Genomic DNA, 461,373 nt, shown 5'->3' with positions numbered 1-461,373 from the left:
GCCGAGCGCCTTCTGCTCCGCCTGGTCCCGGACGGAGCAGGTGTTCACCAGGATGGCGTCCGCCTCGTATTCGTCCGCAGTGACCATGTAGCCGCCTTCGGTGAACATGCGCGCGACTTGCTCCGAGTCGCGCTCGTTCATCTGGCAACCGTAGGTCTTTACGTAAACCTTGGGCATGATCTTAAAGAGGGAACATCGAACGTCCAACACTGGACGTCGGAGGCACTCAGGCGAGCTTCAACCGCTCGTCGGATTCCAGCTTCGCGGTCAGTTCCGGCCAGCCGCCGGGAATCTGAAGGTTGAAGCAGTAAAGATACACGGTGAGCATCTTCGGGTCGAAGATGTCAACGAGCTTGTCGATCGTGGTGCCAAGGCGCTCTGCGTCGAGCTTCTTCGGCAGGTCGCCGACGACGGACCCCTTGCCATCGTGCGGGATTCCCAAGCCGTCGCAGAACATCGCGAGGAGCGACTGCTGTGCGGACATGAGGTAGGCCTGCAGGAGATGCTCGCCGATGGTGTCACAGGCGTTCAGCTTGAGGGTTTTGAGGATCCACGCATATTGCTCCGGAAGGGTCTTTTTCTGGATGAAGACGGGGCGGAGCTTCCGGTTGGTGGCCAGTGTGGCGACGGCGGATTTATAGACATTCCGGTCGTTGGCACGGAACCAATCGAGGATTTCGGTGACAATGGCGGGATCGACTGCGGAGTAAAGTTCGTGCGCTTTCACGTTGACGGGGAAAAATGGAGGACGGCGAGTGAATGCGCTCGGAAGGCCCGTGGCAAGGCCGGAAACCGCAACCCGTTGAGGTGAAATTCACGGCAGGGTCGCTCACTTTTCCGGCCAGAGCGTGGCCGGGGTGATCTCCGCCAAGGAACGAGTGCCGGTGAGGGCCATGGTGATCTCCAGCTCCGCCCGCAGGATTTTGAGCACATGGGCCACGCCGATGGCACCTGCGGCGGCGAGCCCATGCAGATACGGCCGACCGATCATCACGGCGGAGGCCCCCAGGGCGATTGCCTTGAAAACGTCCGTCCCCCGGCGGATGCCTCCATCGAGAAAGATGGGGATGCGTTTGCCGATGCTCTCCGCCACCCGGGGCAGGGCATCGATGCCGGCGGGCAGGGTGTCCAGCGTCCGCCCGCCGTGATTTGATACGATAATGCCGGCAACACCTTGTTCCAACGCGATGACGGCGTCCTGCGGGTCCAGGATGCCTTTGACGAAGACGGGCAGCTTCGTCCGTGCCTGGAGCCATGCCAGATCCTTCCAGGTGGGGGAGGCATCCAGCAGCTCGCTGCCGAAGACCTTCGTGGCCGGGGGAGTCGGCTTCATGCCGCGGAGGTTCACCGCCTCGATCCCCGGAGGCATGCGGAAACCGGCACGCTGCTCGCGGTTGCGGAGGCCGCTGAGGGGGGCGTCCGCCGTCACCACCAGGGCCTCATACCCGGCGACCTCCGCCCTGCGCACCAGGTCGGCGGTGAATTCGCGGTCCTGCTGGATGTAGAGCTGGAACCAGAGCGGGGTCTGGGAGGCGCGGGCGATGTCCTCCAGGGAGGTGCTGGCCTGCGTGCTGACCACCATGGCCGCCTGCATCGCGGAGGCACCCAGTACGGTGGCCAGTTCTCCTTCCGGGTGGAAAAGATGGTGGGAGGCGGTGGGGGCCAGAAAGATCGGGTGCTCGTAGCTCCTCCCCGCCAGGTGGAGGCGGGTGTTCGCCCCTTGGAACTCCCGGAACAGCCGGGGGGAAAGGCGGATGCGCTCGAAGGCGCTGCGGTTCTCCCGGAGGGTGGATTCATCCCCGGCACCACCGGAAAGATAGGCCCAGACGGACGCCTCCAGCCGCTCGTAGGCGAGCACCTCGTAGTCCTCCACGGAGACGATGTCGGGAGGGATGGAGGAGAGAGGAGGGAGGGGCGTGGGCATGGCTGGATGGTCCGTTATCTCTCCGGAGAGCATGCCACGGACCACGACCCGCGCCGATGCAAAATTTTCCCGTCCGCGCGTTCCGCGCCCTCATGCACCTTGCATCCGTTTCATGCGGAATAACTCCGCGAAGCCGTGGAATGCCGGTGTTTTCACGGGAAATCCGTTGGGCACGCGCCGTGCGACGTTGGCGGTAGGACTTTCCAAAGCCCCGAACCCCAACCACCTGCCACCATGAAAACCACGGAATCAAATGAATCATGCATCCGCGTCTGCAACAGCCTGCTCCGCGGGGAGCTTTCCGCTGTCGAGACCTACTCGCTCGCCATCAACCACTACGCCGGGAAGCCCGCTGTCGCGGAGCTTCAGAAGATCCGCACGGAGCACGCCCTGTCCGCGGCCCGCTTGTCCCAGAATGTGCGGGAAATGGGCGGCACCCCCGAGGAGGAATCCGGCGCGTGGGGCGTCTTCGCAAAGGTGGTCCAGGGAACGGCCAATCTCTTCGGCGAGGACTCCGCCTTGGAATCCCTCAAGAAAGGAGAGGAAAAAGGCAGGTCCGACTACGAGGCCGTGCTTGAGGGCGACGAAATGATGCCTTCGCACAAGGAGGTCGTCCGCAGCGAGCTGCTTCCCAGGGTCAACCACCACATTGCGGCTCTGGACCGGCTTGAAAAGCTGGCCTGAGTCCAAGGCAGGTTCGCACGCCGCCGGTCCTTCCGGGCTGGCGGCAACGCCGCTCAGAACCCGATCAAGTTCCCCAGCTCCTGGTCGCTGAAGGCGTCCAGGTGATCCGCGGCGGCGATCAATGCCTCGGTTTCCGCGAGATCCTGTAGATCGTCATAGGGATCGGCCTGTGCAGGAAGCTCCACCGCAGCGAGCGGAGTTTCTGCGGAGATCGGCCCCGACGGTGGATGCGAAAGGAACATGGCGGCCAGTGCCACCGCTGCGGTGACAGCGGCGAATCCAGCAATGGGTGCCGGGGCGAGCAGGCGTTTCCACCACGGCTCCGGGGCTGGTTCAAGCCTGGCCATCCTCACGAGATCATCCGCGAATGAGTCGCGCGCCTTCAACGGTGCGGCTTCATCGAGCAGCTTCCAGACGGCGTCAGATTCCCAGGAATCATCGGGCGGAGGAGTGGAATGGTTCATGGTCGGCGTGGGGATTACACATGGGAAAACCCGGGCTGTGCGAGAAAGTTGCGCCCTTCTTCACGAAAAATTAAGGTTCAGACCCCGCGCTTATCACCCCAGATCCGGACGTGCAGGCGGTCGCAGAAGCGGAAGCGTCGGTCCCTGCAGATTTCCGCCAGCCATTCGGACGTCCGGTCCAGCTCTGCGGAGGTGCGGCCTTCCGGCATCAGCAGGATCCGTTTCCGCGGCAGGCCGTGTTGCAGGATGTAGTGTTCGATCTCCTCCAGATCCGCCGGAGTGGCCACCACGAACTTGAACCATGCATTCGGGTGCAGGGTGAAAAATGCCAGCGCCGCCGGGTTGATGCGCGTTTTCTCCAGCATGCCGGCATTCCCGAGCTTCGGCGAGATGTTGAACTGGTTCACCGCGGCGGCGAACTCCGGCGTGGGGATGCGCGTGCCGTTCGTCTCCACCTCGAACTGGTGCTCCGGATCCTCCGCGCGGATGTGGGAGATGACTTTCAGGAAATCCTCCTGCTGCAGCAGTGGCTCCCCTCCCGTGATGACCGTGCGGTCGCAGTCGTAGGCCAGGATGCGCTCCGCCGCCTCCGCTGGCTCGATCTCGAAGGTCACCTCCTCCTTCACGTGCTTTTTGTAGCCGGGAATGCTGTCCTTTTCATGCGCCCACGGTGTGCCCTCGAAGTTCCACGTGTGGTCTGTGTCGCACCAGAAGCAGCGGAGATTGCAGCGGGAAGCGCGGATGAAGACGGCGGGCGCGCCCGTGCTGATCCCCTCACCCTGGATGGTGTGGAAGATCTCCGGACCGCCGTTGAGCTTCGCCAGCTTCACGGCGACAGTCTAGGACGGGTGAGGAATGAGTCGACTGAAACCCGCGGCTCCCTAGCTTTTCGCCATGGGCAGCATCATCATCACCGGCCGCGGCGATTCCGGGGAAACGGACCTCCTTTTCGGAAAGCGGATTGCCAAATCCTCCCAACGGGTCGCCGTGCTCGGTTGCGTGGACGAGTTGAACGCCGCACTCGGCCTTGCACGGGCCGCCGCGCATGACGGGGAGATCATCCGCCTCATCGACGGCGTGCAGGCGCAGCTTGTCGGCCTCATGGGTGAGCTGGCCTGCGTCCCGGAGGATGTGCCGCGCTACGCGGAGCGGTTCAAGGGGGCGCTGACCATGGAGGACACCCTGCGGATCGAGGAGACGGCGAAGGCCTACGAGGCCCGCGGCATCCGCTTCACCGGTTGGGCGAGGCCCGGAGCGGAAGGCTCCATGATGAAAGCCGGCCTTGATTTCGCCCGCACCATCGCCCGCCGCACGGAGCGGGAGGTTTGGATCCTCCACGAATCCGGCGAACCCATCGGGGAAGCCATCCGCCTTTATTTCAACCGGCTCTCCGATCTGTTCTGGATCCTCGCCAGAGTGGGGGGCGGGGAGGACTGATGCTTTAATTTCGATTCCGATGAAAATCGGTGTTGCCAACCCCGTGGGGAGTTCCTAGCGTCCCCGCCCACTCCTTAGGGCAGGTGTCAGAGTGGTCGAATGAGCACGCTTGGAAAGCGTGTGTGCGGGTAACCGTACCGAGGGTTCGAATCCCTCCCTGTCCGCCATCAAACCCCAGTTCCGCACGCGGAACTGGGGTTTGATGTTTTCATCCGGGAGGGCCGAGAACTCCATCGAGCGGAGCGAGAGGTTAGAAAGCCCCGTGAGCATTCCCGAATCATCTGCGGAAAGCGCAGCCAATCCGCGTGGATGTGCGCAGCGCATCAATCCTTCCTGTTGAGCAGGCACTTCCGGCGGGCAAATATTCTACACGGATGACTGAAAAGTTCCTAGAAACAGGATAACAATCACGTGGTCAAATTTTCGTTGATTGCGAAAATAAAATTCGCTAAATTTGCCACTAGTGTGAATTCTCTCTCCAAAGATTCTCTCGATCAAGCATTCGGAGCACTGTCTGCATTCCTTCACGAGGCGGGAGCGGAGCCGGAGAGTTTCGTATTGATTGGCGGATCAGCATTACTGGCACTGGGCCTCGTCACGCGGGTCACCCGGGATGCGGAAATCCTTGCGAAGGTTGATGCCGGTTTGGGATTGGTGGATCCCCGGCCGCTTTCGCAGTCCTTGCAAATGGCTGCCCTCCGGGTAGCCCGGGAACTGGATCTGGATGATGGGTGGCTGAATACTGGCCCAGCGGATCAGGTGGTTGCAGGACTTCCTGTTGGTTTCTGCGACCGCCTGAGTGCGATGCAATACGGGACACACCTGAAGGTTTATCTGCCGGATCGGTTTGACCTTATCCACTTGAAACTTTTTGCCGCAGTGGATGACGGAGGCGTGGGAAGGCATGTCAAAGATCTGGCTGCGATGTCGCCCAGCGATGGGGAACTGTCAGAGGCCATTAACCGGGTGCTTTCCCAGGATTCCGGCGAGGTCTTTCCGGCACTTGTACGGCAAGCCATGAAAGAAATGGGATATGACCGGATCGTTGGCAGACTTTAGGAGCCTATGCCTTGAGGCGGCACTTGATCTTCTGTGGCGGCAATGGTGCAGCCTCGGAGTGGCGGGGCATGCCCGGGCCGCTGCACCGGGGCGGGTGATCGATCTGGAGGCGCTGATACTGGCGACCACCCGCTTGGGCATTCACGAACCGCGCCTTTTCAACGAGTGCCTCGATTGGCTTTCCCGTTTCGGCTCCTTTGTTCATCTCCAACGGCTCAAGACCTTGCAGGCGGAAACAAAGCTGGCTGATCCGGCCATTCTTTCCGCCATGGCTGCGTGGTTGGTTGAGAAAGGTGGCCAGCCGAAGTGGAAGGCCCATGTAAGCCACGGGCCGGCGAAAGAGAGTATTGGGGCGCTGTCTTCGGGTGAGGGTGAGACGGCTCCGTTGGTTGCCCGCCAAGGAGTGTTCCGGACTCCCGTCAGGATCCGTGGTATGAGCAAGGCTCCGAATCCCACGTTGGCACCGAACCTGTTGTTGTCGTTGCGGGCGTTGATTGGCGTCAGCGCACGGGCGGAAGTGATCCTATGCCTTTCTTCGAGGCCTGCCGCAAATCCGTCGGAGATCGCGCGGTTGACGGGCTACAAGGCCCGCACGATGCAACTCCTGTTGCAGGAAATGCTCTTGTCGGGGCAGGTGTTCGCTTCTGAGCTTCCGGATAGAAAGAAGACGGCGGGCAGGGGGCGCTCCCGCCGCTACCACATGAAGGAACACGATTGGCGCTTTCTCACCGGCGGACAACCTTTGCCGCAGTGGACTGTCTGGCCCCCACTGTGGTCGTTGGTCTGCACGGTGGTGGAGGCATTGCCGGTTTCCGGTGAGCCGGAGAAGCATCAGGCGGTGGTTTCATCGAAAATCAGGGAGAAGCTCGCCGCTGACGGGGAGGCTCTGGCTGCCGCCGGTTTTCTGCCTGCTCTGGATGTCCGCCCCGGCGCTCCGGGTGCGGAACTCCTGGACACGTTGGAGGTTTCGTTGCCGCAACTGTTGGGGGAACTGTAAAAAGAACTGAATGAAGGAACCCGGCAAATGTGGCCGAAAAATGGCCGGCTGGCCTATCCTTTTGTTTGTAGCTTGGAAGTGCCGGGAACAGGACTCGAACCTGCACACCTTTCGATACCAGAACCTAAATCTGGCGCGTCTACCAATTCCGCCATCCCGGCGGGATGTGCCGTCTGTGTAGGGGATGGGGGTGGGATACGGGAAGGAAATTCGCCCTCCCCGCCGATGCGCCGGAGAACCTGATCGATGTCCTGCGGCGCGCATTCATCGAACAGGGCGAGGGCCCTCCGGATTTTTCTTTGCTCGAGGAATCCGGCGATCGCGCCACCCAAAGCGAAAACCGCGGCGACGATCGCCCAACCGGACCAATGGGAGGAAAGGAACAACACAAGAAGACAGGGAGCCAGGAAGTAACCTGAAAATGATCTCTCGCGTTTTCTGAGGGCGGCGAGATCGGAGTCCTTGGAGTAGGCGTCGTAGTTGCGCCGGTGGTCCCTGAACTTTTTCAGGAATCCAATCGTCTTCAGTCGCGACCTTTCAGGATTCATGGGGATTTCAATCCCCCCGGTTGTAGAGGTTCTGGCTCCGGATTCCATGAAAAATCCAGCACATGGAACCTGGTGCCGAGCTGGCCGGGGTGGGTCAGGCTCTGGAACTGCCGCAGCAGGGAGGCGTCCGGGCGGCCTTCCATGGAGAGGAGGAACTCCCGGGCGGCCTCCGTGAGCCAGGCGCTCTGGGTTTTCATGGAATTGATCCGGCAGCCCAAGGCGATGGCGGCGTCCGCTGCGGCGGTGAAATCCACATGGGCGGTGATGTCCTCATCCCCGGGAGCGATGAATGGGTTTTCTCCCGCACGGTGTTTCGAGAAGGTGCGCAGGGTTCCGGTGGTGCGGGCGGGATGGTAGTAGGCTTCGTGGTCGTAGCCGTAGTCGAACCACAGCAGCAGGCCATGGCGGAGAGCGCTGAGGAATGGCCGGAAAAATTCGCCGTAGTCCCGCCGGATCTCGGTCAGATAGCCGTCGGGAAAGTCGCCTGCCGGGCCATGGGGATAGGGCGGACCCTGGGTCATGGCGAATTTTCCACCCTCCTGCGCCACCAGGTATTCATGCCAGATCCCTCCGGCTCTGCCGATGATCTCGAAGGGCAGGGCGTCCAGCACCTCGTTGCCGAAGGCGATACCGGGAAGTGGGGCTGCGGCCAGATCTCCGGCGGAGGCGACGAAGCGGACATTCCCCCATGGCGCGAGTTTTGCCCGCTGGGCGGCCTGGAGACGCGGCAGTGGTTCAGGGATGGCATACTCCAGCGCGGAAAAGGCGGCGGGGGAGATGGACGAGATCTCCGTGAGGATGTCGGCAGCCAGGGTGCCGTCATGTGCCCCCACCTCGATGACGCGCCACGGGGAGGGCTGCTGGTTTTCCTCCCACCAGGCGATGAACCGGCGGGCCAGGATCCTGCCGAAAAGCGGGCCGACACTCACGCTGGTGAAGAAATCCCCCTCACGGCCCACCTGGCGGAGATCCTTCGCGTAGTAGCCGTATTCCGGATGGTAGAGCGCCAGGCTCATGAACTCCGGGAAGGAAATGGGGCCGCAGGAGGCGATTTTTTCTCCGATCACCCGGAGCAACGCGGGGGTTGCGGGAGTGTCGCCGGTCGGGTAGAGGTTGGGGAGCGTCTCCGTCGGCTGTGGCGGGGGTGATCGGAAATCCGGCATGGCAGAGAAAAAAAAGCGCCCCCTCAACAAGAGTCGCAAGAGGCCGTTCTACAAGAGCAAAGGCTTGTGGCTCTCCTTCCTCCTGTTCATCGCGGCGGCCGGAGTCTTCAGCTACGTTTTTCTGGAGCAATACACCCGCCCCTACCGGGAAAGGGCGGAGACCTATGACTTGGACCGCATCAACGACCTGGAGTTGCCGAGCATCATCCTGGACCGGAATGACGAGGAAATCGGCCGGATCTTCCTCGAAAACCGCAGCGTCATCGGCATGGACAAGGTGCCGAAAGTTTTCGTCGATGCCTTGGTGGCGGGGGAGGACTCCCGTTTCGCGAAGCACGGCGGGATCGACTATTGGGGCATCATCCGGGCTGCCTACGAGACATGGAAAGGCAACAGCCAGGGGGCCAGCACCATCACCCAGCAGCTCGCGCGGAATGCGTATGGTCTGCGTGAGGAGGCGATCAAGCGCAAGGAATCCACCATCCAACGGAAGCTGGTGGAGGCCTTCCTCGCCCGCCGGATCGAGAAACACTACAAGAAGGATGAGATCCTCGGGTTCTATGTGAACCGGATCTATCTCGGCAGCAGCTACTATGGCATCCGTTCCGCCGCGCTCGGCTATTACGGAAAGGAGCCGATGGATCTGGAGCCGCAGGAGTGCGCGTCCATCGTTGCCCTTATCAAGAGCCCGAATCCGCTCTCACCGCTGAGGAACCCGAGCGGCAACAAAAACTGGCGGAACTTCGTCCTCGCCCGGATGGGGAAGGAGGGCAGCCTTTCCAAGGCGGAGGTCGCGCGCCTGCAGGCGCTGCCGCTGGGGCTGAACCCGAAGCCGCTGCTGCGGGGGACCACCCACCTGTATGAGAGGATCTTCGACGGGGTGAAGCAGGCGCTGGGTGAGGAAGCCCTCGCGAAAGGTGGATTCAAGGTCCACACCACCATCCTCAGGGATGCGCAGGAAGCGGCGCAGAAGTCGCTGGAGGAAAGCCTCGTGCGGGCGGAGCAGAATCCGCTCTACCGGCGGCAGAAACACGCGGACTACAAGCGTGCCTCCGACAAGCCCCCGGAGTATGTCCAGGGGGCCGTCCTGATGGTCGATCATACCACCGGAGAGGTTCTGGCCCATGTGGGGGGCAGGGACTACGCCCAGTCCAACTACGACTTCATCGAGCTGGGCAAGCGTCCGCCCGGCACGGCCTTTTTCCCGTTCCTCTATGCGGCGGCGCTCGCTTCGGGACAGACACCCTCATCCATGGTGCTGGACGACCACATGGACAACCGCACGGTGATGGTGGGCGGACAGGAAGGCATCGTCGGTGAGTGGGGGCAGGAGGTCAGGGTACCGCAGATCAAACGGAAGAACATCCCGCTGCGTGAGGCCTTCGAATCCTCGAAGATCGCCGCTTCCCTCCGCCTCGGCCAGCAGGTGGGGTTGCAGAAGGTTGTCGATGCGGCGGTGGCCTTCGGTTTCCCCATGCAGAAGACCGAGTTGCTCCCCCGTCTGTGCGTGGGATGGGAGCAGGTATCGATGAAGCAGGCGGTGAGGGCCATCGCCACCTTCGGCAAGGAAGGCAGGGCGGGGGCGTCCGAGCTGGTTTATATCGACCGGGTGGAGGATTCGCGCGGCGCCATCGTCTATCGTCGTCCGCGGGTGACCGTCACTCCGCCGCAGATCGTGGACTCGGCGACCGCGTTCCAGGTCCACAGCATGATGGTGGGCGGAATGGAGAGAGGGGCCGCTGCGGGTGCGCTTGATGGGTTGGTGGAGAAGCCGTTTCCCGGGGCCGGAAAAGGCGGGACGACCCACGACTTTTCCGACAACTGGTTCCTCGGCTACAACAAGCGGGTGAGCTGTGGTGTCTGGACCGGCTTTCTGAGCGGGGCGGGTGACCCGATCTACGAGGGTGCGTTCAGCCGCGATCTGGCGCTGCCCGTTTGGCAGGCCGTGATGAATGCGGCATCCCCCTCCTTCGGCGGCGGTGAGATCAAGGTGCCGCCGACGGTGGTGGAGGTGCCGGTCTGTGCGGAGTCCGGGCAGCGGGCGACCCAGTTTTGCCAGCATGCGGTCGAGAACCGGGAAACGGGCACCGTCCGGATGGAGAGCATGAAGGTGACCGAATACTTCCGCAAAGGGACCGAGAACCTCCCGTTCTGCTCCGTCCATTCCGGCATGATGGCGGATGGCCTCACGCCCAACGCCCAACTGGGCGCCCTCAGCGCCGTGGATGTCAGTCCGGTTGCGCCGAAGGAGCCCGTCTTGCTGGGTGATGATCCCTACCACACGGAGACCCCCTCTTTCGCCCCTTCCTCCGGAGCGCCGGGGCTGATCCGGAAGCGCACCAACGTGCTGGACAGCTTGGACATCGGGGAAGGTGAGGAACGGTTCCGCATGAAACGTCCACCGCGTCTGGTCATCGAGGAGGATTGAATCCGCCGGGGACTTGACAGGGCATGCCAGCCGCTCAGGCTCGCGGGAGCCATGAATCCATCCTCTTCCATCACCGGACGACGTAATTTCCTCAAGACATCGGCCAAGTTCGCCGCCATCACCACGGCTGCCGCTTCACTTTCCCACCGCCTCGGTGCGGCGGAGAATGCCGCCGCGAAAGTAGGGATGAACGGCCGGATCAACCATTCCGTCTGCAAATGGTGTTACAAGGACATCCCGCTGGAGGACCTCTGCGTTGCAGGCAAGGACTTCGGCCTCCAGTCGATCGAGCTGCTGAAGCCGGAGGACATGGAGACGCTCAAGAAGCATGGCATGACCTGCGCCATCTTCAGCAACCCGACCGGCACCACCAAGGACGGAGTGAAGGTCGGCGGCATCGAGAAGGCCTTCAACCGCATCGAGCACCACGACACGCTCATCGAAATTTATGAGCCCTACCTGAAGCAGGTGGCGGATGCCGGCGGCAAGCAGGTGATCTGCTTCTCCGGAAACCGCGATGGGATGGACGACCAGAAGGGCATCGAGAACTGCGCCATCGGCCTGAAGCGCCTGATGCCCATCGCCGAAAAGCTCAACCTCAAGATCACGATGGAGCTGCTCAACAGCAAGGTGAACCACAAGGACTACATGTGCGACCTCAGCACCTGGGGCGTGGAGCTTTGCAAGGCGGTCGGCAGCGAGAATTTCGGCCTGCTCTATGACATCTACCACATGCAGATCATGGAGGGTGACGTCATCGCCACCATCCGGAAGGACAACAAGTACTTCGCCCACTATCACACCGGCGGTGTTCCCGGCCGTGCGGAGATCGACGAAACACAGGAACTCTACTACCCGGCCATCATGAAGGCCATCGTGGACACCGGCTACAAGGGCTACGTCGCCCAGGAGTTCATTCCCAAGCGCGAGGACAAGATCGGCAGCCTGAAGCAGGCGGTCGGCATCTGCGACGTGTGATCCGCCGGAGATCTTCGACTTTCATCAGGAACCGGGGGGCGCATGCGCCCCCCGGTTTTTTTGGGAGGATGCGGTGGTGCCAGATTTCCGTGACAGCGTCTGCGGACAGGGATACCCTTTGAGATTCTGTATGCACGATCCCCACGAAGCATCACGCCGCAAAACGGTGGATTTCCTGAAGGAATTCAGGGACAGGAGGAGGCGCGCCGATGGGGATGATGGCCGAACCGACCTCCAGTTGCTGCGCGGGAGGCTGGTGCCAGCCTACGTGATACTTGCCGCTTGCTTGGTGCTGATCCTGCTGATTGAGGTGAGCGAATGGCCTCTGTGGTTGTATATCACCGCCGCCGTTTCATTCATTGCAGGGATGATCTTCATCAAACTGAGCAACGGAAAAATCGAAGCCGCGATCAGACTGTTCGACGAATGTGCGCCCCAGGAAGCGGGGCACCTGCTCCAACTGCTCGGTGAGCCGGTTCCGGAAGCCCGGCAGAATGTTGTCGGATTCATCGAGAAGTTCAGCAAAAAGCGCAGGAACTTCGATGCCAGCTCTCCGCATACGGATCTGGAGGCTCTCCGCAGTGTGGACATGGTCTCGATTTACTGCTGCTTTTTCTTTTTCTCGATGTGGGTGACAAGGGGTCTTCCCGGTTGGGTCATCGTCGGCGGTCTGCCGGTGCTGCTGATGTGGCTCGCTTACGATTTGGTTCACCAGCGGAAAGTGAAGGCCGCCCTTGGGATATTCGATGAATTCACTCCCCAGAGTGTGGATGAGCTGCTCGCCCTGATGGAGGACGATGGCAAGGAGAGGGCACGGTTGGTGGCTGCCATGGCTTCCGTGTGAATGGCCCGGGGGGATCGCAGCGGACGAAGAAAAAGCGGAACGGTTGCCCGTTCCGCTTTGGATGGATCAGAAGTGGGCCGGTTGGATCACTTCGGCAGCCACTGGACCGCGTCGGCGATGACGTGGCCGTCGGAGCCTTCGTTCGAGATGGTGACCTTGGCGTCCTCACCGAACTCGAACGTGCCGAGGCTGGTGAAGAGTCCTTCGATCTCCGGCTTCTTGCGCTGGTTGACGGTCACGACCTTGTCGCCGTCCTTCGCGCCGATGATGAATTTGGCTTTCGTCGAACGGTTGGCGAGGTCCGCATAGGAAACGCGGACTTCGTATTTCCCGGCCTTCGGCAGCTTCGCTTCGAACAGGGCGGTTTTCACACCCAGGTCGCGCTCGTTCTGGTCGTGGCGGTAGGCGAGGGCGACGTAGTCACCGCCTTTGCCTTCGGACCATTCGCCGACGAACTTGGCGTTGTTGTCATCGACCACGGTGCCTTCCAGCTTGCTGACCGGCTTGCCCTTGATGAGATGCGGGGCTTCCAGGATCTGGCCGTCGGCCAGCAGGCGCTCGCGCAGCTTCGCATACGGGACGTCCTGGACGGTGCTCTTGTCATCGATGGCCATGACCGCGGCGGTGGCGGCGGACTGGGCCAGGATCATGAACACCGGCTCCATGCGGATGGAGCCGAAGGCGATGTGCGTGCTGGAGACACAGACCGGCACCAGCAGGTTGTCCGCCTGGCCTTTCTTCGGCACCAGCGATCCGTAGGCGATCTCGTAGGGTCCGTTGGTGGAGACGCCGATGTCGCCTTCGTTCTGCACGTAACCTTCCGGCGTGATGTAGCGCTGGATGTTGTGGGAGTCGATGGTGTAGGAACCCATGCCCACGGATTCCGGGGTCGGCTTCTTCTTGCGGAGTTCGTTTTCGGTCATGACGAAGGCTCCGACCATGCGGCGTGCCTCGCGGATGTAGAGCTGCGGGGACCAGTTGCCGTTGTCGGTGTACTCATCCTTCGGCAGGCCCCAGCGGGCCATCTCCTTGCGGACGTTCTCCGGCACGCGCGGGTCGTTCTGGACGAACCATAGCCAGCCCTGCTGGTAGTCGATGTGCTCCTGGATGATCTCCTTCCGCTTCTCGTAGGAGGCCTCGGGATACTCGTGGTTGTAGCCGATGTTGTCGGTGCTGAACGGTCCGTGGTTGTTGGTGTCCGTCTTGTGGTTCGGGATCGGGTCGAACTTGCCGAAAGTCTCCGTCCAGCCTGCTTCATAGATCCGGGCGAGCAGCTCGTACTGCTTCGGGTCGTAGTTCGCCGGCTTCTTGAATGGCACGCGGTTCGGCTCATGGTCCGTGAGGCACATGCGGAAGCAATAGGCCTGGATGCCCTTGTCCGCCTCGCCCTTCTTGCCCGGGTCGCCGGGGTTGATGCGTGGCAGGACGCCGCTGGATTTGTCACCCTTCACGACGTAGGGATCGACCTTTTCCTTCAGCACGCCGAAGTGGTGGCGGTGGTGGAGCACGCCCACCTGCACGCCGTTGTGCTCCTCGTCATACTGGCTGTTCGCCTCCCGACCCACGTGGTACTCCACCTTCGCGGCGGCCATCAGGTCGCCCTCATAGGTGGCGTCGATGAACATCTTTCCGCTGTAGGTCTTTCCGCTCAGGGTGGTGATCTCCGTGATCCTGGTGCCCTCCTTCTTGACGCCCTTCTCACGGTCCAGCCACTCGTCGCGGTGGACGGGGATGTTGAACTCCTTCACGTAGTCCTCGAAGACGGCTTCGGCCACGTGGGGTTCGAAGATCCACATGGTGCGGTTCTCACCGTCCATGGCCGGGGTGCCCTGGCCCTTGTTGCCGTATTCGTCCTTCTTCTGCCACTTCCAGGCCTCCGGCTTCTGGTAGTGCTGGTACACGCGGTGGTAGAAGTCGCGGGAAAGCCCGCCGATCACCGCCTTGTTGCCGGTGTCGGTGAAGCCGAGGCCGCCGGACGAAAGGCCGCCGAGGTGCTTTTCAGGCGCGACGATGATGGCGGTCTTGCCCATTTTCTTCGCCTGCACGGCGGAGATCACACCGGCGCAACTGCCGCCGTAGATGACAAGATCGTATTCTTCCGCCGCTTGGGCGGAGATCAGGCCCGCGCCAACGAGCGACAGGATGAGGTATCGGGTTTGGAATTTCATGGATGGGTCGATTCGGTCCACTAAAAAGGAAGATCACGCTCCATGACGGAAGCCTTAAATGCCCCCTGTCGAAAATCGGGGGAAAATTCCAACGCAGACAAATCAACCCTTGCACGTCACCGGGTGCGGTTATTAGACCCCTCCCGCGCAACCTGCGTGCGCGGGCGTAGCTCAACGGTAGAGCGCCACCTTCCCAAGGTGGATGTTGTGAGTTCGAATCTCATCGCCCGCTCCAGGTTTCCATCCTGGTGGGAGCTTTTCATTTCACTCCGGAAGGCGAATGGACAGCCAGGCCCGTTCATCGGGTTGCAGCCATCTTTCCGAAGATGGACGGCGGGAAACCGTTCTGCGGGTTCGAATCCCGCCCGGGGTGCCTGGTGTTTTAGAAAGGAGGGTGGACACTCCTGTCCACCGGCGGCATTGGCAAATCATGAAGATTTACCGCAAAGACGCAAACCTCCAAGAGATCGCGAAGGTGATTCGCGCCATCTCCTATTTTCCACCGTTGCCCTGTGTTCCTGTTGCAGTCGGTGGACAGGAGTGTCCACCCTCCTTACTCAGGACGCGATGGACTCCAGCTTTCCGTTGGAGTCGCCGATGCGCTCCGCCTTCACGTTCATGCGGTCGAGCAGGGAAAGGTAGAGGTTGGTCATCGGCGTGCCTTTCGGCGCTTCGATCACGCGGCCTTGCTTGAGAGTGCCGTTGCCTCCGCCTGCGAGGAGGATCGGGAGGTCGTTGTGGTTGTGGCGGTTGCCATCGGCGATGCCACCGCCAAAGACGATCATGGAGTGGTCGAGCAACGTGCCGCTGCCTTCCTTGATGGAGCGCATCTTCTCAAGGAAGTAGGCGAACTGCTCGATGTAGAATTTGTCGATGAGGGCGATCTTGGCGAGGATTTCCGGATCGCCGCGGTGATGGGAGAGCTGGTGGTGGGCGTCCGTCACGCCGATTTCGCCGAAGGTCCGGTTTGATCCGTCGTGGGCGAGCAGGTAGGTGGCGACCCGGGTGCTGTCCGTCTGGAAGGCCAGCACCATCATGTCAAACATGGTGCGGATATGGTCCTTGTAGGTTTCCGGCACGCCGTTGGGCCGGAGTTCCTCCGGAGCCTCGATGCGGAATTTCTCCGCCTGCTGGATGCGGCTCTCCACATCCCGGACGGAGGTGAGGTATTCGTCCATTTTCGCCTTGTCGGAGCCGTCGAGGCGGCTGTTGAGGCGCTTCGCGTCCTCCATGACGAAGTCCAGCACGCTCTTCTGGTGGAGCCTGCGGCGGGAGTCCTCCTTCGGGTCCCCGGAGCCGAACATTTTCTCGAACACCAGCCGCGGGTCCCGCTCGGCGGGAGCCGGGGTCGCCTCACCCCGCCATGCGAGGTTGAACTGGTAGGCGCAGGAGTAGCCGGAGTCACAGTTGCCGGAGCGGCGGGGTGGGTCCGTGGAAAGTTCCAGCGAGGGCAGGCGGGTGAGGTGGCCGAGCTGCTGGGCGGCCACCTGATCGACGGACACGCCGAGCTTGATGTCCGCGCCGGAGGTTTTGCGGGCCTGCACGCCGGTCAGGAAAGTGGCGTTCGCGCGGGCGTGGTCGCCTCCGCCGTCACCATTGGAGTTCGCATACTTGTGGTCGAGCCCGCGCATTACGGAGTAATGCTGGCGGAGCGCGGAGAGAGGGGACAGGGATTCGGAGATGTTCTCCGTGCCCTTTGGCTGCCACAGGTCCAGGTTCACCCCGTTCGGGATGTACACGAAGCCAAGCCGGGTGGGTGCGGCGGCCGCGGCGGCGGGTGCGGCTCTGACGATCGACTGGAGGCTGGGCAGGGCGAGGGTGCCTGCGATGCCCTTGAGGAAAGTGCGGCGTGAACTCATGGCTTTGCGTAAGAGGGTTGGAAGAGGGAATTATTCGGAATTTCAGTCGCGGCGGAACTGGAACGGGACGGAGGTGACGACAGCATGGATCAGTTGGGCGAAGCGCCCGCCATCGGCATCCGTCTTTGCGACGATGGTTTCGACCGCCGGACGGTCATACCAATCGACCCCGCGGCCCAGCGCGTAGGTGAGGAGTTTTTCCGCCATCGCCTTGTGGAAGGCATGGCGGTTGTCGTTGGAGATGATCTTCATCAGATCCTGCGGGCCGGCGAAGGATTGGCCGGTGACGAGGGTGCCGGAGGCGTTCACGGGGATCGCGCCTTCTTTCTCGCGCCAGCGTCCGACGGCGTCGAAGTTCTCCAGCCCGAAGCCGATGGGGTCCATCAACGCGTGGCAGGAGGCGCAGGCGGGGTCATCCCGGTGCCTTTCCATCTGCTCGCGCAGGCTCTCTTTCTTCTTGCTGCCACCGGTGGCGGTGAGCTGCGGCACGTTCGGCGGGGGCGGTGGGGCGGGGGTGTGCAGGAGGTTTTCCAGGATGTACTGGCCGCGCAGCACGGGTGAGGTGCGGTTCGGGTAGGAGGTCAGCACCAGGAAGGAACCGTGGCCGAAGATGCCGCGCCGGGGCGTATCCTTCAGGGACACTTTCCGGAACTCATCACCCTCCACACCCGGGATGGCATAGTGCTTCGCCAGCTTGTCGTTGATGAAGGTGTAGTCCGCCGTGAGCAGGGTGTCCACCGGGAGGTTTTCCTGGAGGATGTTGGCGAAAAGCATTTCCGTCTCCCTCCGCATCAGCGGTGCCAGACGGTCGTCGTAGAACGACGGGAACATGTAGCGGTTGGGGAAAGCCCCGGAAAGGTTCCGGAGTTGCAGCCACTGGCCGGCGAAGTTCGAGGTGAATGCCTCCGCCTTCTTGTCCGCCAGCATCCGAGCGATCTGCTGCGGCAGGTTCTCGCGCAGCTTCCCGGCGCTGGAGAGCTTCATCAACTCGTCGTCCGGCATCGTGCTCCAGAGGAAATATGACAGCCGGGCGGCCAGCGCATGTTCGGAGATGAGCTGGCGGCCGCCCTTCGCCGTGCCGATGCCCGGCTCTTCGCGGAAAAGGAAGGTCGGGGAGATCAGCATGGCCTCCAGTGCGTGGCGGATGGCTTCCTCCACCGGCTTGCCCTGCGATTTGGCGAGGCGGTTGAAGGCGAGATAGCGCTCGATCTCACCGGACTCCGCCGGACGGCGGAATGCGCGCCGCGCGAAGCGGTTGAGGACCTCCAGCATGTAGGCATCGTCCGTCAGGTCGTTCGCCCTCTCACCATAGATCCTGCGGTGGGTCTCTGGGCGCGGGGCCATCGGCCCGTCGAGCGGGCCTTCCACGATGACCTGCTTCACCAGCAGGTTACGGTCGCGCTCCTTCGGGTCCGGGTTCGCGGCGTCGTAGAAGTCATTGGTGAAGGCGATGCCCACCTTCGTGTTCGCCTTTCCCTCGACCCGGATCTCGGCTTCATAGGTCTCCAGCTTGGAGCGGAGATTTTTCACCTCCCATGTGTGGGCGTCCGCGCCATCCAGCCGCAGGACCATCTTCGCCGGTTCCTTGGCGATGGCTTCCGCGCCGGCCCGGACCATGAACTTGTAGCGTCCCGGCGGCAGCTTGAACTCCCTCACCGCCTCCGCATTCGCGAAAAAGAAGAAGCCTTCCTTGTCACGGTTGCCATTGCCCTTGAATTCATGGCCGTTGACGACCCTCTGCGGAAGACGCAGCGGACCGAGATCGATCGCCAGATTGAGGGCGACACGGGCCGCTTCCAGGTAACGCTCCAAGTGGGCCGGGGAAAGGGTGAGCACGTCCCCGATATTGTCGAAGCCGTAGCCGCTGTCGTCCGCGGGCAGGATCTCATCCACATTCACGTTCACCCCCAGCAGGTCGCGGATGGTGTTCCTGTATTCCGTCCGGTTGAAACGGCGGAGCGTCACGTGGCCCGGGTCCGGGTTGTTCGGATCGACGGGGAACACCGCGTCGTCGATCCATGAAATGAGCTTCTTCCGGTTGACGTCATCCGGAGCATCCTCGTCCGGTGGCGGCATCAGGCGGAAGTCGATGTGGTCGCGGATGCGCTTCCAGACATCCCGGTCGGCGATCATCGCGTCGATGTCCGCGTAGTGGTCCATCGCCAGCTCCCCCTTTTTCGAGCCGTCGCCATGGCAGTCGTAGCAATAGGTCGTGAAGATGGGCAGGATCTCCTTCTTGTAGGTCTCCGCGAGCTGGGCTTTCGAAGGGGCTGCAGCCGGGGCCTTCACGCTCACCGGCTCCGCTGCCCGGACACTGGCACTGGAAAACGAAATGCCCGCAGCCACGAAAGCCGGGATGCTGCGTGTGGCGGAGCGGAGGAAAGAGAGCGGAAAACCCATCGTGTATCTGCACGAACATACGTCACGACGGGCCAAAATCTGACATAAATATCAGGAATTTCATCACACGGAAGGGGTATTTCCCCGGATTTCACGCGGTTTTCTGAAAGCGGATTCCCGGCGCCCGGGTGCCTTTCCCGCCGAGCTTTCGCTTGAACGCGCATCGGCGGCCCGCAAGACTCACCCCGCCATGCTCGACATCCGCGTCATCCGCGAAAACCCCGACCTCGTCAAAGAACGCCTCAAAACACGGGGCGGCGACCACTGGAAACTGGTCGATGAGGTGCTTGCCTGCGACGAAACCCGTCGCGCCGCCGAAACCACCAAACAGGCGTTCCAAGGCTCCCGGAAGTCGATTTCCAAGAACATCGGCGGGATGAAGGCGCAGGGGCTGGACAGCTCCGAGCTGGAGGCCGAGGTGCGTGGCATCAACGAGAAAATCGTCGAGCTGGACGCCGAGGCGGAAACCGCCACCGCGAAACAGCAGGAACTCCTGCTCAATATCCCGAATCTGCCGCATGACGCCTGCCCGGTAGGCAGCGACGAGACTGCGAACCCGGTGGTGCGCGAGTGGGGGCCGAAGCCCGCGCTGGAAGCTCCGAAGGACCACGTCGAACTCGCGCTCGCCCACAAGCTCATCAACTGGGAGGACGGCATCCGCATCGCTGGTTCGGCATTCGTCGTCTATCGCGGCAAGGGGGCGAAGCTGGAGCGCGCGCTGATCAACTTCCTTTTGGATACCCAGACGGCGAACGGCTATGAGGAGGTGAATGTTCCGCACCTCGTGAAGCGGGAGTGCATGGAAGGCACCGGCCAGCTCCCGAAATTCGAGGATGACATGTATGGCACGGATGCGGACGAGAACGGCATCAATGGCCTGTTCCTCGCCCCCACCGCGGAGGTTCCTGTCACCAATCTCCTGCGCGACACCATCCTCTCCGAGGCCGAACTGCCGGTGAAAATGGTGGCCTACACGCCATGTTTCCGCCGTGAGGCGGGATCGGCCGGCCGTGACAACAAGGGCATCATCCGCATGCACCAGTTCGACAAGGTGGAGCTGGTCCAGATCGTCCACCCGGACCAGGGGCTGGAGGTGCTGGAGCAACTGACCGGTCATGCGGAATCCATTCTCCAGAAGCTGGGGCTGCACTACCGCACCATCGAGCTTTGCACCGGAGACCTCGGCGCGAATTCGTCAAAGACCTACGACATCGAGGTCTGGGCTCCCGGCCACGGCAAGTATCTGGAGGTTTCAAGCTGCTCATGGTTCAGCGATTTCCAAGCCCGCCGGATGAAGACCCGTTTCAAGGATGCCGAGGGCAAGAATCGCTTCCCGCACACGCTCAACGGCTCCGGCACCGCCCTGCCGCGGCTCTACGTCGCGCTGCTGGAGCAATACCAGCAGCCGGACGGCTCCATCCGCATCCCGGAGGCGCTGGTGCCCTACTTCGGTGCGGAGAGCATCGGGTAAGACAACCTCAGTCCCATGGCCGGTTACCTGATCTGGGACTTCGATGACACGCTCGCCCGCCGGGATGGGCGGTGGAGCGGAGCCTTGGCCCAGGCGTCGGCAACGGAGGGCGTGGTGGTGGATGTCGCCGCGCTGAAGCCATACCTGCGCGAGGGCTTCCCGTGGCACTTGCCGGAAACCATCCGCGTGGATGAACCGGCGGACGCATGGTGGGCGCGGCTGGAAGCGTTGTTCGTCATCGCGTTGGAAAACGGCGCGGGGATGGGGCGTGAGGCGGCACTCCGCGCGGCGGGCCGGGTGAAGGAGATCTACTGCGAGCCTTCCGGATGGGAGGTTTTTGCGGATGTGGTGCCCGCCTTGGAGCGTCTTTCCGCGGCAGGCTGGCGGCATGTGATCCTCTCCAATCACGTGCCCGAGCTGGAGGATCTGGTGGCGGCTCTCGGACTGGCACCGCATTTCGAGATCATCTTCAGTTCCGGCCTCACTGGTGTCGAGAAGCCGCACCCTTCCGCGTTCCAAATGGTGCGCGGGTATGCTGGAGACGGCGTGAGGATCGTGATGATCGGAGATAGCTGGGTCGCGGATGTCGGCGGTGCGACCTCGGCAGGGCTGGAAGCGGTGTTGGTAAGGAAGGCCCACCCGGAAGCGCGGTGGTTCTGTGACGGACTGGCGGGATTGGCGGATGTGCTCGAATCCATCACGGTCGGCAACAAGGGGTAGCGAAGGTCTCACGACCTTCGCTACCCCGGAGATTCCCTGCTATACTTTCCGGTGGTTTGCCGTATCAGTGCTCCATCATGATCCGCCATCTTGCCATCCTTTCCGCCCTGGTCGCCCCGCTGTATGCCGCCGAGATCGAAGTCGCCGGTCTGAAATTCAAGGCCGCCGATGGTTGGAAGGCTGCGGAGGAAGCACGGCCGATGAGCGCGGGCAGCCTGGTGAAGGAAGGCGAGCCGAAGCTCGAGGCGATCTTCTACCACTTCCCCGGCGGACAGGGCGGCAGCGTGGACGCGAACCTCGCGCGCTGGCAGGGCCAGTTCGCTCCGGAGCCGGCTCCAACGTTGGAGAAGGAAACCGTGAAGGCGGGTGACAAGGAAATCGTCATCGCCACCATCACCGGCACCTACAAGGGTTCCACCATGCGCCCTGAGCCGGTGCCGCTGGAGAACCACGTCACGCTCGCCGCCATCGTGCCCGGCCCGCAGGGGAACGTCTTCATCCGCCTGAACGCGGCGAAGGACGGAGCGGACAAGGTGAAGGCGGAGTTCAAGGCGCTGGCCGCCTCCCCCTATCCGGCGAAGTGAGCTGGGAGATGGATGGCGCAGCCATGGTGTAGCGGCATGACTTCGTCATGCCGGCGGGGAAGATCCGCCCTGATCCTGAGATCCCACTGCTGGTGGTCGCCTGCCGCCCGTCCGTCCGCGGATGGAGCGCCGGAAGGCAGGTGACATCCGCCCAACCGTCATGGTGCAGCCATGACGCTACATCCCGTCATGCTTGTGATATCATCCACCAGGGAAGTTCCCTTTCACCTGGCGATACGCGCACCCCACCCGCCATTCATGCCGTCACGGATTGAAGAATCCCCTTCATCTCCTATCCGCGTTCATCTGCGGTTTGACGATCTTCCTTCACGGGGGCGGCACCCTTCACAGCCTTATCATCGCCGCGCGCATTTCCTCCGCGACGGCGGCGGGCGTGTTGCCGAAGTAGCGCTTGAACTCACGGCTGAACTGGGAGGCGCTTTCGTAGCCCACCTCCCGCGCGGCGGTGCTGGCGGTGAAGCCATCGTGCGCCATGAGCATGCGGGCCTTCTGCAGGCGGATGTTTTTCAGATACTGCAGCGGAGGGGAGGAGGTCACGGCCTTGAAGTGGCTGTGGAAGGCGGAGACACTCATGCCCGCATCCGCCGCCAAGGTGGAGATGTCCACGGACTTCGCGTAGTCCGCGTGCATGCGGGAAAGGGCGCGGCGTATCTGACCGAAATGGCTGTGCGGAGTGGCCAGCGCACGTAGGGTCCCGCTGCGCTCCCGCAGCAGCGCCCGGTAGATGACCTCCCGGATGATCTGCGGGCCGAGGATGCGCGTGTCATCGTCATTCCGCAGGCAGAGCAGCAGGCGCAGCACGGTGTCCGAAAGCTCCCCGTCGAGCGGATACGAGCGTAGGGCCAGCGTCTGCGGCTCAGTGACCGGAGGCAGGTTCCGGATCTCCATCACCAGCTCCGCGACGATGGCGGGACTCACGCTGATGGCCACCCCCAGCATCGGCTCCTCGGGTGAACCCTCCGTATCGCACTCGAACGGCAGCGGCAGGGACAGAACCAGGTAGTTTCCCGGACCGTAGTTGAAGGTCTGCCCGCCGATGTGGCCTCGCTTCATTCCTTGGGCGATGACGACAATGCCAGGCTCATAGGTCACGGGCACGCGCGGCCAGTTTTCCGTGGAGCGCATGAGCCGCACCCCGGGAAGGGCGGAGGGTCGAACCCCCTCCTCAGAGGTGAGTTCCTCAAGCAGGCTGATGAGTGTTGGCTTCGAGTTCATGGAGAAATAAGCAATCATGATGGCTGTTTTGGCAATTTAGATCCGCATGAGTGTAGAATCGGGCAATCATTCGGGAGGTGTGGGTATTGTGGATGGGGCGGGATCTGTGGCACCGTGTTTCCGTCATGAAACTGAACGCAAAGATCGCACTCATCACCGGTGGCAGCCGCGGGCTGGGCCGGGCAACCGCCCTGCAACTCGCGGACCACGGAGCCGACGTGATCCTCACTTACCGCAGCGGAAAGGACGAAGCGGAAGCCGTGGCGGAGGAGATCCGCGGGCGGAAGGCTGCCGCGCTGTTCCTCGACACTGGCATTTCCTCTTCCTTCCCCGCCTTTGCGGAAGAGGTCGCCGGCGTCCTGCGGGAAACATGGGGCAGGGACAGCTTCGACTTCCTGCTCAACAACGCGGGCATGGATGTCCGTGGTCCGCTGGCGGAAATGACGGAGGAGGACTTCGACCGTCTGTCCAACGTCCATTTCAAGGGCGTCTACTTCCTCACCCAGACGCTGCTGCCGTTGCTGGCGGACGGGGGGCGCATCATCAACACCTCCACGGGTCTGGCCCGTTTCACCCTGCCCGGCTACTCCGCCTACGCGGCGATGAAAGGCGCGGTGGAGGTCTATACCCGCTACCTGGCGAAGGAGCTGGGGCAGCGCGGCATTACGGCGAACACCGTAGCTCCCGGTCCGGCGGAGACGGACTTCACCAGCGCCTCGCTCGGCGATCCGGTGATCCGCGGCTCCATTGTCTCCCAGACCGCGCTCGGCCGCACCGCGCAGCCGGATGACATCGCGGGCGTTTCCGTCTTCCTCTGCTCCGACGAGGGCCGCTGGGTCAACGCCCAGCGCATCGAGGCCTCCGGCGGCCTCTTCATCTGACACTTCTTCTCTTCCTGAAAACTGAACACTGAAAACCAGAAACTTATCATGAAATCCAAAATCATCCTCATCACCGGAGCCAGCAGCGGCATCGGCGAAGCCACCGCCCGCCACCTCGCCGCGCTGGGCCACACCGTCGTGCTCGGCGCGCGCCGGGTGGACCGTCTGGAAAAGCTCGCCGCGGAGATCCGCGATGCGGGCGGACAGGTTGAAATCAAGTCGCTCGATGTCACCAGCCTGGAAGACACGCAGGCCTTCGCGGAATTCGCGTTGGAAAAGTTCGGCCGTATCGACGTCATCATCAACAACGCCGGTGTCATGCCACTTTCCCCGCTGCATGAGCTGAAGATTGCGGAGTGGAACCAGATGATCGACGTGAACATCCGCGGTGTTCTCCACGGCATCGCCGCCGTGCTGCCGCACATGCAGGAGCGGCGGTCCGGCCAGGTCATCAACGTCTCCTCCATCGGCGGCTTCCAGGTGTGGCCGACATGCGCCGTGTATTCCGGCACGAAGTTCGCGGTGCGCGCCATTTCCGAAGGCCTGCGCCTGGAGAACAAGGACGTGCGCGTGACCATCATCTCCCCCGGCGTGGTGGAGTCCGAGCTTGCCCACACGATTTCCGATCCCGGGACGAAGAAGATGATCGATGACTTCCGCGCCGTCGCCCTCACGCCGGACGCCATCGCCCGCGGCATTGCCTACGCCATCGGGCAGCCGGAGGACGTGGATGTGAACGAGATCATCATCCGCCCGACCGCCGGCGGGCAGTGAGACAGGGTAGCGAAGGTCGTGAGATCTTCGGATGGGGAGATCGCATCCGCCTTTCCTGATCCACCTTGGCAATCGATGGCATCCACGCATTGTGGCGTGCTCTCCGCCGAATCTCTTGACCTATCCGGGGGATCCACACTCATGATGCCGCATGAGTGTTGATCCCGGAGAGGGTGCCGATCTTTCCCATGAGGAAAAGCCGTATGGTTACACCACCCACTACCTGATCCGTAGTAGCCCTGTGCGGTGCTGGGAATACTGGACGGATGACGCCCGCCTTGCCGAATGGCTGGCCACCCGCGCCACCGTCGAATGCCGGGCGGGCGGTGACTTCCTCATCAGTTCCAGGTTGCCCCTCCAGTCGGGCAGGCACCGGGTGGAGGAGGTGCGGGAAAATTCCCTCCTCTCCCTCACGTGGTTCATCAACGGGTACCTCACCCGCCTGGATGTAGGGTTCGAGCCCCACGACGATGGCGTCATGCTCTCTGTCAGCCAACAGGCCGGGCATGATGCTCCTTCAGGGGTTTATTTCGGCTACGACCCGGAAGGCATGAGTTTCCAGAAGCAATCATGGGACTTCTCCATCAGCCGCCTGCGCGGCCTGCTGGAGAACGGCGATACTGGCCTCGGGGTTCCGGAGGATGATGTCCATGACGAGATCATTTTCTCCATCTGGATTGCCGCATCACCACAGGCCGTTTTCTCCGCTCTCACGGACGTGGCGGAACTGCGGAAGTGGGAGCGGATGAGTGGGGAGGACGCTGTGATCGAGAACCACACCGGAGGACGATATTCATTCGGCTGGGAAACGGAGGAGGAAGGCGGAGATGGTCCCGGACGGATCGAGGAATACGTGGAGGGCAGCCGGTTGGTTTATTCCTGGTTCGGAGAGTCTCCGTCCACGGTCAGTTGGAAAATGGAGGAGGAAGGGGAGGGCGGGACCCGCCTCGATTTCCGGCATGCGAAGATGACCCTCGGTTCCTACGCGGTGTGGGAATACAAGCTCGGCTGGTCCGCCTCGCTGTTCGCGCTCAAATGGTATCTGGAGCGCGGTGAGCAGGCCGGTGCGTGGATGGAGGAAGTGTAGCGAAGGTCGTGGTGCCTTCGGCGAGGAAGATGGCGTCCTCATCTCATATTCTTACCAGAAAAGACGATATTCATAACTGATTCCTCTCTTCTTGTCGATGATGAGGCAGGCGTGCGGTGAAACCTTCAGATGGATGTAATCCTCCGCTGGGGCGTGCTCCTGAAGTGCCAGTTCGTGCGGGATTTTTCTCCCCATGTATGAGATCCACCATCGCTCGGCGGGGAGTCCTGCCCGCCACTCCCCGGCGGCGCTTTGTGAAGAAGCGATGACGCTTTTCATCTTCTCGATCTGGTCGCTGGGAAAGCAGAGGATTTTCAACGTCTCTCCATCTCCGGTCATGCCGCCAGTGGTATCGATGTCTACGATGCGGGTGACAGGATGTGGGTAGCCTGCCGCAGCCAGTTTGCCTGTTTCCGTTGCGGCCGGGATGCGGTCGGTGAGTTCATCGGGTAGGGGGAAACGAATGAATAGCGCAACGATGATGGCACCGTAGGACAGGATGACGACCAATACCACCAGGGCCACGATGCGGAGTAACCATTTGAATCCGTTAGCGGCTGGGGGAGTATCACGCATGTGATGTCATCTTATCACGGCTGCGATGGCTCACTGCAATCCAAAGTCCGGGGCAGCGGAGACTGAGGCCTCGCTCCATCCCCATGGAATCTCTCGCGAGGTCCGCTACCCCCACTCCCATCCTTGACTTGTCCCCATCCTCCCGTTAGACGTCTTCCCATCTTACCCCGCACCATCATGCGTGTCCTGAGTTCCAAGCCCTGATTGCGACGCCGCCTTCCTTTCCTGAAGGCGGGTCATCAGTGCGCATGCCGCCGCTCCTTTTGCGGTGGCTTCCATGGAACCAGAAAAACAAGACGGGCCAACCGTGCCCGCGACGCGACATCGCATGAAACAACACGAAGCCGAGGAGCTTCTGTCCCTCCTGCCCGGGGGACGCACGCTCTTCACCTATGGCAAGGACCGCTACGCCATCTCCCTCCTGCAGATGGGGATGGGCAGGGCCTGCCATGAGGAACTGAAAAAGACATCACTGGGCAGACTATTCGACAAACCACAGCTCAAGAGCTGGCTGGGCACGCTCGGGAAGAAATCCTTCACCGGGCCGGACCTCGACATGCTCTGGCCTGTGGAAACGGAGACCTACCGCCTCACCGCCGGTTTGTTCGACGGCTGGACGCAGACCACCCGCAAGGGGGGCAGAGGGTGGAACATCGTCCTCCAGCTCAACCTCAACGGCAGCGATGCGGAGTGGATGCAGCGCATCCATCCGGTGCGCGATGATGATCCGTTCGAGCCATACCAGTGCATCCACCCCATCCACCGGGGGCGGCACCGCACCCTTGCGTGGGCCCGCATCGATCTCGACTGGGACACCGGCGAGGCCCTCATCGAGGAGATCCAGACGGACCGGTTGCGCGAGGTGAAGGAATGCGTGGACTGGATCCGGGAAAAGAACCGCCGTGTGGTCCGTCTGGCGGGACACAGGGTCCACTCCTCCGTTGTCATCCGCTACTGGGAGCAACGCCTCCGCCTTTCCCGCCAGTTCTGGGATGAGGCGATCCTGTGCGCGGCCATCCGCTTCATCGTGGAAGAACTGGGCATCCGCCGCATCTGGTACCACAGTCCGGTCAGTGGGGCACGGTTGAAGAACGTGAAGGATGCGCCGGTCTCCCTCTATTCCGACCTGCCGCGGCGGTTTTGTTTCGAGAAGACGCCGGAACTGCCGAAGTTCGTCCGCAGGGTCAGACGCCGCCACCGTCCCGGACTGTGGATGCACCGGCTATGCTTGTGACTCCGGCAGGGACCTCTGGCTTCAGCTCGGAGAGTGTTTCATCAAGCAGGGCATTTCCAGACCAACGTGCCGGGAAAGGGACACGGGGGGCTATATATAAGCCCCCCTGTGTCCATGTCCCGTTTCCCTGGGGACAAATTCCTCCTGTCCCGGAAATGTCCCTTTTGTCTCTTTCTCTGCAACCCTCGGAACATGAGATGGATGTGGGCTTCTGTGTCCGGGATGGGCGTGTCCCTTTGCTGTCCCGTCGTTCCGCATCCGGGTCCTTGACCTCCGGAAAGGGACATGGATGAAATGTCCCTTTGAAGGCGCTAAAGCCCCGACGTCTTTTTATTGCATCCAACAAAATTCACTCCTACCCTTCTGTCATGCCTGAGGAAAATCCATCCGCCCCCACCGCACTCGTCACCGGATCCAGCCGTGGCCTTGGCCGTGGCATCGCCATCGAACTGGCGAAGGCCGGATTCGACGTGGCCATCCACTACGCCGGCAACAAGTTCGCCGCGCAGGAAACGGCGGAGGCCTGCCAGAACATCTCGCCGCGTGCGGATGCGCAGTTCCCCGTGCTGGGCGCGGACCTGGGCAAGAACATGGACCGCCGCTCGCTTGTCCGTCTGGCCATCCGCCTGTTGGGAAAGCTGGACGTCTTCGTCTCGAACGCCGGCATCGCACCGCCGGAAAGGAAGGACATTTCCGAAGCGTCCGAGGACAGCTTCGACAAGCTCATCGAGGTGAACCTGAAGGCCCCCTACTTCCTCGCGCAGGATGTGGCGAAACACTGGCTGGAGCGCGGCGCCTCTGACTGCCCGCTGCCCGGCGGCTACAAGATGGTCTTCGTCTCCTCCATTTCCGCCACCGCCGCCTCGCTCAACCGCGGCGAGTATTGCGTGTCAAAGGCGGGCCTCGCCATGGCGTCAAAGCTGTGGGCGCTGCGCCTCGCGGAGATCGCCCAGGTCATCGAGCTGCGCCCGGGCATCATGGCCACGGACATGACCGCCGGTGTGAAGGAAAAATACGACGCCATCATCGACAGCGGCACCACCGTTCCCGCGAAACGCTGGGGCAATCCGGAGGACGTCGGCCGCGCCGTCCGTTCCTTTGCCGCCGGAGACTGGCCCTTCACCACCGGGGACGCCATCTATCTCGACGGCGGCTTCCATATAGAAAAACTCTGAAAAGAAATTCAAACCGCAGATGAATGCAGATGAACGTGAATAAGAGGAGAATCAGATCTCTTTTTTCTTATCTGCGCTCATCTGAGTTCATCTGCGGTTGATTTAATTCTTCAACCTACAGACCCATGCTCAACATCGACCAAAACCTCACCGCCGCCGACCTGCAACCGGCGATCGACAAGCTCTGGCAATACTCCGATGCGAAGATCCGCCGGATCGACGCGGAGTATGACTCCGCCAAGGGCTCGCCCGTTTTCACCGCTGCCGGTAAATACACCACCCGCGGCTGGACGGAGTGGACGCAGGGCTTCGTCTTCGGCTCCGCGCTCCTCCAGTTCGACGCGACGGGCGACGAATGGCACCTCGACTACGCGCGGAAAAACACCGTCGAGCTGATGGCTCCGCACGTCAGCCACTTCGGCGTGCATGACCACGGTTTCAACAACGTCTCCACCTACGGCAACCTGCTGCGCCTCATCAAGGAAGGCCGCATCCCGCAGGACAAGTGGGAGCAGGAGTTCAACATCCTCGCGCTGAAGCTTTCCGGAGCCTCCCAGGCCCGCCGTTTCACGAAGACCTCCGACGGCGGTGGCTTCCTCTACTCCTTCAACGGCCCGCACTCCCTGTTTGTGGACACCATCCGCTCCTGCCGGGCGCTCGCCTGCTCATGGCTGCTCGGCCACAAGGCGATGGACGAGGGTGACAAGGAAACCGACCTGCTCGAGCGCCTCATCTTCCACTGCAAGGCGACGGCGAAATACTCCGTCTTCTACGGCGAGGGCCGGGACGTCTATGACGTGTGGGGACGCGCCGCGCACGAGGCCGTCTTCAACACCAACGACGGCAACTTCCGCTGCCCGAACTCCCAGCAGGGCTACACCGGCTTCACCACCTGGACCCGCGGCCTCGCCTGGGCCATGGTCGGCTTCGCGGAGCAGCTCGAGTTCCTCGCCCTCGTCCCGGATGACGCGCTGGCACCGTTCGGCGGCCGCACCGCCGTCGTCGCCATCTTCGAGAAGGCCGCCCGCGCGACCTGCGATTTCTTCATCGCGAACACCCCCGTCGATGGCGTGCCCTATTGGGACACCGGTGCTCCCGGGCTTGTCCACCTCGGCGACTACCTCGACCGTGTTTCCCAACCGGACAACGAGCACGAGCCGATCGACTCCTCCGCCGCCGCCATCGGCGCGCAGGGTCTGCTTCGCCTCGGCCGCTGGCTCGGCACCGGATCGGAAGACGGCGCGAAGTACTGGCAGGCCGGCCTCACCACCGCCCGCTCCCTGTTCGCGGACCCATACCTGTCCTCCGATGAAAGCCACCACGGGCTTCTGCTCCACAGCGTCTATCACCGTCCGAACGGGTGGGACTACATCCCGGAAGGGAAGAAAGTCCCCTTCGGCGAGTCCTCCCAGTGGGGCGACTACCACGCCCGCGAGCTGGCGCTGTGCATCAGCCGCTGGGCGAAGGACGGCGACTACCACTTTTACGACGGCTGCGTGAAGTGAGTTTCGTACGATCTGCAGGAGAAGGGAGGCGGGAAATTTCGCCACCCTTCTCCTTGCCAAGAAGGAAGCGGACCGCTAAATCTCCCCGCCTCCGCGAGAAAGGTCCCGTAGTCCAATGGATAGGACGATGGTCTCCGAAGCCGTAGGTGGTGGTTCGATTCCACCCGGGACCACCACTTGCATGAGACGGACTTGAGGATCCGCTGGAATTGATGCTCCCCTGTGTGGGAGATCGGAAATTGGACCGCGGAACTCATTCCGCCCCGGAGCATCCAATGGATACCGAAAGTCGGAGTGAAATGCTTCCAGTTGTCTGGTTCGCATGGCCAGCGATGGAAAGTCCGTGACCCCTCGGATGCCGTTGTCCCTCCACCTCCGTACGAAGGCTCCCAATGGGAAAAAAGAAAACGGTCCGGATGATCATCCCCGAGGAAAAACCCAATAACCTCGAAGCATCTCAGCCGGACCGTCTTGTCTTGCGACACGGGAACCATGGCGGAAAACGTGGTGTTTGGCGATTGGAAAAGTCAGAGCCGATTCCAATCGGGCGGGGAGCACGAAACCCATTTGGCGCAAGGGACGAAAATTCCCTGTTTTTTTGGTGCTAATGTTAGGGTTTGAACGGATTCTGCGGATACTTTGCCTCCCGTCGTCCTCCTGCGCTCGCTCCTTTTCTGGCCGTTCATCATCGTCCTTTTTCACGTGGTGGCATTGGTGGGGTGCCTCATGGCCGCGCCTTGAGCGTGCCTTCATGGCACGAAAAACGGACCGCCGGATGGGGCGGCCCGCATGCACCGGGTCAGTTGTGTGCCCGGACGTTTCTCAACGACGGAGAATCATGTCGTCCTCGATCTTCGCTTCATTGTCGCTCTGGCGGCGGGGATTGCTCTCCGAAGGAGGGGAAGATGATTTGCGGGACGGATGTTCGGTTTCCCGATGCGGCTTTTTGGATTTCGAGTCGTGTTTCTGTTTCATGGTTCCAATGGGTTGGATTGGTGGAAACAGACCCGCAGATCATGTGCCGGGATGTCGATCGTTGAAGCTCAACCGGCCATGAAAGGCCTGTCCTGGGGGCGATGACGAATTCGCACTCCGTCTGTGCAAGGTGCGCTGTGAGCGTGTGCCCACCAAATCCAATCGGCAGATGACGCCGCGGGGGGAATCACCTGCCGATTTCTTTTGGGGGGAGTTGTTTTCTCGGGGGAGATTTTGTCACCGTGCCGGTCGGGGGGAGTCCGTCGCGCTGACGTGAAGACACTGTCACAAATCCGGCCCGCATCCCATTACGCGATCATGGAGGAGGAGAGGAAAAAAGAAGGAACGATGCTGGAGGATTGAGTGGAGGCGGAATTTGTGGTTGGAAGATGGGAATGAACTCCCGCCGTGTGGCAGTGATGGTTGTGGTTGCCCTCGGCTGTGCCGGGATGGGGTGGATCCTGAGAGGGGCCATGGCGGGAGGTGGAGGGCCCGGAGGGCTGCTATGGCCGGAGGCGGCGGACCACGGGAACTGGCAGGTGCAGCCGGTGTCTTCCGGGGCGGATGGGGGGAGGAAGCGGCCGGAACGGCCGGCGAAGGGAACTCCGGACAAGCCGGCGATGCGGATGCACATGGATGGCAGCATCACGGTGCCCGCCGGACTCACGGACCGGATCCGGGTGAACATCATGGATCTTGAGGGCCGGATTTCCCGGGATGAGCTGGCGTTGTTCGGCATCAGCGGGGAGACGGTGAATAAGCTCCAAACGCTTGCGGACGAGGTGAGAGCAGCGGAAAATGAGCGTCAGGCGAAGCACGTCAAGATCCTGAGGGATGAGGATGGCGTCACCGTGCTGATGGTCCCGCCAGGTGACGCGGGAGGAAAGAGCGGAGAGGCCCGCCGCAACGAAGCGCAAGCCAGGCTAGATGGCATTGTCGGGCGGGACCATCCGCTGGTCGCGGAGGCACTGCGTTCGCATTTTTCTTCCATATCCAACAGTTGGCAGGAGGAGGCATTGATCGTGGACACCCGTTTGACCAAAAGCGGACAGCGCGAGTACCGCGTCTACAGTTATCCGGAAGTGGATGGAGACGCGCTCCCGGAGGACATGCTGGACCCGGATGTGCTGATGAGATCCTCATCCGGTCTCCACACCTACTACTCGGACGAAGTTCCGGATGATCTCCGGCATCTGTTCAAGTGAAAGGCGGAGCCACTCCCGGCGTGGCTGCTGCGTCCCGCAGCAGGCCGTGGCATCGGCGTCCCGCCGATGTTGCGTGAGGGCAGGTTTGGTTTCGGGACGGGCGCTGTCGCGGCGGGACGCGGCAGCCTCGGTTTTCAACAAACCCCTATGGCTCCAGCTTCATGAAGCCATCCTCGCCCAGCGGGGACAGGGGATTCCACGCGACCTCCCAATAGTGTCCGTCCGGGTCCGTGAAGTAGCCGCTGTGTCCGCCCCAGAAAACATCCTGCGCGGGCTTCACGACGGTGGCCCCGGCCCGTACCGCCTCCGCCAGCACGGCCGCCACTTCCTCTTTGGTGCGGACGTTGTGGGCCAGCGTGATGCCTTTGAAGCCTCCGCCGGATGGCTTCGTGTCCGGGGAAATGTCGTGCGCCAGTTCATCGAGCGGAAACACGGAGAACTTCGTGCCCAGGGTGTCGAAGAAGGCGATGGGATCGCCCTCCTTGTAGATCGTCGGTAGGCCGAGGCCATCGCGGTAGAAGCGGACGGCGCGGGGCAGATCCGCCACGCCGAGGGTGATGAGGGTGATCCGTGGTTCCATGGTGTCCTTTATTCGTTCCAGTAGATGATGAGGTTCTTCGTCGCCCGCCCGGAGGCGATGAGGTCCGGCTTGCCGTCCCCGTTCAGGTCAGCGGCCTTGATGTCCTCGCAGGCCATCGCGTTGTCATCGACCAGCGAGTGCAACTTCCACTCCGTGCCATCGGCGTTGGGGGCATAGAGCCTGATGCCGACCTTTTTCGTGTCCTTCGCGGGTTCCCGCCAGCCTGCCACCACCTGGTCATGGCCCAGCCCGAGGAAGTCCGCCGCCGCCAGAGCATGGCCTTGGGCCAGTGTGTCATCCAGCACGATGCGGTTCTCCGACCACAGCTTCCCTTCCGCGTTCTCCGGATTGATGACCACCTCGTTGCCGTGCATCGGCTCGATGGTGGCGATGAAGCGCTTCCCCCCCGGCAGCTTGCCCGTGCGCACCTCGCCGGAGCCTTTCTCGGTCATGCGGGTGGCGTTCCATTTTCCATCCCGTTGCTGGAGCAGGTGGGTGCCCTCCTTGCAGGCCACCAGCAGGCTCTCGCCCTCCTCGTTGCCGGGCCACATCACAGGGTCGAAGTTGTGGGCCATGTGGAAGCCTTCGTGCAGGAGAAAGGTGGCCCAGTCCTTTGCGGGATCCTTTTCCGGGCGATAGCCCAGGAATTTGATGCCGGGACCTTCACCTTTCACGTTGTCGCAGCCGTGGAGCGGCAGCACCGCCAGGAAGTTCACGCCCGGCTTCTCCAGCACCCAATGCATGCGGTGGGTCGTTGGCTCCCGGTGCAGCGCCTTTTCCTTCCACGGCTTTGTCCGGTCCTCGCCGGGGAAGAGGGCGAAAACGGCTCCGCTGTCCTTCGTGTCATTCGGCGCCCACTCCGCGCCCACCGCCACCTCCGCCTTGCCATCCCCGTCGATGTCCTTTGCGCAGACGCAGACATGGTCCTTCGGCGTCAGCTTTCCGGTCAGCGTGTGCTTCTCCCACGTGGGGTTCTTGTACCAGACCGTCTGCGCGGCATCCACCAGCAGGATGTCGTCCTTGCCGTCACCATCCACATCCGCCACGGCGAGGCCGTAGCCGATGGTGACCTTGTCATCGATGGTCTGGGCGCGGAATCCCGCGTGGGCGAGCGGAGCGAAGGCGAGGAGGATGAGCGGGGTGGGTTTCATGGGTTGTGGATTCAATTGTAGGATACGGAGGCGTCGATCAGGTTTGTCACCCCTTGGATCAACGGATGCCTGGCCAATATGGTGCGGGGGTGATCCTCCGTGGAGCGGAAGTGGGAACGGAAACTTTCGCTTTCGCCCTTGCCGAGCCGCTCTTTCGCCGCTGGCAGCGGGTAGAGATCTTTCGGGAAAGCTGGTTTGCTTCTCTCCAGCTCCAGCAGGGCGGTCCAGATCCTCCGCAGGTCACCGGCGCTGGCCAGATTCTGCGGCTCGGACTTCAGACGGAACAGGTTGAAGGCGATCTCGTCCTTTTCGGCTGGCGATAACGCGACCTTGTCGGACAGTTCCCCGAGCTTGGACCAGGCATTCACATAGTCCGGATCCATTTTCACCGCTTTCTGGAAAAACTCCTTCGCCTCCGCGGTGCGGTCCTGTGACTCCCTCAGGTAGCCCAGCAGGTAGAACACCTGCGGCTTCGCGTCCGGCTTTTCCGCCAGCTCCGTGAAGACCTTCTCCGCGATCGATTGGGCGACCTTGCCTGTGAACGCTCCCTCGCACCCGAAACAATGACTCTCGATCCGCCCGAAGCTGTCCGGCATCAGCTCGAAGGCCCGCTGGTAGTGCTGCGTGGCCTTTTCCATGTTATCCTCGCTGGCGTAGCGCAGCGCCAGGCGGGACTGGATGCAGTAGGCATCCGCGAAGCTGCGCAAGGACTGCTCGTAGATCGTGATGGCCTTCTGGGTCATATCCGCCGCCCACCAGTCGTCCGCGGTTTCGGACAGGCGGATGGCCGCCACCACGTTGCGGAAAAACTTCGTCTGCTCCGCGTCGCCCTTTTTCTCCAGGATGTCCGCCAGCACCTCGTAGGCACGCATGCGGTCGCCCTTGCCCTGCTCCCCGTCGGACGGGTCGATGGCGATGGCCTTTTTCACCGTGGCCTCCGCCTCGTCCATCTTTCCTTGGGAAAGCAGCAACCTCGCCTGCCAGATCAGCGGGCGTTCCTCGAAGCGGTTGGCTGCGGCGATTTCCTCCAGAAAGGCCATCTGGTCCGGCGGGTTCAGCTGTGAAAGGAGCAGATAGCCCTCATCATGGCCCGGGTTGGAGCGGATCAGGTGGCGGATGATCGCGAGCGCCTTCTCACCGCGGCCCGTCGCGTTCATGGACTTCGCCGCGGCCAGCATGAGCTCGTTTGATCCGATCTCCAGTTCCGCGAGGTCCGGCCCGCTCCAGAACGGCGCCTCATCCAGCAACCGGATCACATCCCCGTGGCGGCCCAGCTTTTCGTAGAGCCTGGCCAACTGGGCCAGCGGGGAATCGAAATTCCTTCCCCCGTATCCATTGTCCTTTGATGCCGCCAGACGGACCACATGGTCGGAGAGTCCTTTTTCAAGCGAGGCGCCAAGGTTCCGCTCGATATAGCTTGTCCAGATCACGTCATCAACAAGAGGCAGGTGGGACAATGTCGGCAGGAGTTTGGAATACGCCTGCAGGGAGCGGTCGAGCAGTTCCGGCCGGTCCAGCAACCTTCCCAGCCGGATGGCCCTGGTGAGGAGTTGCGCGTTCCGGGAGGAGGTGTCCGGAGGAGCGGTCAACTGGTCTCCATCGGAGGTCTGCCCGGCCGGCGCTCCGGCTGGTTTCTCCGCGTTCGCCAGCAGCTCTTCGAGAAGTTTCACCCCCTCGTCCACCTTGCCATCGTTCAGCAGGTGGGTCAGGTGGATGTTCTCGAGGTCCTGCCTTGCCTCCGGTGAGATGAGGCGCGGGTCGGCCAATGCGGCTTCCACGGATTTCTGGAACGCGGCGGATTGTCCGTATTTCTGTGCGGACGAACGGACGGACTGCCAGTAGGGCAGGTTGGGGTCGTCGCGCAGGGCCTGGATCTCCAGTTTCAGCAGGAGTCTCTCGGCGTTCTCGTCAGAGTCGCTGGACCGGATTGCCCCGTCGATCCTGCGGACATAAGGGTGATAGGAAACCCTCTTGCTAAGTTTGGGGTTCTTGATGATTGCCATCGCCTCCGCTTCCCTGCCTTGCCGGAGATAGTGCTTCAGGAGCATGGGCAGGACTTCATCGGATTCCGCCATCGCCTTGGCGGCTTCCGGGCGGAGTTTCGCCGCGGTTTCAAAGAGCTCGGCATCGCCAAGCGAGCGGATCAGATTCCAGGGTGGCTCCGGCAGGCTTTCCAACTGTTCCCTGGCAATGCGGATGAAAAACCCCTTCGTCTCCTCGTCTTCGAACCGTAGGACGGTATCTGTCTTCAGGATACGCATTAGGACTTCCCTCGCTGCGGCGGTTTCCGGCAGCTTGGGGATCACGGTGCCGTAGCCGGAGAAGCGTTGTGCCGCCTGTTCGTCGAGCTGTTTCGACAGTTTGGTCACCGGGTCCGCGGCCGGACCGCCTGGTGGTGAAAGAAGCGTTTCCAGATTGTCCAGGTATCCGTCGATCTGCCTCCGCTGGTAGTCTTCCAGCCTCGCGTCCGCGGAGATGTTGTCCTTCAGCCGGGCCAGTGCGGGCAGCCGTCCGGCCGGGTCGGCCGTGAGCATGGCACCCAGCAACCCCTGCAGGGCTGACGTCCGGCTCTTTCCGGCAGCGGACCGCTTCTGCAGCTCCGCCGCCAACGCGTCCCATGCCTGGGCAGGCGGGAGGGCCTCGATGATGGTTTCTGCGGAGAACCGGGAGAACGTGCTGTTCAACGCCATGCGGGATTGCTGCGGCAGGGTCAGGTAGCTTTCCAGAAGCTGGATCCATTCCGCCGCCGCCTTTTCCGGAGGCATCGCGGCAGCTCCCGTCCGGTAGCTTTCCAGACGCGCTTTCAGAATCTCTCCGGCATCTTTCGGCTGATCTTGCGCGGTGGGGTCCTTCAGCCGCCGCAGCACGGCCTCCGCCCCCTGGATCTCCTCACCGTGGAGGGGCATCGACAGCAGGGCGATGAGAGGGAGGAAAGGAAGATGGGGTTTTCGCATCATGCATCCTTTCCCGGAGCGGGCCGGGAAAGCAAGCATCCACGTTCCGCATGGCGGGATGAGATTCCTTGCAGGATTTTCTTCCCGCCGCTTGTATCCGGGTCTGATGAAAATCCAAACCGTACTGGGAATCGTGGCCGCCGCGCTCATCGCGCCCGCCTTCGGACAGGAAATCCCGAAAGTCCTCGAGATCGGCTCGCCCGCTCCGGAATTCTCCCTGAAAGGGACCGATGGCAAGACACACACCCTGGCGGACTACAAGGACGCGAAGGCCCTCTGCGTGATCTTCACCTGCAACCACTGCCCGGATGCCGTGGGCGCGGCCAGCCGGATGGAGCAGATCCACCAGGACTACAAGGGCAAGGGCGTGGCCATGGTGGCGGTGAACGCAAACAACCCCGGCAGCCTCACCCCGGACGAGCTGGGCTACTCCCCCTACAATGATTCCTTCGAGGAAATGACCCCGTTCGCCAAGGACTACGGCTGGACCTTTCCCTACCTCTATGACGGCGAGAACCAGAAGTTCGCCACCGCCTGCGGCGCGCAGGCCACCCCGCACGTGTTCCTGTTCGACGGTGAGCGGAAGCTCGTCTTCACCGGCCGCATGGATGACATGAAGCGGAAGTCCGGCCCCACGGAAAAGAGCTACCTGCGTGACGCGCTGGATGCCACCCTCGCGGGCAAGGAAATCGGCGAGAAAACCCCGCGTCCGTTCGGCTGCTCGACGAAATGGCTGTTCAAGGCAAGCAACGTCGAGAAGGATGAGGCGAACTGGAAGGCCAAGCCCGTCACCGTCGAGGACCTGAGCGCGGACCTGGCGAAGAAGCTCCGCGAGAACGGCACGGACAAGATCCGCCTCATCAACTTCTGGTCCACCACCTGCGGCCCGTGCGTCGCGGAGTTCCCGGAGCTGGTGGAAACCTACCGCCGCTTCCAGAACCGCCCGTTCGAGTTCATCTCCATCAGCATCGACCCTGCGGAGAAGAAGAACGTCGTCGGGAAATTCCTCACCTCCCGTCATGCCGCGCTTTCGGACAAGACCGCTCCGTCCGTGAAGGAAGAAGGCCGCACCACCAACAACTATATCTGGACCGCCGAAAACACCGACCCGCTTGCGGACGCCATCGACAAGGAATGGACCGGCGCGCTGCCGCACACCGTCCTGCTTGGCAAGGATGGCAAGATCCTGTGGAAGCACACCGACAAGCTGGACATCGTCGAGGTGCGCCGCCAGATCATCAAGGCACTGGCTGAGTGAGAACCCGCCCCCTTGAGATCAAGGAATTTCCGGAGGAAGGCTATTCCCTGGACGAAGCCGCGCAGGCTCTGCTCGACGGGCGTGCGCGGTGGAAACGCCGCCAGTACATCGCCTGCGCGGTGGGCGTCGGCATCGGCACCACCATCGTGATCATCGCCGGGTGGATGGGCCGGCATTCGTGGGCGAATCCGGGATGGGCGATCTTCGCCGCCAGCAGCGTCTATGCGCTGGTGCTCGGCATCATGCACCCGAAGCGCACCTGTCTCCAGTGCGGCAGGGAATTTGAAAAGCGCTGGGAAAAGGGCGAGGGCGAGATGGAGGACCTGTTCCTGGTCTGCGAATCCTGCAAAAAATACGTCTTCGCCCACGAGGTGAGGTCGTAGGAAACGGAGCGCTGACTTCAGTCGGCTTGGTTTCGCTGGCTGGATTCTTTGGGGCCGACTGAAGTCGGCGCTCCACAAGCCTGTGGAAATATATCCTTCACCCGCGCCGCCGGATCGTGGGAAATGGCCCGCGATGATGGCGAAACGGGTGATTTTCAGCGGCAGGGTCCAGGGCGTCGGTTTCCGTTACACCACGAAGGATCTGGCCCGTGGGTTCGAGGTCTGTGGCTGGGTGAAAAACCTGCCGGACGGCACGGTGGAGCTCCAGGTAATGGGAGAGGAGGGTGAAGTGGAGGACTTCATCCGGGAAATCGCGGAGGAATCGAACGTCGCCCACCACATCAAGTCACTGATGGCGGAGAAGATCCCGCCGTTGGAAGGCGTGCGCGGCTTCTCCATCCTCGCGTGACCTGACATTTCTCTGGAAATCCTTGAGCCGCCGGAGGCTTGGTTTAGGATGGGGCTGGAACTGCCTTTGATGCCCGAATCCCCAGACATTCCCTCTCACACGTTTGAATGAACTCTTCCCAGCCCAGTTCGCAATCGACTTCCGGACCGACCGGCCCAGTGCCATTGATTTCGGAAGCCCAGCATCCTCTCAGCGAGCAGCTTGCTCTGCCCTTAACCGCCAGCGAGCAGGCGGAATCCTGGACGCAGCTCAACGCACTCCATCCCGGGAATCGCTTCAGGTTGATGTTTGGAATGCAGCTTTTGCCGCAGAATCCTCCCAGCGCGACGTCCCGCTGATCCCGCTGCGGCGGATGGGCATCACCCTGGATGCCGACGGGATGCTGGGGTCAAAGGAACTCCGCCAGCTCAGGAGCGGCGCGGAGGCCTACCCATTCGCGGATGACGAAGCCCGTGTGGTCTACAAGCTGTTCAACCTCCGGGCGAACGGCTCCCTCGGAAAGCGGGTGACGCTCGAGCAGGTCGAGGAGGAACGCCATGAGATCGTCCTCCATGACGCCACGCTGCGGGACACTTTGGAAAAGCTCATCGTCCTCAATGATGCGGGCGGACATCCGACTGAAATCGTCGGCCTGTCGGATGACGGGAATTTCCTCATCGCGAAGCAACCGCTGGCCATGCCCTACGCCGACTTCCTGAAGGACAGGAGAACGGCGACGGATGCCATCCGGGCGATCATTCCGCCGTTCACCCGCCTCAACCGGGAGATCGCGGTTTTTTGGTTGCGGGAGCAGGCGTGGATCATCTGTGACCTGCACAACGGCAACATCATGCGGAACCGGGAGAATGCACCGACCATCATCGATGCGTTGGTCGGTCCGCTGCCGCAGGAAGTTTTCGGGAAACTCGCGTGGGCCAGGGAGGTCAACGAGGACGCGCGGGCGCTCCGGCTCGGACTGCCCCCGGTGAAGCGGATGAAATTCGGTGAAGGGGTGGACGATGATTCGCTCTGAAGGGGCATGAAAAAAGCGCCTCCCGGCGGGCCGGAAGACGCTTTTGGAAAAATGAAACGGGAAGGGATTACTTTGCCTCGAGCTTGCCGAGGTAGGCCTGCGGGTTCTCCTTGAGCTTGCCCGCGCAGTTGTTGCAGCAGACACCCACGGTCAGGTTGGAGGTCACATCCTCATCGGCGGCCTTGCCACTCAGCGGGCATTTCCCCTTCTCCGCGGTCGCCACCACCTTCAGATAGTCGGCGGGAGCCTTGTCGAACTTGCCCTTGCAGTTGTTGCAGCAGAACGAAATGGGCACATCCACATCCTTCTTCGCATCTTTGCCCGAAACGGGGCACTTGCTGTTGACCGCGCCGGCTTGGGCGGTGACGAGGGAGAACAGGCCGAGGAGGGAGGCAAGGAGGATCGTTTTCATGGGTTGTCAGGAGGCAGATCTCCTATGTAAGCGGGTTTTGTTCCAGATTGGAATCCAAATTTTGCCACTGGCCAAAGAAAAAGCCGCCTCCCCATCGAGGGATGGCGGCGATGGAAGTGATGGAGGGGTTATTTCGACAGGTAGTCGCTCACGCCCTGGTGGTCGGCGGTCATCGCATCATCACCTTTCTGCCAGTCCATCGGGCAGACTTCGCCGTGCTGCTCGAAGTGCTGGAGGGCATCCACGATACGGAGGCACTCGCGGATCGAGCGGCCCAGCGGCATGTCATTGACGATCTGGTGGCGGACGATGCCCTTCTTGTCGATGAGGAACAGACCGCGGTAGGCGACCAGCTCACCCTCGACGACCAGCTTGCCGTCTTCGTCGGTGGAGTAGTCACCGGCCAGCACGTCGTAGTCTTCGGAAATGGTCTTGTTGATGTCCGCGACGAGGGGGTATTTCACGCCTTCGATGCCGCCCTTGTTCTTCGGGGTCTGGAGCCAGGCCCAGTGGGAGAACTCGGAGTCCGTGGAGCAGCCGACGACGGCCACTTCGCGCTTCTCGAACTCATGGAGTTCTTCCTGGAAGCGGTGCAGTTCCGTCGGGCAGACGAAGGTGAAGTCCTTCGGGTAGAAGAAAAAGACGACGTATTTTTTGCCGACGAACTGTTCGAGGGAGAAGTCTTCGATGATGGTTTCGCCTTTGACGGCTTTCGCGCGGAAGGAGGGGGCTGGTTTGCCAACGAGAACTGCCATGATGTGTTTGTGATGAGGTTCGGACGGCGGGGAGGTAGAAAAGATTCCCCTGTGCCGCAACCCTAAACCGAACCCCGGAACAGCCCCGGAAAATGCATGATGCGGGACCAAAGAAGCTCTTGGAATGCCCTAGGGATCCACTATGCTCCGCGGACGGCGGCTGGATGGGTATCCGGCTTCCCCGAACCACCGGCAGCGACTATGGAGATGGACCATCTGGGATTCACCTGCCCGCGGTGCGGAGTGGATTTGGTAATGCCTGCCAGTGCCGCGGGAGTGGAGGGGCCCTGCCCCCGGTGCGGTGGCGTCATCAGGGCGCCCCGCTTCACACCGAGGCCGGGGGAGATTCCTGTCAGGCTGGAGGTGAGGGAGGAACCCGCCACCCGGGCGAAACCGCTGGCAGGCTTCCAGCCCGCCGCGCAGCAGGCGTTCGTGGAATCCACGGCCATGCGCTCGGATCGGAAATCCGGCCTCCGGAGGACATTGCTGACGACGGTGATCGTCGTGGGCTTTGGATCCATCATCGCCTGGTTCCTGGTGGCGCAGGATGGAAAGGCGGACTCCGGGTCGCCAAAGCAGGGCATGGTGAAAGCGGAGGCCGCCGGGCAAAAACAGGGTTCCCCGTCCGTTGCCACGGAGAAAGCACCGGTGCGGGATCTCCGCGTGGCTCCGGCGGGGATGGATGTGCATGAATTCGTGAGCCGGTCAGCGGAGGTTCTCGGCGCGTTTCTGGTCGCCCGGAACCTGGATGAGCGACTGCCGTTGATGGAATGTACCACTCCCCGGGATGAACTCGAAAAATCCGTCCTGGCAGGCCCGCTGGAAAGCACCGGAAATTTCGAGAGTCTGGAGGTCAGGTTCGACAAGGTCATCGGCACGAACGAAGTCCTCTTCAAGTGCGGGTTCCGCAGCGGCGGCGGCAGGCCGGATTCCTGCCTGATCCTGGTGCGCACCCGCGGAAGCCAGGAACCGAAAGTGGCCGCCGACCCGTTTCTGGACACCTACGGAGGCCGCTTCGAGTCGTTCGCCGCCACCCCCGGCGGGGAGGTGGCGAAGTTCCGCGTTGTGGCGACCATTTTTGAATTCTGCTCGGATGAAGCGATCCCCGCGCATGATCTGAAATACACAATGAAGATCTCCGTCGCCCCCGGCTCCCCGGACCTGGCGAAGGCGTATTTCGGAAAATCCTCCCCGCTGCGCGAAAAGCTGGAGAAGCTGGGCGTGCGATACGGCCAGGGCGTCGGGGCGACCGTCAGCCTGAAGTGGAACATGGAGGGGACGCCCCACATCGAGGCGATCGATGTGGACTCCCTCGACTGGAGCGAGTGAGGCGGGGCTTCAGGAAAGCCTCGCCGCCAGCAGTTCCCGCTGGAACACCAGCTCCTTCGGCAGGTGGTCGTAGAGGTCGATGAACAGCTCCGCCTGGCTTATGAGTTCCGCCTTCCACTCCGCCCGGTCGAAGCACATCACCTTGTCGAAGTCCTCCAGGGTGAAGTTGTCCAGTCCCTCCACGTTGAAATCTTCGAACGCCGGAGTCCAGCCGATCTGCGTCTCATGCCCCGCGGCGGCGCCCTGGCAGCGGTTGATGATCCACTCCAGCACCCGCATGTTCTCGCCGAAGCCCGGCCAGAGGAACTTCCCGTCCGCGGACTTGCGGAACCAGTTCACATGGAAGAAGCGCGGCAGGTGGGTGAGGTGGCGGCGCATCTCCAGCCAGTGGCCGAAGTATTCCCCCATGTTGTAGCCGGCGAAAGGCAGCATGGCCATCGGGTCGCGGCGCACCTTGCCGATGGTGCCGGCGGCGGCGGCGGTCATTTCCGAGCCCATGGTCGCCCCCAGATACACGCCGTGGGACCAGTTGTAGGCTTGGAAAACCAGCGGCATGGTGGTGGCGCGGCGGCCTCCGAAGATGATGCCGTCGATGGGCACTCCCTCCGGATTCTGCCACTCCGGATCGATGGTCGGGCATTGGACCGCGGGTGCGGTGAAGCGGGAGTTCGCATGGGCGGCGGGACGACCGCTGTCCGGCGTCCAGTCATTGCCCTGCCAGTCGATGAGGTGGTCGGGCTTTTCCTTCGTCATGCCTTCCCACCAGATGTCCCCGTCATCGGTGAGCGCCACGTTGGTGAAGATCACGTTCTCCTTGATCGACTCCATCGCGATGGGGTTCGTGTCGTAGGACGTGCCCGGTGCCACGCCGAAGAAGCCGGTTTCCGGATTGATCGCGTGGAGCTTCCCATCTTCGTGCGGCCACAGCCACGCGATGTCATCCCCGATGAGGGAGGTTTTCCAGCCCTCCGCCTGGTATTTCTCCGGCGGGACGATCATGGCGAGGTTCGTCTTGCCGCAGGAGGAGGGGAAAGCGGCGGAGACGTAGGTCTTCGTGCCGTCCGGTGCCTGGATGCCGACGATGAGCATGTGCTCCGCCATCCACCGGTGCTCGCGGGCGATGTTCGAGGCGATGCGCAGCGCCAGGCACTTCTTGCCCAGCAACGCGTTCCCGCCGTAGCCGGACCCATACGACATGATCTCCCGTGTTTCCACGAAGTGGACGATATATTTGTCCTCATTGCACGGCCATGGAACATCCGCCTGGCCGGGTTCCAGCGGCGCACCGACCGAGTGCAGGCAGGGGATGAAGAATTTGTGGCCGTCCCGCTTCTTCGGCGCGGTTCCGGACCACTCGTCCTCCAGCCGCTTCAGCACGTCGGAGCCGGTCTTGCACATGATGTGCATGTTCACCACGGCGTAGGCGCTGTCCGTCACCTGGACGCCCACCTTGGCCAGCGGGGAGTCGATCGGCCCCATGCAGAACGGGATGATGTACATCGTGCGGCCCTTCATGCAGCCGTCGAATTTCCGCTGCAGCTTCTCCCGCATCTCCATTGGGTCCGCCCAGTTGTTGGTCGGGCCGGCCTCTTCCGGGCGGCGGGTGCAGATGAACGTGCGGTCCTCCACCCGCGCGACATCGGAAGGGGAGGAGCGGGCGAGGAAACTGTTGGGGCGCTTTTCCGGATTCAGCCGGGTGAAGGTTCCGCCCGCCACCAGCAGCTCGGTCAGGCGGTCCCACTCGGCGCGGGAGCCATCGCACCACTGGACGGAGTCCGGTTTGCAGAGCGCGGTCATCTTATCGACCCATTTCTGGAGCGCGGCGTGGGAGGTGCGGAACGTATCGGTCATGCCCTGTCACTTAAAGCGCAAGGCGTGCCGTAACGCAACCTGATGCAAAGAAACGGGCGGTATTTGGGAAAATACTCCGTGGTCGTAGGTTACGTGGAGAGATGTTTCATGCCGGCAAATTCGCCGGTCTGGAGACCAGCGCTCCCAGCGTGAAGCCGTGAAAATGATTCGGGCCGCCATCGCTCCGCGCCTGCTTGGGCACGGAGCGATGGCCGCCCCGAGGGCGCGCGCGGCGCACATCATCCATAACGCCGCCACGGCCGGAATTTTTTCATCGGACGTGGAAATTTCCACCGTCCTTGCGGTGGGCGGCAAGCCGTGCTAACCGGAGGCAGCGATGGCAACGGCTGAAAGGGAATATCGACAGGACGGACGTGGGATGGGGCCTCCTTCCATCACACCGGTGACGAAATGGCTGCTGATCATCAACGTGGTTGTCTTCCTGGCGGATGTGATGTCGGGGAATCTTATCGGCTATTACGGAACCTTCGCGGTGCGGACCGCGATCTTCGGAGGCTTCATATGGGAGTTCATCACCTTCCAGTTTCTCCACGGAAGTGTGGGGCACATCCTGTTCAATTCCATCGCCCTCTATTTCTTCGGTCCCATCATGGAACGCTGGTGGGGAACGTGGAAGTATCTCGCCTTTTATCTGATCTCGGGGATCGGTGGGGCGCTTCTTTACTCGCTGCTCGGGTTGATGGGGATCATCGATTTGGGAGGCGGCATCGTCGGGGCCTCCGCAGGCATCTTCGGCATTCTCATTGGCACGGCGGTGATCGCGCCGAACGCGCGCATCGCACTGCTGCTCCCGCCCATCGAGCTTTCGATGAGGACGTTCGCGCTGGTGATCCTCGGCATCGCGGTGTTTTCGATCGTCGTTCCCATTTTCGGAAACGAAGGGGGGGATGCGGGGCATCTGGGTGGCGCGATCGTCGGCTTCCTTCTGATCAAATTTCCCCGGCTTCTCGGCTGGATCGGCGGATCTCCGCAGCGCGGCATGCGGCCGGAGGCATTCCGCCGCGAGGGTGAGCCGAAGCTCCGCCCCCGCAGCCACATCAACCTGCGTGGTGATACGGAGATCGACCGGATCCTGGACAAGGTTTCCAGCGACGGCTTCGCCAGCCTGACCGATGAGGAGCGCGCGAAGCTCCATGCCGAACACGAACGCCTCCAGCGTGGCACGAATTCCGACCACTGAGAACATGACGGATGAAGAAATGATCGAATGCCCCGGGGGCGGGCGGCAGTTGGAGCGGCTGAGAGCCATCATGCACCGCCTGCGCGCGCCGGGCGGCTGCCCGTGGGATGCGGAGCAGACCCATGAGTCCCTCATTCCCCACATCATCGAGGAAAGCTACGAAACCATCGATGCGATCCAGCGGAAGGATCACGACCATCTCAAGGAGGAGCTGGGGGATCTGCTGCTCCAGGTGATCTTCCACAGCGAGATCGCGGAGGAGGCCGGCAGGTTCACGCTGGATGATGTGGCCCGCGGCATCAGCGAAAAGCTGGTGCGCCGCCATCCCCACGTTTTCGCCTCTTCGCAGGTCGCGGACAGCGACGGAGTGCTGAAGCAGTGGGACGAGATCAAACGCGCGGAGAAAGGCGACGAGGAGCAGCCCTACCTCCACGGCGTGGGAAAAGGCCTGCCCGGCCTGCTGCGCGCCGCGAAGCTCCAGAAAAAGGCCGCCAAGATCGGTTTCGACTGGCCGGTGGAGACAGGAGTCATCGCGAAGATCCGTGAGGAGCTGCTGGAACTCCAGTCCGCGCTGGATGCGCAGGATCTGGAAGCCGTATCCGAGGAAATGGGGGATCTGCTGTTCGCCGTGGTGAATCTCGCCCGCTTCAGGAAGACCGATCCGGAAATGCTCATGGCCACCGCGAACGCCAAGTTCGAGACCCGATTCGGCGAAATGGAAAAGCTGCTGAAGGCAAAGGGCATCTCACTCGAAGCGGCCTCCGCCGACGAGATGGTGGAGGCCTGGGAGGAAGCGAAGCGCCGCTGAAGTTTCAGGAGTTCACGGGAACTCATACCGCAGCACCGCCAGCCCGCACAGGGTGGCGGTCTCCACCCGCAGGACGATTCCGCCGAGGCTGGCGGGGAGAAATCCATGGTCCATGGCGGTCCGGGTTTCCTGCGGGGTGAAATCACCCTCCGGCCCCACCAGGTAGGTCACGGAGCGGGGTGTTTCATTTCCACGGAGGATGTCCTTCAGCGGTTGGCTCCCCGTCGCCAGTGATGCGATGATCCTCAGATCCCCGTCGCCGGATGGTGGGGCAATCCACCGGTCGAACGGCAGCGGTTCGGCGATTTCGGGAAGGGTGTCCTGCCCGCATTGCTTGCAGGCCTCCAGCGCCACGCGTCGCCATTTCTCGGACTTCCCGTCGCCCGGCTGGACGACGGTGTTGCCGGTCACCAGCGGCTGGATGGCGGTGACCCCCAGTTCGACGGCTTTCTGGACGATGAAGTCCATGTTCTTTCCCTTCGGGATCGCTTGGGCGAGGATGATGGAGGCTCCGCTGTTCGGGGAAACCACCGGCTCCCCCAGCTCCAGCGGGACGCGGTCTTTCGAGACGCCCAGCACCGTGGCCGCGGCCCGGCGGCCGCGTCCGTCGAAGACGGTGATCCGTTCACCCGCCTTTCCGCGCAGCACCTGGGAGAGGTGGCGCGCTTCGTCCCCCGTGAGGGCGGGGCTGCCGCCCCACGCGTCCGGCGGGAGAAAGAAGCGGGCCATCGGTTCAGCGGTCGAAGAAGCGTTTCGCCTTCTGGAAGAAGGACTCCTGCATCGGGGAGTTCTGTTCGCCGATGGATTCGGAGAAAAGCCGCAGCTTCTCCTGCTGGGAGCTGTTGAGCTTCGTGGGAACCTCCACCTGCACGCGGACGTTCAGGTCGCCCTTCCGGCCACCGCCGGAAAGTGCGGAGATACCCTTGCCGCGCAGGCGGAAGACCGTGCCTCCCTGCGTGCCGACGGGGATCTTGATCGAGGATTGGCCGTCCAGGGTGGGCACCTTCAGCTCACCGCCCAGCGCCGCGATGCTGAATGGCAGAGGCACCTCGCAGAACAGGTCATCCCCGTCACGCTCGAAGAGATCGTGGTCGCGGACGTGGAGGAAAACATAAAGGTCGCCGGCCTCTCCACCGCGGACACCGGCGTCGCCATTTCCGGAGGAACGCAGGCGTGTGCCGGTATCGACACCAGCGGGGATGCGCAGCTTGATGCGGCTGTCCCGCTGGACGCGGCCTTCGCCTTTGCAGGAGGAGCAGGGATCGGAAATCGTCTCACCGGCCCCCCGGCATTCCGGGCAGGTTGATTGCTGGATGAAGATACCCGCCTGACGGGCGACCACGCCGCGGCCACCGCAGGTCTGGCAGACCTTCACCCCGCCGGAACCCTTGGTTCCTTTCGAGCTGCAGGTGTCGCACGGGACGTAGCGTTCGATCTCCAGTTCCTTCTCGACGCCATTCGCGGCCTCTTCGAGAGAGATCTCCAGATCGTAGCGCAGGTCGCTGCCGCGTTGCTTGCCGGAGCTTTTCCTGCGCGACGAACCGCCGCCGCCACCGAAGAATTCCTCGAAGCCGCCACCGAACGCGCCGCCGAACACCTGGGAGAAGATGTCCATCGGGTCGTGGAAGCCGCCGCCACCACCGGAACGACCGCCACCCATACCGCCGGAAAATGCGGCGTGGCCATAGCGGTCGTAGGCGGCCCGCTTGTCGGCGTCGCTCAGGGCCTCATAGGCCTCACCCAGTTCCTTGAAGCGTTCTTCCGCCGTGGCGTCCCCCGGGTTTTTGTCCGGGTGGAGTTTCACCGCCAGCTTGCGGTAGGCCTTCTTGATCTCATCCTGGGAGGCGTCGCGGGCGACGCCCAGGATTTCGTAGTAGTCGCGTTTGTCCGCCATGGGGATCAGGCTTCGGGGGAGGAGGGGAGTTTGGAAACCACCACGCTGGCAGGGCGCAGCAGGCGGTCGCGGAGTTTGAAGCCGCGGCGGGTCACGCGGAGGATCCGGCCTTCCTCACCGGCGGCGCAATCTTCCTGGGCCACCGCATCATGGAGGTTCGGGTCGAATTTCCCGGTGGTCGGGATCTCCTGGGCACCTTGGTTGGAAAGGAAGTCGTTGAGCTGGCGGCGGACCATGTCCATGCCGATGTAGATCATGGACGACTGGTCCTGGGAGGCTGCCTGCATGCCCATCTCGAAATTGTCGATCACCGGCAGCAGGTCCTCCAGCAGACGCTGGTTGGCGTAGCGGACCGCTTCTTCGCGCTCCCGGGCCGTGCGCTTCCTGAGATTGTCCATTTCCGCCGCCGTGCGGAGGGAGACGTCCTTCCACTTCGCGGCTTCCGCTTCCAGTTGCTCCCAAGGGTCGAGCTCACCTTCGGTGGAGGTGTTTTCGGTCGCCGTGTCTTCCGGGGACAAGGTTTCATCCACGGGAAGGTCGGAGGGGTCCTGGGGATTGTTGCGGTCAGCGTCGGCTTGCATGGCGGATAGGTGTAGCCCCGGATCTCTCCCCGTCAACCCCGGGGAGAGGCCGGAATCCCCCCTCGTGAAAGGAGAAAGGAGGGGAGGAGGGGCCGGGACGCCATCCCCCGTCCGGGGGAAATCCTCTTGCCAACCCCGGATCACAACGGTAACTCCGCCATCCCGTTACGCTGTCATTGCGGGAAATTTCACCATGAAGTTGGCCCAGTTGTTAAGTCCCGATCAAATCCTTCTGGATGTGAAGGCGGGCGAACACTGGGCTTCCATCGTGGAACTGGTGGGTAGGCTTGTGGCCTGTGGGAAGCTACCGGAAGAACAGGCCGAGGGCGTCCTGGCCTCCCTGAAGGCCCGCGAGGAACAGGTCAGCACCGGCATCGGCGGTGGTGTGGCGATCCCCCACGCGTTTTCCGATGAACTGGATGAGGTGGTCGCCATTTTCGGCCGGTCCAGGGAGGGCATCGACTACCAGGCGCTGGATGAAAAGCCCGTCCAGCTCATCATCCTCTTCATTGTCCCGCGGAAGGACTACCACCTCCATCTGCGGACCTTGGCGGCGATCGCGAAGATGTTCACCAACGCGGAAGTCCGCCGCCAGCTCGTGGAGGCGGACAGCGAGGAGGACATGCTGGCGATCCTCGATTCCCGGCCATCCCGCACCGGTTCACCGAATCCTTAACTTCGGCTTCCCCTCCGCGTCGTTTGTGCGGAACATCCCCGCAAGCCATGACGCTCCTCCAGCTTCTCGAATCCCGTCTTGCCCTCGCCCTCGAATCCGTTCTGGGCGAGCCTACTCCCGCCGCGGTGACCCCTGCGGCGGATCTCCGCTTTGGTGACTACCAGTCGAATGCGGCGATGGTGCTGGCAAAAAGGCATGGCAAGAACCCCCGCGCGCTGGCACAGGAAATCATCGACAGGATCGACCTCGCCGGGATCGCCGCGGCGGAAATCGCCGGGCCGGGTTTCCTGAATTTCCGGATTTTCCCGGAAGCCTACGCCCTTCTCTCCACGGAACTCCTGGGTGACGCCCGTCTCGGTGTGCCGCAGATCGGGGAAGGAAAGACCGTGGTGGTGGATTTCTCCGCGCCGAACGTGGCGAAACCCATGCACGTTGGCCACATCCGCTCGACCATCATCGGTGACACGCTCTGCCGCGTTGCCCGCTCGCTGGGCTACAACGTCATCTCGGACAACCACATCGGCGACTGGGGGACCCAGTTCGGGATGATCCTCTTCGGATGGAAGAACCACCTGAATGCGGAAGCGCTTGAGGCGGACCCCATCACCGAGCTGGTGCGGCTCTACCGCGAGGTGAACAACGCCGGCAAGGAGGATCCGGAGATCCGCGAGCTGTGCAAGGCGGAGCTGGTGAAGCTCCAGGCCGGGGATCCGGAGAACCTCGGCATCTGGCAGCGCTGCATCGACCTTTCCAAGGCGGGCCTGCAGAAGATCTATGGCCGCCTCGACGTCAGCTTCGACCACTGGCTGGGTGAGAGCTTCTACAACGACCGTCTGGCGGGCTTGGTGGATGAACTGCTCGGCAACGGCATCGCCCGCATGAGCGAGGGAGCCGTCTGTGTGTTCTCCGACGAAACGAAGAAGCCGGAAGCGGACCCATTCAAAGTGCGGAACGAGAGCGGCTGGGGGGATTTCCCGATGATCGTCCGCAAGAGCGACGGCGGCTTCAACTACGCCACGACCGACCTCGCCACGCTGGAATACCGCCGTTCCCAGTGGAAGGCAGACTCCGTCTGGTATGTGGTGGACCACCGCCAGTCCTTGCATTTCCAGCAGCTTTTCGATGTCGCCGCGCGCCTCGATCTCGATGGCATGGACCTGCGCCACATTTCCTTCGGCACGATCCTCGGCAAGGACGGCAAGCCCCTGAAAACCCGTTCGGGGGACCTCCCCCAACTGGCGGACCTCCTCGATGAAGCGGTGGCCGCCGCCGGTGTGGCGGTCGCGGAGCGATCCCGCGTGGAAACGGACGAAGAACGGAAGGATCTGGCCGAACTCATCGGCATCAGCGCGGTGAAGTTCACCGAACTGGCCCACCACCGCAGTTCCGACTACGTGTTCGACCTGGAGAAAATGCTGGCCCTCCAGGGGGACACCGCGCCCTACCTCCAGAACGCCTACGTCCGCAGCCGCTCCATCTGGCGGAAGCTGGGCGATGAGGCTCCCAAGGATCTCGCCCCCGTTTCGCTGGCGGAGGAACAGGAAATCCACCTCGCCCGCCTGCTGGTCCGCTTCGGGGAGGTCGTGCCGACCATTCTGGATGATTTCCGCCCGAACCTGCTGGCGAACTACCTGCTGGAGGTGGCGCGTGCCTTCCACTCCTTCTTCGAAGCCTGCCCGGTGCTGAAGGCGGAGACAGCGGTGCGCGACAGCCGCCTCTCGCTCTGCGAACTCACCTCCCGCGTGCTGAAACAGGGCCTCGGCCTGCTCGGCATCCGGGTTCCGGAGAGGATGTGAAATGGAGCGCGGACTTTGGACGGGCGAATCCTTTTCTCACGTGGAAAGGATTCGCTTTGTTGTTATTGGCGGCGACTTCCGTGGGTTGGATTTCGGCCGTTGTGCCTTACCGCGGTGATTCTGACGGTTGTCGGAAATACCCGAAATAGGAAATGATACGGGAAGCGGCTCAAATTGCCACGTCGGCGGCCGCTGGGATCAAAATGGTGGCGGGTTGGATATTCGCGGGCGTATTCCAGGGCCTGTGTGAGTTCGGCCCAGAAATCGTCGGTGAGTATCTGGGATATTCCCTCGTAATAGGCGAGTATCTCCCCGACCTCCGACGGAACACGCGGATGATAGGAGAGGGATCTCATTGACGGCCAACTGCCGATAAAAATTCTGCATGGCTCAGGGCCGTAATCTGACCTGAATCCAACTCGGTCTCCCGGCGATCAACCTCGTCATCGTCCGGTCCCAACGGAGCCGAGGAGAAAGAAGAAAGGAGGTGGGCGACTAGTCCAGCGCGGTCCTCGCTGTTCAGTTCGTCCGCAGCTTTCTGAACTTCGAAAAGCGTTGCCATGAGCAGGAGTCTACTATGCCCGTGGTGCTTTTCAATCTTTTGGCGAACATCAACGCTGCTTCAGCCAGGTGGCTGCTCGCTAACCCCCGGATCCGATCTTTGGCCACATGCACATGGCTAAGGCGGAGCTGCAGGAGCTTTCTTGTGGATGATCTGACGTTCTCCGCGGATCCGGAGAAATGACAAAAACAGAAAGGAGGTCCCGTATCATGCTGTTTGCGTTTTAATTATTGATAAACAGTTAATTATGAATATTTCAGCGGAAGCAGGCTTGGAAAATGAGTTTGAGGGTAACCTGGAACCGGATCGTGCCATAACGGTACGGACAGACGTGAAGGAGTATCTTTCAGAAGATCCGGACGACGGGTGCATCAGGCGCATCAAGCAGGGTGATGCCGATGCCTTCGAAGTGGTCGTATACCGCTTCGAGCGTCCTTTGCGTGCGTGGCTGGCCACGCTGTCGCCGCCCGGGGTGGACGCGGATGAGATCGCGCAAAAGAGCTTCATTGCCGCCTACACCCGGATTCATGAATTCGAGGAGGGAACCAATTTCGGTGCTTGGCTTTTCAGCATCGCGCGCTGGCAGTTGAAGACGGAGACGACGCGTCTGCGCCGGATCGCGGACTATCACTCACGGTACGCGCCGGATCTGCTGCAGAAGCTCCACGGCGAGGCGGAGGTGGAGCCTGAGCATCTGATGACCCAGGTGGGGCATCTGAAGAAGTGCATGGCCTCCCTCAGCCAGGATCTGGCGTGCCTCCTGAAATGGCGGTATTATGACGAAATATCCCTTGAGGAGATGGCGAGGCTGAGCGAGCGCTCCGTGCCTGCGGTCAAGAAACAGCTTTGGAAATTGCGCCGGAAGCTCCAGCAGTGCCTGGAGCAGCGCATGGAAGGAACCATCACCTGATATCATGGAAAGCGAGCAACAACGGTTCGAACGCCTGTGGACGGATTACCTCGAAGGGGATCTGGATGAGCAGGGTGTGGCTGAACTCCGTGAGTTGCTGGCGGGAAACGAGGGGCTGGCCGCACAGGTGGCGCCACTTTACCAGACCCACCGGCTGTTGGGCTACCTGTACAAGGAAAGCGACGAGGGCAGCGAGCGGTTCGTGAAGGCCCTGCGGGAGCGCCTGCCGAAGGACGGCGTTTCCTTCACCAGTGAGGTGCTGCGCAAGCAGCGGGAGCTGGTTTCCCTGGAACGCACGAGCCATGGGATGAAGCCGCGGGGATCCCGCGGGCTGCGTCTCGTCGTGACGGGATTGGCCGCAGCGTGCGTGACGCTGGCGGCGGTGCTGCTGTGGAAAAACGCCTCGCGTGAACCGGCGCGGATGGCCGGTGCCGCGGTGCCCGATGTCCGCGTGGTCCGCCTGGCCCATGCGAGGTTCTTCGGCGAGTTGTCGCCGCAGCTCCATTCGGCGATTCCCTATGACAAGGAATACACGCTCATCGCCGGGATGATGGAGCTGAAGTTCCCCAATGGTGCGGAAGCGATCCTGGAGGCCCCGGCTGTGTTCCGGGTGAAGGAGAATGATGTGCTGGTGATGGATACCGGCACCTGCTCCGTGCATGCGCCTCCGGGGGCCGAGGGGTTCCGCATCGACACCCCCGGATCAACGGTCGTTGACAGGGGCACGCGGTTCTCACTGAAAGTGAATGACTCGAATGAAACGGAGATCCACGTGGTCGAAGGCATCGCGGATGTCTATCCGGCCGTTGATGGAAAACCGGAGACATCGCCAGCCAACGAGATCCGCTTGAAGGAAAAGCAGGCGCTGCTTCTCCGGGATTCCCTCCATCCGGTGACCACGGCCGCGACCTTCGACGCCAGCAAGTACCGGAAGCAACTTCCTGACCGGATCATTTCCTACCGGGCGTCATCGGCGGACGACGGGTATGCGGAGAATCTGACGGAAGTGACCGTGCAGCGTGGGGGCGAGGCGATCATTTATCCGGTGGACCAACTGATCGGGGCGGATGTGATCTGGTTCAAGGCGGCGGACGAACTTTCCTCCGGCTACATGATGACGGGGCCGAAGATCGCCAGCCCTGCCGCGGCGGATCCGAATGATCCGGCGTGCGCGACACGCTATGACTACCTGTTGACGACGCCGGATGGCAATGTTTCGCCCGCGGCTCTCCTGGCGGACCGGTCGCTGCTCACCGGCGTGATCAATCCCGGAGGTTCCGCCACCCCGCTCACGGCGGATCCGGTCATGTTCAGGAACACGGCCACCGGTGAGGACGGGACGCCCGGCCTGGCGATCCGTTTCCACCAGCCGGTGACCAACGGACCCGGCCCGGATGTGGTGTTCTTTGAACTCCAGCCGGTGATTTATCCGCCGGAGGGGGATCCCTTCCACGTCAGTCCGCTCAAGTTCAGGGAAGGGCTGCGCAGCCGCACGATCCGCAACTACGATCTCAACCTGCATTGCTCCGAAGCGTTGCGGGTCACCGCCCCCTATGTCCATTTCTCCGAAAACAAGGTGGCGGACTCCCTCGAGGATCTGAACTCGATGAAGCTGCTCGCCCGGCCGACGAAGCTGGTTTATCGGGCCGTCGCGGTGGGGATCGACCTGTCCGACCTGGGATATGCGCAGGGTGAGAAGGTGGAAGGATTGTTCTTCCAGGACATGATGGATGACCGTTTCCAGATCGATCCCGTGTTCATCGGCGGCTTGCCGCCACACTGAATCCTTCTTCCGAATCCGGGAAAATCCGCGTATTTGGCCGATGGGGGGTAACCATCGTGGATGCGGTGCCATTCCGTAGGCCTCTCCCGCACCAACAGCGTGATCAAAACGCCGCAGGGGGAACCACCTGCGAGCCGATCTGACCACGGATGTCATGGAGATTCTCCCGGCTCGGCCAACGCTGACCCCATATCCCTGACCATCGCCCATGTGGATTGTTCGTTTTGCCCTCCGTTACCGCTACACGATCGGCGTTTTCGCGATCCTGATCATGCTCTTCGGCATCATGTCGGTGAGGAGGATGTCAACCGACATCCTGCCAACGGTGGAGAGTCCACAGATCACCCTGGTGTGGACCTACAACGGACTCAACGCGAAGGAAATGGCGCTGAAGGTCACCTCCTTTTCCGAGATCGTCGCCATCAACAACGTCGATGATCTCCTGGAGGTCCGTTCGGAGACATCGAACGGCGTGGGTCTGGTGAAGCTGGTTTTCCAACCCTACGTCAACATTGAGATGGCGATGACGCAGGTCACCGCGGTGTCGCAGACGATCCTCCGGCGCATGCCGCAGGGCACCACCCCGCCGCTGATCGTCCAGAGCAGTCCGTCCAGCGTGCCGATCCTCCAGTTGATCGTTTCATCGGACACGCAGACCGACGGGCAGCTCTACGACTACGCGCGCCTTGCGCTGCGCGCGCAGATCCAGGGCATTCCCGGCGTGCGCATGTCGCTGCCCTATGGCGGCGCGGCGCGGCAGGTGATGATCGAACTGGTCCCGGAGGCGTTGAACGCGTTCGGCCTCTCGCCCGCGGACATCAACCGTGCGCTCGGCACCCAGAACCTCACCCTGCCATCCGGGATGCTGCGGGAAGGGGACCGGGAGCTTCCCGTTTCGATCAACGCCAGTCCGGAATCCGTGGATGCGTTCCTGGACCTCCCCATCCGGGAAATCGACGGCCGGGTCATCTTCCTCCGTGATGTGGCGCACGCCCGTGACGGTGAGGCCATCTCCACCAACGTCGTCCGGCTCAACGGCCAGAACGCGGTGATGGTGTCCGTGCTGAAGCTCGGCAAGGCGTCCACCGTGGACATCGTCAATGGCATCCTCGCCCGCATGCCGGAGATCCAGGCGGCGGCGCCACCGGGGCTGAGCGTCGAGCCGATCTTCGACCAGTCCGTCTTTGTCAACGCGGCGGTCGGCACGGTGCTTCATGAGATCGTCCTCGTCGGGTCGCTGGTTGCCCTGATCGTCATCCTGTTCCTCGGTTCGTGGCGTTCCACGCTCATCGTCCTCTGTTCCATTCCGCTGGCGTTGCTCTGTTCCGTCCTCGGGCTGTATCTCATCGGCGCGACGTTCAACCTCATGACGCTGGGCGGGCTGGCGCTGGCCATCGGCATCCTCGTGGACAACGCGCTGGTGGAGATCGAGAACACCAAACGCCAGATCGCGCTGGGAAAACCGGTGCAGCAGGCGGTTCTCGACAGCGCGCGGGAAGTCGCCTTCCCCGAGTTCGTCTCCACCACGGGCATCTGCATCGTCTTCATGCCCATCTTCATGCTTTCCGGGACCGCGGCCTATGTTTTCAAACCGCTGGCCCTCGCCGTGATCTTCGCGATGATCGCCAGCTACGTGCTTTCCCGTACCTTGGTGCCGACACTCGCCTCGATGATGATGCCTTCCGAGGTTGAGGCGGAAAAAAAGCCTCCCGGGTTCATCCGCCGGCTGCACCACGGGATCGAGCATCTCCTCGACAAGGTCGCCCGTGCGCAGGCAGGCATTCTCCGTTTCTTCCTCCGCAGGAGCATCGTGGTGATCTTGCTCGTCCTCGCAGTGCTCGGCGTGGGCGGCGGCTCCGCGAAGTTCCTCGGCAGGGAGTTCTTTCCAGTGACGGATGCCGGGCTGATGAGCCTGTTCCTCCGCATGCCCTCCGGCACCCGGCTGGAGGAAACGGGGCGGCGCTTCGCGGATGTCCACCGTGAGATCCGCAGGATCATCCCGAAGGAGGAATTGTTGTTCGTCGCGGAGAACATCGGCCAGCCATCCTCGATCAACCAGGCGTGGGTGCCCAGCACCGCCATCGGCACGTTCGACGGGGAGATCCTCGTGCAGCTCGCGCCGGGCCATAAGCCGACCGCGGAGTACATGGCAAAGGTCCGCACGATGCTGGCGGAGAAATTTCCTGATGTGAAAGGGTTCTTCCGCCCGGCGGATGCAACGAGCCAGACCCTTTCATCAGGCGCGGCCACCACATTCGAGGTCCGCTTCATCGGCCGGGATGTGCCGGGGAACCTCGCGCTGGCGAACCAACTGGTGGAGCGCTTTTCCAAGGTCCCCGGAGCGGTGGATGTCGCGTTCCGTGAAGTGCTGGACCTGCCGGAGTTCTACCTGGAGGTGGACCGCGTCCGTGCCGCCCAACTGGGGATCACCCAGCAGGACGCGGTGAGCGGCCTCCTTTCGTTCCTCGGTTCCGGGGCCAGTGTTTCGACCAGCTTCTGGGCGGATCCGGTGACGGGATCTTCCTACGATGTGCAGGTTCTCGCTCCGCCGAAGTCGGTCGAGGCGTCCCCTCAGCTCCTCGACATTCCGGTGAAACCTTCCGGCGGCGGGGAGCCGGTGCTGCTCGGTGCCTTCGCCCGCATCGGGGAGCGGAAAAGTTCCGCGAGCATTTCCCGGACGACGTTGCTGCCGACCTTCACCGTTGTCGGGAATGTCCAGGGACGGGATCTCGGAGCCGTCGCGGATGATCTGGAATCGATCATGGCCAGCCTGCGTCCGGAGCTCAAACCGAACAACCGCATCGAGCTGGTCGGGCAGGCCGCCCTGATGCGCTCCGCCTACAGCGAGTTGATCGGCGGCCTCGGACTGGCGGCGGTGCTGGTGTTCCTGGTCATGGTGGTGAATTTCCAGTCCTGGAGCATGCCTTTCATCGCCATCTCCGGACTGCCGGTCGCCATCTCCGGCGCCCTGTTCGGCCTGTGGGTGACGGGGACGCCGCTGAGTGTGCCCGCGCTGATGGGCGTTATCATGGTGGTCGGTGTCTCCACGGCCAACAGCGTCCTTGTCACCTCCTTCGCACGCGACCGGCTGGCGGAAGGGGTCGATGGGGTCTCCGCCGCACTGGAGGCCGCCACCACCCGTCTGAGGCCGGTGATCATGACGGCATCCGCGATGATCCTCGGCGTGGTGCCGATGGCGGTCGGTGCCGGCGAGGGCGGGGAGCAGAACGCCCCCCTGGGCCGCGCGGTCATCGGCGGGCTGCTTTTCGGTACCATGGCCTCCCTGTTTCTCGTGCCGGCCGTCTTCGCCTGGGCGAAGGGCCGCGTCAAGGCGACGGCACCGGCGGCCAACGAATCCACCCCCATCCTTCTCGACGATCATGAACCGGAGCTTTCCTAACATCATTCTCTGCACCGCATTGTTCGCCTCCGCCCTGAATGCGGAGGAAGTGGTGAAAGTCCGCACGGTGAAACCGGAGGCGGCTCCCGCGGAGCAGTCGCTCAAGGCGACGGGGCGTACGGCCCCCGGGCAGGAGGCGGTTCTCTATGCCCGCGCGACCGGCACCCTTTCCGAGCGGAAGGTGGACATCGGCGACCGTGTGAAGGAAGGCGACGTCCTCGCGGTCATCTCCGCGCCGGAGATCCCCCATGAGATCGATGCCGCGAAGGCCCGCGTGGAGCAAACCGAGGCCCGCAAGGAACTGGCGGGCCTGCTGCTGGAGCGGGGGGAAACCCTCGCCGGGAGCAATGCCTTTTCCAAAGAGGATCTGGATGAACGCAGATCAGGAACCAGGACCGCCGCCGCCGACCTCCTTTCCGCGCGGGCGGAGCTGAACCGGCTGGAGGAACTCAGGGGCTTTCTGATCATCCGCGCTCCTTTCGAGGGGACCATCACCGCCCGCCGAGTCGATGTGGGCGACCAGATCAAGGGAGACGCGAACGCCGGGGACGCATGGCTGTTCCGGATCGCCCGGCTGGATGACCTGAAGATGGTGCTCCACACGCCCCCGGCAACCGCGCTGCAACTCAAGCCGGGCGCGGAGGCGGAAATTTCCTTCGCCGACCTGCCCGGCAGGACATTTCCGGGAAAAGTCGTCCGGTCGAGCGGCGTCATCGAGCCGGACTCCGGGACCATGCGTGTGGAACTCCAGGTGCCGAACCGTGACTTTGTCCTGCCCGCCGGACTGTCAGGAATGGCGAGATTCACCACGACATCCTCTTCTCCGGTTCTGATGGTGCCGTCCAACGCGGTCTTCACCCGCGGAGGAGTGGCGAATCTGGCGGTCATTGAGGGGAGCAAGGTGAAATTCCTCCCGGTCAAGCCGGGCCGCACGCTCGGGGCGAAGACCGAGATCCTTTCCGGACTGGTCGCGGACAAGGAGGTTGTCCTGAGCCCTAATGCCCTGTTGCAGGACGGCGATGCGGTGGAGGTCACCGTGATGAATCAGGAGAAATCCAGCTCCTGATAGAGGCGGGGAACCCTGTTTTGGGAAAAAAGATCAAATTTTTCCAAATCAGGTAACCAAAGTGAATTTTCTGCCATCTCCCCCTATAGGCCGCATCCGTTCCAGGATGCGGGAAAAACTCAGATAACCCATGAACAGACGGGACTTCGTCAGAAATTCGGCAATGAGTGCCGGGGCAGTCGCCGCGTCAGGCTTTCTGACGGCGCGCGGTGCCGCAGGGACAGGCGGAAAGTCTCCGAAAATCAGGATCGGCCAGCTCGGTGTCGGCCACGCCCATGCGTCGGAGCGCATGAAGTCTTTGAAAAGCCTGCCGGATGAGTTCGAGATCGTCGGAGTGGTGGCTGAGCGGACGGACTCGAAGGAGATCACCCGCGGTGGGAAAAGCTCCAAGACCTACAACGGCCTCAAGTGGATGACGGAGGAGGAGTTGCTGGAGACTCCCGGCCTTCAGGCGGTGATGGTGGAGACGGCCAACCGGGATCTGGTTCCCGCGGCCCGGCGGTGCATGGAGAAGGGTCTCGCCATCTGCATGGACAAGCCGGGCGGGGAGAATCTGGAGGAGTATGGGAAGCTCCTCGATGGCTGCAGGGAGCGGAAGCTGCCCTTCCAGATCGCCTACATGCTGCGGAGCAATCCCGCGATCCAGTTCATCCATAAAGCCGTCCGCGAAGGCTGGCTGGGGGACATCCATGAGATCCAGGCGAGCATGAGCCATGACTACGGCAATGCGGAGTATCTCCGCTACCTGAGCGACTTCCCCGGGGGGACGATGTTCCTTCTGGGCTGTCACCACATCGACTGGATCACCTCCATGCTCGGTCGTCCCGGGAACGTGACCGCTTTCATGGGATCGACCAAGGCAGCCGCCGGAAAGGGAAACAACAACTGCCTGGCGGTGCTGGAATACCCCCACACGCTCGCCTCGATCCATGTCAGCGACTCCGAGGTGGAAGGACTGAACAACCGCCGGATCAAGATTTCCGGCAACAAAGGCACCATCGAACTGAGTCCCATCGAGCGTTTCGGTTCACCCCTCCTCCTGAAGCTCCGGCTGAAGGAGAAGGCGGGTGGTTACGCGAAGGGGACCCACACCGTGGATCTCGGGATCAGGAAAGACCGCTACGTGGACCAACTGAAGGAATTCGGGGCCATCGTGAGAGGGGAGATCGAGAACCCGTTCAGCTACGACCACGACCTGCTCGTCCAGGAGATCCTGCTTTCCGCGGCGGGATACACCAAGTGGGGGAACCCCGCCCCGCAAGCCCACCAATGACCGGACGCCTCCGCAACCCGATGTCCCGCCCCACTTCCACGATTTTCCACACGTTCCACATGCCCGAAGGCTCCCGCAGATTTTCCCGTTTCGGTTTGTTCCTGATCTGTTCCGGTCTCGGATTGGCCGGCGTGGCCTCTGCCCAGACGGGTGAGGACATCACTTCCGGAAATCTCTCCGCCCCGGGCGACTGGGCGCCATGGCTCGAAAAGGACTTCCCGTTTTTCTCATCCGTTCTCGATGCACGGCGTGCCGGTGGTGAGTTCCCGAAGGACAACCTCGTTCCGCGCGCGCTGATCCTGAATCTGGGGCAGGACGTGTGGGCCGCCTATGACACCGACCTTCTCCGGATCGCGCTGGTATGGAAGTCGGAGCCGGGCAAGCCGCCAGTGACCGAGGAGTCGATGTCCACCATCTCCTACATCCACGCCACGAAGAAAGTGGACAAGGGGCAGAAAGATGCGCCGAAGCCCATCGGCCGACCGTTCCTTGCCAACGGGGTTTATGAGGGTTGGAAGGTGGCCGGCGGCTCCGGCGGGAAGCTGGTCTTCACCGATCCCCGCGAACCGGGTCCGACGAAAAACGAGGTGGGCAAAGGCCCGCTGGCTGACGACCAGGCAGGCTTGCGGGGCGTCCAGTTCCCCACCCACGAAAGCGCGCGGCTGCTCCATGAGGTGCATGGCACGAAGGTGGTGGAATCGCTACGGTTGTCGGAGGAGGGCGGAAAGGGCGTCCTCATCCGGAAGTTCGAGCTGGCGCCGCACGGGCAGGACTTCGCCGTTGCGTTGTCCACGGCGGGGAAAGGTTCGGCGGCTCCCCTGAAGATCATTTCTTCGGACGGAAAGCAGTTGGTGGCACAGGAGCATGAAGGTGTCCGCTACCTCATCATCCCCGCCGCCAGGGAGGCGGTGCAGGTCCAGGTTTCGTTCGACACCGGCCTCGCCCTGAAGCCGAAGGCTGGCACGGGCCGCCCGGTCGCATGGACGGAGAAGGTCACGACGAACGGAACCCTTTCGGCGAAGCCGGATCTCTATGTTTTCGATGACATCCCGCTGCCGCTCGAAAACCCGTGGAAGCGGAACCCCCGTCTCGCCGACATCGCTTTCCTCAATGACCGCGGGGACGCCGCGGCGGTGACCTTCGACGGTGATGTGTGGCTGATCTCCGGTCTCAAGGGGGATCTGAAGAACGTGGAGTGGAAGCGTTTCACCTCCGGACTGCATGAGCCGATGAGCATCGTCCACCGCAACCTGCCGGGGATGGACGCCGGGTTGTTCGTCTTCGACCGCAACGGCATCTGGCGGCTTCTGGATCATGACGGCAACGGAGTCGCGGACGAACACCAGTTGGTCTCCAACCGCTTCGGCCAGACGGCGGAGACGCGCGAATACGCGAACTCCATGGAGCTGGCTCCTGATGGATCCTTTGTCATCAGCAAGGGCGGCCAGAGGGGGCCGACGCTGGCGCAGGACAGCGGAAAAGTGCTGCGTGTCTATCCGGACGGCAGGAAAGTGGAAACGCTCGGCTGGGGATTGCGGCAGCCCTTCGTCGGCGTGCATCCCGTCACGGGTCTCGTCACCGCCAGCGACCAGGAAGGATTCTACATCCCCTCCACCCCGGTCCACATCATCCGGGACAACCAATACTACGGTTACCTGGCGGACATGCTTCCGAAGGAGAAATACCCGGCTCCCATCACGGACCCCGTCGTCTGGATCCCCCATCCGGTCAACCCCAGCGCGGTCACCCAGGTATGGGCGAACGATCCGCGCTTCGGTCCGCTGGCCGGTGAATGCATCCTCATCGGCTTCAACCGGCCGGAGCTTTTCCAGATTCTTTTCAGTGATCGTTTCACGAAGCCGCAGGGGGCGGCGATCTCCATCTCCCGTGACCTGGAGTTCGCCCCGCTCAACGGAACGATGAACCCTGCCGACGGCCAGCTCTACGTCACCGGTTTCCAGAACTTCGGCACCACCGCGACACGCATCAGCGGTCTGGCGAGGCTGCGCCATACCAAGAACCCGGGAGCGGTCCTGAAGGAATGCACGGCGACGAAAGAAGGCGTCCTCCTGGAGTTCGATTCCCCGCTCGACGAAAAGTCCGTTTCCTCCCCCGATGTGTTCAGCGTGGAGCGGTGGAACTACCGCAGGACTTCGAAGTACGGATCCCCGCACCTGAAGCTGGACGGCAAGCCTGGCAGCGAGTGGATGACGGCCAGCAGCGTGTATCTCTCCCAGGACCGGAAGTCGGTTTTCGTCGGCCTGCCGGACATGAAGGACGGCGTGATGCAGATGCGCCTCGGCTGGGGCATCAAGTCGGCGGACCAGGCCGCGCTGACCAACAGCGTGTACTTCACCCCCTATGAGCTGGCCTCCTTTGATCCGGAGAAGGAGGGGTTCGGCCGGATCAAGGTCGATCTCACCCCGCGCAAGGCGAAGGTGGCGAAGGAGGAGAAACCATCCGTCTCGGAAGGGAAGCGTCTCTACGAAATGACCGGCTGCATGGCCTGCCACAGCATCGACGGCAGCGGCCGGGAAGGAAAGGTCGGGCCAACCTGGAAGGGACTTTACGGAAAAGAGCGCATCCTGACCGACAACAGCAAGGTCAAGGTGGGGGATGATTACCTGCGTGAATCCATCCTCAACCCGAGCGCGAAGGTGCCCAAGGAATTCAAGAACATCGAAGCCGGCATGCCCATCTACGAAGGCATCCTGAGCGACGCGCAGATCGAGTCGCTGATCCTCTTCATCAAGAGCCTGGAAAAATGAAACGCAGATCCTTCCTTTGCTCCACACTGGCCGCAGGCGTTGGCGCCGCGCTGGCCAAAGGGAGCGCTGCGCCCGGTCGCCGCCCCACGGTCGGCATCATCGGTCACACCGGCAGGGGGGACTACGGCCATGGGATCGACACCGGCTGGCTCAATGTGCCGGAGACGGAGATCGTCGCCGTGGCGGATGCCCATGAGAAAGGTCTGGAGGCCGCGTTGAAGCGGCTGGGGGTGGACCGTGGCTTCGCCGACTACCATGAGATGCTGCGGACCGTGCGTCCGGAGCTGGTCGCCATCGGTCCGCGCCACATCGACCAGCACCATGACATGCTGATGGCCGCCATCCGCTCCGGCGCGAAAGGCATCTACATGGAGAAACCGTTCTGCCGTGACCTCGCCGAGTGCGATGCAGTGATCGCGGCGCTGGAGGAAACCGGGGCCAAGCTCACCATCTCCCACCGTACCGGCTACCACCCTGCGGTCCCGGCGATCAAGCAAGTCATGGAATCCGGTGGGATCGGCAAGGTTCTCGAAATCCGCATGCGCGGGAAAGAGGACAAGCGCGGTGGCCTGCAGGACTTCTGGGTTCTGGGCACCCACCTCCTGAACCTGTCGGTGATTTTCGCCGGCAAGCCCACGGCCTGCCAGGCCACCATCCTCCAGAATGGCCTCCCTGTCACCAAGGGCGACCTCACCGAAGGCCAGGAAGGCATCGGCCCCATCGCGGGGGATGAAATCCATGTCCGCTATGAAACGGAGAGTGGCATCCCCGTGTTTTACGACGGCCTGCGGGAGGCGAATGTGAAGGAAGCCAGCTTCGGCATGCAGATCATCGGCAACAACGGATTGATCGACATCCGCTGCTCCGTCGAGGATTACCCGGAGTCACAGCCGCTCGCCCACCTCGTTCCGGGGTGTCCGCATTCACCGCCCCAAAGTCCCCGTGAATGGATTCCCATCACCAGCGCGGGAGTGGGGAAGCCGGAGCCGGTCAGCGGCATCCTCAAGCTCATCCGTGGCCACCGGAAGCCCATCACCGATCTCCTCGCCGCCGTGGACGAGGACCGCCAGCCGTTCTGCGGCGCCCGGGATGGCCGGCTGGCCATCGAGATGGTTTTCGCCGCCTTCGAGTCCCACCGCAGGCACGGCGCCCGCGTCGAGTTCCCTCTCACCGAGAAAAGAAACCCGCTCCTGTTGCTTTGATCCCCACGTTCACAGACAACGGCCGACAAACCCCCATATAATGAAAATGAACCGTATCCTGAAACCCATCGCCGCCTCGTTCGCGTTCGCCTCCATGGCCTCCGGAGCGATTACCTGGAACACTCCCCAGAACATCGCCAATGATCTCACCCAGATCTCCACCACCGGGGATCTGGTATATGCCTACAACTTCACCAATGTGAACACCGGGGTGACGACCGTGAACACGGTCAATTTCACCAACACCAACACCGCGTCGGTGGCCGGATCCTACACCTTTTCTTTCCTGTCCCCGAGCACCACGATCACCGTCGGTACCGACGTGTCACTTGGTTCGGGAGCATACAACGGATTGGACGCTGCCTACAAGGCTCTCATCGGACGGGAGATCCGGACCGGGGGAGGGACTGCCAACGGTCCCAGCAATCCGGCGGGTGTCGGGGTGGCCAATGATGGCTACTACAACGGATATCGTCTGACATTGAATGGATTGACGGACGGAGCGAGCTACCAGATCCAGATTTGGATCAACGACAGCCGCAACGCGAACACCGCCTACCTTGGTTTCGGACATCTGGATGAAAGTGTTCTGGTGGATTACAACACGAGTGATGCGGCCGGAGGCATCGGCCAATACGTGATCGGCGAGTTCGTGGCCACCGGCACGTCGCAGTCGTTCGAATTCAAGACCGCCGCCGCGGAGGTGAACAACGTCGCTCTGCTCAATGCGTTCCAGGTCCGCCAGGTTCCGGAACCTTCCGCCGCGCTTCTCGGCGTCCTCGGGTTGTTCGGCCTCGTCCGCCGCCGCCGCTGAGATTCTCCCCACCCACCAAAACAAAGCCTCAGATGAAAATCAGAACCGCAATCCTGTCCGCCTGTATCCTGTCGCTCGCTTCCGTTTCCCAAGGTGCGATCACCTGGCAAGCCGCGCAGAACATCACCGGCGACTCCAATGTGTCCATCAACGGAACATCCCTTTATGCCTACAATTTCACCACGGCGGCCGGAACAACGCAGGTGAACGGCGTGCAGTTCACCAACTCGAACACGTTCTCGGTGGCGGGAGCCTATAACTTTGATTTTTTGAGTCCCAGCACCGGACGGGCAACCGCGGCCGACTCCAGCCACACTTCCGGTGTCTTCACCACGTTGAGTTCTTCCTACCAGGCGCTCCTCGGCCAATCCATCCGTTCCACCGGCGGGTCGGGATCCGGGGTTGCCAATGATGCCGCTTTCAATGCCTATGCGCTGACCTTGAACGGCCTGACGGCCGGGATTGTCTATGAGGTGCAGGTCTGGATCAGCGACAGCCGGAGCAATGATCCGGCCATTCTGGGCCTCGGTCATCTCGACCGGGGGGCGGGCGGTCCATTGGTGGACTACAACGTGGGGAATACGGCGGGAAACCTCGGTCAGCATGTGATCGGGACGTTCACCGCGACCAGCACCAGTGAGGATTTCGTCTTCGACGCCTACGCGGCTCCCACCGCCAACGTCGCGCTGCTGAATGCCTTCCAGGTCCGGATCATCCCGGAGCCTTCCGCCGCGCTCCTCGCAGCGGCCGGCCTGTTCGCGGGGATCTCCCGCCGCAGGCGCGGGTGATAGGCCCCGCCCCACCAAAGGGAGAATTTGGCAAAAAACCCCGACCCGATCGAAATTCCCCATGCGCCCCCTTGTGAAACCCGAACGCCTGCGGCCCCGCGGCTTTGCGCTCGTCACCGTCATCACCCTGATGGCGTTGCTCGCCGTGCTGGTGATGGGGGTGCTCTCACTGAGTGCGGTCACGATCCGTTCATCGCAGCAGGGGCATGCCATGTCCGTGGCCCAGGCGAACGCGCGCCTCGCGCTTTTTCTTGCGATCTCGGACCTGCAGAAGCATGCGGGACCGGACCAGAAGATCACCGGACGCGCGGACTTGCCCGACAGTTCCGTTGCGAATCCGATGTGGACCGCGGTGTGGGATTCGGAGGGAGGGGATCCGGTCTATCTGGTCAGTGGGAACAGCTCCGGAAAGGCGGGCGCTCCAGCTTCCGGGAATCATCTGCCTGACAAGAAGCTGACCAAGGAGGACGGCAGCCTGCTTTTCGGGACGGAGCTGCCCGCGGACCAGCAGGTCTTCGCCCCGACGGTGCATCTCAATGGCGGGGAAAAAGGGAGCTACGCGTTCTGGATCGCGGATGAAGGCGTGAAAGCCCGCATCGACCTGAAGAATCCGTACAGGGATGCCAGCTCGGACAAGGAGCTGTATCTGGCTGCGGGGGTGGCCCAGAGCAATTCGATCGGCCATGCGTCGGCGGATTTGAAGAGAGGCTGGCCGGGGGATGATTCGAAGTTCGGCCATCTTCTCTCGCTGGAGCAGGCCGGGTTGCTGAACCTGGGCATTCCGGATTTCCACCGGAGGTATTTCCACGACCTGACCGCTCACAGCCGCGGTCTTCTGACGGATGCGAAGAAAGGCGGGCTGAAGCGCGACCTCACCCTCGCCTTCGAGAACGAGGGTGTGTTCGAACGGTGGTTCGGCCGGAAGAAAGCCTCCCAGACCACGCCCGCCGCAAGCGTCACGGGAGTGGTGGTGACCACGGAAGGCGGGTACCAGCACACCGTCGGCGGCCCGGGGCCGTCTCCGGAAAAATTCTACATCTCCGACGAATTCAGGAACTACCGGAACAAGGATGCCGGTCCGAACTGGGGCATCCTCTGTCACTACTACAACCTCCACAAGCAGGTCGAAACCCAGGCGGACTCGTTTCCCTTCATCCTGCCCCATCCTCCGGCGAACATCCAGGCGCGCCGCAGCAGCTGGGATCCCTATACCGAATACATCGACACCTCGGGGTCGCTGGATCCCATCTACACTTCCGATCTCCAGCATAACAACAACTACGTGGCTCCCGTCCCGGGCCGGTTCCAGGTGGCCTACCGCCTCAAGTCGCGGCTCGTGGGGGTCCGGCCGGACGGCCAGCGCTCCTATTCCATCATCCTCGAATTCAAGCCGGTCATCGGCATCTGGAATCCCTACAACGTCACGTTCCGCCACCACCGTTACCGGGTGGAATGGGAGATGTCGCCGATCCTGAAGATCGAGATCGACGACCGGACGACGTTTCCCGGAGGTCCGTTCAACATGGAGGTGGACATGACGGGTTGGTATGGCCGCTCCGACGACAGCGACCTGCTCACGTTCTTCACCAGTGAGGTGGATCTCCGGCCCGGAGAGCTGCGGATCTTTTCCCTGAAGGAAGAAGCCACCATCCCGTCGCGGAGTTTCCGCGGAGGGGCATCCGCATCGTTGAACTACACCCTGGAGTCCGCATGGGGGGAGGATGGCTATTTCCAGATGGCATTGCCGAAACAGGCGAGTTCACCCCCCGCCTTGAACGCCAGGTTCGAGAGGCTGGATGTCGCCGGGTCGGCGAGGATCCGCGTCGTTTCCCTGTCGCTCAGCGACCAGACCTACAACCAGCGGGGCTGGACCGACACCGCGGGGAACTGGTTCAGCTTCAAGCCCGGGACTGGCATGGTCGGCACGTCCCGCTCCACGAACATCTGGCAGCCGGAAGCTCCCTTGATGGCACCGGAGCCCATCGAGGACATCCCTCCCATGCCTGCGGAGAGCCTCCGGAACTCCAGCCAGCCGCTCGGCTCGTGGGTATTTTCCCTCCGCTCGACCGAGGGTGAGCCCGGCCAGAACATCCGCAACCTCATCGACTCCAACGTGAGGGCGGCGAACATGAACAGCCGCTGGGACGGTTCCCACGGTGGCATGGGCCTGAACGTCGTCAGCCCGTTCCGGGGCGAAGGGCCGAACGGACGCGGCCTCCTCATGCCGGGCGCGCCGCCGGAGCCACCGTCGGATATTTTCCGCTACTCCATGTGGCATGGCGACGGACACCAGCCCTACGTCGCCTGCTTCGACCTGCCCCATTCACGGCCGCTGTCGCTCGGCCAGTTCCAGCACGCGGTGCTGGCGCGCTACAACCACGAACCCAGCTTCGTTGTCGGGAATTCCTACGCGGACATCCGCGTTCCGCTGGCAGAGAAGGTGAATACCCGCTTCCTCGGTCCTGACGGCGGGAACGGGGATGTCGGGCTGCGGACCTTCGACATCTCCTATCTGGTCAACGAACAGATCTGGGACCGCTACTTCCTTTCCGGTCTGTCGGCTGACGACAAGCTGTTCTCCGCGGAAGATTTCAGGAAGATCGCAAGGGGGGAGATCTCCGCTCCGAACGCGCGGGTGAAAATCCGGAACGCCCATCTGGAGAAGAAGGACGTCATTGATCCCGGCAATGAGAAAATGTCGGATGAACTCGCCGGACATCTGGCGATCGAGGGGGCGTTCAACGTGAACTCCACCTCCGTCCCGGCATGGCGCGCGGTGCTCGCCGGCATGGCGGACCTGAAGCTGCCGGTCTTCGACCCTGCGACGAAGTCGAAGAACTGGGAGAAGTCCAACGGTGTCGTGTTCAGCCGCTTTTCCAACAACCCGGGCGGACAGGGGGATGTGTGGAAGGGATTCCAGAAGCTGGACGACGACCAGTTGGACGCCCTTTCCCGGGAGATCGTCAACCAGGTGAGGGCACGCGGCCCGTTCCGCAGCATGGGGGATTTCGTCAACCGTTCGCTGAAGGAAGCGGGCGGAACCCCGGCCAGCGACGAATATAAGGGGCCGGACATCCGGCTGAGCGGAGCTTTGCAGACGGCGCTCGACAGCGGGGGCGTCGGGGTGAATTCCCGGTTCGCCGGTTTTGCGGACAAAGCGGCGGATCCCCAGGGCCAGCATTTCGAAAGAATCCTCGGCGGCCAGTCGAAGGGCACGGGATATGCCGGCTTCATCCTCCAGGGGGACATCCTCCAGGCGCTGGCTCCCGTGCTGACCGTGCGTTCGGACACATTCACCATCCGTACGACGGGTACCGCGAGGGACCGCCATGGAAAGATCACGGCGCAGGCGTGGTGTGAAGCCGTGGTCCAGCGCGTGCCGGAACCCATGGATCCCTCCGTGAATCTGGCGGAAAACGACCGCAAGTTCGGAAGGAAGTTCGTGCTGACGGGGTTCCGTTGGCTCAGGCGTGATGAAGTCTAACCCATTGCCCCAAATGAAATCATTGATCGGATCAATCATCCATGGAGGGGTCGCGGCACTCCTGCTCCTCTCCGGAATGGCCCTCGCGCAGGAAGAGGACTTCCTCAAAGCGCAGATCGTCACACTGAGCTGGAAAGGCAAGGTGGATGGCCTGTGGTTCGTGACCAAGGATGGGCCGAAGACGATGGAAGCCTATGAACGGGGGTTCACCGCGGCGGAAAGCTATGTCGGACCGCGGCGGATCGCCTTTCACCGGGAGCGGAGCGAGCTGGACCTGCCACCGGAAAAAAGACCGCAACCCGTCGCCGTCGCCACCTTGCCCGCGGAGGGTGGGGAGGTTCTGCTCATCTTCGTGGAGAACCCGGCCAGCCAGGACTCCTGGAAGGTCGAGGTGATGGACAACTCGATCAAGAATCTCCCTGCGGGCGGCTACCGGGTGGTGAACATGACCAAGGATGCCTACTCCGCCGCGTTCGACCGGGACGTGATTGCGATCAAAGCCTCGGGAATGACCATCATCCGGCCGGCGAAGCGGAATGACGTGCGCGACCTTCCCGTCCAGATCGCCAGGGGGAAGCAGCTCGTCTACAGTTCCATCTGGGGCCACCGGGAAAGCCAGCGCGGCACCGTGTTCCTGATGCCGGGTAAGACGGAGAAGGATTTCCTCACCATACGCCGCTATTTCCAGCCGGTCCTGCAACCTGAAACCGCAGCCGCTCCATGAACCCGCCGGACGCCATGCAGTGTGGTGGCCGCGGGCGGACGGCGCGGCCCCGGAAGGGTTTCACGCTTGTCGAGCTGATGGCAGCCATGTCCGTCACCAGTTTGATCGTGGTCGTCATGGTGTCCGTCTCCGGGGTTGCCCTGGACACCTGGAGCCGCAGCCGGTCGGAGGTCCGCGCGTCGCGGCAGGCGGTGGCCATGGCGGAAGCGATGAGCCGTGACCTGGAAGCCCTGGTGATGCGGGACGGGAATGCCTTCCAGTGGCTCTCCGCCGAGGCAAAGATACCCGATGGAGGACCGAATGGGGCGACCGTCAGCCCGAATGCCGCGCGCCTCCTCTTCTTCTCCGCCGCCATGGACCGCTACGATGGAAAGGCAGGCGATGCCGGTGCGCGCAAGGAGGGGAACATCTCCACCATCGCCTACGAGCTTCAGTACCGGGATCCCACCGTGGGCGGCGGCAACGGGGATCTGGCGTCCTTCGTCCTCAACCGGAAAATCGTGAATCCTGATGACACCATCAACGGTCTTCTCGGCAAGACGGATCTGCCGGACGCCTTCCAGGGCCATCTCAACCGGATGGGGGATCTGCGGAATTTCGTCTGCGAGAACGTCTATCAGTTCACCGTCACTTTCCATGTCGATGTCGAGGACCGCGCGAAGAGGAAGCGGACGCTCCAGATTCCGCTCCAGGTCGGCCGGAACAACGGCCCGGGATCGGTGCCGGAGTTCGGAGTCTTCGGCAACAGGATCGAGGCCGGTTTTCCCGCAAGAGGCGACATCACCGCCGAAGCCTTCGCCGAGGGAACCCTCTCCGGGATTTCCATCTCCATGACCATCCTCACCGACTTCGGGATCGAACAGATGCGCCGGCGCGGATTCCTCTCCGCCGCCGAACGGGCCGGTTTCGTGCAGAAGAACTCCTATCAATATTCCAAGTTTGTCCCGATTACCCGGGGTTGATGCCCAAGGGCGGAGTGGGACGATTCGGCCTCTCGGGAGGTGGCGATCCGGCAGGTTGCCCTGCGACCGCTTGGGCTGTTTCAGGTGCGTCGGCCAGTAAGGCTTTTGGAAAGGCGCTGGATCTCAGTTCAAAAAATAAAACCCCGCAACTCATCGAATTGCAGGGTTGAAAGAGTGGCGCACTCGTAGGGACTCGAACCCCAAACCTTCTGATCCGTAGTCAGACGCTCTATCCAATTGAGCTACGAGTGCGTTGCCGCAAGCGCGGGCCGGAAAGAAGCCCGGTTTTCGCCCGTGTGTCAAGAAATTCGGAAAGGATTTTTCGGAATCTGCAGGTGGATTGTCCGGTGGCGGGGGTGGGGGAAAAATAGACAGTTGGCGGACGGTGGGGGCGTTATAGATTCGGACATGCCGCACCGGGTTGAAATGTGGAAGACGCTGCGACGGTTGGTGACCGCCGTGGCGGTCATCGCGGGGACCTACTTTCTGGTGGTGCTGCCCGTCACCCGGGCGATTTCCGGGACGAAGGCGAGCCTGCAGCGGAACCTGGAGACGGTGCTGGGGGCGATCACGAACCAGGACACCCGGATCATCGAGGGACGGGCGGAAATCGTGGAGACGACGGAAATTTCGGAGCTTTCGCTTCTGGAGATGCGGATGAGCGCGACGCGGACGATCGAGCGGAGCGAGAAATTCGCGGTGCTGCCGCTGGGAACGAAAAAGCTCATCGTCCGCGGGCACTACCAGGTTAAGGGTGGCTACCGTCTGACACCCGGGGTTTCCCTGCGGATGGACCGTGGCAGGCCGGTGGCGGCTTTTCCGAAGCCGGAGATCCTCTCGGTGGAGTTGGTGGACTTCGACGTGCTGAGCGAGGAGAGCGGCTGGCTGAACAAGGTGCAGCCCGCGGACCGCGCGCAGATCCTGCGGGAACTGCGGGAGCAGATGCGTGAGGAGGCCCGGCGCAGCGGGATGCTGGAAACGGTGGAGTCCACGCTGAGAACCCGGCTGCGGGACCTGATGGGCGTGGATGAGGTGTCGGTGGAGCAGAAGATTCCCTGAAAAGCGGGCGGGTCAGTTCACCGGCGGCTCGTCACCGAGGATCTTGTCGATCTCCGCGACGCGTTCCCACGGCACGCGCTTTCGCTGGTATTTCCGCCAGACGATGTCGCGCAGCTCGCGCCATACTTCCTCCGGAACTTCCTCCAGGGTGTTCCAGAGGGGCTCGTGCTTGAGGGTGGTGATGATGGTCCACTTGTCGGCGTGCCAGGTGGCGCGGTAGAAGCGTTTGCCCTCATCCGTGCGCTCGTTCCATTCGTGGGCTTCCATGGCCGGAGAGTCAGGAGCGGGGGAGGGGGATGCAAGATTCAATAGGGAAGGCTTCCATTTTTACGGGAATCCGGCAGTCTCGGCGATGTGAGAGGCGGTGCTGTCCGAGATGTGCTGAAAGTCTGGCTCTATGCCGCGGCCGTGGTGGCTGCGGGGGCCTGGGTGTCCCCGGTTCTCTACGACGCGGGGAAGGCGCTGGGGGAAATCAGTTCGGTGAAACGGACGAATGGTTTTCTGGAATGGCTGGGGCGTATTTGCGAAGAAGCGGATTTCCGCGTGTTCTTCCTGGCATCCATCATCGGGATGGCGCTGCTGTTGTTCATTCCATTCGCCGAGTGGTTGTCGATGAAGCGGGAGGCACGGGGACGGGAGATCGGCCAGCCGCTGGCGAACAACCGCCGTGGACTTCTGGAGTGGGGGACCGGGCTGCTTCTGGCGGCGGGGTTTTTCCTGCTTATCGGCTACGGACTGGTGGCGACGGGGTCATTCACGTGGGAAGGTCCGCCGAAGGAGCCACTGAAGCTGGTGCAGGGCGCGTTGCCATGGTTGCTCCCCGGTGTGGTCATCCAGGAATGGTTGTTCCGGGGGGTGGCGCTGGGCATTTTCCTGAGGGCGGTGAAACCCTTCGCCGCCATCTCCCTGGCTGCGGTCCTGTTCACGGTGGTGGCATTCCTTTATCCCTCCAGTGAGCTGGCCATCGCGGATCCGGACGCTTCCGGCGTGGGGTTCGAGTTGCTGGGGCTGATGGCCCGCAGGGCGGCGGATCCCGGGGTTCTTCTGGGCAGCGTCCTGCCGCTGCTGGCGGCGGGCTGGGTGCTGGGCTACGCGCGGTGGCGCACCGCATCCCTGTGGCTGCCGGCGGGGTTGCAGATGGGGTGGATCCTCGCGAATGCGCTTTTCCAGGCTGCGACGAAACCGGTGCCGCGGGTGGATCCGCTGGCGCGGCTGATGGCGGGTGACTCGCTGATGCATGGCTTCATTCCCTTGGCGGGGGTGCTGGTGGTGGGGGCGTTGGTTTATTTCGTCACGGATTCAAAACAGGAGACGCTGGATGGCGGGGCCTGATTGGCGCGGGCGGGCCGGGAGGTGGTTCGGGTGCCTGCTGGACTGGCTCTATCCCTCCGCGTGCGCGGTCTGTGAGGAAATCCAGTCCGGCGGCAGGACACTGTGCGCTGGGTGCGCTGCGGGGCTGCCCAGGCTGGTCCCGCCATTCTGTTCGCGCTGCGGGGAACATTTCGAGGGCAGCATCGACGGCGAGTTCACCTGCCCGAACTGCAGCACGCTCCGGTTTTCCTTCGAGTTCGCCCGCCCTGCCATGATGCTGGACGAACGCACCCGCGCGATGATCCACCGGCTGAAATACGGCAAGGGCATCCATCTGGCGGCGGAGCTGGGCAGGCTGGCGGCGGAGGGGCTGGAGGACCCGAGGTTCCGGAAGGCGATGGAGGAAAAATGGCCGCTGGTGCCGGTGCCTCTGCATCCCCGCCGGCAGGCGTGGCGTTACTTCAACCAAGCGGAGGAGATCGCCCGCGCGGTGGGGAAGATCTCCGGGTTGCCGGTATTGCGGGCGCTGAAGCGCGTGCGCATGACGGAGGCGCAGACCCACCTTACGCGTGCGCAGCGGCTGAAAAACCTCCGTGGAGCCTTCCAATCCCGCCGGGCCGGTGAGAAATGGCCGCGGAAAGATGGCGCCATCCTGGTGGATGATGTGTTCACCACCGGCTCGACCGTGGATGCCTGCGCGAAAACGCTCCGGAAGGCTGGCTTCAGGAGCGTCTTTGTTCTGACGGTGATGCGCGGGTGACCGCGTGGCCGCTCACAGTTCCTCGACGGACATGTTGCGGAACTCCACCTTCATCAGCGTGCCGCCATGGACCTGCAGGCCGATGGGGCCTTTCTCGCTGGCGCTTTCGGAGGTGTATTCGCTCACCTTTTTGCCATTGATCTCCACGGTGTAGACTTGGCCCTTGGCGGTGATCTTCATCTTGTTCCAGTCACCGGCCTTCATCGCTTCTTCGACTCCTTCAGCCTGGATGGGGTAGCCTTTTTTCGCCCCGATGTAGGGGGAGCCGGTAAGGTCGATTTTTTTCGAGCCGGATACACCGATCTGGATCTGGTCGCTGGAGTTGCGGATGAAAACGCCGGAGTCCACGCGTTCGTCGGTGACGTTCTTGCTGGTGTAGCGGAACTCAAGCTCGATGGCGAAGTCCTTGTATTCCTTCGTCGTCCAGAGATTGGAGCCCTTCTTCTTGTGCTCGGAGTTGTCGCTCTCACCGATGAGAACGCCTTCCTTCACGGTCCAATAGGGGCCGCCCTCGATCTTCCAGCCTTCGAGGGATTTGCCGTCGAAGATGGCTTGCGGGGCGGCGTGGAGGGTTGCCGCGGCGAACAGGGAGAACAGAAGGGTTTTCATATGGTTGCTCGGTTACGCGGATCATCATCCCCGCCTTTCGTGCCGCGCAAAGTGAAATGACAGATCCCGGCGGTAACCAGAAGGGTAGCCAGCGGCAGCAGGCCGGAGCGCAGGCTCTCGCCGATCCACAGCGGGCGCAGGGACGATTCCAGTTCCATATGGAGCATGTTGAAGCTCTTGAACGCGAAGATCCATCCGGCGTGCAGGCCGATGGGGAACCACAGGGAGCCGGTGCGCAGCCGGGTTGCTCCCAGAATCAGCCCGACGGTGAAGAGAACAAGGAACTCCGCGGCGATGAACTGTGGATTCAGGAAGTGCCCGAAGATCAGGCCAAGCATCTGGAAGCCCGCGAATGGAGCCGCAGGATCCGCGATGTCCGAGCCATCCGGGGGAGCCAGGAAGTGGACGAAGGCGAAGATGAAGGAGACGGTGAAGAGGGCTTTCCCCGGTGAGAGGATGCGCAGCCAGATGCCGAGCAGCAGCCCGCGGAACAGCCATTCCTCGATCACCGCGCCGAAGAAGGCCGGCATCAACGCCTTGGAGATGACCCGGGAAAAGCCGGCCGGATCCGGGTCCGCGGCGAATGCTCCGGCCATCCGGAGCGCGCCTCCCAGCAGCCACAGCATCCCGGCGGCCAGCACGATGGCGGAAGCCAGATGGATCAGCCGGGTTTTCCACGGCAGCTTGCGGAGAACGGCGGAATCCTGAGCGGGCCCGCTGCGGAGCTTCCTCAGCCGGAGGATCAGCCACGGCAGGAGCAGCAGCACCGCGGCATAGAGGGAGCGGGAGAAATATTTCTCCGAGTCGGCGTTGCGGGCGGATTCCGCCCAGCTATCCAGCAACCTCGGTTTGAGATTCCCATTGGCCCCGTATTCGCCGAAGGCTTGGCCAGCTTGGTGGATCCAAGGAAAAAGGATCGCCGCGAGGAGGATGGTCCCGATGAGCCACACAACGACAGCACCCGCCTCGGATTTCAGGAAACGCATGGTGCGGGATGATTCGTGGGCTGTGGGCGGATTGTCCAGCACGGGGATGCGGAAACGCGCTTGCCGTGAGGGGGTAAGCCGGAGAGGCTGCGGGCCGCCCGTTGAAAAAGTTCCTCCCATACTACCGCCACCTGTTGCCCGTGAAGTGGATCTTCGCGGGTGGTGTGGTCGCGGGCCTGATCTATGCGCTCGCATCCGGTGCCGGACTTCCGCTGGTGACGAAGATCGTGTTTCCCGTCCTTTTCGGTGAACCGGGGGATGAGGCGACCGCCTGGTGGCAGATATGGCTCCAGGATCGCCTCCAGGGCATTTCGCAGAACCGTCTGCTGCTCATCACCTGCATGTGGATCCCCGCCATCTTCCTGCTGCGGGCACTGGCCGGTTACGCGAACTCCGTTCTCATCAACTATGTGGGCCTCCGTGTCTCGGAAGGAATCCGGACAGATCTCTTCGTCAAGCTGCAGACGCTCCCGCTTTCCTTCTTCCGGGCGAACCGTTCGGGTGACCTGCTGGCCCGGTTGATGACCGATACCGAACTGCTCCGGCAGGTGATCGCCCAGACTTCCAGTGACCTCATCAAGCAGCCGGCCACCCTCATTTCGGCCATCGCCGTGCTGGCCACCCAGGCATTCACCGACAGGCGGTTTTCGACGGCGATCATTGCCCTGGTGACGGTGCCCCTTTGCGTTTCCGTGATCCGGATGATCGGGAAAAAGCTCTCCCGCCGCGCGAGGCAGCTCCAGCGGCAGGGCGGGGATCTCACCGCCACCCTGGCGGAGAGCCTGCAGGCTCCGCTGGAAATCCGGGCCTACAATCTGCAGCAGCGCCAGATCACGACTTTTGCGGCGAAGGTCCGCAAGATCCTGGGCCTGAACATGAAGGTGGTGCGCTACCGTCAGGCCATCTCTCCCTCCATCGAGTTCGTCGCGGCCACCGGATTCGCCGCGTCCCTATACTTCGGGGTCAAGGGGGGCATGGGGCTGGATGATTTCCTTTTCCTCGGGATGACCCTCTACATGGCGTATGAGCCGGTCAAAAAGCTGGGGATGATCCACTCCCTCTTCAAACAGGGTGAGGCGGCGGTTGACCGCATCGAGCATATCCTGAATGAGCCGGACCGCCTTCCGGAATCCGCATCCCCGTCCAAGCTGGGGCGTCCCACGCAGGGCATCCGTTTCGAGGATGTCTCGTTCGCCTACAAGGAGGAGAGGGTGCTCAGCCACATTGATGTCGAGGTGCCCATCGGCCAGGTGGTGGCACTGGTCGGTCCCAGCGGTGCGGGGAAATCCACCTTCGCCCATCTGGTCCCACGGTTCTATGATCCGGTTGAGGGACGCATTACCCTCGATGGTGTCGATATCCGGGAATATGCGAAAAGGGATCTCCGCGCCCAGATCGCGGTGGTGCCGCAGATGCCCGCGCTTTTCACCGGCACCATCGCCGAGAACATCCGTGTCGGCAGGCTGGATGCGACGGATGCGGAAGTGGAGGAAGCAGCCAGGAAAGCCTTCGCCCACGACTTTATCGTCGCCCAGGACAAAGGCTATCAGACGGAGGTGGGTGAGCGCGGCGAACTCGTCTCCGGCGGCCAGCGGCAGCGCATCGCCATCGCCCGTGCGTTCCTCAGGGATGCGCCGATCCTCATCCTCGATGAAGCGACCAGCGCGCTGGACTCGGAGAGCGAGCAGAACGTCCAGAAGGCTCTCGCGGAACTGGTGAAGGGACGTGCCACCTTCATCATCGCCCACCGCTTCAGCACCATCACCATCGCGGACCGGATCCTGGTCTTCCAGAAAGGCCGCATCGTGGCGGATGGCAGCCATGAAAGCCTGCTGAAGGCTGAAGACCCCACCTACCGCTCCATGATCAGCAGCCAGTTGATGGTGGACGCCGTCTGAATCAAGGAGGAAGGCGGAAGTGCTTCTTCTCCGAGGCGGGGAAAGTCGGATCCGCCACCAGCGTGCCGGGAGGCATGTTCCTCACATCGATCACCTTGTCATTGTAGGGGCTGAACACGAAACCCGGTTGGCCCTCCACCGGCTTTGCGACGGGGATTCCATCTCCTGGAGGCGGGGATGAGGGCGGGGTCGGAGTATTTCCGGTGGCTCCAGAGAGATTCTCCGGGGTATTGCTGGCGGCACCGGAGGGATCCGCCGGTTCAGGCGGGTTTGCCGGCGCTGTGTCCGCCACGGGTTCTATCTTCGTCGGTGCCGGAATTTTCTTTTCCGCCGTTGGAGTGGCTGGCGGAACGGCCTGCTCCTGTTTCTCGCAGGAGGCGAGCGCGACGGCCATGACAGGCACGATGAACCATTTCTTCTTCATACCCCCATATCAGTCAGGAGTTTGTGGAAGAGTCAACGTGGAACGGCTGGAGCCGGGCTCAGAAGAGCGGTCCACCGGGAAGGAAGGACTTCCGGCACAGGGCTGCGTATTTCCCTTCCCGCGCCAGAAGCTCCTCATGCGTGCCTTGCTCGATCACATGGCCTTTCTCGAGGACATAGATCCGGTCCGCATTCTGGATGGTGGAAAGCCGGTGCGCGATGACGAAGGCGGTGCGGTTCTCCATCAACCGGTCCAGCGCGTCCTGGATGAGTCGCTCCGTCTCGGAATCGACGGAGGCGGTCGCCTCATCCAGCAGCAGGATCGGCGCGTTCTTGAGCAGCGCGCGGGCGATGGAGAGGCGCTGTTTCTCACCGCCGGAAAGTTTTACCCCCCGCTCGCCCACGTTGGTGTCCAGCAACTGCGGCAGCAGCTTCACAAAGGGCGAGGCGTGGGCGGCCTCCAGCGCGTCCCACAGTTCCGTCTCCGTCGCGCCCCGCTTTGCCAGCAGCAGGTTTTCCCGGACGGTGCCATTGAAGAGGAACGGCTCCTGGGTCACGTAGGAAAGGCGGTCCCGCAGGCTGGATTTCGCCAGGGTGGAGATATCGATGCCATCGACGGTGATGGTGCCGGAGGTGGTTTCGTAGAAGCGGGCGAGCAGGGAAAGGACCGTCGTCTTTCCCGCTCCCGTGGCTCCCACCAGGGCGACGGTCTGCCCGGCGGATGCCACCAGATCCACATGGTGGAGGGTCGGTTGTTCCTGGTACGCGAAGGAGACCTTTTCGAACCGTACGGTGCCCTTGATGTGTGCGGGAAGCTCCTCTCCATCGGTCGAGTTCGGCTCATCCCCGGAGTCCAGGATCTCAAAGACGCGGTCGGCGGCCGCGCGGCCGGAGAGCAGCATCTGGGTCAGGTTGTTGAGCTGGCCGATCGGCTCGTAGAAGAGGGATAGATACAGCAGGAACTGGGCGAATGCCCCGATGGTCATGGTGCCGTCCATCACCCTGGCACCGCCGAAGCCCAGCACCAGGACGTAGCCGGTCATGCGTATGAAGGACATGCCCGGTGAATAGATGGCCCACCATTTCATCATCCGCAGGGAGGCCGTGCGGAGCGCGTCCGAATAGCGGTTGAAGCGGTCATGCTCCTCACGCTCCGCCGCGTAAGCCTTGATCTGCCGCACGCCGGAGATGTTGTCGTGCAGCAACGCGTTCAGGTCGGACGCCGCGTCCCGCTGGTTGCGGTAGCGGTCGCGGCCCCGGGTCGAATAAATCCACGCGCCGACTGCGAGCAACGGCACCGGCAGCGTGGCCCAGGCCGCCACACCGGGATTGAGGATGAAAAGGACCACGCCGATCCCCACCACCTGCAGCAGCGCGATGATCCCCTGCTCGATGCCATCGATCAGCACGCGCTCCATGTTCGTCACGTCCTCCACCACCCGCGTCATGATGTCCCCCGTCCGCCGGGTATCGAACCACTGGAGGGGGAGGCGCTGGATTTTTTCGTAAAGGTCCGAGCGGATGTCGAAGATGACCTTCTGCTCGAACACATTGTTCAGCAGGATGCGCAATGCATTCAGGCCCTCGCGGGCGAGGAATCCGGAAAGGGCGACGCAGATCCAAAATAAAAATTCACCATGCCGCGACGGGTTCGGGATGATGTGGTCGACGACGTAGCCGGTTGCTTTCGGAAAGACGAAAACCGCCGCCGTCATCCCTACCGCACAAAAAAGCTGGGCGGATGCAAGGACCGGATAATTCCGGAGGTAGAGGAAAACACGGAAGATGGACTGCATGGAAGACGGCGGAATGAGCTGTCTGATGTGATTACTTTGTGAATCCGCGCTAAATTATTGCCGCGGCTGGAGGAAATTTGGATTGCCGTGGGGAAAAGGGAACTCCTAATGTTTTGCCCACACGCGGAATCCAAAGTTTCACAATAAAACCCCATGTCCAAAATCTTCGGAACCCTCACACTCGTTACGTTGGCGATCGCCGCCTTTATCGGTCTGAAAAACAAGAACGCCTACAAAGTTGAAATCGAGAACCGGCAGGCGGTCGAGGCGGCCCTTGCGAAAACCGAGGCGCGCAAAGCCGCCGCCATCGAGGACCGCGACGAAACCAAGGCTGAAAAGGAAGCGGTTCTCGCTGAAATCCCCAAGGTCGAGGCACAGCGCGACGAGCAACAGAAAGCCAACGAGGAACTGACCAAGTCCAAGGAAGCCAAGGCGGCGGAAGCCGAAGGCAACAAGGCGAAGCTCGACCAGGCGCGCGAAAAGACCGACTCCCTCGGAAACATCCGCGACCTTGCCAGCAAGCTGGGCACCATGATCAACGAGTCCAAGGAACTGGATGACTCCGTTGCCACCGCCGAATCGAAGCTGGCCAGCCTCACCACGGAGAACACCCGGGTGGAAAGTCAGGTCGCGGAGCAGCGCAAGCAGGTGGAGCTCCGTTCCAAGGGCGAATCCTTCCCGAACCTGCGCGCACGTGTCAGCGCCGTCTATCCGAACTGGGGCTTCGTTACCCTTTCATCCGGCAATACCGCGGGGGTCATCACCAATTCCACCCTAGACGTCGTTCGCGACGACGAGGTCATCGCCAAGCTTCTTGTGACCGCCGTGGAGCGCAACACCGCCTCCGCAAGCATCATCCCTGACACCGCGAAGGAAGGCGTCACCATTTCTCCCGGTGATCTGGTGGTGCCAGGTGTGAAAGTGACGCCTCCGGCGACGCCGGGCGCGGCTTCCTCCGGCCCCGTTCCAGCTCCTTCCAACTGAATCGAAGAAACCCCTTTTTCCAAAAAACTCTCCAAAGAACCCCGATGAAAGTTGTCACTAACGTTCTATTGATTCTGGCCGCTGGCGCCGCCGCGTTTTTCTCCTTCGCCCAGTCCCAGAAATTCGCCGATCAACAAAACATCCGCCTCGAGAAGAAGGCTGAAGAGGAGAAGGTCCGTGCGGAAGCCACCGCGACCGAAAAGGAGCGCGACAACGAGCGTGCCGCCCTCACCGCCGCCACCAAGCAGCGCGAGGATGTCAACAGCGCCCTGGCGGCCCTGAAAGCCTCCGAGAGCAGCATCAAGCGCGACATCGCAACCATCGACACCACCCTTGCCACCCAGCAGCAGGAGCTTGCCGACCTCAACAAGGCGGTGGATGAGCTTAACAAGCTGCTGAAAGACATCGGCACCAACGTGAACATCGACAACATCGGTGACGAGGTCGCCAAGATCGAAGCCAACGTCAAATCGAAGAAGGCCCGCATGGAGGAACTGACCGCGCTCATCGATGGGGCGCAGAAAAAGATCACCTCCACCCGTGGTGAGTCGAAGCGCCTCAGCGACCGTGCGGTGGAAAGCAGCGTCCGGATCAGCCGCAATGCGATGGAAGCCGTCGTGACCGCGGTGAACCAGGATTGGGGATTCCTCGTCATCGGCGCCGGTTCGAACTCCGGTTTCACTCCGCAGACCAGCCTGCTGGTGAAGCGGGACGGCCAGTTCATCGGCCGGGTGAAGCCCACCTCGATCGAAGCCACCCAGACCATCGCGGACATCGAGCTTGAGAGCCTTGCTCCCGGCGTGCGCATCCAGGCGGGGGACCGGGTGATCGTCGCCCAGCCTGCCGCCAACTGAGATCAGGGCATTTGAATTTTAAAAGCTCCGCAGGCTTGCCAGCCGCGGAGCTTTTTTTACGCTCGGACCATGCGCGCCATCATCACGCTTGCCGTTGTCGCCTCCACGCTCGGGTTGGTATCCTGCCTCAAGGAGGTGGAGAAAAAGCCCACGCCGCCTCCCGGCAGCCAGAGCAGCCAGATCCCATGGAACACTCCCGTCGCAGGACAGGGCCAGGGGCAGTTCGGGATGATGGAGCAGAACCGCTACCGCCGCTGAGGTTTGCCGGCGGTGTCCGGCTAGTCCCGGTGATAGGGCATGCCCGCTTTCAATGAGGCGACCCGGTAGAGCTGCTCCAGCAGGATCACCAGGGCCAGTTCGTGTTGCAGGGTGAAAGGGGAGACGGAGATCAGCAGATCGCAGTTTTTCCGCAGCGCTTCGTTGTGCCCGTCCGCCGCGCCGATCAGGAACGAGACGCATTTCACGTCCCCGCGGAGTTCCAGCGTCTCCAGTTGCTGGTGGAATGCGCGCGTGGTCAGGCTCTTTCCGCGTTCATCGAGGCCGATCCGGAATGAGCCTTCCGAGCGTTCCAGCAGGCGTGGGGAGACATCGTCCCGGGATCCTGCCTTGATGATCACCAGTTCATGGTTTCCGAAGCGGGATAGCCGTTTCAGGTATTCTTCGACTCCGGCCTTTGCGTAAGCGAGGGCGGGTTTGCCTGCGGCGATGATCCGGACTTGCATGGAATGCTTCGGAGCTTGCCCGGAGGTATTGCATACGCCAACTTCATTCCTGCATGAAGTTCGCACCGCTCTTTGTATTCCCTCTGTTGGCCGCCTGTGCTGGTCCCGGCCCCATCGTTCCTGAAACAAAGGTCGAGAAGCAGATGATCGGGCTGCTGGAGAAGTTCGACCGGTATGACCTGAACGGAGACGGTGAGCTGGATTCCAGCGAGCTGGTGGCCGCCCAGAAGTCCACGGGCCATCCGCCTGCGGAGATCATTGATTTCTACGACCGGGACAAGAACCGGACGATCTCCCTGCGCGAGGCGCAACGGGGCTTCTCACGTCTTGAAGAGGCGGAGCAGCGTGCGGATCACACCCATTGACGGGTAAGGAGGGAGGACATTGCGGCAGAGCCGCCATGTCCGCTGCGCTCCCATTCCTGTCCTCCGGCTGCAACAGGAACCGCTGGCACAGGCATCTCTTGGCAAAGCCCTTCCGGGACAAATCCACCCTTCACATGTCGGCCAGACGGTAGTTGAGGGTGATGGATTTCCTGAGCGCCTGCATCACCTCCACGAGACCCCGGTGATCCCTCACGGCTTCCGCGCAGGCGGGGTCTCCGGAGAGGTTGCGGCTCACATGCTTGCCGATTTCCGCATGGAGCTGGGACATCCGCGTATCCAGGATCCCGTACTCCGCCCGCAGCGTGGAGATGTCCTTGTTCGCATCCCCGATGGACTGGATCGCCTTCGAGGCATTTTCTTGCTGGGATTTCCTGAAGGTTTGGATCTTCTCCGTCAGCTCGTTGATCTTCTGGTCTCCCTTGATGATTTCCTCACTGATCCTGGTCCGCTCCGCCTTCAGTGCGGTGAAGCGCTCTTTCAGTTGGCCGAGGGAGGCGTTGATCTTGTCGATCTCGACGGTGGCCGGTTGGGTGCCTCCGGTCTGGCCGGCCAGCACTTCGGATTTCACCTTCAGGCCTTCATAGGATTTCCGGATCTCCTTCGCGGCGGACACGATCTCGTCCCGCCTGGCGGAAAGCGTGCCGAGTTCAGCCACGATCCCCGCTTTCTCCGTGAGGAGCTTCTGTTCGGGTTCGGAGACGGAGTTGAGCAGTTCCGCGCGGTCCTCGTGGGCCTTGTTCAGTTTCTCCTGGCAGGCCGCCAGCCCGGAGGAAATCGATTCCTGCTCCTGGGATAGCTTCCGGAGGTTCCAGTAGCTGGACGAGAGGGACTCGATGTTCTCCACTTTCTTCCAGATCATCGCCCCGAGGTAAGCCTCCGCATCGCGCAGCAGATGGGTTTCGCTCGCGGCATCACTCATCCGCTGGTTGCGGCGGTGGATGCCCAGTGTGTGAGCGATGCGTGAGAGGAAGTAGCGGGTGGGCGTCATGAAGATGGGGCGGCCTTATTTTTTCTTCACCTTTTCCTGGAGTGCGGTGATGACGTTGTAGTCCTCCAGGGTGGTGATGTTCCCGCTGATCTCGCCTTTGGTGACCAATTCCTTGAGCAGGCGGCGCATGATCTTGCCGGAGCGCGTCTTTGGCAGGCCGGGAGTGCAGTAGATGTCATCCGGTTTGGCGATCGCGCCGATGAGCTTACCGACGTGGTTGCGGAGCTCGATGATGAGATGCTCGGACTCCTGGAAGCCGGTCTTCAGGCTGACGAAGGCGGCGACCGCCTGGCCCTTCATGTCATCCGGACGGCCGACAACGGCGGCCTCCGCCACCGCAGGGTGGGCGACCAGCGCGCTCTCGATCTCCGCCGTGCCGAGACGGTGGCCGGAGACGTTCAGCACGTCGTCAAGACGGCCGATGATCCAGAAGTTGCCGTCCTTGTCCTTGCGCGCGCCGTCACCCGCGGTGTAGAGGCCCGGATAGTCGGAGAAGTAGGTTTTCTTGAAGCGGGCCTTGTCGCCGTAGATCGTGCGGGTCATGGACGGCCATGGCTTGCGGATCACGAGGCGGCCGTCCTCGTTCGGTTTGCACTCGTTGCCGGCGTCATCGAGGATGGCGGCATCGATGCCGAAGAACGGATGGGTGGCGGTACCGGGCTTGCAGGGCGTCGCGCCGGGGATCGGTGAAATGAGGATCGCACCGGTTTCCGTCTGCCACCAGGTATCGACGATGGGGCAGCGCCCGCCGCCGATGTGCTTGTGATACCAGTTCCAGGCCTCGGGATTGATCGGTTCCCCCACGGAGCCGAGCAGTCGGAGGGAGGAAAGGTCGTAGCCGGCCGGGAAATGGTCGCCGGCCTTGATGAAGGCGCGGATGGCGGTGGGGGCGGTGTAGAAGATGGTCACACCGTATTCCTCGATCATCTTCCAGAAGCGGCCGAAGTCCGGCTCGTTCGGAGCCCCTTCATACATCACCTGGGTCGCGCCATTGGCCAGCGGGCCGTAGACGATGTAGGAGTGGCCGGTGATCCAGCCGACATCGGCGGTGCACCAGTAGACGTCCTCATCCCGCATGTCGAAGATGTACTTGCAGGTCGCGTAGGTGCCGGTGAGGTAGCCGCCGGAGGTATGGAGGATGCCCTTTGGCTTTCCGGTCGAGCCGGAGGTGTAGAGAACGAAGAGCGGATGTTCGGAATCGAAAGGCTTCGCCACATGCTTGTTGGACACTTCGGTGACCTCCTCGTGCCACCAGGAGTCGCGGCCGGACACCATCTTGATGTCGTTTCCGGTCCGTTTGAGCACGATCACGCGCTTGATCTTCGCGGCGGTGTAGCGGGACAGAGCCTCATCCACGGCGGGTTTGAGCGGAATGATCTTCCCGCGCCGCCAGCCGCCGTCGGCGGTGATCACCGCGACGGAGCCGGAGTCCTCCAGCCGGTCGAGGATTGCCTCGGAAGCGAAGCCGCCGAAGACCACGTTGTGGACCGCGCCGATCCGCGCACAGGCCAGCATGGCGATGGCCGCCTCCGGAACCATCGGCATGTAAATGAGGACGCGGTCGTTCTTCTTGATGCCGTTTTTCTCAAGGACGTTGGCGAAGCGGCAGACCTCCTTGTGGAGCTGGCCGTAGGTGATCACGCGGCGGTCGCCGGGTTCCCCCTCCCAGATGATGGCCGCCTTGTTCTTGCGCGCGCCGACGGCGTGGCGGTCCACGCAGTTCTCACAGACGTTGAGCTTGCCGCCGTCGAACCACTTGGCGAAAGGGGCCTTCCAATCCAGAACCTTCGACCACGGCTTCTGCCAGAGGAGTTCCTTCGCCTCACCGGCCCAGAATTTTTCCGGCTTGTCGATCGACTCCTTGTAGAGCTTCTTGTAAGCCGCCATCGAAGGGATGCGGGCTTTGGCGGAAAATTCCTTCGAGGGTTTGTGGATGACTTCCGGCGTGGGTTTGGCCTTCGATGACTTGCTCATGGATTTTGGGATCTCTGGAAAGCGACGCGTATTTTCGCATCTACGTTGCGAAAACTAGAAATCCACATGGCGCGGGGCAAGCCGCCAGTTCAACGAAATCAATGAAATCGCACGATCCTTCGTGCGGGTCATCCTGCCCTCAGGCCTTCGGATTCTTCATCAGCAACTCGACTTCCTTCGAGTTGAGGAAGGCATAGGTTCCGGGTTCCAGATCGCCCAGCCACAGCGAACCGATCCGGATGCGCAGCAGCTTGGTCACCTGGTAGCCCAGCGCCTCGAACATGACGCGGATCTGCCGCTTCGCGCCGTGGTCCAGGATGATCTTGATCCGCCGCGGGGAGAGCCGCTCGATGGCTTTCGCCTTCAGCTTTCCTCCTTCGGAGTAGATGCCTTCCAGGAACTGGTCGAGGTGTTGGTTCTCGAAGGCCTGGTTGGAGGTCACCAGATACTCTTTCTCCACCGATTTCGATGGATGCATGAGCTTCTGGGACAGGTCGCCGTCGTTGGTGAGGATCAACAAGCCTTCGGAATCGCGGTCCAGGCGGCCGACATGGTGGAGGCTGTGCAGGGTGGGGGGGAGGAAATCGTAGATCGTCTCCCGGCCCAGCTCATCCTCGCGGGTGCAGACGAAGCCGCGCGGTTTGTGGAAGGCGAGGATCGCCACCTCATTCGGGACGACGCGCTTGCCATCCAGCTTCACGTGGTCGCCGTGGCCGATGCGGGTCCCCATGTTCAGGCACGGCGAACCATTCACCTCCACCCGGCCGGTCTGGATGAGTTCATCACAGGCGCGGCGGGAGCCGATGCCGCAGGAAGCGAGGTACTTGTTGAGGCGGACGCCGTCGTTCATGGGAGTGGGAAATTTTCAGCGAAAAAAGCGCGGAACCCACTTTGGGATTCCACGCGGATCGGGAAAGCCGTGCGTGAAGGGATCAACCTTCGTGCTTGGTCTTTGGCAGGCCGACAGGGCTGCGGCCGGCTTTCCATTCGCCACGCTCCTTGAGGAGCTTGACGCGCTCGAAGCGCTTGAGGACGGAGCGTTTGCCGCCGACGGTGGCGCTTGCTTTGAGGCTGTTGTGCTTGGACATCGCGGGATGTGGTTTGAGATTTCGCAGGGAGGGGCGCGGAGGCTACGGGCGGGGACCGCCGGTGGCAACAGGAAAATGCCACCCGTGGAAATTTGCGGGGTTGCGCGGATTTCTTGCGGGCAGCCCTTTCCCTTCACCCCACATGTTTGCGGAGATGATGGAGGGTCGCCCGTGCTGAGCGAGCTTCCCCGGAAAATTCCGCGGACAGCCGTCCGTCGTCGGAGAGTCGTTCCCAAAATCGTTCCGCGAGCACCGCCGCTTCCCGCCATATGGGAAGCAACGAGGGTAACGGTGGGGCGGGCGCGAAACGGCGTGGCACAATCTCTCCCTGTGGTCCCGGGGCCCATAGCATCGGCAGCATGTCGTAGGCGGGGGCGAGACGGAAGGGCAGCGAATTTCCCATGAAGAACGAGAGGTTGCCCGCGTGCATGTCGGAGTTCCCGATCAGCTCGCCGAAGGCATGGAGCAGCCGGATCGTCCTTACGCTATCTTCATCAATAAGCCTCAACCTTTGCAGTGTTTCCGCCGCCGCCGGCCAGTCCCGCAGATGCAGGTTCCCGGTAGCGGCCAGAAGGGCTTGTAGCGACACGAGACCCCGGCGGCCACCGCCGGCCGTGCGGTCAAAGCGCGCGATTTCCAGAAAGCTTCGCCCGTCCGCATGGATGAGTTCCGCGCCGGTGCCGGCCAGTCCGGTTTCCGCCAGCGTTTGGTGGGCGACGAGTTCCGCCACCAGCAGGTCGCTCCAGCGTCTGCCCGTGGGTTGATCCACGGGGGCGGAAAATTTCACGATCACCGGGCGCAGTCCGTCTTCAAGTCGCAGCGTCGCTAGGAACTTCGGCTGCTCGCCCCCGGCGGATGATCCAGGCAGGCTCTGCGTGATCCCGAGTGCCTGAGCTGGGTAGATGGCTTCGCGCGACTCCGGATGGATCGCATTTTCCCGGGTCAGCATGGGGGAGCGGGCCAGCGCGCGGCGCAGGCATGCATCTCCTATCACCACGTTTCCGGGGAGATCATCGCCCATTTCCTGGAGGTGGGTCAGGTTGTCCTCATCGCTCCATTGCCGCGGATCTTCCGGAACCCGCAACGTCCGGGCGATCCCTCCGGCGATGATTCGGCCCAGGAAGCCCTGCGGCCGGATATCTTCCAGAAAGAAGGGGAAACCCTGCCATAGTCCGTTCTCCTCGGTGAAGAGTTGGCTCCAGGCAGGTGCTTCCCCGTGCCACTTCATTCGCCAATTCCGGTCATGAAGCGCTTCGAGCTCCGCCCATTGGTGGGCCCTTCCTGCCTCATCAATGCGATAGATCGGCCAGCAGCCGCCGATGCCGCGCACACTGCGGCGCAGGAGGTAGCGGGTGCTCCGGGTGGCTCCGAGGGTCACCAGTTCATCACCCCATCCTGACAGGGCCCGGGTGATGGTGCTCCGGTTCGCCCGCAAGAGATCCGCAAGCTCGGTGGCGGATACCGGTCCGCGCGACCGGATCAGCGATGTGAGCAACTCACGGGTGATTCGTGGAGGACGAGGCACATGGGGAATTATGCATCGTAAAATTGATTAATCAATCATCAAAAAAACAGTGATTTTTAGCTATTTATGAAAAATTACCTATTGGTAATGCACTGAAAATAGCGGGTATTTTTCGACGGCATTCGCCCATGGTCGCCCTCCTTTCTCGTTCATCCCGCCACACTGGCCGGATCCCCGAAGACGTAACCCCGGGCGAGCGCTCCGTAGGTTTCGAGCTGGTGGTCGATCCAGGCCTGATCTTTCCCCAGCTCTTCCGCCATGATGGCGGCGACCGCCGGAGCGGCTTCGATGCTGGCGCGGGCATTGAGCAACAGACAGCGGGAGCGGCGGGAGAGGACGTCCTCCACCGTCCGGGCCATCTCCTCGCGGACATGCCAGCGGACTTCGGCGGCGGTGACCGTCAGATCCGGATGGAGCCTTACGGGGTCGCCGAGGGCGCGGATGGCCGCGGCGTCTGATCCGTAGGGGCGGAGGTTCGGTTCCGGGATGGGAGTGTGGGTCCAGCCACGGATCTGGAGGGTTTCCGTCTCACAGCGCCGCTGGTCCACTCCGGAGACCATCTCCGCCTGGTCGATGACGTCTTCCGCCATCTTCCGGTAGGTGGTCCATTTTCCGCCCGTCACGGTGATGAGGCCGCTGTTGCTGACGAGAATGGTGTGATCCCGGGAAATGGCGGCGGTGTTCGTGTCATCGCCGGATTTCACGAGCGGCCGCAGTCCGGCGAAAATGCTGAGCACATCCTCCGGACGCGGGTCTTTCGTCAGGTACTTCGCGGCGTGTTCCATCACGAACTCCACCTCTGAAGCCAGAGCGCGGGGTTCCATGGACTTCTCCGGCAGCGGGGTGTCGGTGGTGCCCACCACCACGCAGTCATGCCACGGCACGGCGAACAGGACGCGGCCGTCCGCCGTTTTCGGGATCATGATCGCCGCGTTGCCGGGCAGGAATTCCTTCGGCAGGACGATGTGGATGCCCTGGCTGACGGTGACCATGGGTTTGGCATGGCCTTCATCCTTCGACCGGAGGTCATCCACGAAGATGCCCGTGGCATTGATCACGCAGCGGGCGTGGATCTGGAAAGGCTCGCAGGTTTCCAGGTCCATGGCCTCCACGCCGCTGACCAGCCCGTCTTTTTTCAGCAGGCCGGTGCATTTCGTGTAGTTCACGATCTTAGCCCCCAGCCCCGCCGCGGTCTGGGCGAGGTTGACCGCCAGCCTGGAGTCATCGAACTGGCCGTCGTGGTACATCACCCCGCCGGTGAGGTTCTCCGTTTCCACGGTGGGGATGCGGTCCACCGTTTCTTCTTTCGAAAGCCACTTGCTCGGCCCGAGTCCCAGCTTCCCGGCGAGCTGGTCATAGACTTTCATGCCGATGCCGTAGAACGGGCCCTCCCACCAACTGTAGTTGGGGATGACAAAGGAAAGGTCATGCACCAGGTGGGGTGCGTTCCGGGTCATGCGGCCGCGCTCGCGGAGCGCCTCCAGCACCAGGGAGACATTTCCCTGCTGGAGGTAGCGCACGCCGCCGTGGACCAGCTTTGTCGAGCGGGAAGACGTGCCTTTCGCGAAGTCCGCCTGCTCGATCAGGACGACGGAGTGGCCGCGGGAGGCGGCGTCAACCGCCGCGCCCAGGCCGGTGGCACCGCCGCCCACGATGCAGAAGTCGAAAGGCTCCGTGGCGGTGCGGATGTCATTGAGATGGGTATCGCGTTTCATGATTCGTTGTCGGGTTGTTCCCAGGCTTTCGCCCGATCGACCGCGCGGTTCCAGCCGGCGACCAGTTTCTTGATGTCGTCCTGCTGGCGGGAGGGCTGGAAGCGGGCGTCTTCCTTCCAGCGGGAGACGATGTCCTCCTTGCTCTCCCAATAGCCCACGGCCAGTCCGGCCAGATAGGCCGCGCCCATGGCGGTCGTCTCCACGTTGTCCGGGCGGACGACATTCACCCCGAGAAGGTCGGACTGGAACTGCATCAGCGGCTCGCTGCGGGAGGCCCCGCCGTCCACACGCAGTTCCTTGATCTCGATGCCGCTGTCCTTCGTCATGCACTCGATGAGGTCCGCGCTCTGGAAAGCGATGCCCTCCAGCGCGGCCCGGCAATAGTGCGCCCGGTTGGTGCCGCGCGTCATGCCGATGCAGAGGCCGCGTGCATAGGGATCCCAGTGCGGCGCACCGAGTCCCGCGAAGGCGGGCACCAGATACATGCCGCCCGCATCCGGCACGCTGGCCGCCAGTTTGCTGCACTCCTCCGCGCTGGAGACGATCTTCAGTTCGTCACGCAGCCACTGGACGACGGCACCGCCGACAAAGATCGAGCCTTCCAGCGCATACTCCGTCTTGTCGCCGATCTTCCACGCCACGGTGGTGAGCAGATTGTTCTTCGACGGAATGGCCTTTTCCCCGGTGTTCATCAGCATGAAGCAGCCGGTGCCGTAGGTGTTCTTCGCCATGCCCGGCTCGAAACACGCCTGGCCGAAAAGGGCGGACTGCTGGTCGCCCGCCATGCCCGCGATGGGCACGTTCTTGGTGCTGTTGCCATACACCTCGCTTGAGCCCTTCACCTCAGGCAGCATCTTCCGCGGGATGTGCAGGATCTCCAGAATTTCATCATCCCAGTCTCCGGTGTGGATGTTGAAAAGCAGCGTGCGGGAGGCGTTGGTGGCGTCCGTCACATGGACCGCGCCGTCCGTCAGCTTCCACACCAGCCAACTGTCGATGGTGCCGAAGATCAGGTTGCCCGCTTCCGCCTCCGCCCGTGCCCCCTCCACGTTCTCCAGGATCCAGCGCAACTTGGTGCCGGAGAAATAGGGGTCCAGGCGGAGTCCGGTTTTCTCGGTGAATTTCGGCTCCAGTCCTTGTTCTTTCAGCTTCGCGCAGTAGTCGGCGGTCCGGCGATCCTGCCAGACGATGGCATTGTAGACCGGCTTTCCGGTGTTCTTGTTCCAGACCACGGTGGTTTCCCGCTGGTTGGTGATGCCGATGGCGGCGATGTCACGGTGCCGGAGGTCCGCCTTGCTCAGCGCCTCCGCCTCCGTGGCGGATTGGCTGGACCAGATTTCCATCGGGTCATGCTCCACCCAGCCGGGCTTCGGGTAGTGTTGCTTGAACTCCATCTGGGCGACGGAGATGACCTTGCCGGCGTGGTTGACGATCAGCGTGCGGGAGCTGGTGGTGCCCTGGTCCAGGGCCATGATGAATTTTTCAGAGCTCATGGGTTTGAAATGGTTTGGTGTTTGTCAGAAGTGGGGTTGATCACGCGCCGAAGAGCGCACGGTGGAGGAGGGCGCCGGTCACGCCGCCGATGATGGGGGCCACGATGGGCACCCAGGCGTAGGCCCAGTCGGAACCGCCCTTGCCCGCGATGGGCAGGAGCTGGTGGGCGATGCGCGGACCCAGGTCACGCGCGGGGTTGATGGCATAGCCGGTGGGTCCGCCGAGTGACACGCCGATCGATACGACGAGCAGGCCGACCAGCATCGGTCCCCACCAGTTGGCGACGACTCCGGCCACGGACTGGAGATCGGGATCAACCACGCCAGCTTTCACGCTGCCGATGGCCAGCACGCCGAACACCAGCATCGCGGTGCCGATGACCTCGGTGATGATTGCCGGGCCGATCTTCCTGACGGCCGGAGCCGTGGAAAAGCAGGCCAGCTTCGCGCCCTTGTCCGGGGTTTCACCCCAGTGGGCCAGGTAGGCCAGCCAGACCAGGGTGGCACCGACGGCACCGCCAGCCACCTGGGCTGCGATGAAACCGGGCACTTTCTCCCAAGGGAAACCACCGATGGAGGCGAGGCCGACGGTGACCGCCGGATTCAGGTGGGCACCGGAGATGCGGCCCACGGCATACACCGCCATGGCGACCGCGAGGCCCCAGCCGACGGTGATGACGATCCAGCCGCCGTTCTGGCCCTTGCTGCGGTTGAGCACCACGTTGGCCACCACGCCATTCCCCAGGAGGATCAGGATGGCGGTGCCGATGAATTCAGCGAGATAAGGATTCATGGATTTGGATTTTCAGGGTTTGGTAAGTTGTGCCTGTTTTCTGTCAGAAGCGATAGGAAAGCGTGAGGGCCGCCCAGCCTTCGTCGCCGCTGTCGAGGGCATCCAGAGCGAAGGCGTAGCCCAGCGCCGGCTTCAGGGTCAGGCTTTCGGTCAGCTTGATCGGGACGCCCACGCCGATGGTCAGGTTGTCCAGTCCGTTGCCGCCGGTGCGGTAGCTGGTGGAGTATCCCAGGGCGGCCTGGCTCTCCACGCTCACCGTGTTGTTGATCGGCAGGGAGTGAGAGAGTTTCAGCTCATGGTACCAGCCCTTGCTGCGGGCATTGTAGGAGAACCACGCGGAAGCGGAGAATCCCGCGCCCAGCTCACGGCTGAGCTGGATGTAGTACTCCTCGCTGTCCACACCGTCCTCACCGGGGAAGTGGTACCAGATCATCCCGGCGGCGGCGGTCACGGGACCGAGGTCCTTGTAGAAATAGAAGCTCGGGGTCAGTTCGCCGTATTCACCGTTCAGGGAGTTGCCGTTGTAGAGGTTGAAGTGGAAGAAATCGGCGATATCGACATCCAGGCTCTCCCAGATGTTCGCGTTGCCGGCGGAGGAATCGACACCACGATAAACGTGGAGCGTCTCGTAGCCGACGTTCAGGGAGGCCTTCCACCAGGAATTGGTGCTGGAGGAATGCAGGGTGGGGGTCACCGTCGGCTCGGTGGTCCCGGCGAAGGCAGTGCAGGGAATGAAAAAGCCGAGGAGCAGGTAACGAGCTGGTAGATTGGGTTTCATTAATTTCAGGTTTGAGGTTCTTGGGGATTGGGGTGAAGGCGGAGACAACTTCCGTGATCGTGAGATCAACTAAGCTCCACGAATTCCGCTACCGCAAATGTAAAATGCTTATTATGAGCTGGTTAAGTTTATGGTAATCCCATTGAAACCAAGGTGCTTGCGCTGGGGTGGTGGATTTGCTTCGAAAGCCACGCGGATCCATTTTTTTGGAGCAATAATCCAATATTTCATATTGGATTTGATTGGGAAAAAAGATTACGTTTTAGTCACTCAGATGCTCGTAACGGAACGCCAGCACCAGATTCTCCACCGCGTCCAGATGCAGGGAGCTGTGCGCAACATTGATCTGGTGGAGGAATTCGGAGTGTCGGATGAGACCATCCGGAAGGATCTGACCGCGCTGGAGCGGTTGGGGCGGTTGTTGCGGACCCACGGCGGAGCGGTGCGGCCGGAGCCGGACAGATTTGACCTTCCGTTGCCGGAGCGCACCGCCATCAATGAAACGGAGAAGGACCTCATCGCCACGGCGGCGGCCCAACTGATCTCCGCCCGTGAGACCATCTTTCTGGATGCCAGCTCCACGGTGCTGCGGCTGGCGGACCACCTGCCGCCGATGCCGCTCACGGTCGTCACCAACGCCCATCACATCGTGGTCACTCTGGCCGCCCGGACGGATCTCACGCTGGTCTGCACCGGCGGCACCTATGAGAACCAGTCACGCAGCTACACCGGAGCGATGGCGGAGGATGCCTCGAAGCGCTTCGTCATCCGCAGCGCGTTCCTTGGCGTGGATGCGCTGGATCCGGACCGCGGGGCCATGGACGTCAACCATGGCCACGGCGTGTTGAAAGAACGGCTCATCGAGCGGGTGGACCGCGTGATCGTGCTGGCGGACAGCACGAAGCTGGGCGCCCGCAGTGCCTACCGTTTCGCGGATGTGAAGGACATCGACATCCTGATCACGGACACCGCCGCCTCCCCTGAGCTGGTCTCAAGATTCGAGGCGCAGGGCGTGCAGGTGATCATGGCCGGGGGGCGGGCCACAGGCACACGGGGAAAGAAGGGCGGCGCGTGATCACGCCCTCACCTGCCGCAGCCATTCCTGCAGGTTGTAGTACATCGTCAGCCGGGAGATTTTCCCATCCCGCAGCGTGAGGAAAGCCCCCGCCGGGATCAGGTAGGTCTGGCCGTTCGCTTCCGGGAGTCCCTCGTCCGTGGACAGATACTTGCCGCGCACGTTGAACTCGGCGGCGGCCCGGGTGCCGTCCGCGCTTTCGAAGATCACGATGTCCTCCAGCGTTTCCTGATAGCAGCGGTCCATGCGCTCCATGAACGCGCGGAACGCGGTGATGCCCGTTTCGCTGCCGCTTTGGTTGAGGTCATGGACGACATCGTCCGTGAGCAGGGAGAACATCTTCCCGCGGTCACCCGCGTTGAAGGCTTCGTAGTAGGTATCGATCATCGGGAGTAGCCGGAGCGGGTTGGTTTCCCGGATGATCGTCATTTCAGGGCCGCGAGCAAGAGGCGGGTTTCGGTCCGGAGCGCTTCCAGCGTGATTCGCTGCTGGGTGGAGGTTCTCTGGGCGGAGATCAGGGCAAGGCTCCTGGAAACCCCTTCAAGCGTGGCCTTTGCCTCGGGGAGATCCGCGGACCGGTCGATCCTGGCGCGGATGATGCCGGATGAAGTCAGTTCGACGAAATCCCCGTCCTGGTTTCTCACCTTCGCCATTTCAGCGGCCACGACTTCCGCGACTTCGCCGCCGACCTTTGCCTTCACTTCCTCGAGGGATTTTTCGGCGCGGGAAAGGCAGGACGTGATGGCCTTGTTGGCAGCGGCGGCGATCCGGGCCGAAATGCTGGCTCTCTCGATGTCGTCCATCTGGTCTTCACGGATACCGGCCAAAAGCGTGAGGGCCTGGTCGGGATCACTTTCGGCAAGTGCCTCGATCGAAGCGAGCAGGTCGCTCATCTTCCCCTTCATGGCCACGGAGCCGGAAATCGAGATCCTGGTCCTGAGGGTGCTGAGTTCGGGGTGGTCGGGGTATTCGGCCGCCAGCATGGCGAGCTGCGCTTCCGCTTTCTTCGGATCGACGGCGGCCAGTTCCAGCAGGACTTTCGTTTCGGACTCGGCGCGGCTGATGGTGGCATCGACCCCGGCTTCATCCAGGGAAACCCTGCGGACCACCATCCGGATGAGGTCCTCATCCCCGGCCTGCTGCCTTACCTTCTCGAGTGACTTCTCCCGCGTGTCCCTTGCCGCCCAGTATTTCTTCCCGGACAGGAGCGGCCGCTGCTGCTCATGGATGGCGGCTGCGATCTTGACCGCCTTTTCGTGGACTTCCCTCAGCCGGATCACATCCTGCTGCCGCTTCGCCACGTCGAGATCCTCCCCCGCCTTGCGCAGATAGACATTCGTGATGGCGAATGCGGCCTCCAGCTCGTCGGCCTCCAGCAGCATGTCCAGCAGCCTGAGGATGTCGGATTTGGTCTCCGTGGTCAGCTTGGAATTCACTTCCAGGGCGGCCTGCTTGTTCCGCTCGATCTGGGGTTTGAGGATTTCCAGCTCCGCGTTCGCCCGCTCGATGATCTGGGCGTTCCGCACACACTCACGGTAGGCGGCGGTGCCTTCCTGGACGGGCTGGGTCCGGCGATAGGTGAGGCGGTCGATGACGGCGTCCGCCGCGCGGATGGTTTCCAGCAGCGCCTGGTATTTCGCGGTGATCTGCGCCCGCTCCGCCATGATGATGTCGAGGCTGCCCTTCGAGTCCTTGTTGGATGAGGTCACGTGTGCCTTTTCATCGGCGAGGTTGATCATGATCTTCACCCCCAGGACCTGATAGGGGGTGGCTTTGAAATCCTGCTCCAGGAACTTCTGGCCCAAGCTGGCGGCGGAGGCCATGTCATTGCGGCGGAACGCATCCACCACTTCATTCCATGCCTTCGCGGCATCCCGGTCCCTCAGGGAGGTCACATCGGTCTTCGGGCTCAGGAGATCATCGAGCGTGTCGGCCCATGAAAGGGCGGGTGAGCAGGCGATGAGGGTGGCAAGGGCGAGGGGAGGGAACCGGTTTGTCATAATGACTCCGGGAAAGCTGAATGGGCTCCCCTGTCATATGTCAATCGGATTTGGCCTTCTCCGTTAGATATGGATTGTGAGATGAGGGATCACCGGCTCATCCGCGCCTTTTCTTTCCCGTCTTCTTCCCGCCGCCGGGAAACCGCTTCTTCTTGTTCGCGCCATCCGTCTTCCGGATCTTGTTGGGCGGACCTGCCTTTGCGGCGGGTTTCGTCTGCGGTTTCTGGTGCTTGCGGGTGGGTGGATGAGGAGGTGCGTTCAGCGGACGGGTGCCTTCGCTGGTCGGCTTTCCGGCGATCTTGAAATCGACGAACCGCTTCTCCATGTTGATCGCGGCAACCCGCAAGGGGATCCGCATGCCGAGCTGGATGACCTTTCCGTCGAAGGAAACCCACGCCTTGCGGTGGGCCTCGAAACGCCAGCGGCTGCCGGAGGGCAGTTCCTCGCGTTTCACCACACCGCGTACGCCCATGTCCGGGATCTCGACCATCAGGCCCATCGGCCGGACATCGGTGATCAGGCCGTCGAAAAGCTGGCCGTCCTCTTCCTTGGCGACGCGGGCGAGGTACTCCAGCAGTTTGATCTGCTTTGTCTCGCTCTCCGCTTCGGCGGAGGTGCGCTCGGTGTCCGAGATATGGCGGGCAATCTCGCGCAGATCCGCCTGGGATGGCGTGCGGTCCACCGGCTTCGGCGGGTTCTCCAGAAACGGCTGCATCGAACGGTGGACGATGAGGTCGGAGTAGCGGCGGATGGGGCTGGTGAAGTGCGTGTAGTCCGTCTTCGCGAGGCCGTAGTGGCCGAGCGGCTCGGCGGAATACGCGGCGCGTTTCAGCGACTTCAGCAGGCCCAGCTTGATCACGTGTTCCTCCGGGCTGCCCTTCGATTCATCGAGCAGCTTCTGGATATGGTCGCGGTTCGTCAGGTCCCCCGGCTTGTAACCGTGGAGCTTCGCGGTTTCCGTGTAGTCCATCAGGCGCGATGGATCCGGATCTTCATGGATGCGGAAAACGGAGGGCTTGCCCTTTTCGCGCAGCAACTTGGCGACAGCCTCGTTGGCGATGAGCATGCACTCCTCGATGAGCTGGTGGCTTTCCGTGTGGATGACCGGCTCCGCCGATGCGGCGCGGCCCTTGCTGTCGAGCCGGACCTTGATCTCAGGCATCTCCAGGTCCAGCGCGCCATTCGCGAAGCGGCGGCGGCGCATGGTGGAGGCGAGCGCCCAGCCCTCCTTCACCAGTGGCACCAGATACGGATCGGAGCCTTCCGGTGCGGGCAGGCCGTCGAGGATCATCTGTGCCTGCTCATAGGAAAGCTTCGCACGGGAGTGGATCACCGCGTCGAAGAACGTTGCCTTTTCGAGCCGCCCGTCGTGGGAGATCTCCATCAGCGCGCACTTCGTCAGGCGGTCCACATGGGGCTTGAGCGAGCAGATCCCGTTGGAAAGCTCCGTCGGCAGCATCGGCAGCACGCGGTCCACCAGGTAGGTGGAATTGCCGCGCTCGGACGCTTCCTTGTCCATCGGCTTGCCCGGCTTGATGTAGTGGGAGACGTCCGCGATGTGGACGGCCAGCGTCCAGCCGCGGGCGGTCTTTTCCAGCCAGATGGCGTCGTCATGATCCTTCGCGTCCGCCGGGTCGATGGTGATGACGAGCTTGTCCCGCCAGTCCTTGCGGCGGGCGATTTCCGCCGGTTCCGGGTCCTCCGGGACGGCATGTGCCTCAGCGAGGACATTTTCCGGAAATGACGTGCGCAGGCCGAAGCGGTGGATCACGGAAATGATGTCCACCCCGGGATCTCCGGGCCAGCCGAGCACCTCGATGACGCGGCCGCGCGGCACCTCGTAGCGATCCTTCCATTGGCCGACATCCACCACCACCAGTTGTCCTGGTTCCGCGGTGGAGTCCGCGATGATCTCCACCCGGCCCTCCACGGATTTGTCATCCGTGTCCACCCAGGCGAATCCGCCCTTGGTCTGGAACACCCCCACGATCCTGCCGGAGCGGCGGGAGAGCACTTTTTCCACGATGGCGCGCACTTCCTGCTCATCCTCCATCTCGCTGCGGATGCGGAACTGGCGGCGCGGGCTGGGCTGCTTCAGGGAGGCGAGCACGCGGTCGCCATCCAGCGCGGTGCCGGTATCCCGGCGGTTCATGTGCAGGCGGGAGTTCGCCACCAGATCGATGCCGGTGGCGATGTTCTGTTCATCGGATGCGTCCGGGAAAAACAGGCCGTGCCCCTTCGGATGGAATTTGAGGGTGCCGGTGAGCTGGTTCTTTCCACCGCTGGACCGGAGGCGGTACAAGCCTTTCTTTTCCAAAGTGAGGACGCCTTCCTCGACCAGGGTGTCCAGGGTGGCGCGGAAGGCGGAACGGACGGAGGGAGGTACCTTGAGGCTGCGGGCGATCTCGGATTTCGTCATCGGCCGGTAGTCGGTGGAGTCGAAAAATTCCATCATCGACGAACGCAGCTTGTCAGCGGGCATGTCAGGAGAGTGGGGGGTATTCATCATGGGAGCAACGAAGGAAACGCGGGGTTTCGTGAAATGGGTGTGTTTGTTACGAGAAAAGGGTTGATGCGGAGGCATGCTGGGATAGGTGTGTGGGTTGAGATTTGTCCTTCCGGCGGCTTGCCGGATGACGGATTTTGATGTGGAGTGAAGCTCCGAACCTGAATTTCAGAATTTATGAAAACCCAATCCATTCGCCGCCGAAGCGGTTTCACCCTGATCGAACTTCTCGTCGTCATCGCGATCATCGCGGTGCTGGCCAGCGCCGGCTTCGGCGTGGGCATGAAAGTCCAGAACACCGCGAGGAAAACGGTCGCCGAATCAGCCGCCCGGAACATCGTCCATGCGGTGAACAGCTTCTATGCGGACTATTCAGCCATGCCGGTTCCAACCGGAACAGCGTCCACCCAAGGGGGGACCACGTTTGGGACCGGATCCGGTGACGGACTCAAGATCCTGGGCATCCTACTCGGCCAGGAGGACGAAATCAATACCAGGAAAGTGAAATATCTCGATGTCCCGGAAGCCAAGGGGAAGAAGGCCGGTATTGTCTTCAGTAGAAGCGGCAAGGAAGTGACCGGCTTGTACGACCCATGGGGCAACCCATACTCCATCGTTCTGGACACCGACTACGCCGAGCGCCTGGAATTCAAGCCCGGCAAAGCCCAGATCACGCTCAACGGCCGCCGCTGCGCCGTCTATAGCGCCGGTCAGGACAAGAAGATCGGCACCGCCGATGACGTGAAGACCTGGTGATCGTTCCACGGAGTGAAATTCCAAGGACCCGCCCTGCGATTTCCGCCGGGCGGGTTTTTTCGTATTGAGGCACCGCAAGATTTTCCGGTTTCCATTGGTAGTAACTCTGCTCAAATCGAAATCCATGAACCGACGTTTCCGAGTATCCAGTTCACTCATCGTGACCTTCGCCTGTGCCTTGACGGTGCTGATCCTTTTCATGATGAACGGAGGGGAGCGTGCGGTGGCGCAGGAAAAACCTTCAGCCAAGAAGAAGATCGTCTTTGTGGCGGGCAAGCCCAGCCACAGGGCGGGTGAGCATGAGCACCGCGCCGGCTGCATGCTGCTGGCAGACCAGATCAACAGGAGCGGCCTGCCGGTGGAGGCGGTGGTGGTCACCGAGGGTTGGCCGACCGACAAGTCCGTCTTCGAAGGAGTCGCGGCGGTCGTCATCTACGCGGACGGGGGCGGCGGACACCCGGCCATGCAGCAGCTCGCGGACCTGCGGAAAATGGCGGAGGCCGGAGTCGGCGTCGGCTGCATCCACTACGCCGTGGAGGTGCCGAAGGGCGACGGCGGGGATACGTTCCTCGATGTCCTCGGTGGCTATTTCGAAACCGACTGGTCGGTGAATCCCCACTGGGACGCGAAATTCAAGATCCCAACCCATGAGGTCACCAAGGGCGTGAAGGACTTCAGCATCCACGATGAATGGTACTATCACATGCGCTTCCGCAAGAACATGGAAGGTGTCACCCCCATCCTCTCCGATCTCCCGTCCGCGGAGACCCTCAGCCGCCCGGATGGCCGCCACTCCGGCAACCCGCATGTCCGTGCATCCGTGCTGGAGCGCAAGGAGCCACAGCACGTGATGTGGGCCTACGAACGCCCGGCGACGCTGGGTGGCGGCAGGGCCTTCGGTTTCACCGGCGGCCACTTCCACAAAAACTGGGCGCAGGATGACCAGCGCAAGGTGGTCCTGAACTCCATCGCCTGGATCGCCGGAGTGCCGGTCCCTGAGGACGGCGTGCCGAACAAGACGCCGACCGAAGAGGAAATGGCGGCCAATCTCGACAAGAAGTGAGTGTTCCGCCGGATCCGGCCTGTCGGATCCGGCTCCGGAGAAATTCTTCGCTTTCCCGCGGGTTTCCTCTCGGCGGCCCGCGGGGAATCCATCTAGCATCCCGCCTGATTGCAGACGGTCTGGAAAAACGATCTGCCCGAGTTGCTCGGGCCGATGACGACGAAGGAACTGCGGCAGAACATGCGGCGGGGTAGCTTCGTCGTTCCGTTCCTGGTGATCCAGATCCTCGCCGTGCTGGCCACCGTTTTCGAGTTCCAGCGCGGGGAGGTGTATAAGATCGACGAAGAAAGCGTCGGGATGCTCAACGTCCTCCTCCTGGGCAGTTCCGGGCCGTTCTGGGCCATCGTGGGCGCGGTCTGCGTGGTGGTGATGCCGCTGGGCGGGATCATCCTGATGGGGCAGGAACTGGAGGAGGGGAATCATGAACTCCTCCTGCTCACCAAGCTGGGACGGTGGAAGATCGTCCTCGGAAAATTCCTGACACTGTGGGGTCTCTCCACCCTTACTTTCGTCTCGCTGCTGCCGTTCGTGGTGGTGCGCTACGCACTGGGGGAGGTGGAGTGGTGGTATGAACTGGCCTGCTCCACCACGGTGGTCGGCGGTGCGGCCCTGGTATGCGCGGGGGTGATCGGGGCATCGGCGTTCAAAACGATTGCCGGGCGGGTGGCGATGCTCCTGCTGTTCCTGATCTCCATGTTCGCCGGTTGCGGCATCCCTCTGGCCGTCTCCGCGATGGTGACGAAGGGCTGCGGCATCCTCTACCACATCACCGCGGTTTCCGCCGTCATCTGCTACGTTGCGGCCGGACTGGCTCTCGCCCGGTCCCGACTCAGGCTGGTGGTTCTCGCCTATGAGGTGAAACCGAGCGGGATGGTCATCGCACTGCTGGTCTGCATGCCCTTTGCGATCGGCATGGTCACGGCCGTCACCGTCGGCTTCGCGGGGTTCGTCGCGTTGCTGGGGATGGCACTCGTGGCCTGGAGGCTGGACGTCTCACCGAAGGCACCGAAGTGGGTGAAACCGCCGGTGGCGAACACTCCGCAGCCACCCGCGCTGCCCACTTGAAATCGCTCAACCCAGTGCCCGCTGGGCATGCGCCTGCTTCCTCTGCGGCTGGCGGCGCTTTTTGGGAAGGAAGGGCAGCGTCAGCGCCTCCTGGAAGTCGAACACCTCCGAAAAATCCTCCCGGCGGTCGGACTCCTGTTTGCCGAAGACCTGCTCCTCGATGAGGTGGAACACCATGTCCCCCACGTCCTGGCATTTCCGCAGACCCCACTCGTTCATCAGCGTCGCGGACATCGGGCCATACTGCTGGAGTGCATGGTCCCGGAAGCCCTGTAGCAGCTCCGGTCCCGAAACGTGGCGGCATTGGCCGCCATTCCCGTCGCTGATGCGCTTCAGCGTGAAATCCAGCGCGTCCTTCAGGAAAAAGTAGGCGCCCGGATCGAAACGGCGGTCCCGTTTCAGGATGGCAGCGACGGATTGTTCGAACTGAACGGCCTGCATGGGGTCGGAAACCTGCCGCATCGGAGACCACCTTTCAAGGAGAAAGGAGCAGTCCCTCCAGCGGTCTAGGGGAATGAAGAGGGTGGGGTTCCGGGGCCGCTTTCCGGGTCCTCGCGGCCGGGGTCAAGGCCACCTCATTTCGAGCGCTACTTGGAGGAAAGGGGGGATCACAACTGATTTCACTGATTTACTGATTTGAAAGAGAGAAGAATGAACCGCCTTTCGGCGTACTGCCCGATTCTGAATCAGTAAATCAGTGAAATCTGGCTCAATCTTCGGAAGCAGGTTCGCCCATCTTCGCTGCGCTCCGATTGTGGTAATTTTTTCTGATTTCGGGTGGAGCTTCCCGAAATGAAGTGGCCCTGCGGACGGGGGTGTTTTCTGTTTGCGGCCCGGGATGCTTCTGTTAGGGAACGTGTTCCATTCATGAAATTTTCCTCGTTCACCCGTTGTGCCATCGTCTCGTCCTCCGTCATCGGCCTTGTCGTTTCCGCCGCCGAACCGCTGCCGGATCCGCTCGAACTGAAGGGTACCCAGACCGAACGCGTGATGACATTGAAGAAGGCGAAAGCCCCTCATGTCATCACCGGGGATTACTCTGTGCCGGAGGGGTATGAACTCAATATCGAGGCTGGCACTCTCATCGCATTTTCCCGCGACTCAGGTCTGACGGTGCAGGGAAATCTGACCATCAGTGGCACGGAGGACGCGCCGGTCATGTTCGCCGGCAAAGTCACGGGAGCGGCTTCTTGGCAGGGCCTGCGGATCAACAAATCCCCATCGACCACGATCAGCCACATCCGCATCTCCGGAGCGAAGAATGGAATCTACGTCAATGGCGCGAAGCCTCTCATTGAGAGTGCCGCGCTCTTTGGAAACACCGTCGGGATCAAGATCGGTGAAAGCGGCTCGGCCTCGAACCCCATCCTCCGGAATTGCCTGATCACCGAAAACAAAGAGGACGGCATCCAGCTCTTCGGCTCGAAGGTGACCATCGAACAATGCACCGTCCACCGTAACGGGGGCTGGGGGTTGCGCGGTGAATACTACGCGTCGCCGCAAATCACCGGCAGCCGCATCACCGAGAACAAGGAAGGCGGACTCTGGTGCAAACTCTACACCTGCAAGGCGGAGGCCCACAACTCGATGATCCTCCAGAACGGAAAATTCGATGTCTTCAATGAGAGTCCGGAGGCTTGGGATTTCACCGGCAACTGGTGGGGTGCCCAAGCCACCGCACAGCTCCAGAAGAAGGGAGACACCGCCGATCTCGGGGCCATCCGCGACGGCCGCGACCGCGGCGAAAGCGGCAAGGGTGAAGTACGCTTGTCCGGCTTCCTCGAAAGTGAACCCACCGGTATCGGTTCAACGCTGAAGCTGCGTTGAACCCCGGATGGGGGTAGGAAGCGCGAGCCGGAAAGTAGGCTTGGCCTTGCTTCACTCACTGTTTCCCAGCCGCCGCACGAACTCATCCAGGAGTGACTTCACCCGCGCGTCCCGGGCGATCGCCGCGGGTTGGTCAAAGCCGATCCAGATGGCGGTGGAACCCTTCGGCCCGAGGCGGAGGGTCCAGGCATCCCGTTCGGAGCCGGTGGCACCGGTGAAAGTGCGGGTGCCCGCGCGGTTGGAGAGGACGGTGGTCGCTTCCGCCGCGGCCTGGCTGCTGAGGGCGGGAGTGAGCCGCGGCTGCGCCTTGTAGATGACTTTTTTCGATGAATCCCGGATCTCCCGGATCATGAAGGGATCCGGCCGCTTGCCCGCATTCCCGAGGGTGGAAAGCCCGATGGACATTTCCAGCGGGGTGGCGGCGACGGAGCCGCGGAAAAGATCCTCCGTGTCCAGGAACGGGCCGGACAGGCCGCACCGCTTCGCCAGCCGCTCGACTTCCGCAGGGCCGATCTGGCGGCCGGTCAGCACCGGCCTGCCCGGCAGCACCAGCTTGCCGCGTTCCGCGGCGGCCGCGGCGATGAATGGTTCGAACGCGGACCCCAGATCCCGCCGGGAGCGTGTCCGGTCAAAGCGGGAGTGGGCGAAATCCCGTCCCCCGATGAGCGCGAGGATTCCGCCGCTCTTGGTTTCCGTCGTGATCGCGGCGTATTGGATGTATTTCGGCTCCGTCCCGCTTTGGTGGTTGGAGTAGGTGCCATAGCGCCAGCCCTTCTCGTTCTCCAAGTCGGCGACGGCTTTTGAAAGCTCGATTTCCAGCCGCTGCTGCCAACCCAGGTCGAGGGTGGTGTGGACATAGAGGCCGTCGGAGCGGATGTCGTGGGTCTCCAGGATCTTCTCCAGTTCCCGGCGGATGGCCTGGAAGGCGTAGGAACGCTGGGCGCGGTCCTCGTTTTCACTGGCGAGCTTGATCGGCGTCGCCTCCAGTTTCCGCCGCTTCCCGTCCGTGATGAAGCCCATGGCCACCATCCGGTTGAGCGTCTGGTCCCGTTGTTCGAGCGCCCCCTGCGGGTTTCTCAGTGGGGAGAACACATGGGGGCCGCGGATGATCCCCACCACCATCGCGCACTGGTTTTCATCCAACTCGCGGACCGGTTTGCCGAAATAGGTCAGCGCCGCCTGCTCGATGCCCTGCGCTCCGGAGCCGAAGTAGATCCGGTTCAGGTAGTGGGTCAGGATTTCGTCCTTCTCGTAGCGGGCCTCGATGCGGAGCGTGAGGGCGATTTCCAGGAACTTCCGGTGCATCGACTTCGCCCGGATCTCATACGTGTTCCGGGCGAGCTGCATCGAGAGTGTGGACGCTCCCTGGGTGAAGTCGCCGTCCTTCAGGTTGCGGACCGTCGCCCGGGCGAGGCCGCGGAAATCCACACCGACATGGTCGAAAAACCGGGCGTCCTCCCGCGCCTGCAGCGCCTTCACCAGGAAATCCGGAATGTCCTCCCGCTTGGCCAGCTTTTGCCCGCCGCTGATCGGTGCATCGATCTCGATGCCGTTCTTGTCGTAGAAATGGTTCGCCTCCGGCAGCCCGGCGACTTCCTTCAGGTCGAACTTCATCGCCAGGATGAAGTAGAAGAACACGAACCCGCCGAACGCCACCAGGCCGGCCACTCCCAGCCAGAACAGCCACCGCACGGGCGTGTGCATCCACCCGGGCAACAAGCGCTGCCACCAGGAGGGTCGGGAAATGGGACGCCAGGTGGACATCTTCAGGGACAGCTTTTACCGCGAGGAGGTTTGCGCCACCCGCCGGATCGCTTCCGGATAAAGCCGGTGCTCCACCACCTGGATGCGGGCGTGGAGCGTCTTGTCCGTGTCTTCCGGGTGGACGGGGATCCTCTCCTGGAGGATGACGGGGCCGGTGTCCATACCGTCGTCCACGTAGTGGACCGTGCAACCCGTTTCGGAAACCCCGGCGTCCACCGCCTGCTTCCACGCCGCGATGCCGGGGAAGGCAGGCAGGAGGGACGGGTGGATGTTGAGGATGCGCTCCGGGAAGGTGTCCAGCAGCGGACGCTTCACCAGCCGCATGAATCCCGCCAGGCAGACCAGCTCCACCCCGGCTTCCTTCAGCCGGGCGGCGGTCTCCGCCTGCGCTTCATCGGGGAACTTTGTCTTGAACCCCCGGCAGTCGATCACGCCGGACGGAATGCCGTTCTTGGCCGCGCGCTCCAGAATGTAGGCGTCCGGATTGTCGGACAGCACCAGGGCGATGCGGGCGTCGAGCGTGCCCGCTGCGATCGCATCGAGGATCGCCTGCATGTTAGAGCCGGAGCCGGAACCGAGAATGCCGAGGACCATGCGCTTGGTGTAGGAGCTGGGGGAGGGAAGCCAAGTTTATTGTTTTTCCCGGCATTGCCGCTTGGACAAGCGCGGTGGGCCATCTAACTTCCAGGGCATGCACGACGCCCGCATTGACGCCCTCGCAAAGCAGTTGGTCCGCTACTCCACCGCCCTGAAAAAAGGCGAGAAAGTCCTCATCGATCTCTACGATGTGCCGGACTCCATCGGGCTGGCGCTGATCCGCGAGGCCCGGGCGAAGGGGGCGCTGCCATTCATCCGCATCCACCAGTCCCGCCTCAGCCGGGAGATGCTGAAGGGCGCGGAGGACGCGCAGTATTCCGTCGTCGCCAAGCACCTGCTGGCGGAGATGAAGGACATGGACGCCTACATCGCCGTGCGGGGCGGCTACAACATCGCGGAAACCTCGGATGTGCCCGCGGAGAAGATGCAGCTCGCGATGAAGCACATGCGTCCTGTTCTCGACCACCGGGTGAAGAAGACCCGCTGGTGTGTGCTCCGCTGGCCCAGCCCATCCATGGCGCAGCAGGCGAACATGAGCACCGAGGCGTTCGAGGACTTCTATTTCAAGGTCTGCCTGCTCGACTACAAGGCGCTCGTCCCGGCGATGAACGCGCTGAAAAAGCTCATGGAATCAACGGACCAGGTCCACCTCAAGGGACCGGGCACCGACCTGCGTTTCTCGATCAAGGGCATCCCCGCGGTCATCTGCGGAGGAAATTTCAACATCCCGGACGGCGAGGTGTTCACCGCCCCCGTGCGCGATTCCGTGGAAGGCCACATCACCTACAACGCGCCGACGATTTACCAAGGCATCGGCTTCGACACCATCCGCCTGGAGTTCTCCAAGGGCAAGATCGTGAAGGCCGAAGCCGGCGGGAAGACCAAGGCGCTCAACAAGATCCTCGACAGCGATGAGGGTGCCCGCTTCATCGGCGAATTCGCCCTCGGCTTCCACCCGGTCATCCGTGAGCCGATGAGGGACATCCTGTTCGACGAGAAGATCGCAGGTTCCTTCCACTTCACCCCGGGTCAGGCGTATGAAATCGCCGACAACGGCAACCGTTCCCAGGTCCACTGGGACATGGTGAACATCCAGCGCAAGGACTACGGCGGCGGCGAGGTCTGGTTCGACGGCAAGCTCATCCGCAAGGACGGCGTCTTCCTGCCGAAGTCGCTCGCAAAGCTGAACGGGTAGCACTTTGCCGCTCCGATTGCTCCAGTAAGGAGGATGGACACTCTTGTCCATCGGCGGCATTGGCGAACGTGCAAGGAGCGGATTTGTTCCTCAGATGAACATTACGGACGGGGACGAGCGTCCCCTGTATGGGCGAACAAAAAACCCCCGCGTGAAATTTCCGTGAATCCCCCGAAAGGGATGGAGTGTCCCGATGGAAACAGCTATCTCCATGGGATCATCTCCCGTTCTCCATCCGCCGGATGAATGGAACGCCTATGGAAACCCAGCCTTCACCCGGCGCACCGGCGCCTCCGCCATCGGAACACGCGGTCCGTTCGCGGAAGCGTTTCCATGCCATTGTGTGGGTGGGTGTGTTCTTGAGTATCATACTTCTGGGTTTGATCGCCGTAGCTCCGTTGACGCTCCGGTCAAAGAAGTTGGGGAATTTCGTCGAAACCTTGGGAAACTCCAAGCAGATCGGTCTTCTCCTGATGGAGTTCGAGAAGGACTACGGCAAATACCCGGACGCGACGACGATACCAGAAGTACAGGCACGGACGGGAACCACCATACCCCTCGGCACCAGAACATCGAATGATTACCTGAGGCAGTTGCTCGCAGCGGAAGCGGGCTTTTTTCCCACTCCCAGAGTGGAAGAACTCTTCCACGTTCCGGGAAAGCGTCTGAAGAGACCCGATGGCGACTTTCACGGCACCCGCGCTCTGGAAAAGGGCGAGTGCGGTTTCGCCTACATCCCGGGCCTCAGTTCATTGATTCCAACGGACATGCCGTTGCTCATCGGCCCCCTGATCCCCGGAACCGACAAGGTGGACACCCGCCGCGCCGATGGAAAAGCGGTCGCTCTGTGTGTTGATGGCAGCGCGATCGAACTGAAAGTGGACAGTGCCGGACACGTCCTGATCCGCGGCAAGCGTCTTCTTGACCCCACCAACCCTATCTGGGACGGCAAGCCGCCCACGCTGGTGTGGCCGGAGTAAGGAGGATGGACACTCCTGTCCATCGACGGCATTGGCGAACGAAGGGAAGGGCGGATCTTACGACTCATGCAGATACGTCTTCGGGCGGTAGATCAGCGAGAACGGCAGATAAACAACCAGCGTCCCGAGGATCAGCCACGTGAAGAAGCGGAAGTAGGCCGCGCCTTCCAGCTTGCTCTCCCCACCGGAGAACTCCGTCCGCTTGAAGCCCCCCGGCGATGCCTTTTCCCGGATCCCCAACTCCGCTTTCCTCCGGGCCAGCCATGTATTTTTCGGAGCCACCGCTTCTCCTTCCGTTTTCTCAATGACCACACCCAGACTCCATTCTGACTTCTCCTTTTCCCCGGGGCCCTTGCTGGAGATACGGATGTGTGAGGAGTCGATCACCTCGTAACGCATGGCATGCCCCCACGGATCCTTCATCCCCTGCAGCAGCAGGTTGCCATCGTCCTTGCTGGGGAATTTCTCCGCGGAAACCTGCTCGATCCTCTCCGCGGCGGAGAAATACAGGTCGCGGCCCGGGATCTCAAAAGAGTCCAGCCGGCCCTGACGGCAGCGGGCGACAAAATCGTCCATGGTGCCGGTGATGCCGTCATATCCCGGCAGCACGATGTTCCTCGGAGATTCTTTCCAGTCCTCCGGAAGCCTGGAGATCGCTTGGGAAAATTGCGTCTGCGCCGCCGATGGTGTGGAGATGAAACGGTTCACTTCCGCGGTGAAATAGTTCCCCAGCCACACCGCCAGCCAGAAAAGCGACATCACCCAGGACTTCATCGCCCGAGGCGCCTGGGTGTAGGCGAACTCCAGTCCCACGATGGCCACCATCACCTCCGCAGCGGTGATGAGGATGAAGGAAAGCATCTGCCAGCCGATGGAGGGCCGCTGGCCAGCATCGATCCACGACTGCACCACGGTGGTGAGCACATACGTCGCCACCAGCAGCGAAAGGCCAATGCCGATCTTCCTGAGCGGCGTGAGCCGGAAAACCCGGTTGATCGCCGGATAGAGCACCAGCGTGAACAGCGGGATGAAGATGAGGATCAGGATGGGATTCACCGCCTGGATCTGGGATTCCAGCCAGGTGATGCCGAGGAAGTTCAGGTCCATCTGCTTCGCCTGCAGGACCCAGGAGGAACCGGTCTGGTCGTAGAGCGACCAGAAGACGGCGATGAACGCGAACAGTGGGACGAGCTTCGCCAGCGCGGCGAATCCCTCCCAGGAAAACGCCTCACGGAAGAATCCCCAGCCGGACGCCGGGATGTGGACGAAACGGTGCCGCCCCAGCCAGAACATGAACGTGGCGATGGCCATCAGGACGCCGGGCACGCCGAACGCCCAGTGCGGGCCGTAGTGCTCCAGCAGCCATGGAGTGAGCAGCGTGGAGAAGATCGCGCCGAAGTTGATGGAAAAGTAGAACCAGTTGTAGATGCGCGTGATCAGGTGCTGGTTCAGCTTTCCGAACTGGTCGCCCACATGCGCGGAGACGCAGGGCTTGATGCCGCCCGCGCCGATGCAGATGAGGGACAGTCCGGTGATGAGCCACCACTTCGACTCCCCCACCAGCCCCATGCACGCCAGCGCGCCGTGGCCCAGGCAGTAGAACAGCGACAGGAAAAGGATGGTGCGGTACTTCCCGAGGAAGATGTCGGAAAGCAGGGCGCCGATCAGCGGGGTGAAATACACCCACCCCGCGAACTGGTGGAAGTAGCCGACGGCCTCCGTGCCGGAAATGGAGGTGCCGCCCGTATTGTCCATGAACTGCAGGTACTGCGTCATGAACACGACCAGAATCGTCCGCATCCCGTAGAAGGAAAACCGTTCGGCGGCTTCGTTGCCGATGATGTAGGGGATGCCCGGCGGCATCTTGTCGGTTTCCAGCGGGGTGCTGCGGTGCGCCATGGCCATCAGGTTAGGGGAAAACGGAGCAGCGGTCCATGACCGTCGTTGGCGGATGGGTCAGAAGAAAAACCCGTGGTAGTCCGGTTCCTTGCCGGACTCCAGCCAGCCGAGCGCGAGCAGGAGGTAGCCCATCCCGTCCACACTGTCGCAGCGGTTCTCGACCGGATGGCTGCGGAACGCCTTGCCTGCCCACAGAAAGCGGTCCGCCTCCGCAGCCACTTGCTTCGCGAGATCGAGGCATGTCGGATCCTTGAAGTCCCGGTGGCAGCCGAGCAGGAAATGGATCACGCGGCCGTAGTGCTCCGCATAGCCGCCTTTTCCCTCCCTGGCCGGAAGGGACTCCCGGATGACGGTGATCCACCGCTGGCAGGCGGTGCGGTAAATCTCCTTTCCGGTGATCTTGTGCAGCCGCAGGCAGCTTTCGGCCATCGCCATCGGGTAGTCGTGGTTGGGGAACTGCGGCTCCCACAGGTCGCTGAAAGCCCCCGGCTGATACACGGTGGTCCGTTCGGAGACCGGGGTGCCGTCGGTGATGCGGAGATTGCCGTGGAATTTCCGGTCCTTCCCGCTCCATGCGTATTTCAGCCACGCGGAGGTCACGCGGTCCGCATGCCTCCACCAGACGTCGCGCGTTTCCGCGGGAACATGGGCGGAGGCCGCGATGAGCGAGCCGGCCCACAATCCGATCTCCGTGGTGCTGATCGAGTGGTCCCACCGCTTGGTGGGGGAATTCGGACAGTTGCTGACCAGTCCTGTGTCCGGATTCTCCGCGGCCAAGGTGTAGCGGATGAAAAGATCCGCCCGTTCCAACAGAGCGGGGTCCTTGGTCTTGCTGAACAGGAAAGCCGCGGCATGGACCAGGAGACCGCCGGACTCGATGAACGCGTGCTGCTGGCCCTTCGGCGTGGCATGGCGGTTGAACTCGCCGGTGGCGGGGGCCGTGAGATGCCGGTCGAGCATCGCGCGGATATACCGCTCCGTCTTTTCCGGGCTGCGTTCCCACAGCAGGTCCCAAGGGATCGGCACGGGTCTGGCCTCATGGTATTTGCCTTCGTTTCCGGCGGGATTTGTTCCGTAGGGGGACACGTTCTTCTCATCGAGGAAGAACAGGATCTGGTCCTGATAGGCGTGGTAATAGTAATGGTTTCCCCAAAGGATGAGACCACTCGGCCCGTCGATCAGGTGGGAAAAAACGAAGTCGAGGCAATCGTCGGTGCCCTTCCGGTAGGACGGATCTCCGGTCCGTTTGGAAAGATCCGCGGCTGCTGCCATTTGCGGCAGGTCCCAATAGGGATTCGAGCCTTTCGGCGCGGCGATCAGGCGATAGACCCTGGAGGGATAGTCGGGATGCCGGGTGTCATCCTCCGGGTAGCGGCCCGTCCGGGTGTCGATGCTGGACATCCACAGCGGGGTGGTCGTCGCGCCGTAGCGGTCCGTGCCTTCCTTCAGCACCAGATCCAGGTGCGCCTTGGTTTTCTCCAGCAAAGTCGGCGGAGAGTCCTCCGCGACCGCCATGTGAGACAGGAGCGCCATGGCGGTGAGCCAGGCAAGCATCGGTGACGGAAATGCGCGGGAACGGGACATGCGGGCAATCCGCTTTTATCCGCATCAGGCATTCCGGCACAAGTCCGGAGGATCGACCGCACCCTTTACCAGCGGACGGCGGCGGCGGCCCAGGTCAGGCCCGCGCCGAAGACCACCAGCACGATGTGCTCCCCGCGCTTGAATTTCCCTTCGCGGTTCGCCTCATCGAGAGCGATGGCCACCGCGGCGGCGGAGGTGTTGCCGTATTTGTGGAGGTTCACGAAGACGCGCTCGTTCGGCACCGTGAGCCGGTCCGCGATGGCGTCGATGATGCGGAGGTTCGCTTGGTGCGGGATGACACACGCGATGTCCTCCGACTGGAGGCCGGCGCGCTCGATGACTTTTTCCGCGGCCTCCTTCATGCGGTTGACCGCGTGCTTGAAGACTTCCTTCCCCTGCATTGCCAGCGTGGCGAGGTGGAGGCCCGCATTCGCCGGGGTGATGGGGCAGGCGGAACCACCGCCGGGGATGTTGAGCAGGTGGGTGAGGTTTCCGTCCGTGCCCATCTCCGTGGCGATGATGGAGCCTTCGCCCGGCTCCGCGCGGCGGAGAACCGCGGCACCCGCGCCGTCACCGAAAAGCACGCAGGTCGCGCGGTCCTCCCAGTTCACGAAGGCGGAGAGCTTTTCCGCGCCGATGATGAGGGCGTTCTTGAACGCACCATCCGAGATCAGCCGCTTGGAAAGCTTCATCGCGTAGAGGAAGCCGGAACAGGCGGCCGAAATGTCAAAGGCCACCGCGCGATGGGCACCCAGATTCTGCTGCACGTAGCAGGCGGTTGCCGGGGTGAAGGTGTCAGGGGTGATGGTGGCGACGATGATCAGCTCGATCTCGGAGGCGGCCAGGCCGGCTTGCTCCAGGGCGCGCTCCGCGGCCTTCGTGGCCATATGGGAGGTGAACTCACCCTCCGCGGCGATCCGGCGCTCCTTGATGCCGGTGCGGGAAAAGATCCACTCATCCGTGGTATCGACGATCTTCGAAAGCTCATCGTTGGTCAGGACCTTCTCCGGGACGTAACTGCCGGTGCCGGCGATGCAGACTTCGATGGCGGACGACGCTTCACTCATGTGGCGGGAGAGTGGAATCCGCCGCGCGGGCTCACAAGCGCGAAATGGGGGCGGCGGAGCCTTTGCGCGGGGGGGAAATGAAAACCCCGGGGACCTTGCGGCCACCGGGGCTTTGGGAAGGGGAAGACGGACGGAAGTCCGTGCTCCGTGATTACTTGCGCAGGGCCTCTTCGCGGGCTTTGGCCTTGGCGATAACGTCGTCGGAGACGTTTTTCGGGCAAGGTGCGTAGTGGCTGAACTCCATGGAGAACTGGCCACGGCCGGAGGTCATGGTGCGGAGGTCACCGATGTAGCCGAACATGGCGGACAGCGGGGCCTCTGCCTTGATGCGGACACCACCCGGGGTCGGCTCCTGGCCCTGGATCATGCCGCGGCGGCGGTTGAGGTCGCCGATCACGTCACCCACTTTTTCTTCGGGGGTGAAGACGTCGAGCTTCATCATCGGCTCGAGGATCTGCGGACCGGCCTTCGGCATGGTCTGGCGGTAGGCGGCCTTCGCGGCGATTTCGAACGCGATGTTGCTGGAGTCAACCGCGTGGAAGCCACCTTCGTTGAGGATGACCTTGAAGTCCAAGCATGGGTAGCCGGCGAGCGGCCCCTTGTCCACGGAGGTCTTGAAGCCTTTTTCGACGGCCGGGATGAACTCCTTCGGAATGCTGCCGCCGACCACCTTCGATTCGAAGATGAAGCCGGTGCCTGGCTCGCCGGGCTCGATGGTGTAGTCGATCTTCGCGAACTGGCCGGAACCACCGGACTGCTTCTTGTGGGTGTAGCTGTCGTTGACCGGCTTGGTGATGGTTTCGCGGTAGGCGACCTGTGGAGCGCCCACGGCAACCTCGACCTTGTGGGTCCGCTTGAGGATGTCGATCTTGATGTCGAGGTGGAGCTCGCCCATGCCCTTGAGGATCATCTCGTTGGTTTCCTCGTCGGTTTCGACGCGGAAGGATGGATCCTCGGCGACCATCTTGCCGATGGCGGTCGCAAGCTTCTCGGCGTTCGCCTTGTCCTTCGGAGCAACGGCGATGGAGATGACGGGCTCAGGGAACACCATCGGCTCCAGGGTGGCCGGGTTCTTCTCGTCGCACAGGGTGTGACCGGTCTGCACGTTCTTGAGGCCGACGATGGCGACGATGTCACCCGCTTGGGCGGATTCGATTTCGTTGCGGTCATCCGCGTGCATCTCCACCATCCGGCTGACGCGCTCGGTCTTGCCGGTGAAGGAGTTGAGGATGGTGTCACCCTTCTTGATGGTGCCGGAGTAGATCCGGGTGAAGGTCAGGGCACCGAACTTGTCGTCCATGATCTTGAACGCCAGCGCGCGGAGCGGCTTGGCAGGATCGGAAACGGCGAATTCGCCGGTTTCGTTGCCTTCGGCGTCCACTTCCGGGAGAGGCTTCACTTCGACCGGGGATGGGAGGTAGTCCACGACGGCGTTGAGGACGAGCTGCAGGCCCTTGTTCTTGAAGGAGGAACCGCAGTAGGTCGGGAAGAACGCGAGGTCGATGGTGCCCTTGCGGATACAGCGCTTGATGGTGTCGATGTCCGGCTCGGTGCCTTCGAGGTAGGCTTCCATGACTTCATCGTCCTGCTCGACGGCGGTTTCGATGAGGGCGGCGCGGTACTCCTCGACCTTATCCACCATGTCGGCGGGTACGTCTTCGATCTTGAAGTTCTCCGGCAGACCGGAATCGTCCCAGATGTGGGCCTTGCGGGTGAGCAGGTCCACGACGCCGACGAAGTCGGACTCGGTGCCGATCGGCAGGACCATGACGAGCGGGGTGGCACCCAGGATGCGCTTCACCTGGCCGATGACGCGGTAGAAATCAGCGCCGATCCGGTCGAGCTTGTTGACGTAGATGACGCGGGAAACCTTCGAGTCGTTCGCGTAGCGCCAGTTGGTTTCGGACTGTGGCTCAACGCCACCCGAACCGCAGAACACACCGATGCCGCCGTCCAGAACCTTCAGGGAGCGATAGACTTCGATGGTGAAGTCAACGTGGCCGGGGGTGTCGATGACGTTGAACTGGTGGCCGTTCCAGAAACAGGTGGTCGCGGCGGACTGGATGGTGATGCCCCGCTCGGCTTCCTGCTCCATGAAGTCCATCGTGGAAGCACCGTCGTGCACCTCACCGATCTTGTGGATCTTGCCGGTGAGCTTCAGAATCCGTTCAGTGGTGGTGGTTTTGCCCGCGTCCACGTGGGCGAAAATGCCGATGTTGCGGTATTTGGAGAGGTCCTTCATGCGTTTGGTGGCTTCGGTTGGCGGGGCGACGGTTTTCGCGCCGGGCGGAACTGCTTAGTCGAGGCAGAGAATTTGGCAATCCCCAACTCGCGGATTTTACCGGGATCCGGCCCCCGGAAGGGCGGAAATCCGGTCGAATAAACCCGGCTGCAACTCCATCAGACACATTATGCGAGCCGGAACCCGGAAATTTCGTAAGGCCGGATGGCTGGTGGGAATCATTTTCGTCACATCCGCAATCCTTGCGGACGCGGCGATTTCCGCCGCCTGGGAGCAGTTTCCGACCAGGAAAAATGCGGATGAATGGCTGGTCTATGACTGGGGGAGGAGCCAGTACTACCTGCCGTCCTGGGATTCCACGGCGGACGGGGAACACATCTGGTTCTACCATGACGGTGACGCCGTACTGGAGTTTTCCGCGGACCGGGTCTCCGCGGACGGCTGGCAGGAGTTCGTCCGCTTCGGCATGGCGGACCTGCAGCGGATGACCACCACCGCACCCTTCATTTGGTGGGACGTGTCCGGGCATACCTTCATCACCGGGCCGGGGCAGCATGTCTTCACCACCCCGCTTTCCGGCTCCGTGGGGATCTTCCGGGTCGCGGTGTTTCCGGACTATTTCCCGGTCATCGTCGAGTGAAAGCCGGTGAAATTCGGAATTGCCACCCGTAGGGGCCCCCGGCTTCCTTTGCGCAGGGATGGAGGACTCATTGATCGGATCCATGGACCGCCTGCGCCGCCTGGACGGGTTTGCGCCGGTGGAGGTCGCCCGGCGGCTGCGTCATCTGCCCGGAATGGTTTTCTTCGACTCCGCGGGCTACACGCCGTTTGGCGGCAAGCGGACGATCTCGGTCATCGCCGCCCGCCCGGTCAGAATCCTCAAAGGGAGCATCCATTCACCCGCGGACCGGGAGGTTCTGGAGAACGCCCATGCCGCGGGCACAGGCTTCGCCCGGGACTACGGCTTCCCGCTCGGCGGACTCTGCGGTTGGGTGGACTACGAAGGGGAGTTCGTTTTCGGGGAGTACCGGGAAATGCTGGTGCATTGCCACGACGATGACAGTTGGTGGGAAACCGGCGGGCTTTCCTCTGAAATCCGTGCTGAAGGAGCAGGTGGGGATGCACCCGTGATCGGAGATTTCCGTGCCCTGACGGGTCGGGAGCGCTTCATCAAGGGCGTGGAGCGGGTGAGGGAATGGATCGCCGCGGGCGACATCTACCAAGTGAATCTCTCCCAGGCGTTCCGGGCGGAGATTTCCGGCGGCTCGCTGTTCGATCTCTATGAATCCCTGCGCGAAGCCTCCCCCGCGCCCATGGCGGCCTGGCTTTCGCTGGATGGCAGGGAGGTGCTCAGCTCCTCGCCGGAGACCTTCCTGAAAATCTCCGGGCGTGGGATCGAAACCCAGCCCATCAAGGGCACGCGTCCCCGCTTTCCGGATCCGGACGAGGACCGGCGTTCCGCCTACGAGCTGCAGACCTCCGCCAAGGAGATCTCAGAACTGGTGATGATCACCGACCTGCTGCGGAACGATCTCGGGCAGGTCTGCGGATTCGGCAGCGTGACGGTTTCCGAAATGCTGCGGTTGGAAACCCTCGCCCAAGTCCACCATCTCGTTTCCACCGTGGTGGGCACCCTTCGTCCGGAGATTTCCACCGTCGGCGCGCTGGCCGCCTGCTTCCCGGGGGGCAGCATCACCGGAGCACCGAAAAAGCGGGCCATGGAGATCATCCGGGAGCTGGAGGACGCTCCCCGCGGCATCTACTGTGGGGCCATCGGCTGGCTCGGTTTCAACGGCGAAAGTTCCTTCAGCATCGCCATCCGCACGCTCATCCGGGAGGGAGACCACCTCACCTATCAGGTCGGAGCCGGCATCGTTGCGGATTCCGATCCGGAAAAGGAGTATGAGGAAACGCTCCACAAGGCCGCCGGAATCCGATTGGCGATCGGGCGTTGGCAAAGCTTGCGCCCGGGCGGATGACACTCTATCCCAAGGGCCTTCCGGACGCCTCCGTAGTTCAATGGATAGAACGAGGGTTTCCTAAACTCTAGATCCGTGTTCGATTCACGGCGGGGGTATTTCCGGATATTGGCCGCAAATGGCCTGTAGTCACCTATATGGTTCTTTTGCTCCCCGGGCGGCCCCGGTGGTCGGCGGCAGCTCCCCGAAACCCATGGGCATGAATCCATTCTTCATCGGATTCCTGAAGTATGCCGGGGATTTGCGGCAACCATCCAGGGGCCTTCCGATCCAGATCCGGAAAATTTCCATGTGATACTTCCAGCGGTTGGAAACAACCCGTTCCCGGAAGCAAATCATCATGCACCGGAAAATCCATCCCCTCGTCGGGCTCGCCGTTTTCACGGCGGGCATTTTCGCCACCTGCGGCGCGTCGTCTGCGGCGATCCTTGCGAATTACACCTTCACCGGAAATCTGAGCTCCTCAGGCCAGACCTTCACCGGCACTGTAGGAGATTTCAGCATTTCCGGAGGAGATGCCGGCCAGAACGGACTCTCCGGCGCGGGGAATGTGTTTTTCCGTGGAAACGGGCTCACAACGACAATCGGCGGGGCGATCACCGCGGGAGACTATTTCACCTTCACCATCACTCCCGGGCCAGGCACCCAGTATCAGCTCGACAACCTGAAGTTCACATTCGGCGTCCAGAATAACTCGGCGACCCCCTTCACCGGCTCCGTGGCACTTTATTCAAGCATCGATGGATTCACAACCCAGATCGGAAGCACCGCCAGCGGGGCCATCGCGGGTGACGGAGGAGGCCCGATCTGGAATTCACCCGCCACCATCGATCTCTCGGGCTTCGCCACGCTCACTCCCTTGACCCCGGTGGAATTCCGGTTCTACGCCGCCATTTCCAACCTCAGCAACAGTAACGTCGACAACCGCATCGTGCGACTCGACGACATTCAGTTGAACGGCACCCTGATCCCGGAACCCACGACCGCTCTTCTGGGATCACTGGGAATACTGGCGCTCATCCGCCGGAAACGCTAGACAGATCCACCCATGGAAGAATCGGATCAACTCCTGCGGTCCAGCCAGCAGGGCAACATCGACGCCTTCGGCAAGCTCGTCCTGCTCCATGAGGGGTGGCTGCGCGCTTTCCTGCGCGCTCGGCTCCGTGACAGTCATGCGGTGGATGATCTCGCGCAGGATGTCTTCGTCACCGCCTTCCTGCGCGTCAGGGATTTCCGGCTGGGTGAAAGTTTCGAGGCCTGGCTCCGCGGCATCGCGATCAATCATTTCAGGAACCATGTGCGGAAGCGCCGCGAAAGCCACATCGGCGGCCAGGCTGAACTCGACGAGCTGATGAGCCAGCGGCCGGAAATCTCCCTCTGTGGTGGTTCCCTTCTCGAAGCGCTCGAAGAATGCCTTTCGAGGCTCAATCCAGCTTCCCGCGAGCTGCTGGACGAACGCTACCTGAAGGGCCACACGGTCCGCACCCTGAGCGCCGAAAGCGGAATGAACTACTCCGCGCTGACGATGCGGCTGCACCGCATCCGTGAACAACTGGCCCAGTGCGTGCAGCTCAAACTCGGAATGAACGCATGAACGATCCCGGAACATTGGCCCGCATCATCGGAGGGGAAGCATCCACCGATGAGATCGTACGTTTCACCGAAGCGGCGAAGTCCGATCCGCAACTGCTGGAAGCCTATGTGAAGCACGCCGAGATCGACGCCGCCTTGTCCGTGCTCCGCGAAAATCCCGCGCTGAAAGAACAAATCCACGAGCGGCTTCTCGAAGCAGTCAGAGATGCCGAGCGGAATCTTTTCCGTCAGAGCATCACCCGCCGGCTGGAGATCCGCCGGAAGTTCACCCGCGTCTCACGGATCGCCGCCGCGCTCGCGATCTTCGCCGCCGGCGCCCTGCTCTGGTCGAAGCTGTGGCCGCAGGACGTCGCGACGATCACCCGGCTGGAAGGCGTGGAGTGGGATGGAAACGCCGCGGGCGGGGTCGGTGCATCGCTGCGGAAAGGAACGGTGCTTTCCATTTCCGATGGCCTCGTCGAACTGGAAATGGATGGCCGCGGCACGATGATCCTCGAAGGCCCGGCCCGGCTCACGCTCGAAGCCGCCCATGGATCCTCACTCAAGCACGGACGGCTGACCATGCACGTCACGGAAAAAGGCCACGGCTACCGGATCGAAACCCCCGAAGGTGACATCGTCGATCTCGGGACCGAGTTCGGCATCGCCGTCAGCTCCGACGGTGAAAGCGAAATCCATGTCATCGATGGCAAGGTCGAGGTTTCACCGAACGGCGGTTCGACCGAGCTTCTCGCCCGCGACGAAGCGATGCGTCTCGGTGGTGGCGGAAAAAGGATCGAGGCGGACCGCGCCGGATTCTACACCGCGCTGCCGCCGCGTTCGGAATCCACCGCGAACTACGTGCACTGGGGCTTCGACGAACTCTCCGGCCCTGCCATGGCCGCCGAGCGGGGCCTGCCGCCGGGACCGAAGGAAATGACCCTTCATTTCATGGATCAAGGCGCGCCTCCCCTCCGTGAGACAGCCGTCTTCGGTACGGGGATGGCGTTCGACGGCAAAGGCTCCTACACCGAGAGCGCCTTCCGCGGCATCGATGGCAACAAGCCGCGCACCGTCTGCTTCTGGGTGAAAGTACCGGAGGACATCGGTCCGCGCGAAAGCTCCGCACTCGTATCATGGGGGCGCTTCCAGCATGATCGCTACGGGGAAGCTTGGCAGATCTCGATCAACGCGATCCCTTATGATGGGGAGGACGGCCGCATCCGTGTTGGTGCGGTTGGCGGTACGATCGTCGGCACGCAGGATCTTCGTGACGGTAAATGGCATCATGTTGCGATCGTTCTCTATGGAGGATCGCATCAGGACATCGGCACACACGTCATCGTCTATATTGATGGAAAGATGGAAAGGATTTCCCGCCGCGCGCTCGGCCAGATCATGACCAACACGCAGTCGGCGGACCATGGCGTCTGGCTTGGCCGGAATATTTCCTATCTCCGGACGACACCGGACCACTGGCACGGAGGATTTTTCCGCGGCTCGATGGATGAGGTCTATATCTTCGACGCCGCCCTGCCGCAGGGAGACATCATCGGGCTGATGGAGAGAAATGCTCCGCCGCGATAAGTCGCCGCGATCCCGTTGAATTCATCCTCCATGCACCTGATCGGAACATTCACCGCCATCGCTTTCGCTGCCACCGCGCTCCTGAAACCTGCGGCTGCCGCCGGAAACAAAACCGTCCGCTTCAAAGCGGACCATGACTCGGTCCTGCGGAATCCGGCGACCGGCTGGGCGCTTTATGCCGCCGATCTGCACCTGCCGGATGCCAATGCATATTGGAAGGAAGTCGAAGCCTTCGTGCCGGCGGCATCCATCGTCTATATCCGTTTGCCATGGTCGCTCTATGAAACGGAGGAAGGAGCCTATGGCTGGGAACAACCTGGGAATCTCAAAACGCTGATCGATGGCGCGAAGCAACGCGGCCTCAAGCTGGCGTTCCGCGTCGTCCTGAATTCGAAGGACTGCAAACAATCCGCCGCTCCCGCGTATGTCCGCGCCGCCGGAGCGAAGGGCTACGATGAGAAAGGCGAGGGCGGCGTTCCTCTCTGGTCGCCCGATGCGCGCGACCCCGTGTTCCGCGCGAAGTTCGGAAAATTCCTCGATGCCTTCGCCATGGCTTTCGACGATCCGGCGGCGGTGGATTTCATCGATGCGGTGGGATTGGGCTACTGGGGTGAGATGCATCACCTCGGATTTCCAAGGGAAGACCGCCCGGAAGTTTACGAATGGATCTGCTCCAGCTACGCTGCACGTTTCAAAAGAGTGCTGCTGGGGACGCAGGTCGTTTCCGATCTTGGGAACAGCGGACCGTTGGACCGCAGCATTGCGATCGGGAGACATGGTTACGTCGCGCGGTTGGACAGCCTTGGCAGCCATTGGATGTGGCATGAGAAACTTCCCTCAACCATCGGTGACGCGCCGTTCTTCGGGGAGTCCTGTTACTTCTCCCTCCGCGAATGGGACATGTGGAAAGACCCCAAGGAAAAGTTCGAAAATCCGAGACAAGTGCTCGAAGCCACGATGAAGGATGCCTTCCGTTACAAGGCGAACACGCTCGATCTGAGAAAACCGAACGATTGCCGGACATGGTTCGAGCTTGCCCCCGATCTGGTGCGGCGGTTTGTCAGCGAAGGCGGCTACCGGATTTTTCCGGAAGAGATTTCCTACCCGGAGAAAGCGGAAGGACAGACGCTCACCATCAAACACACCTGGCGGAACCTGGGCATCGGATTCCTGCCTAACGGAAACCGGCGGTGGAACGGGAAATATCGCGTCGCCTTCGCGTTGTTCCGCACGGGGGGCACGCCCCCGTTCGCAGTGCACGTGGACCAGAACATCGATCCCGGAGAGTGGAAGGGGAAGAGCCGGCATGAATGCTCGACCACGATCCCTTTCCCAACTCCGTCCGGAACTTATCAACTGGCCGTCTCCATCGTCGATACGACGCGCGGGAACGAACCTGGCATCCATCTCGCCACGCATGACGCGAAGCTCGTTTCCGGATGGACCGTCATCGGAAAGGTCGCGGCCGGGAAATGAAATCTCCACGACGTGAACCCACAATGGTCATGAGACTCCGGAGCATTATCTCCATTCCCCGCGCACAGGCGGTGATGTCGGTGTTCGTCGTTCCCGGACTGTTCCGGGGAGTTGGGTTCGCGTTGACGCGCACGGATGAAAATTCCGTGGGGAATGATCTCAGGATGTAACCTTTGCCGGGGTTGTTGCGGATCATCACTGTCCATGAAACGCACCGCCATCATCATCGCCTCCGCCCTCCTGCCGCTGGCCGGTCACGCGGAGGAAAAACCGCTATGGGAAATCCAGGGCCGTCTCGGGGAAAAGGCGAGTCCGCGGATCGATGCGTGGCTGAAGGAACTCTTCATCGCTCGGGGAGGGATCGTCGCACCGGTCAGCGGCCAGACGATGTTCCGCATCGCCGGATTCGAAAACGGGAAGACGCCGGAAAGCGATTGGCTGGCGGAGGTGCGCGGGCTTTCCGACATGAAATCGATCATGGAGAAAGTGGAGGCCGGATCGAAGCCGGACGGCACGGGCCGTTTCCTCGTCGAGAGGGAAGGTGTGCGCTACCTTGTCTGGCAGGAGGGCGATTCCGTTCTCCGGCTGGCGGGGCCGCCGGAAAGCGCGGGGATTTCCGTGGCCCCAGCGGTACCCATGCAGGAGGGCGCGTGTCTTTCCGGGTGGGTGGATCTCCTGCGCCTCAACAGGAACATCGAGTCGAAGGTGCTGAAAACCGCCACCAGTCTCAGCTTCTCGGTGGCCGGAGCGGGCGAGGGAGTGACGGTCGATCTCGATGCGGGCCTCGTGAACCGTGAAGCCGCGGAGATCGGCAAGGCGCTCGCGGAAGATCTCACCGCCCGGCTGGCCGTGGACGGGGGCCGCCCCACCGTCACCACGGATGACAACAAACTCAAGGTGCGGTTCGGGCTGAGTGCGTCCCTTCTCGACAAGATCGTCGGGGAAATGAAGGCCGCCATCGAGAAACGCTGAACCGTCATTGCCCGAAGGTGACCGCGAAAACGGACAACGATCTCGCCCTGCTCTGGAAATCCGGAGCGGAGGAGGCCTACAACGAACTGGTCCGGCGGCACCTCGAGCCGATCCATCGGTATGTCCGCTCGCGCTGTGGGAATGATTCCGATGCCTCTGATATCTGCCAGGATGTCTTTCTCGAAGTCTGCCTGAAGATCTCCAATTTCGATCCCGCGTATCCGTTTTCCGCCTGGCTCCACATGATCGCCCGCCACAAGGCCGTGGACCGTTTCCGCCGCCAGAGGCCGGTGGAGGAATTCCAGGCCGCCATCCATAGTGGCATGGATTCCAGCCATCCGTCCCTCATTCTGGAAGAACATGAAGCGGCGCTGGAAGCCTGGGAAAAAGTCTTCCGGCTGCTGCCTGAGGCGCAGGCCACCGCGTTGTGGCTGCGGGTGCAGGGGCAGCAGAGCATCGAGGAAATCTCCGTCACCCTCAGCCAGAGCGTGGCGAACGTGAAGGTCCTGCTTTTCCGCGCCCGCCAGCGCCTCGCGAAAGAATGGCGGCCAGCCAACCTCATCCAATCCTGAATCCCATGGAAGACATTGATCCCACCTGTGATGCCGTGCAAGCCGGGCTCTCCGCTGCGATGGACGGCGACGAAAGACTCCCGGACGCATGGATGCGGCATGCGAGCCATTGTCCCGAATGCGCCGCCTTCCTCGAAGCATGGGGTGGCGGACTGGATGAAATGCTCGCAGGACATGTGCCGCCACCGCTGCCGGAGCTTTGCGAAAAGATCCTCCTGCTGCCCGTGGAGGCACGCGCCTCCCGAACGGACCATCGTTTCCGCAACTACCTTTCGGCGGCCGCGGCGGTCGTCGTGCTGGGTGTCTGCGGCTCACTGCTCCTTGACGTTCGTCCCGCCGGAAGCGTCGCTTCCGCGGAACCATCGTCCGCGGACAGAGAGCTCGCCGCCATCAAGTCCGACCTCCGCCGCGGTCTTGCCTTCCTCGGTGAACCCACCGGCGCGGTGAAGCACACCCTTGCTCCATGATCCCCTGGAACGTTCCCGCCGCGTGCGATGCCCGCGATCTGGTCCGCATCGCCGGGCTCACCGTGGACTATGGCGAACGCCGTGCGCTGGAGGATGTCCACCTGCGCATCCCGCCGGGCGAGATCTTCGGTCTGCTGGGGCCGAACGGCGCGGGCAAGACCACGACGTTCCGGGTGATGGCCACGCTGCTGCCGCCGACCTGCGGCGAGGTGGAACTCTGCGGCATGAACACCCGCGAACATCCGCGCGCGATCCGCTCGCTCATCACCTACATGCCGGATCTGGCGCCCATGCCATCCGATCTGCGCGCCATCGAATACCTGCGCTTCTTCGCCGAATCCTACGGCCTCCGCGGAAAGGCCCGCAATCTGCGCGTCATGGAATGCCTCGAATCCGTCGGTCTTCTCGACCGCTCGAAGGATATCTGCACGAAGCTCTCGCTCGGCATGCGCCAGCGGCTCGCGCTCGCGAAATCCATCCTCCACCGGCCCCGCCTGCTCATCCTCGACGAGCCGGCCAGCGGCCTCGATCCGCTCGCCCGCGTCGATTTGAAAAACACCCTCCTGCGCCAGGCCGAGGGCGGCGCCACGGTGATCCTCAGTTCCCACATCATGGCGGAAATCCAGAGCCTCTGCACCTCCATCGGTCTTTTGCAGAATGGTCGGCTGTTGGATGCGGGACCCATCCGCGAGGTGCTTTCGAAATTCGACCGCACGGAAATCCGCATCGTCGTCCGCGCTCCCGGGCGGCGTGACGAGGTCGCCGGATGGTTGCACGCGATGCCCGGAGTGAACCAAGAACTCCGCGGTATCGATGAAGAAGCGATCGAACTGCGTCTCGACGAAACTCGGCTCACACGCTCCGCCCTTTTCGTCGCGCTCGGAGAAGCCCGGCTTGGCGTCACCGGCATGCAGGTCGTGGAAACCAGCGTCGAGGAAGCCGTCGTCCGCCTCGCCAACCAGGACTCTCCGTCATGAACGTCCCCGATTTTCCTTCCCTCTGGAACTTGCCTGCGAATCCGGTTTTCCGCCGCCATGCCGCCGCGTTGCGGCCGTGGCGCTTCATCCCATGGCTGGTGGTCACACAGATCGTGGCCGGATTTTTCTGGCTCGCCGGCATACTCCTGTATCTGCGCGTGCGCGAGCCTTCGTTCGCCGAGGCGGATTTCAATTCAGCCGCCTTCCATGGCATGCTGGAGAAACATGGCACGAACGCGTTCTGCCTCGGGTGGGGCGCGGTGCTGGCGCTCCAGGGCTTTCTGGTGATCTTCAAAGGCACGTTCAGCGTGGCGACCGGTGTCGCCCGCGAATCGAACGAAGGCATGATGGAAGCGCAACGTCTCACGCCGGTGCCCTCCGGCCACAAGATCGTGGGACAGTTGCTGGGGCTGCCCTTGCTGGAAAACCTCATCGCCCTGCTTCTCATCCCATGGGCCGCGGCCAGCGCATGGCTCGGAGGACTTTCGCCGCTGATGATGGTGAAAGTCTATCTGATCTTCGCCACCTCCACATTGTTCCACCACGCCGTGGGCCTCGTGGCGGGCACGCTGATCCGCCAGAAAATTCTCGCGGGAACCCTCTCCCAGATGATGGTCCTGCTGCTGCATTTCGTGCTGCCCATCCTCGGCGGATTCGGGATCGGCCTGATTTCCCATCTCGGCATGGAGGCTGCCGTCACTTCCGAGATCGGCCTCGCCACGCCCGCCCTTTTGAAAGAAGGAGGCGTCTTTTTTCACGGCGGCTACCCTCCCCCCGTCGATTTTTTCGACTGGAAAATCTCCGTCTCCGGCTACCACTGGATCATCAATGTCACCATGATCGCCGCTTTCGCCGCCATGCTCGCACGGCGTTGGAACGATCAGGATTCGCAGATCCTCGGCAAAGCCGGCACCACCCTGTTCGCCGCGTGGCTGCTCACCCTGACCTGCGGCGAATTCCTGCCCGCCCTTTCCGGCGGCGGATTGATGGAAATGCTCACCCATGGCGAGCGGAGCCTCTCCTTCTTCGTCTCCAGAATGGGAAACGGGACCATCGGCGTGTGGTGGCTCGCCGGATTCTCCGCGGCCCTCGGACTGGTCAATCTGGTCTTCACCCTTTCTCTGGTTCCGTCGCGGAAGGCCCGTTCCCGCTGCCGTCATCTCCACCATGCGCCGTGGTGGCACGACGGGCGGAACTCAGTGCCATGGGTCGCCGCCATCTCCCTCCTGACCGCCATCGCGTGGATCCTCGTCGCCGGCACGTTGCTTCGCGAAACGCCGGAGATGCGGAAGTTCACTCTCGATGCTGCCGGCAAGCTTTGGATCGCCGCGGCCCTGGCGGTTCCCGCGCTCGCCCTGCACGCGCTGGTCCTGTGGCGCGGCTGGAAGATCGCGATGGCTGCCATGTTCGCCGTCTGGATCGTGCCACTGATGATCGCGGTCATCGGCGTGCTGATGGCGGTCGATCTGGACGGCTGGCCGAAGTGGATCGGCGGCATCTCCGGGCTGGTGATGCCCGCCTACGCCTCATTCGCCGAAGCCGCCGCCTTGCCGGACGCGGACTTCCGCGGCGTGTTCCATGTATCGCTCGCGCTGCATGCCGCCGCCGCGGTGGTCTTTTTCCTCAAGACACACCGCGGGAAATCCGCATGAAGAACCCGGGCCGTCATGTGGATGGGAAATGATGCGTCCCCCCTGTAACCTTTTGCGTTCCGGTTGCGGATTTCCACCGCATATGAAACACCAATCCTTCATCTCCAATATCGCCATGCTGGCCGCCGGATGCCTCATCGGCTGGTATGCGAAAACCGCCAATCCCGAAGCTGGCCCGGTTCCTCCCGCGACCGGAACGTCCCTGCCGAAGCATTCTTCTCCGGAGGGAATCAAACCGACGGCTGAAACGAAACGGCCGGAGCGCCCCAGGCCGGAGCCGGTGGGGAAAAACGGCTTCGCTTCCAAAGTCGAAGGGCAGGATGGAGTGGAGAAAGCGCTTCTCAAGCGTCTCGGTGGCGGGTTGGCGCAGCACATGGAAAAACTTTCGGCCGCGCTTGATCTCACCGAAGCCCAGCGGGCATCGCTCGGCTCGTGGCTGGAAGGTGGAGTGAAATCCCTCGGGTCCGCGGCTTCCGGCGACCCCAAGGCCGCGGAGGAGCTGATGAAAAAACTCACGCCGAAAGCCCTTGAAGAACAGCTTCTCTCCGGCCTCACGCCGGAACAGAAAACGGCGCTGGAAGAATTCCGGACGAAGGAACACCGGTCGAAGGTGGATGCGGCGGCATTGAAAAGCCTCTCGAAGATCCAGAGCACGATCGATTTGGCGGACGGCCAACGGGATGAGGTTTATCGCATCCTTGCTGAAAACGCCGACACGGATCTGAAGGCGATGCAGGACGGGAGCGATCCGACTTCCATGGTGGCTGAGGAATTCGGACTGGATCTCGATCCCTACGGCCTGGGCATCGGGAAACTGCTGGAAGATGTGGGCGCGGAAATCACGGCAAACGGTGAAAACGCCGATACAGGAAAGGTGAAGCAGCGGGTGCTCGAAGCCTTCGGCAAGCGCGTGGAAGAACGGGTGGACAGGCTCCGTCCCGTTCTCAACGAAACGCAGATCGAGCGCTACCGGAGTGAATTGCAGGCCCAGGGAATGGGCGTTCTGGGAGTCTGGAGTTCGTCCCCATGAAAAGGCAGGGCTCCTGCATCAGGGAGAAGGGCCTTCCTTGGCAGAATCCGGGATCCGGGGACGTCCGCCACTTGGGAACGACAAAGCGGGTAATGACACGGTGAGAACGGGAATTCCCACTTGATCGCCACGCATGGGCATTTCACAAGTCCTCAGGCTGCATGAGGAAGACAGGACCGGATGAGAAAGTTTCCTGAACTCTGGATCCGTGTTCGATTCACGGCGGCGGGGTATTTCCGGATGGCTGGAGTTCAGGGATCCCACTCGATGTGGATTTTCCAGCCGTTCTTCCGCAGGGCGGGTTCACCGGACGCCGGTTCGTGATAAGCGGAGAATGCCGGGCCGCTGACGAGGGTTGCGGTCATCTCCCCGATCTCCGGGTCGATCTTCCGGATCGCCTCCATGCACAATGCGGAAGCATGGTCCGCCAACTGGATGTCCATCGGACCGAAGGCCTTGGCCGACGGTGGGATGACGTAAATGGTGGGGAAATAGATCGCCTCCGTTTTCGCGTTCCGGGCGAGCGCGACCTTGAAGACAAACGCGGAGCTGCCGGTGGAAGATGGTTCCTGCGGGGGACGTGCCATGCGTCATTTCACGGGTTCGATTCCTTTGAGCGTCGAGAAGCTGATCCGGCGCATGGTGTCGAGAAACTCGGTCATGTACACGGCGGCGGCCTTTTCGGCCGTGGTCGCCGCATACAGGTTGGCTTGCAGTCCGGATTTCCGGATGGGCCGGGAGGCGACATAGTTCTTCTCCAGATACGGTTGCACCGCCCAGCCGGGCATCGCCGCGATGGCACGGTTACTGGCGACCAACTGGAGGATCGCCACGGTCAGTTCCGTCTTGCGGCGCGCAGGTTCGACACCGGCGGGGCCCAGCACCTCGCGGATGACGTCGATGCGGTCATCCGGTATGGGATAGGTAACCAGCGTTTCCTTCGCGAAATCCCTCGCGGTGAGATGGTCCTTCTTCGTGAAGGGATGATTGCGGGAAAGAAGCGCGAGCACCTCGTAACGGAACAGCGGGTGATAAGTGACGCCGGGGCGGGGTTTGGCGGTGGAGACGATGACGAGGTCGGCGGCGTCGTCGTGGAGCAACCCCACCGGATCGGGCTGGAAGCCGGAGACCAGATCCATCTCCACTTCCGGCCAACCTTCGCGGAAGGCATCCATGCTGGGCATCAGCCAGTCGAAGCACGAATGACATTCCACCGCGATGCGGAGTTGCCCGACTTTTCCATCGGCGATCCGTGCGACATCCCGCTCGCACTGCATGACCATCTTCTCCACATCGTAGGCGGTCCCCAGCAGGCGCTCTCCGGCCGGACTCAGGCGCAGGGGCGTGCTCTTGCGCTGGAACAGTTCCACCCCGAGGTGATCCTCAAGCGCCTTCACCTGATGGGAAAGTGCCGGCTGGGAGAGATTGAGGCGTTTGCCGGCCTTGGAAAGGTTGCCGGTTTCGGCGATCGCGACGAATGCGCGCAGCAAGCGGAGTTCGAGCATGGGGGTGAGGTTGGTCATTCGATTTTTGAATGACCATCATAAAAACAATGAACTAGGTGGATGATGAGGGTGGTTGCTAGGGTGACGGACATCATGAGCAAGATCCAAACGCACATCCTCGGTTACCCCCGCATCGGGGAGCAGCGTGAACTGAAGAAAGCCACCGAGCTTTTCTGGAAAGGCGAAATCCCGCGTCCGGCGCTGGAGTCCGTTGGCAAAGAGCTGCGCAAGCACGCGTGGAAAAAGCAACACGAAGCCGGCATTGACCTGGTGCCCTGCAACGACTTTTCGTTCTATGACCAGATGCTCGATGCGGCCTGCCTTTTCGGCAATGTGCCACCCCGCTTCTCCTGGGACGGAAAGAGCGCCAGCCTCGACCTCCGGTTCCAGATCGCCCGCGGCGCCCGTGATGCGGGGGAGCAGGATTCCTGCTGCGGCGGCACCTGCGGTTCGGGCGGCTTTGCCGGGGAGATGACCAAGTGGTTCGACACGAACTACCACTACATCGTTCCGGAGTTCCAGGCGTCCACCGAGTTCAAGCTTTCCGATACGAAAATCTTCAACGAGTTCCACGAAGCGAAAGCCATGGGACTCAACGCGAAGCCGGTGCTGATCGGCCCGGTGACCTACCTCACCCTCGGCAAGGTGCAGGATCCCGGAAATCCGGACTTCGACCGCTTCGAGCTGCTCGACCGTCTGCTGCCGGTTTATGAAGACATCCTCTCGCGCCTCGCCGCGGAAGGCGCCGGATGGATCCAGCTCGATGAACCGGTGTTCGCGCTCGATCTGGACGACACGCAGCGCGAAGCTTTCGCCGCCAGCTACGCGCGTCTCGCCAAGGCGGCCGGATCGGCGAAACTGTTGGTGGCGACTTACTTCGGCGAGCTGCGCGAAAACCTTCCGCTGTTCCTCGGCCTCCCGGTCGCCGCGCTCCATTATGACGCCGTCCGTGGGGAAGCGGAGGTGGATGCCCTTCTCTCCGCTTTCCCGGCTGACAAGATCCTCTCGCTGGGCGTGGTGGATGGCCGCAACATCTGGAAGAACGACTTCGACGCCTCGCTGGCCATCCTTGGGAAAGCGAAGGCGAAAGTCGGTGCGGATCGTCTATGGGTTTCCGCTTCGTCGTCGCTGCTCCACACGCCGGTCACGCTGGCGGGCGAGAAGAAGCTCGATGAGGAGATCAAGGACTGGCTCGCCTTCGCCGACCAGAAGCTGGTCGAGATCAGCACCCTCGCCGGCCTGGTTTCCGGAGATGGCGTCCAAACCGCGCTGGAGGCGAACCGCGCCAGCCAGAAGCGCCGCCGCGAGAGCACCCGCATCCACAACCCGGCGGTGAAAGCCCGTGTCGCCGCGGTGACACCCGCGGACAGCCGGCGCATCTCCGCCTTTCCGGTGCGCCGGAAGCAACAGCGCGAAATGCTGCGCCTGCCGTTGTTCCCGACGACCTCCATCGGTTCGTTCCCGCAGACTGCCGAAGTCCGCGCGGCCCGCGCGAAGTGGAAGAAGGGCGCGCTTTCCGACGCCGACTACAACGCCTTCCTCAGGGAGGAAACCCGCAGGTGCATCGAATGGCAGGACGAGATCGGCATCGACATGCCGGTCCACGGCGAGTTCGAGCGCAACGACATGGTCGAGTACTTCGGCGAGCAGTTGGACGGCTACGTGTTCAGCCAGTTCGGCTGGGTGCAGTCCTATGGCTCCCGCTGCGTGAAGCCTCCGATCCTGTTCGGTGACATCACCCGACCGAGGCCGATGACGGTGGAATGGAGCGCCTTCGCCCAATCGGTGACGAAGAACCCGATGAAAGGCATGCTCACCGGGCCGGTCACCATCCTCAACTGGTCCTTCGTCCGCGACGACCAACCGCGCTCCGTCTCATGCAAGCAGCTCGCCCTGGCGATCCGCGACGAGGTGGTGGATCTGGAAAAGGCAGGCATCCGCGTGATCCAGATCGACGAAGCGGCTCTCCGCGAGGGCCTCCCTCTGCGCAAGTCGGACTGGCAGGAATATCTCGATTGGTCGGTTGAGTCGTTCCGCATCACCGCCAGCGGGGTACAGGACGCGACCCAGATCCACACCCACATGTGCTACTCGGAGTTCAACGACATCATCGGTGCCATCGCCGATATGGACGCGGATGTGATCACCATCGAGACATCCCGCTCGAACATGGAGCTGCTCGACGCGTTCGTGGACTTCAAATACCCGAATGAAATCGGACCGGGCGTCTATGACATCCATTCGCCGCGGGTGCCGACGGTCCGGCAGATCGAGGATCTGCTCAACAAGGCGGCCGACGTCATCCCTGAGGGCAACCTGTGGGTCAATCCGGACTGCGGCCTGAAGACCCGCGGCTGGGCCGAGGTGAAACCCGCCCTCATCAACATGGTCGAAGCCGCGAGAAATCTCCGCGGGGCCGCCAAAGCCACCGTTTGATCCAACCCCGGTGACGCAAGGCATGCACATCCGTGATATCCTCGCCGGTGACGGACCGAAGTTCTCCTTCGAGTTCTTCCCTCCGAAATCAGCCGAAGCGGCGGACAACCTGTTCCGCAGCATCTCGGAACTGCAGCCTTGTGATCCCGCGTTCGTCAGCGTCACCTGTGGAGCCGGCGGCACGACCCGTGACGCCACCCACGGCCTTGTTGTCCGGCTCCAGGAGGAAAAGGCGCTCAACACCATCCCGCACCTGACCTGCATCGGGCATTCGGAAGCCGATATCGCCGGTATCCTCGGGCGCTACGCGGAAGCGGGCGTCTCGAACATCCTCGCACTGCGGGGCGACCCGCCGAAGGGATCGGCCGGGACGCCCCCGGGGGACTTTCCCCATGCGGCTGACCTGGTGTCCTTCATCCGGAAGTTTTCCGAAAGGCACGGACATGATTTCGGCATCGGCGTCGCGGGGTTTCCGGAAGGTCATCCCGCCACGCCCAACCGCATGCTGGAGATGGATCACCTCAAGGCCAAGATGGACGCTGGGGCCGACTACATCTGCACCCAGCTCTTCTTCGACAACCACGATTTCCACGACTTCCGCGACCGGTGCGGGCTGGCGGGGATCAACGCGCCGATCCTCGCGGGGATCATGCCGGTCACCGGCGCTTCCGGCCTGAAGCGGATGGCGGAACTGGCGGCGGGCGCACGTTTCCCGGCGAAACTCCTCAGGTTGCTCGCCCGTGCCGGAGGGGATGAGGATGCCGTCCGCCGCATCGGCATCCACTACGCGACCGCCCAATGCTCGGATCTGCTGGATCACGGGGTGAAAGGCATCCACTTCTACACCCTCAACCAATCCAGCGCCACCATCGGCATTTTCAGATCCCTTGGCCTCCCCACGTGACATTGCGGCCCGCCATGGTCGCGCGGTAAGCTTGTGCGGATTGAATGTCCCATGCTCGGATGCATGATCTGAAATACGCTTGAAGTGTTCCACCGGAGCCGAACCGGGGGCTGCCACTTTCCCCGATGGATACTCCGCGCGCCTGCTTTTCGCCCAAGGCCGGCGACGTCCGATTGGCGGTCCGGAGCTGGCAAAGCTTGCACCCCGGTCGCTGACACTTTATCCCGAAGGCTCTCCGGTCGCCTCCGTAGTTCAATGGATGGAACGAGGGTTTCCTGAACTCTGGATCCGTGCCATCTCTTTCCGTGCAAGCTTCGGGGAGGCTTGCGGGTCGGACGGAGTTATCCGCACGACCGAGCCCGTCGCAGAGCAGATTCCTGAAACTTTACCCGCCAATGAGTCAGCATGAAACCCGTCCTTCACACCCGTTCACCCCACGGGCTTCCAGTTGGCTGACCCGGGCCTCAACCCTCCTTCCCCTGCGGGCCAAGGATGCGTTCATCCACTCGAAGCTGGCACGCAACATCAATGCGGCTCGGTTGTACTTCAAGGCTCTGGTGGGTTCCCGCGCCAACGCGGCGTCCCTGCTGTGCAGCGCCTATGGATACAGCAGTTCGACATTTGTTGATCGTCGGATCATTTCGAAGTTGAGAGGGGGGGGATTCCCTCTGGAGGAGGAATTCTGGAGACCGTTGGTCGCCAACTTTCCCAGATACAGATCGCTTCTCAAGGAGCAGTCCGTGCTCACGCGTTCCATCATTCTCAAGGAACCCGGAGCTCACGGGGAAAAAGGGGTGTTGCTCATGTGTTTCGAATACAACTGGGCGCGTTTGGCCATGGCAACACACGGGCAGGATTTCCAATGGATCGACGACAATTTCGATCTCATACTCTCCACAAGCTGGTCTCCCACGGACTATCTGACCCTGAGCTTGCTGCTCTCAAAGACAAAAGGCCCCCTGTTCGTTCAACCTTGCAACCGTTGGGAAACGGAAAAGCTGGCCCGCTTCCACGAAAGGATCATCCCCGTCAACAGTTTGCCCTGTGATTGGATCAATCCCTCGTTTTACGCCTCCGTTCCATTGGCTGGGCGGGATATTGATATTCTGATGGTGGCCAACTGGGGGGAATTCAAGCGGCACTGGGATTTTTTCAATGTGTTGCGTCAATTGCCCGCAAATTGGAGGATCGTGTTGGTGGGGCAGAAGGAAGGTGGCAGGGATGCCGGCTTCATTGCCAAACTGGCCAACAAGATCGGCGTGCCACAATCTTTGGAAATCCACCAGTCGATCCCCATTGCCGAGGTTTCCGCTTTGCAGCAGAAGGCGAGGGTCTCCCTGATATTCACGCGCAGGGAGGGCTGCTGTGTTGCCGCCGTCGAATCCATATTCGCCGGTTGCGCGGTCGGCATGAGGGCGGATGCCCACATCGGTTCGCTGGATTATCTCAATCCCTCTACGGGCGGATCCCTGAGGCCGGGGCACCTTGCCGAAGACATTCTGAGCCTGCATGCTGCGGCTTCGCCGGAGACTTCCTCGGAATGGGGCCGATCCCACATCTCCTGCCATCACTCGCTCGCCAGGTTGGCGGAAGTGCTGAAAGCCCATGCCGCTTCCAGGAACTTGCCATGGACAAGGGAACTGCGCCCGGTTCACTGGCGTCCTCATCCATGTCATATCAATGAACAAGATCAGAGCGAACTGTCGGAGCTTCACCAGGAATGTCATCGGCGGTATCCTGATCTTTTTCCGGTCGATCTGATGGATGTCTCAAAACAATAGCGCCTGATCCAAATGGAAGGGATGAAGCACATGCCGGTCCGGCTGATTCATGGCAATGGTCCTCAATGTCCACAATTTTGCTGCGGCTTCCCGGGGCGTCATGCATCCAAGCCGCATCAATCATGCGCTTTCATGGGCCGTTCCATGATATATGATCCGGTTGACGCGCGTTGTGGGATTATTCATTCCCGGGCGTTTCCTTCCGCCAACTGAAGGCGAGTTGCGGCGGAAGCCTATTTCGATGGTGATGAATCGGCGGGTTTTTCCGCGGCGTTGGTGGCATCGGTATAGCCGCCTTCGCTTTTTGGGTTCGCCGTTTTTTTGCAGATGGTTCCCTGGCAGTTGCAGGTGACGGCATTGGGATCGGGAGGATTGATGATACGGGTCGCCTTGATGGCAGCCAGTTGGTCCGCGGGGATCAGATTCCGGTTGACCCATTCGGAAACAACCGCCCGCTTTTCGCGGGGGAGGCCCCAGTTCATGATCCAGAAAATGGGGTCGGCAGGCGCCACGCCGGCCGCGCTTGACCGTACGCCCAGCTTCATCAGGAAAATACCCTTGGGGGCCTCCTGCCCTTGGGGGATTTCAGCCAGCGAGAAATCCCGGTGCGCATGATGTCCGGAGAATTTCCCCTCGGTATTCACAGTTGATATCTCCGGCCCCTGGCGATCCATTCCAGATCCGTCCACCAAGGTTTTCTGGGGATAGACCAAGTTCTGGTTCCATAGCTGGATGCGCACCCCATTGGGAGCCTGCACGAACCGGGGGGATTCCGACTGCCCGTCCCAATAGAACAGATTCTGGCGGTTGCCGTCGATTTCAAATGCCAAGGCGGTGGCACTGAGGCTGCTGTCCGGGGTCAATTTATAGTCCGTGAGCAGCGTGGATGGATCATTCGCCCAGCCGGGACGGTCGGAACGAACGGCGGGATTGCCGTTGAAATCGGTCGTGGCGAAAAGCTCACCTTCGAAGATGCGCCATTGCGTCCTGATGTTCACCGGATCACCGGCGGGAGGAGGCTCCCCGGGAATCACGGGCTGGGGATGGCGTTCGTAGATGCCGGTCTGGAGCTTGCCGTCCTTTTCGTAGAGGAAAACATGATCCTTGTTGTCCATATAGGCGTCGATGCTGTCCAGCGAGGGAATCAGCGGTTTGAGCGGCGGACGCTGGATGGTTTGGGAGTGGGCGATGCCGAACACGGAAACCGAAAGGGCCGCGATGAACGAAAAGGAATACTTCATAGGGAGAATGTTTGTGCCGGGAAGTTGCGGAAGCACAGTGTTCGGAAGTGGGGGCGCTTGGCGTGAGTGACAAACAAGAGCCACACGTGCAAGCATTGGCAACAGTCCGGGAAAGTGTCAAGAGCGCACCCGGGGACAGCGGGTTCCCCGTGTTGTCTCATTTCGGATGTTCCATCCAAAATTTGAAGAGGATTACAACGGATTGCACTGATTCACTGGTTTGAAGAGAGAATGGATTGGCACTTATCAAATCCGGCTGCATGCCCGATTCTGGATCAGAGCAATCAGTTCGTAATCCTCCTGCCGGGGCCCGGAATGAGGTGGTCCCGCGGGGGGCAATCCGTGTTACGGTGCGTAATAAAGACACCGGAGGTCAGGCGGCCTGGGATGATGGCAGGCGGTCGCAAATATCATGATGGGCCGGCGGGTGGCGCCTGCATGTTTGTAGTCCCGCATCTGACGAGCGTCTTGCCCTGCCGGATGCTTTGGTCCATCATCAGCAAAGTCGTATGAAATTCCCCTCTTTCCTGCCACTGTTGGCCACCCTGATGTTCCTCGGCGCGTGCAAGCGTGAAGGGGGCGATTCGTCATCCTCCTCCACCCGCAGCGGTTCCAGATCCAGCAATCCTTCCGTCTCTCCGTCCAAGCGGGCCCATGCCCATAACGACTACATTGAAGGGAAGTGGCGGCTGGGAGCCCCTGGAACGGACGCTGAAAGAGCCTTCGAACAGGCGGACACGGCCCAGGACAAGATCCTGGTCCTGGAAAAGCTCCAGGCGTCTGATCCCGGTTCTCTGCCCTCCGTTCTCCGCCGGGCATTGCGAAGCCCTGATGAAAGCCTGCGGATCCAGGCGGTGATGAAGACTTCCAGCCTGCAATCATCTCCCGCCGAAGTGGTTGATATCCTGACCGCCGCCGCCTGGGATGAGAGTTCCGAGGTGAGGGCCCACGCCCTCAATATGACCCATGAGCAGGTGGAGGAGGCGAAACTGGAGATCTTTTCCGCCACCCTCACCTCAACGAATCCCGATGTCAGGGACACGGCTCTCGCCGAACTCGGGCGGCTCCGGTCGAAGCCGGCCCTGGAGGCGCTGTTCCACGGCTTGGCCAACGGGGATCCGGAATTCGTGGCGAAGGTGAATCAGCAACTGGTCAATCTCATCAACTCGCAATTCGGTTCCTACGAAGAGGCGGATGAATGGTGGAAGGTCAATTCCGAGAAGTTCGACGAGCGGTTGATCCGCAGCGTTGACTGATTTGTTAGAATATCTCCCGGTCGGTGGAATCCGGTCGATTTCGGGGATTTTGTATCAGGCCGGACAGAAAGGGTTGTTGCCGCACCCTGCTTCCGGTCGGTCCATCACTCTTTCTGCCGGGCATTGGTCGGATTCGAACTCTGTTAGACAGGTGGTTTTCAATCTATCGAATTCTCAGCATAATTCCGGATACTCGGGGTGTGGCGGGCATTTTGTTTGACAGAGTGAACTAATTTCAACAAGGAATTGCTCGCGTATCAATGATGTGTTGTAGCATTGCATATCTTTGATGGGCACCCCTCGGGCGATCCCCTTTTGTCCCGCCCTCTCCCTCACCTCCCTGTCATCTATCATATCAACCATACGGATTAATGTACCCTTCCTCCACCCTTCTATCCGTTGCTGCCTTTCTGGGGGCCGCCTGCTTCGCAGGTGCGGCTGCCAGTCAGGTCGGTACTCCCGACCCCGCCAGAATATCGGCTTCCGAACTGGCCTCCATCGCGGAGGCTGCTTCAAAACGCTGGGAAGCGACAGGTCTGACGGAGGCTCAGAAAGCAACCCTGCGCGGTCTTCGCTACGAAGTGGCGGACCTTGAGGATGGTGTCCTCGGTGCTTACCGGGAAGGTTCCATCAGGATTGACATCAACGGCGCCGGCCAAGGTTGGTATGTCGATGCCACTCCGGATGCGGATGAGGAATTCCGCAACGTAGGCTCCGCCACCCAGCTCGCTGGCGACGGGGATCTTGCGAAGCGGGTGGATGTGTTGAGCGTCGTGCTCCAAGAGCAAGGCCATGCCCTCGGACTTGAGGACAGTTTCAGTGATGCGCAGGATGTGATGTTCGCTTTCTATGCGAAGGGTGTGCGTCTGCTTCCGGCAAAGGGTCAGGCGGAAGGGTCCGTCCCCGGAAGCCTGCGCGGCACCCACTACGCCCACTACCGCGGTGGCTCCGTGACCCACACTGTCAGTTCCACCGGTGTGGTGACGATTGAGTCATATACCGTATGGGCCTCAAACCAGGTGAGCCAGCCATCATTCACCATCCGTACGGGTGCGAATGGCGGTGGCTCCAGTTTGGGAATAGCTGCCGCCACTCACTCTAACCACGCTTCCGGGACGGAGTTGGGTGGTAGTGGTTTCACGGTTAGACGTTCGGTGTCTACCTTTACGCTTTCATCAGCAGGCACTTACTATGCATATTGGACGGGTGGCAACCGCGTTGGAGGGATCAACAATGCTCCGGAGAGTACTTGGGCTCTGGAAACCTGCATCAAATGGAATGGGGCCGGCACTACCGCCGCCAGTCCGACCCAGCGGGAAGCGACCATCGATATCATTGCGAGGGGTCACACCTACACCCAGAACCTCAACAGCGTGGATCCGGACGGAAAGCCGGTGAGCTTCCAGTTCCTTACCGGCTCGGCGGCGCCTTACTTCGGCCCGACCACCCAGATCCCGGGCATCAATCTGGACAGTCTCGGCAACGTCAACATTTCTTCGGCGAACACCGCGACCCTCGCCACGGGGCGGTGGGTGTACAAAACACGGGTCACCGATGCGGATGGAGCCTACTCCGACCGCGACGTCACCGTGGTCGTGGAAAATTCGACAGGTGGAGCAGGAAATAACCCCAATGCCCCCGTGCTTGCATATATTCCGAACCGGACGGTTGCCGTGGGTTCCCCGCTTACTTTCGGAGTTTCCGCGACGGATGCCGACAACGACCAACTGACGATTCGCGCGCAGCTTCTGCCAAGCGGAGCGACCCTCCCGCAGGTGGTGGCACCGAACGGCTCCGTGAGTTCCACGTTCAACTGGACGCCCATCGCCGGCCAGGAAGGCGTCTATACCATCAACGTCGAGGCTTTCGATAGCAACAGGCCCGTGCCGATCATTGCGAGCCAGTTGGTCCAGATCACCGTCACTGGCTCGAACACCCCTCCGGTTCTCGATCCCATCGGGAACAAGACCGTCGCCAATGGTGGCACTGTGAGCTTTACTGTCAGCGGGAGTGATCCGGATGGAGACACCATCACGCTCAGCGAATACTTTCTGCCTGCCGGGGCCACTTTCAATGCTGCCACGGGTGCCTTCACTTGGACTCCGGCCGCCGGTCAGTATGACAATACCGTCACCGGTGTGACGTTCCGTATCACCGACAACGGCGTTCCGAACCTCTACACGGAGGAAACCATCAACATCACCGTGGGCGCGGGTAATGCGGCTCCCGTCATCACCCCGGTTGCGACCGTGTCCGCGCAGGTCGGCCAGCCGCTGACCATCCCCATCACCGTGACGGATGCCGCGGGACAGACCATCACGGTCACCGCGCCGATCCGTCCCTCCGGAAGCACGTTCACATCGACCCCCGGCACCAGCCCGGTCAGCGGCACCTTCAGTTGGACGCCGAGCGCCGCCGGAACCGAGACTCTCCGCATCCGTGCGGAAGACAACGGCTCGCCGATCCTCAGCAGCACCTACGACATCACGATCGAGGTGACGGACAACCTGCCACCGGTGGTGACGCTCAACGGCGCGAACCCGATCACCCTGGAGTGCTATGTGGACTTCTACACGGAGTATGGCGCGACCGCGGTCGATCCCGAGGACGGTCCCCTTACGCTGGCCCCCATCGCCGGCACGGTGGACCGCACCCACGTCGGCACCTACACCAGGACCTACACCGCCACCGACAGCAAGGGGCTTTCCACCTCGGTGACCCGCACCATCCATGTGGTGGACACGCGGCCACCCGTCATCACGGTTCCGGCGAACATCCTCATCCCGTCCGTCGTCAAGAACCCGTCGGGGCCGACCTTGTCCAATCCGGTCTTCTATGCCCCCACCGTGACCGCCAGCGATGTGGCGACGGGCAACCGCCTGGTGACCCTCTCCCACCCGACCGGGACCCGCTTCCCGGTCGGCAGGACGACGGTGACCGCGACGGCCTCCGACCCCAGCGGCAACACCGCCACGACCACCTTCGACGTGATCGTGCTCGAGCACCAGGAATCGCCCGGCGTCCGTTTCATGGACGTGATCGCCTACCGCGGTGAGCCTGCCACCGGAGCCCCCCTCGGCACCATCTTCAACGTCAACCGCGCGTTCGTGAACAACCGCAGCGACGTGATCTATGACGCGGCCCTCTCCGGAGCCGGAGCCAACGACACCGCGGTGTTCTACGGCCCGCTCAACGGGGCGCAGACCGTGCTCGCCGTCAAGGGGACCGCTTCCGGGGTGGGCAACTTCGGAGCCTTCAGCAACCTGACGCTCAACCACCTCGGTGACGCCGGCTTCGAGTCGCTGGTCGGTTCGACCCCCGCGCAGTTCAGGAGCGCCGGCGGTGCGGCCGCGGTGGTTTCCGCGGCGAAATCCGGAGCCGCGCCGACGGGCGGCGGTGAAGCGTTCAGCACGCTCTACCAACCGGCGATGTCCTCCAACGGCCTGTTGCTCACACCGGCCACCCTGCAGCTCGGCTCGGGAGCCGGGGTGACTGTAGCCAATGACACGCTCCTGGTCACCAGCGGCGGTGGCGTGCTCGCCCGCGAAGGCAGCCCCACCGGCGTCGCCGGAGTGAGCTACGGCCAGTTGCACCCGCGTGTGGTCGCCAGCCGTGCGAACGAAAAGTATGCGTTCTCCGCCTTCCTGGAGACGCCGGTGTTCGACCCTGACACCAACACCGGCCTGTTCGTGGGGACCGTGGGTGGCGGAGCGCCGGACCTGGTGGTCCGCGAGGGGAATGCGGCCAACGGGGTGACCGGGGCGAGGATCTTCCAGTTCCTGGGTGAATCGGTCAACAGCGCCGGGGAGATCGCCTTCCGCGCCACCATCACCGGGACCGGGGTGACCGCGGCGAACAATGACGGCATCTGGAGCAACTCCGGAGCGGTGGGTTCCCCGCCGGTATTGGTTGCCCGCAAGGGTGCCATCGTCCCGCTGGCTCCGGCCAACCGGATCGCCTTCAGCCGGTTCACCGCGCTGCACATGCAGGATGACGGTTCGGTGGTCTTCCACGCGTTCCTGCAGGACGCCACGGCGGTCGCGGTGGTCAACTCCAACAACGACGGCAGCATCTGGCGCTGGAGCGGTGGCAGGCTGACGCTGCTGGCCCGTGAGGGGGATCTGGCCAACAACACGGCGGGCGGGCGTTTGCTCAACATCAATGGATTCGACTGCAACGACATGGGCGGGATCGTCTATGACGCGACGCTGGTTCCGGGGGTGGGTGACACGACCACGGCCACGAACCAGGCGGTGTTCATCAACCGCGGCAACGGTCTGGACCCCGCGCCGCTGCTGGCCATGCGCCGCAACGACAGCTTCGAGGTGATGGGTGCCAAGCACATCGTGGCGGGGATCAAGATCAGCACCTCGGTGAACTCCGGAGGAGGGACCGGCGGTTATGGCCGTGCGATCAACGATTCCGGGGAGGTTGTGTTCAACCTGACGCTGTCCGGACTTCCGGGGCCGAAGTCGGGGATCTTCCTGCTCGGCTCGGCGCCGAACTGACGGGCTGAGAGCGGCCTGTTCCAAAGGATCCGGCGGGGTCGTCCTTCATCAGGACGGCCCCGCTTTTTTTTGGGGTGGGCACAAGGAGGGCGGACGTTCCTCCGGCGGCCGCAAAGACATCCCGGGACAGAGCCGCCTCTCGCGCTCATCGCCAATGCCGCCGAGGCACGGATGATCGTCGGATAGGGCCACCGGTCATGCTGGACTCACTGATCCTTTGTGGTGGAAACAGAAGCTGCGGGGAAGAATTTGCAGCTTGTTGTGGAGGGAGAGGGAGGGGCTTCTACTCCGCGGTGGTTTTGTCCAGTCTCACCTTCGTGGCAACGGCGCGGTGCTGGGAGGGGCGCTTTTCCTCCGTCAGGCTGGCGGTGACGTTCCAGTGCCTGCTTGCGAGGATGTAGTCGATCCGCATCCATGGGCCGCCGCCGCTGAGTGGATTGCGGGTGGTGCCCGGAAAGGTGTAGCCGAGGCCGCTTCCCGCCACCTGGTGGGTGTCTTGCAGCCCCTTGGTCAGGGATCTCTGGATGTATCCGCCCGCAGGTGCGTTGAAGTCACCCAACACGATCACCGGCAAGGTTTCGCGGTCGGTCAATTCCTTGAATGCCTCCGCCGTGCGTATGCGCTCCCGCCACATGCCTTCATAGGATGTCTTCTTCTGATGGAATGACGTGCCGGGTATCATCCCCAGGATCCCGTAAAGGAATGCTCCCTTCCGGTAGTGGGTGAGCGTGTCCCGGACGGTGAGGAAATGGACACTATAGACCACCACCTCCCGGCCTTCGAAATCGATCACGAACCGTGCTGCGGGCATGTCGTCCTTGACTCCTCCTTCCAGTTTCACCAGTTCTCCGGAGACGATGGGATAACGGCTCAGAAACGTGTGCTCACCGAGGCTCATCCCATCCTTGAACTCGGAGTAGTTCGGGTCCGCGAGATATCGTTTCGCCCGGCCGGCGGTTTCCTGAAGGGCCAGAATGTCCGGTTTGATGAGGTTCTTGAACGGTTGGAGGCTTTGGTTCGCGTTCTGGCCGTAGTTGCAGGTAACCACCGTCAGATGGGATGGATCATGTGTTCCGTCGAAGTGCTTCGCCGTGTTTCCCCTCCATTCGTAGCCCATGCCATAGGTCAGGAAGAATCCGGCGGCGGCCAACTGGAGCAAGGCCAGCCTCCAACTGAAAGGCAACGTGCCGATGAAAAGGAAGGGGAGCGGTATCAGGATGATCGCCCGCGGAAGATAGAGCAGGAATGCGAGGGTGATGTTCCGCTCCCCGATCCAAGCGGCCGCCACCGGCAGGAGAACCAGGCATCCTGCATAGCCGACGGTCAGGATCCGGAGAAGGAGGCGGATATACCGGCCGATGCGGTGTGACAGCCGCCTGCGGGATTCAACGCTCTGGAGTGCCTTTCCGGCTCTCTCCAGAAATGAATCAAGCGTCCTCATATCCGCCGGATCAGGAGTCACTCTTTTGGTGCGTCGCTTCCGGCGGGAGGAGGGTCCACGGGTTTGTCGTCGGCGGCGGCGGAGATGGCGGGGGGATTTTGATCCGTGGATTTCGCGGGCTTCTCTTCGTGCTTGTACAGCGCGAAAGCCACCCAGGATAGAATCACGAGAATCCCCAGGACGATGATTGATTCAAGGATCGTATATCCCTTGGGATGGGGTGGGCGCGGGCTTGTTGTGACCATGGTGGAAGGTGGCTGGAGGGCCTTGGATAACACTGGAAGGCGGCGATGGCAATCGAAGCGGTGCGAACACGGGCGGTGGCGGGCCCGTTACCAACAGATGCCGGTATAGGAGCCCGGGAGATCGGCGAGTTCCGGCCAGGAGGCGACGTCGATGATCTTGTGACGGGGTGCGAGATTTTCCTCCAGATCGGCCACGCTGGCACAGCGATTGAAGACGACGATGGTATCTTTCTCCCGCAGTGCCGCCGCAAGGTCGCTTTTCAGGATTGAGGTGAGGTTGGGCAGCCGGAGGCTCGCGATGCGGCCGATGGCACCCGTGAACTTCGCGGGGACGATCAACGGATCGTAGATGCCGACGTCGTGGTTCTTGAGCAGCAGCCGGGTGGCGAGTTCGAACGCCGCGCTGCCTCGCAGATCGTCCGTCTGGTCCTTGAAGGAAAGGCCCAGCAGCAGCACGCGGCTGCTGCCGGCGGTCTCCACCATCTCCGTGAGATGGTCCATGTGGTCCTCGTTGCTCGCGAGCAGGCTGTCGAGCATGGGAGTGGAGAGGGCATGGGAGCGCGAAAGCTGGTTGAGCGCGCTTACATCCTTCGGAAGGCAGGAGCCGCCGAAAGGGGTGCCGGGCCGGAGGTAGTATGGGGAAATGTTCAGCCGGGTGTCCTGGCAGACCACCCGCATGATGTTCACCGCATCGATTCCGATGCCTTTGCCGATCCGGCCGATCTCGTTTGCGAACGCGATTTTAGCAGCGTGGAACGCGTTGCACGCATACTTGATCAACTCCGCGGATTCCAGGTCGGTTTGTTCCGTGCAGGCGTCGAAGATCCTCCGGAGCGGGGAGATATCGTCGTTGCGGTCGTAGGAGCCGACGACTGAAAGGCTCGGCTCGACCATGTCGCTCACCGCTGAGCCCTGGCGGAGGAACTCCGGGTAGAAAAGAACCTGGAGGCGCTGTTCGGCCACCAGATCCTTCAGGTGGGTGTCCACAAGCCCACGTGTGGAGCCCGGCAGCATGGTGCTCCGGTAGATGAGGTGGTGGGGAGTGGATTTGCCGCGGATGGCCGCCGCGATATTGCAGGTCGCTTCTTCGACAAAGGAGAGATCAAGAGAGCCGGCGGCGGTGGAGGGCGTGCCGACGCAGACCAGGGAAATGTCAGTCACGTTGATCGCCTCGGCGGTGCTGGTGGTCGCGTGCAGGCGACCGAGGCGGTGGGCCTCAGCGGTGAGTTCGGCCAGTCCCGGTTCGTGGAAAGTCGCTTCGCCCGCGTTCATCGCGTCGATTTTCGACTGGATGACATCCACTCCGATGACCTTGTGTCCCCGGCTGGCCAGAAGGGCCGCGACGACGCTGCCGACATAACCCAGTCCGAAGACGCTGATGGAGAGTTGCTCTTTGGGTGATGTGTCAGATTGCATTAAATTTTTACGATGGGGGATGCCTCCAGTGTGGTCAATGTCAACATCCTGTCATCTGGCGAACCGGCGCTTTCCGTGACTTTGGAAAGAAAGACCCGGCACTTTCTTTTTTGCTTTGCCGTGATCGGTGGGGATCATGTGGCGGACAAACCGTATGGGAGAAAGAGGATTTTCAGCCGTTTTCCGCCAGCGCGCGCTTCTGGCGCTCGGCGGGCTGATGTGCCTGCTGCTGGTTCCTTTTCCCCGCCCGGCGGAACCGGAGCCAATCCTGGAGGATGTGCGGAACCTCCTGCATGTGCCGCTGTTCATGGCCGTGATGCTGTTGTTGCGCGTGCTGCAACGGTCTGTTCCTCCCCGCTGGCGGTCGCTGTGGATCTGCGCCTTTGCCGCCGCATTGTTGGGGGGACTTTCAGAAATCCTCCAGGGGTTGACCGGCCGGACGCCATCGGTTGGGGATTTCGGTGCGGACCTCGCGGGCATCCTGCTGGCCTGTGTGGTGTCGTTGCGGGGGACGGGCACGCGTTTGGTGACCCTCCGGCGGTTGTTGCTGCTTGCAGGCGTGGGGATGTTCGCGCTTGCGGCCGCTCCTTTGGTGAGGGAAGTCTCCATTTTTGCGGGCAAGCACAAGGTGTTTCCGGTGTTGATGGATCGGGGTTTTCCTGGCGCTCTGTGGCAGGGGCAGGGAGGCACCCGTCTCCATGTGGTCGATACGGAGTCCGGCGGGCTACAGGTGGAGATGCCTCATGGCGACTATGAAGGGCTGCGCTACATGTTCCCCCGCGGGGTGGATACGGCTGGATATTCCGGCCTGGTATTCGAAACAGCCAATGATGGTGAATCTTTCGAACTGGGGGTCAGGGTGGACGTCACAACGGGCAGCAGGAAGAACGCGGCCGTTCTGGTTCCCCGGGGAAATGCGGTTCTGAAGATCCACTGGGTGCCGGAGGCTGGTGACGGTGGGTTGAAGAGGGTGGTGCTTTTCACCGGCGTGGGCCAACCTGCGAGGAAGTTCCGGCTTTCCGGCGTGCGCTTGCTCATGGAGCCGCAGGAATGATTCCCGCCGGCCCTTGACAGTCGCCGCGCGGGCTTGGCACCCTGCCTGCGTTCGGGGAAAGTGTTTCCGTGCCGGAGTATGTTAGAGTTTCTTTTCTGGTTCAGCCTGTTGCTGGTCGCATACGCCAACATCGGGTATCCAGCGTTGCTCCGGATTTATTGCCGTCTGCGGCGGAGGGAGGTTCATTCCGGAGATTTCGGCGGGCAGTGGCCTCTCGTGTCGGTCGTCATGATCGCCCACAATGAAGAGAAGCGCATCTCCGGAAAGCTGCGGAATCTCCTGCAGAGCGACTATCAAGGTGAGCTTGAGATCATCGTCGTGTGCGATGGGTGTGAGGATGCCACCGCGGATCTGAGCCGGAGTTTCTTGGGGGAGGGTGGCAGGACGATCGAATCCCCCCGATGCGGCAAGGCGGAAGGACTCAACCGAGGGGTGGCCGCCGCGAAAGGTGCCATCCTGATTTTCGCGGATGTGAGGCAGGAGTTCGATCCATCCGCGATCCGGCGGCTGGTGATGCCATTTTCGGATCCCTCCGTCGCCGCGGTGAGCGGCAGTCTGGAGATCAAGGAGACGAAGGACGGTCCCGGAAAGGGAATCGACCTTTATTGGCGGCTGGAGAAATTCATCAGGTTGGCCGAATCGAAGATCGACTCCTGCATCGGATGCACCGGGGCCATCTACGCGCTGCGGGCGGATTGCTATCTGCCGTTGCCTCCGGATACCCTGTTGGATGATGTCGTGGTGCCCATGCAGGCGCAGATGGCGGGCGGGCGCATCCTGTTCCAGCCGGAAGCGCGCGCCTATGATCCCCAGGAACTGACCACCGGCAACGAGCGGCGGCGCAAGACACGGACGCTGGCAGGGAACTTCCAGATGCTTTTCCGTTACCCGGCATGGCTGCATCCTTTCCGCAACCGTCTTTGGTGGCAGTTGTTGTCGCACAAGTATCTGCGGCTCGCCGTTCCTTTCCTGCTGTTGGTGTGCTTCGCCGGCAATGCCTTGTTGGCCCTCTCCGGAGGCATCTATCCGGCGCTCTTCCTGCTGCAGCTTGTTTGCTACCTGTTCGCCTTCATGGGCATGGGATCGTCCCTCCGCAGGCTGAAGATCTTCAGCATTCCCGGTGGGTTCCTTTACCTGCAATACCTGTGCGTCCTCGGGCTGTTGCGATACATCAGGATGCGGGCTGCGGGAAAACCAGTGGGCTGGTGAAAAAGTTATGATACGTGCCGTTGACAAGTGGTTGCTACCCTGGCTGTGCCGACGCCCCGAACCGGCGGACCCGGATCTGCCGACAGATGTCATGCTCAGCGTCTGTGATCATTTCGAGCCGTTCCACCGCACGGACCGTGACGGAGCTCTCCGGAGAATGGATCAGTGGCAGAAAGACTTCCCCAGGTTCATCAGGGAGTTCCGTGATGTGGACGGAGCCCCCCCGAAGCAGACGTTCTTTTATCCGATCGAGCAATACGACCGCGAAGTGCTGGACCGTCTGTCCGCCTTGTGCCGGGAGACGGGCAGCGAGGTGGAACTCCAGTTGCATCACCACGATGATGATGCGGACAATCTGGCGGCGGTTCTGAAGGAAGGGGTGGACCGCTACCGCAGCCATGGCCTGTTGGGCACCGGCCCGGATGGTGCGGCCCGGTTCGGGTTCGTCCATGGGAACTGGGCGTTGGACAATTCCGACCCATGCGGGGCCAACTGCGGGGTGCACCGGGAACTCGAAGTGCTGCGGGCCGCCGGGTGCTATGCGGATTTCACCATGCCCTCCGCACCTCATCCCGCCCAGACCAGGATGGTCAATTCCATTTACTATGCCCGGCAGACCGACCTGCCCAAATCACATGACCGGGGAGTTCATGCCCAGTTGGGGAACACGGCTTCGCTCCGGAATGAATCCGACCGCCTGTTGTGTGTCCAGGGGCCTCTGGCTCCGAATTTCCGGAAGCGGAAATGGGGCCTCCTCCCCCGTTTGGAAAACGCTGAACTGAGTGGTGCGAACCCCCCTGGCATTGAAAGGTTCCACCTGTGGAGGGAACAGGGGATCTCTGTGCGGGATCGCCCGAACTGGGTGTTCGTGAAGCTCCATACCCATGCCGGAGTGGAGCACAACATGCCAGCCTTCTTCGGGGAGCCGGCCCGTCGCTTCCATGAAGCGCTGGCAAGCTCCCTGCCCGCAGGAGTGCGCCTGCACTATGTATCAGCGCGGGAGACGGTGAACCTCATCCACGCGCTGGAAGACGCTTTCTCCGGTAGCCCGGATGCCGGGAGGGATCATTTGTATGCAAAACCAGCGGTACTCTCTTCCCCGGTCTGAGTGTATCTTGGCTCATTGATCTTTCTCACGGTACGCGGCACGTAGTTGAGGTTTTTGTCGCCGAAGTAGTCCGAGCGCTTGAAGCCGTTCTGGGCTTGGAAGTCCTTTTCGCTTTGGGACACACAACCGACGGCCCCCATGGCCATGATGGCGATGACCGAAATGCCGGCGAATTTCTTCGTGAGACCGAGGAGCGGGAGATTTTTCATGGCGGGAGTGAGGATGATTCTGAATCTTGCGGAATTCCAAGCAGGATTAAAGGGATTTGGTGAAGAAAGTGCAACACGCAATCGCCGGGTCCGGTCGATGCGGTTGCAATTCTCCTTGTCAAAAGCAAGTGACGCCGACGATTCTCCGTTAGATTTTTGTCCCTGGAAGCGGTGCCGGCTTATATATTATGGATCTGACGTTCTTATTCCCCTGCCTGAATGAGGCGGAAACCCTCGCTCATTGCATCACGGAAGTCAGGAAATCGTTGGAGGGGGATGCCTCCATCAAGTTCGAGATCCTGGTGGCGGACAATGGCAGTACGGATGAGTCCCGTGAAATCGCGCGGACCCATGGTGCCCGCGTGGTGAAAGTGGGTGAAAAGGGCTACGGTGCGGCATTGCGGGGTGGATTCGAAGCGGCGGAAGGCCGCTATGTGATGTTCGCGGATGCGGACGCGACCTACCTGCTTGAGCACAGCCTGGAGCTTTACCAGGCCGCCATCCGGGAGAACGCGGATATGGCGATCGCCTCCAGATTGAAAGGAACCGTGGAGCCGGGCGCCATGCCGCCGATGCACCATTACCTCGGGACGCCGGTTCTCACCACGCTGATCAACCTGTTTTTCAAAGGGAAGCTGAGTGACTGCAACTCCGGTTTCCGCTGCGTGCGGAAGGAGGCTTACAAAACCTGGCGCATCCGCTCATCCGGGATGGAGTTCGCTTCGGAACTCCTGATCAAGGCATTGAAGGCGAAGGCGAAGATGGTGGAGATCCCTTCCGGACTCCGCCCGCACCGCGCCGGACGGGTCGCCCACCTCAAGACCTGGCGGGACGGGATGCGGCACCTGTTGTTCATCCTTTCGGAGCGCCCCCAGTTTTTCGAATCGGTCGGGTTGTTGCTTCTCATTGCCAGCACGGTGCTTCAGGTGGCCGCGCTCATCTTCGGCCCGGTCCAGATCGGGATATTCAACGTGTTCGACGTGCACTCCCAGGCATTGCTTCTCCTCGGAGGCCTGACCGGAGCGCAGTTGTATGTGTTCAGTTGCGTTCTTTTCCTGGTGGGGAAAGAACAGTCGACCGCCCTTACCCGCAAGCTCATCGGCCTGGAGGAGGACAGCCTGTTTTTCCTCCTGCTCGGCCTCTTGCTGCTGGAGACGCTCTGCGTTGGCGGGATCGTCGTGAAGTGGGGGATGGTCCATTTCGGTGGGCTGGACCTGGCCAAGGTTCTGATCCCGATCATCCACTTCCTCAGCGTCCCCGCCCTGTGGGCGATCGGCCTGCTGGCCATCCACGTTTTCAAGAAGGGGGAAAGGGCCCACTAGCCGGGCTTGCGGCACAGGACGAGATACTGTGCGCCCATCACGCACCAGCGGAGGCTCGGCTCGAGGAACCGCAGCGCCGCCAAGGGACGGGGAAAGAAGAATTTGTAGTCCGTGAACATCACCTCGAATCCACAGTCCTTGAGGAGACGGCGGGTTTCCCCCGGCCAGAGCATGATGGCATCGGCATCGAAGGGGACCCTCCGCATGGACAACCGGGTGAGTGGATTCCAGGGATTGTTCTCCCAGAATGCGAACACGCCGCCAGGGCGGAGGCTGCGGTACACCAGGGTGGCCGCCCCGGCACGGTTCACGGGGTCGATGTGGTGGAAGACGCCGTTGCAGAAGGCGAAGTCCACGCCGCCCACAGGCGCCGCATCCGGTTGGATATATGTGGCGGCCAGCGCTTTCCAGTCGGAGCGGGCGATCTCAAGCGAAGCTTCCGAAGGATCCGCGCCAATCACGGAGGTTGCGTTCAGGAGATCGAAAAAATACGGTGTCGAAGTGCCGGTGCCACATCCGAAATCAAGGCAGTTCCGCGCTTGGAAACCCAGGCCGTCCAACCGTCTGCGCAGCCACTCCATACGTTGGGAAGCGAAGAACTCCTTGGTCTCCCCGCTGATGGAGAGCCCGCGCTGGAGCTGCTCGTCATAAGTGGCCGCACTCGTGTCGAAATCCTCATCGTCAGGTGAACGTAATGCCCCGGAAATTTTCATCCAAATATAGTGAATTGATTGCGTCGAAAGAAGGATCACCTGGGGGAGCGGGGTCGGGATGGATCCCGGTCGGCATATTCTGTCTCCTGCTCGCCCTGACATTGACGCTACAGATCCGGAGCGGAGCCTATCAATCCGATTTTGGCGGACACGCGGATGAGGCCGCGCATGTGGTGACCGGCCTCATGGTGCGCGACTATCTGGCCGGGCCGCTCTGGAGCGGAACCCACCCCATGCGCTATGCGGAAGACTATTACGCCCGCTTTCCCAAAGTGGCGATCGGCCATTACCCTCCGGGGTTCTATGTGTTGGAGGGACTGTGGTTGCTCCCCTCCCGGACGAAAACCGCCGCGCTCCTGCTGCCCGCATTCCTGACAGCTTTCACGGCATGGATCGTCTTCATGGCGGGCCGGCGGATGATGGGTTTTGCGGCGGCGCTCGCGGCAGCGGTTCTCTTCACCCTCATGCATCTCGTGCGGAGTTACACGGCGATCGTCATGTCGGATATGTTACTGGTGCTCTTGTGCCTGTTGGCGGTTCTGGCCTTCGCGCGGTTCCTTTCCACGGGCGCGGCGAAGTGGTCGCTGGCCTTCGGTCTGCTGGCGGCGGCGGCGATTCTGACCAAAGGCTCGGGGCTGCTTCTGGCATTGGTGCCTCCGGCCGCCATCCTGTTGACGGGACGCTGGAAAACCGTGCTGGAGCCGAAGCTGTGGCTGGCACCTCTGCCAGTCCTGTTGTTTGCGGTTCCCTGGCTGGTGGCTACCTCCCACATCACGGCGGAGGGCATGTCCGCCGCACCCCTCGGTGAATATGTCTTCCAGGCGCTTCCTTACTATGCTGCGGGCGGACTCATGGTTCTCGGTCCCGTGCTCACCCTCCTCATGGGGGGAGCCGCGGGATCTGCGGTGATGGTTTTGAAAAAGGAAAGGAAACTGCCGCCGGTGGACGCCGTGCTGTGGGGATCCGTTGCGGCGGTGTTCGCGTTTTATTGCGCCATCCCTTCAGGGCTGGATGAGCGCTATCTGTTGCCGGTCATTCCAGCGGTGCTGATCCTGGGGTTTGCAGTCCTGGACAAATTGGCGTCCGCGGTCACCCGGAAATATCCTTCATTCCCATCCCTGATCCTGATCCTGGTGTTTGCGTTGGCAGCCACTTGGAAAGTAGCGAGTCCGGTGACAAAGGTATTCCAAGGGGCGACGCCGGTGATCGCCCGCTTGTTGCAGGATTCCAAAGGCCCCGTGAACCTCCTGGTCTGCTCGGATGCGAAAGGCGAAGGGGCGTTGGTGGCGGCCGCCGCGTTGATGGCGCCCGAACGCGTCGTGGTCCAGCGGGGCACCAAACTGCTTTCCACCAGCGACTGGCTGGGCCGGGGGTATCAGATGGGTTTCGCAACGGATGACGAACTGTTCACTCTGCTGGATGCCGCTGCCATCACACATGTCATTGTTGATGATGGTCTTCCCGGGGAATCGATCTGGAAGCACCAGACGGCGGTGAGTGCCGCCATCCGGAATCACCGTGACAGGTTCCCCTCGGTGCTGGAGATGCCCCTGAAGCGCAGGGGCGACCTCGGCCACCTCACCATCGCCAATTTCCTCCACTGAAGCATGTCGAGAAAACCAATGAACATCCTCTGGGTGAAATCAGGCCCCCTGTTCCCGCTCGACAGCGGAGGGAAAAAGAGGACCCATGCAATGCTGGAGGAGATCAGCAGGCGCCACCATGTCACCTACCTCGCCCTGCTGGCGGACGGTCAGGAGCTTCATCCGGATGAGGCGGCGGCACCGTATGCCGCGGAAAAGGTGTGGCTCACCTGGAAGGAGACTCCCAAACGTACGTGGCGGTTCCATGTGGATCTCCTGCGCAATTTCGTGCTTTCGGAATACCCTTATGCGCTGGAGAAGTACCGCTCGAAGGAGATGGTGGACTGGCTGGAGACGGAGGCCACGGGTGACCGGTTCGATCTCGTCATCTGTGATTTCCTGCAGCCCGCCCCCAATTTCCTCCATATCAAAGGTGGGGCGCCGATGATTCTCTTCCAGCACAACATGGAAGCGATGATCTGGAAGCGGTTGGCGGAAAGCTCTTCCAATCCCGTCGGACGCCTTTACCTGCGTGACCAGTTCAGGCGCTTCTCTAAATGGGAGAAGAAGCTTTCGGCGCTGTTCGACGGTGTGATCACGGTGTCGGAGGATGATTCCGCCTACGCCCGGGGAACCTACCGGCTGGATAACGTCCGCGGGCATGTGGCCACAGGGGTGGATGTCGATTATTTCGCCCCCCGCAAAGAGATCTCTTCCGGCAGTGATGTCATCGGCTTCCTTGGCTCGATGGACTGGCTCCCCAACATCAAGGCGGTTGAGTTCTTCGTGGCGGAAGCATACCCGGTGATCAAGCGGGCCATCCCAGAGGTCCGGTTCATGGTGATCGGGCGGAACCCTCCCGAGTCGATCCGGAATCTGGCGGCGCATGATGATTCCATCACGGTCACAGGATCCGTGGATGATGTCCGGCCCTATCTGAAGATGTGCGACCTCATGGTGGTGCCGTTGCTCGCCGGAGGTGGCACGCGCATCAAGATTCTGGAGGCCATGGCGATGGGCGTGCCCGTTGTCTCAACGACGATCGGTGCGGAAGGACTGGGCCTTGAGAGCGGGGTCCATCTGGAGATCGCGGACGGCGCCGGCCCGTTTGCGGCCTGTACGGCCGAGCTTCTCGTGGATGATGGAAGGCGTCGCCGGCTGGCGGATGCCGCACATGTCCGGTTGGTGCGGGAGAACGGATGGAAGGGCGTCGTCGATGAGTTCTTGCAACTCTGCGAGGGAGTTTGAATCCTCATGGCCGAAGCAATGACGGATCCAAGAACACCGGAGAGAGTCCGCCACCATTATGAGGTGGAGAAGGAACTCGCAGCGAAACTGCGGAATTCCTGCCAATCGGAAAGGGTGCAACTCTTTGAGACCCTCTACACGGAATTGTTCGAGAGGGTGCCGGACCACCCGCGGCTCGTCAGGCGGGAGACACCGGAACAAAGCCGGCATAAAGTGGAGGGCCAGCTCCGTTTGCTGCGTCCGTTCCTGCGTTCCGACAGCACCCTGCTGGAGATCGCCCCGGGAGACTGCTGCCTGGCCCATGCGGCGAGCCGTCTGTGCAAGAGCGTGGTTGGTGTGGACATCTCCGACCAGCGGAGCGCGGGTGCACAGGCCCCCGCCAACTTTCTCCTCAAGGTATATGATGGCTACCGGATCGATCTTCCCGACGGGATTGCCGATGTGGCTTTCAGCTACCAGTTCCTGGAACATTTGCATCCGGACGACGTGGGCCCCCATCTGCAGTTGGTCCACCGCCTGCTGAAACCAGGCGGGAAATACGTCATCGACACACCACACCGGTTCTCCGGGCCGCATGATATCTCACGCTTTTTCGGTGATGATCTCGTCTGCTTCCATTTCCAGGAATGGACGTTCTGCTCTTTGGAGAAGGCCCTGAAAGCCGCCGGCTTCCGTCGGGTCCGGGTGTTCCGGAAAGGGAGGTTCTGGCCGTCGCGCCTGGTGGCCGACTTGAACAAGCTTGTTGAGGGAGGCGTGGGGCTGCTGCCGTCGAACCTGCGCAAGGCGCTGAGCCGGCGTTGCTACCAGTCGGTCACCATCGTCGGCGAGCGCTGAGCGCCGCCTCCGGGTTGGGGAGAGGGCCTTGTCCCTGTCTCAGCCCGCGTCCAGCAAGGTGTGGCGGCGTTTCGAACGGACCTGCTCGCGGGCATCCTTCAGTTTGTCCTCGAACTCGGCCAGCTTGTCGCCACGGCGGCGGGATGCTCCGCCCATGAGTACGATTTTAATCGTATCCAGGAGAACGAAGAGATCCATCACCAGTCCCATGTTTTTGAGATAGTAGAGATCGAATTCCAGCTTGCGCCTGGCATCCTCGACGGTGGATCCATAGGGATAGCACACTTGCGCCCATCCGGTCAGGCCGGGAAGAATCAGGAGCCGTTCGGGGAAATAGGGGATCTCCTCGGATAGCCGGTCGGCGAATTCCTTGCGCTCCGGCCTGGGGCCGACAAAAGACATGTCGCCCCGCAGGATATTCCAGAGCTGCGGGATTTCATCGATCCGGAACTTGCGGAGGAAACGCCCGATGGGAGTCACCCGGGGATCGTTTTTGGTGGACCAGCGTGCCCCTCCCGCCTCCGCATCCGCAACCATCGTCCTCAGCTTGAGCACCTCAAAGGGGCGGCCGAAACGGCCCAGGCGTTCCTGGCGGTAGAAGATCCCTCCGGAACCGCCGGACAGCTTCACCATCAGCGCGCCCGCCAGCAGCAACGGAAGCAAAACGATCCCGAGGCTGATCGATACCATGATGTCCACCAATCGCTTGATTTTGGCGATGTAAATGTGGTCCGGTTGGCCGCATGCGTGAAGGAGCCATTCGTCGTCGATGAGATCCAGCGGGATGGCCTGATAGGTTTCCTCACACACAAGGGCGATCGAAGAAATGGCGGTTCCGGAATACCGGAGCCTTCTGAGCAGCAGTGCGACTTCGGGGTCTTTCAGGCTGTTGGTGGTGCAGAAAATCCGGTCGATGGGAGCACTGCCCGCCTGCCGCCAGGCGTCATCAGGGCTTCCCAGGCACCTCATGTCCAATTTCGGAACGTATCCCGTCCGCGCGTAGCAACCGAGCAATGAGCAGTTCCGCAAATCCATCGCCTTGAGCAGGAGAGCTTCCACCTCGTCCTCCTCGCTGGAGATCACCACCGCCGCACGCTCCCTGAAGCCATACATCACCTTGTGGATGATCACATGGTGGATCCAGATCAGGATGATGGCGGGAACCACGGCCAGCAATAGCACCCCGCGGCCGACCTGCCAATGGGAGTTGATGAAGCCGAGCGACAGCAGGACGATGGACGCGGCGAGCAGGCAGCAGGTGATCAGGATGAGCCGCCGGCCCAAGCGGATCTTCGGCCCTCCGGCGGAATACAGCCCACAGATATAGGCTACCGCCACGAGACCGAACGAACTCACAACCAAGCCGGGTGCATACTTGGCCAGAGCTTCCTGGAATCTTTCCGGATTCCCGACGAAACGGATGCCCGCGCCAACGAAAAACGCCGTGACCCAGATCACCATATCAAGTCCCAGTCTCCGCAGTGCGGACAGCCGGTCCTGATGCTGATGGGTCGAGAGGCGCATGGTATGGAAATGAGTGGTCTGTTCGCAGGAAGCGTTACCTTCGCTTCAATGCATGGCCCTTGGACCTGTTGGCGGAGCGGCCTGGCATGATTTTCGATCTGATGGCAGGGTGGATCCCCGGTTGGTGCCGGGTCATTGTCTTCAGGGCGGTCAGCGCATGCCGGAAACGCCGCTGTTATAGTAGGATCATGGCGATCCCTCCACGGCTATAATGCCGCAGAATTCATGCCCGATTCAAGAATATTCTGGAACAGGCCCGGGCAAGCCTGCCGGTCATCAGGACCGGCTTCCAGCCAGTTGCGCGGGTTCTTCCTCCGACTCCATCTGATCGTAGTATGGCGCGGAGTAATAGTAGTAGTTGTAATAATTCCCCAGCTTCGAAAGGTCCACTGCGTTGAGCACGAAGCCGAAGAAGTGGGCCTGTGAGCGCCGGAGGAGGGAGAGGGCATCCAGCACATCCTTGCGGCCGGTTGCTTCAGCCCGCACGACGAGAACCGTACCATCGACCACCTTTTGGAGGGAGCTGGATTCACTGAGGCCCAGGACAGGGGGGGCGTCGATGACGATGCGGTCGTAGGTCTTCCGGAAATGATCCAGCATGTTGCTGAACACGTCCTGGCAGAGAAGCTCGGTGGTTCCGGCGATGACGGGGCCGCGGGGAATCACATCGAATCCGCCCGGCCCCATGTTGTGGATCGCGTCCTGAAGGCTGCATTCCCCCAAAAGCAGGCGGGTCATCCCGGGGGCCTTGTCGATGCCGACGATTCCGTGAACCCGGCCGCGGCGAAGGTCGCAGTCCAGCAGCAATGTTCTCTCACCCATCGACTGGAACGCCCATGCAAGATTGGTGGCTTGGGTGGTTTTTCCTTCCTGCGGCCTCGCACTGGTCACCAAAACCACCTGTGAGCGGTTCCGCCGGCTGGGGTGCATGATGATGTTGGCGCGGATGACCCGGAAGCACTCCAGGAGATAGTTTGGAACCGTCGCCCCTTGGGCGGGCGAGCGGGCCACATCTTCCAGCATGGCTTTGGAGGTGAGCGGGACAATGCCGATGCCTTCGAGCCCGGTGAGCTGTTCCAGTTGGGGAACTGTGGAAGCCGATGTGTTCAGGAGGTTGAGGGCGGTGGGAACCCCGAAAGCACCGGCGAGACCGACGGCGACGGCGAGGATTGCGATCTTGACCTTGCTCGGGGAGACCGGGATGTCATCCCGCAGGCTGACCAGTCCCTTGAAGCGAAGCTCGACCCAGTCGAAATCCTCCGCGAACGTCACTGTCGCCAGCTTCTGGGCGAGACGCTCCCTGGCTTGATCCCACATCTTCTGCTTGGCGGCGATGGTGGAGTAGATGTGTGAGGATTTCCCCACTTGTTCGGTGACGGCGTGATACTCGGGCACCCGTGCCTGAAGTTGCTTTTCCTTGTCCTCGAGGCTGGCGTAATTCAGGTCGAACTTCTGGCGCAGCATCTTGAACTCGGTCTCCAGAGCGCGCTCCGTGTCCTCAAGCTTCTGGTTGAGTTCCTTCATCACCCGGTGGCCGGGTTGGTAGATGCCGGAGTTCTGCTGGATCTGGCTGATCAGCAGGCGGCGCTCCTTTTCCAGCTTTCGCCATGGCTCGATGGCGTCAACTTCCGCAGGCGAGACGATATGGTTGGTTTCTTTGCTTCTGGTTGCGGTGAGGGAGCCCTTGAATTGTCCTGCGGCAGGCATGACATCACCCACATTCACCTCGGTCTCATTTTCGAATGAGCCCAACAGTGAGAGCAATGACATCATGTTTCCGATCTTGTTGCCCGGACCTGTGCTCGTGTCGTCCCCATCAGCCTGGGTCTGGTTCTCCAGGTTGGTGAGGAGTGTCCTGACGTCTCTCATGCGGGCCAGCTTCTCCCGCGTCTGGATCAGTTGTTTGGGGATGTCGAGGAGGCTCTGCTGTTCGAGCATCGCCTCGGTGAGGTTCTGATCCCGCTCGACGGAGGAAAGGGATGAGATCGTCTGTGAGATTTCCTGCTCCAGGCGATCGACCTGTTCAGTGTAGCGTCTCAACGCCTCGTCGCGGTACTCTTCGTAGTTCTCCTGTTGGAGTTCCTGGTAGGCGTTGACCATCGCCTGAGGAAACTCCCGGACGATACGCGGGTCATGGGCGACAACCGTCAGTTCCAGGTTCCGGCCGTCCACGGGCAGGACCACCAGGCTGGGAATGATGCGGAGCAGATCCTCGCTGGTGGCTCCGTCACCCACCACCCCCAGTCGCTTCGCTGCCGCGAGCTGGATGGGTGCGGAGCGGAAGCGGGTGAGGAAACTCCTGTGGAAAGCCGAGGTCTGATAGGTCTCGGGGACCTCCCGGTCAACCAGCGGGGCGCCGAAGCCGTGCATGCTCACCAGCCCCGTTGAACGGTAGGTCGGGGTGGCGAACATGTAGACAACGATGCCGGCCATCAGGCCGCCCGCCATCATCAGTAGCATGAGTCTTACATGTTTCGCGTAAGACAGGAGCTGGGAGATGAGTTTGAGGGGATCAAACTTCGGTTTGTTGGAAGGGTCGCTCATGCTGGTGATCCTATATCACGCTTTGCCGCGAGGGGCGGCGGACGCTTTGCCCGATGGCAGTTGCTGGTTCAATTTCCGGGAGTGGAACAGGGGGGCAAGTGCCTGCCAGTCGGACTTGAACAGGCAGCGGAGAGCGTAAAGCGCGAGTCCGGCGACGGGCAGGAGCAGGATCAGCAGGAGCCACACCACCTTGACTGCGACCGGAATCTCCAGGGTCCGGATGCTGGTCACGGCGGAGATCAGAAGCAATAGCCAAACCACAGCGATCCCCCAATAGATCATGGGGTGCAGGTTCATGATCTCCTGTTGTAAAAAATGAATGGCAATCCCTCTCATGATCAGCTAATTCCCCGGCCAGTTGTTGTCCTCCGGGCATGGGCTGTCAAGGGTCATCTTCCCTAGGGGCGGCTTGTGTTCTTGTCTTGCGCCGCAGCGGTTTTTTTGCCGGTAATCCGTCTGTCAGCCCACCTTTCAGCAAGTCAGTAGATGAGAAATCCAGATTTCCCGGGAACCTCCCCGCAGGCAACACCACGGGGGAAAATCCAGGTTCTCCATCTGGTCACATCGCTGGAACCCGGGGGACTGGAAAACGGTGTGGTGAACCTTGCCAATGGGCTGGATCCTTCGGAATTCCGTACAGCCATCGTTTGCTTGGAACGGGTGGGGGATTTTGCCCGCAGGCTGCGGAATGATGTGAAGGTCGTCTGTCTGGGGAAAGCGCCCGGTTTCCGATTTTCCGCGGCCCGGTCGCTTGCCCGGATGATCCGCAGCGAGGCGGCGGACATTCTCCATACCCACAATCTCGGGCCGTTGATCTACGGTTCGTTGGCTGGCGTTCTGGCTGGTGGGCGTGCGGCGGTTCTCCAGGGGGAACACGGGCAGATGCGTCCGGCGGAGATGGTCTGGAGGCGCAAATGGTTGCGGAAGCTCGGTTATCGTGTTTGCGGTGGGGTGCATACCGTCTCCGCGGGCCTCCGGACGGATCTGGTCAACCATGGTTTCCCAGGGGAAAAGATCAGGGTGATCCTCAATGGCGTTGACTGCGCGCGGTTCGCTCCCGTTCAGGATGGGGAGCGGGCTTTGCTCCGGGAGGCCTGGGGGCTGGAAAAGGACGCCGTGGTGTTGGGCATTGTCGGCCGGTTCGTTGCATTGAAGGGGCACGCTAGATTGATCGAGGCGTTCGGGAGGCTTTCCGCCGGTCATCCCAGGCTGCGGCTGCTCATTGTCGGGGATCACGGGGCGGAGCGGGAGGACATCCTGCGGAAAATCGCGGAGAGTCCGGTGAAGGAGAGGATCGTGTGGGCCGGCTACCAGTCTGAAACCGTCGATTTCTACCGGATGATGGATTTGCTGGTGGTTCCGTCCGACAGTGAGGGCCTCTCGAACGTCATGCTCGAGGCCATGGCCTGTGCGGTCCCTTGCCTGGTGCATCCCGCCTGTGGTGCGAACGAAGTCGTGGTTGAGGGTGTCAACGGTTTCCTGCGCGAAATGGCCACCCCGGAGGCATTGGTCCGGGTGCTCGGGGACATCGCCTCGGATCTTCCTCTCCTCGCGGAACTGGGGGCGGGGGCCCGCAGAACCGCGGAGCAGCGGTTTTCACTGGCTTCCATGGTCAATGGTTACAGCCGGCTCTACGAAGAACTGGCGGGCCGTAAGCCCGGTTCCGGAGACTGAGGACGGCCGGATCCCGGGGGTGGTGGAAACCCGGGATGGGGAGCGCTCAAAGGCTCGTGAGGATATAATCCCAGCACCAGAAAATCGCGTAGGTCAGGCCCGAACAGGCTGCCAGATCCATCAGGCTCAGGCGGTTCCAGAAGGGCTTGGGAGGGGCCGTTTCGGTATCTTCCCTGGTGCTGAAGATCGGGGCCACTTCGTCTTCCCTCCGTTCGGTTTCCGGCATTTCGTATGTTGCGGCGGATTCCTCGTCATCGGGATCTTCGGAAAGGGGATTATTGTCTTCCGGCGGAGCCTCCACGGCGGGTGGTGCCACCCCTTCCCTGCTCATGCGCAACCGGTGCAAGGCGGCGGTTGCGGCGATGACGAGGAAGTATTCCGTATGATACTGCCGGTTGATCATCCAGCCGGAGGCAGCCGTGGCCAGCAGCAGGACGGCAAGGGCCCTCCGGCAGCGGTCCTCGTCGTCATTGGCCGGCCGGAATTTCAACAGCGTGTGCACCGCACACCACAGGCCGGCGACATAGAGGAAAAGCCCGTAGGTGCCGAGGTCCGCACCCACCTGCACGTAACTTGAGTGGGTGGCCTTCGGAATGTCATGGATGACGGTGTTCCCTTCCTTCCAGTCGATCAGCGCTACGAACTCTTGCCAGCCAGCTCCCGTGGAACGTGTTTTCGTCACCCCGCGCGCCATTTCCCAGGCGAGCAGGCGTCCCTGCACCCCTTCATCAGCCCGGAGGTCGTTCATCTGCGCCATCCGGGGCAGGAAGCTGAGGGCGCTCATCCCGACGGTGAGTGAAACCACCGCCATGAAGACCTGGACCATCTTCGGCCTGCCGATGACGAACACGCTCACGAGCGTGATGCCCCCCACCACGAACGCTCCTTTTGATGCTGTCTGGAACACGCACCAGTAGGCGAGTCCGGCAAACAGGGGGAAGATCACCCATTTCCCCAGGGAACTGCCTTTCCAGAAATACAGCAGGTAGGCGACGGGCATCACCACCACCACGGAGTGCGCGAGTGAGTTCGGATTCCCGTGGATCCAGGTTCCGATGCAGAGGCGGCCGAACTCCTCCATATAGGCTTTCCCCCCCGTCAGGTCGATTCCCAGCGGAATGAGGTTTGCGATGATCGAGACGATCACGAGCGCGATCGTCCACCATTTCAGATAGGAAAGGAGGCGTTCCCAGGAGGTGATCGACTGCACGGTGAGGGCATAGAACGCGACCAGGGGGAGAAACCCCGAAAAGGCTCCGGTGGAGTCCGGGGCCGTCCACACCACATAGATGAAATAGGAGAGTATGACCCAGTCATGGGGCGTCCTCAGCAGTCCGGGGAAGGGCGAGGCCATCGACCGGCCCATGAAAAGCGCGGCCACCCACGTGACGATGATGGGCTTGATGAGATTCATCCCGATCAGTCCCGGCACCCAGTCCTGCGGGCGCAGGAAGTAGAAGAGCAAAAAGAAAACAGCGAAGAAGAATTCCATCAGGTGTCGGCGGAGACGCTAGGGTATCAGCGGGGCCGTGTGAAGCGGCATGTCAGGCCGGATCCCGCCGGGGCGGGCAGGCGTCCAGGAGGATGTCGGTATATCGGTTCGCGGCGGTGCTCCAGCCAAAGTCCGTGGCGTTGGCCGGGGCCGGCCCGGGTGGAAAGGGGGGAGTTCCGCCGAGGGCTTGTTCCAGTGCGTGGACGTAGGCGCCGGGATCTCCCGCTGGTGTCAGGATCCCCCGCTCCGGGCGGTCCACCAGTTCCGAAATGCCGCCGACATCCGTGCTGACCACCTTCAGGCGGGAGGCCATCGCTTCGAGGATCACATTGGGGAATCCTTCGTTGTGGCTGGTGAGGCACAGGAGGTCCGCCGCATTCATCCACCGGGCCACCTCCGCAGGGGCTTCCCTCCCGCGGAGATCCACCAGGTGGCGATAGCCCTCCCGCGCGATGGCGCCCTCCATTTCCTCCCGCAGCGGCCCGTCCCCGACCAGTACCAGCCGGGCAGGGGATTCGCCGCGCCCTTCACGCCGCCGGTTGAGTTCCGCGTGGGCGCGTATGAGCATCAACGGGTTCTTCACCGGCAGGTAGTTGCCGACGAAAAGCAGCACCGGCTGTTCCCGGTCCAGGTTGAGTTGCCCGCGCACCTCCTGCTGGTCACGCGGGCGGAAATCGCGGATGTCCACACCGTTGTAGATGACCTTGAGCGGTTCCTTGTCCGCGCCCGCTTCATGCAGCCGGCGGGCCAGATCTCCACTGCGGCAGATGACGGCCGCGCTGCGCTTGATCGCGGAAACGATCTTCCTGCGCCGTGTGGGGGATCCGAGATAGCCGTGGGTGTCGGTGCCCTGGGTGATCAGGACGACCGGCACCTGGTGACGCGCGGCCAGATCCACCACGGCGCAGCCATCCGGATAGAGCCAGGAGCACAGCACGACATCCGGCTTGAATTCGCCGATGGTGTGTCCGAAGGCGCGTGAGAGGGAGCGGGCCATCAGCCGGTCATTGCAGAAGCTTCCGAACTTCGGCACGTAGGGGCAGGGGATGTACTGCGGGGAGAATACCCGGTCCTGTTCCCGCGGGCGCGCCCCGGCCTTGCGCCACGGTGGCATCACCGCGCGGGGGCTGAGGACGCGGATGTCCCATTCATCACGCAGCGCGTGCAGCAACGTGGCATTGTCGAGACCCCGGATGGGGTGTTCCGCGTCCGGGAAGAGGTTTGATACGAAAAGCAGGCGTCTCATCGGGCTGGATTACATCGGGAGTGCGGTGAACGGGTGGGCGTCAGGTCGCCGTCCGTCCGGCGTCGCCCCGGAAAAGTTTGTTGCCATTGGTCGGCATTACGGATTGCTATCATGCCGCCCGGGCCGGGGGGAACACCGGGTGCCGGATCCAGCTTCATGCTATTCAATAGTTACACTTTTTGGATTTTCTTCGCGTTGGTTGCGCTGATTTACCGGTTCCTGGATCACCGGTGGCAGAACCGCTTCCTCGTCATCGCCAGCTACACCTTCTACGGCTATTGGGACTGGCGCTTCCTCGGGTTGATCGCGTTTTCCACACTGGTTGATTTCTTTGTCGCGCAGCGGATCGCCGGTGCCGGGGCGGGTCCCAGACGCAAGACCTGGCTGATTGTTTCAGTGTGTTTCAACCTGGGGCTGTTAGGGATCTTCAAATATCTTGGATTTTTCGTCAACGAATTCAATTCGTTTCTGGCCGGCATCGGGATTACAGGGGGCATTCCGGGCATCCATCTGGTCCTGCCGGTCGGCATCTCGTTCTATACTTTCCAGAAGCTCAGCTACACCATCGACGTCTACAGGAACAAGACCTCTCCGACCCGGAACCTGCTGGATTTCACCCTCTACGTCTCGTTTTTCCCGCTGGTGCTCGCCGGTCCCATCGAGCGTTCGTCCCACCTCTTGCCGCAGATCGCAAACCCGCGCAAACCCCTGGATGAGGAGCGTTTCCGGGATGGGCTGTATCTTGTCCTCAGCGGCCTCTTCCGGAAGGTGGTGATCGCGGACAACATGGCGCTCATCTCGAACCATATCTTCGCCCGTCCCGCGGCGGAACTGGGTGCGTGGGAGATCCTGTTGGGCATCTATGCGCTCGCTTTCCAGATTTACGGCGACTTCTCCGGTTATTCATCGATCGCGCAGGGGGTGGCCAAGTGGCTGGGGTTCGACCTGGTGGTGAATTTCCGCCATCCGTATTTCGCGAAGTCGCCCCAGGAGTTCTGGCAGCGCTGGCACATCAGCCTTTCCTCCTGGCTGCGGGACTACCTTTACATTCCGCTGGGAGGCAACCGCAAGGGGTCGGTCCGGACTTACTGCAACCTCATTCTCACGATGCTGCTCGGCGGCCTTTGGCACGGCGCCGCATGGACGTATATCATATGGGGGGCTCTGCATGGCGGGTGGCTGGCGGTCCACCGGTTGGTGTCCGGAAAGCAGCAGCCGCGGGACGGGCAGGAGGGTGACGGAAGATTGGCCGCCTTCGTGAAGATGGCGGTCACATTCCATTTGGTCTGCCTTTGCTGGCTGTTTTTCCGTGCGGATTCCGCCAGCCAGGCATTCGCCATGCTGGGCCGTCTGGCGGGGGGCGGCTGGCACTTCGGCGGGTTGGAGACCGGCATGCTTTCACTGATGGCGCTCTATCTGGTCCCGTTGGTGGCCTATGAGTGGTGGTGTGAGAAAAAAGGTGACCTGCTCGCGCTGACGAAGACGCATTGGGGGTGGCGCGCCGTCATTTATGTCTACATGCTCTGGATGATCCTGTTCTTCGGCTCACCGGTGCAGCAGGAGTTCATCTATTTCCGGTTCTGATCCCCAACTGCTGTGAAAGAGGACTATCCAGGTACAGACAAGCCGAAGAGGAACGAGTGGAAGGTGGTGCTCGTGCTCGTGATGTCCTTCCTGTTGTTGGAAGGGCTGGTCCGGAACTTCGCGGGTTCTCTCTCCCTGGACCTGCTCAACATCATCGCCACCCCGGAAACCGCCGCCCGCATCGCGGCCGCGCCGGAGGAGGTGCGGACGGTGCTGGTGGTCGGGAACTCGCTGTCGCGGAGCGGTGTGGATCTGAAACAACTCGGCGGGGGGGGCGGCTGGCCGCAGGATGGCAAGAAGCTGCGGACCCAGGCGGAGCTGTTCGCGCCGGATGGAAGCTCAGTGGCCCAATGGGACTGGGGGGTGAAGCGTTACTTCGCGAACGCCGGCTCCCATCCGGATGTCATCCTGCTGTTCACCGGGCGGGTCCACCTGCTCGACCAACCCGTCACTCCGGAGACGCTGGGCGCTTACTTCGTGGGGGCGCAGGACCTGTTGGCCGCTGCGCGCTCGATGCGGAGCAATGATGATGCCATCAGCCTTGTTATGGGGGCGACTTCCCACCTGCTCGCGAACAAGGACCGGGTCCGGACCCGCATCGGCTACTCCTACCTGCCGGGGTTTGAGGCGGCATGGCCGGTCTTGACCGCAGGAAAGGACATCGGTCCCAAGGCGGCACAGGCGGAACCGTCCGGAGGTGGCGGAGATCCCTCTGATGCCGGAAGCGTGGAGGCGCTCAGGCGTTTCATCGCCACAGCCCGGGAGATGGGGGCGGAACTTCATGTCATCAGCGTGCCGATGCCGGAAGGCTATCAGGTCGCGGCTCCGGTGCTAAGGTTGCTCGCGGAGACGAACACGCCGTTCCACGACCTGGCGGTGGTTCCCGGGATCACCCCGGACCTTTTTCCGGACCACTACCACCTGGGGGAGGCCGGTGCGGAGCTATTCACCGAAGCGATCCTGAATTCCCTGGCAAAGGGGTTCCCGGCCGGAAATTCCCATTGAAGCCTCCTTACCTGTGACGAACAGTTCGACTCTGCGGCATCTCTTTCTGACGACGGAAATCTTTTATCCGGACCAGGTTGGCGGCGGGTTCCTGCAGTTCGTCCGCTATGCGTCCGGGCTGCGCGAAAACGGAGTCATCGTCCATGTCTGCACGGCGCTCCGCGCCCATCACACTTCGGAAAGCGAGGAGTGGAACTCGATCGAGATCCTGCGGTTTCCCGGCTGCGAGGATGTGAGCCACCGCCGTGAGCGCGAGCTGATCGTCGGGAAGACACTCGCACTGATCGGGGAGAACTACCCCGGCACGGGCTGCATCCAGCCGAACGGCGAAAGCTGGGGAGCCACCCTCGCATTGGCAAAGGCGCGGCTGAAAGGAATACCGGCCACCTACTACTTCAGCATGTTTCCTCCCGAGAGGGATCTGCGCGGGTGGGCCAGGCTCCGGGCCAGCCTCCGCATCACGCTCTGCCTGCTTCCATTCCGGAAGCTCATTTTCTGCAGCAGCGCGCTTGGCAACGCGTACCGTTCCCTCGGCAACTTTCCGGCGGACCGCATGGCCTTCGTGCCGAATGGTGTCGATCTCGAACGCTTCCGGCCGGCCCGGGACGCCGTCGAACGCGCGGATCTCCGGCGGGAACTCTGCCTCCCCGAAGGCGGCAGGATGATCCTTTATGTCGGTGGTTTCATGCCGCGGAAGGGGTGCGACCTGCTGGTGGAGGCATGGAACAGGATCGAGGCGCGCCACCCGGACGCGTTCCTGGTCTGCGTGGGCAGCCAGGGCATGCGGGAGACCTTCAGGGATCCGGCATTCCGGGTGGAGATGGAGAAATTCCAGTCCACCATCACGCCGCTGGTGGAGGGGCTGGTGTCACGGGAGCGGATGATCATGACGGGGGAAGTGGGCGGCGTGGAGGCCTACTACCGGGCCGCCGACCTGTTCGTCTTCCCATCCCGCCGCGAGGGGCTTCCGAATGCGGCTCTGGAGGCGATGGCATCCGGCTTGCCGTGCCTGTTCGCTCCGTTCCACGGGTTCCCGGACGAGGGGGAGGAATTCGGCCACACGGACAGGGAATTCCGGAAGATTCCCCATGAGGTGGCGTTGTGGGAGAAAGGGATTTCAGAGACTCTCGATGATGGGGAGGGAACAGCGGAACTGGGGCGCAACGCCAGGGAATGGATGGTGCGGACCCAGAGTTGGAAGGAATGCGTGTCGGAGTTGGCCCGGGTCTATCATGGACTGCCGGGAGGAAACCGATGAAGGTGAAGGCGACGACGGTGAAATGGAAACGAACGAACGGAGCGAGGGTGATCTGAAATACCCCCGGCCTGTTCCCGGAAGACCTGGCCGTAAAGAGCCGGCGGTGGCGAAGTTCAGTCCGCCCGCAGGTTCTCGTAGTACCACTGCGCCGCCGCGGCGATGCCCTGGGAGAAGTTGAACCGGGGCGCGTAGCCGAGCAGCGTGACCGCCTTGTCGATCGATGCCAGGGAGTGCGGGATGTCACCACGGCGGGACGGACCGTAAGCCGGTTGGATGTCGCGGATCGCCGGGTCGAATTCGCCGAGGTGCCGCTGCAGCGCCCCGACGAGTTGCGTCAGGTTCGTGCGCTCGCCGCAGGCGGCGTTGTAAACGGTGTTGACCGCTTCCGGCTTGCTGGTGATCGCCGCAAGCTGGTTGATCTGCACGATGTTGTCCACGTAGGTGAAGTCCCGCGAGAAGGTGCCGTCGCCGTTGATGACCGGCCTCTCGTGCCTCAGCAGGGCGCTCACGAACGACGGGATGACCGCGGCGTATGCGCCGGAGGGATCCTGCCGCGCGCCATAAACATTGAAATAGCGGAGCCCCACGGTCTCCATGCCGTAGAGTTCGGAAAAGTTCCCGGCATACAGTTCATCCACGTACTTCGTGATGGCGTAGGGGGACAGCGGCTTGCCGATGTTCTCCTCCACCTTCGGCAGGGCGGTGCTGTCACCGTAGGTGGAACTGCTCGCCGCATAGACGAAGCGTTTCACCTTGGCATCACGGGCTGCCACCAGCATGTTGAGGAAGCCCATCACGTTGACCTCCGTGGAGAGGATCGGGTCGTCGATGGAGCGCGGCACGGACCCCAGGGCGGCCTGGTGCAGCACGTAGCCGGTGCCATCGCACGCCCGGCGGCAGGTAGCCAGATCGCGGATGTCCCCCTCGATGAGGGTGAACCTCGGATTTTCCAGATGGTGGGCGATGTTTCCGCGCTTTCCGGTGAAGAAATTATCGAGGCAGACGACTTCGTTGTCCTGGGCCAGGAGGGCGTCGATCAGGTTCGAGCCGATGAATCCGGCTCCGCCGGTGACCAGCACCCGTGAGTTGACGATCGTTTTGTTCATGAGGGATGGCTCCGGCGGTGGTCAGAGGCGGCCGTCCACCGCTTCGCGCGGGAGCAGGCATTTGACGTCATAGATGATGCCGCCATCGCGGATCAGGCTGCGGATGCGCCCGGGGCCGGCTTTCCGGATTTCGTCATGGGCGACGGCGAGGATGACGGCGTCATAGGTGCCGGGCCGCAGATCCTCCCAGGAGGTGAGCAAGTCCAGATGATGGATGCGCTTCACCTCGTCGGGCTTCGGCCATGGATCGTACACGTCCACCTGGCAGCCGTATGGCTGGAGCTGGCGGATGATGTCGGTGACCTTGGTGTTGCGGATGTCGGGGCAGTTCTCCTTGAACGACAGGCCCATCACCAGGATGCGCGCGCCGTTGACCGGCAGCTTCCGCAGCAGGAGGAGCTTGATGACCTCCGAGACGATGTAGCCGCTCATGTTGTCATTGATGCGTCGTCCGGCCAGGATCATTTCCGGGTGGTAGCCGGACTGCTGCGCCTTGTGGGTGAGATAGTAGGGATCCACGCCTATGCAATGTCCGCCGACCAGTCCGGGCCTGAACGGGAGGAAGTTCCACTTGCTTCCGGCCGCCTCCAGCACCTCCAGCGTGTCCAGCCCCATGCGGTTGAAGATGAGGGATAGTTCGTTCACCAGGGCGATGTTCACATCCCGCTGGGTGTTTTCGATGACCTTGGCCGCTTCGGCGATGCGGATCGATGCCGCCTTGTGGGTGCCTGCGGTGATGATGCTCGCATAGAGGGCGTCGACGAAGTCCGCCGCCTCCGGGGTGGATCCGGAGGTGACTTTCCGGATCATCGTCAGCCGGTGTGTCTTGTCGCCGGGATTGATGCGCTCAGGGCTGTAACCCGCGAAAAAGTCCACGTTGAGCTTCAGTCCGCTGAGTTGCTCGACCACAGGGATGCAGTCCTCCTCCGTGGCTCCGGGATAAACGGTGGACTCGTAGATGACATGGTCCCCTTTCCGGATGACCCTGCCCACGGTGTCGCTGGCGCGCAGCAAAGGCGTGAGATCGGGGCGGTTGGATGAGTCGATGGGGGTGGGAACGGTGACGATGAACACATCGCACCCGCGCAGCGCTTCCGGGTCGCTGGTGAATGTGAGGTGCGTTGCCTCCGCCAGTTCCCCCGCCGAACATTCCAGGGTGGAGTCCGTTCCTTCCCGGAGTTCATTGATGCGCGCGGAGGAGATGTCGAAGCCACGGACGTTGTATTGCTTGCCGAATTCGACGGCCAATGGCAGCCCGACGTAGCCAAGCCCGATGACGGCGATCTTCGTTTTTTCGGGATGCGGGATCATGAGTTTTCCGTGGTTGGCAGGTGGTGGGGCGCAACGGGCGCGGTGTCCGTGAGGATATGGTTCACATAGCCGTCGGAGCCGTCATTTGAAATCACCTTTCCGGGGATGCCGACGACGACGGAGCGGTCGGGAACGTCCTTGGTGACGACGGAGTTGGCGCCGATGGCAGCTTCATCGCCGATGCGGATGGCGCCGAAGATCACGGCACCGGGCCCGATATAGACGCGGTCGCCGATCTCGGGCGTCCCCGCCTTGGAGCCCCGGTTGGCGATGCCGAGGGTGATCCCATGGGAAAGATTCACGTTCGTGCCGATCCGGCAGCGGCGGTTGACCACGATGTTGAGGGCGTGGGGGAGATAGAGTCCGCCTCCGACCTCCGTCATCGGATCGATGAAAACCCCATGGCGCACCGCGGAACGCCGGTGGAGGAAAGCCACGATGTGATAGGGTCCGTAACGGGTGAGGGGGCATGCGCGGAGCAACCGGCAAAGGCGCATCATGAAGGTGATGCGGAACCCGGCCTCATGACGCCACGCCTGGAAGAAGGCGGCGGCCCCCTGCCCGCCATCATAGCGGAAGAGGTCCTCCCTGACCAATCGGCGGAACTTCCTGTGGGTCATGGTTTCACCCCGATGCGGGCGGATGGGTCGATCCGGCACAGCAACGGAGCCGGAGGGTGGGCCGCGAAGTATTCGTCAACGGCCTTCCTCGCTCCCTGCCAGAAGCCGTAGTCATCGATGATGAGGATTCCTCCTTTGGCCAGCCGCGGATAGAGTTGCTCGAGTTCATGCCTGGTGGATTCGTACCAGTCCGTATCGAGACGGAGCAGCGCGATGCTTTCGGGGATGGTCCCCGGTATGGTATCCTCCACCTTGCCCTTCACCAGGGTGACCTTTCCGGCGGGGTAGGAGGTCGCCGCCATGTTGTCCCGCACGTCATCGAGTGGGGAGACGCACCAGATGGTCCTGTCTTCGTTCTTCACGGTCCGCGCCAGTTGGTCCGCAGCGGATTCACCATCATAACTGGTGTCCTCGTTGGTCGGGGCGCTCATGCCGTCAAAGGTGTCATAGAGCCAGAGATGGCGTTCGGCCGAGCCTCCCGCCATGAGGGTCTCCGCGATGGCCATCGAGGAACCTCCGCGCCACACACCGCATTCCACGATATCTCCCTTGATGCCATTCATCTCGATGTGCCGCACCGCATCGACCAGAACGGCGATGCGTTCGGGTGAGGTCATGGTGTATGGCTCCACCTTGGCCAGGATCTTCTTTTGGAGTTCGGACAGATCGTAGGGCCATTTGTCCTTCGCCGCGGGCTTGCGGCCCAACTCGAGGTTCAATGGTTTGAGGATCAGGTTCAGAGACTTGGCGAAAAAGGAGATCATGCTCTCAGGAAAGGGTGATGGGCGGCTCCAGCCGGGTTCCGGCATTCAGGAATGTGCCGGATGGGCGGCGTGCTGCTCCGGGTGCAGGAAGCATTCATCGATGGAATCGACCAGCGTGACCCCCTCGTGCATCCGTTTTTTCTGGTGTTGTTCCCAGCGGAAGGTGTCGTAGCGGAGCATCCACAGCTCCGGAAGGCTCCTGCGGATGGCGCGCTTCAGCAAGCCGGAGGCCCGGCCGGCGGCGGGCGGTTGCGGGGCGTGGTTCCTTTCCCACGTGGCGGAATAGTCGCTCTGGTAGGGGATCATCGATGGGGCGGGGATGAGCTTGGTGCGCCGGGCGACCATCACAATCTCCAGCGGGCCGTCGCCCAGGAACGTGATGCGTTTCCCGAGTTCGGCGGGATCCTGCACCTTGAACACGCGCCGCCGCCCGAACGACTCGGACAGGGCCATCAGCAACACCTCGAAGCCGCTCGACTCATTGAACAATCTGAAGAAAAGCTCGGGGCTGAACTGATAGAAGCCGTGGCCGTTGAAGTTGTTGCTCGTCGTGGCGGTGATGAACACCCCTCCGGCCTTCACCAGATTCATCGCGTTGGCGATCGCATTCGGGAAATGGAAGACATGTTCCAGCGTTCCGCCGTCGAACACCATGTCATAGCGTGAATGCCATTCCGTGGGGATGGGGTGGTTCAAGTCATGGACCAGTGAACACGCCTCGTAGGCGGATACATCCATGGACTCCACATTTCCGATGCCGATGGCTTTGAAAAACGGCTCCGCGTAGGCGTTGCTCCCTTCCAGCAACCGTGGGTTTGCCCTGACGATCCCGGCGAGTCCCGGAACTTTCCCGAAGTCCAGCGGCGAAACTGAAAAATGCTGGCGCCCGAAGGTGAGCAGGGAATCCATCTTGATCCCCCGCTTCTTCAGGCTTTGGAATGTGGCCGCTCCGATTTTTTCTAAACCCATGTCATTGAACTCCGGCCGGGAGTCTGGGGTAGCACTGATGGGGAGTCAATCGGGTTGATCCCTGGATGCTGTCCGGATTCTAGGTCAAATCGAGGCTGGACGGTTCAAGCGGAAGCTGTTTCGGTGCGTGACCCGCCTCCCTCCGGTGTCCGGTGATTCTCCTTCCCAGATGATGAACTCTGCCCGCCATTTGATTTCGTGCTTGTTGATCTGCCTGTCAGGCTTGGCTGCGGTGGCGAAGCTGGAAGCGCAAACCCAGAGCCCCTGGGTATCACGGGTATCGGCCACGACACAGTCGTTGAGTGGTGCGGCGTATGGAGCGGGGTTGTATGCCGTGGTGGGTGATTCGGGGGCCATCGTCACATCTCCGGACGGCGTGACATGGACCAGCCGGACTTCCACCACCACCAACTCGCTGCGATCCGTTTGTTTCGGCGGCGGACGGTTTGTTGCCGTGGGCGCGGCGGGGACCGTCTTGACATCCGTTAATGGGATCACCTGGAAAGCTGAGGCATCCACCACCACCGCGTTCCTTTCGGGAGTGGCCTACGGTGCGGGGAAGTTCGTTGCGGTAGGGGGCTTTGGCATGGCGATCAGCTCGGCGGATGGAACGACTTGGCAAGGGGTTGATACCACCGCTGCGGGGCAGTTCCTCCAGGGCGTGGTTTTCGCGGGCGGGCGTTTCCTCGCGTATGGGCAGGAGGGTGCCATGGAGGATGGTGAGATCCATGGCACGGTCCGCACCTCCCAGGATGGACTCGTGTGGACCACGGTCACCCTGCCTGTCAGCAGTGACGTTTACACCATGGCGTATTTCCGCGGCCGTTATTACACCGGCGGCCGCTACGGAGAGTGTTTCTCATCAGAGGATCTCATCGACTGGCGTACCGAAGACACCGGGATTTACACGGACATCTACTCGATGGTGACGGACGGGCATACGCTGGTCGCTGTCTGTGATGGAGGGAACATCCGGGTAACCGGCAACGGAACGGCTTGGACTCCCGTGACCTCAGGGGTCACCAGCACCCTCTTCGGTGCATTGTTCGCGGACGGCAGGTTTATGGCCGTCGGTGGCGTCAGCTCGGGCCGGGGGACGATCCTCACCACCCCTCGGGATCCGGTGGTGACGGGGTATGACAGTTGGAAAGCACTGAAATTCACAACGCCGGAGCAGATGGATCCGGCGATCAGCGGTCCCACCGCGGATGCCGAGCACGACGGTATCACCAACCTTGCGGAGTACGCCCATGGACTCAACCCCAAGGGGATGGATGCCGGTTCGGACAGACTCCTTTCGGTGAGGCCTCCGTCTTCGCCGTCCACAGGAGTGGAACTGAGATGGACCTACGATGTGACGGCCACCGCCGGAGTGGGCATCGTGGTGCAATACAGCAGTACCCTGGCGGCGGGAAGCTGGAGGGCCTTGGAGGCGGAGCCGGAGAACCTTTCCAGGGACGGTGATCTCCAGACGGTGTTCGTCATCGATGCGGCATCTGTGGAAGGGCGGTGCTTCTATCGCCTTGAATACGTCCAGAAGGATTGACCATCATGGAGCGGCGGGCGCATGCATTCCGGCTGGAATGCGGCGGATGCCCGCCGGTGGGTGATGCCGCTCATCGTTTCTTCCCGGAGCTGCGTTTGCCGCGGATGATGAAGTCGTCGTAGTGGATGTCCGCCTCGTTCGTGGTCAGGCTGATGAGGGTCTTCGTCTCATGGGCGATGCCCGGGGATTTCAGCGAGCCGATCTTTTTCCCGTCCACCAGCGCGGTGACTTCATCCCCCTTGGTGCGGACGGTGAGGGTGTGCCACTCGTCCGCTTTCATCCTGAGGTCGAACTTCGCGGACTTTCCTTCCAGGGATTTGAGGGTTTCCTCGTCCAGTTCCCCGCCGGCCTTCTTCTTCTCGTAGATGTCCTTGCGGAAGGAACCCTCCTTCGCGTCGATCATCGAAACGTGGTTGCGGCCGACGGAGACCCGGCAGATGTGTCCGGCGTGGGAACCCTTGAAACCCCAGTCATCCAGCCATACATCGAGCTGCCTGCCCTTCTCCCCCATGAAGCGGAACTTGACGGAAACCTCCATGTCCTGCTGGCCCTCGATCTTCACATTGTCCACCGCCGCATGGTCGGACGGGTCCGGTGAGAATCCCTGGAGCACGCCATCCTTCACCGTGCTGCCACTCTTGTAGTGCCCCCAGCGTTCGCCGAACCCTTCCTTGGAGAAATCATCCTCGAAGAGAACCTTGGCATATTCCTGTCCCTCGGCGGCGGCCTTCCGGTCCTCCTCCCAGCCCTTGGCCCACTCCTGGTCTTCCTCCACCAGATTCCCGAGCGGGATGTCGAAGGCCTTTCCGGAAACCCGGACCTTGAGCACGCCTTCCGGTGTCAGTTCCTCGACGTCCGCCTGGATTTTCCGGCCTTGCGTGTCGGTCAGCTCCTTTTTCTCCCCCGCAGGGCATAGAGTGGCGGATGCGAGGAGCAACCAGGAAGCGAAGGCGGAGAGGCGCCGGGGATGGAAGCGGGTTTTCATTTATCCTCTGGAATGTCATAACCGCCGGTGATGTCACCTTCTTTTTCCGATCCCCGCGGAATCCCTGACCCCCCTTCGGATGGGCGCTTGGGATTCCGGTGTGTTATTTCCATGAAGTGAAAACACTTCTCCCCGGGGAGACCGGCACGGAAGCCCCCGCATCCGCATCATGACAAAGAGCTCATACCTTTCGATCATCCAGGAGATCGTCAGTGGCGACACGGATGCCTTCGGGGAGCTGGTCCGCATCCATGAAGGCTGGATCCGTGCGTTTCTGAGATCCAGGCTGCGTGACCGCTCCGCGGCGGACGATCTGGCCCAGGATGTCTTTGTCACCGCTTTCAGATCGATCGGCCAATACCGGGGGGATGGAACTTTCGAAATGTGGCTCCGTGGTATCGCCGTCAACCACCTGCGGAACTACATCCGCAAGCGGCGGGAGAGCTACATCGGCGGATTCGCGGAACTAGAGGAATTGCTGATCAAGCATCCGGAGCCGGCTCTGGAGGAAAGCGCCGCGCTCGACGCCCTGATGGAGTGTCTCGACTCCGTGGACAGCCATTCCCGCGACCAGCTCTACGAGCGTTATGTGAAGGGGAGGACCTTGCGGGATCTCTGCCGGGACAGTGGCGCGGGATACTCCGCCCTGACGATGAAGTTCCACCGCCTGCGGGAATTGCTGGCGGTTTGCGTGAGGGACAAACTGAAAGACACCCTGGCATGAAGAACCGTGAGTTGATCGAGAAGGTGCTCGCAGGGGAGGCGGATGCCGCCGGGATCCGGCGTCTGACGGATCTCATGCGGGCGGACGAGAACGTCCGCCGGGAATATGCCGCTGCCGCCGAGCTGGAAGCGCTTTTGTCCGTCGCCCTCGAGGACAAGCTGACCCGTGCGGACAATGTGCTGCGCATCCGCGAAACGGTGGCGGGCAGTGATTCGGAGGCATTCGTGCTCGGTTTGAAAGCACGCCTCAGACGCCGGAGGAATGCATGGCTCGGCGCGGTGGCGGCGGCTTTCCTGGTGGCGCTGTTCTCCTGGTGGTACTCGCTGGGGACGGTCGGCAGGATCCATGACATGTATGGTGTGGTTTATGGCGGATCCAGGGAGTTTGCGGCCGGAGATACCATCAGGAAGGGGAGGATCATTGCTTTTGGCGAAGGTCTGGTCGAGGTCGCCATCGGCGACAGCGGACGCCTCGTGATTGACGGGCCGGCGCGGATCGAGTTCCTGGACAAATCCCGGGCATTCCTGCACCAGGGGCATCTGGTGGCGCACCTTTCCCCCGAAGGGGAAGGCTACCGGATTGGCACGCCTGAAGGTGAACTGACGGGATTAGGCTCCATGATGGGGGTCGTCATGAGGGATGAATGGGGGGCTGAGGCCCATGCTCTCCAGGGGCGGGTGGCGGTGTCCTCCGGATCCGGAGAAAAATGGCTTCTTGAAAGTTCCCAGGTCTTCCGTCTGCGGGACAGGACACGGCGCGCCGCGGAAGTCGGCCAGTTCCGGGTGAGCCTGCCCCATGGCTCAACGGCGGATCGTGGCGGGATTTATTGGTCCTTCGATGAAGGAGTTGGAACGACGGCCCGTGGGCTGGGGGAGGGTGCGTTGGCCGGCAAGAAGGCGGACTTCGGACTGAAGCAGGAGAAAGGCGGTGAAATTCCGGAGTGGGTGGAGGGGGTTTCCGGACGTGCGTTGTATTTCGACGGAAAGGGCGCTTTCGCGGAAAGCGTCCACCGGGGCATCGAAGGAGGCGCTCCCAGAACCGTCTGCTTCTGGGCAAAGGTGCCGGAGGACTCCGGGATCAAGGAGGGGTTCGCCATGGTTGCCTGGGGAAGCCATGTTTTCGACAAGGCATGGCAGATCTCGGTCCAGCCGATCGAGAACCAAGGGCCGCTGGGCAGGCTGCGGGTGGGCGTGTATCATGGCGCCTCGGTCGGCCGCACGGATTTGCGGGATGGCAGATGGCACCACATCGCCGTGGTGTTGAAGGATGAGGTTCTGCCCGACGTCTCGATGGAGGTGATCATGTATGTCGATGGAGTTCCGGAGCAGTTCACCTATCGCATGACCGGAGAGGTCCGCACCGACTCCGGACCGGACGGGCATGGCATCTGGATCGGCAGGAATCTCGCCAAGGGCAGCTTCCAGGGGAGTTTTTTCCGCGGCGCGATCGATGAACTCCACATCTTCAACCACGCCCTTTCACAAAGCGAAATCCTTGCCATCAGGGACAGCGCCTTCCCTGTCAGGTGATGCCGGGATGCCTTCCCGATGGGGCCCCCACTGCTGGAGGGGGAAAATCATGGCAGGGGAAGTGTTACTTTTCCCATCAAACAACACTTCCTCCCATGGAATGCCCGACAAGTGCCGCTTGTCCGGGAAAACCGATCCGGTGACCCGCCGGAAACAAGAAACCCGAAGGACCCACCAATAAACTCCCCATGACCATCCGATCGTTCCTCCTCAGTATGGCCGCCATCCCGGCGCTCACCCTGCCGGCCGTGCATGCCGCGGTGATCTATCAGCACAGCTTCAGCGGTACGAGCGGCACAAGCCTCAACGGAATCGCGCTGGAAAGCCGGTCCGGAATTGCCGGCGGGAACGCCGGCGCCACCTGGAACTCCAGCGGTAATATCAAGGCTGATGGAAGCATCGTGAGTCCATCGGGTCAGACATCCATGTCCGCCTACGTGCCGTTCTCGCCGGTCAACGGATACCTTTACACGATCTCGGTCGATACCACCGCGACGCCCACCGCGGTCAACCCCACCACTTCGTTGGCTTATACCGGAATCGCCCTGTATAACGGCACCCCGAACACGGCTGGAGCGGTCGGCGGGCAGCCTGTCATCGCACCCATCACGAGAAGCCCCGACAACACTCCCAACTCCCTCGACAACCCCTCGGGGCCATTCCAGATCCTCCGCCGCTGGCACCGCACCAACCCGTCAACCAATGTCGGGCCCGCCATCACCGCCAACCACATCGGGACATTCGAACCCACCTTCGACAACAACGGCACCTGGAGACTGACCATCCAGCTTGATACCACGAACGCCGGCAGCTGGATGTACCGTTGGCTGGTGGAGGATGTGGGCACGAGCGCCCTGTTGTCCGAGGGGAACTGGACTTCCGTGGGTTCGTTGGGATCGAACCCGATCAACAGCATCCAGCTCCACAGTCACGGGCCGATGGCTTCCAGCACCTTCGACAACTTCCTCGTCACCGCCGTTCCCGAGCCGGGCGCGGCGTTGCTTGGTGCTTTCGCCCTTGCGGTGGCAGGACTGCGGCGGAGGAGGTGAGCGGCATCTCTCCCCGGTTTTGAGAAATTCACCGTCTCCTTTGGCAAAGGGTGGCGGCTCGCCCGCCATGTGCGCGGCCCCAAGCATGAAACCCAGAAAATGATCCCCATGATTTCCCGATTCTTATCCGTTGCGACCATCGTTGCCTCAGCGTTTTCCTGGAACTGCCTGTTCGCCGGAACCGGGGAGTCCGTGATCTATCGGCACGACTTTGGTGGCGCGGGCAGCGCGAACCTGAACAGCCTGGCGCTGGACGAGCGGTCCGGAGAGGCGGGAGGCAGTGCCTCCGCCACGTGGACGGCGGCCACCGGATTCAAGGCGAATGGCGGGTTGGTGAGTCCTGCGGCCAACCAGGGCATGTCCGCCTTCGTGCCGTTTTCACCGGTCAACGGCCATCTCTACACCATTTCCGTCGATACCACGGCGGTCCCCGTTGCGGCCAATCCCACCACGACGCTGACCTATGTGGGGATCTCCTTGTACAACGCGACCCCGAATACCGCCGCCGCCGTCGGCGGGCAGCCGGTCATCGCCACCATCGCAAGAAGTCCTGACAACACCCCCAACGCCGCCAGCAGCGCCGGTCCTTTCCAGATTCTCCGCCGCTGGCATCGGAATTCCCCGGGAACCGCGGACACCGGGCTGACACAGGATCATCTCGGCACGCTGGGTTCCAACGCGGGCACCTGGAGACTGTCCATCCAGTTGAACACCGCGAACCCCGACAACTGGAAGTACCGCTGGCTGGTCGAGGATGTAGTGACTTCCACCCTGCTGTCGGCCAGCCACCCGGCTGACGGAGTCTGGCCTTCCGTGGGTTCGCTCGGCACCCGGCTGGTCAATTCCATCCAGATTTTCAACCATGGCCCGCTGGCTTCCGGCGCGTTCGGAAACTTCCGGGTTACGGCGGTTCCGCAGGATCCGCCGATACCCATCGAGAATCCGGATCCCCCGTTGATCGACGTGGACTACCCCGGAGCGAATGTCCGGGTGCTTTCCGTCACCCAGCCTTCCTCCACGGAGCCACGGCGCGTCTCCCTCACTCCGGACCAGCGCCACATGCAGCCCGGCCAGACGTGGTTCTACTGGAGCTTCCGCACGCGGGACACTGCCGGGTTCACGGCGGTCTTCAATTCCGCCGACCACATCGGCCTGCGCGGCCCGGCGGTGAGCTATGACGAGGGAAAAACGTGGGCTTATCTGGGGGCTGGCAGCGTGATGCCCGGCAGGGCCTTCTACGTTCCACCGGTTCCGGAAGGAGGAGAGGCGCGCTATGCCTTCTGTCCACAATACCAGCAGAGCCACTTCGACGGGTGGCGGAGCGCGAACGGAAGCAACCCGCATCTGGAGGTCACCGAGCTTTGCCGCAGCCGGAACAACCGCGGGGCGGAGCTTGTGCGGATCGGGAAACCGGTCACGGACACATCGTCGGAGATCATCCTTCTCGCCACCCGCCATCATAGCTGTGAGGTCCTTGGGAGCTATGTCCTCGAAGGTTTCCTGCAAGCCGCGCTCGCGGATGACGTGACCGGCAGGAACCTGCGGAAAAGGACCATCCTCGCCGTCCCGTTCATGGACAAGGATGGGGTGGAAGAAGGGGACCAGGGAAAAAACCGCAACCCCCACGACCATAACCGGGATTATAACGCCACCCAGCTCTATCCGGAGGTGACCGCGGTCATGCAGCTCGGTGCGCAATACCATGACCGGGTCGTGGCATTTTTCGACCTGCACTGTCCTTCCGCCCGCGAGGAAGGGATGTATTTCGTGGGAGCGCCCCAGCAGGATGTCGCCGCCGGCCAGCAGGCCTTCCTCACCCACCTGGCGGCGACCCGGCAAGGCGAGCTGCCGGTGCAGGCCAACGACATCCTTCCCTTCGGCCAGGGCTGGAACACCAGTGCCAATTACTCGCAGGGCAGGAACTCCTCGGCATGGGCGAGGGACACGTTCCCGTCCGCAAGCCTCATCACCACCGCGGAAATCTCCTATTCGGTGATCCGTGGCGTGGAGGTGACGCAGGAGCGTGCGAAGGTGTTGGGCGCGGACTTTGCCAGGGCTTTGGCCACCTATCTCCCGGCACCTGCCGCAAGCGTCGCGGAGATCTGGCTGGAAGAGGCGTTCGGTGAGGATGTGGAAGATCCCGCCATCTCCGGCTGGACCATGGATCCCGATCACGATGGCCTGTCCAACCTCGCGGAATACGCCTTCGGACTCCGCGCCCGTCACCCGGACGCGAATCCTGTCACGGAAACCACCGGTGTCGCCGGCCTTCCTGCCATCCGTGCCATCGATACCCCCGAAGGCAGATCCCTGCGCTTTGAATATATCCGCCGCAAAGCCTCCTCCAATCCGGGGATCACCTACATTCCCCAGATTTCCGAAAATCTCCTGGCGTCCGGGGAAGGAGCCTGGCGTGCGGTTACCGCGGTCGAGGAGATTTCCTATATCGACGATGCATGGGAAAGGGTCATCATTCACGTGCCTTCCGGGGTGCCGGTGAGATTCGCACGGGTCCTTGTCTCCACCCATTGAGCCGACCCATCAGTTTGGCCGCCAGATCTTTCCGCTGTCGGAGCACAGGTCATCCAACCTTCATTTAAAGCCGGAACATGAAAACGAAATCCCCGGTGGCGCTCCCACTGTCCGTCCTCATCTTCTGCACCGTTGGTGCCCTGATATCCCCGGCGGCGGATGACGTCCCTTTCAGGATCGACTCCGCTTTTCCGGGAGGGAACATCCTCGTGGAGGGGATCTCCGGAAATACGGTGAATCTCCGGACCGACCTGCGGGATACGAAGGGCGGGTGGTTCTATTGGTATTTCCAGGTGAGCGGGGTGGCGGGCCGGACGCTCACCTTCAACTTCACTCATGGCAGCCCGGTGGGTGTCCGCGGGCCCGCTGTTTCCACGGACCAGGGAAAGAACTGGCGTTGGCTCGGAACGGATCATGCGGATGAAAAATCCTTCACCTACACGTTTCCCGCATCGGAGGACAAGGTCCGCTTCTCCTTTGGCATGCCGTACACGCAGGCGGATCTGGATCGGTTCCTGGACGACCTGGGTCCGGACCCCGCCCTGTCCAGGGAAGTTCTCTGCAAGAGCCGGAAAGGACGGGATGTCGAACGCCTGCGGATCGGCAGGATCAACGGAGAGCCGCGCCACCGGGTGCTGGTCACCGCTCGCTCGCATGCCTGTGAAATGATGATGTCCTACACCGTGGAGGGCATCATCCGGGCGGTTCTGGCCAAGGATGAACGCGGATCCTGGTTCCGGGAGAATGTCGAGATGCAGGTGATCCCCTTCGTCGATAAAGATGGAGTGGAGGACGGGGATCAGGGAAAAAACCGCGCTCCGCATGACCATAACAGGGACTACGACCCCGGCGGCCTCTATCCGGAAACGCAGGCGCTCCTCCGGACCATTCCGGCGTGGGCTGGCGGCAGGTTGCGCATCGCCCTCGATCTTCACTGCCCCCACATCCGGGGTGAGGTGAATGAGAAGATCTATCTGGTGGGCCACGAATCGTCCGCCATGTTCGCGAAACAGACGGCCTTTTGCGGGCTGCTCGAAAAGCACCGCAAAGGCCCCCTCATCTATCAGGTTTCCGACAATGTCCCGTTCGGTGAGTCCTGGAACACGGCCGCCAACTACAAGGCCGGCACCAGTGGTTCGCGCTGGGCGGCCTCGATCCCCGGGGTGGAGGTGGCCGCCACCTTCGAGCTTCCCTACGCGAATGCCCGGGGTGGGGAAGTGAATGCGGAAACCTCCCGGGCCTTCGGCGCGGATCTGGTCTCCGCGATCATGGAGCAACTGAAGCGCTCCGGGGAAGGTGGACGTTGATTTTTCCGTGTCCCCCGGGTCCGTCGATCCCACCTTGATCCCTGGAACTGCACACAACTTTCTGGAAATCCGGCGGATCAAGGGGTGATCCCTGAAATCCACCATCGACAAGAGGGCGGTGGGACGCGTTTTTTGTGCCCATGACGATGGATGTGCGCACCCTCTTTGTAGCGGTCGCCGTCGCTTGCCTTGTCAGCGTGATCGCCATTTCGGTGGTGTGGATGGCGAACCGGAAGGTTCCGGGTGTGGGGATCTGGACGCTGGGGGCGATTTTCACCTGTCTGGGCCTGCCACTGTTCCTTTTCCAGGGACTGCTTGAGAACCGGTTCATCACCCATGTCCTGCCGAATGTCCTGCACGGCTCCGCCATCCTGTGCTATCTGACGGGAGTCATCCAGTTCAGGGAGAAGCAGGTCCGCTGGAAATGGCTCGCCATCTCGGGGTCGGTGCCGCTTGCCGTGATTTTCTGGTATCTGTTCGTGGAGGACAACCAGGCGGTGAGGGTGAAGGTGGCCAGCGCCTGGGCGGCCGCGGTTTATCTGGTGACGGCGGTCTTGATCTGGAGGGACCGGAGGGAAGGGCTGCGTTTTTCCACCAGGATGGCCGCGTTGGGTTTCGGCATAGCGGGGATAGGGATGTGCTACCGGATGTTCACGTGGGTGCGTCAACCGCTCCAGTCCTGGGTCTCCGGGACATCCTGGGAGAATGCGTCGCTGGCGTTGGCCGCCTTGGCGATGACCTTCCTGTGGATCTTCAGCGTCCTGTTCCTGGTGAACCAATATCACATCCGGGAGGTGGCCATGCGGAGCGAGGAACGCCATGCGATGGAGCAGCAACTCCTGGAGGCCAAGCATGAGATCGAACGTGAAAAGGCGCGGCGCGTGCGCGAGATCGTGGCGAGGGAACTGCACGATGGCATCGGCGGGATCACCGCGACGATGGCGATGCTGGCCAGCTTGGGAAGGGTGGAGGCAGAGGGGGAGATTTCGGAGATTTTCTCCAACTTCGAGGAGATGGCCCTCAAGGGCAGCCGTGAAATCCAGGGGCTGATGACCTCCGTGGAGAACGAGGTTTTCCGCTGGTCGGACTGGCTGCGTGATCTGGAGAGCTATGCCCGGAAGATCATGACGATGGCTGGCATTTCCTTCGACTGGAAGGTGGAGGGACCGGTTCCGGAAGGCATCATCCGGGATGCGCAGTCCGCCGCCTCGCTGATGAAGGTGGCGTTTGAGGCGGCCCACAACATGGTCCGTCACTCCGGCGCGAAGGATGGGGGGATCCACGTGTTGTTCCAGGAGGACCGGCTGTCGATGGTGATCTTCGACAATGGCCGGGGCATCTCCGTGAACAGCGGACACGGCCGGGGCATGGGGAACATGCGCCGGAGGATGGAGGAGATGGGAGGCGGTTTCTCCGTGCGGGCGGAGGTGGGGACCAGGGTTTCGCTGGAGGCGGTGCTGTCAAAAGACGGCCGCCCTGAGCCCGCCGCCCTGTGAAACGTTGGCCGCAGGCTGACAATGGCCGGGGGACGCCACCTGGCGGCGTGCCGATCATTTGAAAAACCCGCCAAGACCGCCGAGCAGGCCGCCGAGATCCGGTGACTTGCCCGCCAGAACATCATCGATGGGCTGGTGGAGGGTCCTGGGGAGCCTGGACTTCGCGAAGTCCGCGATGACAGCGAGGGTCTTGTCGGTCATCTCTTCGCTGAGGCCGAGGGCTTTGAGGCGTTCCTTGAGTTCGTTCATGGTGATGTGGGGTGAGGCTGCGGACTAACGGTCGCGGAAGGAAGCCAGCGTTTCCGCGAGGCCCTTTTCAACGGAGCTGACGTGGCTGAATCCGGTGGCGAGCAGCTTGTCGATCGAGGCCCGGGAGTGTTTGACGTCCCCCAGCCGCTCGGGCAGGTGGACGATTTTCGAAGTGGAGCCGGAAAGCCGGATGATCCGGGCCGCCAGATCGTTGATGGTCATGCTGGCGCCGTAGCCCGCATTGAAGGTGCCGTGGAGATCCGGATGATCCGCCGCGTGGACCAGGGCGGCGACGATGTCCTTCACATGGATGAAGTCACGGGTCTGCTCCCCATCGCCGAAGATGGTGATGTCCTTCCCGGCGAGCGCGTTCCGGATGAAGATGGGAACCGCGGCGGCATACGCGCTGTTGGGATCCTGGCGGGGGCCGAAGACGTTGAAGAAGCGGATGGAGGCGGTGTTGAGCCTGCCCTCGCGCCGGAACATCTCCAGATAGTATTCCCCATCGAGTTTGGTGATGGCGTAGGGGCTTTTCGGTTGGGGCGTCATCGACTCGATCTTTGGAACGGCCGGATCATCGCCGTAGATTGCCGCCGAGCTGGCGAAGACCAGCTTCCTGACTCCGCTGGCGGCTGCTGCTTCCAGGACATTCAGCAGGCCCATGACGTTGATCTCCGCGCATTGGCAGGGGGCGTTCATCGACTCGGGGACCGAAATCATCGCTGCCAGATGGAAGACCACATCCACCCCTTCCATCGCCGCCTCCACCGCGGCCCGGTCCGTCACGCTGGCCTCGATGAACCGGTGGGAGAAGCCTTCCAGATTGCGCCGGTATCCGGATCTCAGGTCATCCAGCACAATGATTTCAGCGGAGCCTTGGAAGTGTTCGACGAGATGGCTGCCGATGAAGCCGGAACCACCGGTAACGAGGATGCGCATGGCGGGAAGGGTGGAATCCGGGAGCAGGCGTTCAAGGACAAATAAAGCGCATAAGATGCGCTGGGGGAATGGAAACCGGGGACCTTGCCGCAGGAAAGCGGCGTGGATGGATTTGGGAATTTACGTTTGGCGCATGGCGTTCAGGGTGCCGTCCTCCGATGGCAAGATTGTTGGGCGGAATTTTGGCGAACAGGCGGCTGCGATACCTCGGGGTGGGGGCGCTGTTGGCGGCAGCGGCGGCGCTTCTCATCGCCTGGGCGCTGGGCTTGGACGCCGGGGTGGTGAAATCGGCGTGGAAGGGGTTTGAAAATTTCCTGATACCGCGGCCATGGCTGCTTTTCGGAGCGTTGGTCGTGCTTCCCGCGCTGCCCATCCCCACGGGGCTGCTGTTGCTGCTGGCGGGAACCGTATGGAGGGACCGGCCGGTGGTGGCGTGCATGATCTGTCTGGCCGCGCTGGCGCTCAACATGAGCTGGACCTACTGGTTGGCGGCTGGTGCCGGCAGAAAGCTCATCGTGAAACTTCTGGCGTGGATGGGGATGAAAGTGCCGGAACTGCATGAAGACAACCAGCTCTGGGTGATCCTGTTGGTCCGTCTGACTCCGGGGTTCCCGTTCTTCGTGCAGAACTATGTGCTCGGCCTGTTGAAGGTTCCTTTCCGCCTTTATCTCGGAGTTTCGCTGGCGTGCAACGGGGTCCTTTCCATCGGGGTGGTGCTGGGAGCCGCGGGATTGGCGGACCGTAACTGGATGCCACTGGTGGCTGGAGCGGCGTTCCTGATCACCGGGTTGGTCCTTGTTTGCAGGATCAGGCAAAGGCTCCGGAACCGCTGAACGGATGTCAAAATCATCTGCCGGGGAGAATCCTCAGGGTCCCTACATTAGGGAGAAATCCAACCGCAATGGAAGCGAAGCGACATGGTCAGTTCGTCCATGTCGCTTCGCTTCCATTGCAGTTGAAAAATGCAGGGATCAGGAAGCTGCCCATCCCTAATGTAGGAGCCCTGGGAGAATCCTGAAGATTGATGATGGTTTTTGATTTCAGCGCGCTTTCCATGCAGGAATTTTGCGTTCTTTGGGGAAGTCGATGGATGATGCCAATTTGGCTTTGCGGCAAGCCCTCAGCTGCTTTGGGCAATATGTTTCATGGAAAATCAAGGATTTGCTGGGTTTTTGTGTGGTTTTTTAAAATTTTCCAGAATCGTGAAAATCAGCGCGTGCTGGCTATTAAACCGGAAGATTCGCAACATTTTCCGGGCGAAACGCACGTGGGCGAAAATTTCGTTAGAAAATCCGAATTTTCCCTATCTCTTTGAAAAACAGGAATGGGGAGAGAAGAGGAAGGGGCGGAGTTCCTGATCCAAATTTTTACTCCTTGCATTTTGCGGCATGTTAGAGTGTAAAGCGAGCCTGCTCGACGGCTTGGGGGAAACTTGGCCGCGTTAATCTAACGGAGTAAAACAACACCAAAAATTTCAATGATACCTAGGCTACGCTGTGGATATAACTCTCCGTTGCATCTGGCCATTTCCGGCATTGCCGCTGTTTTGGTTTTGAGTGGTGCGGAAGTTCGTGCCGCTGAGGAGGACGCGGCTGTTGTGGCTGGGGCTTTGGATGAAACCGGACCGGTGGAGCCGGTTCCGATGGAGGACGAGGGGTTCTATCCCACCATTGAGGAGACCATGCTTTTGGGGGGCGACTATCCCCGCCGGGGAAGCCGCCGCAACAACGGCCCGGATCTTCCGAACCAGGTCGCCCAAGGGCTTTATGCCTATCCGAATCCTGCTGAGACCTACCGTGCGCCGTGGGCGGATTCCCTTTCCCCGCTCAATCCATACCTCGGCTTCTTCACCCCTCATCAGACGGTGGTGTTGGAAGATGAAAACACTTGGCCGACCGGTCTCAGTTTCGAACTTGATTCCTCGTTCCCGATCCTGATCAGGGATTTCAATCCTGAACGGGCGATGTTCAAGGCCGGTCCGACCTACTTGGACCTGATGTTTGTCGGATTGACGGTGCTGCATTCCGACTACCAGGGTAACCAGGCATTTCGCGGAGGATCCGAAGATGGCTGGTTGATGGGCGTCGAATTTGGCCTCCGTGGGATGGTTCAGTTCACCAATCAGTTCTACCTCAGCCTTGCGGCGACTCTCGTCTATCTTCCTCTGGAAAATGAGATCGGTTTCCGCCTCGGTTCAGGTGGTGCCCCGACGGCGGCAGCCTCTCTCGAATACCTCTTCGAGAAGGGTGACTGGGATTTCCGGCTTTATGACACGTTTTACGTGGGTGCTGGCTACGATCTCTTCGGTGGTTTGGATGAAGGCGCCTACCAGCAGGCGGGGCGTTACAGCTTCGGCTTCCATGACACGCGCCGGACCAGTGAGTTCTACAATGGTGACAACACCTACTTCACGAACGCCATCGGCTTCGACTCGACCACTCCGGTGGGGCAGGATTGGCGCTTCTGGCTCTCCGGAAAGCGCGCCGATACCTGGAGGACGCTCGATTTCGAAAACCATCTGGGCCGCGAGTCGGTCTTCGCCCGCATCGGCTACAACGGTGAGGACGTCGCATTCGCCCCGGCTCTGGAGTATTACTTCGACCATTACAACTATTCGGATACCGGTGACTCTTACCTGGACAACCGCCTTTATCTGGTCCTGAAGGGGCGCCTCGCCCAGAACCTCCGCATGGAAGCTCGTGGCGGCTACCTGTGGCGGAACGGTGACCACTCCTATGACGGTGGCTATCTCTACTCCTTGGATCTCCATCATGAGCTTTCCAGCTACACGTCGCACTCGCTGTCGGCCGGCCGGGAATATTTCGACTATGATCTCACCGGAGACACCACCGTTGCCGGTTACATCCGCTACAGCATCCGCCATGGATTCACCAGGTCGTTCTCCGCATCGGCATGGATCCAGTATTCGGATGAAGATGGCAGGGTCTTCGACGGCGAGCGCACCAATGTGACCTTGAATCTCCGTTACTCCTTGTTGAACGGAAATAAAAGCGCTATCAACCTCCGCGGCGCTTATGAGCACAGGAATGGCACCTTCCCGGGTGACCGCTGGCTGGGCCGTCTGAGCTACACACAGAATCTGTTCTCCCGTACTTGGGCTGAGATCTACTACCAGTATGAGGAGTCTTCGATCTTTCCAAGTTTCAACGAACAAGTGTTCGGAACCACAGTCCGGAAATATTTCTGATCCACCAGACCACCGCTAAACTGATCCTTCTGTCACTTTTCACGAGTATTCAAAACAGGCGCAAGAGAACATCATGAAAAAAAATATTACCGTCTCGATTTCACCCACCGCAGCCTCCGTATGCGCGATTCTTGCTCTGGGGGGAATGAATACCGGCCTCTTTGCCGGTGAAACCGCCAAAGGAGGCATTCCTGCCGAGCAGCAGCGAGGTGCGGAAACCGACATGGACCTCCCCACCACCTTCCACAAGTACTACGGTCAAAACGCCACCCACTACCGGGACTCGGAGAAAAAGGTCGCAAAGATCGATGTTGATGGCGACCTCAACTACGACGGCGTGGTTTCCAATACCGATCCAGGCGACAACGGCGCGTTCGAAGGAACCCCTCCTGGCCTTGTCATCGGTGTCGGCGAAATGTCGAAACTGGTTCTCCGGCTGAGCCCCTACCGGCTCGACTTCGAAGGAGAAGTTGTGGTGACCATCGAGGTTGCCGGGATCAACCGGGCTTCCAAGACCGGCACCTTCGCCACCTTCGAAGAAGAGCAAGCCTCCGTCGGTCGCGTCCGTGTCTGGCAGGATGCTTCCAAATCCAAACTCCTTCTGGATTCAGGGAAATCAGACAAGCTGGTTTATGAATTCATCATGGATTCCGCCCAATACCCTGCGAATCTCCCTGGTGTTGTTCCCCGCACCTTTTACGTGGAAGGTGTCCGCCCTTCCGGCGAATTCACGGGTGATGTCCGTCTTCTGACCAGTGTCTCCTGCCGCAAGCCGGGGACCACGGCGGAAGGTTATGCCGAAGAACGGAAATCCTGGGTGAAAACTTTCCGCACCAGCTTCGACCATATGCTGTTCACGGTCAGATCCCAGCCGGCGAAAAAGGACTTCATCAATAACAACGCCGAGGGCGTATGGATCAGCCCGCGCTGAGATTGGGTGCACCCAACGTACGCCTCTGCATTGATTCATCCATCCCGATATCTGCGATCCCCGCATTCCTAACCCAGTGACGAGAAAGTTTTTCCTGTTGTTGCAGCCTGCGGTGATGGCCGCGATCCTGCTAGGCGGAATCGGTTGCTCCAACGGGCCATCCTCCACGGGGGATGTGCCTGCAGCCGCAATACCGAAAAGCACGGAGCCTGGCAATCGTGGTGCCATCGGCATCGGTGATGATCTTGAATTGTTTGTGAAAGAGGATCCTGTTTTCAACGGCACCTACCGTGTCCGTGAACGCGGGGACATCATTATTCCGGACATCGGTCGGATTCCTGTCGCCGGTCTTGATGTCCCATCCGCGGAACGCCGGGTGGAAAGCTACATCGAAAAGGGGCAGATCAAGGATGCGACGGTGATTCTGGACAGGACCAGCAATCAGGATAAGACATCTTCCGTGCCAGGCGCCCGGCGGATGCTTGTCTATATGACTGGGGTGGTCGCCAAACCGGGCCAGCACATGCTGAGTATTCCTGAAGGCAGATCCCTCGGCGTTTATGAAGCCATTCTCATTTCCGGTGGACTGGGCCGTTTCGCGGATGAACAGAAGGTCTATGTGACCCGCATGGATGCCAAAGGCATGAGGCATCGGATTCCAGTGAACATCAAATTGATCCGTCAGGGGAGTATTCCGGATCCGGCCATCGGCTACGGTGATGTGGTGGTGGTTTCTGAAAAGGTCTTCGGATTCTGATGACTCCGGATACAGGCCGCTTGTGAATTGGGGCAATCGTCCGCCGGTGGCGTGACCACATTACCGATCTTTGTCACTCCTCAGCAAACTGATCCGGGGCGCATCCGCCAACGTCATCGAGCATGGGCTGAAGATGGTGGTGATGTTTGTCACCACTCCCCTGATGATCCGCTGTCTGGGGAAGGAAGACTACGGGACATGGCTTCTGGCGGGAGCCATCATCGCTTATTTCAGGCTGCTTGACCTCGGGGTTTCCTTCGCTGGATCACGCTTCCTGGGAGCAGCACTGGGTGCGAATGACCGTGAGGAATACCAGTCTTTGGTTTGCCACCTCTTTCGTTTTTTCACGCGCTTGGGGATTGCGACGCTCGCCCTGACCCTGCTGGCTGTATGGGGGCTGCCGTTTTTCATCAAGGACGGGGACATTGTCTCAACCGTCAGGGTTCTGCTGGCGGGGTTGGGGGTGTCCACGGCCCTGCGGTTTTTCACGCGGATCTATGAAGTGGTTCTGAAGGGTCATGTCCGGTATGATCTCATTGGGATTTCCTCCATTCTCAAGACCGTCGTTCAGGCGGGATTGATCATTGCCTTGCTCCTGATGGGCCACGGACTGATGGTTTTGCTGGTCGCCCATGTTCTGGTCGATGTGTTTGATCAGCTTTTGCTGGTGTACTTTGCCAAGCGGGTGGAGAAGGACCTTCGTCTGACAGGGGCGGAAAAGAAGGGGTCGGGAGCATCGGAGTTGATCCGTTACAGCGCGACAGCCATGATCACAAATGCGGGGAACAGTTTGAGGCAGGGAATGGACCCAATGATCATCACGCACGTTTCGGGGTTGGGTTCGCTGCCTCCCTATATGGTTGGCACCCGTTTGCTCGGCGTGTTCAGCGACATCATCAACGCGATTTTCGGAGGAGGTCTCATCGCGGCGTTCAGCCAGCTTTACGGCAGAGGGGATGCGGAGGCGCTGAACCAGCGCTTCCTGCAGGCGATCCGTTGCAGCACCATACTGGCGATGCTGGGGGGATGCGGACTCATGCTTTTCGGGCCGGCGTTCATTCTCCGTTGGGTGGGGCCGGGGTTCATGGTGTCCGGTAATGTCATCCTTATACTGGCACCCGTTACGGCGCTTTCCCTGTGCCAGTATCCGGTGTGGAGTCTGTTCTACAGCCAGAACAAACAACAGTGGCTGGCTGTTATGACATTGGTGGGTGGCGTTTTCAATCTGATCCTCAGTTTCCTGCTGGCATGGCGGTGGGGCTGGATGGGGGTGGTATGGGCCACATGTGTGGAAATGGCGCTTGCCTATGGCTTCGGGATGCCTTGGCTGGTTGGGAGGATCGGGGTGCCGATCAAGCGTTACTTTCGCGAGATCCTCGTACCTGCGGTGAAGATTCTGGTTGCAGCCGTTTTTTATTGGGTGGCGGTTCGGACATTCATCCTTCCGGCCTACGACCATTTGTTCCTGTTGGGTATGGGGTACCTTGCCGTCATGGCGCTTGTGCTCTGGTATCAGGTGTTCAGCGGTCCGGAGAGAATCCAAGTGAGGAAGATGATCCCGGGGCTCAGATGAAGGACTCGGCCGTTAGGCCGGGTCGGAGCGGTTCCATGGCATGTCACCCCCCCGCGGATCCGCATGACGGGGGGCGGGAGAGGGAGGGCCCCTTCTTGTGAAATTGTAACAATCCGGCGGTTGTTGCCCGTGGTGGAGGTTTGTTACGGTTTTGTTTCATTCACGCGAACCTCATGGAAACGACACCCACTGCCACCACCGGAACTCCGCCCGCCGAAACAGCCACTCCTTCAAAACTCCAGGATGCCAAGGCGGCATTGAAGCAGGCCCGCGAACGTCTCGAGGGGGCGGAGCGGGATGTGCGGAAGGCGAAGAAAGCCGTGAAGGCCGCCCGCAAGGAGAACAAAGGTTCCAAGAAAAAGGGCGGGAAGAAAGAGCACTGACCGTCCGCGGAATGGATCCCGACATGCGACATTAGTGTCATGCAACGGACATGGCCCGGAGGGATGGCCCGTGAAAGGGTCCGTTCCGACCACCCTCGGGTGAGGGAGCGGTCCAATGAAGCATTCAGACAAGGGCCGCGCCTGATCCAGACGGATGAGACGCGGCCCTTGATCTTTCCAACCGGAGTCGACGGGGAACCACATGGTTTCTGAAAAAAGGGGCTGACGGAATGATCTTTCTGGCGAAGATCGCGTCATGCGTGGAATCTTGCAGGCTTTGATCGGGTGGGGAGTTTGCATGATGGCGGGAGCGGAGACCGCGTTTGTGGAAACCCGTGTGGTTCCCTCCGGATACGCCACGCAGGCGGCGGCAGTGGATGACCGCTATATCTACGCGGTGGCCAACAAGGGGATTGCGAAGATCGACCGTGCCGATGGCAGGGAGCTTGCGGTCAGCGAAGGGAAGGCGTCCCACCTCAACAGCGCGGTCGTGATGGACGGGAAGATCTACTGCGCGCACAGCAATTTCCCCCTGAAGCCGGAGAAAGGGGAGATCATGGTGCTGGATCCACAGACGATGAAACTGGAGACGTTCCATGAGTTAAGCGAGCCACCGGGCAGCTTGACGTGGGCGTTGGAGAGGGACGGGAGTTGGTGGTGCCACTTCGCCCATTACGGGAAGGACAACGGGAACTCCGTTCTGGTCAGGTATGATGCGGATTGGAAGGAAACGGGGCGGTGGACCTACCCTCCGGAGTTTGTCGCGGAGTGGGGGAAAATGAGCCTGTCCGGGGCGGTGTGGCAGAGCGGGGAGCTGCTCGCCACCGGTCATGACAAAAAGCGGATCTATCGACTGAAGGTTCCGGAGGCGGGGAAAGTGGTGGAGTGGGTGGTCACCCATCCGTCGCCGTTTCCCGGGCAGGGGATCGCGCTTGATCCGGAAACAGGAGGCCTGGTCGGTATCGACCGGAAGCGAAAGTCGGTGGTGTTTGCGAAACCAGCGAAGCCGTGATAGCGGTTGGGTCCATGAACATGAGCCGGCGTGACAGTCTGAGGATCCTGGCGGCGGGAGCCGCGATGGGTGCGGGTGCCCGTGCGGCGGAGGAAAAGTCCGGGGATCTGATCCGGCGGAAAATTCCCTCCTCCGAGGAGATGCTCCCGGCGATCGGCCTGGGCACGTGGCAGACATTCGACGTGCCGCCGGACCAGCACGCGCCGCTGGCGGAGGTGCTGAAGGAATTCGCCGCGCTGGGCGGAAAACTGATCGACTCCTCACCCATGTATGGGGCGTCGGAAGAAACCGCCGGCGATCTGATGGAGCGGCTTTCGCTGCGGAAATCCCTTTTCGTGGCGACCAAGGTGTGGACGTCCGGCAAGGAGGCGGGCATCCGGCAGATGGAGGCCTCCATGAAGAAGTTGGAAGCACCGGTCATCGATCTGATGCAAGTGCACAACCTGGTGGATGTGAAGACCCACCTGAACACCCTGAATGCGTGGAAGCATGAAGGGATCATCCGTTACCTGGGCGTCACCCACTATCATGAGGGCAGCCATGACGCCGTGATGAAGGTGATGGAGTCGGACTCGCTCGACTTCCTCCAGATCAACTACTCCCTCGCGGAGCGGGAGGCGGAGGAAAAGCTGTTGCCGATGGCAAAGGACCGCGGCGTGGCGGTGATCGTGAACCGTCCGTTCGCCGGGGGAAATCTGTTCGCCCGCCTGCGGGAAAAGCCGCTGCCGGACTTCGCGGCGGAGATCGGCTGCACGAGCTGGGCGCAGCTCATGTTGAAATTCATCATCTCCCACCCGGCGATCACCTGCGCCATTCCCGCGACGTCAAAGGTGAAGCACCTGCGGGACAACATGGGCGCCTGCCGCGGTCCCCTTCCGGACGAGGCGATGAGGAAACGCATCATCGCAGCCGCCGGGGTCTGAGAGGGGCTCAGATCCGTTCCTCCAGCAGCTTGATGAAATGGGTGACCATTTCAGAGGGGGAGTCCTTTTTCCAGACCGCCCACATCTTGAACTCGAAGATGTTTTTCGAGATGAAAGGGAGGATCACGATTCCTTGGGTGGTGAGATCCAGCACCACGGGAAGCATGGAGATGCCTTGGTCCGCGGCGATCATGGTCAGGAACGAGTCGAAGCCCTCGATGGAGCGGATGCGGGGCGGCGGCTGGCCTTCCTCCGTGATGAAGCGGTGGACCTCCTCCCGATGGGAGCGTGATCCGTTGCCCAGGCACAGCATCGTTTCCGGTTTGGTTTCGGCCAGATCGATCCTCTCGCGGGTGGCCCATGGATGGTGCTTCGACACTGCGATCCCGAAGTGGGATTTGATCACACAGAGCAAATCCATCTCCGCCTGGCCCAGTGGGTCGGTGCCGTAGGCAAAGCCTACATCGATGGTCCCGCTTTCCAGCGCGTCCAACTGTTCCTCCGGGTGCATTTCGACGAAGGAAACCTCCACGCCGGGGTAGCGTTTGTTGAAAAGTTGCAGTGTCGCCGGGAGAAAGTCCGTGGCGATGACACCCACGCTGCCGATCCGGAGCTTCCCGATCCGGCCTGCCTGCGCTTCCGTCGCGCGTTCGATGGCCCTGTCCGCCAAATCCAGCAGGGTGCGGGCATCGCTTTGGAAAACCTCACCGGCTTTGGTGAGGGAAACGCTGACGGTGTCCCGGTCCAGCAATTTGACACCGATCTCATTCTCGAGATCCTTGATCTGCTTGCTGAGGGCGGGACGGGTGATGCTGAGATTTTCGGCCGCCTTGCGGAAATTCAGCTCCTCGGCGACTGCTACAAAATATCTCAAATGCCGGAGCTCCATCCGCCAGACTGGTAACATCGAGTTACCAGCTTGGAAACTTCAAAATAATTCCGGGATAACAGGTCCGATGGTATTTCAACTCCGGCCAAAATAAAACAATCGTTTTGGAATTCGGCCCACCGTCAATTTTGTATGCAACACTACGTCCTGATCCCCTTGTCGCTGAGCTGGCTGTTCCTTCTTCCGGGGTGCGGAAAGAAGGGGCCCGAGGGCCCACCGCAGATGCCACCGGCGGAAGTCACCTTCGTGCCCGCCGCGAGTGAAAACGTGAGCATCGTCCGCGAATATCCCGGCCGGATCGATGCGGTCCGGGTTTCCGAGATCCGCGCCCGCGTCCCGGGCATCCTGCTGGAGAAGACCTTCCAGGAAGGTGCGGATGTGAAAACAGGAGATGTCCTGTTCAAGATCGATCCCCTTCCGCTGGAAGCCGCCAAGGCGAGCGCCGAGGCGACACTGGCCCGGGCGGAGGCAACGGTGAAGCAAACCGAGGCGACCGCGGTCCGCTTCCGGGAACTGGCGGCATCCAGATCCGTCAGCCAGCAGGACATCGACAATGCGGAGGCTTCCCTCCAGGTGGCGCAGGCGGATGTGCTGGCGGCGAAGGCGGCGCTGAAAACCGCGGACCTCAATCTGGGCTACTCCACGGTGACCGCGCCGATCAACGGCCGCATCGGCCGGGCGGAGGTGACGGAGGGACAACTCGTCGGCCAGGGAACCGCGACGCGGTTGGCGCTGATCCAGCAGATGGACCCGGTTTATTTCGATTTCACCCAGTCAACGGCGGAGCTGATCTCCCTGAAGCGGGCGATGGCATCCGGAACCCTGGGGGAGGCCTCTCCGGAGCAGTCTGCGGTCACGCTGATCCTGGACGATGGCTCCGAATACGACAAGAAGGGCAAGATCCTCTTCTCCGAGGTCACGGTGGATGAGACGACCGGGATGGTCACCCTGCGGGCTGAGTTCCCCAATCCGGACAGGCTGCTGTTGCCAGGCATGTTCGCCCGGGCGCACTTCGTGCAGGGCGTGAAGCCGAATGCCGTCACGGTGCCGCAGCGTGCGGTGACCCGGATGCAGGGCGGCAAGGGCAGCGTCCTCATCGTTGACGACAAAGACCACGCGCAGCTCCGGATGATCGATACGGCGGAAGCCATCGGCGACAAGTGGGTGGTGACCAGCGGGCTCAAGCCCGGAGAACGGGTCATCATGGAGGGCCACCTGAAGGCCCGCCCGGAGGCACCGGTGAAGCCGGAGCCGTTCACGGAGAAAAAGCCGGAGGCGACCCCGTCCGCCGCAGACAAAAGCTAAGCACCTCCCCACATGGCCCATTTCTTCATCGACCGCCCCGTTTTCGCGTGGGTCGTGTCCATCCTCATCTCGCTGCTCGGGATCATTTCGATCACGCAGCTTCCTGTCGCCCAGTATCCTGCGGTCGCGCCGCCTTCCATCTCCATCACGGCGAACTACGCCGGTGCGTCCGCGGAAACGCTGAGCGACACGGTGACCTCGGTCATCGAGCAGCAGCTCAACGGCATCGACAACCTGATGTACATGACGTCCGCCAGCGACGCGAACGGCGTGGCGACCATCACGTTGTATTTCAAGCCGGGGACAAATCCGGACACGGCGCAGGTGCAGGTGCAGAACAAGGTGCAGCTCGCCACGCCGAGCCTGCCGCAGACCGTGCAGCAGCAGGGTGTGGTGGTGGCCAAGGCGACGCGGAACTTCATGATGTTCATCGCCCTGACCACGGACGACGGCAGCATGGATGCCATCGCCCTGGGCAACTACCTGGCCTCCAGCGTGCTCGACCCGCTCCGCCGGGTGCAGGGCGTGGGTGAGGTCATCCAGTTCGGCACGCAGTATGCGATGCGGATCTGGCTCGATCCGGACAAGCTCAACAGCTACAAGCTGACTCCCGGCGACGTGAACGCCGCCGTGGCCGCACAGAACACGCAGGTGCCGGTCGGCCAGCTCGGCCAGCTTCCCGCGGTGGAGGGCCAGCAGCTCAACGTCATCCTCCAGGGGCGGGCCACGCTGCGGGAGGTGAATGAGTTCGAGAACATCGTCCTGCGGGTGAACACGGACGGATCCCGCGTCTATCTGAAGGATGTCGCCCGGGTGGAAATGGGCGGCCAGGACTACACCATCAAGGCGAACATCGACGGCAAGCCGACCGGTGCCGGTGCCATCAAGCTTTCCCCGACCGCCAACGCGCTCGATACCGCGGATGCGGTCCGTGCCGAGATCGAGCGTCTTTCGGAGTTCTTCCCGCCGGGTGTGAAGGTGGTGTTCCCGCTGGATACCTCCACCTTCGTGAAGATCTCCGTGAAGGAGGTTCTCAAGACCCTTGTCGAGGCGATCATCCTAGTGTTCCTGGTGATGTATCTGTTCCTGCAGAACTTCCGCGCCACCCTCATCCCGACACTGGTCGTGCCGGTCGCCCTGCTGGGCACCTGTGCGCTGATGTCGGCGTTCGGCTTCTCCATCAACGTGCTCACCATGTTCGGCATGGTGCTCGCCATCGGTATCCTCGTGGATGACGCGATCGTGGTGGTGGAGAACGTGGAGCGGATCATGTCCGAGGAAGGCCTGCCTGCGAAGGAAGCCACCCGGAAGGCGATGAACCAGATCACCGGCGCGCTGATCGGCATCACCCTGGTGCTGACCGCGGTGTTCCTGCCAATGGCGTTCTTCGGCGGTTCGGTGGGTGCGATCTACAAGCAGTTCACGATGTCGATGGTGTCCTGTATGGTGTTCTCGATCTTCCTCGCCCTGACCCTGACTCCCGCGCTTTGCGCCACCCTGCTGAAGCAAGTGGAGGCGGGTCACCACCATGAGAAGAAAGGCTTCTTCGGTTGGTTCAACCGTTCGTTCGACCGGACGACCAATGTTTACCAGAAATCCGTGGGCGGACTTTTGAAGCACACCATCCTCGGCCTCCTGGCGTTCGGTCTGGTGATCTTCGGCGTGGTGCATTTCTACAAGAAGATGCCGTCCTCCTTCCTTCCGGAAGAAGACCAGGGGTATTTCCTCACGCTCTTCACCCTGCCGGTGGGTGCCACGGACGCCCGGACCCAGGAGGTGCTGAAGCAGGCCGAAGAATACCTCGCGAAACAGCCCGAGGTGGAACACTACTTCACGGTGGCGGGCTTCAGCTTCGCCGGCCGTGCGCAGAACTCCGGCCTCGCGTTCATCCGCCTGAAGCCATGGGAGGAACGCCCGGGCAAGGATCACCGGGCACAGGCGGTCATCCAGCGGGCTCTTGTCGGCTTCGGCGGCATCAAGGATGCCATCGTGTATCCGCTCAACCCGCCGGCGATTCCCGAGCTGGGAACCTCCTCTGGCTTCGACTTCTGGCTGCAGGACCTCGGCGGGGTCGGGCATGAGAAGCTCATCGAGGCCCAGGGCCAGTTGATGGGGATGGCGTCGCAGAACACCAAGCTCATGCAAGTCCGGCCACAGGGTCTGGCTGACGTGGCGCAGATGAAGATCGAGCTGGATCAGGACAAGGCCAGCGCGCTCGGTGTGTCGCTGGCGGATATCAATACGACGATGCAGACGGCGTTCGGCTCCGCCTACGTGAACAACTTCGTCAATGGTCCGCGCGTCCAGCGGGTGATCGTCATGCTGGATGCGAAGTTCCGGATGACCCAGGAAGATATCGGCAAGGTGTTCGTGCGGAACAAGAACGGCGGCATGGTCCCGCTTTCGTCCGTGACGAAGGTCGAGTGGTCCTATGGCTCCCCGCAGCTACAACGCTACAATGGCGTCCCGGCAATCAATATCGTGGGACAAGCGGCTCCCGGCCTGAGTTCCGGTGAAGCGATGAACCAGATGGAGGAGATGGCGAAGAAACTCCCGCCCGGCCTGGGCTACGAATGGTCCGGCCAGTCGCTGGAGGAAAAGGTTTCCGGAAACCAGGCTCCCATCCTGTATGCAGTGTCCATCCTCGTGGTGTTCCTCTGTCTCGCGGCTCTCTACGAAAGCTGGTCCATTCCGGCGGCGGTCATGATGGTGGTGCCGCTCGGCATCATCGGTGCACTTGGTGCGGCCACCCTCCGCGGACTTGAGAACGACGTGTATTTCAAGGTGGGCCTGCTCACGACCGTGGGCCTTTCCACCAAGAACGCGATCCTAATCATCGAGTTCGCCCTCGACCTGATGAAGGAGGGCAAGGGCCTCATCGACGCGACCCTGGAAGCGGTGAAACTCCGTCTGCGCCCCATCCTCATGACGTCGATGGCGTTTGTGCTGGGCGTGGTGCCGCTGGTCATCAGCTCCGGTGCGGGTTCCGCCAGCCAGAACGCGATCGGCACGGGTGTCGCCGGGGGCATGATCTCCGGCACGGTGCTGGCGGTGTTCCTGGTGCCCGTGTTCTTCGTCGTGGTCATGAAGATCGTGATGAAGGTCACCGGCAATACTCCGGGAATGAGCGTGGCGCATGCGATCCATGGGGAGGATGGGCCGTCGGCTTGAGCCCTATGCCTTGAAGGCATAGGATTTCAGTCCGCCGGGTGAATGGGTGCGGCCTTTCCATGCCAACGTGCGATGGATGTCATCCTTTCACCAAGCGGAACCTGTAGGGAGCAAGTGGATTTCCCCGCCGTAATGGCGGAGCCATTCCGCTATTCCCGCAGCGGCCCCGGTGGATATGGGCCAGCGATATTCCTCCGGCGAATCCGGGCGGGACGTCGCAGCCACGGGGTCCGATGCCATGGGGAAGACAGGGGCGGGACGCCCCTGCAACGGCCTGGGCCAAGATGGCCCAGCCACGGTTGAAGATTGCGGCGGGCGTCGCGGCCACGGTCCTGATGGAAATGCCGGCTGAAGCCGGCGCTCCTTCAATTTGCGTTTTACGGCGAGCTTCCGGTTGCGCTGGAGGGGATTTCTTGTTAGCGGTTGGACCCATGGGAAAGGCGAAACCGCAACTCGAATTCCGATGGGCTTCCCTGTTCGGATTCCGTCCTGCGGTGGCCGAGGTGCGGCCGAAAAGCGGTGCCGAGGACAAGGGCCTCACCGCGTGGTGCGTGGAGGCTTCCAAGTCGCTCGCTCTCCATGAACTGGCCCGCAAGGTCAGCGTTTCATGGAACAGCCGCATGCAGACGACGGCTGGCCGTGCCTGGTGGCCGCACCGGTCCATCGAGCTGAATCCGAAGCTGAAGGAATGCGAGCCGGAGGAACTCTGGCGCACGCTGAAGCATGAGCTGGCGCATCTGGTGGCCTACGAGAGGAGCGGGCGGCGGCGGATCGAACCTCATGGCAGGGAGTGGCAGGAGGCATGTGCCGACCTGGGCATTCCGAACGAGCAGCCGTTCCACACCCTGCCATTCAAGCGGCGGCGGATGAAGCGCAACCATTCCTATATCTGCCCGAACTGCTTCACCACCATCCACCGGGTGAAACCGATCAGCAGGGCGGTGGCCTGCTACGATTGCTGCCGGAAATTCAGCCGCGGCCACTATCACGACCGCTTCCGCCTGATCGAGAAGAAGGCGTGAACGGCAAAGGCCGGATCACTGGATGATCGGATTCTGGTCGTCAATCGACGTGATCACATCGAACTCCCCGTCCTCATCGCCCGCGTAGGGGTTGATGAGCATGGGGCCGTTGGAATCCAGGGATGGTCGAACCAACTGGAGCCACGGGGCCAGACGGATCGCCGGTTCCCGGTCCGGGATCATTTTACCGCTGATCACGGCGGGAGCCTGCTGGGAGGAAAGGAGATCGGAACTTTCCAGTCCGAAACCTCCCTGCCAGTCCCAGCTCACCGGGGAACCGGGGCTACTTTTGCCGTTTTCCGCTTCCGAAAGTCCTGCGGGTTTTGGCGGAAACGAGAGGGTGGCCATCAGCGCGACCAATGCCGCCCCGGCGGCCAGCAGGAGGCTACGCGACTTGGCAACGCGTCGGGAAATCCTCCGGGAAGGAGTGTGCTGGCCCCGTGCTGCGGCGATCTGGCGGCGCAGTTTGCCGATGCGGCGGAGCTTGCCACGACGATTCATCGTCCGGGAAAACCGTTTGAGGGGGATGAGGTTGTGCTGGCCCAGGCCGTCGATCATCACGAACCGGCTGCCTTTCTCCCCGTCCTGCGCGTAGACCACGTTCCCGCCGTTGAGATCCGCGGCGATCACGTCGGACGCCATCAGATCCCGGAAAAATTCCTCGAGGGCGTGCTCGGCAGCGCGGTCAAAGGTGCCATCCGCGAGCATTGCACGGAGGGACGGTGCCAGATCGCCATTCTCTCCACGGACGGCATCCAGCACGAGGCCCAGTCCCATGTCCGTGTCCACCAGTCCCTTGATCCGCTGGACGAAGGGCGGGCTGGAGCCCTCCCGGGCATGGGTGGCCACATACTCGCCGATCTCCCGCATGTAGGAAAGATACTGGCCGTAGCAGCGGCGCATTTTGTACCATTTACCCCAAGCGCGGTCCACCGAGTCGGGCCGGATGACCTTGATAATGAGATCCGAATGGTCCGGGTGGGTGAAGACAAAGCGTTGCTTGCCTTGGGCAACGGGTTGTCTGTCGCTCAGCAGGATCATCGTAAGTCGCTCATCATAAATGAGGGTTATTCCGGGGTCAAGTCCGTTTGAATCCTTGCGGCAGGTTGCGTTCCAAAGAAGGACCAATTGGACGGAGACCAGGGCCATCTCATTTCGGGAAGCTCCACCCGAAATTTGAAAGAATTACCACTGATTTCACTGATTTACTGATTCAGAATCGGGCAGTATCGCCGAAAGGCGGTTCATTCTTCTCTCTTTAAATCAGTAAATCAGTGGAATCAGTTGTGATCCACCCGCTTTCCTCCAAGTGGCGCTTGAAATGAGGTGGCCCGGGGACGGAGACGGTCCTGCCTTGCGGCGTCTCCCCTGCGTTATTATATCCGGAGTGGATGCCGCGCTGGACTTTGGAAAATTTGGTGGATTTCGAGCAGGCGCTCGATGCGGGTTTCAAGGTATCGCCAGCGGTGAAATCGGAGGTCAGGGCCGCGGCGCACGGGCTTGATGGCACCGCCGCGCGGCGTGCGGGCCTGCGCGCCTGGCTGGAAGCGGCGAGGGAGCCGGTCCCGGCGGGCCGCCGCTATCTGATCGCGGAGACGCTATTGCGGGCGCTGGTCATTGCCATGGGCTGGGCGCTCGGCGCGAATGTGGTGCGCTTTCTGGTCGATGAGAAAATCGGCGGGATGAATGTCGTCCACTACCTGGCGCTGGGGCTGGGGAGCCAGTGGTTGGTCCTCGCGGTTGCGGTGGCGGCATGGCTTTTCCGACGCCGGTCGGCCAGCGGTTTCACCGGTGTCCAGGCGGCGATGGGGGGCTTCCTGCGGAAAGTGACGAAGGATCATGAGGGAAAGCTGTGGGCCCGCATCATGGATGGAGGGCCATTTCCGAAGGCGGCCCTGCTCTGGCGGCTCGCTTCGTTCGCGCAGATGTTCGGAGTCTGGTTCAACATCGGGATCATCAGCATGCTCGGCGCATTCGTGCTGACGAAGAACATCGGCTTCCATTGGGAAACGACGACCGAGGAGACCATGCGGGAGTCGCTGGCGGCCACCGTGCGTTTCCTTTCCCTGCCATGGGCGGCGGTTTTCCCGGAAGCGGTGCCGGACGCCGCGACGATTGATGCGACGCGGTTGTTGCCCGCGGGTTCCGGAACCTTGCCGCCAGGGCCTGCGTCATGGTGGCTGTTCCTGCTGATGGCGACGGTCGTCTGGGGATTGCTGCCGCGTTTCTTTCTCTGGATGGCGGCGGGATTCGCCAGCCGCCGGGCACTGGCATCCATCGACTTCCAGGCCAGGCACCACCGGGCGCTGTGGAGGGAACTCACCGGAGTGGACCGCGCGGAGAATGATGAAAAGCCACTGGATGGCGTGCTGGTCCTGGATGTGGGAGGCAGTGGCTTCCTGCCGGATGTCCTGAGGCCTTTCCTGCTCCAGAAACTGAGGGTGCACCCGGCGTCCTGGCACACCACCGCGGTGCTGGATCCGGGAGCGGAAGGTGAAGCCGCCGCCGCGCTGGCGCAGGCACCCGCCGGGGTGGTCCTGCTGGCGGAGGGATGGGCGCTTTCCCCGGCGAGGATGAGCGCGCTGCACTCACAGATCCGGCGGGTTGCGGGAAACACGGTGCCGGTGAAATTCCTCGTCGCCAATGAGACGGGCGGATCTCCGGTGCAGGTGGCCGCGGAGGAGATGGCGCAGTGGGAACGATTCGTGGATTCCCTCCGCGATCCGCACGCGGAGGTCTATTTCTACGCCTGAGCCAGTTCCGCGAAGACCATGATGCCGGCGCTGGTCTGCAAGGTGCTGACCACCGTGACATCCACCGCGGAGCCGATCTTCGCGACGGCATGGTTCACGACGATCATGGTGCCGTCCGGAAGGTAGCCGACGGCCTGGTGGTCTTCCTTGCCGCTGCGGACGAGGGTGATGCGCACCTTGTCGCCGACTCCGGCGGGGGGCTTCAGCGCCTGGTCGAGTTCGTCGATGTTGAGGACCTGGATGCCCTGGAGCCGGGCGACTTTTCCGAGATTTTCATCCCCGGTCATCAGCCGTGCTCCCAGCAGGCGGGTGGTTTCGATGAGGAGCTTGGAGAGTTTCTCGTCCTTGCGGGCGCTGCTTTCGTGGAGGGTGATCTGGATGTCGGGAGCCTTCTGCATGGCTTCCAGCGCATCGAGTCCCCGCTGGCCGCGGAGCCGTGCGCCGTTCTGGCTGGAGGTGGACATTTGCTGGAGTTCCTCCAGCACGAAGCGGGGGACCACCAGACGGCCGGAGAGGAAGCCGGAACGGATGATGCCGGGCAGACGTCCGTCGATCACCACTTCCGGGTCCAGCACGACGGGCTGGCCGGTGGTCGCTTCCTGGCGGAAACGGACGTAGGGGATGACGAAGGAAAAGTCGTCGTGGTTGCTCCGCAGCGCCAGCACCGCACCGAGGAAGCCGAAGCTGGAATAGAGGACGGTGTCGATGGCGAGCTTCAGCGCCCCCAGATAGGCATCCCGCTGCTGGGGGAGTTCCGGATCATCCGGAATCATCGTCTGGATGAGCGTGGTGAAGTCGATGCGGGTGAGCAGCCAGGCACAGAGCAGGCCGACGCCGAGGCCGAAGGTGGCGGTCGAGAAGCCCCTGAGGGTGAAGCCCTTCACCAGTGTCTCCACCCAGATGAAAAACCCGGCGATGAGGAGGCCGCCGACCAGGCCGTAGCCCAGCGGGGCGTTCAGGCTCATGGCCACCGCGATGCCACCGGCCTCACAGATGAGCAGGTAGGTGAGGCGGGCGATGTTGACGGAAGGCGTCGAGGTCATGATGTCGGGAGATGGCTCCGCTGCTCACACGCCGCCGAGGGGAGCGGGGAGCCTTTACTCGTGGTCGTCGGCCGTCGCTTTGATGTCAGTCAAAGCTGCGATGAAGTCCCCGAGAATCTCGGCAGGCACCATGATGGTATCACGGTTCCCGCTCACGTCTTCGGTGATCTTCACGACCATGCCCCGCGAGTTCTGTTTCAGATCGAGAAAGAAGACTTTCCGATCGGCCAGAATTTTTTCCGTATGCAATAAATCGCTTTCCACTGGAACCTCCGTTGTCGTTTGATTTCAACACGACGATTGCGGGGCATTCTGCAAAGTCAATCCAATTCCCGTGCGGCGGGAAGTGCCCGGAAATGATCGACTTTCTACCAAACGGCAGGCCTGCCCTGGTCCTCGCCCCGATGCAGGATGTGACGGACCTGCCATTCATGCGCGTGCTCGCCCGTCGCGGTGCTCCCGACTGGTTCGTGACGGAGTATTTCCGCGTCCATCCGGACTCGAAGCTGAACGCGTATATCCTCCGTTCGATCGATGAAAATGAAACGGGCCGGCCTGTTTTCGCCCAGATGATCGGGCGGGACATCCCGGCCCTGGTCCGGACGGCCGGGGAACTGGCGCGGCACCCGATCGCCGGGATCGACCTCAATCTGGGTTGCCCGGCCCCCATCGTCTGCCGGAAGGACGCGGGGGGAGGCCTGCTGCGGGATCCGGAGATGGTGGACCGCATCATCGGGACGCTGCGCGATGCTTTTCCGGGAAGGTTCACGGTGAAGACACGGGTCGGTTACCATGACGCGTCGGAGTTTCCAAAGCTGCTGGAAATTTTCCGCCGCCATGCGATCGACGGGCTTACCATCCATGGCAGGACCGTGGGTGAACGCTATGCCACGCCGGTGCATCCGGACTGCGTCAGGGCCGCGGTGGAAATGATGTCCTGCCCGGTGATCGCCAATGGCAACGTTGTGGATGTGGAGACGGGACGTGCCTACCTGCGGAAAACGAACGCCGCGGGCCTGATGGTGGGACGGGGCGCGATCCGGAACCCGTGGATCTTCAGCCAACTTGCCGCCGCGTTCGATGGGATGGAGCCGATGATCCCGACCCGCCGGGATTTGTTGGATTACATCCGGGATCTCTATGATGAGATGGCCCGGGAATCGATCCGCTTTGATCCGATGGGCCACGTCCAGAGGATGAAGCGGCCGCTGGTGTACATCAGCCACGGGCTGGATGAAACGTTCGAGCAGCAGATCCGCCGGGCGAAGACGCCGGAGGAGTTCTCCGCGATCTGCGCCGCCCATCTGGACAATGATGATCCGCTCCCGGCGAAGCCGCCGGTGGAGTCGAAGCTTTTCTGTGGATTCGAGGATCTGGCCGCGGACCGGCTCAGCGCCTCCGGCGGCGGACCATGAATGCCCCCGCTCCGGCGAGGCAGAGCATGGCGTGGGACGGCTCCGGGACCGCGTTGAGCACCACGTTGTCCAACAAGTGGTAACGGGTGGCTCCTGTGTGACCATCGGTGAAATAAAAGCGGAACTCCACGGGTGTGGAGATATTCTGGAATGCGGGCAGGCTGGAGAGGGTAATGACGCGGTTGGTGGGGGTGACGGCGTAGTTGCCGGAATTCGAACCGTCGTCGTTGGTGAATGTGTAGAGTGACTGGGAGAGATCGGTGAATCCCGTCACGCTGCTGAACACGCGCACGGTGTAGTTTCCGCCCGTGGCGATGTTATTGAAGCCATAATCGAAGGAAAGGCTGGCCAAGCTGAGGGGGGAGGATCCGGGTGTGAGGGTGAATGAGGCAAAGCCGGTGGACGTGCTCCATGTCGTGGGCGCGTTTGCGGCCGCGTAGGTCAGACGATTGGTCACCGCCGTGGTGGGAGCGGGCGTGCCGGTGAAGTCGGATGCCGTGGTGTCAAGGTCCAGATCTGAGGAAGTGAGCACCCCTCCGGTGAATTCATAGTTAGCGATGATGGCGGCGTCGCACCACGGCGCTGCGCCAAGGAGCAGGCAGGATGTGAGCAGCCCGGAACCTGATCGGGAAAAAGCGGGGGAGGGGTTTTTCAAGTACATGGCTCCTACATGGGATCGGGAAATCCGTTGGTTCTCAAGCCTATTCTACGGGCGGATGGTGGCCACCGGGACGGACTCACGGCTTCCCCGGAAAGGCGGGCTTTCCGCTTTCGGTGGCCTTGAACGCTTCCGGCGTGTCCAGGGCTGCGCCGGGGTCGAGCTGGTCCGCGAGGTGCCGATCCAGTGCGGCGGAGAGCCGGGCCTTGGTTTCCGCGTGGGCGGGATCGGCCGCGAGGTTGGTGAGTTCGGAGCGGTCTGCGGAGGTGTGGTAGAGTTCCTCGGCGGGGCGGTTGAGGTAGCGCTCGACGAGGTGGAGGATGGCGGGGTGTTCCGAACTGTGGGCGAGCCAGGAACCCCAGTAGTTGTTCTCGAGGCCCATGAGGTGTTTCTCGATATAGGTGCGGTCCGGCCTGAGGTTGCGGATGTAGCGCCAGTCGCCATCGGTGATGCTGCGGATCGGGTAGGGCGGGCCTTCCGGGTAGTTGTTGTGGAGGCCGTAGGCGTGGTCGCGGTGGCGGGCGGCGGTGCCTTTCAGGACGGGGAGGAAGCTGGTGCCGTCAAAGGCGGCGTTGTCCGGCTTCGCTCCGGCGAGATCGATCAGGGTGGGCACGACATCGGCATACTGGACGACGGCGGAGGTGCGGCTTCCCGCGGCGATGGTGCCGGGCAGGCGGGCGACGAGGGAGGTATGGAGTCCGCTGTCCCAGTTCGTCCACTTGTTGCCGGGGAACTGGGAACCTTGCTCGCTGGTGAAGAGGACGAGGGTGTTTTCCGCCAGGCCGTTGTCATCCAGCAGGCGCAGGAGTTCACCGATCTGGCCGTCCATGTAGGTGATCTCCGCCAGGTAGCTGGAGAAAGCTTCGCGCGTGCGCGGTGTGTCCGCGAGGTTGGGCGGGAGTTTGATGGAGGCTGGCGGATACGCGGAGGCATCCCCCATGACCCACGGGACGTGGGGTTCCGTGAGGGCGACGACCAAGCAGAACGGTTGGTTGGCATCCCGCGTGGCGAAGCTCCGGACGCCGGCAAGGTCGTGCGGGCGGGTGGGATTGCGGACGCAGTTTCCGTCGAAGCCCGGGACATCCTCAAAGGCGAAGACGGATGCGGGTTTCACGTGGCTCTTTCCGGCGAGGCCGACACGGTATCCACGTTCCCCGAGGTGGTGGGTGATGCTGCGGGTGCCTTCCCGGCAGGGTGCGTGGTTCCAGGCGCAGCCGTTGCGCAGCGGGAACCGGCCGGTGTAGAGTTCGGAGCGGCTGGGGGCGCACATGGCCATGCTGAGGTAGGCGCGCTCGAAGACCATGCCCTGGCTGGCGAGCCGGTCGAGATGGGGCGTGCGCGCGTTTTCCCCGCCGTGGAAGGAAAGGTCGCTGTAGGTGCAGTCATCCCCGATGATGACGAGGATGTTGGGCCGTTTTGACTCCGGCTGCGCGGTGGCGGGCAGAAGGGTGCAGAGGAATGCTGCGGCCAGGGTAAGGGCGCGGGTGACGGACATGGGAGCGGATGGGTTTGGTGGCGCGGCGGAATTCCGGCGCGGATGCCATGGATGCAATCAGTCCCTGGTGGGCATGAGAAGGATATACGAACGGCTTCCTTGCCTTGTGCCCGGTCATCCGGTCCAATCCGGACGGTCATGAAATCCGGAAAATTCCTGCTGTCGCTGTTCCTTTTCCCGTGGATCGCTCCACTGCATGCGGCCCCGCCGAACATCGTGATCATCTTTGCGGACGATATGGGTTACGGGGATCCCGGCTGCTATGGATCGGTGAAAAACCGCACGCCGAACCTCGACCGGCTCGCGGCGGAGGGCATGCGGTCGGAGCGCTTTTATGTGGCGCAGCCGGTCTGCTCCGCGTCGCGGGCGGCGCTGATGACCGGATGCTATCCCAGCCGGGTGGGGATCCAGGGTGCCCTGGGGCCGAAGGCGAAGACCGGGCTGAATCCGGAGGAAACCACCATCGCGGAGGTGGTGAAGCGGAAGGGCTACGCGACCGCTGCGGTGGGCAAGTGGCATCTGGGGGATACGTCTCCCATGTTGCCGCTGGACCAGGGATTCGACCACTATCTGGGGCTGCCCTACTCGAATGACATGTGGCCGCTCCATCCGGAGGCGAACAAACGGCGGGCGGCGTTTCCTCCGCTGCCGCTGCTGGAAGACCGCGGCGTGAAGATTCCGGAAGTGACGGCGGAGGAGCAGAAGCAACTGACCACCTGGTACACGGAGCGCGCGGTGGAATTCATCCGCGGGAACAAGGAGAAGCCGTTCTTCCTCTACGTCGCCCACAGCATGCCGCACGTGCCGCTTTTCACCAGCGGGCGGAGCAAGTCGCCGGAAGGGGCCTATGCCGATGTGATCGAGGAGATCGACTGGTCGGTGGGGGAGGTCATGGGCGCGCTGAAGGAAACGGGAGCGGACGGGAACACGCTGGTCATTTTCACTTCGGACAACGGACCGTGGCTGAACTATGGGGACCACTCCGGAGTGGCCACGCCGCTGAGGGAGGGCAAAGGAACCGTGTGGGAGGGCGGCGTGCGGGTGCCCTTCATCGCCCGTTATCCCGGAACGATTCCGGCGGGAACGGTGGGCCGTGAGCCGATGATGACGATCGACCTGCTGCCGACCATCGCCGGTCTGGTCGGGGCGGATCTTCCCGCACGGAAGATCGACGGGCTGGATGTCCTGCCGCTGCTCACCGGCAAGGAAGGGGCGGAGAGTCCCCACGATGCCTATTTCTTCTACTACAAGCAGAACGAACTGCAGGCGGTGATGAGCGGGGACTGGAAACTCTACCTGCCCCACCAGTACCGCACCCTCGGCGGAAAGCCGGGCGGCACGGACGGGAAGCCAGTGCCGTATGAACAGCGGAAGATCACCAACCCCCAGCTCTACAACGTCGCCATGGACATCAGTGAGGAGAAGGATGTGGCCGCGGGGAATCCCGAGGTGGTGGCACGGTTGCTCACCCTCGCGGATAAGGCGCGCAAGGATCTGGGCGATTCGCTCACAGGAACCCGGGGCGAAGGTGTCCGGCCGCCGGGAAAGGTGGAGTGATCAGCCCGGGACCGGTGCGTTCGCGGAGATCAGCTTTTCCTTTTTCAGGACTTCCCAGAACTCCGGCGGGATCTTTGCTTTCATCGATGCCATGTTTTCCTCCACCTGCTTCGGCGTGCGTGCGCCGGGGATGGTGGCGGAGACGACGGACGGGGCCGCGGTGAACTGGAGGGCGGCGGTGCGCAGGTCGGTGTCGTAATTTTTCGCCACCTTCATCATTTTCTCCCGCTTCTCCTTGAAGCCTTCGGGGATTTTTCCGCCGTAGTCGTAGCGGTCCAGCCCGGCAAGGAATCCGGCATTGAGCGGTGCACCGATGACCAATGAAACGCCGTGATCGTTGCACGCGGGGAAGAGATTTTCCAAGGCGTCCTCGTGCTTCATCAATGAATATTGGGTGGCTGCGAGGAAGATGTCCGGATCGGAAACCTCCAGCGCTTTCAGGATCGGTTGCGGGCGGTTCACGCCGAAGCCCCATGCCTTGATGATGCCCTCGTCCCGCATCTTCGTCAGTTCCGGCATCGCCCCCTTGGCGGCGATGTCGAAGTACTCCGTCCACTTTTCCTTCATGTCGCCGTTGTCCGGGGAAAGGTCGTGGATGAAGACGATGTCGATGGAGGACAGGCCCATCCGCTGGAGGCTGTCCTCGATCGAGCGCCGGGTGCCCGCGGCGGTGTAGTCGTATTTGTAGTTGAAGCCGAGGTGGCCTTTCCACATCCCGTGCCTGAAGTTCTCGTCAGGGGTCATCAGTCGGCCGATCTTCGTGGAAAGCACGAACTCGTCCCTCTTCTGCCCATCCAGAAAGTGGCCGAAGCGGCGCTCGCTCAGGCCAAGGCCATACCACGGCGAGGTATCGAAAAAGCGGACGCCCGCTTCCCAGGCGGCTGCCATCGTTTCATCCGCCTGCGCGTCCGGAGTGACGGCGAATCCGTTGCCGAGCGCCACGCCGCCCATGCCGATCTTCACCGGCGTGCGGTAGTGCTTTCCTTCCGCGGATTTCTTTTCCGCCGCGGTGGACCCTGCGGTCGCCGCCGCGGAGGCGAGCATGGCTGTGGTGAGGAATTTCCTGCGTGTCGTCATGGCATCCTACCCTAAGCGCGTTCCAGTCCGGCGCATCTCCGGTTTTTCCCGAAAATGGGGTGGTGGTGATCTCAGCGGGTGGCCTTGAGCCGGTAGAAAAGTTTCGGCTCACCCGCAGGGAGGATCCAGCGGCGGGTGAGGGTGCCGTCGTTGTGGAGGATGTCCGCGGCTTCGCTGAAGGTCGCTGGATGCCAGTCGTCGGACCGCAGGGTGGTGGTCCATTCGACGGTCAATGTCGTGTCGTAGGCCTGGAGGTTGTGAAGGAGATCGAGTGCGGGGCCGGAAAGGAGGGTGGGACTGAGAAAAGGCCGGTGCAGCCCCACGGAGGCGTGGTGGATCAGGTCCGGGATCATGTCGCCGTTTTCATCTTCACCCGCGCCACCCGTGTAGGGCTGGGGAATCCGGTGGGTGTCCCATGTTCCATCCAGATCCGCCGCCATGTAGGCGAGGGAAAGGTTCCACGCGGCGTTGAAGTTGGTCCATGGCTCCGGATGGCGGAGGGCTGCGTCAGGGTTGTTGGGGAAGTGTTCGCTGCCGGGGCCGGAGCAGAGGGCACCGCGCGCGCTTTCCAGATAGGCGGCCTGTCCGGTGTAGAGCTGCGGCCACCCGCGCTCCACATCCGGAAAGCCGCCGGGCTTGCCATCCGCGAGGGTGACGGGTCTGCCGGGGGAGGCGGCCCGCAATGGATTTCTGCCAAAGAGGCAGTCGATGGCCGCCCATGAAATTTCCCGCAGACGTTGCTGCTTTTCCGGTGTGTGTGAGAGCGTGGAGGCGGCGGCGAGAGCGCACGCGGGAAAGCCGGCGAGGTTTCCCGGTTCGTTCCATTTCTGGTTCAGTGCGGGGATCGACCACTCGGTGGCATCATAGCGGCGGAAGTCATATCCATTGGCGGAGCGGGAGATCATGATGTCCGCCCATTGCTCGATCTTCGCCGCGAGGCCGGCGGGCGCTTCGCTGGGATAAGTCCTGAGGAAGTAGGCCAGCCCCGGCATGGTCTTGTTCTCGGACATGCGGTGGCCCTTGGTCGTCCGGGGATCGTTCCAGTCGAGGTTGTCGATCAGCCACTGGGTCTGGGTTTTCGCAGCCTGGAGATAGATCGCGGCATCCGGACGACCCTCCCGGAGGGCGACCTGGTACATGAGGAGATTCGGCCAGATCGAATGGGCCGGGGGATGGCGGCCCTTGAACGGGCTTTTGTCCACGGTGCCGTACGTGGACGGGAGCCAGAGCGGGTCGATCTCCAGTGATGACGGATCATCATCCGTCCGGGTGGTGGTGCCCAGGCCGGAGGATCTCCCCCACTCGGCAAAGGCGAAGTCGCGGACTTTGACGTAAAAGGACTGCGGAAGCCATTCGCGGAGAACGGGCCAGGAGTAGAGGATCCATGCCGCCCATTCCACGGTCTGGGAATGGATCTGCTCCGGCCGCTCGTCCCCCGACCAGTCTTTCGTCGCCGGACGTTCGAGCGTCACGCCCATGCCGAAATGCAGGATTTTCACCAGATCCGGAGCGTTGCTACGGGGAGCCTCGTAGTTCTGGTAGTAGCGGCGGATGGCCGGGAGAAAGCCGGTGCTGGCGGTCAGCTCCTTGTAGATGCCGTCAAAGGCGGGCGACAGGATCGTCGCTTTCTCCGCCTCCCAGTCGATTTCGAGTGGCAGCGCCACCACCACGTCCCGCCGGGTGAGGAGCAGGTGGACGAGGGAGGGGATCTCGAACGAATAGTAGGCCCCATCCCGCCACGGTGCACCGCCGAATGCGCTCGGGTGGGTGCCGATCGCGCTCCGCGCGTCGTTCATGAAATGGATGGCTGGTGGCAGATATTTCGTGCCGATGAGATCGTCCAGAATGAGGAAAGGATCGCTGGTGCCGGGCGCATTTTCCGCCGGTGCCAGCCGCACCACGTAGGGACCCGGTGATGCGGGATCGAAGCTGCTGAAGTCTCCGAGATTGCCCTGGATGGTTCCGGAGAACAGCGGTTCCGCGGAGGTGGCCGGGGTGACGTGGAAAGGCGTTCCGTCGGGGCAGGTGATGGCGGTGAAACGCTTCGGCGCGCCTTTCTGGAAGCCGATCTGGTTGAGGGCGACCGGAGTGGCGGGGTTCAACAACGTGGGTCCCCCGATGAAGAGTCCGAGGTTCAGGGGCACCTGGGTGGTTTCCCATAGCGTCAGCTCCCGCAGCCGGGTGAAGCCAGTGGTACCCAGCCCGTCCGGGACGTAGCGGATGCGCCGGGTGGTCACCGGAGCGGTGAAAGTGACCCGCACCGACTGGCTGGTGTTTCCCGTCACCACGCTGCCGGGGATGGTGGTCCAGGTTCCATCGTTCTCCGCCTCCAGGTGGAAGGCGGCATCCGCGGAACCGGAGGACGCGCCACTGTAGACATGCGCCTCCGCGACCGATGCGGGGAAGGTCAGATCCACCTCCACATGAAGAGGCCCGGCAGGGGAGGAGGGGGGCTGGGCGACGAGCCGCGAGTTGTCACCCGCCTCCCCATCGACGGCAAAGTTGGCGACGCCGGAGTTCACGGAAGCGTGGGCTGCCGCAGGTTTCCCCAGCGCGAGATTCGCGTAGGCCGGGTGCCAGATGGGCAGGTTGTCCCCGACCATGCCGGTGAACAGCGGCGTGGGATTTTCCCAGAGGGCGATCTCGCGGACGCGGATGATGGTGGTATCCGCGACCACCAGACGGACCTTCGTGGTGGTGATGGGGGAGTCGAACTGGAACACCGTCCCCATCGAGCGGTTCGGCTGGATGGCGGCTCCGGGGATGCTCTGCCAGGCGGTGCCGTCCCAGCGCTGTAGAGAAAATGAGGTGATCGGGCTGCCCGCCTCGTTCTGGTAGCCCGAGTAAATGTGGGCCTGCCGCAAGGTGATGGCGGCCCCCAGGTCGATCTCCAGCCAATGACCTCCGGAGGCCGCATCCGCCAGCCAGCGGGATGGATCGCTGAGCACGCCATCCACCGCGTTGGCCGCAGGGTAGCCCGCCCGCACGGAGTCGGCGATCACCGGCTTTCCGAGCGCATGGTTCGTCTGCGCGGAACACGGCAGGGCGGCCGCGAGAAGGAGGATGGGGATGGGTTTCATTGGAATGACTCCAAGGGTTCATCCTTTTCACGGATGGGAGGGATGGCGGCGAGAGGAATTTTCGGAGGCTGGATTTCGGGAAAATCCGCCGGAGATGTCCTTTGGCGGGATTCCCGTTCGTCGTGATATTGAAACGAACCTCCAGAAACCATGAGCACGATATCCAAACATATCATCCAACCCTATTTGATGTTCGGCGGCAGGTGTGAAGAAGCGGTGGAATTTTACCGCAGCGAACTTGGCGCGCAGGTCGAGGCCATGATGCGCTTCGAGGAAAGCCCGGAGCCTCCGCCGGAAGGAATGCTGCCCGACGGCTACGGAAAAAAGATCATGCACGCCGCGTTCCGCATCGGGGACTCCCTCCTGATGGCGTCGGACGGTTGCGGGGAGGTGGACAAGATCAGCGGTATCTCCCTTTCCCTCACCCTGCCGGATGAAGCGGCCGTGGACCGTGCCTTCGCCGCCCTTTCCAACGGAGGGAAAGTCACCATGCCACTGGGGGAAACCTTCTGGTCGCCCCGCTTCGGGATGCTGGAGGACAAGTTTGGCGTGAGCTGGATGGTGGGCGTCTGGACTCCGTGCGGGGAATCCTGAGCCGGCCCCTCAGCGACCGGAGGTGCCCAGCGTCTCCAGGTCGCGGTCCGTGAACAGCCAGGTGAACTTCTGGCGCTGGTTCGACTCCCGGGCGTAGGAGATGGACTTCTCACGCTTGGGATACTCGATCACCAGGACGGGCTTGCCGGTTTCCTCCAACACCTTGAGGAAGCCCAGCACATAGTCGCTGTGGCTCGCGGGTTGCTTGCGGTCGTCCTCCGTGAACAGATCCTCGATGCCGACGCCGCTGATCGCCGCGACAAAGTCGGGATGGGCGAGCAACTGGGAACCATTCTGCGGGATGACCAGCGCGACGGTATTTTTCGCCCTGGCCTGTGCCGCCACGCGCTTCACCCAGTCCACCATGTCCCTGCGGTACGACTGGCGGGTGGCGGGATTCGGCCTGTCGTCGATGAAACGCGCGCCGTCTTTCTCGAAGGCTTCGAAGCCGTCCACGATGTCGAGATAGACGCCATCGAAGCCGGTGGCCATCGCCTCGTCCACGACCTTGAGCATGATCGCCTGCCATTCCGGATGCCAGTAGGCGACGCGGTAGTTGCCTTTCCAGTGGGGATTTTCGCCCAACAGCCATGAGGGTTTTGCCCCGCGATTCCATTTTTCATCCCAGTAGGACCGGTAGTCCTCCGCCTCGCCGATGGAGATATAGGCGATCACTTTCCTGCCCTTTTTCCCCGCGCGGATCTCATCGAGGTCCGCGTGTTCCCACGCGGTTTCACTGCTAAAACGGCTGTCGAGGACGATCCAATCCCTCCCGGACGCCGCCAGTTGCAGGACGGCGTCGGCCTTGTCCGGCGCGAAGGAATCCGCTTGCAGGACATAGGCGAAGGAGCAAGGCGCGGCCCGCAATGGCTGGGCCGCCAGCAAGCCGCCGAAAATGCAGCAAAGGAGGGGCCTGATCACTTCTTCCTCACCGGTTCGGCGTTCCACACTTTCACATCGTCGAAGTAGCCGTCCTTGCCTGCCACACCGAACTCGATTTTCGACTTGGTTTCATGCCCGATGCCGGGCGATTCGAAGTAAGCCACACCCTTGCCATCGATGGAAACCCGCATCGCGTCGCCCACTGTTTCCACGGTGAGGTTATACCATTTCCCCGCCTCCAGTTTGGCAGGGAATTTCACCTGATGGGCGGCGATGATCTTGTTGACCTCGTCCTTCTTCGACGGATCGTTGCGCATCAGTTTCAGCTCCTCGTTCTGATTTCCGTCCCGCTCGTCCATGATGGTGATGCCATCCAGCCGGACCTGGGCGCGGGCGAGGTGTCCGTAGTGGGAACCCTTGTAGGCGCGGTCGTCGAACTCCACATCGACCATGCTGGCTCCATCCAGTTTGATCCTCGCCTCGATGACGCTGTCCTTCGTGGGGATCTCCAGTCCATGGACGGCGGCGTGCGGTTTCACCTCCGGCTTGCCATCTGCGGCAGGGATGAGCTTGTCACGGGTCTGGGTTCCCTTCAGCGCACCATCTTCGACGGTGAATGTCGCGACGACCTTGTGCCAGGGTTTCGCGAGTTCTGCATTTGAGAAGTCTTCGGAGATAAGTAGATCCTTTTTCTCCGCGATGGGCTTTGAAGGGATCCGTGGAAGGTCGGCGGCGATCACGGATGTGGCGAGCAGCGGCAGGACGGCGAGGATTTTCATGGGTTGTGGAATGAAGGATGAACGACCGTTTTATTTTCACCAATGAGGAAATTCCGTTCCTTGGGCTCCTGCGGTGCGACCTTCGGAAAGGATGCCCGGATCTTGTTGGAAGGCGGCTTCACTGTTGTCTGTGAAAGTGGAAAGATTCATCGGCTGAACGCCAGGCTCGTTCGCGGAGGTTGCCACCCGTCGGGCTTTGCCTACGATCCTGATACCGGGAATGACCAAAGACTTTTCCTTTTCATCCCTCATCGCCGGCTTCGTGGCGGTCCTGGTGGGCTTCACGAGTTCGGTCGCGCTGATCTTCCAGGCGGCGCATCATCTGTCCGCGACACCGGAACAGACGGCGTCATGGCTGTGGGCGCTGGGCATTGGTATCGGTGTGGGCAGTGTCGGCCTTTCATTGGCCACACGGCAGCCGGTGATGATCGCATGGTCCACCGCCGGGGCGGGCGTCATCGCATCCGCGGCGGCGGAAGGTGGCATCACCATGCCGGATGCGATCGGCGCGTTCGTGGTGAGCGCTCTTCTGATCACGCTCTGCGGGGTCACGGGATGGTTCGAAAAAATCATGAACCGGCTGCCCGTGCCTTTGGCGGCCGCACTGCTGGCGGGAGTGCTTGCGAGGTTCGCGTTGGATGCGTTCGCGGCGGTACCGTCGAATCCGTGGTTGGTGCTGGTGATGTTCGCCGCGTATCTGGCCGGCCGGATCGGGTGGCCGCGCTACAACGTGCCGGTGATGCTGCTGGCAGGCATCGCGGTGGCGATGATGCAGGGGTTGTTCCATGTCGGCAGCGTGAAGTGGGGGATTACCACGCCGGTGTGGGTGACGCCCCATTTCAGCATGAAGGCCGTGGTGGGGATCGCCATTCCGTTGTTTGTGGTGACGATGGCTTCGCAGAATCTTCCCGGCGTCTCGATCTTCCTGGCGCACGGCTACAAGCCGCCTGTTTCCCGCATCATCGGGTGGAGTGGCTTCACCAATCTGCTGGTGGCGCCGTTCGGCGGCTATGCGCTCAATCTGGCGGCCATCACCGCCGCGTTCTGCCTGGGTCCGGAGGCTCACCCGGATCCCCGCAGGCGATATCCCGCGGCGATGTTCGCGGGCTTGTTCTATGCGCTGATCGGTGTGTTCGGTGCCACGATCGTCGCCCTTTTCAACGCTTTTCCGCGTGAATTGATCCTCGCCATCGCAGGCTTCGGGTTGCTGGGGACGATCACCAATGGCCTGACCGTCGCGCTGAAAGAGGAACGCTTCCGTGAGGCTTCCATCGTCACGTTTTTCGTCACGCTTTCCGGTGTGATGTTGCTGGGCATCAGCTCCGCATTCTGGGGCATGATCGCGGGAGCGGTGGTGTTGTTGCTGAGGCCGAAAGCAGCCCATTGAGGGGTGCCACCGGCTCAGAGCGGTGCGTTTCCTTCACGGATCGCGCTGCTAAGGCCTCTGAAACCAGCCGGATAGTCTGGCCAGCCGCCGGGCGATGGCTCCGAAATGGAGCAAAGTGCGGCCATGAAATGACCTCCGAGGATCAAAATGGCCGTTTTGGGATGAAATCGCGTCCTGAGAGACGCCCGACGGGTCGAAAACGGAGGGAATCGGTGCGAAACATCCGTACAACTCCGGAAAGTGGGCTGAAGCCTAGAGCCATATGGGGAAATGAGTGTTGGGCGATGGCTGGATTTGTAAAATCCGCCCTGTCAGCTTCCAGAATCGTCACAAATCCTGTTAAAAAATAATTTTACCGAGTGATCTAATAATGAATAAGTTATCGAAAGTCCTCCGAACAAATTCCAAAAAACTATTCAAAAAGACATTGACCTGCGGGGGTCGGTTCTGGTAGGGTCTCCCCGTCGCCACGACAGCGGGCGACGCGAGAGACACCAAGTCGATCGGTGAGAGGTTTAACACCTCCCCACACTGATCGGCTTTTTAGTCCCCTCGAAACAAGCTCTTTGACAGTATGGCTCAGCAGGCCGCGTGCCAGTGGCGGGGATTCTCCGAGGGAAACCAAGGAAAAGAAACCGTTCTTCACTGGATAACAAGTGGGTCTGTTGGGAAGAGGAAAAAGATTGAATTGTGCGCCGCGCGGTCGGTTAAGCCCCGACGCGCGGGAGTAAGGTGAGATAGCCTTACAGGTCCGGACGAAAGTCCGAACGTCGCCGTGATCTAAGTGGTTTTTTTAGAAAACTAACAGTCACGGCATTTTTACGGAGAGTTTGATTCTGGCTCAGAACGAACGCTGGCGGCGTGTTTAAGACATGCAAGTCGCACGGAACCAAATTGGTAGTAATACTCGTTTGGTTCAGTGGCGCACGGGTGAGTAACACGTGAATTACATGCCCTTCAGTGGGGAATAGCCCAGGGAAACTTGGATTAATACCCCATGGTATCGCAAGATTAAAGGTGGCCGCAAGGCTGTCGCTGGAGGATTGGTTCGCGCCCTATCAGCTTGTTGGTGAGGTAACGGCTCACCAAGGCTACGACGGGTACCTGGTCTGAGAGGACGATCAGGCACACTGGAACTGAGACACGGTCCAGACACCTACGGGTGGCAGCAGTCGAGAATAATTCACAATGGACGAAAGTCTGATGGTGCAACGCCGCGTGGAGGATGACGGTCTTCGGATTGTAAACTCCTGTCATCCGGGAGTAAGACCTGACGGTGAATAGCCGGCAGGGTTGATAGTACCGGAAGAGGAAGGGACGGCTAACTTCGTGCCAGCAGCCGCGGTAATACGAAGGTCCCGAGCGTTGTTCGGAATCACTGGGCGTAAAGGGAGCGTAGGCGGCGTGGTAAGTCAGATGTGAAATCCCGGGGCTCAACCCCGGAACTGCATCCGATACTGCCGTGCTAGAGGATTGGAGAGGTAGCTGGAATTCTTGGTGTAGCAGTGAAATGCGTGGAGATCAAGAGGAACACTCGTGGCGAAAGCGAGCTACTGGACAATATCTGACGCTGAGGCTCGAAGGCCAGGGTAGCGAAAGGGATTAGATACCCCTGTAGTCCTGGCAGTAAACGGTGTGCGCTTGGTGTGAGGGGAATCGACCCCCCTTGTGCCGGAGCTAACGCGTTAAGCGCACCGCCTGGGAAGTACGGTCGCAAGACTAAAACTCAAAGAAATTGACGGGGACCCGCACAAGCGGTGGAGTATGTGGCTTAATTCGATGCAACGCGAAGAACCTTACCAAGGCTTGACATGCATCTCTAAGCGCGTGAAAGCGCGTGACCCTTCGGGGGATTTGCACAGGTGCTGCATGGCCGTCGTCAGCTCGTGTCGTGAGATGTTGGGTTAAGTCCCGCAACGAGCGCAACCCTTGTGACTAGTTGCCAGCACGTTATGGTGGGAACTCTAGTCAGACTGCCCAGATCAACTGGGAGGAAGGTGGGGACGACGTCAGGTCAGTATGGCCCTTACGCCTTGGGCTGCACACGTACTACAATGCCCAGTACAATGAGAACCGAGACCGCGAGGTGGAGGAAATCTAAAAAACTGGGCCCAGTTCGGATTGGAGGCTGCAACTCGCCTCCATGAAGTTGGAATCGCTAGTAATGGCGCATCATCTACGGCGCCGTGAATACGTTCCCGGGTCTTGTACACACCGCCCGTCACATCATGGAAGCCGGTCGCACCCGAAGTGCCTGCGCCAACCGCAAGGGGGCAGGGTCCTAAGGTGTAGCTGGTAACTGGGATGAAGTCGTAACAAGGTAGCCGTAGGGGAACCTGCGGCTGGATCACCTCCTTTCTACGGAGAAATTCGCAAACCGTTCTCACGGTCCCTGCGAAAGGTCGAAGCCCCGCTTCCCATCGGCAACGATGGAAAGACGTTGGCTTAGGGCAACCAGTGATGGTTCCCAACTTGAACACTTGAATAGAATCCCGTCCGCGTCTTTGATCAGATCACGCGGCGCTCAATTCAGTCTCTTTTCCTCTTTTGAAGTCAGAAGAAACAATTTTTCCGACCTCCGGTAAAAGGGGGTTTAGCTCAGTTGGTAGAGCGTCTGCTTTGCAAGCAGAATGTCAACGGTTCGAATCCGTTAACCTCCACCATCTTCACGATTCGTCTCGAGCTCCGGTCAAACGGGGAATACGAGTCATGGAATCCAAAGGGGCCTGTAGCTCAGTTGGTTAGAGCACACGCTTGATAAGCGTGGGGTCACTGGTTCGAGTCCAGTCAGGCCCACCATCCAGGAACCGGAAAAAGGAAGAACTTCTGAACGAAGCGATACTGTCGGATGAAGTCCGCTCTTTGACATCCACATGGAGAAATGACATTTTTTAAGAGACTGCAAAGTTAAGATTGTTCAAAAAAGAGCCATTCTTACAACGGTCCTTGGAAATATTCTAATTCCCAAATATACATCAAATTTTTACGGCAAGCCGGCAGAGATGCCGGCCGTTAATATAGAAGATCAGAAAGAACCGGACCGAAAGGTCCAGGCTTTGGACTTCATTAACAGCTGATTTCAAAATATGGAATCAAGCTTTAAAGGGCACACAGTGGATGCCTTGGTGCTAACAGGCGATGAAGGACGTGATAAGCTGCGATAAGCTTCGGGGAGCGGCAAATACGCTTTGATCCGGAGATTTCCGAATGGGGTAACCTGATGCTGGTAATTCGGCATCGTCTTTTCCTGAACAAAGATAGGGAAAAGCACGCGATACCCGGTGAAGTGAAACATCTCAGTAACCGGAGGAAAAGAAAGAGAATCGATTCCGTAAGTAGTGGCGAGCGAAAGCGGAACAGCCCAAACCGGAAGCTTGCTTCCGGGGTTGTAGGACCCCGACGTGGGACTTCGACGAATAGGAGAAGTGCTTGGAAAAGCACGACATAGAGGGTGAGATCCCCGTATCCGAAATTCCGAGAAGCCCTAGGGTGTTCCTGAGTAATGCAGCACACGTGAAACGTTGCATGAATCTGCGGAGACCACTCCGTAAGGCTAAATACTAGTTAGCGACCGATAGTGAACCAGTACCGTGAGGGAAAGGTGAAAAGAACCGCTGCGAGCGGAGTGAAATAGAACCTGAAACCGTGTGCCTACAAGGTGTCAGAGCCCTTCGGGGTGATGGCGTGCCTTTTGCTTAATGAGTCTGCGAGTTAGTATGTGTGGCAAGCTTAAGTCCTTAGGGGACGCAGGCGAAGCGAAAGCGAGTCCGAACAGGGCGACCATAGTTGCACGTGCTAGACCCGAAGCGGAGGTGATCTACCCTTGGCCAGGTTGAAGCGTCGGTGATACGACGTGAAGGACCGAACCGGTGAATGTTGAAAAATTCTCGGATGAGCTGAGGGTAGGAGTGAAAGGCTAATCAAACCCCGTGATAGCTGGTTCTCCTCGAAATGCATTGAGGTGCAGCGTCGCGTGTTTATGAATGGGGGTAGAGCACTGAAAGGGCTAGGGGGCATACCCGTCTACCAACCCCTATCAAACTCCGAATACCATTCAACAGAGCGCGGCAGTGAGACGGTGGGGGATAAGCTTCATCGTCAAAAGGGAAACAACCCTGATCAGCAGCTAAGGTGCCTAAATTGCGCTAAGTGGAAAGGATGTGGGATTTCTTAGACAGTGAGGATGTTGGCTTAGAAGCAGCCACCATTTAAAAAGTGCGTAATAGCTTACTCATCGAGAGATCCCGCGCCGAAAATGATTGGCGATAAGCGCAATACCGAAGCTCTGGGTGTCAGGTCCTGGGACCTGGCGCGGTAGAGGAGCATTCCCGACACGTTGAAGCGCGATGGCGACTGACCGTGGAGAGTCGGGAAGTGAGGATGCAGACATGAGTAACGATAAGACGGGTGAAATCCCCGTCCGCCGTAAACCCAAGGTTTCCCGGGCTACGTTTTTCGTCCCGGGGTTAGTCGGGACCTAAGCCGAGGCAGATATGCGTAGGCGATGGACAGCTGGTTAATATTCCAGCACTTCCGCCCCTTAAACCGGAGGGACGCATCGATGGAGATGAACAAGTGATTGAATTCTTAGGTGAGGCCACGGCCGATCCGCATCATCAAAGTCGGTGCCAAGAAAAGCTCCGGTGTATGCTAAGGAACCCGTACCGCAAACCGACACAGGTGGGTGGGTAGAATATACCAAGGCGTAAGAGTGAACCCTGGTTAAGGAACTCGGCAAATTGGCCCCGTAACTTCGGGATAAGGGGTGCCTTGTTTTACAAGGCCGCAGTGAAACGGCCCAACCGACTGTTTAGCAAAAACACAGCATTCTGCCAAGACGCAAGTCCAAGTATAGGATGTGACACGTGACCAATGCGGAAAGATTAAGATGAGATGTTAGCGGCAACGCGAAGCTTCGAGTCCAAGTCCCCGTGAATGTCGGCCGTAACTATAACGGTCCTAAGGTAGCGAAATTCCTTGTCGGGTAAGTTCCGACCTGCACGAATCGTGTAACGAGTTGGGCGCTGTCTCAACCAGGTGCTCAGTGAAATTGTAATGGCGGTGAAGATGCCGCCTACCCGCAGAAGGACGGAAAGACCCTATAGACCTTAACTGTAAGCTGTCATTGGTTTTTCGACATTCATGCTCAGCATAAGTGGGAGACGTTGAATTGGTCCTTTAGGGGATCAAGGAGTCGCCAGTGAGATACCACCCTTGGGTGTTGGAAGATCTAACCTTGAACCCGTGAATCCGGGCAGGGAACAGTGTCAGCCGGTCAGTTTTACTGGGGCGGTATCCTCCCAAAGAGTAACGGAGGAGCGCGAAGGTGGGTTCAGCACGGTTGGTAACCGTGTGTCGAGTGCATAGGCATAAACCCGCCTAACTGTGAGACCCACAAGTCGAGCAGATACGAAAGTAGGCCTAAGTGATCCGGCGGTTGAATGTGGAATTGCCGTCGCTCAACGGATAAAAGGTACCTTAGGGATAACAGGCTGATTTCATCCAAGAGTTCATATCGACGATGAAGTTTGGCACCTCGATGTCGGCTCGTCGCATCCTGGGGCTGGAGAAGGTCCCAAGGGTCCGGCTGTTCGCCGGTTAAAGCGGCACGCGAGCTGGGTTCAGAACGTCGCGAGACAGTTCGGTCCTCTATCCTCTGTGGGCGCAGGAAAACTGCGGGGTTCGGTTCCTAGTACGAGAGGACCGGAATCGACGCACCTCTGGTGCACCGGTTGTTCTGTCAAGAGCATGGCCGGGTAGCTAAGTGCGGAAGAGATAAGCGCTGAAAGCATCTAAGCGCCAAGCTCCTCCCAAGATGAGTTTTCCCCGAAGGATCGTCGGAGACTACGACGTTGATAGGCTGGAAGTGGAAGTGTGGCAACATATGCAGCTTACCAGTACTAATCATCCGTTCGGCTTGATTCCTATTTTTTGGAATTGGAAGTGACAATGACCGTGAATGGCCTGAAACAATCGAGGCCTGCAGGATCGAAGGAAACGCACTCTCCGTGTGGATGTCAGCGAGCGGGCTGAAGCGACCGCAAGGTCGCCGTCAGCGGCCACCGGCCAGCAGTCATCAGGTAGGAAATCCAACTCCTTCCCCAATGACTGGTGACCATTGACTGATGACAAAACAAATAGCTCAGGCCCCCAGAGACCCAGTCCTGGACCCGATGGCGAAGGCCAAAGGACTCCCAGCATTGCCCTCTGGTGACCAGAGCGTGGTGGAACCACCCGGTCCCATTCCGAACCCGGAAGTGAAACGCCACAGCGCCGATGGTAGTGGGACGACAGGTCCTGTGAGAGTAGGTCGTCGCCAGGTATATGCCCCGTCCATTCGAGAGAATGGACGGGGCTTTTTTTTTGGCCGCATATCCACTTGGCCGGCATCGCGGATGGCGGAAACCGGGAATCCCTCGGGGGAGATGCCTTCATCGCAGTGCGAAACGAATCCCGACGAAACCGAAATGGAATCCCCAGCAGAATTTGAAGCAATTGCCGATCGCTTCCCTGAAACCGGAGCCAAGTTGACCACATTTCCTTCCGGCAACATGATGCTGGATCTGGTGATAGACGGGGTGGATTATTGTGCGGAGTATTTTTCGACGAATCGGATCTACGGTTTGTCCAGAACGGCTGGATTTTTTCGCCATTCTTTGAGAGGATCGACGAATCTTTCGACTCAGTGGATGCACTCGTCAGGAGGATTGATGAGCTGTTGCGTGGCAGCGAATGAAGCTCTTGTTGGCGGATTGTCCCGTACGCGGCTACAATTCGGATCATCTTGTGAGAATATTGATTTCCAACACACGGCGGGTTGTCCGTCGTAGTCACTTTCCGAGGACGATTTTCTGCAAGAACCGCCACCCATGCGTCTTTATTGATAGGTTGGGCTGGAGCGATGGTCGCTTTGTCCCGAAAGAAATGCGATGAACACCATCCTGCGTATATTTGCCTTCATCTGGATCTCTTCCTTCGGGGCCGAAGGAAAACCGGAGATCATTCGTGGAACCTATGCCCATCCCAAGGCATTCTGGGATACCGGGGCCAAACTCGATGAATACGGCGTCAACGCGGTTTTCATCCATGGCAAAGGCATTGACGATGCCACCTTCAAGCGGGCAAAGGCGGAAGGATGCAAGGTTTTCGCCGAGTTCCCCACCCTCAACGGCAAATATGGAGACTATGTGAAGAATCATCCTGATGCGCATCCCATTGATGATTCGGGAAATCCCGCTCCACCGGCCACTTGGTTCATGGGAGTGTGTCCCACGCACAAGGGGTTCCGGGAATTCCGGATGAAGGAACTGCGTGATCTTCTCGGAAAATACGAACTCGACGGGATCTGGATGGACTACACCCATTGGCACGGGCAGTTCGAAGATCCTTATCCCGTCCTCATCAAAACGTGTTTCAACGATTCGTGCCTGTCCGAGTTCGAAGAATGGGCGGGTGTCGAGGTGGTGGGGAAGACTCCGCAAGAGAAGGCCAAATGGATTTTCACCAACGCCGCCAGGAAATGGGAGGATTGGCGGGTGCATGTGATTGTGGATTGGGCGAAGGAAATCCGTGCGATCACAAAGGAGATTCGTCCGAACGCACTGGTCGGCATTTTTCACACCGCGTGGAAGGATGAGGATCTGAGCGGGGTGCGGAGGAGATGCCTGGGGTTGGATTTCGATGCGCTGGCACAGCACGTGGATGTCTTTTCTCCGATGATCTATCACGGCCGGTCCGGAAAGCCGCCGGAGTATGTGGAGGAATTCGTCGCGTATCTCGGGGCAAAACCGTGGATGAAAGGAAATGCGGATTCTTATCCCCAGATGTGGCCCATCGTCCAAGCCCACGACGACCCCAGGGTGTCTCCGGAGGAGTTCGGGAAAGTGCTCCGGTACGGGCTTGGTGGGAAAAGCACCGGCGTGATGATGTTCACGATAGCGAGTGTCGCCAAGGATCCTGGGAAAATGGAGATGATGAAGGAAATCTACAAGGGAACCGGGAACTGACCGGAGCGTGTTTCCGGAAGAGGAGCGGCATGTCTTTGGAGGTGATGAGGACCCTTGCGGAGGGCGGGGAAACTGTTCAAGTTGATGGCATGAGTGAATTCGAATCAAAGGTCCGCGACGCGCTGGCAAACCCGCAGAACCAAGGGGAGATTCCAGATGCGGATGCGGTGGGAACGGTCGGTTCCCCGGAGTGCGGTGACATGATGCGGATGTGGCTCAAGTTCACCGAGAAAGATGGAAAGAAGGTCATCGACCGGGCGTCTTTCCAGGCATTCGGCTGCCAGACGGCGATTGCGGTGGCATCAATGGCGACGCAACTCCTCAAGGGAAAGACCGCTGAAGAAGCACGGAGCCTGTCGGCGGCGGAGCTTTCCGCGGATCTCGGCGCGCTTCCGCCGATGAAGATCCACTGCGGTCAGTTGGTGGAGGGAGCGTTGAAGAATGCCCTGGATGCCACACCTGCCACTCCGGTGGAGATGGCAACCAACACGCTTTCAGGATCTTTCCAGCGTCCTTCCGCGGGTAAAATCAAGATCGTGCCACTGGACTGATCCTTTGGGTTTCATCCTCCCCTTCCCTGAAACACCCCCAAAATCCGTGCTGGAACTCCAGGAAGTCTGTTTCACGATCCGGAAAGAAGGATCGGACATCAATCTGGTCGACCAGGTTTCCGTCAAGGTGCCGGAGGGGCACTTCATGGCGATTGTCGGACCGTCGGGTTGCGGAAAGACGACGTTGTTGAAAACGATCGCAGGACTGAATCCGGAGTCCGCCGGTGCCTTGTTGTGGAATGGGAGGAATCTTTCCACGGATGAGGATTTTTCGCCGTCCGAGATCGGCTATGTGCCGCAGTTTTCCATCGCCTACGATCCGCTGACGGTGGATGAATCCATTGAAACGGCGGCTCGTCTCCGCGTGCGTTGCGGCTCCACGGAGGAACTCGACCGCCGGATCGACCGCGTGCTTGGGGAGACGGGCCTCGCTTCCATCAATGACCGGCAGGTGCGGGTGCTTTCCGGCGGGCAGAAGCGGAGACTGGGGCTGGCGATGGAGTTGGTTTCCGACCCGCAGTTGTTGCTGTGTGATGAGGTGACATCAGGACTGGATCCGCGCTCGGAGCGGGAAATCGTCCAGTTGTTGCACGAACTGTCGCGGAAGAGCGGGAGGATCGTGCTTTCCGTGACCCATTCGCTGGCTCATCTGGAACTGTATGATTCCGTGCTTGTCCTGCATGAAGGAAGGGTCGCCTATCACGGCCCGCCCGACCGTTTGAACCATTACTTCTCCGTCAAGGATACGGAGGAAATCTATCCGCGGCTGGCCACGCAATCATCGGAAAGCTGGCAGAAGTCGTGGCAGAAACATGGAGATCTCTATGACAAGATGCTGGCCAAAAGCCGCGGCCGTCTGATGGCTTCCGGAGAGTTGAAACCCAGGAAAGGGGCCACCTCCGGAGAGGATGCGGAAGCGCCCGCACCGATCCCCGGCCTTGTCAGCCAATTTTCCACACTCCTTTCCCGGAGGTGGAAGATTTTCTTCAGGGACAAGGGGCAGGTCTTCCTGCAGCTAGCGATCCTGATCTGCTTTCCGCTGCTGGTCACCCTCTTCAGCGACAAGGCATCAGGCAACATCCGGAAGTTTTCCGAAAGCAGGCAGAACGACATGGCCGCGGAAATCCAGGAGCAGCAGAGCGTGCGCGCGGACCAGGCGAAGGTCGGGTCCGCCATCTCCGGCATCATCATGTTCCAGGTGGTGTTGCTGTCCCTCATGGGGTCGAACAACTCGGCACGGGAGATCGCGGGTGAGAGGCCGATTTACGAAAAGGAAAAATTCGCCGGACTGAGGCCTGCGGCCTACCTCGGATCGAAGGTGGCGTTCCTTGCCTGCCTGGTGGTCGCGCAATCCGCGTGGATGGCGTTCTTCGTGAATTTCTTCGGTCCTTTCCGTGGGGATTTCCTCCAGCACGCCGGGTTCCTGCTGGCGGTGAATGCGGCGATGACGGCGATCTGTCTGGCGATTTCGTCATGGATGCGGACGGCGGAGCAGGCCTCCCTCCTCTCGATCTATTTGGTCGGATTCCAGCTTCCGCTGTCGGGGGCCGTTCTGGCGTTGCCGGAGCATATCGAATCATTCACCCGTCCGTTCATTTCCGCGTACTGGGCATGGTCAGGCTCGGTGGAGGCACTCCAGACCCAGGTGCACCAGGCGGTGAGATCCGTGATCGATACCGCGCTGTCTCCGCAGGTGGCATGCGTGCAGGCATTGGCGGCCCACATCCTCATATCGCTCGTCGCCGCATGGATGGGTGCCCGGCGGTCGCAGTGGGATTCGTAGGAACTTCCTTCTCGATATGCCCCGCGGAAGCGGGTAGGTTCACCGCTCCAGAAACCCAAATCCACGAATTTCCATGGCCCGCCGCGCTAGTTCGAGTCTCCATCCCGGTGTCGTCCTCGGCATCATCGCCGTTGTCGCCGTCCTGTTCTTCGGCGGGAGGCATTTCGTCAGTCAGAAGGATTCTCCGATGGGGGATGTGGAGAAGCTCGACGTGAGGGATCTGCTGGAAAACGGCAACAGCCTGCGTGGCAATGAGTATATGGTGGAGGGAAAGATCGACCAGCAACTGCGCTGGACGACCTCGCGCGGCCAGGTGGTGAGCCTGCGGGTGAACACCCCCGGGGGGGACGAACTGATCGGGGTTGAGATCCCCGCCTCATTCAGCCACCTGAACATCGCAAGACAGCAGAAATACGCGATCCGCGTGAAGTTCCGCCAAGGTGGTGTGCCTGTTGCAACCGCCATCAACCGCCTCTGAACCCCCGCCGCCGAGACCGATGAAACTCCGTATCACCCTTCCGCTTTTCCTGGCCGGTTTCGCATATGCGCAGGTCTATTCACCTCCACCCGGCTCACCTCCGGCCGATGGTGAACCTGCGGTGGCGGCCCCCGCGGCGAAGAATGATGCGGGAAAGCCCGGCAATGACTTCCTGATGCTGGATCCATCCGCGGAGACCATCACCATCGGAGGAGTGACCATACCCCTCGGGGACAACCGGCTCCTGAAGGCGAGGTTCGAGAAATATCTCAACCAGCCTCCGGAGAGCGATGAAGGTGCGGAGGAATACCGGAAGACGGTCCAGGAAATCCTGGCCACCATTTCTCCGCTACGTCAGGGCGGTCCTGATCTTTACGGGGCCTTCACCCTGCTGCCGAAGGCGGCCACCTACCCGGGCGACGCCAACATCTGCGGATCATTGGCGGAGGCGATTTACATGGCGATGCTGGCGAAGCAGGACATCAACGGACTGAAGAAACTCAACGACAGCATTGAGACCGAGAAGAAGCGGTTGATCCAGGAGGCGGACTGGATGAACCGTCATGCGGAACAGGAGAAAAATCTGGGGGAAACGCGGAAATCCTCCGCCAAAGACGAGAAGGCCGGGGGGAAACCACCGGCCACCAGCCCCGGCAAAGGTGCCAATTCACTGCGGCATGCGGAAACCATCCGTCGTCTCGGTGAGATCGAGGTCATGAAGAAGTCGAACATCGCCCGCAGCGAGGCGCAGACGATCACCACCAAGACCCAGTACCAGGTGAACATGGTTCAATGGTTCGTCCAGCGCCGGTATGAGCACGTGCTGATGGCCGCCCGATTCTACAACCAGATCTGGAGGGACGGTGATGCCACGCTGCGGGTCAAGGAAGGATCGGACGTTTCGAAACTGTTTTCACAGTCCATCGGCATCAGCCCCACGGTTTCGTCGTTCGATTCGCTTTCGAACGAGGCGATCCGCGAGACCCAGAAATACATCCAGGCGGTGGATCTCCATCTCTCGCGTGACGAAGTCCATTCCGCTTCCCAGCGTTTGATGGAGGGCTTCGCGGTGGGGGAATATCTCAGTCCGGTGGCGACTTTCCCCTACGAGAAAAAACGGCGGATCCTGGAGTACGTGCATGATCTCCATGAGCTATATGACACGCTCCAAGCCCGCGACTACGCGAAGACCATTCCTTTGGCGGACCGCTTGAAGAAGACGGTGAAGGATTTCCCTTCATCGAAGGTGGACAGCGCCATCGCCGCCTACACCCTCGCGTCCGATCTGGCGATCGAGGAAGCGAAGGCCCATCTGCTGGCGAAGGATGCCGGGAAGGCGGCGGAGAAGATCAAATCGGCCACGGAAATCTGGCCGACCAACCCGAAGCTGAAGGAGTTCAGCGCGCTGGTGAGCAGCTCCGGTGGGATGAACGTGGCGCGCAATGACTTCGACCGCCTGCTGGGGGAGGGGAACTACCGGGAGATCGCGCGGCGGCAGTATGAGCTGGCCCCCGCGATCCAGGGGGATGTGACCCGCGAGGACGCCTTCCGCCAGATCGTGACCAATCTCACGAAGATCGAGACCGCGCTGAGCAAGGCGGGGGAGTTCAGCAAGGTGGGGCAGAACTATGCGGCCTGGGAACAACTGGCGGAGTTGCGGGAGGAGTTCCCTGATGATCCCAAGCTGGGACGGGAGATGGAACTGCTCGCGCCGAAAGTGGCGGACTTCACCAAGGCGCTCGATGAGGCGCGGAAGCTGGAGAACCGCACGCCGAAGCAGACCGGTTCCGCCCTCGCATGGTATTTGAAAGCGGGTGACATTTATCCGAACAGCACCATGGCGCAGGCAGGGATCCAGCGGGTGCTGGATGAGGTGCTCACCGAAGATGGGAAGTGAAAGTTGAGTCCGCCGGACCGAGTGTCCCTGCATTAGGGAGAAATCCAACCGCAATGGAAGCGAAGCGACATGGACGAACTGACCCTTCAAAATCCTTCGTCAAATGAACGCAGATGAACACGGATAGAAGAGATTGGAATCGAATTTCTCCTCTTAACGCGTTTTCATGAAAAGTGTGGCCGCTTTGTGGGAGCGGCAATCACCGGAAGACCGGGGCGGGACGCCCCGGCAACGGCCTGGGGCAAGATGCCCCAGCCACTTTTTCTTGGCGACCCCGGCTACACTAAAAGTATGCGCTCCTCGCAGCACCCGTTCCATAAGCGGTCATAGAGGTGATAGGTAGGTATGAATGACCTCTATGACCGATACCGATGGTGGATCTGATTTGATCCGGGCTGATTCCAGGGGACGGGTGCTGGTGCCCGCCGCGCACCGCGAGGTCCTGCTGGACGCCTTCGAGCGGAGTGGCCAATCGGCGATGGCTTTCAGCCGCCCGAACCAGACCTCACCTTCGCGAACTGGGTTCAGTGCCGGCGGAAAGCGGAAGGATCACCAGCATGATGGGTTCTCCGCATTCGCCGAGGTCATCATGGAGGCTTTGCCGGGATCGGGCGATGCCACCCCGCTTCCGAACCGCTTCGATTTCCCTCGGGGAATGGATTCCATGTCGACGTGGCTTCCCGCAAGCATTCTTCCCTGGTGGCCGAGCTGCTGCGCCATCTTTCCTCCTCCCGGGCCCATGCTGACGCTCTCCGCAGCCTCGCAGCATGTTCTCGCGCTGGAACCCTGCGACATGCGCAAGAGCTTCGACAGCTTCCATGCACTGGTCGTCACCCATCTGGGCGAGGATCTGCGCGAGGTGCGGTCTTCGCCTTCACCAACAAAGCACCCTCATCAAGTTGCTTCACTGGGATGGCACCGGTCTGTGGGTCCACGCCAAACGTTTCTGGAAAAAGGCACCTTCTCCCGGGCTGAGCCTCCGGGGAAGGACAGACAGCTCCGCTCGCCCCGGAAGTGCTGGCCATGCTCACCGATGGCATCGACCTGAAGGGTGCGAGCATGCGTCCGTGGTATGAACGGGGTGATCCATCCTTGCCATCACTACGCCATTCATCGTAGCTCATGGTCATCAGGATGACGCCCGAACGCGAACAACAGCTGCTGGACCGCATCGCCCATCTGGAGCGCGAGAACGAACTCGCAGTGCCGCAAGCCTGACCTGCATTGCGGAAATCCTCGGCAGCAGCAGACGCCTGATCCCGCCCAGCTCGAACTCCTGTTGGGCGGCGAAGAAGGCACGCCGCCGGGAGAAAATGGCCCTCTCCCCCGACGCGGGCGCACCGGAGGAGCGCCGCATCAAGCGCCGCAAACCCTGCATCCGCCTGCCTGCAAGCCGAGGCGGCAGCGCCTCGACCACCTTCCCATCGTGTCGATGAAGTGCTTCTGCCCGAGCCAGTCAAAGCCTGTCCGGATGCCTCGCGCAGGATCGGCGAGGAACACAGCGACCGGCTCTCCGACTACCAGCCCGGGAAGATCTTCATCCACCGGCTCGTGCGCCCTTGTCTCGTCCGCGTGGCGGATCGTGACGCTGCTCCGTCACCGCGGCGCTTCCGCCACGGCTGCAGGGATGCATGAGCGCCACTCCCGCGCTCATCGCCCACACCCCGTCTCCAAATACTGCGACCATCTGCCTTACCGGCAGAAGATCCTCGCCAGCCGCCACGGCGTCCCCATCGCCGCAACACCTTGCAGCCGCTGGGCGGAGCTCGCCGCCTCTGGCTCCAACCGCTCTACCAGCACATCCATCGGGGACTTGCATGGCTGGAAGCACCTCCGCGCCGGACGAGACTCCGTCAAATACCCGCCCCCGGCACCGGCAAACAGGGCCAGGGCTACCTCTGGACCCTTGCACTGCCCCGGCGGTGGAGATGTCCTCCACCAATGGCATGCCAGCCGTGGCAGCGCCTGCCTGATGATCTGGCGGCTTCCGGGGCATCCTCCAGAGCGATGGCTACCGTGCCTACAACGTCCACGCCGCGAAGCATCCTGGCATCCAGCAGGCCGCCTGCTGGGCGCATGTGAGAGGAAATTCCACGAAGCCCCGGCAAACCGGACAGCACTCCGCTGCCGGACCGCTCAGGGCCATCGCCCGGCTCTTTACCTCGTCGAGAAGGATCCGCAGCCAGAGCTGTGCTGACCGGAACAGCGCACGCTCATCCGCCAGCGGGACAGCCAACCCGTCATCGAACGCCTGCGGGAGGATTCCTCCGGCTCCGTTCGGATGTATCGGTTTTGCCGAAAAGCCCGCTGGGCCGTGCCATCGACTACACTCTGACGCTTTGGCCGAAGCTTGTAACCTACCTCATCCACGGGGGAGGTCGAGATCGATACCAACCTGACGGAGAACGCCATCCGTCCGACAGCGGTGGGCAAGAAGAACTGGCTCTTCGTGGAGGCGAAGTTACCGGGCAGACCAGCGATCCTCTACACGTTGCTCGAAAGCGCGTAAACGGCACGGTCACGAACCCTATGCCTACCTGCGGGATGTGCTGGAACGCCTGCCCGCGATGAAGAATTTGGAGATTGATCTTCTTCTGCCCCGGAACTGGAAGCCCGCAGGAGAACCGGCCATCCTGAACCACATGGCCTGAACTCTCAACTGGGGCTGCAAGGAGCGCTTACCACTAAAAAGCAAAACGCTCTAATAATCCGTGTAATTTGGCTCAGTCTTCCGAAGCAGGTTCGCCCATCTTCGCTGCGCTCCGATTGTGGTAATTCTTTTCAGATTCCGGATGGAGCTTCCGAAATGAGGTGGCTTTGGTTTCAGGCGATCAGAGAGGGCAGGGGCATGGAAAATCACCCGTGCGCCGCGCCTTACTTCCTCTGAAAGCGCATGATGCGGTCGTTCGCGGTGAGGAAGACCGTTTTGCCGTCCTTGCCTCCGAACGCGACGTTCGCGGTGGGTTGATGAGTGAGGACGCGGCCGAGGAGCTTGCCCTCTTTCGAAACGATGAGCAGGCCGCCCGGTCCGGTGGTCCAGATGTTGCCCGCGGCGTCCGTCTTGAGACCGTCGGTGGAGCCTTTGCCTTCGAGCTTGTTGGCATCGAAGAACAACGTCATCTCCCCGGCGCTGCCGTCTTCGTTCAGGGGGAAACTGTAGACGTTGAACTTGCCCTTGTGGGAGTTGGCCACGAAGAGGGTTTTCTCATCGTGGGACAGGGCGATGCCGTTGGGCCGCTCGAGATCCTTTGAGATCAGCGTGATCTTTCCGTCGAAGGTGGTGCGGAAGACCCCGCAGTAGGGGAGCTCCCGCGCCATGTCCCGCTCACCTTTCGGGAGGCCGTAGATGGGGTCGGTGAAATAGACCGCGCCGCTGGAGTGGATCACCAGGTCATTTGGGCTGTTCAGCCGCCTGCCTTCGAAGCGATCCGCGACGGTCATCTTCCCTCCGTCCTTCATGAGGACGGAAATTCTCCGGTCGCCGTGCTCCGCCAGGAAGAGGCGTCCGTATTTGTCAAAGGTGAGTCCATTGGAACCTGCCTCCTTGCCGTAGTCGGAAACGCCGGTGTAGCCGGAAGGTTTCATGAAGACCCGCAGTCCCTTTTCATCGGACCAGGAATGGATCACATTGTTGGGGATGTCGGAGAAGAGCAGTTCGTTCGTCTCCGCATTCCAGACGGGACCCTCGGTCCAGCGGAACCCTTCGGTGACGACTTCGATCTTTGTGCCCGGGGCGATGAGCGCGTCGAGGGCGGGGTCCAGTTTTTCGACCGATGGGTCCTGGGCGAATACGGACGAAATGAGGGAGAAGGAAAGGAGGAGGTGGGCTTTCATGATGTGGGGAAGATGGGCGAGGGATTGCGCGGGGGAAAGGTTCAAGTTTTCGCGAAAACCTCCCTACAGAGAGGGCAGGTTTTTCCGTTGCAGCCACGGGCGGTACAGTATTCCCGGCCGTAGAAGATGATCTGGAGGTGGAGCTTGTTCCAGGAATCCCGGGGGAAGAGCTTCTTGAGGTCCCGTTCCGTCTGGACGACGTTCTTTCCTGATGTGAGCTTCCACCGGGTGGCCAGGCGGTGGATGTGGGTATCGACGGGGAATGCCGGGACGCCGAAAGCCTGGGCCATCACGACGGAGGCGGTCTTGTGGCCGACGCCGGGGAGTTCCTCCAGATCTCCGAAGCTGGCGGGGACCTGCCCTCCGTGTTTCTCGACGAGGATCCGGGAGAGGTTGGAGATCGCGGCGGACTTCGCCGGGGAGAGCCCGCAGGGCCGGATGATGTCGCGGATTTCATCGACCGGGACGTGCATCATGTCCTGTGGGTTGTCCGCGCGCGCGAAGAGTGCCGGAGTGATCTGGTTCACGCGCACATCCGTGCATTGGGCGGAAAGCAGCACCGCCACCAGAAGGGTGAAGGGATCCTTGTGGTCGAGCGGGATCGGGGTTTCAGGATACAGTTCCTCCAGCCGCTTCCTGACATGGTCCGCACGTTGCTGCTTCGTCATGGCGGAAGAATCTCCGGGTCGGGCGGTGGATGGCAAGGGGAGAGCCAACGGAATCCGGGATGAATAAAATTCCCGGCGACGCGTCTCCGATTGGTTGCTTGCGGTGGGAGGGGAACCGCTTAGGATCCGGATTGTGCGCCGTTGGGCTGTCATTCTGGTCGCTGTCTCCGTCATGGGGGCGGCAGGTGGGGCCGGCTGGTTTTTCCGGCAGGAACTCGGGATGTGGTGGCATCACGCCGTCACGCCGGTGGAGATGGGCGGTCCGCCCCGCCCTGTACCGGACCCGCGATCCTATGCCGTCCTCATGGACGAGCTGCAGCGGTGGCGTGAGGATCTGGCGGACCGTTACTCCAAGTCGAAGACGGCGGCGGAACGGCAGGCGGTGGAGCATGACGCCCGGATGGTGCTGGAGGAGGCGCTCCCCGCGATGATGCGTTGCTGGCTGGGCACGCCGTGGGATTTCCACGGGACCGCCGACGGTCCCGGCAAAGGGAAGATCGCCTGCGGTTATTTCATCTCCACGGTCCTGAGGGACGCAGGATTCCAGGTGGACCGCTACAAGCTGGCGCAGCAACCGTCGGGGAACATCCTGCAGACCTTTCTGAAGAGGGAAGCATGTTCGCTGACGGTGGGGGAGGAGTATGATGCGTTTGCCGACGGACTTTCCCGCATCCCGAGGGGGATCTACGTGGTCGGCCTGGATACCCACGTGGCGTTCCTGCTGGTGGAAAGCGACGGCTTCCGGTTCATCCATTCGTCCGGCTCCGCGCCGTGGTGCGTGGTGGATGAAGGTCGGGAGGACGCCCACGTTCTCCGCAAGTCGAACTGGCGGATGCTGGGGAATTTCTCCGGGGATGTGGGGGTGATCCGGACGTGGCTCAAGGGAGGGAAGATCTCCGTCAGGGGCGCGTGACGTCACTCCACCTCTTTCTGGAGCTTGGTCCGCTCCGCATCGGACAGGGCGGCTGCATCGAGGGCGGCCCGTGCTGCCGCGAGGTTGCTGGCTCTCCAGGATTTCAGGGTTTCCCCCATCTGGATCGTGCGGTCCTGCGGGTCTGAAATGGAGGCTGCCCAGGTGAAAGCGGTGGCCGGATCCGTCTGGCGCACCTGTTGCACCAACGGCTTCACCGCCGCATCCCGGGAGAAACCGGTGGGGAGGGTGGAGATCCACTGTGAGGCACCCACCGCATCATATTGGGTCCAGGAGGTGGCCACCGCGCCGATGCCGTCGTCACGCCACTGGCCGGCGGGAAGGGCGGTGGCCCAGGTCGCCGCCGCGCTGGGATCATCCATGGCCCAGGTGGCGGCGAGGCCGCTGGCGGAAGTGGCGAGATTCTTCGCCATGCCATCCGGCGGTGCGGCCAGCAGGCTGGTGAGCTGCCTGCTGGCGGAGAGGGGATCGTCTTTTGAGAGTGCGGGGAGGATGGAGGATAGCGCGCGGACCCGCTCCGCGCCGGAGAGACTTTCCGCCCATTGGTGGGCCGACTCCGGATCGCTGCGTGCCCAGGATGTGGCGATGCTGTTGAGCGCTGCCAGGCGACCTTCGCCGGGAGCGAGTTTCTTCAAACCTTCCGCCGCGGACTCGGGATCTTCCCTGCCCCATTTGCCGAACAGCCCGCTGAAGGCGGCGTTCTGCTCCTGGGGGTTGGTCAGACTGACAGCGAAGTCCAGGGCGGCCTTGCTGTCCTTCGAGGCATATTCGCCCATCATGTTCTGCAGGGATTGCGGAGTACGCTGTGACTCAGGGAGGGAGAGGAAGTATTCCTCCGCTGCCTTGGGGGAGCTTTTCACCAGCCCACGGAGCACCTGGGGAGAAGTTTCCAGCTTGTCCCGTTCCCCCATCTTTGCGGTCTGCTCCTTCAGGAGATCCGAGGAGGACCAAGCGGCGTAATACATCAGATTGCCCAACTGCTCCCGGCGGGTGGTGGCGTTGTCCACCTGATCCAGAAGATCGAAAGCAAGCCGGGTTTCCGACCATCCCATACTTTGCAGCAACTCTCCGGTGGCGATCCGCTTTTCGGACGGAACGGCCATGGATTTCAGCATGGTCATGGCCTTTTCGGGATCCTCGTCCGCCACCACGCCCAGGATCCTGCCGGAAATGGCTCCGCGCAGGTGGCCCGCTTCCCCTTTCAGTTTTTCCCAGGCCACGGCGGGATCCTCCCTGCCGATGGAGGCATAGATTTCCTTGAAGGCTTCCGTCCGCCGGTCTCCTTTCAATGTCTTTGCCCAGCCGAGAGCGGAATCCGGATCGGAGCGCGCCCAGGTGGCCGCGACGCCGGCGGCGGAGTATCCGCCCGCGATTTCTTCCGGCAGGGATCTGAGGCGCTCCGCTGCGGCGGCGGGGTCTTTCTCCGCCCAGTTGCTGAGGATCCCCCGGGTGTAATAATCCCCCCAGCCGGAGCGGGAAGGCTCGGTCGTCAGGAGGTCGCAGGCCGCCACCGGGTCCTTCTTGCCGATCGCGGCGATGACACCCGGCGCGACGTTCTCACGCATCTCACCTTTCGGCAGGGCACGCATCTCGCCCAAGGCACGGTCCGGATCCACCTGGGCCAGGCTGGAAAAGCACTCCCGTGCCGCGTAGTTGCGGAACGAGCGTTGTTTGCAGGACTGGACGAACTCCAGCGCGGCGGATGGGTCCGCCGCGGTCCATTTGCCGAACAGGGCTGACATGAGCGTCCAGCGGCTCTGGTCGGAACTGTTCGGATTGTTGCGGAAGTCGTCGCGCACCAGTTCCATGATCCGGGGGATCTCCGCCGCCGGAAGTGACTCGATGGCGAGGGTGAGCCGGGCGGAAGCCACCTCGTTCCGCTGGGATCTGAAGAGGTGGCGGATTTCTTCCAGGGAATCGACCGAGAACGAAGGACCGCCGAAGGGGTCGGTCCGCGGCGTGCGGGTGGAGTGACGCGTCTCCCGGGCGGGACGGGTGTTTTTCTCCGCCTCCGGAGCCGGCACGGAATCCCTCCTCCCCGCCATGAAACCGAGACCGATGGCGGCGGGGATGATCACGAACAACATGCTGGGTTTCATGGCATCGTGCGTATGACAGATTTCCCGCCGGCAGTCACGGGGTTTCAACCTTTGGTTGGGGGGCGGGGACGTTCCGGCTTGCGTGGGAGGAAAGGATGGCATTTCTTCCCGGGGCAATGTCCTCACTTCCCACCGCTGACCTCCTGGCGCTCGATGTGGACGGCCTGAAAGGCCGCCTCTCGAAACTCAGGAGGTATCTTTGACGTCCCGGCCCTCGAAATCAAAATCAACACGCTGGAGGAAGCCATGGGCTCCCCGGAGTTCTGGAATGACGCGGACAAGGCGAAAACGATCAGCGCCCAGGCCGCTGGACTGAAAAAAAAGCTGGAGGCCTTCCTCAAGCTGGAGAGCCGTTCGAACGACATCGTCGAAGGTATTTCGCTGGCGAAGGAATTCGACGACGCCGAGATGGCGAAGGAAGCGATCGAAAACGCAAAGACCCTCGAAAAGGACATCCGCGAATACGAACTGCTGACGCTGCTGAACCAGCCGAGCGACATCTCGCCCTGCTACCTGGTGATTTCCGCCGGTGCGGGCGGCACGGAGGCCTGCGACTGGGCCCAGATGCTGCACCGCATGTACACCCGCTGGGCGGAGCGGAAGGGTTACTCCGTCGAGACGCTCGACTGGCAGGATGGCGACGAGGCCGGCCTGCGCTCCGCGACCATCAAGATCACCGGCGACTATGCCTACGGCTTCCTCAAGAGCGAGCGGGGCGTCCACCGTCTGGTGCGCATCTCCCCGTTCGATTCCGCGGCGAAGCGCCACACCTCGTTCGCGTCGATCGACGTGAACCCGGAAGTTTCGAAGGAGATCAAGATCGAGATCCTCGACAAGGACATTGAGATCACCACGACCCGTTCCGGCGGCAAGGGCGGCCAGAACGTCAACAAGGTGGAGACGGCGGTCCTTCTGCGCCACCTTCCGACGGGCATCCTCATCCGCTCGACTGCGGCGCGCTCACAGGGCGCGAACCGCGAACTGGCGTTCGAGATCCTGAAGTCGAAGCTCTACACCATCGAGGAGGACAAGCAACGGGCCGAGTCCGACCGGGCCTATGGGGAGAAGGGGGATGTGTCCTGGGGCAACCAGATCCGTTCCTACGTCTTCCAGCCTTACCAGAAGGTGCTGGACCTCCGCACCGGTGAGGAATCCGGCAACATCCAGGACGTGATGGACGGGGACATCGACGCGTTCATCGAAGCCAAGCTCCGCGGCAAGGTCCGCGTGAAGGGCGGCGGCGGTGACGAGGACTGAGCCTGCAAGATCGCCGGACCTTTACCGGGTCCGGCGAGTTCCTCCATAGCCTGTCACTTCAGGAATCCGCTGTCCGTCAGCCACTCGGTGAAGCGCTCCGGCCACTTCGCGGCGGCTCCGGTTTTTCCAGGGCGGTAGCCGAAGCCGTGGCCGGCTTCCGAGTAGATGTGCAGCTCCGCTTTCACCCCGGCGGCCTTGTATTTCAGGTAGAGCGAAGCCATGCCCTCGGCGATGTCCGGGCGGTCGCCGTAGCCACAAGCGATGAAGACGGGAGGCATGCCCTTTTCCGCGGTCATGGTGGCGGACTTGCCCGGGTAGATGAGCGCCTGGAAATCCGGGCGGCTGGATGCTTTTTCCACCGGATCGGCCGATGATGCATCGCCCGGGTCGGATTTCATCGCGGAGTAGGCGGCGACTTCCCCACCTGCGGAAAAGCCGAGGATGCCGATGCGGTCCGGTTTGATGTTCCACTCCGCGGCGCGGGAGCGGATGGTGCGGATGGCGCGGCGGGTATCGTTCATCGCGTCGCCTTCCAGGGTGTAGGTGGAGCCTTCCTCGCGGGAGAGGCGGTATTTCAGAACGAATGCGGCGATTCCCCGCTGCTGGAACCACTCCGCCAGCGCGTAGCCTTCATGGCCGGTGCAGAGCTTCTGGTGGCCGCCGCCGGGACAGATGATGACGGCGACTCCGGTGGATTTGGACGGCTCCGGGAGGTAGGGGGTGATGGAGGGATTGTGGACGTTGGTGATGTTGCCCTTGCCGTCGTCTTTCTCCGGTTCGTTCTTCCGGGTTTCGGAGCCGGGGGCGCCGTTCGGCCAGAGGGGGAGCGCGGCGGGTTCGGCGGCCAGGGTGAAGGCGGCGGAGGCGAGCAGGAGGAGGATGGATTTCATCAGGATGGCGGCAGATACGGTGGCGGTTGGCGGGAAGTTGCGCGGAGGTGGGGAGGGGACGGTGATTTGCACTGGCTTGGATAGCTTTTCCCGGTTATCTCCGCGCCCCGCACCAATCCGCCCGCCATCCATGATTCCCCACCTCACCGTGATCAAAGCCGGAACCGGCGTGCTGACGAAAAGCAATGATGGCACGCTCGACCGGGCCGCGCTGGTGCATCTGGTGGCGGCCATTTCCGGCCTCATCCATGCCGGGCACCGTTGCCTGTTCGTCTCCTCGGGAGCGGTGGGATCCGGCGTTTCCGCCCTCGGCCTCAGCGAGTATCCGAAGGACACCGCCACCCGGCAGGCATGCGCCGCCGTCGGGCAGGCGAGGCTGATGCAGACCTACAGCAGCCTGTTTTCCAATTTCGATGTCACCATCGCCCAGGTCCTGCTGACCGCGGCGGATCTGGCGACCCCGGAGCGTGCGGGCTATGTGAAGGACACCCTGCGCCGCCTGCTGGTGGAGCCCATGATCCTGCCGATCATCAACGAGAATGACTCCGTTGCGGTGGAGGAGCTGAAGTTCGGCGACAATGACATGCTTTCCGTCCGGGTGGCGAAGCTGGCCGGCGCGAAGCGGGTGATCCTGCTCACCAGTGTGGATGGTCTGCTCGATCCGGAGACAAACGAGCGGATCGCCGAAGTTTCCGATATTGACGGGGTTTTCCGGCATGTCCGCGACGACAAGGGCCGCTTCTCGATGGGCGGCATGGCGTCGAAGCTTTCCGCGGTCAAATTCGCCGTTGAGGCCGGGATCGAGACCCACATCGCCCACGGCCGCCATCCGGAGCGGCTGGCTGCCATTGTTGACGGCACGGGTATCTCGACCAGGTTTGCGGCGGGAAATGCTTCTTGAGCGTCCATTTTTCCAGATTATAATACCGGGCATGATCGCGCTGGACGAGTTGAAGAAACTTCCGATCGAAGAGCGGCGCCATATTGTTGAGGAACTTGCGAAATCCATTGAGGAGGATGAGAATTTTCCGGAGTCCCCGGAGTTGCTCGAAGAACTGGACCGGCGTATGGCGGATTACCATGCGGATCCGTCCTCGGCGGTGCCGTGGGAAACGGTGAAAGCCAAACTTCTGGAGCGCAGTGCATCATAGGATCGAGTTCACACGTCATGCGGACTCGGATTCCACCCAAGCTTACGAATGGTATGAAGCTCAGGAAGAAGGTGCCGGACGCTATTTTAGCAGGCGGCTGATCGAACTCATCGAGTTGATCGGAGATCAGCCCCTTTCGTTCCCAGCAAGCCACCGGAGCTTCCGGAAGGGGTTGATGAAAAATTTCCCATATGCCGTGTATTTCCAGATTTGCGGAGACAAAATTGTGATTGCCGCGATCATTCACGGAGCCAGAAATCCCCGTCTCACAGCGCAACTTCTGAGACGCCCCAGATAACTTTCCCATGTCCACCCTCCAGGAAACCATCCACGAAATGGGCCGCAACGCGCGGCAGGCCTCCTACCGGCTGTCCCAGCTCAGCAGCGACCAGAAGAACGCCATCCTGCATGCGATGGCGGCGGAACTGCGTGCCCGGGTGCCGTCCCTGCTGGAGGCGAACGCGCTGGACATCGCGGCGGGCGAGGCGAAGGGCCTTTCCGGAGCCATGCTGGACCGGCTGCGGCTGGATGAAAAGCGCGTCGAAGCAATCGCGGCGGGCATCGACCAGGTGGCCACGCTGCCGGATCCGGTGGGACAGGTGATGGATGACTGGAGCCGTCCGAACGGCATCCGCATCCAGCAGGTGCGCGTGCCCATCGGCACCATCGGGATTATCTACGAGAGCCGTCCGAACGTGACGGCGGACGCCGCAGTCCTCTGCTTCAAGACCGGCAATGCAACCATCCTGCGGGGTGGCAGCGAGGCCATCCACTCGAACCGAGCCATCGCGGATGCGTTGCAGGCAGGCGGCGCGGCTGCGGGGCTGCCGGACCATGCCATCCAGCTCATCCCTTTCACGGACCGGGAAAGCGTCACCATCCTCGCGCAGATGGACAAGTGGCTGGACCTCATCATTCCCCGGGGTGGCAAAGGCCTCATCGAGACAGTCGTCTCCCAGGCCCGCATGCCGGTCATCAAACACTACGACGGCATTTGCCACCTCTACGCGGACAAGGACCTCGATGAGGACGTGGCGGTGACGCTGGCGGTCAACTCGAAGACCCAGAAGCCCGGTGTGTGCAATGCGCTCGAGGACCTTCTCGTCCACCGGGATGTGGCGGAAACCTTCCTGCCAAAGGCGGCCGCCGCCCTGCGGAAAAAAGGCGTCCAGCTTCGTGGTTGCGATCGCACGCTGGCCATCCTGCCGGACGTGGTGCCCGCCACGGAGGAGGACTGGACCACGGAGTTCCTCGACCTGATCCTGGCGGTCAAGGTGGTGGATTCCATGGAGGAAGCCATCGACCGGATTAATACGAACGGCTCCCACCATACGGACGTCATCGCCACCCGTGACAGCGCGACGGCGGAGCAATTCCTGCGGGACGTGCACTCCGCCTGTGTCTTCCACAATGTTTCCAGCCGCTTCGCGGATGGCGGGGAGTTCGGCTTCGGCGCGGAGATCGGCATTTCCACCGACAAGCTGCACGCCCGCGGGCCGATGGGCCTGCGGGAGCTGACCAGCTACCAGTATCGCGTGCGGGGTGAGGGGCAGGTGAAAGGCTGATCTTCTGGTTCCCCATGGAGGAGATCCATGATAGACCGCCGCCGCGTCCATCATGAGATTTCTCCCCTTGCTGCTGTTGTCCTGCGTCACCGTCTCCGCGAAGATCGGTGAGACGAAGGAGTTGCTCACCACCCGGTACGGGTCTCCCATCGAAGATGGGGGCGATGCGTTGGTCTTCAGCAAGGGTGGCATCCTCGTCAAAGTGGATCTCCAGAATGGAAAGTGCGCCCGGATCCGCTTCGCGAAAGACATCTCGTCCGGTGTCGAAGGGGAGTTGAACCAGGCCCAGATTTCCTCCCTCTTCGCCGCGAACCAGGATGGACTGCAGTGGACACGTGTGGCGGACGGAACCCTCCGTTCTTCGGATGGACAGCGGCAGGCGGTCGCAGCGGACGGTTCGCTGGTCATCCAGACCGCGGCGTTCGCCGTCGCAGCCGCCAAGGCGGAAACCGCCGCTCCCGCAGGTCCTTCCGGTGAGCCTCCGCCTGTTCGTGTCTCCGGTGCCCCACCCACACGGGTTGCCATCATGGCGAAGACCGCCTCCGCAGGCTCCGGCCGCGACAAGAAGTGGGAAACGTGGTGGGGATCCTATGACAAGGACATCTTCAGGGAACGGGTGGTCGGCATTTCCCTCCGCGCGTCCACGCCCGGACAGGCAATCGTTGAGACCCACTGGATCGGTGAGGAAATTGAAAAGAATTCCGGCAACAAGGTGGTGGAGGTGAGCCGCGAGGCCGTGATGATTTCCGGACAAGGACAGACCTCGGTCGAGATGGGCTGTCTTTTCGTGGAGAATGACACCAAGTATGCCGCCCTCGGCGTGCGCGAGCGGAAGGGCATCCGCTACGCCGGTTGGGTGGTGAGGGTGGTCGATGGTGGAGGAAATGTCCTGGCCGTCCAAGGTTCCCGGCCACCGCTCATCGCGCTGGTGAGATAGGCATTCTCAGAGGTCCATCGGCTGCAACCTGCTGAGGAAGGTGTCACCCTTCACCAGCAGCCGCAGCACCGTCAGGGCCTGTCCGTCCGCGCGCAGTGCGGCCAGCGGCTTTTCCCGTGTGGAGGGTTCCAGCAGCCGCTGGGCGATGTCGCAGAAATTCAGCGCGGCCAGCGTATGCAGGTCACCCTGCCCGGGATCCGCCAGGATGCCATTCAGCAGCGGGAGTGCTTCATCGAATTGCTCCAGATCGATGAGTGCTCCTGCGCGCAGCAGATTGAGATCCGCTTGGTAGCGTGCGTCCGGGAAGCGCATCTCATGGTTGCCGATGGCCGCCAGAACGTCCCCCGCATCCCCGGTGGGATCGAGCCGGCGGATGTCGATGCGCTTGTAGCCTCCGGGGATCGGTGCTTCGGGAAAATGGAACGCCCTCACCTGCGTGCGGCGCCGGTAGTTCCGTGCGATCAGGCGTGTGAGCCGGAAGGACGCCGCCTCCGCCTTCGGGCTGTCCGGGTAGCGGTCGAGGAATTCCTGCCAGCCATGGATCGTGTCATTGGCTGGTTGGGTATCATCCTCCTTCACCGTCACCCGCTTGCGGAAATCCAGCAGGCTGTCGAAAGCCGGAGGCAGCGGCCTGCGGTTGTTCGCGTAGGCGAGGAAGTCCTCCGTCGTGATCCCGTCTGGTGAGGCGGCGGCGAGCAAGTCATCGAGCCGGTCCGCGACGGCGATGATCGCCGCCGGGTCATCTCCGCCGGTTTTCCTGCGCAATTTGAACAGTTCGTCGCGCGCTGCCTTGAGATTCTTGCGGATGGCGGGGAGTGAGGTTGCCGGATCCAGCGCCAGGAAACGCTCCGGCAATGCGGCGATCTTTTCCCCGGCGATCACGGCCTCCTCATTCCGGTCATCCCAGCGGTTGATGCGCGTGCCGGAGATCACTTCCATGATGGTCGCAGCCGCGTTGTAGGAGTTGTAGTCGCCCGGCATCCATGGACCCACCGCAGGGCGGAAGGTGAAGGCTACGGAGCGTTTCGCCTCCGCGCTCCGCGGATGGGTTTCCGTGAGCCGCTTGTGGAGTTGGTGGGAAAGGGCGGTGGCGTCGGTTTCCAGTGCCCGCGACCGCTGGTAGAGGGAGTATTCGGCGCGGCGGAAAAGACAGTGGTTCGCCAGTTCCAGCGCGGGTGCGGAGATGGCGGTGGATTTGCTCTCCGCTGCTTTCAATGCGTGCTCCAGCGCGTGGGTGGCTTCATCGCGGGAGTCGAGTTCGGCATTCACGGCGGCGGCCTGGTAGCCGTAGTGGAGGGCATTCCTGCGGCGCAGCAGATCCAGTTTTTCCTCTTCACTGTTCGCATAGTAGAGCGCCCCGTTCAGCGGCAACGTGAGTGCTCCGCGGTGCTGCATCCAGTGGTTGGCAATGGCCAGGTGGATGGCGGGTTTGTCGCCTTCGGCGGCTTGGTCGAGTTTACGGTAGAGATCGGCCAAGGGAGCCACTTTTTCGCTCCATGCCGCCTCATCCATCGCCAGCTGCCCGGGGTTCCGGTCGGCGGTCGGGTCCCATTCCACGAATGGTTCCGGGGCTTGGCTGGTCAGGTACTTCGCGGCACGGGCGAAGTCATGCGAGGCGATGGCCCGCACCCGGACCGCGCACTTCAGCAGCGTCGTGCGCCGGTCATCCGCAGGCATGCCTGCCAATGGTGCTTCCAGTTCATCCAGCGGGGCGAACTGGAGCAACGTGTCCAGCCACTGGGTGATCTCTTGCGACGAACGCAGAACGGGCGCATCATGGCTTTCCTGATCGTAAGGTTCAGGGAGGAGGGTGAGGATCGCTTCTCCCGCCCTGCCGGAGCGCGCGAGGGACATCGCCAGCCGGAACGGCTGGTCCACCAGCAGCGGGCTTTCCGGGTGATCCGCCGCGAGGGAGCGGAAAGTGTCCGCTGCCTGCGCATGATGGCCCGCCCGCTGAAGGATGACGGCCTTCGCATAGGCGGCCTCATCCGTGGCGGCGGCTTGAGGCGGAAGTCTTTTCGCCAGTGCCAGCGCCTGCTCATGCTCGCCCGCCTCGGTGGCGGACCATGCCAGCAGGTGGAGGATCACCGGATCATCCGCAGAGGACTTTTTCAGGATCTCCTCCTCCAGTGCCCGCAGGGCAGCCCTCACGAATTTCTTCGGCCGGAAGATCCGGTCGCCGAAGGCGCGGATCAACCGCCGGTCGCCCTCGGTGTTGTCGCCCGTGAGCCTGCGGAAATCCGCCAGCGAAAGCGTCCCGGCCGGATCCAGCGCGTGCTGGAGGAAAAGGCGCGTCACCACCGGATGGCTGGCGACCACGGCGGCGTTGAAATCTTTCTCCGGGTCCAGCCACGGATCTTCCAGATCGGGAGAGGCATCGGCCATCTGCTTGCTGAAAATCAGATCACACTCCCGCAGCACCGTGCGCGTGATCTCACGGGTGGGCTGGAGTTTCAGCCGATCAAGCTGGTGCCCCATTGCCGCGCCATACTGGCCGCGGTCGTAGGCGGTCGCGCCCAGCCAGCCGTGGGCATCCGGAACGAAGCGGCCTTTCGGATGATTCTCCAGGTAGGCTTGCAGCATGTCATCCGCCTCACCAAGCAGCACCTCCACTTCAGGGGGCGGCGAGGTCGGGAAATCTTCGCCGTCCGCTGGTTTGGCGGGAAAGCGTCTCAGTTGGCGGGACTGTTCGATCAGGCAACGCGCGCGCAGGATGGCGGCGGCCTCCGCCCGCGGATGACCGGGATGCTCCGCGATCACCCTGCCGAGAAGCTCCGCGCCTTCCTTGTATCTCCCGCGCTGGAACTGGACGGCTCCCTGGCGCGTCAACCAGTAGGGCATCATCAGCGGCGTGCCTTCGCCCGCCAGTTTGTCGAGCTCCTCATCCTGCAGGCGGATCGCCTCCGCGTAGTTGCGGTGCAGTTGGGCGAACTCATCATCCCCCATGTCCCACGGCTTGCGGGTGGGAGGGATCGGCGGGATGGAGACAGGGGTGGTGCGCCACCGGAGATAGGGGGCTGCGGCGGAAAAGGCTTCCGGGTTTTCCACCAGCTCGCGCAGCTCGTGCAGGAAGTTGGCGCGGGCGGAGGAATAGTCGCCGCCACGGTTTTCGGAAAGCAGCCGGTCGATCTTCTCCAATCGCTGCTTGGCCGTCAGAGGCGTGAGGGTCGCTGGCAGTGCGCGGCAGGTGGCGTCCAACTCCTGCGCGGTGGGAAGCGAGGGGTTGGCGGGGGAGGTTTCGTCGAACAACTGGCTCCACCGTTTCACGGCGAGCCGTTGGGGATACTGTCCGATATCAGGAGGTGCCTGATAGAAGAACGGACCGCAGGAAAGAAGGACCAGAAGACTGGCCGGAGCGACGCGCCGCATGATCATGGAGCTACGGGTTTGTTTCACCAAATCCAGCAGATTGGTGGTTCTTCACGGAAATTTCACAGAGCGTCCGGAGACATGCGGTTCCAGGCTCCAGGTCACTTCGCCGGGAGCTTTCAGCAGCGGACCGGAAGTGAGCGAGCCACCTGGCGGCAGCTTGGAAAAGTGGAGGTGCAGGCGCGTGGACATCTCCGGTGGAACGTTCCCGGGGACTGAAATCTTGGGGAAATCCCCCGTCGATCCGGAGCGGAAAGCCCCCACCGAAGATGATTCGATCACGACATGCCAACCGGGGGACGCCGGGTTCTCCGGATCACAGGGTCTAGGCGGGATGCCATCCGTGCCGGCATTCGTCAGCCGGATGCTTCCGTCCAGGAGAATGGTCAACTCCGGACGCACAGCCGTACTTTCCGAGAAGTGCGGTGCGGGATGGGTGGCCTGGATGCCCGGGCCGGGCAGTGTGAAGTAAAGCATGCCGGACGCGCCATGGGTCCGCGCCGCCTCCCCCAGCGCCGCCAACGAATCCGGATCCGGTGCGCGATGGCAGAGGATGGAACCGGCGGCGACTGGGTTTCCGGAAATGGTGGTGTCCGCCGTGACGACGAACCGGGTGACTCCGCCCCCAAGCGGTTCCGCCTTCAGCGCCGGATTGAAAAACACCGCGTCATGGTCCCAGCCGCGCAGGTGGCCGGCCAGTTTGCCATCCGGCCGGAAAACCGTGACCCGTTCGAAGTTCGGCAGCCCCGCATGCCACGGCACCGGACAGCTCCGCCATGCTTTGACCAGCGCGATGTCTTCCCCGTCCGCGATCGGGCGGAACGATCCTTTCACGACGTCCTCCGGTTTGTCCGGATGCAGGTCATAGAACATCGGTGCCATCCGGTGGACGGAGCGGGCCAGCTTGGCGAACTGCGGACTCCGCGGCCAGGAGGCCAGCGCGGTGATGGAAATGCGGGTTCCCGGAAGCTCACCGGCCACTGATTGTAGGAAGCCGCCATAAGCCGCCAGCAACCGGTCCGGGCAGTCGAAGTCGAGCTGGATCTCCGGTATTGAGGTATCACCCGTCCACAGCCGGACCATGCGGGCGAAGGTGGCCGCCGCTGCGGGATCTCCGAGGAACGCCGCGTCCGGCTTGATGCGGAACACCGGGATGATGGTGACGTCCGGGACCGCGGCCATGGGTTCGGCGATGCGGGCGGACTGCCACCGGCCGTCCTTCCATCCCGTCTCCACGGCCTGCCAGAAAAGCTCCGTGGTCCCGGCAGCCTCCAGCGACGCGATCTCCTCTGCGGTCAGCGGGGAGGACCGGTGCCAGACCCAAAACGCCGCGGGTTGCTGTGGCAGGATCTCCACCCGAGGAGCGGGGACCCGCTTTCCGCATGCGGCCAGCAGAGACAGGATGAGGGTGAGGAGGAAAAACCGCACGGCGGAGCCTAGCACGGGTGCCGTGGAATGGGATGGGAATCGTCGCCGGATGCGCTTGGAACCAACTCCGGTCCATTATATCCTGCGCATAAGACTGATGAAATCCTTCGCCGCCGTCATCGCCGCATTCCTCGGCAACCGGAGCAGCCGCTCGAACCTCAAGACGCTGGGGCGTCTGCTCGCACTGCTGCTGTTCCTGATCACCATCTACAGCGTGCTCTTCCATGTCCTGATGGAACGGGAGGGGAAGGATTACTCCTGGATCACCGGCCTCTATTGGACGCTCACCGTCATGTCCACGCTCGGCTTCGGCGACATTACTTTCAAAAGCGATGCGGGGATGGTGTTCTCCATCGTCGTGCTGGTGTCCGGAGTGATGTTCCTGCTGGTGATCCTGCCGTTCACCTTCATCGAGTTTTTCTATGAGCCATGGATGAAGGCGCAGGCGGCGGCCCGTGCGCCGAAGGAACTGCCGGAGTCCACCAAGGGACACGTCATTTTCACCTGCCATGATCCCATCACCGCCGCGCTGATCCCGATGCTGGAGAAATACGGCCACTCCTACGTGGTGCTGACCCCGCACATCACGGAGGCGCTCGAGTTCTACGAGCAGGGGGTGAAGGTGGCGGTGGGGGAGCTGGACGATCCGGAGACCTACCGGCGCATGCGGTTGAAAAAAGCCGCGGTGCTGGTGGCGACGAGGTCCGACGTTCTCAATACCAACATCACCTTCAGCGCGCGGGAAGAGTCCGAGGATGTGCCCATCGTGGCCTCCGCGACCACCGAGGCATCGCGGGACATGCTGGAACTCGCGGGAGCGACAGAGGTCATGAGGCTGGAGCAGGTCATGGCAAAGGCGCTCGCCCGGCGCGTGATCGGGAATGACGCCGCCGCCCACGTGATCGGCCAGGCGGGTGGTCTGGTCATCGCCGAGGCCAGCGTCGCGGGGACGAGACTGGTGGGGGGCACCGTGGCCTCCAGCGGGATCCGTGGGGATTCCGGCTTGAGTGTGGTTGGCATATGGGATCACGGAAAGCTGCGAACGGTGGACCCGGACACGGTGATCGAGCAGGACATGGTGCTCGTCCTTGCCGGGACGGAGGAGCAGATCGAAGCCTACAACTCCGTGTTCCGCCTGCCGAACCCCCAGCGCTCGCTGGTGCTGATCGTGGGTGGCGGGCGCGTGGGGAGGATCACCAGCAAGGTGCTGCAGGAGGCGGGCGTGCAGTCCGTCATCATCGAGAAGGTTCCGGAGCGGGTGGGAGCGTTTCCTGATGCCGTGATTGGTGACGCGACCCAGATGGAAACGCTAAAGGCGGCCCGTGCCAGGGAGGCGAAGACCGTGATCATCACCACCCATGACGATGACCTCAACATCTCCCTGACCATCTTTTTCCGCAGGCTGCGGGAGAGCTTCCAGATCATCTCCCGCTGCACGCTGGAGCGCAACGTGCGGACCCTGCACCGTGCGGGCGCTGACCTGGTGCTGTCGTCCGCGACCATGGGAGCGAACACCATTTTCAATCTGGTGCGGGAGGACGACAACCTGCTCCTCGCGGAAGGCGTGCTCATTTTCCCCACACCCGTGCCAGCGATCCTCGCGGGCAGGAGACTGGCGGACTGCGCCATCCGCACCCAGACCGGTTGCACGGTGATCGCTGTGGAACATGAAGGGAAACGTGTGGTGAATCCGGATCCGTTCATCACCCTGCCGGAGGGGGGCATCCTCCTGCTGATCGGCACGCTGGAGGCGGAGGAAAAGTTCCTGCGCGACTACAAGCCGGACCTCGCCCCGGAGAGCATGCGCCGGAAGTGGCGGCGGAATGGATGAGTTCATCAGGCATTCCCATAGTCCGCGGAAGGTTGACATACATATCATTTGTAATTATAGGGAGCTTCATGAAGAAACTCCCCCTCTATCTGTTGCTGGCGCTTCCTGTCATCTCATCCGGTGAGATTCCGAGAGGTGCGTTCAAGTCATCCCAGTTCGATGCGGCCCGCGAAGCGGCCAAGGCCCAGGGAAAGGCGCTGATCTACATCGAGACGGATTCCAAATCCAGTTGCCCGAAAACCCAGTGGGGCACCGCCGAGGCCTACTCCGAACTGAAGCGGGATTATGTGCTGGTCGTGGAAGATGACGCGGATCCTGAGAAGGTGAACGTCTCCGCCCTCAGCTCTGCCATCACCAAGACCAGCAAGATCGGGAATTTCTCTCCCCGCGTGACGGTGGTGGAGCCGGACAAGCTGGAGTTCATCACCGGTACGGACTACTCGAACATGTCGGGCGACAAGCGCTGGGCGAAGAAGCTGGATGAGGCGGTGACCGTCGCCTTGGCGGCGAAGAAGGAATCCGCCATGCCCGCCACCCCGGCCGAACCCACCGCCGAAAAGACCGAGTTCACCGATTGGTCGAACACGGAAGGCAAGGTCATCCGCGCCGCGTTGGTGGAGAAAAAGGCGGATGTGGTGGTGCTCAAGCTGGAGAACGGAAAGACGATCGAATACCCGATCGAGAAACTTTCCCAGGCCAGCAAGTGGGCGCTGGACGGGAAGTGATCACTTCGCCGCGGCGCGGCGGAGGCGGTCCATGATCGCCACACCCAGCCCGGTTTCGCTGACGGGCTCGGCGACGATGCAGTCGAGCCCCGCCTCATCCATCAGGCGCATGACGAAGAACAGCCGGATGGCGGCCTCCGCGAGCTTCCCGCTGCCGGGACTGAGGCTTTCCACCTGTTCCCAGTCGTGGAGGTTCACGTAGTCGCTGTCATCCTCGCCGCGGTAGGCGATGAGGCCGTATTTCTTTCCCTCCTCCGGTTGGAATGAAGAAATGTCCTCCAGCAGGATGAGGGGGGTGCGCGGCGCGTAGTGGCTGGCCAGTTGTCCGGGAGCTTGCGGCGCGCTTTCGGAGATGCTTTTCACTTTCTCCACCTTGCCGAAATCCTGGAGCTGTTCCTTGGTGATCGGGCCGGCGCGGTGCAGGCGGAAAACGGGCTTCTTTCCTTCGCGCGGCTCGATGGAGATGATGGTGCTTTCCACACCTTCGCTGCACGCTCCGCCATCGACGACGAGGGGGATTTTTCCGCCCAGCTCCTTCACCACCGCGGAGGCGGAGGTGGGGGAGATGCTGCCGAAACGGTTGGCGCTGGGCGCGGCGATGGGATTGCCGAGTTCCTTGTTCACCGCGCGGAAAATGGGGTGCGCGCTCTGGCGGACCGCCACGGTGGGCAGGCCGCTGGTGACCAGATCCGGGACGTCCGCATGTTTCGGCAGGATGAGGGTGAGCGGGCCGGGCCAGAAGGCGGAGGTGAGCTTGTTGACCGTTTCCAGGATGTCATCCGGGACGACGGCCACCCGCTTCAGGTCGCCACGGGAGGCGATGTGGACGATGAGCGGATCAAACGAAGGCCGCTCCTTCGCGGAGAAGACCTTCGCGACGGCATCCGGATTGAAGGCATCCGCGGCCAGGCCATAGACGGTCTCCGTGGGCAGGCCGACGGTTTCCCCGGCGCGCAGCAGGGAGGCTGCCTCGCGCACGGCGTCCTTCATTTCCTCGTCGTCGGCGTAAATGACTTTGGTCTCTGGCACGGCGGGAGTGTGAACACGGAAGGCCGGGCGGCCAACATCGAACTTTGAACCGGTGGGGGAACCCGCTACCATGCGGCATGAACTTGCAGGAACCTCTGCCAAAAAACCTGATTCTCATCGGGTTCATGGGGAGCGGGAAATCAACGGTGGGCCGGGAGCTGCATTCGCGCCTCGGCTACGAACTCGTGGATATGGACACGGTGATCGAGCAGCGGGAGGGCCGCCCGATCAGCCGGATCTTCGAGGAGAAAGGGGAGGAATACTTCCGTGATCTCGAAACCGGGCTGCTGAAGGAACTGCATGAATGCCACTCCGGAGTGAGGCGGATCATTTCCACCGGCGGCGGTGTGGTGGGCCGGGAGGAGAACCGCAGGTTGCTGCGGAACATGGGGTATGTGGTGTGGCTCCACGCGCCGGTTGACGTGGTTTATGAAAGGACATCCCGGAACCGGGAACGTCCGCTGCTCCAGACCGAGAACCCGGTGGCAAAGATCGAGTCCCTCATGGAGAAGCGGAGGCCGTGGTATGAGGAAACCGCCCACCTGAAGGTGGACACCAATGGTCTGGACGGCGGAGAACTGGCGGTCGGCATTTTGGAGAGCGCCCGCTACTTTTTCTCGAACCCATGAAAGTCCACGTCCTCCGGCAGGAGCAGCGTCTGCCCATTTCCCGGGAGGTCGCCTGGGATTTTTTCTCCACCCCGCGGAATCTGGCGCATCTTACGCCGGCGGATGCGGGTTTTGAAGTTACCTATCTTTCGTCGGAAAGGGTGCACGACGGTCAGATCATCACCTACAAGGCGGAGGTGCTGCCCCTGTTTTCCATGACCTGGGTGACCGAGATCCGGTGCGTGGAGGAAGGGGTGTCATTCGTGGACGAGCAACTGCTCGGCCCCTACTGCCTGTGGCATCACCGCCATACGTTCGAGGAAATCGAAGGCGGGGTGCTGGTGACGGACCTCGTCCACTACGCGATGCCGATGGGCATCATCGGGGAGTTGGCGCGGTGGCTTTTCGTCGGGAAGAAGCTGGAAAGGGTGTTCGACTACCGGAGAAAGGTGCTGGAGGGGAAATTCGGGACGATGTGAGGGAGGTGCTGGGAGCGCCGGTCTTCAGACCGGCTTCATTTGTCCGACCGGTCTGAAGATCGGGGCTGGAAGCCCCGGCAACGGCCTGGGGCAAGATGCCCCAGCCACTTTTCCGCTTCCAGATCATGCTGGATCACGATCCCATGATCTGTTAGACAGCGGGATGTTCTCCCGCCAGCTCACCGACCGAATCCGGCTCAGCCTTTCCGTGCAGGCCCATGCGGAGGAGCTGTTCGCACTGACGGAGCGGAACCGCGCATTCCTCCGCCAGTGGCTGCCGTGGCTGGACATGACGACGAGCGTGGATGACACGCGGGCCTTTCTGGAGCGGCAGCTCTATGGCTTTGCGAACGGCGACAGCCTGACGGCGACGATTTTTTATGACGGCAAAGTGGCGGGCGTCGCAGGGTTCAACACCATCGACCGCACGAACGGCGTTGGGTCGATCGGGTATTGGCTGGGGGAGGAGTTCAACGGGAAAGGCATCATGACCCGGGTGGTGGAGGATCTGATCGGGATTGGCAGGGAGCATTACCGGCTCCAGAAGATCGAGATCCGCTGCGCGCCTGAGAACGCGCGAAGCCGGGCGATTCCCCGGCGGCTGGGGTTCCAGTATGAAGGAACGCTGCGGAGGGCGGAGAAGATTTATGATGGGTGGCACGACAGCGAGGTTTACTCGTTGCTGTTGTGAGGGGGCGGGGGCTGTAATGCCGATGCCCTGACAGACGTCATCCCAAGATCCAACGGGGGATCCTGGGATGAAATGGAATCGTGGGGTGGTGGCGGATCTTCACCGCCGGACGCCATGGAATGGCGTCCCTGCCATGCAGCCTCTCACTTCCCTGCGGCGATCCGTTGCTTGAACGGCAGGTAGCCCGGGGCCTCGGCGGTGATTTCCCAGGCCCCACCCGGTGCGGCGTCGGCGGGGGCTGGTGAGAGCTTGAGCTTGGTATCGATGCCCTTGGCTTCGCTGAATCCTTCGGAAAGTCCGAGGATGGCCTTCACGAGTTGGTCGGCTTCGGCATCGGTCACGGCGATCTGCGGTGGCATCGGGACTTCACCCCAGACGCCGGTGCTGCCGTTCTTCAGCTTGCCTTTCAGGAAGTCCGCCGCGTCCGCCTGGCCACGGTATTTCAGGGATACGTTCACGTAGTTCGGGCCGACGGATGGCACGTTGATCTGGTGGCAGGCGAAGCAGAGGCGGGCGGTGAGCAGCTTCTCCACTTCGGAGCTGACGGACGGGCCGCCTGAGTCGTGACCGGTCGCCGGGATGTAACGGGCACGGATGATGACATCATCCGGATTCGGGATGTTCTTGTTGTCGATCTTGATCGCGAGTTCCTGGCCGAAGGCGAGGGACTTCGGCTGGCCGTCGATCTTGAGGGACAGGTGCTCCTGCTTCACCTTTTCGACCAGAGGGATGCGGGCGACGGTCGTGTTGCCCTTGCCATCGGTGGCCACGGCGCGGACTTCGGTCGCACCTTCGGCGGTCAGCTTGGCGGTGTTGCCGGTGCCGAGGCTGACCTCGGTGGCTCCGGTGGTCGCATACCAGGTGATGGTCAGCGGATCGTTCTCCGGATCGGTGGCGGACTTGATCCTGAACTCCTTGTCGCCGGACTTCTCCGCCTCCACGACGGGCGGCTTGTTACCGGACTCCGGGGTGAGATGGATGACCTTGCCGTTGGTGCCGAACCACCATTCACTGCCGTATTCCAGGAGGTAGAGGCTGCCGTCGGCGGCCATCTTCAGATCCATCGGGTGGACGAACTTGTCGGCCAATACGGTGAGGCTTTCCAGCTCCTCGTTCTTGCCGAGCTTCGCCTTGTAGATCTTGCCGCGCATCCACTCGTAGGTGAGCAGGGTGGCGTCGCCTTCCTTGCCCAGGATGTTGTGCTTGCGGTTGGCGTCGTAGTAATAGACCGGGCCTGCCATGGCGTTGCGGCCACCTTTTTCCATGACCGGGAACTCCTTGCTCTCGGAGTAGGGATACCAGATGAAGGCAGGATTCGCGGGCGGAAGGTCGGTGAGGCCGGTGTTGAGGCGGCTGGTGTTCTTCGGCGCGGCGGGGTCGAATTTTTCGCCGATGGTCTTGGTGGCGTAGTCGTATTTCGCGTAAGGCTTCTGGTCGGCGATGATGAGCGGCCAGCCGAAGAAACCGGCTTTCTTCGCCTGGTTCACTTCGTCGTAGCCCATCGGCCCGCGTTCGCTGTCCTTGCCGGAGTCCGGACCGACCTCGCCCCAGTAGAGCGTGCCTTTTTTGTAATCGAGGGAAAAGCGGAACGGATTCCGCAGGCCCATCACATAGATCTCAGGGCGCGTTTTCGGAGTGCCGGGTTTGAAAAGATTTCCTTCGGGGATGGAGTAGGTTCCGTCCGGCTTGATCTTGATGCGGAGGATCTTGCCGCGCAGGTCGTTGGTGTTGCCCGCGGAGCGCAGGGCGTTGGCGTATTCATGCCCCTCGCGTTCGTCCACCGGGTTGAAGCCGTCGGTCTCGAAGGGGTTCGTGTTGTCGCCGGTGCTGAGGTAGAGGAGGCCGTCCGGACCCCACTCGAGCGCGCCGCCGTGGTGGCAGACTTTGTTCGCACGCTCGATCGGCACGTCCAGCACGATGACTTCGGTGGCCAGGTCCAGCACCCCGTCCTTGATGGTGAAGCGGGCGAGCCGGTTCACCAGCTTCTCCGGGTGGGAGTAGTAGAGGAAGACGTGGCCGTTTTTCGCGAAGTCCGGGTCCAGCGCGATGCCCTGCAGGCCGTCCTCACGGGCGTAGGGGCTGTTGCGGTCGGTCTTCTTGAGGTGCTCGACCGGGATTTTCGCGACTTCGAAGATGCCGCCGGTGGATGGGCGGACGCGCAGCAGGCGGCCCTCCCGCTCGGTCAGGAAAATGTCGCCGTCCGGGGCGATGTCGAACGCCATCGCATCCTCAAGATCGGTGGCGATGGTGGTGCGGGTCAGCGGTTGGGAGAAAGACGTCGCGGTGAGCGCGGCGGTGAGGGTGAGGGCGAGGGAGAATTTCATGCGGTGATGGGTTGGACAGCTTCGGCTTCCGGCGGGAGGAGGGGAAGAAGTTAGATTTCGTGGGAGTCCCCGGGTTGCGGGACGATGATTTCGGTTTCCGGGAGGCGGCGGGAGATTTCCTGGCGGAACCACTCGACCGCCGGATCGTCACCGTGGACAAGGAAGGTCTTTTTCGCCTTCACCTTGCAGATGTAGTCGGCGATCGCTTCACGGGTCGCGTGGCCGGAAAAGTCGAACACGCGGACCTCGCAATTCAGCTTCACCGCCGGGTAGGCGGAGTCGATCACGACCTCATCGCCCTGCTGGGCGGCGCGGATGCGGCCACCGGGGGAGTCCGGATCGGCGTAGCCGACGAAGAAAAGCCCGTGCTTCGGGTTTTCCAGCAGACCTTGGCGGGCAAAGTTGTTCGAGACCGTCTTCTCCGTCATCATGCCACTGGAGAGGGCGTAGATGCAGCCGGGCAGGAAGGGGATCGGGCCGATGCGCTTCTTCGTTCCGGCTTCCAGGTCCATGTGCTTCATGAAGCGGAATCCCGGCAGATTCCGGCGGGAAACGTCCGCGTAGCGGTCGTAGATCATCGTCATCTTGGTGCTCAGCCCGCCGATATAGACGGGGGTTTTCTTCGGCACCAGACCCTCTTTTTTGAAGCGGTCGATCATGGCCAGCACCTCCTGGGTCTTGCCCATGGCGAAGACGGGAATGAGGGCGGAGCCGTTCCGCTCCAGTACGTTGCGGATGGCGTCCGCCAACGCGTTCTCCTCGTCCTTCCGGTTGTAGTCCGGCTTGCGGGCGTGGTCGCCGCGGGTGGTCTCGATGATGAGGGCGTCCACCGTTTCCTCCGGCAGCAGGGCACCTTTCTGGACGGTGGCGTCCTCGAAGTTCACGTCCCCGGTGTAGAGGATGGTCTTGCCCTCCGCCTTGATGGTCACGGCCACCGAACCGAGGATGTGCCCCGCGTCATGGAAGGTGGCGCGGATCGTCCCGTCATAGTCGAGGTCGAACGGGCGCTCGATGCCCTTGTGCTCGAAGCCTTCGGAAATGCGGTCGATGTCCTTGTGCTCGAAAAGCGGGTATTCGGTGATGCCCAGCTCGATCCGCTTCGCCTGCATGACGTTCACGGAGTTGTGCAGCAGCGCGCAGGAAAGCTCCGCCGTCTCCGGGGACAGGAAGACCTTCGCATGGGGTTGTTCACCGAGCAGCACGGGCAACGTGCCCACATGGTCGAGGTGGGAGTGGGTCACGACCACCGCGTCCACCGTCGCCGGTTGCAGGAACTCGAAGTGCGGGGTGGCTTCGATCCCTTCATGCTTCGGGTGCATGCCGGAGTCGAGCACCACGCGGGCGGAGGAAGTTTCCAGAAGGTAGGAATTCGCGCCGATACCAGCGTGGCGGCAGAGACTTTTGAAAATCATGGATGAATGCGGGAAAAGCGGGATCCCGGGGACGATGGGGGAGGGGTGCGGGGCTGTCAATCCACGGGGAAAGCGCGGATTTCCGCTCCAGAAACGGGGCGGAGGACGATGGCGGAACGATGGACCCCGGAGATTCGGATTGAAAGAGACCGGCGTTCTGTTGCGAAAGTATGCGCCAATGCGCCTGGTCGAGACAGAGGGATTCGTGGATGTGATCGACCGCAAGGTGGTGGACGGCGATGCATGTCCCCTGCTGCGGAAGCTGGGGATCCGCGACATCGGGGTGACGACGGCGGGCGGCGAGTGGTCTTTCATCCGGCCCTCGCCGGGGTTCGGATTGGTGCTGGTGACGGTTGCGGGTGAGGGACTGGTCGTGGCGGAAGGCTCCTGGCAGGAGGCGGGAAAGGACGCGGCTTATGTCATGCCGCCGGGAGCGCCCCATGGCTACAGGGTTTCGCCAAAGGTGAAGGAGTGGCACTACGTTTGGGTGCGGTTCGAGCCGGATGCCTCCTATCCTGAGGTATTCCGGGATCCGGGGCCGTGGCTGACGCGGGCTTCGGCCTATTCCCTGCAGGCGGCGAACATGGGCTTGTTGGAAGAGGTCGCGCGGGCGAATGACCCGCGGCTGACGGGGATCTGGTGCGACCTGATCCGGGCGTCCCTGGTGGGTCTGGTGAAGCCGGTGGAGGAGGAACCGAGGTTGGCGCGGATGTGGGCGGCGGTGGGATCCGGGCTGAACGGGGAATGGAGCATCGACGAAATGGCCGGAGTGGCGAACGTCGGACGCGAGCATCTCCGCCGCCTTTGCCAGAAACATTACGGGTGCAGCCCGCGGCAGAGGCTGACGCTCCTGCGTCTCCGGAAAGCATGCGAGCTGCTGATGCTGACCAACGAAACCCACCAGGTGATCGCGGAAGAGGTGGGGTATGGGGACGCGTTTTCCTTCAGCAAGGCATTCACGAAGGAATTCGGCGAGCCACCGGCGAAGTACCGCGAGCGGGAGAAGGTCCAGGCGAGGGACCACGGCCTTGGATGATGGAGATGGGCTTCCCGGACATGGTTGGGTGGGCTTTGACCATGGCTTCGGCAGGGATCGTGTGTCATGACCTATCCGATGAGATCCTTCGTCCGAAACTCCGTCCCGTTGCTGATTTGCTCATTGTTGGTCGCTTGTGCCGGGCGGATCCGGGCACAGGCGACCACCGTTACCGTCGGGATTCCGGACGCCCCCGCCCGGATCGACCCGATGATCTACGGACAGATGCTGGAGAACGTGAACGACCAGATGATCTACGGCGGTGTTGCGGACAAGAACGGCGTCGTCAGGCAGCATCTCATCCCGCACCTGCGGGAACTCCAGATCCCGGTCATGCGCTGGCCGGGAGGGACCGTCGTTTATGAATACCAGTGGCGCAACGGCATCGGCCCGAAAGGCGGGCGCCCCACCGTGCCGAACCTGGCGTGGGGAGGGGTGGAGAATCATCAGTTCGGGACCGATGAGTTCCTCCAGTGGTGCAAGAAGGTGGGGACCGTTCCCTACATCAACCTGAACATGAGCCTCCATCCTGCCCATGAGGGAACGCTGGGAGAGGCTCTGGACTGGATTTCCTATGTGAATGGTGATGAGACATCGGATCTCGGGAAACTCCGTGCGAAGAACGGCCACCGGGAACCCTACGGCGTCCGGTTCTGGTGCATCGGCAACGAGAACTATCTCAAGAGCCGGAGCGCGCGGGTGCAGGAAACGGACGAGCAGTATGCCCGGAGGCTGAAGGTGTGGGCGGGAACGATCCGCCACTACCATCCGGACCTGCAGTTGCTGGGCATCGGCCACACGAAGAAATGGAATGAAATGGTGCTGGGGGAGAACGGCCGCCTGATCGACTTCCTGACCCAGCACTACTACGTGAACTCCAAGGTCAAGGATGGGGAGATCCAGGATCCGCTGAACACCTTGTTCGCGCCGGCGGAGATGGAAGCCCACCTCGTCCAGCTTGGCGGGCAACTGAAGGAAGCGAACCGGAAGCTCGGCCGCGAGGACCGGCCGATCCGGCTGAGCGTGGACGAGTGGAACAACCGTCACTCCGTCAATGGGGAGAAAGGCTTCGCGTTCAGCCGCCAGTCACCGCGTCGCGCGTTCGATGCGGCGGTGGTCGGGGGGATGCTCAACGCCTTCATCCGGCAGAGTCCCACGGTCGGGATGGCGAACTACATTTTCCCGGTCAATGCCCACGGGCTGGTCCGGACGGTGGGTGAGGATGACGCCTTCCGCACGGCCATTTACCCGGTGTTCAAACAATACCGGGAGCGGATGGTCGGCCGGAAACTGGATGTGGTGACCAAGGGTGCGTCGCTCGACATGACGACCATCAAGCCCACCATCGACGGTGACACCCGCTACGATCCGATTTCGATGGAGGGCGTATCCCTGCCCTATGTGGATGCCGCCGCCGTGCTGGCGGACGACGGGCATGTCCATGTTTCCCTCGTGAATCGGTCCCCGGACACCGCGCAGACCGTCACAGTCGCCTTGCCGGAAGGCTATACCTGTGAATCGGTGTGGAAGCTGGCTCACCAGGACATCAACGCGATGAACGACAGCGGAAACCGGAACGTGGTGGTGCCATCGGTCGAGGTCGTTTCAGCAGGCGCGAACAGCCTGAAAGTCGATGTGCCGCCCTGCGGCGTGTTCGTCGTCAGGTTCGCCCGCGCTGGGGAGTAGCTTCACTAGCTTCTTTCCGCGATCTGTGCGGCAGCCTCCTCCGTCCATGCCGTCTCCAGCGGGGCATAGGGCCGGAACACCTCCAGCGTGGCGAGCTGTTCGTTATGCAGCAGCGCCTTGTGCAGTCCCAGGCCGGATGCTTCCGGGGAGTCGATGAGATTGGAGGAATCCGCGGCACTCATCTGGAACAGCACGCGCATCCCGAACTCCGCGAGCAGCTTGCGCGGAATCCACCGGCCCACGTTGTTCCATGTATCCGTCGAGGCGATGACATGGAATCCGGAAGAACCACCCTCGCCGACCAGATCCGCGAAGGTCTGTGAAGGCGTCGCGGCGGGTGCGCTCTCATCATAGCTGAAGCGGAACTCATCATCGGGGCGCAGTGCCTTGAAACGGTGGAGATCATGGATGAGCACGAAGACCTCGGGGGAGCCTTTCCCTGAGTCGGCCGCCCGGGCCGCGAGATCTGCGGCCAGTCCGTTGAACCACTCCGCCGCCTCCGCAGGACCGCCGACGCGGGTGGAGTGGGGGAGTTTTTCCGCAAGGTCTTTCAGGATGCTTCCAGCGGAATCGTCCGCCGCCTGTGGGTCGAGGATGATGAACTCCGCCTGGTCCTCCGGATATTGTGCTGCCAGTGAAATGAGCGCACCGGCCAGCAGGGAGGCGGATTGCTCCGAAGATTGGCTGACCACGAGCAGGTTGCTGCCACTCTGGCGGCGGAAGGTGGCGGCGGTCGGACCTTTGATGGAATTCGGTGCGCCAAGCCACGCGTGGGCGACGGCAGGGCGGGTGGCTGGTGCTGCCCGCAGGGCTTCCGAGAGGTCCGGGTTGGAGGCGATCTCGGCAGGAGCGTTTCCTTCGAAGATGATTGGAGCGTCTCCATTGCCGGCTTCATCGGCCATCGTTTTCACACGGGTGAGGATGGCGTCCCGCTCGTTTTCCGGCAGCCAGACGATCTGGAAGGGGCTGTTCGCCGCGGTCGTTCCGGATTGGTCATTGTAGATCCCTTCTCCGGGGCGGGTCAGCATGCGCGGCGCGGGGTTGTCCTCATCCATGATGAGGTGGGCGTCGGATTCATTGCACTGGAGGGCGATGCGGACCGCCATCTGGCCAAGCGTGGCCCGGGCCAGCGTGTAGGCCCCGCCAAGCGTCTGGGAGCCGAGGATGACATGGATGCCGAAGGCGCGGCCCTGCCGGACGATGCGGTCCAGCAGCAGCGATGCCTGCTGGGCCACCGGATCATCCTCGGTGAAAAACTCCTGGAACTCGTCGATGAGCAACAGGGTGCGCGGCAGGCGTCCGGCGCCGCTGCGGTTGTAGGAGGCGAGGTCCTGGGAGCTTGCCTTCCGGAACAACTCGCCCCGCTGTTTCAACTCCGCATCCACCCGCTGCAGCACGCTCAGGGCGAACTGGCGGTCGCTTTCGATGGCGATGACACGGGCGTGCGGAAGCCTCCGGTCAGCGTAGCACTTGAACTCGACGCCCTTCTTGAAGTCCACCAGGTAGAACTCCACCTGCTCCGGTGAGGACCAGAGGGCGAGGTTGGTGATGATGACATGGAACAGGGTGGACTTTCCGGAGCCGGTCTTGCCCGCGATGAGGGCGTGCTGGCGGGTGCCTTTTCCCAGCGAGAACATCTGGAGCTTCTTCGCCCCTGTCCGGCCGATGGGAACACGGAGTTCCTCCGCGGTGTCCAGCGACCAGACCTCGTCCGCCGCAGGCATGATCTGCGAAAATGGAACCTCCACCCGGTTGGAATCCACACTCGCCTTCCCGATCCGGTGGATCAGCGTGCTGGCGAACGGATCCTCCGGCGCCGGGTCGAAGGTCACGCGGTTGCCTGCCAGCACCAGTTCCCCCTTACGGGCGGAAACGGTCAGGCAGGCTCCGTGGAGTTCCTCATCCAGCGCGGGATCGACCCCGGCCTGCCGGACATCCCGCTGGATCAGGAGATGGACGCCGCAGCGGGCACCGCTGGAAGCGATCGAGCGCAGCCGCTTCATCGCCGTGTCACTGAATGCGGAGGGAAATCCCGCGATGACCAGGAAGCGGTATTTCTCCGCGATGACGCCAGCCTGCGCATTGTAGTCAGCGATGGTGGCGAACTCATTCCGCAGGTACATCTGGATGACCTTCTCGATGTGCTCGTTGACTTCCGCCAGGCGTTCCTCGATCTGGGCTTGCTGGGTCCAGATGCGGTGTGAGATGAGCGTTTCCTCGTAGTCGGCCAGGTGCATCAGTCCCGCGAAATCCCTTCCGAGGCCGATGGGGTCGATGAAGACGAAGGTTGCCCGGCCCGGTGGCAGTGAGGCGAGGATGCGGATGGAGATGGCGTTGAGGGCGGCCGTTGCCGCCGGGGAGTCGCCGTCCGTTTCGATCAGGATGGAGCCGCGTTCCGGGAAACCGAGGGCCAGCGGGGCGGACGACTCCGTGAGCGGAAAGGCCGGGTGTTTCGGGACACCTCCCGGAAAGCGGGATGGTTCGAGATGGATCCGGCCGATCCGGATGGCCGCCGGTGCCGCCTGCGGAGGGGACCATGCGGATGCGGATTGCTCCGTCCATGCCGGAAATGCCACCGCGGATCCCTCATCCAGTCCGGAAAGCGTGTGCTGGGTCCCGACCACATCATCCTGCCATGGCCCGGCGAGCTGGTTGATGGAGTTTTCCATCGCAACGGTGGCGGTTTGGGCGGCATTCGCGCGGGCCTGCTTGCGCCGGCCGGAGGTTTCCTCCGCCTCCTTCCGGATGCGTTCCACTTCCTCCACGTAGGCATTGTGAAGGCGTGCCAGACGCTTGCGGTGCAGATCCAGCATCCGGTCGGGGAGCAGCGCCAGTTTCTTCTGCAGCTCCTCCTGTCCCTTCCTCAGCAGGGAAGTGATCTCACTCTCCGTCGCCTGGAAGGTGTGGGTGAGGCCTTCGCTGTGGGCCTTCTCGTGTTCCGCGACTTCCTCCGCCACGGCGCTGACTTCACCGGCGGAGGTTTTTTCGGCGTTCTTCGATGCGTCCCGGGCCCGCGCGACGCAGTCCGCGATCCGTCTGGCTGCGGGCCATGCCTGGATCAGACCGATGCTCCAGACCAGGAGGACCAGTCCCACGGTGGCGAAAAGCCAAGGACCCACCCCGCGGACGATGCCCACATGGATGCCCCCCGCGACCAGCATGACGGCCCAGAGAGGCGCCAGCCGGAAGGCGTTTGCCAGAGGCTGGCCCGCGGCCTTCGCAAGATGCCCACGCCCCGCCGCGATCTGTTCCAGAGACTCCTCCCGTCCTCCGGAGCCCGCATCCGAGCCGTTCTTCTTCTCGAAAAGGGATTCCAGCACCGGGCCGTAGGTCCGGAAGACCCTGAAGGTTTCATCGCGGAGCTGGCGGATGGCCTCGCGGTCCGTGAGGAGATCCACCATCACCGCCTGGTGCCTGGAGGTGGTTTCCGCCAGCCGTTCATGCAGGACCTTCCGTTCCGATAGGATCGTTCCCTGGGCCTTGCCCACGGCCTCGAGCTTCTTTTCCTCCAGGCGCTTCGCGAGGGAGGCACGGCTGGCATGGTAGGCACGGGGCAGATGGTCGCGGCGGCCCATGTATGCCCGCTCGCGGGCGGAGGTCGCCGTCTCGTAGGTGGACTCCAGCTCGGCAAGGCGGGCCGCCAGGGCGGAGGCGTCGCTGTCCTCCCTGCGGGTGATCTCCTGGGCCAGCTTCAGGCTCCGGCTCTTGCGGGTCTTCTCAAGCTCAAGTTCCGCCTCCGCCGTCTCCGCGACGCGGCGTTTGATTCCCTCGATCGCGGAAAGGATCCGCGCGGGATCCATCGGATCAGTCGCATTCGGCATGAACTTTGTGCAGGAGTTGGTCGAGGTCATCGAGGACCCGGAAAGTATCTTCCACGCGATGGAAAAGTTCCGCCAGATAAACCTGTTCGAATTCCATGGCCTTGTGGTCGCGCCATGTTTTCCGCGTCTCCGTCCACCGGCTGGAAAGCTGGCGGGTTGCGGAGGCCAGGGAGCCTTTGCTGCCGGAGGAACTCATGCGGGTGGCGGGAGGTCGGTGGGTGGAGGAGTCGGGGCGGACGGACGTTTCTCCGCATAGGCCTGGAGGGCCTTGATGGACTCGGCGAGCGAGGCGACGCCCTTCGGCAGATCCTGGGCGATGATGGACAGCAGGGGATCCAGGCCGCGCAGGTGCGGGGTGGCCAGGCGTTCGAAGCGGTGCCGCCAGCGGGTGATGATCCGCATCTTGTCCTCCGCCTCCTCCAGTGCCCGCTTCGCCCGGTGGACGGCCATTTTCTGGAGGGGATTGGCGGAGAGCGGGTTGGTCAGGTTGGCGCTGTAAAGTTCCTGTTCCGCCTGGCGGAGCAGCTTCGTGCGTTTGCGGATCTCGTTGCTCCAGTGGAGGTAGCGGTCACGGTCCAGCCAGTCCTGCGTGTGGCGGACATCGCTGGACGCTTCTTCCAGTGCGGTGCGCGCCTTCAGGATGAACTGGATGAGATCGGCGCGGAACAGCTCCAGCGCATCGATCGAGGCAACCCTGGCTTGGTCGGACATGGCGGAGATCAGCGTTGGTCGAGGTATTGCTGGATGCGGTCCGCCTTCCGCAGCAGATAGGGCGTGTGCCGCTCCGACGCTTCCAGGAAGGATTTCACGGACTTCATCATCTGCAGGAACTCACCGGAGAATTTCTCCTGCTCCTGGTCCTGCCAGGTGTCCCCCAGCGCGTTGAAGCGGGACAGCAGGGAGTTCGAACGGTCGCGGAGATCCATGTTGAACCGTTTCAGTTCGGCGGCGAACCGGCGGACCTCCTCTGGATCGATGATGGCTTGGGACATGACTAGGTATCCAATAGAGGCCAATTTTCCGTTCAGGGCGAGTGATTTGATCGGGCCGTGATGATTTCGGCGGGAACAAAAAAGCCCCCGTCCGGTGCTGGACGGGGGCTTTTGGAATCACGCGGCGGCCGTGATCAGATCTTGTCCACGGAGTAGTCCCAGCCCTTCCGGTATTCGGCGCGCTTGATCAGCTTGTTCGCCTCCGGGTTGCCGACGGCCTCGAACTTCTTCTGGTCCCACTCGATCGGCTTGCCGGTGCGGATCGCCAGATCGCCCAGGAGGCAGAGTTCGGTGAGCGGAACTGCGTAGTCGAAGTGGGACATGAAGGCGAATTCCTTGCCGTTCTTGATGGCGAGGGACCATTCCTTCTGCGGATCTCCGGGAGTCGGGCTGCGGTCCACGGTCTTCGCCGGAAGGGATGCGAGGAAGTCCTTCGAGCGTTGTTCGGGGAAGATGGTGAGCTTTTTCGCCTGGTCGCCCTGGTTGTAGAGGACGCCTTCGGAGCCGACCATGTAGAAGCCGCTGCCGCTGAGCTTCTGGTCGCCCAGCTCCTTCGGTGGGGCGGGCTGGCAAGGGGTGTCGTCGGCATTTTTCCCTTCGTACCAGAACAGCCTGATCTCTCCGTGGCCGGGGATGTCCTTCCAGAGATACTGGACCTTCGCGCCCTTCGGCCAGGCGATGTCGGTGAGGCCTTCGGAAGTCGCCTCGATCTTGTCCGGCACACCCAGTCCCAGACCCCAGACCAGCGGGTCGAGGTTGTGGCAGCCCATGTCACCGAGGGCACCGCTGCCGTATTCGAAGAATCCGCGCCATGCGAACGGGGCGATGCCGGTCTGGTAAGGACGGCTCGGCACGGCGCCCAGCCAGAGATCCCAGTCGAGGTGTTCCGGCGCTTCGGCATCTTTCGGGGCGACGGCGGGACCCTGCGGCCAGATCGGGCGGTTGGTCCATACGTGGATTTCCTTCACCTTGCCGATGACGTTCGCCTGGAACCACTCCTTGAGCAGGCGGTTTTCCTCGAAGGTGTGGCCCTGGTTGCCCATCTGGGTGATGATGCCCTTTTTCTTCGCCGCCTTGTGGAGTTGGTCGGCCTCCCAGAGGGTGTTCACCAGCGGCTTCTGCACCATGACGTGCTTGCCGAGGGCGATGGCGTGCATCGCGGCGGGGAAGTGGGTGTGGTCCGGGGTGGAGACGGTCACCGCGTCGATGGATTTTTCATTTTCATCCAGCATCTTGCGGAAGTCCCGGTACTGCTTCGCCTTTGGGAACTTCGCGGCGGCTTTCGCCAGGTTTTTCGCGTCCACGTCGCAGATGGCGATGATCTCGTTCTCGAAAGAAGCGTTCACCATGTCCGAGAAGCCCTTGCCGCCCACACCGATACAGGCGATGCCGAGTTTCTTCGAAGCAGGCGTGTCCTGGGCGCGGAGCAGCATGTTTGGCAGGATGATGCCACCGGCGGTGGTGACGGTCAGTCCTTTGAGGAAGGAGCGGCGGGTTGAGAAGAGTGGATTTGAGGACATGGGGTCAGGTTTCTGATGATTGGAGCAACTGTTACTTCAGCGGAACGATTGGTTTTTCAAAGGACTTTTCAGCCGTGATGGGTTGAATTTTCCGAATTTCGGGTGGACAAACCCGGCGGGCGCAGGTAACCGAATGCCCCTCCGCGAGCCTGACCGCTCCGGAACCGGACGATGGCAGAGTAGCTCAGTGGTAGAGCAGAGGACTCATAAGCCTTTGGTCGGCGGTTCAAATCCGCCCTCTGCTACCATCGTATATTAAGTGTGTTATAGCTCATTCTTAAATGAGGTTGTGCAGCGGGGTATGAGATCTTTGCCGCTTCTTTGACACTTTTTGCGTCCTCGATGCTGATCGTGTTAGATTGCACTCTCGCTACTGGCCTTCAGCAGCGACTGACGCTTTTCTTCTCTACAGCGATCATGAAGGGCAGTGCAGTTTGTGAGATTGCCACTGGTAACGATTCTTCCCCAGAAGCGAAAACGCCCCGGGACGTGCACATCCCGAGGCGTCTTCATCAATGAGTAGGTCTTGTTGTCGGGTTACCTCCTTATCATGGTTGGTGCGGCGGCAGGATCGGCCCGTCGGGGTCTGGCGCATACCCGGGCAGCCAGGGTTGGGACTGTTGCGCGTTTGCCGGCGTCTTTGACAGTCAGGACCAGCGTGTCAGTTACGCTGGTCGCCTCCGGTCCCGTTTCGCCTGCTTGGCTCGTCTGACTACCGAGCGCAGTTCGATCCGGGAGTGCAGGAGTTCCGCCCACAAGCACGCTTGCTGCGGGCGCTCCTGACTTGGAGTGTTTTCTTTTGGCATTTGTTCTTCTGTCGCCACGCAAACCGCGATCCACTTTACCAAGGTGGATTTCAGAATAATTACTGCTGCGGAAATTCATGGCGAAACAGGCGGGATTCTAACCCCCGCGGCAGGTTGATCAAGCGGCCTTTTTCTTCGGCTTGGTCGGCGGCTTGCCGGGTGGTTTGGCAGGTGCCGCCGCGCTGGACGGGAAGTGCGGCAGCGGAGTGAGCAAACTCAGGGTCGCCGGGGAGAGGACCTCGTGGCTGTCATCGAAGCGCAGCCCGAGGGAAGCGGCTTCCGGCGGCGTGATTTTGCGACCGAGCGCGGTGGCGAGAAGGAAGAGACTTTTCATAGCATCGTGACCTGAGCGGAGCGTGCCGTTGCCGGGGATGTTCTGGCGGATGCCGGCGACCAATGCCTGACCGAGATCGTCGATGACGACCGCGGAAATGATTTTCACCCCGATCTGATCGAAAGCCGCGAGGCGGTGGAGGCCGTCGACGAGCAGAAGGCTGCCGTCCGCCTGTTGGAAAAGAACCACGGGCGGGAAGTGCGCGCCGTTTTTGCAGCGCTTGATGAAGCTGGCGACACGCTTCGGATCGATGGCGTGGCGGTGGCAGGCTTCGGTTGACGCCGAGATCCTGTCGCGATCAACCCGTTGCAAGATCAGCGTTGGATCACTGGGGAACGGTTTGTAGGCGGGCGGAGGACCAGCGGGTGTTGGAGGGGGCGTTCCTACGGTTGTTCCGACGCCAGCATACGCTGGAGCGGGAGGAGGCGGCGCAGCGGGTGCGGCGAATGTGCCGGGGGATGGCTGGCCTGGAGCATAGGCTTGTGGATACCCCGCAGGTGGGGGCGGTGTCTGGTTGTTCATCATTGTTTCGTGTTTCCTTGTGATGTTGCCCATGACGGGCGGCAGATCCGACCTGGACAGGGTGCCCGGGGCGGGAGAGCGGAAAATTGTCAAAGTGCGGGAGAGGCGGTCGCCCGGTGGCGACCGCCGTGATGAAGTTGCTGACGTTGCAGAGCGGGTCTTCGGAGCCCGCGGCACGATCGGCGTGCCGGTATTGATTTCTAAATTCCCCCGAAATTGGGGCGAGAGGTTTGCGGCTTGCCGGCGGAGTGGCGTCGGAGCCCCTCGCTGATGGCTTCTTGGGTTCTGCGGTCGTGGTCAGCGTCGTTGCACAGCGCGATATAGTGGGCCTTCCAGCTTCTGATGATGGCCTGGATGTGCTTGTTGTGGGTCGCCCCGGCGATCTTGTCGCTGAGGTTCCGGTAGGCCTGCCGCTTCGGGCGGATGATCGGCCGTGGGTCTGCTGCCATCCATTCGAATTCAAGTCCGAGGATGATCACCTTGGCTCCGGGACCCACACGGGTGGTCCGGCGCTTATCAGGGTTGAGCGTCATACCATGGGCGTTGAGCGCTGCCTGCACTTCCTTCCTCATCTCCCGGACATAATCGCCGGTGCCGACGAATGCGAAATCGTCGGAGAAGTTGATGAGGGTAGCGTGTCCTTCGAACCGTTTGCGGGTAGGTGCGAGGATGTGGTCGAGGACCAGGTTGACGAGGGCGCAGATGGCCGGGTGTCCCTGGGGGCCTCCTTGTGGCCGCATACCGTTCGGGATGACCGTCTCCCGGTAGCGTTGTTGCAGCAGGATCACTTGTCCGGCTGTCCACGGTGGCAGCATGTGGAGGATCAATGCGATCGGTGCATGATCGAAGCAGAATTTCACGTCCTCCTGGGCGATGACGACCTGGTGGTCGTATCCTGTGGTGATCACCGAGAGGATCTGACGGATCTCTGTCTGGATGCCCCGTCTCGGTCGGTAGGCATGTGTGTGGTCGCAGAGGTGGCTCTCCGTGATCGGAAGGAGGATGCCGAGGTACCAGTAGAGTGACTGGACGTAGTCGCGGTCGTCAGGGGAGTAGGTGATGCGGACCTTGGTTCCTTTCGGGATTCTGACGATGCGGAGGATGCCCGGGCGATGACTCGGATCAAAGGCCTGGACGGTGACGTCGCGGTTACCGTTCCGGACGTGCTCAGTGACCTGTTTGCGGAGGTCGGGGTGCTGGAGGATTGTTTGCTCCAGCTGTTCGATACGGCTGCGGTCAGGGTTGCGGGATCGCATTTCCGCGATCAGCAGCATCTGCAAGTATGGCAGCGAAGGATACATGACCAGGTCAGGCGATCTGTTGCTGGCTTTCGTAGGCGAGGATGTCGGACTCGCGGTAACGGATCATGCGGGGGCCGATGCGGATCGGCTTCGGGTAGCCGTTGCTCTGGTCCTTCTCGCGGCGCTTGATCGTGAGGATGGACACTTTCCAACGATTGGAGAGGTCCTGACGGGTAAGCATGACCGTTGGCGTCGGCGCGTTCTGGTCGTTGGGTGAGGAGGACGAAGAGCTCATGGCTGGACGGAATAGAATCCTCCTGCCGAGTACTCGCAAGTAAAAAAGAATCGCAGAAAGTAACGCTATAAATAAAAAAGAATTGATCTTAAATGCTGATGAATTAGCATGGCTTCGCATTCGCCATGTCGAAACAGGGTAATCCTATCAAACTGCTCAGGAAATTCATCGGCGGCCATCCCGCCCTTCACCAGTTCGGCACCCAGAGGGGCTTCGCGGACCTGATCGAGCGCTCCGAGCCCTATGTCCGGGTGCTTGAGGGAAAGGAGAAGATCCCGGGAAAGGTGGCCCGTCAGATCCGCGACCGCACGGGTACCAGCGTGGAGTGGTTGCTCGATCCTTCCATTTCCCCGGATACTCCTCTTGCGGAACTGGGTGGAACCTTGACCCATCAGACGGTGATCGACCTGGTGAAGCATGAGATTGCGGAGAATCGCAGTCTGGCGGCGCGGCTGCGGGCGGAGGCGGAATCTATCCAGGTTCCGGCATCGTCACCCTACGCGAAGCTCGTGGACGGTTTGTTGGCGGCGTGGCGTGACAAGCTGATCGGTGAACTGGAGGAAGGCGACCGCAAGAATTTCGACGACCTGATGATGAAGTTGGGCGAGAGCAAGTAGGGTGACGTCCAAGTAGCCGGTCTTCCTGACACGGAAGACCGGTCTCTTACGTCTCTCACTCCACCATCAGGCCGTGGATCCGGTCGATCAGTTTTCCGATGTCGTTACCGCGCTCCATGCCCGCAGCGACCTTCCGGAGTTGGTCCAATATTTTGGTGGCGCGTTGTGATGGTTCCGGCTGTTGCCGGTGGCGGTCGATGTCGATGTTCCGGCTGGCGGCGAATTTCCCCACGTCATCGGCAATCATCCTGGCGGTCAGTTCTTCCGGCTTGTGACCGGCCGTGATCTTCTCCCAGCACTCCACCCGGTTCTGGGGAGGCAACTGGAGCAATGGACGGATCTGGCCTTCCGAGAGAGGAAGAGGGCTTCCACCCGCCGACTCGATTTCACCGATGAACCCACCGCACTCCTTGAGACGGTAGGCGTGGGACTTGCCGTAATTCCAGCGGACACGGCAGTAGGCCTCGAAAGTGGGGTGATCTTTCTTCCAAAGCAGGCCATCCTTATAGGTGTGGATTTCATGGAGGGCACGGGCAGCGGCGACGCTGGATTTGATGGCCGCACGGACGATCCGTTCCCGCGCTTTCAGATAGGCTTCGTCCTCTTGGTCCAGCTTGGGTTCCGGGGTGGAGGGCGCGGAATTTTCCGCGTGGCGCCTTGCTGCCGCACCCAGGGGAATTCCGCCGCGTCCGCGTTGTTGGTCCCACCAGTCCGTGCTGGATTTCGTGACGTACTGCAGGAAACGCAATTTGCCCGCAGGAACATGGCGGGCGTGCGCCTCGAAGGTATCGCGTGCGTAGAGTTCCCATGTTTCGGTGTTGCCGGTGCCACCGACTTCCGAGAGCTGGTTGGCAACCTGTGCAAGGCCGGCGCTCCGGAGGCTGTCGATACAGCGGGTCAACGACTGTCCGCGTACATTGAGAACCTCCGCCCACACGTGCTCGCAGCGGTCCGCGCGGATCGCCTCGCACACCTGGCGGGAAAATTCATCGTAGTTTGCCTGCGGAAGGCTGGGACAGATCATGCCATAGGTGCGCAATCCGCGGTCCTGGAGCCAGCGGAGCGCCTCCAGCCGTTTTGACACCAGCGGCGTGCCGGTTTCAATGGCGCGGGCGACCCGGTCGTCGAGCGTGCCGGTGGAGAAACCGAAGATCAGACGCTGGTGGAACTTCTCCGGGATGAGGTTGTCGGCCACGAGCTTGTAAAGCAGGTTGCTCTTGCTGAGTAGGCGGATCTGCCAGGAGGTATGGTTCAGGATGAGGTTGCAGGCTTCGGCGGTTTCCCGGAGTAGCTCCATGTTGGCGGCGGGATCTACCAAGCTGGACATGAATACGACCCGGTTGTCATCCCCGTGGGGATAGATGGGGCGGCCCTTGGCATCAAGCAACTGGCTCCGGAGAAGCTTGATGGCATCCTGGCGGCGGATGGTGACCTTGGAGAAGTCCGCAGGTTTGCAGGGACGTTTCAGGTGCTCCTCGATGAGCTCCTTGTCCAGCTTGTACATGATGGACGACACGTAGCAGAACTCGCAGCTGAAGGCGCAGGCGTCCCCGAGGTTCAGGACCGCGCTGTCACAGAGGAGCTTCTCGCCGAATTCAGGGCTGGGAATTGTCAGGACTGTTTTTGCGGGGCGATGGATGACCGGCTTTCCGTTCATGGTGGTGCGCTGGCCGAGGACGGTGGGAGGAAACATTTCTTGGTTCATGGAAGATCTCCCATCCGGGGTGACGGAGGGGTCGTCAAATCCGGAAAATCGGGACGAACCGGCGTGATCCGCTGTGAACTCATGTGGACTGATAATATTTTGTATGTGGCGAAATATTAGCAGGTTGCGAATGTGTTTGGCTTTACGTTCTCCCCTGCCGGGGCATCTTTTCTCACGACGAAGATGAAGACCTCCATCAACGAACATTCTTCCGGGGCTGAGCCCCCAAAACCCGACGCCCGGGTGCTGACAGGGGTATCTCATTGGGCGGGAACGCTGGGGGTGGATACCGACAACGTGCTGGTCGTGTGCTCGTCGATCCTCGGAGGGCTGGCGGCACCTACGGCGTTGCTGGACCTGCCTTGGGGAAAGGTGAAGGTGCCGAAGCTGGATCTTGTCGTTCCCGAGTCACAGGGTGCCTTGCCCCAGGCCATGGAGTTCCTGCTGAACGGACCGCGGATGGCGAACCGCCAGATCCTGGAGAGGGCGGCGGGAATCAACCCGGGCGAATTGCGGTACGTTCTCCACGCTTCGTTCGCGGGTGATCCGGCCAAAGCCGATACCAACTCCTATCTGGAGATCATGAACATCAGGGAGCTCCGGGCGAACCTGGGATTCGAGCAGGACGATGAACGGCCGCGTTCCTCGGAGGAGGACCTGCGACCGGACCTGAGGCAGCGGCGGATCGAATCGCTCCTCCGTCCTGCCGTGCTGTTGGAATCCCCGGCCTTGGCGGACGTTCCGAAGCTGCTCATCGGCTGCCATCTCTCGCACGCGCTCGGGGTGGGAATGAGCCTGGAATCCACCGGCTCGCCGAAACGAAGGCAGGAGCTTTCCCGCCTGCTGGGCATCCTCAAGGGGACGGAGACGATGCTTCCCAGCCCGAAATACCCTGTCAGCGTCGAGCACAGTCGGCCGTGTGGCCTCCAGGCGATCTTCAGCGCGGACAACGACGTTATCCAGAGCCAGTTCGCGGACCTTACCCGCCTGTTGGAACATTCGGTCCTGCTGTCCAACACGCCGGCTCGTTGCGTCGCGGATGTGAATTCGAGCTACTTCTTCAACCTTTTCTCAAGGGTGGTCGGCAGGGTAATCATCCTTCGCCGCGATGGCATGCCACTCGATGCGGGATTCAAGTCGGACCAGAGCGCATTCCGCTTCCAGGAGGAGAACGTCCGCTACCTTGCCGAATGCGATTCCGCGGGTGTGAAGGTCGGAGCCAGTGTCAGGGGGCTGCCTCTTTCATTGGCCTGGACCTTCCTCTACCTGCGGGCGCACATGCGCGAGTTCGAGCCACCGGATGACGACGAGGTGATCGCAGCCGTCTTCGCCGCAGCTAGGCAGATTCTCCGCAGGCATTGCCTCCGCTGGGTGGAACTGGGCCAGGCGGCGCGGCGCGAGGAGATCCTGCGCCGTGTCCGCTCGATCATCCGCAAGATCGAAGAGAAGCGTATTCTTTCATTCACCGCGCTGGTGCGCTCGTTCGACCAGCAGAAGACCTCGCTCTACCGGCCGCTGGTGGATGTGCTGGTCGGGGCCGAGGTGCTGGGACGCCAACCGGACGGAAAGCTGGTGATCGGAGCGCGGAAATTCGATGAGGTGAGCCCCGACCTCTTTCTCGCATCCCTGGCGGATGGCTCCGATGCGTGACGAACCTTCCTTCGAGACGGATCTACTCATCGCCGGGTGCCTCAACGTCGCCCAGGCGACAGGAGTTCCGGCTCCTTACCTGATCGCCCACGCCCTGCTTCTCGCGACGGCGGTGGTGGGCGGGATGGCCTGCTACAAAACCCATGTGGACCAGGTTCCGCAGTTGATCGGCACACCGGTCACCCTGCTGAGCCGAGACGACCGGTGCCCCTATTGGTTCACTGCGGCGACCGGTGGAGCGCTCGACCTGCAGGAGCGGATCACTTCCCGGGCGGAGATCAAGTTGCCGCTCGGCATCAAGCCCGAGCAGGTGAAGATGGCGAAGCGGTTGGTGAAGGCGCACGCATCGCTCCGGCACATCATGCCTCCTTCTTTGCAGGACGCCATGATCCACGGGCTGCCGTCGATGAAGCCGGCTTCCTTCCAGTTCCTCCATGATGTCCGCAACGGGTCCGTCCGCAAGGAACCCCCGTTGAGCGCCTACGGTCCCCACCTCCTGGCCTATGCGGAAGGAGAGGCGTGTTACCGGGATCTCCTCGGCAAAAGGCTCCGGCCCAACTCGCTTCACCGGCTGGCTTCCAAACCTTCGGCGGAAGCCCGCGTGACCATCCATGGATGGGCCGAATTCGGGCCGGTGACAGATCTTCTGCGGAAGCGGGGCATGGAAGTGATCCCGGGCTTCGGCGTTCTCATGGGCGTGCCGGAATTGTCGCTGGAACCATTTCCGGTGACTGACACATCGAGCCTCTACCTGAGATTCTTCAACCTGGTCCTCCAGTTGCGGATCGATTATCCGAAGGTATTCCTGCCGGAGCCGGAAGTGATCGGGATGCTGGATGCCGAAGTGCGCGCGCAGGCGGAGCGGTTCAGCATCGGGGGTGTGGAGCAGGAGGTGGTCAATCCCCGTCCGATGCTGCCATGGAACATCGCCACCGTCCTGTGGGCGATCGAAAGAAACCGTGGTTCCGAGCCTGAAAAGATCCCCGCCCTGGCGACGAAGGCGTGCAGGATCGCCCGCTTCATCCATGAGCTCCACGTCCATACCTTGAGGAGGATCTTCCCGACACCGGAGAACGGCTCCACCGATGCGAGGGACGCGTCCATCGTGGACAAGCTGTCAGTGGAGCCACTGAAGCTCCGCGAACTCATGAGGAAAATCCACCGCTCCGAAACCGAAAACCTGAAGATCCGGCTCGGATTTCTGGAACAGGACGGGGTCATCGAACGGGAACCGGCGGACGACGGCGGGGAAGCGGGTGAAAAATGGCGGACAAGGGCGTTTCCGGTCGAGGATTTTGCCGATATTGCCGTCAGGTTGTCGGCGAAAGACAAAAAGCCTGTCTAAGTGGAGGATTTCTGAAATCACCGCACTGCATCCTTGATCTTAAGAAAGCGCTTCAGTCCCCAAATGGGGAAAGCTCCCTGTGATACGGGATCAAAAGTGGGATTCAGCAGACGGTTTCGTTGGCGACGATGGCAGTCAGTTCTTCATGGATGCCCGAGTGGCGTGCACTGAGGAACCGATCCACTTTCTCATTTTTCAGCAACCGGAGCACGTAGCGGCGAAGAACCGTCAGGACGAGCATCTTGGAGGAGAAGACCTGCTCGCAGTTTTTGTATTCCTTCTCCAGCGTATCCATTTCGATCTCCATCCGGGCCAATTCCTCTGGCTTGATCTTGCGTTGGACCTTGCCCTTCGATGAGAGTTTGTCTTTCGGCGTGCAGAGCAGAAGGGCTTCCACGTAGACCACTGAGAAATTGTGGGCGCTGAGCATCAGTTCCGCGATCTCGATTTGCCGGGAGGGCACCACCTTGGAAAGCAGCTTGAGCGCGGTGGGGCTCATCTGCTTGTCCTTGAGGATCTCCACCGCATGATCGCAGAGACCGGCGGTGACTTTGAGACGATCCTTGATCTTCTTCACATCCACGTTCAGGGCAGCGGCGATCTTCTCCATAGAAACCCCGTTCTCGACCGCCTTGAGGATCATCCGCCGTTCCTGGATCGGTGCGAGGCGGTTCACTTTCGCATTGTAGGTATAGCTCTCGTCGTCGAGTGAGACGATACAGTTTACTTCTTTCACTCCGAGCTCCCGGCATGCCGCCAGACGGAGGTGGCCGTCGGTGAGGAGGTATCGGTTCGGGATGCCCTTCTGGGGGAAGACCATCAGGGGTTCGATCAGGCGGGATTCACGGATGGTCGAGATGATGTCCAGGTAGCGTTTGAATTTTTTCTCGGGCTCCTTGAGCACTCTGACCGGGAGGATGTGGTCGATCGGGACTGTGATCTGTTCCAGTTCGAAGGCAAAGTGTGGGAGCTTCATCGGGTGCAAGTGGATGAGGGTTGGAAAATCAGGTCGGACAACTCCTTGGGCATGGTGTCGATTTTCTCGGCGCGGAGGAGATTGAGAAAGTCCTCGTCTGTCCGGAGTCGGCGCATTGCTTCGACTATAAAGTCCAGGCGGCTCTCGCAGACGTTCGTCTTCTTGATCAGGTTTTTCTGGCGCTGGCTTTCCTTCGTGAAGGTTTTGATCAGACCTTCCGCACTGGTACATCGGCGTCGAGGGGCGGAACCATTGAGTTCCTTGCCGAAAGAATTCCGCTGGGCGATGACCCGCTTGATCGTCTTGATCGCTGCCTGGTTCAGGTGATTCTTCTCGTAGGCCTCGATGAACGCCTTCTGCTCGTCGGGATCTTCGACTTTGGCGATCTCAACGGCGATTCCCAGAGGGATATGACCCCGGGAGACTTCGTAAATAAGACGTCCTTCGCCAGCTTTCTGAAGGATGAGCAAATGGCCTACCGCAGTGTCCGCGATGTCGAGCTTTTTCCCGATGGCCACGTTCGAATAGCCAAGCTTCTTGAGCCGGATGATCTCATCAACGAGTTCGACCGGGGAAGCGTTTCTCCTGGCCATGTTTTCGATCAGACTCATCAGCATCCCTTCCTCCCGGCTGACCTTCAGCACGATGGCGGGGATTTCCGGATAGCCGAGGGCCTGGAACGCTTCGATGCGCCCTTGTCCGCAGATCAGGTTGTAGCCTGCTTCCTCTTTGCTGGAACCTGATCTCGGAGAAACCTGGATGGGTTTTTTGAGTCCGACCGCCCGGATGTTCTCCACGACCTTGGCGAACTTCTTCTTGTCGCGGCAACGGGGATTGACGATCCGGATGCGGTTGATGGGGATGAGCTGGATTTTCTCTTTCATGGCAGGTCTTCGATTCGGATTCGCTCGGCCATGCGGAAAAAGAAGCCGAGATCATCAAACTGGTAACCGTCGAGTTCGATGCCGTTGGCTTCGCCCATCCGCAACCTTTCCCATGTGAGGTCGAGGGAAGGAAAAAGATAGTAGTCACGTATGGAGCTGTTTCCGGCTTCCATCCGGACGGCGATGGTCAGGTCCGGCCGGAGACCGGTGTCGAACCGCAGTGCCCACCTGGAAGAACCTCTCCGCGTGGTCGTGTGGCGGCTCAACACCACCGAGACAAGAAATTCGTTGTTCACCTGGAGAAGATCGGTTTCGTCATCAATCTCGACCGTAGCCCCGATTTCACGCAACTGGTCCACCACCGAATTCACGACTTCCGGGTGCATCTGGCGGATGCGCTTGTTTTCCTCGATGAAGCTGAAGTCGGTCGCCGGGGTGTAGCCGATCAGAGAATAGGCGCTGACGAGACTGCCGAAACGGTGCCGGAACGCCGAACTGGATGGCGAATCCTCGTGCTCGTCAATGAGGATACCTGACAGGCGGCCATGGAGATCCAGCAGGCCCTTGAGCTTCTCCAGCATTTCTTCGTCGGAGAAGCGGTGGCTCCGTTCCATGATCATGGTTCGTGCCTTTTCGAACAATGTGCTGTCGATGACGGGAACCCACGCTCCTTCGGCGCGGACCCATTCATCGGGAGGATTGGAGATGTGGCGTTTCTTCAGCTTGAACGAGGTGCGGTGATAGACGTTGTTGCCGATATACTTTTCGTTGGTGAGGATCTGATGGACGGTGCCTCTGGTCCAATGCCTGCCGAAGTCGGTGAGGATCCCGCGAGCGTTCAGGATGCCGGCGATCTGACTTTCCGACATGCCGTCCTCGACAAACGCATGGAACATCCAGCGGACCTCCTCCACTTCGTCGTCGGGGCCGGGGACGAGGATCACCCGGTCGGTTTGGATCGACTTTTGTTCGCCCATTCCGAGGACTCCTTTCGGCTTGCCTTTGTGATCGACCAACATGCGCCGTAGCCCGTAGCCGGCGGTTCCTCCTTGTTTGTAGCCCAGGCGGATCAGGTTGCAGGCTCCGCGGAAAACCTTGGCGGAAAGCTCCCTGCTGTATTCTCCTGCCATGGTCCTCTTCATCCCTTTGAGGATGGTCGACATGGGACTACCATCGTTGACGAACTGTTCCGCGCAGTAGTGGACTTCAATGCCTGACTTCCAGCAGATGTATTCGTAGTAGGCGCTTTCGTCGGCATTCTGGAATCTCCCCCAGCGGCTGACATCATAGACCAGAATCCAATCAAAGGATGCGGTTCCCGACTCGACCACCTCGATCATCGTCACCAGTTGGCTGCGTCCCTTGAGACTGAGCCCGCTTTTGCCTTCGTCCGAGAAGATCATCACGATCTGCACACCACGGTCCCGCGCATAGGACTCGATGGCCTCCATCTGGTTGCTGGTGGAGTACTGCTGATGCTCGGTGGACATCCGGACATAAGCCGCTGCAAGGATGGGCTTCTCTGGTGAAGGATTTCGTCCGGGCACGGATCTCATTGCACCTTCTCACATAGGAGGATCCTTTCCCGAGGAAAACAGTACATGTCTGTGGTCACCCACGTCGCCAGATCGGAATTTCGGCTGATGACAGGAGTAACATCCGAGAAGCGTGACTCCGGATTTGGAAAGGATCCTCCCGTTGGCGGTGGAGCAGGAGCCAAGATGCAGTTCGATCCGTCGCCACGAGGCCCGGCATGAGAGGTGGTTCAGGGTGAACGAGAACTCCTCCTGCAAGTGCAGCGTCAGTTGAGGAACCCAGCTTTCGAACCTGCGATGATAGATCCTAAGCAAAGAAAGCCACCGGGCTTCCCGGGCCTCCACACCTTCGCCACGGAAGTAACTGGCGACAAGATCTCCCCTGAGAATGCGGTAGGAAAAGCAGAAGCACGGAAGCAGGCTGGTGGTCAGAAGGCAGTCCCTGCACCGGTATCGACGGATCTTCAGCGAGAGTGGGTCTCCGGTGGCATCACTGGACACATAGCGTACATAGTATCCGTGGAAGCGCAGGCGTCGCTTGCTGCCGCAGTTCGGGCAGCATGGGGGAGGCTGCATCCGGCGTTCGCCCGCAGAGGTGAAATATTCGTCGGGACCTCCGGCGAATGGCGCCAGGATTTGCACGGGCTGCAATATCAGAGATCCGGCGGCATCTTTCAATGCATCGTTTCCAGTCTAAATTTTGCTCGAATCTCAGAACGCGAAGCCGGATTAGCTAGCAGTCCCTCAAATTGTCAGCTAATCCAATCGGAAACGGAAGCATCCATCCGGTTTGCTGACGGACTGCATCAATTCCTGGGCTTGAACGCGCGCCAGTCCTTCTTGGGGAACAGCTCCGGAACCGAGGTCTTCAGCGCCTTGGCGAGCGACAGCAACTCGGTGTCGCATACCCATTTCACCTGGCCTTCGATCCGGGCGATGACGCCGCGACTGACATCCCATCCCTGAAGCTGGCAGACGCTTGCCAGTTTGCTCTGGGACCATCCGAGTTGGTTGCGGATGGCGATGACCTGTGGGCCAACAATGTTTCGCGGGGCTTCCATGCCCCTGTCCATCTAGCGGGAAAATCGCTTGCGTGTGTCCGGAAATCCGGACAAAAGTGCGGAATTCCAAACAAGATTCCTTATGGATCCAAATGGTCATTTCCCCGATAGCCCCCGATCAAAACCCTTGCCGGGCCCCAATCCGCCAACCTCCACCCGGGCCGGAGGATTCTGGAAGGGAGTTGGCTGGCTATGCTGCGCGATCTCCATCTCTTTCATTTTTCCGGAGTCGCCCTTCGGACCGTTGAGGGAGTTGGTGTTGATGCTGATGGACGTGATTTTCTGATCCTTCCCGCTATGGACCCCAGTCAATCAGTTAGCCCCGCCCGGACGGGAGCGATGTCGGATTCCCACATGCGAGGTTGCGCTTGGGCCGGGGCCGGCCTTTGTGTCGGGTTGGCCATCCTCATCTTCGCGTTCGCTTTCTTGCTCAGGAGTTGCAACAGCGTGTCGTCGCCTCCGGAGACCGAGAATACCAGCCATCAAACCCGGTCGTCCGGCAAGCAGGCGGTTGCCTCCGGGGCGAAGGATTCCGGGACGTCCGCCGCAAAAGCGGTCGAGGAAAAAAAACCCGGGCATGCGTTCGGCGAACTTGCGAAGACCTCAATCCCGATGTCCGTCTATTGGAAGGAGGAGGATGTGGTTGTGGATGATGAATTCGCTTCGACCGGGAGCACCTGCGTGATGGGGATCGTGGAGAATGGTTACCTGCTTGTGGCGACGAACCGTCATTGCCTTGCCTTGGATCAGCTTGCGCTGGCGGATGGAGCGAACGACTCCCCGGAGATTCTCGACTACTCGGTTCACCTGCATTTTCCGAGGAACAAGACCGTCAGGGCGACCCATTTCGGCTGGATGGAAGGCGGGGTTGACTTGGCGTATCTGGCTGTCCCAACCACCGGTCTGGAGCCGGGGAGGGACTATGTTGTTCTCATCCCGGAACCGGAGGGTGACTACTTCGCTATCGGTAACGAGGTGGTGGCGGTGGGCGCTCCGCTCGGTCTGGAGGGTACGCACACCTTCGGCCGGATCAGCGCCTTGAGAAATATGCCGGATGAAGATGGTGGACTGATCCAGTTGATCCAGACCGACGCCGCCATCAATCCGGGGAACAGCGGTGGGCCGTTGTTCTGGAAGCGGAACGATCGTTACGTCTGGATGGGCATCAATTCGTCCCGCGTGGAGGAAGGCGGAGGCCAGAACCTGGGATTCGCGATTGCGCGGAAGGAGCTGAAGAAGCGCAAGATGACTTACTACGAAGCGAATGTCGCGGGTGCCCGCAAACTGATCTTCGGGCAGTGAGGGGGCGGATTGACTTTTCTAGCCGCTGACGGCACGCACCGATGAAACATCGCTGTCATACCTGCAAGGGGAAGATCCGGATGCCTTGGGGGCCTCCTCCAAGCGGTGAGATCGCAGGGATCTGTCCGCTGTGCGGAGGATCCATGTACGAAGGGCAAACGGTGGAGTTCCTGATGGAGAGGCACTGGAATCGGCAGGAGCGAGCACGGTTCATGCGTTCCCGGTCGCATCGAGGGTTCCACGCGCAAGGAATGTTCTGGGTGGTGATGCTGGCCTGTGTGGTGGGGTTGGCGGCTCTGGTCGCTTCGGTGTTCTTCCTGTGAAATACCATCCCGTCCTGCGTTAGATGAAACTGATGAAGCGCACGTCGTTGCGCCGGTTTCCCTAGATCCGTCGTGAGGCGGATTTCATGGATTCCGATATTCCCGAAGGCCCGGCCCATCGCCGGGCCTTCGTTGTTTCAACCATCAACCCCAACCAACATGGCCATCAAACTGATTGCGAATTATTCCAAACGCCTCGGCCTGCCCGGTTTCTCGTCCCACCAGTTCAGTGTTTCCGTGGAGACGGAACTGGTGACCACCGACGACGTTCCCGGGGAGTCCGAACGCCTCTACCAGCTCCTCCAGCAGAATGTGGATGAGCAGATCCTCACCACAGGATTCGTTCCGCCCGCCGACTACGGCATGGAGGAATCTCCACCAACGCACGGGCGTTCCCAGGCAAATGACAATCGTCCGGGATCCAAGCCAACCGGTCCGACAACCAACTGGCAGCGCGGACCGGCATGGAAATGCTCCGACAAGCAACGAGAACTCATCACGAAAATTGTCGAGGAACACCAACTCGACAAGACCAGCGTCGAAGCGCTCGCCAATGAACGCTTCGGCAAGGGCGTCCGTCTCCTGAACAAGGTGGAGGCGTCCGGCCTGATCGACGAGTTGCTCGATACCCACGGCGGTGCGAACCGGCAAGGATCGGGCAACCGTCGTGGCGGCTCCGCCTATGGTGGCGGCAACGGAAGGAGGGCAGCATGATCGCCCATGCCTCCGACCGTTTCGAAACCGGACTCGCTCATCATGCGGGAACATTGCCGGAACACATCAGCCCGACCGCCGCGAAGTCGTATCTGGCCTGTTCCCTCCGCTTCTATTTCGAGCGGGTCGCTTGTCTCAAGAAACCCACACCGAAGAACCTGCATTTGGGTAAAGCCGTCCACGCTGCGCTCCAGGCGTTCCATCTGGCGCGCTGGCGGGGAGGGGATGATAGTCCCGAAGCCACCGCCGCAGCCTTTGAGAAGGCTTTCACCGATCTGGAGCGCGACGAAGGTCCGGTGAACTACGACGATGCCATCGAGCGGGAGAAAACCCGCACGGACGGTCTGCGGGTGGTCGCCGCCTACCTCGACAGCCCGGAGGTCCTGACTGGGAAACCTCGGGCGGTAGAGGTGATGCTCAAGGAGGAGATTCCCGGTCTTTCCGTCCCGTTGACCGGCGCGATGGATCTGGTGGAAGGAAACCTTGTCCCAGTGGATTTCAAATCGACGGCAGCGAAACCCGACATGGGTTCGGCGGCTTTCGATCATGAAATCCAGCTCGTCAGCTACCAACTGCTGATGGAGGCCGCGATCGGTGAAACCCCACCGTCACTGGATCTGGTGTTCCTCGTGAAGACTAAGACACCGCAGGTGATCCGGGTGAAGTCGCCGCCCGCCGACATACAGCGGAAGCGGCGTGTCACCGCACTACTCGAAATCGCCGTAGTCGGCATCGTAGAGGATCGCTTCCATCCCCAGCCGGGAATGCACTGCATGTGGTGCCAGTTCCGCCGTGAATGCGCGGCGTGGCTGCCCGCAGGCATGCAGGAGAGGAGGGCGGCATGATCAGCTTGCGCTGCCTGATGTTCCTGTCGCTCTTCTGGTTTTCATCCTGTGAGGAAGAGAAGTCCAGGGAGGAGCAGCGGATCCGTCGGGAGGTCGACCAACGGGTCGAAACCATCCGCACCGAAATGAAGGTGTCGGAGAGCCGCTGGCACACGGTCCGGATTGTGGCCTTCTGCCTGTTGGCGGGAGGATCGCTGGTCTGGCTGTTCAACGGAGGTGGAGAATCTTCCCCGAAGTATGGCCACCCCATGCTGCGTGACGCCAGAAATCCCGATCCCGGCTACCGCCGCCGGGTGATCGACCGCCCATACGAAGACGACGATGAACCCGACGACCATCCGTATCGCCGTTGAAGTGGCGCTTGTGCTTGGCTCAGCCGGACTGCTGCTGGAGCTGATCCAGTCGCATTCGTGGGCAGTGATCCTGATTGCGGTTGCCGCACTTCTGTGGCTCCAGGTCAGGCGTCACTGACCGTCATTCCTCCGGCATCCTGCCGGTTCACCTCCGCCCGCCCGGTTCGATCCCGTGGCGGGTGTTTCCGTCCCCAACCCCAACTAGAAATCAACCACTATCATGAATTCACAGAACCAATCGCTCCTCGACGCCATCTGCCGCCGGGGAGTGCTCGTCTCCACCTCCGTCCGTTACTGGCGCGGGTGCAAGAAGCTCGCGCCCGAAGACCTCGGGCTCGATCCATCCACCGTGAGTGACCGGCTGATCCAGCTCGGCCATAAGCGGCTTATTCCACGCGAGGCGTTGTCCCGCTTCTCTTTGATCGAATCCCGGGCGCATGCATTGGTCGAAGCGGCAAGCTTTCCGTTCCTGGGAGGCATCGCCCGCTTCGTCCCCAACCCACGCCTCGCCGAGGTGGTGGAGAAACTGGCCAAGCTGCGTGAGGAATTCCGTGACGAGACGCTCGCTTTCGTCGCGGACTACACCCCGTTGCGGGACCGAGCCCTCGCCGAGTGGCGGGCAGCGTCGCTTCAGCTCCAAGGATCGGATCGGCTGCTCCACACCATCGAGCAGTCGTTTCCACCGGCCGGATCCATCGCCAACCGCTTCGTCTTCGAGACGAGAATGTTCCAGGTAGCTGCTCCCGACAGCATCCGTCTGGAGGTGGTCGAGGGCGTTGAACAGATGGAAATCGCGGAGGACCGCCGGCGCATCGCCGATGAAGCCTCCCGCAAGCTCCGTGGTGATCTTGACGCCTTCATCCGTGAAAGCGTCACCGCCCTCCGTCAGGAAACCGCCAAGCTCGCCTCTGACGTCCTCGCCACCATCGAGGGATCGGAGAACGGCGTCCACCAACGCACCTTGAACCGGCTGTCCTCGTTCATCGACGACTTCCGTTCGCTCAACTTCGCGGGCGACCGCGAATTGGAAGGAACCTTGGAGAAGTTCCGCCGCGACCTGCTCACGCGGAGCGCGGAGGACTACCGCAGCAGCGGCGGCGCGATGCGGGATCTGACGGCGGGCATCAACCGCCTGCGTGAATCCGCCGTCCGCTTGGCCAAAGGCGATGCGGACGATGTCCTCAGCCGTTTCGGGCAGATGGGCATACGCCGCTTCGCCGAGGCGGGCTGATCCACACCTGTCCCCAATACCCCCAGCGGGCGGTCCGATTCGTCGGGCCGCCCGTTCCCATTTCCACACCCCGCACGTCATCACCATCACCCCGACCGCCAACGTCCACTCATCAGCCTGATTTTCCCAACCAACATCACCACTACTACCCAACCCATACCCAGAACCACCATCATGTCCCACTTCACCACCATCAAAACCGAAGTCCGCGATCTGGAGGCCCTCAACGACGCTTGCGTCGAGATGGACCTCAAGCTCGTTCCCGATACCACCTGCCGCGGCTATGCCGGTGCCGTCCGCAGGGCCGACCATGTCATCCAGCTCAAAGGGCCGTATGACATCGCCGTCGATCCTGCGGAGGGCGGCCGCTATGGCTTCTCCGCCGACTGGTGGGCAGGCCATGTGGAAAAGGAAGTCGGAGCGGGCTACGGCCGGCTCCTCCAATCCTACGGCGTCCACAAGACGCTGCGGGAGGCCCGCATGCGCGGCCTGCGCACCTTACGGCAAGTGACGGAGGATGGCACTATCCTGCTCACGTTGGAAGGAGGTTCCCTGTGAGCCGCCGCATCCTGGTCACGGTCTCGCCCACCGGCGGGATCACGGTCGAAGCGGAGGGCTTTCAGGGCAAGGGCTGCACCGACGCCACCAAGGCGATCGAGGAGGCCCTTGGTTCCCGGACCGCCCGTACCCTGAAACCCGAGTTCGTCCGGCAGTTGGCCACCCAGCCGCTCCGCCAGCAACTCGGCAACGGAGGTGGGGAACCATGAGTTCCTTCATCCTCCGTTTCAATCCCACGGGCAAGGTCGCCTGCCTCTATACGGAGGCCATCGATCTGCGCTTGCTGGGTACCCTCGAGATCAAACGCCTCACCGACATTCGCTTCCACGACGAAATCCAGCAATGGGAAGTCGTGATGGCGGGAACCGGTGAGATCGTCCATCGCGATCCTTCCCGCGAGGCCTGCCTTGCCTGGGAACGCGAAACCCTCGGCTGATCTACACCGATCAGTCGTCCCCATCAGCCCCCAGTCCCCATTTGGAGACTGGGGCTTTCTCATTTCATCCAACTGGACAAATCATCATGCAACAACAACTCATTCCCTATCTGCGGGCCGGTTACGCCGGACTCGCTGTCATCACCGCCGAGGAGGCACGGGCGGAGGCGGAGATCGCCGCCACCTGCGCCAAGCTCGGACGGAACCTCTCCGCCTGGTCCTCGTCCGAGGGTCTGGTGGATACGACCGAACGCCGGGCCCAACCCTGCGCCGATCCACTGGAGGCCCTCCAGCTGATCGGACCGAAGTTCGCTGCCGAGTCTCCGCGTCATGTCATCGTGATGCGGGACCTCCAGCTCCATTTGGAACAGACCGATCCGATGCTGGTCCGCCGGCTGAAGGATCTGCTTCGTCTCGCCAAGGCCAACGGCCACGCCCTCATCCTGCTGGGCTGCCGCCTGCGGCTTCCTGCCGAACTGGACCACGAGATCACCCGCATCGACTTCGCCCTGCCCGGACCGCCCGAACTCGGTTCCGTCCTCAACGGCATCGTCGAGTCCGCGAAGCTCACCAGCCCTGAGGAAGACGAGCGCGAGGACATCCTTCACGCGGCACTCGGCCTGACCACGATTGAAGCGGAAAATGTCTTCGCCCTTTCCGTGGTCGAAAGCGGCAAGCTGGATCCCGGGGTCATTTCCCGGGAAAAAGCGCGCACGCTCAAGCGCAACGGACTCGTGGAGGTCATCGAAACCAAGCCCTCGCTTGATGCCGTCGGCGGACTGGACAATCTGAAGTACTGGCTCGAAACGCGGAAACTCGCGTTCAGCGCCGAGGCGAAGGAGTTCGGTCTGCCCGCTCCCAAGGGGCTGCTCATCGTCGGAATCCCCGGCACAGGCAAGAGCCTGACGGCGAAGGCAACAGCCACGGCATTCGGCATCCCGCTGATCCGCCTCGACATGGGCAAGGTCTTCGGCGGGATCATCGGCCAGAGCGAGGCGAACCTTCGTTCCGTCATCCAGACCGCAGAGGCCATCGCTCCGTGTGTTCTCTGGATCGACGAGATCGAGAAGGGATTCTCCGGCACCAAGAGCAGCGGCAGCACCGACGGCGGAACGACCGCCCGGGTGTTCGGCAGCTTCCTGTCCTGGATGCAGGAGAAGGAAAAACCGGTGTTCGTCGTCGCGACGGCGAATGATGTGACAAAACTCCCTCCGGAGTTCGTCCGCAAGGGCCGCTTCGACGAGATGTTCTTCGTGGACATCCCGACGGCGATCGAGCGCTCCATGATCTGGAGGATCGTCGTGGAGAAGTACTGGCGCAAGCCGACCGACTTCGACTCGGTTGAACTCGCCCGGGTGACCGAGCAGTTCACCGGTGCCGAGATCGAGGCGATTTTCGTCGAGGCGATGTTCACGGCCTTCTCCGAGAACCGCACGCCCAAGCTGCGCGACGTTTCACGCGCCGCGCTCGATACCCGTCCGATCATCCACCAGATGGACACCGAGATTGCCCGTCTCCGTGACTGGGCGAGAGGGCGGGCACGGGAAGCCGGAGGCGACGATCCAGCACCGAGGAAGCGTTCCCGCCGTCGCTTCGAGGAGAACTGATTTCGGCGAGGTGCCGCATGAGGCAAGCCCGGCCGCCCGACGCTCCATCCAAGCGCGGCCGGGGCAACACATGGCCGCCACGTTCCCCCACCGGGAACGTGGCGGCCTTTCCTTTTCCCCCATGAACAGACGAACCACATTGTACTACAAGGAAGGCTCATCCGATAAGGTGTATGAAGTCTTCATCGAACCGAAGGACGACGGATGCATCGTCCGCTATGCCTATGGCCGACGGGGCGCCCCCCTTCAATCGGGGATCAAAACTCCGAAACCTGTTTCCGCGGAGGAGGCCGGAAAGATCTTCGACAGCCTGGTGAAGCAGAAGCTCTCCAAGGGCTACCGGGTCGGCGAGTCGTGCGCTCCTCCCCCAGTGTCCAGTCACTGGGAAGGAGAACACAGTGGCATCCACTGCCAACTCCTCAATCCCATTGAAGATTCCGAAGCCGACCGATACCTGAAGGACGACCGTTGGTGCGCCCAAGAGAAATTCGATGGCCGTCGAATGCTGATCCGGAAAACCGGAGACACCGTGGTTGGGATCAACCGGCGGGGGTTCTTCACCCCGGTCCCAGCGAGGATCGCGGCAGCAGCGCTGGAAATCCCGTTCGACTTTCTGATCGACGGCGAAGCCATCGGCGACAGGTTGCATGCCTTCGATCTGATGGAGTTCCGCGGGCGGGATCTGAAAGGTGTGCCCTACATCGACAGGCTGACCTGCATGGTCCGCTGGATTGACACCAGCGGCGGGATACTTGTCGTACCCACTGCATTCAGCCGCGAGGAGAAGATCGCGCTTCATCATCGTCTGCGGAAGAGGGACGCGGAAGGAATCGTCTTCAAGGACATCCGCGCGGGCTACGGTGAAGGGCGACCTAACAGTGGTGGCAGCCAGCTCAAATTGAAGTTCCACGCGACCGCATCGTTCATTGTCGGTGCGGTCCATCCGAAGAAGCGGAGCGTGGGTCTCGGGCTGATCGACGGGAGCGGAAGCGTGGTCGCGGCGGGCAACGTGACCATTCCGCCGAATCACGCGATCCCCCAAACCGGAGCGATCGTGGAGATCCGTTACCTGTATGCGTTCCCGGAGAGCGGATCAGTCTATCAGCCAGTCTATCTGGGCCGGAGGGACGACATCGAATTGGGCGAATGCGTCACGGCGCAGCTCAAACACAAGCCCTCCGCTGCGGACGAAGCGGCGTGAAGGCAAGGCCCGGAGGCTCTTCATGCAGAGTCTTCCAGGCTGAACGCGTGTCCCGGCAGCTCCCCGGCAAATCTTGATCGGAGATTTCCGATCCAAACCACAAGAAACAACAAACCATGAAGAAGACCGCCATTATCATCGCACTCACCACCCTAGTCGCCGTCGGCATCGCCGCGGCATTCTCCGTCAAATGCTCGTTCTGCAACGGCACCGGATGGAGAGGTCAGTTCCGCTGCAATTATTGCGGCGGGGATGGCGACATAGGGAAGTGATGCTCCTGTGCTCTGCCGGACACCTTGATGGTGGCCGGCAGGGCGAAGGGTTTCTTTTTTGCTGCGGGTTGCGGCCGCTTCCACTTTTTTTGCTACCATTTATTTTTTGGCGCTCTGGCCTCGGGGGCCTCATCAGGCGGCAATCCCCGATCCAAATCTGCGGCACGAATGGCGATGGAATATTTCCTTGACCCTGTCCTCCTACTCACGTGACCCTTTTGAAGGTGAGACAATTTCTGGCAACGCTGTTGCTGATCTGCTTCGGAGCTTTGCTCCCGACGGCAGCGTCTCCCATGCGGGTTTGTTTTCTGGACCACGAAGTTCTGGAGCCCGGTTTTGCCACCTATGGTGAAACCTCCACACATAAGCTGAAGTGCTGTCCGGACTGCGGTTCGCCACAGAACGGCGACTCCTGCTGCATGGACGTGAAAAAGCTCCCCGACGCGCCGGAAGCGGTTGCGCCGGTGGGATTGCCTCCGGTGGTGTTTTCTGAAACAGAATTCGAAGTCACCGTGCCACCGTGCCCGGTGGTGATCTTGGAAGAAGCGTTCATCCGCTCGGCCCCGATCCGGGGGCCTGACTCACCGGGCACGCGACGGGCGTTGCTCGGGATCTGGAACATTTGATGCGGCGTCGTTGACCCCGCCGAGCGGCCATCCATTTGCGGATGGCTCTTTTCGTGCCCATGCGCCGCGGGTGCGGTGTGCCCGGTCAATGACCGGAAGGGCATGCGATTTCCTGTTCCGATTCCAACCACCCATTTCATGGCATCCATTCTTTCATTCCGGCTCAAGCAGCCGCTTTCCCTCTTTTTCCCCCTTTGGAGTTTGTCGGTAGCCTTGGCCACCGCCGAACCGCAGCCCGTACCCCTCAGCATCGACGGACTGGTTAGCCAGGCGCTCGCCCGCAACCCTGAGATCCGCTATTACAAGGCGGAGATCGCGGTGGCCAAGGCCAATCGTTCCACCGCCGGCAAGCTTTCCAACCCTGAACTCAGCCTCGATTTCGGCCACAAGCGGGTCGGTGGCGGAGACGCTAGGGCCGAGGGGATTGCCTATTCGGTGACCCTGGCCCAGCCGATCGAATGGCCGGGCAGGCTGGGGCTGCGCAAGGCCATCGCCGACCGTGACATTGCCTTGGCCGATCTCGGTCTTGAGCGTTTCAGCGCCTTTCTGGCGGCACGGGTGAAAGTCCTCGGCTATGCCCTCGCCACCCAGCAGGAAAATGCCGCGGCGGCGGCTGAGGTCGCCGACCGCTTCACCGGGGTCAAAGAGGTGATCGTCCAGCGCGAACCGGGCGGCGTTGCGCCGCTGCTGGAAGCCAAGATCATCGAAGCGGCGGAAGTCGTCATTCAACGGCGGGCAGGTGAAGCCGCCGTGGAAATGCAGAAAGCGCTTCTCGAACTCAACCAGCTTATGGGACGCCGGGCGGACGAACCCCTGCAAGTACGGCGCACGGAGTTTCCCGCACCGAAGGCGGCGGAGCTGGTTTCATTGCTCAACCGCGCGGCGGCGAGCAACTTCGACTTGAGGGTCCGGCGCGCCGAACTGGAACAGCAGGGACTCAAGGTTTCGCTGGCCAAAAACGAGCGTTATCCGACTTTCACTGTGGGACCGAACCTCTCCCAGGAACGAGCGGGCGACCGGGAAACCGTCGTCGGGCTGTCGCTGTCCATGCCTCTTCCAGTCTGGGATAACGGGAAGGCCGCGGTCAACGCGAGCCAGGCTCGGCGGATGCAAGCTGAAGCTTCGCTGCAAGCGACCATGCGTGAAGTGGAGCGCCAGATCACCGAAGCCTGGCTTCTGCTCGGCACTCAGCAGAAGCGTCTCGATGGCTGGAAACCGGATTCCCTCCAATCCTTCGCAGAAGCTGCTCGACTCGCCGACCGACACTATCGTCTCGGGGCGGTTCCGCTGAGCACCTATCTTGAAATGCAGGACAAATATCTCGAAGCCACGGAGGCGATCAACGCCACCCGGCTGGAGGTACTCCGTGCCTCGCTCGACCTCGAACAACTCGTCGGCGCTTCCGCGCCCCAAACCACTAAAACGACCAAAACCAAATGAACCCCATGAAAACTTCATCACTTCTCCTTGCCGGCCTCGGCAGCTTCGCCATCGCCACCTTCAACACCTCCTGCCAGAAATCCGAGGCGGCGGCTTCGGCCGCGGCGGAGGCCATCGCGGAAAACGGCGCCCAATTCAAAAAGGGTGAAGGACTCTCGCTCACCGACGAGATGCAGGCCGCGATCGGTCTGAAGATCGAAGATGTGAGCGAAGAAAAAGTCGGCTCTTCGGTGACCCTCCAACTGACCGCCACCGGCGCGAATCTTGCCACCGGCTGGATCAGCCCCGCACAGGCCGCCTCGCTCAAGCTTGGCATGGAAGTCCGGATTGAAGGTTCCACCGTCCCGCTCGCTGGCACCATTACCAAGATCGATCCCGCGCCAATCGGTGCCGGGGACGCCGAGGTCAGCGTTTCCACCAAACAGTCGCTGGCACCCGGTACGGCGCTGACTGCAGTCGCCGCGTGTCTGGAGGGCGAAGCTGCTCCAGCCATTCCCGGTTCGGCCCTGCTCAGGACGGCGGAGGGCACCTTCGTTTACACGGTCAACGGCAAGTTCTATGTGCGGACGCCGGTGACGGTGGGCGCATCGAATGACCGGCTGGTTGAGATCAAGGACGGCCTGTATGCGGGCGATCAGGTAGTCACCACTCCCGTGATGTCGTTGTGGATGGCGGAGCTGCAAGTGCTCCGCGGCGGCAAAGCCTGCACTTGTGGACACTGACCCATGCTCAATTTCCTATTGGATTTCGTCATGCGCCAGCGCGTGGCGGTGCTGCTGGCCACCCTCGTCCTGATCGGGGTGGGGACCTGGGCAATGCTGCGCCTGCCGATCGACGCGGTTCCCGACATCACCAACCCCCAAGTCCAGATCAACACCGCTGTTCCCGCACTCGCGCCGGAGGAAGTGGAGAAGCTGGTCACCTTCCCGATTGAAAGCGAGATGGCAGGCCTGCCGGAAATGGTCGAATTGCGCTCGCTCTCGAAATTCGGGCTCTCGCAGGTCACCATGACCTTCAAGGACGGGGTGGACCTATATCGGACCCGCCAGCTCGTCACCGAGCGGCTGCAGGGCGTCCTCGATGACCTGCCGCCCGGTCTTTCGCCCAAGCTCGCGCCGATCGCCACCGGCCTCGGCGAAATCTTCTACTACACCTTGGACTACGAACCGGGCGCAGCCGACAAGCCCGCCAGTCGTGGGGAGCAGTTGATGGCGCTGCGTCAGATCCAGGAATACACGGTGAAGCCCCTGTTGCGGGCGACTCAGGGGGTGGCCGAGGTGAACACCAGCGGCGGCTACGAGCGCCAGTTGGTGATTGAACCCGATCCCGCCAAACTTGCCGCCGCAGGCCTCTCGCTCGACAGCCTGGCGGAAATCGTCGAGCAGAATACGAAGAATGCCGGAGGCGGCTATGTCGAGCTTGGCGGCGAGCAGCTGATCGTGCGTGCCCCCACCCGCGTCACCAACTCCGAGGAAATCGCCAAACTGCCGATCAAGTTTGGCGCGGGGGTGCGTCCAATTCTCCTGAGCGATGTCGCCACGGTCGGCATCGGCTCCTCGTTCCGCTCCGGGGCGAGCACCCATGAAGCTGATGAGGCGCTGATCGGCGCGGCGATCATGCTGGCAGGTGAAAACACCCGGGTGGTCGCCCATTCGGTGCGGACCAAGCTCGAAGAGATCCAGCAGAAGTTGCCTGCCGGGGTGAGCATCAAGCCGGTTTATGACCGCAGCGAACTGGTGGACCGAACCATCCACACCGTGGAGAAGAACCTGACCGAAGGCGCGATCCTGGTGATCGTGGTGCTGTTCCTCCTGTTGGGGAACTTCCGAGCTGCTTTCATCGTGGCTCTGGTGATTCCGCTGTCGATGCTGATGGCAATGACGGGCATGGTGCGGATGGGGGTTTCCGGAAATCTCATGAGTCTGGGCGCGGTGGACTTCGGCCTCATTATTGATGGTGCGGTCGTGATGGTCGAAAACATCGTTCGCCATTTGGGCGAACGGCAGCACGCATTGGGCCGAAAACTCACTGCCGCAGAGCGCGCGCGCGAGGTGCTCGGCTCGGCGAAGGAAGTCGCCAATCCGATGTTTTTCGGGGTGCTCATCATCACCGTGGTCTATCTGCCGATCCTCGCCCTGCAAGGGATCGAAGGTAAGATGTTCAAGCCGATGGCGGTGGTCGTCATGCTGGCCCTGGGTGGCTCGCTGGTGCTCGCGCTCACCCTGATGCCGGTGCTTTGCTCGTTTTTGTTAGGCGGCAACATCAAGGAAAAGGACAACTGGCTCGTGACGCTGGTGAAGCGCATCTACACGCCGCTGCTGAGCTTCGGACTACGCTTCCGATGGCTGGTGGTGGTGCCGATGTTCGCGTTGTTCGGGTTCTCGCTCTTCGTCTTCTCGCGGCTTGGTTCGGAATTCATTCCGCAGCTCGACGAAGGCGATTTCACCTTCCAGCTCATCCGCAGCAGCAGCGCTGGACTCACCGCTTCAGTCGATCTCCAGAAGCAATCCGAGGCGATCCTGCGGCGGGAGTTTCCCGAGGTCCGCGACGTATTCTCGCGGATCGGCACAGCCGAGGTGGCTTCCGACCCGATGGGACCCAATGTCTCCGACACCTACGTCATGCTCCACACCAAAGAGAAGTGGCGGCTGGTGGACGGCAAGCCGATCGCAAAGGAAGAACTCGGCGACCTGATGCGCCGCCGCATCCTCGAACAGGTGCCGGGCCAGAACATCCTCGTTTCGCAGCCGATCCAAATGCGTTTCAACGAGATCATGGCCGGATCCCGTGCGGACCTGCTGTGCAAGATCTACGGCGAGGATTACGACGAACTTGAACGGCTGGCCGGCGAGGTGCGGGAGGTGCTCAACGCCCTTCCGGGCGGTGCGGAGACCGAGTTCGATGCCATCGGCAAGGTGCCGATGATCGAAATCCAACCAGATCGCGACGCGATGCAGAGGTTCAACGTCCACGCAGATGACCTGAACCGACTCATCGAAACAGCGCTCGCCGGTGGCGAGGTCGGAACGCTCATAGAGGGCAACCGCCGCACACCTTTGGTCGTGCGCCTGGCCGAGAAGCGGAGGGAGGATCTGTCGGCGATGGAACGGCTGCCGCTGCGGACCGAGGAGGGGGCACTGCTGTCGCTCGGACAAGTCGCCAAGGTTAAGCTGGTGGAGCAGGTCAACCAGATCGCCCGCGAGGACACCCAGCGCCGTGTTTCGGTGCTCATCAACGTCCGCGGTCGGGACACCGCCGGTTTCGTGGCCGAGGCTAGTAAGGCCATCCACGAAAAGGTGAAGTTCCCCAATGGCTACTACTTCGAGTTCGGCGGCCAGTTCAAGAATCTGATGGAGGCCAAGCAGCGGCTGATGATCGTGGTGCCGCTCGCGCTGGCGCTGATCTTCGTGCTGATTTTCCTCAGCTTCAATTCGCTGCGCCAGGCGGTCCTGATCTTCGTCTGCGTTCCGCTCGCTGTCACCGGCGGGGTGTTCGCACTGTGGCTGCGGGCGATGCCCTTCACGATCTCCGCCGCCGTCGGTTTCATCGCCCTGAGTGGGATCGCCGTGCTCAACGGGATCATGCTGATCTCCTTCATCAACCAGCTCCGCGAAGAGGGCAAATCGCTGCGCGACGCGGTGGTCGAAGGAACCCTGACCCGGTTGCGGCCGAAGCTGATGACCGCGCTGGTTGCCTCACTCGGCTTTCTGCCGATGGCTTTGGCGACCGGGGCGGGTGCCGAAGTCCAGCGCCCGATCGCCACCGTCGTCATCGGCGGAATCGTCACCTCCACTTTCCTCACCCTGCTCGTGGTGCCCCTGCTCTACGAGTGGCTGGAGAGAAAAACCGTAAGAAGAAAACCGAACCTCGAACCACAGGAATCATGAAACACATCCTCAAAACCATCGCTGTTGTCGCGCTCGCGGCATTCAGCACCGGAACCGCTCTGGCGGATGCCAAAGTCAAGGCGGGCCCCCGCAAGGGACGCGTCCTCGAACTGGAGAAACAGAACGCGGAGTTCTTCGTCGAGAAGGATCGCACCGTGAGCATCGCGTTCTACGATGCGGAGCTCAAGGCGCAGCCGGTCGCGGGCCAGACGGTGACTGCCACCGCCGAAGCGCCTAGTGGCAAGACCAAGCTCGAATTCGAAAAGAAAGGCGAGCTTCTGGTGTCCAAGACCCCGCTGCCCGAAGGCGAACACTACACGGTTGTCGTCCAGGTGAAGCCCGATGCCGAGGCCAAGCCCAAGAACTTCAGGATCCCGCTGGACCTGTCCCACTGCAAGGGCTGCGGCAACTCCGAGTACGCCTGCATCTGCGACGAATAATTGGCATTCCCATTCCTCTCATCTGCAAACCAAACAACGAACCCATATGAATACAAAACTGACCACAATCCTCGGCGCGATTCTATTCGCCGCCGCTTCATTCAGCCCGGTCGCGATGGCCAAACCTGGCAGCTTCGACTTCCCCCGGAAGTCCGACACCTCGCCGCGGAAGCCCGCCGCGGTCCATTGCTATTCGTCCGCCTGTGCCGGCATCTCTTGCTGCGTCACCCGGACCAAAACGGAGTTCGCGCCGAACGGCAAGGGCATGATCACCCGCCGTGTCAGAGCCTGCACTTCCGAATGCCCGGTGCCCGTTTCCCAGCATAAGGCAGTCTGCCGCGTTGGCTCACGCGCATGATCGCCCTGCCCGCCACTCCGTCCCCGTTTGACCATCCCGTTATGATCCACAGCCATGAGTGATTCGTGCGGATGCGGCGGGGGTGGTTGTGGCGGGGCAAAGACCGATTGGGAAAGCTGGAGCCTGATCCTGGGTGCGGTATTGCTGGTGATCACCCTCGGTGCTCACTGGAGCCGCATCCTCCCTCCGTCGGCGGTTTCCACGCTGGCGTTCGCCGCCATCGCGGCGGGCGGCTGGTTGCTGCTGCCTAAGGCGTTCGGTGCGTTGAGAAGGTTACGTCCGGACATCAACCTGCTGGTGGTCATCGCAGCGATCGGAGCTTCGATCATCGGCGAGCAGGTCGAAGCTGCGGCGGTTGTCATTCTCTTTGGAGTGGCGGAATGGTTGGAAGGTTGGGCAGACCGGCGTGCCCGGCGGGCTGTCGGGGCTCTTCTCGACCTTGCGCCGAAGAACGCCCTCCTGAAACGGGAAGGCCAATTCGTTGAAGTACTTGCCGATCAGGTGCGTCCGGGAGAGATAGTCGCGGTTAAAAGCGGCATGAGCATCCCGCTCGATGGCGAAATCACGGTCGGCGAATCCGCTGTCAACCAGGCACCGATCACGGGGGAATCGGTGCCGGTGGACAAGCGACCGGGAGACACGGTGTTCGCGGGCACGATCAACGGCGAAGGCTCGCTGGAATTCCTGGTGACCAAAGCCGCGGGGGACACGACATTGGCGCGGATCATCCATCTGGTGACTGAAGCGCAGGAGCAGAAGGCTCCGACCCAGCGGACGGTTGATGTGTTCGCGCGTTACTACACCCCAGCGGTCACCCTTGCAGCGCTGGCGGTCTTTCTCATTCCTCCCTTGTTCGGGAATGGCAACTGGTCCGACTGGCTCTACCGGGCATGTGTCCTTCTCATTATTGCCTGTCCCTGCGCGCTGGTGATTTCCACCCCGGTGAGTATCGTTGCGGGATTGACCGCCCTTGCGCGTCGCGGCGTGCTGGTGAAAGGCGGGGCTCATTTGGAATCCATCGCCCGGATCAAGGCGCTTGCGGTGGACAAGACGGGCACGATCACCGAGGGTAAGCCCCGCGTCCTCGGAATTGAGCCGTTCGGTGATACTTCCGAAAACGAGCTGTTGCGTGTGGCAGCAGCGATCGATGTTCATTCGGAGCATCCACTGGCCAAGGCCGTGGTCATGAAAGCTCAGGAGGCGGGAGTATCATTTCCGCGTGCTGAACGCTACCAAGCCCGCAGTGGGCGCGGCGCGCAAGGTGACATCGATGGCCATTCCTATTTCGTCGGGAATCATCGTTACACCCATGAGTTGGGGGTTTGTTCCGAAGATACGGAGCAACGCCTCCGGGAGATCGAAAGCCGCGGCCAGTCGGTAGTGGTGGTCGGTCACATGCCGCATGATGGCTGTGCGGGCGAAGTGCTGGGGATCCTCGCTATTGGAGATACCCTGCGCCCGGAGGCGGCCGAAGCGATTCGTTCCATCCATCGGGTGGGGGTAGCTAAAGTGGTGATGTTGAGCGGCGACAACCAGGTCGCGGCTGATTTCATTGCCAGCCAGGTTGGGATCGATGAAACACGCGGAAACCTCCTTCCAGAAGATAAGGTGGAGGCCGTCAGATCGCTCGCCACCCGGTTTGGTGGGATCGTCATGGTGGGTGATGGCGTGAACGACGCCCCGGCGATGGCAGCGGCCACGGTTGGCATCGCGATGGGCGGCGCAGGAACGGACTCCGCGATCGAAACGTCCGACATTACTCTCATGAAGGATGACCTTTCGGAGATCGCCAAAGCGATTACGCTCGGACGGCGGACTCTCGGAGTCATCCGCTTCAACATCGCCTTCGCTCTGCTCCTTAAGGCGGTTTTTCTAATTCTTACCCTCACCGGTCACGCCAGCCTTTGGCTTGCGATTCTCGCGGATACAGGTGCCACGCTTATTGTTACTGGAAATTCACTACGTCTCCTAAAATCAAAGAATTGAAGGCAGAAAAGTGGATGAAGAAGATCATTTGGAAAGCTCAGGCCCTCCTGTAATTGTCGTCTGCCATGAAGGAAGCGAACCGCATTCATCGATTTGACCACATCCTGCGCCTGCTTGTGCCAGATACGAGGAAACGCGTCGCAGGTACGAGCTCACTCCAGCGGCACGGCGTGCCTGTAGCCAATTACCTCTCAGGATTTTGGCAACAGCTGCTCCAGGATAATGGGCCTTATAGAGGCGGGCTTCTCGGACACTTAATGGGAGCGTTGGATTGACGAGAGCGCTTAGAAGGTCTGCTTCGCTATCCCGATGTCAGGCCAGACACCGAACCCCAGGTTCTTTTCGGCTGGAGACCCTGCGACGGATAGTGAGCATGATATCTAGCGATTCAAGGATACTCCCGACACTAGCCCCAGGGTCGCCGCGAGACCGACCAAGAGTAGGAAAAGCAGGAGAATGAACACAACCGTAGGCCTCGTTGAATGTTCCCAGACGGCACTTAATACGAAAGGAGCCGCCGCTTTGGCGATCACGGCAGGAGCAGCAATCGCTCCATTAAGCTCTGCATAGCGCTCCCTGCCAAAGAATTCGGCGATTGCGGTTCCCTTCAGGATGGTCATGACGCCATTTCCCGATCCGAAAAGCACGGCGAAGCAGACAAGCCAGCCGGTCGTGGATGGTAAACAAATGAGGATCAGAACGGAGAGCGTCATGAAGATCATCGCCCATCGGCCCGATTGGACGGATGAGAGTTTCGCGCCACGGGCGGCGATTAGCAGGCGGCCCACGACTTGCATCGGTCCAACAAGGGCCATCGCGCCAAGCAGTGATCCCGGATCCGCTCCCATTGAGGTCAATCCGGGAACAATGAGAAAAATGAGTCCTGAAAATGCGGCGGTATGCGCTGTGAACCAGAGCGCTAGCAGCAAAAAAGTCTTGTCGGTGAAGTCCCTTCTAATTGTGCCGATGGCAACGGAAACGGGTATTGCCCGATGATAGGGTTTCGAGTGCCTCCCAGCGGGCTGTCGGGCCATTCCCAGTCCATGAAGCGGTATGCCGATTCCTGCGACGGCGATGCCAAGGCCGATGCAGGCACTCCGCCAGCCGAAGTTTTGGGCAAGCAGATGGGATAGGGGAACGAAGGCGGTGCTCGCGAGTCCACCCAGCAGTGTGATGAGCACGATGCCTTTCTTATACCGGCTTCCGAAAGCCACCGTCACCGCAGCGAACGCGGGTTCATACAGGAGCGCGGCCATGGCTGCCCCAACTCCCATCCATGCCAGGTAAAAGTGCCAGGGTTCGGTGACTGCACCAAAGGCAGCGAATGCCACCCCGCCAACCAGGGAACCCAACGACATGATAATTCTGGAACCGCGCCGCTGGATCCACAGTCCAACCGGCAGGGCAAGGATGCCCCAAGTCAACAACCCTAACGACAGGCCGCCGTTAATGAGAGCGCGGCTCCAACCAGTGTCAGCATGGATGGGCGCGGAGAGGGCGGTGAAGGCATAATACAGGACACCCCATGAAAGAAGCTGGCCCCACGCAAGCCGCCATGCGAGTCCCCAAGGGGGCCGCGTGTTTTCTTCCGGGGAAGCCGGTGCTTGGGGAAAACTTCCTTCAGGGCTCATCCACAGCAGTTGGCGCTCGTCTCTTTTCGTGGAACGGGTGGTAAATGGAAGGGGAGTTTTTGATCGCCGCAGCACGAGGAAGAATCTTCCTCTGGCTCACTGAGACGGCATACGCCTGTTTCAGGAAGATCGAGTTCAACCTTGGCGGCTGCTTCGTGGTCGCCGGAGATTTCCGCTACAACAGAACGCACCTGCTCATAGCCTGTGGCCAACAGGAAAGTCGGCGCGCGACCGTAGCTTTTCATGCCGACTATATAGTAACCTAGGTCTGGATGAGCGAGTTCCTTCGCTCCATGAGGACGGACGCTGCCGCAGCTATGTTCGTTGGGGTCGATCAACGGACCGAGCTGCTCAACGCACTCGAGCGCCGGATCGAGCCTGAGCCGGATCTCGCGGCTGAACCCAAGGTCGGGACGAAAACCGGTGGTCACCACGATGCGTTCCACCATCAGTTCGACCGGAGCGCCGGCCACCTCCGCGTGGACCTTGATGGAGGAATGGCCGCTGTTTTCAGCAAGTCCTTCAATCGACATCGGGCTCAAAACCTTTATTGCGCCACTTTCCACCGCCTCACGCACTCTCTGCCCCAGTTCGCCACGTGCAGGCAGAGCATCGGCAGCGCCGCCCCCGAAGACATTGCCGGGTTTTGTTTTCCGCATCGCCCACGTGATCGTGGTGTCGGGATGCCTGTCCTTCAAATGCAGTAGATCGAGGATTGCGTTGAAAGACGAGTGGCCGCTGCCAACCACGAGAACGTGCGCTCCAGCGAAATCATTGCCCGGGGAACCGGACAGGTCGGGAATCCCGTAGTGGATTCGCGATGAGACGGCCTCCTCACCGGGCACGGAAAGTCCGTCCGTTCCCATCGGATTCGGGTTTTCCCATGTTCCACTGGCATCAATCACCGCTTTGGCACGGTGGATGGCGATGTTTCCAGTGGCATCCATGGTGCGGATCACGAATGGATGCCCAACCCGGCCGTGGCTGCGAACCTTGTCCAGTCCTTCGCGGGTGACGGCAATCACTCGATGGCTCAGCCGAAGAGAATCAGCCACCGACTCAATCGAAGCGAGCGGTTCCAAATACGCTTCGGTGATTTCAAGTCCGGTAGGAAGATGCTCTGCTTCGGGCTCGTTCCATCCGGCCTTCTCGAGAAGACGCCGCGAAGCGGAGTCGATATTGTAACGCCATGGGGAAAACATTCTGATATGCGCCCATTTCCTGACCGTGTGTCCAACGGATTGGCCGGCTTCCAGAATCAACGGCTGCTCGCCACGCTCAATGAGATGGGCGGCCGCGGCGAGCCCCACGGGGCCGGCTCCGATGACCGCCACAGGAAGATTTTCTTGAGGTGTTTTCATACACGTAGAGAGACGGGATGAGGGGGAAAGAGACGCGCATTATTTCTGGAGGAGGGTTGCTTTGTAACCCGAGACGTCGATGGCCGCCATCAGCTTGGTGCTGTCGGTCTTTTCCGGAGCATACCAAACGGTGAGGGTGCCGGACTTTAGATCCGCCTCCGCCCGTTCATAGCCGTCGACTGGCTTCAGCGCATGGAGCACCAATCCAACGCAGCATTCCTGATCGAAGCCTTCCAATTGGAAAACGCTCTTGGTGAGCCGGCTTGCGGCCCCAGACGGCGCCTCTATTGGTTTCGATGAGGAGACACCCGGAACGAGATGCGGCCAGAAAAGCAAAAGCGCGGTCAAAAGCGCTGTTGCTGAGGTCAAGAGACGGATGCCGCCAATTTGTAGCAGGTAGCTTTTCCCTTCGTCGCCATCTCCGGCTCCGTTGCAGTTGCAGGATCTTCGTTTCCGGAATGCGAGGAAGAGACCGGCACCGAGCGTTAATACGCTGGTGGAAATAAGATAGGGCTTCAACAACGACAGCGTGGAGAGAGAGCTGGCGCTGATGCCCATCATTCCTGCCATGGCAAGTAGCGGACCGACACAGCAGGTAGAGGCGAGAATAGCCGGGAGTAGGCCGCCCGCAGTCAGAAAAGAAGTGCGCCAAGGGAATTTCATGGTGTCAGGCTCTTGGGTTTGCCGCAGCCACAACCGGGGTTCGCGAGTGTTTCATCACGGGTTCTCTTCGTGGTCTCCCGCCTTTTCACCTCCAATACGGTTCCATACCGATCCGTCTCGATGTGGCAGCATTTTTCAACCGCAGCGCGGACTTCCTGACGCGCACGTTGGACCCGCGACTTCGCCCCCGAAAGAGAGATCCCCTCTTTCCCGGCGAGTTCGGCTTGCGTGTGTCCCTCATAGTCCGTGTAGCGCAGGGCGTTGCGGTAAATGTCCGGCAGCGCCTCCACCACGCCCCGAACGTAGGCGGAGAGCATTTCACGAAGAACCGCCTCTTCCTCGGCGATGTATCCACACGGATCTTCATTGTCGGGCAGGTCATCGGCGCAGGAGTCCATCGATTTCGCCCGTCGGAAATGATCGGCGATGGTATTGCGGGCGATCTGGAACAACCATGATTCCAGTCTTTCCTGATCCTTCAGGCCCGCGACCTTCGTTACCCCCCGGAGAAGGATTTCCTGGGTAAGATCCTCGGCAAGGTGCCGGTCCCGGACCCTGGATTGCACGAATCGCAGCAGGGAATTACGCAGTTCACTGCTGGAGAGCCGATCAATGTCGATGGAGAAGGCGGAATTTGGGCTCATACATGGAAGACGGCTATTTTCTGAAAAGGATGCAGGAATTCGACTTCGATCGAAAGCAGACCCGTTTCGGCGGCAAAATCCCGCAGGATCGAATCAATTATCTACGTGACGAATATTTCCGTTGCAATACCGGGTTTCTGCAATACGATATTTCTCGTTATGAGAAACATCGTTAGTTTCGCGAAGGCCTTGGGCGATACCACGAGGTGGCGCATTGTCCGCATGGTGATGGATGAACCGCTCTGTGTGTGTGAGCTCGCGGATATCCTCGACATGCCGCAGTCCTCGGTTTCCAGCCACGTCCAGATCATCCGCAAGGCTGGTCTTCTGGAGAGTGAAAAGTGCGAAAAGTGGACTTATTTCCGCGTTGAAGCGAAATACCTCAAGGTCATTCAAGCGATGGAGAACCTCTTCTCCGCAGCCGGCGGCGATGAATGGAATGACGACCAAGCCAAGATGGCAAAACGGCTGGAAGAGCGGGTCGGCAGCTGCTGTCCCGGCCCGAAAAAGCTGACGGGCCGCAAGCGGGCGACTTCCCAACGAAACTCGGTGAAATGAATCTTTCCCAACTCAAGTCCCTCCTTGCCACCAATTCGGGCAGCTCTTTCCGGATCCGACTCCCGGACGGACTGGCGGTGCCTGTTTCTTTCCATGTAACCGAAGTGGGGCGCGTCCAGAAGACCTTTCTCGATTGCGGCGGCAAACTCCGCGAGTCGATCGCGTGCCAGCTTCAGGTCTGGGTTGGATCCGATTACGACCACCGGCTTGAGACCGGTAAAATGGCCGCAATTCTCGACAAGGCCAAGGACTACCTTCCTGACGAAGCCATCCCGGTGGAGGTGGAGTATGAGGATACGGTAATTTCCCAATACACGATCGAGGGACATGAGGTGTCGGATGATGCCGTGGTGTTGATCCTCGCCCATAAACACACCGAATGCCTTGCGCCGGAACTGTGCGGCCTGCCGCCGCTTCCCGGAGCGGGGAAAGCCAAAGCTCCCGCCGTCTCCTGCTGTGGCCCGAAGGGCTGCTGTTAGAGGACCATGCGGTTTGACGAACAACCATTCCTCGCGACCCATATGCTGCACTTCAACCCTGACGTCGCCTGCTGTGAAGATCCAGCCGCGGGAGACTTGTTTCCAGACTTATTAAATCTCGCCCCTAACCGTGAAAATCGCGGTCGCGTCGCTGTGGTGATTGTCAAATCCTATGGGATCGGGGCGGCAAAACCGGTGATCCGGATTGATAAAGAGGCATGGAGCAAATGTTTCGCACACTCTAACTTCGACTCCAATTACCGCTTAAGCATGGCACAGCTAGGCCTTCAACAAGCTCTATTTTGATATGAACACCGTCTCCAATAAGATGTCGTTTCTGGATCGTTACCTAACGGTATGGATTTTCGCGGCCATGGGGATCGGGGTACTGCTGGGGAATTTCATCATCAAGGATCCTTCGGCGTTCTTCGCGCCGATGACGGTGGGCACCACCAACATGCCAATCGCCTTCGGCCTGATCCTGATGATGTATCCACCGTTGGCAAAGGTGAGGTACAAGGAGTTGCCCAAGGTTTTCGCCAATTTCCGCATCCTGGGCCTTTCGCTTTTCCAGAATTGGATCGTCGGACCGCTGCTGATGTGGGTGCTGGCGGTGACGTTTTTACACGACCAGCCGGAATACATGGTCGGTCTGATTCTGGTGGGCTTGGCGCGATGCATCGCAATGGTGCTGGTCTGGAATGATCTGGCCAAAGGTAACAGTGAGTATGCCGCTGGTTTGGTTGCCCTGAACAGCATCGTTCAAGTGCTATTTTACGGTGCCTATGCGTGGCTGTTCGTGACAGTGCTGCCTCAGGCGATCGGTTTGAATGGCGCCGTGGTAAATATTTCGGTGCGCGAGATTTTCGTCAGCGTGATGATCTATCTTGGAATCCCGTTCGTCGCGGGCTTCCTCACCCGGATGTTGTTGGAGAAGCGGGAGGAGGAATGGTACGAAACCGTGTTCCTCCCGCGCATTTCACCACTCACCTTGATCGCGCTGTTGTTCACGATCGTGATCATGTTCACCTACAAAGGCGGGGAGATCGTCCGCATGCCTCTGGATGTCGGCCGGATCGCGGTGCCGCTGGTAATTTACTTCGTTGTGATGTTTCTGGTGAGTTTCGTGATGTCCGCCAAGCTCGGAGCGGACTATCCGCGCTCGGCGAGCGTGGCCTTCACGTCCGCGGGCAACAATTTTGAACTCGCGATCGCCGTGGCGATCTCTGTCTTCGGGCTAGAGTCCGGAGTCGCGTTTGCCGCCGTGGTAGGGCCGCTAATCGAAGTGCCAACTCTTATCGGCCTCGTCCACGTTTCGTTCTGGCTGCGCCGCAAGTTCTTCCCCGAACCAGCCTCTCCCACTCACTGACACCATGACCACCATCCTCATCCTTTGTACTGGAAATTCATGCCGCAGCCAGATGGCTGAGGGCTTCTTGCGCTCCTTCGCGGGGAATGAATTCGAAATCCAAAGCGCGGGCTCGCACCCTTCCGGCTATGTGCATCCGCTGGCCATTAGGGCAATGGGCGAGGTCGGCGTTGATCTGGCCGGCTATCGTTCGAAGCATCTCAACGAGTTCCTGGACCGTGAGATTCACAGCGTGATTTCGGTCTGCGGAAACGCTGATCAAGCGTGCCCGATTTTCCCCGGTCGGATGCACCGCCATCACTTTCCGTTCGATGATCCTGCCAATGCCGTCGGGAATGACGACGAGCTGATGATCGTCTTCCGGCGCGTCCGGGACGAGATCCGAATGATATTCGAAGCTTACGCAGCGGGCCTTCGGGATGCTTCCTGAATTTCTCTACTACAGTACAATATGGCAACACGCATCGGCATCAATGGATTCGGACGGATGGGCCGGTTGGCTTTCCGGGCCGGCTGGGACTTCCCCGAATTGGAATTCGTCCACGTCAACGAAACGGGCGGCGACGGCACCACCTCGGCCCATCTTCTCTACTTCGACTCGGTTCATGGTCGATGGAATCGCGAAACCGCAGGAGAAGCTGATCACTTCACCGTCGAAGGACAAAGAATTGGCCACACCAGCCACAAGGATTTCTCGCATGTGCCATGGGCCGATCTCGGCATCGACATCGTGCTCGAAGCCAGCGGGAAGTTCCGGACGCCGGAGCAACTGGAGGCCTATTTCAAGGCTGGGGTGAAAAAGGTCATCGTTGCCGCTCCGGTGAAGACGGGTGCGCTGAACATCGTGATGGGGGTCAATGACGACCTCTACGATCCTGCGCAGCACCACCTGCTGACAGCCGCCTCCTGCACGACCAACTGTCTGGCGCCGGTCGTAAAGGTCATTCATGAGAAGATCGGTATTCGTCATGGGATGATTACCACCATCCACGACATGACCAACACGCAGTCGATCCTAGACACCCCTCACAAGGACTTGCGGCGGGCCCGGGCGTCGAGCCAGTCGCTGATTCCCACCTCGACCGGCTCCGCCACGGCCATCGGGATGATTTTTCCGGAGCTGCTTGGAAAGCTCGATGGTGTAGCGGTCCGCGTCCCCTTGCTCAATGCCTCGCTCACCGACTGCGTGTTCGAAGTCTCGCGGGAAACCAGCATTGCCGAGGTGAACGGCCTGCTGCGGGAAGCGGCGGAAGGGCAACTCGCCGGCATCCTCGGCTACGAGGCGCGGCCGTTGGTCTCGGTCGATTACAAGGACGACCCGCGTTCGTCGATCATCGACGCGCTCTCGACCATGGTCACCAACGGAACCCAGGTGAAGATCCTCGCCTGGTATGACAACGAGTGGGGCTACGCCAGCCGCTATGCCGAACTCGCCCGTAAAGTCGCCAGTTCCCTTTGACCGCAATGAGCACCTCTTCCGGAACTCGGAACTATGCGATCGTTACGATGGCATACTGGGCGGACACCCTGGCCGACGGCGCGATCCGGATGCTGGTGCTATTCTATTTCTACCAACTCGGCTACAGCGCCTTTCAAGTCGCTTCGCTCTTTCTGTTCTACGAGTTCTTCGGCATCGCGACCAATTTTGCGGGCGGGGTGCTGGCGTCGCGCTTCGGACTGAAAAGCACGCTCTTCATGGGTCTCGGCACCCAGTTGCTGGCGCTCGGCATGCTCGCATTCATACCCGCTGCCGGGCTGACGGTCGTGTGGGTGATGGCCTCCCAGGCACTGTCTGGAATCGCCAAGGACCTGACAAAAATGAGCAGCAAGAGCGCGGTGAAGCTTGTCGCGGGCGACGCCGAAGGCCGCCTGTACCGCTGGGTTGCACTGCTCACTGGTAGCAAGAACGCCTTGAAGGGCGTCGGCTTCTTCATCGGCAGTTTGCTTCTCTCGCTGATCGGTTTTCAATCAGCTGTATTTGTGCTGATGGGTCTGGTCGGCCTCGCATTGATTGCCGCCGCACTGCTGATGCGGGGTGGACTGGGCGACGTGAAAAAGAAATCGAAGTTCAGCCATCTCTTTTCGAAGAACCGTGCGGTGAACATGCTTTCGGTCGCCCGGTTCTTCCTTTTCGGGGCGCGCGACGTGTGGTTCGTCGTCGCGTTGCCAGTCTTCCTTTCATCGGTGCTCGGCTGGAAATTCTGGCAAGCAGGCGGCTTCATGGCACTTTGGGTCATCGGCTACGGAGTTGTCCAGGCTGCGGCTCCTGTCATCCTGCGCGGAAAAGATCCCACCGGGAGAACCGCCACCCGTCTTGCCTTTGGCCTTGCCCTGATCCCGATTGCCATTGCGGGCGGGCTCTTTTTCGAATGGAACGCAACCACGGTCGTCGTGGCAGGTCTGATATTCTTCGGCATCGCCTTCGCGCTGAACTCCGCCGTCCATTCTTTCCTGATCCTTGACTACACCGATCACGACAAAGTCGCGATGAACGTCGGCATCTACTACATGGCTAATGCCTGCGGCCGCCTGGCTGGCACGGTGCTTTCGGGTTTATTGTATCAGCTCGGCCTGCACGAAGGGGGAGTGGCGGGACTCATCTGGTGCCTTGTTGCTTCGGCTGTCTTCCTTATTGCCGCTGGGACGATTTCGATGGGGCTTCCGTCACTGCGGCATCTCTCCGGGATGAAGCCGTAGCCGCCCGCTATTCCCGTGAGACCGTCCTGATCGCAACAACGAAAGTCATAAGAATCCGAATTTCCAACAATCCCACTGAGATGAATAAAGTGCTTTTCATTTGTGTTCACAATAGTGCTCGCAGCCAGATGGCGGAAGCTTATCTGAACCATCTGTGTCCAAACCACTACGTTGCGGAGAGTGCGGGCCTTGAACCCGGGCAGCTTAATCCGCTCGTGGTGAAAGTGATGGTGGAAGAAGGCATCGACATCTCCGGCAAGACAACGCAGAGCGCGTATGACCTGGCGAAGCAACGGAGATCTTTCGATCACGTGATCGCGGTCTGCGACAAAGCGAGCGGAGAGCGGTGTCCCGTTTTTCCAGGGCTCTCAAAACGTCATCAGTGGAATTTCCCTGACCCTTCGGCCGTGGCGGGCCCGGAAGAGGACCAACTTGCGCAGATCAGAATCATTAGGGACTCGATTCGCAGCCGGATCGAATCCTGGTGCAAGGAGGTGTGCAAGTCGGCCTGAAGCCCGTCACGAAACCTCGTGTCACGACGATGCCGTCCATTCCACAGAATGGTTGGACGTGGCATATTTGCTGCAAATAAATTCTTGACATTACGATTTTGTCACATTCGGAAACTGGCCCCGAGAGCTGATGGTGGCGACCATCCATCCATCAGCCTGAGTTGTCGGGCCCCCATCAACAACCATCCAAACCATATGAAAACACTGTCTCTTGTCCTAGCTGCGGGAATGCTCACTACAGCATTCGGCCAGTCACATCTTGATCCGGCCCTGCCAGCTTACAAGCCGGTAAGTGGCGTCTCCGGCACCGTGAATTCCATCGGGTCCGACACCTTGAACAATCTCATGACTCTCTGGGCCGAAGGTTTCAAAAAGGCCTATCCCAACGTCAACATTGCGATCGAAGGCAAGGGTTCGGCCACCGCGCCTCCGGCTTTGATCGAAGGAACCTCCCAGATCGGCCCGATGAGCCGCCCCATGAAGGCCGAGGAGATCGACTCGTTTGAAAAGAAGTTCGGATACAAGCCCACGGAAGTGAAAGTTGCGGTCGATGCCCTCGCGGTATTCGCCCACAAGGACAGTCCCATCAAAGGAATGTCGCTCCAGCAAGTCGATGCCGCGTTCTCAAAGACCCGCAAACTCGGGGGCGCTGATCTCACCGAATGGGGCCAACTGGGCGTCGATGAATGGAAAGGACGGGCGATTTCGCTCTATGGTCGGAATTCCGCCTCGGGTACTTATGGTTTCTTCCAGGAACACGCGCTCGGCAAGGGTGACTTCAAGGCTACGGTCAAGGAACAACCCGGCTCTTCCGCCGTGGTACAGGGCGTCGGCGGGGACCTCTATTCCCTCGGGTACTCCGGCATTGGATACAAGACCTCCGGCGTTCGGGCGGTTCCTCTCTCAGGTGACGACGGGAAATTCTTCGAAGCGACCTACGACAACGCGTTGAGCGGCGACTATCCGCTGGCCCGGTTTCTTCTCGTCTACGTGAACAAGAAGCCCGGTGCTCCGCTTGATCCTTTGACCCTCCAGTTCCTCACCTATGTCCTCTCCAAGGATGGTCAGATGGTTGTTGAGAAGGACGGCTATTACCCGATGCCTGCGGAATTGGCGAAAGAAGTCGTGGATTCCCTCGCGAAGTAAATCTTACCGGAACGGGATCCGGCAGCGGCATCGCGCCGGACCCCGTTCTTTCCTCCTCTCAAATGAGCCAGCCAGACCCATCGAGATTCCAAGTGTCACGCCGCATTCTTGTGGTGGACTTCCTGATGACCCACATCATCCGGATCGGCGGCATCGCGGTGGTGCTAGCCGTGCTGGGGATCTTCGCATTCATTTTCAGGGAGATTCTTCCGTTGTTCTCCAGCGCGAAGGTCCATCCGGAGGCTGTGATCAGCGCCCACGGGTCCGGGAAGCCGTTGGTCCTCGGAGTCGACGAGTGGGGTGAAATGCCTTTCCTTTATTATGGGAAGGACACACTGACCTTCATCCGGGAAAAAGATGGGACGCGCAATGAGGTGCCCCTGCCTGCTTTGCAGGGATTGGAAGTCACGGCCGTCGCTTATGATGCCGTGCACCGCCGGGTGGCGCTCGGCTTGGCGGATGGGAGAATCGGATCGTTCGTGGTCAACTACGAGTCCAAGTTCGACTCAGATGGGACGCGATCGATCGAACCGGTGGTTGAGCCGGAGCCGTGGTTTGCAATGCAAGCGGGAGAGGGCCCTGTATCCCGGGTTGCCTATGGGGAAGGTGGAAGCGGCAGGACCCTGATTGGAGTCCGAAGTGCGAACGGGCAGGATGTTTCCTCCGTGCTTCGATTGGGACAGAAAAAATCCCTCATCGGTGGTGGAAAGCTCAGCCTTCTGGGGGAAACGGAGATCACCTCGGAAGTTGGCCCCAAAGTGGTTTCGGTCCTAGCCTCACAAAACGGCTCTGCCGTCCTCATCGCGAGCGCTGACGGCGGTGTCAGTTATTTGAAAACCGACAGCACTGGTGTCTCGGTGCGCCAGAAGTTCTCCCCTTTCGGGAATTCCCCGCCTGACAGGATGGATTTTCTTTTTGGTGGAACATCGGTGGTGCTGACGGCTTCGTCAGGCGAGCAGGCAGTCTACAGTCTCTTTTCGACGGGTTCAGATGGAGAGAGACTCTTTGGCAAAACCAAACACTTTGATTCGGCGGGAACCGGAGAACCGGTCTTTGCAGCCAGCCAGCGAAACAAAACCTTTCTTGTTGGAGCCGGGCGTTCGATGGCGTTGAGGCACCTCACTTCAGGAGAGACTCGATGGGCTGGCGAAGCCTCGTTCGCGCCAACTCTCGCGACCATTGATGGCAAATCGGAACATTTTTTCATCGCGGGCCAAGCGGGAGAAATCCAGAGATTCGAAGTCAAGGATCCGCACCCCGAGTCAGGCTGGCGCGCGTTCTTCGGCAAGGTCTGGTATGAAGGAGGATCGGCCCCGGTCTATCAGTGGCAGTCAACGGGAGGAACGGACGATTTCGAGCCCAAGTTGTCACTCATTCCCCTCATCGTCGGATCGTTGAAAGGCACGCTATACGCGCTCCTGTTTTCGGTGCCGGTGGCACTTCTTGCCGCAGTGTTTTCAGCCAGCTTTCTGCCAGCGGAGATGAAGCGGGTGGTGAAGCCTGCCATGGAGATCATGGCCTCCCTTCCTTCCGTGGTGCTGGGGTTCCTGGCGGGCATCTGGCTCGCTCCTCTCATCGAGCAAAGGGTGCCTTCGATTTTCATGGTAATCATCGTTCTGCCGTTGACGGCAATCGCAGTCGGATGGTTCTGGAGCAGGCAGCCCATGAGAATCCGCCAGCGGTTTTCCGGAGGACGCGAATGGCTGGTGCTGATGCCGCTCCTTCTTGCGGTCGGGTATGGAGCATGGTCTTGCGGCCCTTTGATTGAAAAGCTGTTCTTCATTTATAAGGACCCGGCAACTAGCCGGGAAATCGCCGATTTTCGGCTCTGGTGGCCCCAGGCAACCGGCTCGACTTTCGACCAGAGGAACTCCTTGGTGGTCGGTTTCATGATGGGCTTCGCGGTGATTCCGGTGATTTTCACGATTGCAGAAGATGCCATCTCGAATGTTCCGAAGACGCTCTCCGCCGCTGCGGCCGCATTGGGTGCGAGCAGATGGCAGGTCGTGAGGACGGTGATCCTCCCGGTAGCATCCCCTGGAATCTTTTCGGCGCTCATGATCGGCTTCGGCCGGGCGGTCGGTGAAACCATGATCGTGGTGATGGCAACCGGCAACACGCCGGTGACCGAATGGAACATCTTCTCCGGGATGCGAACCCTTTCCGCGAATGTCGCCGTCGAGCTTCCCGAGGCGGCCCCCGGTTCAACCCACTACAGAACCCTCTTTCTGGGTGCCTTCGTTCTCTTCGTGCTCACGTTTACCCTCAATACGGTGGCGGAGGTCCTCCGGCAGCATTTGAGGGAGAAAAACAAACTCGCCTGATCCCAGATGGCCATCCGCTCCAATACATTTGCCACGACAGGACGCTCCCGCAAGGGCGAGCCATGGGTCTGGTTGACCGCATCCGGCCTGTCAATCGGTGTGGTCCTCACCGTCGCCCTGCTTCTTCTGATCATTTTCAAGGGGCTTTCATCGTTCTGGCCGGCACGGATCGACGTGTTGGAAATCAAGACCGGTGATAGCGTCGAGAAAGTCGCCGGAATCATCACCCAGGCGCGGAGCCGCAAAGACGTGGATGGTTCCTTCCACAAAGAGATCCAGCTTTTCCGAGGCAACCGCAGCCTTACTCCGGAGCTTTTCCTGTTCATCGACGAGGCGAAGATCTCGTCCACCGAACGTCCGGCAGACATGTGCCTGATCGAACAACTTGAAGGTGGGAAGGCAATCGGCAGATTACGCAGCTTCACGGAAAGTGGAAACGCTCCCGTTGACGCCACAAGTCAGGAATTCCAAAAGGTGCTGAAAAATGCCCTGCGGGAGGGATCCCGGACACGCAAGCAACTTAGGAAGATCGAGAGGGATGAGATCGGAGAGGTGAACAAAGGGCTCGAGCAGCTCCGGATTCTGGAGAAGACGCAGCCGGGAGATTCCGGGACGGCATCCCGCCGGGCCGATTTAGAGGCACGGTATCTGACACTCGCCGCCGACGCACGTACACTGAGAGAGCGTTTATCGACACGTCATCTCGTCGTGGAGGCTGCCGATGGACGCACGATGGAGATTGCGACCGGCAACATCCTTCATGTCTTCGAGTCCAACCGGGCAGGGTTCTTCTCGCGGCTTTGGGAAACGCTGCATCGGATCTGGAATTTTCTCAGTGACGAGCCTCGGGAGGCGAACACCGAAGGAGGCGCGTTTCCGGCGATCTTTGGCACGGTCACGATGACGCTCGTCATGTGCCTATTCGTGACGCCATTCGGAGTGATCACGGCGATCTACCTGCGAGAGTATGCGAAACAGGGGTTCCTCGTCCGAGCCGTCCGGATATCCGTCAACAACCTCGCGGGGGTGCCTTCCATTGTTTTTGGCGTCTTCGGTCTGGCCTTCTTCGTGTATTTCCTCGGGGGCGAGATCGACAGCCTGTTCTTCCCGGATAAGGGAGCCGCAACCTACAAGACGGGTGGCATGCTCTGGGCTTCCCTGACGCTCGCCCTGATGACGGTGCCGGTGGTCATCGTGGCCACCGAAGAAGCCTTGGCCGCGGTGCCTCGCGGAGTTCGTGAAGCGGCCCTGGCTTGCGGGGCCTCCAAGTGGCAGGTGATCCAGCGGGTCGTGCTGCCGGCATCGCTCCCGGGCATCCTGACCGGAATCATCCTCGCGATGGCGCGAGGGGCAGGCGAGGTCGCCCCTTTGATGCTGGTCGGAGTGGTGAAACTCGCGCCGGAGCTGCCGATCGACGGATCGTTTCCCTTCGTCCACCCGGAGCGGAAGTTCATGCACCTTGGTTTTCATATCTATGACCTGGGATTCCAATCCCCGGACTCGGAGGCAGCCAAACCAATGGTGTTCGCCACGACCCTGCTTCTGATTGTCCTAGTGGTTGCGATGAATTTGACCGCCATCATTCTCCGGAACCGCATCAGGAAGCGCTACGCGGTTTCAAGTTTCTAACGCGATGACCATGATCCAAGAAATCACACCGAGGCCGGATTTCATCCGCGTGGATGACTTCAGCTTCTTCTATGGAGAAAAGAAAGTGCTTCACGGGGTGGACATGGCCATTCCGGAGCGGCAGGTCACCGCCTTCATCGGGCCATCGGGTTGCGGCAAATCGACTCTCCTGCGGAATCTCAACCGCATGAACGATCTCGTCGACGGGATCCGCCACGAGGGTGACATTCGCATCGGGGACCAGAGCCTCTATGACCCGAAGGTGGAAGTCATCTCGCTCCGCAAAAGGGTGGGAATGGTTTTCCAGAAGTACAACCCGTTCCCTAAATCGATCTATGAGAACGTCGCGTTCAGCCTGCGGGTCTCGGGTGGCGGCTCGAAGCGGAAACTCGACGAAGTGGTGGAAAGATCCCTTCGCTCCGCCGCTCTCTGGGACGAGGTGAAGGACCGCCTTCACCAAAGCGCGCTTGGACTATCGGGCGGCCAGCAACAGAGGCTGTGCATCGCCAGGGCCATCGCTAACGAACCGGAAATCCTTCTCATGGACGAGCCATGCGCGGCGCTTGATCCGAAGGCCACGCTCAGGATCGAGGAGCTGATCAGCACCCTGAGCGATCAATTCACGATCGTGATCGTGACCCACAACATGGAGCAAGCTTCGCGCTGCTCCGATCTGACCGCCTTTCTCTACATGGGCCAGCTCGTTGAATTCGCCCCTACACGCGAGGTGTTTGAGAACCCTCGCGATGAAAAGACCGAAGCTTACATTTCCGGAAAATTCAGTTGAATCCATGATGCCAGTTCCCTCCGAGATACCCGTGATCGAAGCAACCGATGTGGAATTCCGCTATGGTCACACCCCCGCGCTCAAGAACATTAATCTTCGTATCAACAAGGGCGATGTAATGGCTTTTATCGGGCCGTCGGGTTGCGGCAAATCCACGTTGCTGCGCTGCTTCAACCGGATGAATGACTTCGTGCCAGGTGCCCGGGTCACCAAGGGCACAATACACATCGCAGGTGAGGAGATTCATGGAGAGGATGTCGATCCCGTGGAGCTCCGCAACCGGGTGGGGATGGTCTTCCAGAAGTCCAATCCATTTCCGCGGAGTATCTACGAGAATGTGGCCTACGGACTGAGAATCCGGGGTGAACGGCGGAAGCCCGTCCTGGATGAAGCGGTGGAACGATCCCTCACGCTGGCCGCCCTTTGGGATGAAGTGAAGGGCCGGCTCCATGAGAGTGCGCACGCGCTTTCGGGGGGGCAGCAGCAGAGACTCTGCATCGCCCGATCGATCGCCATCAAGCCGGAGGTGCTGTTGATGGATGAGCCTTGTTCCGCACTGGACCCAGTGGCCACGGCGAAGGTGGAGGAACTGATCTCCTCTCTCAGGGACGAATTCACCATTGTCATCGTGACCCACAACATGCAGCAGGCGACCCGGGTTTCCAACCGGACGGCATTCTTCTACCTCGGCGAGCTCATTGAGGAAGGGAACACGGGAAAAATTTTCAAGAATCCGACACGCCACGAAACGGAAGAATACATCAGCGGAAGATTCGGTTAATCGAAATGTTTCTCTCATCTCCTACTCATGAATACTCGACACATTCTCCACGATTTTAACGATGCGATGGACCTCCTTCGGGAGGAGATCGTGAAAATGGGTGCACAAACCCGGAGCAATTTGGACCGGGCTGTGGAAGGTCTTGTCGGCGGTGATCTGGAGCTGTGCAAGCTGGTCATCGCCGATGACAATGAGGTGGATGACGCTCAGGTTCGTATCGATGGAATTTCCATTGAGATCCTGTTGAAATTTCATCCCGTCGCCACCGATCTCCGTTTTGTCCTCAGTGCCATGAAAGTGGCCAGCAATCTTGAGCGGATTTCTGATCATGCCGTAAATATTGCTAAGAGGGGGAGAAAAATCCTCGGTATCGGAGCGGCGGCGCCAGATCCGGATCTGGGAAATTTCCGGCGGCTTTACATGCTGGCCGCTTCTGAGTTGGCTGATGCCTTGGTGTCGCTGCTGGATTCGGATGCAAGTCTTGGCGAATCATTGCAAGCCAAAGACAAGGAGCTTGACCGTCTGTATAAGGAAATAGTTGCCGGGTACAGTGCGAACCTTGCCAGCGGTGGAGCGCGCACGGACATCTATCTTCATCTGATTTTCGCCTGCAGATCGTTGGAGCGGATCGGGGATCTCTCCCAGAACATCGGAGAAGACGCCGTCTATCTAGGGAAAGCAAAAGACATCAGGCACAGACGGGACGAAATTTGACCACGCTCTGCACCCATGAAAAGTAGCATTCTATTTATCTGTTACCACAATAGCGCGAGAAGCCAAATGGCTGCCGCTCTCGTGAACCGCTTGTGTTCAGAATTCTTTACCGCCGAAAGCGCTGGAATCACGCCAGGGGAAATTCATCCGCTGGCGGTTCAGGTGATGAACGAAATCGGGATCGATATCGCGTCAAACAAGACACAGGCTGTTTTTGATGTTTTCAAGACCGGAAAGGTATTCGTAAAAGCGATTTCACTATGCCCCGAAACTGTTGAAGAGCGCTGTCCGATCGTCGTCCGATCATTCGAGAGGTTGCATTGGCCGTTTGATGATCCTGCAGCTCTTTCCGGCACTGACGAAGAACGAGTACGTGGATTCCGGACGGTCCGGGATTCGATTCGCTCCAAGATCGAGGAGTGGTGTATGGCGACCTGCCGGTCTACTTAAATAAAGGCAGAACCCGAAATTTTAGATCGGATTTGCTCCGCAATACACTACAGCGTGTTCGTGAAGTTGATGATCAAAATGAGATTCTCGCCCCGGCATGCCAGATCCAAGAGTCGACATCAGCTCCGCCACCGGAGTCATCTTTCATGTCGGAGTATTCGACCCCTCCCGTCAGGACGAGCCGGTTTTGATTGATGTGCCAGTTCGTGCCGAGATAGAATGAGTGAAACTCGTCGCCAATGACGAAGGGGGTATCGTCGAAGTAGGGATCGGACGAAGCTCCCAAGGATGTGACGAGGGCTCCGGGATCGTCCGAATCCGCGAACTGGTATCTTCCCACGATCTTCAGGCGTCCCGGAATCGCCCAGTAGTAGGGGCTGAAATTCATGCCCCATACCGTGGTATCTCCGCGACCCCACATAAAATCCCCTGTGAAGCCGTAGGTTGGCGACTCGAGGGTGACTCCTGCGGAAACCAGGTGGCGGAATGTCGGATTCGAACCGACCCGTTGGCTTCCGTTGGCGGAACGCCGGTCCTTCACGTCGAATCGGGGAACCGAGCTGGAGCCGTCCGGATCGAGGTTGTGAATGTAATCGAGATGCCAGCGGGTGCGGGTCGGTTGATTTCCCGACATCCGGCTGACGGTCCTTGAAATGTTGAGATTCAGGAAACCCGGTCCTTCGACGGAAGGAATATAGGGATCGGATTCATTGGAAAACCAACCGAGACCGAAGTCCCATTCGCCACGCTTGTGACTCACCGCTGCGCCGATCGTGCTTGCGGGAGCGAGCAGGTTCGAAAGGAGGGTCCGATCGGGATAGGGAAGAAGCTCGTCGGGGGTGCGGTATTCCGTTCCGAACGAAGGGCGGAATTTTCCATAGGTGACCGAAATGTCCGGTCTGATTTCGGTGGTTCCGCTGAGGCGTTCGATGCCGTGGTAATCCGAATCACCTGTGAACTCGCCCGTCACTTCGATGTCGGTGTTCCGGAAAACCCTCATGCGGGCGCCAAGCCGCGCGCGCCGGGTACGGGTGCTGTCGAGATTGCGATCGTTGTCATCGCCGTTGATTTTCCCCCACGCGCCCTGCCATTCGAGTAGACCGGACAAGGCGACTTTCTGGACATAGGGGTTGTCGGGATTCGAATAGAGGATCGTCCGCTGCCAGAATGGATCCAGCGGCCCGGGAGGCCATTGCTGTTCGGGGTAGGTGATCCGTTCGTTCTCCTTTGCGGCGGTTGTGGAACCTTCAGGTGTCGATGGCAGTTCCACCGTCGCCGGATCGGTTCTGCCTTCGAGGACGTCAAGCGCTTCATTGGCTTTCGCCAAAGGCAGCAGCAGGACGCCGAGAACGAGGATCTTCGGGGGAGGAGGCGTCATTGTCATTGGAGTTTTTTCTTCACAGGCTCGGCCGCGGCTTCCGCCCTTTCGGTCGCCTCCCGTTCTTTCCTCTGCGAGTCACGGTCGGCTGCCCTTTTCACCCGGCTCACATATTGTTCGAGGCTGGATTTGTCCCCGCTCTTCAACGCGAGGGATTTTTCGAGATATGGCAGACCTTCGGCATATTGCTTCTCGCGGACGAGAAGCTGGCCGAGTCCCAGATTGGCCTGATAGGCGACGTTTTCCTTCTCGAGCGCGAGTTTGAAATGAATCTTCGCTTCGCCGAGTTCCGTGGTCCGTTTTGCGTCGTCCTGTTCGTCTTTGGCCTTCTGGTCGTGGAAACGGGCTAGTTCGAGCAGGATCTCACCGTTGCCGGGATCCCTGGAAAACAGGTCGCGGAGGAGGATTCCGAGTTGGTCGGTTTCTCCAGCACTCTGGGCGATGCGCACTTTGACCAGATCGAGATCGAGCTTCTCCTTGTCCGTCAGGCTTCCTTTTTCGGAGATCCTGCGGGCGAACTCCGCGGCTTTGTCAGGGAAACCATAGTCGTTGAGAATCCGGGCGGACTTGAGGGCTCTCGCGACGTCGAGTTTGGGAGCCTTGTCCAAGGCTTCGAGATAAGCGAACAGGGCGAGCTGGGCTTCACCCTGATCCATGTAGATGTTACCGAGCAGATTGAGATCATTTTCGGTCGCATGGCCCTTCAGCCGGAGAACCTCCAGATTCACCGCCGCGTCGATCTTCTTGTCCTGGCTGAGCAGGGCGTTCGCCTGTTGGAGCCAGAGCTGCCGGTCCTCCGGATACTCGTTGATCAGGGTGCCGAGCATGCTGGATGCCTCCGCATGACGTTCCTGTGCGAGCAGGGACTGGGTGAGTCCGAGTTTCCAGTCGCGGTTCTTCGGATCGAGGAGATAGGCCTGCCGATAGGCGTTTTCGGCGGCGATCGCGTTTTTCTGCTGAAGATAGCAATAGCCGAGCAGTCCGTAGGTGCGCGCTCCGGTTTCACCGAGCTCGATGGCTTTCTGCATCATCGGAACCGCTTCCTCGATCTGGTTCCGGGAAACGTAGAGATAACCGAGGTTCGTATGGGCCCGGCGGAACCGAGGGAAGCGGCGGATGGCTTCGAGGAAAGCCCGTCGTGCCTCATCAGGACGATCCGCCGAAAAGTACATGTTCCCGAGTACGAACACCATTGCGGCACTGATCTGTCCCGGTTGTTTCTTGGGATCCGAGGGTGTCTCCGTCTCCTTGATGAAGGCGACGATTTCCTTTTCAGCCGCGACAAACTGGTTCTTCTCGAAAAGATCCCGGACGGTGGCGAGCACGGCCTGTTCCTCCGCGGAAACCTTCGGCTCCACGTCGGACAGGAAGCCGTAGCTGCCGATGAATTCCCGCGTGAAGGTGGGGTCCCGGTAAAGATTCGGGGGCGCGACGATCTTGTCCGCCGTGGCAAACGGTGCGGACGCTACGATGAAGAGGATGGGGAGCGGTGGACGCATCAGTTTTTTTTGACTTCGAAAGTGAAAGGAACGGTGCAGCTGGCACGGGTTGGCCGGCCGCCTTTGGTCGCAGGTTTGAATTTCCATTTGGTGACAGCCGCGATGGCTGCCTTGTCGAGATCCGGATGTCCGGTGGATTGCCGGATACTCGTGGAGACGACCTGACCTTTTTCGTCGACAACGCAAACGACGATCACCCGTCCGCCAATGCCCTTGCTGAGAAGCGAACTCGGGTAATTGGGTTGGAGTTTGCTGACAGGGGTGGGTGGAGAGTCCATTCCGTCCATCATGCTTTCGCTCCCGTCTCCGCCGCCACCTCTGCGGGAGAACCGGGGAATACTGACGGTGAAGGCACCACCGGGACCGCTTCCGAGATCGCCCGCGTCGATGCCAAGGTCGATGTCGGTGGTCGGTTCACCGGAGAGATCCGGTGTATCCGCGTTGGAGATTTCGGGGGCATCATCCATGGATTCCTCCGGTTCGGAAAGGTCTTCCTCCTGAACAGGCGGAGGGGGGGGCGGAGGGGGGGGCGGAAGGGATAGATCGACGATGACGATCTCCTCTTCTTCCTCTTCGGGGCCGCCGGCGTTGAACAGGAACGAAGCCGCACCTCCGGCGAGAACCAGCAGGAGAAGTCCGCCAACAAGCAACCGCTGGCGTCCTTTGGACGGAGGTTTTGGATCCGGAGGGGGCATCGCGCCTATTTCGGTTTTTGCGTCGCCAGACCGATCTTGTCGATTCCGAGTCGGCCGAGAACATCCAGAACACCCATCACCGCTTTATATTGGGAGGCCATGTCACCTCGGACGATCACCGGAATATCCGGAGTGGTCGATTTCATCGCGGTGAGCTTGCTTTCCAATTCGTCAAGCGTGACGGGAGTCGTGTTGAGCTGGACCTTTCCTTCCGCATCCACGGTGATCGCCTGGATCTTGGGAACGCTGAGGTTCTTTGCAGCCTTGTCGCTGGCTTTCGGAAGTTCGACCTTCATACCCTTCACTCCGGCCGCGGTCATCACGATGAAAATGAGGAGGAGGACCAGGTAAAGGTCCACCATGGGAGTGACGTTGATATCATCGTAACTTTTGTCGTCTGCTGAGGCCATGACCTTGCGGGGTTATTCGGACAGGGTTGGGCTGTTTTCCGTCGGGACCTTGTTGTCGGCCCCCTGGTAGAACTCGGCCATCTTGGTCACGAATTCATCGATGAAAACCTGCATTTCACCGCCGATGTTCTTGATGCGGCCGTTCAGGTAGGAGTAGACGAACAGAGCCGGGATGGCGACGACCAGACCGGCCACGGTGGCGAGGAGGGCCGAAGCGATGCCCGGAGCGATAGCGTTGACGTCAACCTCCCCGACCTTGGAAATGATGGCGAACGTGATCATGACGCCGACGACCGTTCCTAGCAGTCCGACATACGGGCCGCCGGCAATGCTGATCGTGAGATAGATCAGGCCGTTGGTGAGTTTGTGATTCGCCCTTACAAGGCCCGCGTCGAGAGCGGCGCGAATGGCTTGGATCGAGCGGCCGGAAAGTCCCTTCTTGTGGATGCGGTCCTGTTCGAGCCGGTGACGGATTTCTTCGGAACCGATGTGATATATTTCATAGAGAGGGGATTTCTCGACGATCTTCTGGATTGCCGGATCGGCTTTCCCTCCGAAACTTTTCACGCTGCCTGTGTCGCCGTGATCGATGGCGGTGAGATCGGAAGTAAGCCGATACCACTGGCGGAGAAATTCACTGGTGCTTTTCTCAATGGTGTTCAGGTAGACGAACTTCCGGATCGCTACCGTCCAACCGACGACGATCATGAGGATACAGACACCGATCGCGATCCAACCGTCGAACATCATGTTCTTGGCGATGTCACCGAAAAGCATGACGTGCTCCATGGCGTTGCTGTGGGAGCCTCGGCTTTTGACGGCTTCCTCGATGGCCCGGCCGCCGGTGCCGTCAAGCGGGAGCGGGCCTTCACCGGAGTTGATCGCTTTCGCTATTCCGCCGTTCGAGTCCTTCACGGGTACGATAGCCGGGAATCCCGCTCCGGTTTCGGAAAGCGTGGAGATTCCTTCGAAAGATCCATCCGCGGATCGGAAGAACACCGAAGGACCGAGCAAGAGCAGGGTTCCTTCCATCGCCCGGCCCGCACGACCGAGCGCTTTGCCGTCGAAGCGCATGCCGCCCGCGAGTCCGTTGAGGCGTTGCAGTCCGATTTCCAGAATCTCGCCGCGTTCGGAGATCTCCTGCTTCGGATTGTCCGCCGAGGCCGTCGCTTTCCGGTCATGACCTTCGATGCGGGCTTTGTAGAGTTGTGATTCGGCGGGATGGAGGCGTGTGACGATCGCCTTGGCGTATTGGTTCAGGACGCCGGAAGCATATGTGAAATCGGCTTTCCTTGTGTCGATCTCACGATCGAGGCTGCGTGCCTTCGATGTGCGGAGTTCTTCCTCCCGCTCCAGCGTGCGGAGTTCCTTGGCAAGCGTGAGCGCTTCGTCATCGAGACGGTTGACTTCGCGGTAGAGTGCGAGCCGGAGATCCGAATACTCCTTGCGGGTCGTCTGAAGTTCGGAAGCCGCCTTGCGGATGCTCTCGCGTGCGGTCTCAACAGGGGTGGCGGCCGAAAGGAGCGGCGGACAAAGCAGCGAAGCTGCGACGGTAAGATTGCGGAACATCATGGTTTGGGAAAGGGGAGGGGTGTGAATGTCGCGTCCTTTTCGCTGAGGGCTGAGGAAGCGAGGGACTTGATGGCGGGGGCGAGGCTGGCTTGTTCGGAAAATTTCCAACCGTCTTTCTCCGGATGGCCGATCTCGGCGAAACTCCCGTCCTCATTCACGGCATAGGCGGCGGACAAACCGAAATAGACCACGTCCATGCGGAATTCGCGGCCTTGGGAGTCCTTGTGGAGTTCGGTGTGGACATGGACTCCCTGCTGGAATTTCTCCACATCCGCAAGAAGTTCGGTCGCGGCGAAAAGCCTCTTCGAAACATCTTCGCCCCGGCGATCCTGCGGAAGTTGCAGTCCGGTTCTGGCGCTTTCGACACCAATCGCGACCTTGGGTTGTTTCAGGAGACCTTCCGGATAGAGGGATGCCTGGGCGACGATTCCTTCTTCAAGTTGCCGAACCCGCGCCGCGAGTTCGTTCTGAGCCTCGATGTAGCGATCCCGTTCGGCGATCTTGTCGAGCGATTCCTTGTCACCTCCTTCCTTGCGGACGCGAGCCCGTGCGATTTGTTCGCGAAGATCCTCGATTTCCTTCTCAAGTCCCTCCCTGTAGCCTTTGAGAACTTCTTGGTCCTTTTCCCACGCGTTTTCCTCCGACTGGATGCTGCGCATGGTTTCAATCCACTCGCGCACGTTGGCGCGGAGTTCATCTGGACCGGTGGGAGGGGCGACTTCCTGGGCTGCCAGAGGCAGGGAAACGAGAAGAAGTCCTGAAATGGTGTGGAGGAAACTCATGACGTGAGGCGGAGATCATGAAAATGGGGCCGCCGGTGTTTGCCGACGACCCCAAGGTGACAATTTTGTCAGAAGGAGCGTTGGTCACTGCGCGCCTTCGATCGAGATGCGGTAGAACTGTTTGTCACCGTCCTTCGGAACGGTAAGCAAAAGATTTCCGGCAGGTATCCAATCGTTACTCAGTGTTCCGGATTTGAACACCGGAACGCTGAGATTCACATTCGAGCCGCTGGCCTCAACGATCATGTTTCCTGCCGTGGCGAGTTCCTGAATCGAATCGGCAGTGTAGAGGCCGTCGAAGATCGTGGAAGGACTGCCATTGAAGACCGCAGGGTTGAAACCGAGGCTGGCGTTTGCAATTTCGACGGCATCCGAGATTCCGTCGCCGTCCGCATCGGCGAAGCTACCGCCGCCGGAGGAGGTTGGTTCGCCGAGTAGAGTGCCGCTGGTGCTGAATTTCGTCCAGCCCGCGGCCCAGTTTTCGGAACCGAAGGCACCGCGATAGTTCACCGAAACAGGTGCGCCGACCTGAAGGCTGGAACTCAGAAGTGGGGATCCAGTCGCCGGACGTGGATCGATTTCGATGAGATTGAACGAGGTGTCGCGGGAGTAGGCTCGGAACTTCGGATTCACGCCGCCGTTGGAGTTTCCGTTGATCGGAGCGCCGTTGGCGTCGAAGACGATGCCCGTGGCGAGGGCGGCGGTGTTGAGGAAGGTCAGGTTGCTCGCGTTCGTGCCGTTGTAGGCCCCGGCACCAAAGCGACCGATCGTGTTGTTGGCGAATTCGATTCCGGTGCCTTTGCCGTCGCTGGTCGCTTCGATGAAGTGTTCGCGGAAGTCGTCGAAGACGGAATTGTAGACTTTGCCTTTGAAGCGGTCGTCGAGGAAGATAGCGTTGTTGCCCTTGTCGTTGCCGTTGGACGGATTGCCGCCGCTGGTGATGTTGGTTCCGGCACCGATGAAGGTGGCGTTATAGATCACGGGGGCGGAGTTGTCGGAGTAGTCGCCGATGGTGCCAGTGACGCCGTCCCACTCACCGCCGTTGTCACGGCCGGAGGAGGTGCCGTCCTGGGCGAACGGAGCTTGGACGCAGAACCAGAACTGGTTCACGCCGGTGTAGCCCTGGTCTATGTCGAACGAGTCGTCCTGGTTGAAGACGAGGGCGATGTGGCTGGTGTTGACGGTCCCGCCGAAGAATTCGACGCCGTCATCGGCGTTGGCGTAGACCTCGATGTGGTTGATGGTGGTCCCGGATCCGACACCGCCAAGGGTGAGGCCGTTAATTTCGCTGCCGGTGGCGGCGTCGTAGACATATCCGCCATGGCGGATGGAGACGTAGGTGAGGATGCCGCTGTCGTCGTTGGCGGTGGTGCCGCCGTATTCGATGACATCGGCGCGTCCGTCGGCGTCAAGGTCGGTGGACGCGGCGGGTTGGAAACCTTCGATGCGGTCTTCGCCGATGTTGGTGGTGGAGTTGGAGTAGTTGGCGATCGGGGCGTTTCCGAGAATGACGACACCACCCCAGCGGCCGTAGGTCAAGGCCCCGGGCGTTTCAGCGATGAAGCCGTCGCCGTCGATGTCGGTTTGGGTTTCGGCTTCCAGTTCATCGGTGGTGGTGAAGATGATGGGATCCTGTGCGGTGCCCTGCGCATTGATTTTCGCACCGCGGGTGATGATGAGCGATCCGAATTTGTCGTCTGCCTTGGTTCCGGGGGTACCGTTGTCATCAAGGGTGGAGTAGATTTTGGTTCCCGGCTCGATGGTGAGCGTCGCGCCGTTGGTGACGAACACCTTGTCGGTGAGGATGTAGATGTTGTCCTTGGTCCAGGTGGTGTTGCCGGTGATGGCACGGACGTTGGTGCCGAACGGAGTCGTGTTCACCGTCTGTGTCGTGACGACATCGATCTGGGCGGCTTGAACAACGGAGGGAAGGGTGGCCGCGAGAGCGATAATGCTGAATTTGGTGATCTGGATTGGTTTCATGGCGTAATGGATGAGGTCGGGGAGCATTTCGTCCTCAGCTTTTCTACACGCCTTATCATCATCTCCCATAGAAAGGGGTGGAGGGAATTTGTGTGTCGATTTCGACGCGATTCAGAATGTCCCTTTGAACTCGATGGAATAAGAGCGTCCCGGGCTTCCGACGGAGTAAAGCATGCCATCGTAGTCGCCATCTCCTCGGTATTCGAGCTTGCTCTCCGTCCCGAGGAGATTCTTGAAACCCAGCAGGACGGTGCCATTGAGGATGCCGAGGTCGATTTTGCGGGAGACGACCAGATCCATCGTTAGCTGCGGTTTTTGCCAAACATCGTAGGCATTCGGATCGCTCCGGAGGATCGTCGGATACTCGTCGGTGAAATTGGTGGAAAGATAGGCGCTCCACGGTGAATCCACCGGTTCCCAGCCCAGGGTGACGTTCATGATCTGCCCGGGTTGGAACGGGAAGCGCGTTTCCAGATCCGTCGTGTTGATGCCCTGGTTCACCGTGTATTTCAACGTCGAAGCGATGAACGTGTAGTTGGCGTTGATCGAGAACGGCCCATCGCCTTTCCAGGTTCCCTCGAGCTCGAATCCATGGATCGATCCCGAATCGCCATTGATGTAGGTGTTGATGTTCTGGCCTTGGTCGACCCGTTGCACCACCACGATTGGATCTGACAGCTTCTTGCTGAAAACCGAAGCGGTCATCCGTAGTGATTCGCTGAAAACGTAATCGACCGACGCGTCGATGTTGTCGATCGTCGTTTCCCCGAGATCCGGATTCCCGCGGCGGAGGATGCCGGTGTCCTGCGCAATCGATTCGATCGGCAGGAACTCATGGAACGTCGGCCTCGCGACCGTGCGTGACCATGCGAAGTTGAGCCATGATTTTTCATCGAGGATGTCGATCGCTCCGATCAATGAGGGAATGAAAGCGGTGGTTGTGACTTCGCCAAAGCGTGCCGGGCTGTCGGGGAGCAGACTCGTCAACGGAAGAGGGGCGACCACATAACTTTTCGTCTCTTCCTCCCACCGCGCGCCGCCGCCGAACCGCCAGTTGTCGGCATAGAAAACGCCTGTCGCGTACAGTCCGGTGAGTGTCAGCTCGGAACCCACGTTGCGGACCTCGAGCCCTGAACCGTTAACGTAGTATGGAGCGTCCGGATTGACATAGTTTGCCCGGCCGCTCGTGTTGCCCGTTCCCGGAACGGGGCCGGCGCCTTCGCCGCCGTAGCCGTTGAAATAATCCGCGATCTTGTCCGGATTCGCGGCGAGGTATTCGCCGACCGAATTGAATCCCGATGGAAGCGGGCTTCCGTCCGGCAGGGTGGTCGATCCCAACGGCGAACCCGGGGAAAACGGATCGATGTCTGACGGCCACCAGCTCGGAGGATTGCGGGCGATCCACCGTTCCCAACTGGCGGTTTTCAAGAGATAGACCCGGCCCTGTTGTTCCCGGTCCTTGGTCAGTTTGTTTCCGCCGAAGGATATCTCGAATTTCGGGCCATCCTCCTTGTCGTCGGAAAAATAAATCGCCTGGGTGAGATCCGCCGACATCTCCAGGGCCTTTTCATCGATGGCCTGTGTTTCCCGGGACGAGTCCTGGCTGCCGTTGCCATCGTTGACGAAGGTCTGGTATTCGATGGTCGAGATCTGACCGAGGGAAGGATTGTAGATGATGCCCGGATCGTTTGCCGCGGCCGCGGCGATGGATGGATCGGAGAAGTCCAGGATGCCGTTCTGGAAAGTGGATGAGTGTGGGCGGGATTCTTTCGCCGATGATCGCGTCAGCGACCAGTTCAGCCTGGTTCCCCAGTCATTCTTGTGGGCTCCGCCAAGTTGCATCACCTCGGTGTCCCGGATGATCGGATCGATGGTCCAGAATTCCTTTTTGTAAACGGCCGATGCTCCGTAACGGGCAATGGTCGCGTCGTTGCGGGCGAGGGATCCATAGATGTCGGAACCATCGATCGTGAAGTTCGTACCGTGGGTAATCTCGTCCGAGGCGATGCGTTTTTTGAAGTAGGTAGCGGTGAACTCGTGATCCTCGCCGACCTTGTAACCGCCGCTCAGATAGACGGACCAATCAACCTCTCGGGCATAGCTTTCTTCAGTCCACGAACGGGCGGGAGAGGTGAAACGGTTCTCTTCCCCTTCCGGATTCACCGTGTCCTGGGTGGAATGCTGGAACGCGGCGACGAAACCCGCTTCGTTGCCGTTGTCGAATTTGAAGCGGTCGCCGTAGACCATCGACCAACTGTGGCCTTCCTCCGGATCGACTTCCTTCGGCATAAAGGATTGGGAGTTGTGAAGCTGGAGCTGGCCGGGAAGCGCCCCGTTCGCCAGCTCCTGCTGACGTTGGGCTTCGGCGATCTGTGCGGCGCGCTGTGCGGCGTTGGTAGTGTTGCCGGGAACCACGCGGTTGCCGCCGGTGTCGAAACTTTCGGGTTTGCCATCGGCGTTGAGATTCCACATCCAGGAATCCTTGATCGGCTCGTTCACGTCCCCCCAGAAACCCAGACCCCGGTCAGGATGGACGAGCATCCTGTCAGCAAGGTTTGAGTTCCATGTGATCTTGTATTTGAATTCGGCGATCCTTTCCTGGGGGATGCTGAGGGATTTGATGCGGATGGTTCCTCCTCCGAAGTCACCGGGCAGATTTGGGAAATAGGTCTTGCTGATGTCGATGCCTTGGATCGCGGTGGATGGGAAGATGTCGAGCTGAACCGCCTTGCGCGAAGGGTCTGCGGAAGAGATCCCGGCCCCGTTGAAAAGAGTGGTGACATACCGGTCCGCAAGACCGCGTACGACGGCGAACTTGCCTCCTACGATGTTCGCTCCGGAAATTTTCCCGACGGCACCGGCAGCGTCGCTGACACCGGTCTTGGTGAATTCGTCTTTGGAGAATCCGGAGGAAAGGGTCGATTCCACCGCGAGGTCGGTGAACAGGGCGGTGGTTCCGTCCCCCGTGTATTCGCCGACGATGGTTTCCTCCTCGAGGGTGAATTCCGCGATCGAATCGTCGACGGGTTTGGCGCGGAGTCCGAAGCGGACTGCCGCGGGGCGGCCCTCGATGGCCGTGGTGACGTTGGTTTCACCGGAGTAGCCGAGTTTGGAAACTTCGAGAGTGTAGGTGCCAGGCGGCAGGCCATCGAATCGGAATCTGCCCTCGACGTCTGTTTCCGCCGTGCGGCCGGTTCCCAGCAGATCGACAATGGCTCCGACGACGGGATTGAGGGAAACGGCGTCGGATACCTCGCCGTTGATCACACATTTGCCGGAGGCGAGGATAGGAAGCCCGAGGGTGGCAGGACCGGAGGGCATCACTCCGTCCGGAGGGAGCAGCGGCACATCGTTCACGTCCGGAATTTCTCCGGGCTTCCATGGCCCTGCGGGATTGATCGCATCGCCGGGACCGGGTTTTCGCAGATAATAAGGAATTCCGGATCCTGCCTCAGGCGGAAGTTGCAGGATTGAACGCCAATCGATCGGTCGAACGGGAGCCAATGGATGTCCGGATGCGGCGCCTGGAGGAAATCCAATGGCGACGATGAGTCCACAGGCGATGAGACCCTGACGGAGAGGGGAGATTTCGCCTTGGTTTCGTGAAACAGAAGACGGGAGGGGGCGGACGGTGGACTTGCGCGAGGCCATGACAAGCGGCTGCCGGAACAGTGTGGCCGATCAGCATTGATCGGCGTATTAAAGGCGAATGCATCGAGCAAAGAAGGGGGAGGCTGTGACGGAATTGTGACGGATTCATCGTGAGGTCGGCATGATGCCGGATTTTGCGGGTTATGTCTTTTGCGGGAACATCGCCAATATCCCTTTTATATGCGTAGCACTCTTCGGCTTTCCGGACCAGCATTCAGAACCGGAAAGCCGAGAGCCTGTGGGAGATCGCCCGCGAAGGATGAATGTGGATTCATGTGCCCACTTTAGCGGTCGAAGGACCCTCCATCAGGAGCAGCCGTTGGGGGATACCCTCCGGTCCGGCGCTTCCGCTTCTGGAGCCAGGTGGCGAAGGTCTGGTATTTGACTCCATGCCGGGCAGCGAACTCGGGGCCGCTCAAGCCGCTCGATCCATAGGCATCGAGCAGTGCCTCCCGTTGGGAGGCACTGGTCCTCATCCTGCCAATGGCGTCCATCCTGATCAGCTTCCCGGCGTCCTCTTTCGTTATCGTCATACCCACTATGTCTATGACGACAACGATACGGCTCCTGCAACAGGGTTCAGGAGCCGATCAAAATGCAGGGGGCGTGGCGCGGTGCGGTTCTCCGGGGCTACGACGGCTACCATGCCAGCCGGTGGTTCCCGCCACCCCGAAACCATCACCCTTATCCCGAACAACGCTTCTTTGACGCCAGAACTCAAGGTAAGAGCCCGGTGCGGTAGTCCGCCCGCCGGGATCTGTGCGGGGGGCTCGGGGCAACTGTACAGACCGGGCACATCCTTAACGGGTGTTCGGGCACATCGTTTACACTTCCGGCAGGAGGAAAACGATGCCCTGGCAACCCTGTGATGCGATGAAACTCAAACGTGACTTTGTTGAATTGGCCCTTCGGGACGGGATTGGCTTCAGACAGTTGTGCCGGAACTTCGGCATCAGTCCGCCGACCGGCTACAAGTGGCTCTCACGCTACCGTGAAATGGGCGTCGAGGGCCTCGCCGAGCAGTCGCGGGCCCGCCACCACCAGCCTCTCAGAACTCCGGAGCGGATCGAGCAGCTCATCCTCGATGCGCGCGGCCGGCATCCGGCATGGGGTGCCCGCAAGCTCAGGCGATGGCTCCGGAACAAGGGCCACGGGGATCTGCCCCAGCCCAGCACCATCACCGGCATCCTCCGCCGGCATGGACTGCTCGGCCCGCCGCCAAGACCGGAGGGGCCACGTTGGAAGCGCTTTGAGCGCAGCTCACCCAACGAGCTTTGGCAGATGGACTTCAAGGGGCCGGTCGAACTGGCCCGTGGCGGCCGTTGCCATCCGCTCACCCTCCTCGACGACCACAGCCGCTTCAACCTGCTGCTGGACGCCTGCGGAGGCGAGAGCGGGATGGTGGTCCAGCCGCGGCTCGAGAAGGTGTTCCGGACGTATGGCCTGCCGGATGCGATCCTCTGTGACAACGGCCGCCCGTGGGGTGACAGCCGGGGGTTCTTCACCACCTTTGAAGCGTGGCTGCTGAGAGTGGGGGTGGAGGTCCGCCACGGGCGTCCCTGTCATCCGCAGACGCAGGGCAAGGAGGAACGGTTCCACCGGACGCTCAACCAGGAGTTGCTGTCCCGGACGACGGCGTGGCGGGATCTGGCACATTGCCAGGAGCGCTTCGCGGAGTGGCGTGAGGGCTACAACCACGAACGTCCGCACGATGCGTTGGGAGGCGATGTCCCCGCGAGCCGGCACCGGGCCTCGCCGCGGGAGCTTGCGGAGAAACTGCGGGAGGCGGAGAGCTGGTATGAGCCGGGGGAGGAAGTCAGGATGGTGAAAAGCAAAGGGGAGATGACGTTCCGGAATGTGTTCTGGACGGTGGGGCGTGCGTTCGCGGGCCAGAAGGTGGTGATGCGGCCTGCGGGCGAGCGGAGATGGGAGGTGGTGTATTGCTGGAAGCGGATCGGGGTGTTGGATCTGGAGGCGATGGAGGGTAAATCGAAGGGCTGGTATGAGCCGCTGCGGGAGCGGTTTGACGGAGGTGGAGAGGAGGCGGAAGTGTAAAGGATGTGCCCGAACAGGTGTAAACGATGTGACCGGTCTTTACAGCAACCCGAGTCCCTACCGCGACCATTGTAACTTCGGCTATTGGCTATCTGCTGATACGCACTCGTCGGTCGTGAAGAACCAGAGTGGTTCACAGCAGACTCTGCGGGAGTGACCAAGCTTCTCAAGGCGTGGAGATGACGAGCTCTGAGGGTATTCTCAGCGGTATTGTCTGAACCTAATCGACCCCTAGAGGTGGTTCTTGTAATCATTAGCACGTTCATGAGGCCGCTGATCGCTTTTGATGCCGTTCTTAGGTGGTAGCTTCGTCTGCGAGAGAGAAATACGAGTCCCCAAATGGAGACCGAGCCTGCGCCTGGGGAATCCGGCGGTCGGCTGGTGGCGCGAGCGGCATCATCTCGGAAAGTTCGATAAACAAACCCGTTATTCTCTAGCCGTTTCGTTTGCTTTGCCGGATCAGAATATCGACATCTACACGCTGGTGGCGAATTCCCTCGGGATCGCCACCCCGGTAGAGATCGAAATTTGATGGCAGGAGGTGCATCTCACACTCCCGCTCTCGACAATGCGGATCCTAAACCTGAGGTAACACGGCCTCGATCGTCTGTATAAACGGCGGCCGTGATTGCTATGTTTGCATGGCGAAGAAGGCGAGAGGCGACGTATACGCCGGCTTTCTCGCAGACGATGGAACCAAACTCTTTCCGTAACGCATGGAGCGGGTTGCGTGTAGTAAGGCCCTTTCCTTTGAGCCATCGAATGAGCTCAATATGGGCGCGCTCTGCCCGGTAGTGATGACCGTCAGTATCAGATCTAGGCTCTACACCATCGACCACGAAGCGGCAGACGGAGGTCGACTTCCACTCCTTTAGGAGTTTTACGATCTCCCCGTCGATTGGGATGTCGCCCACTGAATTAGCTTTCGGTGCGAAGCAGTCGGTGGCCCTGATCACGATCTGGGATCGTTCGAAGTCTACTTCGGACCACTGCAGGCGATCGATTTCACCACGTCTGAGACCAGCACAGAGTCCTAGAACAAGGGATTTGAACGCTTCTCGTTTCCGGCTGGCCCTGAGGTCCGCTCGGATTTGATCGGCGAGAGTAGGCAGGGGAGCTGGGTCTTCTCCGCCTTGTTCTCGCCAGATGGCTTGAAATTCTTTTTCTGAAGTTGCCCCGGCCAACTCGCGTGACCCGGCGAGCAGGAGGACTTCAGGATTTTCGATTTCCGACCGATAGCGGGTCGGACGCTCTTTGGCCGTTCTCAATCCGATAAAAGGTACAGGTTCAGGCAAGATTAAGTGTGTCAGTCGATCCCGGATACGTTCAGCGAAGATTGCCTTCCCTGCACGGATGCAGGAGTTGGCGGTCTTCGTCGCAGACGCAAGTTTGGCTGGATTATTTCGGAACTGTGACAAGTAATTGCCGGTCCATGCCTGCACGGAGTCGGGCGCCAGTTGACTCAGTTGGATTCGTTCGACAGCTTCCTGCCAGGCTTTTGCGCCACCGTTCACGTAGTCAAATTTCTCGCTTTTGCCAATCGGGGCTGGCTTTACCAGATCCGCAGCAATTCTTCGAACCTTGGTGGCGTAGATCCTGAGAGTCTTCGGCGCGATTTCTCCGGTACCCGATACTTCAGCCAGATACTCGCCCAACGTGAGGAGGTTTCTAGCTTTTGGAACCTCTCCCCGGAACTCAGCCAAACCGCGCTCCCAACCGATGGCTTCAATTAGCTTTGAAAGAGCCATGGCAGATTTGGCTGCTTCACGTTGAGAGGTGTCGCGCAGGCTGACTCCACGTCGCTCCCCGTGTGCTTGGATTCTGACGGCGAAAGTGCCTGCCTCTTTGGTACTGCCTTTGCCGTCTCGATAGGCTGGCCGGTAAACACGGGCTTCCCAGTATCGACGGTCATTTTTGGAGAATTTGGGGAGATTTTTCTTTGCCATTTCTTTGCCACTTATTGCTGCGTTCAGAGCAGATCGCAAGTGATCATAGTGTTCAGAAAATAAAAAAATTCTTCAGAATGTGTTAGCTATGAGTGGTTTTGATCCGTTTTGAGATTTTGTGAATACTAAACAATGAGAGGACTCATAAGCCTTTGGTCGGCGGTTCAAATCCGCCCTCTGCTACCATCGTCCGCCCGGGAAAGCGCCGGAAACCGGCAGTCGCCATCGTGATCCGAGCCTGATCGGAGCGTGCTTTTCCTCTTCCTGAATGGTCTGGATGACGCTCCATCACTTTCTGCGCCGACGACCGAGGGCGGCGGCGGAACCGAAGATGACCAGCAGCGCGGAGGAGGACTCAGGAATGACCGCAACGACTTCACCCGTCGGAAGGATCATCGCGCCGTAGGTGCCGGTCTGGGAGACGCCGTTGATCTTCGGATCGATGAAGCTGATCTTTTCGACCTGGGACGCAAGGAGTCCCTGATCATTGCTTCCGAACACCACCCGGTTGTCCACGCCGTTGACACCACCCGTGCTCTGTCCGCTCCAGTTGAGGATGGCCAGGGTGCTGGACCATACCGAAGCGGAGGAGTTTGCGAAGAAAACGGCATTTCCAGCGGTGACGAGGTCGATCTGGTTGTTACCGGTGATGGTGAGGGTGCCGAGCGTTTCGGTGGCTCCCCGGGCGATGAAGGTGGCGTTGTTGAGGTCCAGGTTGGCGCTGTTGTTGATGACGTTGCTGGCCATCAGTTCCAAGGTGGCGGAGTTGACGGAGATCTGCGTGCTGGAGTTGATGCCGCCGGCACCGATCTGGAGCCTGCCGCCGTTGACGGTGGTGGCACCGGTGTAGGTGTTCGTGCCATTCAGCGTGAGCGTGCCCGCGCCGGTTTTGTTGAGGCCTGCGGAGGATGACGCCCCGTTGGTGACGGAGACGTTCGCCCCGATGGTGAGGTTCGCCCCCCCACCGCCGATGTTGAATGTCCTGACAACCGGTCCGACGTCCGTGGCGGAGAGGTCCACCACGGTCCCGGTGGTCCCGGAAGTGGAGGTATCACGGATGATGGCCGATGCATGGGTTCCGGTGGTGGTGACATCCCCGTCCAGCGAGATCTTGCTGCCGGCGTTCCCTCCGCGGAGGACGATGTTGTTGGTGGAATTGGTGCCCGCGAGGGTCAACCCTCCCGCGCCGACTTTCACCACGGACTGCGTGCTGACATTTCCATAGACGATAAAGCCATTTTCACTTCCGGCGTTATTCGCGGTGCCGGTGCCGGTGGTGCGGGACATGTCCTCCACCCTCAGGCTGCCAGCGGAGAAGCTGCTGCCGCTGGCCATGAAGGAAATCGCCCCATTGCCACCGGTGAACGAGGCGGCACCGGCAACGGTGAAGTTGGAGCCACCATTCAGGTTGAACACCCCGGTGCCGGAAACGGTCAGGGAGCCGACCGTCTCAATGAGAGTGCGTCCGCCGTTCACCGCTCCCGCCGCACTGGTGTTGAACCCTCCCGCAGTCACGGTAACCGCGGCGGTGTCCACGATCTGGTTGTCCGCGCCGAACCGCAGAAAGCCACCATTAATGAGGATATTGCCGCCGACGGCGTCCACGCCGGTTTTGTTCAATGTGAGAAGCCCGGTGCTGACGGTGGTGAGTCCGGTGTAGGTGTTGGCCTCCGTTCCGGAGAGGGTCAATGTGGAGGTGGCGCTGTCCTGGATGACTCCGGTCACGTTGTTCCCGATGACGGCGCTGATGGTGGTGGCGCCGGTTCCGGTACCCGAGTTGGTGATGGAGCCGGTGTTGTTGACGCTCCCGCCCGAGGTGTTCGAAAGGGTGATGCCGCCGGTGCTGTTCGCCTGGAGGACAAGATTCTGCCCGCCGGTGATGCCGCCGGTGAAGCTGAACATTCCGGTGCCGGTGGAGACCAGCGTGCGGTTGGTGGCGGTGAGAGCCAGGGAGGAGACGATCACAAAGGGCGAGGCCCCTGCTTGGGAAATGCCGGTCACATTAGGCCCCAGAATATCGATGGTCGTGATCCCCGATCCGGTGCCGACCGAGGTGACCGTGCCGGTGTTGTTCACGGCGGTTGTCATGAAACGCATCCCTCCGGCAGCAGGGCCCGTGGTTGAAAGCAGGAGGTTGTTCGTTCCGGTCACGCCGCCGCTGAAGGTGTTCTGCGAGCCGGTGTTGGGGCTGTTGATGGTGAGCTTTGCGGTGACACCCGATGTCAGCACGATGGGATTTACCACCACGTTGGTATTCGCCAGGTTGCTGACCAGCGTGGCGTCGAGATTGGTGGCGGCGTCTCCGATGGTGATGGTCCCCGCTCCGAAAGCGGCGGCGTTTGAATTTCCGAAAACCGATCCCGCCTTGATCCAGATCCCACCGGTAAAGGTGTTCGCGGCTGACAACCTGAGCTGCGAGGTCACGCTCTCCTGGATTACCCGGGTGACGTTTGTACCGATGACACCGCTGATGGTGGTGGTGCCCGTGCCGGAGCCGGAACTGGTGATCGTGCCGGCGTGGTTGACGCCGCCACTGATTGTCAGCGTCCTGGCGCCGTTGACGTTCAGGGCGAGATTGCCCGACCCGCTGATCGCACCGGATACGGTGAGGGTCTGGCCCGACGTGCCTGCCAGGGTCCACGCCTGGTTGCCGCCAAGGGCGATCTGGCTGGAGACCGTGTGATTGCCTGAAGCGGCGTCAACCGTCAGTCCGCCGCTGCCGATGGTGAGCAGGTTGCGCCCGCCGATGGTTTGGGCGCTGGTGGCGTCCGCGGTGAAGTTGAGGCTGCGGACGGAGAAATTCTGGTTGAGGGTGGTGGTGGGGTTGGCGCTGGTGGACGCTGCGAAGTACACATCGGTGGCGGCGTCCGGGAGGATGTTGGTCGAGCCGGTGCCGTCCGCGTTTTCCGCGAAGTTGGTCCTGCCGCCATTGATGGTGTTCCACTGGGAGCTTTCGATCCCCGTCCAGTAGGCCTTGCCGGTGGAACTGGTATTGGCCAGCGCGACGTTGAGCAGGATTTCGCTGGCGGTGTTGGAAAGGGTGAGGGAGGCCACCTTTCCAGCAGGGGAATTGGGGATGGCACCGACCTGGAGACCGGCGGCACCTGACATGGTGTCGAAGCCGATGAGCGAGTAGGTGCCCGCGCCGATCTCCGTGCCGGCGATCTGGCTGAAATTGAACACCGCCCCTCCGGCGTTGACCGTGAGGGCGTTGGTGATGATTTTGTCGGAGACGCCGGGGTTGCCGAGATCGAAGTTCAGGTTGCTGAAATTCGTGCCGGTACCGCCAACGGTGAGGGTGCCACCGGTGAGGGTGAGGGTGTTCACCGCTCCGTCAGCGAGAGACAGGGTGCCCCTGCTGCCGCTGGAGTTGATGGTGACGTTGGCGGCGGTGGTGCCGATGGTGTGGTTTCCCGCGATGTTGAGTGTCCCGCCATTGTTGACGGTGACGACGTTGCCGGCGGTGGAACCGCCGGCAAGGGTGAGGGTGGCGTTGCCGCCGACGGTGGTGGTGCCCGTGTAGGTGTTGTGTCCGGAAAGACGGATGGAGCCGCCGGTGATGGAAAGCGCCCGGGGGCCACCTGACTCACCGATGACACCGGAAATGGTTCCCGTGTTGGAGGTGCTGTTCGAACCGATGCTCGCATCCCCTTCCAACGTCACTCCACCGGAGATCCTCCCTCCGTCCACATCAAAGCGGATCACGCCCCGGCCGCCCGCGCCGGTACCGTTGATGGAGAAATTCTTGGTGAACTCGTCGGATGTGGCGAGGACGAGTGACACATCCGTCCCTACGGTGATGTTGCCCAAGTTGTTGAGCGACGCTCCGGTCATGGCTTCGACGAAAAGTCCGTTGGTCGAAGCGGATGAGAGCGTCAGATTTCCCGTCCAGGTGTTGCTTCCGTAGAGACGGAGCATGGCAAGGTTGCCGGCATCAGCAGTTGCGGAACGGATGATGCCGATATTATTCCCGGATAGGGCGCTGTGGATTTCGTGCCTACGATTTGTGTCCGAATTCGTTGCTCTCACGACCTCGATGATCGATCCCTCCGCCAAGGCGATCTCTCCGCCCGTGAGGATGTAGCCGAAGCCGGATGCGCTGGTGTTGAAGATCAGCCCCGAGGCATTCACGGTGCCGGACACGGTGACCGTCCGTGAGGTGGTGGTGGCAGGTCCGACACCCGCGCTGGTACCGAAGTGGGCGATGTGCCCGCCCACATTATCCCAGTTCAGGTTCGCACTGCCAGTCCACCAGTTTGCGATACTGGTGCTCCATGTGCCGGTGGCCTGCTGCGTGCCAGTGTCGCCACCGTTCGAGTCCCAGTACCATGTGTCGGCCTGGGCAGTGGTGGCGAGGAGTGGCAGGGCAAGCAGACACGCCGCGTGGGATCTGAGTTCCGCGAAGGGATGCGGGGCCGGAGAGAACACTCTGCGAAAAATCGGTCTCATGAAACAAGTCGAGGGGGTTTTGACGACCTTTCATCCTCAATGTATTTACCTGATGGTTGTCGAGCAAAATTGTCGGGTTGCTGATTTCAGCCCCGTGGAAGCACAATGATCCATCCGTCCGTTCCGATTGGCGGAAGCCGGGTTCTCATGGCCCTTTGGCCTGTCCTGTCCCGCGGAGTTCATTCAAAGGCCCGCGCGCTCCCTGGGCGTCAGACCGCGGCCAGCACCCTTTTCAGGATCTCCAGTGCTTCAGCCGCCTCTGCGCCACTGGCGTTCAGAGGCGGCAGCAGGCGGACGACATCCAGCCCGGCGGGGATCACCAGCAGTCCGGCATCCATCAAAAGCTGGCCGACCCAGATGGAGGCCGCCTTGCCGGAGGTTTTGAAGTCATCGTTCGCCTCGATCACGGAGGTGTCGAGCTGTAGTCCGATCATGCAGCCGAAGGCGCGGACGCCTTTGAGGGCCGGAACCTCCCACGAGGAGATTTCATCCGAAATGGCGGAACCGATTGCCTTTGCCTGGGCCGCGAGGTTCTCCCGCAAGATCACTCCCACAGTCGCCAGGGCGGTGGCGCAGGCGAGAGGCGAGCCACCGTAGGTGCTGCCATGGCTGCCTGGTCCGAGGATGTCGCAGAGGTCCATGCCATCACCGACAGGGCGCTTGCGGGCCCAGAAGGAACCCAGCGCATAGCCGCTGCCGATCGATTTCGCCCAACTGATGGCGTCGGGAAGGATCTCGTCCCCCGGGATGATCGAGCGCCATCCACCCAGCTCACCGGTCCGTCCGAGGCCGCACTGGATTTCATCGAACAGCAGCAGCAGGTCGTGCTTGTCCCGCAGCTTCGCCGCGGCGCGGAGGAATTCCGGCGTGGCCGGGTGGACGCCGCTTTCCCCCTGCACCGGCTCCAGCAGGATGGCCACCGTGTTCGGGGTGATGGCGGCTTCCAGGGCGGAGATGTCGTTGAACGGAAGATACCTGAAGCCCGGCAGCAACGGGCCGAAGCCGCCGTGGATCTTCTCCTGTGCGGTCGCCGTCATGGTGGCGAAGGTCCGGCCGTGGAAACTGCCGGTGAAAGTCAGGATCTCATGCCGCGGTGTGCCATCGGCGGCGGGTTTCGCGATGCCGTATTTCCGGGCGATCTTGATGAGCCCCTCGTTCGCCTCCGCGCCGGAGTTGCCGAAAAAGCACTTCCCGGGAATGCCGAGGACATCCTCCACCAGCACTTTCGCCAGCTCCCCCTGTTGTGGGATCTGGAACCAGTTCGAGACGTGGATCAGCTTCGCGGCCTGGTCCTGGATCGCCTTCACCACCTCCGGATGGGAGTGGCCCAGCGGGCAGACCGCGACGCCACCGGCGAAATCCAGATACTTCTTGCCGTCCCGGTCCCAGAGATACGAGCCTTCGCCGCGTTCCGGGTAGAACTCGTAGCGGCGGTAGTTCGGCATCGTGTATTGGTCGAGAAGCGAGGCGCTCATGATGGGCGGAGTGGAGAAAATCGGAAGGGGGGGGGCAATCGTTATCTGAAGGAGGATGGGAAATTTATCTTTGCAGGCTGGGAGCGGTTCCCATTAAGGAATACACATGAAATTTCTGAAGTGGGGTTCTTGCGTGATTCTGATGAACGCGGGAGCTTCCGCCGCAACCCTGACGGGCACGGTTGTGACCAACGCCCCCAACGCCTCGAACACCCAACTGGATGCGGGATCGGTCCTGAACTGGGCGGCGTGGAACACCACCAGTGCGACCGGAGTCGCTTCGGTGGTGGCGACGAACACGCTCCCGGGTGGTCCGGGTGCGGGCGCACCCGGCTATATCAGCAGTATCACGGCGGCCACCACCGGCAATGTCCGCGGGGCGGGAAGTGCGGTTCACAACTATTCATGGACGGGCCGGAGTGCCGCGCCGATCGGGTATGTTCTCGACGAAAATCTGGCAACGGTCGGGGAGGGGGTGAAGTTCACGGTGACCGGCGGGACAGCGCTTCTGGCGGACGAGTTCTATCGGGTGAATATCTGGGCGACCGGCTTCCGTGGCACGGGGGAACTCCAGGCGAGCTTGAATGGGGCGACATCATTGACTTTGGATAGCAGGGTTTTCGGAGATACGTCCGGGGCGAGACCCGCCACCTTGTTCCAACTCGATTTCCGGCCTGACAATGCCTCGGACCTGTTGGAGATTTCCTTTATTCTCAAATCCCTCGGCGCGACATCAGGGAGCGCCCATGTGGGCATCCAGGCGGTGAACGTGCAGATCATCCCGGAGCCATCTTCGCTGGTGCTTTCCGCCGTCTTCGGGGGGCTGGCACTGGCGCGGCGCCGCAGACGGTGAGCGGGAAGTGGAAGCTGGAGGGAAATTTCCAGTTGGCGGCATGGCTGGCATCGGCTGAGCTTCCGCTCTCCCATCCCACATGAGCCCAGAAGAAGCGCCTCCTTCACCCCACCAGCCAGCATTCCACCGGACGCTGGGAAACCTCATTTTCTTCAGCCGCTGGCTCCAGGCCCCGTTGTATTTCGGCCTGATTGTGGCGCAGTGCGTCTATGTCTTCCACTTCCTGGTGGAGCTGTGGCACCTGATCGGAAAGGCGTCGAGCATCGGTGAAACGGAGATCATGCTCACCGTGCTGGGGCTGATCGACGTGGTGATGATCGCCAACCTGCTGATCATGGTGATCGTCGGCGGTTATGAGACGTTCGTTTCACGCCTGAACCTCCAGAAGCACCCCGACCAGCCGGAATGGCTGTCGCATGTGAACGCGGGCGTGCTGAAGGTGAAGCTGGCGATGGCGCTCATCGGCATCTCGTCCGTCCACCTTCTGAAGACCTTCATCAATGCGAAGGAGGTGGGCAATGACGTGATCATCGCCCAGGTGGGCATCCACCTCACCTTCGTCGTGTCCGCGCTGATCCTCGCCTATGTGGACCGGATGACCTCCGGCGGCGGCAAGGCCAAGGCACACTGAGGTCACTCCGGCAGCGGCTTGCCCTTCGTCTCCGGAGCGAACCAGATGGCGATCATGCCGACGATGTAGATCAGCGTGATCACCGCACCCATCTGCGGATAACCTCCGTAGTGGGCGACCAGGTGGCCGCTGGTGAGGGCGCCCACGGCGGCGACCAGACGGCCCGCGTTGTAGCAAAGACCCTGGCCGGTCGCCCGCACGGCCGTCGGAAACAGCTCCGGCAGGTAGAGGGGGAAGAAGCCGTAGAAGGCCGCGGTCGCCGTGCCCGCCAGATAGACGTAGAACAGGAACTGGTTGTTGTACTCCGTCTGCGTCCGGAACAGCCAGGCGCAAACGATGAGCGAAAGCGCGCAAAGCGTGAAATACCCCCAGCGGCGGCTGAAACGTCCCAGCAACATGGGTGCCAGCAGGCTGCCGGTGACCGCTCCCCATGAGGAGATCATGTGGGCGCTCGCCTTTGCGCCGGAGTCGCCCTTTGACATCACGTCGGCCCACAACGGGATCCATTGCACGGACGCCCAGGTGCCGATCAGCGCCACGGAGGAAAGGACGATGCCGACGAGCGTCCGCTTCAGCAGGACGTGGTGGGTGAGCACCTGCCGCAGCGGGGAGGCGTCGGTGCGGGATGCCTCCTTGGCATGTTGCCATTTCTCCGACTCCGGGACAAAGAGCCGGATCAGGAAGGTGAGGATGGCGGGGGATGCCCCCACGAGGAACATCCAGCGCCAGGAGTCCACGGTCACATGGACGTACATGGCGATGACGCCGACGATGACCATCCCGAGGTTCGCCGCCGCGCCGATGGCACCCGCCAGCCAAGGGCGGTGTTTTTCCGGCCAGACTTCCATCACCAGGGCGACGCCCAGTGCCCATTCACCGCCCATCCCGAGGGCTGCGATGAAACGGAACGCGCCCAGATGCCAGGGTTCCTGCGCGAAATAGCCCGCGCCGCTGAACAGGGAGTAGCAGAGGATGCTGAACGACATCGCCTTCACCCGGCCGATCTTGTCGCCCAGCCAGCCGAAGGCCGCGCCGCCGAGGGCGGCCCCGACCAGGAAGGCGGCGGTGATGATGCCCATCCACTTTCCGACCTCTCCCTCATGGCCAGGCCCGAGCATGTCGAGCAGCGCGGGGCGTGCGACCACGGGGAAAAGGCCGATTTCAAAGCCATCGAAAAGCCAGCCAAGGAAAGCCGCGGCCAGAGCCAGATAAGCCGCTCTCTTGTTGGGGACGGAAGGAAGGGTTTGGGTAGCCATTGTGCGTGTTCTAAACAAACTACGTTCCACGGCCAGCTATTTTTGCATGCAATTCAATTTGCAGAGGCATTCATGTTGTGGATGAGTTGCGCATTGCGGCGCTCCAGCGCCTGCCGGATTTCGGGCCGGAGGGGTTGGTCAAGGAGCCGGTTGTTGATTTCCAGCCACGTCCGTCGGTGCGCGTCGAACTCGTTTTCTCCATTGAGGGGAGTGATTTTCGCATTGTGGAAAAAAGCGGTCGTCCGTTGCCAATCCCTGAATGCGTCGTCGAGGGGCAGGAAATCCTGGCGGGGCAGGCGATTGTCTTCCGGAGAGATCCAGTAGCGAAGGAGAATACGGTCCATTTCGACCACCCCCTTCCGGCGGATGAATTCTTTGGCGAGCGGTTCCCGGATCATCCGGACATGCTTCCAGACTTCGTTGAAATCGACATCAATCATCGCTCCGGCGGCTTTCACATAAGCCGGGCTGTTCTCCAAGTTGGTGTTTTTCTTGGAGGCATCCGTGACCCAGGCGAAGGCAGCGCGGGGTTCGTCAGGGTGGCAGGGGATGCGGGAACAGATGGGGGCCGGGTCGGTGTGGGGCGCTGGGTTTTGCGGGATGGTGGATCGGCGGCGGGGGCGGTGCTTCTGGCTTCGGCGGGACCACGGGCGATCCAGCCGAGCGCGAGGCCGCAGATGAGCGCGAGAAAGGCCGGAAGGATTTTCACCATTCCGGCCTTTAGCGGGAAAGCGGGCGGACCGCAAGGGGACGTCACTTCAGCGACTTCATGTCGATGACGAAGCGGTATTTCACATCGCTTTTCAACAGCCGGTCGTAGGCGGTGTTGACGTAGTCGATGTCGATCATCTCGATATCCGAGGTGATGTTGTGCTCACCGCAGAAATCCAGCATCTCCTGCGTCTCCTTGATCCCGCCGATCAGGGAGCCGGTGAGGATCTTCCGGCCGAAGATGAGGTTGAAGGAAGAAACCGGCAGCGGCTTCTCCGGAGCGCCCACAAGGGTGAGGGTGCCGTCCAGCTTGAGGAGGTTCAGGTAGATGTTGATGTCGTGCTCCGCGGAGACGCAGTCGATGATGAAGTCGAAGCTGCCGAGGTGGGCGTTCATTTCGTCCTCGTTCTTCGAGATCACCACCTCGGATGCGCCGAGCCGTTTCGCGTCCTCCGCCTTTCCGGGGGAGGTGGTGAAAAGGACAACCTTTGCCCCGAACGCATGGGCGAACTTCAGTGCCATGTGGCCCAGTCCTCCGAGGCCCACGACGCCCACCTTGTCTCCCTTCTGGATGCCCCAGCGCTTGATCGGGGAATAGGTGGTGATACCCGCGCAGAGCAGGGGGGCGGTGGCCGCGAGATCGAGGTTTTCCGGGACGCTCAGGACGAAGGACTCATCGACCGTGACGCTGTCCGAGTAACCGCCGAAGGTATGGCCGCCATCCGTATGCTTGTCAGGGGCGTTGTAGGTGAAAATGGCTCCTTTCTCGCAGAACTGTTCCAGGTGCTGCTTGCAGTTCGGACATTCCTGGCAGGAGTCCACCATGCAGCCGACGGCGGCGAGATCGCCGACCTTGAACTTGCTGACGTGGCTCCCCACGCGGGTCACACGGCCGACGATTTCGTGGCCGGGAACGCAGGGATAGACGGTGTTCTGCCACTCGTTGCGGGCCGTGTGGAGGTCGGAGTGGCAGACCCCGCAAAAGAGGATCTCGATTTCGACATCGCGCGCGGTCGGATCGCGGCGTTCGAAGTTGAAGGGTTTGAGGGTGTCGGTGGCGGACAAGGAAGCGTAGCCGAGGGCGGAGGACATGGTGGTGGTGATTGGTTCGGAAGCACCCGGAATCTAGCAAGAAAAGAGCCCGCGTCCAGAGGTGGACGGGGGCTTTTCCGGTGACGCTTTTGAGGAGGCGCGACCTTCCGCTTACTTCCGGCGGCGGCGCAACACGAGGCCCATGCTGCCGAGGATCGCGAGGGCGGCGGTGGAGGCCTCAGGGATCAGGGCATCGGGGACGATTTCGCCGGAGGCGAGGATCTTGGCACTGTAGAGGTCGTCAGAGAGCAAGAACCGGATCTGGCTGACCTGACCGCTGGTCAGCCCGGATGTGCCACCGGCAAAAACGATCTGCTCCGCCCCGCCGCCGACATCGGCCGTGCCGTTCCAGCCAAGGATGGTGAGGAGGCCGCCTGTCCAGTCCGCGCCGGAGGAGTTGGCGAAGTTGACCAGGCTGGAGCCGACGGACAGGTCGAGGGTGGAGGCCCCCCTGACGGCGAGGGTGGAGAAAGTCTCGCTGCCCGCTGTCTGGAGGATGCCGCCTTCGCGGAGCGTGACGGCGGCGGCATTCTGGAGGCGGTCCGCGGCCGCCAGTGCGAGGGTGCCGTTGGCGATGTCCAGTGCGGAAGTGCCGGTCAGGCGGGTGGTGACGTTGAGGGTGCCTCCGGTGACCGTGGTGGTTCCGGTGTAGGATTTGTCCGTTCCGGAAAGGGTCCAGGAGCCGGTGCCCGCCTTGGTCAGGGAGGTGACGGAGATGTCAGGCCCCCCGCTGTTGGAGATGTTCCCGGTCACTTCGCCGGTTGCTGCCGTGGACCCCTGGAGGGTCAGGTTTTTTCCCACCGTCGCGCTGGTGGAGGTGATGTTGCCTGACAGGATGAGGACGCCTGAGTCCCCGGACTGTTCGATGACGCCGCCTCCGGTGTTGGCACCGCCGGGCCGCAGGGTGAAGGTGCGGGTGACCGTTTCACCCGTTCCGGTGTAGCGGAGGGTGCCGGTGGTATTGCCTTCGCCCAGGTTGATGGACGTGTTGTTGGGCGACGAGGTGCTGGGATTACCGAGATTGTTGGCGAAGGAGGAGATGCTGAGGACGCCGTCATCCACACGGGTGATCCCGGCGTAGGTGTTGTTGCCGGAGAGGACCCAGGTGCTGGAGCCATTCTTGATGAGGTGCTGGTTGTTGCCCGCGCCGCTGATGTTTCCGGAAATGGTGGAGACTCCGCCGTTTCCGGTGAGGACCAGACCGGTGCCGGCTCCGCCGGTTGCGGCGCTGCTGTCGATGAATACGTCGCCGCGCAGGTCGAGGGTGCCGCTGTTGGAGCTGAAGCGGGAGTTGTTGCCGCTGCTGTTGTCGAGGGTGACGTTCCCCGTCCAGACGTTGTCTCCCGACTGGTTGACCAGGGCCGCGCTGTTTCCGGTGAGCGGGGTCCCGGTGATCTTCAGGGTTTCCCCGGTGACGGTGACGTTGTTCTCAAGGCGGAGGGCTCCGTTCGCGGCGATCTCGGTTCCCACCGTGCTGGAGCCGAGAGCATTGTTGCTGCGGACGGTCAGGATTCCTCCCGCGCCCACCGTGGTAAGTCCGGTGTAGGTGTTGTTGCCGGAGAGTACGACGTTGTTGTTGCCGGTTTTCGTGAAGGCCAGGGTACCGCCACCGCTTCCATCGGAGATCGCGCCGGAGATGGTGATCGCGCCATTCGAGCCGGTGCCCGGACTTCCCGCGGTGAGGGTCTGGGTGTTCCCGGTGGTTGCGGTGCCTGCGACGCCCGTCTGGATTTCCAGGAGGCGGATGGAGTTGTTGGTCCAGCTTTGGCTGGCGGTCAGCGCCAGCGTGCCCAGACCGGTGGCGATCACCGCGGTGCCGTCGAGGCCCGATGCCAGCGTGATGCCCCCTGCTCCCAGGGAAATCGATCCTCCATTCGCCGCGTAGGCTCCACTGGCATTTCCGGAGCTGAGGGTAACGGTGCCCTCTTCAAAGGTGATGCTGTTGGCTCTCTGCGCGCCGTTGATGCGAATGATGTAGGATCCGGTCGCACTCGTCCCGGCGGCGGTGTTTCCGGCCGCCAGGAATACGTCGCTGTCCTGGATGTAGCCGATGGTCGCGATATCGCCGTCCGGCGAGGTGGACCACACATTGTTCTGCCCCCATGTGTTGTTCCCTCCCCCGGAGGTGGTCGAACTGGAGCCGGCGGTCAGTCCGTTGCTATCCCAATAGAGAGGGGCTGCGGGGGCAATCCCGCTGAGGCAGAAAAGGGACGGGATGGCGGCGAGACGGCACGCCAGCAGCAAGCTGGTGGGTTTCATGGGGATGGGTTATGGGAAGATTCCGGAAGCGCTTCCGGCTGTTGAGACGGAAAACGTCGATTAGACGGGAATCCTCTCACTGCCAATGAAAAATGGGTCGGATGCCGCGCCGGGGCATTTTCCGGCGGAGATTTCTTGCGCATCCCGCCCACGCTTACAAACTGACACTCCGCGTCGTCTGCTGACGTGGCGACAACCTCCATACCCGATAAGAAACAATGGAATTCCAGTGCCCCCACTGCGGGATCAACATGACAACGGAAGATGAGAACGCCGGCCAAGTGGTCGCCTGCCCTTCATGCTCCGAGAAATTCGAGATACCCGCTCCGGCGCAACGTGAAGCTCCGACAAGAACCAAAAAGGCGCGGCACAAGCTGCGCGGAGGCTGGGAGGAGGAAGACCACGCGAACGTGAACTTCCTGCTCAGCCTCGGCCTGGCGATCGCGATCACGGTGGCGTTCATGGTCGCGCTGGTGCCATTTCCTCCGAATCCCGTTTCGGACCTTTTCCTGCGGCGGGGTTGGGTGAACTACGCTGAGACGTTTTTCTTCGTCTGGGGGGTGGTGATCCTGGTGATGAAGTGGCGGAAATCCGTCCGGCAGCAGCGGGCGATGCTCCTGGACATCCTGCCGAAGTCCCTCGGGGACGAGATCACCTCGGAGACGGTCCCCGGTTTCATCGACCACATCTACAACCTGCCGATGCAGCTCAGGGACAGCCTGATGGTGAACCGGCTGAGGAAGGGACTGGAGCTTTTTGAGAAGCGCAACGACAACGCGGAGGTCAACAATGTGCTCGACGCGCAGTCCGACATCGACGCAAACCGGATCGCCGGATCCTACACGTTGCTGAAGGTGTTCCTGTGGGCGATCCCGATCTTCGGGTTCATCGGAACGGTCCAGGGACTCTCGGTTGCGGTGAGTTCTCTTTCCGCAGGTGCTGACGACCTGGAGATGCTGAAGGAATCCATCAACAAGCTCACCAGCGGCCTGGGGGTGGTTTTCGACACCACGTTCCTCGGGCTCATCCTCTCGATCATCCTGTCCTTCCCGATGGCGGTGATGCAGAAACACGAGGAGGAAATGCTCACGACCATCGACGTGTTCTGCAACGAGAAGCTGCTGCCCCGCCTCAATGACACGAAGCGGGACAAGGGTGACTTCTTCTCCGAAGTGGAGGACATCCCGGCCTTCGCCGCTTCCCTGACGAAGGCGCACGAGCGGTTCCTGGTGGACCTGAACCTGGCGACGAAGTTGCTGGCGGATGCGGGGGAAACGCTGAAGACGCGGCTCGACACCCACCAGACGCATGTCGAGGGCGCGTTCATCCAGTCGATCAACCGGCTGACGACGGAAACCCGCGAGGCTTTCACCAAGCCCACCATCGAGATGAACAACTACTTCGCGACGCTCAGCAAGGGGATCGAATCCCTGGACGAGACGTTGAGGAAACTGGGCGGCGAGACCATCGTCGTGAAGAAGCGCGGACTGTTCTCCCGCTGATCATCCCGAACGGATCAGGATCATGGCACGGAGAAAATCCAGTGGATCCGGTGGGGGCATCTCGCTGTTTCCCTTCCTGGACATCATCGCCAGCGTCATCGGCATCCTCACGCTGATGATCAAGGTGGTGAGCGACATCAAGGCGCTGGAGCAGACGAAGGACAAGGCCGGCATCGAGGTCGCGCTGGAACACCAGCAGGTCATGCGCGAGATCCAGGAGCGGAACAAGCGGAGGGAGGAGATGAAGGAGAAACTCGCCCTCCATGGCTCTGCGGTCGTGGAGTTGAACGAGCTGGAGGATCGCCGGGTCGTCCTGCGCCGGGAACTCGATGCCGCCAAGGCGCCGGCGGATGGTGACGCCACCTTGCAGCGGAGGCTGGAGGCCCTGCTGGAGCAGATCGCCGCGCTCAAAAAGGAACGCCCTCCGCTGGACGGGAAAATCCGTGAACTGACGGCGGAACTGGAGGACCGCAAGCTCGACCCGAATGCGAAGCCGCCACCGGTGGTCGTCCAGCCCCGGGGGGCAGGCACGGACGCCGCGACGAAACTGTTTTTCATCGAATGCGAAGGAAATGGGATCGTGGTGAGGCATCCGGACGGCAGGAAGATCCCCGTATCGACCGCAGCCATTCCGACGGAACCGGCGTTGATCGATTTCTACAACCGGGCGAGGGAGGAGAAGGATTCGATGGTCCTGTTCCTCATCCGGACGGATGGGAATGCAACTTTCCAGCGGGCCGCGGGCATGGCGGAGCACCAGTTCCGCCTGAACATCGGCAAGCTGCCGGTACCGAACAAAGGGGAGATCGACCTCTCGCGATTCACACAGTGACAAGGATTCCATGAATTTCAGGAGAAGACGCCGCAGGAAGAAAGGGGAGAGCGAGAGCAATCTCGACGCGCTGCTCGACGTTTTGACGAACGTCGTCGTCGTGCTCATCGTCGTGTTGCTGCTGCTGCAGATCGACGTTGAGAAATCCGTGCAGCGGATTTTCGACAACCTGATGCCGGCGACGCCGGAGCAGGTCGAGTTCGCGAAGCACCGGCTCAATGATCTGGATGAACAGATTACGAAGCAGCAGGAACTGCTGGACGCACCAGCCCCCACGGATGACCAACTGGAGCAGATGAAGGCGGACCTGGCGTTTCTGGAAAAGAGCCTGGCTGACAACAAGGCGAAGCTCATCGCCCTGGATGAGCTGAAAAAGCTGGCTGAGAAGACCGAAAAAGAGGCCGAAGCGGAAAAGAAGCTCACCGACGAGCGGCTGGCGAAGATCCGTGAACTGGAGGCGCTGCTGGACCAGACCCCGCGCCCGCAGCCGCAGGCGGCCAGTGTGGTCAGCATCCCCGAGTCGAAACCGATCCCGAACAACGCGAATTTGTACTACTGCTTCATCACGGGGGATCAGGCGCACCTGATCGATGTGATCGACGCCCAGAAGCGGGTGATGGAGGTCTTTGACCGCCAGAAGCGGGAATTCGAGGTTGAACGCATCCGCGAGAGGGGGGAAAGGACGCGGTATGTCTATCAGCAGGAGGAAGTCGTCCGGTTTTTCGAGACGCAGGAAATCAAGGTCCGCAACCAGACGGTCACGGTGCCCTACAACAAACCGTGGACGAGGCTGAATGTCAGGGTCTCATTCGACCCCGCGCGTGGAGACGCGTCCGCGGCCGACATGGACCAGCCGAACGGAAGGTTCCACAGGATGATGGAACTGGTGAAGTCCCGTCCGCGGGCCGTGCTGATTTTCAAAGTGAAACCGGACGGGTTCGCGACCTATCTGAAGGCGCGGCAGATCGCGGATGGGATGGACATCCCCTGCGGTTGGGAAGTGGACGGCAACAACCACGTCAGCGCGCCGCTGGACATCGAGGTCAACCGCCTGGAACAACCTCCCCCCCCGCCGGCGACACCGTTGCCGCCCGTGCCGGGGAGGAAGCTGGATTGATGGATCAGAACGTGTAGTTCAGCTTCAGGTAGGCGGAGCGGTAGGTTTCCTCGTAGGTGCGGGAGACCGAGGTCTTCGCCCCTGCGGCGTTGTAACCGTCGAGCGTCAGCTTCTCGGTGGAGCCGAGCAGGTTGAGGAACGACAGGCTCATCGAGAGATTTTCCGAGAGCTGGGTGCGCGCGGAGAGGTCGAGGCGGACCATGTCTCCGAGGCGGGTGCCCTGGCTGGTGCCGTTCGATGCCTTGATGCGCTGGTCGTAGCCGCTGACCCAGTTCGCGCTGACGCCGAAGGTCGTCCGGATGGCTTCGACATAGTAGTCGAGGCCGATGTTGGCCACCGCGTCGTGCTGGTCCGCGAAGCGCCTGGTGCCGCCGTTGGGGTCGTCCAGCTTGGTGTGGACCCAGGTGGCGTTGCCCCAGAGCGTCAGTTGCGGCAGGCTGATGACCTCCAGCGGGACACGACCCTCGAGTTCGACCCCGAAAAGTTCACCGTCACCGACATTGCGGGGGCGGGAGACATAGGTGGCTCCTTCGAGTTCCGACAGCGCCTCGATCTTGTCCTCGAACTTCCGTGCGAAGAGGTTGAGGGAGACGATGCCCTTGCGCTCCATGAAGTAGTGGTCAACTCCGGTATCCAGACCCCAGATCGATTCGGGGGTTTGGTCCGGATTTCCCGCGAGGAACGGGTTGGCGATGGTCCCGGTGCCATCGGAGATGGTGGGGGTCAGCTCCCGGAGGTCCGGGCGGCGGAGCGTGCGGGCGATGCCGGCGCGGAAGTCGGTGTTCTCCTGCAGGCGCTGGACGACGTGGAGCGAGGGCAGCAGGAAGGTTTCGGAGACCGAGGTTCCAACACCGTTGAAGTCGCGGGTGCGGGTGTCGGAGTTCTCGAGGCGCAGGCCGCCGGTCAGGCGGGTGCCTTCCGCGAGCTGCCAGGAATCCTGGACATAGACATTCCAGCGGTCTTCGCGGACATCAAATCTCCGGTTGGGGGTGAAGACGGGCGCGCCGCCGACGGTGAAATCGGAATTGTCCTCATCGCGGGTCGAACGGCTGAAATCAAAGCCGAACGCGACCTCATGGGCGTTGAATTTCCCTTCGTATTTGAAGGCGGGGTTGGTCCTTTCCAGCTCGACGTCCTCAGTGCGGAGGCGGCGCTGGGTCAGAGTCCCGGCAGCGTTGAAGCGGGAGGCGGCGCGGGTCGTGTCCTCGCGTGCCCATTGCTGGTCGATGCTGAGGGTGAAGACACCGGCATCCTCCATGTCGCGCACCCAGCCACCGTAGAGGCCGAAGTTTTCGCGGACACGGTTCCGGAATTCATCATCGGTGCGGTCGGTGCCGAGGTGGCTGGCGATCAGGCGGCCCTTGACGTCGTCGCGGTCTTCCTCGGTGTAGAGGTAGGACGGCTCGAAGCGGAGGGTATCCTGTGGCGAGAGCGCGAGTTCGAGCGAGGGAAGCAGGTTGATCTGGTTGTACTCCCGTTCGTTGATGCCCAGTTCGCCGCCGTTCGGGACACCGGCCCCGGTATAGACGTAGGTGTCCTTGCTTTCGTTGCGGCGTTGGCGCTGGAGGCCGCCCGCGAACGAGTATTTCAGGACTCCGAATTGACCCGCCTGGAAGAAGGTGGCATCGCCGATCCAGCCGTTTTCCTCAAGATAGCCTCCACCCACACCGACGTCGGTGCGCGGCGTGAAATTGGTGTTCTTCAGGATGATGTTCACGGTGCCTGCCGCACCCTGGCCGTCGAGCGAGGCCAGCGGGGCGCGGATGATCTCCACCCGCTCCACCAGCGAACTCGGGATGCGGTCCACCTGCACGGAGCGGCGGGAGTTGCCATCGATCATCGGGCGGCCATTGATGAGGACCTGGGTATATTGGTCACCGATGGCGCGGAGCTGGATCTCACGCGCGCGGTTGGCTCCGCCGAAAGTCACACCCGGAACCCGGCGCAGCGCGTCGCCCAGCGGCTGGTCGCCGAACTGGTTGAGCTGTTCCGAGTCGATGACGGTCACCGCGTTCGGCGCTTCACGCTTTGCGGTGATGGCTTGCTCCGCGGCGGTGCCCACCCGGTCGCCCACGACCTCAAGGGGTTCGAGCGTGTCAGCCGGCTTGGGCGTCTGGGCATTGGCCGTATTGATGAACGGCAGAAGGCCCAGCAGCGCAAACTGCCGGGAGGGGGGGAGGAGGAAAGGTCTGCGGAGTTTCATAATGGTACGGCCCCACGCGGGGCCGCACCATTGAGGCTCAGCAAGCTGACGAATTGTCAATTTTAATTGAGACTCAGTCCCAATAAGAATTACAATTTGCCGCTAATTTTCCAACCGTCCGCTCATCCCGCCGCCGGGTAGTCCGTATAGCCTTTCGGGCCGCTCCCATAGAAGGTCGCCGGATTCGGTGGGTTGAGAGGAGAACCGGTGGTGAATCGTGCCACCAGGTCCGGATTGGCGATGGCCGGAACACCGAACGCCACTGCATCTGCCGTCCCGGACGAGATGATGGCATCTGCGGACTCACGGGTGAATTTTTCGTTCGCGATGTAGGGACCTCCGAAGGCGGCTTTCATGGCCGGGCTGATGCTGTCAGCTCCCTCCGCCTCCCGGGTGCAGATGAAGGCGATGCCGCGCTTGCCGAGTTCCGATGCGATATGGGTGAAGGTACCAAGAAGATCGGAATCCCCCATGTCGTGGGCGTCCGCCCGCGGGGCAAGGTGCATGCCGACGCGCTCAGCCCCCCATACGGAAACCACGGCGTCCGTCACCTCCAGCATGAGCCGCGCGCGGTTTTCAATGGGGCCGCCATAGCTGTCGGTCCGCTTGTTGGTGGAGTCCTGGAGGAATTGGTCGAGCAGGTAGCCATTGGCTCCATGAATTTCAACGCCGTCGAATCCTGCGAGCTTCGCGTTCTCCGCCCCCTTGCGGTAGGCTTCGATGATCCCCGGGATTTCCTCCAACTCCAGTGCCCGCGGAGTGACGAAGGCTTTCTCCGGGCGCACCAGGCTGACATGGCCGGCGGGCTGGATGGCGCTGGGAGCGACGGGGAGGTCGCCGTTGAGGTAGATGGGATCCGACATCCGGCCCACGTGCCAGAGCTGGAGGATGATCCTGCCGCCCGCCGCATGCACGGAGTCCGTCACTTTCTTCCAACCGGAGACCTGTTCCTGGGACCAGATGCCGGGGGTGTCCGGATAGCCGACGCCTTGGGCGGTCACCGAGGTGGCCTCCGTGATGATGAGGCCGAATCCGGCGCGCTGGGTGTAGTATTCCACCATCAGGTCATTCGGCACCCGGCCCGCACTGGCACGGCAGCGGGTGAGGGGAGCCATGATCACGCGGTTCGGAAGTTCCCACGCGCCGATTTTGATAGGAGTCAGAAGGTCAGGCATATTTTGTTCGATATGTGTCGAACAATAGCAAAGCTGGCCAGATCGTCAAAAAGAAAACTTCGATGATTGTCGAACTTGATGGACGATGTATATTCCGGGCGAGCATGAAAGTCTATGAACATCCGGATCTTGCCTCCATCAGCCTCCCGGTGGTGATGCAGGCGCTTTCGGATCCATGCCGTCTTTCCATCGTGAGGGAACTGCTTGATCAGGGCCGCCCGATGGCCTGCAACGAAGTTCCGCTGGAGATCTCCAAAGCGACCCGCTCGCACCATTTCGAGGTCCTGCGCAATGCGGGCCTGATCCGCACGGAAGTGGAGGGGACGAAATGCATGACCTCGTTGCGGAAAGGGGAGGTGGACGGGCGTTTTCCCGGGCTGTTGGACTTGGTGTCCACTTCGGAGATTGCCTCCGGATGCTGATACGGACGATTCCCGGAGTGCCGGGGATGTTGTCTTTTCAAGGAATTGTGGCGATTTTCTCAAATTTTTTGGTTGGGGCGGAAAATTTCTGAAAAAGTTCCAAATTAGGGCTTGCAGGGTCGTCCGCGGTACCTATCTTCGCCGCCCCCACGCGGCCTGCTGACGTCCTGACGAAGCTTGCCTCCACATAGGGTACATTATCGGGTGCAGCTCCGGAAAAAAGCTACTTCAAGGTCGCCTTGTCGTTGCTCCGGATTGTCCTCCGAAAGGAAAATCTGAAACCACCGCAAGGAAATCATGCCGACCATCAACCAGCTCGTTCGCAAGGGACGCCTCACTCCGGCCGAGAAGTCGAAGTCCCCCGCTCTCGTGAACTGTCCACAGCGCCGGGGCGTTTGCCTCCAGGTTATGACCCGGACGCCCAAGAAGCCGAACTCCGCGCTTCGTAAGGTCGCCAAGGTTCGCCTCACCAATGGCTTCGAAGTCATCGCCTACATCGGCGGTGAAGGCCACAACCTCCAGGAGCACTCCATCGTTCTGGTCCGTGGTGGCCGGGTGAAGGACCTTCCGGGTGTCCGCTACCACATCGTCCGTGGCTCCCTCGACACCCTCGGTGTCGATAAGCGCCGCCAGAGCCGCTCCAAGTACGGTGCGAAGCGTCCGAAGCCGGGCCAAGCAGCCGCTCCAGCCAAGAAGCGCTAATTTTTTCGTCCCCAACCTTACCTTTTTACTGCCATGCCACGCCGCAAGCGCATCTTCACCAAGCCCGACCGCAGCGACGCCCGCTACGCCAGCCCGCTCGTTGGTCACCTCATCAGCAAAATCATGCGCGACGGGAAGCGTTCCCTCGCACAACGCATCGTTTATGCTGCGATCGACCGTGCGAACGAAGGCATCGACACCGTCGATCCTCTGGAAGTCATCACCCGTGCCGTCGAGAACGCCAAGCCACGCGTTGAGGTCAAGTCCCGCCGTGTCGGTGGTGCGACCTACCAGGTGCCGCTTGAGGTCGCCGCTGACCGTTCCGAGTCCCTCGCCATGCGCTGGCTCGTCCAATACGCCCGCAACCGCAAAGGCACGCCGATGCACGTTGCTCTGGCGAACGAGATCAAGGACGCCGCGAACAACCAGGGCTCCGCAGTCCGCAAGCGTGACGACGTCCACAAGATGGCACAGGCCAACCGCGCCTTCGCCCACTTCCGCTTCTGATCTGACTGATACGCGCTCCAGCGAAATCCCGTCGTGAACCCCAACAGTCCAAACCGCCAATACGTGCTCGAGCGCACCCGGAATATCGGGATCGCCGCGCACATTGACGCGGGCAAGACGACCCTCACCGAGCGGATCCTGTTCTACACGGGCATGATCCACAAGCTGGGTGAGGTGCACGATGGTGCGGCCACGACCGACTGGATGGAGCAGGAGCGCGAGCGCGGCATCACCATCACCTCCGCAGCCGTCACCACCGAGTGGTGGCAGCATGAGGAGGCCGGTGTGACCAAGCTTTTCCCGGGACTGAAACACCGGGTGAACATCATCGACACCCCCGGCCACGTGGATTTCACCGCCGAGGTGGAACGCTCCCTCCGGGTGCTCGATGGCGCGATCGTCGTTTTCGACGCCGTCGCCGGTGTCCAGCCCCAGACCGAAACCGTCTGGCGCCAGGCCACCAAATACAACGTCCCGCGCCTTGTGTTCGTCAACAAGATGGACCGCGTGGGGGCTGACTTCGACAACGTCGTCAAGGAAGTCCGCGAGAAACTGGGGGCCAATGCCGTCCGCATCCTGATCCCGATCGGTTCCGAAGAGAACCTCAAGGGCCAGATCGACGTGGTGAACCAGAAGGCGGTCTACTTCTCCGACGACGACAAGTTCGGTTCAACTTACACCGTCAAAGACCTGGAAGGCGACCAGATCGAACTCTGTAAAGAGGCCTACGATGAACTCCTCAACGCCGTCGCCGATGTCGATGACTCCGTCGGTGAAAAATTCCTGAGCGAGGAAGCCATTTCGCTCGAAGATCTCAAGAACGGCATCCGTCGTGCCACCATCGCCAACAAGCTTGTTCCCGTTGCCGGTGGCTCCGCCTTCAAGAACAAAGGCGTCCAATACCTTCTCGACGCCGTTGTCGACTACCTCCCGAGTCCGCTGGACATCCCTGCCGCGATCGGCATGGACCCGGACAACGAGGAGCACAAGATCGAGGTCATCACCTCCGACAACGAAAAGTTCGTCTCCCTCGCCTTCAAGCTGTGGGCTGACAAGTTCGTCGGAAAGCTGGTTTTCTTCCGCGTCTATTCCGGCGTCGTCAAAAAAGGCGACACGATCTATAACCCCCGCACCCGCCGGTCCGAGCGCGTCGGCCGCCTGATCCAGATCCAGGCCAGCGAGCACCAGGACATCGAGGCCTGTTACTCCGGTGACATCGCCGCCATGGTGGGCATCAAGAACGTCACCACCGGTGACACGCTCGCCGCCGAGAAACACGATGTGGTTCTCGAGCCCCCCACTTTCCCGGAGCCGGTCATCTCGATGGCCGTCGAGCCAAAAACCAAGGCCGACCAGGAGAAACTCGCTCTCGCACTCGGCCGCCTCTCCGAGGAAGACCCGACCTTCATGGTGAAAACCGATGAGGAAACCGGGCAGACCATCATCTCCGGCATGGGTGAACTCCACCTGGAGATCATCGTTGACCGCCTCCGCCGCGAATTCAAGGTCGAGGCGAATACCGGCGCCCCGCAGATCGCCTACCGCGAAACCATCACCGCTCCCGCCGGTGGCGAAGGAAAGCTGGTCAAGCAATCCGGCGGCCGCGGCCAATACGGCCACGTCATCCTTTCCGTCGCCCCGAATGAAAAGGGCAAGGGCCTCACGATCGACAACAAGGTCGTCGGCGGCACCATCCCGAAGGAATACATCGGCGCGGTGATCAAGGGAGTCAACGAGTCGATGACCAACGGTGTCGTCGCCGGTTACCCGGTCATCGACGTGCACGTGGAGATCCTCGACGGATCCTACCACGACGTTGATTCCAACGAAAACGCTTTCACCATGGCGGCCATCTTCGCCATGAAGGACGCCTTCAAGAAGGCGAAACCGATCCTCCTCGAGCCGGTCATGGCCGTGGAAGTCTCCACTCCGGACGACTACCAGGGCGATGTCATGGGCGACCTCAGCCGCCGCCGGGGACAGATCCAGAACACGGAGTCGAAGGGCAAGCTGTCCATCGTCCACGCGAACGTCCCCCTCAAGGAGATGTTCGGCTACTCCACCGCCGTCCGCACCCTTTCTTCGGGGCGTGCTTCCTATGCGATGACCCCATCGCACTTCGAGCAGGTCCCGAACAATATCGTCGAAGAGATCGCCAGCGACCGCATGGGTTGAACCGATCACTCGCTCTAAAAACGAATCGTTAGAACACGCACCAACATCTCCACCATGGAAAATCAGAAGATCCGCATCCGCCTCCGCGCTTATGACCACCGCGCCATCGACCGCTCCGCCGCGGAGATCGTGGAGACCGCCAAGCGCACCGGCGCCCGTGTCGCCGGCCCCATCCCGCTGCCGACCCGCATCGAGAAGTTCTCCGTCAACCGTTCCGTCCACGTGAACAAGAAGTCCGCCGAACAGTTCGAGATCCGCACCCACAAGCGTCTCCTCGATATCGTCGATCCGACCGCCCGCACCGTTGATGAGCTGAAGAAGCTCAACCTGCCAGCCGGTGTCGACATCACCATCCGCATCTGACCCGTCCGTTATCCAGTCCGTCTCACTGATAACATCCAACTTCCAACTTTCCCATTTCAATGTCACTCGGCCTTCTTGGTAAAAAACTCGGTATGACCCGCCTGTTCGATTCGAGCACGCAGGCCATGATCCCCGTCACCGTCATCGACGTCGCCGGCAACACCCTCCTCCAGTCCAAAACCGTCGAGTCCGATGGTTACACCGCCGTCCAGGTCGGCTTCGACGACCAGAAGGAGCAGCGTGTTTCCAAGCCGGATCTCGGCCGCTTCAAGAAAGCCGGTTCCGCACCGAAGCGCTTCGTCCAGGAGTTCCGTTTCGAAAGCGGCGCTGAGCTGCCGGCCGAACTTCCGGGTCTCGACACCTTCAGCGAAGGCCAGTGGGTCGACGTCATCGGCACCACCAAGGGCCGTGGTTTCCAGGGCGCGGTGCGCCGCCACGGATTCGGTGGTCTCCGCATGACCCACGGCTCCATGATGCACCGCCGGACCGGCGCCATCGGTTGCCGCTCCACTCCGGGCCGCGTCTGGAAAAACCAGAAGATGCCCGGCCACATGGGCAACGTGCCACGCACGGTGCAGAACCTCAAAGTCGTCGCCGTCCGCAAGGAAGATGGCGTCATCCTCGTCTCCGGAGCTGTTCCGGGCGCGAAGGGCGGCTACCTCACCATCCGCCCCGCCAAGAAGAAGTCCGCTTGATCCGGACATTCCCCTGTAATTCTCACCAGCCTTTCAAGTCATGTCAGCCAAGACCTTTACCGAAGCAGACGCCCAGGCCGCCAATGTGGTCCTCGTCGGAGCAGAGCGCGGACGCCAGGCCGTCCACGATCTCGTGACCGCCTATCGTGCCAACCGCCGCACCGGCTCCGCCAACACCAAGACCCGTGGCGAAGTTTCCGGCAACAACAAGAAAATCTACAAGCAGAAGGGCACCGGTAACGCCCGTCACGGTGACAAGCGCGCTCCGATCTTCGTCGGTGGTGGCGTTGTCTTCGGCCCACGCCCGCGTGATTACTCGAAGGACGTGCCGAAGTCGGTCCGCAAGCTGGCTCTCCGCCGCGTGCTGGGTGACGCTGTCCGCGCCGGCAAGGTTTCCACCGTCGAAAGCTTCAGCATCGGCGGCAAGACCAAGGACTTCGTGGCCGCCGTCGAGGCGATCACCCCGGCCGAGAAGGTGCTCATCGTCGGCAACTTCGACGACCAGACCTTCCTCGCCGCCCGCAACGTCGGCTGGACCCAGCTCGTGAGCGCTTCCGACCTCAACGTCGAGCAGCTCCTCCTCGCCCGCAGCATCATCCTCGTGGGTGACGCTGTCAGCACCCTCGCATTCCGCACCGCCTGAACCCCGGACCAGAAACCGAGACCATGAAAGACATTTACCAGGTTATTAAAAACGTCCGCCTCAGCGAGAAGGCCACCATGCTGCAGGAGTCCAACAACGAGATCACCCTCGAAGTGGACCGCAGCGCGAACAAGGTGGAGATCAAGCAAGCGGTGAAGGAACTGCTCGGCAAGACCGCCGTGTCCGTCCGCACCGCCAACTACGACGGCAAGGAGCGCCGCAAGCGCCGCGCCGACGCAGGTCGCACCAGCAGCTGGAAAAAAGCCATCGTCCGCCTCAAGGAAGGCGAATCCCTCGATCTCATCTGATCCGGGTTAGTTCTAACCGCAACACTCAACCGTTCAGCGAGTCATGCCACTCAAGACTTTCAAGCCAAACACCCCGCCGGAGCGTTACAAGCAGCTTCCTTCGTTCGATGAGATCACGAAGAAGACCCCGGAGAAAAGCCTCCTGACGCCCCTCAAGCGCAGCGGCGGCCGCAACAACACCGGTCGTATCACCACCCGCCACATCGGTGGTGGCCACAAGCGCCACTACCGGATCGTCGATTTCCGCCGCAGCAAGCGTGACATCGAGGCAACCGTCGTCGGCATCGAATACGATCCGAACCGCACCTGCCGCATCGCCCTCATCCAATACACGGATGGACAGAAGTCCTACATCCTGGCCCCGATCGGCCTGGAAGTCGGTGGCAAGGTGAGCGCCGGTGAGAACGCCGCTCCGAAGGCAGGCAACGCGCTTCCGCTCCGTTCCATCCCGCTGGGAACCTCCATCCACAACATCGAGCTGACCCCGGGCACCGGTGGCAAGCTGGTGCGTGCCGCCGGCCAGTTCGCCGTCCTCTCCAACCGTGACGACGAGTGGGCGCTGGTGAAACTTCCCTCCGGCGAGATCCGCCGCTTCCACCTCGATGTGTTCGCAACCGTCGGCCAGGTCGGCAACCGCGACCACATGAACGAGGTTTCCGGCAAAGCGGGCCGCACCCGCTGGCAGGGTGTCCGTCCGACCGTCCGCGGTATGACCATGAACCCTGTTGACCACCCGAACGGTGGTGGTGAAGGCCGCTCGAAGTCCGGTGGTGGTCGCCAGCACCTTCTGTCCCCATGGGGCCACGCCAAGGGCGAAAAGACCCGCAAGCCGAAGAAGGGCACCAGCGTGTTCATCGTCGAGTCCCGCCACAAGAAGAAGTAACCGACCGCTTCTCAAACTCCCAACCAAAGCACGTTTCCCATGCCACGCTCACTCAAGAAAGGCCCGTTCGTCGACCAGAAGCTTCTCGCGAAGATCGACGCCGTCGCCGAAGCCGGATCCGACCGCAAGCCCATCAAGACCTGGAGCCGCAAGTCGATGATCACCCCGGACTTCGTCAGCCACAACTTCGCCGTCCACAACGGCAAGACCTTCGTCCCGGTGTATGTCACCGAGAACATGGTCGGCCACAAGCTCGGCGAATTCGCTCCTACCCGCATCTTCCGCCAGCACGGCGGTATCGGTAAGAAGTAATCCGTTTTCCTGCCAGAATCCTCCACGACCATGTTCGCCGTCCGCCAACTTCCTGCTCTTGCCGCCGCCCTCGGGCTGCTGGCCGGGACGGGTGTTGCCCGGGCCCAGCGGCAGGCCACCGTGGAGGAGCTTCAGGAAACCATCCTCGACCTGCGGCAGCAGAACCAGTCGCTCCAGCGCGCCCTCGCCGAGTCCAACAAAGGCGAGAAGCAGGCATCAGAGCAACTCGCGCAGGTCCGCGAACGTCTGGAGGCCCTCGGCAAAAACCTTCTCGACGGCGGAAATGACCGCCTCGTCCAGGCCGCCGCGGATCTCCAGATCGCCAACGAACGCACCACCCGGCTCGAAAGCGCCGTGATGCATCTCGTCTCCACCATCGGCGACTACCGCAGCAAGGCGGTCGTCTCCGACCCGGACGCACTGCTTCGTCTGGAAACTTCACTAAGAGAGCTTGACGACGTCCTCGGACTACGCCAGAAGCCCCGCCCCGATGTCCGCACCGGGACCCTTCAGGAAGCCCGCGTTGTCAGCCTCGACCAGGAAAGTGGCATGCTCGTTCTCAACCTGGGGGAGACCCAGGGTGCGAAGATCGGCATGACTTTCCGCCTCAGCCGGGGACAGCAGCCCTACGGCCAGGCCATCATCGCTGACGTCCGCAAGGGCGTCTGCGGCGCGTTCGTCGAAAGACTGGACACTCCCAACGAAACTCCCCGCCCCGGCGACCTCGCCATTCTCGAACTACAAGCATCCGCGCAGTAACCACTCACCGTTGACACGACCATGGAAGTCAAGAGCACCACTAAATTCGTTCGTCTCTCGCCGCAGAAAGCGCGTGACGTTGCCCGTGAAATTCAAGGCCTCCCCGTGTCGAGCGCCCTCGATATCCTCACCTACACCCCGAAGAAGGCGGCGACCCTCATCGGCAAGACCCTGAAAACCGCCATCGCGGATGCGGAGAACAACTTCTCCCTCGACACCAACTCCCTTGTCATCAAGGAGGCGGTCATCGGCGCAGGCCCCACGCTCCGCCGCTTCAGCCCACGGGCGAAGGGTTCCGCAGGCCCGATCCTGAAGCGCACCAGCCACATTTCCATCACGCTCGTGGGTTCCGCCCCTGAGAAGAAAAAGAAACCCGCCCGCAAGGCGGCCGCCAAAAAAACCGAAAAAGCTCCCGAAGCCGCTGAAGCCGCCACGGAAGAGCAAGCCTGATTCCCTTTAATCTTATCCATCACCGACCATGGGCCAGAAAGTAAATCCGATCGCATTCCGTCTCGCCGTCAGCAAAGACTGGCGCTCCAAGTGGTATGCCAGTGGCAAGGACTTCACTGACAAACTCCACGAGGACCTTGCGATCCGTGGTTACCTCAAGAACAAGCTCCAGAACGCCGGTCTGTCCCGCGTCGTCATCGAGCGTGCGTGGAACAGCGTCCGTGTCACTCTCCACACCTCCCGCCCCGGCCTCATCATCGGCCGCCAGGGCAAGGAGATCGAGATCATGACCAAGGACATCACCGACCTTGCGAAAGGTGCCCAGGTCAAGATCGACATCGTCGAGATCCGCAAGCCTGAGCTGGACGCCCAGCTCGTCGCCGAGCAGATCGCCGTCCAGCTTGAGCGCCGGATCAGCTTCCGCCGCGCCATGAAGCGCGCCCTCCAGACCGCCATGGACTTCGGTGCGGAAGGCATCCGCCTCCGTGTCGCCGGCCGTCTCGGTGGTGCTGACATCGCCCGTGCCGAAGGATACCGCGAAGGCAAGGTGCCTCTCCAGACCCTCCGCGTCCCGCTGGACTACGGTTTCGCCGAAGCCCGCACCGTCTATGGCATCATCGGCGTCAAGTGCTGGATCAACAAGAAGGAAGACGATGGCAGCCGCCCAGGCGGTGAGCGTGGTGAACGCCGCGAGCGCGGTGACCGTGGTGGTGAACGCCGCGGTGGTGGTGACCGCCGTGGAGGTGGTGACCGTGGCGCCCCGCAGAACCGCAACTGATTCCTGTTCCAAAGAACCAATTTTTTCCAACAACAAATCTTACTTTTAGGAGGACCGAGCCATGCCTTTGATGCCCAAACGAACCAAGTTCCGCAAGACGCACCGCGGAAGCCGCTCTGGTAACGCCCAGCGCGGAACCACCGTCGCCTTCGGTGACTTCGGCCTTCAGACGCTCGACCGCGGCTGGATGACCAACCGCCAGATCGAAGCCTGCCGTATCGCGATCAACCGCTCCCTGAAGCGGAAGGGCAAGGTCTGGATCCGGATCTTCCCACACAAGTCCATCACCGCCCGCCCACCGGAAACCCGGATGGGTAAAGGTAAGGGTGCCGTGGATGGTTGGGTGGCCGTTGTCCGCCCTGGCAACATCCTCTTCGAAGTCGGCGGTGTCACCGAATCCGCGGCAAAGGAGGCGATGCGCCTGGCATCCTACAAGCTGGGTCTCCGCACCCGCCTCATCGCCCGCAATCCCCACGCCTGATCCGTCAGCCAACCACCAAACAACGTCCGACCATGGCCAAGAACAAAGGCAAAGAAACCAGCCAACTCTCCGCTGACGAGCTCGCCAAGAACCTGCGCGACCTCAAGCAGGAGGCCCTCAACCTCCGCCTCCAGCGCGCCACCGGCCAGCTGGAAAACCCGGCCCGCATCACGCAAGTCCGCCGCGAAACCGCACGGATCCTCACCGCCCAGAACGCCAAGAAAGGCGCCTGATCCCACCAAGCCCCTTAAACTGAACGCACCATGAGCGAGAACACTCAGGATTCCCAACCGCACCTTCGCAAGACCCGTGTCGGCGTCGTCGTCTCCGACAAGATGGAGAAGACCCTCGTCGTCGAGCACGTCGCCCGCGTCCCGCACCCGAAGTTCAACAAGATCGTCAAACGGTCCAAGAAATACTACGTGCACGACGAAAGCGGCCAGGCCAAGATCGGCGACCGCGTCCGCATTGTTGAGACCAAGCCGCTTTCCAAGCTGAAGCGCTGGGCCCTTGCCGAAGTCCTTTCCCATTGATCCGGGATCCGCGGTGCTCCGCTCCGCATCTTCACCTTCCTACACAACCAATTCCTTAGATTTACTGCCATGATCCAGATGGAAACCATGCTCGACGTCGCCGACAACACCGGTGCACGCAGCGCAAAAATGATCGGCGTGCTCGGCAAGCGCACCCGCACTGCCCACGTTGGTGATGTCATCACCGCCCACATCCGCGATTCCATCCCGACCGCTTCGGTCAAGAAAGGCAGCGTCGTCAAGGCTGTGGTGGTCCGTACCGCTTACCCCATCCGCCGCCCGGATGGATCGATCCTCCGCTTCGATTCCAACGCGATCGTCGTGATCGACAAGGACAACAACCCGCGTGGTACCCGGATCTTCGGACCCGTCGCCCGTGAGCTCCGCGAAAAACAATTCATGAAAATTGTTTCCCTCGCGCCCGAAGTGCTCTAAGACGCCGCCCCGCGCCGCACGAATCCCAACCGAAACCATCTCCAGATGAGCAAGACTCACGTAAAAAAAGGTGACCAAGTACAAGTCATCGCCGGAAGCCACAAGGGCAAGACCGGCACCGTCACCCTCGTCAACGCGGCCAAGAACACCGTGATTGTCGAAGGTGTCCGTCCCGTCACCAAGGCGATCCGCCGCTCCGAGCAGGAGCCCGATGGTGGCCTGAAGACCATCGACGGTTCCATCCATATCTCCAACGTCAAGAAACTGGGCTGAGACGGAAACGTCCCTGCCCGCGCTTAAGCGTCGCGCAGACGCTGACCCGCTGAAAACATGAGCACCAACGCACTACAAAAGCACTACAAGGATAAGGTGGTGCCGGCTTTGACCAAAAAGCACGGCTACGCCAATCCACACCAGGTCCCGCGTCTTGAGAAGATCGTCGTGACTTCCTGCATGGGCAAGGCCCCCGACCGCAAGGTCGCCGTGGACGACGCCGTGAACGAGATCGCCAAGATCACCGGCCAACGCCCATCCATCACTTTCTCGAAGAAGGCTGTCGCGAACTTCAAGCTCCGTGAGGGTGAAGCCCTCGGCGCGCGTGCCACCCTCCGTGGCCAGCGCATGTGGGAGTTCCTGCACCGTTTCATCAACATCACTTCCCCGAACATCCGGGACTTCCGTGGTATCTCTTCCAAGTCCTTTGACGGACGCGGCAACTATGCCTGCGGCATCTCCGACCAGAGCATCTTCCCGGAGATCGAGATCGACCAGATCAAGCGCCAGATCGGCTTCGACCTGATCTTCGTCACTTCCGCCCCGACCGATGCCGAAGGCCGCTCCCTTCTCACCGAACTCGGACTGCCCTTCCGCGATGTCAAGAAGGCCGAAGAGGCCGTCGCATCCGCCGAGTAATCGGATAACCCCACAACATTTCAAAGGAATCCATTACCATGGCAGTTCTCTCAGATCCAATCTCTGACTTCCTCACCCGTTTCAAGAACGCGGCCCGTGCCGGCAACGAGGAATTCACCGCTCCCTACTCCCGCATCAAGGCGGACATCGCCAAGATCCTCCAGGAGGAAGGCTACATCTGGAACTACGAAGTCGTCACCGGCGAGCGCACTGAGCTCAAGGTGAAGCCGAAGTTCGTCGATGGCCGTCCGGTCCTCACCGATCTCAAGCGTGTTTCCAAGCCAGGCCGCCGCCAATACGTCGGTGCCGGTGAGGTCCCGCGCGTCATGTCCGGCCTGGGCATCTCGATCCTTTCGACTCCGAAAGGCGTGCTGTCCGGCGGATCCGCCAAGCGTCAGAATGTCGGCGGCGAACTCCTCGCCACCGTCTGGTAACCCCTAACTCGCGAAAGGAACCTAGAACCATGTCACGAGTCGGTCTCAAACCAATCTCCCTTCCTGAAAAGGTCGCCGTCAAGCTGGACGGCCGCAACGTCACCGTCGAAGGCCCGAAGGGCAAACTCGACTTCACCCTCCCGGATGGCATCAGCCTGACGAACGAGGATAAGAGCGTTGTCGTTTCCCGCGCTTCCGAGCAGCGCCAGGTGCGTGCCCTCCATGGCACCGCCCGCAGCCTGATCAACAACATGATCCACGGCGTCTCCCAAGGCTTCGTCAAGGATCTTGAAATCCATGGCGTCGGTCTCCGGGCCGCTGTCAAGGGCCAGGATCTCGACCTTTCCCTCGGTCGCTCCCACCCGCTTCTCCACCCCATCCCTGCCGGTCTCACCGTCACGGTGAACGAGAACACCAAGATCAAGGTGGAAGGCATCGACAAACAGCTCGTCGGCCAGTTCGCCGCCGAGGTCCGTGGCTACTATCCGCCGGAGCCTTACAAGGGCAAGGGTGTGCGGTATGCTGGTGAACACATCCGCCGCAAGGAAGGCAAGAGCGTCGGCAAATAACAATAATCCGCCGCAATTAACACCAACCCCATTCCGGCCATATGAGCACCATCAATCGCAAGGGCATCCGCCAACGCATCCACAAGCGGATCCGCCGCAAGGTCACCGGCACCGCCGAGCGTCCTCGCCTCGCCATCTACTACTCGAACCAACATATCTACGTCCAGGTCATCGACGACTCGGCGGGCAAGACCCTCATCTCCGCGTCCACCATGGACAAGTCGATCGAGAACGCGTCCTCGAACGTCGCCAGCGCCCAGAAAGTCGGCTCCCTGATCGCGGAACGCGCCAAGGGTTCGAACATCAGCGCCGTCGTTTTCGACCGCGGCGGTCACCTCTACCACGGAAAAGTCAAAGCCCTCGCCGATGCAGCGCGTGAAGGCGGCCTCCAATTCTAAGCTTCCCACGTAAATGGCAATTACTCCAAACAACGCTCCATCCGGCGGTGCCGCACCGGCACCCCAACAATCCGGTGGCTATCAAGGCAATCGCGGCCAAGGCGGCGGCGGTTACGGTGGCGGCCAAGGCGGCTTCGGCGGCGGCAACCGCGGTCCACGCGGCCCACGCCGTGAAGAGCGCCAGGCTCCGACGGATGCCGATGGCAACGAGCTTTCCGAGAAGGTCGTCTTCATCAACCGGTGCGCCAAGGTCGTCAAAGGCGGCCGTCGCTTCAGCTTCTCCGCTCTGGTCGTCTCCGGCGACAAGGGTGGCAAGGTTGGCCTCGGTTTCGGCAAGGCCAACGAAGTCGCTGACGCGATCAAGAAGGCCAGCGAAAGCGCCCGCAAGCAGCTCAAGAAGATGAGCATCGTCGATGGTACGATCCCTCACGAGATCTACGCCGAGTTCGGCGGTGGCAAGGTGCTCCTGAAGCCCGCCTCCCCCGGTACCGGAATCATCGCCGGTGGCGGTGTCCGTGCCGTCTGCGAAGCGGTCGGCATCCGTGACGTCCTCGCCAAGTCGATGGGTTCCTCCAACCACGCCAACGTGGTCAAGGCGACCCTCAAGGCCCTCACCTCCCTCCGCACCCGCGACCAGATCCTTTCCGGACGTGGCAAGGCGAAGAAAGAGAAAGCCATTTGAGATGAGACATTGGATATTGGGGCTCTTCCCCAATATCCGATCAACCAATCCCTGATATCCTTTTAAATTTATGGAACTTCACAATCTCAAGCCCAACCCGGGCGCGAAACACCGCAACAAGCGTCTTGGCTGCGGTGAGAGCTCCGGCCACGGCAAGACCTCCTGCAAAGGGAACAAAGGTCAGAAAGCACGCTCCGGCTCCGGCACCCGTGTCGGCTTCGAAGGTGGCCAGATGCCACTTCACCGTCGTCTTCCGAAGCGTGGTTTCAACAACTACGACTTCCGCGACAAAACCGGCGTGATCAACGTCGGTGATCTGGACCGTTGCTTCGAGGCGGGTGCCACCGTCGATGAAGCGGCCCTCCGCGCTGCCGGTCTCCTCAACAACCGCTGTGACATCGTCAAGGTGCTCGGCGACGGCGAAATCGAAAAGGCCCTGACCCTCGTGGTCGGCAAGGCCAGTGCTTCCGCCCGCGAGAAGATCGAAAAAGCAGGTGGTTCCGTCCAGGTCCCCGCTTGATATCCTTCGGGATCAGTCTTGTTTTCCGGCGAGGAAGCGCTTGCGCGCTTCCTCGTCGTCTTTATAACGCCCGCGTCATTTCTTCTCCCACCTCCCTATGATCTCTGCCTTTGCGAACACCTGGAAAATTCCGGAACTCCGTGACCGGATTCTTTTCACCCTCGCGCTCATCGTCATCATCCGTCTGGGTGTCCACATCACCCTTCCCGGGGTGGATGCCACCGTCATCAAGGCTTATCTGGACAGCGTCCAGAACTCGGACCCGACGAACCCGACGGGCGGCATCACCGCGATGCTCCAGGTGTTCTCCGGTGGCGGTCTCCAGCAGGCCGGTATCTTCGCGCTCGGCATCATGCCGTATATCTCCGCATCCATCATGGTCCAGCTGATGACCGCGGTGGTGCCGAAGCTTTCCCGCCTCGCCCGTGAGGACGGCGGACGCCAGAAGATCACTCAGTACACGCGCTACATCACCATCGCCATCGCCCTGGTGCAGGGCTTCTTCGTCGCCAAGACGCTGACGCAACCGGGGAACATCCCCTACATGCAGGGCATCGAGAAGTTCGGCATCCTGGTCCCGAACCCCGACATCTGGTGGTTCACCCTGACCATCATCACCATCGTCGCCGGAACGGTCCTCCTCATGTGGATCGGTGACCAGATCACGGAAAAGGGTATCGGCAACGGTACTTCCATCATCATCACCGTCAACATCATCGCCGCCCTTCCCGGAGCGCTGATCCAGGCCTGGAACTACTTCGTCAAAGGCAACAGCGCCTACCTTTCCATCATGATGGTGGTGATGATCGCGCTGCTCCTGTTCGTCATTGCCGCCACCATCGCCCTCACGCAGGCACAGCGCCGCATCGCGGTCCAGTATGCGAAGCGCGTGGTCGGCCGGAAACAATTCGGCGGCCAGACCCAGTATCTCCCGCTGAAGGTCAACTACGCCGGCGTGATGCCCATCATCTTCGCCACGGCGGTCCTTTCCCTTCCGCCGATGATGCTGCAGTGGTTCTTCCCTGACTCAGGTTGGGCCAAGAACCTGTATGCCGAGCTTTCCGGTGGTGGCACCGGTTACTACATCCTCGGTGGTGTTGGCATCTTCCTGTTCTCCTACTTCTGGGTGGCCATGATGTTCCAGCCTTCGCAGATCGCGGAGGACCTGAAGCGCAACGGCGGCTACATCCCTGGCGTGCGCCCCGGCAAGCCGACCGCAGATTTCCTCGACTTCACCATGGCCCGCCTCACCTTCGCAGGTGCCATTTTCCTTGCCATCGTGTTCGTCCTTCCCGTCGGTGTGGGCAAGGCGGTGGGCCTGCCACCCGGCTCGCTCGTCCTCCAGTTCTTCGGCGGCACCTCGCTGCTCATCATGGTGGGTGTCGTTCTTGACGTGATGCGCCAGGTCGAAACCCAGCTCCTCCAGAAGCACTACGACGGCTTCCTCCGGAAGGGCAAGCTCAAGGGCCGCTACGACCGCCTCGCGAATGCGGGTGGTGGCAGCGCTCCCAAGACCGCCATCGTCTTCCTCTGGGTCGTCATCGCCATCATCATCGTGGTCGGCGGAACCATCGTCATCTACAACAAGACGCATTGAGCGCCCCCGCCCCCAGACCTTCCCGCATCGTCCTCCTGGGTCCTCCCGCCTCCGGCAAAGGCACCCAGGGCAGACGGTTGGCGGAGGCCTTCGGGCTTGGTTATCTGAGCACCGGGGCACTGCTCCGGGAACAGGTGGAGAATGGCACGGAGCTTGGCAAACAGGCTGAGCCGATCCTCGCCCGCGGCGGCTACCTGCCGGACGATCTCATGAACCCGATCCTGGCCGACTGGCTGGAGCGGAAGAACGGAGCCGGGTGGGTGCTTGACGGCTTCCCCCGCAGTCTCCCGCAGGCGTTGTTCCTCGGGAAATGGCTGTCGGATCATGACCACGCGCTCGATGCCGCGGTCTCCCTGGAAGTTCCGTTCGGCGATCTGCTGGAACGCACCCGCAACCGGGTGGAGTGCCCGGCCTGCCGTTGGTCCGGCCAGAAATCGCAACTCGTTTCCGGGGACTTGTGCCCGAAGTGTGGATCTCCCGCAGGACCCCGAGCGGATGATGACGAAGAGAACTTCCGCAACCGCCATGCCGAGTTCATGACACTGACCGCCCCGGCCATCGAACATTTCCGGAGCGAGGGCATCCTTCATTCCGTTGACGCCACCGCTCCGCAGGATCAGGTTGCCGCGGACATCCTCGCCTCCTTTGCCTCCACGGAGGCTTCCAACTGAACATTTTTCCATCGTGTCTTTCCGCCAGCGCATCCCCATCAAGACCGCCAAGGAGATCGACCGCATGCGCGTCGCAGGCTCCATTGCCGCGCAGATCCTCCACGAACTCGCCATGGCGACGAAACCTGGTGCCACCACCGGCGACATCGACGCCCTATCCGCGGAGCTGATGCGCCAGCATGATTGCAAGAGCGCGTTCCTCGGCTACCGCGGCTTCAAGGGGAACATCTGCATTTCCGTGAATGAGGAAGTGGTGCATGGCATCGGTGGTCCCCGCAGGATCCTGCCGGGCGACATCGTCAGCATCGACGTGGGCGTCGTGAAGAGCGGCTTCATCGGCGACAATGCGACCACGGTCGCCGTCGGGGATGTCCCGCTGGAAACCAAGCAACTCCTCGCGGTGACCGAGCAATCCCTCTACGAGGCCATCAAGTTCGCCCGCGCGGGCACGAAACTGGCCGACCTCTGCGGTGCGGTGGAAGAGTTCGTGAAACCACGCGGCTTCACCATCGTCCGCGAGTTTGTCGGCCATGGCGTGGGCCGCCGCCTGCATGAAGAGCCCCAGGTTCCCAACTACCGGCCCCAGGGAAAGTCCCCGACGCTGATGCCCGGAATGACGCTCGCCATCGAGCCGATGGTGAATGCGGGCGTGGCGGGTGTCCGGATCCTGGACGATGGCTGGACGGTCATCACCGAAGACCGGAAACCGAGCGCCCATTTCGAGCACACCGTGCTCGTCACCGCCGGTGAACCGGAGATCCTCACCGACCGCCCGCGTCTCGCGGAGCCGGAAATGCTGGGCCTCCCGGCTTGGTGAGCGGCGTTCCGTTATCCGATCCTGGGCTGTTGGCCGGACATGCAGCGGAAGGTCAGGCCATTCCTGTCCTGATGTCGGCTTGATGCCCGTTCCCACCATCCGGCGAGCGCACCGAGAACCACCCCACACAGCCCGCCCCACAGGTGGGCGCTCACATCCGTATTTTCCCCTGCGGTGCCAAACATGCTGAAGATCAGGGATCCGGAGATCAGCGGGATCGCCAGTGATCTCAGTTTCAGATAGCGTCCTCTCAGCGTCTCGGTTGCGAGTGCAAGCCCAACCAGAAGCCCGAGCGCCGCGAAAGTGGCGGTGGATGCACCGATGGATGAGAACGAATCCCCGCGATGGAGGAGTGCGTTGATGAGATTGCCGAGGGTTCCACCCACCAGGATCAGCGTCCACGATTTCCATGGTCCCAATGATTTCGCCGCCATGATGCAGAACAGTCCCCCGATGAGGAGATTTCCCAGAAGGTGCGCCAGATCACCGTGGAGAAAGAGAGAGGTGAAGGGCCGCCACCATTCACCCTGTTCCAGCAGGGGGATGGTGGAGTTGCTGAACCTGTCCGTCAGTGATGGATCCGCCAGTTGCTTTGAGAACACCACCGCCAGGATGATTCCCCATGACGCCAACAGCGGGATGCCGAAGGGATGCTCCGTGGTGGCGGGTTCGGGTTGGGGGGCTGCGTGGGTTTGCTCGGCGGCGTAAAGCCCAAGCTCCTGGATCGCACCCTCCGCATCGGTATCCGCGGTGAACAGGGCGTATCCTTCCGCCACGTGATGGACACTGCAGTCCCAGCCCATGGCCAGCAGCACCAGAGCGTGCTCATGGGCCTCCTGGATGGAAGCCCAGACACCCACCTGACGCAGAGGTGGTGGCGCATCGTCCCGGAGCGTCGTGGGTTCCATGATGGTGCAGATTGGCCCCGGAACCGTCCCATTGCAAATCCCCGGTCATTTCCTCTTTTCTCTGGAATGTCGGGCGGGGTCTTCCAGTATCAACGTCATGAAACGGAGAACTTTCCTCACCCTCGCGGCCGCCTGTTCCGGAATCCCCCAGCTCGGTGCGATCGAGCCGATCTCCCGTAAAGGAAAGCCGAAGCTGGTGCTGGGCCTGGCCGCCTATTCGTTCCGCAAGAGCATGAAGTGGATGAAGGGGAAGCCGGTGACTCCGCCGGAGGGCTGGCCTTCCTGGGATCTTTTCGACTTCATCGACTTCTGCGCGGACCAAGGCTGCCAGGGTGCGGAGCTGACCAGTTACTTCTTCCCTCCGGATGTGGATGAGAAATACCTGTTGGAGATCAAGCGCCATGCCTACCTGCGAGGGGTCGCCATCGCGGGGACGGCGGTGGGGAACGTCTTCACCCATCCGGAAGGCCCGAAGCGCCGGGAGCAGGTGGAGTATGTGAAAACCTGGATCCGCCACGCCTCCGTGATGGGTGCGCCGCACATCCGGATCTTCGCCGGTGACGTGCAGAAGGGCAGCACGCAGGAGGAAGCGGAGAAAAACTTCCTGGAATGCTATGCGGAGTGCCTGGAGCTGGCTTCGGAAAAGGGCGTGTTCCTCGGGTTGGAAAACCACCACGGCATCGTCGCGGAGGCGGACGCCATCGTGCGTCTCATCCGCGCCGCGGACAGCAAGTGGGCGGGCGTCAATCTCGACAGCGGCAACTTCAAGACGGAGGACCCCTATGCGGACCTGGAGAAGATCGCCCCCTACGCGGTGAACGTGCAGTTGAAGATGATGTTCCAGAAAAAGGGTGCGCCGAAGAAGGAGGAGACGGACATCCCCCGCGTGCTCGATATTCTCAGGAAAGCGAACTACCAGGGATGGTTCACCCTCGAATATGAAGAGGAGGAGAACCCCCATGAAGAGGTGCCCAAGATCCTCGCCAGCCTAAAGCCGTTGCTTGCGTAGCGAATTTCGTGAGAAATTCCGCTGGGAGGAAGTGCACTGAAAAGACCGGGGCTTGTTTGTCCATGGCGGAATCACCCCGCCGAACTTCCCGCGGGATCCGCTACTTTTCCGGCTCCAGCAGCAGCAGGCGGCCGGGGGTTCCCATACCGGCGGCGAGGGTGGTGGCCCGATTGTATTCCGCGATGAGCAGGCGGTGGCCGGGCAGTTTCAGGATGTCCACGGGCCTGCCCAGAGGGGTCAGGATGCGCTTTGAGGTGAAGCTGCGGTCCTTGAAATCGACATGGAGCTGCAGCAGGTCGAAGCCCACATCCCCGCCATCCAGCTTGAGCAGGTTGCCGAACCTGGTGGTCAGGAAACTGCCGCCGAACGGCGCGGGCCATTCCTTCCCCAGCCAGACGATGCCGCTGGGGCAGGAGTGCGGGTCAAAGCTGGCAAGACCGCTGCCGCCATGCGGCCCCTTGTTTCTGAAAGGAAGGGTGATCTCCAGTCCCTCCGGCACGTCCGCGGTGTGGGGGTAGGCTTTCTCCGTCCAGTCGGAGAACTGGTAGGGAAAGCCATAGTGCCTGCCCTTTTCGATCAGGTTCAGCTCCTCAGGAGCATGGGCATCCGGCCCGTTCTCGGTGGCCACCATGTGGCCGTCATCGTCCCAGCAGAAGCCGTAGTTGTTGCGGAGGCCGCTGGCCAGGATTTCGATCTGCGGCTTTTCCGCCTCCGGATCCATCTTCCAGATGACCGCGGTGGTGGGGTCCTCGCCGGTCGTCGCGTAGTTCGGTTGGGTGCCCGCTTCACCGCTGTCCGTCCGCGCGCCGCTGTTCACATAGAGGAATCCATCCGGCCCCTGGGCCAGGTGGGAGAGGCCATGGTTGTAGGGGCCGATGCCGTAGGGGGCCTGGGTCTTGAACCACGGCTTGGGAGCCGTCCATTCCTTGCCGGAGGACCAGGACTCCGTGCGGAAGATGGTCATCTCGTTCCGCACCGGGGAGGCGTTCTTGTTGCACTGGTTGCTGGCGATGTAGAGCCGCCCCTTTGTGTCCACCGTCATGCCCATCACCAGTTGGTCGCCCAGGCCCGCGTCGATGTAGGTTTCGTTCCGGAAAAGTGGTGTCAGGTCCGTGCCGCCGGGTTTCCACAGCCAGATGTCGCCGCGGGTGGAGAGGACGATGATGTGGCGGCCATCCGGATGAAGGGCGAGCCGGGATGGTGAGAAGGACAACTCGCCGCCCACGGTGAGCTTCCATCCGGCGGGTGGGTCCGGGAGCTTTTCCCCGACCATGGATGCCTTCAGCGCGGCCAGGGTGGGGAACTTGCCCTTGGCCCGGACAGCCGCGATTTCCGCCGGGCTGGTTTGCTTCACCTCATTCCCCCAGGAGGTGAAGATGTGGTTGAAGACCGCGCTGAGCTGTTCGTCGTCGAGGAAGGCGGGAGGCATGGCCCCGTTGTATTCCTGGCCGTTCACGGTGATCTTTCCGCTCAATCCTTCCGTCGGACCGGCGAGCGCCTTTTCCCGTTCATTCACCAGGAAGTCGGCCTTCGCCAGCGGAGGGAACACGCCGGGCATCCCCAGGCCTTCCTGGCCGTGGCACATCGCGCAGTGCTGTTGGTAGAGGGCGGCGCCATCCGGGCCTGCACTCAGCGGAGTAACCAAGAGGGAGAAGAGAAATGCGGGGATGCGCATGGGTTGGGTGGATGATTGTGGAAAGTTCCGCGTGGATGAAGCGTTTAGTTCATATGTTCCCGAAAGCCCTCTTGTTCTCGCTGGCCCTCGTCCCTCTCCAGATCCATGCGCAGGCTCCCGCGCCCGCAGCACCGGAAAAACCGGCAAAGCCGCTGGCCTATGACAATCCTTCCGCCACGGACGAGGATTTCCCTTTCCAAGGCGAATACGTGGGCGAGATGGATGGCTCGAAATTCGGCGTTCAGATCATCGCATTGGGCCGTGGCGAGTTCGAGGCAGTCGGCTACCCTGGTGGACTGCCCGGAGCGGGATGGGACGGTGACCGGGCGAAGATCGTCCGCAGCAAGGGACAGCGCGGCGAAGGGGCGGTTTCCGTCAGGTTCGAGCATGATGACGTGGTCGCCGAGGCGGATGGAGTGAAGATCCATGTTTCCAAAAAGGACGCGGGTCAAGTCGCGGAACTGGAGCGGGTGGACCGCAAGTCGCCCACGCTGGGAGCGGCTCCTCCGGCAGGTGCGGTGGTGCTTTTCGACGGGAAGGAAAACAAATTCCCGGGAGCGAACGTCACGCCTGACGGACTGCTGACGCAGGGAGCGACGAGTTCGGAGAAGTTCGGCGACTGCTCCATCCACATCGAGTTCCGGTTGCCGTACATGCCCTCCGCCCGGGGGCAGGGACGGGGGAACAGCGGCCTCTACATCCAGGGCCGCTACGAGATCCAGATGCTCGACAGCTTCGGTCTCGAAGGGAAAGACAATGAATGCGGCGGACTCTACAAGATCGCCGCGCCGAAGCTGAACATGTGCTTTTCCCCTCTGACCTGGCAGACCTATGACATCGACTTCACCGCGGCGAAGTTCGATGCGGAGGGGAAGAAAACATCCAATGCGAAACTCACCGCGAAGCTCAACGGGGTGGTCATCCATGAGAATCTGGAACTGCCGGGGACTACGGGAGGCGCGCAACTGAAGGAAACCGCGGAGCCGGGTCCGTTCCATCTCCAGAACCATGGCAACCCGGTCCGCTACCGGAACATCTGGGTGGTGGGGAAATGAATCATTCATGGACGACCTGCAGCCGGTAGAACGCTTTGCCCGGCGGGGGCTCCGGATCGCTGATACGGAGCTGCGCGCCATCGAGGTGGGGCAGCCAATCGTCCAAGCGTGAATCGAAGATCACGGTCCAGTCGTGGAGCGTGGTCGAGCGCTGGACCCGATAGACGATGTCGGTTTTCGCCGGGTCGAAGTTGAAATGCAGCCCGCTGCCAGAGGTGCTGATCACGGGGAGAAATCCTCCCATCGGTTGCCCTTGCGGCACGGCCAGGGCATAGCGCAGGAGTTCCTCCGGCGTCCAGGAAACGGGGTTGCCCTCGACGGTCAGGTTGTCGAAGCGGTTGTTGCCCACCGTTCCGCCGGCACCTTGTTCGAAGGTGATGCGGATCCCGAAGTGGGGGTTCGTCCCGGCTCCCGCGATCGCGCTGAAATCGAGTGTCTCGGTTCCCGGGGTGCCATCGGTGACCGGGATGATCGCAAAGGGCTGGTAGATGGTGCCATCGAGCGTGTAGTCGATCTTCTGGGTGCCTGCTCCGGAGCCGGAGCGCCGGGTGTCATAGCGCACCGCGATGTCGCTGTGGCCGATGGTGGGCAGGGAAAAAGTTGCCACGGCGGCGATGGGGTAGTTGATCCGGAGGTGGCTGCCCACCGGATCTCCGCCGCGTGCATTGTCTCCGGAAAAAACCTGGCCGGTTCCGCTTTGGAAAATGGTGTTCGGTGGAGCGGTGGTGATCGTGATTTTTCCTCCTCCTGCCGTTTGCGTCGGATTGAGGAAGATGGCTTCCGCGGAGTTGAAGTTCCAGTAGTGGAGCAGGACTGCGGAAGGAGGTGGGCGCTTGCTACGCGGATCATAGTGGCCGGGCGATCCGCCAGCCAAGGCGCTGGTCCGCCAGTTTCCCTCCGTGCTATAGCCGGTCGATGCCTTTTCATCGTAGGCGACCAGTGTGTGGTTCCCCCCGGCCGCCAGTGATGACCACGCCTTCGCATAGGTGAGGCTGATGACGGTGGAGCCACCCGGACCGGCGAGGGTCAGCGTTTCCCCATCATTGGCGAGGTCCCCGCTCCATGGTCCGGCGATGGGATTGACTCCAGGGTAGCGGATGGTGAACGCGGCCGGATCCGCGGCGACGATGATGTATTGGTCGGGGGCGAGGGGAGGGGTGCCCACCGGAAACGTGAAGGTGACTCCGGCGGTGAATGACGATCCCGCGAGTTCCAGGGCTTCCGTTCCGATGTTCCTCAACTCGACGAATTCAAAGCTGTTCGCGGTGAGCGTGGGAATCTGCGCGAGTTCCGCGGTGGTGGGAACCGCCGGTTGCTGGTTGATCTCCGTGATGGTGAGTTTGCCCGGTTCCGGGAGCGCGCGGGTGGTGTAGCTGAGGTCCGCCGGTCCACCCCATTTGCTGGCAAGAGGTGGCCTGTTCGCGCCGGTCAGTGCCGCGTGGTCCGCCTTGTAGGCCCGCGCCCGGATCCGCGTCAGATCGCTGATGGTGATCGGGGAGGAGTAGAGATTGACGGTTCCCGCGGAGGGCGCGTTGCCACCGGCAGGGCGCGGATCGGAACCATCCAGCGTGTAATAAATGGCGGCGCCCGCCGGGCCGCTCAGGGTCACCGTTGTTCCTGCGGTTACCCGTCCGGGAGGTAAGGAAGCGGTCACCCCGCCGACCCACTGGGAATCGAAGAAGTTGGCGCGCTGCTGGAGGAAATCCTTGATCCGCTGGACCTCCGCGGCCTGGCTGGCGGGATAAACCTGGCTGGTGAAGGGGCTGGTCCAGGCACGCTTGGTGCGGCTCCATCTGGCCAGATCCCGGGCGATGGCGTCCGCACTCATCGTGCCGTTGATGGAGTCCAGCAGGCTGTTGACGTTCGCGGGCGAGAAGCTGCCGCGCCGCAGTTCCTGCCAGCGGTCGATGTATTGCTGGTAGAAATCCGGATCACGGAACAGGAAGTGCCACCAGCGGCGGTTGTCGCCGGATCCGTTGAAAAAGTCCGTCCCCAGATCCCCGGTGCTGGCGCGCCATTGGGCGGGATTTGAGTCACGGCCATCCGTGGATGACATGGCCCGGTCGAAGTCCCAGGTTGGTCCGGCGGCGAATTTGCCGTTCCGGTCCTTGTGCCAGTAGGCGCTGAGACGGAGGCCATCCACGTTGAACGCCCAGACGTTCAGGAGATGATGGTCGATGGTTTCGGTGACTTCGAGGTAGGCGGGATACCCGGTCACCGGATCCTTGTTGGCGGCGGTGACGGCAGTGTTGAACGCGTTGAGATACTGCGTGAGGTACTGCTCCTGCGGATCGCGCTGGGGTGATTTCATGGCTTCCCCTTTCGGGTAGTCATAGACTTGCGTGAAGCCCCCGGCGGTGAAGGTGTCCGCGGAGGTGTCCGAGCGGTCGATCTTCCAGATGTAGCCGCCGGTCTTTTTCACCGCGTCATTGTCATGCGGATTCAGCTTCGTGAGATTCATCCGGTCTTTCCCCCGGTTGACCTTCTCAAGGATGTTGTAGATGCCGAAGTATTCGTTGGGCGTGCCGCTGGATCTCAGGCCGGTGCTGGTGAAATCGAGGAAAACCTCCGCCATCTTGTGATGGGGTGCCCAGTGGCCTAGCTGGTTGCTCAGGTCATGGATGAACGGATTCCTCAGCAGCGCCCGGTCATAGTCGTAGGGCGCGTGGAGGATCCAGTCCGAGTGCGACTTCATCCCCAGCATCGGCACGTCGCGTTCGTCGTCGTCATACGCATTCCGTGCTTCGATGCTCAGGTTGAACTTCGGGTTGTTCAGCGTGCTGGATCCCCTCCGGCTCAGCCGTACGCGGGAAGTGATCACGGGAGTGTCCGTGAGGCGGACCGTCGCCCCGGGAGAGGCGGGCTGCCAGACCCACATGAATCCCCTCTGGTCGGACTTGTCCGTGGGCGGGGCTGAGTTGAGGAAATTGCTCACGACCACGAGCGGCATGGTTGAGCTGAAATTGGCCGCCGTGGCATCCAGCAACAGATAGCCTTCGGTGGTGGTCGCGCCGGGGAGCAGGCCGGGTGTGAAAGTCCGTGCCCGGATCATCGTCGTATCGGTGATGGGGATGGGAGCGGTGTACTCCGCGGATGCCGCGGTGGGCACGGAGCGGTCGGTGGTGTAGCGGATCACCGTTCCGGGCGCGGCGGAACTGGTGGTGAGGGCGACGGACAGGGAACCGGTGAAGGACCTGCTGGGGATATCCATCGTCATCTGGCCCGCGACTCCGGCTCCCGTGAAGTTGTTCCGTTCTCCGGGAGTGGGGGATGAGTAGGAACCGACCGCCGCCGGTGTCACGGCAGTGTCCCATTCATCCCGCCCCCATGAGACGTTGGCGGAAAGCGCGGGCACATCCTGCAACCGGGAGAGGAGATTGTTTGATGCGTCCGAAAGGCTGAGCGTGCCACCCCCGGTGGGAAGGGTGAAATTCACATGGAGCGGCGCGGTGGCCGTCGTCCGGTTCTTGGCGGAGGCCCAGATGATGATCCTCTCATCCGGCATCATCTGGACGTTCGGGAATGTCCAGGTGGTGGTACTATTGTTCAGCTTGTAGCCGGTGAGCGTGGCGACATTGGTCTGGTCGGAATTCCATAGCTCGATCCATCCCTGCGCGGATCCGTCATCGTCGAGAAAGGTGGAACTGACGGGAAGGATCTCCGTGATGCGCACCTGCGCCCACATGGGAGAGGACATGGCGGAGAGACAGACGGCCAGCCGCCGGGCCAACGATGATGATGCCTGGAACATGGAGATGGGCCGCGCGGAAGCCGGATCAGTGATCGTCAGCACGGTGGTGGGTTTTGGGTTTGGGGGCCTCCGCCCGCTGGACGGGATCGGATGCAGTGACCGGAAGCTATGCAATTACCGGCCCGCCGAACAAATGCTTTCGATGCGCAGTTCCGCATCCGGATCCGCCCCATCCCATACCGGCTCGATTCGGAGCGTGTGTTTCCCATCCGGCAGATCCTTTGCGATGGGCTGCCACATGAAGAGATTCCCGCTGCCTTTCTTCGGCGGGGCGAAACGCGACGTGTCGAGACGCCAGAGGGGATCCCCATCCTTTGACTGCGGCGGCAGAACCGGTTGTCCGTCGATCCAGATCCTTACAGGCGGAGTGAGTCCGTTCCGTTCACCGAAGAAGCCGACCATGGAACCGTCGAAGGCAAACTCGAGCGCTCCGGACTTCTCCTTGGCGGATGCGGTGGCCACATCCCCCATCCAGCGGCTGGCCATCCCGTCGAACCACAGGGCGGTGCGCCAGGTTTTGCGCATGGTCCAGCCATGGGGAAGATGAGCCGCAACCGGTATGCGTGAGCGTTTCGGATACAGATCGGGGAAGACCGTCGCCGATGGTATGACGGGTGGGTCTTTCTCCAGAACGCCTTTCTCAAAGCGATCCCTCACGGCTTCGAAGAAATGCTGGTAGCCCTCATCCCCCGGGTGCGCTCCATCCCCCATGTTCCAGAGATCAGCGGGCTTCAATCCCGCCTTGGCCTTTTTCTGGATTTCCGCGCACACATCGGCGGCAGGCAAGCCATAGGCCGTGGCCAGCCGGAGATGCTCGGCGTGCCGTGGCGGGGTGGTCTCCGGCTTCTCCGCGTGCCACTTGAAAAGCATGACCACCGGCATCACCGCGACGTCATTGCGGAGCAGCGTGCGGATGATCGCTTCATAGGAGGCGAGGCTCTGTTCATCCATCTCGTCGGAGCCGTCATTCACCGTGAAGTCCAGGAACACCAGGTCCGGTTTGTGGCGCAGCACATCCCGTTCAAGCCGGAACATGCCGAGCTGGGAACCGGAGCCGCCGATTGCCGCGTCATGGAACGTGATGGGGGTGTGCGGATATTTCCCGCGCAGCCACTCCATCATCCGGCCCCGGTAGCTGGTGATGTTCGGGTCGCTCGCGTTCGCGCCGAAGGTCAGCGAACCACCGAAGAACACGACCGACAGCGGCTCCCGCCTCTCCGCCTTTGATGCGAACGTGGCGAGGGAGGGCGGCGCGGCGGACACCACTGCGGCCAGCAAGAAGGATAGGATGGGGATATGGAGGCGGAGAAACATGCTTTCACCCCATGAGTGGTGCGGCGCCGATGAAATCGGCGGTGGATTCCTGCGGAAAAAGCAGCCGGGGCCGGTCACTTCCCGCCGGTGATGTCGAGATAAGCATCCGCGTATCCCTTTGCGAAGCGGCGCAGCGTGGGCGTGTCGAAATGAAGATGGTCGCCGATGGATTCCGGATTCGGGATTTCGACAAAGCGGACGTTCTTCATCTTCGCCGCCACCTCGCGCTGTGCGGCATCAACGGCTTCGCGGTTCTTGTCCCATGGCTTTGCCGGGAAGCGGCCGAGCTGGCCGATGATGAAGGGGAGATCCGGTGCATCCAGTTCCTTGCGGAACCGCGTGATCAGGTCCTCCAGATTCTTCGCATGCTCCGGGGCTTTCTCCGCGTTCGAGTCGCTCTCGCCCTGGTGCCAGAGGATGGCTTTGAGCGTCCCGCTTTTCATGGCCAGCTTCGCCCGCGCGATGGAGTCATCCCATGGATGGCTCTTGGTCTGTCCCCAGTGCTGCCTTGGCTTCCAGGTGCTGATGGGGGAACCACCGCAAGCCGAGGGAATGAGACCGATGGTGGCCCCTGGATTCTTGGCGGCGATGATCTCCGCGAAGGGCTTGCCGATGCCGGTTCCTGCCGCCGGTTTGTCCCAGTGCAGCGGATCCATCGCCACCTGCCACGCGTTCTGTTTGTTGATCGCCAGGATGCGGGAATCCGCCTCGCGTGCCTTCGCGTCGATCTTTCCGCGGCCCGCCATGTTCGACTGGCCTGCGAGCAGGAAGAGCTGGAAGTCTTTCTTTTCCGGCAGCTTCACCTCATCGGCGGAAGCGAGCATGGGAAAGAGCGAAACAAGGAAAAGGAAGAGAGGGCGGATTTTCATGGGCTTACCTTCTCATGGGAAGGTAGTTCACCTTCCCCCAGCAAGGCCCGTTTTGGAAAAAGATGTAGGGAGGGATGCGGTTGGTCACCGCGGCATCCGGGTTGGTCACATCCACCAGTTGTCCCCGGCAGACGCGCCCGGCCTCATCGCTCCAGTGCGCCATCCACAGTCCCGCGAGCTGGTCACCCGCCTGCGGGGGATCTTCCGCGGAGTTGAGGAGTGTCCATGGAATCCGGTATTCCAGGGTGTAGCCGCGCCCGTCCGGATGCTTCCGGAACGCTCCTTCCCAGCCGTCCGGGTTGATCCGCCTGCTTGATGAGGCGAACCCGGAAAGGATCTGGATCTGCGGTTGGGCGGACTTCGCATCGTACCACATCACGATGCTGGAGATTTTGTCACTGGTGGAGTCAGGCGAGGGATTCGGGGAGCGGGCATCCGCCTGCGTCCCTTTGAGCGGCCAACCGAGGGAGCGGTCGGCGGCGATGCGGACGATGACGCTTCCCCCCGCGAATTCGGCCCCGGTACGGGATGCGTTTCTCATTGGAACGGGATCGCCCACCTCCGCGGAGAGATAAAGGTTCCGGTCGTCATACATCATCATGCCGTTGACGAAGTAGGTCTTGTCATAGGGAGGCTGGCAGGTGCTGAGGAATGCCACGGAGCGGTCCCACTCCAGCAGGTTGCCATCGATGGTGACGGAGGGTGGGGCGGCGGCGGCATCCACCTCATGGCGCATGCTGTGGTTGTAGAGCGGGCCGCCTTCCTGGTAGTTCGGCTGCACTGGCGGGAAGGTGCGGATGAAGCGGTCTTCCTGGAACTCCGCCGAAGACATCCTGCCATCCGTGGTGCAGCTCACCGTCTCCCCTGCGGCCAGTTCCTGCAGCGGAGATTTTTTTGATTCCGCGCGGACCTTGCCATCATAGACCTGTACCCTGGACTCGCCGTCGGCGGAGACACTGACGCCGAACTCGGTGCCGAGGTCGGTGACTTTCATCTTCGGCAGGTCCACAACGAATCCGGATTTCCCCTTCGGCATGCGGACCACCAGATTCCCGGAGATCAGCCGGGCATGGAGCTTGTCATTGAGCTGGATGCTGGCAGGGCCTTCGAGCAGCAGCGTGGTGCCGGTGGACGTCTCCAGCTCGACGAGGCCGCTCTGCAACTGCCAGATGCCGGCCGCCAGAATGGCATCCATCCTCACCTGGGATCCATCCGCCCACAGTCCATGGAGATTCGCCCTGACCGTGGCGATGCCCGCCGGGGAGCCGCTGTTCCGCAGGAAGAAGAAAGAAAGCACGGCCAGCAATGTGACCAATGCCGCCATCGGCAGGACCCATGCCCGGAATCGGTTCCGGCCCGCGGTGGGGAAGGGGATGACGGTTTCCTTTGAACCACGGCTCTCCCACGCCAGGCTGGAGTGGATCTCCAGATAGGAAAGAAAAGCCAGGCGGTCCGACTCCGAAGCGCCCAGACGTTGCTCAAGGCGGGCGAGTTGCTCCCCATCGAGCCCGTCCGCGATGTAGCCTTCCGCGAGGTCGTGCATTTCCCGGTCCATCAGATGTTCCCTCCCGTTACGGATTTGCGGATGCAGTCGTGCAGCAGGGACCGGATGCCCCGGAGGACCTTGTAGAGCGCGTTCGGGGTGCGTCCGCGGTCGGTGGCGGCATCCTTGATGCTGCTCTCCCCGCCATAGCAGTCTTCCACGATGGTCCGCTGGTGCGGGGTGAGCCGTTGCATGCACTGCCCCAGGGCGCGGTGCCATTCCTCCATCAACGACGAATGGACGGCGCGGGTTTCGATCAGCATCCTTTCGATCTCCCCGCTCAGGATGTTGCGGCGCGTCGTTTCTTTCCGCCGGAAATTCCGCACGTGGTTGTGGGCGATCGCACAGGCCCAGCTCGTGAAATCCCCCGCGGCGGGATCATATTTCCCACGGCTGCGCCAGAGGGTGATGCTGGTTTGCTGGAAAAGATCCTCCGCATCCTCCCGCCGCGGCACCAGTGTCATCAGGAACCGGAAGATGCGGTTCTGGTTCGCGATCAGGAGGGAGACGAAGGCCTCATCGTTGGATTCCCCGGACATGCTTCTTTCCCTGATTGGTCGGTGGATCGGGAAATCAGCCGGAAAAAATCACACGGCCTGTCATTTTCGGCGGCGCAGGCAGAGCAGCGGCATGCCCATCATGCCGAGAAGGGCGGTGGTGGCTTCCGGAACCCCTTCGATGGTGAGATTGTCGAAACGCGTGGTGGTCAGCCCGTCGGTGGCGTTCACATCGAGGTTGTCGATGTAAAGGCCGACCCCGGTGATGGTTTGTCCGGCGCCAAAGAGGGTTGAGTAGGAAATGCCAGAGGTGTCTCCGATGGAAACATTAGTCCCGAGGGTGGTCCAATTGGAGGCAAGGATGTCGAAGGACGGGGCCGGAAAACTGACCGTGCCATTCCCGGTTCCGTTGGTGGGGGTATCGGCGATGTACCAAACGCCACCGGTCTGGATCATGAAGCGGATGGAAGCCGCGGAGTTGCCGTTCCGGTGCCAGGAGGCGGTGAGCGAGGTGTAGGCCGAGGGCGCGAAAGGAGTGAGACTGGTGGTTCTCAACATCGCATCCGTGTCCAGTGTCGCTCCATTGGTCACACCCCATTTCTGGACATAGATATAATCCTCGACGGTGAAACCGCTGGCGGAGGCGCTGGTGCCATCGAACACCCCCATTCGGTAATTTCCGCTGCCGGGTACCCCGGAGGTGATGGAGGAGGAGGTCCCGAAATCCGCGGTCCAGTTGATGTTGGAAATGTTGTGGCCGGTGCTTGCGCCCAGGGAGTTGGTGAATGAGGAGGCCGTATAAACCGTGGCCGCCCCCGCGGAAGGGGTGGAGACGAGCAACGGTAGTGCGAAGACGGATAGCTGGAGTGGGTTTTTCATGATGTCTCAAAGAAAAGGATGGCGCCCGGATGGGCATTTTCCCGGTTTCAGATACATCAAGGCAGCCGCCGGATGATTTTGGACAGGTATTTTGAGAATTCGGTCCGTTGGAATAAATTCTGATGGTAGGCAGGTTGGGGGCATTTGTACTCCTCCCCGAGCTTGGAAGATCGGGTCATCCTACGATCGCTCCCGGTGGTTTTCCCAATCATGCGGTGCGCCGGCGGCGGAAGGCGAGTCCGCAGACACTTGCGATGGCCAGCAGGGCGGAGGAGGGTTCGGGGATCAGGGGGACGACTTCACCGTTGCCAAGAATCGCCGCTCCGTAGGATCCGGGATCGAAGCCCTCCGGGTTGAGGAAGGAAATACGCGAAAGCTGGTCCGGAGTCAGGCCGGAGGCGCTGGAGCCGAAGATCAGGCGCTCCGCGCCCGAGCCTTCCTCCAGGCCGGACCAACCGCTGATGCTGAGGAGGCCGGACCAGGCGCTGCCACTGGAATCGGCGAATTGGAGGACACTGGTCCCGGTGAGGTTGATCGTGGAATCTCCGGCGATGGCGAGCGCTCCGAGCAGATCGCTGAAATCATTCGTTTCAAGGATCCCGCCGACACCGAGCGTCACAGTGGCGGCATCGGCGACCACATCGTTCGCACCCAGGCGGAAGGTGCCGTTGTCCACGCTCAGGCTGGTGGAGGAATTGATGCCACCGGAAACGACCAGGGTGCCGCCGTTGACGGAGGTGCCGCCGGTATAGGTATTCACCCCGGAAAGAACCCAGGTGCCGGCACCGCTTTTGGAGATGGAAGTGATGTTGGTGGCGGAGTTGTTGACGATGGCCCCGGCCAGTTCGCCCTCGCCGGTGCCCCGGAGGGTCAGTGTTTTGCTGCTCTCCCCGGTGGCGGTGAGGTCGCTGGTGAACTTGAGCGGGCCGGTGCCGTTCTGGGTGAGGATGGCACCTCCGTTGGCGGTCGTCCCGGCGAGGTTGATGACGCGGTCCGTGGTTTCCCCGCCGCCGGTGTAGATCAGTTCCCCGGCCTCGGCGGTGGTGGTGAGGTGGATGGTGCCGTTGGCGATGGTGGTGGGCGCGCCGAGATTGCTCGATGCGGAATGGACGGTGCCGAGCGTGGGATTGGTCGAGACGCTGTTGATGGAACCGACGCTGAGGGCACCGACGACGATGTGGGTCGTGCCGGTGTAGGTGTTTTCCCCGGAGAAGGCGACGGTCCCGCTGCCCGTGTTGCGGATGCCGACGTTCCCGGTCGTGCCGTCCTGGATGACGCCGCTGATCGTTAGCCTGCCCGAATCGGACCTGATGCGGGCGGCGCTGCCGCTGGAGGGGTCGGCACCGGCACCCAGGATGACCGTGCCGGCCCAGGTGTTGTTACCGCTGGTGTTGCGCAGGGCGCCACCGCTGCTGACCCCGGTGCCGTTGAGGGTGAGTGTCTCGCCGGTGATGGTGATCCCGCCGGAAAGTGCCAATGCGGCGCCGGTATTGACCACTGTTTCTCCGTCGGTGGAGCCGAGGCCCCCTGCATGGGAGACGGCCAGGGTGCCCGCCCTGACGGTGGTGGTGCCGGTGTAGGTGTTCGCGCCGGAGAAGGTCATGGTGTTGGACCCCATCTTATCGATCGCCAGATTTCCGGTGACGATCCCGGAAAAGAGCAGGTTGTCACCGGAAGAGTTCAGCGTCAGGGTGCTGGACGTCGCGGAACTGTTGGTCACTTCATGGGTCGCGCTCGCGGCGGTGCCGGCCACGGTGATGCCGGCGACGGTTTCGTTAAAGCCGTTGAGGTCGAAACGCTGCTTGATATTGGTGGAAGCCGTCGTGCCGAGGGTGATCAGTGTCGAGTCCGAGATGCGTTCCGAGGCACCGATTTTCACCACGCCTTGGTAGAGGATCAGATCCGTGCCGGTGTAGGTTCCTCCCAAAGTGATGAGGGTGCTGTCAAACACGGCCGCCGCGGTGGAGGCGTCGCCCACGGTGCGGATGATGATGCCTCTGGCCGAGGCATTGATGTCCCCGTTGATGATCAGATGGCCGCCGGACTGGACGCCGAGGCGCGCTTCCGTGCCTGTGGTGGTGATGGAGCCGTTCCAGGTGCCGGTGGCGTTGGCTGGCACCTGCAATGCGCCGTTGCCTCCGCCCTGGCCGGTGATGGTCAGGGCCTCGCCGGTCACGGTCACGCCGTCCGCGAGGGTCAGCCGTGCTCCGTCGTTCACCGTCGTGCCGCTGGCCGTGGTTCCGAGCGCGTTGTTGTGGCCCACGATCAGGGCCGCCGTGCCGGACACGGTGGTCAGGCCGCTGTAGCTGTTGGCCCCGGAAAGCGTGATGCTGCCGGAACCGGTCTTGGTGAGGGCCAGGATGCCGGAGCCATCCGCGAGGCTCGCCGCGTAGCTTCCGGTCCCGTTCACGTTGCCGATGGTGAGGGTGCTGGTGGTGGAAGCGGCGTTGTTGAGGATGGTGGCGCCGGCGGTCCCGTTGAAATTCGTTACGGTCTGGTTGGTGCCATTGAGATCGAGCTGGCCTCCATTCATGGCAAGGTGGCCGGTGCTGAGCAGCCCGGCTCCGGCTAGACGTAGGATGCCCTCGTTCACCGTCGTCGTGCCGGTGTAGGTGTTGGCCGCGGAAAGCGTCCAGGTGCCCGCGCCGGATTTGGCGAGGCCGGTGTTGCTGGTGCTGTTTGCGATGATCCCGGCGATTTCGCCATCGCCCGTGCCCTGGAGGGTCAGCGTCTTGCTGCCATTGCCGGTGGCGGTGAGGTTGCTGGTGAACTTCAGCAGGCCGGTGCCGTTGTGGGTGATGGTCGCCCCGCCGGTGGTTCCTGCAAGGTTGAGGACGCGGTCGGTGGTTTCCCCGCCGCCGGTGTAGAGCAGTTGCCCGGCGGTGGTGGTGGCGCCCAGGTTGATCGTGCCGTCACTCACCGTGATGGGGGCGCCGAGATTGCTGCTGGCGGCACCGCCCGCCACGCTGTTGAGGGAGGCAACACTCAGGATGCCGTTTGAGATGGATGTCGGTCCGGTGTAGGTGCTGGCTCCGGAAAGGACCAAAGTGCCCGTCCCGGTTTTGATCAGGCCGGTGGCCGTGGTGCCATTGGAAATGACACCGCCCACTGTCAGGGTGTTGGCGGTGACCGTGACCGTGCGGGCTGTTCCGGCGGCGGTTCCGAGGCTGACCGCACCCGTACCCAGATTCAGGCTGTTGGTCCCGGTGAAGGTGAAATTACCATCCCAGGTCTGGGTGTTGTTGTTGGTCAGGATGATATCCGTCCCGCTGGTATTGTTGATGGTACCTGCGGTGATGGTGAAATTTCCCGTCCCCAGGGCCGTGGCGTGGTTGAGGTTGAGTGTGCCGGCGCCCAGGGTCGTGCCGCCGGTGTAAAGATTCCCGCCGGAAAGGGTGAGGGCACCCGTTCCCGCCTTGATGAGGGCATTCGCGGTGGTGCCATTGGAAATGACGCCGCCCACCGTCAGGGTGCTGCCGTTGACGGTGATCGTCCGGGCTGTCCCCGCGGCGGTTCCGAGGCTGACCGCACCCGTACCCAGATTCAGGCTGTTGGTCCCGGTGAAGGTGAAATTACCATCCCAGGTATGGGTGTTGTTGTTGGTTAGGATGATATCCGCCCCGCTGGTATTGTTGATGGTACCTGCGGTGATGGTGAAATTTCCCGTCCCCAGGGCCGTGGCGTGGTTGAGGTTGAGTGTGCCGGCACCCAAGGTCGTGCCGCCGGTGTAAAGATTCCCTCCGGAAAGGGTGAGTGCACCCGTTCCCGCCTTGATGAGGGCATTCGCGGTGGTGCCATTGGAAATGACGCCGCCCACCGTCAGGGTGCTGCCGTTGACCGTGATCGTCCGCGCCGTTCCGGCGGTGGTCCCGAGACTGACGGCACCGGTTCCCAGGTTCAGGGCATTGGCCCCGGTGCCGGTGCCTGAGAAAGTGAAATTCCCGTTCCAGGTCTGGGTGTTGTTGTTGGTCAGGGTGACGGCGGCCCCGCTGGTGTTGTTGATGGTGCCGGTGGTGATGGTGAAATTTCCCGTGCCGAGGGCGGTGGCGTTGTTGAGATTGAGGGTGCCGGCTGTCAGTGTGGTGCCGCCGCTGTAGGTATTGGCTCCGTTCAGTGTCCAGGCACCCGTGGAATGGGTTTTCACCAAGGCCAGGATGCCGCCCGCCGTCCCGTCGGAAATGATGCCATCGATCTTCGAGCCGGTATTGCTGCCCGTGAGGGTCAGGGTCCGGGAGCCGCTGACCCCGAGGCTGACATCATTCAGAACGAAAATCGCCCGGGCGTCCGGAGCGCCTGCAGAGCTGCTCCAAATCTGTGAGTCCTGCAGGCTGACGGTGACCTTCCCCAAGGTGGCGGAGCCGATCGTCAGACCTCCGATGGCGTGCGTGATCCCACCGCTTCCCAGTTGCAGCGTGTAGTTGTCCCCCGCGGAAACCCCGCCCTGGATCGTGGTGAGGAAGCCGTTTCCGGAATTCGTGGTGATTCCGCCGACGGCTTGGTTCCCATCGAGGTTCACCGTCAGAGGCCCGGTCACGCCCGTCGCGTTGAAGAACACGCTGTCTCCGCTTGCAGGAACCCCGGAGCCGGTATCCGGCGCGAGGGCGGTGGACCAGTTCAGGGCGTTCGCCCAACTGTTGTCAGCCGCGCTCCCGTCCCAATAAAAAAGGGCTGCGGAAGTGAATCCTGGAGTGAGGGCCGTAACGCAGGCAAAAAGGGAGGTCACCCGCGCGAACGAGGGGAAGCGATGGGGTTTCATGGGGGTTTTAGACCACCATCCTTCAGCATGAATCCGCCCGGATGGCAATCCCTAAAAAAGGAATCATTTCCCCAGTGACGCGGCGTAGGCGGAAGGAAGCATGAACGTCCAGCCTTCCGCTTTCAGGAAATCGACGATGGCGGCGAAGTCCTTGAAGCCATCCTCGCTGAACGCGGCGGGGTGGAACTGGACCGCCGCCAGGGTCAGGTTGGGATCGCCCTTCTTCTTCTCATACTCCTCCTTGAACTTGGCGAAGTTCGGCTTGCCGGTGCCGTCGTTCTCGCCCCGCAGGGTCATCGGCAGGAGGATCTTGTCCTTCATCTCCTTGGTCGGCTTCGCGCCGGGGTAGCAGAAGACCATCTTCAGTTCCGGGATTTCGTTGAGCGCCCTGGCGGTGTCGGAGTCCATGGCATTGAAGCCGCTGCCGAAGGTGTTGAACGGCTTGCCGAGCGCTTCCTTCGAAGCGGCCTGGACCTTGGTAAGGTGGTTCTTCTGGTGCTCGTAGCCGGAGCCGCCGAACTCGGATTTCTTTTTCCCTTCTTCTTCCCATTGCTTGTGGTCCCAGCCGTGGTTCCAGAATTCCACCTTGCCGGTGGCTTCCCATTTCTTCAGCCACTCGTCGTATTTCTCGTCCTGCTTCTCGAAGGAAACGGCGATCACCCCGGCGGATACCGGCACATCGTGTTCCGCCGCCAGCTTGAAGAAGCGCTCCCACTTCGGGTTCACGCTGGTGACGTCATCGGCCTTGATGATGGCGATGCGTTTGGTCTGGGCGCTGGCGGGGAGCGCCAGGGCGGCGAGCGAAAGGAGGATGAGTTTTTTTACGGACATGGGGTAATAAGAGCGCAGCCCGTCCGTGGCTCCAGTCAATTCTGGAGGCGCACCGGCCCCCACTGGGATGGCGTCAGCTTCGACTCGCTCGGTACGTCGGAAACCAAGCCGGTCGCTTTGGAGTGCCAGTAAAGCCGCGCCGCGCGGTTCGTTCCGCTGGGGTCGGAAAAGATCACGCCGATGATGCCCTTGAGGTCCGCGGCCTGTGTGGGGTCGATCCCAAGATCGGAGAGCGGGATGGTCATCAGCGCGGAGTAGCCTCGCATGCCGGGTTTCACCGAGAGCTTCGCGCCGGGCAGGCGCTTCACCACATCGAATTGCTGGGCGTTCGCCTCGTTGTTGGACACCACGTAGGTGGTGGGGCTTTCCTGCTTGTCCGCCTTCCGCTGCCAATAGGTCACCGTGTCCTTTCCGGAAATGGATGCGCCCAGAATGCGGATGGGACCACGCCCGGGCACATCGAGCTGGAGATCGACAGCGTCCCCGCCGATGAAGGCGTGGGTGAAACGACCCTCCGCATTCTTCCACGGACTGGTGTCGCTGACCTGGTACATCACCGCCAGGTTCTTTCCGTCATGGGAAAGCGCGGCGCGGAACCAGCGGAGCGGATCTCCGGGTTCCTGCACGCGCAGGGTTTCCGCGCCATCAATCAGGGGAGTCTTCCGGTTGGTGTCCGGTTCCGCGGGCTGTCCGGGACTTTTGGAAACCTTCGCGATCATCAGACTCTCCGGCTCCTTTCCGGAGGCCGCGAGCCGTGACTGCGCGAGCTTCACCCCCTCCGCGATCTGGCTGTCGGTGAGCGTTACCGCTACGGTCTGCTTGCGGGTGGAGTCCAGTCCCTTGATCTCCATGATGCGGTAGGAAGCCCCGCCCAACTGCGCCAGGATGCGGCCTTTCTCATCCCGCCACATGAAGCCGCCGAACGACTCCTGGCCCACGTAGGTTTCATCCAGCGTCACATCGCCCTTCGAGTCCTGGAGGATGGAGGAAAGGAAAAGCCCGTCCATGGTCATGAGGAACCACTCCCCGCGGTCCCCACCGATGGCGGTGATGCTGCCCACGCCCGGCACATCCTCCACCACGCCGTTGGTCCGGAAAGGGGCGATGAGCAGCCCGCGCCGCGCGGCGGGTGCATCGTGACGTCCGAAAGGGTTCGGGTAACTGCCGGTGCGACCGTCCGTGGTGGCGTAGTTGATGCCGTCGGAAACATTCCCCTCCATGTCCAGCGCGACCGTGCCGGAGCGGTTCGACCGGTAGTCAGGGGTGAAGTGGTTCGGCAGTTTTTCCGGATTCGCGAAATCATACAGCGGCACGCCGCCGGGCGTGAACTTCTGTGGCCGGAACACCAGTTGGTCGGGAGTGATGAAGGTCAGGTCGGGCCGCATCCAGCCGTTGCTCCAGTAGTGGGCGCGGGAGGGAAAGCCGGTGGTGGTTTCATTCGCATCGACGGTGCCGTTGTCGTTGCGATCCGCCCAGGTGCTGCCCGGCGTCGGGTTCTTTCCTGCCTTCGGATACACCACCCGGACCACGGTCCGGAACACGCCCTCGGCGTCCCGCTTCGCCACGATCATTTCCTCCGGCTTGTTGTAGCCGGGAACGGATACCGCATACTCATGATCTCCATGACGATAGACCACGCCGCGGGTGGTGCTGAGTTCCGGGTGGAAATACAACGCTTTCTCAGCGGTCGGGCGGTTGAAGACGTCCGGTTGCGGGTCGAGCTGGAACTCCACACCGTGGGCGATGAAGCGGGACGAGTCATAGGTCAGCGGAAAGCCTGCCATCGCCCCGTAGTCCGCCCCACCCCAGAATTGCCGGTCGAGGCTTCCATCCCGGTTCCAGCAGGTGATGCGGCGGCAGGTTCCGGCGGCCTCGGCCAGCCAGAGCCGGCCTTGTTGATCGAAGGCAAGTCCGAGCGGGTTGATGAAGTTGCCGTCGATGAACTTTCCGGCGGGACGCTTTCCGTCCACGGTGGCGTGGGGCTTGCCGAAGATCTGATGGGCGAGCCCCGTCTGGCTGAAAAAAATGAACACCTGGTGGGTTTCCTGGTCACTGACCGCGATGTTCATGCCGTCCTGGCTGAACGCGAACCGCACCGGCTTCCGGAGACCTTCCGCGGTGATGACAGTGCGGGTCGCCCTGCCTTCGGTGTCGAGTTCGGCAATGATGCCGTCCTTGAAGAGGCCGAAAAGCTTGTCGTCATGATCTTCGATGGCCAGCAAACCGGGAGCGTCGCCGGAGAACTCCACGGCACCGGTTGCTGGTGTCATCCGGTAAAACAGATCGCCGGGAATGAAGGAATACACCTTCCCCTTGCTGATGGCGATGGTGGAGGCGTCAGGCACCTTGGCGTTCTCCACCGGCAGGACTGCGTTGGGGCTTTTCGCCTCATCCTCGAAGGTCTGGATCGTGCCGCTGTCCACCTTGTAGCGGCGCATCACCGTCTGCTTGATCCAACTGTCGCGCGACAGCGCATAGACGTATTGGTCATCCAGCGTCACGTCGATCAGCTCATACTGGTCCGCCCATTGGATGATGCCATCCGGCCGCACCCGGATGAGGCCGGAGCCGCCTTCCGTCCCGGTGAAGCCGATGAGCGTCACATCCCCCCGCGTCGCGGCGGTGGTCGGATGGCCGTGGTTGCTGCCCCAATACTTGCGGCCGTCCTTGGTCGCCCATGGCGGTGTGGCCGCGTTGTAGGCGCTGTTGACGAACTCCAGCCGGACCGGCAGGTGGTCCACGATGCGGGCGTGATACTCCCCGGCAGGCACCGGGTTTCCCTGGTCATCCATGCCATCCCAGCGGTCCGTGTTTTCACCTTTCGTGCGGGGATATTGCCCGAAAAGGTTGCGGACGCGGCGGCCCTGCGCGTCGTCGATGGCGATGGTCACGTCCCGGTCGTCCGGCAGCGTGTAGCGGATCTCCACGGGGCCTGCCGTGTCGTAGTCCACGAACTGCTTCAGCCGCTGCGCCTGGAGGGCCTTCTGGTCGGCGGTGATGTCCAGATTTCCCTTCGCGGAAATGATGGCCCGCCCCCAGCCGTCGCGGGCGCGGAAGAAGAAGATGCGGTTCACCTTGTCGTCCTTCAGGTTGTCGGCGAGGCGGTGGGTCATCTCCGAGCCGTCCTCGTTGCCCCACATGGCTTCCAGTCCGAAAACGAAGCTGTCGCCCGCTTTCAATGCCGCCCCGCTGGTCCGCAGGTAGGACCATGGCCAGAAGGCTTCCATGTTGTAGCCCCGGCCATCGTCCCATGGGCTGAAGGCGATCTTTCCGCCTGCCTTTTCCATGGTGGTGCCATACTTCTCCTGCTGGTCCGGACGGTCCGGGCCGGTGGCATCGTAGGGCGGCTGCGCCTTGAAGCCGCCGTGCTTCACGATCATGTAGTGGGAGTTCTCGGAGGAGGAATGGAACAGGTTGATGTGCATCTGGTGTTCCTCCGGCGTCCGGTCGTCGAGGATGACCCGTGCCTGCATGGCATCCGCCTTCCAGCTCAGCATGAAGTCCTTTCCCCGGGTGGCGTTCTTCATCGGGGAGGGATCGCTGTAGCGGCCCAGCAGGTAGATGCCCTTCTCGTCCCACATCAGGTGGGTCCAGAGCGAGTGCTTCCCGACCAATGTCGGATCGTTGTAACTCCAGATCCCCGCGCTGAGATCCCAGTCGTTGTCTTTGCCATCGATCACCACTTCGCCCGGTGCCGGGAGCACCTGGATCTCGGCGTTGTTCGACGTCGGGCTTTCCGGATCGTTCTGGGCGAAGGAAAAGGCGGTGAGAGCCAGCAGGGACAGGATGGGTTTCATGGAAGGCGGAAGGGATGGTTGGTTCTGTCCGTGGCAGGGACCGCATTCCATGCGGTCCGGCAGGGGACGGTTGCTGATATCTTGCGATGATCGATACGCGGGGGACTCTTCCTCCGGAGAATAGGGGAGCGATGTTCCCCAAGGACGGGTGTCCCGGGATGATGGAGCATCCTCCCAGCCGGACCGCATGGAATGCGGTCCCTGCCGTCTGTTCCGGAAGAATGAGCTGCCATTGAAGGTCATCTGATTATTTGAACTCAAAGGTCCCCCACAGGGCGGGGTTGAGCATGGCTTCATCCGGGACATCGGAAACGATGCCGGTCGCCTTGTTGCTCCAGTAGACGCGGGCGGTGGTTTCCCCTCCGGTGCCCCGCAGGATGCCGATGTCGCCACGGATCTTCGCTCCCGCGGCTGGCTTGAAACCGAGCGACGCGAGCGGGATGGAAATCTCATGGTTGCCCTCGTTGCTTGAGAACTCAATCAGCGACGAAACGTCCTCCACCTTGTCGAAGGTGATGGTCCGCCATGGGGAGGAGAAGGGCACCTTGTCTCCATCCTTCGTGCCGGGCACCACCGCGCGGTAAAGCAGGGCCAGGGGCTTCTTGTCCACCACCGTGACAAGCAGCCGCATGTCCCCGGCCACGGGCTTCTTCCGGTCGCCTCCCGGTCCCAGCATCAGGTCCAGCGCATCTCCGGTCTTGAACGGGGCGAGCGGAGTCTCACCGCTGTTTTTGAGCGGCTCCGTCGCGCCGGTCTTCCATGCGGCGTAGAGCCTGTCACCGGAGACGGCGACCGCGCCGGTGATGTCGTAGGGCTTCGTGTTCGCGTTGAAGTAGGCCTTCACCCCGCTCTTGTCGATGTCCACCCAGTCGGCGGATGCCCACTCGCCGATGTCACCATCGACCACCGGCTTGTCCGGGCGGATGGCGACTTTCATGATGCCGCTGCCGTGGGCTTTCTGCCGGGCCAGCTCGACATCAGAACGCCAGACGCGGCCTTTTTCCAGATCATCGGAGGAGATGTTGATGTCGGCGGACGGCAGACGCTTGATCGTTTCAAGTCCATCCAGTCGGACGATCGCGCTGCGGGCGCCATCCACCAGATAGACCTTTCCGTCGGAGGCGTGGGTGAGGGTGGGCCAGAAGTTTTCCTCGCCCAGCGTGATGCCCTCCAGGTCGGTGTTCCGGATGGCGACCGGCATCTTCCAGCTTTTGCCGCCACGCATGTCCTCGAACAGGTTGGCGACGAAGATGCCGTCCTGCGTGAAGACCGCCATGCGGCCGTGGTTCGTGTGCAGCGCCCACAGCGGCCCCGCATCCGATCCCTTGATCTCAAAGAACGATCCGGGCAGGCGCGTGGTGCCGATCAGTTGGCCCGGCGCGTCCGGACGCGGCGCGCGGTGGGAGGCGTGGAGACCCGGCCACGGGCTGGGGTAGCTCCATTTAGCGATGCCATCCTTCGCTCCGGAAATGGAAAGCCCGTCGAACGGGCCGATGCCCAGCGTCACCACCGACCATCCATCTGTCCCGGCGAGCGCCTGGTCCCCGCCGGATGATTTCGGCGGCTGGACGTCGATTGCCAGAACCTTGCTGGTGGCGAAATCATAGAGAGGCACACCCGATTCCGTGAATCCCTTCACCGGAAACTGGACGGCTTTCCCATCCAGGCGTGCGGCGCAGATGGAGAGATCCTGCATCACCGTGAGACCGCCGCTTTTCCCTTTTTGGATCGTCACCTCTTCCGGTTGGGCCGTTGCATCGTCATTCAGATCGGTCCAGATGAAGAACGCCTCGGGTTCCTTTTTGGTGTCAGGCTTCAGACCTTCCGGCCAGCGTGTTGCGAAAGCTTCTGACTTCAGCAGCTCCCAGCGCATCGCATTGCCCATCGCGGCGGCGGGTCGGGCGATGCCGTCCTTCTCCGCAAAGATGAACACCGTGCCATGCCCACCGGTGGGGCTGGAGTTGTAGGCGTTGGTGAAATAGCGGCGGCCATCGCGGTACACCGCCTGTTCCGGTCCCCCCGCGCGGAAGGACAGCTTCATCTCATCCGGCACGCGGCGGTAGAGCACGTTCTCCAGCGACCAGCTTCCCTTTTCCCAATCGAGCTTGAACTCGAGCGTGCCGTGGCCTTCGTCCGCGTAATAGAACTTCGACTTGTCCACGGGGTCGAGCGCGCCACCGCCGCCGTATTTGCCGGGCCCGTAGAACGCGTTCGCCAGCTTCCCGTCCATGGTCCAGACGCTGACCCGCTTCGGCATGAAATCATGCTCCGCCACCCACACCTGGCCACGGTCATCCACAGCGATGCCATGGGGATGGTTCATGCGCAGCGGATCATATTTCCCCGCCGCTGGCTTTCCGGCCTTGCCGATGGTGCCGGAGAGCTTCCCGTCGGCCGTCAGGATCTTCACCTGATGGCTGCCACCCCAGTCGCTGATGAGGATGTTGCCCCTCGAGTCCGTGGTGATGCCGTGCGGATCTTCCAGTCCGGTGGCCGCCACGGTGGCGGCTTCACCTTGTCCCTGCGCGAACCGGAGCAGCCGGGTGCCGGAAATCACGAGCAGATCGCCCTTGGCATCGAAGATGATCCCCCGCGGGTCGGGGACGGAAAGCGCGCGGACTTCCTTGCCATCGGCCACGCTGAAGAAACGCAGCTTGTTCTCCTGCTTCATCGCGGCCACGGCGACGCCATTGTGGACGGCGATGCCACCCAGCAGGTCCTCCGTCCGTTCCCCCGCGCCGGGGGATTGCTCGTCCAGCTTGCCGAGCGAGAGTTTGACGATGGGCTTGTCTCCTTTCTCCGTGAGGGCGGTGATGCGCAGTTCACCGATGCCGGAACCTTTCTCCGTCTCCCAGGTGGAGCCGACATAGACATGCGTTCCGGGCTCCGCTTTTTCCCCGGCATCCCGTGCGAGGAAAGGAGCGGCGGTCCAGTGGCCGCCGACCCATTTCTTTCCGCCGAGCTTCTTTCCATCCGCCGGATCCACCCATGCGAGGCCGGATGGACCCTCCGTGACATAGCAGCCGAGATAAACTACGGGCTTTCCAGTAGGAGATTGCCCGGCGGGGACGAATGCCGCCGCCTGCGGTGGGGAATGGTTCGCCAGCCACGCGCCGGTGCTGTCCTCGGTGTTCCACGGCGGATTGCCCGTGGTATAAACGGAGAATTCGTAATGCGGCCGGATGTCATCCCTGACGATGCCGCGGACGCGGTAGGAACCGGGTTCCACGAAGCGGACGGGGATGTTGAAAACACCGTGCATCGCCGCATCCGCGTCGCGCCCCAGGTCATCGGAGCCGTCCCACCAGACGACATTCTCCCCGGCGGGAAAGTGGGTCTCGGACACCAGGTTGCGGACGCGGAAGCCATCCGGCTTCTCCACCACCAGCGAAACGTAACCCGGCTTCGCAAGGGTGAAGCGGATGGGGATGGGAGCCTTTGGCAAAGTTTCGGCTGCCAGGGTTTCCGCGGCCTTGAGCGGTTCGCTCCCGAGATTCCGCAAGGCCATCAGCTCGCCGAGCCACGCGCGCTTTCCATCATTGTTGTTCGCATGGGATAGGTTCGCCCCCGCTCCGGTGATCCGCAGCCGGATGGCGCGGGTTTTCACCTCCCTGGGGAAGGAAAGCAGGTTCGGCCAGAACTGGGCCGGGTAGCTGTGGCGGATGTTGCCGTAGGTGGCGACGGGCCTCCAGTCCGTGTCGGAAGCATCCTTCGGATGGCGGCCGGCGGGTCCTTGGAATGACTGTACCTCCGCATCGGAAATGCCCGCCCAGATGGCCGCGAGTCCGTTGAGTGAAACCGGCTTCTGCCAGCTCAGGGTGATCCACTCCGGATGATCCGCGGAAATGACCGCCGCATCGGCCGGTGCCTTGCCCTTTTCCTGGGTTTCCCATGCACCCCACCCGTCATGCGCTCCGTTGAGCACCTTTCCGGCATGCTGGCTCTGGATGCTGGCGGCGGCGGTCGCGTTCCATGCTTCATTCATGAAGCGGGTGGGACTCACCATCACCCCGGACAAGGCGCCCCGGTATTCCGTGTCGGTCGTTTTCGCATGGTGGGTGAAACGCAGCGCCCGCGTGGTGGTGCCGGGAGGCAGGATCCACAGGGAGAGATTTCCTTTCTCCGGCCCGGCCGCGACCGGAGTGCCGCCGTCATACCGTTGCGCGGGCAGCCATTGGGAATTATCCGCCGGATCACCCGGATAGGCCGCTCCGGGTTTCAGCACGCTGACCGTGCCGCCGTCCTTTGCCAGGATGCTCCCGACCGGGAGCGCCTCCTTGAAGCCGATCCGCAGATGCCGCGGCCCCGGGTTCCGGGAGTCCCCGAAGTAAAGCGTGGCGTGACCGGGATTCGAGGTGGGTGTGCAAAGGACGGCCAGCGCTCCCTGATCCTGCTTTCCCGGAGAGGCTTCGACTTTCCGGATGGAACCATCCATCCATTCCGCGAACGCATCCGGATCAACATTCCCGGCGGTGGCCGGAGTGGCGAAGGCCTCGCCGGGGAACTTCGGGAGCGCGATGACATCCGCATGCAGGGCGGGGGCGGCGAGGATGACGAGGGGCAGGGTGTGGCGGATCATGGATTTCGGGGCGTGGGACAACGGAAAGGAAATCGTTCAGGCATCGGGAAACTTATCAGGAACGGGAAAATAATGAAGCTCTCCGCTCAGCGGCGTTTGCGGGCCAACAGGGCAAGTCCCGGCAGAAGGAAGGCCAGGCCGGATGTTTCAGGGATGGTGGTGACCGTCCCCTCCAGGATCACGTTGTCAACGGCGAGCCAGCGGGTCTCAGAGTTGCTGTTGTCATAGAGGTAGATGCGGAAGGTGACGTCCGAAGTGAGGTCCTGGTAGGCCACCCCGGAAAGATCGAGAATGTGCTCATTGAAGGTGGGATTCAGGCTGTTGACGTGGGTCTCCGGGAATGATGTGCCGCCGATGGTGGTGGTGTAGTTGTCCCTGCTGGACCGGACGAAATACCAGCCGGTCAGGTTGAAGGTGCCACCGCTGTAGAACGCGGTGGAAAATTTCAACTGGGTCAGGCTCAGGGCGAATCCGCTGGCCGGGCTGACCCTGAAGGAAAAGTAGTCATTTGCCGCGATCGATGCCTCCGGTGTCCCGACCACCGTTCCCGAACCGACGGCTTCCGAAGATGGCGCGCCGATCCACCCGTTGCCGCCGGAGTTGCCATAGATCACCGGCCGCGCGACATTGTTGAGGCCGCCGTGGGGGACAAAGGCGTCCGCCGTCACTCCGGACTCCGAAGAGGTGGGGGAGCCGTTGCCATCGTTGAAGTCATAGGCCGCCAGGATGGCTGCGTGGGAAGGCACGGCCACGGCGGCCGCCAGACAGATGATGAGGGTTTTCATGGATCGTATCGGAATTGGGTTCCGATAACGATTGGTGGGCTTCTCCGGGAATTGGCCGGAAAATTTCGGAGCGTTGCAATCAGCGGGTCCCCGCTGGTTTCGCCATGCCCCAGCCTCCCGTCCGCGCCTTCCTGGCGGCAGCCTGCAGTGTTTCCAGATGCCGGCGCTGGCTGTCCGCCTTCGTGCCGTCAGGCAGATCCGCAGGTTTTGTTTTCAGGCGGGCGAGGCCTTTTTCGACCAACACTTCGTGAAGCCAGCGGGTTTTGCCACCTTCATTCACTTCGATGAAGGCATGATACCGCTGGTCCCGGAACGGGCTGTCCCATCCGGTATGGAGCGTGAACGGACGCTTGCCGAGGAGGCCGAGGACGAACTGCTTTCCCTTCCTGCCGACCTCGACCGCTTCCTCGGAAGTGATGCCGAAGTGGGCGGCCTGCTCGCGGATCCGCTGGTGGTTGTTTTCTCCGTTGCGGTAGGATTTGAAGGCGCTCTCCGGCGTGTCCACGAAGTAGAGCCGGAAGATCTCACGCCTGCCATCCGGCAACAGCACCCGGAAGCTGTCCCCATCATTGGAGTTGTCCGCGGCCAGCGTGCAGTTGCGGTGGACTTCGTAGCGGCCTTGATGGCCGGTGGTTCCGGAGCGGCTCTCCTGCCTGCCCGGCGGCGGGGATTTGGAAGATGGAGCAGGGCTGGTGGAAACCGTCTCCCTCCGGTGGGAGCGGGGGTTTTCGTCAGGACCGGCTTTTCGCTGCTCCAGCGCCCACAGGGTCACCGCCGCGGCGATGATCAGGATGACAAACCACGGGCTTTGCTTTTTCGCGCGGATCGCCATCGGGGTACGGGGCGGTCAGGCGCGGCGGCGGAACAGGATACCGGCGAAACCAAGCGCGCCGAGCAGACCGGCCGCAGGCTCGGGGATCACGTTGAAGCCGGAAACGCTGATGTCGTCCACATACAGGCTCTTCATCGAGGAGGTGGAGTTCAGCGCCGTATTGACCGTCGAGGCATCTCCGGGGGCGATCCTGAAGGTGACGGTATCCCCCGGATTGAGTCCGGCCAGGATGGACCCCAGGGACACGGGTGACAGGGTCGCCTGCGCGATGTCATAGCTGCCGGAGGTCGTGTTGAAACCCAGGGACGAGGTCCAGTTCGGTGTGGCGGCGTTGTAGGCATCCGCCGTCGCGGAAAGGGTGGCACCGAGATTGATGAAGCTGCCATTGTTGATCCGCACCCCTGCTCTCGCATAGGCGGACATGTTCTGGTTGGCGGAGTTCCCGGTGATGGCTCCCAGCGTGAACGAAAAGGTGGCGGAACTGAAGTCGAGCGTCTGGCCTGCATCCGGAGTGATGGTGAACTCCAGGTAGGTTGTGTGGGTGGAGATCGGCGGGTTGCTTTGATTCGAGACATTCAGCGGCACGAAGGCACGGACAACGGAGGTGTCCGCGGGAATCCCGTCGCTGCTGCTGACGAGCCGGCCGTAGACGGCTCCGGTGGACAACGGATTGTTCGGGGAGGTGGCGGAATTTCCGTTTTCGGTCAGTGGACCCGTTGTAAAACCGGATCCGGTGATGGTGGCATTGTTGGTGCTCGATTCGAAATCGTAGGTCACGGTCGCCGCGGAAGCCGGAACCGCCGTCAATATGCCGAAGAGGGGGATGAGGGGCTTCATCGGAATGGAGCATAAGGCCCTGGCACGGGGATGCAAGAGCTTTGGCCTACAGTCCCTTGCGTCCCGCGTATTCCAGATAGGTGCCGGTCGGCACCTCCACCGCGCGCCATTCCCGGTTCAGCCGCCGGTATTTGTTGATGAACTGCGTGGGGTCCGCCCAGTGCTCCAGGGTAGGGGGGATCGAACTGCGCTGCATCCCGATGGTGATGTTGTGGCGGATCTCGAAATGAAGGTGCGCCGGATACATGCCCCGGTTGCTGCCGATGGTGCCGATCTGCTGGCCGCGTTTCACCTTGCTGCCCACGGTCGTCATGATCCTCTGCAGGTGCCCGTAGAGCGCGTCGCAGTATTTCACCTTTCCGTTCGAAGGATCCCGGTAGGCATGGCGGATGATCACCACATTGCCCCAGCCCTGCGCCACATCGTAGGCGAACGTCACAATCCCATCCCCGATGTTGTAAACCGGGTCGCCCAGGTCGCTGTCGCCGCCACTCCGGCCGTTCCAGTCCTCCCCGAAGTGCCGAGGGGAGCTGAGCCGCAGACCGCGCGCCTTGTAGTAGCCGGAGGCATCCGGCTTCCCGACCGGGAAATCGAACCCGTCCGCGAGGTTGATCTTCACCTGGGCGGATGCCGTCATCACGCCCGACAGGAGCGCGAAAAGCAACAGGAAGAGAAGCTTCGGAAAATTTGAACCACGAGGGGTCATCGCCCCACAGTCCACTCCCGGAAGCCCACCGTCGCAAGTGCAAAAAAGAACGGCCCGCCGGGATGGCGGGCCGTTGGATAATCAGGATTTCCGAAGGAACCGGCTTACTTCTGCTCGTCCACGGTGAGTGGGCGGTAGCCGCCGATGGCTTTGAAGTAGAGCATCAGCAGGAGGTAGCAGATTGCCATCACCGCAGGGATGAAGGAGTCCACCTTGAGGGTTCTGCGGTTGCCGGTGATGTCGGATGCGACCACCGTGGCCTGCGCCGGTGTGCGGTCGGCGACGGCGACTTTCTTCGCTTCTTCAAGCTTCTGGCCGTCGATCGGCACAACTTCGTCGAAACCGAGGAACTTGCTGGTCGTGGTGGTGTTCTTGTATTCCTCGAAGAGGGCTGTGTCGGCCTTCTTGAGTTCATCCGCCGCGTAGCGGTCCTTGAAGTAACCGAGGCCCGGGCCACCGATGAGGCCGGCGGACATCATGCCGATGCCGCCCATAAGGCTCATCGCGACGGCACCGGTGCGGGGGAAGCGGTCACCCACCACGGCGAGCATGGTCGGCCAGAAGAACGTTTTGCCGAGCGCATAGACCAGCAGGGCGCCGAGGGCGGGACCGAAGGCGGAAACCGCGCTGACCAGGTTGAGGCCGAGGCAGCCGAGCAACGCGCAGACGAAGAGCAGGCTGATCGGCTTGAGGCCCAGCTTGGTTTCGATGAAATGGGCGCAGAAGCGCAGCAGGAACATCATCAGCGAGGTGAAGACGAAGAGCATCTTGCCCTCTTTCTCGTTGAGGATGGCTCCGGTGATGTTCTGGATCCAGCCGTCGGTGCCCAGTTCGACCGCGCCGACCATGGCGTGGATGACAAAGAGGAAGGCAAGCAGCCAGTGACCCATGGAGAAGCCGGTGACAGCGGCGATGGAGCCGAGGATCACAAGACCGATGGCGATGGAGATGTAGTTGCCGATAGCCGGGTCCGCGAAGAACGGAGTGAGGAGACCCTTGAAGAAGAGATACAGCATGTAGCTGACGACCGCACCGCCGAGGATGCCGACATCCTTGAGCATTTCACCCAGCTTGAGGCCCTTTGCGGAAGCTTCCGATTTCGGGAAGGATTGGCCGAAGAACATCACGCCATAGGCGAGGGTGGGGAGGAGATAGAGTGCGAGCTGCCATTTCCAGTCCCAGGCGTTGGCACCGCTGCCGAGGGTCCAGCCGATCACACCGCCGAAGACCATGCCCAGAGGCCAGGAGGCGTGGAGGATGTTCAGGTAGTGGTTGCGGTTCTTGGGGAAGAGGGTGGCGACAAGAGGGTTCGAGACGGCCTCAAGCGTTCCGTTGGCCGCGCCGAAGGCGAACATGCCCCAGAAGAGGAATTGGTAGGCGGTGCCGGTGTCCATCCCCTTGGTCGCGCCGAAGGTGATGAAGGCGGAGAGCACATGGAGGAGGAAGGCGGCCAGGACGAGCTTGCCGTATCCGATCTTATCGACCAGCACGCCGCCGATCATGATGCCGAAACAGAAGCTGGTGAATCCCGCACCACCGATGGCTCCGAGCTGGGCACCGGTGAAGTTGAACTCAGCGGCCCAGTTTCCGAAGATACCGCCACGGATTCCGAATCCTACCCCGGCGGCGAGGATGGCGGTGAAGCCGGCCCATAGGAGCCGTTTGGCGTTTGGTGCGATTGCGTCGTCTGCTGTACTCATAGGGGTTTGTCGGATCTAAACGTGGAGAAGGGGATTATCGGTTAGGGCGGGTGATGGCAAGGAGAAGAAAATCACGGATGCAACCGGTTTTTTGATAGAAACTCCCAAATGCAGCGAATCGCGTGAGAGATTCGGCGGGGAGGACGTTCCCATGCCATGACCACTCCGGTCCTTCATGGACTTCCCCCCAGCCGAAGGTCTCACGACCTTCGCTACCCAAAAAAAGAACGCCCGCGTCCCTTGCGGGAGGCGGGCGCCTCGGAAACAGGAAGCGGGATTACTTCGAGGAGGAAACGTAGGATGCCTGGGAGGCGCCCTTCTTCAGTTTCTTCTGCTTGATCCAGCTCATGGTGGAGCGGAGCTTCTCACCGGTCTTCTCGATCTGGTGGGCGGCCTCCTCCTTGCGGATCTTGTTGAAGCGCGGGTAGCCGTTCTTGTACTCGGCGATCCAGTCTTTCGCGAACTTGCCGTTCTCGATGTCCTTGAGCTGTTTGGCCATGCGCTTCTTGACGCCGGCGTCGATGATCTTTGGTCCGACGGAAACGTCGCCCCACTCGGCGGTCTCGGAGATCGAGAAACGCATGCCGGCCAGGCCGGACTCGTTCATGAGGTCAACGATGAGCTTCAGCTCGTGGAGGCACTCGAAGTAAGCCATCTCAGGCTGGTAGCCAGCCTCGACGAGCACTTCGAAACCGGCCTTCACCAGGGCGGATGCGCCACCGCAAAGGACGGTCTGCTCACCGAAGAGGTCGGTCACGGTTTCCTCGCGGAAGTTGGTTTCGAACACACCGGCACGGGTGCAGCCGACGCCGCGTGCCCATGCGAGCGCGGTTTCCTTCGCCTTGCCGGAAGCGTTCTGCTCGACGGCGATGAGGCCGGGAACACCCTTGCCGTCCACGAACTGGGAGCGGACGGTGTGGCCAGGTCCCTTCGGGGCGACGAGGATCACGTCGATGTCCTTCGGCAGTTTCAGGCCGCCGAAGAGAACAGCGAAGCCGTGGGAGAACAGGATGGTCTTGCCCTTCGTGAGGTTCGGGGCGACGTCCTTTGCGTAGATGTCAGGGATCGCGGTGTCCGGGGTGGCGATGAAGATGACGTCTGCCTTCTGGACGGCCTCGGCGGTGTCATAGACCTCGAAGCCCAGCTTCTTGGCGACTTCGCGGGACTTCGACTTCTTGTAGAGGCCGATGATGACCTTCAGGCCACTGTCCTTGAGGTTCAGCGCGTGGGCGTGGCCTTGGGAGCCGAAGCCGATCACGGCGAGTGTTTTCTTCTTCAGCGGAGCGAGCGAGGCGTCCTTGTTGGTGTAGATCTTCGCGGCCATGGCGGATCGTTGGATATGTTTCGGTTTGGACACGCCGCGGCCATCGGGGACGCAGGCGGGCGGACAAGCTGTGGGGAGGGGGAAAGAGAGTCAAGAATCAAGAATAAAGAACGGGACCCGCATGGATCACGCCTCCGTTCCGAATTCCGCGCACTGTTTCACGAACGTCTTCTGGCATGCCGCTTTCACACCCGCCACATGCGCGGCGATCCGGTCCTCCAGCGGGCTGCCGCTGGGCGTCTCGAAGGTGAAGGAATGCGGGCAGCCTTTCTTGATCAGATAGATGGCTTCCGGCCAGCCTTCCGGGATGTCCGGCTCGGACGCGTGGTAGATCCAGCCCGGCTCGTAGGACTCGTGGCCGTCGATCATGGGGCCGGGCTCCGGTTTGAACCACGGCTCCACCGCTTTCAGAATACAGGCCGCATGGCTGGTGGGACCGCCGGTCAGGTTCAGTTCGTAAAAGTAGAAGCCTGAAGTTTCCCAATCCTCATGCAGCGAGACGAAAAGCACCGGAGTGCCGATGGAGTCCAGCCAGCGGATGTGCGCGTCGGCCTCCCTGGATTCCCGCACGTAGTAGTCGCGGTTCAGGTCGATGCCATCGGCATTCCCGCGCGTGTGCGCCGCCAGCCCGTCGGGATTCAGCGCGGGGCAGATGATCCAGTGGATGGACGGGCAGAAAAAGTCCGACCGCATCAGCTCCAGCACCGCCAGCGGCCCGGCGGGCTCGTCCCCGTGGATGCCTGCGGAGAGATAGACCAGCGGGCCGTCCGCCTTCCGCTCCCATGCCTCGATGGGGCCGGTCTCCGTTTCATGGATCACCGTGGGCGTGAAGCCACGGGCCTGCGCCTCACGGAAGAAATCCGCGTGGAATGGGGTCCAGTGGAACGCGTCGCTCATGCGTGCGCAAGGTGGGTCAATTCCGGGGGAAGGGCAACCGCGGAAAGAGGCCGGAACGCCAAGGACGCCACCTTGACCCCGCAGGTGAAGGATGCCATGGTGACGGTCAATGAAACCGATGCTGCTGGCGGCCCTTTCCGCCCTGGTCCTGCCGCTTTCCGCCCAACAGCCGGTGTCTCCGGAGGCCCTGCTGGACAAGATCGTCACCTACCCGGGTTCCTACGCCCAGGTCTGCGATGTGATGACCGCCCCGACGGACATCCCCTATCGGGCGTATCAGGTCACCAGCTTCGCCGGTGCTTCGTTTTCCAAGGCGAACCTCGCCCAGATGGAGGGCAACCGTGACGGGGTGGTGAAAGCTTTGCGGAAGCGCCTGCTGGAGATCGACTTCGTCAGGCAGCCGGTGGAACCTAAGAAAGATCCCGCACCGGAGGAAAGCCATGACGGCGAGGACGTGGGGTGTGATCCCCATGTGCTGAACCCGCTCCTGCTGGAGATGATCCTCCACCTGAAGGCGACGGAGGCTCTGCCCGAGCTGCTGGTGCTGGAGGAAAAACTCGTGAAAGGCATCGCCGTTGCGAAGGATAGCGTGAAAGCCGCGCCTCCCGTCGTGACCGGGTGGTATGTCGGGCAGGAAAACTTCGACTATGATGAGAATGAGCCGGAGGCGAAACGGGACCGCCGCGTGAACCTGTTCCAGGCCCGCGTCGCCCAGCGTGATCTGGTGCTGACCATGGGCCGCCTGCTGCGGGAGGCCGGATATGAATCCTACCGCACCACCGCCATTGAGAAAGCCTATGTGGCGGGCCTCAAAAAGGAAGCGAAGGCGGAGGGTTACCTCGACTACAAGCCGGGCGGAAAACTTCCGGCAGGGAAGGAATATCTGGAGTTGGTCATGGACCCCTTCAGCAACGTGCCGCGGGACATCTACGCCTCCGTGGCGGTTCCCTACTCCCGTGAGTCACGCGATGAAGTGAGGGCGGTCGCCTCGAAATGGATCGCCGAACATTGATGCCGTCGCCCATGTTCGTGAGGACGATGGCATCGGTTCTGGCCTGCGCGGCCATCTCCTCCGCTGCGGAGAAAGGGCCGAACGGGCATGTCCTGATCGCGGTGCCAGCGGGGGAATACGCACTCGGCTCCGTGGACCACAAGCTGAACCGCCCGCACCGTTTCAAAACGGAGGGCTTTCGCATCTCCGATGCCGAAACGACCAACGCCCAGTTCGCTGAGTTCGTGAAGGCCACCGGCTACCGCACCCTCGCCGAGCGTGCGGGGTGGAGTCTTTCCGGTGGCGAGGGCAGCGCCGAGTGGGAATGGAAGCGGGTCGAGGGTGCGGACTGGCGGCATCCCTTCGGTCCCGATGGTCCTTCCGCGGAAAAGCTGCCGGACCACCCTGTCACCCAGATCTCAGGTGAGGACGCACGGGCCTACTGCCAGTGGGTGGGCGGCAGGCTTCCCACGCTGGATGAATGGGAAACGGCGGCCCGCGCCGGGGCCACCACTGCCTACCCCTGGGGAGCCGCATTTTCCGCAAAGGCCTGCAACGTCTGGAACGGAGCCAGCCACCTGAAGAACACCCGTGAGGATGGCTTCGTGCTCACCTCCCCGGTCCGCTCTTTCCCACCGAACGCGTGGGGCCTCCATGATGTCATCGGGAACGTCTTCGAATACTGCGAGGGGTCGCCCCCATGGATGACCAGCGATCTCACGAAAAAGCGGATCTGCGGCCGCGGCGGTTCCTGGTGGTGCTCCGCCCACTCCTGTGATTTCTTTAACCTGCTTGATATAGGAAGCATGGTCAAAACCGCCTCCCTTCCGAATCAAGGCTTCCGGATTGTAAAGTAAGGAGGGAGGACACTCCTGTCCTCCGGCTGCAATGGAAAACAAAGGAAAGAGAAGTTTTCAGGGAAGAAAGAAAGCTGACCGTGAGTCTCACGAATCTTGAAGAGATCCATTTTGCCTTTGCGCTTTCTTTGCGACCTCTGCGGCTCCTCTGTAAGTCTTTCGCATTTTGCCAATGCCGCCGGTGGACAGGAATGGGAGCGAAGAGGACATAGCGGCTTTGCCGCAATGTCCACCCTCCTTACTCGGCTGCAACGGAACACTCAGCAAAGGCATCCAAAGGATTGGTCCACCCTCCCTAAGGTCTCTTCCCCTTCGGCAGCGAAGCCACCACCAGATCGTACGAATGCCGGATCAGTTCCCGCAGGAGTGATGCAGGCACGGACCGATCAATCCTCACCGTATTCCAGTGCCGCTTGTTCATGTGGTAGCCGGGGATGATCGACTCATATTCTTCCCGCAGCGTGACTGCCCGTGTGGGGTCACACTTGAGATTCATTCTCGGCGGGAAGTCTCCCGGATCCGTGAGCGCGAATACCTTCCCACCCACCTTGTACACCAGCACATCAGGGCCGAAGGGGGTGGTCTCTTCGGCCCCGGGAAGTGAAAGGCAGAGGTCGATGGCCTCCGGGAGATCCATGGCTGGACGGATTATTTGAAGATCTCGGCGAAGAACACCTTCATCGCCTCCCAGGAACGGGCGTCCGCTTTCGCGTTGTAGGCGGAGCCTTTCGATGGGTCGTCACCGGCCATTTTCTGAGTGAAACTGTGGACCGCGCCGGAGTAGGCGGTGAGTTGCCAATCCGCTTCCGCTTCGTTGAATTCCTTTTCGAATCCGGCCACCTCCTCCGGCTTCACGTGCGGGTCGATCGCTCCGTGGAGCACCAGCACCTTCGCTCCCACCTTGCCCTTTTCCGCCGCGAATCCGGGAGTGGATGCCAGTCCGCCGTGGAAACTGACCACCCCGGCGACGTCCGCGCCGGAGCGTGCCAGCTCCAGCACGCCCGTGCCGCCGAAGCAGTAGCCGATCGCGGCGATCTTCGACGCCTCGGTGCGCTCGTCTTTTTTCAGTTGCTCCAGCGCGGCGTCCAACCGGGCGCGGAACAGCTTGCGGTCGGACTTGTATTTGCCCGCTTCCTTGCCGGATTCCGGCGGCACCGGGCGCACACCTTGACCATAGATGTCCGCGACGAAGACATTGTAACCCAGCTCCGCCAACTGGCGGGCGCGGCCTTTCTCATAGTCCCCCGGTCCGGTCCATTGGTGGATCACCAGGACAGCGGGCCGCTTGCCGGAGGTGGCATCGTCATAGACATGGAACCCTTCGAGGGTGACGCCGCCCTGTTCGTAGGTGACGGTCTTTTCGACCGGCGCGCCGTGGGCAGCGGTCAGCAGGAGGGAAGAGAGGAGAAGGAGACGTTTCATCATGACTATCAAAGCGTGGAACACGGCGGAGTCAAATGCGCGATCACTCCCAGCGGTCTCCTCAGGCTTGTATCCGCGGTCTCCCCGGCAGACGCTCCCCGCGGATGAGTGCGAATGTCTCCTGGTTCCGGGCAAATGGTTTCCTGCTGGCCCTCATCGGTGCGGTGATCCTGGCCTTCCTTTTCCCGGAAGGGGGAGGTAGCGGGGCATGGATCCCCCCCGTGCTGGTGACGAACGGCGGCATCGCCCTGATCCTGTTTTTCCAGGGCCTCTCGCTGTCTTTTGAAAAAGTGAAAGCAGGCGCGGGAAACTGGCGGCTGCACTTGGTGATCCAGGCGTTCACCTTCGTGGTGTTCCCGCTGGTGGGCCTCCTGCTGGACCACATTGTGCCGTGGTTCTGGTCCTCCCAGCCGCAGGCCATCCGGCACGGCCTGCTGTTTCTCTGCGTGCTTCCGTCCACCATCTCCTCTTCGGTGGTCTTCACCGCCATCGCCCGTGGCAATACCCCCGGCGCGTTGTTCAACGCCGCGCTCTCCAACATCATCGGCGTTGTCATCACGCCCGTGCTGGTCTTTCTGCTGATGCAGGGCACCGGCAGTCCGGTCACCTCGGAGTTCGGCCCGCTGTTGCTGAAGATCACCTCGCTCACGCTGCTTCCCTTCAGTATCGGGATGGCGCTGCGGCCCTTCGTCCGGGACTGGGCGGACCGTGCGAAGCCATGGTTCACCCGCATCAGCAACGCAGTTATCGTCTACATCGTCTATGCCGCGTTCTGTGATTCGGTGCAGGGGGACATCTGGCGGAAATATGGCGCCGCCATCACCCTGCCGGTGGTCATCATCGTGGTGCTGCTGTTCGTGGGGGTGTCGTGGCTCACCCATGGCTCCTGCCTGCTGCTGCGGATGAACCGGGAGGACCGCATCGCCGCCTACTTCTGCGCCGTGAAGAAGACCCTGGCAATGGGCGTGCCGCTGGCGGCGATGATCTTCGGCCGCGGTACGGAACTTTCGCTGATCCTGCTGCCCGTCATGCTCTACCATCCCCTCCAGCTTCTGGTGAATGGAGTGCTGGCGAACCACTGGGCGAAGGAACGTCTGCCGGGTGATCCCTGAAAAAGAAAAACGCCCGGCCGCATGCGCAGCCGGGCGTCCTTGAAAGGTGGAACGATTACTCGCCGAGTCCGAAGCGGACGAAGCGGGTCACCGTGATGGTGTCACCCAGGGACTTGCCGGTTTCTTCGACCAGCTTGTTGATGGTGACCTTGTCATCCTTCACGAAGCCTTGCTCCAGGAAGCAGCTTTCGGCGAAGAACTTGTTCATCTGGCCGACGAGGATGTTCTCGATGATGTTGGCAGGCTTGCCGCTTTCCGCCAGGCGGGCGCGGTAGATTTCCTTCTCGGCGTCAGCCACTTCGGCCGGGATGTCCGCGCGGGACAGGCCCTTCGGTGCGGCGGCGGCGATGTGGAGGGTGAGGTCCTTGATGAGTTCCTTGAAGGCGTCCTGGGAAGCGGTTTCCTCCTTGGTGGTGCCAACTTCGAGAAGCACGCCGACCTTGCCACCCATGTGGATGTAGGAAACCACAACTCCGCCGGGAGCGGCGTCGAAGCGGACGTACTTGCGGAACTGGATGTTTTCGCCCAGTTCGAGAACCTTGGTCTTCACGTAGTCACCGACGTTGATGTCGCCCTTCTGGACTTCCAGAGCGGCGTCGAGATCGGCGGCCTTGGACGAAGCGATGGCGTCGGCGACTTCGGCGACGAACGCCTGGAAGTTCTCGTTGCGGGAGACGAAGTCGGTCTCGCAGTTGATCTCCAGGAGGACGCCGGACTTGCCGTCGGCGGCGACGCGGGAGGTGATGATGCCTTCGGTGGCGGCGCGGTCGCTTTTCGAGGCGGCCTTCACGATGCCACGCTCACGGAGGAGCTTGATGGCGGCTTCGATGTCGCCGTTGGTTTCGTTGAGGACTTTCTTGCAGTCCATCATGCCGGCGTTGGTTTTGTCGCGAAGTTCTTTGACGGTGGCAGCGGTGATCATGTGATGAAAAATGTGAGCGGTTGGTGGGAAGAAAAACGGGCGGCGTGCCGGATCGACAGGCCGCCCGTGTGACAGATTCGGTTAGTTCTTGCGGGCTGCGACCATGCCATCGACCAGGTTCTGGAGGATGATGCGGATCGAGCGGATCGCGTCGTCGTTGCCGGGGATCGGGTAGTCCACCACGGCCGGGTCGGCGTTGGTGTCCACGATGGCGACGATCGGGATGTTCAGGCGGCGGGCTTCAGCCACGGCGATGGTTTCGCGGGCGGAGTCCACGATGACCACGGCGTCCGGCTTCTTGTCCAGGTCGCGCACGCCGCGCAGGTTGCGCAGCAGCTTTTCGCGCTCACGGCCGAGGGCGGCGAGTTCCTTCTTGGACATCGCCTTGAACTCAGGCTGCTTCTCGATGTTTTCGAGATACTTGAGGCGCTCGATGGACTTGCGGACGGTGGCGCTGTTGGTCAGCATGCCGCCGAGCCAGCGGTGGTTGACGTAGTGTTGGCCGGTCGCTTCCGCGGCTTCGCGGATGGCGTCCTGTGCCTGGCGCTTGCAGCCGACGAAGAGGATCTTTTTGCCCTTGCCGACGAGGTCAGCGAGGAAATCGGAGGCCTTGTCCAGTTGCTGGACGGTCTTCTCCAGGTTGATGATGTAGATTCCGCCTTTGTCCTTCATCAGGAAGGGCTTCATGCGGGGGTTCCATTTTTTGGTCTGGTGGCCGTAGTGGACGCCGGCGTCCACCATCTCGGAGATGAGTTCGTTGATCATTGGTATTAAGTGGTTTCCCGCCTTGATTCAGGACGGGCGATGCTGAAGATTGGCCGCGTATGAGGTCCCTCAGGGTCTTCGTTGGTGCGTAAGGCGGCCTGAAGAGGGGCGGGGAAACTCGGAAAATCCCCCCGCCTTGGCAAGGGAAATCCTCGAAGCCGGCAGGGGATGCCTCATTTTTGAGGGCTTCCTCCCCTGCGGAGCAGCGATCCGTTGCGCTGGGAGCGCTGGTCTTCAGACCGGCATCTTCTCCATCTGTTTGGCCCGCTGAGAGTCGCGATCCGCGCAAAATCCCTGAAAATACGCCCCGGACCGATTCTGTCCGGGATCCCTTGGTAGCTCCGGTCCATGCATCGCACGGATCAGCCTCTTTGGATCACCCCTGCCGACTTCCGGGCAGTCCTGTCCGAGGCGGACTCCCGCCTCTCCGTCCTCCGGGGCCGCTATCCCTCCCTCGGCCCCTACCCGGTTCTCGCCCGCGGCGGCCTCCAAACCGAGCCAACCAACGATCTTCCAAAACTGGTCGGGATTCTCCCGGACCTTTTCGCCGATAACCCCGCGAAATCGGAGATCCTCGGGTTGTTGGGCAAGAAGGGCGAAACGCGGAAGCCGGGAAAATTGAGGGCCGCAGAAAAGAAGAACCAGGAGGCCCGGATCGGCGAACTCTCACCCCTGTTGCGGATCGACGGAAGCTTCCGGGTGGAATTACGGTTCGGGAATCTGGACTACGAATCGATCTGGAAACTCAAAGCAGACCCATTGGTGGATCAGGAGCTCACCCTGCGATCCCATGCGTCGATCCGGATTGTTCTCATGCCGCTCTCGGCATTCGTGGTGGCGGGGCCTTCAAATGGAGCGAGATGACAGCGGAAAATGAGACAGTAGCGGAGGAGACGCTTTTGCAACGGATCAAGGAGAGCTTCCCCGAGCTGGAGGAACTGCTGGAGCGTGTGGGTCGCCGGGGTGCGAACCGCTTCTACAAATTCTATTCGGGAAGCTTCAAAACCTACGATCTCCAGACCGAAACGCGGGAAATCGTGGAGGCGTTGCGTGCCGTAATGCCGGAGCGGCGAATGGACGGCCAATTTCTGGCGATCATGGAGCGCGGCACTGGCAGGGTCTTCCAGCCCGAACACAACGAACGGTGGATCGAAGAAGCGGGACCCGTGGTCGAGGCGTTCCTGCATGCGGAAATGATGCTGCGGCAGATGGTGGAATGCGGAAGAAACATCGGCAGTCTGCCGGTCCGGTCGATTTGTCCCGGCTGGCAACTCATGTGCTGTCTTTACGGAGTGCCCTGACCCTGAGGGTCGGCTTCGTCCGGAATCAATCCGGGGTCAGCGGACGAACCTCGCCGTGAGGTGAACCATGCCCCGGCAGCCGCCAGCAGCACAAACGATGCGGAAACCAGATTCGCCCTGGAGGTGCGCTTCGCCGGGTCCGGGTTCTCGTCCACGAAGCGTGCTTCGAAGATCACATCCGGAGCGGACGTCAGGGGTGCCCCCGGTACGCCTTCCAGCCCGAGTGAAACCGACAGCTCCTCATAACGGCGGAATCTCCGGCTGAAATCTTCATGCTCCACGACGGCTTTCGCTTTGGCCGATCCGCTCACGGCTTTCGGCAGGATCTGGAGGAAGTCCACGTAGCCCGCGCGGGCGGCCTGGTCATGGAGCAGGCCCTTCAGTTTGCGGGCGTCGATTGCCAGCTTGCGGTCTTCTGCGGAGAAAGGCGGGATCTCCACAGGAGCCGCAGCCACTTCCTTCTCCCGGGAAGCTCCCCGGTAGATCCGCGCGATCTCCCTCGCCAGCCCCCGATTTTCATCAATATCCGGAACATCCACCGTGATGCGGGTGCCGTCCTCCTCCGCCCGGATGCGGACATGCTTCGCCAATTTCTCCGGCTGGTCCCGGATCTTGTCCGGCAGCGGGTGGAGGAAAAAATTCCGCAGCACGATGGCGGCGTGGGTGGTGGAAAGGCGGGCCTCTTCGCCGGGTTTGTCCCCGGCGGCCACCATGACCTCCGCCGCCCGCGGGCGCTTCACCGCGGGCTTCTTCACCCTGTCCGAAATTTCTCCGGCGATCGCGCCCAGGACGATGCCGCCAACGATCCAGCAGGTGATGCGGATCCAGCGTGCGGCTTGTCCCGGGTCGCTCATGGCGGGTCAGGCGGGTTTGAGGAGGTAGCCGGCCACCCATCCCTCGTTGCCAGCCTCGTTGAGGCACCAGTGCCAGCCATGGATCTGTTTGAGGGACTCGATCTTGTCCCCGCGTTTGATGGTCAGCACGGTCGGGTCGAAGTTTTCCATCAGGGCGAAGCGGCCTTCGCCGGTCGGCTCCAGGATTTCCTCCGGGACGTAGCCATGGCGGCCTTCATTGTCCTCCGCCCACACCCAGCCCGGCCAGGCGCGGTCCGCCGGTCCGACGGTGATTTCGTCCCCCGCCCCCAGCACGAGCGGGTTGCGGTCTTTTTCTTCGTAGTCGGCGTTGGCGGTGAAAGCGGGCATTGGCGCGAACCTAACAAAGCCGCCGGGAAATGCCACGATTTTGCACTGTCGGTTTTGCCGTCCCGATCCGGGCGGCGGAAGGATTTCCATTGGCCCGGCCGGAGTTCCTGTTAGGGATGTCATCCCTCATGAAAGCGTTGCGGATTCTTCCCTTCCTGTTGCCCATCGGATCGTTGCCAGCCCTTCCACTCCCGGAAGCCCGGGTGGTGACGACGGACTACCACGGCGTGAAGGTGGATGATCCTTACCGCTACTTCGAGGAAAAGGACAATCCGGAGGTCGCCGCATGGGCACGTGCCCTGACGGAGAAATCCCTGGCCGCGCTGTCCCAGGTCCCGGAGCGGACGAAGATCATGAAGATCATCGAGGAAGCGGACGCGGTGCAGGGCGACCGCGTGGGCTGGACGGCCCAGCCGCGGCCCGGAGAGTATTTTTTCCTCATGCGGCGGCAGGGGGAGCAGGTGGAGCAGCTTTTCCACCAGAAGCCCGGCGGAAAGCCGGAGTTGGTGCTGGATCCGCGGAAAATCGTCGATGGGAAAGGATCTCCGGTGACCATCAAACACTACAGCATCTCCCCGGACGTGAAGCATCTGGCCGTCGCGATCACCTCGGGTGGCGGGGAGGATGCGGACCTTTATGTCGTTTCACTCGCCGACGGAAAGGTGGCCGAGGGCCCGTTTTCGCGCGCCCGTTGGGGGCCTGCGGAGTGGCTGCCGGACAGCTCCGGTTTTCTCCACACCCGGCTCCAGGACCTCGGGCCGGACGCGGATCCTTTGCAGAAGTTCCAGAAATCCCGGGTGTATCATCACCGGCTGGGAACCCCGGAAAAGGATGACCGGGCCGTGTTCGGCTTCGGCACGGAGGATGGGACCGGCGTGAAACCGGCGGACATCGTTTCGCTTTCCCCCATGGGCGACAGCGGTTGGGTGCTTTCGTCGAATGGCACTGGCGTCTCCTCCGATGACATCCACCACATCGCCCGGCTGGACGAGGTGCTCGCGGGTACCGCGAAGTGGCGGAAAATCTGCGACCGTTCCCATCTCGTCGGCTCCATGGGCGGAGGTGCGGTGGAACTGCACGGCGACCACCTCTACATCCTGAGCCGGAAGGACGCGCCCAACGGCCGGGTTCTCCGCATGAGCCTGGACGACCTGGATTTCGCGAAAGCGGAAACCATCTACACCGCCCCGCGGGGCTCGATCCAGGGGATCAAGGTGGCTCAGGAGGGCCTCTATGTCCGCTATCTGGATGGTGGTCCCAGCCGCTTGGTCCGCCTGCGCTGGGGCGAGTTGGACAAGCCGGAAACCATCACCATGCCGGGCGACGGCAGGATTTCGCTGCACGGAAACATCGGTGCCTACCCGGACCTGGCGGGCATCGGCGTTTCGTTCAGTTCGTGGACCGGCCCCACCAGGCTTATGCGGGTCCCGGCGGATGGGACGGTCGCGGAACCGTTGGATCTGCCCCAGCAGGTGGAGCCTCCCATTTCAAAGGAACTCGTCAGCCGTGAGACCACCATGCCCGGCCATGACGGCGTGGCGATCCCGGTGTCCATCATCCACCGGAAGGATCTGCCGAAGGATGGCAAGCGGCCCGTCCTGCTCGGTGCTTATGGAGCCTATGGCATCAGCATCGAGCCGGGCTTCCGGCCCTCGGACGCGGCCATCTATGACATGGGCGGCATCCGCGTGGTGGCCCATGTCCGCGGGGGAGGGGAACTGGGGGATGAGTGGCGGCTCGCCGGTTTCCAGAAAACCAAGCCGAACACTTGGAAGGACGTGATCTCCGTCGCGGAGGGCCTCGTCCGGGAAGGTTACACCACACCCGCCCGCATCTGCATCCAGGGCGGGAGCGCGGGCGGCATCACCGTCGGCAGGGTGATGACCGAGAAGCCCGAGGCGGTCGGTGCGGTGCTCTGCGGAGTGGGCTGCATGGACGCCATCCGGATGGAGAATTCACCGAACGGCATCCCGAACCTCGCGGAGTTCGGCAGTGTCAAAACCAAGGAAGGCTTCGAGTCCTTGCTCGAGATGAGCGCCTACGCCCATGTGAAGCCGGGGGTGAAATACCCGCCCATCCTCCTTTATCACGGTGCCAACGACACCCGGGTCGAACTCTGGCAGTCGCTCAAGATGACCGCGCGCCTCATTTCCGCCCAAGGTCCGGATGCACCCGTCCTGTTGCGGGTGGACTACCACCTCGGCCATGGCAGCGGATCTTCCCGGAAGCAGGAGAACGAGCAGCAGGCGGACCTGCTCGCCTTCTTCTTCTCCCGGTGCAGGTGACGGCGGTGGCCGGAAAAGGAAAAGGGCCATGACCGCGTGGCGCGGCCATGGCCCATGGAGCGGGAATCCGTCTCTTACCTCCGGCGGCGGAATGCCAGGGAGACGACGGAAAGTCCGAGCAGCGCCACACCGGAAGGTTCCGGGATGGGCAGGGTGCCCTGGAACTTGTAGTTATGGTATTCGCCGCCGCCCGTCACGTTGTTGGCGATGAGGGTTCCTTCCACATTGCCGTTGGTGAAGGACACGTTCGCCAGCGGGGCGAGGACGCTGCCCTGCACGCTGATGCCGGCGATGGTGAGCGCGGTTGCCTCGTAGAAGTTGTAGAGGACCCGTTGTTTGTCGGTGTTGGCGATGGAGATGCCGAAGTTGTCGAAGAAGATGTTGTCGCCTCCGATGTTGATGACCACCGTGGAGTTCGCCGGTGCGTTGATCTGGATGCCGTTCGCCGAGTTAACCGAGGGGGCGGTGATCGTGAAGGTGTTCAGCGCCGGGTCCGTACCCACGAACTGGAGGGTGCCGTAGTGGTCGTTGAACGAACCGTTGGCCGCCATTCCGGCGAGACTTCCGGAAAGTTGGGTGAGCTGGGATTGGGCTGCCGCGAAATCGATCGGATTGCCCTGGACCAGGCTTCCGTTCGGGATGCCGAAGTTGGAGGTGGTGGCACTGCCGCCATACACCGCGTTCCCTTTGTTCACCTGACCGTTGGTGAACGTCAGGTTGTTGCCAACCACCAGGGTGTTGCCTCCGGTGGTGGGCAGGGAGGTGCCGACGCTGTAGCCGGTGAGGTCCGCGTTGCCACCTACGGCGAGCCTTCCCTCCGTGTCCGAACCGGACGAGGTGAAGTTTCCGAAAATGAAGACATTGTAGTCGCTCGCCGCTCCCAGTGACTGGGCGAGGGCGGAGGGAGTGAGGGCCGTGAAGACGGCACAGGCGGTTGAAAGGGCCGCGAGCGTACGTGCTGCGACCTTGCTGGATGCGAGGTACATTTCGATAGGGGGGGTGAAATGTCCGGGGGGGACGGCGGGAAGCTGCCTCTCGAAGCGCGTTCACGCAAATGGAAACTTCGGTGATTACGCGAATGCGTGTTAATAATAACATTTCGAGATATATAACATATCCTAATCAATCGCTCTCCTCCGCATCCGCGGGGGGGTATTTTCCGTCCGGCCGGAGGGAGAGCGTCCCGGTCAGGCTCCTGGTATTTCGTCCCCGCCGGATGGAGGCCGCCTTTACATCCCCCCTGCGGCATGTAGCATCGGGGTGCTGTTCTCCCCCCCAAGCATGTTCCGCCAAGCCCGGCCCCCCGATCCTGACGAAGACCTTGTTTCCCGTGCCAGACATGGGGACACGCGTGCCTTTGATGCCCTCATCCTCAAGTATGGCGACAAGCTCTATGGACTCGTTTACAACATGACGCACCACAAGGAGGACACCCACGACCTCCTGCAGGACATTTTCGCGAAGGCCTACCACTCCCTCCGGAAGTTCAAAGGTCACTCCACCTTCTACACGTGGATCTACCAGATCGCCGTGAACCAGACGCTGAACTTTCTCAAGAAGCGGAAGCGGCGCTCCGCATACAGCCTGAACGACGAGGAATCCGGTGTGCAGCAGGACCCGGCGATGATCGACACCACCCATGCGGCGAACCCGGAAGAAACCACCCGCATCGCGGAACTTCAGAAAAAATTGAACGATGCGATGATGAAACTGTCTGAATCCCACAGAATGGTGGTTACCATGCATGACATCCAGGGAATGGCCCATGGCGAGATCGCCAGGGTTCTGAGCGTTTCGGAAGGAACCGTCAGATCCCGTCTGCACTATGCCCACCAGCATCTCCAGTCCTGCCTCCAGGACAGTTGGGATGAAAGATTTTAAAATTCTTCTTGCTGTTTTCCCTGATTTTTTGTAAATCCTAACCATCAACTGAGGTGAAACCGACTCTCGAACAACTTGAGAATCTGATGGCCCTCCGGCGCGAAGAGCGGCCGGACGAGGGTTATTGGAAGGAGTTCCTCTCCGAGTTTCATCAACGCCAGCGTGAAGAGGCAGTGAGAAAGTCCGGTTTGTTCGGCAAGCTGGAGGAAGCCAGAAGCTGGTTCACCAATCTCGGGCCTTCCAAGTGGGCGTATGGTGCAGGTCTGGCCTACGCGGCGGTGACCATTGGTTTCCTGACGCTGCCACGCGGGACGGAATACAACAATCCCGCCCCCACACCGGTGAACCGCCAGTTCACTCCGGCCCCCGCGCTCCCGACTGAACAGCTTGACCAACTGGACCTGAGTCCGGCGGGCCAAGGGTCGGCAGGTGAGCAAGTATTCTAACCCGGGAGGAAACTCACGGTGGACTCGTTGGAGGTACGAGGGAACAGGATTTTCGGGAAAGTGGCCATGCTTGTGGCCGTGTTCCAGGGATTTGGCCCATTGGTGTCCGCGGAAGAGACCCAATGGAGGGTGAGTTTTCAGAGAGGCACCCAGAATGTTGAGTCCGCCGCTGTGGCGATGACCACGCCGGATGGCCCCGTCCTGGTGGCGGTGGCCCTGCAGGGAGCGGACTTTTCCGCCACTTCCCTGGTGCTCGGGGGGAAGCCGGTGGCGGCCCGGTTCGCCGGGTATGATGCCGTATCCCGGCTTTGCGTTTTCAAGCCTTCGGAGCGCATCGGTGACGGTATCCTGTCGTGGGCGGACAAAGCTCCGGAGCAGGCTGGAACCCGCATCGGGGTGGGCACTGGTGCTGTCCGGAAGACGGGAACCTTGAAGGGAAAAGTGAACCTCATCGGTGGGAAAGTTCTTCCTTTTGCCCTGCTGGGGGCGGAGATGGCGGGCAAGGCCCCCGAACCTGGTGCATCGGTTACCAGCCCGGATGGGAAAGTCATCGGGATTGTTTTCCAATCAGGGGATGCCGGCGGTGATCTGTATGTCATTCCCGCGCAGGCGGTGCACCGGGTGGTGAGGGATATCTTGGCCAACGGCAGGCTGGTCAGAGGCTGGCTGGGGGTGTCCCTCATGGTGGGGAATTCCGAACCGCGGATCACCAAGGTGTGGGCGGGTTCCCCCGCTGCGGATGCAGGCTTGCGGGAAGGGGATCTGATCAGCCGGATCGGCAAGACCGATGTCGGAAGTTACGCGGACGTCGCGGATACGTTCTTTTACCTGATCCCGGGGGAGCCGGTCGAAGTGACGGTAAGCAGGGAGGGGAAAGTCTTCCGCTTTGCCCTGACCCCGACCGCCGCGCGGCCGAATTGACTGCCATTGGCGGTTGAAGATCTTTCTCCGGCGGGGAAGCATTGCGCATGGGCATTTTGTTGGCTTCATCTTCCCCCCGGCGGCGCGAACTGCTGGAACGCGCGGGCCTGGTGTTCCGGGTCGTGGCGTCCCCGGCAGAAGAGATCCATGATGAAACCATGGAACCATGGCGGCTGTGCGAGGAGAATGCCTTGCTGAAAGCCAGGGCGGTGGCTGTGGATCATCCGGATGAAGTCGTCATCGGCGCTGATACCTTGGTTTTCAGTGATGGCCGGGCGCTCGGGAAGCCTCGTGACCTGGAGGACGCCCGGAGGATGCTGCGGGCGCTGTCCGGAAAGACCCACCGGGTGTGCACCGGCGTCTGCCTCATCTTTCCGGGAGGTGTGGAAGATGTGTTCCATGACCTCACGGAGGTCGTTTTCCGTGAATTCGGGGACGAGGTGATCGGTGGATACTTCGCGAAGGTGGATCCGCTGGACAAGGCGGGGGCATATGGGATCCAGGAACATGGGGAGATGCTCGTGTCGGAGATCCGCGGCAGCTTCGAGAACGTCATGGGCCTCCCGGTCGGCATGGTGGTGGAGCGGCTGATGTCCGCCAGCCCGGACTTGCGGACGGCGGAGGGATGAAGGAAGATCCGGGCATGGAGCCTCTCCACCGCTATCCCCTGATTTTTAACCCGAAGGCGAAAAGCCAGAAGGGGGAGAGGACCCTGCGCTTTCTCATGGAGCACGCGAACCGCTTCGCGCTGTATGCCACGAACCATGGGGATGAAGCGCGCGAACTGGCGGCCAGATTCGCCTCGGAAGGTGAGCCTGTCGTGGTCGCCGCGGGAGGGGATGGCACGCTCAACGCGGTGGTGAAGGGGCTGGCGGGAAGCGGGACCGCGCTGGGAGTGATCCCCGCGGGAACGATGAATGTTTTCGCCCGTGAACTGGGCATCCCTTTCGACAACCTGCCCCGTTGTTTCGATGTCATCGAGCGCGGGCATGTCCGTGAGATCGACCTGTTCGAAGCGAACCGCGCCCCGTTCATCCAGATGGCGGGTGTGGGCTTCGATGCCATGGTGATCGAGGAGACGACATGGGAGTCCAAAAAGATGCTCGGTCCGCTGGCCTACCTGCTGGCCGCGGTGAAGGTGCTGGGCGAGAAGCCGCGCAAGATGGAGATCATCTGCTCTGACGGGCGCCGGGAGGAAGGCGTGGCGGTGCTTGCCGGGAACGGCTCCCTTTATGGCGGGCAGTTCAAGCTTTTCCGGGCCGCTGACAACCAGGACTCGAAGCTCGATGTGCTGGTCTTCAAGGAGGCCGGTTACAAGCTGGTGCTGGATTCCATCAAGGGCCTCGCCCTGGGTGGGGTGGATCTCGCGGCTTCCACCAGCTATTTCCAGGCGGCGGCATTCACCGTGAAGGCGGATGGTGAAGTGCCCGTGGAGGTGGACGGGGATCTATTGGGCCGCTTCGGCGAGGTGAAATTCGCCGCAGCCAGCCGGAAGCTGCGGGTCATCGCGCCGGAGATCGTCACCGGCAGCCGTTTCGTGGATGCGGTGAAGGCATTGCTCCAGTGGACGCGCCGCCCTCCGGAGTTGATGGAATCCCCGCGCGCATGAAGAAAAAGGTCCATAGGAGCGTTTTCGCCAGGTGGTTCCGGCGGGTGGTGATCACCGGCTTTCTGCTCGCGTTCGTGGCGGTGGGATTTGTGGTGTATGTGAACATCATCCCCATGTGGGCTTCACGTGGGCAGCTTTTCACGGATGTCACTTCGCTGCCGAAGGCGAAGGTCGGTTTGTTGTTCGGAACCACGGACCGGGTGGACGGACGTGAGAACCTCTACTTCCGCTACCGTATCGACGCCGCTGAGAAGGTATGGAAGGCGGGGAAACTCGAAACCATCATCGTCTCCGGGGACAACCGCGAGACGTACTACAACGAACCCCGGAAAATGAAGGCCGCCCTCATCGCCCGCGGCGTGCCGGGGGACCGCATCGTCTGCGACTACGCGGGCCTGCGGACCCTGGACTCCGTTGTCCGGGCGAAGGAGATCTTTGGGGCGGATCCGGTCATGTTCATCAGCCAGAGGTTCCAGAATGAGCGGGCCATCTACCTCGCGGAGGCCCATGGCATCGGCGTCTTAGGCTTCAATGCCGAGGACGTCCGGGGCAGGGGAGGGCTCAAGACGAAGGCACGCGAGGTCGCCGCCCGGATCCAGATGTGGCTGGATGTCCATTTCCTGAACACCCGGCCAAGGCATCTGGGGGACAAGGTCGAACTGCCCGACTGAGGGAATCCCGGCCGGTATGCTCAGGCATTCCGCCTGCGGCGGAGGGAGAGTCCCAGCGCCGCGGCCAGCAGGGTGGCGGTTCCGGGTTCCGGGATCGGCGTGAAATTCAGGAACACGTTCCCCGACGCATCCGCCAGGGTGGAGAAGGATCCGCCCGAGTAGCTGCCGTTCGTGATCTGGCTGAAGTTGGTGGCTCCGGAGTTGGTGCCGGTGCCTGTGTTGTTCACGATCTTCCAGCTCCGCTCGATCGTCCAGAAGCTGTCCCCGGAATTCGGGTCGGCCGCCCCTCCTCCGAAGGCGAGCGTCAGGCTGGAAGTGCCACCCAGCGTCAGGCCCAGTGAACCGGCCAAAGTCAGCTCATCATAGTCCGTTCCCGCCGCGGAGGGGAGGTCGGTGAGCGCGGTGATGCTCCATTGGAGATTGCCTCCGGTGCTGAAGTCCGCCGTGCCCGCCACGGAGCTGTTGAAGGTCATTTTCCCCGCCGCGCCGTTGAGGTCGCCCGGTGCGACCGTGCCGGAAATGCTCAGGGCGTTGTTGACGGTGCCGATCCCTGCGAGTGTTCCCGAAGATTGGATGATGACGGTGGGCACGGTGGCGGTGCTCGCGGCGATGGAGCCGTTCACGACCAGCGTCCCGGCCTCGATGGTGGTCGTTCCGGTGTAGGTGTTCGTCCCGTTGAGCGTCCAGACACTGGTTCCGCTTTTGATCAGTGAAGTGCGGTTCGTCACCGTCGCGTTGGGATTCGCCACGGCTCCGCTGATCACATTGCCCGTACTGGTGCCCGACAACCTCAGCGTCGGGCTGGCCGTGTTGGAACCCCCGCTCACTCCCGCCAGCAGGAGATTCGCGGTGGTGGGGTTCATCGTCATCACCGCGTTCGCGGCTGAACCGCCACCGAGTTGGAGCTGGTTGAGGCTGAGTGAGTAGCCATTGCCGCCGGTGAGGTTCATCGTTGTGTTGGCACCGATGTTGTGGCTGCCGAAGGCGATGATCTTGTTCGTGCCGCCGGTCGCCGAGGCACGGTCCACATTGATGTTGTAGGTTGCTCCCGTGGAGGAAACCTGGATCTGGTTCCCGTAGGTCAGCGTCTGGGATGAACTGTCATTGAGGCCGTCGGCGCGGGCATCCAATGTCGCGTTGTTCGCGATCTGGACGGATCCGGTGCCGAAGATCTTCAGCAAGGTATTGCTGCCTGCGGTATAAACGGTGGAATCCACGCCGCGGAGCGTGCCGCCATTGATGTTGGTGACGACCGATGCGTTCGTCATCGTGCTGGCTGCGGTCAGGATGAGGGTTCCGGAACCAATTTTGGTGAGGCCGCCCGTGCTGCTGTTGATCCCACTGGCGAAGGTGACCGTCTGGCTGTTGGTGTCGATGCTGACCTGGTTGCCCGCCGCCGTGCTGAAACGGCTGGAATAGTCCGTGGTGTTCGTGGCGGAGTATTGGAGCGTTCCGCCGTTGAAGTGGATCGTCCCGGTGGGGATGCCGCCCGTGCCGCCTCCCAGCGGCCCGGTGGTTTCCCCCTGTGCCACGCCCAGACGGAGGGTGCCTCCGGAAATCGTCGTATTGCCCGTGTAGGTATTCGCGCCGGTGAGGATCAGCGTGCCTGCGCCGAGTTTGGCGAAGCCGGTCACATTCGCCCCGCCGTTCGCGTTGGCGATGGTCTCCGCGTAGGTGCCGGTGTTTCCGGAAGCGACCTCGATCCCCAGCCGGGAGCCGGCTGTCAGGATTGCCCCGTCGTTGAGCGCTTTGATCTCCGCTTCCGTGAAACTGCCGGTCCCGCCGAAGCCCAGCCCGAGGATGCCGGCGGCCGCCACCTGGATGTTCGACGCGGTCCACTGCGCGGTGTTCGCGTTGTAGAGTGAGGTCCGTGTGGCGAAGGAAAGTGCGCCCGACGTGATGGTGTACGCTCCGGCATAGTCGTTCGCACCCGAAAGGATCAGGCGGGAGTTCGCGCTGTTCTGGACCACCGATCCCACAAAGGTCCCCAGGTTTCCGGAAATGACCACCGCCCCCGTCCCATTCGTGCCGAGGTTGGAAACATTGATCAATCCTCCCGTGACTCCCGTCACACCGATGGAACTGCCGATGTTCAGGTTCCCCGTCCCGGCATTCAGGCGGAAATTCAGGGAGCGTGCGGTGCTGTCCGCATTGGTGATGGTGTTCGTGTTGGCCGTGGCGGAGCCGATGTTGATGATGGCCGCTCCGGACCCGGTGGTGCCGATGTCCAGATTGGTGTTCGTCATGATGAGATTCGGACGCACCGTGAGAGTGCCGCCCGGACTCGAGTTGACGATGGAAGCGGTGCCCGCATTGCCGAACCGGTTGTTCGTGGCATTGATCCCCGTTCCATCCATCGTGAAAGCGATGCTTCCGTCCGACGAGATCCCCCAGGTGGAGGTGTTCGACATCGCACCCCTCAACACCCCGATGGTGACCGCGCTTCCCAGGGAAATGGTCGAGTTGGATCCACCACTGTAGGTGGCGATGTCTCCGGGATTCACGGCAGGCGTTCCATTCGTCCAGGTGGCCGCCGCCCAGGTGCCGCTGGTGGAGGACAAAACGTGGTCCACATCCGCGGAATAAGCCGCCGGACCGGTGAGGCAGATGGCCGTGATGAGTCCGGGGCGCAACCCGCGGGAGAACATGCGGTGGAAGGAGGGTTTCATGGGTTTGGGGGCCTGTTACGGATGCAAGATGCGGAAAACAGGAAGTAATCCATCATGTAAATATCCGGAATCCAAGCCGTTGCAAGCTCCATTGGGGAGGGCGTGGCAACCTCGCGGTGAAAGCCGCCGCTCTTACCCGCGGGCGTGGCCGCTTTCATTCAGGATGGCCAGTCCCTGGCGGACATAGGCGACCGTGGACCACACCGTGAAAACCGCGGCGATGAGACAGGGGTAGATGGGCGGCAGAAAGTAGATCCTCAGCATCACCCATCCCAGCGCGAACATCTGGGCCACCGTGCAGACCTTGCCACTCCAGTGTGGTTTGAAATGGATCTTCCTGTGGCGTGAGAAATGCAGGTAGGCCAGCCCGGCCACGATGATCACGTCCCGCAGGACGACCAAGGCGCAGAACCACGCCGGCAGCCTCCAGCCGTCCGGACCCCAGTCCACCGCAGCCAGCACCGTGATGCCTGTCAGCAGCAGCGTCTTGTCCGCCAGCGGGTCGATGAACGCGCCGAACTTCGAGCGCTGGTTGAACCGCCGGGCCACCCAGCCGTCGATCCCGTCACTCGCAGCCGCCGTCACGAAGGTGGCCAGAGCCGCGATGCGCAGCCACTCCACCGGTTCCCCCGCCGCGATGCTCCGCCCGTAGCAGATGGCCAGAACCGCAAAGACCGGCACCAGCAGCAGGCGGGTGAGGGTGATCTTGCTGGCCAGGGTCATGATGGTGAATTATCGGCGGAAAGTGATTGGTTTGAAAGGTGAAAACACCGACAGTCCGGACCATGAAACCTGCGCCGGGCACCCCTGCCCCCGACTTTGAAGCCACCGTGGTGGATGGCACCCGCGAAGGCCGCGTGAAACTCTCCGGCCTCCGCGGCGGGAAAGTGGTGCTTGTCTTTTATCCGAAGGACAGCACTCCAGGCTGCACCATCCAGGCCTGTGCGTTGAGGGATGGCTGGGAGGAGATCCGCGGGAAGGCCACCATCTTCGGCGTCAGCGCGGATGGCGTGCGGAGCCACCTCAATTTCATCCGCAAGCGGGAACTGCCCTACCCCCTCATCGCGGATGAGGACCGCCGGATCTGCGGAGCCTATGGCGTGTGGGTGGAGAAATCCTTCATGGGCAGGAAATTCATGGGCATCGAGCGCACCACCTTCGTCATCGGTGAGGATGGCCGGATCTCCGCCGTTCTGGAGAAAGTTTCACCTCCCAAACACCTCGCTCTCCTGAAGGAAGCCCTTGCTTGATCCCATGAAAGAGGCGGCTAATCTGAAACCATTCATGAGTTCCTACCGTGAGAGCGAGGGGCATGTCCTGATGCCCGGTCTGGCCATCGGCAGCCTCGCGCTGGTCCTCGCGGCGGGCTTCGGTTCCGTTGGCATCCTGGACCGGGCGAACGACGGCATCTCCAGTGTCCTCCATGTGGGCGGCGGCGTGGCGAAATCCCTGCCGGATTGGGCCGTCTGGACCGCCGCTGCGGTGGGTGCGTTCAGCCTGTCCTTCGTCATCCTTTCCGTGCCCGGCACATGGAGGCGTGTGATCCTGTGGATTTCCGCGCTGGTGCTGGTCGCCGGATGGGGGCCGGTGCTCGTTCTTGCGGGCCGGTTTCCAGCCGTCGCGGTGCCGTTGCTGGCCACCTTCTGGGCCGGTCTCTGTTCCCTGGTCTATGCCTCCCGGCACCGCATGGCGGCGGACAAATAACCAACGTCATGGCGAGAGCGGATTTTCCAGAGCCGGTGAAAGCATTGGTCGCGGAGCTGAAGCGGCTTCCCGGGGTGGGACCGCGCAGCGCGGAGCGGATGGCCGTCTGGTTGCTGAGGAACAAGAAAGCGGAACCCGCCTCGCTCGCCGCGGCCCTGGTGAAGGCGGAGGAGGAGATCATTTCCTGTCCGGTCTGCGGATTCTTCGCCACCCGTGGCGGTTGTGGCATCTGTGATGACCCGCGGAGGGATGACCATCTCCTCTGTGTGGTGGAACAAGCCACCGATGTTCTTCCCCTGGAACGCTCCGGAGCATTCAACGGCAGATACCACTGTCTGGGCGGGAAACTCTCCCCGCTGGACCGGGTTTCCCCGGAGGATCTGGAAATCCCATCCCTGCTCAAGCGCATCGGCGAAGGGGAGGTCGAAGTCATTCTGGCCCTCGGGTCGGATGTCGAGGGTGAGGCCACGGCCAACTACCTGGCGGACCTCCTGCGGGGGCGGAGCTGCCGGATCAGCCGCATCGCCCAAGGCCTGCCGGCCGGCGGTGGCCTGGAACATGCCGACGAACTCACGTTGATGCGCGCCCTCCAGGGCCGCCGCAGCTTTTAAGGAGGGAGGACATAGCGGCAAAGCCGCTATGTCCGCTGCGCTTCTCCGCGATCTTTGCGTCTTGGCGGTGAATCTCACGTGATCCGCCAATGCCGCCGGAGGACAGGAGTGTCCTCCCTCCTTAAAAAAGAGGGCCGCCGGAGCACCCACTCCGACGGCCCAAGTTGAAAACTTCAGATCGCCGGAGCGATTGAGGCTAACAACTGCTGTTCACCCTTACATGAAAACACAAACTAAGTTGCAGTTTTCATGGGTTCAGACATTGCAGGTTGCCGGATCGTTCAAAGATTTCCCGAAATTTTTCCGGGAGGAACCATGCATTCCAAAATCTGCTGGAAATCAGTGTGATGCACCGCGGTAGCGGCCGTTCGGGAATGGGTTCTTCTTCTTGGAGCTTGGTCCGATGATCACCGCCCGGGGCGTCTTGCCCGCCTTGTCAGACACAGGGATGACATCCGGCGGAGGAAGCACGCCGGGGCCGTTGCCCATCTTGAGTACATCCCCGGAAACCTTGTAGCGGGCGTTCATGTCATCCTGCGCGGCGTCCAATGAATTCTGGCCGCTGACGATGCTCGGCTGGATGAAAATCAGCAGTTCGGAGCGGGCCTTTTCCGTTTCGGTCCGGGAAAACAACCTGCCCAGTCCAGGGATGCTGCTCAGGACAGGGACACCGCTTACGGACTTTGTATCCCGATCAATGATCAAGCCTCCCAAGACGATGGTCTCGTTGTTGGGAACGGTGACTTGGGTGAGGATTTCCCGGGTGGTGATCCGGGGGACCGAAAGTGCGGCTCCGTTCGGTCCCGCTCCCGCAAGGATTTGATTTCCATTCAACTCGTCGTTGAGCAGGGCGATCTGGAGGGTGATCTCGTTGGGGGAGTTCACCAGCGGGATCACTTCGAGTTTCAGTACGACGTCCTGGTATTCGATGTTGGTGCTCTGTCCGCCCGACTGAAAGCTATTGCTGTTCGTTGGAACGGCCACCCGCTCACCACTGGAGATGATCCCCTTCTGGTTGTTCGAGGTGAAGATGCTGGGTCTTGAGAGGATGGTGAAGTTCGAATCGCCCTGCAGCGCGTTGAGATAGATGTTCAGGCTGTTGCCGATCCTGCCATAGATGCTCAGGCCTCCCCCGGAAAGCGAGCCGGGTTGGAAAATCGGGGTCGTAGTGACTCCTCCTACCGTCGTCGGCCCGAGCGGGATGATCGACGTGGCATCCCCCCCTCCCGCCCGACCGGCAACTCCGCCGTTCAAGGTCCGCAGGTAGTCAACACCGAGGTCGAACTCCTTGGTCAGCGTGAGCTGGCCGAACACGGTGGAAATCATCACCTGGTCGGCCTTCACATCGATCTGGTCGAGCAGGTTTTCGATGATCTCCACGCCTGCGGGCGGTCCCTGGACGACGATGGAGTTGGTGATCTGGTCCGCAACGAGCAGCGTCCGCCCGACAAGGAGGGAGACCGGAGCGGTATCCGCATTCGCTTCTCCCAGGCCGACGGACCCGCCGCTGCCACCGCCGCCGCCCCCTCCTCCGAAGCCGGAGGAGCCGCCGGCGCCACCGCCAGAGGCGGCCGTGCGGCTGTTGCTGTTCGTGCGGGAACCCGCGCCGGTGTTGCCCCGGGATTGTCCACCGGCTCCCTGCATGCCCTGGGGACCGCCTGCGGCTCCGCCGGCAGCACCGCCTGCCGCTCCTGCGGTTCCCGCGGAGTAGGCACGGTTCAGCGCGTTTTCGGCGATGTTCAGGAAGTCGGAGACTTTCACGAAACTCAGCTTCCTGCGCATGAAATTCCGTTGGTCCGTCTGGACGTCGAATTCGCGGACGAGGCTCTCGATGAACACCAGGTCGTTCGGCCGGCCCATGACGAAGATGCGGTTGGTCCGTGGCTCGGGGACGATCTGCGGGGGATTCTCCTCACCACCCGTTCCTCCACCGCCACCACCACCGACATCCCCGACGGGCATTCCGGGAACGGGGGCCGCATTCTGTTGGCCGCCCGTGCGTTGCACCCCTGCGGTGCGCTGGGCCTGTTGCTGTGCGGTGAAAAGTTCATTCAGGGTGGTGGCCAGTTCGGTCACATCCGCGTACTCCACCCTGATGAAGCGGGTGGCCACCTTGCCACCGGGAACGTCGATCTCCTTTTTCAGTTCGATGAGCCGCCGGATCAGGGAAGTGTTTTCCGTGATGATGACGGCGGAGGCGTTCGCCACCGGCGCGATGGACCCGTACTGGCCGAAGGCGCCGACCACCTGGTTGAAGGTGGTGACGGCGGCTTCCGGCTTAAGATACTGGAGGTTCATCACGTAGGAGATGACCGCATCCCCGTCTGGCAGCGCGGCTCCTTCGGTATAGACCGGCACGCCGCGGCTCTTCGGGTTGATCCCGCCTGCGGAAAAGGTGAGGATGTCCAGATTCGGGTCCGTGCTGTCCGGGACGAATACGAAGTTCTCGATGGTGGCGGCTTTCTTCAGCAGTTCCGCCGCTTCGGCATAGGTCAGTGGATCCGTCGGACTGGCATCCTGGATGAAGGAGAACTCCGCTGTGGCGGCCTGGGCGGAGATGATCACCCGCCGTCCGGTGAATTTCCGGTAGAGGTCGGCGAGGGCGGTGCCGGTGAGTTTGGGCTCGGTGATCGCCTGGACGATCTTCTGCTCCGCCAGCGGGATCTCCCCGGCGGCGGGTGGAGCGGCGGGTGGCGCCGGCTGGCCGGGCACCGCCGGTACCGCTGGCTGGGCGGGTGGCTGCGGCGTGACGAGCGGTTGTTCCGGAGGCTGTGCAAGCCCGGTGGTGATTCCGGCGAGGCCGAGGGCAGCGATGGGGCGGAGGATGCTCATGGGAAAGGTCAGGAAAAATGGATGAGGCGGACGGAGTGCGGGAAATGGAGGATCACCGGCGCTGGGTGCGCGGGTTCGGCTGGGATGTGCCTTGTTGTGTCTGCGGGACAGCTCCCTGGGGAAGCGTGCCTCCGCCCTGGTTGGCGGCTCCTGTCGGAGGGACCACCCGTGGACGCGCTGCACGCGGGGGTTCGGCGCCCGGAGCGGCTGGTTGTTGGGGTTGGCCGGGAACTCCGGGAGGGGCGGTCTGGCCCTGCTGTGGCTGGGGGGCGGGAGGGGCCTTGAGCGTCAGCAGCGTCTTGTCGAATGCCACCGTGCCGGATTTCGATCCAGTGGAGATCCGCACGGTGGTTCCCAGCGGTTCTCCCGGAGCATGCTGCACGGAGAGGATCTTGAAATCCGGATTGTCCGGCAGGGTGATGCGCTCGTCCGGCTTCTTGCGGTTCAGGAGCGTGACGCGGTAGCCACCGGGAATGGGCGAGATGCCGCCAAGCGCGTAGTCTTCCAGGGGATTCGCTTCTGGCTCGGTAGGCTTTATCAGCGGTTTCGTGGTGAAGGGGGAATCCGTCCACAGCCGGGTGTATTTCGTCGTGGGCACCACCCGCGGCGGTTTGGCGAAGGCCGTGGCGGCGAGGGCGATGAAGAGAAGGATGGTTGTTTTCATGGCCTTGGGTTTTATTCGACGGCGGGGACGAACCACTGCTCGATCACGGCGGTGCAGTCGATCTTGGTGTCGTCCGTGTTGTCGGGCTTGAGGAGGAGGTTCGTGGCGGCGCGGAATTGTTCCGGGTTGTTGAGCCGGCCCAGCCAGGCTTCGAAGAGGGCTTTCTCGGTGCCGGTGACGGTCACCTGGACTTTCGCCCGGTGGTAGTGGTTGCCTTCGGTCTGGTCGGTGGGAAGGAGTTTCTGCGAGTTCGGCTTGATGGTCAGCCCGGCGATCTGGGCTTCCCGTTCGACAAGCTGCTGGAGGTTGGACTGGACGTCCTGATAGGCGGCGGGCGCCGGTTCATGCTTGCCCAGCCATTCCACGTCATCCAGCACCTCGTCCCGCCGTTCACTGATGATGTGGGCCTGTTCGAGCGCCTGCTCCGCCATCGCCCGGTTGGCGGTGATTTCGTTCCTTTTCTTGGTGAAGAGTTTGAAGGCGAGGACGTTGAGGATGATGAAAACTGCGGCGCCGAAGATCAGGAGCAGGTTTTTTTCGCGAGGTGACATTGTGTGGGCGGAGAGGCGGGGAGCGGAATGAAAGGGGAAACCTGACTTGGAGATGGAGTGGCTTGGTTGACCACGGATTACACGGATTTCACGGATCCATTGATGCTACTTTCCCAATCATCCGTGTAATCCGTGGTTTTGAAATTCTCTTTCGGTTTCTTCATGAAAAAACACCGCCCGGCGGAATTTTTGTCGGTTCAGCGGAGGACTGCGTTGTAGGTGAACTCCCAGCCGCGGGTCGATTGCTGCGGGGAGGGTCTCTGCCAGTCGAAGCGGATCAGCTCGTTTTTCTTCGTCAGGTTGAGGCTGAACTGGTTGATGGGACCGGGCTGGGTGGCTTCCCCGATGAGCTTCACCTCCGCGGCGGAAATCTCGGCGGTGCGGAGCCGGAGGCCGGTGTTCGGCGGGATGCTGTTGGCGATGTGGAGGAGAAGCTCCACCGGGGAATTTTCTTCCCGGGTCAGCGCCAGTTCGTCCCATTTCTGGCTGTGGATGGTGAAGGCCGCCGCATCCGGGGCGGCCTCCTCCGCCTGTGCGCGGAGGGATTTCGTGCGGGAGACGTCCTTCCAGACTCCGTAGCCGAACCAGCCGATGACGCCCAGGTAGGCCAGCACCACCGCTGCCACGGCCAGAGTGATGTTGCGTTTTTTCTCCGCCGCCTTCCGCGCGGCGCGGACGTCCGCCGGCAGCAGCTTGCTGCGGATGGCGGGCAGCACGGGCGCGGGGCGGGGCGCGACCTCCGCCGTCGCCCGGAACTCCCCGATGAGCGCCGAGGCGGAGGTTTCGCTGTCGGAGGTCCAGACGAAGATCTTCGACGGCCGGATGTCGATGCCTTGGATGGAGAGCTGGATGAGGGCCAGGCGGATCTCGCGGGCCAGTGCCTGGTCCGGCGCGTGGGTGGAGATGGAGGTGGCCTGGCAGTAGGCGGTGTTCCCTCCGGAGGAGAGGGAGAAAACCCATCGTCCCAGTTCCTTCCACACCGCCAGGCTGTCTCCGGCAAGTGGGAACGCCCGAGCCGAAAGATCGAACTCCTTCGGCGTGCGAGCCGGGATTTCCCCTTCACCGGGAGAGCGCAGGAAAACGGAGAGCAGTGCGGTGCCTTCCGGCTCCCTCCCGATCACGAACAGGTCGGTGAGCTGCCCGGCCATGGGGTCAGGGCGGATGCCCAGGCGTTCCGCGTGGAGCAGGGCCAGGTCGGGAAACAGCGCTTCATCGTCGCTGGTGACCTTCATGGGGATGGCGGTCACGGATTTGACCGGGAAAAGCTGGATGAGATCCGTGCCGGGCAGGTCGGGGATGTCTCCCGGGAACTGGATGTCGGTTGCTTCCTTGAGGGTGAATCCGGCGGCGGTGCCGGTCCAGATTTCCCAACCGGCTTCTCCGGGGACGATGAGGGTGGTTTCGGCGGCCTTACTCACTGGGCAGGATTTCTACGGATTTTTCTAACAGGGCGGGTCTTCCGGAGCGGTTGCGGAGGATGGCGTTCACGCGCCGGCGCGCGCCGTCGGCGGAGCCGGTGCTTTCGATGCGGACGGTCGAGTCATTGGCGCTGAAGCGCGCGAGTATATCGGGCCTGCTTTCGCCGTCGATGCCCAAAAGCTGGAGCGCCGCCTGCGGGTTCTGGAAAGGGACGTCATCATCCGTGTCCCGGATGCCGTCCGGGCCACGCACCGTCTCGACGATGGTCTTCGCCTGGTCCACGTTGACCTCCGCCGCCGCCGCGATGAGTTCCGCCTCCGCGTCATTCACATCCAGCCCGCCGCCGGAGTAAATGGTGAACCAGTCCCGCCAGTCCGGACGGACGGCCTCCACCAGTTCCATTCCGCGCACCAGGCGGACTTCATCCAGGTTGTAGAACGGGCGGTTGAACGGCTGGTTGATCCGGCCCTGGCTTTCGTACCATTCCTTTTCCGCTCCGTTGAGCGCCGCGTTGTCATCCGCATCCACCCAGTCCCCGAAGGCGTCCGCGATGGCTCCCGCAGTGTCCAGATCCAGCCCCCAGTCGATGAAGATCGACCGCAGCAGGGGCTTGTCATCCCGCAGGACGATGGAGTTGATGTTGAACCGGCCCCCTTCGGAAATGATGCGCACATCGTACCGTTCCCCCGTCTCCTCGTTGAAGTAGTGGAGCAGGGGATCGCTCCGTTTCACCGAAGGATTCGAGCCGATGGCGATTCCCATCTCCGCGACCTGTTTGGCGCGGGAGCCGTGGATCTTCGCCGTGGCGATCTCCATGTCGAAAGACACGACCCGCAAGGTGGTCATGGTCGCCATGGCGAGGATGGCGATGAGCAGGATGACGGCCAGCAATGACGCGCCACGGGGATGTCTGCGGCGGCGGGTCATTCGGTGGGAGACGGATTTGGGTCAGGGCCCGGATTCGGGCCGGGGCCCGGAGTGATGATGGTCCCGCCGCCGGAGTTCTGCATCATTTCCCGGGCGAGGATCTCCGGGTTTTGTTTCGGTGGCAGCCAAAAGATCTGGCGGATCTCCTCACCGGTGGCACCGAAGGCGAAGCAGAGTTCGATCTGCAGCGGCAGGCGGCCCTGCAGGTCCCAGTCGTAGCGCCACTCCAGGTTCGTGCCGTCGAGGAAGCGCCACTCGAAGTAGCGGAGGTTGGAAAGCAGGACGATCTGGGCGAAAGGCTCCTTTGACAGCGCGACGGAGCCGCTGGTTCTGGTGGCGCTGGTGTCCTCCAGGATCTCGTTCTCATAGTAGCTGAGGACGATGTCAAAGAATCCGCTGCGGGTGCGGACGGTGCTGAGGGTCACCGCCTTCGCCACCCGTTCCTGGTTTCCCCAGGCGAAGCTGAGGGGCACCTTCTGCAGGGTGATGGTGGATTCATACTGGGTGCCGTTGTCCGTCACCTTCACGTCAAAGCGGGTGTTGCCGGGCAGGGAGGTGAGCCTGCGGTCCAGCAGCTCGATGAACGACTGCCGGAGCATTTCCTCGTTCTGGCTTTTCACCACCGAGTTGCCGAGTTGCAGGGAGGTGTTCGCCGTCTGCACCACCATGCCGATGAGCAGCGCGCTCATCGCGATGGAGATCACCAGTTCCAGCAACGTGAAACCCTGCTTCCGGGAAATGGTGCGGCGCATTCTCACGGCTGGTACATCCTTCCATACCGCCACGTTTCCGCGGAGCGTTGCTGCCATGCGTTGTCCGCGAACCAATGGGCGGTGACGTTCACCCGGTACATTTCCTGCAGGAACTGCCCGTCCTGGTTCTGGATCTCCTTGAGCAGCTCGACGGTGGTGTCGATCTCGATGTCGGTGCCGGGGACCTTCACGCTGGTCACCCCTTCCTCCAGGGTGGGCATGGACAAGGCCTCATCCAGCGCGCTTTCCAGGATGCGGGTGATGCGGAGCCCCTGCCGGGCGGTTTCCGCCGCCTTCGCCGTCTGGTTGATGGCGACCGCGAAGCCGGTGGCGGCGATGCCGAACACCAGCAGGGCGAGGATGATCTCCAGCAGGAGAAAACCACGGCGGTGGGTTGTCCGGGCCTGGAGTTTCATCGGGCTTCGAGGAGGAAATCGCTGACCGTGGCGGTGAGCGGGTGGAAGGTGCTTTCGGCCACGCCCTTTTCGATGGCATAGCGGACGGTGACCGGCTCGCACAGGCCATCCGGATCGAAGCGCCAGATCTGGATCACATCCCGGACCAGCGGGATCCACGCGGTGGTGTTCCAGCGGAGGATGGAAACCTCCATGTCATCCGGAAGGGCGAACTCCTCCCTGACCGGCGCGATTTTGTCCGGATCCTCGAACTCGACGGTCCGTCCGCCGATTTCGTTGCCGAGGCCGGTCTTCCGTTCGATGCCGCCCGCCTCCGCCAGTGGCAGGAGGCGCACGCGTTCCTTGCGGAACTCGAGGGCGTAGGGCGTTTGCTGGAGGATGGCCATGGTCCGCGCGCGCTTCGCCATCAGCTCGATCTCGCCGGAGGTGTTGCGCAGTACGCGCTCATCCGACGAATAGACCATGTAGGTGACGGCTCCGCCCGCGATCAGGGCCGCGAGGCCGAGAACCAGGACGATCTCAATGAGGGTGAACCCCCGTTTCAGATCATTCCGGATCCTGACTGCTGAGATCATCGGGAGTATTTGGAATGCCGTCAGGTCCGTTGCTGATCAGCTCGAACTCGCTGGGATCCTTGCTGCCGGGGAACTTATACCCGTAGGGGTTCTGCCACGGATCGACGGGGATTTTCTTGGAAATCCGGACCCAGTCGCGGGGCACCGGCGTGGAGGTCGGTTTGTCCACCAGCGCGGCCAGGCCTTGCTGGGTGGTCGGATAGCGCCCGGCGTTGACGCGGTAGGTATTCAGGGCGGAACCCACGCTCTGGAAGTCGGCGCGGACCCGCTGGAGCTTCGCGCCATCACCCACGCCGCCGATCAGGGCGATCGATCCGCCGAGCAGAATGGCGATGATGCCGAGCACGATGACCATTTCGAGAAGGGTGAAGCCGGTGGCAAGGCGGTGACGGAGGGATGGACGTTGGATTTTCATCAATGGTCGGAGAGTTGTGGAGCGGATGCTTTCAAAGATGAAAACGCCGGGCGACTGAAAAGTTGTCGGGAAAATTTTGGAATTCGGGGGCATCGTCACGGGGAATTTCTTGCCAGAAGCGGGAGATTTCCCCACCCCTTGTCGCTCGTCATCATGAACAAAGTCCTGATCATCGGAGCCGGCGGAGTCGGCAGTGTCGTCGCCCACAAATGTGCCATGGTGCCGGAGGTGTTCGGTGAGATCACCCTGGCGTCCCGCACGGTGTCGAAATGCGATGCCATCGCCGCGGAGGTGAAGCGCCGCACCGGCCGGGAGATCGCCACCGCCGCCATTGATGCGGATGATCCGGTCCAGACCGCCGCCCTGATCCGGAAAACCGGCGCGAAGCTGGTCATCAACGTGGCTCTGCCCTATCAGGATCTTTCCATCATGGATGCCTGCCTGGATGCGGGGGTCGATTACCTGGACACCGCGAACTATGAGCCGAAGGACGTCGCGAAGTTCGAATATTCCTGGCAGTGGGCCTACCATGAGAAGTTCGTGGCCGCCGGTCTTTCCGCGCTTCTCGGCTCCGGCTTTGATCCCGGTGTCACCAACGTCTTCACCGCCTGGGCGCTCAAGCACCACTTCGATGAGATCCACACGCTGGACATCATCGACGTGAACGGCGGCAACCATGGCAAGGCCTTCGCCACCAACTTCAACCCGGAAATCAACATCCGTGAGGTCACCGCGCCCTGCCGTCACTTTGAGGAAGGAGGCTTCGTCGAAACACCCGCCATGTCCCTCCACCAGCCGTTCACCTGCCCGGATGGCGTGGGCACCTACGAAATCTACCGCATGTACCACGAGGAACTGGAGTCCCTGGTGAAGCACATCCCCACCATCAAGCGCGCCCAGTTCTGGATGTCTTTTTCCCCGAACTACCTGAAGCACCTGGAAGTGCTCCAGAACGTCGGCATGACCCGCATCGACCCGGTGGTTTATCAAGGCGTGGAGATCATCCCGCTGCAGTTCCTCAAGGCGGTTCTTCCGAATCCCGGTGACCTCGGGCAGACGACCAAAGGAAAGACCTGTATTGGTAATGTGATCACCGGCGTCAAAGATGGCCAACCCAAGGCGATCTACATCTACAATATCTGCGATCACGAAGCGTGCTTCGCGGAGGTGGGGTCACAGGCGATTTCCTACACCACCGGAGTCCCGGCGATGATTGGCGCCAAGCAGGTTCTGGAAGGAAAATGGCAGCATCCGGGGGTCTGGAACATGGAGCAATACGATCCGGATCCTTTCATGGCGGATCTCAACATCCACGGCCTCCCATGGCAGTGGGTGGAGCTCTCTCCGGAGGCCGCGCGTAGTTTCAAAGTGGTCTAAATTGCGGTGAATTGACCCGATCATGTAAATACTTTGCCAATTTTTCAAATTCCGCTTGTCACCCACAAGACTCTTTTCCATCTTTTGACCGTGAACTTAAAAACCCTCTCATTCACAACTCTCACCCTTGCCGCGGCCATGCTGCCTGCGGACGCCTTCTTCCGGGCTGCCTTCCGGATCGAAAAGGAGTACCGCCAGAATCGATCCGGAGTCCCCGTTTTCCGTGGTGGCGTCGGCAACTTGTATGTCATTGACGGAACCGTCACCCAGACGGGATGCGCGTTGAACAGTTCGCCCGGCATGTTCAATATCAACACCCTCCTTGGTTGCAACATCGGGTCCAACGCGGTCTTGTTCGAGGGAACCGGTGCTCCGGCTCCTTACTTTTTCGAACTTGTGGGGGTTGAGGAAGCCACGACGGTGGAGCCGGGTCGTCACGATCTGGTCTCCCTTTACGCCAGGCCATCCTATGACTTCCCGATGAACGGCTTGGGTATCCGGAGCACGTCAACCTCGGTTTTCTATAATTTGCGCTCCGTGACGGGAGATGTGCGGGAGTATCGCCTCGCGGGTGTTGGGCTTGGCACCGGATTTGAGCCGGGTTACGAATTCCTCAGGAATTATGGCCCCGGTGAGCGCAGCCGGATGGAGCGGGAGATCACTCCCGGCATCTATCAATTCAGGTTCCCGACGCTCAACCGGCCGAACTTTCCGCTTTACCTGAACTTCCCGGTCCGGGCGACGGTCGAGGGTTACGTGGAAAAGCCGATCCGCGGGGGATTCCGGTTTGTCAATGTCGGACCATTCTCTCCTAGTGGCTTTGCGGAGTATGACCTGAATGTCATCAGCCAGTTCCGTTGGGAGGGATTGGATCAAGGGGGGGTCAGCAGCGGGGATCGCCTTTACATAGGCTTCCGGCGGATCGATACCGGGGGGGTGCCCATTCCGGATCCGGATGGTCCTTTGCTGCCCATTTACGATTTCCCGCCCTCCACTCCCGGTGGCGGAGGGTTTCCGCCATGGCCTGGCGTCAGAATCCGCCTCACTTCCCCGGTGCAGAACACTTACAATCTCCCGGCAGGATTTTTCACTTTGGGGCAAACCACCGTGTTGGAGCTGACCCTTGAGCGGGATCCGCGCATCGGTCTGTCGGTGGCCAGCATCCGCAATTTCCAGCTTCCAATCACCTTCGTTGCCGGATTCCCGGGTGCGATGGCGGCGGCCTTCCCGAAGGATACGCCAGCGGCCATGATGGCCAAGGATGCGGACCCGGATGGCGATGGTGTCTCCAACTGGTTGGAATGGCTTTCCGGAACGGATCCTTACACGGCGAACGCTCCCGCATCGCTGAGCCAGCTCGCCTATGTGCCTGCTTCCACCCGCCGCTCCGGACAGACCGTCCCTGGCTACTGGCACATGTCCATCGACCGCCGGGCGAATCTGCCATCGGCTGTGAGCGTGGTGGTGGAATCCAGCACCGATCTGACCAACTGGGCTCCGGTTCCCAAGGATGACCCGCACTGGATCATCGAAGACATCCGCGAAGAGCCGCGCATCCGAATCATCAGCCGTACCCCCGAGCTTACCGACCAGCGTTATTTCCGCGTGAAATACAACGATCCGGGTTGATTGTTCCGGGGATCCGGTCCGAGGGGGCCGGTTCCCCGCATCTAAGTTCGCGGGGACGGATCCGCCTGTTGCGAAGTTTTCCATGTCTGCGAGCTTGATTGATAATACAGAAGAGCTTTCCGCTTACCTTGCCGGGCACTCCGGCGGCCAAAATCCCCCGGTTTGCGCGATTGATACGGAGGCGGACAGCCTTCACCGATACCGTGAGTCCCTTTGTCTCATCCAGTTTGCGGATGATTCGGACTGCGTTCTCATCGACCCATTGGCGATCAAGGATCTGGATCCCTTGGGCGACTACCTTTCCGGTTCCATTGTCTGGATGCATGGCGCGGACTACGACATGACCATGCTGAAGCGGCAGTTCGGCCGTTTGCCGGGGAAAGTCTATGACACCCAGATCGGTGCCCGTCTGCTCGGTGCCCGCAAGTTTGGTCTGGGCGATCTGGTGAGCCATTACTTCGGAATCGAACTCTCCAAATCCTCGCAGAAAGCGGATTGGGGCAAGCGTCCTCTTTCGGAGAAGATGGTGGAATATGCCCTCAACGACGTCCGCTACCTGTTGGAAATGGGGCGCCGAATCGTGACGGAGCTTCAGGAAAAAGGACGGCTGGAATGGTTTGAGGAGAGTTGTGACGCAGCTCTCCGCAAGGTTCTCGAGCGGGATGACTCGAAGGAAGAGGGATGGCGGGTGCAGGGTTCCGGAAAGCTGGAGCGCCGCGGCCTTGCTTTCCTGCGTGCTCTCTGGCAGTGGCGGGATGAGGAAGCGAAGGCATGGGACCGTCCGTCATTCATGGTGGCGCCGAACCGGCAGTTGCTGGAGTGGAGCATCGATCTGTCCGGCGGAAAGTCAGTGACCTTGCCGGGCCATTTCCGGGGTGACCGGGTGAAGAGGTTCAAGGAGGCGCTGGCGGCCGTCGCCGCGTTGCCTGAGCCGGAGTATCCGGAGCGCCCGCAAGGCAAACGGCGCAAGCGGGACCGGGACTTTGACCGGAAGCTGGATCATTTCCTCAAGATCCGGGAAGCCGCTGCGGCGAAGCTGGATATCGAGGGTTCGCTCATTGCCCCCAGGGCGGTTCTGGAAAGTCTCGCGGCCGATGAGGTGGTGATGGCGGATGTTCTCCTGAAATGGCAGCAGGAGTGTCTCCAGTCCGCATGACGCGCCCACTGGAAGGGCTTTCATTCAGGGGTCCGTGGGAAGGAGTGATTTAATGGCCTCCATCTGCCCATGGAATCCTTGCGGTCAGTGGCTTGGATTTCCCTGTTCCGTGGATGCCCGGGGCTTCCGGAGAGGTTGCAAATCCCCCGGAATCAGGAGGAATTCCGCCGTGATTTCCCGACAGGGTGGCGGGGGGTGGCGGGGGTTGGGTTGGTCCATCTTCATCTCATTGATTTGAAATGAGTTGATGGTATGATCCGGATGTCCTGAAAAGTGCGTTTATCGGACGAAGTTCCTTGTGTAGCAGGCGGGAATTTCCGACCTTTTCCGGGCACCATGTCAGAGAGTCCGGAAGAGCCGAAAAAGGCCGAAACACAGGTCGGAGCGCAGCAGCAATACGACGCCGCGCAGATCGATAAATTGGAGGGTCTGGAGGCTGTCCGGAAGCGTCCGGGCATGTATATCGGCGATCCGGATGAGCGTGGCTTGCACCACTGTGTGTTCGAGGTTCTCGACAACTCCATCGACGAGCATCTCGCCGGTTATTGCAGCGTCATCAAGGTGGCCATTCACGTCGATGGTTCGGTTTCCGTCGCGGACAACGGTCGGGGGATCCCGGTGGACATGCACCCGAAGTTCGGCATTCCGGCCGTCGAGCTGGTGCTGACGAATCTCCACGCCGGCGGCAAGTTCGGCCAGGGTGCCTACAAATATTCCGGTGGTCTCCATGGCGTGGGCGCGAAGTGCGTGAACGCCCTCTCCGACTGGTTCAAGGCGGAGATCATGCGGAACGGCAAGGTCCACCTCATTGCCTTCGAACGCGGCAAGACCACCCAGCAACTCCATGTCATCGGGGATGTCGATCCGTCGAAGACCGGCACGATGATCACGTTCTTCCCGGACGCCACGATTTTCGTCGATACCATCGAGTTCAAGTTCGATCGCCTCGCCACCCGTCTGCGGGAACTGGCCTTCCTCAACCCCGGGCTCATCATCGAGCTTGAGGATGAGCGTCCGGAGTCGGCCAAGAAGGCAACCTTCTACTACGCCAAGGGCATCGAGGAATTCGTGATCCAGCTCGGGGAGAACAAGACGGTGATCCACGACGAGCCGGTTGTTCTCAATGGCAAGCGCCAGATCGAACTCGACTATGATGGCAAGAAAACGACCGACGACGTTTTCGCCGACATCGTTTTCCAGTACAACGACTCCTACAACGACCAGATCCTCTGCTTCGCGAACTCCATCCCGAACGGTGACGGTGGTACCCACCTCACCGGTTTCCGCACGGCGCTGACCCGCGGGATCAACCAGTATGCGAAGGCGAACAAGATCCTGAAGGACAAGGATCCCGCGCTCTCCGGTGACGATGTGCGGGAAGGTCTGGTGTGCGTCATCTCCGTGAAGATGCCGAGCCCGCGCTTCAGCTCCCAGACGAAGGACAAGCTGGTCAACTCGGAGATCGAGGGTGTCGTTTCCTCCATCGTCTATGAAGGCATCATGCAGTATTTCGATGAGAACCCGGCGCTCGCGCGCAAGGTGATCGAGAAGTCCGTGAACGCCGCCCGCGCCCGTGAGGCCGCGCGGAAAGCCCGTGAGACGGTCCGCAAGTCCGCCCTCTCCGGCGGTGGCCTGCCCGGCAAGCTGGCGGACTGCTCCGAGCGCGACCCGTCGAAGTCCGAACTCTATATTGTCGAGGGTGACTCCGCAGGTGGTTCCGCCAAGCAGGGCCGCGACCGCCGCACGCAGGCGATCCTGCCGCTGCGGGGCAAGCTCATCAACGTCGAGAAGGCCCGGCTCCACCGCGCGCTCCAGAACAAGGAAATCCAGTCGATGATCACCGCGATCGGTGCGGGCATTGGCGATGGCGAGCAGGAAGGCTCGTTCAACATCGCCAAGGTCCGCTACCACAAGATCATCATCATGACCGACGCGGACGTCGATGGCTCCCACATCCGCACGCTGCTGCTGACGTTCTTCTGCCGCCACATGCCGGACCTGGTGAAACGTGGCTACCTCTACATCGCGCAGCCGCCGCTTTACCTCGTCAGCCGGAAAAAGCGCCACGAATACGTGCAGGACAACGACCAGCTCAACAAGATCCTCATCGATCTGGGTGCCGGTGAAGTGACCCTGCGCAGCCATGATGGCAGCCACAGCTATAGTGCGGATGAGCTGAAGGACATTCTCGAAATCCTTTCCTCCCTGTTCCGTTTCTCGGACTCCATCGAGGGCAATGGCGGAAATTTCCGCAATTACCTCGAGGCGCGCCTCAATGGGAAGTTGCCGGAGTTCATGGTGCGCATCCGCACCGGCAACGATGAGAAGGTGACCTACTTCCCCGATGAGGCTTCCCTGCGGAGTTTCGCCGCGGACAACCGGGATCTTCGTCTATTCGATGAGGTGCTGACCCCGGAAGAGATCGCCGCCTACGTGGGGCCATCCCGCCGTGCGGTGCTGAAGGAACTCCACGAGTCGAACGCCATCGAGCGGATCTTCTCCCGTTTGAAGGAACGTGGATTCGAAACCGACCAGTTCTTCGCCGATGACAAGCCGCTTTACGAAATCGTCGAGGGTGAAGGGGAGAAACAACACATCACCCCTGTCTTCAGTGTGCCTGAGATCCTTTCCAAAGTACTGGAGATCGGACGGAAAGGCATCCAGATCAAGCGATTCAAGGGTCTGGGTGAAATGAACGCCAAGGAGCTTTTCGAAACCACCATGGATCCCGGCAAGCGCCAGTTCCTCCGCGTCCGCCTGGACGAGGACAACGCCGTGGAGGCTGACAAGATGTTCGACGTCCTGATGGGCGACATCGTCGAGCCCCGCAAGCGGTTCATTGAGGACAACGCGCTCAACGTGAGAAACCTCGACGTTTAAGTCATCGGTCAATGGTCATCAGTCAACAGGGAAGAAGATGAAGAGTTCATTGAACGATCTGGAGATTTACCGCGAAGCGATGGAGATCGGGGAAAGCGTATGGATCGTCGTCCAAGGGTGGGATTTTTTCGCGAAGGATACCGTGGGAAAGCAAGTGACGCGTTCGGCCGATTCCATCGCAGCCAATCTTGCCGAGGGATACGGCCGCTATCACTACAAGGAAAACCAGAAGTTTTGTTACTACTCGCGGGGATCGGCGGAAGAGACGCAGACATGGATCGAGAAAGCAGCCAGACGGGCTTTGATCGAACGTGAAAGCGCCAGACTCTTGTATGACCGTATCGAAATTTTCAAAAAACGCCTGAATGCCTATATTCGCACCATCGGTAAATCGGATTCCACCGCTGACCGTTGACTGCTGACCATTGAACAATCATGTCTGACGACCATATCAAGCCGATCAACGTCGCGGAGGAGCTTTCGAAGTCCTTCCTCGACTACTCGATGTCGGTGATCATTTCCCGCGCGCTGCCCGATGTGCGCGACGGCCTCAAGCCATCCCAACGACGGATTCTTTTCGCGATGCGGGAGCTGAACCTCGCTCCGGGCAAGCAGCACATCAAGTGCGCGAAGATCTGCGGTGACACCTCCGGTAACTACCACCCGCACGGTGAATCCGTCATCTATCCTACACTGGTCAACATGGGCCAGAAGTGGTCGATGCGGGACACGCTGATCGACGGCCAGGGCAACTTCGGCTCCGTTGAAGGCGACCCTCCGGCCGCGATGCGTTATACGGAGGCCCGCCTCACCCATCTGGGCATGGCGATGATGGACGACCTCGACAAGGAGACCGTCGATTTCGTCCCCAACTACGACGAACGCCTGACGGAGCCGACCGTGCTCCCATCCGCTTTCCCGAACTTCCTGGTCAATGGTGGCACCGGCATCGCCGTCGGCATGGCGACGAACCTGGCCTCCCACAACCTCGGTGAGGTGGTGGACGCCATCTGTGCGCAGATCGACGAGCCGGACATCGACCTGCCGGGCCTGATGCAATATATCAAGGGGCCGGACTTCGCCGTTCCGACGGAGATCCGCGGCATCCGTGGCATCGAGGACTACTTCCGCACCGGACGCGGCTCCATGCGGATGCGCGGCAAGATGGAGATCGAGGAGAACGAGAATGGCCGTTCCATGATCATCATCCGCGAGGTTCCGTATGGCGTGAACCGCGCGACCCTTCAGGAGCGCATCGCGGAACTCGTCAACGAGAAGATCCTCACCGGCATCTCCGGCATGCGTGACCTTTCCGATGAGGAAACGCGGATCGAGATCGAGCTGAAGCGCGACGCCCGCCCGCAGGTGGTGGTGAACCAGCTCTTCAAGCTGACCGCGATGGAGACTTCGTTCAGCGTGAACATGCTGGCGATCCACCAGAACCGGCCGAAGCAACTTTCCCTGAAGGAAGCGATCGACGCCTACATCGAGCACCGCCGTGAGGTGGTCATCCGCCGGACCCGCTACCTGCTTGGCAAGGCGGAGGAGCGCGCGGAGTTGCTGGAGGCTTTCCTCCTCGCGCTCGGCCACATCGATGAGTTCATCAAGATCATCCGTGAGTCGCGGAACCGCGATGAGGCGCGCGAGCGTCTGGCCGCCTACAGTTTCCCGACGAAGACCGCCGAGAACCTCGGCATCCTCATCCGCTCGCAGGCATCCGTGCAGGGTGACCGCTATGTTTTCAGCGAGCGTCAGGTGAATGCCATCCTCGAGCTGCGCCTCTACCAGCTCACCGGCATGGAGCAGGACAAGGTGAAGGGCGAATACGACGGCGTGCTGGCCGACATCACCGACCTGATGGACATCCTCGCCCGCGAGGTCCGCGTGCTCGGCATCATCAAGGACGAGCTGCGCGCGATCAGGGAAAAGTATGCGACTCCGCGGAAGTGCCCGATCGTGGCGGAAGCCGGCGAAGTGGCGATGGAGGACCTGATCGCGAATGACGCGATGATCGTCACGCTTTCCCACCGTGGTTACGTCAAGCGCACGCCTTCCTCCGAATACCGCCTGCAAGGCCGTGGCGGCAAGGGGCTGAAGGGGATGGAGACCAAGGCCACGAAAAAGGACGAGGCGAACGACTTCGTGGAGCACCTCTTCAGTGTCCAGGCGCACGACTACCTCCTGTTCTTCACGAACACCGGACGGGTCTATGTGGAGCGTGTGTATGAGCTCCCGGAAGGATCCCGGACCTCCACCGGCCGCAGCATCAAGAACGTGCTGGATCTGAAGCCGGAGGAAAAGATCACCGCGCTGCTCCGTCTGGAGCGCACCGTGGATGAGGACGGCAACGACATCACCTTCCGTGAGGGAGCTGGCTTCGTGTTCTTCGCGACCCGGAACGGCAAGGTGAAGAAGACCGCGCTCAATGATTTCCGCAACTACCGCAAGGCCGGTCTGACCGCCATCAACCTCGAGGAAGGAAACGACCTCATCGGCGTGAAGCTCACCAGCGGTGAGGACGAGATCATCCTGGTGACCAGAAATGGCTTGAGCATCCGCTTCACGGAAGGCGTCTACAAGAAGCCGCAGGGCGAAACGGAGGACGGTGAAGAGGCACCGGATGCCGACGCCGCACCCGAAGGCGCGGAGGCAGAGGATGATGGCACCCCGCAGATCCGCCCGCAGGGCCGTGCGACCGCAGGTGTCACCGGCATCCGTCTTGGAAAGGATGATGAAGTCGTCGGCATGGCGATCGTCACCGGGAATTCGACGCTGCTGGTCGCCGCTGAAAACGGGCTCGGCAAACGCACCGACTTCAAGAGCTACCCGTATCGCCGCCGCGGCGGAAAGGGTGTGAAGACCATGAACGTCACGGAGAAAACCGGTCTGGTTGTCAGTGCCGTGACCGTTACCGCGGAGGACGAACTCATGCTCATGACCTCCTCCGGCCAGAGCATCCGCATCCGTGTCAGTGAGATCCGGGAAACCGGCCGCGTGGCCCAGGGCGTGAAGCTGCTCACCCTGAAGGACGGCGAGAAGCTCCAGGATGTTTCGCTGGTTATTCCCGATGGGGATGACGGAGCGCCGGCTTCAGCCGGCTTGGAAGAATCCGGAGAAGAAGCATCCGATCATAGTGAAGAAAATGAAGGCTGATCAGCCACGCCATTGAGTTCCAATGAGGGGGATCTACGACCGTGGGTACCTTCCTCATTGGGATTTCGATGGTGCGGTCCAGGCGGTGACATTCCGCTTGGCGGATGCGATGCCGGTGGGATTGGTCCGTGGATGGAAAGAAGAATTGGCCTCGCTGGCCGATGATCGGATCAGAAACAAGGAACTCCGCCGCCGGATCGCAAGGTATGAGGATACCGGCTGCGGGGAGGCTCTATTGAAAGACCCCGGCTGCGCCGGGATTGTTCAGGATAAATTGATTGCCGGACACGAGTCGCGTTATCTGCTCATCGACTGGTGCATCATGCCGAATCATGTCCATGTGCTGCTCCGCTTGTTGGGAAACCAGGCATTGGCGGACATTGCCAGGCTTTGGAAAGGATCATCGGCTTTCGGGATCAATCGGCTGATTGGGCGCTCCGGAGCCTTGTGGCAAAGGGAGTATTACGACCGGTATGTCCGTGATCTGGAACATTTCCACGACTGCCGAGCCTACATCAGGAATAATCTGGTGAAGGCGAACCTATGTGAAAAGCCGCAGGGCTGGAGGTTTTCTTCCGCGGGAATGAATTGGGAAGAGCGCCGTTTCTAGGTCAGCTCATGAGGAAAAGATGCCGGCTGAAGCCAGCGCTCCATTCGCGTTCCCATCATTTTTCCTCAAGCCAGGCATCGATGCCGCCCTCGACGTTCTTCACGTCGGTGAAGCCGTTGGCCAGCAGGAGCTCGACGGCGCGGGCGGAGCGGCGGCCTGACTTGCAGTGGATGAGGATTTCCCGGTCCTTCGGCAGCTTGTCGAGATGGTTCGGGACGGAGCCGAGCGGGATCAGGGTTGCGCCAGGGATGTTGGCGATGGCCCATTCATCCGGCTCGCGGACGTCGATGAGCAGGCCTTGGAAATCCCCGGCGAGGCGGGTGCGGAGTTCGGTGGTGGTGATGGTTTCCATATGGTCGTTGGGGATGTCGCAGTAGGCGGGCGCGAGGGTTTCGGGATTGGAGACGCTGGTGATCTCCGGAGTGTCGCCGCACAGGCGGCAGCCCGGATCGCGGCGGAGTGAGATCGTCCGGAATGCGCTGTTCAGCGCGTTATAGACGGTGAGCTTGCCGAGCGGTGGCTTGCCGATGCCGAGGATGAGCTTGATCGCCTCCATCGCCTGCAGGGAACCGATGACGCCGGGCAGCACGCCGAGCACCCCGGCTTCGTTGCAGGATGGCACGGATCCGGGAGGCGGCAGGTCCGGCAGCAGGCAGCGGTAGCACGGCCCGCCGAGGTGCGGAGCGAAGACGGTGGCCTGGCCCTCGAAGCGGTGGATCGCACCATAAATCAGCGGCTTTTTCAGGAAGAAGGCCGTGTCGTTCGTGAGGAAGCGGGTGGGGAAATTATCGCAGCCGTCGAGGATGATGTCGTAGCCCTCCGCCAGTTCGATGGCGTTCTCAGGAGTGAAACGGACGGGATGGAGATCGATCTTCAGATGGGGATTGATTTCGCGCAGGCGGCTTTCCGCACTCTCCAGCTTCGGCTTCCCGATCCACGATTCACCATGGAGGATCTGGCGCTGGAGATTGGAGAGATCGACGGTATCCGGATCGATCAGGCCGAGCCGGCCTACCCCCGCGGCGGCAAGGTAAAGGGCCGCCGGGCAGCCCAAGCCACCGGTGCCGATCATCAGTACGGAAGCGTTTTTCAGCCGGAGCTGACCATCCACGCCCACTCCCGGGATCAGGAGGTGGCGGGAGTAGCGCAGGAGTTCTTCCTTGGACAAGCCGCTTGGCATGATGGCCGGAAAGATGCCCGGGGATGCCCCCGCGTCAAAGGTGAAAGGGTGTTGCGGGAGGGGATTTTGTGGTAGGTTTCCCGGATGGCCGAGGTGCTTTCCACATTCCAACTGAAACAGGGCGACAAGGCTCCGGAATTCTCGCTTCCGGACGCATGGGGAAAGGTCGTTTCACAGGCTGAAGCGGCTGGGGACAAGGGGCTGTTGGTCATTTTTGCCTGCAATCATTGCCCGTTTGTCATCCACCTCGCGGATGCTGTGGGTTCCTTCGCGGAGGAGATCTCCGCGGACGGGGTCGGCACGGTTGCCATCAATTCCAATGACCTGGCGAACTATCCACAGGACGGCCCGGAATTCATGAAGACCTTCGCCCCGCAGCATGGGTGGAAGTTTCCCTACCTGTTGGATGAGAGCCAGGAAGTGGCGCGTGCCTACGGTGCGGCGTGCACTCCGGATTTCTTCCTTTTCGACGGGAGCGGGCGGTTGTTTTACGCAGGACAGTTCGATGACACGCGCCCGAAAAAAGGCATGCAGGCGCATGGAGGGGATCTCCGTGAAGCGGTGCGGCGGATGTTGGCGGGGGAGTCCATGATGGAGCGGCCGTACCCCAGCAGCGGCTGCAACATCAAGTGGAAGGAAGGAACCCGCCCGGTGTGGTGGAACGCCGGTGATGGTGGCGCGTTGTCTTGACCGTGAGGGGATCCGGAGCCCACGCTCCGGCGTGCGTTCGATCTTGATCACAGGCGGAAATGGCGGGCTGGGACTCGGCATCGCGCGCTTTTTCCTCCAGCGGGAGGAAGACTGCCGGGTCTGGCTGGGGGTGCGTGCGAACCATGATGCCGCGGATCTTCTCGTGGCGGAATACCCGGATCGTTGCCGGACCGTCACCCTGGAGGTGACGGATGCCGCCGCCTGGAAGGGGGCGGTGGATGGCATCACAGCGGAAACGGGAAGGATCGATGTGTTGGTGAACAACGCCGGGATGCACCGTGACCACCTCCTGGCGGCGATGCCGGACGAAGCATGGTACGGGGTCATTTCCTCGAATCTGGATTCGGTCTTCCTGGGCTGCCGTGCCGTGGTCACCCCGATGATGCGCCAGCGCTCCGGGAGGATCATCAACATCGCCTCCCTCAGCGCGCTGCTGCCGCCCCTGGGGCAGACGAACTATGCCGCGGCGAAGGCGGGCGTGGTCGCCATGACCCGCACGCTTGCGAAGGAAACCGCCCGCGCCGGCATTACGGTGAACGCCGTACTCCCCGGCTACGTGGAGACGGAGGCGCTCGGTGGCATGGACGGTGATGCGAAGAAGCAGGCCAGGGCGGGCATTCCGATGCGCCGGTTCGGAAAGCCGGAGGAGGTGGCTGCAGCCGTCTTTTTCCTGGCGTCGGCGGAGGCATCTTATGTTACCGGAGCTTCGCTGAAGATCGACGGTGGAATTTTCTGAAAGATCATCCAAAATATACGACATGCAAGGCGCTGAACTGCGGCAGAGAATCAAGGAAGTGATGGTGGAGGAGCTGATGCTCGACTACGCCCCGGAGGAAATCGGCGACAAGACCTCGATTTTCGGAAGCCATGGGCTTGGGCTGGATTCCGTGGATGCCCTGCAACTGGTGGTGGCGCTGGAAAAGCACTTCGGTCTGAAGATCGGGAATTCATCGGAAGCGAAGGGGATCCTGGAGAGCGTCGAAACGATCGCCCTGGAGATCGGAAAGGCCCCGTGAAGGCTGCCCTCATCTTCCTGCTGAAGCTGGGGTTGACGGTGGTCTGCCTGTGGTGGGCGTTTTCCGGAATCGATGGCAAGGGGACGATCCTCGCCCGGCCCGGGGAGATCCATTACGGCTGGATGGCCGGCGGGGTGCTCATGGCGGGACTCACCGTGGTGCTGACCGCGCTCCGGTGGTGGGTCCTGATGAGGGTGCTGGACATCCGCGTGGGCATTCCAAGGGCGATCGAACTGACGATGATCGGAAACCTGCTCAGCCTGTTCTCGGTGGGGAGCCTGGGAGGTGACGCCGCGCGGGTGATCCTGCTGATCCGGGATCATCCCGGGAAAAAACTGCCGGTCACCATGAGCGTGCTGATCGACCACATGGCGGGGATGGTCACCATCGGGCTGTTGTTTTTCCTGATCTCGGTGGGTGGATTCGAGGAGCTGACGGGCCGGGAGGTCCTGGGCGCCCAGGGGGAGAATGTCCTGCGCCTGGCGTGGCTTTATATCGGCGGAGGATTGCTGATGGTGGGGCTTTTTTTCCTCTGTGCGAGTCCTCCGCTGCACCGGCGGATCCATGCGAACGGACGGCTCGACCGCTGGCCGATCATGAGGCAGGTGCCGGAGATCTACGATACCTATCGTAGGAATTGGAAACTCACCCTGGCGGGGCTTGGATTCTCGATGCTGATGACCCTGGCCTATTTCACCTCATTCTGGTGCGGCCTGCGGGCGGTGGGCGGAGAGGCGGCGCTGGGTTCCGTCATGACGGCGATGCCCGTGATCGACGGCCTCAGTTCGATCCCGGTTTCGATCGGAGGGATCGGGATCCGTGAGAATCTGTTCATGATGCTGATGCCGGCATTGGCGGATGTTTCGAAGGACATCGCGCGTGATTCATCGCTGGCGGGCTTCGCCTGCAATGTGTTTTGGGCGGTGCTGGGGGCGTTGTTTTTCCTGAAGAGGCGGGACCGGATCTCCGTGAAGGAAATGAAGGAAGTCTGATGGGTGGCGGTCCGCTCAGCGGGTGAGGTAGCGGAGGCGGTAGAATGCGCCCGGGGTTGTGGCGGGGAGACGGACCGTGAGTGTCTCGATCCCGCTGCCATCCACGCTCCGGCTGAGGATGGTGGCGGCGGCGGTGTCGATTTCGATGGAGACCGGCCAATCGGTGAGGTCTGACGACTGTTCGATGAAAAACCTGACGGCATCGACCGCGGCGAAAGGCCGGCGGAGGGTGATCGTGTCGGTGCCGGAACCACGGGTGATGAGGGGCGCGGGCGGTTGGTCGGCGGGCGGGGTCGCGGTCGCGTAGTGCAGCAAGGCTTTCAGTCCGCCGGGAGCCGGGGACGCCGCGCTGGCGAACTGGTGGGACGACAGCCAGGAGGTGAAAGAGGCGGCATCCGGGGCGTCCGGCGTGCCGTGGAAGGCGGAAGACGCGCGCCAACTGTAGGCGGAGTTCGGCGGGAGGGAGTGGTGGATGCGGACGAGTGAGGGGCCCTTGCCATCCGGCGAGGTGGGCCATGGCGGAGTGTCGGCGTAGGTGAGGCTCTCGATGATCGTGTTGTCCGCGGCCCGCAGCTCGATGGTTTCACCGCTGTTGGCGAGGTTCCCGTCCCATACGCCCGCCACCTTCGGGATCTGGCCGTAGAGGGCGCGGAAGACGCCGAGGTTTTTGACGACAACGATGCGCGCACCCGGTTGGAGCAGGACCGACGGGAAGGCGAAGGTGATGCCGGTGGTGATGCGGACGCCCGTGAGATCGACGATGGAGGCGGATGGGTTGTGGACTTCGATGAAGTCACGGGTGTCGAGTTTGTCGTCGGGATTGTAGTGGAGTTCGGAGAAGTAGAGGTTTCCCGGTGCGGCGGGGACGGGAGGATGGGTGAAGGTCGCCTCCGTCAGGGGACTCCATTCGCCGGTGGTGTTGTGCCTCACCCTCGCTTTCACGGTGATGAAGGCGCTGTCGAGGGGGACGGCTCCGGAATAGACGGCGGCTCCCGCGGCGGAGGGATCCGTGCCATCGAGGGTGTAGAAAATTCCGGTCGATGCGGGGCCGGTGATGGTCAGGGTGGAGCCGGGCGTAACCACACCTCCGGATTGGGAGAATACGGGCGCGCTGACTCCCGCGCTGGGAAAGAGGGCATAGCCGCGTGCAGTGTTCCGGAAGAGGGTGATGAGCGAGCTCGTCCTGGCGGCGAGGGTGCCGGAGGAATTGTTGGGATTGTAGAGGCTGTTGCAGGCGCTTTCCCAGTTGGCGACCGTGCGGGGGGCGGAGAGTGATTTCGAGTCCCCCCAGCGGGCGGACTCGGCGATCATGGCGGGGGCGAGGACGGCGCGCATTTCCTGCCACCTGGCGGTGGCGTTGGCAACGGTGAGCGCGCCGTCGCCGAAGAGGTTGCGCTGCACGCGGTCACCGAAGCGCATGAGGTATTTCGGATTGCGGACGAGCTGGAGATGGAGCCAGCGCGGGTTGAAATACTCGAGCGTGGCTCCGGCCACCGGGTGCTGGCCGTTGGTCGTGAAGTGCCCGGTGACGTCGGTGCCGCCGAACGTATCCTCGAAGTCATGGGCGATGAAACGGAAGCCGAACGAACCGTCCCGGGGGCGGATGCAGAAAAAATTCTTCGGCACGTTTTTGTCTCCCGGGTTCACCGGGCCGTCCGTGTTGCTCGCGTACATGTTGAGGATCATGTAGTCGATGAGGTTGTCGATATCGACGAGCGGCTTGAGGATGGGCGAAGGCTTGCCGTCGGGGCCCAATCCCTGGACGGCGAAGTAGGCGGCGTCATCGGTGAAGCCCGCGACGGCCGCGGCGTGGAGGGCGTTCCAGGCGGTGGCGTCGCCGTCCGCGACCGCGACATGGTGGGAGGGCACGGTGTAGGATTTGACCATGTCATAGTCTTCCTTTTCGCCGCCGTGGTAGGATGCGGCGAAGAAGTCGTCCGCACGTTCCTGGGTGGCGTAGATGCCCCAGTACTGGCCGTTGATGTAGAGGTGGACGAAGCTGCTGCGGGCGTGGGGATGGCCCATGGCTCCCTGGGTGGCGCGGGACCATTCGTCGCGCATGTAGCTTGAGTTCGTGGAACCCGAGGTGTGCCAGGAAAGGCTGCCCTGGGTGGTGCGGAGATCGATGCGGTCGAACTCCGGCGCCCCCTGGTCGCCGAAGAGCGGGTATTTGAGTTTCCCTGCGCCGTATTCACCGCGAAAGTAGAAGTGGAAGCTGTGTTTCGGATTCGTCGCCCCCCGGCTGACCCCGCCGCGCATGCGGACGCCGCAGTTGATCTGGAAGGCGCTGCTGCCATCCGGGTTGATCATTTCCATGGAGGTGGGGCGTTCCCATTCCCGCTCCCGGCCGAAGGCGTTCACGTAGATGCCGGTGGTCGCGTTGAAAAGATGCGCGCGGTCGGTGACGATGGAGAAGCTGGGCAGGCTGCGGAGGGCGGTGTTGATCAGGGCGGCGTTGCCGGGGACACCGGTGATCCGGGGATCCATCTCGTAGTCGAGGATCTGTCCGTTGACGCTGCCGGCCGGCCAGCCGGCGGGGGTGGACTGGGTGACGATGTCGCTGGGGAAGAGGTAGGTGTGGGTGACGGCCGTGGAGGGGACGTAACCTTCCTTGAAGACGACGGCGCGGATGACCGACGTGGTGCCGACATTCAACGTGATGGAAGGGGGCGTCGATCCATCGGCGGCGGGAACGAGGGTGCCGGTCGTGGCGGTGGGGAGCGAGCCGTCGAGCGTGTAGGAAAGGGTGCCGCCGGGGAGCGGACAGGAGAGGGTGACGTTTTGCGGCGCATCATAGGTCCCGCGGGGGACGGAGAAAACGGGATCGGGGGCGAAGGAGTTGAAGCCGCCCGCGGGATTCGCATTTCCCGGAGTCTGTGGGATCAGGATGCCGGATGAGGTGTAGTCGCCCCATTTTCCATAGGAAGCGCCGTCGCGCTGGGCGGGATAGGAGCTGTATTCGCTGGCGACCGAATGATCCGGTCTGGCGAGGGACAGGTAGCCTCCGGCGGACGAAGTGAGTTTGAAATTCGTATGCAATTGCGGGCCTGTGCGGTTCTTGTCCGAAGCGAACACGATGAGATGGCCGAAAGGCGGGATCGTGGTCCCGGACGGGATGGCCCATGAGGTTTTGTCGTCCTTGAGAAACCATCCACCGAGATCCGCGGGCGAGGGGTCGGCGTTGAAAATTTCAATCCAGTCGGAGTCGTCGCCGTCTTCATCGGTGAAGGTGCCATCGTTCGAAGCGACGAACTCGCTGATGATGACGCCGGAGACACCGAGCATCTTGATCGTGGATTCCCAGGTGGTGGGAGGTCCGTTGGCATCGTCGGCCCGCAGTTTGACCAAGGGGGAACCCGGAGTGCCGGCCGGAGGTGTGCCGCTGAGGGTGGCGGTGCCATCGCCATGATCCGTGAGGGAAAGCCACGGCGGCATTTCGACTGGGGTGAAGGTGATGGGATTCGGTCCGCTGGTGGTTGCCGAGACGGTGGACTGATAGGGGAGCCCGGTGCGCGCGAACGCGAACGGTCCGGATGTGAACCGGACGGTGCTGAGCCTGCGGAGCGAGAAGTCGTCATGATCGACGGTGATCGTCCCGCCGCTGCTGCGCGGGCGGAAGCCGAACCAGGAACCGGTCAGAGGCATGTCTTCGTCGTGGATGTGGACGGACTGCTTGGAACCCTGGGTGACGGTGATGGTTACCTGCAGGACGGAATCCACATACATGCCTTCCACGGCGATGCGGAAGGGCTGGAGGGCATCGAGGGTGAACGCCAGCGATTCGTTGTCGATGAAGAAGGTGTTCGAGTTGGCGACCTGGACGAACCGGACCTTGTTGATCGCCGGTTTGACATCGACGAGGTAGTAAGGGGAGGAATTGCCGCTGAAGGCTGCGTTCTCCCCCAGGAAAGCGAAGCCACAGGAGTTGTCGTTGTTGGTGCTGTTGAAATTGGAAAAGACGGCCTCCATCCGGAAGCCTTCCGGCATCGGCGGAGCCTCCACAGAGGATGGGGCGATGATGTTGCCGCCGGAGATCGAGGCGCGGTATTTCCCCCCCACATGGTTCCAGTGGGAGCTTCCGCTGAAAAGGCTGGTCCCCGAATCGAAATTTTCCATGAAGGGGATCGCCACCGGAGCGGCGGCTGCGGTGAGGATGAGGTATCCGGCCAGGATGGCCCGGAAAATGGCTTCGCAGCGGAAGCCAATGGGGGTTTTTACCATCCTCCGTGGTAGTGATTTGATGCCTCCCAGATCAAGGGAAAAATGGATTTCCGGACCTCGTCAATCCGTAGATGACCGGACATTCCCGGTCTCCGCAGGCAGCTGAGGTTCCGTTGGGAGGAAGAGGCTGCGGTCCACGGCCCGGAAAATTTTTCAAAGCTGGATGATACGGTTGCATGCAAGTCCCGGTATTCTCGGATCATGCAACTCCGCGCCCTGCTCGCCTCCTTGGTTTTCCTTCCCGGTATTGCCATCGCCACCGCGGACCCGCGGGGTTTTGGCATGGAAACGAAGGGCGGCCTCGAGGGCAAGGTGGTGAAGGTCACCACGCTGGCGGATTCCGGTCCCGGTTCGCTGCGCGACGCGCTGCAGGACGTGAAGGAACCGCGTCTCGTCGTGTTCGAGGTGGCGGGATACATCGACCTTGAAAGGGACATCTCCATCCATAGTCCGTTCGTGACCATTGCCGGTCAGACCGCGCCTTCACCGGGCATCTCCATCCGCAATGCGACGCTGCGCATCCGCACGCACGATGTGGTGGTGGAACACATCCGCATGCGCGTGGGCAACAAGCCGGGCAAGGAATCGATGGAGGACCGGGATGGCATTCAGCTCGTGGGCGAGGACAAGATTCCCGCAGGCCGGTTCCCGGAGCCGACGGTGTACAACGTGGTGATCCGCCATTGCTCGGTGGCATGGTCCACGGACGAGGGGATCTCCACCTATTTCAAGGGGATCAAGGATGTCACCATCAGCGATTGCATCATCGCGGAGGCACTGGACAAGGCGGGGCATCCGAAGGGAGGTCACTCGATGGGCCTGCTCATCGGTGACCATACGCAGAACGTGACCATCCTGCGGAATCTCTTTGCCCACAACCGCTACCGGAACCCGGTGGTGAAAGGGAACACCAGTTCCATCGTCGCGAACAACGTGATGTATGACATCGGCAGCAACGCGTTGCACAGCTACGGAGGGGGTGAAGGATTGCCGACGAAACTGACCGCCGTGGCGAACGTGCTGCTGGAAAGCCCCACCCGGGCGAGGGAGACCAAGGGCAGGAGCAAGGTGGTGAATTTCTACTCCGACCGGAGCACGAAGAACGGCTGGACCAATGAAGGGAGCCAGATATTCGTGAGCGGAAACCTGGTGCCGGAAGGCAGTGTCGAGGCGGCGAAACTCCTCGACTATGATGTCTTCGTGAAGGAAGCGCCGGTGAAGATCGATGGCCTGCGGATCATCCCCGTGAACGAGGTGAAGGACGCGGTGCTGGCGAACGCGGGTGCCCGGCCAAAGGACCGGGATCCGGTGGATGAACGGATCATCCGGCAGGTGAAGGAAGGCACCGGACGTATCCCCAACACACAGGAGGATGTGGGTGGCTGGCCGGAACTCAAGCAGGCCGAACGCAAGCTGGACGTGCCGGAGAATGGCCGTGCGGAGTGGCTCGCGAAGTTTTAGAAAGAAGCCGCATGAGATTTGCCGCGGTCCTTTGCCTGGGTTGGGTCACTGTTTCCGCCGCGTGGGCGAAGCCGATGAACATCGTCCTGCTCTATGCGGACGACTGGCGGCATGACTCGCTAGGCGTGGCGGGAAACCCGGTGCTGGAAACACCGGTGCTCGATGCACTCTCCGCAAAGGGCGTGCGCTTCACGGAGAACCGCGTGACCACCGCGATCTGCGGGGTGAGCCGCGCGACCCTGCTGACCGGCCAGTGGATGTCCCGCCACGGCAACGAGTCATTCCAGATGTTCCGCGCCCCGTGGGAACAGACCTTTCCCGGAGTGCTGCGGGAGAGCGGCTATCATCTCGGCCATGTGGGGAAATGGCACTGCGGGAAATTTCCCGCGAAGCGGTTTGATTTCGCACGCGCCTACTCCGGCAAGCACTGGATGAAGGACGAGCAGGGGAATGACATCCATGTGACCGCGAAGAACGAAAAGGACTCGCTCGAGTTCCTGCGGGACAGGCCGAAGGACAAGCCATTCTGCCTCACCGTCGCCTTCTTCGCCACGCATGCGGAGGACGCGAATCCGGAACAGTTCCTGCCGCAGAAAGAGAGCATGGCCCTGTATGCGGATCAGGTGATCCCGGTGCCGCCGAACATGACGGAGGAATCTTTCCGCAGGCTGCCGCCGTTCATCGCGAACGGAAAAAATGAAGGCCGCGCCCGCTGGCACTGGCGGTTCGATAAACCGGAGAAATACCAGCGGATGATGAAGAACTACTACCGCATGGCCTCCGAGGTGGACGCCACCTGCGGCCGCATCCTGGAGGAGTTGGAACGGCAGGGTGTGCGCGGGGAGACGCTGGTGATCTTCACCACGGACAACGGATTTTTTCACGGCGAGCATGGACTCGCGGACAAATGGTATCCTTATCAGGAGAGCATCCGTGTCCCTCTCATCATCGATGATCCGCGGATGCGGGCGGCGGTCCGGGGAATTGCCAACGAGGCGCTGACGCTCAATGTCGATCTCGCCCCCACCATCCTGTCCGCCGCCGGGGCGAAGGTTCCGGAAGGCATGCAGGGCAGGGACATCTCGCCGCTCTACCTTTCTTCAGATCCGGTGATGTGGCGCTCGGAATACTTTTACGAGCACGCGACGATCCGGAACACCGACTTCATCCCCTCGTCACAGGCGTTGGTGCGGAAGGACTGGAAGTACTTCCATTGGCCGGATTTCGGGAAAGAGCAGCTTTTCGACCTGACCAACGATCCCCGCGAAGAGCATGATCTCGCGGAAGAGCCAGCCCATGCCGGACGGCTCGTGGAAATGCGGGAGCGGTTCTGCGAGCTGCGTGAAGCGGCGAAGTGAGCCGGATCAGGCGTCGCCGAGGCGGGCTTTCGTGCGGTCGATTTCCTCGGACAGCGCACCCCAGCGTGAATAGCTGGTTTCCAGCGCGGAGCCAACTTTCGCTACGTCATTGGTCGCGTTGCGGAACGCGGTCGGGTCGCCGCTGACGGCGGGGTCGGACAGCTTTTCGGTGAGCTTCGCCTGTTCGCTTTCCAGTTCGGCGATCTTGATCTCCAGCGCCTCGAATTCCGTTTCGAGCGGCTTGAGAACCTTCGACCGCAGCTCGCGTGCTTCCGCCTCCTGGCGGCGTTGTTCCTTGCGGTTCACGCCGGGCTGGGGCGCTGGTTGTTGCGAGGGTGCGGCAGCGGCCTCGACTTTCGGCAGGACGGTCGGCGCTGCCTTGGCGGCTGCGGCTCCGGCCTTGGCGGCGGAAAGTTCCAGCGCCTTGTCCTCGGCGGATTTGTCGATGTAGTAGGTGATGTTGCCGACGTAGGTCTTCGGCGGCTTGCCGGGGCGGAACTCCAGCGTCTTCGTCACGACGGGATCGAGGAAGTCGCGGTTGTGGGAAACGATCAGCACGCTGCCGGGATAGTCGGCGAGCGCGCGCTTGAGAACGTCCTGCGACTGCATGTCCAGGTGGTTCGTCGGCTCGTCGAGGATCAGGAAGTTCGCCGGGCGCAGGAGCATGCAGACCAGTGCGACACGGGAGCGTTCGCCACCGGAAAGGACGCCGACTTTCTTGAAGACATCGTCACCGCGGAAAAGGAAGCAGCCCAGCAGGTTCCGCGCGTGGGGCATGGACTCGCGGGATGCGGCGGCCTCCACCGTCTCCAGCACGGTGCGGTCCGGATCCAGCTCGTCCGCGTGGTTCTGGGAGAAGAAGGACGTCGCCACCTTGTGGCCGAAGGAATGCTCGCCGGAGTCCGGTGCTTCCTGCCCGGTGATCAGGCGGCAGAAGGTGGACTTGCCCGCGCCGTTCGGACCCACCACGGCGAACTTCTCGCCCTTGTTGATCTCGAAATCATAGCCGCTGAAAATCTGCAGCGGGCCGTAGGCCTTCGAGACCCCTTCCAGCTTCGCCACCATGTGGCCGGAGTTCGGCGGTGGCGGGAAGCGGAAGTTCATCACGGCATCCGCCTGCTCGGGAGCGGGGATGCGCTCGATCTTCGCCAGCATCTTCACCCGCGACTGCACCAGCGTCGCTTTGTTGGCGGAGGCGCGGAACCGGTCGATGAAGCGCTGGATTTCCGCGATCTCCCGCTGCTGCGCGGTGTATTGCTTGAGCTGGATTTCCTTCCGCAGAACAGACTCCCGCTCGAAGTAGGAGAAGTTGCCCGCGTATTCCTCCGCGCGGCCATGGGCGAAGGCGATGGTGCGGGTGCAGAGCGTGTCGAGCAGGCCGCGGTCGTGGGAGATCAGCATGATCGCTCCCGGGTAGTTGATCAGGTACTGCTCCACCCAGAGCTGGGTGTCGATGTCCAGGTGGTTCGTCGGCTCGTCCAGCAGCAGCACTTCCGGCTCCTGGAGGAACAGCTTCGCCATCGCGATCCGCATCTGCCAGCCGCCGGAGAACTCGGCGCAGTCGCGGGTGAAATCCTTCGTCTGGAAACCCAGGCCCTTCAGCACGGACTCGATCCGCGGCTTCATGCGGTCCGGGTCCATGGTGTCCAGCCGGATCTCCAGGTCGCCGATTTCCTCCAGCAGGTCACCGTAGGGGGAGGACCGCGGGTCGAGCGTTTCCAGCTCCGCGGAAAGGCGCTCGATTTTCTCTTTCATCGCCACCGCCTCGCTGAAAGCGGACTCGGTTTCCTTCCACAGGGTGATGCCCTTCACGTGGATGCCTTCCTGCGGCAGGTAGCCGATGCGGGTGCCCTTCGGCGCGTTGATCTGGCCGCCGGATGGTTTGATGATTCCGGCGATGCATTTCATCAGCGTCGATTTCCCCGCACCGTTGTGCCCGGCGAAGGCGATGCGTTCCCGCGGCTGGACCGAAAAGCCGAGGTCGCTGAAAAGGACGCGGGCGCCATATTCGACGCGCAGGGATTGGACGGAAATCATCGGGGGCGCAGGGTGCATGAACCTGCGCCGGGGTCAATGCCAGGGATGAAAGTACAAGCGCCAGCCTGCCGGATTTGTTGCAGGATGACAGGTAACAGGCTCCCGCATGTGCCGGTGAAGCGGGTTCAACCACCGCTGGCGATGCGCAGGATGCGATAGTGGTTCGCTCCATCCCCCACCAGAATACTTTGCCGGCCTCCGGTGGCCGTCTTCATGCTTCCCCCCAGGAACCATTGTCCCCCGCTCTCGCCGGGCTCTCCTTCCCCTGTCCAGACCTCGATCCCGAAGATCTCTCCCGGGCCGCCGGCGTCCCATGACAGGCGGGAGGCGGAAAACCGCGGCTCCGCGCCAAATTCCGTTCCCTCCACTGACGTTCCTCTCAATCGGATGAAACCTGATCGGCCCGGAGCCGCTTCCACGAGACCCCACAACGGTTTGCCTTCTCCCGCCACCGGCTCTCCTTGCGGCGTCCATGCCACCAGATCGGAGGATGTCTCCACCTGATACGTCCGCCCGGCATGGCCGCTCCACGAAACCTCCCACGCCGTCGCCGGGGCCGTTTCAAATGCCACCGGGGACATGTTCTCCGGTCGTGCCAGCAGAACGCCGTGAACCAGTTCCGGGCTGCCGTCCCAGTCTTCCGCCAGCAAAGCCAGATCCAATTCGTCCACCGTTCCGTCCCCATTGATATCCCCGCCCGCCCTGCCGGCGGAGGTTTGCCAGGCCGCCTGCATCGCGGACAGATCGGCCCCGTCCACACGTCCATCGGAATTGAGATCCCCTAGCAGGAAACCGGGAATCATCCCGCCCAATTCAAGGACGTCGGCGAATGATACGATCCCGTCCCCGTTGAGGTCGTGATCGGGAGAAACTTGTCCCATCCGGGTATAGAGCTGGGCCACATCCTGATGATTGAGCACACTGTCGGAGTTGAAGTCCCCGCGGGTTGGGGCTGTGGCTGTGGGGATTCCATATTCTACCAACACCCGGACCGGCGCACCATCCTGAAAGATGGGGCGAGCCATGTGGGTTAGCTGATGGGTGTTATACGCCAGCACCCGGACTTGATACGCGGTATTCTCTTGGAAAACTTGGAGCTTCCCATCAACCACTTTCTCGACTTTGATGCCTGAAACTCCCCAGAAATACTCGGTGAAATTCCCCATAAAGATGCTGTCTCCGACTGGTTGCGTGAAGTTTTCCGGAATCCCGCTGAATGCGAATTCGTGGTTCAATTGGATCTTCGATGGGCCGGAGCGCCTCATATAAGCCGACACTTCAAATGGTGCGGGAAGCGATTGGGTCTGTCCGTTGATCAGGATCTCGCTCCTTCCCGGCAGCACCGAACCATCGAGACGCTCTCCCGCCTTCAGCACGCGCACTTCTCCGGTTGGCAAAGCGGAGTAAGAGGCATAGGAGCCTTTCCATGAGCTATTCTCGGAGACGGGATCCTTGAAATCCATACCCACTGCTAGATACACGGGACGGGTTCCCGGAGTCCTGCCGGTCACGTAGGATGATGCGGTATACATCGCCTCCACTTGGTTGATGTATTTATATTCCCCATTGCCAAGGGGTTGAGCCATCGGGAGGAATTCGATCATGCTCTTGTCTCCTCCGGCCACAAACTCTTCTCGCCACTTCGGGTGTCTGCGAATTTTTCCATATGCCATTAAATCTTTGGATGAATTCGTGTGTTCGGTTGATGGTGCGGTTGATGATAAAAACCGCGCATCGTTCAACAATATATGACCGATTTCATGGGCCAAGGTATCTTGGTCAACTGTCGTCTCAATATCATAATATTTGAGATTCGTTACGTCGAATTCGAAATAATAAGAGTAATAAAATAGATGGTGATGCGAATATGATTCGGGGTGGTTCATTAATACGACTGCCTTGCCGGGTTCTCGACCCATTTCCTTATAGGACTCGCAAAGACCCCTGCCTTGGGTCGTTGTCTCTCCTGTATTGTAAGGATAAATCTGGTTTGCGTAAATCACAGGAAGGACACTTCCAAAATTCTGGGAATCCCTCCACGCCAATATATTCGCCTCGTCCAGATTTTCGGAGACTCTGATGAATGTGATGTGTCCATCTCTTCTTAGGGATATTCCTATTTGGGAATACACGCTCTTTGCATAATTGTATTCAACATCAGCTCTGGTTTTGATGATGTTCTTTTCCTTGTCTGCCATGATGTCATTATGCAGATAAATTTGCTTGATCGTGACGGTTCCTCGCTGACCACTCCAAGGAGCCTCCTGGCCATGGCAAACGGCGCCACTCCCCCAGGCCAGGATCGCCACGAAAATCCACTTCTTGAAGATAACAGAAAACGCCGTTTGGAACTTGCATTTCAGTGTGACGCATCGGAACGCCCCCTGGACAGGACGGAAAAGAGAAGAAAAGGGATGGCGGGGCGGTGGAGATTCCGATTGTCCACAAGGCGTGGCCGGCTTCCGGATCGGCAGCAACCCAACGGCAGCAGTGGGAAAGGTCATGACTTTTTGGCTGGTGCCAGTATGGGCATTCGCCCTGCGATTCCAAGAGGATTGCGGGGGGGCGATCCCTCCCTCGCCATTCCGGTGTCAACAAAAGAGAAAGTGTGATGGCGTGAGCACGAGATGGAATGGGAGTATTGGCAATTTTAGATCAAATGCAAAAAATATACAAAGGTAGTTGACGGACGGTTTTTCGGTGGATGAGAGTCAGCGGCATCCGCCATGAAGATTTCCCGATTCCTGATGTTTGTCCCTGCCGCGTTTCTGATGCCTTCGGTGGTGTCGGCGCAGTCCACACCGGAAGCCACGGAGCTGGGCGAGATCACCGTCAGTGCCAGCAGGCTGGGGGAAAGCGCGTCCGATCTGGCACAGCCGGTCACCGTGCTGGAGGGGCGTGAGCTTCTGCTGAATCTGGAGGCGACCCTGGGTGAAACGCTCTCGAAGCAGCCCGGCGTGCGCTCCACCTACTTTGGCCCGGCGTCCAGCCGCCCGGTGATCCGTGGCCTGGACGGCGACCGCATCCGCGTGCTGCAGAACGGCCTCAACACCATCGATGCCTCCGCCACCAGCTTCGACCATGCGGTGAGTTTTGATCCGGTGAGCGTCTCGAAGATCGAGGTGGTGCGCGGTCCCGCGACCGTGCTTTTCGGGCCGAACGCCCTCGGCGGCGTGGTGAATGTCACGGACAACCGCATCCCGTCCGAAAGGATCGGTGAGTGGGTGAGGGGCAGCGTCGGCACCCGTGCCAGCTCCGCGGACAACGGCATCGCGTCGGACTTTGAACTGGAAGGCGGCGTCGGTGGATTCGCGTGGCACCTGGAGGGCTACAAGCGGAACATCGAGGAGCTGGAGATTCCCGGCTACGCGCGCTCGAAGCGTCTGCGTGACGCGAATCCGGGTGCCCCGGAGAACGATGAGCGCAGGACGCTGGAGAACAGTTGGTTCAACACGGAAGGTTTCTCTGCGGGTGCCTCCTATATTTGGGACGGCGGCTATTTCGGATTGGCTTATTCCGGTTTCGACACGGACTACGGCTCACCGGTTGAGAAGGACGTCAGCATCGACATGCGCCAGCGCCGGTGGGATTTCCATGGTGCCTTCCACGAGCCGTTCCAAGGGGTCAAGGAGGTCAAATACCGCTTCGCCACCTCGAACTACGAGCATACCGAATTCGATGGACCCGCGCCTGGAACTTCGTTCACGAATGATGGCTATGATGGCCGGGTCGAGCTTTCCCATGAGAAGTGGGGGCCGTTGCAGGGCACCTTCGGCTATCAGATCCAGCGCAGCGACTTCGAGGCGGTGGGTGCTGAGAAGTTCCTTCCCCATGTGCTGACACAGAGCCACTCCGCTTTCATTTTCGAAGAGATGGAGCTTTCCGCTCGCTGGAGGCTGGAAGGTGGCCTCCGCTACGACCATGCCTCCGCGAAAGCGAGTGAGGATGTGGCCTTCGGCCCGGACCGGGAGCGGAACTTTGATTCCCTGAGCGGATCCGTTGGAATCGTCTTCACGCCGAATGATGACTACAAGGTCGCGCTGTCCTCCTCATGGACGGAGCGCGCGCCGACCTATCAGGAACTCTATGCGGGTGGCCCCCATGTCGCGACGGGTGCCTTCGAGGTGGGGGATGACGGTCTCGGAACAGAAAAATCGCTCGGCTTCGATCTCTCCTTCCGCAAGGTCACCGGCAGCGTGACGGGAGCGGTGACCGTGTTCTACAACCGCTTCAATGATTACATCGGTCTGTTCCCAACGGGTGGTGTTTCACTCGGCGGTCTGCCGATCTACGCTTACCAAGGCACCGATGCGGAGTTCTTCGGCGCGGAGGTGGAGACCACTTTCCACCTGCTGGGGCCGGTGGTGGCCGGTGAGGTTGCGGAGGATCATCTGAACGTGGAACTGAGCGCGGACTATGTGCAGGCGAACGACCGGAAGACGGGCGATCCGCTGCCTCGCATCTCCCCCTTCCATGCCAGCGCCGCGCTGGATTACAAAAAGGGTGCCTTCGGGGCGCGTCTTGAAAGTGTGTTCTCCGCCCACCAGGCGGAAACGGCCGACAACGAGCTGCCAACGGACAGCTACGTCATGTTCAACGCCGCCCTCAGCTACACGATCACCAGCGGCCCGGTGACCACCGACCTTTATATCAAGGGCGTGAACCTCACCGATGAGGAGGCGCGCGAGCACACCTCTTTCCTGAAGGACAGTGTCCCGCTCAACGGCCGCGGTGTGGTGGCCGGCGTGAAGGTGAATTTCTGATTGGAACCGTTGCCTGGTTGGCTGGTGGCGGGGCATCGCGGATCGCGGTGCCCCGTTTTCTTGTCAGGCCTCCAGCTTGTCCCACGTCTTGAGGAAGGCCTCCACCTCCTGGAGCACCGCCTCGCAGCGCTTGTCCCACTTCTTCGCGCTCCGCAGGATCAGCACGCATTCCCGCAGGCCCGTGAAGCGGATCTCCTCCGCGCCGTGGCTGCGGAGTTCCTCCAGTTCCGTCCGGAGTTTTTCGAAAAATGCCAGCTCGTAGCCGGTGCCCGCCTCCATCGCCGCATGGACCAGAGAGATGGTCAGCGGTGGTGCCAGCGGTTGCAGGTGCTCCGCAATGTGCTGGCAGCCGATCTTCACCAGCATCTTGCGCACCTTCTCGAACAGGTCGTGCAGGTGCAGCAGCCGCAGCTTGCAGGCCTCTTCCAGGTATTGGGTGATCCCGCTGCGGATCTCCGTGACGAACGGGAAATCATTCTGGTCCGCGGCCCTCGCCGCCCGGATGATGGCATCATCCAGCCACGCGGTATCGTAGTCGAACACCTGGTGGCGTCCGATTTGGATGGCGGGGCGGTTGCCAATGAATGAAATCACGGGGAGGAAGCTGTCGTGGTCAGGGAGAGGGGGTGAGAGGTTGGGTGGATGCAGGGGTGAGTGTCAGAGGGGGAGACGGCGTTGCATGGTGTCACGTGTCGCGCGACGGGAGAGGGACTGGATTTCCTGGATGAACTCGTTCACATCCTCGAACTGGCGGTACACCGACACGTAGCGCACGTAGGCCACGGGATCGATCTGGTGCAGCTTGTCCATCACCTTGGAACCGATGATGTGGGAGGGCACCTCGCTCACGTGGTCCTTGTGCAGGTCCGTGAGGATTTCCTCCACCGCGCGGTCCAGCCGGTCCATGGAGACGGGGCGTTTTTCGCAGGCTTTGATCAGGCCGCCCATCAGCTTCTCGCGGTTGAGGGCTTCGCGGGTGCCGTCGCGTTTCACGACCCGCAGCTCCGTCCGTTCGATCTGCTCGTAGGTCGTGTAGCGGTAGGTGCAGTTCAGGCACTCGCGGCGGCGGCGGATCGACGTGCCATCCTTCGACGACCGGGAGTCGAGGACTTTGTCTTTGAGGGAACCGCATTGAACGCAACGCATGGAGTACCGGATGCAACGAAGCGGATGGTATGACAATATATGGTAGGGTCAATCCGAAAACTACGGCTGATTTAGTAGTGGGCCTGAATAGTACGGATGGCCGTGCTAATCTGTTAAAATTTTCTGCTCCTCTTATTGATCTCTCGATGGCGAGTTTGAAAAATCGGGCCTTCTCCGGGGAAAAACTCCGGATCATCCGAATTTTTTGTCCACACGGACGTTCGGCGGGACAGATAACAGGTGAATGGCGAATTCCGAATCCACCGATGGCGAGCTTCTCGCGGACTGGCTGTCGGCGCGCAGGGAGCGGTCGTTCCGGTTGCTGGTGGAGCGTCATGCCGGGATGGTCCATGCGGCGGCCCGGAGGGTGGCGGGGGATGACGGAGCGGCGGCGGAGGTCTCGCAGGCGGTCTTCATTCTGCTGGCACGGCGAGCCGCCCTCCTTTGCTCCCGCCCGTCCCTCGCCGGGTGGCTCCACATCACCGCTGTGATGCAGGCGAGGAATCTCATGAGGAAAAACCTCCGTGAGTCGAAGAAGCGGCAACAGCTCCTCGCTGAAATGAAAACGACCCCATCACAGGAAGGCGGAGATGGCTGGCAGGAACTCCGCCCCGTCATTGATGAGGCGATCGCTTCGCTCCCGGAGAAGGACCGTGAAACCGTGCTGCTCCATTTCTACCACGCCCTGAGCGTCCCGGAGATCGCCTCACGGCTGGGAATCGCCACCGACGCGGCGAGGAAGCGGCTCGAACGGGCGACTGCCCGTCTGCGCGCGGTGCTTGGGCGGAAGGGCTACCATGCCGGGATCGCATTTCCTGTTGTCCTTTCGCAAGGGCTGGTTGGAGACCTGAGCGCGGTGAACCCGAAGATTTCCTTTCTGGTGTCGAAGGCGTTTTCGACCGCTCCGCTCCATCCGGTTCTTCCCATCCTCGTCATGAAAGCATCCTCCATCCTTCCGCCGGCTGCGGCCGCCGTCATCGCCGCGATCCTTCTGTTGGAGCAGCGGAACGCCGTCGCATCGCTGGAGAGGAAGATTCTCAAGATGGAGGCTGTGCTCACAACCAGGGGGAACTCTGCGATGCCGATATCCACCAACCGACCGGGAGCGAGAGGACGGATGGGTCAGGCAGGAGGAAAAGGCACGATCGATTGGCGTGAGGTGGCGAAAGGGTTGGAGGAAACATTGAGAAGCGGATTCAGCGATGATCTGGAAATGACAAAGGTCCGCCGCTACCTCTCTGGACTTTCTTCCCAGGAACTTCTTCAGGCGCTGGATGATCTGAAGGAATTGGACATTCCGTGGGACACCAAAGAGGCGCTGGCGCAGGAGGTGGTGCGTGGCCTCATGGAGGAAGATCCCGAACTGGCCCTGGAGCGTTTGGTGGGGACGCAAACCCTGGGGACCGAACACCTGTTGACCATCGCTCTCAGAAACCTGGCTGCGAAAGATCCCGCGAAAGCCGTGGAGTGGCTGGATCGCCAGATTGCGGCCGGTCGGTTTGAGTCCGGCTATCTTGATGAGCAAGGCAGGTGGCCCATCGAGTATGAAGCGGAACTCGGTTCTTCGACGTTTCTCACGCATCCCGGAATCATCCGGAAGCGGCTTCTCAATCTGCCGGTTGGAGATCGCAGGGATATCCTCTCCAGATTTGTGATAATGTCCTCCGGGGAACGGGAGCAGAGAGCATTTCTGGAGTTGGTAAGGGATACGTTGCCTGCCGGAGAGAGGGCCTCCGCCATTGCCGCGCAAGCATCAAAAGAGAAAAGCCTCGCTGAAGTGAGCCGATATTTTGATCGGGCCGAAGTATCGGCAGCCGAGAGGGAAAGCATGGTCGGACAGGTGACCAATGCGCATCTGACGAACTACTTTTTCCATCGTCGCCTGACGATGGAGGACATGGATGAAGTGGGCTCCTGGGCAAGCTCGGAAGCACCGGGCGCAGCGGATGAAATCTTGGGCAATGCGCTGGCCAAGGTTTCCAGCTTGAGAGGAGGGAGGACGAACTATCCGGAGTTGGTGGAGCTGTTGGTTGCGCTGAATCAGAAATCTCCGTCGGATATCCGTCTCGTAAGGTTTCTCAGCGGAGAGGGTTCGCTCCGGAATAAAGACCAGGCTGCTTCGCTCGCTGGTTTGATATCGGATGAAGGCCTTCGTCAGCAAATCCTCGGATCGCTTGGAAAATGAAAACGTCCCTGATTCTCGTGGCCCTGATCATCGCATCCGCCTGTGGACTCTGGGTGCTGCAGTCACGCTCCATTTCTGAGCTGAAGCAACGTGAGCGGGTGGTGGCGGAGCGACTTCGTGCCTCCGGATTGTCACTGGAAGAATCAAATATCAACGTCGATTCTCATTCATCGAGAGCGAGACTGAGAAGAGAGGACGAAGCCGTCGCGATGGGAGATGTGGAGAAGCTTATTCAGGCATTCCAAAACGGAACCGGTCCAACCGAAGATCCCGGAAAGTTGCTGGAGGCAATGGACGGGGATCGCGCGGAGATTTTGATCCGGAAGCTGGCGGATGATGCATCGCCGAAGTCTGAAAACCTCAAGGCATTGTTCGCGATGGCGATGATGAAATTAGTGAAAAGCAGACCGGAGGCCGCCCTCGCTCATTTGTCCACGATGGAGGCCTTTTTCACTGATCCGCACGAACGGAAGACGATGGGAGAGGAAGTCACAGGTGCTGCGCTGGGGAACTGGGCACGGACCAATCCTCAAGGTGCCGCGGATTGGCTGAAGGAGCGCAGCCGGGCCAATGGGGAATACGTTTCTGAGCGCATCGCAAG

400 protein-coding genes, 10 tRNA genes and 3 rRNA genes (2 of these 413 cut by a window edge) are annotated in these 461,373 nt (G+C 61.5%); 247 read left to right on the top strand and 166 right to left on the bottom strand.

The genetic code is table 11. The features are described from left to right. From miaB to KF712_15200, 3 genes are all read right to left on the bottom strand, one after another. Positions 1-177, bottom strand: partial view of a tRNA (N6-isopentenyl adenosine(37)-C2)-methylthiotransferase MiaB gene (gene miaB, locus KF712_15210; GenBank protein ID MBX3742335.1) — the start only. Its footprint begins 1,203 nt before the window's first position; only the first 177 of its 1,380 coding nucleotides appear in the window; the start codon lies at positions 175-177; the stop codon falls past the left edge of the window. A 49-nt stretch (positions 178-226) separates the two neighbouring features. Further along, on the bottom strand, positions 227-727 hold the full coding sequence (locus tag KF712_15205; GenBank protein MBX3742334.1) for a hypothetical protein: 501 nt from the start codon (positions 725-727) through the stop codon (positions 227-229). Between the two features lie 102 nt (positions 728-829). Further along, a complete protein-coding gene (locus KF712_15200) occupies positions 830-1,924 on the bottom strand; it encodes an alpha-hydroxy-acid oxidizing protein (protein MBX3742333.1) in 1,095 nt (364 codons plus the stop codon). Between the two features lie 234 nt (positions 1,925-2,158). Here KF712_15200 and KF712_15195 point away from each other — a divergent pair, with 234 nt between their 5' ends. Continuing rightward, on the top strand, positions 2,159-2,608 hold the full coding sequence (locus tag KF712_15195) for a DUF2383 domain-containing protein (GenBank protein MBX3742332.1): 450 nt from the start codon (positions 2,159-2,161) through the stop codon (positions 2,606-2,608). Between the two features lie 53 nt (positions 2,609-2,661). Here the strand turns inward: KF712_15195 and KF712_15190 are convergent, their stop codons facing one another. Together KF712_15190 and KF712_15185 are read right to left on the bottom strand one after the other, a co-directional pair. Further along, complete coding sequence (locus KF712_15190) at positions 2,662-3,072, bottom strand: hypothetical protein (GenBank protein MBX3742331.1); 411 nt, start codon at positions 3,070-3,072, stop codon at positions 2,662-2,664. Positions 3,073-3,149: 77 nt separating this feature from the next. Next, positions 3,150-3,902: a 7-carboxy-7-deazaguanine synthase QueE gene (locus KF712_15185; GenBank protein MBX3742330.1), complete on the bottom strand. Its 753-nt coding sequence runs from the start codon at positions 3,900-3,902 to the stop codon at positions 3,150-3,152. A gap of 64 nt (positions 3,903-3,966) precedes the next feature. Between KF712_15185 and KF712_15180 the strand changes: the two genes are divergently transcribed. The 4 genes from KF712_15180 to KF712_15165 all read left to right on the top strand — a co-directional run bounded on the left by KF712_15180 (position 3,967) and on the right by KF712_15165 (position 6,565). Next, a complete protein-coding gene (locus KF712_15180) occupies positions 3,967-4,509 on the top strand; it encodes a cob(I)yrinic acid a,c-diamide adenosyltransferase (protein MBX3742329.1) in 543 nt (180 codons plus the stop codon). 77 nt (positions 4,510-4,586) lie between these two features. After that, positions 4,587-4,676, top strand: a tRNA-Ser gene (locus KF712_15175). A 244-nt stretch (positions 4,677-4,920) separates the two neighbouring features. Continuing rightward, positions 4,921-5,568 carry a hypothetical protein gene (locus KF712_15170; protein ID MBX3742328.1) on the top strand — a complete coding sequence of 216 codons (648 nt, stop codon included), beginning with the start codon at positions 4,921-4,923 and terminating at the stop codon, positions 5,566-5,568. Between the two features lie 94 nt (positions 5,569-5,662). Continuing rightward, entirely contained in the window at positions 5,663-6,565 is a 903-nt protein-coding gene (locus tag KF712_15165; protein ID MBX3742327.1) for a hypothetical protein, read from the top strand. Positions 6,566-6,644: 79 nt separating this feature from the next. On the opposite strand, the gene KF712_15160 is transcribed toward KF712_15165, so the two are convergent. Then, positions 6,645-6,726, bottom strand: a tRNA-Leu gene (locus KF712_15160). A gap of 383 nt (positions 6,727-7,109) precedes the next feature. After that, positions 7,110-8,276, bottom strand: coding sequence for an SAM-dependent methyltransferase (locus KF712_15155; GenBank protein MBX3742326.1), 1,167 nt, complete (start codon positions 8,274-8,276; stop codon positions 7,110-7,112). On the opposite strand from KF712_15155, the gene KF712_15150 reads away from it, so the two are divergent. The 3 genes from KF712_15150 to KF712_15140 all read left to right on the top strand — a co-directional run bounded on the left by KF712_15150 (position 8,275) and on the right by KF712_15140 (position 12,526). Then, entirely contained in the window at positions 8,275-10,704 is a 2,430-nt protein-coding gene (locus KF712_15150; GenBank protein MBX3742325.1) for a transglycosylase domain-containing protein, read from the top strand. The genes KF712_15155 and KF712_15150 overlap by 2 nt on opposite strands. Positions 10,705-10,755: 51 nt before the next feature. Beyond that, complete coding sequence (locus KF712_15145; GenBank protein ID MBX3742324.1) at positions 10,756-11,682, top strand: TIM barrel protein; 927 nt, start codon at positions 10,756-10,758, stop codon at positions 11,680-11,682. Positions 11,683-11,812: 130 nt separating this feature from the next. Continuing rightward, positions 11,813-12,526: a hypothetical protein gene (locus KF712_15140; GenBank protein ID MBX3742323.1), complete on the top strand. Its 714-nt coding sequence runs from the start codon at positions 11,813-11,815 to the stop codon at positions 12,524-12,526. Positions 12,527-12,612: 86 nt separating this feature from the next. On the opposite strand, the gene KF712_15135 is transcribed toward KF712_15140, so the two are convergent. After that, positions 12,613-14,694 (bottom strand): FAD-dependent oxidoreductase, encoded by a 2,082-nt coding sequence (locus tag KF712_15135; GenBank protein MBX3742322.1) that lies wholly within the window; start codon positions 14,692-14,694, stop codon positions 12,613-12,615. A gap of 160 nt (positions 14,695-14,854) precedes the next feature. On the opposite strand from KF712_15135, the gene KF712_15130 reads away from it, so the two are divergent. Then, positions 14,855-14,929, top strand: a tRNA-Gly gene (locus KF712_15130). 52 nt (positions 14,930-14,981) lie between these two features. Next, positions 14,982-15,067 (top strand) — tRNA-Ser (locus KF712_15125). Between the two features lie 184 nt (positions 15,068-15,251). On the opposite strand, the gene KF712_15120 is transcribed toward KF712_15125, so the two are convergent. Both KF712_15120 and KF712_15115 read right to left on the bottom strand, forming a co-directional pair. Further along, positions 15,252-16,553 carry a DUF1552 domain-containing protein gene (locus KF712_15120; GenBank protein ID MBX3742321.1) on the bottom strand — a complete coding sequence of 434 codons (1,302 nt, stop codon included), beginning with the start codon at positions 16,551-16,553 and terminating at the stop codon, positions 15,252-15,254. 42 nt (positions 16,554-16,595) lie between these two features. Continuing rightward, positions 16,596-18,953, bottom strand: a complete 2,358-nt coding sequence (locus KF712_15115) for a DUF1592 domain-containing protein (GenBank protein MBX3742320.1) — start codon at positions 18,951-18,953, stop codon at positions 16,596-16,598. 190 nt (positions 18,954-19,143) lie between these two features. Here KF712_15115 and serS point away from each other — a divergent pair, with 190 nt between their 5' ends. The 3 genes from serS (at position 19,144) to KF712_15100 (ending at position 21,728) form a co-directional block, all read left to right on the top strand. Next, a complete protein-coding gene (serS, locus tag KF712_15110) occupies positions 19,144-20,424 on the top strand; it encodes a serine--tRNA ligase (protein MBX3742319.1) in 1,281 nt (426 codons plus the stop codon). A gap of 15 nt (positions 20,425-20,439) precedes the next feature. Beyond that, positions 20,440-21,144 carry an HAD family hydrolase gene (locus KF712_15105; protein ID MBX3742318.1) on the top strand — a complete coding sequence of 235 codons (705 nt, stop codon included), beginning with the start codon at positions 20,440-20,442 and terminating at the stop codon, positions 21,142-21,144. Between the two features lie 77 nt (positions 21,145-21,221). Continuing rightward, the gene (locus KF712_15100; protein ID MBX3742317.1) at positions 21,222-21,728 is read left to right on the top strand and encodes a hypothetical protein; all 507 of its coding nucleotides are present in this window, start codon (positions 21,222-21,224) and stop codon (positions 21,726-21,728) included. 345 nt (positions 21,729-22,073) lie between these two features. Here the strand turns inward: KF712_15100 and KF712_15095 are convergent, their stop codons facing one another. Continuing rightward, positions 22,074-22,982: an AraC family transcriptional regulator gene (locus tag KF712_15095; protein MBX3742316.1), complete on the bottom strand. Its 909-nt coding sequence runs from the start codon at positions 22,980-22,982 to the stop codon at positions 22,074-22,076. A 107-nt stretch (positions 22,983-23,089) separates the two neighbouring features. On the opposite strand from KF712_15095, the gene KF712_15090 reads away from it, so the two are divergent. From KF712_15090 to KF712_15080, 3 genes are all read left to right on the top strand, one after another. Then, complete coding sequence (locus KF712_15090) at positions 23,090-23,845, top strand: SDR family oxidoreductase (protein MBX3742315.1); 756 nt, start codon at positions 23,090-23,092, stop codon at positions 23,843-23,845. A gap of 48 nt (positions 23,846-23,893) precedes the next feature. Further along, positions 23,894-24,619, top strand: coding sequence for an SDR family oxidoreductase (locus KF712_15085; protein ID MBX3742314.1), 726 nt, complete (start codon positions 23,894-23,896; stop codon positions 24,617-24,619). Positions 24,620-24,770: 151 nt separating this feature from the next. After that, positions 24,771-25,706, top strand: coding sequence for an SRPBCC domain-containing protein (locus KF712_15080; protein ID MBX3742313.1), 936 nt, complete (start codon positions 24,771-24,773; stop codon positions 25,704-25,706). Between the two features lie 51 nt (positions 25,707-25,757). Here KF712_15080 and KF712_15075 read toward each other — a convergent pair whose 3' ends face one another. Continuing rightward, positions 25,758-26,282 (bottom strand): hypothetical protein, encoded by a 525-nt coding sequence (locus tag KF712_15075; GenBank protein ID MBX3742312.1) that lies wholly within the window; start codon positions 26,280-26,282, stop codon positions 25,758-25,760. Positions 26,283-26,610: 328 nt separating this feature from the next. On the opposite strand from KF712_15075, the gene KF712_15070 reads away from it, so the two are divergent. From KF712_15070 to KF712_15055, 4 genes are all read left to right on the top strand, one after another. Beyond that, positions 26,611-27,516 carry a hypothetical protein gene (locus KF712_15070; protein MBX3742311.1) on the top strand — a complete coding sequence of 302 codons (906 nt, stop codon included), beginning with the start codon at positions 26,611-26,613 and terminating at the stop codon, positions 27,514-27,516. A 368-nt stretch (positions 27,517-27,884) separates the two neighbouring features. Then, positions 27,885-28,691 carry a 3-ketoacyl-ACP reductase gene (locus KF712_15065; GenBank protein ID MBX3742310.1) on the top strand — a complete coding sequence of 269 codons (807 nt, stop codon included), beginning with the start codon at positions 27,885-27,887 and terminating at the stop codon, positions 28,689-28,691. Between the two features lie 125 nt (positions 28,692-28,816). Further along, entirely contained in the window at positions 28,817-30,196 is a 1,380-nt protein-coding gene (locus tag KF712_15060; protein ID MBX3742309.1) for a glycoside hydrolase family 88 protein, read from the top strand. Positions 30,197-30,297: 101 nt separating this feature from the next. After that, a tRNA-Arg gene (locus tag KF712_15055) sits at positions 30,298-30,372 on the top strand. 646 nt (positions 30,373-31,018) lie between these two features. Here the strand turns inward: KF712_15055 and KF712_15050 are convergent. Beyond that, on the bottom strand, positions 31,019-31,171 hold the full coding sequence (locus KF712_15050; GenBank protein MBX3742308.1) for a hypothetical protein: 153 nt from the start codon (positions 31,169-31,171) through the stop codon (positions 31,019-31,021). 395 nt (positions 31,172-31,566) lie between these two features. On the opposite strand from KF712_15050, the gene KF712_15045 reads away from it, so the two are divergent. Then, positions 31,567-32,376, top strand: a complete 810-nt coding sequence (locus tag KF712_15045; GenBank protein ID MBX3742307.1) for a hypothetical protein — start codon at positions 31,567-31,569, stop codon at positions 32,374-32,376. A 145-nt stretch (positions 32,377-32,521) separates the two neighbouring features. Here the strand turns inward: KF712_15045 and KF712_15040 are convergent, their stop codons facing one another. The 3 genes from KF712_15040 to KF712_15030 are packed head-to-tail and all read right to left on the bottom strand — an operon-like array spanning position 32,522 to position 37,064. Further along, on the bottom strand, positions 32,522-32,956 hold the full coding sequence (locus tag KF712_15040) for a VOC family protein (GenBank protein MBX3742306.1): 435 nt from the start codon (positions 32,954-32,956) through the stop codon (positions 32,522-32,524). A gap of 8 nt (positions 32,957-32,964) precedes the next feature. Then, complete coding sequence (locus tag KF712_15035) at positions 32,965-34,107, bottom strand: VCBS repeat-containing protein (protein MBX3742305.1); 1,143 nt, start codon at positions 34,105-34,107, stop codon at positions 32,965-32,967. 11 nt (positions 34,108-34,118) lie between these two features. Then, positions 34,119-37,064 carry a hypothetical protein gene (locus tag KF712_15030; GenBank protein MBX3742304.1) on the bottom strand — a complete coding sequence of 982 codons (2,946 nt, stop codon included), beginning with the start codon at positions 37,062-37,064 and terminating at the stop codon, positions 34,119-34,121. Positions 37,065-37,167: 103 nt separating this feature from the next. Between KF712_15030 and KF712_15025 the strand changes: the two genes are divergently transcribed. The 4 genes from KF712_15025 (at position 37,168) to KF712_15010 (ending at position 40,123) form a co-directional block, all read left to right on the top strand. Next, positions 37,168-38,319, top strand: a complete 1,152-nt coding sequence (locus tag KF712_15025; GenBank protein ID MBX3742303.1) for a redoxin family protein — start codon at positions 37,168-37,170, stop codon at positions 38,317-38,319. After that, positions 38,316-38,702 (top strand): hypothetical protein, encoded by a 387-nt coding sequence (locus KF712_15020; GenBank protein ID MBX3742302.1) that lies wholly within the window; start codon positions 38,316-38,318, stop codon positions 38,700-38,702. The genes KF712_15025 and KF712_15020 overlap by 4 nt, the downstream gene beginning before the upstream one ends. Positions 38,703-38,838: 136 nt before the next feature. Then, a complete protein-coding gene (locus tag KF712_15015; GenBank protein ID MBX3742301.1) occupies positions 38,839-39,111 on the top strand; it encodes an acylphosphatase in 273 nt (90 codons plus the stop codon). Positions 39,112-39,463: 352 nt separating this feature from the next. After that, positions 39,464-40,123, top strand: a complete 660-nt coding sequence (locus tag KF712_15010; GenBank protein ID MBX3742300.1) for a hypothetical protein — start codon at positions 39,464-39,466, stop codon at positions 40,121-40,123. Between the two features lie 67 nt (positions 40,124-40,190). Here the strand turns inward: KF712_15010 and KF712_15005 are convergent, their stop codons facing one another. The 3 genes from KF712_15005 to KF712_14995 form a co-directional block, all read right to left on the bottom strand. Beyond that, positions 40,191-40,535: a hypothetical protein gene (locus tag KF712_15005; protein MBX3742299.1), complete on the bottom strand. Its 345-nt coding sequence runs from the start codon at positions 40,533-40,535 to the stop codon at positions 40,191-40,193. A 128-nt stretch (positions 40,536-40,663) separates the two neighbouring features. Continuing rightward, positions 40,664-41,290: a peroxiredoxin gene (locus KF712_15000; protein ID MBX3742298.1), complete on the bottom strand. Its 627-nt coding sequence runs from the start codon at positions 41,288-41,290 to the stop codon at positions 40,664-40,666. 140 nt (positions 41,291-41,430) lie between these two features. Then, the gene (locus KF712_14995) at positions 41,431-41,739 is read right to left on the bottom strand and encodes a hypothetical protein (protein ID MBX3742297.1); all 309 of its coding nucleotides are present in this window, start codon (positions 41,737-41,739) and stop codon (positions 41,431-41,433) included. Between KF712_14995 and KF712_14990 the strand changes: the two genes are divergently transcribed. Beyond that, positions 41,738-42,619 carry a hypothetical protein gene (locus KF712_14990; GenBank protein MBX3742296.1) on the top strand — a complete coding sequence of 294 codons (882 nt, stop codon included), beginning with the start codon at positions 41,738-41,740 and terminating at the stop codon, positions 42,617-42,619. The genes KF712_14995 and KF712_14990 overlap by 2 nt on opposite strands. A gap of 9 nt (positions 42,620-42,628) precedes the next feature. Here KF712_14990 and KF712_14985 read toward each other — a convergent pair whose 3' ends face one another. After that, positions 42,629-44,470 carry a phosphoenolpyruvate carboxykinase (GTP) gene (locus tag KF712_14985; protein ID MBX3742295.1) on the bottom strand — a complete coding sequence of 614 codons (1,842 nt, stop codon included), beginning with the start codon at positions 44,468-44,470 and terminating at the stop codon, positions 42,629-42,631. A gap of 337 nt (positions 44,471-44,807) precedes the next feature. On the opposite strand from KF712_14985, the gene KF712_14980 reads away from it, so the two are divergent. Together KF712_14980 and mazG are read left to right on the top strand one after the other, a co-directional pair. Next, positions 44,808-45,671, top strand: a complete 864-nt coding sequence (locus KF712_14980) for a rhomboid family intramembrane serine protease (protein ID MBX3742294.1) — start codon at positions 44,808-44,810, stop codon at positions 45,669-45,671. Positions 45,672-45,675: 4 nt separating this feature from the next. Then, on the top strand, positions 45,676-46,479 hold the full coding sequence (gene mazG / locus KF712_14975; GenBank protein MBX3742293.1) for a nucleoside triphosphate pyrophosphohydrolase: 804 nt from the start codon (positions 45,676-45,678) through the stop codon (positions 46,477-46,479). Between the two features lie 12 nt (positions 46,480-46,491). Here the strand turns inward: mazG and KF712_14970 are convergent, their stop codons facing one another. From KF712_14970 to grpE, 3 genes are read right to left on the bottom strand one after another with little or no spacing between them, the layout of a single operon-like run. Beyond that, positions 46,492-47,208, bottom strand: a complete 717-nt coding sequence (locus KF712_14970) for a 16S rRNA (uracil(1498)-N(3))-methyltransferase (GenBank protein ID MBX3742292.1) — start codon at positions 47,206-47,208, stop codon at positions 46,492-46,494. 4 nt (positions 47,209-47,212) lie between these two features. Beyond that, positions 47,213-48,373: a molecular chaperone DnaJ gene (gene dnaJ, locus KF712_14965; protein MBX3742291.1), complete on the bottom strand. Its 1,161-nt coding sequence runs from the start codon at positions 48,371-48,373 to the stop codon at positions 47,213-47,215. Between the two features lie 5 nt (positions 48,374-48,378). Continuing rightward, a complete protein-coding gene (gene grpE, locus KF712_14960) occupies positions 48,379-48,954 on the bottom strand; it encodes a nucleotide exchange factor GrpE (protein ID MBX3742290.1) in 576 nt (191 codons plus the stop codon). A gap of 193 nt (positions 48,955-49,147) precedes the next feature. Here grpE and KF712_14955 point away from each other — a divergent pair, with 193 nt between their 5' ends. Together KF712_14955 and argS are read left to right on the top strand one after the other, a co-directional pair. After that, positions 49,148-49,630, top strand: a complete 483-nt coding sequence (locus tag KF712_14955; GenBank protein MBX3742289.1) for a PTS sugar transporter subunit IIA — start codon at positions 49,148-49,150, stop codon at positions 49,628-49,630. Between the two features lie 47 nt (positions 49,631-49,677). Then, positions 49,678-51,426 carry an arginine--tRNA ligase gene (gene argS / locus KF712_14950; protein MBX3742288.1) on the top strand — a complete coding sequence of 583 codons (1,749 nt, stop codon included), beginning with the start codon at positions 49,678-49,680 and terminating at the stop codon, positions 51,424-51,426. A gap of 352 nt (positions 51,427-51,778) precedes the next feature. On the opposite strand, the gene KF712_14945 is transcribed toward argS, so the two are convergent. Beyond that, the gene (locus KF712_14945; protein ID MBX3742287.1) at positions 51,779-51,988 is read right to left on the bottom strand and encodes a hypothetical protein; all 210 of its coding nucleotides are present in this window, start codon (positions 51,986-51,988) and stop codon (positions 51,779-51,781) included. Between the two features lie 331 nt (positions 51,989-52,319). Between KF712_14945 and KF712_14940 the strand changes: the two genes are divergently transcribed. The 12 genes from KF712_14940 (at position 52,320) to KF712_14885 (ending at position 71,162) form a co-directional block, all read left to right on the top strand. Further along, complete coding sequence (locus tag KF712_14940; GenBank protein ID MBX3742286.1) at positions 52,320-52,898, top strand: sigma-70 family RNA polymerase sigma factor; 579 nt, start codon at positions 52,320-52,322, stop codon at positions 52,896-52,898. Between the two features lie 4 nt (positions 52,899-52,902). Next, positions 52,903-54,681 carry a FecR domain-containing protein gene (locus tag KF712_14935; protein MBX3742285.1) on the top strand — a complete coding sequence of 593 codons (1,779 nt, stop codon included), beginning with the start codon at positions 52,903-52,905 and terminating at the stop codon, positions 54,679-54,681. A gap of 208 nt (positions 54,682-54,889) precedes the next feature. Further along, positions 54,890-58,081 carry an efflux RND transporter permease subunit gene (locus tag KF712_14930; protein ID MBX3742284.1) on the top strand — a complete coding sequence of 1,064 codons (3,192 nt, stop codon included), beginning with the start codon at positions 54,890-54,892 and terminating at the stop codon, positions 58,079-58,081. After that, positions 58,062-59,147 (top strand): efflux RND transporter periplasmic adaptor subunit, encoded by a 1,086-nt coding sequence (locus KF712_14925; GenBank protein ID MBX3742283.1) that lies wholly within the window; start codon positions 58,062-58,064, stop codon positions 59,145-59,147. The genes KF712_14930 and KF712_14925 overlap by 20 nt, the downstream gene beginning before the upstream one ends. 163 nt (positions 59,148-59,310) lie before the next feature. Further along, positions 59,311-60,420, top strand: a complete 1,110-nt coding sequence (locus tag KF712_14920; GenBank protein ID MBX3742282.1) for a Gfo/Idh/MocA family oxidoreductase — start codon at positions 59,311-59,313, stop codon at positions 60,418-60,420. 2,291 nt (positions 60,421-62,711) lie between these two features. Next, on the top strand, positions 62,712-63,188 hold the full coding sequence (locus tag KF712_14915) for a cytochrome c (GenBank protein MBX3742281.1): 477 nt from the start codon (positions 62,712-62,714) through the stop codon (positions 63,186-63,188). Continuing rightward, positions 63,185-64,390 (top strand): Gfo/Idh/MocA family oxidoreductase, encoded by a 1,206-nt coding sequence (locus KF712_14910; GenBank protein ID MBX3742280.1) that lies wholly within the window; start codon positions 63,185-63,187, stop codon positions 64,388-64,390. The genes KF712_14915 and KF712_14910 overlap by 4 nt, the downstream gene beginning before the upstream one ends. A 46-nt stretch (positions 64,391-64,436) precedes the next feature. Beyond that, the gene (locus tag KF712_14905; GenBank protein ID MBX3742279.1) at positions 64,437-65,204 is read left to right on the top strand and encodes a PEP-CTERM sorting domain-containing protein; all 768 of its coding nucleotides are present in this window, start codon (positions 64,437-64,439) and stop codon (positions 65,202-65,204) included. Positions 65,205-65,236: 32 nt separating this feature from the next. Then, a complete protein-coding gene (locus KF712_14900) occupies positions 65,237-65,992 on the top strand; it encodes a hypothetical protein (GenBank protein MBX3742278.1) in 756 nt (251 codons plus the stop codon). Positions 65,993-66,053: 61 nt separating this feature from the next. After that, positions 66,054-69,476, top strand: coding sequence for a hypothetical protein (locus tag KF712_14895; protein ID MBX3742277.1), 3,423 nt, complete (start codon positions 66,054-66,056; stop codon positions 69,474-69,476). A 13-nt stretch (positions 69,477-69,489) separates the two neighbouring features. Beyond that, a complete protein-coding gene (locus KF712_14890) occupies positions 69,490-70,200 on the top strand; it encodes a hypothetical protein (protein MBX3742276.1) in 711 nt (236 codons plus the stop codon). Continuing rightward, complete coding sequence (locus KF712_14885; protein MBX3742275.1) at positions 70,197-71,162, top strand: prepilin-type N-terminal cleavage/methylation domain-containing protein; 966 nt, start codon at positions 70,197-70,199, stop codon at positions 71,160-71,162. The genes KF712_14890 and KF712_14885 overlap by 4 nt, the downstream gene beginning before the upstream one ends. Before the next feature lie 175 nt (positions 71,163-71,337). Here KF712_14885 and KF712_14880 read toward each other — a convergent pair. After that, positions 71,338-71,414 (bottom strand) — tRNA-Arg (locus KF712_14880). A gap of 156 nt (positions 71,415-71,570) precedes the next feature. Between KF712_14880 and KF712_14875 the strand changes: the two genes are divergently transcribed. Next, positions 71,571-72,221 carry a DUF4230 domain-containing protein gene (locus KF712_14875; GenBank protein MBX3742274.1) on the top strand — a complete coding sequence of 217 codons (651 nt, stop codon included), beginning with the start codon at positions 71,571-71,573 and terminating at the stop codon, positions 72,219-72,221. Between the two features lie 12 nt (positions 72,222-72,233). Here the strand turns inward: KF712_14875 and KF712_14870 are convergent, their stop codons facing one another. Beyond that, the gene (locus KF712_14870) at positions 72,234-72,488 is read right to left on the bottom strand and encodes a hypothetical protein (protein MBX3742273.1); all 255 of its coding nucleotides are present in this window, start codon (positions 72,486-72,488) and stop codon (positions 72,234-72,236) included. Positions 72,489-72,599: 111 nt separating this feature from the next. On the opposite strand from KF712_14870, the gene KF712_14865 reads away from it, so the two are divergent. Both KF712_14865 and KF712_14860 read left to right on the top strand, forming a co-directional pair. Then, positions 72,600-73,553 carry a CPBP family intramembrane metalloprotease gene (locus KF712_14865; protein ID MBX3742272.1) on the top strand — a complete coding sequence of 318 codons (954 nt, stop codon included), beginning with the start codon at positions 72,600-72,602 and terminating at the stop codon, positions 73,551-73,553. Beyond that, entirely contained in the window at positions 73,540-74,292 is a 753-nt protein-coding gene (locus tag KF712_14860) for a ComF family protein (GenBank protein ID MBX3742271.1), read from the top strand. The genes KF712_14865 and KF712_14860 overlap by 14 nt, the downstream gene beginning before the upstream one ends. Positions 74,293-74,304: 12 nt before the next feature. Here the strand turns inward: KF712_14860 and KF712_14855 are convergent, their stop codons facing one another. After that, complete coding sequence (locus KF712_14855; protein ID MBX3742270.1) at positions 74,305-74,901, bottom strand: DUF1080 domain-containing protein; 597 nt, start codon at positions 74,899-74,901, stop codon at positions 74,305-74,307. Beyond that, positions 74,898-75,887 (bottom strand): CPBP family intramembrane metalloprotease, encoded by a 990-nt coding sequence (locus KF712_14850; GenBank protein MBX3742269.1) that lies wholly within the window; start codon positions 75,885-75,887, stop codon positions 74,898-74,900. The genes KF712_14855 and KF712_14850 overlap by 4 nt, the downstream gene beginning before the upstream one ends. A gap of 101 nt (positions 75,888-75,988) precedes the next feature. Between KF712_14850 and KF712_14845 the strand changes: the two genes are divergently transcribed. Beyond that, on the top strand, positions 75,989-77,785 hold the full coding sequence (locus KF712_14845; GenBank protein ID MBX3742268.1) for an ABC transporter ATP-binding protein: 1,797 nt from the start codon (positions 75,989-75,991) through the stop codon (positions 77,783-77,785). Between the two features lies 1 nt (position 77,786). Here the strand turns inward: KF712_14845 and KF712_14840 are convergent, their stop codons facing one another. Together KF712_14840 and KF712_14835 are read right to left on the bottom strand one after the other, a co-directional pair. After that, entirely contained in the window at positions 77,787-78,209 is a 423-nt protein-coding gene (locus KF712_14840) for a hypothetical protein (GenBank protein MBX3742267.1), read from the bottom strand. A 58-nt stretch (positions 78,210-78,267) separates the two neighbouring features. Further along, positions 78,268-80,004, bottom strand: coding sequence for an ABC transporter ATP-binding protein (locus KF712_14835; GenBank protein ID MBX3742266.1), 1,737 nt, complete (start codon positions 80,002-80,004; stop codon positions 78,268-78,270). 153 nt (positions 80,005-80,157) lie between these two features. On the opposite strand from KF712_14835, the gene KF712_14830 reads away from it, so the two are divergent. The 3 genes from KF712_14830 to KF712_14820 all read left to right on the top strand — a co-directional run bounded on the left by KF712_14830 (position 80,158) and on the right by KF712_14820 (position 82,100). After that, positions 80,158-80,988 carry a hypothetical protein gene (locus KF712_14830; protein MBX3742265.1) on the top strand — a complete coding sequence of 277 codons (831 nt, stop codon included), beginning with the start codon at positions 80,158-80,160 and terminating at the stop codon, positions 80,986-80,988. A gap of 44 nt (positions 80,989-81,032) precedes the next feature. Further along, a complete protein-coding gene (locus tag KF712_14825; GenBank protein ID MBX3742264.1) occupies positions 81,033-81,842 on the top strand; it encodes a hypothetical protein in 810 nt (269 codons plus the stop codon). Between the two features lie 69 nt (positions 81,843-81,911). Next, positions 81,912-82,100 (top strand): hypothetical protein, encoded by a 189-nt coding sequence (locus tag KF712_14820; protein MBX3742263.1) that lies wholly within the window; start codon positions 81,912-81,914, stop codon positions 82,098-82,100. Between the two features lie 20 nt (positions 82,101-82,120). Here KF712_14820 and KF712_14815 read toward each other — a convergent pair whose 3' ends face one another. After that, positions 82,121-82,564, bottom strand: a complete 444-nt coding sequence (locus tag KF712_14815; protein MBX3742262.1) for a 23S rRNA (pseudouridine(1915)-N(3))-methyltransferase RlmH — start codon at positions 82,562-82,564, stop codon at positions 82,121-82,123. A 53-nt stretch (positions 82,565-82,617) separates the two neighbouring features. On the opposite strand from KF712_14815, the gene KF712_14810 reads away from it, so the two are divergent. Next, positions 82,618-82,929 carry an EF-hand domain-containing protein gene (locus KF712_14810; protein ID MBX3742261.1) on the top strand — a complete coding sequence of 104 codons (312 nt, stop codon included), beginning with the start codon at positions 82,618-82,620 and terminating at the stop codon, positions 82,927-82,929. Positions 82,930-83,059: 130 nt separating this feature from the next. On the opposite strand, the gene KF712_14805 is transcribed toward KF712_14810, so the two are convergent. From KF712_14805 to KF712_14765, 9 genes are all read right to left on the bottom strand, one after another. Further along, entirely contained in the window at positions 83,060-83,938 is an 879-nt protein-coding gene (locus KF712_14805; GenBank protein ID MBX3742260.1) for a hypothetical protein, read from the bottom strand. A gap of 15 nt (positions 83,939-83,953) precedes the next feature. Further along, the gene (gene acs, locus KF712_14800; GenBank protein ID MBX3742259.1) at positions 83,954-85,912 is read right to left on the bottom strand and encodes an acetate--CoA ligase; all 1,959 of its coding nucleotides are present in this window, start codon (positions 85,910-85,912) and stop codon (positions 83,954-83,956) included. 139 nt (positions 85,913-86,051) lie between these two features. Next, positions 86,052-86,762, bottom strand: a complete 711-nt coding sequence (locus KF712_14795) for an rRNA pseudouridine synthase (protein ID MBX3742258.1) — start codon at positions 86,760-86,762, stop codon at positions 86,052-86,054. Positions 86,763-86,844: 82 nt separating this feature from the next. After that, positions 86,845-87,000 (bottom strand): small basic protein, encoded by a 156-nt coding sequence (locus tag KF712_14790; GenBank protein MBX3742257.1) that lies wholly within the window; start codon positions 86,998-87,000, stop codon positions 86,845-86,847. A gap of 133 nt (positions 87,001-87,133) precedes the next feature. Beyond that, on the bottom strand, positions 87,134-88,525 hold the full coding sequence (gene yjjJ, locus KF712_14785; protein MBX3742256.1) for a type II toxin-antitoxin system HipA family toxin YjjJ: 1,392 nt from the start codon (positions 88,523-88,525) through the stop codon (positions 87,134-87,136). Between the two features lie 149 nt (positions 88,526-88,674). After that, positions 88,675-90,240: a glycerol-3-phosphate dehydrogenase/oxidase gene (locus KF712_14780; GenBank protein MBX3742255.1), complete on the bottom strand. Its 1,566-nt coding sequence runs from the start codon at positions 90,238-90,240 to the stop codon at positions 88,675-88,677. Next, positions 90,237-91,733, bottom strand: coding sequence for a glycerol kinase GlpK (glpK, locus tag KF712_14775; protein ID MBX3742254.1), 1,497 nt, complete (start codon positions 91,731-91,733; stop codon positions 90,237-90,239). Before glpK ends, KF712_14780 begins: the two co-directional genes overlap by 4 nt. A gap of 40 nt (positions 91,734-91,773) precedes the next feature. Further along, on the bottom strand, positions 91,774-92,526 hold the full coding sequence (locus KF712_14770) for an aquaporin family protein (GenBank protein ID MBX3742253.1): 753 nt from the start codon (positions 92,524-92,526) through the stop codon (positions 91,774-91,776). A 43-nt stretch (positions 92,527-92,569) separates the two neighbouring features. Then, positions 92,570-93,304, bottom strand: coding sequence for a hypothetical protein (locus tag KF712_14765; protein ID MBX3742252.1), 735 nt, complete (start codon positions 93,302-93,304; stop codon positions 92,570-92,572). A gap of 274 nt (positions 93,305-93,578) precedes the next feature. On the opposite strand from KF712_14765, the gene KF712_14760 reads away from it, so the two are divergent. After that, positions 93,579-94,379 carry a DeoR/GlpR transcriptional regulator gene (locus KF712_14760; GenBank protein MBX3742251.1) on the top strand — a complete coding sequence of 267 codons (801 nt, stop codon included), beginning with the start codon at positions 93,579-93,581 and terminating at the stop codon, positions 94,377-94,379. Here KF712_14760 and KF712_14755 read toward each other — a convergent pair whose 3' ends face one another. The 3 genes from KF712_14755 to rnr all read right to left on the bottom strand — a co-directional run bounded on the left by KF712_14755 (position 94,380) and on the right by rnr (position 98,888). Continuing rightward, positions 94,380-94,808: a nuclear transport factor 2 family protein gene (locus KF712_14755; GenBank protein MBX3742250.1), complete on the bottom strand. Its 429-nt coding sequence runs from the start codon at positions 94,806-94,808 to the stop codon at positions 94,380-94,382. Next, positions 94,805-96,379: a hypothetical protein gene (locus tag KF712_14750; GenBank protein MBX3742249.1), complete on the bottom strand. Its 1,575-nt coding sequence runs from the start codon at positions 96,377-96,379 to the stop codon at positions 94,805-94,807. The genes KF712_14755 and KF712_14750 overlap by 4 nt, the downstream gene beginning before the upstream one ends. Before the next feature lie 97 nt (positions 96,380-96,476). Next, positions 96,477-98,888, bottom strand: a complete 2,412-nt coding sequence (gene rnr / locus KF712_14745) for a ribonuclease R (GenBank protein MBX3742248.1) — start codon at positions 98,886-98,888, stop codon at positions 96,477-96,479. Positions 98,889-99,062: 174 nt separating this feature from the next. Between rnr and KF712_14740 the strand changes: the two genes are divergently transcribed. From KF712_14740 to KF712_14730, 3 genes are all read left to right on the top strand, one after another. Then, positions 99,063-99,641 (top strand): type II secretion system protein, encoded by a 579-nt coding sequence (locus tag KF712_14740; protein MBX3742247.1) that lies wholly within the window; start codon positions 99,063-99,065, stop codon positions 99,639-99,641. 124 nt (positions 99,642-99,765) lie between these two features. Further along, positions 99,766-100,704 carry a ThuA domain-containing protein gene (locus KF712_14735; protein MBX3742246.1) on the top strand — a complete coding sequence of 313 codons (939 nt, stop codon included), beginning with the start codon at positions 99,766-99,768 and terminating at the stop codon, positions 100,702-100,704. A 108-nt stretch (positions 100,705-100,812) separates the two neighbouring features. Continuing rightward, on the top strand, positions 100,813-101,769 hold the full coding sequence (locus tag KF712_14730; GenBank protein MBX3742245.1) for a hypothetical protein: 957 nt from the start codon (positions 100,813-100,815) through the stop codon (positions 101,767-101,769). Positions 101,770-101,775: 6 nt separating this feature from the next. Here the strand turns inward: KF712_14730 and KF712_14725 are convergent, their stop codons facing one another. Next, a complete protein-coding gene (locus tag KF712_14725; protein MBX3742244.1) occupies positions 101,776-102,210 on the bottom strand; it encodes a hypothetical protein in 435 nt (144 codons plus the stop codon). A gap of 426 nt (positions 102,211-102,636) precedes the next feature. Here KF712_14725 and KF712_14720 point away from each other — a divergent pair, with 426 nt between their 5' ends. Next, positions 102,637-103,596, top strand: coding sequence for a right-handed parallel beta-helix repeat-containing protein (locus tag KF712_14720; GenBank protein MBX3742243.1), 960 nt, complete (start codon positions 102,637-102,639; stop codon positions 103,594-103,596). Between the two features lie 51 nt (positions 103,597-103,647). Here the strand turns inward: KF712_14720 and KF712_14715 are convergent, their stop codons facing one another. Both KF712_14715 and KF712_14710 read right to left on the bottom strand, forming a co-directional pair. Then, a complete protein-coding gene (locus KF712_14715; GenBank protein ID MBX3742242.1) occupies positions 103,648-105,360 on the bottom strand; it encodes a penicillin-binding protein in 1,713 nt (570 codons plus the stop codon). A gap of 15 nt (positions 105,361-105,375) precedes the next feature. Further along, positions 105,376-105,954, bottom strand: a complete 579-nt coding sequence (locus tag KF712_14710) for a phosphoribosylglycinamide formyltransferase (GenBank protein ID MBX3742241.1) — start codon at positions 105,952-105,954, stop codon at positions 105,376-105,378. 97 nt (positions 105,955-106,051) lie between these two features. On the opposite strand from KF712_14710, the gene KF712_14705 reads away from it, so the two are divergent. Both KF712_14705 and KF712_14700 read left to right on the top strand, forming a co-directional pair. After that, entirely contained in the window at positions 106,052-107,152 is a 1,101-nt protein-coding gene (locus KF712_14705) for an aminopeptidase (protein ID MBX3742240.1), read from the top strand. A 380-nt stretch (positions 107,153-107,532) separates the two neighbouring features. Then, entirely contained in the window at positions 107,533-108,132 is a 600-nt protein-coding gene (locus KF712_14700) for a hypothetical protein (GenBank protein ID MBX3742239.1), read from the top strand. A 57-nt stretch (positions 108,133-108,189) separates the two neighbouring features. Here the strand turns inward: KF712_14700 and KF712_14695 are convergent, their stop codons facing one another. From KF712_14695 to KF712_14680, 4 genes are all read right to left on the bottom strand, one after another. After that, complete coding sequence (locus KF712_14695; GenBank protein MBX3742238.1) at positions 108,190-110,031, bottom strand: POT family MFS transporter; 1,842 nt, start codon at positions 110,029-110,031, stop codon at positions 108,190-108,192. 57 nt (positions 110,032-110,088) lie between these two features. Continuing rightward, a complete protein-coding gene (locus KF712_14690) occupies positions 110,089-111,564 on the bottom strand; it encodes a hypothetical protein (protein ID MBX3742237.1) in 1,476 nt (491 codons plus the stop codon). A 116-nt stretch (positions 111,565-111,680) separates the two neighbouring features. Continuing rightward, a complete protein-coding gene (locus KF712_14685) occupies positions 111,681-112,661 on the bottom strand; it encodes a ketoacyl-ACP synthase III (protein ID MBX3742236.1) in 981 nt (326 codons plus the stop codon). A gap of 172 nt (positions 112,662-112,833) precedes the next feature. After that, positions 112,834-114,924 (bottom strand): elongation factor G, encoded by a 2,091-nt coding sequence (locus KF712_14680; GenBank protein MBX3742235.1) that lies wholly within the window; start codon positions 114,922-114,924, stop codon positions 112,834-112,836. A 169-nt stretch (positions 114,925-115,093) separates the two neighbouring features. Between KF712_14680 and KF712_14675 the strand changes: the two genes are divergently transcribed. The 13 genes from KF712_14675 to KF712_14615 all read left to right on the top strand — a co-directional run bounded on the left by KF712_14675 (position 115,094) and on the right by KF712_14615 (position 127,208). Then, on the top strand, positions 115,094-115,564 hold the full coding sequence (locus tag KF712_14675) for a hypothetical protein (protein ID MBX3742234.1): 471 nt from the start codon (positions 115,094-115,096) through the stop codon (positions 115,562-115,564). 58 nt (positions 115,565-115,622) lie between these two features. Next, a complete protein-coding gene (gene pabB / locus KF712_14670) occupies positions 115,623-116,903 on the top strand; it encodes an aminodeoxychorismate synthase component I (protein MBX3742233.1) in 1,281 nt (426 codons plus the stop codon). A gap of 26 nt (positions 116,904-116,929) precedes the next feature. Further along, positions 116,930-117,001: transfer RNA gene (locus tag KF712_14665), tRNA-Arg, on the top strand. Between the two features lie 242 nt (positions 117,002-117,243). After that, positions 117,244-117,939: a hypothetical protein gene (locus tag KF712_14660; protein ID MBX3742232.1), complete on the top strand. Its 696-nt coding sequence runs from the start codon at positions 117,244-117,246 to the stop codon at positions 117,937-117,939. A 12-nt stretch (positions 117,940-117,951) separates the two neighbouring features. After that, the gene (locus tag KF712_14655) at positions 117,952-118,497 is read left to right on the top strand and encodes a sigma-70 family RNA polymerase sigma factor (GenBank protein MBX3742231.1); all 546 of its coding nucleotides are present in this window, start codon (positions 117,952-117,954) and stop codon (positions 118,495-118,497) included. Next, positions 118,494-120,062 (top strand): FecR domain-containing protein, encoded by a 1,569-nt coding sequence (locus KF712_14650; GenBank protein MBX3742230.1) that lies wholly within the window; start codon positions 118,494-118,496, stop codon positions 120,060-120,062. The genes KF712_14655 and KF712_14650 overlap by 4 nt, the downstream gene beginning before the upstream one ends. Positions 120,063-120,092: 30 nt before the next feature. Beyond that, positions 120,093-121,538: a hypothetical protein gene (locus tag KF712_14645; GenBank protein MBX3742229.1), complete on the top strand. Its 1,446-nt coding sequence runs from the start codon at positions 120,093-120,095 to the stop codon at positions 121,536-121,538. Between the two features lie 204 nt (positions 121,539-121,742). After that, positions 121,743-122,510, top strand: a complete 768-nt coding sequence (locus KF712_14640) for a hypothetical protein (GenBank protein ID MBX3742228.1) — start codon at positions 121,743-121,745, stop codon at positions 122,508-122,510. Between the two features lie 17 nt (positions 122,511-122,527). Next, the gene (locus tag KF712_14635; protein ID MBX3742227.1) at positions 122,528-123,082 is read left to right on the top strand and encodes a sigma-70 family RNA polymerase sigma factor; all 555 of its coding nucleotides are present in this window, start codon (positions 122,528-122,530) and stop codon (positions 123,080-123,082) included. Positions 123,083-123,087: 5 nt separating this feature from the next. Continuing rightward, entirely contained in the window at positions 123,088-123,549 is a 462-nt protein-coding gene (locus KF712_14630) for a hypothetical protein (GenBank protein MBX3742226.1), read from the top strand. After that, on the top strand, positions 123,546-124,526 hold the full coding sequence (locus tag KF712_14625; protein MBX3742225.1) for an ABC transporter ATP-binding protein: 981 nt from the start codon (positions 123,546-123,548) through the stop codon (positions 124,524-124,526). The genes KF712_14630 and KF712_14625 overlap by 4 nt, the downstream gene beginning before the upstream one ends. Continuing rightward, a complete protein-coding gene (locus KF712_14620) occupies positions 124,523-126,178 on the top strand; it encodes a hypothetical protein (GenBank protein MBX3742224.1) in 1,656 nt (551 codons plus the stop codon). Before KF712_14625 ends, KF712_14620 begins: the two co-directional genes overlap by 4 nt. 82 nt (positions 126,179-126,260) lie before the next feature. Next, positions 126,261-127,208: a hypothetical protein gene (locus KF712_14615; protein ID MBX3742223.1), complete on the top strand. Its 948-nt coding sequence runs from the start codon at positions 126,261-126,263 to the stop codon at positions 127,206-127,208. 251 nt (positions 127,209-127,459) lie between these two features. Here the strand turns inward: KF712_14615 and KF712_14610 are convergent, their stop codons facing one another. Both KF712_14610 and KF712_14605 read right to left on the bottom strand, forming a co-directional pair. Next, positions 127,460-127,795, bottom strand: coding sequence for a hypothetical protein (locus tag KF712_14610; protein ID MBX3742222.1), 336 nt, complete (start codon positions 127,793-127,795; stop codon positions 127,460-127,462). A 3-nt stretch (positions 127,796-127,798) separates the two neighbouring features. Continuing rightward, positions 127,799-128,731 (bottom strand): LysR family transcriptional regulator, encoded by a 933-nt coding sequence (locus KF712_14605; protein MBX3742221.1) that lies wholly within the window; start codon positions 128,729-128,731, stop codon positions 127,799-127,801. A gap of 75 nt (positions 128,732-128,806) precedes the next feature. On the opposite strand from KF712_14605, the gene metE reads away from it, so the two are divergent. From metE to KF712_14590, 3 genes are all read left to right on the top strand, one after another. Further along, entirely contained in the window at positions 128,807-131,149 is a 2,343-nt protein-coding gene (gene metE, locus KF712_14600) for a 5-methyltetrahydropteroyltriglutamate--homocysteine S-methyltransferase (protein ID MBX3742220.1), read from the top strand. A gap of 22 nt (positions 131,150-131,171) precedes the next feature. After that, complete coding sequence (gene metF, locus KF712_14595; protein MBX3742219.1) at positions 131,172-132,053, top strand: methylenetetrahydrofolate reductase [NAD(P)H]; 882 nt, start codon at positions 131,172-131,174, stop codon at positions 132,051-132,053. A gap of 395 nt (positions 132,054-132,448) precedes the next feature. Continuing rightward, on the top strand, positions 132,449-133,834 hold the full coding sequence (locus tag KF712_14590) for a hypothetical protein (protein ID MBX3742218.1): 1,386 nt from the start codon (positions 132,449-132,451) through the stop codon (positions 133,832-133,834). A gap of 233 nt (positions 133,835-134,067) precedes the next feature. On the opposite strand, the gene KF712_14585 is transcribed toward KF712_14590, so the two are convergent. Beyond that, positions 134,068-135,075 (bottom strand): hypothetical protein, encoded by a 1,008-nt coding sequence (locus KF712_14585; protein MBX3742217.1) that lies wholly within the window; start codon positions 135,073-135,075, stop codon positions 134,068-134,070. A gap of 509 nt (positions 135,076-135,584) precedes the next feature. On the opposite strand from KF712_14585, the gene KF712_14580 reads away from it, so the two are divergent. Together KF712_14580 and KF712_14575 are read left to right on the top strand one after the other, a co-directional pair. Further along, positions 135,585-136,331 carry a hypothetical protein gene (locus KF712_14580; protein ID MBX3742216.1) on the top strand — a complete coding sequence of 249 codons (747 nt, stop codon included), beginning with the start codon at positions 135,585-135,587 and terminating at the stop codon, positions 136,329-136,331. Between the two features lie 371 nt (positions 136,332-136,702). After that, a complete protein-coding gene (locus tag KF712_14575; protein ID MBX3742215.1) occupies positions 136,703-140,839 on the top strand; it encodes a DUF5011 domain-containing protein in 4,137 nt (1,378 codons plus the stop codon). A 283-nt stretch (positions 140,840-141,122) separates the two neighbouring features. On the opposite strand, the gene KF712_14570 is transcribed toward KF712_14575, so the two are convergent. Together KF712_14570 and KF712_14565 are read right to left on the bottom strand one after the other, a co-directional pair. Next, the gene (locus KF712_14570; protein ID MBX3742214.1) at positions 141,123-142,280 is read right to left on the bottom strand and encodes an endonuclease/exonuclease/phosphatase family protein; all 1,158 of its coding nucleotides are present in this window, start codon (positions 142,278-142,280) and stop codon (positions 141,123-141,125) included. Between the two features lie 332 nt (positions 142,281-142,612). After that, positions 142,613-143,941: a UDP-glucose/GDP-mannose dehydrogenase family protein gene (locus KF712_14565; GenBank protein ID MBX3742213.1), complete on the bottom strand. Its 1,329-nt coding sequence runs from the start codon at positions 143,939-143,941 to the stop codon at positions 142,613-142,615. A gap of 154 nt (positions 143,942-144,095) precedes the next feature. Between KF712_14565 and KF712_14560 the strand changes: the two genes are divergently transcribed. From KF712_14560 to KF712_14550, 3 genes are all read left to right on the top strand, one after another. Next, positions 144,096-144,995, top strand: coding sequence for a VanZ family protein (locus tag KF712_14560; GenBank protein ID MBX3742212.1), 900 nt, complete (start codon positions 144,096-144,098; stop codon positions 144,993-144,995). A 78-nt stretch (positions 144,996-145,073) separates the two neighbouring features. Next, entirely contained in the window at positions 145,074-146,204 is a 1,131-nt protein-coding gene (locus KF712_14555) for a glycosyltransferase family 2 protein (protein MBX3742211.1), read from the top strand. 7 nt (positions 146,205-146,211) lie between these two features. After that, positions 146,212-147,312, top strand: coding sequence for a hypothetical protein (locus KF712_14550; protein MBX3742210.1), 1,101 nt, complete (start codon positions 146,212-146,214; stop codon positions 147,310-147,312). On the opposite strand, the gene KF712_14545 is transcribed toward KF712_14550, so the two are convergent. Then, positions 147,270-147,521, bottom strand: a complete 252-nt coding sequence (locus tag KF712_14545; protein MBX3742209.1) for a hypothetical protein — start codon at positions 147,519-147,521, stop codon at positions 147,270-147,272. The two genes, KF712_14550 and KF712_14545, sit on opposite strands and share 43 nt — an antisense overlap. Positions 147,522-147,709: 188 nt before the next feature. Between KF712_14545 and KF712_14540 the strand changes: the two genes are divergently transcribed. Further along, positions 147,710-148,843: a glycosyltransferase family 2 protein gene (locus tag KF712_14540; GenBank protein ID MBX3742208.1), complete on the top strand. Its 1,134-nt coding sequence runs from the start codon at positions 147,710-147,712 to the stop codon at positions 148,841-148,843. Here the strand turns inward: KF712_14540 and KF712_14535 are convergent. Continuing rightward, positions 148,840-149,556: a methyltransferase domain-containing protein gene (locus KF712_14535; protein MBX3742207.1), complete on the bottom strand. Its 717-nt coding sequence runs from the start codon at positions 149,554-149,556 to the stop codon at positions 148,840-148,842. The two genes, KF712_14540 and KF712_14535, sit on opposite strands and share 4 nt — an antisense overlap. 101 nt (positions 149,557-149,657) lie before the next feature. On the opposite strand from KF712_14535, the gene KF712_14530 reads away from it, so the two are divergent. From KF712_14530 to KF712_14520, 3 genes are read left to right on the top strand one after another with little or no spacing between them, the layout of a single operon-like run. Then, positions 149,658-151,160, top strand: a complete 1,503-nt coding sequence (locus KF712_14530; GenBank protein MBX3742206.1) for a glycosyltransferase family 39 protein — start codon at positions 149,658-149,660, stop codon at positions 151,158-151,160. 18 nt (positions 151,161-151,178) lie between these two features. Further along, entirely contained in the window at positions 151,179-152,387 is a 1,209-nt protein-coding gene (locus tag KF712_14525; GenBank protein MBX3742205.1) for a glycosyltransferase, read from the top strand. Positions 152,388-152,405: 18 nt separating this feature from the next. Beyond that, entirely contained in the window at positions 152,406-153,221 is an 816-nt protein-coding gene (locus KF712_14520) for a methyltransferase domain-containing protein (GenBank protein ID MBX3742204.1), read from the top strand. Positions 153,222-153,260: 39 nt separating this feature from the next. Here KF712_14520 and KF712_14515 read toward each other — a convergent pair whose 3' ends face one another. The 3 genes from KF712_14515 to KF712_14505 all read right to left on the bottom strand — a co-directional run bounded on the left by KF712_14515 (position 153,261) and on the right by KF712_14505 (position 157,586). Beyond that, positions 153,261-154,745, bottom strand: coding sequence for an exopolysaccharide biosynthesis polyprenyl glycosylphosphotransferase (locus KF712_14515; protein ID MBX3742203.1), 1,485 nt, complete (start codon positions 154,743-154,745; stop codon positions 153,261-153,263). 276 nt (positions 154,746-155,021) lie between these two features. Beyond that, positions 155,022-157,289, bottom strand: coding sequence for a polysaccharide biosynthesis tyrosine autokinase (locus tag KF712_14510; protein MBX3742202.1), 2,268 nt, complete (start codon positions 157,287-157,289; stop codon positions 155,022-155,024). Between the two features lie 15 nt (positions 157,290-157,304). Next, entirely contained in the window at positions 157,305-157,586 is a 282-nt protein-coding gene (locus KF712_14505; GenBank protein MBX3742201.1) for a hypothetical protein, read from the bottom strand. 189 nt (positions 157,587-157,775) lie between these two features. Here KF712_14505 and KF712_14500 point away from each other — a divergent pair, with 189 nt between their 5' ends. After that, positions 157,776-158,963 (top strand): glycosyltransferase, encoded by a 1,188-nt coding sequence (locus KF712_14500; GenBank protein MBX3742200.1) that lies wholly within the window; start codon positions 157,776-157,778, stop codon positions 158,961-158,963. 46 nt (positions 158,964-159,009) lie between these two features. Here KF712_14500 and KF712_14495 read toward each other — a convergent pair whose 3' ends face one another. Both KF712_14495 and KF712_14490 read right to left on the bottom strand, forming a co-directional pair. Continuing rightward, positions 159,010-160,455, bottom strand: coding sequence for an O-antigen ligase family protein (locus KF712_14495; protein MBX3742199.1), 1,446 nt, complete (start codon positions 160,453-160,455; stop codon positions 159,010-159,012). A 52-nt stretch (positions 160,456-160,507) separates the two neighbouring features. After that, positions 160,508-161,701 carry a glycosyltransferase gene (locus KF712_14490; GenBank protein ID MBX3742198.1) on the bottom strand — a complete coding sequence of 398 codons (1,194 nt, stop codon included), beginning with the start codon at positions 161,699-161,701 and terminating at the stop codon, positions 160,508-160,510. 156 nt (positions 161,702-161,857) lie between these two features. Here KF712_14490 and KF712_14485 point away from each other — a divergent pair, with 156 nt between their 5' ends. Genes KF712_14485 through KF712_14475 form a run of 3 tightly spaced genes read left to right on the top strand, consistent with a single transcriptional unit; the run spans position 161,858 to position 165,548 of the window. Then, the gene (locus KF712_14485) at positions 161,858-163,285 is read left to right on the top strand and encodes an MBOAT family protein (protein ID MBX3742197.1); all 1,428 of its coding nucleotides are present in this window, start codon (positions 161,858-161,860) and stop codon (positions 163,283-163,285) included. A 12-nt stretch (positions 163,286-163,297) separates the two neighbouring features. After that, positions 163,298-164,290, top strand: a complete 993-nt coding sequence (locus KF712_14480; GenBank protein MBX3742196.1) for a hypothetical protein — start codon at positions 163,298-163,300, stop codon at positions 164,288-164,290. Between the two features lie 13 nt (positions 164,291-164,303). Then, on the top strand, positions 164,304-165,548 hold the full coding sequence (locus KF712_14475) for a glycosyltransferase family 4 protein (protein MBX3742195.1): 1,245 nt from the start codon (positions 164,304-164,306) through the stop codon (positions 165,546-165,548). 113 nt (positions 165,549-165,661) lie between these two features. Here the strand turns inward: KF712_14475 and KF712_14470 are convergent, their stop codons facing one another. The 5 genes from KF712_14470 to KF712_14450 form a co-directional block, all read right to left on the bottom strand. Continuing rightward, positions 165,662-166,654 carry an SDR family oxidoreductase gene (locus tag KF712_14470; protein ID MBX3742194.1) on the bottom strand — a complete coding sequence of 331 codons (993 nt, stop codon included), beginning with the start codon at positions 166,652-166,654 and terminating at the stop codon, positions 165,662-165,664. 21 nt (positions 166,655-166,675) lie between these two features. Continuing rightward, positions 166,676-167,962, bottom strand: a complete 1,287-nt coding sequence (locus KF712_14465) for a nucleotide sugar dehydrogenase (GenBank protein MBX3742193.1) — start codon at positions 167,960-167,962, stop codon at positions 166,676-166,678. Next, entirely contained in the window at positions 167,962-168,348 is a 387-nt protein-coding gene (locus KF712_14460; GenBank protein ID MBX3742192.1) for a hypothetical protein, read from the bottom strand. Before KF712_14460 ends, KF712_14465 begins: the two co-directional genes overlap by 1 nt. Positions 168,349-168,581: 233 nt before the next feature. Continuing rightward, positions 168,582-169,349, bottom strand: a complete 768-nt coding sequence (locus KF712_14455) for a class I SAM-dependent methyltransferase (GenBank protein ID MBX3742191.1) — start codon at positions 169,347-169,349, stop codon at positions 168,582-168,584. Between the two features lie 45 nt (positions 169,350-169,394). Continuing rightward, positions 169,395-170,318 (bottom strand): hypothetical protein, encoded by a 924-nt coding sequence (locus KF712_14450; GenBank protein MBX3742190.1) that lies wholly within the window; start codon positions 170,316-170,318, stop codon positions 169,395-169,397. A 205-nt stretch (positions 170,319-170,523) separates the two neighbouring features. On the opposite strand from KF712_14450, the gene KF712_14445 reads away from it, so the two are divergent. Further along, complete coding sequence (locus KF712_14445) at positions 170,524-171,864, top strand: hypothetical protein (GenBank protein MBX3742189.1); 1,341 nt, start codon at positions 170,524-170,526, stop codon at positions 171,862-171,864. Positions 171,865-171,934: 70 nt separating this feature from the next. Here the strand turns inward: KF712_14445 and KF712_14440 are convergent, their stop codons facing one another. Beyond that, complete coding sequence (locus KF712_14440; protein ID MBX3742188.1) at positions 171,935-172,849, bottom strand: DUF1080 domain-containing protein; 915 nt, start codon at positions 172,847-172,849, stop codon at positions 171,935-171,937. 169 nt (positions 172,850-173,018) lie between these two features. On the opposite strand from KF712_14440, the gene KF712_14435 reads away from it, so the two are divergent. The 6 genes from KF712_14435 (at position 173,019) to KF712_14410 (ending at position 181,486) form a co-directional block, all read left to right on the top strand. Next, positions 173,019-173,573 carry a sigma-70 family RNA polymerase sigma factor gene (locus KF712_14435; protein ID MBX3742187.1) on the top strand — a complete coding sequence of 185 codons (555 nt, stop codon included), beginning with the start codon at positions 173,019-173,021 and terminating at the stop codon, positions 173,571-173,573. Continuing rightward, positions 173,570-175,102, top strand: a complete 1,533-nt coding sequence (locus tag KF712_14430) for a LamG domain-containing protein (protein MBX3742186.1) — start codon at positions 173,570-173,572, stop codon at positions 175,100-175,102. The genes KF712_14435 and KF712_14430 overlap by 4 nt, the downstream gene beginning before the upstream one ends. Before the next feature lie 188 nt (positions 175,103-175,290). Next, on the top strand, positions 175,291-176,151 hold the full coding sequence (locus KF712_14425; protein ID MBX3742185.1) for a hypothetical protein: 861 nt from the start codon (positions 175,291-175,293) through the stop codon (positions 176,149-176,151). Between the two features lie 108 nt (positions 176,152-176,259). After that, positions 176,260-178,683 carry a hypothetical protein gene (locus KF712_14420; protein ID MBX3742184.1) on the top strand — a complete coding sequence of 808 codons (2,424 nt, stop codon included), beginning with the start codon at positions 176,260-176,262 and terminating at the stop codon, positions 178,681-178,683. 77 nt (positions 178,684-178,760) lie between these two features. Beyond that, positions 178,761-179,990, top strand: a complete 1,230-nt coding sequence (locus KF712_14415) for a hypothetical protein (GenBank protein ID MBX3742183.1) — start codon at positions 178,761-178,763, stop codon at positions 179,988-179,990. Positions 179,991-180,130: 140 nt separating this feature from the next. Continuing rightward, positions 180,131-181,486: a hypothetical protein gene (locus KF712_14410; GenBank protein MBX3742182.1), complete on the top strand. Its 1,356-nt coding sequence runs from the start codon at positions 180,131-180,133 to the stop codon at positions 181,484-181,486. 54 nt (positions 181,487-181,540) lie between these two features. Here the strand turns inward: KF712_14410 and KF712_14405 are convergent, their stop codons facing one another. Both KF712_14405 and KF712_14400 read right to left on the bottom strand, forming a co-directional pair. Beyond that, positions 181,541-181,735, bottom strand: coding sequence for a hypothetical protein (locus tag KF712_14405; protein ID MBX3742181.1), 195 nt, complete (start codon positions 181,733-181,735; stop codon positions 181,541-181,543). A 24-nt stretch (positions 181,736-181,759) separates the two neighbouring features. Next, positions 181,760-182,674 (bottom strand): NAD-dependent epimerase/dehydratase family protein, encoded by a 915-nt coding sequence (locus KF712_14400; GenBank protein ID MBX3742180.1) that lies wholly within the window; start codon positions 182,672-182,674, stop codon positions 181,760-181,762. A 158-nt stretch (positions 182,675-182,832) separates the two neighbouring features. Here KF712_14400 and KF712_14395 point away from each other — a divergent pair, with 158 nt between their 5' ends. The 9 genes from KF712_14395 (at position 182,833) to KF712_14355 (ending at position 191,461) form a co-directional block, all read left to right on the top strand. Beyond that, a complete protein-coding gene (locus KF712_14395; GenBank protein MBX3742179.1) occupies positions 182,833-183,507 on the top strand; it encodes a VTT domain-containing protein in 675 nt (224 codons plus the stop codon). 191 nt (positions 183,508-183,698) lie between these two features. Further along, positions 183,699-183,989: a hypothetical protein gene (locus KF712_14390; GenBank protein MBX3742178.1), complete on the top strand. Its 291-nt coding sequence runs from the start codon at positions 183,699-183,701 to the stop codon at positions 183,987-183,989. A 366-nt stretch (positions 183,990-184,355) separates the two neighbouring features. Next, positions 184,356-185,882 (top strand): hypothetical protein, encoded by a 1,527-nt coding sequence (locus tag KF712_14385; GenBank protein ID MBX3742177.1) that lies wholly within the window; start codon positions 184,356-184,358, stop codon positions 185,880-185,882. A 145-nt stretch (positions 185,883-186,027) separates the two neighbouring features. Beyond that, the gene (locus tag KF712_14380) at positions 186,028-186,813 is read left to right on the top strand and encodes a hypothetical protein (protein ID MBX3742176.1); all 786 of its coding nucleotides are present in this window, start codon (positions 186,028-186,030) and stop codon (positions 186,811-186,813) included. A gap of 76 nt (positions 186,814-186,889) precedes the next feature. After that, positions 186,890-187,570, top strand: coding sequence for a polysaccharide biosynthesis/export family protein (locus tag KF712_14375; GenBank protein MBX3742175.1), 681 nt, complete (start codon positions 186,890-186,892; stop codon positions 187,568-187,570). Positions 187,571-187,640: 70 nt separating this feature from the next. After that, positions 187,641-189,143, top strand: a complete 1,503-nt coding sequence (locus tag KF712_14370) for a polysaccharide biosynthesis protein (GenBank protein ID MBX3742174.1) — start codon at positions 187,641-187,643, stop codon at positions 189,141-189,143. Between the two features lie 173 nt (positions 189,144-189,316). Next, complete coding sequence (locus KF712_14365) at positions 189,317-189,526, top strand: hypothetical protein (GenBank protein MBX3742173.1); 210 nt, start codon at positions 189,317-189,319, stop codon at positions 189,524-189,526. A 256-nt stretch (positions 189,527-189,782) separates the two neighbouring features. Continuing rightward, positions 189,783-190,538, top strand: a complete 756-nt coding sequence (locus KF712_14360; protein MBX3742172.1) for a hypothetical protein — start codon at positions 189,783-189,785, stop codon at positions 190,536-190,538. 14 nt (positions 190,539-190,552) lie between these two features. Then, a complete protein-coding gene (locus tag KF712_14355) occupies positions 190,553-191,461 on the top strand; it encodes an aldo/keto reductase (protein MBX3742171.1) in 909 nt (302 codons plus the stop codon). A gap of 7 nt (positions 191,462-191,468) precedes the next feature. Here KF712_14355 and KF712_14350 read toward each other — a convergent pair whose 3' ends face one another. Continuing rightward, positions 191,469-192,335, bottom strand: a complete 867-nt coding sequence (locus tag KF712_14350; GenBank protein ID MBX3742170.1) for a LysR family transcriptional regulator — start codon at positions 192,333-192,335, stop codon at positions 191,469-191,471. Between the two features lie 147 nt (positions 192,336-192,482). Here KF712_14350 and KF712_14345 point away from each other — a divergent pair, with 147 nt between their 5' ends. The 3 genes from KF712_14345 to KF712_14335 all read left to right on the top strand — a co-directional run bounded on the left by KF712_14345 (position 192,483) and on the right by KF712_14335 (position 197,848). Next, complete coding sequence (locus tag KF712_14345; protein MBX3742169.1) at positions 192,483-193,655, top strand: efflux RND transporter periplasmic adaptor subunit; 1,173 nt, start codon at positions 192,483-192,485, stop codon at positions 193,653-193,655. 12 nt (positions 193,656-193,667) lie between these two features. Then, the gene (locus KF712_14340) at positions 193,668-196,826 is read left to right on the top strand and encodes an efflux RND transporter permease subunit (protein ID MBX3742168.1); all 3,159 of its coding nucleotides are present in this window, start codon (positions 193,668-193,670) and stop codon (positions 196,824-196,826) included. 431 nt (positions 196,827-197,257) lie between these two features. After that, positions 197,258-197,848: a SprT-like domain-containing protein gene (locus tag KF712_14335; GenBank protein MBX3742167.1), complete on the top strand. Its 591-nt coding sequence runs from the start codon at positions 197,258-197,260 to the stop codon at positions 197,846-197,848. Between the two features lie 15 nt (positions 197,849-197,863). Here KF712_14335 and KF712_14330 read toward each other — a convergent pair whose 3' ends face one another. Further along, positions 197,864-198,889 carry a hypothetical protein gene (locus KF712_14330; protein MBX3742166.1) on the bottom strand — a complete coding sequence of 342 codons (1,026 nt, stop codon included), beginning with the start codon at positions 198,887-198,889 and terminating at the stop codon, positions 197,864-197,866. 350 nt (positions 198,890-199,239) lie between these two features. Between KF712_14330 and KF712_14325 the strand changes: the two genes are divergently transcribed. Then, on the top strand, positions 199,240-200,601 hold the full coding sequence (locus KF712_14325; GenBank protein ID MBX3742165.1) for a DUF2868 domain-containing protein: 1,362 nt from the start codon (positions 199,240-199,242) through the stop codon (positions 200,599-200,601). Here KF712_14325 and KF712_14320 read toward each other — a convergent pair. After that, a complete protein-coding gene (locus KF712_14320; GenBank protein MBX3742164.1) occupies positions 200,592-201,644 on the bottom strand; it encodes a hypothetical protein in 1,053 nt (350 codons plus the stop codon). The genes KF712_14325 and KF712_14320 overlap by 10 nt on opposite strands. A 54-nt stretch (positions 201,645-201,698) precedes the next feature. Then, positions 201,699-201,908 carry an RNA-binding protein gene (locus tag KF712_14315; protein ID MBX3742163.1) on the bottom strand — a complete coding sequence of 70 codons (210 nt, stop codon included), beginning with the start codon at positions 201,906-201,908 and terminating at the stop codon, positions 201,699-201,701. 92 nt (positions 201,909-202,000) lie between these two features. Between KF712_14315 and KF712_14310 the strand changes: the two genes are divergently transcribed. Next, positions 202,001-203,059 carry a tRNA-dihydrouridine synthase family protein gene (locus KF712_14310; protein ID MBX3742162.1) on the top strand — a complete coding sequence of 353 codons (1,059 nt, stop codon included), beginning with the start codon at positions 202,001-202,003 and terminating at the stop codon, positions 203,057-203,059. Here KF712_14310 and KF712_14305 read toward each other — a convergent pair. Continuing rightward, a complete protein-coding gene (locus KF712_14305) occupies positions 203,034-203,720 on the bottom strand; it encodes a PEP-CTERM sorting domain-containing protein (protein ID MBX3742161.1) in 687 nt (228 codons plus the stop codon). The genes KF712_14310 and KF712_14305 overlap by 26 nt on opposite strands. A gap of 76 nt (positions 203,721-203,796) precedes the next feature. Further along, a complete protein-coding gene (locus KF712_14300) occupies positions 203,797-205,212 on the bottom strand; it encodes a sulfatase (GenBank protein ID MBX3742160.1) in 1,416 nt (471 codons plus the stop codon). Positions 205,213-205,350: 138 nt separating this feature from the next. On the opposite strand from KF712_14300, the gene KF712_14295 reads away from it, so the two are divergent. After that, positions 205,351-206,769: a sulfatase gene (locus tag KF712_14295; protein ID MBX3742159.1), complete on the top strand. Its 1,419-nt coding sequence runs from the start codon at positions 205,351-205,353 to the stop codon at positions 206,767-206,769. Here KF712_14295 and KF712_14290 read toward each other — a convergent pair whose 3' ends face one another. Continuing rightward, positions 206,770-207,846, bottom strand: coding sequence for an aldo/keto reductase (locus tag KF712_14290; protein ID MBX3742158.1), 1,077 nt, complete (start codon positions 207,844-207,846; stop codon positions 206,770-206,772). Between the two features lie 71 nt (positions 207,847-207,917). Beyond that, positions 207,918-210,926 carry a discoidin domain-containing protein gene (locus tag KF712_14285; GenBank protein ID MBX3742157.1) on the bottom strand — a complete coding sequence of 1,003 codons (3,009 nt, stop codon included), beginning with the start codon at positions 210,924-210,926 and terminating at the stop codon, positions 207,918-207,920. Positions 210,927-211,076: 150 nt separating this feature from the next. Here KF712_14285 and KF712_14280 point away from each other — a divergent pair, with 150 nt between their 5' ends. After that, positions 211,077-211,520 carry a VOC family protein gene (locus tag KF712_14280; GenBank protein ID MBX3742156.1) on the top strand — a complete coding sequence of 148 codons (444 nt, stop codon included), beginning with the start codon at positions 211,077-211,079 and terminating at the stop codon, positions 211,518-211,520. A gap of 9 nt (positions 211,521-211,529) precedes the next feature. Here KF712_14280 and KF712_14275 read toward each other — a convergent pair whose 3' ends face one another. After that, on the bottom strand, positions 211,530-212,441 hold the full coding sequence (locus KF712_14275; protein ID MBX3742155.1) for an endo alpha-1,4 polygalactosaminidase: 912 nt from the start codon (positions 212,439-212,441) through the stop codon (positions 211,530-211,532). Beyond that, the gene (locus KF712_14270; protein MBX3742154.1) at positions 212,438-213,181 is read right to left on the bottom strand and encodes a hypothetical protein; all 744 of its coding nucleotides are present in this window, start codon (positions 213,179-213,181) and stop codon (positions 212,438-212,440) included. The genes KF712_14275 and KF712_14270 overlap by 4 nt, the downstream gene beginning before the upstream one ends. Before the next feature lie 220 nt (positions 213,182-213,401). Between KF712_14270 and KF712_14265 the strand changes: the two genes are divergently transcribed. The 17 genes from KF712_14265 (at position 213,402) to KF712_14185 (ending at position 229,934) form a co-directional block, all read left to right on the top strand. Beyond that, positions 213,402-214,568 carry a benzoate/H(+) symporter BenE family transporter gene (locus KF712_14265; protein MBX3742153.1) on the top strand — a complete coding sequence of 389 codons (1,167 nt, stop codon included), beginning with the start codon at positions 213,402-213,404 and terminating at the stop codon, positions 214,566-214,568. Positions 214,569-215,386: 818 nt separating this feature from the next. Further along, positions 215,387-216,926: ribosomal RNA gene (locus tag KF712_14260) — 16S ribosomal RNA — on the top strand. A gap of 229 nt (positions 216,927-217,155) precedes the next feature. Then, a tRNA-Ala gene (locus tag KF712_14255) sits at positions 217,156-217,231 on the top strand. A gap of 59 nt (positions 217,232-217,290) precedes the next feature. Next, a tRNA-Ile gene (locus KF712_14250) sits at positions 217,291-217,367 on the top strand. Positions 217,368-217,658: 291 nt separating this feature from the next. Further along, positions 217,659-220,493, top strand: a 23S ribosomal RNA gene (locus KF712_14245). A gap of 281 nt (positions 220,494-220,774) precedes the next feature. Further along, positions 220,775-220,890 (top strand): 5S ribosomal RNA (rrf, locus tag KF712_14240). The 16S, 23S and 5S rRNA genes sit together here with 2 tRNA genes alongside, the layout of an rRNA operon. Positions 220,891-220,993: 103 nt before the next feature. Further along, complete coding sequence (locus tag KF712_14235; protein MBX3742152.1) at positions 220,994-221,398, top strand: hypothetical protein; 405 nt, start codon at positions 220,994-220,996, stop codon at positions 221,396-221,398. A 99-nt stretch (positions 221,399-221,497) separates the two neighbouring features. Continuing rightward, on the top strand, positions 221,498-222,574 hold the full coding sequence (locus KF712_14230) for a hypothetical protein (protein MBX3742151.1): 1,077 nt from the start codon (positions 221,498-221,500) through the stop codon (positions 222,572-222,574). An 89-nt stretch (positions 222,575-222,663) separates the two neighbouring features. Beyond that, the gene (locus tag KF712_14225) at positions 222,664-223,125 is read left to right on the top strand and encodes an iron-sulfur cluster assembly scaffold protein (protein ID MBX3742150.1); all 462 of its coding nucleotides are present in this window, start codon (positions 222,664-222,666) and stop codon (positions 223,123-223,125) included. A 46-nt stretch (positions 223,126-223,171) separates the two neighbouring features. Continuing rightward, positions 223,172-224,908: an ATP-binding cassette domain-containing protein gene (locus KF712_14220; protein ID MBX3742149.1), complete on the top strand. Its 1,737-nt coding sequence runs from the start codon at positions 223,172-223,174 to the stop codon at positions 224,906-224,908. A gap of 73 nt (positions 224,909-224,981) precedes the next feature. Beyond that, positions 224,982-225,386: a hypothetical protein gene (locus tag KF712_14215; protein ID MBX3742148.1), complete on the top strand. Its 405-nt coding sequence runs from the start codon at positions 224,982-224,984 to the stop codon at positions 225,384-225,386. A 19-nt stretch (positions 225,387-225,405) separates the two neighbouring features. Continuing rightward, positions 225,406-227,283, top strand: a complete 1,878-nt coding sequence (locus KF712_14210; GenBank protein ID MBX3742147.1) for a hypothetical protein — start codon at positions 225,406-225,408, stop codon at positions 227,281-227,283. A gap of 358 nt (positions 227,284-227,641) precedes the next feature. Further along, positions 227,642-228,331: a hypothetical protein gene (locus KF712_14205; GenBank protein MBX3742146.1), complete on the top strand. Its 690-nt coding sequence runs from the start codon at positions 227,642-227,644 to the stop codon at positions 228,329-228,331. Between the two features lie 389 nt (positions 228,332-228,720). Then, entirely contained in the window at positions 228,721-228,918 is a 198-nt protein-coding gene (locus KF712_14200; protein ID MBX3742145.1) for a hypothetical protein, read from the top strand. A gap of 359 nt (positions 228,919-229,277) precedes the next feature. Beyond that, positions 229,278-229,682, top strand: coding sequence for a transposase (locus KF712_14195; protein ID MBX3742144.1), 405 nt, complete (start codon positions 229,278-229,280; stop codon positions 229,680-229,682). After that, complete coding sequence (locus tag KF712_14190; protein ID MBX3742143.1) at positions 229,667-229,792, top strand: transposase; 126 nt, start codon at positions 229,667-229,669, stop codon at positions 229,790-229,792. Before KF712_14195 ends, KF712_14190 begins: the two co-directional genes overlap by 16 nt. Before the next feature lie 37 nt (positions 229,793-229,829). After that, positions 229,830-229,934 (top strand): hypothetical protein, encoded by a 105-nt coding sequence (locus KF712_14185; protein ID MBX3742142.1) that lies wholly within the window; start codon positions 229,830-229,832, stop codon positions 229,932-229,934. Between the two features lie 223 nt (positions 229,935-230,157). Here the strand turns inward: KF712_14185 and KF712_14180 are convergent, their stop codons facing one another. Next, positions 230,158-231,117 (bottom strand): SMP-30/gluconolactonase/LRE family protein, encoded by a 960-nt coding sequence (locus tag KF712_14180; protein MBX3742141.1) that lies wholly within the window; start codon positions 231,115-231,117, stop codon positions 230,158-230,160. A gap of 41 nt (positions 231,118-231,158) precedes the next feature. Beyond that, positions 231,159-231,785, bottom strand: coding sequence for an endonuclease III (nth, locus tag KF712_14175; protein MBX3742140.1), 627 nt, complete (start codon positions 231,783-231,785; stop codon positions 231,159-231,161). 133 nt (positions 231,786-231,918) lie between these two features. Here nth and KF712_14170 point away from each other — a divergent pair, with 133 nt between their 5' ends. Beyond that, positions 231,919-232,698, top strand: a complete 780-nt coding sequence (locus tag KF712_14170; protein ID MBX3742139.1) for a hypothetical protein — start codon at positions 231,919-231,921, stop codon at positions 232,696-232,698. A gap of 2 nt (positions 232,699-232,700) precedes the next feature. On the opposite strand, the gene KF712_14165 is transcribed toward KF712_14170, so the two are convergent. Then, a complete protein-coding gene (locus tag KF712_14165; GenBank protein ID MBX3742138.1) occupies positions 232,701-234,815 on the bottom strand; it encodes a hypothetical protein in 2,115 nt (704 codons plus the stop codon). Between the two features lie 116 nt (positions 234,816-234,931). Here KF712_14165 and prfB point away from each other — a divergent pair. Further along, positions 234,932-236,072, top strand: a protein-coding gene (prfB, locus tag KF712_14160; GenBank protein ID MBX3742137.1) for a peptide chain release factor 2 whose coding sequence is annotated in 2 segments (ribosomal slippage) — positions 234,932-235,009 and positions 235,011-236,072 — 1,140 coding nt in all. Because the reading frame shifts where the segments join, the coding sequence is not laid out codon by codon here. 53 nt (positions 236,073-236,125) lie between these two features. Here the strand turns inward: prfB and KF712_14155 are convergent. Beyond that, the gene (locus KF712_14155) at positions 236,126-236,962 is read right to left on the bottom strand and encodes an alpha/beta hydrolase (protein MBX3742136.1); all 837 of its coding nucleotides are present in this window, start codon (positions 236,960-236,962) and stop codon (positions 236,126-236,128) included. 130 nt (positions 236,963-237,092) lie between these two features. On the opposite strand from KF712_14155, the gene proB reads away from it, so the two are divergent. Genes proB through KF712_14130 form a run of 5 tightly spaced genes read left to right on the top strand, consistent with a single transcriptional unit; the run spans position 237,093 to position 240,615 of the window. Next, the gene (gene proB, locus KF712_14150; GenBank protein MBX3742135.1) at positions 237,093-237,863 is read left to right on the top strand and encodes a glutamate 5-kinase; all 771 of its coding nucleotides are present in this window, start codon (positions 237,093-237,095) and stop codon (positions 237,861-237,863) included. A 31-nt stretch (positions 237,864-237,894) separates the two neighbouring features. Continuing rightward, positions 237,895-238,113, top strand: coding sequence for an addiction module protein (locus tag KF712_14145; GenBank protein MBX3742134.1), 219 nt, complete (start codon positions 237,895-237,897; stop codon positions 238,111-238,113). Further along, positions 238,103-238,411: a type II toxin-antitoxin system RelE/ParE family toxin gene (locus KF712_14140; GenBank protein MBX3742133.1), complete on the top strand. Its 309-nt coding sequence runs from the start codon at positions 238,103-238,105 to the stop codon at positions 238,409-238,411. Before KF712_14145 ends, KF712_14140 begins: the two co-directional genes overlap by 11 nt. A gap of 7 nt (positions 238,412-238,418) precedes the next feature. Continuing rightward, positions 238,419-239,678, top strand: a complete 1,260-nt coding sequence (locus KF712_14135; GenBank protein MBX3742132.1) for a glutamate-5-semialdehyde dehydrogenase — start codon at positions 238,419-238,421, stop codon at positions 239,676-239,678. Between the two features lie 52 nt (positions 239,679-239,730). Then, positions 239,731-240,615, top strand: a complete 885-nt coding sequence (locus KF712_14130) for a hypothetical protein (GenBank protein ID MBX3742131.1) — start codon at positions 239,731-239,733, stop codon at positions 240,613-240,615. A 6-nt stretch (positions 240,616-240,621) separates the two neighbouring features. Here KF712_14130 and KF712_14125 read toward each other — a convergent pair whose 3' ends face one another. Together KF712_14125 and KF712_14120 are read right to left on the bottom strand one after the other, a co-directional pair. Then, the gene (locus KF712_14125) at positions 240,622-243,984 is read right to left on the bottom strand and encodes a tetratricopeptide repeat protein (protein MBX3742130.1); all 3,363 of its coding nucleotides are present in this window, start codon (positions 243,982-243,984) and stop codon (positions 240,622-240,624) included. Positions 243,985-244,035: 51 nt separating this feature from the next. Then, on the bottom strand, positions 244,036-245,412 hold the full coding sequence (locus tag KF712_14120) for a DUF3142 domain-containing protein (GenBank protein MBX3742129.1): 1,377 nt from the start codon (positions 245,410-245,412) through the stop codon (positions 244,036-244,038). A 97-nt stretch (positions 245,413-245,509) separates the two neighbouring features. Between KF712_14120 and KF712_14115 the strand changes: the two genes are divergently transcribed. After that, positions 245,510-247,243, top strand: a complete 1,734-nt coding sequence (locus KF712_14115; GenBank protein MBX3742128.1) for a potassium channel protein — start codon at positions 245,510-245,512, stop codon at positions 247,241-247,243. A 68-nt stretch (positions 247,244-247,311) separates the two neighbouring features. Beyond that, positions 247,312-247,968: a hypothetical protein gene (locus KF712_14110; protein MBX3742127.1), complete on the top strand. Its 657-nt coding sequence runs from the start codon at positions 247,312-247,314 to the stop codon at positions 247,966-247,968. Here the strand turns inward: KF712_14110 and KF712_14105 are convergent, their stop codons facing one another. Continuing rightward, positions 247,969-248,958 (bottom strand): threonylcarbamoyl-AMP synthase, encoded by a 990-nt coding sequence (locus KF712_14105; GenBank protein MBX3742126.1) that lies wholly within the window; start codon positions 248,956-248,958, stop codon positions 247,969-247,971. Between the two features lie 116 nt (positions 248,959-249,074). Here KF712_14105 and KF712_14100 point away from each other — a divergent pair, with 116 nt between their 5' ends. The 3 genes from KF712_14100 (at position 249,075) to KF712_14090 (ending at position 250,775) form a co-directional block, all read left to right on the top strand. Continuing rightward, positions 249,075-249,626, top strand: a complete 552-nt coding sequence (locus tag KF712_14100) for a shikimate kinase (protein MBX3742125.1) — start codon at positions 249,075-249,077, stop codon at positions 249,624-249,626. Continuing rightward, on the top strand, positions 249,623-250,084 hold the full coding sequence (locus tag KF712_14095) for an SRPBCC family protein (protein ID MBX3742124.1): 462 nt from the start codon (positions 249,623-249,625) through the stop codon (positions 250,082-250,084). Before KF712_14100 ends, KF712_14095 begins: the two co-directional genes overlap by 4 nt. A 163-nt stretch (positions 250,085-250,247) precedes the next feature. Further along, positions 250,248-250,775, top strand: coding sequence for a GNAT family N-acetyltransferase (locus tag KF712_14090; GenBank protein ID MBX3742123.1), 528 nt, complete (start codon positions 250,248-250,250; stop codon positions 250,773-250,775). 143 nt (positions 250,776-250,918) lie between these two features. Here KF712_14090 and KF712_14085 read toward each other — a convergent pair whose 3' ends face one another. Together KF712_14085 and KF712_14080 are read right to left on the bottom strand one after the other, a co-directional pair. Further along, a complete protein-coding gene (locus KF712_14085) occupies positions 250,919-253,099 on the bottom strand; it encodes a PQQ-dependent sugar dehydrogenase (protein ID MBX3742122.1) in 2,181 nt (726 codons plus the stop codon). 50 nt (positions 253,100-253,149) lie between these two features. Beyond that, positions 253,150-254,511, bottom strand: coding sequence for an MBL fold metallo-hydrolase (locus tag KF712_14080; protein MBX3742121.1), 1,362 nt, complete (start codon positions 254,509-254,511; stop codon positions 253,150-253,152). Positions 254,512-254,689: 178 nt separating this feature from the next. Here KF712_14080 and KF712_14075 point away from each other — a divergent pair, with 178 nt between their 5' ends. Together KF712_14075 and KF712_14070 are read left to right on the top strand one after the other, a co-directional pair. Further along, positions 254,690-255,547, top strand: a complete 858-nt coding sequence (locus KF712_14075; GenBank protein ID MBX3742120.1) for a helix-turn-helix transcriptional regulator — start codon at positions 254,690-254,692, stop codon at positions 255,545-255,547. A gap of 78 nt (positions 255,548-255,625) precedes the next feature. After that, the gene (locus tag KF712_14070) at positions 255,626-257,233 is read left to right on the top strand and encodes a hypothetical protein (protein MBX3742119.1); all 1,608 of its coding nucleotides are present in this window, start codon (positions 255,626-255,628) and stop codon (positions 257,231-257,233) included. Between the two features lie 5 nt (positions 257,234-257,238). On the opposite strand, the gene KF712_14065 is transcribed toward KF712_14070, so the two are convergent. The 5 genes from KF712_14065 to KF712_14045 form a co-directional block, all read right to left on the bottom strand. After that, complete coding sequence (locus tag KF712_14065) at positions 257,239-261,054, bottom strand: AAA family ATPase (GenBank protein ID MBX3742118.1); 3,816 nt, start codon at positions 261,052-261,054, stop codon at positions 257,239-257,241. Next, on the bottom strand, positions 261,038-261,250 hold the full coding sequence (locus KF712_14060; protein MBX3742117.1) for a hypothetical protein: 213 nt from the start codon (positions 261,248-261,250) through the stop codon (positions 261,038-261,040). The genes KF712_14065 and KF712_14060 overlap by 17 nt, the downstream gene beginning before the upstream one ends. After that, complete coding sequence (locus KF712_14055) at positions 261,247-261,765, bottom strand: hypothetical protein (protein ID MBX3742116.1); 519 nt, start codon at positions 261,763-261,765, stop codon at positions 261,247-261,249. The genes KF712_14060 and KF712_14055 overlap by 4 nt, the downstream gene beginning before the upstream one ends. Positions 261,766-261,773: 8 nt before the next feature. Next, positions 261,774-262,046 carry a WXG100 family type VII secretion target gene (locus KF712_14050; GenBank protein MBX3742115.1) on the bottom strand — a complete coding sequence of 91 codons (273 nt, stop codon included), beginning with the start codon at positions 262,044-262,046 and terminating at the stop codon, positions 261,774-261,776. Positions 262,047-262,180: 134 nt separating this feature from the next. Then, the gene (locus KF712_14045; protein MBX3742114.1) at positions 262,181-263,566 is read right to left on the bottom strand and encodes a Gfo/Idh/MocA family oxidoreductase; all 1,386 of its coding nucleotides are present in this window, start codon (positions 263,564-263,566) and stop codon (positions 262,181-262,183) included. Between the two features lie 173 nt (positions 263,567-263,739). On the opposite strand from KF712_14045, the gene KF712_14040 reads away from it, so the two are divergent. Continuing rightward, a tRNA-Met gene (locus tag KF712_14040) sits at positions 263,740-263,814 on the top strand. Positions 263,815-264,490: 676 nt separating this feature from the next. On the opposite strand, the gene KF712_14035 is transcribed toward KF712_14040, so the two are convergent. The 3 genes from KF712_14035 to KF712_14025 form a co-directional block, all read right to left on the bottom strand. Continuing rightward, a complete protein-coding gene (locus tag KF712_14035; GenBank protein MBX3742113.1) occupies positions 264,491-265,018 on the bottom strand; it encodes a ParB N-terminal domain-containing protein in 528 nt (175 codons plus the stop codon). 410 nt (positions 265,019-265,428) lie between these two features. Beyond that, positions 265,429-266,484, bottom strand: a complete 1,056-nt coding sequence (locus KF712_14030) for a hypothetical protein (protein ID MBX3742112.1) — start codon at positions 266,482-266,484, stop codon at positions 265,429-265,431. 52 nt (positions 266,485-266,536) lie between these two features. Further along, positions 266,537-266,764 carry a hypothetical protein gene (locus KF712_14025; GenBank protein MBX3742111.1) on the bottom strand — a complete coding sequence of 76 codons (228 nt, stop codon included), beginning with the start codon at positions 266,762-266,764 and terminating at the stop codon, positions 266,537-266,539. Positions 266,765-266,889: 125 nt separating this feature from the next. Here KF712_14025 and KF712_14020 point away from each other — a divergent pair, with 125 nt between their 5' ends. Further along, positions 266,890-267,381, top strand: coding sequence for a hypothetical protein (locus tag KF712_14020; protein MBX3742110.1), 492 nt, complete (start codon positions 266,890-266,892; stop codon positions 267,379-267,381). A 55-nt stretch (positions 267,382-267,436) separates the two neighbouring features. Here the strand turns inward: KF712_14020 and KF712_14015 are convergent, their stop codons facing one another. Beyond that, positions 267,437-269,074, bottom strand: coding sequence for a hypothetical protein (locus tag KF712_14015; protein MBX3742109.1), 1,638 nt, complete (start codon positions 269,072-269,074; stop codon positions 267,437-267,439). 195 nt (positions 269,075-269,269) lie between these two features. Here KF712_14015 and KF712_14010 point away from each other — a divergent pair, with 195 nt between their 5' ends. After that, on the top strand, positions 269,270-270,736 hold the full coding sequence (locus KF712_14010; GenBank protein ID MBX3742108.1) for a hypothetical protein: 1,467 nt from the start codon (positions 269,270-269,272) through the stop codon (positions 270,734-270,736). After that, positions 270,720-272,081: a hypothetical protein gene (locus KF712_14005; GenBank protein MBX3742107.1), complete on the top strand. Its 1,362-nt coding sequence runs from the start codon at positions 270,720-270,722 to the stop codon at positions 272,079-272,081. Before KF712_14010 ends, KF712_14005 begins: the two co-directional genes overlap by 17 nt. A 103-nt stretch (positions 272,082-272,184) precedes the next feature. Here the strand turns inward: KF712_14005 and KF712_14000 are convergent, their stop codons facing one another. From KF712_14000 to KF712_13985, 4 genes are all read right to left on the bottom strand, one after another. After that, positions 272,185-273,057, bottom strand: coding sequence for a ParB N-terminal domain-containing protein (locus KF712_14000; GenBank protein MBX3742106.1), 873 nt, complete (start codon positions 273,055-273,057; stop codon positions 272,185-272,187). Then, positions 273,054-273,941 carry a ParB N-terminal domain-containing protein gene (locus tag KF712_13995; GenBank protein MBX3742105.1) on the bottom strand — a complete coding sequence of 296 codons (888 nt, stop codon included), beginning with the start codon at positions 273,939-273,941 and terminating at the stop codon, positions 273,054-273,056. The genes KF712_14000 and KF712_13995 overlap by 4 nt, the downstream gene beginning before the upstream one ends. After that, the gene (locus KF712_13990) at positions 273,938-275,431 is read right to left on the bottom strand and encodes a recombinase family protein (GenBank protein MBX3742104.1); all 1,494 of its coding nucleotides are present in this window, start codon (positions 275,429-275,431) and stop codon (positions 273,938-273,940) included. The genes KF712_13995 and KF712_13990 overlap by 4 nt, the downstream gene beginning before the upstream one ends. 851 nt (positions 275,432-276,282) lie before the next feature. Continuing rightward, entirely contained in the window at positions 276,283-276,537 is a 255-nt protein-coding gene (locus tag KF712_13985) for a helix-turn-helix transcriptional regulator (protein ID MBX3742103.1), read from the bottom strand. A 354-nt stretch (positions 276,538-276,891) separates the two neighbouring features. Between KF712_13985 and KF712_13980 the strand changes: the two genes are divergently transcribed. The 20 genes from KF712_13980 (at position 276,892) to cadA (ending at position 294,116) form a co-directional block, all read left to right on the top strand. Further along, on the top strand, positions 276,892-277,839 hold the full coding sequence (locus KF712_13980) for a trypsin-like peptidase domain-containing protein (protein ID MBX3742102.1): 948 nt from the start codon (positions 276,892-276,894) through the stop codon (positions 277,837-277,839). A 143-nt stretch (positions 277,840-277,982) separates the two neighbouring features. Then, complete coding sequence (locus tag KF712_13975; GenBank protein MBX3742101.1) at positions 277,983-278,162, top strand: hypothetical protein; 180 nt, start codon at positions 277,983-277,985, stop codon at positions 278,160-278,162. Positions 278,163-278,321: 159 nt separating this feature from the next. Continuing rightward, on the top strand, positions 278,322-278,876 hold the full coding sequence (locus KF712_13970; GenBank protein MBX3742100.1) for a hypothetical protein: 555 nt from the start codon (positions 278,322-278,324) through the stop codon (positions 278,874-278,876). After that, positions 278,873-279,721, top strand: coding sequence for a PD-(D/E)XK nuclease family protein (locus KF712_13965; protein ID MBX3742099.1), 849 nt, complete (start codon positions 278,873-278,875; stop codon positions 279,719-279,721). The genes KF712_13970 and KF712_13965 overlap by 4 nt, the downstream gene beginning before the upstream one ends. Continuing rightward, the gene (locus KF712_13960) at positions 279,718-280,074 is read left to right on the top strand and encodes a hypothetical protein (GenBank protein MBX3742098.1); all 357 of its coding nucleotides are present in this window, start codon (positions 279,718-279,720) and stop codon (positions 280,072-280,074) included. The genes KF712_13965 and KF712_13960 overlap by 4 nt, the downstream gene beginning before the upstream one ends. Beyond that, positions 280,043-280,192 carry a hypothetical protein gene (locus tag KF712_13955; GenBank protein ID MBX3742097.1) on the top strand — a complete coding sequence of 50 codons (150 nt, stop codon included), beginning with the start codon at positions 280,043-280,045 and terminating at the stop codon, positions 280,190-280,192. The genes KF712_13960 and KF712_13955 overlap by 32 nt, the downstream gene beginning before the upstream one ends. A 102-nt stretch (positions 280,193-280,294) precedes the next feature. Next, entirely contained in the window at positions 280,295-281,305 is a 1,011-nt protein-coding gene (locus KF712_13950) for a hypothetical protein (protein MBX3742096.1), read from the top strand. A 174-nt stretch (positions 281,306-281,479) separates the two neighbouring features. After that, positions 281,480-281,863 carry a DUF1257 domain-containing protein gene (locus KF712_13945; GenBank protein MBX3742095.1) on the top strand — a complete coding sequence of 128 codons (384 nt, stop codon included), beginning with the start codon at positions 281,480-281,482 and terminating at the stop codon, positions 281,861-281,863. Next, the gene (locus KF712_13940; protein MBX3742094.1) at positions 281,860-282,072 is read left to right on the top strand and encodes a DUF2997 domain-containing protein; all 213 of its coding nucleotides are present in this window, start codon (positions 281,860-281,862) and stop codon (positions 282,070-282,072) included. Before KF712_13945 ends, KF712_13940 begins: the two co-directional genes overlap by 4 nt. Beyond that, positions 282,069-282,299, top strand: coding sequence for a hypothetical protein (locus KF712_13935; protein MBX3742093.1), 231 nt, complete (start codon positions 282,069-282,071; stop codon positions 282,297-282,299). The genes KF712_13940 and KF712_13935 overlap by 4 nt, the downstream gene beginning before the upstream one ends. A gap of 86 nt (positions 282,300-282,385) precedes the next feature. Continuing rightward, positions 282,386-283,906: an AAA family ATPase gene (locus KF712_13930; GenBank protein MBX3742092.1), complete on the top strand. Its 1,521-nt coding sequence runs from the start codon at positions 282,386-282,388 to the stop codon at positions 283,904-283,906. Positions 283,907-284,027: 121 nt separating this feature from the next. Then, complete coding sequence (locus KF712_13925; protein MBX3742091.1) at positions 284,028-285,107, top strand: WGR domain-containing protein; 1,080 nt, start codon at positions 284,028-284,030, stop codon at positions 285,105-285,107. Positions 285,108-285,223: 116 nt separating this feature from the next. Beyond that, positions 285,224-285,379 (top strand): hypothetical protein, encoded by a 156-nt coding sequence (locus tag KF712_13920; protein MBX3742090.1) that lies wholly within the window; start codon positions 285,224-285,226, stop codon positions 285,377-285,379. 209 nt (positions 285,380-285,588) lie between these two features. Continuing rightward, positions 285,589-286,005, top strand: a complete 417-nt coding sequence (locus KF712_13915) for a hypothetical protein (GenBank protein ID MBX3742089.1) — start codon at positions 285,589-285,591, stop codon at positions 286,003-286,005. A gap of 138 nt (positions 286,006-286,143) precedes the next feature. Continuing rightward, the gene (locus KF712_13910; GenBank protein MBX3742088.1) at positions 286,144-287,445 is read left to right on the top strand and encodes a TolC family protein; all 1,302 of its coding nucleotides are present in this window, start codon (positions 286,144-286,146) and stop codon (positions 287,443-287,445) included. 5 nt (positions 287,446-287,450) lie between these two features. Beyond that, the gene (locus KF712_13905) at positions 287,451-288,167 is read left to right on the top strand and encodes an efflux RND transporter periplasmic adaptor subunit (GenBank protein MBX3742087.1); all 717 of its coding nucleotides are present in this window, start codon (positions 287,451-287,453) and stop codon (positions 288,165-288,167) included. Between the two features lie 3 nt (positions 288,168-288,170). Then, positions 288,171-291,332 (top strand): efflux RND transporter permease subunit, encoded by a 3,162-nt coding sequence (locus KF712_13900; protein ID MBX3742086.1) that lies wholly within the window; start codon positions 288,171-288,173, stop codon positions 291,330-291,332. Then, positions 291,329-291,772, top strand: coding sequence for a hypothetical protein (locus KF712_13895; GenBank protein MBX3742085.1), 444 nt, complete (start codon positions 291,329-291,331; stop codon positions 291,770-291,772). The genes KF712_13900 and KF712_13895 overlap by 4 nt, the downstream gene beginning before the upstream one ends. A gap of 46 nt (positions 291,773-291,818) precedes the next feature. Then, positions 291,819-292,130 carry a hypothetical protein gene (locus KF712_13890; protein MBX3742084.1) on the top strand — a complete coding sequence of 104 codons (312 nt, stop codon included), beginning with the start codon at positions 291,819-291,821 and terminating at the stop codon, positions 292,128-292,130. A 54-nt stretch (positions 292,131-292,184) separates the two neighbouring features. After that, complete coding sequence (gene cadA, locus KF712_13885; protein MBX3742083.1) at positions 292,185-294,116, top strand: cadmium-translocating P-type ATPase; 1,932 nt, start codon at positions 292,185-292,187, stop codon at positions 294,114-294,116. Between the two features lie 380 nt (positions 294,117-294,496). Here the strand turns inward: cadA and KF712_13880 are convergent, their stop codons facing one another. The 4 genes from KF712_13880 to KF712_13865 are packed head-to-tail and all read right to left on the bottom strand — an operon-like array spanning position 294,497 to position 298,415. Further along, the gene (locus KF712_13880; protein ID MBX3742082.1) at positions 294,497-295,747 is read right to left on the bottom strand and encodes an MFS transporter; all 1,251 of its coding nucleotides are present in this window, start codon (positions 295,745-295,747) and stop codon (positions 294,497-294,499) included. Beyond that, the gene (locus KF712_13875) at positions 295,744-297,108 is read right to left on the bottom strand and encodes an NAD(P)-binding domain-containing protein (protein MBX3742081.1); all 1,365 of its coding nucleotides are present in this window, start codon (positions 297,106-297,108) and stop codon (positions 295,744-295,746) included. The genes KF712_13880 and KF712_13875 overlap by 4 nt, the downstream gene beginning before the upstream one ends. A 39-nt stretch (positions 297,109-297,147) precedes the next feature. Next, positions 297,148-297,771 (bottom strand): hypothetical protein, encoded by a 624-nt coding sequence (locus tag KF712_13870; GenBank protein ID MBX3742080.1) that lies wholly within the window; start codon positions 297,769-297,771, stop codon positions 297,148-297,150. Then, positions 297,768-298,415 carry a sigma-70 family RNA polymerase sigma factor gene (locus KF712_13865; protein MBX3742079.1) on the bottom strand — a complete coding sequence of 216 codons (648 nt, stop codon included), beginning with the start codon at positions 298,413-298,415 and terminating at the stop codon, positions 297,768-297,770. Before KF712_13865 ends, KF712_13870 begins: the two co-directional genes overlap by 4 nt. A 159-nt stretch (positions 298,416-298,574) precedes the next feature. Between KF712_13865 and KF712_13860 the strand changes: the two genes are divergently transcribed. The 15 genes from KF712_13860 (at position 298,575) to KF712_13790 (ending at position 311,861) form a co-directional block, all read left to right on the top strand. Continuing rightward, positions 298,575-298,973, top strand: coding sequence for a winged helix-turn-helix transcriptional regulator (locus KF712_13860; GenBank protein MBX3742078.1), 399 nt, complete (start codon positions 298,575-298,577; stop codon positions 298,971-298,973). After that, positions 298,970-299,452 carry a hypothetical protein gene (locus KF712_13855; GenBank protein MBX3742077.1) on the top strand — a complete coding sequence of 161 codons (483 nt, stop codon included), beginning with the start codon at positions 298,970-298,972 and terminating at the stop codon, positions 299,450-299,452. Before KF712_13860 ends, KF712_13855 begins: the two co-directional genes overlap by 4 nt. Before the next feature lie 42 nt (positions 299,453-299,494). Further along, positions 299,495-299,758 (top strand): hypothetical protein, encoded by a 264-nt coding sequence (locus KF712_13850; protein ID MBX3742076.1) that lies wholly within the window; start codon positions 299,495-299,497, stop codon positions 299,756-299,758. 1 nt (position 299,759) lies between these two features. Continuing rightward, positions 299,760-300,821: an ACR3 family arsenite efflux transporter gene (gene arsB, locus KF712_13845; GenBank protein ID MBX3742075.1), complete on the top strand. Its 1,062-nt coding sequence runs from the start codon at positions 299,760-299,762 to the stop codon at positions 300,819-300,821. Positions 300,822-300,825: 4 nt separating this feature from the next. Next, on the top strand, positions 300,826-301,251 hold the full coding sequence (locus KF712_13840) for an arsenate reductase ArsC (GenBank protein MBX3742074.1): 426 nt from the start codon (positions 300,826-300,828) through the stop codon (positions 301,249-301,251). Between the two features lie 21 nt (positions 301,252-301,272). Then, positions 301,273-302,280 carry an ArsJ-associated glyceraldehyde-3-phosphate dehydrogenase gene (locus KF712_13835; protein MBX3742073.1) on the top strand — a complete coding sequence of 336 codons (1,008 nt, stop codon included), beginning with the start codon at positions 301,273-301,275 and terminating at the stop codon, positions 302,278-302,280. A 5-nt stretch (positions 302,281-302,285) separates the two neighbouring features. After that, entirely contained in the window at positions 302,286-303,518 is a 1,233-nt protein-coding gene (gene arsJ / locus KF712_13830; protein ID MBX3742072.1) for an organoarsenical effux MFS transporter ArsJ, read from the top strand. Positions 303,519-303,598: 80 nt separating this feature from the next. Then, a complete protein-coding gene (locus KF712_13825) occupies positions 303,599-304,030 on the top strand; it encodes an arsenate reductase ArsC (protein MBX3742071.1) in 432 nt (143 codons plus the stop codon). A gap of 195 nt (positions 304,031-304,225) precedes the next feature. After that, positions 304,226-305,176, top strand: a complete 951-nt coding sequence (locus tag KF712_13820; GenBank protein ID MBX3742070.1) for a phosphate ABC transporter substrate-binding protein — start codon at positions 304,226-304,228, stop codon at positions 305,174-305,176. Between the two features lie 92 nt (positions 305,177-305,268). Continuing rightward, entirely contained in the window at positions 305,269-307,500 is a 2,232-nt protein-coding gene (locus KF712_13815; GenBank protein ID MBX3742069.1) for an ABC transporter permease subunit, read from the top strand. Between the two features lie 6 nt (positions 307,501-307,506). Further along, positions 307,507-309,129 (top strand): phosphate ABC transporter permease PstA, encoded by a 1,623-nt coding sequence (gene pstA / locus KF712_13810; protein MBX3742068.1) that lies wholly within the window; start codon positions 307,507-307,509, stop codon positions 309,127-309,129. A 10-nt stretch (positions 309,130-309,139) separates the two neighbouring features. Next, a complete protein-coding gene (pstB, locus tag KF712_13805; GenBank protein ID MBX3742067.1) occupies positions 309,140-309,916 on the top strand; it encodes a phosphate ABC transporter ATP-binding protein in 777 nt (258 codons plus the stop codon). 4 nt (positions 309,917-309,920) lie between these two features. Then, the gene (gene pstB, locus KF712_13800; protein MBX3742066.1) at positions 309,921-310,697 is read left to right on the top strand and encodes a phosphate ABC transporter ATP-binding protein; all 777 of its coding nucleotides are present in this window, start codon (positions 309,921-309,923) and stop codon (positions 310,695-310,697) included. 27 nt (positions 310,698-310,724) lie between these two features. Next, on the top strand, positions 310,725-311,411 hold the full coding sequence (gene phoU / locus KF712_13795; GenBank protein ID MBX3742065.1) for a phosphate signaling complex protein PhoU: 687 nt from the start codon (positions 310,725-310,727) through the stop codon (positions 311,409-311,411). 66 nt (positions 311,412-311,477) lie between these two features. Then, positions 311,478-311,861, top strand: coding sequence for an arsenate reductase ArsC (locus KF712_13790; protein MBX3742064.1), 384 nt, complete (start codon positions 311,478-311,480; stop codon positions 311,859-311,861). 73 nt (positions 311,862-311,934) lie between these two features. On the opposite strand, the gene KF712_13785 is transcribed toward KF712_13790, so the two are convergent. The 9 genes from KF712_13785 to KF712_13745 all read right to left on the bottom strand — a co-directional run bounded on the left by KF712_13785 (position 311,935) and on the right by KF712_13745 (position 324,364). Beyond that, a complete protein-coding gene (locus tag KF712_13785; GenBank protein ID MBX3742063.1) occupies positions 311,935-313,239 on the bottom strand; it encodes a hypothetical protein in 1,305 nt (434 codons plus the stop codon). Between the two features lie 2 nt (positions 313,240-313,241). After that, positions 313,242-314,738: a tetratricopeptide repeat protein gene (locus KF712_13780; GenBank protein MBX3742062.1), complete on the bottom strand. Its 1,497-nt coding sequence runs from the start codon at positions 314,736-314,738 to the stop codon at positions 313,242-313,244. After that, entirely contained in the window at positions 314,738-315,433 is a 696-nt protein-coding gene (locus tag KF712_13775; protein ID MBX3742061.1) for an energy transducer TonB, read from the bottom strand. Before KF712_13775 ends, KF712_13780 begins: the two co-directional genes overlap by 1 nt. 5 nt (positions 315,434-315,438) lie before the next feature. Next, positions 315,439-315,843 (bottom strand): biopolymer transporter ExbD, encoded by a 405-nt coding sequence (locus KF712_13770; protein ID MBX3742060.1) that lies wholly within the window; start codon positions 315,841-315,843, stop codon positions 315,439-315,441. A 12-nt stretch (positions 315,844-315,855) separates the two neighbouring features. Beyond that, positions 315,856-317,415: a MotA/TolQ/ExbB proton channel family protein gene (locus tag KF712_13765; protein MBX3742059.1), complete on the bottom strand. Its 1,560-nt coding sequence runs from the start codon at positions 317,413-317,415 to the stop codon at positions 315,856-315,858. Further along, positions 317,412-318,197, bottom strand: coding sequence for a hypothetical protein (locus KF712_13760; GenBank protein MBX3742058.1), 786 nt, complete (start codon positions 318,195-318,197; stop codon positions 317,412-317,414). Before KF712_13760 ends, KF712_13765 begins: the two co-directional genes overlap by 4 nt. Before the next feature lie 84 nt (positions 318,198-318,281). Further along, positions 318,282-320,180: a hypothetical protein gene (locus KF712_13755; GenBank protein ID MBX3742057.1), complete on the bottom strand. Its 1,899-nt coding sequence runs from the start codon at positions 320,178-320,180 to the stop codon at positions 318,282-318,284. A 111-nt stretch (positions 320,181-320,291) separates the two neighbouring features. Beyond that, positions 320,292-323,537: a carboxypeptidase regulatory-like domain-containing protein gene (locus KF712_13750; protein ID MBX3742056.1), complete on the bottom strand. Its 3,246-nt coding sequence runs from the start codon at positions 323,535-323,537 to the stop codon at positions 320,292-320,294. A gap of 578 nt (positions 323,538-324,115) precedes the next feature. Continuing rightward, positions 324,116-324,364 (bottom strand): hypothetical protein, encoded by a 249-nt coding sequence (locus KF712_13745; GenBank protein MBX3742055.1) that lies wholly within the window; start codon positions 324,362-324,364, stop codon positions 324,116-324,118. A gap of 340 nt (positions 324,365-324,704) precedes the next feature. Here KF712_13745 and KF712_13740 point away from each other — a divergent pair, with 340 nt between their 5' ends. Together KF712_13740 and KF712_13735 are read left to right on the top strand one after the other, a co-directional pair. Further along, on the top strand, positions 324,705-325,886 hold the full coding sequence (locus KF712_13740) for an IS481 family transposase (GenBank protein ID MBX3742054.1): 1,182 nt from the start codon (positions 324,705-324,707) through the stop codon (positions 325,884-325,886). A gap of 286 nt (positions 325,887-326,172) precedes the next feature. Next, complete coding sequence (locus KF712_13735; GenBank protein ID MBX3742053.1) at positions 326,173-326,418, top strand: hypothetical protein; 246 nt, start codon at positions 326,173-326,175, stop codon at positions 326,416-326,418. A 16-nt stretch (positions 326,419-326,434) separates the two neighbouring features. Here KF712_13735 and KF712_13730 read toward each other — a convergent pair whose 3' ends face one another. From KF712_13730 to KF712_13720, 3 genes are all read right to left on the bottom strand, one after another. Continuing rightward, entirely contained in the window at positions 326,435-327,832 is a 1,398-nt protein-coding gene (locus tag KF712_13730; protein MBX3742052.1) for a tyrosine-type recombinase/integrase, read from the bottom strand. Positions 327,833-328,120: 288 nt separating this feature from the next. Next, on the bottom strand, positions 328,121-332,281 hold the full coding sequence (locus KF712_13725) for an autotransporter-associated beta strand repeat-containing protein (protein MBX3742051.1): 4,161 nt from the start codon (positions 332,279-332,281) through the stop codon (positions 328,121-328,123). A 209-nt stretch (positions 332,282-332,490) separates the two neighbouring features. Further along, entirely contained in the window at positions 332,491-333,756 is a 1,266-nt protein-coding gene (locus KF712_13720) for an aminotransferase class III-fold pyridoxal phosphate-dependent enzyme (protein MBX3742050.1), read from the bottom strand. Positions 333,757-333,862: 106 nt separating this feature from the next. Here KF712_13720 and KF712_13715 point away from each other — a divergent pair, with 106 nt between their 5' ends. Beyond that, positions 333,863-334,609, top strand: a complete 747-nt coding sequence (locus tag KF712_13715; GenBank protein MBX3742049.1) for a PEP-CTERM sorting domain-containing protein — start codon at positions 333,863-333,865, stop codon at positions 334,607-334,609. Positions 334,610-334,688: 79 nt separating this feature from the next. Beyond that, the gene (locus KF712_13710; protein ID MBX3742048.1) at positions 334,689-335,240 is read left to right on the top strand and encodes a TIGR00645 family protein; all 552 of its coding nucleotides are present in this window, start codon (positions 334,689-334,691) and stop codon (positions 335,238-335,240) included. Positions 335,241-335,242: 2 nt separating this feature from the next. On the opposite strand, the gene KF712_13705 is transcribed toward KF712_13710, so the two are convergent. Next, positions 335,243-336,448 carry an MFS transporter gene (locus tag KF712_13705; protein ID MBX3742047.1) on the bottom strand — a complete coding sequence of 402 codons (1,206 nt, stop codon included), beginning with the start codon at positions 336,446-336,448 and terminating at the stop codon, positions 335,243-335,245. Between the two features lie 125 nt (positions 336,449-336,573). On the opposite strand from KF712_13705, the gene KF712_13700 reads away from it, so the two are divergent. Then, positions 336,574-337,275, top strand: a complete 702-nt coding sequence (locus tag KF712_13700; GenBank protein ID MBX3742046.1) for a hypothetical protein — start codon at positions 336,574-336,576, stop codon at positions 337,273-337,275. Here the strand turns inward: KF712_13700 and KF712_13695 are convergent. Both KF712_13695 and KF712_13690 read right to left on the bottom strand, forming a co-directional pair. Then, positions 337,250-338,299, bottom strand: coding sequence for an NAD(P)-dependent alcohol dehydrogenase (locus KF712_13695; protein MBX3742045.1), 1,050 nt, complete (start codon positions 338,297-338,299; stop codon positions 337,250-337,252). The genes KF712_13700 and KF712_13695 overlap by 26 nt on opposite strands. Positions 338,300-338,410: 111 nt before the next feature. Then, positions 338,411-340,558, bottom strand: coding sequence for an autotransporter-associated beta strand repeat-containing protein (locus tag KF712_13690; protein ID MBX3742044.1), 2,148 nt, complete (start codon positions 340,556-340,558; stop codon positions 338,411-338,413). Between the two features lie 251 nt (positions 340,559-340,809). On the opposite strand from KF712_13690, the gene KF712_13685 reads away from it, so the two are divergent. Genes KF712_13685 through KF712_13675 form a run of 3 tightly spaced genes read left to right on the top strand, consistent with a single transcriptional unit; the run spans position 340,810 to position 344,009 of the window. Further along, a complete protein-coding gene (locus KF712_13685) occupies positions 340,810-342,060 on the top strand; it encodes a MotA/TolQ/ExbB proton channel family protein (GenBank protein ID MBX3742043.1) in 1,251 nt (416 codons plus the stop codon). Between the two features lie 22 nt (positions 342,061-342,082). Then, positions 342,083-342,892, top strand: a complete 810-nt coding sequence (locus KF712_13680; GenBank protein MBX3742042.1) for a hypothetical protein — start codon at positions 342,083-342,085, stop codon at positions 342,890-342,892. A gap of 10 nt (positions 342,893-342,902) precedes the next feature. Then, complete coding sequence (locus tag KF712_13675) at positions 342,903-344,009, top strand: hypothetical protein (GenBank protein ID MBX3742041.1); 1,107 nt, start codon at positions 342,903-342,905, stop codon at positions 344,007-344,009. A gap of 4 nt (positions 344,010-344,013) precedes the next feature. On the opposite strand, the gene KF712_13670 is transcribed toward KF712_13675, so the two are convergent. Beyond that, positions 344,014-346,212, bottom strand: a complete 2,199-nt coding sequence (locus tag KF712_13670; GenBank protein MBX3742040.1) for a TonB-dependent receptor — start codon at positions 346,210-346,212, stop codon at positions 344,014-344,016. 122 nt (positions 346,213-346,334) lie between these two features. After that, on the bottom strand, positions 346,335-347,387 hold the full coding sequence (locus tag KF712_13665; GenBank protein MBX3742039.1) for an alkene reductase: 1,053 nt from the start codon (positions 347,385-347,387) through the stop codon (positions 346,335-346,337). Between the two features lie 104 nt (positions 347,388-347,491). Here KF712_13665 and KF712_13660 point away from each other — a divergent pair, with 104 nt between their 5' ends. The 27 genes from KF712_13660 to map all read left to right on the top strand — a co-directional run bounded on the left by KF712_13660 (position 347,492) and on the right by map (position 364,433). Further along, positions 347,492-347,809 (top strand): helix-turn-helix transcriptional regulator, encoded by a 318-nt coding sequence (locus KF712_13660; protein ID MBX3742038.1) that lies wholly within the window; start codon positions 347,492-347,494, stop codon positions 347,807-347,809. A 297-nt stretch (positions 347,810-348,106) separates the two neighbouring features. Beyond that, positions 348,107-348,511 (top strand): 30S ribosomal protein S12, encoded by a 405-nt coding sequence (gene rpsL, locus KF712_13655; protein MBX3742037.1) that lies wholly within the window; start codon positions 348,107-348,109, stop codon positions 348,509-348,511. 33 nt (positions 348,512-348,544) lie between these two features. Then, a complete protein-coding gene (gene rpsG, locus KF712_13650) occupies positions 348,545-349,018 on the top strand; it encodes a 30S ribosomal protein S7 (protein MBX3742036.1) in 474 nt (157 codons plus the stop codon). Positions 349,019-349,081: 63 nt separating this feature from the next. Beyond that, on the top strand, positions 349,082-351,193 hold the full coding sequence (fusA, locus tag KF712_13645) for an elongation factor G (GenBank protein ID MBX3742035.1): 2,112 nt from the start codon (positions 349,082-349,084) through the stop codon (positions 351,191-351,193). A 54-nt stretch (positions 351,194-351,247) separates the two neighbouring features. Further along, a complete protein-coding gene (gene rpsJ, locus KF712_13640) occupies positions 351,248-351,556 on the top strand; it encodes a 30S ribosomal protein S10 (GenBank protein MBX3742034.1) in 309 nt (102 codons plus the stop codon). A 59-nt stretch (positions 351,557-351,615) separates the two neighbouring features. After that, positions 351,616-352,251, top strand: coding sequence for a 50S ribosomal protein L3 (rplC, locus tag KF712_13635; protein ID MBX3742033.1), 636 nt, complete (start codon positions 351,616-351,618; stop codon positions 352,249-352,251). Positions 352,252-352,291: 40 nt separating this feature from the next. Further along, positions 352,292-352,894, top strand: a complete 603-nt coding sequence (gene rplD, locus KF712_13630; protein MBX3742032.1) for a 50S ribosomal protein L4 — start codon at positions 352,292-352,294, stop codon at positions 352,892-352,894. A gap of 23 nt (positions 352,895-352,917) precedes the next feature. Next, positions 352,918-353,202, top strand: a complete 285-nt coding sequence (gene rplW, locus KF712_13625; GenBank protein MBX3742031.1) for a 50S ribosomal protein L23 — start codon at positions 352,918-352,920, stop codon at positions 353,200-353,202. A 43-nt stretch (positions 353,203-353,245) separates the two neighbouring features. Continuing rightward, positions 353,246-354,085: a 50S ribosomal protein L2 gene (rplB, locus tag KF712_13620; GenBank protein MBX3742030.1), complete on the top strand. Its 840-nt coding sequence runs from the start codon at positions 353,246-353,248 to the stop codon at positions 354,083-354,085. A gap of 39 nt (positions 354,086-354,124) precedes the next feature. Beyond that, the gene (gene rpsS / locus KF712_13615) at positions 354,125-354,397 is read left to right on the top strand and encodes a 30S ribosomal protein S19 (GenBank protein ID MBX3742029.1); all 273 of its coding nucleotides are present in this window, start codon (positions 354,125-354,127) and stop codon (positions 354,395-354,397) included. A gap of 30 nt (positions 354,398-354,427) precedes the next feature. Continuing rightward, positions 354,428-355,156, top strand: coding sequence for a hypothetical protein (locus KF712_13610; protein MBX3742028.1), 729 nt, complete (start codon positions 354,428-354,430; stop codon positions 355,154-355,156). Positions 355,157-355,177: 21 nt separating this feature from the next. Beyond that, the gene (rplV, locus tag KF712_13605) at positions 355,178-355,606 is read left to right on the top strand and encodes a 50S ribosomal protein L22 (GenBank protein ID MBX3742027.1); all 429 of its coding nucleotides are present in this window, start codon (positions 355,178-355,180) and stop codon (positions 355,604-355,606) included. Positions 355,607-355,634: 28 nt separating this feature from the next. Further along, positions 355,635-356,384 carry a 30S ribosomal protein S3 gene (gene rpsC, locus KF712_13600; GenBank protein ID MBX3742026.1) on the top strand — a complete coding sequence of 250 codons (750 nt, stop codon included), beginning with the start codon at positions 355,635-355,637 and terminating at the stop codon, positions 356,382-356,384. 61 nt (positions 356,385-356,445) lie between these two features. Beyond that, complete coding sequence (rplP, locus tag KF712_13595; GenBank protein MBX3742025.1) at positions 356,446-356,865, top strand: 50S ribosomal protein L16; 420 nt, start codon at positions 356,446-356,448, stop codon at positions 356,863-356,865. A 32-nt stretch (positions 356,866-356,897) separates the two neighbouring features. Beyond that, the gene (gene rpmC, locus KF712_13590; protein ID MBX3742024.1) at positions 356,898-357,098 is read left to right on the top strand and encodes a 50S ribosomal protein L29; all 201 of its coding nucleotides are present in this window, start codon (positions 356,898-356,900) and stop codon (positions 357,096-357,098) included. Between the two features lie 30 nt (positions 357,099-357,128). Beyond that, positions 357,129-357,398 (top strand): 30S ribosomal protein S17, encoded by a 270-nt coding sequence (gene rpsQ / locus KF712_13585; GenBank protein ID MBX3742023.1) that lies wholly within the window; start codon positions 357,129-357,131, stop codon positions 357,396-357,398. Positions 357,399-357,467: 69 nt separating this feature from the next. Further along, a complete protein-coding gene (gene rplN / locus KF712_13580) occupies positions 357,468-357,833 on the top strand; it encodes a 50S ribosomal protein L14 (GenBank protein ID MBX3742022.1) in 366 nt (121 codons plus the stop codon). A 45-nt stretch (positions 357,834-357,878) separates the two neighbouring features. Further along, the gene (gene rplX, locus KF712_13575; protein MBX3742021.1) at positions 357,879-358,106 is read left to right on the top strand and encodes a 50S ribosomal protein L24; all 228 of its coding nucleotides are present in this window, start codon (positions 357,879-357,881) and stop codon (positions 358,104-358,106) included. A 57-nt stretch (positions 358,107-358,163) separates the two neighbouring features. Continuing rightward, positions 358,164-358,745, top strand: a complete 582-nt coding sequence (gene rplE / locus KF712_13570; protein MBX3742020.1) for a 50S ribosomal protein L5 — start codon at positions 358,164-358,166, stop codon at positions 358,743-358,745. A 38-nt stretch (positions 358,746-358,783) separates the two neighbouring features. Continuing rightward, entirely contained in the window at positions 358,784-359,179 is a 396-nt protein-coding gene (rpsH, locus tag KF712_13565) for a 30S ribosomal protein S8 (GenBank protein ID MBX3742019.1), read from the top strand. Between the two features lie 29 nt (positions 359,180-359,208). After that, entirely contained in the window at positions 359,209-359,748 is a 540-nt protein-coding gene (gene rplF / locus KF712_13560) for a 50S ribosomal protein L6 (GenBank protein ID MBX3742018.1), read from the top strand. Positions 359,749-359,789: 41 nt separating this feature from the next. Beyond that, a complete protein-coding gene (rplR, locus tag KF712_13555) occupies positions 359,790-360,146 on the top strand; it encodes a 50S ribosomal protein L18 (protein MBX3742017.1) in 357 nt (118 codons plus the stop codon). A gap of 13 nt (positions 360,147-360,159) precedes the next feature. Further along, positions 360,160-360,828, top strand: coding sequence for a 30S ribosomal protein S5 (gene rpsE, locus KF712_13550; protein ID MBX3742016.1), 669 nt, complete (start codon positions 360,160-360,162; stop codon positions 360,826-360,828). Between the two features lie 70 nt (positions 360,829-360,898). Then, positions 360,899-361,348 carry a 50S ribosomal protein L15 gene (gene rplO, locus KF712_13545; GenBank protein ID MBX3742015.1) on the top strand — a complete coding sequence of 150 codons (450 nt, stop codon included), beginning with the start codon at positions 360,899-360,901 and terminating at the stop codon, positions 361,346-361,348. Between the two features lie 97 nt (positions 361,349-361,445). Continuing rightward, on the top strand, positions 361,446-362,945 hold the full coding sequence (gene secY, locus KF712_13540; GenBank protein MBX3742014.1) for a preprotein translocase subunit SecY: 1,500 nt from the start codon (positions 361,446-361,448) through the stop codon (positions 362,943-362,945). Then, positions 362,942-363,616: a nucleoside monophosphate kinase gene (locus KF712_13535; protein ID MBX3742013.1), complete on the top strand. Its 675-nt coding sequence runs from the start codon at positions 362,942-362,944 to the stop codon at positions 363,614-363,616. The genes secY and KF712_13535 overlap by 4 nt, the downstream gene beginning before the upstream one ends. Positions 363,617-363,680: 64 nt before the next feature. Next, complete coding sequence (map, locus tag KF712_13530) at positions 363,681-364,433, top strand: type I methionyl aminopeptidase (GenBank protein MBX3742012.1); 753 nt, start codon at positions 363,681-363,683, stop codon at positions 364,431-364,433. A gap of 11 nt (positions 364,434-364,444) precedes the next feature. Here the strand turns inward: map and KF712_13525 are convergent, their stop codons facing one another. After that, complete coding sequence (locus tag KF712_13525) at positions 364,445-365,341, bottom strand: rhomboid family intramembrane serine protease (GenBank protein MBX3742011.1); 897 nt, start codon at positions 365,339-365,341, stop codon at positions 364,445-364,447. A gap of 97 nt (positions 365,342-365,438) precedes the next feature. Here KF712_13525 and KF712_13520 point away from each other — a divergent pair, with 97 nt between their 5' ends. After that, positions 365,439-366,350, top strand: coding sequence for a sugar phosphate isomerase/epimerase (locus KF712_13520; GenBank protein ID MBX3742010.1), 912 nt, complete (start codon positions 365,439-365,441; stop codon positions 366,348-366,350). Positions 366,351-366,450: 100 nt separating this feature from the next. Here the strand turns inward: KF712_13520 and KF712_13515 are convergent, their stop codons facing one another. Beyond that, the gene (locus KF712_13515) at positions 366,451-368,025 is read right to left on the bottom strand and encodes a PQQ-dependent sugar dehydrogenase (protein MBX3742009.1); all 1,575 of its coding nucleotides are present in this window, start codon (positions 368,023-368,025) and stop codon (positions 366,451-366,453) included. Positions 368,026-368,078: 53 nt separating this feature from the next. Between KF712_13515 and KF712_13510 the strand changes: the two genes are divergently transcribed. Beyond that, positions 368,079-369,080, top strand: a complete 1,002-nt coding sequence (locus tag KF712_13510; GenBank protein MBX3742008.1) for a DUF1080 domain-containing protein — start codon at positions 368,079-368,081, stop codon at positions 369,078-369,080. A gap of 1 nt (position 369,081) precedes the next feature. On the opposite strand, the gene KF712_13505 is transcribed toward KF712_13510, so the two are convergent. The 17 genes from KF712_13505 to KF712_13425 all read right to left on the bottom strand — a co-directional run bounded on the left by KF712_13505 (position 369,082) and on the right by KF712_13425 (position 398,977). Next, positions 369,082-372,873, bottom strand: a complete 3,792-nt coding sequence (locus KF712_13505; protein MBX3742007.1) for a CotH kinase family protein — start codon at positions 372,871-372,873, stop codon at positions 369,082-369,084. A gap of 72 nt (positions 372,874-372,945) precedes the next feature. Beyond that, positions 372,946-374,145 carry an SGNH/GDSL hydrolase family protein gene (locus KF712_13500; protein MBX3742006.1) on the bottom strand — a complete coding sequence of 400 codons (1,200 nt, stop codon included), beginning with the start codon at positions 374,143-374,145 and terminating at the stop codon, positions 372,946-372,948. A gap of 74 nt (positions 374,146-374,219) precedes the next feature. Continuing rightward, a complete protein-coding gene (locus KF712_13495) occupies positions 374,220-375,014 on the bottom strand; it encodes a sialate O-acetylesterase (protein MBX3742005.1) in 795 nt (264 codons plus the stop codon). 4 nt (positions 375,015-375,018) lie between these two features. Beyond that, positions 375,019-376,557 (bottom strand): FecR domain-containing protein, encoded by a 1,539-nt coding sequence (locus KF712_13490; GenBank protein ID MBX3742004.1) that lies wholly within the window; start codon positions 376,555-376,557, stop codon positions 375,019-375,021. 11 nt (positions 376,558-376,568) lie between these two features. Further along, positions 376,569-377,096 (bottom strand): sigma-70 family RNA polymerase sigma factor, encoded by a 528-nt coding sequence (locus tag KF712_13485; GenBank protein MBX3742003.1) that lies wholly within the window; start codon positions 377,094-377,096, stop codon positions 376,569-376,571. Between the two features lie 60 nt (positions 377,097-377,156). Then, positions 377,157-377,933: a hypothetical protein gene (locus KF712_13480; protein MBX3742002.1), complete on the bottom strand. Its 777-nt coding sequence runs from the start codon at positions 377,931-377,933 to the stop codon at positions 377,157-377,159. A gap of 208 nt (positions 377,934-378,141) precedes the next feature. After that, positions 378,142-382,689 (bottom strand): autotransporter-associated beta strand repeat-containing protein, encoded by a 4,548-nt coding sequence (locus KF712_13475; protein ID MBX3742001.1) that lies wholly within the window; start codon positions 382,687-382,689, stop codon positions 378,142-378,144. A 63-nt stretch (positions 382,690-382,752) separates the two neighbouring features. Continuing rightward, positions 382,753-383,520, bottom strand: a complete 768-nt coding sequence (locus KF712_13470) for a polysaccharide deacetylase family protein (protein ID MBX3742000.1) — start codon at positions 383,518-383,520, stop codon at positions 382,753-382,755. Between the two features lie 35 nt (positions 383,521-383,555). Continuing rightward, positions 383,556-387,317 carry a hypothetical protein gene (locus tag KF712_13465; GenBank protein ID MBX3741999.1) on the bottom strand — a complete coding sequence of 1,254 codons (3,762 nt, stop codon included), beginning with the start codon at positions 387,315-387,317 and terminating at the stop codon, positions 383,556-383,558. Between the two features lie 247 nt (positions 387,318-387,564). Continuing rightward, positions 387,565-391,896 (bottom strand): hypothetical protein, encoded by a 4,332-nt coding sequence (locus KF712_13460; GenBank protein ID MBX3741998.1) that lies wholly within the window; start codon positions 391,894-391,896, stop codon positions 387,565-387,567. A gap of 86 nt (positions 391,897-391,982) precedes the next feature. Next, positions 391,983-392,681, bottom strand: a complete 699-nt coding sequence (locus KF712_13455; protein ID MBX3741997.1) for a hypothetical protein — start codon at positions 392,679-392,681, stop codon at positions 391,983-391,985. Between the two features lie 79 nt (positions 392,682-392,760). Then, entirely contained in the window at positions 392,761-393,513 is a 753-nt protein-coding gene (locus tag KF712_13450; protein ID MBX3741996.1) for a hypothetical protein, read from the bottom strand. 15 nt (positions 393,514-393,528) lie between these two features. Next, the gene (locus tag KF712_13445; GenBank protein MBX3741995.1) at positions 393,529-394,350 is read right to left on the bottom strand and encodes a PEP-CTERM sorting domain-containing protein; all 822 of its coding nucleotides are present in this window, start codon (positions 394,348-394,350) and stop codon (positions 393,529-393,531) included. Positions 394,351-394,396: 46 nt separating this feature from the next. After that, entirely contained in the window at positions 394,397-395,056 is a 660-nt protein-coding gene (locus KF712_13440) for a M23 family metallopeptidase (GenBank protein MBX3741994.1), read from the bottom strand. Positions 395,057-395,160: 104 nt separating this feature from the next. Beyond that, positions 395,161-396,756, bottom strand: coding sequence for an MFS transporter (locus KF712_13435; protein MBX3741993.1), 1,596 nt, complete (start codon positions 396,754-396,756; stop codon positions 395,161-395,163). Between the two features lie 277 nt (positions 396,757-397,033). After that, positions 397,034-398,080: a ketol-acid reductoisomerase gene (ilvC, locus tag KF712_13430; protein ID MBX3741992.1), complete on the bottom strand. Its 1,047-nt coding sequence runs from the start codon at positions 398,078-398,080 to the stop codon at positions 397,034-397,036. A 126-nt stretch (positions 398,081-398,206) separates the two neighbouring features. Further along, entirely contained in the window at positions 398,207-398,977 is a 771-nt protein-coding gene (locus tag KF712_13425; protein MBX3741991.1) for a M14 family metallocarboxypeptidase, read from the bottom strand. A gap of 109 nt (positions 398,978-399,086) precedes the next feature. Here KF712_13425 and KF712_13420 point away from each other — a divergent pair, with 109 nt between their 5' ends. Next, the gene (locus tag KF712_13420; GenBank protein ID MBX3741990.1) at positions 399,087-399,989 is read left to right on the top strand and encodes a hypothetical protein; all 903 of its coding nucleotides are present in this window, start codon (positions 399,087-399,089) and stop codon (positions 399,987-399,989) included. Then, positions 399,971-400,825 (top strand): SUMF1/EgtB/PvdO family nonheme iron enzyme, encoded by an 855-nt coding sequence (locus KF712_13415; GenBank protein MBX3741989.1) that lies wholly within the window; start codon positions 399,971-399,973, stop codon positions 400,823-400,825. Before KF712_13420 ends, KF712_13415 begins: the two co-directional genes overlap by 19 nt. Positions 400,826-401,120: 295 nt before the next feature. On the opposite strand, the gene KF712_13410 is transcribed toward KF712_13415, so the two are convergent. Then, on the bottom strand, positions 401,121-401,462 hold the full coding sequence (locus KF712_13410; GenBank protein MBX3741988.1) for an MmcQ/YjbR family DNA-binding protein: 342 nt from the start codon (positions 401,460-401,462) through the stop codon (positions 401,121-401,123). 11 nt (positions 401,463-401,473) lie between these two features. Then, a complete protein-coding gene (locus KF712_13405; GenBank protein ID MBX3741987.1) occupies positions 401,474-402,250 on the bottom strand; it encodes a dienelactone hydrolase family protein in 777 nt (258 codons plus the stop codon). Between the two features lie 101 nt (positions 402,251-402,351). On the opposite strand from KF712_13405, the gene KF712_13400 reads away from it, so the two are divergent. After that, complete coding sequence (locus tag KF712_13400) at positions 402,352-403,359, top strand: bile acid:sodium symporter (GenBank protein ID MBX3741986.1); 1,008 nt, start codon at positions 402,352-402,354, stop codon at positions 403,357-403,359. A 55-nt stretch (positions 403,360-403,414) separates the two neighbouring features. Here KF712_13400 and KF712_13395 read toward each other — a convergent pair whose 3' ends face one another. Together KF712_13395 and rpsB are read right to left on the bottom strand one after the other, a co-directional pair. Continuing rightward, on the bottom strand, positions 403,415-404,281 hold the full coding sequence (locus KF712_13395; protein ID MBX3741985.1) for an elongation factor Ts: 867 nt from the start codon (positions 404,279-404,281) through the stop codon (positions 403,415-403,417). An 81-nt stretch (positions 404,282-404,362) separates the two neighbouring features. Further along, positions 404,363-405,046: a 30S ribosomal protein S2 gene (rpsB, locus tag KF712_13390; GenBank protein ID MBX3741984.1), complete on the bottom strand. Its 684-nt coding sequence runs from the start codon at positions 405,044-405,046 to the stop codon at positions 404,363-404,365. Positions 405,047-405,394: 348 nt separating this feature from the next. On the opposite strand from rpsB, the gene KF712_13385 reads away from it, so the two are divergent. Beyond that, on the top strand, positions 405,395-405,910 hold the full coding sequence (locus KF712_13385; GenBank protein ID MBX3741983.1) for a hypothetical protein: 516 nt from the start codon (positions 405,395-405,397) through the stop codon (positions 405,908-405,910). Beyond that, positions 405,907-406,347 carry a hypothetical protein gene (locus tag KF712_13380; GenBank protein MBX3741982.1) on the top strand — a complete coding sequence of 147 codons (441 nt, stop codon included), beginning with the start codon at positions 405,907-405,909 and terminating at the stop codon, positions 406,345-406,347. The genes KF712_13385 and KF712_13380 overlap by 4 nt, the downstream gene beginning before the upstream one ends. Here KF712_13380 and KF712_13375 read toward each other — a convergent pair. After that, entirely contained in the window at positions 406,332-407,201 is an 870-nt protein-coding gene (locus KF712_13375; GenBank protein ID MBX3741981.1) for a hypothetical protein, read from the bottom strand. The genes KF712_13380 and KF712_13375 overlap by 16 nt on opposite strands. A gap of 6 nt (positions 407,202-407,207) precedes the next feature. Next, positions 407,208-407,549, bottom strand: coding sequence for a hypothetical protein (locus KF712_13370; GenBank protein MBX3741980.1), 342 nt, complete (start codon positions 407,547-407,549; stop codon positions 407,208-407,210). Between the two features lie 128 nt (positions 407,550-407,677). Between KF712_13370 and KF712_13365 the strand changes: the two genes are divergently transcribed. Then, on the top strand, positions 407,678-409,834 hold the full coding sequence (locus KF712_13365) for a S9 family peptidase (protein MBX3741979.1): 2,157 nt from the start codon (positions 407,678-407,680) through the stop codon (positions 409,832-409,834). A gap of 74 nt (positions 409,835-409,908) precedes the next feature. Here KF712_13365 and KF712_13360 read toward each other — a convergent pair whose 3' ends face one another. Next, entirely contained in the window at positions 409,909-410,820 is a 912-nt protein-coding gene (locus tag KF712_13360; GenBank protein ID MBX3741978.1) for a choice-of-anchor A family protein, read from the bottom strand. 295 nt (positions 410,821-411,115) lie between these two features. Between KF712_13360 and KF712_13355 the strand changes: the two genes are divergently transcribed. From KF712_13355 to KF712_13330, 6 genes are all read left to right on the top strand, one after another. After that, positions 411,116-411,715: a sigma-70 family RNA polymerase sigma factor gene (locus tag KF712_13355; GenBank protein ID MBX3741977.1), complete on the top strand. Its 600-nt coding sequence runs from the start codon at positions 411,116-411,118 to the stop codon at positions 411,713-411,715. 53 nt (positions 411,716-411,768) lie between these two features. Then, complete coding sequence (locus tag KF712_13350; protein ID MBX3741976.1) at positions 411,769-412,161, top strand: hypothetical protein; 393 nt, start codon at positions 411,769-411,771, stop codon at positions 412,159-412,161. Between the two features lie 129 nt (positions 412,162-412,290). Next, positions 412,291-413,082, top strand: a complete 792-nt coding sequence (locus KF712_13345; protein MBX3741975.1) for a serine protease — start codon at positions 412,291-412,293, stop codon at positions 413,080-413,082. Between the two features lie 47 nt (positions 413,083-413,129). Next, the gene (gene maf / locus KF712_13340; GenBank protein ID MBX3741974.1) at positions 413,130-413,711 is read left to right on the top strand and encodes a septum formation protein Maf; all 582 of its coding nucleotides are present in this window, start codon (positions 413,130-413,132) and stop codon (positions 413,709-413,711) included. A 14-nt stretch (positions 413,712-413,725) separates the two neighbouring features. Beyond that, positions 413,726-414,691, top strand: coding sequence for a diacylglycerol kinase family lipid kinase (locus tag KF712_13335; GenBank protein MBX3741973.1), 966 nt, complete (start codon positions 413,726-413,728; stop codon positions 414,689-414,691). Next, complete coding sequence (locus tag KF712_13330; GenBank protein MBX3741972.1) at positions 414,688-415,362, top strand: YdcF family protein; 675 nt, start codon at positions 414,688-414,690, stop codon at positions 415,360-415,362. Before KF712_13335 ends, KF712_13330 begins: the two co-directional genes overlap by 4 nt. Positions 415,363-415,382: 20 nt before the next feature. Here KF712_13330 and KF712_13325 read toward each other — a convergent pair whose 3' ends face one another. Then, complete coding sequence (locus tag KF712_13325; protein ID MBX3741971.1) at positions 415,383-418,031, bottom strand: autotransporter-associated beta strand repeat-containing protein; 2,649 nt, start codon at positions 418,029-418,031, stop codon at positions 415,383-415,385. Positions 418,032-418,163: 132 nt separating this feature from the next. Further along, on the bottom strand, positions 418,164-418,754 hold the full coding sequence (locus tag KF712_13320; GenBank protein MBX3741970.1) for a CDP-alcohol phosphatidyltransferase family protein: 591 nt from the start codon (positions 418,752-418,754) through the stop codon (positions 418,164-418,166). Positions 418,755-418,816: 62 nt separating this feature from the next. Here KF712_13320 and KF712_13315 point away from each other — a divergent pair, with 62 nt between their 5' ends. The 3 genes from KF712_13315 to recR are packed head-to-tail and all read left to right on the top strand — an operon-like array spanning position 418,817 to position 420,346. Further along, entirely contained in the window at positions 418,817-419,281 is a 465-nt protein-coding gene (locus KF712_13315; protein MBX3741969.1) for a peroxiredoxin, read from the top strand. A 34-nt stretch (positions 419,282-419,315) separates the two neighbouring features. Further along, positions 419,316-419,735: a hypothetical protein gene (locus KF712_13310; protein MBX3741968.1), complete on the top strand. Its 420-nt coding sequence runs from the start codon at positions 419,316-419,318 to the stop codon at positions 419,733-419,735. A gap of 8 nt (positions 419,736-419,743) precedes the next feature. Beyond that, positions 419,744-420,346: a recombination mediator RecR gene (gene recR / locus KF712_13305; GenBank protein MBX3741967.1), complete on the top strand. Its 603-nt coding sequence runs from the start codon at positions 419,744-419,746 to the stop codon at positions 420,344-420,346. Positions 420,347-420,685: 339 nt separating this feature from the next. On the opposite strand, the gene KF712_13300 is transcribed toward recR, so the two are convergent. From KF712_13300 to gspG, 9 genes are all read right to left on the bottom strand, one after another. Continuing rightward, positions 420,686-423,178 carry a hypothetical protein gene (locus tag KF712_13300; protein MBX3741966.1) on the bottom strand — a complete coding sequence of 831 codons (2,493 nt, stop codon included), beginning with the start codon at positions 423,176-423,178 and terminating at the stop codon, positions 420,686-420,688. 52 nt (positions 423,179-423,230) lie between these two features. Beyond that, a complete protein-coding gene (locus KF712_13295; protein ID MBX3741965.1) occupies positions 423,231-423,842 on the bottom strand; it encodes a hypothetical protein in 612 nt (203 codons plus the stop codon). An 11-nt stretch (positions 423,843-423,853) separates the two neighbouring features. Then, a complete protein-coding gene (locus KF712_13290) occupies positions 423,854-424,393 on the bottom strand; it encodes a hypothetical protein (GenBank protein ID MBX3741964.1) in 540 nt (179 codons plus the stop codon). Between the two features lie 197 nt (positions 424,394-424,590). Then, positions 424,591-425,811 carry a hypothetical protein gene (locus KF712_13285; protein MBX3741963.1) on the bottom strand — a complete coding sequence of 407 codons (1,221 nt, stop codon included), beginning with the start codon at positions 425,809-425,811 and terminating at the stop codon, positions 424,591-424,593. Next, a complete protein-coding gene (locus KF712_13280; protein ID MBX3741962.1) occupies positions 425,804-426,739 on the bottom strand; it encodes a general secretion pathway protein GspK in 936 nt (311 codons plus the stop codon). Before KF712_13280 ends, KF712_13285 begins: the two co-directional genes overlap by 8 nt. After that, complete coding sequence (locus tag KF712_13275; protein MBX3741961.1) at positions 426,736-427,497, bottom strand: prepilin-type N-terminal cleavage/methylation domain-containing protein; 762 nt, start codon at positions 427,495-427,497, stop codon at positions 426,736-426,738. The genes KF712_13280 and KF712_13275 overlap by 4 nt, the downstream gene beginning before the upstream one ends. Next, entirely contained in the window at positions 427,494-427,907 is a 414-nt protein-coding gene (locus tag KF712_13270) for a hypothetical protein (protein ID MBX3741960.1), read from the bottom strand. The genes KF712_13275 and KF712_13270 overlap by 4 nt, the downstream gene beginning before the upstream one ends. Continuing rightward, positions 427,904-428,482, bottom strand: coding sequence for a prepilin-type N-terminal cleavage/methylation domain-containing protein (locus tag KF712_13265; protein MBX3741959.1), 579 nt, complete (start codon positions 428,480-428,482; stop codon positions 427,904-427,906). Before KF712_13265 ends, KF712_13270 begins: the two co-directional genes overlap by 4 nt. Further along, positions 428,454-428,897: a type II secretion system major pseudopilin GspG gene (gene gspG, locus KF712_13260; protein MBX3741958.1), complete on the bottom strand. Its 444-nt coding sequence runs from the start codon at positions 428,895-428,897 to the stop codon at positions 428,454-428,456. Before gspG ends, KF712_13265 begins: the two co-directional genes overlap by 29 nt. 153 nt (positions 428,898-429,050) lie before the next feature. On the opposite strand from gspG, the gene KF712_13255 reads away from it, so the two are divergent. From KF712_13255 to KF712_13225, 7 genes are all read left to right on the top strand, one after another. Then, positions 429,051-430,274 carry a saccharopine dehydrogenase family protein gene (locus KF712_13255; protein ID MBX3741957.1) on the top strand — a complete coding sequence of 408 codons (1,224 nt, stop codon included), beginning with the start codon at positions 429,051-429,053 and terminating at the stop codon, positions 430,272-430,274. A gap of 90 nt (positions 430,275-430,364) precedes the next feature. Next, complete coding sequence (locus KF712_13250) at positions 430,365-431,903, top strand: hypothetical protein (protein ID MBX3741956.1); 1,539 nt, start codon at positions 430,365-430,367, stop codon at positions 431,901-431,903. Between the two features lie 82 nt (positions 431,904-431,985). Then, positions 431,986-433,059 carry an HRDC domain-containing protein gene (locus KF712_13245; protein ID MBX3741955.1) on the top strand — a complete coding sequence of 358 codons (1,074 nt, stop codon included), beginning with the start codon at positions 431,986-431,988 and terminating at the stop codon, positions 433,057-433,059. Positions 433,060-433,395: 336 nt separating this feature from the next. Beyond that, positions 433,396-435,939, top strand: a complete 2,544-nt coding sequence (gene gyrB / locus KF712_13240; protein ID MBX3741954.1) for a DNA topoisomerase (ATP-hydrolyzing) subunit B — start codon at positions 433,396-433,398, stop codon at positions 435,937-435,939. Positions 435,940-435,976: 37 nt separating this feature from the next. Further along, positions 435,977-436,354 carry a four helix bundle protein gene (locus KF712_13235; GenBank protein MBX3741953.1) on the top strand — a complete coding sequence of 126 codons (378 nt, stop codon included), beginning with the start codon at positions 435,977-435,979 and terminating at the stop codon, positions 436,352-436,354. 20 nt (positions 436,355-436,374) lie between these two features. Next, on the top strand, positions 436,375-439,092 hold the full coding sequence (gyrA, locus tag KF712_13230) for a DNA gyrase subunit A (GenBank protein MBX3741952.1): 2,718 nt from the start codon (positions 436,375-436,377) through the stop codon (positions 439,090-439,092). 22 nt (positions 439,093-439,114) lie between these two features. Further along, positions 439,115-439,702 (top strand): transposase, encoded by a 588-nt coding sequence (locus KF712_13225; protein ID MBX3741951.1) that lies wholly within the window; start codon positions 439,115-439,117, stop codon positions 439,700-439,702. A gap of 55 nt (positions 439,703-439,757) precedes the next feature. On the opposite strand, the gene moeB is transcribed toward KF712_13225, so the two are convergent. Next, a complete protein-coding gene (moeB, locus tag KF712_13220; protein MBX3741950.1) occupies positions 439,758-440,882 on the bottom strand; it encodes a molybdopterin-synthase adenylyltransferase MoeB in 1,125 nt (374 codons plus the stop codon). Positions 440,883-440,966: 84 nt separating this feature from the next. Here moeB and KF712_13215 point away from each other — a divergent pair, with 84 nt between their 5' ends. The 4 genes from KF712_13215 to KF712_13200 are packed head-to-tail and all read left to right on the top strand — an operon-like array spanning position 440,967 to position 443,601. Beyond that, positions 440,967-441,572 carry a thioredoxin family protein gene (locus KF712_13215; GenBank protein ID MBX3741949.1) on the top strand — a complete coding sequence of 202 codons (606 nt, stop codon included), beginning with the start codon at positions 440,967-440,969 and terminating at the stop codon, positions 441,570-441,572. Then, positions 441,553-442,329 carry an SDR family oxidoreductase gene (locus tag KF712_13210; protein ID MBX3741948.1) on the top strand — a complete coding sequence of 259 codons (777 nt, stop codon included), beginning with the start codon at positions 441,553-441,555 and terminating at the stop codon, positions 442,327-442,329. Before KF712_13215 ends, KF712_13210 begins: the two co-directional genes overlap by 20 nt. Before the next feature lie 22 nt (positions 442,330-442,351). Further along, positions 442,352-442,609: an acyl carrier protein gene (locus tag KF712_13205; GenBank protein MBX3741947.1), complete on the top strand. Its 258-nt coding sequence runs from the start codon at positions 442,352-442,354 to the stop codon at positions 442,607-442,609. Continuing rightward, on the top strand, positions 442,606-443,601 hold the full coding sequence (locus KF712_13200; GenBank protein ID MBX3741946.1) for a flippase-like domain-containing protein: 996 nt from the start codon (positions 442,606-442,608) through the stop codon (positions 443,599-443,601). The genes KF712_13205 and KF712_13200 overlap by 4 nt, the downstream gene beginning before the upstream one ends. Before the next feature lie 15 nt (positions 443,602-443,616). On the opposite strand, the gene KF712_13195 is transcribed toward KF712_13200, so the two are convergent. Then, complete coding sequence (locus KF712_13195) at positions 443,617-447,822, bottom strand: lamin tail domain-containing protein (protein ID MBX3741945.1); 4,206 nt, start codon at positions 447,820-447,822, stop codon at positions 443,617-443,619. A 201-nt stretch (positions 447,823-448,023) separates the two neighbouring features. Between KF712_13195 and KF712_13190 the strand changes: the two genes are divergently transcribed. Both KF712_13190 and KF712_13185 read left to right on the top strand, forming a co-directional pair. Beyond that, entirely contained in the window at positions 448,024-449,283 is a 1,260-nt protein-coding gene (locus KF712_13190) for a hypothetical protein (protein ID MBX3741944.1), read from the top strand. Positions 449,284-449,294: 11 nt separating this feature from the next. Further along, the gene (locus KF712_13185; GenBank protein ID MBX3741943.1) at positions 449,295-450,641 is read left to right on the top strand and encodes a sulfatase; all 1,347 of its coding nucleotides are present in this window, start codon (positions 449,295-449,297) and stop codon (positions 450,639-450,641) included. A 6-nt stretch (positions 450,642-450,647) separates the two neighbouring features. On the opposite strand, the gene KF712_13180 is transcribed toward KF712_13185, so the two are convergent. Together KF712_13180 and KF712_13175 are read right to left on the bottom strand one after the other, a co-directional pair. Next, positions 450,648-452,678 (bottom strand): ABC-F family ATP-binding cassette domain-containing protein, encoded by a 2,031-nt coding sequence (locus KF712_13180; protein MBX3741942.1) that lies wholly within the window; start codon positions 452,676-452,678, stop codon positions 450,648-450,650. 125 nt (positions 452,679-452,803) lie between these two features. Continuing rightward, positions 452,804-455,182 (bottom strand): hypothetical protein, encoded by a 2,379-nt coding sequence (locus KF712_13175; GenBank protein MBX3741941.1) that lies wholly within the window; start codon positions 455,180-455,182, stop codon positions 452,804-452,806. 222 nt (positions 455,183-455,404) lie between these two features. Between KF712_13175 and KF712_13170 the strand changes: the two genes are divergently transcribed. Continuing rightward, positions 455,405-457,441, top strand: coding sequence for a TonB-dependent receptor (locus tag KF712_13170; GenBank protein MBX3741940.1), 2,037 nt, complete (start codon positions 455,405-455,407; stop codon positions 457,439-457,441). A 63-nt stretch (positions 457,442-457,504) separates the two neighbouring features. On the opposite strand, the gene KF712_13165 is transcribed toward KF712_13170, so the two are convergent. Both KF712_13165 and nrdR read right to left on the bottom strand, forming a co-directional pair. Then, complete coding sequence (locus KF712_13165) at positions 457,505-458,035, bottom strand: hypothetical protein (GenBank protein ID MBX3741939.1); 531 nt, start codon at positions 458,033-458,035, stop codon at positions 457,505-457,507. Between the two features lie 63 nt (positions 458,036-458,098). Then, entirely contained in the window at positions 458,099-458,587 is a 489-nt protein-coding gene (gene nrdR / locus KF712_13160; GenBank protein MBX3741938.1) for a transcriptional regulator NrdR, read from the bottom strand. A 244-nt stretch (positions 458,588-458,831) separates the two neighbouring features. Here nrdR and KF712_13155 point away from each other — a divergent pair, with 244 nt between their 5' ends. Together KF712_13155 and KF712_13150 are read left to right on the top strand one after the other, a co-directional pair. Next, positions 458,832-460,772, top strand: coding sequence for a sigma-70 family RNA polymerase sigma factor (locus KF712_13155; protein ID MBX3741937.1), 1,941 nt, complete (start codon positions 458,832-458,834; stop codon positions 460,770-460,772). Then, positions 460,769-461,373: the beginning of a hypothetical protein gene (locus tag KF712_13150; GenBank protein MBX3741936.1), read on the top strand. Its footprint extends 688 nt past the window's final position; 605 of the gene's 1,293 nt are visible here — the first part of the coding sequence; the start codon lies at positions 460,769-460,771; its stop codon lies off the right edge, out of view. The genes KF712_13155 and KF712_13150 overlap by 4 nt, the downstream gene beginning before the upstream one ends.

Source organism: Akkermansiaceae bacterium (assembly GCA_019634595.1).
Taxonomy (GTDB): domain Bacteria; phylum Verrucomicrobiota; class Verrucomicrobiia; order Verrucomicrobiales; family Akkermansiaceae; genus Luteolibacter.
Note: the sequence above shows the minus strand (reverse complement) of the source record. Positions and strands in the feature narration are given on the sequence as shown.

Bases quoted from the DNA above. Each gene is read 5' to 3' on its own strand.
- KF712_15200 (MBX3742333.1), bottom strand. From the start codon at position 1,924: ATGCCCACGCCCCTCCCTCCTCTCTCCTCCATCCCTCCCGACATCGTC.
- KF712_15195 (MBX3742332.1), top strand. From the start codon at position 2,159: ATGAAAACCACGGAATCAAATGAATCATGCATCCGCGTCTGCAACAGC.
- KF712_15190 (MBX3742331.1), bottom strand. From the start codon at position 3,072: ATGAACCATTCCACTCCTCCGCCCGATGATTCCTGGGAATCTGACGCC.
- KF712_15180 (MBX3742329.1), top strand. From the start codon at position 3,967: ATGGGCAGCATCATCATCACCGGCCGCGGCGATTCCGGGGAAACGGAC.
- KF712_15150 (MBX3742325.1), top strand. From the start codon at position 8,275: ATGGCAGAGAAAAAAAAGCGCCCCCTCAACAAGAGTCGCAAGAGGCCG.
- KF712_15155 (MBX3742326.1), bottom strand. From the start codon at position 8,276: ATGCCGGATTTCCGATCACCCCCGCCACAGCCGACGGAGACGCTCCCC.
- KF712_15145 (MBX3742324.1), top strand. From the start codon at position 10,756: ATGAATCCATCCTCTTCCATCACCGGACGACGTAATTTCCTCAAGACA.
- KF712_15140 (MBX3742323.1), top strand. From the start codon at position 11,813: ATGCACGATCCCCACGAAGCATCACGCCGCAAAACGGTGGATTTCCTG.
- KF712_15135 (MBX3742322.1), bottom strand. From the start codon at position 14,694: ATGAAATTCCAAACCCGATACCTCATCCTGTCGCTCGTTGGCGCGGGC.
- KF712_15120 (MBX3742321.1), bottom strand. From the start codon at position 16,553: ATGAGTTCACGCCGCACTTTCCTCAAGGGCATCGCAGGCACCCTCGCC.
- KF712_15115 (MBX3742320.1), bottom strand. From the start codon at position 18,953: ATGGGTTTTCCGCTCTCTTTCCTCCGCTCCGCCACACGCAGCATCCCG.
- serS (MBX3742319.1), top strand. From the start codon at position 19,144: ATGCTCGACATCCGCGTCATCCGCGAAAACCCCGACCTCGTCAAAGAA.
- KF712_15105 (MBX3742318.1), top strand. From the start codon at position 20,440: ATGGCCGGTTACCTGATCTGGGACTTCGATGACACGCTCGCCCGCCGG.
- KF712_15100 (MBX3742317.1), top strand. From the start codon at position 21,222: ATGATCCGCCATCTTGCCATCCTTTCCGCCCTGGTCGCCCCGCTGTAT.
- KF712_15095 (MBX3742316.1), bottom strand. From the start codon at position 22,982: ATGATTGCTTATTTCTCCATGAACTCGAAGCCAACACTCATCAGCCTG.
- KF712_15090 (MBX3742315.1), top strand. From the start codon at position 23,090: ATGAAACTGAACGCAAAGATCGCACTCATCACCGGTGGCAGCCGCGGG.
- KF712_15085 (MBX3742314.1), top strand. From the start codon at position 23,894: ATGAAATCCAAAATCATCCTCATCACCGGAGCCAGCAGCGGCATCGGC.
- KF712_15080 (MBX3742313.1), top strand. From the start codon at position 24,771: ATGAGTGTTGATCCCGGAGAGGGTGCCGATCTTTCCCATGAGGAAAAG.
- KF712_15075 (MBX3742312.1), bottom strand. From the start codon at position 26,282: ATGCGTGATACTCCCCCAGCCGCTAACGGATTCAAATGGTTACTCCGC.
- KF712_15070 (MBX3742311.1), top strand. From the start codon at position 26,611: ATGAAACAACACGAAGCCGAGGAGCTTCTGTCCCTCCTGCCCGGGGGA.
- KF712_15065 (MBX3742310.1), top strand. From the start codon at position 27,885: ATGCCTGAGGAAAATCCATCCGCCCCCACCGCACTCGTCACCGGATCC.
- KF712_15060 (MBX3742309.1), top strand. From the start codon at position 28,817: ATGCTCAACATCGACCAAAACCTCACCGCCGCCGACCTGCAACCGGCG.
- KF712_15050 (MBX3742308.1), bottom strand. From the start codon at position 31,171: ATGAAACAGAAACACGACTCGAAATCCAAAAAGCCGCATCGGGAAACC.
- KF712_15045 (MBX3742307.1), top strand. From the start codon at position 31,567: ATGAACTCCCGCCGTGTGGCAGTGATGGTTGTGGTTGCCCTCGGCTGT.
- KF712_15040 (MBX3742306.1), bottom strand. From the start codon at position 32,956: ATGGAACCACGGATCACCCTCATCACCCTCGGCGTGGCGGATCTGCCC.
- KF712_15035 (MBX3742305.1), bottom strand. From the start codon at position 34,107: ATGAAACCCACCCCGCTCATCCTCCTCGCCTTCGCTCCGCTCGCCCAC.
- KF712_15030 (MBX3742304.1), bottom strand. From the start codon at position 37,064: ATGATGCGAAAACCCCATCTTCCTTTCCTCCCTCTCATCGCCCTGCTG.
- KF712_15025 (MBX3742303.1), top strand. From the start codon at position 37,168: ATGAAAATCCAAACCGTACTGGGAATCGTGGCCGCCGCGCTCATCGCG.
- KF712_15015 (MBX3742301.1), top strand. From the start codon at position 38,839: ATGGCGAAACGGGTGATTTTCAGCGGCAGGGTCCAGGGCGTCGGTTTC.
- KF712_15010 (MBX3742300.1), top strand. From the start codon at position 39,464: ATGGGCATCACCCTGGATGCCGACGGGATGCTGGGGTCAAAGGAACTC.
- KF712_15005 (MBX3742299.1), bottom strand. From the start codon at position 40,535: ATGAAAACGATCCTCCTTGCCTCCCTCCTCGGCCTGTTCTCCCTCGTC.
- KF712_15000 (MBX3742298.1), bottom strand. From the start codon at position 41,290: ATGGCAGTTCTCGTTGGCAAACCAGCCCCCTCCTTCCGCGCGAAAGCC.
- KF712_14990 (MBX3742296.1), top strand. From the start codon at position 41,738: ATGCGCTCGGATCGGAAATCCGGCCTCCGGAGGACATTGCTGACGACG.
- KF712_14995 (MBX3742297.1), bottom strand. From the start codon at position 41,739: ATGGCCGTGGATTCCACGAACGCCTGCTGCGCGGCGGGCTGGAAGCCT.
- KF712_14985 (MBX3742295.1), bottom strand. From the start codon at position 44,470: ATGACCGATACGTTCCGCACCTCCCACGCCGCGCTCCAGAAATGGGTC.
- KF712_14980 (MBX3742294.1), top strand. From the start codon at position 44,808: ATGGCAACGGCTGAAAGGGAATATCGACAGGACGGACGTGGGATGGGG.
- mazG (MBX3742293.1), top strand. From the start codon at position 45,676: ATGACGGATGAAGAAATGATCGAATGCCCCGGGGGCGGGCGGCAGTTG.
- KF712_14970 (MBX3742292.1), bottom strand. From the start codon at position 47,208: ATGGCCCGCTTCTTTCTCCCGCCGGACGCGTGGGGCGGCAGCCCCGCC.
- dnaJ (MBX3742291.1), bottom strand. From the start codon at position 48,373: ATGGCGGACAAACGCGACTACTACGAAATCCTGGGCGTCGCCCGCGAC.
- grpE (MBX3742290.1), bottom strand. From the start codon at position 48,954: ATGCAAGCCGACGCTGACCGCAACAATCCCCAGGACCCCTCCGACCTT.
- KF712_14955 (MBX3742289.1), top strand. From the start codon at position 49,148: ATGAAGTTGGCCCAGTTGTTAAGTCCCGATCAAATCCTTCTGGATGTG.
- argS (MBX3742288.1), top strand. From the start codon at position 49,678: ATGACGCTCCTCCAGCTTCTCGAATCCCGTCTTGCCCTCGCCCTCGAA.
- KF712_14945 (MBX3742287.1), bottom strand. From the start codon at position 51,988: ATGGCAACGCTTTTCGAAGTTCAGAAAGCTGCGGACGAACTGAACAGC.
- KF712_14935 (MBX3742285.1), top strand. From the start codon at position 52,903: ATGGAAAGCGAGCAACAACGGTTCGAACGCCTGTGGACGGATTACCTC.
- KF712_14930 (MBX3742284.1), top strand. From the start codon at position 54,890: ATGTGGATTGTTCGTTTTGCCCTCCGTTACCGCTACACGATCGGCGTT.
- KF712_14925 (MBX3742283.1), top strand. From the start codon at position 58,062: ATGAACCGGAGCTTTCCTAACATCATTCTCTGCACCGCATTGTTCGCC.
- KF712_14920 (MBX3742282.1), top strand. From the start codon at position 59,311: ATGAGTGCCGGGGCAGTCGCCGCGTCAGGCTTTCTGACGGCGCGCGGT.
- KF712_14915 (MBX3742281.1), top strand. From the start codon at position 62,712: ATGCGCCTCGGCTGGGGCATCAAGTCGGCGGACCAGGCCGCGCTGACC.
- KF712_14910 (MBX3742280.1), top strand. From the start codon at position 63,185: ATGAAACGCAGATCCTTCCTTTGCTCCACACTGGCCGCAGGCGTTGGC.
- KF712_14905 (MBX3742279.1), top strand. From the start codon at position 64,437: ATGAACCGTATCCTGAAACCCATCGCCGCCTCGTTCGCGTTCGCCTCC.
- KF712_14900 (MBX3742278.1), top strand. From the start codon at position 65,237: ATGAAAATCAGAACCGCAATCCTGTCCGCCTGTATCCTGTCGCTCGCT.
- KF712_14895 (MBX3742277.1), top strand. From the start codon at position 66,054: ATGCGCCCCCTTGTGAAACCCGAACGCCTGCGGCCCCGCGGCTTTGCG.
- KF712_14890 (MBX3742276.1), top strand. From the start codon at position 69,490: ATGAAATCATTGATCGGATCAATCATCCATGGAGGGGTCGCGGCACTC.
- KF712_14885 (MBX3742275.1), top strand. From the start codon at position 70,197: ATGAACCCGCCGGACGCCATGCAGTGTGGTGGCCGCGGGCGGACGGCG.
- KF712_14875 (MBX3742274.1), top strand. From the start codon at position 71,571: ATGCCGCACCGGGTTGAAATGTGGAAGACGCTGCGACGGTTGGTGACC.
- KF712_14870 (MBX3742273.1), bottom strand. From the start codon at position 72,488: ATGGAAGCCCACGAATGGAACGAGCGCACGGATGAGGGCAAACGCTTC.
- KF712_14860 (MBX3742271.1), top strand. From the start codon at position 73,540: ATGGCGGGGCCTGATTGGCGCGGGCGGGCCGGGAGGTGGTTCGGGTGC.
- KF712_14855 (MBX3742270.1), bottom strand. From the start codon at position 74,901: ATGAAAACCCTTCTGTTCTCCCTGTTCGCCGCGGCAACCCTCCACGCC.
- KF712_14850 (MBX3742269.1), bottom strand. From the start codon at position 75,887: ATGCGTTTCCTGAAATCCGAGGCGGGTGCTGTCGTTGTGTGGCTCATC.
- KF712_14840 (MBX3742267.1), bottom strand. From the start codon at position 78,209: ATGAAGAAGAAATGGTTCATCGTGCCTGTCATGGCCGTCGCGCTCGCC.
- KF712_14835 (MBX3742266.1), bottom strand. From the start codon at position 80,004: ATGCAGTCCATCTTCCGTGTTTTCCTCTACCTCCGGAATTATCCGGTC.
- KF712_14830 (MBX3742265.1), top strand. From the start codon at position 80,158: ATGTCCAAAATCTTCGGAACCCTCACACTCGTTACGTTGGCGATCGCC.
- KF712_14825 (MBX3742264.1), top strand. From the start codon at position 81,033: ATGAAAGTTGTCACTAACGTTCTATTGATTCTGGCCGCTGGCGCCGCC.
- KF712_14820 (MBX3742263.1), top strand. From the start codon at position 81,912: ATGCGCGCCATCATCACGCTTGCCGTTGTCGCCTCCACGCTCGGGTTG.
- KF712_14815 (MBX3742262.1), bottom strand. From the start codon at position 82,564: ATGCAAGTCCGGATCATCGCCGCAGGCAAACCCGCCCTCGCTTACGCA.
- KF712_14810 (MBX3742261.1), top strand. From the start codon at position 82,618: ATGAAGTTCGCACCGCTCTTTGTATTCCCTCTGTTGGCCGCCTGTGCT.
- KF712_14805 (MBX3742260.1), bottom strand. From the start codon at position 83,938: ATGACGCCCACCCGCTACTTCCTCTCACGCATCGCTCACACACTGGGC.
- acs (MBX3742259.1), bottom strand. From the start codon at position 85,912: ATGAGCAAGTCATCGAAGGCCAAACCCACGCCGGAAGTCATCCACAAA.
- KF712_14795 (MBX3742258.1), bottom strand. From the start codon at position 86,762: ATGAACGACGGCGTCCGCCTCAACAAGTACCTCGCTTCCTGCGGCATC.
- KF712_14790 (MBX3742257.1), bottom strand. From the start codon at position 87,000: ATGTCCAAGCACAACAGCCTCAAAGCAAGCGCCACCGTCGGCGGCAAA.
- KF712_14780 (MBX3742255.1), bottom strand. From the start codon at position 90,240: ATGAAACGCGATACCCATCTCAATGACATCCGCACCGCCACGGAGCCT.
- glpK (MBX3742254.1), bottom strand. From the start codon at position 91,733: ATGAGCTCTGAAAAATTCATCATGGCCCTGGACCAGGGCACCACCAGC.
- KF712_14770 (MBX3742253.1), bottom strand. From the start codon at position 92,526: ATGAATCCTTATCTCGCTGAATTCATCGGCACCGCCATCCTGATCCTC.
- KF712_14765 (MBX3742252.1), bottom strand. From the start codon at position 93,304: ATGAAACCCAATCTACCAGCTCGTTACCTGCTCCTCGGCTTTTTCATT.
- KF712_14760 (MBX3742251.1), top strand. From the start codon at position 93,579: ATGCTCGTAACGGAACGCCAGCACCAGATTCTCCACCGCGTCCAGATG.
- KF712_14755 (MBX3742250.1), bottom strand. From the start codon at position 94,808: ATGACGATCATCCGGGAAACCAACCCGCTCCGGCTACTCCCGATGATC.
- KF712_14750 (MBX3742249.1), bottom strand. From the start codon at position 96,379: ATGACAAACCGGTTCCCTCCCCTCGCCCTTGCCACCCTCATCGCCTGC.
- rnr (MBX3742248.1), bottom strand. From the start codon at position 98,888: ATGATGAATACCCCCCACTCTCCTGACATGCCCGCTGACAAGCTGCGT.
- KF712_14740 (MBX3742247.1), top strand. From the start codon at position 99,063: ATGAAAACCCAATCCATTCGCCGCCGAAGCGGTTTCACCCTGATCGAA.
- KF712_14735 (MBX3742246.1), top strand. From the start codon at position 99,766: ATGAACCGACGTTTCCGAGTATCCAGTTCACTCATCGTGACCTTCGCC.
- KF712_14725 (MBX3742244.1), bottom strand. From the start codon at position 102,210: ATGCAGGCCGTTCAGTTCGAACAATCCGTCGCTGCCATCCTGAAACGG.
- KF712_14720 (MBX3742243.1), top strand. From the start codon at position 102,637: ATGAAATTTTCCTCGTTCACCCGTTGTGCCATCGTCTCGTCCTCCGTC.
- KF712_14715 (MBX3742242.1), bottom strand. From the start codon at position 105,360: ATGTCCACCTGGCGTCCCATTTCCCGACCCTCCTGGTGGCAGCGCTTG.
- KF712_14710 (MBX3742241.1), bottom strand. From the start codon at position 105,954: ATGGTCCTCGGCATTCTCGGTTCCGGCTCCGGCTCTAACATGCAGGCG.
- KF712_14705 (MBX3742240.1), top strand. From the start codon at position 106,052: ATGCACGACGCCCGCATTGACGCCCTCGCAAAGCAGTTGGTCCGCTAC.
- KF712_14695 (MBX3742238.1), bottom strand. From the start codon at position 110,031: ATGGCGCACCGCAGCACCCCGCTGGAAACCGACAAGATGCCGCCGGGC.
- KF712_14690 (MBX3742237.1), bottom strand. From the start codon at position 111,564: ATGGCGCTCCTGTCTCACATGGCGGTCGCGGAGGACTCTCCGCCGACT.
- KF712_14680 (MBX3742235.1), bottom strand. From the start codon at position 114,924: ATGAAGGACCTCTCCAAATACCGCAACATCGGCATTTTCGCCCACGTG.
- KF712_14675 (MBX3742234.1), top strand. From the start codon at position 115,094: ATGCGAGCCGGAACCCGGAAATTTCGTAAGGCCGGATGGCTGGTGGGA.
- pabB (MBX3742233.1), top strand. From the start codon at position 115,623: ATGGAGGACTCATTGATCGGATCCATGGACCGCCTGCGCCGCCTGGAC.
- KF712_14660 (MBX3742232.1), top strand. From the start codon at position 117,244: ATGCACCGGAAAATCCATCCCCTCGTCGGGCTCGCCGTTTTCACGGCG.
- KF712_14655 (MBX3742231.1), top strand. From the start codon at position 117,952: ATGGAAGAATCGGATCAACTCCTGCGGTCCAGCCAGCAGGGCAACATC.
- KF712_14650 (MBX3742230.1), top strand. From the start codon at position 118,494: ATGAACGATCCCGGAACATTGGCCCGCATCATCGGAGGGGAAGCATCC.
- KF712_14645 (MBX3742229.1), top strand. From the start codon at position 120,093: ATGCACCTGATCGGAACATTCACCGCCATCGCTTTCGCTGCCACCGCG.
- KF712_14640 (MBX3742228.1), top strand. From the start codon at position 121,743: ATGAAACGCACCGCCATCATCATCGCCTCCGCCCTCCTGCCGCTGGCC.
- KF712_14630 (MBX3742226.1), top strand. From the start codon at position 123,088: ATGGAAGACATTGATCCCACCTGTGATGCCGTGCAAGCCGGGCTCTCC.
- KF712_14625 (MBX3742225.1), top strand. From the start codon at position 123,546: ATGATCCCCTGGAACGTTCCCGCCGCGTGCGATGCCCGCGATCTGGTC.
- KF712_14620 (MBX3742224.1), top strand. From the start codon at position 124,523: ATGAACGTCCCCGATTTTCCTTCCCTCTGGAACTTGCCTGCGAATCCG.
- KF712_14615 (MBX3742223.1), top strand. From the start codon at position 126,261: ATGAAACACCAATCCTTCATCTCCAATATCGCCATGCTGGCCGCCGGA.
- KF712_14610 (MBX3742222.1), bottom strand. From the start codon at position 127,795: ATGGCACGTCCCCCGCAGGAACCATCTTCCACCGGCAGCTCCGCGTTT.
- KF712_14605 (MBX3742221.1), bottom strand. From the start codon at position 128,731: ATGACCAACCTCACCCCCATGCTCGAACTCCGCTTGCTGCGCGCATTC.
- metE (MBX3742220.1), top strand. From the start codon at position 128,807: ATGAGCAAGATCCAAACGCACATCCTCGGTTACCCCCGCATCGGGGAG.
- metF (MBX3742219.1), top strand. From the start codon at position 131,172: ATGCACATCCGTGATATCCTCGCCGGTGACGGACCGAAGTTCTCCTTC.
- KF712_14590 (MBX3742218.1), top strand. From the start codon at position 132,449: ATGAGTCAGCATGAAACCCGTCCTTCACACCCGTTCACCCCACGGGCT.
- KF712_14585 (MBX3742217.1), bottom strand. From the start codon at position 135,075: ATGAAGTATTCCTTTTCGTTCATCGCGGCCCTTTCGGTTTCCGTGTTC.
- KF712_14580 (MBX3742216.1), top strand. From the start codon at position 135,585: ATGAAATTCCCCTCTTTCCTGCCACTGTTGGCCACCCTGATGTTCCTC.
- KF712_14575 (MBX3742215.1), top strand. From the start codon at position 136,703: ATGTACCCTTCCTCCACCCTTCTATCCGTTGCTGCCTTTCTGGGGGCC.
- KF712_14570 (MBX3742214.1), bottom strand. From the start codon at position 142,280: ATGAGGACGCTTGATTCATTTCTGGAGAGAGCCGGAAAGGCACTCCAG.
- KF712_14565 (MBX3742213.1), bottom strand. From the start codon at position 143,941: ATGCAATCTGACACATCACCCAAAGAGCAACTCTCCATCAGCGTCTTC.
- KF712_14560 (MBX3742212.1), top strand. From the start codon at position 144,096: ATGGGAGAAAGAGGATTTTCAGCCGTTTTCCGCCAGCGCGCGCTTCTG.
- KF712_14555 (MBX3742211.1), top strand. From the start codon at position 145,074: ATGTTAGAGTTTCTTTTCTGGTTCAGCCTGTTGCTGGTCGCATACGCC.
- KF712_14550 (MBX3742210.1), top strand. From the start codon at position 146,212: ATGATACGTGCCGTTGACAAGTGGTTGCTACCCTGGCTGTGCCGACGC.
- KF712_14545 (MBX3742209.1), bottom strand. From the start codon at position 147,521: ATGAAAAATCTCCCGCTCCTCGGTCTCACGAAGAAATTCGCCGGCATT.
- KF712_14540 (MBX3742208.1), top strand. From the start codon at position 147,710: ATGGATCTGACGTTCTTATTCCCCTGCCTGAATGAGGCGGAAACCCTC.
- KF712_14535 (MBX3742207.1), bottom strand. From the start codon at position 149,556: ATGAAAATTTCCGGGGCATTACGTTCACCTGACGATGAGGATTTCGAC.
- KF712_14525 (MBX3742205.1), top strand. From the start codon at position 151,179: ATGAACATCCTCTGGGTGAAATCAGGCCCCCTGTTCCCGCTCGACAGC.
- KF712_14520 (MBX3742204.1), top strand. From the start codon at position 152,406: ATGACGGATCCAAGAACACCGGAGAGAGTCCGCCACCATTATGAGGTG.
- KF712_14515 (MBX3742203.1), bottom strand. From the start codon at position 154,745: ATGCGCCTCTCGACCCATCAGCATCAGGACCGGCTGTCCGCACTGCGG.
- KF712_14510 (MBX3742202.1), bottom strand. From the start codon at position 157,289: ATGAGCGACCCTTCCAACAAACCGAAGTTTGATCCCCTCAAACTCATC.
- KF712_14505 (MBX3742201.1), bottom strand. From the start codon at position 157,586: ATGAACCTGCACCCCATGATCTATTGGGGGATCGCTGTGGTTTGGCTA.
- KF712_14500 (MBX3742200.1), top strand. From the start codon at position 157,776: ATGAGAAATCCAGATTTCCCGGGAACCTCCCCGCAGGCAACACCACGG.
- KF712_14495 (MBX3742199.1), bottom strand. From the start codon at position 160,455: ATGGAATTCTTCTTCGCTGTTTTCTTTTTGCTCTTCTACTTCCTGCGC.
- KF712_14490 (MBX3742198.1), bottom strand. From the start codon at position 161,701: ATGAGACGCCTGCTTTTCGTATCAAACCTCTTCCCGGACGCGGAACAC.
- KF712_14485 (MBX3742197.1), top strand. From the start codon at position 161,858: ATGCTATTCAATAGTTACACTTTTTGGATTTTCTTCGCGTTGGTTGCG.
- KF712_14470 (MBX3742194.1), bottom strand. From the start codon at position 166,654: ATGAACAAAACGATCGTCAACTCACGGGTGCTGGTCACCGGCGGAGCC.
- KF712_14460 (MBX3742192.1), bottom strand. From the start codon at position 168,348: ATGACGGAGGTCGGAGGCGGACTCTATCTCCCCCACGCCCTCAACATC.
- KF712_14455 (MBX3742191.1), bottom strand. From the start codon at position 169,349: ATGATCTCCTTTTTCGCCAAGTCTCTGAACCTGATCCTCAAACCATTG.
- KF712_14450 (MBX3742190.1), bottom strand. From the start codon at position 170,318: ATGGGTTTAGAAAAAATCGGAGCGGCCACATTCCAAAGCCTGAAGAAG.
- KF712_14440 (MBX3742188.1), bottom strand. From the start codon at position 172,849: ATGAAAACCCGCTTCCATCCCCGGCGCCTCTCCGCCTTCGCTTCCTGG.
- KF712_14435 (MBX3742187.1), top strand. From the start codon at position 173,019: ATGACAAAGAGCTCATACCTTTCGATCATCCAGGAGATCGTCAGTGGC.
- KF712_14430 (MBX3742186.1), top strand. From the start codon at position 173,570: ATGAAGAACCGTGAGTTGATCGAGAAGGTGCTCGCAGGGGAGGCGGAT.
- KF712_14425 (MBX3742185.1), top strand. From the start codon at position 175,291: ATGACCATCCGATCGTTCCTCCTCAGTATGGCCGCCATCCCGGCGCTC.
- KF712_14420 (MBX3742184.1), top strand. From the start codon at position 176,260: ATGATTTCCCGATTCTTATCCGTTGCGACCATCGTTGCCTCAGCGTTT.
- KF712_14415 (MBX3742183.1), top strand. From the start codon at position 178,761: ATGAAAACGAAATCCCCGGTGGCGCTCCCACTGTCCGTCCTCATCTTC.
- KF712_14410 (MBX3742182.1), top strand. From the start codon at position 180,131: ATGACGATGGATGTGCGCACCCTCTTTGTAGCGGTCGCCGTCGCTTGC.
- KF712_14405 (MBX3742181.1), bottom strand. From the start codon at position 181,735: ATGAACGAACTCAAGGAACGCCTCAAAGCCCTCGGCCTCAGCGAAGAG.
- KF712_14400 (MBX3742180.1), bottom strand. From the start codon at position 182,674: ATGCGCATCCTCGTTACCGGTGGTTCCGGCTTCATCGGCAGCCATCTC.
- KF712_14395 (MBX3742179.1), top strand. From the start codon at position 182,833: ATGGCAAGATTGTTGGGCGGAATTTTGGCGAACAGGCGGCTGCGATAC.
- KF712_14390 (MBX3742178.1), top strand. From the start codon at position 183,699: ATGATGGTTTTTGATTTCAGCGCGCTTTCCATGCAGGAATTTTGCGTT.
- KF712_14385 (MBX3742177.1), top strand. From the start codon at position 184,356: ATGCTTTTGGGGGGCGACTATCCCCGCCGGGGAAGCCGCCGCAACAAC.
- KF712_14380 (MBX3742176.1), top strand. From the start codon at position 186,028: ATGAATACCGGCCTCTTTGCCGGTGAAACCGCCAAAGGAGGCATTCCT.
- KF712_14365 (MBX3742173.1), top strand. From the start codon at position 189,317: ATGGAAACGACACCCACTGCCACCACCGGAACTCCGCCCGCCGAAACA.
- KF712_14360 (MBX3742172.1), top strand. From the start codon at position 189,783: ATGCGTGGAATCTTGCAGGCTTTGATCGGGTGGGGAGTTTGCATGATG.
- KF712_14355 (MBX3742171.1), top strand. From the start codon at position 190,553: ATGAACATGAGCCGGCGTGACAGTCTGAGGATCCTGGCGGCGGGAGCC.
- KF712_14345 (MBX3742169.1), top strand. From the start codon at position 192,483: ATGCAACACTACGTCCTGATCCCCTTGTCGCTGAGCTGGCTGTTCCTT.
- KF712_14340 (MBX3742168.1), top strand. From the start codon at position 193,668: ATGGCCCATTTCTTCATCGACCGCCCCGTTTTCGCGTGGGTCGTGTCC.
- KF712_14335 (MBX3742167.1), top strand. From the start codon at position 197,258: ATGGGAAAGGCGAAACCGCAACTCGAATTCCGATGGGCTTCCCTGTTC.
- KF712_14330 (MBX3742166.1), bottom strand. From the start codon at position 198,889: ATGATCCTGCTGAGCGACAGACAACCCGTTGCCCAAGGCAAGCAACGC.
- KF712_14325 (MBX3742165.1), top strand. From the start codon at position 199,240: ATGCCGCGCTGGACTTTGGAAAATTTGGTGGATTTCGAGCAGGCGCTC.
- KF712_14320 (MBX3742164.1), bottom strand. From the start codon at position 201,644: ATGACCTCGACGCCTTCCGTCAACATCGCCCGCCTCACCTACCTGCTC.
- KF712_14310 (MBX3742162.1), top strand. From the start codon at position 202,001: ATGATCGACTTTCTACCAAACGGCAGGCCTGCCCTGGTCCTCGCCCCG.
- KF712_14305 (MBX3742161.1), bottom strand. From the start codon at position 203,720: ATGTACTTGAAAAACCCCTCCCCCGCTTTTTCCCGATCAGGTTCCGGG.
- KF712_14300 (MBX3742160.1), bottom strand. From the start codon at position 205,212: ATGTCCGTCACCCGCGCCCTTACCCTGGCCGCAGCATTCCTCTGCACC.
- KF712_14295 (MBX3742159.1), top strand. From the start codon at position 205,351: ATGAAATCCGGAAAATTCCTGCTGTCGCTGTTCCTTTTCCCGTGGATC.
- KF712_14290 (MBX3742158.1), bottom strand. From the start codon at position 207,846: ATGACGACACGCAGGAAATTCCTCACCACAGCCATGCTCGCCTCCGCG.
- KF712_14285 (MBX3742157.1), bottom strand. From the start codon at position 210,926: ATGAAACCCATCCCCATCCTCCTTCTCGCGGCCGCCCTGCCGTGTTCC.
- KF712_14280 (MBX3742156.1), top strand. From the start codon at position 211,077: ATGAGCACGATATCCAAACATATCATCCAACCCTATTTGATGTTCGGC.
- KF712_14270 (MBX3742154.1), bottom strand. From the start codon at position 213,181: ATGAAAATCCTCGCCGTCCTGCCGCTGCTCGCCACATCCGTGATCGCC.
- KF712_14265 (MBX3742153.1), top strand. From the start codon at position 213,402: ATGACCAAAGACTTTTCCTTTTCATCCCTCATCGCCGGCTTCGTGGCG.
- KF712_14235 (MBX3742152.1), top strand. From the start codon at position 220,994: ATGCCTTCATCGCAGTGCGAAACGAATCCCGACGAAACCGAAATGGAA.
- KF712_14230 (MBX3742151.1), top strand. From the start codon at position 221,498: ATGAACACCATCCTGCGTATATTTGCCTTCATCTGGATCTCTTCCTTC.
- KF712_14225 (MBX3742150.1), top strand. From the start codon at position 222,664: ATGAGTGAATTCGAATCAAAGGTCCGCGACGCGCTGGCAAACCCGCAG.
- KF712_14215 (MBX3742148.1), top strand. From the start codon at position 224,982: ATGGCCCGCCGCGCTAGTTCGAGTCTCCATCCCGGTGTCGTCCTCGGC.
- KF712_14210 (MBX3742147.1), top strand. From the start codon at position 225,406: ATGAAACTCCGTATCACCCTTCCGCTTTTCCTGGCCGGTTTCGCATAT.
- KF712_14205 (MBX3742146.1), top strand. From the start codon at position 227,642: ATGACCGATACCGATGGTGGATCTGATTTGATCCGGGCTGATTCCAGG.
- KF712_14180 (MBX3742141.1), bottom strand. From the start codon at position 231,117: ATGAAAGCCCACCTCCTCCTTTCCTTCTCCCTCATTTCGTCCGTATTC.
- nth (MBX3742140.1), bottom strand. From the start codon at position 231,785: ATGACGAAGCAGCAACGTGCGGACCATGTCAGGAAGCGGCTGGAGGAA.
- KF712_14165 (MBX3742138.1), bottom strand. From the start codon at position 234,815: ATGAAACCCAGCATGTTGTTCGTGATCATCCCCGCCGCCATCGGTCTC.
- KF712_14155 (MBX3742136.1), bottom strand. From the start codon at position 236,962: ATGAAATCCATCCTCCTCCTGCTCGCCTCCGCCGCCTTCACCCTGGCC.
- proB (MBX3742135.1), top strand. From the start codon at position 237,093: ATGATTCCCCACCTCACCGTGATCAAAGCCGGAACCGGCGTGCTGACG.
- KF712_14145 (MBX3742134.1), top strand. From the start codon at position 237,895: ATGATCGCGCTGGACGAGTTGAAGAAACTTCCGATCGAAGAGCGGCGC.
- KF712_14135 (MBX3742132.1), top strand. From the start codon at position 238,419: ATGTCCACCCTCCAGGAAACCATCCACGAAATGGGCCGCAACGCGCGG.
- KF712_14130 (MBX3742131.1), top strand. From the start codon at position 239,731: ATGAGATTTCTCCCCTTGCTGCTGTTGTCCTGCGTCACCGTCTCCGCG.
- KF712_14125 (MBX3742130.1), bottom strand. From the start codon at position 243,984: ATGCGGCGCGTCGCTCCGGCCAGTCTTCTGGTCCTTCTTTCCTGCGGT.
- KF712_14115 (MBX3742128.1), top strand. From the start codon at position 245,510: ATGAAATCCTTCGCCGCCGTCATCGCCGCATTCCTCGGCAACCGGAGC.
- KF712_14110 (MBX3742127.1), top strand. From the start codon at position 247,312: ATGAAGAAACTCCCCCTCTATCTGTTGCTGGCGCTTCCTGTCATCTCA.
- KF712_14105 (MBX3742126.1), bottom strand. From the start codon at position 248,958: ATGAAGGACGCCGTGCGCGAGGCAGCCTCCCTGCTGCGCGCCGGGGAA.
- KF712_14100 (MBX3742125.1), top strand. From the start codon at position 249,075: ATGAACTTGCAGGAACCTCTGCCAAAAAACCTGATTCTCATCGGGTTC.
- KF712_14095 (MBX3742124.1), top strand. From the start codon at position 249,623: ATGAAAGTCCACGTCCTCCGGCAGGAGCAGCGTCTGCCCATTTCCCGG.
- KF712_14090 (MBX3742123.1), top strand. From the start codon at position 250,248: ATGTTCTCCCGCCAGCTCACCGACCGAATCCGGCTCAGCCTTTCCGTG.
- KF712_14085 (MBX3742122.1), bottom strand. From the start codon at position 253,099: ATGAAATTCTCCCTCGCCCTCACCCTCACCGCCGCGCTCACCGCGACG.
- KF712_14080 (MBX3742121.1), bottom strand. From the start codon at position 254,511: ATGATTTTCAAAAGTCTCTGCCGCCACGCTGGTATCGGCGCGAATTCC.
- KF712_14075 (MBX3742120.1), top strand. From the start codon at position 254,690: ATGCGCCTGGTCGAGACAGAGGGATTCGTGGATGTGATCGACCGCAAG.
- KF712_14070 (MBX3742119.1), top strand. From the start codon at position 255,626: ATGAGATCCTTCGTCCGAAACTCCGTCCCGTTGCTGATTTGCTCATTG.
- KF712_14065 (MBX3742118.1), bottom strand. From the start codon at position 261,054: ATGCCGAATGCGACTGATCCGATGGATCCCGCGCGGATCCTTTCCGCG.
- KF712_14060 (MBX3742117.1), bottom strand. From the start codon at position 261,250: ATGAGTTCCTCCGGCAGCAAAGGCTCCCTGGCCTCCGCAACCCGCCAG.
- KF712_14055 (MBX3742116.1), bottom strand. From the start codon at position 261,765: ATGTCCGACCAAGCCAGGGTTGCCTCGATCGATGCGCTGGAGCTGTTC.
- KF712_14050 (MBX3742115.1), bottom strand. From the start codon at position 262,046: ATGTCCCAAGCCATCATCGATCCAGAGGAGGTCCGCCGGTTCGCCGCC.
- KF712_14045 (MBX3742114.1), bottom strand. From the start codon at position 263,566: ATGTCCTCAAATCCACTCTTCTCAACCCGCCGCTCCTTCCTCAAAGGA.
- KF712_14030 (MBX3742112.1), bottom strand. From the start codon at position 266,484: ATGCGATCCCGCAACCCTGACCGCAGCCGTATCGAACAGCTGGAGCAA.
- KF712_14025 (MBX3742111.1), bottom strand. From the start codon at position 266,764: ATGAGCTCTTCGTCCTCCTCACCCAACGACCAGAACGCGCCGACGCCA.
- KF712_14020 (MBX3742110.1), top strand. From the start codon at position 266,890: ATGTCGAAACAGGGTAATCCTATCAAACTGCTCAGGAAATTCATCGGC.
- KF712_14015 (MBX3742109.1), bottom strand. From the start codon at position 269,074: ATGTTTCCTCCCACCGTCCTCGGCCAGCGCACCACCATGAACGGAAAG.
- KF712_14010 (MBX3742108.1), top strand. From the start codon at position 269,270: ATGAAGACCTCCATCAACGAACATTCTTCCGGGGCTGAGCCCCCAAAA.
- KF712_14005 (MBX3742107.1), top strand. From the start codon at position 270,720: ATGGCTCCGATGCGTGACGAACCTTCCTTCGAGACGGATCTACTCATC.
- KF712_14000 (MBX3742106.1), bottom strand. From the start codon at position 273,057: ATGAAGCTCCCACACTTTGCCTTCGAACTGGAACAGATCACAGTCCCG.
- KF712_13995 (MBX3742105.1), bottom strand. From the start codon at position 273,941: ATGAAAGAGAAAATCCAGCTCATCCCCATCAACCGCATCCGGATCGTC.
- KF712_13990 (MBX3742104.1), bottom strand. From the start codon at position 275,431: ATGTCCACCGAGCATCAGCAGTACTCCACCAGCAACCAGATGGAGGCC.
- KF712_13985 (MBX3742103.1), bottom strand. From the start codon at position 276,537: ATGGAAGCCCCGCGAAACATTGTTGGCCCACAGGTCATCGCCATCCGC.
- KF712_13980 (MBX3742102.1), top strand. From the start codon at position 276,892: ATGCGAGGTTGCGCTTGGGCCGGGGCCGGCCTTTGTGTCGGGTTGGCC.
- KF712_13975 (MBX3742101.1), top strand. From the start codon at position 277,983: ATGTACGAAGGGCAAACGGTGGAGTTCCTGATGGAGAGGCACTGGAAT.
- KF712_13970 (MBX3742100.1), top strand. From the start codon at position 278,322: ATGGCCATCAAACTGATTGCGAATTATTCCAAACGCCTCGGCCTGCCC.
- KF712_13965 (MBX3742099.1), top strand. From the start codon at position 278,873: ATGATCGCCCATGCCTCCGACCGTTTCGAAACCGGACTCGCTCATCAT.
- KF712_13960 (MBX3742098.1), top strand. From the start codon at position 279,718: ATGATCAGCTTGCGCTGCCTGATGTTCCTGTCGCTCTTCTGGTTTTCA.
- KF712_13955 (MBX3742097.1), top strand. From the start codon at position 280,043: ATGAACCCGACGACCATCCGTATCGCCGTTGAAGTGGCGCTTGTGCTT.
- KF712_13950 (MBX3742096.1), top strand. From the start codon at position 280,295: ATGAATTCACAGAACCAATCGCTCCTCGACGCCATCTGCCGCCGGGGA.
- KF712_13945 (MBX3742095.1), top strand. From the start codon at position 281,480: ATGTCCCACTTCACCACCATCAAAACCGAAGTCCGCGATCTGGAGGCC.
- KF712_13935 (MBX3742093.1), top strand. From the start codon at position 282,069: ATGAGTTCCTTCATCCTCCGTTTCAATCCCACGGGCAAGGTCGCCTGC.
- KF712_13930 (MBX3742092.1), top strand. From the start codon at position 282,386: ATGCAACAACAACTCATTCCCTATCTGCGGGCCGGTTACGCCGGACTC.
- KF712_13925 (MBX3742091.1), top strand. From the start codon at position 284,028: ATGAACAGACGAACCACATTGTACTACAAGGAAGGCTCATCCGATAAG.
- KF712_13920 (MBX3742090.1), top strand. From the start codon at position 285,224: ATGAAGAAGACCGCCATTATCATCGCACTCACCACCCTAGTCGCCGTC.
- KF712_13910 (MBX3742088.1), top strand. From the start codon at position 286,144: ATGGCATCCATTCTTTCATTCCGGCTCAAGCAGCCGCTTTCCCTCTTT.
- KF712_13905 (MBX3742087.1), top strand. From the start codon at position 287,451: ATGAAAACTTCATCACTTCTCCTTGCCGGCCTCGGCAGCTTCGCCATC.
- KF712_13900 (MBX3742086.1), top strand. From the start codon at position 288,171: ATGCTCAATTTCCTATTGGATTTCGTCATGCGCCAGCGCGTGGCGGTG.
- KF712_13895 (MBX3742085.1), top strand. From the start codon at position 291,329: ATGAAACACATCCTCAAAACCATCGCTGTTGTCGCGCTCGCGGCATTC.
- KF712_13890 (MBX3742084.1), top strand. From the start codon at position 291,819: ATGAATACAAAACTGACCACAATCCTCGGCGCGATTCTATTCGCCGCC.
- cadA (MBX3742083.1), top strand. From the start codon at position 292,185: ATGAGTGATTCGTGCGGATGCGGCGGGGGTGGTTGTGGCGGGGCAAAG.
- KF712_13880 (MBX3742082.1), bottom strand. From the start codon at position 295,747: ATGAGCCCTGAAGGAAGTTTTCCCCAAGCACCGGCTTCCCCGGAAGAA.
- KF712_13875 (MBX3742081.1), bottom strand. From the start codon at position 297,108: ATGAAAACACCTCAAGAAAATCTTCCTGTGGCGGTCATCGGAGCCGGC.
- KF712_13870 (MBX3742080.1), bottom strand. From the start codon at position 297,771: ATGAAATTCCCTTGGCGCACTTCTTTTCTGACTGCGGGCGGCCTACTC.
- KF712_13865 (MBX3742079.1), bottom strand. From the start codon at position 298,415: ATGAGCCCAAATTCCGCCTTCTCCATCGACATTGATCGGCTCTCCAGC.
- KF712_13860 (MBX3742078.1), top strand. From the start codon at position 298,575: ATGAGAAACATCGTTAGTTTCGCGAAGGCCTTGGGCGATACCACGAGG.
- KF712_13855 (MBX3742077.1), top strand. From the start codon at position 298,970: ATGAATCTTTCCCAACTCAAGTCCCTCCTTGCCACCAATTCGGGCAGC.
- KF712_13850 (MBX3742076.1), top strand. From the start codon at position 299,495: ATGCTGCACTTCAACCCTGACGTCGCCTGCTGTGAAGATCCAGCCGCG.
- arsB (MBX3742075.1), top strand. From the start codon at position 299,760: ATGAACACCGTCTCCAATAAGATGTCGTTTCTGGATCGTTACCTAACG.
- KF712_13840 (MBX3742074.1), top strand. From the start codon at position 300,826: ATGACCACCATCCTCATCCTTTGTACTGGAAATTCATGCCGCAGCCAG.
- KF712_13835 (MBX3742073.1), top strand. From the start codon at position 301,273: ATGGCAACACGCATCGGCATCAATGGATTCGGACGGATGGGCCGGTTG.
- arsJ (MBX3742072.1), top strand. From the start codon at position 302,286: ATGAGCACCTCTTCCGGAACTCGGAACTATGCGATCGTTACGATGGCA.
- KF712_13825 (MBX3742071.1), top strand. From the start codon at position 303,599: ATGAATAAAGTGCTTTTCATTTGTGTTCACAATAGTGCTCGCAGCCAG.
- KF712_13820 (MBX3742070.1), top strand. From the start codon at position 304,226: ATGAAAACACTGTCTCTTGTCCTAGCTGCGGGAATGCTCACTACAGCA.
- pstA (MBX3742068.1), top strand. From the start codon at position 307,507: ATGGCCATCCGCTCCAATACATTTGCCACGACAGGACGCTCCCGCAAG.
- pstB (MBX3742067.1), top strand. From the start codon at position 309,140: ATGATCCAAGAAATCACACCGAGGCCGGATTTCATCCGCGTGGATGAC.
- pstB (MBX3742066.1), top strand. From the start codon at position 309,921: ATGATGCCAGTTCCCTCCGAGATACCCGTGATCGAAGCAACCGATGTG.
- phoU (MBX3742065.1), top strand. From the start codon at position 310,725: ATGAATACTCGACACATTCTCCACGATTTTAACGATGCGATGGACCTC.
- KF712_13790 (MBX3742064.1), top strand. From the start codon at position 311,478: ATGGCTGCCGCTCTCGTGAACCGCTTGTGTTCAGAATTCTTTACCGCC.
- KF712_13785 (MBX3742063.1), bottom strand. From the start codon at position 313,239: ATGACGCCTCCTCCCCCGAAGATCCTCGTTCTCGGCGTCCTGCTGCTG.
- KF712_13780 (MBX3742062.1), bottom strand. From the start codon at position 314,738: ATGCGTCCACCGCTCCCCATCCTCTTCATCGTAGCGTCCGCACCGTTT.
- KF712_13775 (MBX3742061.1), bottom strand. From the start codon at position 315,433: ATGCCCCCTCCGGATCCAAAACCTCCGTCCAAAGGACGCCAGCGGTTG.
- KF712_13770 (MBX3742060.1), bottom strand. From the start codon at position 315,843: ATGGCCTCAGCAGACGACAAAAGTTACGATGATATCAACGTCACTCCC.
- KF712_13765 (MBX3742059.1), bottom strand. From the start codon at position 317,415: ATGATGTTCCGCAATCTTACCGTCGCAGCTTCGCTGCTTTGTCCGCCG.
- KF712_13760 (MBX3742058.1), bottom strand. From the start codon at position 318,197: ATGAGTTTCCTCCACACCATTTCAGGACTTCTTCTCGTTTCCCTGCCT.
- KF712_13755 (MBX3742057.1), bottom strand. From the start codon at position 320,180: ATGAAACCAATCCAGATCACCAAATTCAGCATTATCGCTCTCGCGGCC.
- KF712_13745 (MBX3742055.1), bottom strand. From the start codon at position 324,364: ATGACGATAACGAAAGAGGACGCCGGGAAGCTGATCAGGATGGACGCC.
- KF712_13740 (MBX3742054.1), top strand. From the start codon at position 324,705: ATGAAACTCAAACGTGACTTTGTTGAATTGGCCCTTCGGGACGGGATT.
- KF712_13735 (MBX3742053.1), top strand. From the start codon at position 326,173: ATGCCGTTCTTAGGTGGTAGCTTCGTCTGCGAGAGAGAAATACGAGTC.
- KF712_13730 (MBX3742052.1), bottom strand. From the start codon at position 327,832: ATGGCAAAGAAAAATCTCCCCAAATTCTCCAAAAATGACCGTCGATAC.
- KF712_13725 (MBX3742051.1), bottom strand. From the start codon at position 332,281: ATGAGACCGATTTTTCGCAGAGTGTTCTCTCCGGCCCCGCATCCCTTC.
- KF712_13720 (MBX3742050.1), bottom strand. From the start codon at position 333,756: ATGAGCGCCTCGCTTCTCGACCAATACACGATGCCGAACTACCGCCGC.
- KF712_13715 (MBX3742049.1), top strand. From the start codon at position 333,863: ATGAAATTTCTGAAGTGGGGTTCTTGCGTGATTCTGATGAACGCGGGA.
- KF712_13710 (MBX3742048.1), top strand. From the start codon at position 334,689: ATGAGCCCAGAAGAAGCGCCTCCTTCACCCCACCAGCCAGCATTCCAC.
- KF712_13695 (MBX3742045.1), bottom strand. From the start codon at position 338,299: ATGTCCTCCGCCCTCGGCTACGCTTCCTTGTCCGCCACCGACACCCTC.
- KF712_13690 (MBX3742044.1), bottom strand. From the start codon at position 340,558: ATGAAACCCACCAGCTTGCTGCTGGCGTGCCGTCTCGCCGCCATCCCG.
- KF712_13685 (MBX3742043.1), top strand. From the start codon at position 340,810: ATGACAACGGAAGATGAGAACGCCGGCCAAGTGGTCGCCTGCCCTTCA.
- KF712_13680 (MBX3742042.1), top strand. From the start codon at position 342,083: ATGGCACGGAGAAAATCCAGTGGATCCGGTGGGGGCATCTCGCTGTTT.
- KF712_13675 (MBX3742041.1), top strand. From the start codon at position 342,903: ATGAATTTCAGGAGAAGACGCCGCAGGAAGAAAGGGGAGAGCGAGAGC.
- KF712_13670 (MBX3742040.1), bottom strand. From the start codon at position 346,212: ATGAAACTCCGCAGACCTTTCCTCCTCCCCCCCTCCCGGCAGTTTGCG.
- KF712_13665 (MBX3742039.1), bottom strand. From the start codon at position 347,387: ATGCCTGACCTTCTGACTCCTATCAAAATCGGCGCGTGGGAACTTCCG.
- KF712_13660 (MBX3742038.1), top strand. From the start codon at position 347,492: ATGAAAGTCTATGAACATCCGGATCTTGCCTCCATCAGCCTCCCGGTG.
- rpsL (MBX3742037.1), top strand. From the start codon at position 348,107: ATGCCGACCATCAACCAGCTCGTTCGCAAGGGACGCCTCACTCCGGCC.
- rpsG (MBX3742036.1), top strand. From the start codon at position 348,545: ATGCCACGCCGCAAGCGCATCTTCACCAAGCCCGACCGCAGCGACGCC.
- rpsJ (MBX3742034.1), top strand. From the start codon at position 351,248: ATGGAAAATCAGAAGATCCGCATCCGCCTCCGCGCTTATGACCACCGC.
- rplC (MBX3742033.1), top strand. From the start codon at position 351,616: ATGTCACTCGGCCTTCTTGGTAAAAAACTCGGTATGACCCGCCTGTTC.
- rplD (MBX3742032.1), top strand. From the start codon at position 352,292: ATGTCAGCCAAGACCTTTACCGAAGCAGACGCCCAGGCCGCCAATGTG.
- rplW (MBX3742031.1), top strand. From the start codon at position 352,918: ATGAAAGACATTTACCAGGTTATTAAAAACGTCCGCCTCAGCGAGAAG.
- rplB (MBX3742030.1), top strand. From the start codon at position 353,246: ATGCCACTCAAGACTTTCAAGCCAAACACCCCGCCGGAGCGTTACAAG.
- rpsS (MBX3742029.1), top strand. From the start codon at position 354,125: ATGCCACGCTCACTCAAGAAAGGCCCGTTCGTCGACCAGAAGCTTCTC.
- KF712_13610 (MBX3742028.1), top strand. From the start codon at position 354,428: ATGTTCGCCGTCCGCCAACTTCCTGCTCTTGCCGCCGCCCTCGGGCTG.
- rplV (MBX3742027.1), top strand. From the start codon at position 355,178: ATGGAAGTCAAGAGCACCACTAAATTCGTTCGTCTCTCGCCGCAGAAA.
- rpsC (MBX3742026.1), top strand. From the start codon at position 355,635: ATGGGCCAGAAAGTAAATCCGATCGCATTCCGTCTCGCCGTCAGCAAA.
- rplP (MBX3742025.1), top strand. From the start codon at position 356,446: ATGCCTTTGATGCCCAAACGAACCAAGTTCCGCAAGACGCACCGCGGA.
- rpmC (MBX3742024.1), top strand. From the start codon at position 356,898: ATGGCCAAGAACAAAGGCAAAGAAACCAGCCAACTCTCCGCTGACGAG.
- rpsQ (MBX3742023.1), top strand. From the start codon at position 357,129: ATGAGCGAGAACACTCAGGATTCCCAACCGCACCTTCGCAAGACCCGT.
- rplN (MBX3742022.1), top strand. From the start codon at position 357,468: ATGATCCAGATGGAAACCATGCTCGACGTCGCCGACAACACCGGTGCA.
- rplX (MBX3742021.1), top strand. From the start codon at position 357,879: ATGAGCAAGACTCACGTAAAAAAAGGTGACCAAGTACAAGTCATCGCC.
- rplE (MBX3742020.1), top strand. From the start codon at position 358,164: ATGAGCACCAACGCACTACAAAAGCACTACAAGGATAAGGTGGTGCCG.
- rpsH (MBX3742019.1), top strand. From the start codon at position 358,784: ATGGCAGTTCTCTCAGATCCAATCTCTGACTTCCTCACCCGTTTCAAG.
- rplF (MBX3742018.1), top strand. From the start codon at position 359,209: ATGTCACGAGTCGGTCTCAAACCAATCTCCCTTCCTGAAAAGGTCGCC.
- rplR (MBX3742017.1), top strand. From the start codon at position 359,790: ATGAGCACCATCAATCGCAAGGGCATCCGCCAACGCATCCACAAGCGG.
- rpsE (MBX3742016.1), top strand. From the start codon at position 360,160: ATGGCAATTACTCCAAACAACGCTCCATCCGGCGGTGCCGCACCGGCA.
- rplO (MBX3742015.1), top strand. From the start codon at position 360,899: ATGGAACTTCACAATCTCAAGCCCAACCCGGGCGCGAAACACCGCAAC.
- secY (MBX3742014.1), top strand. From the start codon at position 361,446: ATGATCTCTGCCTTTGCGAACACCTGGAAAATTCCGGAACTCCGTGAC.
- map (MBX3742012.1), top strand. From the start codon at position 363,681: ATGCGCGTCGCAGGCTCCATTGCCGCGCAGATCCTCCACGAACTCGCC.
- KF712_13525 (MBX3742011.1), bottom strand. From the start codon at position 365,341: ATGGAACCCACGACGCTCCGGGACGATGCGCCACCACCTCTGCGTCAG.
- KF712_13520 (MBX3742010.1), top strand. From the start codon at position 365,439: ATGAAACGGAGAACTTTCCTCACCCTCGCGGCCGCCTGTTCCGGAATC.
- KF712_13515 (MBX3742009.1), bottom strand. From the start codon at position 368,025: ATGCGCATCCCCGCATTTCTCTTCTCCCTCTTGGTTACTCCGCTGAGT.
- KF712_13510 (MBX3742008.1), top strand. From the start codon at position 368,079: ATGTTCCCGAAAGCCCTCTTGTTCTCGCTGGCCCTCGTCCCTCTCCAG.
- KF712_13500 (MBX3742006.1), bottom strand. From the start codon at position 374,145: ATGTTTCTCCGCCTCCATATCCCCATCCTATCCTTCTTGCTGGCCGCA.
- KF712_13495 (MBX3742005.1), bottom strand. From the start codon at position 375,014: ATGAAAATCCGCCCTCTCTTCCTTTTCCTTGTTTCGCTCTTTCCCATG.
- KF712_13490 (MBX3742004.1), bottom strand. From the start codon at position 376,557: ATGCACGACCTCGCGGAAGGCTACATCGCGGACGGGCTCGATGGGGAG.
- KF712_13485 (MBX3742003.1), bottom strand. From the start codon at position 377,096: ATGTCCGGGGAATCCAACGATGAGGCCTTCGTCTCCCTCCTGATCGCG.
- KF712_13480 (MBX3742002.1), bottom strand. From the start codon at position 377,933: ATGAAAAACCCACTCCAGCTATCCGTCTTCGCACTACCGTTGCTCGTC.
- KF712_13475 (MBX3742001.1), bottom strand. From the start codon at position 382,689: ATGAAACCCCATCGCTTCCCCTCGTTCGCGCGGGTGACCTCCCTTTTT.
- KF712_13470 (MBX3742000.1), bottom strand. From the start codon at position 383,520: ATGTCCGTAAAAAAACTCATCCTCCTTTCGCTCGCCGCCCTGGCGCTC.
- KF712_13465 (MBX3741999.1), bottom strand. From the start codon at position 387,317: ATGAAACCCATCCTGTCCCTGCTGGCTCTCACCGCCTTTTCCTTCGCC.
- KF712_13460 (MBX3741998.1), bottom strand. From the start codon at position 391,896: ATGATCCGCCACACCCTGCCCCTCGTCATCCTCGCCGCCCCCGCCCTG.
- KF712_13455 (MBX3741997.1), bottom strand. From the start codon at position 392,681: ATGAAAACCCTCATCATCTGTCTGGCGGCCGCCGTGGCCGTGCCTTCC.
- KF712_13450 (MBX3741996.1), bottom strand. From the start codon at position 393,513: ATGGCGATCCGCGCGAAAAAGCAAAGCCCGTGGTTTGTCATCCTGATC.
- KF712_13445 (MBX3741995.1), bottom strand. From the start codon at position 394,350: ATGAAGCCCCTCATCCCCCTCTTCGGCATATTGACGGCGGTTCCGGCT.
- KF712_13440 (MBX3741994.1), bottom strand. From the start codon at position 395,056: ATGACCCCTCGTGGTTCAAATTTTCCGAAGCTTCTCTTCCTGTTGCTT.
- KF712_13435 (MBX3741993.1), bottom strand. From the start codon at position 396,756: ATGAGTACAGCAGACGACGCAATCGCACCAAACGCCAAACGGCTCCTA.
- ilvC (MBX3741992.1), bottom strand. From the start codon at position 398,080: ATGGCCGCGAAGATCTACACCAACAAGGACGCCTCGCTCGCTCCGCTG.
- KF712_13425 (MBX3741991.1), bottom strand. From the start codon at position 398,977: ATGAGCGACGCGTTCCACTGGACCCCATTCCACGCGGATTTCTTCCGT.
- KF712_13420 (MBX3741990.1), top strand. From the start codon at position 399,087: ATGAAACCGATGCTGCTGGCGGCCCTTTCCGCCCTGGTCCTGCCGCTT.
- KF712_13415 (MBX3741989.1), top strand. From the start codon at position 399,971: ATGGATCGCCGAACATTGATGCCGTCGCCCATGTTCGTGAGGACGATG.
- KF712_13410 (MBX3741988.1), bottom strand. From the start codon at position 401,462: ATGGATCTCCCGGAGGCCATCGACCTCTGCCTTTCACTTCCCGGGGCC.
- KF712_13405 (MBX3741987.1), bottom strand. From the start codon at position 402,250: ATGATGAAACGTCTCCTTCTCCTCTCTTCCCTCCTGCTGACCGCTGCC.
- KF712_13400 (MBX3741986.1), top strand. From the start codon at position 402,352: ATGAGTGCGAATGTCTCCTGGTTCCGGGCAAATGGTTTCCTGCTGGCC.
- KF712_13395 (MBX3741985.1), bottom strand. From the start codon at position 404,281: ATGATCACCGCTGCCACCGTCAAAGAACTTCGCGACAAAACCAACGCC.
- rpsB (MBX3741984.1), bottom strand. From the start codon at position 405,046: ATGATCAACGAACTCATCTCCGAGATGGTGGACGCCGGCGTCCACTAC.
- KF712_13385 (MBX3741983.1), top strand. From the start codon at position 405,395: ATGCATCGCACGGATCAGCCTCTTTGGATCACCCCTGCCGACTTCCGG.
- KF712_13380 (MBX3741982.1), top strand. From the start codon at position 405,907: ATGACAGCGGAAAATGAGACAGTAGCGGAGGAGACGCTTTTGCAACGG.
- KF712_13375 (MBX3741981.1), bottom strand. From the start codon at position 407,201: ATGAGCGACCCGGGACAAGCCGCACGCTGGATCCGCATCACCTGCTGG.
- KF712_13370 (MBX3741980.1), bottom strand. From the start codon at position 407,549: ATGCCCGCTTTCACCGCCAACGCCGACTACGAAGAAAAAGACCGCAAC.
- KF712_13365 (MBX3741979.1), top strand. From the start codon at position 407,678: ATGAAAGCGTTGCGGATTCTTCCCTTCCTGTTGCCCATCGGATCGTTG.
- KF712_13360 (MBX3741978.1), bottom strand. From the start codon at position 410,820: ATGTACCTCGCATCCAGCAAGGTCGCAGCACGTACGCTCGCGGCCCTT.
- KF712_13355 (MBX3741977.1), top strand. From the start codon at position 411,116: ATGTTCCGCCAAGCCCGGCCCCCCGATCCTGACGAAGACCTTGTTTCC.
- maf (MBX3741974.1), top strand. From the start codon at position 413,130: ATGGGCATTTTGTTGGCTTCATCTTCCCCCCGGCGGCGCGAACTGCTG.
- KF712_13335 (MBX3741973.1), top strand. From the start codon at position 413,726: ATGGAGCCTCTCCACCGCTATCCCCTGATTTTTAACCCGAAGGCGAAA.
- KF712_13330 (MBX3741972.1), top strand. From the start codon at position 414,688: ATGAAGAAAAAGGTCCATAGGAGCGTTTTCGCCAGGTGGTTCCGGCGG.
- KF712_13325 (MBX3741971.1), bottom strand. From the start codon at position 418,031: ATGAAACCCTCCTTCCACCGCATGTTCTCCCGCGGGTTGCGCCCCGGA.
- KF712_13320 (MBX3741970.1), bottom strand. From the start codon at position 418,754: ATGACCCTGGCCAGCAAGATCACCCTCACCCGCCTGCTGCTGGTGCCG.
- KF712_13315 (MBX3741969.1), top strand. From the start codon at position 418,817: ATGAAACCTGCGCCGGGCACCCCTGCCCCCGACTTTGAAGCCACCGTG.
- KF712_13310 (MBX3741968.1), top strand. From the start codon at position 419,316: ATGAGTTCCTACCGTGAGAGCGAGGGGCATGTCCTGATGCCCGGTCTG.
- recR (MBX3741967.1), top strand. From the start codon at position 419,744: ATGGCGAGAGCGGATTTTCCAGAGCCGGTGAAAGCATTGGTCGCGGAG.
- KF712_13300 (MBX3741966.1), bottom strand. From the start codon at position 423,178: ATGAGCATCCTCCGCCCCATCGCTGCCCTCGGCCTCGCCGGAATCACC.
- KF712_13295 (MBX3741965.1), bottom strand. From the start codon at position 423,842: ATGAAAACAACCATCCTTCTCTTCATCGCCCTCGCCGCCACGGCCTTC.
- KF712_13290 (MBX3741964.1), bottom strand. From the start codon at position 424,393: ATGTCACCTCGCGAAAAAAACCTGCTCCTGATCTTCGGCGCCGCAGTT.
- KF712_13280 (MBX3741962.1), bottom strand. From the start codon at position 426,739: ATGACCCGCCGCCGCAGACATCCCCGTGGCGCGTCATTGCTGGCCGTC.
- KF712_13270 (MBX3741960.1), bottom strand. From the start codon at position 427,907: ATGAAACTCCAGGCCCGGACAACCCACCGCCGTGGTTTTCTCCTGCTG.
- KF712_13265 (MBX3741959.1), bottom strand. From the start codon at position 428,482: ATGATCTCAGCAGTCAGGATCCGGAATGATCTGAAACGGGGGTTCACC.
- gspG (MBX3741958.1), bottom strand. From the start codon at position 428,897: ATGAAAATCCAACGTCCATCCCTCCGTCACCGCCTTGCCACCGGCTTC.
- KF712_13255 (MBX3741957.1), top strand. From the start codon at position 429,051: ATGAACAAAGTCCTGATCATCGGAGCCGGCGGAGTCGGCAGTGTCGTC.
- KF712_13245 (MBX3741955.1), top strand. From the start codon at position 431,986: ATGTCTGCGAGCTTGATTGATAATACAGAAGAGCTTTCCGCTTACCTT.
- gyrB (MBX3741954.1), top strand. From the start codon at position 433,396: ATGTCAGAGAGTCCGGAAGAGCCGAAAAAGGCCGAAACACAGGTCGGA.
- KF712_13235 (MBX3741953.1), top strand. From the start codon at position 435,977: ATGAAGAGTTCATTGAACGATCTGGAGATTTACCGCGAAGCGATGGAG.
- gyrA (MBX3741952.1), top strand. From the start codon at position 436,375: ATGTCTGACGACCATATCAAGCCGATCAACGTCGCGGAGGAGCTTTCG.
- KF712_13225 (MBX3741951.1), top strand. From the start codon at position 439,115: ATGAGGGGGATCTACGACCGTGGGTACCTTCCTCATTGGGATTTCGAT.
- moeB (MBX3741950.1), bottom strand. From the start codon at position 440,882: ATGCCAAGCGGCTTGTCCAAGGAAGAACTCCTGCGCTACTCCCGCCAC.
- KF712_13215 (MBX3741949.1), top strand. From the start codon at position 440,967: ATGGCCGAGGTGCTTTCCACATTCCAACTGAAACAGGGCGACAAGGCT.
- KF712_13210 (MBX3741948.1), top strand. From the start codon at position 441,553: ATGGTGGCGCGTTGTCTTGACCGTGAGGGGATCCGGAGCCCACGCTCC.
- KF712_13205 (MBX3741947.1), top strand. From the start codon at position 442,352: ATGCAAGGCGCTGAACTGCGGCAGAGAATCAAGGAAGTGATGGTGGAG.
- KF712_13195 (MBX3741945.1), bottom strand. From the start codon at position 447,822: ATGGTAAAAACCCCCATTGGCTTCCGCTGCGAAGCCATTTTCCGGGCC.
- KF712_13190 (MBX3741944.1), top strand. From the start codon at position 448,024: ATGCAACTCCGCGCCCTGCTCGCCTCCTTGGTTTTCCTTCCCGGTATT.
- KF712_13185 (MBX3741943.1), top strand. From the start codon at position 449,295: ATGAGATTTGCCGCGGTCCTTTGCCTGGGTTGGGTCACTGTTTCCGCC.
- KF712_13180 (MBX3741942.1), bottom strand. From the start codon at position 452,678: ATGATTTCCGTCCAATCCCTGCGCGTCGAATATGGCGCCCGCGTCCTT.
- KF712_13175 (MBX3741941.1), bottom strand. From the start codon at position 455,182: ATGACCTTTCCCACTGCTGCCGTTGGGTTGCTGCCGATCCGGAAGCCG.
- KF712_13170 (MBX3741940.1), top strand. From the start codon at position 455,405: ATGAAGATTTCCCGATTCCTGATGTTTGTCCCTGCCGCGTTTCTGATG.
- nrdR (MBX3741938.1), bottom strand. From the start codon at position 458,587: ATGCGTTGCGTTCAATGCGGTTCCCTCAAAGACAAAGTCCTCGACTCC.
- KF712_13155 (MBX3741937.1), top strand. From the start codon at position 458,832: ATGGCGAATTCCGAATCCACCGATGGCGAGCTTCTCGCGGACTGGCTG.